General features: G+C 71.9%; 429 protein-coding genes, 2 tRNA genes, 3 rRNA genes and 3 riboswitches (2 of these 437 running past the window's edge). Of the genes, 164 read left to right on the top strand and 270 right to left on the bottom strand.

The features are described 5' to 3' along the window. Window positions 1-402: the start of a TadA family conjugal transfer-associated ATPase gene (locus FB554_RS10085; protein ID WP_142005839.1), read on the bottom strand. The gene continues 825 nt to the left of window position 1, outside the view; 402 of the gene's 1,227 nt are visible here — the first part of the coding sequence; its start codon is at window positions 400-402; the stop codon falls past the left edge of the window. A gap of 226 nt (window positions 403-628) precedes the next feature. On the opposite strand from FB554_RS10085, the gene FB554_RS10090 reads away from it, so the two are divergent. The 3 genes from FB554_RS10090 to FB554_RS10100 all read left to right on the top strand — a co-directional run bounded on the left by FB554_RS10090 (window position 629) and on the right by FB554_RS10100 (window position 6,752). Then, on the top strand, window positions 629-4,846 hold the full coding sequence (locus FB554_RS10090; RefSeq protein WP_142005840.1) for an FtsK/SpoIIIE domain-containing protein: 4,218 nt from the start codon (window positions 629-631) through the stop codon (window positions 4,844-4,846). A 197-nt stretch (window positions 4,847-5,043) separates the two neighbouring features. Continuing rightward, on the top strand, window positions 5,044-5,829 hold the full coding sequence (locus tag FB554_RS10095) for a hypothetical protein (protein ID WP_142005841.1): 786 nt from the start codon (window positions 5,044-5,046) through the stop codon (window positions 5,827-5,829). Further along, entirely contained in the window at window positions 5,829-6,752 is a 924-nt protein-coding gene (locus tag FB554_RS10100) for a hypothetical protein (RefSeq protein ID WP_142005842.1), read from the top strand. Before FB554_RS10095 ends, FB554_RS10100 begins: the two co-directional genes overlap by 1 nt. Window positions 6,753-6,809: 57 nt before the next feature. Here FB554_RS10100 and FB554_RS10105 read toward each other — a convergent pair whose 3' ends face one another. Both FB554_RS10105 and FB554_RS10110 read right to left on the bottom strand, forming a co-directional pair. Further along, window positions 6,810-7,328, bottom strand: coding sequence for a phenolic acid decarboxylase (locus tag FB554_RS10105; protein WP_142005843.1), 519 nt, complete (start codon window positions 7,326-7,328; stop codon window positions 6,810-6,812). Window positions 7,329-7,435: 107 nt separating this feature from the next. Then, on the bottom strand, window positions 7,436-7,828 hold the full coding sequence (locus FB554_RS10110) for a hypothetical protein (protein WP_142005844.1): 393 nt from the start codon (window positions 7,826-7,828) through the stop codon (window positions 7,436-7,438). Between the two features lie 277 nt (window positions 7,829-8,105). On the opposite strand from FB554_RS10110, the gene FB554_RS10115 reads away from it, so the two are divergent. After that, a complete protein-coding gene (locus FB554_RS10115; protein ID WP_142005845.1) occupies window positions 8,106-8,354 on the top strand; it encodes a WhiB family transcriptional regulator in 249 nt (82 codons plus the stop codon). Between the two features lie 54 nt (window positions 8,355-8,408). Here FB554_RS10115 and FB554_RS10120 read toward each other — a convergent pair whose 3' ends face one another. Together FB554_RS10120 and FB554_RS10125 are read right to left on the bottom strand one after the other, a co-directional pair. After that, window positions 8,409-9,971 carry a sensor histidine kinase gene (locus FB554_RS10120; RefSeq protein ID WP_142005846.1) on the bottom strand — a complete coding sequence of 521 codons (1,563 nt, stop codon included), beginning with the start codon at window positions 9,969-9,971 and terminating at the stop codon, window positions 8,409-8,411. Between the two features lie 157 nt (window positions 9,972-10,128). After that, window positions 10,129-14,976, bottom strand: coding sequence for an NAD-glutamate dehydrogenase (locus tag FB554_RS10125; RefSeq protein WP_142005847.1), 4,848 nt, complete (start codon window positions 14,974-14,976; stop codon window positions 10,129-10,131). A gap of 221 nt (window positions 14,977-15,197) precedes the next feature. Between FB554_RS10125 and FB554_RS10130 the strand changes: the two genes are divergently transcribed. Continuing rightward, window positions 15,198-15,830 (top strand): hypothetical protein, encoded by a 633-nt coding sequence (locus FB554_RS10130; RefSeq protein WP_142005848.1) that lies wholly within the window; start codon window positions 15,198-15,200, stop codon window positions 15,828-15,830. Next, window positions 15,827-16,324 (top strand): DUF2505 domain-containing protein, encoded by a 498-nt coding sequence (locus FB554_RS10135; RefSeq protein ID WP_142005849.1) that lies wholly within the window; start codon window positions 15,827-15,829, stop codon window positions 16,322-16,324. The genes FB554_RS10130 and FB554_RS10135 overlap by 4 nt, the downstream gene beginning before the upstream one ends. Before the next feature lie 28 nt (window positions 16,325-16,352). Here the strand turns inward: FB554_RS10135 and pruA are convergent, their stop codons facing one another. From pruA to FB554_RS10165, 6 genes are all read right to left on the bottom strand, one after another. Further along, the gene (pruA, locus tag FB554_RS10140; protein ID WP_142005850.1) at window positions 16,353-17,981 is read right to left on the bottom strand and encodes an L-glutamate gamma-semialdehyde dehydrogenase; all 1,629 of its coding nucleotides are present in this window, start codon (window positions 17,979-17,981) and stop codon (window positions 16,353-16,355) included. A gap of 97 nt (window positions 17,982-18,078) precedes the next feature. Then, window positions 18,079-18,831: a nucleotidyltransferase domain-containing protein gene (locus tag FB554_RS10145; RefSeq protein ID WP_142005851.1), complete on the bottom strand. Its 753-nt coding sequence runs from the start codon at window positions 18,829-18,831 to the stop codon at window positions 18,079-18,081. After that, window positions 18,824-19,249, bottom strand: coding sequence for a DUF6912 family protein (locus tag FB554_RS10150; RefSeq protein WP_142005852.1), 426 nt, complete (start codon window positions 19,247-19,249; stop codon window positions 18,824-18,826). Before FB554_RS10150 ends, FB554_RS10145 begins: the two co-directional genes overlap by 8 nt. Continuing rightward, window positions 19,246-20,655 carry a WS/DGAT/MGAT family O-acyltransferase gene (locus FB554_RS10155; RefSeq protein WP_142005853.1) on the bottom strand — a complete coding sequence of 470 codons (1,410 nt, stop codon included), beginning with the start codon at window positions 20,653-20,655 and terminating at the stop codon, window positions 19,246-19,248. Before FB554_RS10155 ends, FB554_RS10150 begins: the two co-directional genes overlap by 4 nt. Before the next feature lie 68 nt (window positions 20,656-20,723). Next, a complete protein-coding gene (locus tag FB554_RS10160; protein WP_236022362.1) occupies window positions 20,724-22,223 on the bottom strand; it encodes a CpaE/TadZ family protein in 1,500 nt (499 codons plus the stop codon). Then, window positions 22,220-22,915 (bottom strand): SAF domain-containing protein, encoded by a 696-nt coding sequence (locus tag FB554_RS10165; RefSeq protein ID WP_142005854.1) that lies wholly within the window; start codon window positions 22,913-22,915, stop codon window positions 22,220-22,222. The genes FB554_RS10160 and FB554_RS10165 overlap by 4 nt, the downstream gene beginning before the upstream one ends. A 271-nt stretch (window positions 22,916-23,186) precedes the next feature. Between FB554_RS10165 and FB554_RS10170 the strand changes: the two genes are divergently transcribed. Next, the gene (locus FB554_RS10170) at window positions 23,187-23,393 is read left to right on the top strand and encodes a helix-turn-helix domain-containing protein (RefSeq protein ID WP_142005855.1); all 207 of its coding nucleotides are present in this window, start codon (window positions 23,187-23,189) and stop codon (window positions 23,391-23,393) included. An 86-nt stretch (window positions 23,394-23,479) separates the two neighbouring features. Here the strand turns inward: FB554_RS10170 and FB554_RS10175 are convergent, their stop codons facing one another. Continuing rightward, a complete protein-coding gene (locus FB554_RS10175) occupies window positions 23,480-24,028 on the bottom strand; it encodes a hypothetical protein (RefSeq protein ID WP_142005856.1) in 549 nt (182 codons plus the stop codon). 83 nt (window positions 24,029-24,111) lie between these two features. On the opposite strand from FB554_RS10175, the gene FB554_RS10180 reads away from it, so the two are divergent. Together FB554_RS10180 and FB554_RS10185 are read left to right on the top strand one after the other, a co-directional pair. After that, complete coding sequence (locus FB554_RS10180; RefSeq protein ID WP_142005857.1) at window positions 24,112-24,999, top strand: LysM peptidoglycan-binding domain-containing protein; 888 nt, start codon at window positions 24,112-24,114, stop codon at window positions 24,997-24,999. Further along, window positions 24,996-25,565: an Rv3235 family protein gene (locus tag FB554_RS10185; protein ID WP_142005858.1), complete on the top strand. Its 570-nt coding sequence runs from the start codon at window positions 24,996-24,998 to the stop codon at window positions 25,563-25,565. Before FB554_RS10180 ends, FB554_RS10185 begins: the two co-directional genes overlap by 4 nt. A 104-nt stretch (window positions 25,566-25,669) precedes the next feature. On the opposite strand, the gene secA is transcribed toward FB554_RS10185, so the two are convergent. Then, window positions 25,670-28,459 carry a preprotein translocase subunit SecA gene (gene secA / locus FB554_RS10190; RefSeq protein ID WP_211344573.1) on the bottom strand — a complete coding sequence of 930 codons (2,790 nt, stop codon included), beginning with the start codon at window positions 28,457-28,459 and terminating at the stop codon, window positions 25,670-25,672. 301 nt (window positions 28,460-28,760) lie between these two features. Continuing rightward, the gene (locus tag FB554_RS10195; protein WP_142005859.1) at window positions 28,761-29,597 is read right to left on the bottom strand and encodes a MerR family transcriptional regulator; all 837 of its coding nucleotides are present in this window, start codon (window positions 29,595-29,597) and stop codon (window positions 28,761-28,763) included. A 96-nt stretch (window positions 29,598-29,693) separates the two neighbouring features. Between FB554_RS10195 and FB554_RS10200 the strand changes: the two genes are divergently transcribed. Continuing rightward, window positions 29,694-31,973: a GNAT family N-acetyltransferase gene (locus FB554_RS10200; RefSeq protein ID WP_170206843.1), complete on the top strand. Its 2,280-nt coding sequence runs from the start codon at window positions 29,694-29,696 to the stop codon at window positions 31,971-31,973. Between the two features lie 48 nt (window positions 31,974-32,021). On the opposite strand, the gene FB554_RS10205 is transcribed toward FB554_RS10200, so the two are convergent. After that, entirely contained in the window at window positions 32,022-33,035 is a 1,014-nt protein-coding gene (locus FB554_RS10205; RefSeq protein ID WP_142005861.1) for a hypothetical protein, read from the bottom strand. A gap of 200 nt (window positions 33,036-33,235) precedes the next feature. Between FB554_RS10205 and FB554_RS10210 the strand changes: the two genes are divergently transcribed. Both FB554_RS10210 and FB554_RS10215 read left to right on the top strand, forming a co-directional pair. Continuing rightward, the gene (locus FB554_RS10210; RefSeq protein WP_142005862.1) at window positions 33,236-33,937 is read left to right on the top strand and encodes a nucleotidyltransferase domain-containing protein; all 702 of its coding nucleotides are present in this window, start codon (window positions 33,236-33,238) and stop codon (window positions 33,935-33,937) included. A 75-nt stretch (window positions 33,938-34,012) separates the two neighbouring features. After that, the gene (locus FB554_RS10215; protein ID WP_142005863.1) at window positions 34,013-36,541 is read left to right on the top strand and encodes an HNH endonuclease signature motif containing protein; all 2,529 of its coding nucleotides are present in this window, start codon (window positions 34,013-34,015) and stop codon (window positions 36,539-36,541) included. 199 nt (window positions 36,542-36,740) lie between these two features. On the opposite strand, the gene FB554_RS10220 is transcribed toward FB554_RS10215, so the two are convergent. From FB554_RS10220 to ahcY, 8 genes are all read right to left on the bottom strand, one after another. Next, window positions 36,741-37,934, bottom strand: a complete 1,194-nt coding sequence (locus FB554_RS10220; protein WP_236022363.1) for a winged helix-turn-helix domain-containing protein — start codon at window positions 37,932-37,934, stop codon at window positions 36,741-36,743. Continuing rightward, on the bottom strand, window positions 37,931-38,656 hold the full coding sequence (locus tag FB554_RS10225; protein WP_142005864.1) for a response regulator: 726 nt from the start codon (window positions 38,654-38,656) through the stop codon (window positions 37,931-37,933). Before FB554_RS10225 ends, FB554_RS10220 begins: the two co-directional genes overlap by 4 nt. Window positions 38,657-38,705: 49 nt before the next feature. After that, entirely contained in the window at window positions 38,706-39,359 is a 654-nt protein-coding gene (hpf, locus tag FB554_RS10230; RefSeq protein WP_142005865.1) for a ribosome hibernation-promoting factor, HPF/YfiA family, read from the bottom strand. Between the two features lie 218 nt (window positions 39,360-39,577). Then, window positions 39,578-40,273: a ComF family protein gene (locus FB554_RS10235; RefSeq protein WP_142005866.1), complete on the bottom strand. Its 696-nt coding sequence runs from the start codon at window positions 40,271-40,273 to the stop codon at window positions 39,578-39,580. A gap of 199 nt (window positions 40,274-40,472) precedes the next feature. Beyond that, a complete protein-coding gene (locus tag FB554_RS10240; RefSeq protein ID WP_142005867.1) occupies window positions 40,473-42,326 on the bottom strand; it encodes an LpqB family beta-propeller domain-containing protein in 1,854 nt (617 codons plus the stop codon). Further along, window positions 42,323-44,044, bottom strand: coding sequence for an MtrAB system histidine kinase MtrB (gene mtrB, locus FB554_RS10245; protein WP_236022364.1), 1,722 nt, complete (start codon window positions 44,042-44,044; stop codon window positions 42,323-42,325). Before mtrB ends, FB554_RS10240 begins: the two co-directional genes overlap by 4 nt. A gap of 3 nt (window positions 44,045-44,047) precedes the next feature. Continuing rightward, window positions 44,048-44,725 carry an MtrAB system response regulator MtrA gene (gene mtrA, locus FB554_RS10250; RefSeq protein ID WP_142005868.1) on the bottom strand — a complete coding sequence of 226 codons (678 nt, stop codon included), beginning with the start codon at window positions 44,723-44,725 and terminating at the stop codon, window positions 44,048-44,050. Between the two features lie 282 nt (window positions 44,726-45,007). Continuing rightward, complete coding sequence (gene ahcY, locus FB554_RS10255; protein ID WP_142005869.1) at window positions 45,008-46,459, bottom strand: adenosylhomocysteinase; 1,452 nt, start codon at window positions 46,457-46,459, stop codon at window positions 45,008-45,010. Window positions 46,460-46,661: 202 nt separating this feature from the next. Between ahcY and FB554_RS10260 the strand changes: the two genes are divergently transcribed. After that, window positions 46,662-47,153 (top strand): hypothetical protein, encoded by a 492-nt coding sequence (locus FB554_RS10260; protein WP_142005870.1) that lies wholly within the window; start codon window positions 46,662-46,664, stop codon window positions 47,151-47,153. A 12-nt stretch (window positions 47,154-47,165) separates the two neighbouring features. Here the strand turns inward: FB554_RS10260 and FB554_RS10265 are convergent, their stop codons facing one another. From FB554_RS10265 to FB554_RS10280, 4 genes are all read right to left on the bottom strand, one after another. Continuing rightward, window positions 47,166-47,948, bottom strand: a complete 783-nt coding sequence (locus FB554_RS10265; RefSeq protein WP_142005871.1) for a metallophosphoesterase family protein — start codon at window positions 47,946-47,948, stop codon at window positions 47,166-47,168. A gap of 2 nt (window positions 47,949-47,950) precedes the next feature. Next, window positions 47,951-48,892, bottom strand: a complete 942-nt coding sequence (locus tag FB554_RS10270) for a DUF808 domain-containing protein (protein ID WP_142005872.1) — start codon at window positions 48,890-48,892, stop codon at window positions 47,951-47,953. Between the two features lie 202 nt (window positions 48,893-49,094). Next, on the bottom strand, window positions 49,095-50,477 hold the full coding sequence (locus FB554_RS10275; RefSeq protein ID WP_142005873.1) for a mycothione reductase: 1,383 nt from the start codon (window positions 50,475-50,477) through the stop codon (window positions 49,095-49,097). Window positions 50,478-50,542: 65 nt separating this feature from the next. Next, entirely contained in the window at window positions 50,543-51,448 is a 906-nt protein-coding gene (locus tag FB554_RS10280; RefSeq protein ID WP_142005874.1) for a LysR family transcriptional regulator, read from the bottom strand. A gap of 71 nt (window positions 51,449-51,519) precedes the next feature. Here FB554_RS10280 and FB554_RS10285 point away from each other — a divergent pair, with 71 nt between their 5' ends. Next, window positions 51,520-52,485 carry an EamA family transporter gene (locus FB554_RS10285; protein ID WP_142005875.1) on the top strand — a complete coding sequence of 322 codons (966 nt, stop codon included), beginning with the start codon at window positions 51,520-51,522 and terminating at the stop codon, window positions 52,483-52,485. Here FB554_RS10285 and FB554_RS10290 read toward each other — a convergent pair. Next, complete coding sequence (locus FB554_RS10290) at window positions 52,382-53,932, bottom strand: MFS transporter (protein WP_268885483.1); 1,551 nt, start codon at window positions 53,930-53,932, stop codon at window positions 52,382-52,384. The two genes, FB554_RS10285 and FB554_RS10290, sit on opposite strands and share 104 nt — an antisense overlap. Beyond that, complete coding sequence (locus FB554_RS10295) at window positions 53,929-54,489, bottom strand: TetR/AcrR family transcriptional regulator (RefSeq protein ID WP_170206844.1); 561 nt, start codon at window positions 54,487-54,489, stop codon at window positions 53,929-53,931. Before FB554_RS10295 ends, FB554_RS10290 begins: the two co-directional genes overlap by 4 nt. Window positions 54,490-54,654: 165 nt before the next feature. Between FB554_RS10295 and FB554_RS10300 the strand changes: the two genes are divergently transcribed. Next, window positions 54,655-55,158: a hypothetical protein gene (locus FB554_RS10300; protein ID WP_142005877.1), complete on the top strand. Its 504-nt coding sequence runs from the start codon at window positions 54,655-54,657 to the stop codon at window positions 55,156-55,158. Here the strand turns inward: FB554_RS10300 and FB554_RS10305 are convergent. From FB554_RS10305 to FB554_RS10330, 6 genes are read right to left on the bottom strand one after another with little or no spacing between them, the layout of a single operon-like run. After that, entirely contained in the window at window positions 55,124-56,362 is a 1,239-nt protein-coding gene (locus FB554_RS10305; protein ID WP_142005878.1) for a kynureninase, read from the bottom strand. The genes FB554_RS10300 and FB554_RS10305 overlap by 35 nt on opposite strands. A gap of 4 nt (window positions 56,363-56,366) precedes the next feature. Next, entirely contained in the window at window positions 56,367-57,218 is an 852-nt protein-coding gene (gene kynA / locus FB554_RS10310; protein ID WP_268885484.1) for a tryptophan 2,3-dioxygenase, read from the bottom strand. Window positions 57,219-57,225: 7 nt separating this feature from the next. Further along, window positions 57,226-58,398: an SIS domain-containing protein gene (locus tag FB554_RS10315; RefSeq protein WP_142005880.1), complete on the bottom strand. Its 1,173-nt coding sequence runs from the start codon at window positions 58,396-58,398 to the stop codon at window positions 57,226-57,228. A gap of 10 nt (window positions 58,399-58,408) precedes the next feature. Beyond that, window positions 58,409-58,612, bottom strand: a complete 204-nt coding sequence (locus FB554_RS10320) for a Trm112 family protein (RefSeq protein ID WP_142005881.1) — start codon at window positions 58,610-58,612, stop codon at window positions 58,409-58,411. Beyond that, the gene (locus tag FB554_RS10325) at window positions 58,609-60,048 is read right to left on the bottom strand and encodes a phosphomannomutase/phosphoglucomutase (RefSeq protein WP_142005882.1); all 1,440 of its coding nucleotides are present in this window, start codon (window positions 60,046-60,048) and stop codon (window positions 58,609-58,611) included. The genes FB554_RS10320 and FB554_RS10325 overlap by 4 nt, the downstream gene beginning before the upstream one ends. A gap of 25 nt (window positions 60,049-60,073) precedes the next feature. After that, window positions 60,074-60,487, bottom strand: a complete 414-nt coding sequence (locus tag FB554_RS10330) for a DUF3499 domain-containing protein (protein WP_142005883.1) — start codon at window positions 60,485-60,487, stop codon at window positions 60,074-60,076. Window positions 60,488-60,751: 264 nt separating this feature from the next. Between FB554_RS10330 and FB554_RS10335 the strand changes: the two genes are divergently transcribed. From FB554_RS10335 to FB554_RS10345, 3 genes are read left to right on the top strand one after another with little or no spacing between them, the layout of a single operon-like run. Beyond that, window positions 60,752-61,459, top strand: a complete 708-nt coding sequence (locus FB554_RS10335; protein WP_142005884.1) for a VOC family protein — start codon at window positions 60,752-60,754, stop codon at window positions 61,457-61,459. 60 nt (window positions 61,460-61,519) lie between these two features. Beyond that, window positions 61,520-61,963: a metallopeptidase family protein gene (locus tag FB554_RS10340; protein WP_236022365.1), complete on the top strand. Its 444-nt coding sequence runs from the start codon at window positions 61,520-61,522 to the stop codon at window positions 61,961-61,963. Beyond that, on the top strand, window positions 61,960-62,799 hold the full coding sequence (locus tag FB554_RS10345) for an SDR family oxidoreductase (RefSeq protein WP_142005885.1): 840 nt from the start codon (window positions 61,960-61,962) through the stop codon (window positions 62,797-62,799). Before FB554_RS10340 ends, FB554_RS10345 begins: the two co-directional genes overlap by 4 nt. 191 nt (window positions 62,800-62,990) lie before the next feature. Here FB554_RS10345 and FB554_RS10350 read toward each other — a convergent pair whose 3' ends face one another. The 3 genes from FB554_RS10350 to FB554_RS10360 all read right to left on the bottom strand — a co-directional run bounded on the left by FB554_RS10350 (window position 62,991) and on the right by FB554_RS10360 (window position 68,034). Continuing rightward, a complete protein-coding gene (locus FB554_RS10350) occupies window positions 62,991-64,472 on the bottom strand; it encodes a DUF5719 family protein (RefSeq protein ID WP_142005886.1) in 1,482 nt (493 codons plus the stop codon). After that, entirely contained in the window at window positions 64,469-67,705 is a 3,237-nt protein-coding gene (locus tag FB554_RS10355) for a glycosyltransferase family 2 protein (RefSeq protein WP_142005887.1), read from the bottom strand. The genes FB554_RS10350 and FB554_RS10355 overlap by 4 nt, the downstream gene beginning before the upstream one ends. 80 nt (window positions 67,706-67,785) lie before the next feature. Then, window positions 67,786-68,034 (bottom strand): WhiB family transcriptional regulator, encoded by a 249-nt coding sequence (locus tag FB554_RS10360; RefSeq protein ID WP_142007552.1) that lies wholly within the window; start codon window positions 68,032-68,034, stop codon window positions 67,786-67,788. A 130-nt stretch (window positions 68,035-68,164) separates the two neighbouring features. On the opposite strand from FB554_RS10360, the gene cofD reads away from it, so the two are divergent. Both cofD and cofE read left to right on the top strand, forming a co-directional pair. Further along, complete coding sequence (gene cofD / locus FB554_RS10365; protein WP_142005888.1) at window positions 68,165-69,139, top strand: 2-phospho-L-lactate transferase; 975 nt, start codon at window positions 68,165-68,167, stop codon at window positions 69,137-69,139. Then, window positions 69,136-70,224, top strand: coding sequence for a coenzyme F420-0:L-glutamate ligase (cofE, locus tag FB554_RS10370; RefSeq protein WP_142005889.1), 1,089 nt, complete (start codon window positions 69,136-69,138; stop codon window positions 70,222-70,224). Before cofD ends, cofE begins: the two co-directional genes overlap by 4 nt. Before the next feature lie 252 nt (window positions 70,225-70,476). On the opposite strand, the gene FB554_RS10375 is transcribed toward cofE, so the two are convergent. From FB554_RS10375 to FB554_RS10390, 4 genes are all read right to left on the bottom strand, one after another. Next, window positions 70,477-71,412, bottom strand: coding sequence for a DNA-3-methyladenine glycosylase family protein (locus tag FB554_RS10375; protein ID WP_142005890.1), 936 nt, complete (start codon window positions 71,410-71,412; stop codon window positions 70,477-70,479). Continuing rightward, window positions 71,409-72,173, bottom strand: a complete 765-nt coding sequence (locus FB554_RS10380; RefSeq protein WP_142005891.1) for a hypothetical protein — start codon at window positions 72,171-72,173, stop codon at window positions 71,409-71,411. The genes FB554_RS10375 and FB554_RS10380 overlap by 4 nt, the downstream gene beginning before the upstream one ends. 131 nt (window positions 72,174-72,304) lie before the next feature. Beyond that, window positions 72,305-73,285 (bottom strand): hypothetical protein, encoded by a 981-nt coding sequence (locus tag FB554_RS10385; RefSeq protein WP_142005892.1) that lies wholly within the window; start codon window positions 73,283-73,285, stop codon window positions 72,305-72,307. Then, the gene (locus FB554_RS10390; RefSeq protein ID WP_338070564.1) at window positions 73,286-74,167 is read right to left on the bottom strand and encodes a glycosyltransferase family 2 protein; all 882 of its coding nucleotides are present in this window, start codon (window positions 74,165-74,167) and stop codon (window positions 73,286-73,288) included. Window positions 74,168-74,184: 17 nt separating this feature from the next. On the opposite strand from FB554_RS10390, the gene FB554_RS10395 reads away from it, so the two are divergent. Then, window positions 74,185-75,318 carry a hypothetical protein gene (locus FB554_RS10395; protein WP_142005893.1) on the top strand — a complete coding sequence of 378 codons (1,134 nt, stop codon included), beginning with the start codon at window positions 74,185-74,187 and terminating at the stop codon, window positions 75,316-75,318. On the opposite strand, the gene FB554_RS10400 is transcribed toward FB554_RS10395, so the two are convergent. The 4 genes from FB554_RS10400 to FB554_RS10415 form a co-directional block, all read right to left on the bottom strand. Continuing rightward, complete coding sequence (locus FB554_RS10400) at window positions 75,266-75,667, bottom strand: hypothetical protein (RefSeq protein WP_142005894.1); 402 nt, start codon at window positions 75,665-75,667, stop codon at window positions 75,266-75,268. The genes FB554_RS10395 and FB554_RS10400 overlap by 53 nt on opposite strands. A gap of 71 nt (window positions 75,668-75,738) precedes the next feature. Then, entirely contained in the window at window positions 75,739-76,488 is a 750-nt protein-coding gene (locus FB554_RS10405) for an SDR family NAD(P)-dependent oxidoreductase (RefSeq protein WP_142005895.1), read from the bottom strand. Further along, window positions 76,481-77,758 (bottom strand): AMP-binding protein, encoded by a 1,278-nt coding sequence (locus FB554_RS10410; protein WP_211344574.1) that lies wholly within the window; start codon window positions 77,756-77,758, stop codon window positions 76,481-76,483. Before FB554_RS10410 ends, FB554_RS10405 begins: the two co-directional genes overlap by 8 nt. Then, on the bottom strand, window positions 77,755-78,006 hold the full coding sequence (locus FB554_RS10415) for an acyl carrier protein (protein ID WP_142005896.1): 252 nt from the start codon (window positions 78,004-78,006) through the stop codon (window positions 77,755-77,757). The genes FB554_RS10410 and FB554_RS10415 overlap by 4 nt, the downstream gene beginning before the upstream one ends. Before the next feature lie 114 nt (window positions 78,007-78,120). Here FB554_RS10415 and FB554_RS10420 point away from each other — a divergent pair, with 114 nt between their 5' ends. The 6 genes from FB554_RS10420 to FB554_RS10445 are packed head-to-tail and all read left to right on the top strand — an operon-like array spanning window position 78,121 to window position 84,809. Next, window positions 78,121-78,633: a GNAT family N-acetyltransferase gene (locus FB554_RS10420; RefSeq protein WP_142005897.1), complete on the top strand. Its 513-nt coding sequence runs from the start codon at window positions 78,121-78,123 to the stop codon at window positions 78,631-78,633. Between the two features lie 10 nt (window positions 78,634-78,643). Beyond that, a complete protein-coding gene (gene pseI, locus FB554_RS10425) occupies window positions 78,644-79,702 on the top strand; it encodes a pseudaminic acid synthase (RefSeq protein ID WP_142005898.1) in 1,059 nt (352 codons plus the stop codon). Between the two features lie 4 nt (window positions 79,703-79,706). Further along, window positions 79,707-82,052, top strand: a complete 2,346-nt coding sequence (locus tag FB554_RS10430) for a glycosyltransferase family 2 protein (protein WP_142005899.1) — start codon at window positions 79,707-79,709, stop codon at window positions 82,050-82,052. A gap of 7 nt (window positions 82,053-82,059) precedes the next feature. After that, a complete protein-coding gene (locus FB554_RS10435) occupies window positions 82,060-82,902 on the top strand; it encodes an ABC transporter substrate-binding protein (protein ID WP_142005900.1) in 843 nt (280 codons plus the stop codon). Then, on the top strand, window positions 82,895-84,514 hold the full coding sequence (locus tag FB554_RS10440) for a CCDC113/CCDC96 family coiled-coil domain-containing protein (protein ID WP_142005901.1): 1,620 nt from the start codon (window positions 82,895-82,897) through the stop codon (window positions 84,512-84,514). Before FB554_RS10435 ends, FB554_RS10440 begins: the two co-directional genes overlap by 8 nt. 19 nt (window positions 84,515-84,533) lie before the next feature. Continuing rightward, complete coding sequence (locus FB554_RS10445; protein ID WP_142005902.1) at window positions 84,534-84,809, top strand: ATP-binding cassette domain-containing protein; 276 nt, start codon at window positions 84,534-84,536, stop codon at window positions 84,807-84,809. A 34-nt stretch (window positions 84,810-84,843) separates the two neighbouring features. Here the strand turns inward: FB554_RS10445 and FB554_RS10450 are convergent, their stop codons facing one another. Beyond that, on the bottom strand, window positions 84,844-85,167 hold the full coding sequence (locus tag FB554_RS10450) for a hypothetical protein (RefSeq protein ID WP_142005903.1): 324 nt from the start codon (window positions 85,165-85,167) through the stop codon (window positions 84,844-84,846). A gap of 173 nt (window positions 85,168-85,340) precedes the next feature. On the opposite strand from FB554_RS10450, the gene FB554_RS10455 reads away from it, so the two are divergent. After that, window positions 85,341-86,993 carry a hypothetical protein gene (locus FB554_RS10455; RefSeq protein WP_142005904.1) on the top strand — a complete coding sequence of 551 codons (1,653 nt, stop codon included), beginning with the start codon at window positions 85,341-85,343 and terminating at the stop codon, window positions 86,991-86,993. A 43-nt stretch (window positions 86,994-87,036) separates the two neighbouring features. Here the strand turns inward: FB554_RS10455 and FB554_RS10460 are convergent, their stop codons facing one another. The 5 genes from FB554_RS10460 to pseB are packed head-to-tail and all read right to left on the bottom strand — an operon-like array spanning window position 87,037 to window position 92,707. Next, window positions 87,037-88,794 (bottom strand): class I SAM-dependent methyltransferase, encoded by a 1,758-nt coding sequence (locus tag FB554_RS10460; RefSeq protein ID WP_142005905.1) that lies wholly within the window; start codon window positions 88,792-88,794, stop codon window positions 87,037-87,039. After that, window positions 88,791-89,642 carry a hypothetical protein gene (locus tag FB554_RS10465; protein WP_142005906.1) on the bottom strand — a complete coding sequence of 284 codons (852 nt, stop codon included), beginning with the start codon at window positions 89,640-89,642 and terminating at the stop codon, window positions 88,791-88,793. Before FB554_RS10465 ends, FB554_RS10460 begins: the two co-directional genes overlap by 4 nt. 1 nt (window position 89,643) lies before the next feature. Then, window positions 89,644-90,513 (bottom strand): hypothetical protein, encoded by an 870-nt coding sequence (locus FB554_RS10470; RefSeq protein ID WP_142005907.1) that lies wholly within the window; start codon window positions 90,511-90,513, stop codon window positions 89,644-89,646. 2 nt (window positions 90,514-90,515) lie between these two features. Continuing rightward, window positions 90,516-91,649 (bottom strand): aminotransferase class V-fold PLP-dependent enzyme, encoded by a 1,134-nt coding sequence (locus tag FB554_RS10475; protein ID WP_211344575.1) that lies wholly within the window; start codon window positions 91,647-91,649, stop codon window positions 90,516-90,518. Between the two features lie 50 nt (window positions 91,650-91,699). Next, complete coding sequence (gene pseB, locus FB554_RS10480) at window positions 91,700-92,707, bottom strand: UDP-N-acetylglucosamine 4,6-dehydratase (inverting) (RefSeq protein WP_236022366.1); 1,008 nt, start codon at window positions 92,705-92,707, stop codon at window positions 91,700-91,702. A gap of 87 nt (window positions 92,708-92,794) precedes the next feature. Here pseB and FB554_RS10485 point away from each other — a divergent pair, with 87 nt between their 5' ends. From FB554_RS10485 to FB554_RS10510, 6 genes are all read left to right on the top strand, one after another. After that, on the top strand, window positions 92,795-93,868 hold the full coding sequence (locus FB554_RS10485; RefSeq protein WP_142005909.1) for a PseG/SpsG family protein: 1,074 nt from the start codon (window positions 92,795-92,797) through the stop codon (window positions 93,866-93,868). Continuing rightward, entirely contained in the window at window positions 93,865-95,379 is a 1,515-nt protein-coding gene (locus FB554_RS10490; protein WP_142005910.1) for an aldo/keto reductase, read from the top strand. Before FB554_RS10485 ends, FB554_RS10490 begins: the two co-directional genes overlap by 4 nt. A gap of 5 nt (window positions 95,380-95,384) precedes the next feature. After that, window positions 95,385-96,125 carry a TIGR03089 family protein gene (locus FB554_RS10495; RefSeq protein ID WP_142005911.1) on the top strand — a complete coding sequence of 247 codons (741 nt, stop codon included), beginning with the start codon at window positions 95,385-95,387 and terminating at the stop codon, window positions 96,123-96,125. Window positions 96,126-96,182: 57 nt separating this feature from the next. Beyond that, entirely contained in the window at window positions 96,183-97,403 is a 1,221-nt protein-coding gene (locus FB554_RS10500) for an NAD(P)/FAD-dependent oxidoreductase (RefSeq protein ID WP_142005912.1), read from the top strand. 83 nt (window positions 97,404-97,486) lie between these two features. Further along, window positions 97,487-98,311, top strand: a complete 825-nt coding sequence (locus FB554_RS10505) for a CoA transferase subunit A (RefSeq protein WP_142005913.1) — start codon at window positions 97,487-97,489, stop codon at window positions 98,309-98,311. A 3-nt stretch (window positions 98,312-98,314) separates the two neighbouring features. After that, window positions 98,315-98,953, top strand: coding sequence for a CoA transferase subunit B (locus tag FB554_RS10510; RefSeq protein WP_142005914.1), 639 nt, complete (start codon window positions 98,315-98,317; stop codon window positions 98,951-98,953). Window positions 98,954-98,978: 25 nt separating this feature from the next. Here the strand turns inward: FB554_RS10510 and FB554_RS10515 are convergent, their stop codons facing one another. Genes FB554_RS10515 through FB554_RS10525 form a run of 3 tightly spaced genes read right to left on the bottom strand, consistent with a single transcriptional unit; the run spans window position 98,979 to window position 101,695 of the window. Beyond that, a complete protein-coding gene (locus tag FB554_RS10515) occupies window positions 98,979-99,749 on the bottom strand; it encodes an ABC transporter ATP-binding protein (protein ID WP_142005915.1) in 771 nt (256 codons plus the stop codon). Window position 99,750: 1 nt separating this feature from the next. After that, complete coding sequence (locus tag FB554_RS10520; RefSeq protein WP_142005916.1) at window positions 99,751-100,569, bottom strand: ABC transporter permease; 819 nt, start codon at window positions 100,567-100,569, stop codon at window positions 99,751-99,753. A 58-nt stretch (window positions 100,570-100,627) separates the two neighbouring features. After that, entirely contained in the window at window positions 100,628-101,695 is a 1,068-nt protein-coding gene (locus FB554_RS10525) for a glycosyltransferase family 2 protein (RefSeq protein WP_142005917.1), read from the bottom strand. Window positions 101,696-101,843: 148 nt separating this feature from the next. Between FB554_RS10525 and FB554_RS17610 the strand changes: the two genes are divergently transcribed. Continuing rightward, complete coding sequence (locus tag FB554_RS17610) at window positions 101,844-103,550, top strand: LCP family protein (RefSeq protein WP_236022367.1); 1,707 nt, start codon at window positions 101,844-101,846, stop codon at window positions 103,548-103,550. A 38-nt stretch (window positions 103,551-103,588) separates the two neighbouring features. Here FB554_RS17610 and FB554_RS10535 read toward each other — a convergent pair whose 3' ends face one another. Both FB554_RS10535 and FB554_RS10540 read right to left on the bottom strand, forming a co-directional pair. Further along, a complete protein-coding gene (locus tag FB554_RS10535) occupies window positions 103,589-104,755 on the bottom strand; it encodes an acyl-CoA dehydrogenase family protein (RefSeq protein ID WP_142005918.1) in 1,167 nt (388 codons plus the stop codon). 9 nt (window positions 104,756-104,764) lie between these two features. Beyond that, window positions 104,765-105,313 (bottom strand): MarR family winged helix-turn-helix transcriptional regulator, encoded by a 549-nt coding sequence (locus FB554_RS10540; RefSeq protein WP_142005919.1) that lies wholly within the window; start codon window positions 105,311-105,313, stop codon window positions 104,765-104,767. Window positions 105,314-105,365: 52 nt separating this feature from the next. Between FB554_RS10540 and FB554_RS10545 the strand changes: the two genes are divergently transcribed. After that, entirely contained in the window at window positions 105,366-105,590 is a 225-nt protein-coding gene (locus FB554_RS10545) for a hypothetical protein (protein WP_142005920.1), read from the top strand. Window positions 105,591-105,593: 3 nt separating this feature from the next. On the opposite strand, the gene FB554_RS17125 is transcribed toward FB554_RS10545, so the two are convergent. Both FB554_RS17125 and FB554_RS10555 read right to left on the bottom strand, forming a co-directional pair. Next, window positions 105,594-106,103 (bottom strand): hypothetical protein, encoded by a 510-nt coding sequence (locus FB554_RS17125; protein WP_170206845.1) that lies wholly within the window; start codon window positions 106,101-106,103, stop codon window positions 105,594-105,596. Window positions 106,104-106,244: 141 nt separating this feature from the next. Continuing rightward, the gene (locus FB554_RS10555) at window positions 106,245-107,261 is read right to left on the bottom strand and encodes an LLM class F420-dependent oxidoreductase (protein WP_142005921.1); all 1,017 of its coding nucleotides are present in this window, start codon (window positions 107,259-107,261) and stop codon (window positions 106,245-106,247) included. A 172-nt stretch (window positions 107,262-107,433) separates the two neighbouring features. Here FB554_RS10555 and FB554_RS10560 point away from each other — a divergent pair, with 172 nt between their 5' ends. Beyond that, window positions 107,434-108,036 (top strand): SRPBCC family protein, encoded by a 603-nt coding sequence (locus tag FB554_RS10560; protein ID WP_142005922.1) that lies wholly within the window; start codon window positions 107,434-107,436, stop codon window positions 108,034-108,036. Between the two features lie 51 nt (window positions 108,037-108,087). Here the strand turns inward: FB554_RS10560 and purE are convergent, their stop codons facing one another. Together purE and FB554_RS10570 are read right to left on the bottom strand one after the other, a co-directional pair. Further along, on the bottom strand, window positions 108,088-108,630 hold the full coding sequence (gene purE / locus FB554_RS10565) for a 5-(carboxyamino)imidazole ribonucleotide mutase (protein WP_142005923.1): 543 nt from the start codon (window positions 108,628-108,630) through the stop codon (window positions 108,088-108,090). Then, complete coding sequence (locus FB554_RS10570) at window positions 108,627-109,814, bottom strand: 5-(carboxyamino)imidazole ribonucleotide synthase (RefSeq protein ID WP_211344576.1); 1,188 nt, start codon at window positions 109,812-109,814, stop codon at window positions 108,627-108,629. The genes purE and FB554_RS10570 overlap by 4 nt, the downstream gene beginning before the upstream one ends. A gap of 52 nt (window positions 109,815-109,866) precedes the next feature. Between FB554_RS10570 and FB554_RS10575 the strand changes: the two genes are divergently transcribed. Continuing rightward, window positions 109,867-110,442 (top strand): GtrA family protein, encoded by a 576-nt coding sequence (locus FB554_RS10575; RefSeq protein WP_236022368.1) that lies wholly within the window; start codon window positions 109,867-109,869, stop codon window positions 110,440-110,442. On the opposite strand, the gene FB554_RS10580 is transcribed toward FB554_RS10575, so the two are convergent. From FB554_RS10580 to FB554_RS10600, 5 genes are all read right to left on the bottom strand, one after another. Further along, entirely contained in the window at window positions 110,373-111,401 is a 1,029-nt protein-coding gene (locus tag FB554_RS10580; protein WP_142005925.1) for a sensor histidine kinase, read from the bottom strand. The genes FB554_RS10575 and FB554_RS10580 overlap by 70 nt on opposite strands. A 28-nt stretch (window positions 111,402-111,429) precedes the next feature. Next, window positions 111,430-112,107 carry a response regulator transcription factor gene (locus FB554_RS10585; protein ID WP_142005926.1) on the bottom strand — a complete coding sequence of 226 codons (678 nt, stop codon included), beginning with the start codon at window positions 112,105-112,107 and terminating at the stop codon, window positions 111,430-111,432. 68 nt (window positions 112,108-112,175) lie between these two features. Then, a complete protein-coding gene (locus FB554_RS10590; protein WP_142005927.1) occupies window positions 112,176-112,967 on the bottom strand; it encodes an enoyl-CoA hydratase/isomerase family protein in 792 nt (263 codons plus the stop codon). Then, window positions 112,964-114,115 carry an adenylate/guanylate cyclase domain-containing protein gene (locus FB554_RS10595; protein ID WP_142005928.1) on the bottom strand — a complete coding sequence of 384 codons (1,152 nt, stop codon included), beginning with the start codon at window positions 114,113-114,115 and terminating at the stop codon, window positions 112,964-112,966. Before FB554_RS10595 ends, FB554_RS10590 begins: the two co-directional genes overlap by 4 nt. Continuing rightward, complete coding sequence (locus FB554_RS10600) at window positions 114,112-114,930, bottom strand: biotin--[acetyl-CoA-carboxylase] ligase (protein ID WP_142005929.1); 819 nt, start codon at window positions 114,928-114,930, stop codon at window positions 114,112-114,114. Before FB554_RS10600 ends, FB554_RS10595 begins: the two co-directional genes overlap by 4 nt. An 87-nt stretch (window positions 114,931-115,017) precedes the next feature. Here FB554_RS10600 and FB554_RS10605 point away from each other — a divergent pair, with 87 nt between their 5' ends. From FB554_RS10605 to FB554_RS10620, 4 genes are read left to right on the top strand one after another with little or no spacing between them, the layout of a single operon-like run. Continuing rightward, window positions 115,018-116,745, top strand: coding sequence for a DUF885 domain-containing protein (locus tag FB554_RS10605; protein WP_142005930.1), 1,728 nt, complete (start codon window positions 115,018-115,020; stop codon window positions 116,743-116,745). Beyond that, the gene (locus FB554_RS10610) at window positions 116,742-117,572 is read left to right on the top strand and encodes a uracil-DNA glycosylase (protein WP_142005931.1); all 831 of its coding nucleotides are present in this window, start codon (window positions 116,742-116,744) and stop codon (window positions 117,570-117,572) included. Before FB554_RS10605 ends, FB554_RS10610 begins: the two co-directional genes overlap by 4 nt. Window positions 117,573-117,592: 20 nt before the next feature. Next, on the top strand, window positions 117,593-119,473 hold the full coding sequence (locus FB554_RS10615; RefSeq protein ID WP_142005932.1) for a Na+/H+ antiporter: 1,881 nt from the start codon (window positions 117,593-117,595) through the stop codon (window positions 119,471-119,473). A gap of 56 nt (window positions 119,474-119,529) precedes the next feature. Further along, window positions 119,530-120,168 carry a Maf family protein gene (locus FB554_RS10620; RefSeq protein ID WP_142005933.1) on the top strand — a complete coding sequence of 213 codons (639 nt, stop codon included), beginning with the start codon at window positions 119,530-119,532 and terminating at the stop codon, window positions 120,166-120,168. A 36-nt stretch (window positions 120,169-120,204) separates the two neighbouring features. Here FB554_RS10620 and FB554_RS10625 read toward each other — a convergent pair whose 3' ends face one another. Further along, window positions 120,205-121,263 carry a S8 family serine peptidase gene (locus FB554_RS10625; protein WP_142005934.1) on the bottom strand — a complete coding sequence of 353 codons (1,059 nt, stop codon included), beginning with the start codon at window positions 121,261-121,263 and terminating at the stop codon, window positions 120,205-120,207. A 245-nt stretch (window positions 121,264-121,508) separates the two neighbouring features. On the opposite strand from FB554_RS10625, the gene FB554_RS10630 reads away from it, so the two are divergent. Beyond that, window positions 121,509-122,366 carry a PDDEXK family nuclease gene (locus tag FB554_RS10630; protein ID WP_142007558.1) on the top strand — a complete coding sequence of 286 codons (858 nt, stop codon included), beginning with the start codon at window positions 121,509-121,511 and terminating at the stop codon, window positions 122,364-122,366. 144 nt (window positions 122,367-122,510) lie between these two features. Here the strand turns inward: FB554_RS10630 and FB554_RS10635 are convergent, their stop codons facing one another. Both FB554_RS10635 and FB554_RS10640 read right to left on the bottom strand, forming a co-directional pair. After that, window positions 122,511-124,127, bottom strand: coding sequence for an acyl-CoA carboxylase subunit beta (locus tag FB554_RS10635; protein ID WP_142005935.1), 1,617 nt, complete (start codon window positions 124,125-124,127; stop codon window positions 122,511-122,513). An 83-nt stretch (window positions 124,128-124,210) separates the two neighbouring features. Then, complete coding sequence (locus tag FB554_RS10640; RefSeq protein WP_142005936.1) at window positions 124,211-125,392, bottom strand: acyl-CoA dehydrogenase family protein; 1,182 nt, start codon at window positions 125,390-125,392, stop codon at window positions 124,211-124,213. 80 nt (window positions 125,393-125,472) lie between these two features. Here FB554_RS10640 and FB554_RS10645 point away from each other — a divergent pair, with 80 nt between their 5' ends. Further along, window positions 125,473-125,871, top strand: a complete 399-nt coding sequence (locus FB554_RS10645; RefSeq protein ID WP_142005937.1) for a MerR family transcriptional regulator — start codon at window positions 125,473-125,475, stop codon at window positions 125,869-125,871. A 26-nt stretch (window positions 125,872-125,897) separates the two neighbouring features. Here FB554_RS10645 and FB554_RS10650 read toward each other — a convergent pair whose 3' ends face one another. The 4 genes from FB554_RS10650 to FB554_RS10665 form a co-directional block, all read right to left on the bottom strand. Further along, the gene (locus tag FB554_RS10650; protein WP_142005938.1) at window positions 125,898-126,293 is read right to left on the bottom strand and encodes a VOC family protein; all 396 of its coding nucleotides are present in this window, start codon (window positions 126,291-126,293) and stop codon (window positions 125,898-125,900) included. A gap of 87 nt (window positions 126,294-126,380) precedes the next feature. Continuing rightward, window positions 126,381-127,937, bottom strand: a complete 1,557-nt coding sequence (locus FB554_RS10655; RefSeq protein WP_142005939.1) for an alkaline phosphatase D family protein — start codon at window positions 127,935-127,937, stop codon at window positions 126,381-126,383. A gap of 155 nt (window positions 127,938-128,092) precedes the next feature. After that, complete coding sequence (locus FB554_RS10660; RefSeq protein WP_142005940.1) at window positions 128,093-128,737, bottom strand: response regulator; 645 nt, start codon at window positions 128,735-128,737, stop codon at window positions 128,093-128,095. Next, the gene (locus FB554_RS10665) at window positions 128,734-129,897 is read right to left on the bottom strand and encodes a sensor histidine kinase (RefSeq protein ID WP_142005941.1); all 1,164 of its coding nucleotides are present in this window, start codon (window positions 129,895-129,897) and stop codon (window positions 128,734-128,736) included. The genes FB554_RS10660 and FB554_RS10665 overlap by 4 nt, the downstream gene beginning before the upstream one ends. Window positions 129,898-130,016: 119 nt before the next feature. On the opposite strand from FB554_RS10665, the gene FB554_RS10670 reads away from it, so the two are divergent. The 4 genes from FB554_RS10670 (at window position 130,017) to FB554_RS10685 (ending at window position 134,685) form a co-directional block, all read left to right on the top strand. Next, window positions 130,017-130,748 carry a GAP family protein gene (locus FB554_RS10670; RefSeq protein WP_142005942.1) on the top strand — a complete coding sequence of 244 codons (732 nt, stop codon included), beginning with the start codon at window positions 130,017-130,019 and terminating at the stop codon, window positions 130,746-130,748. Window positions 130,749-130,755: 7 nt separating this feature from the next. After that, window positions 130,756-131,643 (top strand): AAA family ATPase, encoded by an 888-nt coding sequence (locus tag FB554_RS10675; protein ID WP_142005943.1) that lies wholly within the window; start codon window positions 130,756-130,758, stop codon window positions 131,641-131,643. After that, window positions 131,627-133,117, top strand: a complete 1,491-nt coding sequence (locus FB554_RS10680) for a vWA domain-containing protein (protein ID WP_142005944.1) — start codon at window positions 131,627-131,629, stop codon at window positions 133,115-133,117. Before FB554_RS10675 ends, FB554_RS10680 begins: the two co-directional genes overlap by 17 nt. Before the next feature lie 242 nt (window positions 133,118-133,359). Beyond that, window positions 133,360-134,685, top strand: coding sequence for a hypothetical protein (locus FB554_RS10685; protein ID WP_142005945.1), 1,326 nt, complete (start codon window positions 133,360-133,362; stop codon window positions 134,683-134,685). Window positions 134,686-135,011: 326 nt separating this feature from the next. Here the strand turns inward: FB554_RS10685 and FB554_RS17360 are convergent, their stop codons facing one another. The 3 genes from FB554_RS17360 to FB554_RS10700 form a co-directional block, all read right to left on the bottom strand. Next, complete coding sequence (locus FB554_RS17360) at window positions 135,012-136,349, bottom strand: serine/threonine-protein kinase (protein WP_211344577.1); 1,338 nt, start codon at window positions 136,347-136,349, stop codon at window positions 135,012-135,014. Further along, entirely contained in the window at window positions 136,342-136,815 is a 474-nt protein-coding gene (locus FB554_RS10695) for a helix-turn-helix domain-containing protein (RefSeq protein ID WP_211344578.1), read from the bottom strand. The genes FB554_RS17360 and FB554_RS10695 overlap by 8 nt, the downstream gene beginning before the upstream one ends. Window positions 136,816-136,914: 99 nt before the next feature. Further along, complete coding sequence (locus FB554_RS10700) at window positions 136,915-137,766, bottom strand: aldo/keto reductase (protein ID WP_142005947.1); 852 nt, start codon at window positions 137,764-137,766, stop codon at window positions 136,915-136,917. 96 nt (window positions 137,767-137,862) lie between these two features. Here FB554_RS10700 and FB554_RS10705 point away from each other — a divergent pair, with 96 nt between their 5' ends. Beyond that, window positions 137,863-139,647: an acetyl/propionyl/methylcrotonyl-CoA carboxylase subunit alpha gene (locus tag FB554_RS10705; RefSeq protein WP_142005948.1), complete on the top strand. Its 1,785-nt coding sequence runs from the start codon at window positions 137,863-137,865 to the stop codon at window positions 139,645-139,647. 121 nt (window positions 139,648-139,768) lie between these two features. On the opposite strand, the gene FB554_RS10710 is transcribed toward FB554_RS10705, so the two are convergent. Further along, entirely contained in the window at window positions 139,769-140,050 is a 282-nt protein-coding gene (locus FB554_RS10710) for an antitoxin (RefSeq protein ID WP_211344579.1), read from the bottom strand. Between the two features lie 76 nt (window positions 140,051-140,126). On the opposite strand from FB554_RS10710, the gene FB554_RS10715 reads away from it, so the two are divergent. Beyond that, entirely contained in the window at window positions 140,127-140,405 is a 279-nt protein-coding gene (locus FB554_RS10715) for a hypothetical protein (protein WP_142005949.1), read from the top strand. 21 nt (window positions 140,406-140,426) lie between these two features. Here FB554_RS10715 and FB554_RS10720 read toward each other — a convergent pair whose 3' ends face one another. Next, complete coding sequence (locus FB554_RS10720) at window positions 140,427-141,404, bottom strand: amidohydrolase family protein (protein ID WP_142005950.1); 978 nt, start codon at window positions 141,402-141,404, stop codon at window positions 140,427-140,429. Between the two features lie 20 nt (window positions 141,405-141,424). Further along, complete coding sequence (locus FB554_RS10725) at window positions 141,425-142,738, bottom strand: MFS transporter (protein ID WP_142005951.1); 1,314 nt, start codon at window positions 142,736-142,738, stop codon at window positions 141,425-141,427. Between the two features lie 116 nt (window positions 142,739-142,854). On the opposite strand from FB554_RS10725, the gene FB554_RS10730 reads away from it, so the two are divergent. Further along, entirely contained in the window at window positions 142,855-143,430 is a 576-nt protein-coding gene (locus FB554_RS10730) for a PadR family transcriptional regulator (protein WP_142005952.1), read from the top strand. 179 nt (window positions 143,431-143,609) lie between these two features. Here the strand turns inward: FB554_RS10730 and FB554_RS10735 are convergent, their stop codons facing one another. After that, entirely contained in the window at window positions 143,610-145,013 is a 1,404-nt protein-coding gene (locus FB554_RS10735) for an NAD(P)H-quinone dehydrogenase (protein WP_142005953.1), read from the bottom strand. Between the two features lie 48 nt (window positions 145,014-145,061). On the opposite strand from FB554_RS10735, the gene FB554_RS10740 reads away from it, so the two are divergent. Continuing rightward, window positions 145,062-145,898 (top strand): purine-nucleoside phosphorylase, encoded by an 837-nt coding sequence (locus tag FB554_RS10740; RefSeq protein WP_142005954.1) that lies wholly within the window; start codon window positions 145,062-145,064, stop codon window positions 145,896-145,898. 20 nt (window positions 145,899-145,918) lie between these two features. After that, window positions 145,919-147,607, top strand: coding sequence for a phospho-sugar mutase (locus FB554_RS10745; RefSeq protein WP_142005955.1), 1,689 nt, complete (start codon window positions 145,919-145,921; stop codon window positions 147,605-147,607). A 130-nt stretch (window positions 147,608-147,737) separates the two neighbouring features. On the opposite strand, the gene FB554_RS10750 is transcribed toward FB554_RS10745, so the two are convergent. Genes FB554_RS10750 through FB554_RS10760 form a run of 3 tightly spaced genes read right to left on the bottom strand, consistent with a single transcriptional unit; the run spans window position 147,738 to window position 149,577 of the window. Further along, window positions 147,738-148,328 (bottom strand): energy-coupling factor transporter transmembrane component T family protein, encoded by a 591-nt coding sequence (locus FB554_RS10750; RefSeq protein WP_142005956.1) that lies wholly within the window; start codon window positions 148,326-148,328, stop codon window positions 147,738-147,740. After that, a complete protein-coding gene (locus FB554_RS10755) occupies window positions 148,325-149,008 on the bottom strand; it encodes an energy-coupling factor ABC transporter ATP-binding protein (protein ID WP_142005957.1) in 684 nt (227 codons plus the stop codon). The genes FB554_RS10750 and FB554_RS10755 overlap by 4 nt, the downstream gene beginning before the upstream one ends. After that, window positions 149,005-149,577 (bottom strand): biotin transporter BioY, encoded by a 573-nt coding sequence (locus tag FB554_RS10760; protein WP_236022370.1) that lies wholly within the window; start codon window positions 149,575-149,577, stop codon window positions 149,005-149,007. The genes FB554_RS10755 and FB554_RS10760 overlap by 4 nt, the downstream gene beginning before the upstream one ends. A gap of 71 nt (window positions 149,578-149,648) precedes the next feature. On the opposite strand from FB554_RS10760, the gene FB554_RS10765 reads away from it, so the two are divergent. Together FB554_RS10765 and FB554_RS10770 are read left to right on the top strand one after the other, a co-directional pair. After that, window positions 149,649-150,215: a TetR/AcrR family transcriptional regulator C-terminal domain-containing protein gene (locus tag FB554_RS10765; RefSeq protein WP_142005958.1), complete on the top strand. Its 567-nt coding sequence runs from the start codon at window positions 149,649-149,651 to the stop codon at window positions 150,213-150,215. Between the two features lie 7 nt (window positions 150,216-150,222). Beyond that, complete coding sequence (locus FB554_RS10770) at window positions 150,223-150,636, top strand: VanZ family protein (protein WP_142005960.1); 414 nt, start codon at window positions 150,223-150,225, stop codon at window positions 150,634-150,636. A 114-nt stretch (window positions 150,637-150,750) separates the two neighbouring features. On the opposite strand, the gene FB554_RS10775 is transcribed toward FB554_RS10770, so the two are convergent. From FB554_RS10775 to FB554_RS10815, 9 genes are read right to left on the bottom strand one after another with little or no spacing between them, the layout of a single operon-like run. After that, complete coding sequence (locus FB554_RS10775; protein WP_142005962.1) at window positions 150,751-151,590, bottom strand: ATP-binding cassette domain-containing protein; 840 nt, start codon at window positions 151,588-151,590, stop codon at window positions 150,751-150,753. Then, window positions 151,587-152,621 carry an ABC transporter permease gene (locus tag FB554_RS10780; RefSeq protein WP_142005964.1) on the bottom strand — a complete coding sequence of 345 codons (1,035 nt, stop codon included), beginning with the start codon at window positions 152,619-152,621 and terminating at the stop codon, window positions 151,587-151,589. Before FB554_RS10780 ends, FB554_RS10775 begins: the two co-directional genes overlap by 4 nt. Continuing rightward, the gene (locus FB554_RS10785; RefSeq protein ID WP_142005966.1) at window positions 152,618-153,622 is read right to left on the bottom strand and encodes a sugar ABC transporter substrate-binding protein; all 1,005 of its coding nucleotides are present in this window, start codon (window positions 153,620-153,622) and stop codon (window positions 152,618-152,620) included. Before FB554_RS10785 ends, FB554_RS10780 begins: the two co-directional genes overlap by 4 nt. 43 nt (window positions 153,623-153,665) lie before the next feature. Beyond that, window positions 153,666-155,600, bottom strand: coding sequence for a 3D-(3,5/4)-trihydroxycyclohexane-1,2-dione acylhydrolase (decyclizing) (iolD, locus tag FB554_RS10790; RefSeq protein WP_142005968.1), 1,935 nt, complete (start codon window positions 155,598-155,600; stop codon window positions 153,666-153,668). Next, window positions 155,597-156,526, bottom strand: a complete 930-nt coding sequence (gene iolB / locus FB554_RS10795; RefSeq protein ID WP_236022371.1) for a 5-deoxy-glucuronate isomerase — start codon at window positions 156,524-156,526, stop codon at window positions 155,597-155,599. The genes iolD and iolB overlap by 4 nt, the downstream gene beginning before the upstream one ends. Continuing rightward, window positions 156,519-157,400: a Cgl0159 family (beta/alpha)8-fold protein gene (locus FB554_RS10800; protein WP_142005970.1), complete on the bottom strand. Its 882-nt coding sequence runs from the start codon at window positions 157,398-157,400 to the stop codon at window positions 156,519-156,521. Before FB554_RS10800 ends, iolB begins: the two co-directional genes overlap by 8 nt. Next, on the bottom strand, window positions 157,397-158,323 hold the full coding sequence (gene iolC / locus FB554_RS10805) for a 5-dehydro-2-deoxygluconokinase (RefSeq protein ID WP_142007561.1): 927 nt from the start codon (window positions 158,321-158,323) through the stop codon (window positions 157,397-157,399). The genes FB554_RS10800 and iolC overlap by 4 nt, the downstream gene beginning before the upstream one ends. 26 nt (window positions 158,324-158,349) lie before the next feature. Then, on the bottom strand, window positions 158,350-159,291 hold the full coding sequence (locus FB554_RS10810; protein WP_236022372.1) for a TIM barrel protein: 942 nt from the start codon (window positions 159,289-159,291) through the stop codon (window positions 158,350-158,352). Then, complete coding sequence (locus tag FB554_RS10815; RefSeq protein ID WP_142005972.1) at window positions 159,288-160,292, bottom strand: Gfo/Idh/MocA family protein; 1,005 nt, start codon at window positions 160,290-160,292, stop codon at window positions 159,288-159,290. The genes FB554_RS10810 and FB554_RS10815 overlap by 4 nt, the downstream gene beginning before the upstream one ends. A gap of 141 nt (window positions 160,293-160,433) precedes the next feature. Between FB554_RS10815 and FB554_RS10820 the strand changes: the two genes are divergently transcribed. Next, window positions 160,434-161,180, top strand: a complete 747-nt coding sequence (locus FB554_RS10820) for a GntR family transcriptional regulator (protein WP_338070565.1) — start codon at window positions 160,434-160,436, stop codon at window positions 161,178-161,180. 47 nt (window positions 161,181-161,227) lie between these two features. Then, window positions 161,228-162,625 carry a hypothetical protein gene (locus FB554_RS10825; protein ID WP_142005977.1) on the top strand — a complete coding sequence of 466 codons (1,398 nt, stop codon included), beginning with the start codon at window positions 161,228-161,230 and terminating at the stop codon, window positions 162,623-162,625. A gap of 444 nt (window positions 162,626-163,069) precedes the next feature. Here the strand turns inward: FB554_RS10825 and fdhD are convergent, their stop codons facing one another. Beyond that, the gene (fdhD, locus tag FB554_RS10830; RefSeq protein ID WP_142005979.1) at window positions 163,070-163,960 is read right to left on the bottom strand and encodes a formate dehydrogenase accessory sulfurtransferase FdhD; all 891 of its coding nucleotides are present in this window, start codon (window positions 163,958-163,960) and stop codon (window positions 163,070-163,072) included. A gap of 209 nt (window positions 163,961-164,169) precedes the next feature. On the opposite strand from fdhD, the gene mobA reads away from it, so the two are divergent. Next, window positions 164,170-164,769, top strand: a complete 600-nt coding sequence (mobA, locus tag FB554_RS10835; protein WP_170206846.1) for a molybdenum cofactor guanylyltransferase — start codon at window positions 164,170-164,172, stop codon at window positions 164,767-164,769. A 129-nt stretch (window positions 164,770-164,898) separates the two neighbouring features. Here mobA and FB554_RS10840 read toward each other — a convergent pair whose 3' ends face one another. Next, complete coding sequence (locus tag FB554_RS10840; RefSeq protein WP_142005983.1) at window positions 164,899-165,540, bottom strand: PH domain-containing protein; 642 nt, start codon at window positions 165,538-165,540, stop codon at window positions 164,899-164,901. Between the two features lie 18 nt (window positions 165,541-165,558). On the opposite strand from FB554_RS10840, the gene deoC reads away from it, so the two are divergent. From deoC to FB554_RS10885, 9 genes are all read left to right on the top strand, one after another. After that, entirely contained in the window at window positions 165,559-166,524 is a 966-nt protein-coding gene (deoC, locus tag FB554_RS10845; protein ID WP_142005985.1) for a deoxyribose-phosphate aldolase, read from the top strand. 14 nt (window positions 166,525-166,538) lie between these two features. Beyond that, window positions 166,539-167,993, top strand: coding sequence for an aldehyde dehydrogenase family protein (locus FB554_RS10850; protein WP_142005987.1), 1,455 nt, complete (start codon window positions 166,539-166,541; stop codon window positions 167,991-167,993). After that, window positions 167,993-168,880 carry an aldehyde dehydrogenase family protein gene (locus FB554_RS10855; RefSeq protein WP_142005989.1) on the top strand — a complete coding sequence of 296 codons (888 nt, stop codon included), beginning with the start codon at window positions 167,993-167,995 and terminating at the stop codon, window positions 168,878-168,880. Before FB554_RS10850 ends, FB554_RS10855 begins: the two co-directional genes overlap by 1 nt. After that, window positions 168,877-169,497, top strand: coding sequence for a uridine kinase family protein (locus tag FB554_RS10860; protein WP_142005991.1), 621 nt, complete (start codon window positions 168,877-168,879; stop codon window positions 169,495-169,497). The genes FB554_RS10855 and FB554_RS10860 overlap by 4 nt, the downstream gene beginning before the upstream one ends. Before the next feature lie 8 nt (window positions 169,498-169,505). Continuing rightward, entirely contained in the window at window positions 169,506-170,771 is a 1,266-nt protein-coding gene (locus FB554_RS10865) for a DUF7847 domain-containing protein (protein WP_142005993.1), read from the top strand. 1 nt (window position 170,772) lies between these two features. Then, window positions 170,773-171,465, top strand: a complete 693-nt coding sequence (locus FB554_RS10870) for a DUF4129 domain-containing protein (protein WP_142005995.1) — start codon at window positions 170,773-170,775, stop codon at window positions 171,463-171,465. After that, window positions 171,462-172,637, top strand: coding sequence for a DUF4350 domain-containing protein (locus tag FB554_RS10875; protein WP_142005997.1), 1,176 nt, complete (start codon window positions 171,462-171,464; stop codon window positions 172,635-172,637). The genes FB554_RS10870 and FB554_RS10875 overlap by 4 nt, the downstream gene beginning before the upstream one ends. Further along, complete coding sequence (locus FB554_RS10880; protein WP_142005999.1) at window positions 172,634-173,746, top strand: AAA family ATPase; 1,113 nt, start codon at window positions 172,634-172,636, stop codon at window positions 173,744-173,746. The genes FB554_RS10875 and FB554_RS10880 overlap by 4 nt, the downstream gene beginning before the upstream one ends. A gap of 181 nt (window positions 173,747-173,927) precedes the next feature. Next, window positions 173,928-175,223 carry a DUF58 domain-containing protein gene (locus FB554_RS10885; RefSeq protein WP_142006001.1) on the top strand — a complete coding sequence of 432 codons (1,296 nt, stop codon included), beginning with the start codon at window positions 173,928-173,930 and terminating at the stop codon, window positions 175,221-175,223. A 113-nt stretch (window positions 175,224-175,336) separates the two neighbouring features. On the opposite strand, the gene FB554_RS10890 is transcribed toward FB554_RS10885, so the two are convergent. Next, a complete protein-coding gene (locus FB554_RS10890) occupies window positions 175,337-176,332 on the bottom strand; it encodes a stage II sporulation protein M (protein WP_142006004.1) in 996 nt (331 codons plus the stop codon). A gap of 44 nt (window positions 176,333-176,376) precedes the next feature. Between FB554_RS10890 and FB554_RS10895 the strand changes: the two genes are divergently transcribed. Continuing rightward, window positions 176,377-177,216, top strand: a complete 840-nt coding sequence (locus FB554_RS10895; RefSeq protein ID WP_236022373.1) for an RDD family protein — start codon at window positions 176,377-176,379, stop codon at window positions 177,214-177,216. Between the two features lie 60 nt (window positions 177,217-177,276). Here the strand turns inward: FB554_RS10895 and FB554_RS10900 are convergent, their stop codons facing one another. The 3 genes from FB554_RS10900 to FB554_RS10910 form a co-directional block, all read right to left on the bottom strand. Then, a complete protein-coding gene (locus tag FB554_RS10900) occupies window positions 177,277-178,398 on the bottom strand; it encodes an adenosine deaminase (protein ID WP_142006006.1) in 1,122 nt (373 codons plus the stop codon). Between the two features lie 44 nt (window positions 178,399-178,442). Further along, window positions 178,443-178,799, bottom strand: coding sequence for a cupin domain-containing protein (locus tag FB554_RS10905; RefSeq protein WP_142006008.1), 357 nt, complete (start codon window positions 178,797-178,799; stop codon window positions 178,443-178,445). A gap of 124 nt (window positions 178,800-178,923) precedes the next feature. Then, on the bottom strand, window positions 178,924-180,201 hold the full coding sequence (locus FB554_RS10910) for a thymidine phosphorylase (protein WP_142006010.1): 1,278 nt from the start codon (window positions 180,199-180,201) through the stop codon (window positions 178,924-178,926). A gap of 149 nt (window positions 180,202-180,350) precedes the next feature. Between FB554_RS10910 and FB554_RS10915 the strand changes: the two genes are divergently transcribed. Continuing rightward, a complete protein-coding gene (locus FB554_RS10915; RefSeq protein ID WP_142006013.1) occupies window positions 180,351-180,932 on the top strand; it encodes a hypothetical protein in 582 nt (193 codons plus the stop codon). Between the two features lie 107 nt (window positions 180,933-181,039). Here the strand turns inward: FB554_RS10915 and FB554_RS10920 are convergent, their stop codons facing one another. The 13 genes from FB554_RS10920 to FB554_RS10980 all read right to left on the bottom strand — a co-directional run bounded on the left by FB554_RS10920 (window position 181,040) and on the right by FB554_RS10980 (window position 194,717). Then, a complete protein-coding gene (locus FB554_RS10920) occupies window positions 181,040-181,918 on the bottom strand; it encodes a carbohydrate ABC transporter permease (RefSeq protein WP_142006015.1) in 879 nt (292 codons plus the stop codon). Then, window positions 181,915-182,844: a carbohydrate ABC transporter permease gene (locus FB554_RS10925; protein WP_142006017.1), complete on the bottom strand. Its 930-nt coding sequence runs from the start codon at window positions 182,842-182,844 to the stop codon at window positions 181,915-181,917. The genes FB554_RS10920 and FB554_RS10925 overlap by 4 nt, the downstream gene beginning before the upstream one ends. Next, window positions 182,844-184,175: an extracellular solute-binding protein gene (locus tag FB554_RS10930; RefSeq protein WP_244937448.1), complete on the bottom strand. Its 1,332-nt coding sequence runs from the start codon at window positions 184,173-184,175 to the stop codon at window positions 182,844-182,846. Before FB554_RS10930 ends, FB554_RS10925 begins: the two co-directional genes overlap by 1 nt. A 268-nt stretch (window positions 184,176-184,443) precedes the next feature. Continuing rightward, window positions 184,444-184,839 (bottom strand): cytidine deaminase, encoded by a 396-nt coding sequence (locus tag FB554_RS17365; protein ID WP_236022461.1) that lies wholly within the window; start codon window positions 184,837-184,839, stop codon window positions 184,444-184,446. Then, entirely contained in the window at window positions 184,839-186,104 is a 1,266-nt protein-coding gene (locus tag FB554_RS17370; RefSeq protein WP_142006023.1) for an ABC transporter permease, read from the bottom strand. The genes FB554_RS17365 and FB554_RS17370 overlap by 1 nt, the downstream gene beginning before the upstream one ends. Further along, entirely contained in the window at window positions 186,101-187,285 is a 1,185-nt protein-coding gene (locus tag FB554_RS10945) for an ABC transporter permease (RefSeq protein ID WP_142006025.1), read from the bottom strand. The genes FB554_RS17370 and FB554_RS10945 overlap by 4 nt, the downstream gene beginning before the upstream one ends. Further along, window positions 187,282-188,787: an ABC transporter ATP-binding protein gene (locus FB554_RS10950; protein ID WP_392426384.1), complete on the bottom strand. Its 1,506-nt coding sequence runs from the start codon at window positions 188,785-188,787 to the stop codon at window positions 187,282-187,284. Before FB554_RS10950 ends, FB554_RS10945 begins: the two co-directional genes overlap by 4 nt. A 172-nt stretch (window positions 188,788-188,959) precedes the next feature. Further along, window positions 188,960-189,994 (bottom strand): BMP family lipoprotein, encoded by a 1,035-nt coding sequence (locus tag FB554_RS10955; RefSeq protein ID WP_142006029.1) that lies wholly within the window; start codon window positions 189,992-189,994, stop codon window positions 188,960-188,962. Window positions 189,995-190,167: 173 nt separating this feature from the next. After that, window positions 190,168-191,406 carry an amidohydrolase gene (locus FB554_RS10960; protein WP_142006031.1) on the bottom strand — a complete coding sequence of 413 codons (1,239 nt, stop codon included), beginning with the start codon at window positions 191,404-191,406 and terminating at the stop codon, window positions 190,168-190,170. Between the two features lie 26 nt (window positions 191,407-191,432). Next, complete coding sequence (locus FB554_RS10965) at window positions 191,433-191,837, bottom strand: barstar family protein (RefSeq protein WP_142006033.1); 405 nt, start codon at window positions 191,835-191,837, stop codon at window positions 191,433-191,435. Further along, a complete protein-coding gene (locus tag FB554_RS10970) occupies window positions 191,834-192,370 on the bottom strand; it encodes a guanyl-specific ribonuclease (protein ID WP_236022375.1) in 537 nt (178 codons plus the stop codon). The genes FB554_RS10965 and FB554_RS10970 overlap by 4 nt, the downstream gene beginning before the upstream one ends. After that, window positions 192,367-193,509, bottom strand: coding sequence for a quinone-dependent dihydroorotate dehydrogenase (locus FB554_RS10975; protein WP_236022376.1), 1,143 nt, complete (start codon window positions 193,507-193,509; stop codon window positions 192,367-192,369). Before FB554_RS10975 ends, FB554_RS10970 begins: the two co-directional genes overlap by 4 nt. Window positions 193,510-193,601: 92 nt before the next feature. Then, window positions 193,602-194,717, bottom strand: coding sequence for a mannose-1-phosphate guanylyltransferase (locus tag FB554_RS10980; protein ID WP_142006035.1), 1,116 nt, complete (start codon window positions 194,715-194,717; stop codon window positions 193,602-193,604). Between the two features lie 94 nt (window positions 194,718-194,811). Between FB554_RS10980 and FB554_RS10985 the strand changes: the two genes are divergently transcribed. Beyond that, window positions 194,812-195,948, top strand: coding sequence for a glycosyltransferase family 4 protein (locus tag FB554_RS10985; RefSeq protein WP_142006037.1), 1,137 nt, complete (start codon window positions 194,812-194,814; stop codon window positions 195,946-195,948). Window positions 195,949-196,623: 675 nt separating this feature from the next. Here the strand turns inward: FB554_RS10985 and FB554_RS10990 are convergent. The 5 genes from FB554_RS10990 to trpS are packed head-to-tail and all read right to left on the bottom strand — an operon-like array spanning window position 196,624 to window position 201,669. Continuing rightward, window positions 196,624-197,364 carry a succinate dehydrogenase/fumarate reductase iron-sulfur subunit gene (locus FB554_RS10990; protein ID WP_142006040.1) on the bottom strand — a complete coding sequence of 247 codons (741 nt, stop codon included), beginning with the start codon at window positions 197,362-197,364 and terminating at the stop codon, window positions 196,624-196,626. Beyond that, complete coding sequence (locus FB554_RS10995) at window positions 197,361-199,340, bottom strand: fumarate reductase/succinate dehydrogenase flavoprotein subunit (RefSeq protein ID WP_142006042.1); 1,980 nt, start codon at window positions 199,338-199,340, stop codon at window positions 197,361-197,363. Before FB554_RS10995 ends, FB554_RS10990 begins: the two co-directional genes overlap by 4 nt. 13 nt (window positions 199,341-199,353) lie before the next feature. After that, window positions 199,354-200,058 carry a succinate dehydrogenase cytochrome b subunit gene (locus tag FB554_RS11000; protein ID WP_142006044.1) on the bottom strand — a complete coding sequence of 235 codons (705 nt, stop codon included), beginning with the start codon at window positions 200,056-200,058 and terminating at the stop codon, window positions 199,354-199,356. Window positions 200,059-200,105: 47 nt separating this feature from the next. After that, window positions 200,106-200,639 carry a 2'-5' RNA ligase family protein gene (locus FB554_RS11005; protein ID WP_142006046.1) on the bottom strand — a complete coding sequence of 178 codons (534 nt, stop codon included), beginning with the start codon at window positions 200,637-200,639 and terminating at the stop codon, window positions 200,106-200,108. A gap of 19 nt (window positions 200,640-200,658) precedes the next feature. After that, entirely contained in the window at window positions 200,659-201,669 is a 1,011-nt protein-coding gene (gene trpS / locus FB554_RS11010) for a tryptophan--tRNA ligase (protein ID WP_142006048.1), read from the bottom strand. Between the two features lie 45 nt (window positions 201,670-201,714). Here trpS and FB554_RS11015 point away from each other — a divergent pair, with 45 nt between their 5' ends. Continuing rightward, the gene (locus FB554_RS11015; RefSeq protein WP_142006050.1) at window positions 201,715-202,518 is read left to right on the top strand and encodes a DeoR/GlpR family DNA-binding transcription regulator; all 804 of its coding nucleotides are present in this window, start codon (window positions 201,715-201,717) and stop codon (window positions 202,516-202,518) included. Here the strand turns inward: FB554_RS11015 and FB554_RS11020 are convergent. The 3 genes from FB554_RS11020 to FB554_RS11030 all read right to left on the bottom strand — a co-directional run bounded on the left by FB554_RS11020 (window position 202,512) and on the right by FB554_RS11030 (window position 206,146). After that, entirely contained in the window at window positions 202,512-203,954 is a 1,443-nt protein-coding gene (locus tag FB554_RS11020) for a sugar transferase (protein WP_170206848.1), read from the bottom strand. The two genes, FB554_RS11015 and FB554_RS11020, sit on opposite strands and share 7 nt — an antisense overlap. 204 nt (window positions 203,955-204,158) lie before the next feature. After that, entirely contained in the window at window positions 204,159-205,199 is a 1,041-nt protein-coding gene (locus FB554_RS11025; RefSeq protein WP_142006054.1) for a prephenate dehydrogenase, read from the bottom strand. Next, the gene (locus FB554_RS11030; protein ID WP_142006056.1) at window positions 205,196-206,146 is read right to left on the bottom strand and encodes a glycosyltransferase family 2 protein; all 951 of its coding nucleotides are present in this window, start codon (window positions 206,144-206,146) and stop codon (window positions 205,196-205,198) included. Before FB554_RS11030 ends, FB554_RS11025 begins: the two co-directional genes overlap by 4 nt. Window positions 206,147-206,216: 70 nt before the next feature. Here FB554_RS11030 and FB554_RS11035 point away from each other — a divergent pair, with 70 nt between their 5' ends. From FB554_RS11035 to FB554_RS11045, 3 genes are all read left to right on the top strand, one after another. Continuing rightward, a complete protein-coding gene (locus FB554_RS11035) occupies window positions 206,217-207,191 on the top strand; it encodes a PIG-L family deacetylase (RefSeq protein WP_170206849.1) in 975 nt (324 codons plus the stop codon). Then, a complete protein-coding gene (locus tag FB554_RS11040; RefSeq protein ID WP_142006060.1) occupies window positions 207,188-207,862 on the top strand; it encodes an acylneuraminate cytidylyltransferase family protein in 675 nt (224 codons plus the stop codon). Before FB554_RS11035 ends, FB554_RS11040 begins: the two co-directional genes overlap by 4 nt. An 86-nt stretch (window positions 207,863-207,948) precedes the next feature. Next, complete coding sequence (locus tag FB554_RS11045) at window positions 207,949-208,668, top strand: glycosyltransferase family 2 protein (protein WP_142006062.1); 720 nt, start codon at window positions 207,949-207,951, stop codon at window positions 208,666-208,668. On the opposite strand, the gene FB554_RS11050 is transcribed toward FB554_RS11045, so the two are convergent. After that, window positions 208,658-209,587 (bottom strand): FkbM family methyltransferase, encoded by a 930-nt coding sequence (locus FB554_RS11050; protein WP_142006064.1) that lies wholly within the window; start codon window positions 209,585-209,587, stop codon window positions 208,658-208,660. The genes FB554_RS11045 and FB554_RS11050 overlap by 11 nt on opposite strands. Before the next feature lie 109 nt (window positions 209,588-209,696). Here FB554_RS11050 and FB554_RS11055 point away from each other — a divergent pair, with 109 nt between their 5' ends. The 7 genes from FB554_RS11055 to FB554_RS11085 are packed head-to-tail and all read left to right on the top strand — an operon-like array spanning window position 209,697 to window position 218,744. Further along, a complete protein-coding gene (locus FB554_RS11055; RefSeq protein ID WP_142006066.1) occupies window positions 209,697-211,964 on the top strand; it encodes an N-acetylneuraminate synthase family protein in 2,268 nt (755 codons plus the stop codon). Next, entirely contained in the window at window positions 211,964-213,058 is a 1,095-nt protein-coding gene (locus FB554_RS11060; RefSeq protein WP_211344580.1) for a glycosyltransferase family 4 protein, read from the top strand. Before FB554_RS11055 ends, FB554_RS11060 begins: the two co-directional genes overlap by 1 nt. Next, on the top strand, window positions 213,058-214,101 hold the full coding sequence (locus FB554_RS11065) for a glycosyltransferase family 4 protein (protein WP_142006068.1): 1,044 nt from the start codon (window positions 213,058-213,060) through the stop codon (window positions 214,099-214,101). The genes FB554_RS11060 and FB554_RS11065 overlap by 1 nt, the downstream gene beginning before the upstream one ends. Next, window positions 214,098-215,012: a glycosyltransferase family 2 protein gene (locus tag FB554_RS11070; RefSeq protein WP_142006070.1), complete on the top strand. Its 915-nt coding sequence runs from the start codon at window positions 214,098-214,100 to the stop codon at window positions 215,010-215,012. The genes FB554_RS11065 and FB554_RS11070 overlap by 4 nt, the downstream gene beginning before the upstream one ends. Then, a complete protein-coding gene (locus FB554_RS11075) occupies window positions 215,009-216,043 on the top strand; it encodes a hypothetical protein (protein WP_142006071.1) in 1,035 nt (344 codons plus the stop codon). Before FB554_RS11070 ends, FB554_RS11075 begins: the two co-directional genes overlap by 4 nt. After that, entirely contained in the window at window positions 216,040-217,860 is a 1,821-nt protein-coding gene (locus tag FB554_RS11080; protein ID WP_142006073.1) for an ABC transporter ATP-binding protein, read from the top strand. Before FB554_RS11075 ends, FB554_RS11080 begins: the two co-directional genes overlap by 4 nt. Further along, window positions 217,857-218,744: a glycosyltransferase family 32 protein gene (locus tag FB554_RS11085; protein WP_142006075.1), complete on the top strand. Its 888-nt coding sequence runs from the start codon at window positions 217,857-217,859 to the stop codon at window positions 218,742-218,744. The genes FB554_RS11080 and FB554_RS11085 overlap by 4 nt, the downstream gene beginning before the upstream one ends. Here the strand turns inward: FB554_RS11085 and FB554_RS11090 are convergent. The 11 genes from FB554_RS11090 to FB554_RS11140 form a co-directional block, all read right to left on the bottom strand. Further along, window positions 218,735-219,499: an alpha-1,2-fucosyltransferase gene (locus tag FB554_RS11090; RefSeq protein WP_236022462.1), complete on the bottom strand. Its 765-nt coding sequence runs from the start codon at window positions 219,497-219,499 to the stop codon at window positions 218,735-218,737. The two genes, FB554_RS11085 and FB554_RS11090, sit on opposite strands and share 10 nt — an antisense overlap. 116 nt (window positions 219,500-219,615) lie before the next feature. Continuing rightward, window positions 219,616-220,431 (bottom strand): glycosyltransferase family protein, encoded by an 816-nt coding sequence (locus FB554_RS11095; protein WP_170206851.1) that lies wholly within the window; start codon window positions 220,429-220,431, stop codon window positions 219,616-219,618. Between the two features lie 7 nt (window positions 220,432-220,438). Then, window positions 220,439-221,368, bottom strand: a complete 930-nt coding sequence (locus FB554_RS11100) for a glycosyltransferase family 2 protein (RefSeq protein ID WP_170206852.1) — start codon at window positions 221,366-221,368, stop codon at window positions 220,439-220,441. An 11-nt stretch (window positions 221,369-221,379) separates the two neighbouring features. After that, the gene (locus tag FB554_RS11105) at window positions 221,380-222,387 is read right to left on the bottom strand and encodes a CgeB family protein (RefSeq protein ID WP_142006083.1); all 1,008 of its coding nucleotides are present in this window, start codon (window positions 222,385-222,387) and stop codon (window positions 221,380-221,382) included. Then, window positions 222,384-222,938 carry an acyltransferase gene (locus FB554_RS17135; protein ID WP_170206853.1) on the bottom strand — a complete coding sequence of 185 codons (555 nt, stop codon included), beginning with the start codon at window positions 222,936-222,938 and terminating at the stop codon, window positions 222,384-222,386. Before FB554_RS17135 ends, FB554_RS11105 begins: the two co-directional genes overlap by 4 nt. Further along, window positions 222,935-224,122, bottom strand: coding sequence for a zinc ABC transporter permease (locus FB554_RS11115; RefSeq protein WP_142006085.1), 1,188 nt, complete (start codon window positions 224,120-224,122; stop codon window positions 222,935-222,937). Before FB554_RS11115 ends, FB554_RS17135 begins: the two co-directional genes overlap by 4 nt. A 1-nt stretch (window position 224,123) precedes the next feature. Then, a complete protein-coding gene (locus FB554_RS11120) occupies window positions 224,124-225,638 on the bottom strand; it encodes a tyrosine-protein kinase domain-containing protein (protein WP_142006087.1) in 1,515 nt (504 codons plus the stop codon). After that, window positions 225,635-225,910, bottom strand: coding sequence for a PqqD family protein (locus FB554_RS11125; protein WP_142006089.1), 276 nt, complete (start codon window positions 225,908-225,910; stop codon window positions 225,635-225,637). Before FB554_RS11125 ends, FB554_RS11120 begins: the two co-directional genes overlap by 4 nt. Further along, window positions 225,907-226,776 (bottom strand): nucleotidyltransferase family protein, encoded by an 870-nt coding sequence (locus tag FB554_RS17140; protein WP_170206854.1) that lies wholly within the window; start codon window positions 226,774-226,776, stop codon window positions 225,907-225,909. Before FB554_RS17140 ends, FB554_RS11125 begins: the two co-directional genes overlap by 4 nt. Next, window positions 226,773-227,315 (bottom strand): arsenate reductase/protein-tyrosine-phosphatase family protein, encoded by a 543-nt coding sequence (locus FB554_RS11135; RefSeq protein WP_142006091.1) that lies wholly within the window; start codon window positions 227,313-227,315, stop codon window positions 226,773-226,775. Before FB554_RS11135 ends, FB554_RS17140 begins: the two co-directional genes overlap by 4 nt. Window positions 227,316-227,325: 10 nt before the next feature. Further along, the gene (locus FB554_RS11140) at window positions 227,326-228,150 is read right to left on the bottom strand and encodes an HAD-IIA family hydrolase (protein ID WP_142006093.1); all 825 of its coding nucleotides are present in this window, start codon (window positions 228,148-228,150) and stop codon (window positions 227,326-227,328) included. 118 nt (window positions 228,151-228,268) lie between these two features. Here FB554_RS11140 and FB554_RS11145 point away from each other — a divergent pair, with 118 nt between their 5' ends. Both FB554_RS11145 and FB554_RS11150 read left to right on the top strand, forming a co-directional pair. Next, window positions 228,269-229,171: a glycosyltransferase gene (locus tag FB554_RS11145; RefSeq protein WP_142006095.1), complete on the top strand. Its 903-nt coding sequence runs from the start codon at window positions 228,269-228,271 to the stop codon at window positions 229,169-229,171. A gap of 194 nt (window positions 229,172-229,365) precedes the next feature. Then, window positions 229,366-230,787, top strand: coding sequence for a tyrosine-protein kinase domain-containing protein (locus tag FB554_RS11150; protein WP_142006096.1), 1,422 nt, complete (start codon window positions 229,366-229,368; stop codon window positions 230,785-230,787). A 14-nt stretch (window positions 230,788-230,801) separates the two neighbouring features. On the opposite strand, the gene FB554_RS11155 is transcribed toward FB554_RS11150, so the two are convergent. After that, window positions 230,802-231,374, bottom strand: a complete 573-nt coding sequence (locus tag FB554_RS11155) for an arsenate reductase/protein-tyrosine-phosphatase family protein (RefSeq protein WP_142006098.1) — start codon at window positions 231,372-231,374, stop codon at window positions 230,802-230,804. 56 nt (window positions 231,375-231,430) lie between these two features. Between FB554_RS11155 and FB554_RS11160 the strand changes: the two genes are divergently transcribed. The 8 genes from FB554_RS11160 to FB554_RS11200 all read left to right on the top strand — a co-directional run bounded on the left by FB554_RS11160 (window position 231,431) and on the right by FB554_RS11200 (window position 240,637). Beyond that, on the top strand, window positions 231,431-233,263 hold the full coding sequence (locus FB554_RS11160) for a polysaccharide biosynthesis protein (RefSeq protein WP_142006100.1): 1,833 nt from the start codon (window positions 231,431-231,433) through the stop codon (window positions 233,261-233,263). Next, the gene (locus FB554_RS11165) at window positions 233,256-234,404 is read left to right on the top strand and encodes an aminotransferase class I/II-fold pyridoxal phosphate-dependent enzyme (RefSeq protein WP_211344581.1); all 1,149 of its coding nucleotides are present in this window, start codon (window positions 233,256-233,258) and stop codon (window positions 234,402-234,404) included. Before FB554_RS11160 ends, FB554_RS11165 begins: the two co-directional genes overlap by 8 nt. Beyond that, window positions 234,401-235,027 (top strand): sugar transferase, encoded by a 627-nt coding sequence (locus tag FB554_RS11170; protein ID WP_142006104.1) that lies wholly within the window; start codon window positions 234,401-234,403, stop codon window positions 235,025-235,027. The genes FB554_RS11165 and FB554_RS11170 overlap by 4 nt, the downstream gene beginning before the upstream one ends. After that, window positions 235,024-235,656 carry a NeuD/PglB/VioB family sugar acetyltransferase gene (locus tag FB554_RS11175; RefSeq protein WP_142006106.1) on the top strand — a complete coding sequence of 211 codons (633 nt, stop codon included), beginning with the start codon at window positions 235,024-235,026 and terminating at the stop codon, window positions 235,654-235,656. Before FB554_RS11170 ends, FB554_RS11175 begins: the two co-directional genes overlap by 4 nt. A 23-nt stretch (window positions 235,657-235,679) precedes the next feature. Further along, window positions 235,680-236,849 carry a glycosyltransferase family 4 protein gene (locus tag FB554_RS11180; RefSeq protein ID WP_170206855.1) on the top strand — a complete coding sequence of 390 codons (1,170 nt, stop codon included), beginning with the start codon at window positions 235,680-235,682 and terminating at the stop codon, window positions 236,847-236,849. After that, complete coding sequence (locus FB554_RS11185; protein WP_142006110.1) at window positions 236,846-238,054, top strand: lipopolysaccharide biosynthesis protein; 1,209 nt, start codon at window positions 236,846-236,848, stop codon at window positions 238,052-238,054. Before FB554_RS11180 ends, FB554_RS11185 begins: the two co-directional genes overlap by 4 nt. Continuing rightward, complete coding sequence (locus tag FB554_RS17145; protein ID WP_170206856.1) at window positions 238,051-239,175, top strand: glycosyltransferase family 4 protein; 1,125 nt, start codon at window positions 238,051-238,053, stop codon at window positions 239,173-239,175. The genes FB554_RS11185 and FB554_RS17145 overlap by 4 nt, the downstream gene beginning before the upstream one ends. Window positions 239,176-239,254: 79 nt before the next feature. Continuing rightward, window positions 239,255-240,637 carry a hypothetical protein gene (locus FB554_RS11200; RefSeq protein WP_142006112.1) on the top strand — a complete coding sequence of 461 codons (1,383 nt, stop codon included), beginning with the start codon at window positions 239,255-239,257 and terminating at the stop codon, window positions 240,635-240,637. A 173-nt stretch (window positions 240,638-240,810) separates the two neighbouring features. On the opposite strand, the gene FB554_RS11205 is transcribed toward FB554_RS11200, so the two are convergent. After that, window positions 240,811-242,073, bottom strand: coding sequence for a nucleotide sugar dehydrogenase (locus tag FB554_RS11205; protein WP_142006114.1), 1,263 nt, complete (start codon window positions 242,071-242,073; stop codon window positions 240,811-240,813). 34 nt (window positions 242,074-242,107) lie between these two features. Beyond that, complete coding sequence (locus tag FB554_RS11210) at window positions 242,108-243,325, bottom strand: NADP-dependent isocitrate dehydrogenase (RefSeq protein WP_142006116.1); 1,218 nt, start codon at window positions 243,323-243,325, stop codon at window positions 242,108-242,110. Window positions 243,326-243,589: 264 nt separating this feature from the next. Between FB554_RS11210 and FB554_RS11215 the strand changes: the two genes are divergently transcribed. Further along, window positions 243,590-244,294: a TetR/AcrR family transcriptional regulator gene (locus FB554_RS11215; protein ID WP_142006118.1), complete on the top strand. Its 705-nt coding sequence runs from the start codon at window positions 243,590-243,592 to the stop codon at window positions 244,292-244,294. Here the strand turns inward: FB554_RS11215 and FB554_RS11220 are convergent. The 6 genes from FB554_RS11220 to FB554_RS11240 all read right to left on the bottom strand — a co-directional run bounded on the left by FB554_RS11220 (window position 244,253) and on the right by FB554_RS11240 (window position 249,313). After that, window positions 244,253-244,879, bottom strand: coding sequence for a hypothetical protein (locus FB554_RS11220; RefSeq protein ID WP_142006120.1), 627 nt, complete (start codon window positions 244,877-244,879; stop codon window positions 244,253-244,255). The genes FB554_RS11215 and FB554_RS11220 overlap by 42 nt on opposite strands. A gap of 88 nt (window positions 244,880-244,967) precedes the next feature. After that, window positions 244,968-245,717 (bottom strand): polysaccharide deacetylase family protein, encoded by a 750-nt coding sequence (locus tag FB554_RS11225; protein WP_142006123.1) that lies wholly within the window; start codon window positions 245,715-245,717, stop codon window positions 244,968-244,970. Further along, window positions 245,714-245,887 (bottom strand): hypothetical protein, encoded by a 174-nt coding sequence (locus FB554_RS17150; RefSeq protein ID WP_170206857.1) that lies wholly within the window; start codon window positions 245,885-245,887, stop codon window positions 245,714-245,716. Before FB554_RS17150 ends, FB554_RS11225 begins: the two co-directional genes overlap by 4 nt. 25 nt (window positions 245,888-245,912) lie before the next feature. After that, window positions 245,913-246,974, bottom strand: coding sequence for a glycosyltransferase family 2 protein (locus tag FB554_RS11230; protein WP_142006125.1), 1,062 nt, complete (start codon window positions 246,972-246,974; stop codon window positions 245,913-245,915). 266 nt (window positions 246,975-247,240) lie between these two features. Beyond that, on the bottom strand, window positions 247,241-248,026 hold the full coding sequence (locus FB554_RS11235) for an aspartate/glutamate racemase family protein (RefSeq protein WP_142006127.1): 786 nt from the start codon (window positions 248,024-248,026) through the stop codon (window positions 247,241-247,243). A gap of 6 nt (window positions 248,027-248,032) precedes the next feature. Then, a complete protein-coding gene (locus FB554_RS11240; protein WP_142006129.1) occupies window positions 248,033-249,313 on the bottom strand; it encodes a carboxylate--amine ligase in 1,281 nt (426 codons plus the stop codon). 22 nt (window positions 249,314-249,335) lie between these two features. Here FB554_RS11240 and FB554_RS11245 point away from each other — a divergent pair, with 22 nt between their 5' ends. From FB554_RS11245 to FB554_RS11270, 6 genes are all read left to right on the top strand, one after another. Then, the gene (locus FB554_RS11245; protein WP_142006130.1) at window positions 249,336-250,826 is read left to right on the top strand and encodes a S10 family peptidase; all 1,491 of its coding nucleotides are present in this window, start codon (window positions 249,336-249,338) and stop codon (window positions 250,824-250,826) included. 314 nt (window positions 250,827-251,140) lie between these two features. After that, the gene (locus tag FB554_RS11250; RefSeq protein WP_236022377.1) at window positions 251,141-251,956 is read left to right on the top strand and encodes an ABC transporter ATP-binding protein; all 816 of its coding nucleotides are present in this window, start codon (window positions 251,141-251,143) and stop codon (window positions 251,954-251,956) included. Then, window positions 251,953-253,965: an ABC transporter permease family protein gene (locus FB554_RS11255; RefSeq protein ID WP_142006132.1), complete on the top strand. Its 2,013-nt coding sequence runs from the start codon at window positions 251,953-251,955 to the stop codon at window positions 253,963-253,965. Before FB554_RS11250 ends, FB554_RS11255 begins: the two co-directional genes overlap by 4 nt. Before the next feature lie 64 nt (window positions 253,966-254,029). Continuing rightward, complete coding sequence (locus FB554_RS11260; protein ID WP_142006134.1) at window positions 254,030-254,608, top strand: hypothetical protein; 579 nt, start codon at window positions 254,030-254,032, stop codon at window positions 254,606-254,608. A 36-nt stretch (window positions 254,609-254,644) separates the two neighbouring features. Beyond that, window positions 254,645-255,745: a sensor histidine kinase gene (locus FB554_RS11265; RefSeq protein ID WP_142006136.1), complete on the top strand. Its 1,101-nt coding sequence runs from the start codon at window positions 254,645-254,647 to the stop codon at window positions 255,743-255,745. Beyond that, a complete protein-coding gene (locus FB554_RS11270) occupies window positions 255,742-256,374 on the top strand; it encodes a response regulator (RefSeq protein WP_268885489.1) in 633 nt (210 codons plus the stop codon). The genes FB554_RS11265 and FB554_RS11270 overlap by 4 nt, the downstream gene beginning before the upstream one ends. Window positions 256,375-256,384: 10 nt before the next feature. Here the strand turns inward: FB554_RS11270 and sfnG are convergent, their stop codons facing one another. From sfnG to FB554_RS11285, 3 genes are all read right to left on the bottom strand, one after another. Then, window positions 256,385-257,473: a dimethylsulfone monooxygenase SfnG gene (sfnG, locus tag FB554_RS11275; RefSeq protein ID WP_142006138.1), complete on the bottom strand. Its 1,089-nt coding sequence runs from the start codon at window positions 257,471-257,473 to the stop codon at window positions 256,385-256,387. A 55-nt stretch (window positions 257,474-257,528) separates the two neighbouring features. Continuing rightward, entirely contained in the window at window positions 257,529-258,032 is a 504-nt protein-coding gene (locus FB554_RS11280; RefSeq protein ID WP_142006140.1) for a flavin reductase family protein, read from the bottom strand. 15 nt (window positions 258,033-258,047) lie between these two features. Then, window positions 258,048-258,138: riboswitch (SAM riboswitch) on the bottom strand. Between the two features lie 9 nt (window positions 258,139-258,147). Then, window positions 258,148-259,392 carry an amidohydrolase family protein gene (locus FB554_RS11285; RefSeq protein WP_211344582.1) on the bottom strand — a complete coding sequence of 415 codons (1,245 nt, stop codon included), beginning with the start codon at window positions 259,390-259,392 and terminating at the stop codon, window positions 258,148-258,150. Window positions 259,393-259,434: 42 nt separating this feature from the next. Here FB554_RS11285 and FB554_RS17810 point away from each other — a divergent pair, with 42 nt between their 5' ends. Continuing rightward, entirely contained in the window at window positions 259,435-259,557 is a 123-nt protein-coding gene (locus tag FB554_RS17810) for a hypothetical protein (protein ID WP_268885490.1), read from the top strand. A gap of 48 nt (window positions 259,558-259,605) precedes the next feature. Then, complete coding sequence (locus FB554_RS11290; RefSeq protein ID WP_142006142.1) at window positions 259,606-260,595, top strand: malate dehydrogenase; 990 nt, start codon at window positions 259,606-259,608, stop codon at window positions 260,593-260,595. Between the two features lie 58 nt (window positions 260,596-260,653). Here FB554_RS11290 and FB554_RS11295 read toward each other — a convergent pair whose 3' ends face one another. Both FB554_RS11295 and FB554_RS11300 read right to left on the bottom strand, forming a co-directional pair. Further along, window positions 260,654-260,923 (bottom strand): DUF3017 domain-containing protein, encoded by a 270-nt coding sequence (locus FB554_RS11295; RefSeq protein ID WP_142006144.1) that lies wholly within the window; start codon window positions 260,921-260,923, stop codon window positions 260,654-260,656. 7 nt (window positions 260,924-260,930) lie between these two features. Continuing rightward, window positions 260,931-261,776, bottom strand: coding sequence for a bifunctional methylenetetrahydrofolate dehydrogenase/methenyltetrahydrofolate cyclohydrolase (locus tag FB554_RS11300; protein ID WP_142006146.1), 846 nt, complete (start codon window positions 261,774-261,776; stop codon window positions 260,931-260,933). A gap of 60 nt (window positions 261,777-261,836) precedes the next feature. Here FB554_RS11300 and FB554_RS11305 point away from each other — a divergent pair, with 60 nt between their 5' ends. Then, window positions 261,837-262,301 (top strand): GNAT family N-acetyltransferase, encoded by a 465-nt coding sequence (locus tag FB554_RS11305; protein WP_142006148.1) that lies wholly within the window; start codon window positions 261,837-261,839, stop codon window positions 262,299-262,301. A 23-nt stretch (window positions 262,302-262,324) separates the two neighbouring features. Here the strand turns inward: FB554_RS11305 and FB554_RS11310 are convergent, their stop codons facing one another. Continuing rightward, on the bottom strand, window positions 262,325-263,047 hold the full coding sequence (locus tag FB554_RS11310) for a helix-turn-helix domain-containing protein (RefSeq protein WP_142006150.1): 723 nt from the start codon (window positions 263,045-263,047) through the stop codon (window positions 262,325-262,327). 305 nt (window positions 263,048-263,352) lie between these two features. Continuing rightward, window positions 263,353-263,706 (bottom strand): hypothetical protein, encoded by a 354-nt coding sequence (locus FB554_RS11315; RefSeq protein ID WP_142006152.1) that lies wholly within the window; start codon window positions 263,704-263,706, stop codon window positions 263,353-263,355. A 72-nt stretch (window positions 263,707-263,778) separates the two neighbouring features. Here FB554_RS11315 and purN point away from each other — a divergent pair, with 72 nt between their 5' ends. From purN to FB554_RS11335, 4 genes are all read left to right on the top strand, one after another. Beyond that, window positions 263,779-264,384 (top strand): phosphoribosylglycinamide formyltransferase, encoded by a 606-nt coding sequence (gene purN / locus FB554_RS11320; protein ID WP_142006154.1) that lies wholly within the window; start codon window positions 263,779-263,781, stop codon window positions 264,382-264,384. Window positions 264,385-264,402: 18 nt separating this feature from the next. Further along, window positions 264,403-264,471, top strand: a riboswitch (ZMP/ZTP riboswitch). Window positions 264,472-264,498: 27 nt separating this feature from the next. Then, window positions 264,499-266,169, top strand: a complete 1,671-nt coding sequence (gene purH / locus FB554_RS11325) for a bifunctional phosphoribosylaminoimidazolecarboxamide formyltransferase/IMP cyclohydrolase (protein ID WP_142006156.1) — start codon at window positions 264,499-264,501, stop codon at window positions 266,167-266,169. Next, window positions 266,169-267,131, top strand: coding sequence for a DMT family transporter (locus FB554_RS11330; protein ID WP_142006158.1), 963 nt, complete (start codon window positions 266,169-266,171; stop codon window positions 267,129-267,131). Before purH ends, FB554_RS11330 begins: the two co-directional genes overlap by 1 nt. A gap of 20 nt (window positions 267,132-267,151) precedes the next feature. Next, the gene (locus FB554_RS11335; protein WP_142006160.1) at window positions 267,152-267,577 is read left to right on the top strand and encodes a secondary thiamine-phosphate synthase enzyme YjbQ; all 426 of its coding nucleotides are present in this window, start codon (window positions 267,152-267,154) and stop codon (window positions 267,575-267,577) included. Window positions 267,578-267,709: 132 nt separating this feature from the next. On the opposite strand, the gene FB554_RS11340 is transcribed toward FB554_RS11335, so the two are convergent. The 5 genes from FB554_RS11340 to rfbB form a co-directional block, all read right to left on the bottom strand. Further along, window positions 267,710-269,023 (bottom strand): cell division protein PerM, encoded by a 1,314-nt coding sequence (locus FB554_RS11340; RefSeq protein WP_142006162.1) that lies wholly within the window; start codon window positions 269,021-269,023, stop codon window positions 267,710-267,712. Window positions 269,024-269,193: 170 nt separating this feature from the next. Further along, complete coding sequence (sucD, locus tag FB554_RS11345; RefSeq protein ID WP_142006164.1) at window positions 269,194-270,084, bottom strand: succinate--CoA ligase subunit alpha; 891 nt, start codon at window positions 270,082-270,084, stop codon at window positions 269,194-269,196. Between the two features lie 24 nt (window positions 270,085-270,108). After that, window positions 270,109-271,281, bottom strand: a complete 1,173-nt coding sequence (gene sucC, locus FB554_RS11350; RefSeq protein ID WP_142006166.1) for an ADP-forming succinate--CoA ligase subunit beta — start codon at window positions 271,279-271,281, stop codon at window positions 270,109-270,111. 82 nt (window positions 271,282-271,363) lie between these two features. Continuing rightward, on the bottom strand, window positions 271,364-272,245 hold the full coding sequence (rfbD, locus tag FB554_RS11355) for a dTDP-4-dehydrorhamnose reductase (protein WP_142006168.1): 882 nt from the start codon (window positions 272,243-272,245) through the stop codon (window positions 271,364-271,366). Window position 272,246: 1 nt separating this feature from the next. Next, the gene (rfbB, locus tag FB554_RS11360) at window positions 272,247-273,242 is read right to left on the bottom strand and encodes a dTDP-glucose 4,6-dehydratase (RefSeq protein WP_142006170.1); all 996 of its coding nucleotides are present in this window, start codon (window positions 273,240-273,242) and stop codon (window positions 272,247-272,249) included. Window positions 273,243-273,290: 48 nt separating this feature from the next. On the opposite strand from rfbB, the gene rfbA reads away from it, so the two are divergent. Both rfbA and FB554_RS11370 read left to right on the top strand, forming a co-directional pair. Next, on the top strand, window positions 273,291-274,181 hold the full coding sequence (gene rfbA, locus FB554_RS11365) for a glucose-1-phosphate thymidylyltransferase RfbA (protein WP_142006172.1): 891 nt from the start codon (window positions 273,291-273,293) through the stop codon (window positions 274,179-274,181). Next, the gene (locus tag FB554_RS11370; RefSeq protein WP_211344583.1) at window positions 274,182-274,793 is read left to right on the top strand and encodes a dTDP-4-dehydrorhamnose 3,5-epimerase family protein; all 612 of its coding nucleotides are present in this window, start codon (window positions 274,182-274,184) and stop codon (window positions 274,791-274,793) included. Window positions 274,794-274,831: 38 nt separating this feature from the next. On the opposite strand, the gene FB554_RS11375 is transcribed toward FB554_RS11370, so the two are convergent. After that, window positions 274,832-275,263, bottom strand: coding sequence for a coenzyme B12-dependent isobutyryl CoA mutase small subunit (locus FB554_RS11375; protein ID WP_142006174.1), 432 nt, complete (start codon window positions 275,261-275,263; stop codon window positions 274,832-274,834). Between the two features lie 412 nt (window positions 275,264-275,675). Here FB554_RS11375 and FB554_RS11380 point away from each other — a divergent pair, with 412 nt between their 5' ends. Further along, window positions 275,676-276,551 (top strand): M23 family metallopeptidase, encoded by an 876-nt coding sequence (locus tag FB554_RS11380; protein WP_142006176.1) that lies wholly within the window; start codon window positions 275,676-275,678, stop codon window positions 276,549-276,551. 180 nt (window positions 276,552-276,731) lie between these two features. Here the strand turns inward: FB554_RS11380 and FB554_RS11385 are convergent, their stop codons facing one another. Beyond that, on the bottom strand, window positions 276,732-277,601 hold the full coding sequence (locus FB554_RS11385) for an alpha/beta fold hydrolase (RefSeq protein WP_211344584.1): 870 nt from the start codon (window positions 277,599-277,601) through the stop codon (window positions 276,732-276,734). Window positions 277,602-277,779: 178 nt separating this feature from the next. After that, the gene (gene pcrA / locus FB554_RS11390) at window positions 277,780-280,317 is read right to left on the bottom strand and encodes a DNA helicase PcrA (RefSeq protein WP_142006178.1); all 2,538 of its coding nucleotides are present in this window, start codon (window positions 280,315-280,317) and stop codon (window positions 277,780-277,782) included. Window positions 280,318-280,370: 53 nt separating this feature from the next. Here pcrA and FB554_RS11395 point away from each other — a divergent pair, with 53 nt between their 5' ends. Next, window positions 280,371-280,895 (top strand): GNAT family N-acetyltransferase, encoded by a 525-nt coding sequence (locus FB554_RS11395; protein ID WP_142006180.1) that lies wholly within the window; start codon window positions 280,371-280,373, stop codon window positions 280,893-280,895. Window positions 280,896-280,958: 63 nt separating this feature from the next. On the opposite strand, the gene FB554_RS11400 is transcribed toward FB554_RS11395, so the two are convergent. Together FB554_RS11400 and FB554_RS11405 are read right to left on the bottom strand one after the other, a co-directional pair. After that, the gene (locus FB554_RS11400; protein WP_142006182.1) at window positions 280,959-281,279 is read right to left on the bottom strand and encodes a winged helix-turn-helix domain-containing protein; all 321 of its coding nucleotides are present in this window, start codon (window positions 281,277-281,279) and stop codon (window positions 280,959-280,961) included. Then, on the bottom strand, window positions 281,276-281,725 hold the full coding sequence (locus FB554_RS11405) for a hypothetical protein (protein ID WP_142006184.1): 450 nt from the start codon (window positions 281,723-281,725) through the stop codon (window positions 281,276-281,278). Before FB554_RS11405 ends, FB554_RS11400 begins: the two co-directional genes overlap by 4 nt. Before the next feature lie 211 nt (window positions 281,726-281,936). On the opposite strand from FB554_RS11405, the gene FB554_RS11410 reads away from it, so the two are divergent. Continuing rightward, window positions 281,937-283,295: a serine hydrolase domain-containing protein gene (locus tag FB554_RS11410; protein ID WP_142006186.1), complete on the top strand. Its 1,359-nt coding sequence runs from the start codon at window positions 281,937-281,939 to the stop codon at window positions 283,293-283,295. Between the two features lie 96 nt (window positions 283,296-283,391). Here FB554_RS11410 and FB554_RS11415 read toward each other — a convergent pair whose 3' ends face one another. Further along, the gene (locus FB554_RS11415) at window positions 283,392-284,366 is read right to left on the bottom strand and encodes an SDR family NAD(P)-dependent oxidoreductase (RefSeq protein WP_142006187.1); all 975 of its coding nucleotides are present in this window, start codon (window positions 284,364-284,366) and stop codon (window positions 283,392-283,394) included. An 85-nt stretch (window positions 284,367-284,451) separates the two neighbouring features. On the opposite strand from FB554_RS11415, the gene FB554_RS11420 reads away from it, so the two are divergent. Beyond that, on the top strand, window positions 284,452-285,636 hold the full coding sequence (locus FB554_RS11420) for a zinc-dependent alcohol dehydrogenase (RefSeq protein WP_142006189.1): 1,185 nt from the start codon (window positions 284,452-284,454) through the stop codon (window positions 285,634-285,636). A gap of 190 nt (window positions 285,637-285,826) precedes the next feature. Here FB554_RS11420 and FB554_RS11425 read toward each other — a convergent pair whose 3' ends face one another. From FB554_RS11425 to FB554_RS11450, 8 genes are all read right to left on the bottom strand, one after another. Beyond that, the gene (locus FB554_RS11425) at window positions 285,827-287,791 is read right to left on the bottom strand and encodes an HNH endonuclease signature motif containing protein (RefSeq protein WP_142006191.1); all 1,965 of its coding nucleotides are present in this window, start codon (window positions 287,789-287,791) and stop codon (window positions 285,827-285,829) included. A 312-nt stretch (window positions 287,792-288,103) separates the two neighbouring features. Continuing rightward, window positions 288,104-288,886, bottom strand: coding sequence for an exodeoxyribonuclease III (locus FB554_RS11430; protein WP_142006192.1), 783 nt, complete (start codon window positions 288,884-288,886; stop codon window positions 288,104-288,106). A 24-nt stretch (window positions 288,887-288,910) separates the two neighbouring features. Continuing rightward, window positions 288,911-289,267, bottom strand: a complete 357-nt coding sequence (locus FB554_RS11435; RefSeq protein ID WP_142006194.1) for a hypothetical protein — start codon at window positions 289,265-289,267, stop codon at window positions 288,911-288,913. A gap of 11 nt (window positions 289,268-289,278) precedes the next feature. After that, window positions 289,279-289,437 (bottom strand): hypothetical protein, encoded by a 159-nt coding sequence (locus FB554_RS17375; RefSeq protein WP_211344585.1) that lies wholly within the window; start codon window positions 289,435-289,437, stop codon window positions 289,279-289,281. Between the two features lie 26 nt (window positions 289,438-289,463). After that, window positions 289,464-290,336: an MFS transporter gene (locus tag FB554_RS11440; RefSeq protein ID WP_211344672.1), complete on the bottom strand. Its 873-nt coding sequence runs from the start codon at window positions 290,334-290,336 to the stop codon at window positions 289,464-289,466. A 3-nt stretch (window positions 290,337-290,339) separates the two neighbouring features. Then, complete coding sequence (locus FB554_RS17380) at window positions 290,340-290,498, bottom strand: hypothetical protein (protein WP_211344586.1); 159 nt, start codon at window positions 290,496-290,498, stop codon at window positions 290,340-290,342. 58 nt (window positions 290,499-290,556) lie between these two features. Continuing rightward, window positions 290,557-291,228, bottom strand: coding sequence for a LuxR C-terminal-related transcriptional regulator (locus FB554_RS11445; RefSeq protein ID WP_142006195.1), 672 nt, complete (start codon window positions 291,226-291,228; stop codon window positions 290,557-290,559). Then, window positions 291,225-292,652: an ATP-binding protein gene (locus FB554_RS11450; protein ID WP_142006196.1), complete on the bottom strand. Its 1,428-nt coding sequence runs from the start codon at window positions 292,650-292,652 to the stop codon at window positions 291,225-291,227. Before FB554_RS11450 ends, FB554_RS11445 begins: the two co-directional genes overlap by 4 nt. Window positions 292,653-292,767: 115 nt before the next feature. Here FB554_RS11450 and FB554_RS11455 point away from each other — a divergent pair, with 115 nt between their 5' ends. Both FB554_RS11455 and FB554_RS11460 read left to right on the top strand, forming a co-directional pair. Further along, window positions 292,768-294,168, top strand: a complete 1,401-nt coding sequence (locus FB554_RS11455) for a PspC domain-containing protein (RefSeq protein ID WP_142006198.1) — start codon at window positions 292,768-292,770, stop codon at window positions 294,166-294,168. Continuing rightward, a complete protein-coding gene (locus FB554_RS11460; protein ID WP_142006200.1) occupies window positions 294,165-294,482 on the top strand; it encodes a hypothetical protein in 318 nt (105 codons plus the stop codon). Before FB554_RS11455 ends, FB554_RS11460 begins: the two co-directional genes overlap by 4 nt. Here FB554_RS11460 and FB554_RS11465 read toward each other — a convergent pair. Then, the gene (locus FB554_RS11465; RefSeq protein WP_142006202.1) at window positions 294,439-295,125 is read right to left on the bottom strand and encodes an NUDIX hydrolase; all 687 of its coding nucleotides are present in this window, start codon (window positions 295,123-295,125) and stop codon (window positions 294,439-294,441) included. The two genes, FB554_RS11460 and FB554_RS11465, sit on opposite strands and share 44 nt — an antisense overlap. Before the next feature lie 18 nt (window positions 295,126-295,143). Beyond that, on the bottom strand, window positions 295,144-296,238 hold the full coding sequence (locus FB554_RS11470) for a glycosyltransferase family 4 protein (protein WP_142006204.1): 1,095 nt from the start codon (window positions 296,236-296,238) through the stop codon (window positions 295,144-295,146). Between the two features lie 36 nt (window positions 296,239-296,274). Here FB554_RS11470 and FB554_RS11475 point away from each other — a divergent pair, with 36 nt between their 5' ends. Together FB554_RS11475 and FB554_RS11480 are read left to right on the top strand one after the other, a co-directional pair. Continuing rightward, window positions 296,275-297,090 (top strand): PIG-L deacetylase family protein, encoded by an 816-nt coding sequence (locus FB554_RS11475; protein ID WP_236022379.1) that lies wholly within the window; start codon window positions 296,275-296,277, stop codon window positions 297,088-297,090. After that, entirely contained in the window at window positions 297,087-298,166 is a 1,080-nt protein-coding gene (locus FB554_RS11480; RefSeq protein WP_142006208.1) for a lysylphosphatidylglycerol synthase transmembrane domain-containing protein, read from the top strand. The genes FB554_RS11475 and FB554_RS11480 overlap by 4 nt, the downstream gene beginning before the upstream one ends. Window positions 298,167-298,358: 192 nt before the next feature. Here the strand turns inward: FB554_RS11480 and FB554_RS11485 are convergent, their stop codons facing one another. The 7 genes from FB554_RS11485 to FB554_RS11515 form a co-directional block, all read right to left on the bottom strand. Next, complete coding sequence (locus FB554_RS11485) at window positions 298,359-299,249, bottom strand: phosphatase PAP2 family protein (RefSeq protein WP_142006210.1); 891 nt, start codon at window positions 299,247-299,249, stop codon at window positions 298,359-298,361. A 243-nt stretch (window positions 299,250-299,492) separates the two neighbouring features. Next, window positions 299,493-301,070 carry a glutamine-hydrolyzing GMP synthase gene (gene guaA / locus FB554_RS11490; protein ID WP_142006212.1) on the bottom strand — a complete coding sequence of 526 codons (1,578 nt, stop codon included), beginning with the start codon at window positions 301,068-301,070 and terminating at the stop codon, window positions 299,493-299,495. Between the two features lie 9 nt (window positions 301,071-301,079). After that, entirely contained in the window at window positions 301,080-301,451 is a 372-nt protein-coding gene (locus FB554_RS11495) for a DUF3817 domain-containing protein (RefSeq protein ID WP_142006213.1), read from the bottom strand. Continuing rightward, on the bottom strand, window positions 301,444-302,313 hold the full coding sequence (locus FB554_RS11500; protein WP_142006215.1) for an SURF1 family protein: 870 nt from the start codon (window positions 302,311-302,313) through the stop codon (window positions 301,444-301,446). The genes FB554_RS11495 and FB554_RS11500 overlap by 8 nt, the downstream gene beginning before the upstream one ends. Before the next feature lie 42 nt (window positions 302,314-302,355). Then, on the bottom strand, window positions 302,356-304,062 hold the full coding sequence (locus FB554_RS11505) for a GMC oxidoreductase (RefSeq protein ID WP_142006216.1): 1,707 nt from the start codon (window positions 304,060-304,062) through the stop codon (window positions 302,356-302,358). Then, the gene (locus tag FB554_RS11510) at window positions 304,059-305,672 is read right to left on the bottom strand and encodes a succinic semialdehyde dehydrogenase (RefSeq protein ID WP_142006218.1); all 1,614 of its coding nucleotides are present in this window, start codon (window positions 305,670-305,672) and stop codon (window positions 304,059-304,061) included. The genes FB554_RS11505 and FB554_RS11510 overlap by 4 nt, the downstream gene beginning before the upstream one ends. 201 nt (window positions 305,673-305,873) lie before the next feature. Beyond that, entirely contained in the window at window positions 305,874-306,995 is a 1,122-nt protein-coding gene (locus tag FB554_RS11515; protein WP_142006220.1) for a GuaB3 family IMP dehydrogenase-related protein, read from the bottom strand. A 71-nt stretch (window positions 306,996-307,066) separates the two neighbouring features. On the opposite strand from FB554_RS11515, the gene FB554_RS11520 reads away from it, so the two are divergent. Together FB554_RS11520 and FB554_RS11525 are read left to right on the top strand one after the other, a co-directional pair. Continuing rightward, complete coding sequence (locus FB554_RS11520; RefSeq protein WP_142006222.1) at window positions 307,067-307,300, top strand: FitA-like ribbon-helix-helix domain-containing protein; 234 nt, start codon at window positions 307,067-307,069, stop codon at window positions 307,298-307,300. Window position 307,301: 1 nt separating this feature from the next. Beyond that, on the top strand, window positions 307,302-307,688 hold the full coding sequence (locus tag FB554_RS11525) for a type II toxin-antitoxin system VapC family toxin (RefSeq protein WP_236022380.1): 387 nt from the start codon (window positions 307,302-307,304) through the stop codon (window positions 307,686-307,688). A 232-nt stretch (window positions 307,689-307,920) separates the two neighbouring features. On the opposite strand, the gene guaB is transcribed toward FB554_RS11525, so the two are convergent. After that, window positions 307,921-309,447, bottom strand: coding sequence for an IMP dehydrogenase (guaB, locus tag FB554_RS11530; protein WP_142006223.1), 1,527 nt, complete (start codon window positions 309,445-309,447; stop codon window positions 307,921-307,923). 138 nt (window positions 309,448-309,585) lie between these two features. Here guaB and FB554_RS11535 point away from each other — a divergent pair, with 138 nt between their 5' ends. Next, window positions 309,586-310,167, top strand: coding sequence for a hypothetical protein (locus tag FB554_RS11535; RefSeq protein WP_142006225.1), 582 nt, complete (start codon window positions 309,586-309,588; stop codon window positions 310,165-310,167). Window positions 310,168-310,597: 430 nt separating this feature from the next. Here the strand turns inward: FB554_RS11535 and shbA are convergent, their stop codons facing one another. Continuing rightward, window positions 310,598-311,176, bottom strand: a complete 579-nt coding sequence (gene shbA, locus FB554_RS11540; RefSeq protein WP_142006227.1) for an RNA polymerase sigma factor ShbA — start codon at window positions 311,174-311,176, stop codon at window positions 310,598-310,600. Between the two features lie 347 nt (window positions 311,177-311,523). On the opposite strand from shbA, the gene FB554_RS11545 reads away from it, so the two are divergent. Beyond that, window positions 311,524-311,781: an RNA-binding S4 domain-containing protein gene (locus FB554_RS11545; RefSeq protein WP_142006229.1), complete on the top strand. Its 258-nt coding sequence runs from the start codon at window positions 311,524-311,526 to the stop codon at window positions 311,779-311,781. 246 nt (window positions 311,782-312,027) lie between these two features. Here FB554_RS11545 and groL read toward each other — a convergent pair whose 3' ends face one another. The 10 genes from groL to FB554_RS11595 form a co-directional block, all read right to left on the bottom strand. Continuing rightward, complete coding sequence (gene groL / locus FB554_RS11550; RefSeq protein WP_142006231.1) at window positions 312,028-313,638, bottom strand: chaperonin GroEL; 1,611 nt, start codon at window positions 313,636-313,638, stop codon at window positions 312,028-312,030. A gap of 131 nt (window positions 313,639-313,769) precedes the next feature. Further along, complete coding sequence (groES, locus tag FB554_RS11555; RefSeq protein ID WP_142006233.1) at window positions 313,770-314,063, bottom strand: co-chaperone GroES; 294 nt, start codon at window positions 314,061-314,063, stop codon at window positions 313,770-313,772. A gap of 240 nt (window positions 314,064-314,303) precedes the next feature. Further along, window positions 314,304-316,301, bottom strand: coding sequence for an ABC transporter ATP-binding protein (locus tag FB554_RS11560; RefSeq protein WP_142006235.1), 1,998 nt, complete (start codon window positions 316,299-316,301; stop codon window positions 314,304-314,306). Further along, a complete protein-coding gene (locus FB554_RS11565; RefSeq protein WP_142006237.1) occupies window positions 316,298-318,193 on the bottom strand; it encodes an ABC transporter transmembrane domain-containing protein in 1,896 nt (631 codons plus the stop codon). Before FB554_RS11565 ends, FB554_RS11560 begins: the two co-directional genes overlap by 4 nt. 220 nt (window positions 318,194-318,413) lie before the next feature. Next, window positions 318,414-319,475, bottom strand: coding sequence for a hypothetical protein (locus FB554_RS11570; RefSeq protein WP_142006239.1), 1,062 nt, complete (start codon window positions 319,473-319,475; stop codon window positions 318,414-318,416). 1,133 nt (window positions 319,476-320,608) lie between these two features. Then, complete coding sequence (locus tag FB554_RS11575; protein ID WP_142006240.1) at window positions 320,609-321,853, bottom strand: Nramp family divalent metal transporter; 1,245 nt, start codon at window positions 321,851-321,853, stop codon at window positions 320,609-320,611. A 93-nt stretch (window positions 321,854-321,946) separates the two neighbouring features. Further along, a complete protein-coding gene (locus FB554_RS11580; RefSeq protein WP_142006242.1) occupies window positions 321,947-322,927 on the bottom strand; it encodes a ribose-phosphate diphosphokinase in 981 nt (326 codons plus the stop codon). A gap of 62 nt (window positions 322,928-322,989) precedes the next feature. Further along, window positions 322,990-323,682 (bottom strand): potassium channel family protein, encoded by a 693-nt coding sequence (locus FB554_RS11585; protein WP_142006244.1) that lies wholly within the window; start codon window positions 323,680-323,682, stop codon window positions 322,990-322,992. Between the two features lie 15 nt (window positions 323,683-323,697). Continuing rightward, the gene (locus tag FB554_RS11590; RefSeq protein ID WP_170206859.1) at window positions 323,698-325,044 is read right to left on the bottom strand and encodes a TrkH family potassium uptake protein; all 1,347 of its coding nucleotides are present in this window, start codon (window positions 325,042-325,044) and stop codon (window positions 323,698-323,700) included. Beyond that, entirely contained in the window at window positions 325,041-326,378 is a 1,338-nt protein-coding gene (locus FB554_RS11595; protein ID WP_142006246.1) for a TrkH family potassium uptake protein, read from the bottom strand. The genes FB554_RS11590 and FB554_RS11595 overlap by 4 nt, the downstream gene beginning before the upstream one ends. Window positions 326,379-326,433: 55 nt before the next feature. Here FB554_RS11595 and FB554_RS11600 point away from each other — a divergent pair, with 55 nt between their 5' ends. Together FB554_RS11600 and FB554_RS11605 are read left to right on the top strand one after the other, a co-directional pair. After that, entirely contained in the window at window positions 326,434-327,657 is a 1,224-nt protein-coding gene (locus FB554_RS11600) for a class I SAM-dependent methyltransferase (RefSeq protein WP_142006247.1), read from the top strand. A 79-nt stretch (window positions 327,658-327,736) separates the two neighbouring features. Next, on the top strand, window positions 327,737-329,050 hold the full coding sequence (locus tag FB554_RS11605) for a glycoside hydrolase family 3 N-terminal domain-containing protein (RefSeq protein ID WP_142006249.1): 1,314 nt from the start codon (window positions 327,737-327,739) through the stop codon (window positions 329,048-329,050). A gap of 104 nt (window positions 329,051-329,154) precedes the next feature. Here FB554_RS11605 and tsaD read toward each other — a convergent pair whose 3' ends face one another. The 9 genes from tsaD to glmS form a co-directional block, all read right to left on the bottom strand. Beyond that, window positions 329,155-330,204 carry a tRNA (adenosine(37)-N6)-threonylcarbamoyltransferase complex transferase subunit TsaD gene (tsaD, locus tag FB554_RS11610; RefSeq protein WP_142006251.1) on the bottom strand — a complete coding sequence of 350 codons (1,050 nt, stop codon included), beginning with the start codon at window positions 330,202-330,204 and terminating at the stop codon, window positions 329,155-329,157. Window positions 330,205-330,264: 60 nt separating this feature from the next. Next, a complete protein-coding gene (rimI, locus tag FB554_RS11615) occupies window positions 330,265-330,720 on the bottom strand; it encodes a ribosomal protein S18-alanine N-acetyltransferase (protein ID WP_142006253.1) in 456 nt (151 codons plus the stop codon). Window positions 330,721-330,779: 59 nt separating this feature from the next. Next, entirely contained in the window at window positions 330,780-331,448 is a 669-nt protein-coding gene (gene tsaB, locus FB554_RS11620) for a tRNA (adenosine(37)-N6)-threonylcarbamoyltransferase complex dimerization subunit type 1 TsaB (protein WP_142006254.1), read from the bottom strand. A 9-nt stretch (window positions 331,449-331,457) separates the two neighbouring features. After that, window positions 331,458-331,958, bottom strand: a complete 501-nt coding sequence (gene tsaE, locus FB554_RS11625) for a tRNA (adenosine(37)-N6)-threonylcarbamoyltransferase complex ATPase subunit type 1 TsaE (protein WP_236022463.1) — start codon at window positions 331,956-331,958, stop codon at window positions 331,458-331,460. Window positions 331,959-332,023: 65 nt separating this feature from the next. Beyond that, on the bottom strand, window positions 332,024-333,181 hold the full coding sequence (locus FB554_RS11630) for an alpha/beta fold hydrolase (protein ID WP_142006258.1): 1,158 nt from the start codon (window positions 333,179-333,181) through the stop codon (window positions 332,024-332,026). Next, window positions 333,181-334,326 carry an alanine racemase gene (alr, locus tag FB554_RS11635; RefSeq protein ID WP_142006260.1) on the bottom strand — a complete coding sequence of 382 codons (1,146 nt, stop codon included), beginning with the start codon at window positions 334,324-334,326 and terminating at the stop codon, window positions 333,181-333,183. Before alr ends, FB554_RS11630 begins: the two co-directional genes overlap by 1 nt. A 226-nt stretch (window positions 334,327-334,552) precedes the next feature. Continuing rightward, window positions 334,553-336,049, bottom strand: coding sequence for a bifunctional ADP-dependent NAD(P)H-hydrate dehydratase/NAD(P)H-hydrate epimerase (locus FB554_RS11640; RefSeq protein ID WP_142006262.1), 1,497 nt, complete (start codon window positions 336,047-336,049; stop codon window positions 334,553-334,555). A gap of 7 nt (window positions 336,050-336,056) precedes the next feature. Further along, window positions 336,057-336,413: a holo-ACP synthase gene (locus FB554_RS11645; protein ID WP_142006264.1), complete on the bottom strand. Its 357-nt coding sequence runs from the start codon at window positions 336,411-336,413 to the stop codon at window positions 336,057-336,059. 38 nt (window positions 336,414-336,451) lie between these two features. After that, entirely contained in the window at window positions 336,452-338,305 is a 1,854-nt protein-coding gene (glmS, locus tag FB554_RS11650; protein ID WP_142006266.1) for a glutamine--fructose-6-phosphate transaminase (isomerizing), read from the bottom strand. A gap of 66 nt (window positions 338,306-338,371) precedes the next feature. Here glmS and coaA point away from each other — a divergent pair, with 66 nt between their 5' ends. Continuing rightward, the gene (gene coaA / locus FB554_RS11655) at window positions 338,372-339,337 is read left to right on the top strand and encodes a type I pantothenate kinase (protein ID WP_142006268.1); all 966 of its coding nucleotides are present in this window, start codon (window positions 338,372-338,374) and stop codon (window positions 339,335-339,337) included. A gap of 23 nt (window positions 339,338-339,360) precedes the next feature. Here coaA and FB554_RS11660 read toward each other — a convergent pair whose 3' ends face one another. Continuing rightward, on the bottom strand, window positions 339,361-339,732 hold the full coding sequence (locus FB554_RS11660; RefSeq protein ID WP_142006270.1) for a hypothetical protein: 372 nt from the start codon (window positions 339,730-339,732) through the stop codon (window positions 339,361-339,363). Window positions 339,733-339,826: 94 nt separating this feature from the next. Further along, window positions 339,827-340,174, bottom strand: coding sequence for a hypothetical protein (locus tag FB554_RS11665; RefSeq protein ID WP_142006272.1), 348 nt, complete (start codon window positions 340,172-340,174; stop codon window positions 339,827-339,829). Window positions 340,175-340,216: 42 nt separating this feature from the next. Between FB554_RS11665 and FB554_RS11670 the strand changes: the two genes are divergently transcribed. Continuing rightward, the gene (locus FB554_RS11670) at window positions 340,217-341,626 is read left to right on the top strand and encodes a class II fumarate hydratase (RefSeq protein ID WP_142006273.1); all 1,410 of its coding nucleotides are present in this window, start codon (window positions 340,217-340,219) and stop codon (window positions 341,624-341,626) included. A 294-nt stretch (window positions 341,627-341,920) separates the two neighbouring features. On the opposite strand, the gene FB554_RS11675 is transcribed toward FB554_RS11670, so the two are convergent. The 3 genes from FB554_RS11675 to FB554_RS11685 all read right to left on the bottom strand — a co-directional run bounded on the left by FB554_RS11675 (window position 341,921) and on the right by FB554_RS11685 (window position 345,666). Continuing rightward, window positions 341,921-342,661 carry an aggregation-promoting factor C-terminal-like domain-containing protein gene (locus FB554_RS11675; RefSeq protein WP_211344587.1) on the bottom strand — a complete coding sequence of 247 codons (741 nt, stop codon included), beginning with the start codon at window positions 342,659-342,661 and terminating at the stop codon, window positions 341,921-341,923. Window positions 342,662-343,136: 475 nt separating this feature from the next. Further along, window positions 343,137-344,480: a PhoH family protein gene (locus FB554_RS11680; protein ID WP_142006276.1), complete on the bottom strand. Its 1,344-nt coding sequence runs from the start codon at window positions 344,478-344,480 to the stop codon at window positions 343,137-343,139. Between the two features lie 421 nt (window positions 344,481-344,901). After that, the gene (locus FB554_RS11685) at window positions 344,902-345,666 is read right to left on the bottom strand and encodes an isoprenyl transferase (RefSeq protein WP_142006278.1); all 765 of its coding nucleotides are present in this window, start codon (window positions 345,664-345,666) and stop codon (window positions 344,902-344,904) included. Between the two features lie 232 nt (window positions 345,667-345,898). On the opposite strand from FB554_RS11685, the gene trhA reads away from it, so the two are divergent. Next, complete coding sequence (gene trhA / locus FB554_RS11690; protein ID WP_142006280.1) at window positions 345,899-346,621, top strand: PAQR family membrane homeostasis protein TrhA; 723 nt, start codon at window positions 345,899-345,901, stop codon at window positions 346,619-346,621. Here the strand turns inward: trhA and FB554_RS11695 are convergent. Both FB554_RS11695 and mca read right to left on the bottom strand, forming a co-directional pair. Continuing rightward, the gene (locus tag FB554_RS11695) at window positions 346,591-346,872 is read right to left on the bottom strand and encodes a hypothetical protein (protein ID WP_142006282.1); all 282 of its coding nucleotides are present in this window, start codon (window positions 346,870-346,872) and stop codon (window positions 346,591-346,593) included. The genes trhA and FB554_RS11695 overlap by 31 nt on opposite strands. Further along, on the bottom strand, window positions 346,869-347,825 hold the full coding sequence (gene mca / locus FB554_RS11700; protein WP_236022381.1) for a mycothiol conjugate amidase Mca: 957 nt from the start codon (window positions 347,823-347,825) through the stop codon (window positions 346,869-346,871). Before mca ends, FB554_RS11695 begins: the two co-directional genes overlap by 4 nt. A gap of 142 nt (window positions 347,826-347,967) precedes the next feature. On the opposite strand from mca, the gene FB554_RS11705 reads away from it, so the two are divergent. Beyond that, a complete protein-coding gene (locus FB554_RS11705; protein ID WP_170206860.1) occupies window positions 347,968-348,363 on the top strand; it encodes a DUF4307 domain-containing protein in 396 nt (131 codons plus the stop codon). Between the two features lie 165 nt (window positions 348,364-348,528). Continuing rightward, window positions 348,529-349,023: a transcription elongation factor GreA gene (greA, locus tag FB554_RS11710; protein WP_142006285.1), complete on the top strand. Its 495-nt coding sequence runs from the start codon at window positions 348,529-348,531 to the stop codon at window positions 349,021-349,023. Between the two features lie 116 nt (window positions 349,024-349,139). Here the strand turns inward: greA and FB554_RS11715 are convergent, their stop codons facing one another. Genes FB554_RS11715 through FB554_RS11730 form a run of 4 tightly spaced genes read right to left on the bottom strand, consistent with a single transcriptional unit; the run spans window position 349,140 to window position 352,426 of the window. Next, the gene (locus tag FB554_RS11715) at window positions 349,140-349,973 is read right to left on the bottom strand and encodes an ABC transporter permease (protein WP_142006287.1); all 834 of its coding nucleotides are present in this window, start codon (window positions 349,971-349,973) and stop codon (window positions 349,140-349,142) included. Then, on the bottom strand, window positions 349,970-350,968 hold the full coding sequence (locus FB554_RS11720) for an ATP-binding cassette domain-containing protein (protein WP_142006288.1): 999 nt from the start codon (window positions 350,966-350,968) through the stop codon (window positions 349,970-349,972). The genes FB554_RS11715 and FB554_RS11720 overlap by 4 nt, the downstream gene beginning before the upstream one ends. Window positions 350,969-351,022: 54 nt before the next feature. Next, window positions 351,023-351,223 (bottom strand): hypothetical protein, encoded by a 201-nt coding sequence (locus FB554_RS11725; RefSeq protein WP_142006290.1) that lies wholly within the window; start codon window positions 351,221-351,223, stop codon window positions 351,023-351,025. Window positions 351,224-351,247: 24 nt separating this feature from the next. Beyond that, window positions 351,248-352,426 carry a cystathionine gamma-synthase gene (locus FB554_RS11730; protein WP_142006292.1) on the bottom strand — a complete coding sequence of 393 codons (1,179 nt, stop codon included), beginning with the start codon at window positions 352,424-352,426 and terminating at the stop codon, window positions 351,248-351,250. Window positions 352,427-352,687: 261 nt separating this feature from the next. Here FB554_RS11730 and FB554_RS11735 point away from each other — a divergent pair, with 261 nt between their 5' ends. Beyond that, a complete protein-coding gene (locus FB554_RS11735) occupies window positions 352,688-353,887 on the top strand; it encodes a class I SAM-dependent methyltransferase (protein ID WP_211344588.1) in 1,200 nt (399 codons plus the stop codon). Here FB554_RS11735 and FB554_RS11740 read toward each other — a convergent pair. From FB554_RS11740 to FB554_RS11750, 3 genes are read right to left on the bottom strand one after another with little or no spacing between them, the layout of a single operon-like run. Then, entirely contained in the window at window positions 353,874-354,659 is a 786-nt protein-coding gene (locus tag FB554_RS11740; RefSeq protein WP_142006296.1) for an alpha/beta fold hydrolase, read from the bottom strand. The two genes, FB554_RS11735 and FB554_RS11740, sit on opposite strands and share 14 nt — an antisense overlap. A gap of 53 nt (window positions 354,660-354,712) precedes the next feature. Continuing rightward, window positions 354,713-357,739, bottom strand: coding sequence for a glycine--tRNA ligase (locus tag FB554_RS11745; RefSeq protein ID WP_142006298.1), 3,027 nt, complete (start codon window positions 357,737-357,739; stop codon window positions 354,713-354,715). Between the two features lie 25 nt (window positions 357,740-357,764). Further along, entirely contained in the window at window positions 357,765-358,793 is a 1,029-nt protein-coding gene (locus tag FB554_RS11750; RefSeq protein WP_142006300.1) for a GNAT family N-acetyltransferase, read from the bottom strand. A gap of 76 nt (window positions 358,794-358,869) precedes the next feature. Here FB554_RS11750 and FB554_RS11755 point away from each other — a divergent pair, with 76 nt between their 5' ends. The 3 genes from FB554_RS11755 (at window position 358,870) to msrA (ending at window position 360,740) form a co-directional block, all read left to right on the top strand. Next, entirely contained in the window at window positions 358,870-359,397 is a 528-nt protein-coding gene (locus FB554_RS11755) for a DUF6328 family protein (protein ID WP_142006302.1), read from the top strand. 99 nt (window positions 359,398-359,496) lie between these two features. Then, a complete protein-coding gene (locus tag FB554_RS11760; RefSeq protein WP_142006304.1) occupies window positions 359,497-359,958 on the top strand; it encodes a lamin tail domain-containing protein in 462 nt (153 codons plus the stop codon). A 77-nt stretch (window positions 359,959-360,035) separates the two neighbouring features. After that, on the top strand, window positions 360,036-360,740 hold the full coding sequence (msrA, locus tag FB554_RS11765) for a peptide-methionine (S)-S-oxide reductase MsrA (protein ID WP_170206861.1): 705 nt from the start codon (window positions 360,036-360,038) through the stop codon (window positions 360,738-360,740). Between the two features lie 74 nt (window positions 360,741-360,814). Here the strand turns inward: msrA and FB554_RS11770 are convergent, their stop codons facing one another. After that, a complete protein-coding gene (locus FB554_RS11770; RefSeq protein ID WP_142006307.1) occupies window positions 360,815-361,231 on the bottom strand; it encodes a CBS domain-containing protein in 417 nt (138 codons plus the stop codon). A 129-nt stretch (window positions 361,232-361,360) separates the two neighbouring features. On the opposite strand from FB554_RS11770, the gene FB554_RS11775 reads away from it, so the two are divergent. The 4 genes from FB554_RS11775 to FB554_RS11790 all read left to right on the top strand — a co-directional run bounded on the left by FB554_RS11775 (window position 361,361) and on the right by FB554_RS11790 (window position 364,591). Then, window positions 361,361-362,575 (top strand): DUF4185 domain-containing protein, encoded by a 1,215-nt coding sequence (locus FB554_RS11775; protein ID WP_142006309.1) that lies wholly within the window; start codon window positions 361,361-361,363, stop codon window positions 362,573-362,575. A 108-nt stretch (window positions 362,576-362,683) separates the two neighbouring features. Beyond that, complete coding sequence (locus tag FB554_RS11780; protein ID WP_142006310.1) at window positions 362,684-363,517, top strand: transglutaminase-like domain-containing protein; 834 nt, start codon at window positions 362,684-362,686, stop codon at window positions 363,515-363,517. A 73-nt stretch (window positions 363,518-363,590) separates the two neighbouring features. Further along, the gene (locus FB554_RS11785; protein ID WP_142006313.1) at window positions 363,591-364,109 is read left to right on the top strand and encodes a ferritin; all 519 of its coding nucleotides are present in this window, start codon (window positions 363,591-363,593) and stop codon (window positions 364,107-364,109) included. Next, on the top strand, window positions 364,106-364,591 hold the full coding sequence (locus FB554_RS11790) for a phosphoribosyltransferase (protein ID WP_142006315.1): 486 nt from the start codon (window positions 364,106-364,108) through the stop codon (window positions 364,589-364,591). Before FB554_RS11785 ends, FB554_RS11790 begins: the two co-directional genes overlap by 4 nt. A gap of 183 nt (window positions 364,592-364,774) precedes the next feature. Here FB554_RS11790 and lysX read toward each other — a convergent pair whose 3' ends face one another. The 5 genes from lysX to FB554_RS11815 all read right to left on the bottom strand — a co-directional run bounded on the left by lysX (window position 364,775) and on the right by FB554_RS11815 (window position 375,223). Then, window positions 364,775-368,110: a bifunctional lysylphosphatidylglycerol synthetase/lysine--tRNA ligase LysX gene (lysX, locus tag FB554_RS11795; RefSeq protein WP_142006316.1), complete on the bottom strand. Its 3,336-nt coding sequence runs from the start codon at window positions 368,108-368,110 to the stop codon at window positions 364,775-364,777. Window positions 368,111-368,176: 66 nt separating this feature from the next. Then, window positions 368,177-368,294 (bottom strand): 5S ribosomal RNA (rrf, locus tag FB554_RS11800). A 74-nt stretch (window positions 368,295-368,368) separates the two neighbouring features. Beyond that, window positions 368,369-371,498: ribosomal RNA gene (locus FB554_RS11805) — 23S ribosomal RNA — on the bottom strand. 393 nt (window positions 371,499-371,891) lie between these two features. Then, a 16S ribosomal RNA gene (locus tag FB554_RS11810) occupies window positions 371,892-373,425 on the bottom strand. The 16S, 23S and 5S rRNA genes sit together here, the layout of an rRNA operon. A 421-nt stretch (window positions 373,426-373,846) precedes the next feature. Further along, window positions 373,847-375,223: a cystathionine beta-synthase gene (locus FB554_RS11815; protein WP_142007580.1), complete on the bottom strand. Its 1,377-nt coding sequence runs from the start codon at window positions 375,221-375,223 to the stop codon at window positions 373,847-373,849. A 129-nt stretch (window positions 375,224-375,352) separates the two neighbouring features. Between FB554_RS11815 and FB554_RS11820 the strand changes: the two genes are divergently transcribed. Further along, window positions 375,353-376,441: an SGNH/GDSL hydrolase family protein gene (locus FB554_RS11820; RefSeq protein WP_142006318.1), complete on the top strand. Its 1,089-nt coding sequence runs from the start codon at window positions 375,353-375,355 to the stop codon at window positions 376,439-376,441. A gap of 70 nt (window positions 376,442-376,511) precedes the next feature. Next, complete coding sequence (locus FB554_RS11825; protein ID WP_142006320.1) at window positions 376,512-377,735, top strand: acetyl-CoA C-acetyltransferase; 1,224 nt, start codon at window positions 376,512-376,514, stop codon at window positions 377,733-377,735. A gap of 75 nt (window positions 377,736-377,810) precedes the next feature. Here FB554_RS11825 and FB554_RS11830 read toward each other — a convergent pair whose 3' ends face one another. The 3 genes from FB554_RS11830 to FB554_RS11840 form a co-directional block, all read right to left on the bottom strand. Then, entirely contained in the window at window positions 377,811-378,122 is a 312-nt protein-coding gene (locus tag FB554_RS11830; RefSeq protein WP_142006322.1) for a hypothetical protein, read from the bottom strand. Window positions 378,123-378,125: 3 nt separating this feature from the next. Beyond that, window positions 378,126-379,124, bottom strand: a complete 999-nt coding sequence (locus tag FB554_RS11835) for a Bax inhibitor-1/YccA family protein (RefSeq protein WP_142006324.1) — start codon at window positions 379,122-379,124, stop codon at window positions 378,126-378,128. A 154-nt stretch (window positions 379,125-379,278) separates the two neighbouring features. Beyond that, window positions 379,279-379,800: a hypothetical protein gene (locus tag FB554_RS11840; protein ID WP_142006326.1), complete on the bottom strand. Its 522-nt coding sequence runs from the start codon at window positions 379,798-379,800 to the stop codon at window positions 379,279-379,281. A gap of 147 nt (window positions 379,801-379,947) precedes the next feature. Here FB554_RS11840 and FB554_RS11845 point away from each other — a divergent pair, with 147 nt between their 5' ends. The 3 genes from FB554_RS11845 to FB554_RS11855 all read left to right on the top strand — a co-directional run bounded on the left by FB554_RS11845 (window position 379,948) and on the right by FB554_RS11855 (window position 382,108). Then, window positions 379,948-380,649 carry an alpha/beta fold hydrolase gene (locus FB554_RS11845; RefSeq protein ID WP_142006328.1) on the top strand — a complete coding sequence of 234 codons (702 nt, stop codon included), beginning with the start codon at window positions 379,948-379,950 and terminating at the stop codon, window positions 380,647-380,649. Between the two features lie 69 nt (window positions 380,650-380,718). Continuing rightward, window positions 380,719-381,408 (top strand): hypothetical protein, encoded by a 690-nt coding sequence (locus FB554_RS17160; protein ID WP_170206862.1) that lies wholly within the window; start codon window positions 380,719-380,721, stop codon window positions 381,406-381,408. Window positions 381,409-381,430: 22 nt separating this feature from the next. Next, on the top strand, window positions 381,431-382,108 hold the full coding sequence (locus FB554_RS11855) for a hypothetical protein (protein WP_142006330.1): 678 nt from the start codon (window positions 381,431-381,433) through the stop codon (window positions 382,106-382,108). A 22-nt stretch (window positions 382,109-382,130) separates the two neighbouring features. Here FB554_RS11855 and FB554_RS11860 read toward each other — a convergent pair whose 3' ends face one another. After that, window positions 382,131-382,535 (bottom strand): hypothetical protein, encoded by a 405-nt coding sequence (locus tag FB554_RS11860; RefSeq protein ID WP_211344589.1) that lies wholly within the window; start codon window positions 382,533-382,535, stop codon window positions 382,131-382,133. Window positions 382,536-382,828: 293 nt separating this feature from the next. On the opposite strand from FB554_RS11860, the gene FB554_RS11865 reads away from it, so the two are divergent. Next, window positions 382,829-383,209, top strand: coding sequence for a hypothetical protein (locus FB554_RS11865; RefSeq protein ID WP_142006332.1), 381 nt, complete (start codon window positions 382,829-382,831; stop codon window positions 383,207-383,209). A 9-nt stretch (window positions 383,210-383,218) separates the two neighbouring features. Here the strand turns inward: FB554_RS11865 and FB554_RS17385 are convergent, their stop codons facing one another. Continuing rightward, a complete protein-coding gene (locus FB554_RS17385) occupies window positions 383,219-383,536 on the bottom strand; it encodes a hypothetical protein (RefSeq protein ID WP_142006334.1) in 318 nt (105 codons plus the stop codon). Between the two features lie 263 nt (window positions 383,537-383,799). On the opposite strand from FB554_RS17385, the gene FB554_RS11875 reads away from it, so the two are divergent. Both FB554_RS11875 and FB554_RS17170 read left to right on the top strand, forming a co-directional pair. Then, a complete protein-coding gene (locus tag FB554_RS11875) occupies window positions 383,800-384,615 on the top strand; it encodes a hypothetical protein (RefSeq protein WP_142006335.1) in 816 nt (271 codons plus the stop codon). Window positions 384,616-384,736: 121 nt separating this feature from the next. Further along, window positions 384,737-384,886: a hypothetical protein gene (locus tag FB554_RS17170; RefSeq protein WP_170206864.1), complete on the top strand. Its 150-nt coding sequence runs from the start codon at window positions 384,737-384,739 to the stop codon at window positions 384,884-384,886. Here the strand turns inward: FB554_RS17170 and FB554_RS11880 are convergent. Genes FB554_RS11880 through FB554_RS17390 form a run of 4 tightly spaced genes read right to left on the bottom strand, consistent with a single transcriptional unit; the run spans window position 384,877 to window position 390,416 of the window. Further along, window positions 384,877-386,598: a UvrD-helicase domain-containing protein gene (locus tag FB554_RS11880; protein ID WP_142006337.1), complete on the bottom strand. Its 1,722-nt coding sequence runs from the start codon at window positions 386,596-386,598 to the stop codon at window positions 384,877-384,879. The two genes, FB554_RS17170 and FB554_RS11880, sit on opposite strands and share 10 nt — an antisense overlap. After that, window positions 386,595-388,487, bottom strand: a complete 1,893-nt coding sequence (locus tag FB554_RS11885; protein WP_142006339.1) for an ATP-dependent nuclease — start codon at window positions 388,485-388,487, stop codon at window positions 386,595-386,597. Before FB554_RS11885 ends, FB554_RS11880 begins: the two co-directional genes overlap by 4 nt. Beyond that, window positions 388,484-389,650 carry an AAA family ATPase gene (locus FB554_RS11890; RefSeq protein ID WP_142006341.1) on the bottom strand — a complete coding sequence of 389 codons (1,167 nt, stop codon included), beginning with the start codon at window positions 389,648-389,650 and terminating at the stop codon, window positions 388,484-388,486. Before FB554_RS11890 ends, FB554_RS11885 begins: the two co-directional genes overlap by 4 nt. Beyond that, complete coding sequence (locus FB554_RS17390) at window positions 389,640-390,416, bottom strand: DUF6414 family protein (RefSeq protein ID WP_211344590.1); 777 nt, start codon at window positions 390,414-390,416, stop codon at window positions 389,640-389,642. Before FB554_RS17390 ends, FB554_RS11890 begins: the two co-directional genes overlap by 11 nt. 1,474 nt (window positions 390,417-391,890) lie before the next feature. Between FB554_RS17390 and FB554_RS11900 the strand changes: the two genes are divergently transcribed. Beyond that, complete coding sequence (locus FB554_RS11900; RefSeq protein ID WP_142006343.1) at window positions 391,891-392,091, top strand: hypothetical protein; 201 nt, start codon at window positions 391,891-391,893, stop codon at window positions 392,089-392,091. A gap of 158 nt (window positions 392,092-392,249) precedes the next feature. On the opposite strand, the gene FB554_RS17175 is transcribed toward FB554_RS11900, so the two are convergent. Continuing rightward, complete coding sequence (locus FB554_RS17175) at window positions 392,250-392,492, bottom strand: hypothetical protein (RefSeq protein ID WP_170206865.1); 243 nt, start codon at window positions 392,490-392,492, stop codon at window positions 392,250-392,252. Window positions 392,493-393,408: 916 nt separating this feature from the next. Continuing rightward, a complete protein-coding gene (locus FB554_RS11905; RefSeq protein ID WP_142006345.1) occupies window positions 393,409-393,726 on the bottom strand; it encodes a hypothetical protein in 318 nt (105 codons plus the stop codon). Window positions 393,727-394,649: 923 nt separating this feature from the next. Here FB554_RS11905 and FB554_RS11910 point away from each other — a divergent pair. The 3 genes from FB554_RS11910 to FB554_RS11920 all read left to right on the top strand — a co-directional run bounded on the left by FB554_RS11910 (window position 394,650) and on the right by FB554_RS11920 (window position 397,383). Further along, the gene (locus FB554_RS11910; protein ID WP_420809471.1) at window positions 394,650-395,450 is read left to right on the top strand and encodes a helix-turn-helix transcriptional regulator; all 801 of its coding nucleotides are present in this window, start codon (window positions 394,650-394,652) and stop codon (window positions 395,448-395,450) included. A gap of 126 nt (window positions 395,451-395,576) precedes the next feature. Further along, window positions 395,577-396,230, top strand: a complete 654-nt coding sequence (locus FB554_RS11915) for a DUF6308 family protein (RefSeq protein WP_211344591.1) — start codon at window positions 395,577-395,579, stop codon at window positions 396,228-396,230. Between the two features lie 277 nt (window positions 396,231-396,507). After that, window positions 396,508-397,383, top strand: a complete 876-nt coding sequence (locus FB554_RS11920) for an ATP-grasp domain-containing protein (RefSeq protein ID WP_211344592.1) — start codon at window positions 396,508-396,510, stop codon at window positions 397,381-397,383. Between the two features lie 49 nt (window positions 397,384-397,432). Here FB554_RS11920 and FB554_RS11925 read toward each other — a convergent pair whose 3' ends face one another. The 8 genes from FB554_RS11925 to FB554_RS11960 all read right to left on the bottom strand — a co-directional run bounded on the left by FB554_RS11925 (window position 397,433) and on the right by FB554_RS11960 (window position 405,067). Beyond that, window positions 397,433-398,005 (bottom strand): hypothetical protein, encoded by a 573-nt coding sequence (locus FB554_RS11925; RefSeq protein ID WP_142006351.1) that lies wholly within the window; start codon window positions 398,003-398,005, stop codon window positions 397,433-397,435. 222 nt (window positions 398,006-398,227) lie between these two features. After that, window positions 398,228-398,656: a hypothetical protein gene (locus tag FB554_RS11930; RefSeq protein WP_211344593.1), complete on the bottom strand. Its 429-nt coding sequence runs from the start codon at window positions 398,654-398,656 to the stop codon at window positions 398,228-398,230. 182 nt (window positions 398,657-398,838) lie between these two features. After that, on the bottom strand, window positions 398,839-399,480 hold the full coding sequence (locus FB554_RS11935) for a DUF6338 family protein (protein WP_142006353.1): 642 nt from the start codon (window positions 399,478-399,480) through the stop codon (window positions 398,839-398,841). A gap of 180 nt (window positions 399,481-399,660) precedes the next feature. Next, window positions 399,661-399,867, bottom strand: coding sequence for a hypothetical protein (locus FB554_RS11940; RefSeq protein ID WP_142006355.1), 207 nt, complete (start codon window positions 399,865-399,867; stop codon window positions 399,661-399,663). Window positions 399,868-400,013: 146 nt separating this feature from the next. Then, window positions 400,014-400,256, bottom strand: coding sequence for a helix-turn-helix domain-containing protein (locus FB554_RS11945; RefSeq protein WP_236022382.1), 243 nt, complete (start codon window positions 400,254-400,256; stop codon window positions 400,014-400,016). 172 nt (window positions 400,257-400,428) lie between these two features. Next, window positions 400,429-401,559, bottom strand: a complete 1,131-nt coding sequence (locus FB554_RS11950; protein WP_142006359.1) for a hypothetical protein — start codon at window positions 401,557-401,559, stop codon at window positions 400,429-400,431. 154 nt (window positions 401,560-401,713) lie between these two features. After that, window positions 401,714-403,153: a hypothetical protein gene (locus FB554_RS11955; protein ID WP_142006361.1), complete on the bottom strand. Its 1,440-nt coding sequence runs from the start codon at window positions 403,151-403,153 to the stop codon at window positions 401,714-401,716. 1,110 nt (window positions 403,154-404,263) lie between these two features. Next, window positions 404,264-405,067: a hypothetical protein gene (locus FB554_RS11960; RefSeq protein WP_142006363.1), complete on the bottom strand. Its 804-nt coding sequence runs from the start codon at window positions 405,065-405,067 to the stop codon at window positions 404,264-404,266. A 171-nt stretch (window positions 405,068-405,238) separates the two neighbouring features. On the opposite strand from FB554_RS11960, the gene FB554_RS11965 reads away from it, so the two are divergent. From FB554_RS11965 to FB554_RS11975, 3 genes are read left to right on the top strand one after another with little or no spacing between them, the layout of a single operon-like run. After that, window positions 405,239-405,541, top strand: a complete 303-nt coding sequence (locus FB554_RS11965; RefSeq protein WP_142006365.1) for a hypothetical protein — start codon at window positions 405,239-405,241, stop codon at window positions 405,539-405,541. Next, entirely contained in the window at window positions 405,538-405,762 is a 225-nt protein-coding gene (locus FB554_RS11970) for a hypothetical protein (protein WP_142006367.1), read from the top strand. Before FB554_RS11965 ends, FB554_RS11970 begins: the two co-directional genes overlap by 4 nt. Before the next feature lie 30 nt (window positions 405,763-405,792). Continuing rightward, a complete protein-coding gene (locus FB554_RS11975; RefSeq protein ID WP_142006369.1) occupies window positions 405,793-405,978 on the top strand; it encodes a hypothetical protein in 186 nt (61 codons plus the stop codon). A gap of 259 nt (window positions 405,979-406,237) precedes the next feature. Here the strand turns inward: FB554_RS11975 and FB554_RS17180 are convergent, their stop codons facing one another. Continuing rightward, window positions 406,238-406,390: a hypothetical protein gene (locus FB554_RS17180; protein ID WP_170206866.1), complete on the bottom strand. Its 153-nt coding sequence runs from the start codon at window positions 406,388-406,390 to the stop codon at window positions 406,238-406,240. Between the two features lie 53 nt (window positions 406,391-406,443). On the opposite strand from FB554_RS17180, the gene FB554_RS11980 reads away from it, so the two are divergent. The 9 genes from FB554_RS11980 (at window position 406,444) to FB554_RS12020 (ending at window position 414,938) form a co-directional block, all read left to right on the top strand. After that, window positions 406,444-408,648, top strand: a complete 2,205-nt coding sequence (locus FB554_RS11980; RefSeq protein WP_142006371.1) for a type IV secretory system conjugative DNA transfer family protein — start codon at window positions 406,444-406,446, stop codon at window positions 408,646-408,648. Between the two features lie 146 nt (window positions 408,649-408,794). Next, complete coding sequence (locus tag FB554_RS11985) at window positions 408,795-409,652, top strand: replication-relaxation family protein (protein WP_170206867.1); 858 nt, start codon at window positions 408,795-408,797, stop codon at window positions 409,650-409,652. Further along, window positions 409,649-410,290: an MT-A70 family methyltransferase gene (locus FB554_RS11990; protein ID WP_142006375.1), complete on the top strand. Its 642-nt coding sequence runs from the start codon at window positions 409,649-409,651 to the stop codon at window positions 410,288-410,290. Before FB554_RS11985 ends, FB554_RS11990 begins: the two co-directional genes overlap by 4 nt. Continuing rightward, window positions 410,287-410,928 (top strand): antirestriction protein ArdA, encoded by a 642-nt coding sequence (locus FB554_RS11995; RefSeq protein WP_142006377.1) that lies wholly within the window; start codon window positions 410,287-410,289, stop codon window positions 410,926-410,928. The genes FB554_RS11990 and FB554_RS11995 overlap by 4 nt, the downstream gene beginning before the upstream one ends. Continuing rightward, window positions 410,925-411,530: an antirestriction protein ArdA gene (locus FB554_RS12000; RefSeq protein ID WP_142006379.1), complete on the top strand. Its 606-nt coding sequence runs from the start codon at window positions 410,925-410,927 to the stop codon at window positions 411,528-411,530. The genes FB554_RS11995 and FB554_RS12000 overlap by 4 nt, the downstream gene beginning before the upstream one ends. 144 nt (window positions 411,531-411,674) lie before the next feature. Next, window positions 411,675-411,977: a hypothetical protein gene (locus FB554_RS12005; protein WP_211344594.1), complete on the top strand. Its 303-nt coding sequence runs from the start codon at window positions 411,675-411,677 to the stop codon at window positions 411,975-411,977. 189 nt (window positions 411,978-412,166) lie between these two features. Next, on the top strand, window positions 412,167-412,535 hold the full coding sequence (locus FB554_RS12010) for a helix-turn-helix domain-containing protein (RefSeq protein WP_142006381.1): 369 nt from the start codon (window positions 412,167-412,169) through the stop codon (window positions 412,533-412,535). Window positions 412,536-412,576: 41 nt separating this feature from the next. Next, window positions 412,577-413,203 carry an ImmA/IrrE family metallo-endopeptidase gene (locus tag FB554_RS12015; protein WP_142006383.1) on the top strand — a complete coding sequence of 209 codons (627 nt, stop codon included), beginning with the start codon at window positions 412,577-412,579 and terminating at the stop codon, window positions 413,201-413,203. Between the two features lies 1 nt (window position 413,204). Beyond that, entirely contained in the window at window positions 413,205-414,938 is a 1,734-nt protein-coding gene (locus FB554_RS12020; RefSeq protein ID WP_142006385.1) for a recombinase family protein, read from the top strand. Here the strand turns inward: FB554_RS12020 and FB554_RS12025 are convergent. Beyond that, a tRNA-Leu gene (locus FB554_RS12025) sits at window positions 414,904-414,981 on the bottom strand. The genes FB554_RS12020 and FB554_RS12025 overlap by 35 nt on opposite strands. A 52-nt stretch (window positions 414,982-415,033) precedes the next feature. Continuing rightward, complete coding sequence (locus FB554_RS12030) at window positions 415,034-415,990, bottom strand: Ppx/GppA phosphatase family protein (RefSeq protein ID WP_142006387.1); 957 nt, start codon at window positions 415,988-415,990, stop codon at window positions 415,034-415,036. Window positions 415,991-416,123: 133 nt separating this feature from the next. Between FB554_RS12030 and FB554_RS12035 the strand changes: the two genes are divergently transcribed. Together FB554_RS12035 and FB554_RS12040 are read left to right on the top strand one after the other, a co-directional pair. Continuing rightward, the gene (locus tag FB554_RS12035; RefSeq protein WP_142006389.1) at window positions 416,124-416,450 is read left to right on the top strand and encodes a putative quinol monooxygenase; all 327 of its coding nucleotides are present in this window, start codon (window positions 416,124-416,126) and stop codon (window positions 416,448-416,450) included. Window positions 416,451-416,544: 94 nt separating this feature from the next. Next, complete coding sequence (locus tag FB554_RS12040) at window positions 416,545-416,955, top strand: NYN domain-containing protein (RefSeq protein WP_142006391.1); 411 nt, start codon at window positions 416,545-416,547, stop codon at window positions 416,953-416,955. A gap of 9 nt (window positions 416,956-416,964) precedes the next feature. Here FB554_RS12040 and FB554_RS12045 read toward each other — a convergent pair whose 3' ends face one another. The 20 genes from FB554_RS12045 to glmU all read right to left on the bottom strand — a co-directional run bounded on the left by FB554_RS12045 (window position 416,965) and on the right by glmU (window position 439,681). After that, on the bottom strand, window positions 416,965-417,153 hold the full coding sequence (locus FB554_RS12045; protein ID WP_142006393.1) for a hypothetical protein: 189 nt from the start codon (window positions 417,151-417,153) through the stop codon (window positions 416,965-416,967). A 17-nt stretch (window positions 417,154-417,170) separates the two neighbouring features. Continuing rightward, window positions 417,171-417,707, bottom strand: a complete 537-nt coding sequence (locus FB554_RS12050) for a DUF501 domain-containing protein (protein ID WP_142006395.1) — start codon at window positions 417,705-417,707, stop codon at window positions 417,171-417,173. After that, window positions 417,704-418,321, bottom strand: coding sequence for an FtsB family cell division protein (locus FB554_RS12055; protein ID WP_142006397.1), 618 nt, complete (start codon window positions 418,319-418,321; stop codon window positions 417,704-417,706). Before FB554_RS12055 ends, FB554_RS12050 begins: the two co-directional genes overlap by 4 nt. 13 nt (window positions 418,322-418,334) lie before the next feature. Next, on the bottom strand, window positions 418,335-419,615 hold the full coding sequence (gene eno / locus FB554_RS12060) for a phosphopyruvate hydratase (RefSeq protein ID WP_142006399.1): 1,281 nt from the start codon (window positions 419,613-419,615) through the stop codon (window positions 418,335-418,337). 118 nt (window positions 419,616-419,733) lie between these two features. Next, window positions 419,734-420,666: a nucleoside triphosphate pyrophosphohydrolase gene (locus FB554_RS12065; protein WP_142006401.1), complete on the bottom strand. Its 933-nt coding sequence runs from the start codon at window positions 420,664-420,666 to the stop codon at window positions 419,734-419,736. Continuing rightward, entirely contained in the window at window positions 420,663-421,217 is a 555-nt protein-coding gene (locus tag FB554_RS12070) for a hypothetical protein (protein ID WP_142006403.1), read from the bottom strand. The genes FB554_RS12065 and FB554_RS12070 overlap by 4 nt, the downstream gene beginning before the upstream one ends. Before the next feature lie 39 nt (window positions 421,218-421,256). Further along, a complete protein-coding gene (locus FB554_RS12075; RefSeq protein WP_142006405.1) occupies window positions 421,257-422,312 on the bottom strand; it encodes an LLM class flavin-dependent oxidoreductase in 1,056 nt (351 codons plus the stop codon). Beyond that, a complete protein-coding gene (locus tag FB554_RS12080; RefSeq protein WP_142006407.1) occupies window positions 422,309-423,424 on the bottom strand; it encodes an LLM class flavin-dependent oxidoreductase in 1,116 nt (371 codons plus the stop codon). Before FB554_RS12080 ends, FB554_RS12075 begins: the two co-directional genes overlap by 4 nt. Further along, a complete protein-coding gene (locus tag FB554_RS12085) occupies window positions 423,414-425,321 on the bottom strand; it encodes an FAD/NAD(P)-binding protein (RefSeq protein ID WP_142006409.1) in 1,908 nt (635 codons plus the stop codon). Before FB554_RS12085 ends, FB554_RS12080 begins: the two co-directional genes overlap by 11 nt. Continuing rightward, on the bottom strand, window positions 425,318-426,325 hold the full coding sequence (locus FB554_RS12090) for an ABC transporter substrate-binding protein (protein ID WP_142006411.1): 1,008 nt from the start codon (window positions 426,323-426,325) through the stop codon (window positions 425,318-425,320). The genes FB554_RS12085 and FB554_RS12090 overlap by 4 nt, the downstream gene beginning before the upstream one ends. Window positions 426,326-426,342: 17 nt before the next feature. Next, window positions 426,343-427,152, bottom strand: a complete 810-nt coding sequence (locus FB554_RS12095; RefSeq protein WP_142006413.1) for an amino acid ABC transporter ATP-binding protein — start codon at window positions 427,150-427,152, stop codon at window positions 426,343-426,345. Then, a complete protein-coding gene (locus FB554_RS12100; RefSeq protein WP_142006415.1) occupies window positions 427,149-428,153 on the bottom strand; it encodes an amino acid ABC transporter permease in 1,005 nt (334 codons plus the stop codon). The genes FB554_RS12095 and FB554_RS12100 overlap by 4 nt, the downstream gene beginning before the upstream one ends. Before the next feature lie 45 nt (window positions 428,154-428,198). Next, the gene (gene ssuE / locus FB554_RS12105) at window positions 428,199-429,260 is read right to left on the bottom strand and encodes an NADPH-dependent FMN reductase (RefSeq protein WP_142006417.1); all 1,062 of its coding nucleotides are present in this window, start codon (window positions 429,258-429,260) and stop codon (window positions 428,199-428,201) included. Window positions 429,261-429,289: 29 nt separating this feature from the next. Next, a complete protein-coding gene (locus FB554_RS12110; RefSeq protein WP_211344595.1) occupies window positions 429,290-430,249 on the bottom strand; it encodes a transporter substrate-binding domain-containing protein in 960 nt (319 codons plus the stop codon). A 202-nt stretch (window positions 430,250-430,451) separates the two neighbouring features. Beyond that, window positions 430,452-430,566, bottom strand: a riboswitch (SAM riboswitch). Between the two features lie 233 nt (window positions 430,567-430,799). Beyond that, window positions 430,800-434,396: a transcription-repair coupling factor gene (gene mfd / locus FB554_RS12115; protein ID WP_142006419.1), complete on the bottom strand. Its 3,597-nt coding sequence runs from the start codon at window positions 434,394-434,396 to the stop codon at window positions 430,800-430,802. Between the two features lie 111 nt (window positions 434,397-434,507). Then, window positions 434,508-435,326: a phosphotransferase gene (locus FB554_RS12120; protein ID WP_236022383.1), complete on the bottom strand. Its 819-nt coding sequence runs from the start codon at window positions 435,324-435,326 to the stop codon at window positions 434,508-434,510. Beyond that, window positions 435,323-435,937 (bottom strand): aminoacyl-tRNA hydrolase, encoded by a 615-nt coding sequence (pth, locus tag FB554_RS12125; protein WP_236022384.1) that lies wholly within the window; start codon window positions 435,935-435,937, stop codon window positions 435,323-435,325. Before pth ends, FB554_RS12120 begins: the two co-directional genes overlap by 4 nt. A gap of 256 nt (window positions 435,938-436,193) precedes the next feature. Continuing rightward, window positions 436,194-436,898 (bottom strand): 50S ribosomal protein L25/general stress protein Ctc, encoded by a 705-nt coding sequence (locus tag FB554_RS12130; protein ID WP_142006421.1) that lies wholly within the window; start codon window positions 436,896-436,898, stop codon window positions 436,194-436,196. Between the two features lie 303 nt (window positions 436,899-437,201). After that, the gene (locus FB554_RS12135) at window positions 437,202-438,185 is read right to left on the bottom strand and encodes a ribose-phosphate diphosphokinase (protein WP_142006423.1); all 984 of its coding nucleotides are present in this window, start codon (window positions 438,183-438,185) and stop codon (window positions 437,202-437,204) included. Continuing rightward, window positions 438,182-439,681, bottom strand: coding sequence for a bifunctional UDP-N-acetylglucosamine diphosphorylase/glucosamine-1-phosphate N-acetyltransferase GlmU (gene glmU, locus FB554_RS12140; RefSeq protein WP_142006425.1), 1,500 nt, complete (start codon window positions 439,679-439,681; stop codon window positions 438,182-438,184). Before glmU ends, FB554_RS12135 begins: the two co-directional genes overlap by 4 nt. Before the next feature lie 146 nt (window positions 439,682-439,827). Between glmU and FB554_RS12145 the strand changes: the two genes are divergently transcribed. Next, a complete protein-coding gene (locus tag FB554_RS12145) occupies window positions 439,828-440,415 on the top strand; it encodes a GNAT family N-acetyltransferase (RefSeq protein WP_142006427.1) in 588 nt (195 codons plus the stop codon). 2 nt (window positions 440,416-440,417) lie between these two features. Here FB554_RS12145 and FB554_RS12150 read toward each other — a convergent pair. Next, window positions 440,418-440,496 (bottom strand) — tRNA-Gln (locus FB554_RS12150). A 66-nt stretch (window positions 440,497-440,562) separates the two neighbouring features. On the opposite strand from FB554_RS12150, the gene FB554_RS12155 reads away from it, so the two are divergent. Continuing rightward, window positions 440,563-441,219, top strand: coding sequence for a TetR/AcrR family transcriptional regulator (locus FB554_RS12155; RefSeq protein ID WP_338070566.1), 657 nt, complete (start codon window positions 440,563-440,565; stop codon window positions 441,217-441,219). A 51-nt stretch (window positions 441,220-441,270) separates the two neighbouring features. Here the strand turns inward: FB554_RS12155 and FB554_RS12160 are convergent, their stop codons facing one another. Further along, entirely contained in the window at window positions 441,271-441,630 is a 360-nt protein-coding gene (locus tag FB554_RS12160; RefSeq protein WP_142006429.1) for a VOC family protein, read from the bottom strand. Then, a complete protein-coding gene (locus tag FB554_RS12165; protein ID WP_142006431.1) occupies window positions 441,627-442,433 on the bottom strand; it encodes a methyltransferase domain-containing protein in 807 nt (268 codons plus the stop codon). Before FB554_RS12165 ends, FB554_RS12160 begins: the two co-directional genes overlap by 4 nt. A 98-nt stretch (window positions 442,434-442,531) precedes the next feature. Here FB554_RS12165 and FB554_RS12170 point away from each other — a divergent pair, with 98 nt between their 5' ends. Next, on the top strand, window positions 442,532-443,035 hold the full coding sequence (locus FB554_RS12170; protein WP_142006433.1) for a MarR family winged helix-turn-helix transcriptional regulator: 504 nt from the start codon (window positions 442,532-442,534) through the stop codon (window positions 443,033-443,035). 167 nt (window positions 443,036-443,202) lie between these two features. Here the strand turns inward: FB554_RS12170 and FB554_RS12175 are convergent, their stop codons facing one another. Then, window positions 443,203-444,417, bottom strand: a complete 1,215-nt coding sequence (locus tag FB554_RS12175; protein ID WP_142006435.1) for an MFS transporter — start codon at window positions 444,415-444,417, stop codon at window positions 443,203-443,205. Window positions 444,418-444,492: 75 nt separating this feature from the next. After that, a complete protein-coding gene (locus tag FB554_RS12180) occupies window positions 444,493-445,362 on the bottom strand; it encodes an alpha/beta hydrolase (RefSeq protein WP_142006437.1) in 870 nt (289 codons plus the stop codon). Between the two features lie 34 nt (window positions 445,363-445,396). Between FB554_RS12180 and FB554_RS12185 the strand changes: the two genes are divergently transcribed. After that, window positions 445,397-445,954, top strand: coding sequence for a PadR family transcriptional regulator (locus FB554_RS12185; protein ID WP_142006439.1), 558 nt, complete (start codon window positions 445,397-445,399; stop codon window positions 445,952-445,954). A 55-nt stretch (window positions 445,955-446,009) separates the two neighbouring features. On the opposite strand, the gene FB554_RS12190 is transcribed toward FB554_RS12185, so the two are convergent. The 7 genes from FB554_RS12190 to FB554_RS17625 all read right to left on the bottom strand — a co-directional run. After that, window positions 446,010-447,878 carry an ABC-F family ATP-binding cassette domain-containing protein gene (locus FB554_RS12190; RefSeq protein WP_142006441.1) on the bottom strand — a complete coding sequence of 623 codons (1,869 nt, stop codon included), beginning with the start codon at window positions 447,876-447,878 and terminating at the stop codon, window positions 446,010-446,012. Next, the gene (locus tag FB554_RS12195; RefSeq protein WP_142006443.1) at window positions 447,875-448,813 is read right to left on the bottom strand and encodes a 4-(cytidine 5'-diphospho)-2-C-methyl-D-erythritol kinase; all 939 of its coding nucleotides are present in this window, start codon (window positions 448,811-448,813) and stop codon (window positions 447,875-447,877) included. Before FB554_RS12195 ends, FB554_RS12190 begins: the two co-directional genes overlap by 4 nt. Before the next feature lie 9 nt (window positions 448,814-448,822). Beyond that, window positions 448,823-449,692 carry a 16S rRNA (adenine(1518)-N(6)/adenine(1519)-N(6))-dimethyltransferase RsmA gene (gene rsmA, locus FB554_RS12200; protein WP_142006445.1) on the bottom strand — a complete coding sequence of 290 codons (870 nt, stop codon included), beginning with the start codon at window positions 449,690-449,692 and terminating at the stop codon, window positions 448,823-448,825. Between the two features lie 88 nt (window positions 449,693-449,780). Continuing rightward, window positions 449,781-450,692 (bottom strand): resuscitation-promoting factor, encoded by a 912-nt coding sequence (locus FB554_RS17815; protein ID WP_211344596.1) that lies wholly within the window; start codon window positions 450,690-450,692, stop codon window positions 449,781-449,783. Window positions 450,693-451,030: 338 nt separating this feature from the next. Further along, entirely contained in the window at window positions 451,031-451,891 is an 861-nt protein-coding gene (locus FB554_RS12210; protein WP_142006449.1) for a TatD family hydrolase, read from the bottom strand. Beyond that, window positions 451,888-453,900, bottom strand: coding sequence for a methionine--tRNA ligase (metG, locus tag FB554_RS12215; RefSeq protein WP_142006451.1), 2,013 nt, complete (start codon window positions 453,898-453,900; stop codon window positions 451,888-451,890). The genes FB554_RS12210 and metG overlap by 4 nt, the downstream gene beginning before the upstream one ends. 177 nt (window positions 453,901-454,077) lie before the next feature. After that, a protein-coding gene (locus FB554_RS17625) for a polysaccharide deacetylase family protein (RefSeq protein ID WP_142006453.1) crosses the window boundary here: on the bottom strand, window positions 454,078-454,515 show its end. Its footprint extends 465 nt past the window's final position; 438 of the gene's 903 nt are visible here — the last part of the coding sequence; its start codon lies beyond the right edge, outside the window; its stop codon occupies window positions 454,078-454,080.

Raw genomic sequence — 454,515 nt, forward strand, 5'->3', positions numbered from 1 at the left:
GACGAACGGCGAGCTGAGGTCGACGCGGCGCCCGGACGGCTTGAGCATCCGCTCGACGAGGGTCTTGACCTGCTCCTCGGTGAGGATGGTCGGCGTGAGCTCGGGGACCCCGGACCGGGCGACGAACACGCGCGCCGGCTCGTTGATCCAGATCTCCTCGATCGTGGGGTCGTCGAGGTACTGCTGCAGCGGGCCGAGCCCGGCCACGGCGTCGAGCACCGAGCGCGTGGCGGCGTCCCGGTCGCCGAGCGGCGCCAGGCCGCCGTGCAGCGAGCGCTCCTCGTAGTCGCGCACGACGTCGTCGACCAGACCCTGCAGCACGTCACGGTCGCTCGCGGGATCGAGCCGCTGCCGACGGATCAGCTCGCGGACCTCGCCCTCGATGACGTGGATGCCCTCCATACCCCTGCCTCGTCCCTCTGCGACGAGAGGCGCCGACCCCCGACGGCGACTCCCGGGCCGGATGACCCGGCACGAGGAGTCATGAAAGCCAACCGGGAGGGGCTGTGGCGGTATCCACAGCAATCTTTAACAACTCCATACCTACGGGTGCGTCAGTGGCCGCCTTGTCCACAGGCGCGCCCCGCGCTCCCGGCGAGCAGCCCCGCTCCCGCCGCATACTCCGGCCGTGAGCACCAACCCCGCACGACCGGAGCCGATCAGCATCGCGCTCACGCTCGTCCCGACGTCCGGCGGCGAGCCGACGAGCGTCGTGGTCACCGGCGACAGCGCCACCACGTTCGGCGAGGTCCGTCCGCTGCTGCCGGTCCGCTGGCCCGCCACCCCGCTGTACGCCGGCGCCACCGAGGTCGACGACGCCCACCTGCTCGGCCGGTCACCGCTGCTCCACGCGACCCAGCTCACCGACCGCCCGTCAGCGGCCGGGCGCCGCCCGCTGCTGGAGCTCGCGGTCGCCGAGGGGCCGGTGGCCGGCTCGCTGCACCCGCTGACCGCCGGCGGGGTGCTGGGTCGCGACCCCGCGTGCGACATCCCGCTGCTCGACCCGTCGCTGTCCCGCGCGCACGCGCGCCTGCAGCTCGATCACGGACGGGTGCAGGTGCACGACCTCGGCTCGACCAACGGCACCGCCGTGGACGGCCGCCCGGTGCGCGAGGCACCGCGCGAGCTGCAGGCCGGTCACCGGCTGCGCACCGGGAGCACGGTCAGCAGGCTCACCGCGCCGACGAGCCCTCGGCCGCTGCCGACGCGAGCCGGCCGGCTCGCGCTGTCGCGCCCGCCGCGCCAGGTCCCGGAGCTGACCAGCCACGAGCTCGACCGGCCGCACCCGCCGCATGACCACGAGTTCTCGCTGCCCTGGTTGATGCTGCTGCTGCCGATCCCGGCCGCCCTCGTGCTGGCCCTGGTCCTGCGGAGCCCGATGTTCCTCGCGTTCGCCGCCTTCAGCCCGTTGATGATGCTCGGGCAGTACCTCCACGACCACCGCACCGGACGCCGCTCACGCCGAGCCCAGCGCGCCGAGTTCCGTTCGCGCACAGAGGTTCTCGAGCGCAAGGTGCGCGAGCACCTCGATCGCGAGCTGCGCGACCGGCGGCGCCTCGCACCCGACCTCGCCGAGCTGCTCGCCCAGGCCCGCGAGGGTCGGTGCTGGGCTCGTCGCCCGGGCGACCCCGACCACCTGCTGTGGCGGGTCGGCACCGGCAGCCTGCGCTCGTCGGTGACCGTGCGCGCCACCGACGGCTCCCGCGAGACGCACGACCTCGCCGAGTGCCCGATCACCGTCCCGATCCCCGACCACCGGGTGGTCGGCCTGGCCGCCCCGGTCGACCTGCTCGGCCGCGCCGTCGACGGCCTCCTCGGGCAGCTCGTGGCCACCCACTCCCCTGCCCTGCTGCGCATCCTGGTGCTCACCGAGCGCCCCGGCGCGCGCGGCCGCTGGGGCTGGCTCACCTGGCTCCCCCAGCTGCGGAGCGAGCCCGTGTCGGCGCCGACGGTGCTCGACCCCGACGACGACCTCACCACCGCCCTGCTCGCTCCCTGGGCGCGCGAGCGCGAGGAGCGCAGCCACCAACCGCCGGCCATCCACACGGTCGTCCTGCTCGACGGCGACGGACCCGGGCGCCGTCCGCTCGTGCACGACCTGCTGCAGCACGGACGCGACCACGGCGTCGCCGTCGTCGCGACCGGCAGCACCCTCGCCGAGCTGCCGCCCGACTGCGAGGTCACCGCGGTCATCCACTCCGCGTGCGAGGCTGCGGTGCTGCACGGTGACGACGAATCCCGTTGCGTCCCAGATCTTCCCGCGCCTGGTTGGCGTGACCAGCTCGCCGCCGCCCTGAGCCCGCTCATCGACGCCACCCCCGGCGCGCGCGGTGGCGAGCCGCCCGCGCAGGTGCGGCTGCTCGACCTGCACGACGAGGCACCCGCCGCCCCCGCCGTACGCCGTCGCTGGGCCGCCCGGCCACGCTCCACCGAGATCCTGCTCGGCCTGGGCGCCGACGGTCCGGTCACCGTCGACCTGGTGCGCGACGGCCCGCACGCGCTGGTGGGTGGCACCACCGGCTCGGGCAAGTCCGAGCTGCTGCAGACGCTCATCGCGTCGCTGGCCCTCGGCAACCGGCCCGACGAGCTGACCTTCCTGCTGGTCGACTACAAGGGCGGCGCCGCGTTCAAGGACTGCATCGACCTGCCGCACACCGTCGGGCTGGTCACCGACCTCGACCCCTTCCTCACCCGCAGAGCCCTGGAGTCGCTCGAGGCCGAGATCAAGCGCCGCGAGCGGCTGCTCGGCGAGGTCGGCGCCAAGGACCTCGAGGACTACCAGGCCCTGCGCGGCGACCACGCCACCGTGCCCCGGCTGGTCCTGGTCATCGACGAGTTCCGGGTGCTGGCCGAGGAGCTGCCCGACTTCATCGACGGGCTGGTGCGCATCGCCGCGGTCGGTCGCAGCCTCGGCATCCACCTGGTGCTCGCGACCCAGCGGCCGGCCGGCGTCGTCACCGCCGACATCCGGGCCAACGTCAACCTGCGCATCGCGCTGCGGGTGCGCGAGGCCGGCGACTCCGAGGACATCATCGAGTCGCCGGACGCGGCCCGGATCAGCACGCACACCCCTGGCCGCGCGCTGCTGCGCACCGGCTCGACCCCGCCGGTCGCGGTGCAGACCGCACGCGTCGGCGGCCCGGCCGACCGGGGGCGCACCGTGCAGGTGCTCCCCGTCGATCCGGCCACCGGTCGCGTGCGCGCCGCCCCGGCCCCCGCGGCCGCCGTCGACGACAGCGACCTAAGCCGGCTCGTGACCCTCCTCGACGACGCGAGCCACGACATCCCGCGCCAGCCGTCGCCGTGGCTGCCGACGCTCCCCGCCCACGTCTCTGCGTCCGAATCTACCTGTGCCGAAAAGGTTCTCGGCGACACACCGGCCGACCCCGACGTCCCTGTGGCGGTCCTCGGCCTGCTCGACCTCCCCGCCGAGCAGACGCAGACCACGCTCGGCTGGAGCCTGCCCAGCGGCCACCTGGCCGTCGTCGGCGGACCCCGCAGCGGACGTACGACATCGGCCCGGACCGTCTGCGCGAGCCTCGCGAGCGCGTGGTCGCCGGACGACCTGCACGTCTATGCCATCGACCCGTCCGGGGCGCTGTCCGCGCTCGCCGCGCTGCCCCACGTCGGCGCCGTCGTCGGCGGGCAGGACCCCACCCAGACCGGCCGGCTGCTGGCCTTCCTCGCCGAGGAGGTGACCCGGCGCCAGCAGGTGCTCGCGGCAGGCGACCACAGCGACCTCGCCGAGCAGCGCCGCGACCCCGGCGCGGGCGACCCGCTCCCCTACGTCCTGCTCGTGCTCGACGGGTGGGACGCCTTCCACGAGGAGTACGAGCTGCACGACCCGGCCGTCGTCGACGCTGTGGTGCAGGTGCTGCGCGACGGCGCCGGCGTCGGCGTCGCGGTCCTGCTGACGGGTGGGCGCGCGGCGCTGTCCGGACGGGTGGCCGGGGCGATCACCCACCGCCTCGTGCTGCGGATGGCCGACGAGATGGACCTCGTGATGGCCGGCCTGCGGCCCACCCAGGTGCCCCGCGAGATGCCGCCCGGCCGTGCGCTGGTGCTGCCCGACGCGCACGAGCTGCAGGTGGCCGCGCCCGCCGAGGGTGCGGGCGGCGCCGAGCAGTCGGCCGCGCTGCGCCGGGTCGCCGCGAGCGCCCCGCCCCCGCAGCGGCTCCGCCCGCGCCGGTTCTCCGGGCTGCCCGACCGCCTGGCGTGGGCCGACCTGCCCGCGCCCGAGCCCACGGACCACGAGCACCCGCCCGGCCTGCTGCTGGGACTGGGTGGCGACGACGCCGAGCCCGTACGCCTGCCGCCCGACCCCGTGCACGGCCGGGTCGCGCTCGTGGCCGGCCCGCCCCGCAGCGGGCGCACCAACGCGCTGCTCACCCTGGCCCACCAGCTGCGCGCCGAGGGTCCGGTGCTGTGGCTCGGGTGCGCGGGCGCCCCCACCGGACTGCCGCCGGGGATCGAGCCGGCCGACGCCGACTCCCCCGACGCGCTGTGGCAGCGGCTCACCGAGCGGCCCGCGACGCTGGTCGTCGACGACGTCGAGCTGCTCGGCGACGGCCCGCTCGACGAGCTGGCACGCACCTGGCTCACCTGGTGCGCCCAGGGCCACGGGTCGCTGCTGGTCGCCGGCACCACCGCCGACCTGGTGGCCGGCTTCCGCGGGGTCGCCCACGACCTGCGCCGGCGGCAGACCGGGCTGCTGCTCCAGCCCGGCCGCAACGACGGCGACCTGCTCGGCACCGTGGTGCCCGCCGCGCGGCGCCTGCTCCCGGGCCGCGGCGTGCTGGTGCAGCGAGGCCGCCCGCTGGAGGTCCAGGTGGCACTGCCGCCGTGACGTCCACGACGCCCGCACGCAACTCGCCCCGCCCGGACACCCGCGCGGGGAGGGAGACGCCGGACGCCGGTCCAGTGCGCGAGGGGGCGGCGGGTGCCTCCCGACACCCGCACGGGGAGGGGGCCGGATCGTCGCCCGCTCACGGCATACTGACCTGGGGGCACCGCAGGGGTGACCTCCTGGCCGAGGAGGACGACATGACGGGCAGCCGGCGCCGCGCCGCGCGCACCACGCGTCTGCTCGCCGGGGCCGCGACCCTGGCCGTCGCGCTCACCGCCTGCGGCGACGGCGACGAGCAGGCCCAGCAGACGCCCACCGAGGCCCCCACCGCCTGGACCACCGCGGGCGCGGCCAACCCGTCCGACAAGCCCGGCGAGACCGGCGACCGGGGGCAGGCCAAGGTCGGAAAGCTCGATGCGCTCCAGGTGAGCCTGCCCGAGGGCGGCAAGTCGGCGATGGTCGACCCCAACACCTGGCCCGACATCCAGACCCTGCTCAACAGCGACCAGCTCAAGGGGATCTTCCCCAGCCTGTCGCTGGGCAACCCGCGGCTGTGCGCGTTCGGCACCTACAACAGCGTCGGTGGCCTGACCCCGAAGAACACCCAGTGCAGCTGGGAGGTCAAGCGCGGCGTCATCGGCTCCGACGCCGCCCGCTTCCGGCTGCAGCTGCGCGGCATCGGCGCCGACAGCGAGGTCGTGAAGTCCTGGGACGGCGTGCGCCAGACCTACCGCGGCGAGAACGCCGCCGGCGACAACTTCTACGTCGACGGCACCTACGGCGCCCGCCGGGTCCTGCTGCGGCAGAGCGGGCTGGGCTCGTTCGTCGTCTCCGACGGCCAGGTGGCAGCGTGGTTCGACGTGTCGATGGACGACAACCTGCTCAACCAGGACGACCCCGCCAAGAACAACGAGGCGGTGCGCACCCAAGCCTTCCCAACGCTGGTCGAGACGTTCGTGACCCTCCTCCCCAGGAAGTTCTGATGCCCTCATCCCGACGGATCGCGGTCGCCGCCGGCGCCGCGACCGCCATGCTCGTCGCCGTGCCGTCGTACGCCGTCGTGCGCTCTCCGCAGACCGGTTCGGCCCAGCCCGCGGCGACGCCGAGCCGCATCTCGACCAACGCCCCCGCGGCCCCGGGCGCGACCCCCACGTCGGCGCCCGGCGCCTCGGCCACCGCGACCGGCGGAGCGTCCACCGCCCCGGGCGCGACGTCGAGCACCGGCCCGACGGGCAGCGCGAGCAGCAGCGTCCGGCCGGCCCCGTCGACGACCTACGCGCCGCCCGCGCTCGGCTCCGACGCGCCCGCCCCGGTCGCGCGCAACCTGCAGGTCGAGCGCGCCTTCGACGTGCAGCCCGCCCCCGCCGGCGGGCTCTCGCCGGACAGCTCGTGGCCCGACGCCGGACAGCTGTTCACCGAGACCGAGCTCGCCCAGGTCGTCCCCGGCCTGTCGGGCGTGCGCGCCTCCGACTGCCAGCCGGGGCAACTGCCCGGGGGCGGCAGCACCGCCCGCAACGCCACCTGCACCCTCACGCTGACCCTGCGCGGCGAGCCCGCCGAGGACGCCAGCCGCCTCGTGGTCAGCATCCGCAGCATCGGCGCCCCCGACGCGGTCGGGCGCAGCTGGTCCTCCACGCTCGCCGCGCAGCGCGCCCGGTCGGGCGAACGGCCGGGGCTCTACACCTTCTACCGCAACGGGGTGCTCGGGGCCTCCTCGGCCTACACCGACGGCACCACCACCCGGGTGCTCGTGCAGCGGCCGGGCCTCGCGGCCGAGGTCTGGTTCAGCGGCATCGGCTTCACCCGGCTCAAGCCGACCTACGAGGCCTCCCGCGAGGCGTTCCGCACCGAGGTCTCCCCCGGCGTCATCCAGCTGCTCGCCGGCAAGATGGCCCGGGCCCAGTAGCCACCGCGCCCCGGCCGACCGCGCCACGGCCGACCGGGCACCGGCCGCGACGCCTGGTCAGCTCGTCCGGTCGACGTAGCCCTCGGGCAGCTCGCTCGGTGCGCGGTCGATGACGGTGTCGTCGTCGACGTCGCACTGCTCGACGAAGGTGATCGTGGCGGCCTCGTCGAGCAGCTCCAGCGGCGCGACCGGGCCCTGGTCGCGCAGGGCGTACATCTCGTCCAGGTGCTCGTTCTGGAACAGCGCCGTGCGCGCGGGGTCCTGGTGCACCCACTGGGCGAAGAAGATGGCCCCGTGCACCCAGCGGTCGGCCAGGTTGACGACGAGGCTGACGCAGGTCCCGGTGGGCTCGTTCCAGGACACCGTGAACACCTGCTCGCCCAGCCGGCTCAGCTGGACGGGCTGCCCCTTCACCCAGCGGCCGGCGACGTCGCCGGAGTGGATCCGGTAGTCGATCTCCCCGGCGTTCTTCACGAACAGCTCGTAGCGCCAGCCGTTGGCGTAGGTGTAGATCAGGTGCTTGCCCTGCAGGCCCGTGGTGTCGTCGTCGGGCGCGGGGAGCAGTGCTGCGCTCATCTCGTCTCCTTCGTCGAGGGGTGTTCGCCTACACCCTCGACGTTAGGCGCGCCGGCACCGCCCGGACGCAGGGGGCCCGGTCACATGGGGCGAGCGGGCGGGGCCGCTCAGCCCTCGGCGTCCTCGAGGTCGACCGAGGGTGCGCGCCAGGCGAACACGATCGTCACCAGCGCGAGCAGCAGCACCGCCGACCCCAGCGGGATCTGGCCGGCGCCGAGCATGGAGAACGCCACCGGCAGCAGCATCAGGTTCCAGACCAGGCTCGGGGTGCGGGCCCAGCCGCGGCCGCCGAGCAACCCGGCCGCGAGGGCGAACGCACCGGCCGCGAAGACGACCAGCAGCGCGATCTCGGTCCAGGCCTGGGTGGCGTCGCCGACGTCACCGCGCGCCAGGTCGACCCCGAGCACCACGCCGAGCCCGACCAGCACCAACCCCTGGGCCGCCATCAGCACTGCCGCCGTGCGGCCGGTCGAGTCGGGGACTGCGGGCTGGTCGGTCACGCCCCGAGGTTAGACGAGGGCGTACGACCGCCGTCCGCCTGGTGAACACTGTGACCAAGGACTCACCCTTCGGTATCGAAAATCTCAGGTGAACACCTTGTGAAGGCGTTCACGATCTGTGAGAGTGGATGAGCAGTTTGTGCCGGGAGATGCTGCGCGACTTCGCCCCAGCAGGTCTACCGGACGCGTACCGTCCCGACTGAGACTTTCCCTTGCACGACTGCTTGGTGGCGCACCGTTGCCGCCGCAACCGACTCAAGAACGAGGAGCACCACGCATGGATTGGCGCGACCGCGCTGCCTGCCTCGAGGAGGACCCGGAGCTGTTCTTCCCCATCGGGAACACCGGCCCCGCGATCCAGCAGGTCGAGGACGCCAAGGCCGTCTGCCGACGCTGCGAGGTCATCGACACCTGCCTGAAGTGGGCCCTGGAGACCGGTCAGGACGCCGGGGTCTGGGGCGGGTTGTCCGAGGACGAGCGCCGCGCCCTCAAGCGCCGCAACGCCCGGGCCCGCCGCGCCGGCTGACCCACAGCCGCACCTTCTCACAGGCCCCCGCAGCCACCGGCTCCGGGGGCCTCGTCATGCCCGGCCGCGGTCGCCGTCGTCGGGGTCGTCGTCGGACGGCGCCTCGCCCGCCCCGTCCTCGGGGTCCAGCGGCTCCATCGGCCGCAGCCGCGCGTGGAAGCGCACCACCGTGCCGCCCGCGGGGTCGTCGGCCCAGGCGATCTCGCCGCCCAGGTCATCGACCAGCGACAGCACGATGCGCAGCCCGAGCCCGCCCTGGCCGGGCTCGAACCCCGCCGGCAGGCCCGGCCCGCCGTCGCGCACCTCGACCTCGAGCCGCTCCCCCGCCGGGTCGGGGCTCCCGTCCGCGGCGAGCCGCCGCGCCTCGACCTCGACGACACCGCCGTCCTCGCCGAGCCCGTGCTCGACGGCGTTCTGCACCAGCTCGGCGAGCACCATCGCGAGCGGTGTCGCGTCGTCGCTGCGCATCTGCCCGAACGCCCCGCGCAACCGGCCGCGGGCACGCGCGTCGCTGCGGTTGGCCACGTCGATCGCGGCCTGCAGCCCGCGCTGGGCGATGAGCCCGAAGTCGATCGTGTCGTCGAGGCGGTGGCTGAGCGTGTCGTGCACCAGCGCGATGGTCGCGACCCGGCGCCCGGCGTCGTCGAGCGCGGCCCGGGCCATCGGGTCGGCGAGGCGCCGCCCCTGCAGCCGCAGCACCGCCGCCACCGCCTGCAGGTTGTTCTTCACCCGGTGGTGGATCTCGCGGATCGTGGCGTCCTTGGTCAGCAGCTCGCGCTCGCGGCGGCGCAGCTCCCCCACGTCGCGCACCAGCAGCACTGCACCGGTCCGCCGTCCCGCCTCCGACAGCGGGATCGAGCGCACCGTCATGCTCGCACCGCGGTTGCGCACCTCGGTCGCCCACGGCAGCTGCCCGCTGAGCACCGGCACCTGCTCCTCGTCGAGCCCGTCGACCAACGGCGCCAGCACCTCGGCGAGGCGCGCGCCGACGACCGCCCCGGTGTAGCCCAGCCGGTGCACGGCCGAGACCGCGTTGGGGCTGGCGTACAGCACCGCGCCGTCCGACCCCAGCCGCAGCACGCCGTCACCGACCCGGGGCGCGCCGCGCCGCCGGCCGGTCTGCCCGGCCTGGGTGGGGAAGGCGCCGGTGGCGATCATGCGTACGAGCGCGTCGGCCGTCGCGAGATAGGTCACCTCGAGCCGGCTCGGCGTGCGCATCGAGGCGTGGCTGGTGTGCCGGGTCACCACGGCGACGGGCTGGGTCGCGCCGCGCGGGCGGACCGGGATGGCCTCCTCGCGCACCGGGGCGTCACCGTGCCAGACCGGGTGCCCGCCCGGCACCAGCCGGCGCTCGGTGAACGCCTGCTGGATCATCGGCAGCCGCTCGTGGTCGGCCACCCGCCCGACGAGGTCGTCGACGAAGATCCCGACCCCGGTCGTGGGGCGCACGTGCGCCGCGGCCACCCACTGCTCGTCGGGTCGGCGCACCCACAGCACCAGGTCGCCGAACGACAGGTCCGACAGCAGCTGCCAGTCCCCGACGAGGTCGTGCAGCCACTCGGTGGCTGCGTCGTCGAGTCCGGTCTGCTCGTCGAGCACATCAGCCAGCGTCGGCATGACCTGAGCCTAATTCTTCGGTCTCAGCTCCCCGCCGGATTCTTTGGTCGCAGCTCCTCCTCCGGGCGCCGCTTGCTTCGCTGCGCGCCGCCCGGCATCGTCGCCGAGACGTTCGCGCACCGTCGCCGCGACGCATCTTCGCCGAAACAACCAGGAATCAGGACGCGGAGCCGGAGCGGATGACGGTGCGGAGGGTGCGCAGCGCCACCGACAGCGCGGCGAGCGTGGGCTCCTCCAGGTCGGCGAGCCCGTCGAGCGCCTGCTGGCCCCGGCCGATCGCGCCCTCGTTCTCGCTGGACCAGCCGTCGACCCGGGCCTGTGCGTCGGTGCCGGGCTCGGTGCCGGCGAGCACCGTGCCGGTGAGGCTGTCGAGCACGGAGTAGAGGTCGTCGCGCACGGCGCCGCGGGCGAGGGAGTCCCAGCGGTCCTCGCGCGGCAGCTGCGACACGGCACCGAGCAGCCGGTCGATGCCGAGCCGCTCGCTGAGCACGAAGTAGACCGCGGCCACGTCGGCGACCGGCTCCTCGCGCTCGCGTGCCTGCTCCACGATGTCCAGCAGCGAGAACGTGTCGAGCAGGGCGGCGCCCCGCTCGGCGAGCTCGCGCGGCAACCCCTCGCCCAGCAGCTGCTCGACGGACCGCTCCCAGCGCTCGCGCTCGGCCCCGCTGAGCATGTCGGGCACCTTCGGGCTGAGCTCGCGCACCGCGGGTCCGAAGCGCTCGATCTCGCTGCCGACGTCCAGGTGGGCCGGCCGCGAGTGCAGCAGCCACCGGGTGGCGCGGTCGATGAGCCGGCGGAACTCCAGGTAGAGCTCGGTCTGCGCCTGGGTCGAGACCTTGTTGTCGAGCGCCTCGACCTGCGCGACGAACTCGCTCATGCCGAAGACCTCCCGGGCCACGACGTACGCCCGCATCACCTGCTCGGGGTCGGCGGCGGTCTCCTCGAGCGCCCGGTAGGCGAAGGTGATGCCGCCCCGGTTGACCAGCGAGTTGACGACCGAGTTGACGACGATGTCGTCGCGCAGCGGGTGCTCGCGCAGCGCGTCGGCGTAACGCTCGCGCAGCGGCTCGGGGAAGTAGTGCGCCAGGGTGCGGTCGAACCACGGGTCGGAGGTGAGCGCGCTGCCGTCGAGGTCGGCCTTGAGCGCCAGCTTGGCGTAGGACAGCAGCACCGACAGCTCGGGCGAGGTGAGGCCCTTGCCCTGCGCCGCGCGGGCGGCGATCTCGTCGTCGGAGGGCAGGAACTCCAGCTCGCGGTCGAGCTCGCCGCGCTCCTCCAGCCAGTGGATCAACCGCTGGTGCACGGTGACCATGGCGCCCTCCTGGGCGCGCGCGTTGCCGAGCAGGGTGTTCTGCTCGTAGTTGTCGCGCAGCACCTGCACGGCGACCTCGTCGGTCATCGACTCCAGCAGCTCGTTGCGCTGCTCCAGCGACAGCTCGCCCGAGCGCATCTGCTCGGTGAGCAGGATCTTGATGTTGACCTCGTGGTCGGAGGTGTCGACGCCGGCGGAGTTGTCGATGGCGTCGGTGTTGACGCGCACGCCCGCCTGGGCGGCCTCGATGCGGCCGAGCTGGCTGGCGCCGAGGTTGCCACCCTCGCCGATGACCTTGACCCGCAGGTCGCGCCCGTCGACGCGGATGGCGTCGTTGGCGCGGTCGCCGATCTGGTCGTTGCTCTCGACGGCCGACTTCACGTAGGTGCCGATGCCGCCGTTCCACAGCAGGTCGACCGGCGCCAGCAGCACCGCCTTCATCAGCTCGGCCGGGGTCATCGAGGTGGTGCCCTCGGCGAGCCCGAGCGCGGTGACCATCTGCGGGCTGACCGGGATCGACTTCGCGGTGCGCGGCCAGACGCCGCCGCCCTCGGAGATCAGGTCCGCGTCGTAGTCGGCCCACGAGCTGCGCGGCAGGTCGAACAGCCGGCGCCGCTCGGCGAACGAGGTCGCCGCGTCGGGGTCGGGGTCGACGAAGATGTGCCGGTGGTCGAAGGCCGCGACCAGCCGGATGTGCTCCGACAGCAGCATGCCGTTGCCGAACACGTCGCCGCTCATGTCTCCGACGCCGACCGCGGTGAAGTCCTCGGTCTGGGAGTCCACGCCCATGTCGCGGAAGTGCCGCTTGACCGACTCCCACGCGCCGCGGGCGGTGATGCCCATGGCCTTGTGGTCGTAGCCGGCCGAGCCGCCGCTGGCGAACGCGTCGTCGAGCCAGAAGCCGTAGTCCTGGGCGACGCCGTTGGCGATGTCGGAGAAGGTCGCGGTGCCCTTGTCGGCGGCGACGACGAGGTAGGTGTCGTCGGGGTCGTGGCGCACGACCTGCTCGGGGGGTACGACCTCGCCGGACACCAGGTTGTCGGTCACGTCGAGCAGGCCGGAGATGAACCCCTTGTAGGCCTCGATCCCCTCGGCCTGCCAGGCCTCGCGGTCGCTGGCGTCGGGCAGCTGCTTGGCGACGAAGCCGCCCTTGGAGCCGGTCGGCACGATGACGGCGTTCTTGACCATCTGCGCCTTGACGAGGCCCAGGATCTCGGTGCGGAAGTCCTCGCGCCGGTCGCTCCAGCGCAGACCGCCGCGCGCGACCTTGCCGAAACGCAGGTGCACGCCCTCGACCCGGGGGCTGTAGACCCAGATCTCGAACATCGGCTTCGGGCTGGGCAGCCCCGGGACGGCCTTGCAGTCGATCTTGAAGCTGACGACCGGACGGTGCGTCCCGTCGCCGTCGGCCTGAAAAGCGTTGGTGCGCAACGTCGCTCGGATGACGCCGACGAACGAGCGGATGATCCGGTCGTGGTCGAGGCTCGCGACGTCGTCGAGCGCGGCGTCGATGCGGTCGAGCACCTGCTGCTCGGCGTCGTCGCGGCCCTGGTCGGGGCGCTCGGGGTCGAAGCGGGTCTCGAACAGCTCGACCAGCGCGCGGGCCAGGTCGAGGTTGGAGGTGAGCGCCTCGATGAGGTAGTTGTCGCTGAACGTGCTGCCGATCTGGCGCAGGTACTTCGCGACCGCGCGCAGGATGACGACCTGCCGCCAGGTCAGCCCGCCGGCGAGCACCAGCTCGTTGAACCGGTCGCTCTCCGCCCGGCCCTCCCAGACCGCGGAGAAGGCGTCCTGGAACACCTCGCGGATCGCCGCGACGCCCTGCTCGCCGGAGCCCCACACGCGCGCGTCGCGCGCCCGCAGGCCGAAGTCGTAGATGAAGACCGTCTCGCCGTCGGCGCGCTTCATCTCGTACGGCCGCTCGTCGGTGACCGAGACGCCGAGGTCGGTGAACACCGGCATCACGTCGGTGAGGATCAGCGGCGAGCGACGGAACAGCTTGAACCGCCGCTCGCGCTCGTCGGCGCCCGGCTCGCGGTAGAGCGTGAGCAGCGTGTCGTCAGCGCCCTGCAGCGCCTCGAGCCGCTTGAGGTCGGCCACGCCCTGGCGCGGGGAGAAGTCCTCCTTGTAAGCCTCGGGGAACGCCCGGGAGTACAGCGAGGTCATGCGGGCCGCGGCGTCGTCGCCGTCCTCCTTGCGCGACTGCTCGGCCAGCCGCTCGCTCCAGGAGTGGGTGGCCTCGATGATCTTGTCCTGCAGCTTGCTCTCGTCGACCTCGTCGATCGAGGTGCCAGGCTTCACCCGGACGACGAAGTGCAGTCGGGCTAAAGAGGATTCGCCGACCGACGTGGTGTAGTCGACGCTCTCGGCGTCGTACGCGTCGCGCAGGATCTGCTCCATGCGCAGCCGGGCGGCGGTGTTGTAGCGGTCGCGCGGGATATAGACCATCGCCGAGACGAACCGGCCGTAGTCGTCCCGGCGCAGGAACAGCCGCGACTGCCGCCGCTCGCCGAGCCGCGCCACGCCGGTGGCCATCCGGTGCAGCTGCTCGGAGGAGGTCTGCAGCAGCTCGTCGCGCGGATAGGTCTCCAGCACCTGCATGAGGTCCTTGCCGGAGTGGCTGTGCGGGTCGAACCCGCTGCGGGCGAGCACCTTGTCGACGCGCTCGCGCACGACCGGCACCCGGCGTACGGGGTCGGTGTAGGCCGTCGAGGTGTAGAGGCCGAGGAAGCGCTTCTCACCGACGACCCGGCCGGCCTCGTCGAACGTCTTGATGCCGACGTAGTCGAGGTAGGCCGGGCGGTGCACGGTGGCCCGCGAGTTGGCCTTGGTGAGGATCAGCAGCTCGGGCTCGCGGGCGCGGGCGCGGGCCTCACCGGTGAGCCGGCTGAAGCTCTGCGACTTGTTGGCGCCGTCCCAGCGCAGCACCCCCAGGCCGGTGCCGGGCACCGACCGCAGCACGTCCTCGCCGTCGACGACGTCGAGGACGTACTCCTTGTAGCCGAGGAACGTGAAGTGGTTGTCGGCCAGCCAGCGCAGGAACTCCTGGGTGCGGTCGGTGATGTCCTGCGGCACCTCGCGCGGCGGGTGCTCGCCCAGGTCCTCGACGATCGACAGCGAGGCCGCGCGCATCTTGGGCCAGTCCTCGACGGCCTCGCGCACGTCGCCGAGCACGCGGCGCAGGTCGCGCTCGAGGCGCTCGTCGGCCTCGTCGTTGAGCGCGAGGTCGATCTCCATGTGGATCCACGACTCCTCGCGCACCCCGGTGTCGTCACCGTCGGTCGCGGGGTCGATCTCGAGCAGCTCGCCGGTCGGGCCGCGCCGCACCCGCAGCTGCGGGTGGACGAGCAGGCGCACGTCGCGGTCGTGCCGGGTCAGCTCGGCCATCACCGAGTCGACGAGGAAGGGCATGTCGTCGGTGACGACCTCGAGCACGGCGTAGGAGTTGGTCCAGCCGTCGGTGCCGCGGGTGGGGCGGAAGACGCGCACCTTGGCCTCGCCGTCGCCGCGCTGCTGGGCGAGCGAGACGTGGCTACGGACGATGCCGCTGAGGTGCTCGGGGCCCGCCGTGCGCAGCTCGTCGTCGTCGAGGTGGCGGAAGTAGGTCTCGCACACCTGGGAGGCGGGGCCCGGCGGAGACTTCTCGCTGGTGGCCTTGATGATGTCGGACCGGGACTGATCGACAGATGTCATCGAACGCGCTTACCTCAGGGACGCGGAGTGGACAGCCCACGTCGTTGTGGGCCCGCCCCGATGCTACGGCAGTGGCTCGCCGCCCATGACCCGCCCTCGGGTCGCTTTCCGGGATCCCCACGTACGCCCGCCGGCCGCGCCGGGACGACCGCGGGCAGGGCGTGGGCCGGGTTGTGCACAGTGCGCCCGCGCGGGGTCCTGCGCCCGCCTAGGCTGGCCGGATGACCCCCGTGGATCCCGCAGCGCCGACGCGTCTCGCGGGGGTCGCCACCCGGCTGCTCTCGGTGCACCTCGACGGTGCCGACCCGCGCACGGCGGAGGCGTTCGCGGGTGCGGTCGAGCGGCTCGCCGGCGCCGTCCTCGACTGGCACGACGCGCTGCGCGTCGGGGCCGGCACGACGGACGAGGTCGCGACGGACGGGGTCCCGGGCGCCCCGGTCCGGGCCGCTGACGACGCGGCCGCTCCCCCGCCTCTCCCCCTCGCGCGCGACACCGCCGCAGAGCGCGCGTCGGCCGTCGAGCGGCTGCGCGGCGGATCGCTGCCGGCGCTGGCGAGCAGCGCGCAGGCCGCCGCCGGCGACCTCGCCGGAGCCGCGCGCGATCTACGATCGACCGCGAGCAGCGTTGTCGCGCAAGCAGACTCACGCGGCGAGCTCCTCGCTGCGAGCGCCGAGCGGCTGGCCGAGTCCGTCGCCGAGCTCGGCGCGACGGTCGCCGACGAGCGCGACCGAGCGGCGCGCGGCGGGCCGCTCGACGGCGGCTCCGACGAGGACGAGGCGACCCGGGCCGCCTCAGCGCTGCGGCGCGCCGAGCGCGCGGTCGAGCAGGTGGCCCGCACTACGCTGCCCGGATGAAGATCACCGAGACCTGGACCTACGCCGCCACCCCCGACCGCGTCTGGGCGATGATCACCGACCCGGCGTTCCAGGAGCGCAAGTGCGCGGCCTCCGGGGCCCTGTCGTTCGACGTGTCGGTCGAGCAGGCGGCCGGCGACGGCGCCACCGTCGTCACCTCCCGGCGGATGCCGACCGACGGGCTGCCCAGCCAGTTCCAGAAGTTCGTCAAGGACGGCCTGGAGGTCGTCGAGACCCAGACCTGGGAGCCCGCCGCCGGTGACGGCTCGCGCTCGGGCCGCGCCGACGTACAGATCAAGGGCACGCCCGTCACGATGAAGGGCACGCTCACGATGACGCCCGCCGGCGAGGGCACCACGCTGCGCCTCGACGCGGACGTCAAGGCGGGAATCCCGTTGGTGGGCGGGCAGATCGAGAAGGCCGTCGCCCCCGCGGTGGTGCACGGCATCAAGGTCGAGGAGCGCGAGGGCGCGGCCTACCTCACCGGCGCCTGAGCGCCGGTGAGGCAGCGCGCCGCCCGGCTCAGCCCATGTGCGGGTACTCGTAGCTCGTCGGCGGGACGAACGTCTCCTTGATCGAGCGGGTGCTGGTCCAGCGCATCAGGTTCTGCGCGGCGCCGGCCTTGTCGTTGGTGCCGCTGCCCCGGCCGCCGCCGAACGGCTGCTGCCCGACGACCGCACCGGTCGGCTTGTCGTTGACGTAGAAGTTGCCGGCGGCGAACCGCAGACGGTGCGCGGCCTCGGCGATGACCGCCCGGTCCTGGGCGATGATCGAGCCGGTGAGGGCGTACGGCGCGACGGACTCCATCTGGTCGAGCACCTTGTCGTACTGCCGGTCGGGGAAGACGTGCACCGCGAGGATCGGGCCGAAGTACTCCGTGGAGAACAGCTCGTGGTCGGGGTTGCCGACCTCGAGCACGGTGGGCCGCACGAAGTAGCCGACGCTGTCGTCGTACGTGCCGCCCGCGAGGACCTTCACGTCGCGGTGCGAGTGGGCCATGTCGATCGCGGCCTTGTGCTTGGCGAACGCGCGGTCGTCGATGACGGCGCCCATGAAGTTGCTGAAGTCGGTGACGTCACCCTGGCTGATGGCCTGGGTCAGGTCGACCAGGTCGCCCTTGATCTGCTTCCACAGCGACGCGGGGACGTACGCGCGCGAGGCGGCCGAGCACTTCTGGCCCTGGTACTCGAACGCGCCCCGGATCATCGCCGTGCGCAGCACGTCGGGGTCGGCCGAAGGGTGAGCCACGATGAAGTCCTTGCCGCCGGTCTCGCCGACCAGGCGCGGGTAGGACCGGTAGGCCTGCAGGTTGTTGCCGACCTCCTGCCACAGGTGCTGGAAGGTCGGGGTCGAGCCGGTGAAGTGGATGCCGGCGAGGTCGGGGTCGGCGAGGGCGACCTTGGAGACGTTGAGCCCGTCGCCGGTGACCAGGTTGATGACGCCGTCGGGCAGACCGGCCGCCTGCAGCAGCTCCATGATCAGCACGGCCGCGCGGGTCTGGGTGGGCGAGGGCTTCCAGACGACCGTGTTGCCCATCAGCGCCGGCGCGGTGGGCAGGTTGCCGGCGATCGCGGTGAAGTTGAACGGGGTGATCGCATAGACGAAGCCCTCGAGCGGGCGGTGGTCGGTGCGGTTCCAGACGCCGCGCGCGTTGGCCGGCGGCTGCTCAGCGAGGATCTGCCGCGCGAAGTGCACGTTGAAGCGCCAGAAGTCGATGAGCTCGCAGGCGCTGTCGATCTCGGCCTGGAAGCAGGTCTTGCTCTGGCCGAGCATGGTCGCGGCGTTGAGCTTCTGGCGCCACGGGCCGGACAGCAGGTCGGCGGCCTTGAGCAGCACCGACGCCCGGTCGTCGAAGGACAGGTCGCGCCAGGCCGGCGCCGCCTGCTTGGCCGCCTCGACCGCGGACTCCGCGTCGGAGACGGTGGCATTCTTCATGGTCCCCAGGACCAACTTGTGCGCGTGCGGCTGGCGCACCTTGATGCTCTTGCCGCCGCCCATGACCTGCTTGCCGCCGATCGTGTGCGGCAGGTCGACCTGCTCGCTGCCGATCTCGACCAGCGCGACCTCGAGCGCGGCGCGCTCGGGGCTGCCCGGCGCGTAGTCGAGGACCGGTTCGTTGATCGGGGCGGGGACCTGGGTCACAGCGTCCATCGATGGCTCCTTCGGGTGACGTCGTCGGCATCCCTTGTGGGGGTCACCTCATCGTGTCATGCGCCCGCAGGAGGTACGCCCGCCCCACCGCGCGTGGTCACGCGCTCGACGACGGACCGCTCACGCCCCCGACGCGGTAACCGGCGAACAGCGCGCCGCCGCAGTGCTCGAGCACCCCGCGCACCGCGGCGTCGAGGGCGGCCGGGCCGGCGGTGAGGCCCTGGGTGAGCCGAGCGCCGAGGTCGTCGCCGAGCGCCCGGTCGCGCGCCTGCAGCGCGCGCAGCAGCCCCTTGCCGGAGCCCTGCCACTGCTGGTCGTGGCCGAGCAGCAGCCGAGCCGCCTGCTCCCACAGCGCCGCGACGAGCACCGCGCGCTCGGTCTCGTCGACGGCGCCCTCGAGGTCCGCCAGCAGGTCGGTGACGTGATAGCGCGCCGCGTCGATCTCGTGCTGCGGCAACGGATCCGGGCCGGCGAGCACCTCGTCGAGGCAGGCCGTCGCGAGGTCGGCCGCCACGTTGTCGCGGTCGACCAGCACCACTCCCCCGGCGATCAGCCGCGCCATCGTCGGCTGCCGCCGCGAGCGGTCCTTGGCGCGGTAGTGCGCGATCGAGCCGAGCGTGTGCACGAACAGCTCGACGGGGATGTCCTCGTGCACCAGCGACTCGCGGAACGGCGCCGGCGGCCCGTCCAGCAGCACGACGATGTCGAGGTCGGAGGTGCTGGTCGCCGTGCCGGCGACCACGCTCCCCGCGAGCCAGGCGCACCGCGCGTCGGAGAAGCGCCCGGTGACGAGCCGACGCGCCGTGGCGACGGCCTCGTCGCGGCTGAGGGGGAAGCCCTGGTCAGTCATCGCCCAGCAGCCGGCGGACCTCGTCGAGCTCGGTGATGTCGTACCAGCTGAGCTCGAGCTCCTCACCCGGCTCCGGACGTACGCCCTCGTCACCCAGGTGCAGACTGGCCACCCGCTGACGAGACAGGACGCCGGAAACCGTCACGGCAGAAGCGATCTCGCCGCCGGCGGGCTGAACCTTGTCGTCGGGCACGTCGGCCGCGGCGACGACCACGCGCTGCCCGTCGGCGGTGGCCGCCGCGGCGTCCTGGGTGGCGGTGAACTCCCAGCCCTCGTCGTCGTCCTGCGGGGCCGACTCGCGCAGGGCGTCGGTGACTCCGGTCGCGAGGCGTCCGTCGAGCGACAGCTCGTGGCTCGTCGCCAGCTCGTCGAGGTCGGCGGCGGTCAGCGGCAGGTAGATGCGGGTCAGCGAGCTCATGAGGCCTCATCCTCGCCCAGCTCGGCCAGCGCGTCGGTGAGGCACTGCCCGAGCACGTCGAGGTCGGGCATCGCGGCCCGGTCGGCGTTGAGCCCGAAGTAGACCCCGCCGTCGTAGGACGTCAGACCGATCGACAGCGCCTGCCCCTTGCCGAGCGGGATCACGGGGTAGCTCGCGACCATCCGCGCGTCGCCGGCGTAGAGCGGTTGCTGCGGGCCCGGCACGTTGGTCACGACCAGGTTGGAGATGCGGCGCGTCATGGCGCTGCCGACGCGCGCGCCGAGCGAGTGCAGCGTGGGCGGGGCGAAGCCGGCGATCTCGCGCAGGGCCGCGGCGGTCATCGCTTGGCTGCTCTCCATCTGCTGGTGCATGGAGTAGGCCACCTGGTGCAGGCGCATGGTCGGGCTGGGCTCGCCGACGGGCAGGTCGACCACGAGCGCCGCGACCTGCTCTCCCTCGGCCTCCTGCGGCTGGGTGCTGACCGGCACGAGCGCGCGCACCGACTCCCCGCCCGACACCGACTCGCCGCGGGTGAGCAGCCAGTTGCGCAGCCCGCCGGCGATGACGGCCAGCACGACGTCGTGGACGCTGACCTCGATGCCGCCACGGGCGCGGTTCACCCGCGAGCGCACCGCCTGGTAGTCGGCCAGCCTGGTGTCGATCGTGAGCACCCGCCGGTGCGGCCCGATCTCGACGTTGAGCGGGCTGCTCGGCGCCGGGCGCGCGGCCGAGCGGGCGACGGCCTGCACCACGTCGCCGGCGACCTGGCGGGCGCGCCCCGCGACGTGCCAGGCGTCACCGACGCCGGCCTTGACGCCCTCGACGACCTGGCTGGGGCTCCGGACCACGTCGAGCACCGCCTGGGCCATCAGCTCGACCCCGGACGGCTCGCGCTGGGCGTGCCAGGTGTGCGGCACCGGGTCGCCGCGGTCGGCGGCGGTGTCGACGATGACCTGGCCGAGGTCGATGGCGTGGATGCCGTCGACCAGCGCCTGGTGGGTCTTGGTGACGATCGCGAACCGCCCGTGGGCCAGCCCCTCGACGAGGTAGAGCTCCCACAGCGGCCGCGAGCGGTCGAGCGGGCGCGCCTGGATGCGCGCGACGAACTCCTCGAGCTGGGTGGTCGACCCCGGACGCGGCAGCGCCGAGCGGCGCACGTGATAGCTCAGGTCGAACTCGGCGTCGTCGACCCAGACCGGGTTGAGCAGGCCGCCCGGCACGTCCTTGACCCGCTGGCGGTATCGCGGGACGTAGGCGATCCGGCTCGTCACGAGCGCCAGCAGCCGGTCGAGGTCGAAGTCGTCCTTGCCCGGCTTGAAGACCATCACCGAGCCGACGTGCAACGGCGTGCTGGCGTCCTCGAGATAGAGGAAGGACACGTCGAGGGCGCTCAACCGATCGGTCACGGCGCCATCCTGCCAAACGTGCGGCGCCCGGGTCAGTCCGTCGCGGACGTACGCCCGGTGCCGGGGCCTCAGGCCGTCGCCGCGGAGGCGCGTCGGCGGCGGGTCAGCCCCCGCCGGCGCAGCACCACCTCGACCCCGGCGAGCTCGCCCGCGAGCGCGGCCAGCGCGCGGCGCGCACCCGATCCGGGAGCCACCTCGCACAGGGCGCGCCCCTCGAGCATCGCCGAGTCGAGCGCGGCGCGGTCGTCGGGCACGAGCGTCGGCGACTCGACCCCCGCGAACCGCTGCAGCGTCTCGGCGACCCGTTTGTCGGCCCCCGCACCCACGGCGGACGCGCGCACCTTGGTGACCACGACCCGTGGCTCGGAGGTGAACGCGCCGACCTCGTCGAGCCCGCGCACCAGCCGCTGCAGCCCGACCGGGTCGGCGCTGCCCACCACGAGGATGTCGTCGGCCTCGCGCAGGCTCGTGGTCGTCGCGACGTTGCGCCGCGGCGCCCGGGTGTCGTAGCTGAGCTCCTCGTCCTCCTCGAGGCAGAAGCCGGTGTCGATCACGACCACGTCGACCAGCAGCCGGGCGACGCGCAGCACCTCGCGCAGGGCGTCCTCGCGGATCTCGCTCCACCGGTCGGCACGGGGCAGACCGGTGAGCACCCGCACGCCCGTGGGGCCGGTGGGCGCGACCGCGGCCAGGTGCGGCAGGTCGAGGTCGCCGGTGTCGGCCAGCCGGGTCGCGGCGGCGAGCCCCGGCGCCTCGTCGAGCAGCGCGAGCGCCTGCCCCACCGATGCGCCGTAGGTGTCGGCGTCGACGAGCAGCACCGAGCGGCCGAGCCGGGCCAGCTCGGCGGCGAGGTTGACCGCCACGGTGGTGCGCCCGGGCGAGCCGGCCGGGCCCCAGACCGCGACCACGCGCGCGGGGGCAGCGGCCCGGTCCTCGTCCGGGCCGGCGCCGCCCGCCCGGTCCGGGTCGGCACCGGCGGGGTCCTCCGCCCCTCCCCGTCGCGACCGTCGCGACCTGTGCGGACGGGCGGACCCGGCGTCCGGGCGGAGACGGGCGTCGTCGCCGCCCGGGTCATCGCCACCCGGTGCGCCCGGGGCCCCTCCCGCGGAAGCATCGCCGCCCAGCAGCTCGCGCTCGATCGCCTCGTCGACGGCGCCCTCGCCCGTGTCCGGGAGCCCGTCGCCCGTGGCCGGGGGCGCCGCGGCGGCGCCGGTGTCGGAGCCGCCCAGCCCCGCGACGAGCTCGGACCACTCCTCGGCCGTGGCCTGTGCGGAGATGACCCGGTCGACCCCGAGCTGTCGCAGCCGGCGCTGGGCCTCCTCGTCGCCCGCGGCGTGGACGCCGACGGTGCGCAGCCCGTCGTCGGTGAGCGCGCCGAGCACGCCCCGGTCGAGGCCGGGCAGGTCGGCCGACAGCACCGCCACCTGCGCGATGTGCGCGGCGGCGGCCGACAGCAGGTCCGGCACGTCGGCGCACCGGCGCACCAGGCGGGCGCCGGAGGTCGCCTCGACCCGGACCGCCGCCTGGGCCTCGAGCTGGGGACCGACGGCCGTCAGGACGGTGATCACGACGGCGGCCGCATCGGCGAGTCGGCGGTCGCCACCAGGGTCACCTTGGACTCGGTGTTGACCGCGCCGATGACCCGGTTCACCGAGGCGTCGGGCACCAGCACGTGCACGGCGGCCCGCTGGCCGGAGGCCATGCCGAGGCCGTTCTGCCGCTCCTGCGGCACGCGCGAGACCACGGCCCGCTGCACCATCCGCACCGGCGGGTCGTACTTCGCCGACCCCGCCTGGTCCTTCTTCGCGCTCACCCACACATCGACCACGGAGCCGCGGGTCAGCGTCGAGGCCAGGCTCGGGTCGATCTCGATGGCGACGGCCTTGACGCCCACCTTGCTCGGGGAGCCGACCGCGGACGCGGGCACCAGCTCACCGCCTCGCACCTCCCGCAGGACCCGACCCGTGGGCAGGGCGCGGTCTGCTGGGAGGTAACCCCGACGTACGTCGTCGAGCCGGATCCGCACCGTCGTCACGTCGGCGCGGGTCAGCTGCTGACCCGGGACCAGACTGGTGCGCGCCCGGTAGACCTCGACGCTGTCGTCGAGCTTGTTCACGAACGCCGCTCCCCCGAGCGTCGCAGCGGCGATGAGCAGCACGCCGATCACGAGTCGGCTGTCGCGCCACGACGGCTTGCTCAGCCGTTGCGCCGTGGGCTTGGGCAGCTTCTCGCTCGAACCCCTGTCACGCTCCCGCGCCATGTTTCGTTCTCCTCCTGACGGCGGCCCCCTCGGACGCCGGCGGCCTCATGATGAGCGATCCGCGGCGTGTCGGACGGGGTTAGCAACGTAAAGACTTGGCAAGGACTGCATCCTGGTCGCTCGCGCCGAACCGTGCTCCGCGTCGTCCACAGGCAGCCCGGGTCCGGACGGCGCGACGACGGTTGTCCACAACCCGTGCGGCGGGACTGGCGCGGGTGCGCGAGAATGACCCCGAGACCGTCGACCGCCGACCCAGCCCGAGGAGGATGAGGTGCCGCGCTTCGTGCCCATCGCCGACGTCGCCGAGACGTTGAACATCTCGGCGCGACAGGCGTACGCCCTCGTCAAGAGCGGGGAGCTCCCGGCCATCAAGGTGCTCGGCGGCTGGCGGATCGAGACCGAGGAGCTGGAGAAGTTCATCCAGCGGCAGTACGCCCAGACCCGCGAAGAGATCCAGCGCGAGAGCTTCTCCGAGTAGCTCTTGGCATCGGCTCCTTCTCCGGACCGACTCGCAGGCTCACCGGCCCGGGCATCGTCGCCGTCGCGTCGTTGCCCTTGCGCCGCTCACACCCGGCGGACGAGCACCAGGCCGGCGAAGGTCACGACCCGCATCCCGGTGATCGAGTCGGGGCGGCGGGGCACGTCGACGGGGTGCTCGGCGACCTCGAGGTAGTCGGCGCCGACCACGTCGATGGTGCCCGCGACGTGCGAGCCGGCGGTGTCGCGCAGCTCCACGGCGGCCCGGTCGCGGCTGACCGCGCGCAGCGCCACCCCGATGCCGAACCGCCGCCCGAGCCCTTCGTCGCCGTCAGCAGCCCGCCCGAGGCCGGACACACCGAGCACCGCCGCGGCCGGCAGCAGCGTGGCCTGGCGCCCGCGCTCGTCACCCAGCAGCAGCCAGTCGCGCCCGAGGTCGTCGAGCCGCCCCGCGACCGGCCCCACCGCGGTGCTGATCACCAGCGACGCGCCGAGGTTGGCAGCCGCGCGGTCGAGCCAACGCACCTCCGAGCGCTCCCGACGGGTGCGGTCGGACACCTCGGCGTCCAGCTCGCGCTGCTCGGCATGGCGCAGCTGGGCCTCGAGGTCTGCGAACAGGTCCTGCCACCGGTGCACGCGAGCAGGGTAGCCCGATGCGCAGATCTGCACAGATGGTCAAAGATCGACACAGATCGTCATTGATCTGCTTTACTCGGCACATGACGACGTCCACCGCCCCCACGGCTCCCTCCCGCGCGCACCGGCTGCGCGCCGCGGGCGCGGGCCTGCTGCTCGCTGTCGCGCTGCTCACCGCCGCGTGGCTCACCGGCTCGGCCACCTGGCGCGAGCTGGAGCGGTTGCGGGCCGCGCCGCTGCTGCGGGTCGACGACGTCGTGCCGCTCGTGGCGCTCGTGGTGCTGCTCGCCGGTCTGCTGTGGCTGGCGCTGCTGGTCACGGTGTGCAGCCTGGAGCTGGCCCGGGCGGTGCGCCCCAGCCACCCGGCCGTGGTCGACCGCCGCACGCCGCGGCTCTCGCCCGCGCTGGCCACCCGCATCACCGGCCTGCTGCTCGCCGCGACGGCGTTCGGCTCGCTCGGCGGCACGACCACCGCGACGGCGGCGAGCGCGCCCACCGTGACGATCAGCGCCGACAGCACCGCTCCCTCGCCCGACCTGCTCGCGCCCCGCTCGGCGCCGGCCCCCGACTTCGCGAAGGGTGAGGCGGGCGAGCGCTCCCAGCCCTCCCCCGACCTCGCGCCCAGCGACCAGCGTCCGGCCGACCCGACCACCGCGCGCGAGTGCGCTCCCCCGACGGCGCCCGAGCCCGGCTGGGTCGGCAGCGGGCCGCGGCTGCAGCCCAGCTCGACTCTCGACCGAGCCGGCCTGCTGGGCAGGTGCGCCCCGGCGTCGGGCGAGATCGTGGTGCACCGCGGCGACACGCTGTGGAGCATCGTCGAGCGCGACCTCGGCCCCACCGCCACCGCCCGCGAGATCGCCGAGGCGTGGCCGCGCTGGTTCGCCGCCAACCGCGAGGCCATCGGGGCCGACCCCGACCTGCTGCTGCCCGGAACCGTCCTGCTCCGTCCCTCCCAGGAGGCTGTCTCATGAGCGCCGTGACCATCGACGACCGTCCGTCCACCGTGCGGCGCCTGCAGATCCGGCCGGCCGGCGACTGCGAGCCGCGCCCCCTCACCACCGAGGAGGTGCACGTGCGCTACGCCCAGGCCGCCCGGTCAGGGCTGCGGCTGGGAGCCGAGCCGCGCTACGTCCAGGGCAGCCTGGCGGTGTCGTTCGAGGAGGACGAGCGCCCCGACCCCGACTTCGGCCCGCAGCGCACCACGCGCGACTGCCTGCCCGACCCAGGATGGTTCGCCCAGCAGCTCATCGCCCGCGTGCTCGAGTGCGTGACCGGGGCACGGCCGCCACGGCAGCTGCAGCGCCACCTCGCGCCCGAGCCGCTACGCCTGCTCACCGAGCGGCACGTGGTCGCCCTGCGCCGCGGCGGCGCCAAGCTCGCGCCGCCACGCATCCGCCGGGTGCACGTGTGCGAGCCCGGCGACGGCATCGCCGAGATCAGCGCCGTCGTGCTGCTCGAGGGGCGCGTGCGCGCGCTCGCGCTGCGCCTCGAGGGCACCGACGGCCGCTGGGTCGTCAGCGACGTGCTGTTCGGCTGAGCCCGCGAGACGCTGGCGCACCCGTCACGCGGACAGGCGAGTCACCAGGGCCGCCGCCACAGACGTACGGCCTGCAGCGGCACCCCGACGCGCCGCGCCGTGCGTCAGCGCCGCGCCTTGGCCTTCTTGCGCTTCTTGGACTTCGAGCCGCCGGTGCCCTTGGGCGAGGCGGTCGCGGCGGCGGAGTCGGCCGCCTTGTCGGCCTTGGCCTTGGCCCGCCGCTCGGCCCGCGGCAGGGACGCGTCCTCGTCGAGCACGCGACCCTCGGCGTCGACCTGGTGCTCCTCGACGGTGCCGTCCTCGCCGGGGGCGGACAGCTGGATGTTCTTCTGCTGCGGAGCCGGCAGCGACGCCTCGACCTCGGCCGGGTCGACCTCGACGTGGAAGAGGTGCTGGACCGACTCCTCCTTGATGGCGTCGTTCATCGCCTCGAACATCTGGTAACCCTCGCGCTGGTACTCCACGAGCGGGTCGCGCTGGGCCATCTGCCGCAGGTGGATGCCCTCCTTGAGGTAGTCCATCTCGTAGAGGTGCTCGCGCCACTGCCGGTCCAGCACCGACAGCACGACGCGCCGCTCGACCTCGCGGATGACCCGCTCGCCGAGCTGCTCCTCCCGGGTGTCGTAGGCGTGCTGGGCGTCGGAGCGCAGCTCCTCCTGCAGCAGGTCGGGCGTGATGCCCGCGCGGCCACCGACCTCGGACTCCACGTCCTCGACGCTGATGCTCACCGGGTACAGGTCCTGCAGCGCCTTCCACAGCGTCTCCAGGTCCCAGTCGTCGGAGAAGCCCTCGGCCGTGGCGCCGTTGACATAGGCGTCGACCGTGTCGTTGATGAAGAAGCGGATCTGGTCCTCCAGGTCCTCCCCCTCCAGGACCCGGCGGCGCTCGGCGTAGATCGTCTCGCGCTGGCGGTTGAGGACGTCGTCGTACTTCAGGACGTTCTTGCGGATCTCGAAGTTGCGGCCCTCGACCTGGCTCTGCGCGCTGGCGATCGAGCGGGTCACCATCTTGGACTCGATCGGGACCTCGTCCTCGATCTTGGCCGTCTGCATGAACCGGTCGACCATCGTGGCGTTGAACATGCGCATCAGGTCGTCCTGCAGGGACAGGTAGAACCGGCTCTTGCCGGGGTCGCCCTGGCGACCGGCGCGACCGCGCAGCTGGTTGTCGATGCGGCGAGACTCGTGCCGCTCGGTGCCGAGGACGTACAGCCCGCCGAGCTCGAGGATCTCCTCGTGCTCCTTGGCCACCGACTTCTCGGCCTTGGCGAGCGCCTCGTCCCACTGCGCCTCGTACTCCTCCGGCGTCTCCTCCGGGTCCAGGCCCTTGGCCTTGAGCGCCGCCACGGCCATGAACTCGGGGTTGCCGCCGAGCATGATGTCGGTGCCTCGACCGGCCATGTTGGTCGACACGGTGACCGCGCCCTTGCGACCGGCCTGCGCGACGATCGTGGCCTCGCGCTCGTGGTGCTTGGCGTTGAGCACCTCGTGCGGGACGCCCTTGCGGCGCAGCTGGTCGGAGAGGTACTCGCTCTTCTCGACCGAGGTCGTACCGATCAGGACCGGTTGGCCGTCCTTGTGGCGCTCGACGATGTCGTCGACGACGGCGGCGAACTTGGCCTTCTCGGTGCGGTAGACCAGGTCGCGCTGGTCGTCGCGGATCATCGGCTTGTTCGTGGGGATGCTGACGACGCCCAGCTTGTAGATCTGGTAGAGCTCGGCGGCCTCGGTCTGGGCCGTTCCGGTCATGCCGGAGAGCTTGTCGTACATGCGGAAGTAGTTCTGCAGGGTGACCGTGGCGAGCGTCTGGTTCTCGTTCTGGATGTCGACGCCCTCCTTCGCCTCGATCGCCTGGTGCATCCCCTCGTTGTAGCGACGGCCGGCGAGCATGCGGCCGGTGTGCTCGTCGACGATGAGGATCTCGCCGTTCATCGCGACGTAGTCCTTGTCGCGCTTGAACAGCTCCTTGGCCTTGATGGCGTTGTTGAGGTAGCCGATGAGCGGGGTGTTCTGGGCCTCGTAGAGGTTGTCGATGCCGAGCAGGTCCTCGACCTTCTCGATGCCGCTCTCGAGCAGGCCGACGGTCTTCTTCTTCTCGTCGACCTCGTAGTCGCCGCTGCCCTGGACGACCTTGTTGTCGGAGTCCTTCTTGGCGCGCTTGAGGTGCTGCACGATCTTGGAGAACTCGACGTACCACTTGGTGGCCTCGTCGGCCGGGCCGCTGATGATCAGCGGGGTGCGGGCCTCGTCGATGAGGATCGAGTCGACCTCGTCGACGATCGCGAAGTTGTGGCCGCGCTGGACCATCTCCTCCAGCGACCAGGCCATGTTGTCGCGCAGGTAGTCGAAGCCGAACTCGTTGTTGGTGCCGTAGGTGATGTCCTTGGCGTACTGCTCGCGGCGCTGCTCGGGGGTCATCGACGCCAGGATCACGCCGGTCTCGAGGCCGAGGGCGCGGTGGATGCGGCCCATCAGCTCCGACTGGTACTCCGCGAGGTAGTCGTTGGTCGTGACGACGTGGACGCCCTTGCCGGACAGCGCGTTGAGGTAGGACGGCAGCGTCGCGACGAGCGTCTTGCCCTCACCGGTCTTCATCTCGGCGACGTTGCCGAGGTGCAGCGCCGCGCCGCCCATGAGCTGCACGTCGAAGTGCCGCTTGCCGATGGTGCGCACGCTGGCCTCGCGCACCGCCGCGAACGCCTCGGGCATCAGGTCGTCCAGCGTCTCGCCGTCGGCGAGGCGCTTCTTGAACGCCGCCGTCTCGGCCTTCAGCTCGGCGTCGCTGAGCTTCTGGAAGTCCTCCTCGAGGATGTTCACCTGCTCGGCGATCCCCTCGAGGCGCTTGAGCAGGCGCCCCTCACCGGCACGCAGGACCTTCTCGACGATCTTCGGCACGCTCAGGGCTCCTGGTCTCACCCGCGTCGCGGGCGTCGGTCGAACTGCTCGGGTACGCCGCCGCGGGCACACGTCATCGACGTCGCCGTGGCAGACCAACCCAGGTTAGACGGTCAACGTCCTTCCGGGTGCATCCGTGCCCGCGGCGGCCGGCTCTTATCCCTGTTGGGCTCGGCTCCTCCTCCGGCAGCCCGTCGCAAGCTCCGGCCTGCCGGCATCGTCGCCGAACCGCAGTAGAACTCATCCGTCGCAAGCTCCGGCCTGCCGGCATCGTCGCCGAACCGCAGCAGAACTCATCCGTCTACTCGACCGGCTGCTGCAGGTCGACGTCCCAGCCCGAGCCGGCGCCGTCGTACGGCGTGGCGAGGTAGATCTCGCGCGCGGTGCCCGCCGGCGTCAGGTCACGCCGCTCCACCTCGCGCACCAGCCCCTGCCAGGCCTGCGGCAGACCGACCAGGTCGGGGGCGGTGTAGCGCACGGTCAGCGCGCGCGGCGCCGCCGCGAGCCGGGCCGGCTCGAGACCGTCGGGGGTCGGGGCCTCGCCGACCTGCTCGGCAGCGGCGGCGACCAGCTCGTCGCCGTCGCCGGTGTAGTGGGCGACCCCGGGGCCGACCCGGGTGGCGCCGGCCCGCTCCACCGCCTCGTTGACCCGCTGGAACATGGGCCCGATCTCGGACTCGATCTGACTCATCTCGGTGACCCGCGCCGACAGCTGCACCAGGCGCAGCTCGGGCAGGTCGGTCTCGACATACGTGTGCTCGGACATGGGGACTTCCTTCTCGATCAGTCGGAGCCTCGCCTCCACCTGCCGCACTCGTTGCTCGTCCGTGCGCATCTGCTCCAGCAGCGCCGTCCGACGCTCCCGCAGCATCTGCGCGACCAGGTCGGAGCTCTGCGGCTCGGCCAGCAACCGCCCGACGTCGTCGAGCGAGAAGCCGAGATCCTTCAGGGCCACGAGCTGGTTGGCACGGTCGAGCTGGTCCGGCGAGTAGTAGCGGTAGCCGCTGAACTCGTCGACCCGCGCGGGCACGAGCAGGCCGAGCCGGTCGTAGTGCCGCAACATGCGGACGGACACTCCGACCAGCCGGGCGAATGCTCCGATGCTCAACATGACGACCCCCACACGACCGGCTGACATCGTGTCAGGGTCAAGCGTTCCTAGGTCGTGCCCCTTGTGGGCTCGACGCGCGAAACCCGGTTGAGGGCGGTGGCCGCTGCTGGTGGGATGCCAGGCATGGCGACCGCGAGCGTGCCCGAGCTGACCGATGGCGACGTGCGGTTGCGCGGGCACCGCGCGCAGGACGCGGCGCGCGTCGTGGAGCAGGTGAGCGACGAACGGTCGCGGCGCTGGACCACGGTGCCGATGCCGTACGGGCCCGCCGAGGCCGACGCGTTCCTCGCGCAGGTCGCCGCGGAGTGGGCCGACGGCTCCGGCCGGAGGTGGGCGGTCGAGGTGGACGGCCGGTTCGCCGGGACGGTGAACTACACCGTGCGCGGCGCCGGAGCCGCCGAGATCGGCTTCGGCCTGCACCCGGACGCACGCGGGAAGCAGGTGGCGACGCGGGCGGTCGGGCTGGTGCTGGCGTACGCCTTCGCGCAGGACGGCGTCGAGACGATGGGTTGGCGGGCGGCTCGCGGCAATCTCGCCTCGTGGCGGGTCGCGTGGGCCAACGGGTTCAGCCTCGACGGCACCTGGCCCGGGCAGCACGTCACGCCGTCGGGGATGCGCGACGACCTGTGGGTCGGGCACCTCGACGCCGACGCGGCGCGCGAGCCACGTCTCCCCTGGTGGGAGCCAGCACCGTTGCAGGGCAACGGGATTCGGCTGCGGGAGTGGCGCGAGTCGGACCGCCCGGACGCGGGGCCCGACGAGACCGCTCGGCGCTACGTCGTCACCCAGACGATGGTGCCGGCGCCCGAGACGTTCGACACCTGGCTGCTCGACACTCGCACGTCGATGGCGGTCGGGGAGGGCGTGCACTGGTGCGTCGCCGACGCGCACACCGACGAGGTGCTGGGCGGCATCCAGGTCGACCAGCTCGACTCGCGCGCGACGCGCGGCAGCGGGATGGTGGCCTACTGGCTCACGCCCCGCGCGCGCGGCCGCGGCGTGCTCGGCACGGCGCTGGACCTGGTCGTGGAGCACGCGTTCGCCGAGTGGACCGACCCGGCCGGGCTCACCGGCCTCGGGGTGCACCGGCTGTGGGCCGGCACCGACGCCCGCAACCGGGCCTCGCAGCGCGCGCTGCGGCGGGCCGGCTTCCGCGAGGTGCTGCTGGAGAAGCAGGTGCTCACGCACGCCGGGCAGGACCCGAAGGAGGCGTTCGACGCGGTCTCGTTCGAGCTGCTGGCCTCCGACGACCGAGCGGCGACCCGGGTCGAGCCCGCGCCCGACACGGTCATCGAGACTGCCCGGCTGCGGCTTCGCCCGTGGCGGGAGTCGGACCGCCCGGCGCCGGGGGCCGGCCCTGACGAGGCCGCGCTGCGCGGCATGCCCGCCGGCGTGGTGCCGACCGCAGAGACGTTCGACGAGTTCCTCCGGCGGCGAGGGCACTACCGCGACAAGGGAACTCACGACTTCGCGATCGCGGACAGGGTCACGGACGAGGTGCTCGGTTCGATCGCCGTGTTCGGCATCGACCGCGAGGTCGGGCACGGCGAGGTCGGCTACTGGCTCCACCCCGGCGGCCGCGGGAAGGGGTATCTCGACGAGGCCCTCGCGGCGGTCGTCGAGCACGCCTTCCGGCCGACCGACGACGGCGGCGCCGGTCTCGACCGGCTGCACGCCGGCACGGTGCTCGACAACTACGCATCGCGAGCTGTGCTGCTGCGCAACGGTTTTCGGCTGTGGGGCGAGGATCACCGGGCCTACGTCGCCGCCGACGGGGAGCGCTCCGACGGCGCCTACTACGAGCTGCTGCGGGAGTGGGTCGACCAGCCGGTGGCGGTGGAGATCCCGGTGGTCGACGGCGAGCGGGTCCGGTTGCGGCCGTGGCGCGCGGCCGACGCGGCAGCGATCGTCGACGCCTGCACCGACCCCACGACGCGGCACTGGCTCGCCGGGCTCCCCGAGCCGTACGACGAGAAGGCCGCGCTGGCGTACGTCCACCAGGCCCGGGAGGACGCGGCGGCGGGGACGTCGATCACCTGGTGCATCGCCGACGTCCGCACCGACGAGCCGCTCGGCTCGCTGCAGCTCTCCGGCCTGCGCGGCCCGCGGCCGGGGACGGCAGCGGTGGGCTACTGGGCGCTCCCGCAGGCGCGCGGGCGGGGCGCGGTGACCGAGGGCGTACGACTCGCGGTGCGGCACGCCTTCCTGCCGTCCGAGGAGGGCGGGCTCGGACGACACCGCACGGTCTTGATCGCCGCCGACGGCAACGCGGCCTCGCAGGCGGTCGCCGAGCGAATCGGGTTCAGCCGCAACGGGATCGAGCACCAGGCCGAGACGCTGGGCGACGGCTCGACCGTCGACCTGGTGCGTTTCGAGCTGCTCGAGAGCGACTGGAGGAGCTGAACCAGTCGCCCCCGAGCGGCTCGTGGCGCGCGGCACGTGGCGCGCGGGTCAGGAGATCTTCCAGAAGACCGACCCGACCTGCTGCCCGGGATCGACCCCGGGTCGCCAGGCCACGCCGTCGCTGGTCGGCGTCGCCGCCCCCGAGGAGTTGCGCGACTGCGGCCAGACCAGCAGCTTGTAATAGCCGGGCGAGTCGAGCGAGAAGCTGCCGAGCTCGGTGAGCAGCGCGCCCTCCACGCCGGAGCCGTGGTTGGTGATGCTGATCCGCACCGGGGTCGGCGTGACGCTGGCGGCGGCGCCGTTGTCGCCCCGGACGAACTGGTAGTACAACTCGTCGGTGACGTCGTTGCCCGTCGCCGCGTCCCGCCCGGAGTTGACGGCGTCGACGTGGAACTTCGCCCCCTGCAGCGTGTCCGTGCTGCCGGCCGGGACGACGTTGCCCCAGCCGGTCTGCGAGTTGGGCCCGACATACCCCGGCAGGCCCGAGGTCGTGGTGTCCCAGGCGTTCACCGAGACGGGACGACCCTCGTTGTTGCGCGAGGTCACGAGCATCGGGAACGACGTGCGGGTGATCGTGCCGTCCTGCCAGGTGATCTGGATGGTCTCCTGATAGGTGCTCGGGGTGCTCGGCGAGCTGACGTCGAGGTCGCCGCGCGCGGAGACGTAGAGCTTCTGCAGCCCGTTGCCGAGGTCTTCGGTCGCGACGATGCCGTATACCTGGTCGACCGACGCCTGCACGTCCGGCACCCGGGTGAGCGTCAGCATGTCGGTGCTGCCGGTCGGGTTGTAGCGGTACTGGATCTGGGCCGGCAGCTCCCCGGTCTGCACGACGATCGTGAAGTCGGCCCGGAACTCGGAGTTGCTCACGTCGAGGGCGTTGTTCCAGCCGAGCAAGGTCACCTCGTGGTAACCCGCAGGTGGTGGACTGGCGCTCATGGCCGGCGCGCGGGCGCCGATCGCGATGACGGGCACGCTCCACGCGATGCCCTTGCCGACGGTTCGGCGGGAGATGTGGCCCGTCTGGTTCCGGGCAGGATTGGATGGCAGGTACTGCTCGTTCACCGCTACCCCCACGGTGCTTGTCGGAGACACATTTCGGACAGCCGACCCCGTACTGCGTGCCAACGATTCTCGCGCTAACTAGGCCAGACGGATAGGTCCTTTCGGGTGATATGCCCATCCTGGAAGATCTCTTGGACTCGGGGCGCCGGGGCCGGACGCATGCCCCCTGAGGCCGCCGTGGATGACACAGACTTGCTCGCATGGACGCACCGTGGTCCGCACAGGCGGACGCCGTCACGCGGTTGTGCCAGGACAGGCTGCCCGGCCTGGTCGGGGTGTACGTCCACGGCTCGGCGGCACTGGGCGGGTTCGGACCGGGTTCTGACCTCGACGTGCTCGTGGTCGCCGAGGAGTCGGGGTGCGACGCCCACCTGGGGCAGGCCCTGCTGGCGGTGCCGGGCCGGCCGCTGGAGCTCTCGGTGGTGACGCCCGCCGCGGCAGCGCGGCCCGCGGCGCCGTGGCCGTTCGTCCTGCACGTGGCCGGCCCCGACCGGGTGATCACCGGGCTCGGCGCGGGCGACGAGGACCTGATCGCCCAATACGCCGTCGTCCGGCAGTCCGGTCTGCGCATCGCCGGTCCGCCCCCGGCCGAGGTCGTGGGGACGGTCGCGCGTGAGGTGCTGCTGGCGTACGTCGGGCGGGAGCTGCGCTGGGGGCTCGCCCAGGCCGACGAGCGCTACGCGGTGCTCAACGCATGCCGGGCGGTGGCGTACGTCCGCGACGGGGTGCTGCTCTCGAAGCTCGCCGGCGCCGACTGGTGGGCGGATCGCGAGAAGCCCGGCGAGGTCGTACGGCGGGCGCGGGCGGCGCAGCTGGCGGGAACCGACCTGGGCCCGACAGACGCCGCCGCGTGGGCGTTCGTGACGGCCGCCATCGCCGAGGTCGACAGCGCCCTCGGGTGAGGTCTGATCGCCAGATTTCCTTGGTTTGGCGGGGTTTTCGAGGGCTTGTCAGTGGTCGGTTCTAGGTTGTGTTGCATGGTCGATCTGGATGCTGCGGAGCACACCACGGGCGAGCTGCTCGCGGTGGCCTCGGCTGCGTTGCAGGCGGCCTACACGCGGGTCTCGGGTGGCATCGCGCCGGAGGCGGACCGGTCCGGGGAGGGTGAGCTGGACCCGGCGACGGTGCTGGCCCAGGTCGGGGCGCTGCACGAGCTGATCAATACTGCTTCGGCGGTGCAGACCCACCGGTTGGCCGAGCACGCCGCGACCGAGACGCACACGGTGTACGACCCGGAGTCCGGTCGGTCGACGTACACGCTGCGCAAGGGCCCGACCGGGCGGGTGCGCGACACCGCCGCGGCCGACCTGCAAGGGTTGCTCGCGCTGGGGCCGGTCACCGCCCGGCGGGTGCTGGCCCAGGCGGTCGAGGCGGTCGCGTTCTTCCCGCAGCTGGTCGATGCGATGGCCACCGGCGCACTGTCCCGGGCCCAGGTCGAGGCCGTGGGTGATGCGCTGGTCGACGTCGAACCCGCCCACCGGCGCAGCACCGCCCAGGGAGTGGAGCACCAGCTGCTGCTGCGCGGGATCGAGGACCTGCCCCCGTCCCGGCTGGGCAAGGTCGCCAAGGCCGCGGTCTACGCCGCCCGCCCCGAGGCCGAACCCGTCGCCCGGGAACGCGCCACCCGCGACCGGCTCGGGGTGTGGTTCTCCCCCGGCCCGCTGCCCGGGCTGAGCGTGATGAACGCGACCCTGCGCACCCACGACGCGGTCACCATGCAACAAGCCCTGGAAGCCCTCGCCTGGCGCTACCACACCACCGCCCGCAAGACCCACCACGAACAGCAGCAGCAGGACGCGCAGCAGCGGGACGCGCGCCAGGAGCAGCGGACCGGTGAGTGTGGCTGCTGCCCGCGCACCACCCACCGCCAGCCGTGCTGCGCATCGGGCGGGTTCGGCGCCGTGCACGACGCCGACTGCGACCCCGCCCGTCGCGCCGCCACCCAGGCCGCCGACGCGGCCGAGGACGTCCCGGTCGGCGCGCAAGGTGGAGAAAACCCCCTGCCCAAGCTCGGCGAGTGCCGCACCGACGCGCTGCGCGACCTGCTCATGGCCCAGGCCAGCATCGAGACCACCGCCACCCTCCTGGTCCCGATCATCCCCTTCCCCGCCACCCCGGCCGCAGAACCGAAACCGCCGGCAACACGGGCGCCTGCGCCGGTGGCAGAACCGCAACCGGAGACCCAGGATCCCAGCGTCCAGAAGACGACGGCACCGCCCGAGACGGTCACGCCGCGACCGGCCACGGACCCGTCACGACCGCCGAAACCTGTTGCCAACCCGACGGATCCGCCCCCGACGTGGAGGTTCGGTCCCGACGCTGCCCAGGCCGGACCGCCCAGGACAGGATCGGACCGGGCTCCTGCGACACCCGGCAGTGCTGGCGTGCCTGGAGTGCCCCCTGGCCCGCGGGAGCTGGTGTCTCGCGACCGGGTGGAGGAGCTGTTGGCCGACCTGCCCGACAAGGTCCCCGACCGTGTCCCTACCGCGTGGATGCACCGCGTCGCCGACCAGCTACGCCGCGCAGAACGCACCCGCTCCGTCGTCGAGGAAAGCCTCATCCGGCTCCTCGACCACCACGACATACCCACCGACCGCCCCGACAGCGACCCGCCGAGCAGCAACCACGCGCAGAACCTCCACGGCCTCGACCTCGACGGCCTCGACAAGCAGGCCCCTGGCCCGAGGCCGAGTCACGGACCCGACACGCGTCCCGCGCCGTCCGACGCCCCGCCCAAGGGCACGGCGCCGCGCGACGCCAGGCCGAGTCGTGGACCCGACACGCGTCTGGCACCGTCCGGCGCCCCGCCCGCGGTCACCGGTCCGCGCGGCAGGCTGACCATCGCCCACATGCCCGGCATGGTGCTGCTCGACCTCACCACGACCCGCAGCCCCGCTGCAGCCACGCCCGACCGCATGGCCAGGACACCCGGCGACCCCGGGGCGCCTGCTCCTGCCGCTGCCGAGCCCGGCGCCCCTGCCCCTGACGAGCACGATGAGTCGTTGCCGCCGATCCGCGACGTGCTCCACCGCCCCGGCAGCATCGACCACGTCCAGATCCCCGGCCTGGGCGTCATCCCCGCCGACGTCATCACCGCCATCCTGCGCGCCGGCAGCCTGACCCTGCGCCGCGCCCTGCTCGACACCACCACCGGCGCCCTGCTCACCGGCCCCTCCCCCGCCCGCACCCCCTACAAACCCAGCCACGCCCTGGCCGAGGCGATCCGGCTCCGCGACGGCACCTGCCGCTTCCCCGGCTGCACCCGCCCCGCCGAGCACGCCGACATCGACCACGTCAACCCCTACGACCCCGACAACCCCGACGCCCAGACCACCGGCAGCAACCTGCAGTGCCTGTGCCGCACCCACCACCGCGCCAAACAGTCCGGCGCCTGGACCGTCACCATGACCCCCGACGGCATCTGCACCTGGACCGCCATCACCGGCGAACAACGCTTCACCTACCCCCAGCACGCCGACCTCCTCGACGCCCCGCCACCCTTCTGAGCACCGACATCCTCTGGGCGCAGCCACCCTCTGGGCCCCGCCACCCTTCTGAGCACCGACACCCTCTGGGCGCAGCCACCCCGCTGAGGGACAGCAACGCCCCGGCAGAGGGGCAGCAAACGCCCTGACGGGGACAGCACGCCCGGACACGCCGGACGACGGGGCGTCCGGGCGCCCGGGCGTCCTGCCCTGAGCTCCCTCAGCTGACGACGTCGGTGAGCTCCAGCCAGTCGGCCATCAGCCGCAGCTGCTGGGCCAGGCCGGCGTGGGCGGCTGCCGGCGCGTCGGGTTCCCAGGTCACCTGCAGCGCCCGGAGCGTCGACGCCTTCCGGTCGGCCTTGAGATCGACCCGCGCGGCGAGCGAGTCGCCGTAGAGGAACGGCAGGACGTAGTAGCCCTCGGTCCGCTGGTGGGCAGGCGTGTAGATCGAGATGCGGTAGCGGAAGTCGTACAGCATCTCGGTGCGCTCGCGCTGCCACACCAGCGAGTCGAACGGACTGAGCAGCGCCTCCGCGTGCACGGCGCGCGGCCTGGCGGCGTCGGCATGCAGATAGGCGGGCCTGCTCCACCCATCGACCTCGCACGGGATCAGCTCGCCGTCGGCCACCAGCTGCGCGATCGCGGGGCGGGCCTGGGCCGACATGATCCGGAAGTAGTCGCGCAGGCACAGCTCCGTGCCGACCCCGTGGGCCCGGGCGGCGATCCGCACCAGCTCGAGGCACGCCTCCTCGGGCGAGGGTCGAGCCTCCGCCGAGACCGCTTGCGCAGCAAGGTGTCTCGGCAGCACCTGCTCCGGCAGGGCGTAGCGGCGCTCGAACTGGGCCGTACGCCCCGCGCTGCTGATCTCGCCCGACCAGAACAGGAACTCCAGCACCCGTTTGACCTCCGACCAGTTCCACCCCCAGTGCTCCTTGGCCCGGGGCTGGTCGTGCGCCAACCGACGCTCGCACTCGCGAGAAGTCAGCGGTCCGTGCGCCGCGACCTCCTCGCGCACCAGCGGGATCAGGTCGGGGCGCTCGTGCACGATGCTGCGCATCCCGCCCCACGCCCGTTCCCGTGCCCACTGCATCCGGAAGTCCAGCAGCGGCCAGGTGTCGGGCGGGACCAGGCTGGCCTCGTGCGCCCAGTACTCCACCAGCCGCCGCGGCGCCCGGTCGCGGGCGCGGTCGACCAGGGCGGTGTCGTAGGGCCCGAGCCGGGAGAAGAACGGCAGGTAGTGGCTGCGGCACACCACGTTGACCGAGTCGATCTGCACCACGCCCACCCGGTCGATCACGCGCTGCACCTGGCGCATCGTGGCAGCGCCAGGATCAGGTTTCGGGTCGCGAAAACCTTGTGCTGCCAACGCAATACGGCGTGCAGCAGCCTTGGACATGCGGAGCGGACGGGTCATCGGGCCTCGTCGTCGACGGGCTCGTCGGGCACGAGGCCGGCGCGGACGGCGTACATCGCCGCCTCGACGCGAGAAGACAGCTCGAGCTTCTCGAGGATGCTGCGCACGTGGTTCTTCACGGTGTTCTCCGAGATGAAGAGCTCGTCGCCGATCCCCTTGTTGCTCAGCCCGCGCGCGACGAGGACGAGCACCTCACGCTCACGCTCGGTGAGCGCGCCGTGCGGCTCCGGCGGCTCGGGTCGTGGCGGCTCGCTGCGCAGCAGGCTGGCGTAGCTCGACATGAGCCGTCCGGCCATCGCCCCGGACAGCTGCGACTCGTGCCGGCTGGTTCCGCGGATCGCGGCGACCAGCTCGTCGGGGCCGACGTCCTTGAGCAGATAGCCGGTGGCCCCGGCGCGCACCGCGTCGGTGAGGTCGTCGGCGTCGTCGGAGGCGGTGATCATCAGCACCTGCGACAGCGGCGAGGACGCCTTGACCGCGGCGCACGCCTCGATGCCGCTGCCCCCGGGCAGGTAAATGTCCATCAGCACCACGTCGGGGCGCTGCTCGGCGGCGAGCCGCACCGCCTGCTCGGCGGTCTCGGCCTCGCCCACGACCTCGATGTCGGCCTCGAGCTCGAGCACCGTGGAGATGCCGCGTCGGTAGAGATTGAAGTCGTCGACGACCAGGACCCGGATGAGCCCGGTGTCCTGGCCGTCGACGGCGGGTCCGCGGTGCGCCATCAGCGACGCCGTGAACGCATCGCGCGAGACCCTGGGCGCCAGGGTGGCGTCATGCGGTCTCGCTCTGCTGCGGCTCGGGACGCGAGGACTCGTCGACCTCGAGGTGGATCACGCCGTAGCTCCAGCCGCGGCGGCGATAGACGACGGAGGCCCGGTCGGTGTCCACGTCGTGGTAGAGGAAGAAGTCGTGCCCGACGAGCTCCATCTGGCTCAGCGCCTCGTCCAGGCTCATCGGGTGACTCTGGTGCACCTTCTCGCGCAGTCGCACGGGGCAGTCCTCGTCACCCCCGACCTTGGCGGCATCCGGGCGTACGGCCGGCTCACCATCGGCCTGCGCCGGATCCGGCTGGGCGAGCGCGGCGGTGGCCTCGGCCACCGAGAGCGGCGTCTGACGGCCGCGGTGCACCCGGCGCTTGTCGTGCTGGCGGCGCAGACGCTCCAGCAGCTTGGTCATGGCGAGGTCGAGCGCGGCGTACTCCTCGTCGGCGCTCGCCTCGGCGCGCACCACGGCGCGCCTGGCCCGGCAGGTGATCTCGACCCGCTTGGCGGCCTTGGCCTGCCGGGGGTTGGGTTCGTGGGTCACCACCACGTCGCATCGGATGACCCGTGAGTCGAGCTGGCCGACCTTGGCCAGCTTCTCCTCGATGTGTCGGCGGAATCGATCGGGGACCTCAGCGTGACGTCCCGTGACCGTGATCTCCATGGGCAACCTCCTGGTGCGAACGCATGATTGACGAAAGGGCTGTCCAGGCCCGGTCAGAGTGAGCGGGCGGCACCCTCCAGCGTCGGGAGGAGGGGGTGGTCACCGGGCACCTCCCAAGGCGGAACCGGTTGCGGCTCGACACCTCGGGGACCGCTGCGGGCTGGCAGCAGGTGCTCCATGACGTCACGGTAGTCGACCCGGAGCAGAGCGTCCACGAATCACCCCGACGGGCGTCCGCGACGCACGGTGGAGGCGATCACGGCGGCGTGCACGGAGGCCGCACCGGCGGCCCGGACGGCGCGCGCGGCCTCGGTCAGCGTGGCTCCGGTCGTGACGATGTCGTCGGCGAGCACGACCGCGCACCCGGTCAGGTCGCGCGTCACCGCGAGCGCCCCGGCCAGGTTGCGCGCCCGCGCGCTCGCGCCGAGACCGGCCTGGTCGCGCACGGCACGCCGCACCCGCAGCGCGCGCCGCGCCACGGGCAACGACTCCCCCGCGAGCGCGTGCCGCACCACCTCCTCCCACGGGTCCCGGCCCCGTTCGCGCCAGGCACGTGCCGACGACGGCGCAGGGATCACGACCACGCGCCGCTCGAGCAGCGCCGCGCGCAGCACCGGGTCGCCCTCGACCGCACCCGCGAGCGACCGCCGCCACAGCCCCGCGAGCAGCGGCAGCAGCGCGAGCCGGCCGTGGTCCTTGTGGGCGACGATCGCCTGGCGCACGGCCCCGTCGTACGCCAGCAGCGTCCACACCGGCGGCAGCCCCGCCGGCGGCGGGCACACCCGAGCCAGGTGCGGCCCGGCCCGAGCCGCGCGGGCGATCTCGGCGCGGCACCCCGGGCACAGGTGCGCCCGCCGCGCCCCGCACCCGACGCAGTCGACCGGCGCGACCAGGTCGGCCAGCTCGCGCAGCACGGGTCGAGTCCAGCGGGCGCGCGCCGGGTGCGCGAGGACGTACGGCGGGCCTGTGGACGGGCGCGGGAGCGGCGGCGGGGGTGTGGACGACGGCGCGCGCGGGCGCGTACGCCGGGCTGGCGGGCACTCGGGCGGCGCGGGTGTCGACGACGGCGTCCGCGGGGCGTACGACGGACTGGCGAGCAACCGCCCGGGCGCGCTACGGCGCGGGCGCCACCACGTCGTCGCCCTGGTCGAAGACCTCCCAGCTGCGCCCCTCGCGGGCCAGCACGGTGCCGCGGTCGGTGACGACGAAGACGCGGTCCTGCGGGATCGAGCTGCCCACCACGGCGGTCGCGCCGGGCGCCGGGCCGAGCGGCTGGGCGAGCCCGCTCAGCGGGACCATGATCGGCTCGACCCGCTCCGGGCTGGAGGGCATCCGGCCGAGGACGCCGAGGGTCGTCTCGTCGGCCCAGGTGACCGACGACAGGTCGCTGATCGCCGGGTTGACGACGACGGGCGTGCCGAGGCTGTCGACCTCGCCGCTGCTGTCGCGCACGATGCCCGACAGCAGCAGGCTGGTGCGCCGGGTGGAGCGGTCGCGCACCACCAGCGCCAGCCGCGCGCTCTCCGGCGAGACCGCGAGCGCGACCACGTCGCGCTGCCCGAGCCAGGGCGCGGTCACCGGCTGCGGCTGCGCCTGCTGCACGGGCTGGCGGGTGTCGATCACCCAGATCGTCGGCGGTCCCGTCGTGGGGTTCTCTGCCGCCGGCCGGCCGCCGGACTGGCCGGGTCCGGCGGCGGTCAGCGCCTGCCCGGCGACCCACAGGTCGTTCTGCCCGTCGTACGCCGGCCGCACCAGCTGCGTCCCGAACGACGGTCGCGACGTCAGCTTCCCGGCGATCCACCGGCCCAACGTCTTGCGGTCGCCCGCGATCGCCGCGATCTCCCGGCCGCGGGAGTCGCCGGCGAGCTGGTACCACTGCGACGGGATCGTCGGCAGCGGTTCGCGGTCGGTGGGGGTCGGGGCCGGGCGCCGAGAGTCGTTGTCGTTGTTGTTCCACACCAGCTTGGCGTCCTTGCGCACGATCACCGGGCCGCTGGGGGCCGGGACCACGGAGTAGTCGAGGTCCTCGACGGAGGAGTCGGGCCCCATCCCGGGCGCCTCGAGGCGGGCACTGCCCACCATGAGCTGCACCCGGCTCACCCCCGGCGCCTGGCTCAGCGTCTGCAGCATCGCGGCCCACAGCGCCTCACGATCCAGCGGGCTGGCGCCGAGCGCCTCGCGCGACAGCGTCACCGTCGCCGTGCGGTCGGTGGCCGAGACGGGCACCGCGTTGGGCTGCAGCCGCGTGCCCGCGGGCAGCCGGTTGCGCACGACACCGGTCAGCCAGGTGGGCGGCGCACCGATGACGGCGCGCGCCAGCGCGGTGGTCATGCCGGCCTCGGGGAACCAGCGGACGTCGGGCAGCAGCACCTTCGGGCCGTTCTGCGAGGCGAAGTAGACCCGCTTCGGCTGATAGAGCCGTTCGAAGTCGGCGACGCTCAGCCACAGCCCGAGGTCGTCGGGCACCGAGGTCACCCGCCAGGCGCCCCCCGCCACCTGCGATACCCCGAGCTGCAGGGTGCGACGCTCCTCGGTGGGCAGCTGCGTCACGTGCCCCTCGGGGTCGACCTGGGCCTCGGCGACGGCCGTCACGACGACGCGGCCCCCGGCGATGCGGCGGGCGCTGAGGTTGCTGCTGCTCAGCAGCAGGATGCCCTGGTCGGGGCTCCACCCGTCCAGCGCGGTGCCGGCGAGGTACTGCCGCGCCGTCGCGAACCCCTCCGGCACCCCGTTGTGCGCCCGGATGAACCCGGCCGCGATCTCCTCCGGCCCGGCGTCGACACCCGGCGGCTCGGGCTCCACGACGATTGCCGGACGCTGGTCGGCGTTGTCGACGGTCAGGCGCGGCTCGACCTCGCTGTCGCGCGGCAGGCCCGTGCACCCGGTGAGCAGCAGGAGCAGCGCGGTGAGCGCGGCCAGGAGCGCACCGCCGGAAAGGCCGAGGGGCGTACGTCCGCGGCGGCTCATCGCAGACGCACCTCCTCAGGGATCACGATCGGGCCGGTCGCGTCGCCGTCAGGGACCAGCCGCACCGGGGAGCGCTTGATCGGCTCGCCCTTGGTGCGCGGCAGGGTGAGCCGGAAGCAGGAACCCTCGCCCAGCTCGCCCCAGGCCTGCAGCCACCCGTCGTGCAGCCGGGCGTCCTCGAGCGCGATCGACAGCCCGAGGCCGGTGCCGCCGGTGGTGCGCGCCCGCGCGGGGTCGGCCCGCCAGAACCGGCTGAACACCATCGACGCGTCGCCCGGCTTCATGCCGACGCCGTGGTCGCGCACCGCGACGGCGACGGCGGTGGCGCCGGCCGCGACGGTGATCTCGACGGGTTTGCCCTCGCTGTGCTCGATGGCGTTGGTGACGAGGTTGCGCACGATGCGCTCGACGCGGCGCTGGTCCATCTCGGCCGTGGCCGGGCGCGGGGCGTCGACCGTGATGGAGGTGCCGGCGCGCTCGGCGAGCGTGGCCGAGGCGTCGACGACCCGGCCGACGATGTCGCGCAGGTCGACCTGGGTGAGCTCGAGGTTGGCGGCGCCGGCGTCGAACCGGCTGATCTCGAGCAGGTCGGTGAGCAGCGACTCGAAGCGGTCGAGCTCCTTGTGCAGCAGCTCGGCGGACCGGGCGGCCGGGGCGGTGAAGTCGTCGCGGCTGGCGTGCAGCAGGTCGGCGGCCATCCGGATCGTGGTGAGCGGGGTGCGCAGCTCGTGCGACACGTCGGAGGTGAACCGCTGCTGCACGACCGACAGGTCCTCGAGCTGGCGGATCTGCTGCTGCAGGTTGCCGGCCATGCCGTTGAACGAGGTCGCCAGGCGGGCCAGGTCGTCCTCGCCCTGCACCCGCATGCGCTCGTTGAGCGCACCCGCCGACAGCCGCTCCGCGACGTGCCGCGCCTGCCGGACGGGGCTCACGACCATCCGGGTCACCATGTACGCCAGGCCACCGAGGATCGCGACCAGCGCCACGCCACCCAGGAAGAACGAGCGCCGCACGATGTCGAGCGTCTCCAGCTCCTGGTCCATCGGGTAGATCAGATAGAGGTCGTACGCCCCCGAGTTGGGGATGCTGACCCGCGAGCCGATGAGCACGGCCGGCACCTGGCGCCCGTCGACGTCGATCGTGATGATCTTCGACTGCTGGTGGGTGGGGTCGGCGCGCAGCGCCTCCCGGATGTCCTGCGGCACGACGCTGGTGGAGGTGCTCTCGCTGGCGACCGGCGGCACCGACTGGGTCGTGTTGTCGAGCGCCCGGATGAGCACCGCCCGCCGCGACAGGTCGTCGGCCGACGAGACGTCGCTGACGCTGTCCTCGGCTGCCTGGCCGAGCGTGCTCGCGTCGGTCTTCTCGACCTCGGCGAGGATGCGCTGCGCGTCGCCCCGGCGGGCCGCGGCGTCCTGCTCGGAGGTGCGCAGCTTGGCGCTGACCAGCCCGTCGGCGACCCGCTGGTACATGAACGAGCCGAGCGCGAACGTCAGCAGCATGCCGAGCAGCATGGTGATCGTCATGACGCGCAGGTGCAGCGAGCGACGCCAGGGGCGCAGCAACGAGCGCAGGGCGCGACGGACGTACCAGCCCGTGCGCATCCGGGTCAGGCGCAGCCGGTCGCCGAGGGTGGGGTCGGGCAGCGGCGGTGACGCGGGCCGAGAGCCGACCGGGGCGCCGGCCGCGGCGCCCTCGTCGGTCTCAGCGGTGGACATGGGCTAGCGCGACCCCGCCTTGTAGCCGACCCCGCGCACGGTCAGGACGATCTCGGGGTGCTCGGGGTCGCGCTCGATCTTGGAGCGCAGCCGCTGCACGTGCACGTTGACCAGGCGGGTGTCGCCGGCGTGGCGGTATCCCCAGACCTGCTCCAGCAGCACCTCGCGGGTGAAGACCTGCCACGGCTTGCGGGCCAGCGCGACGAGCAGGTCGAACTCCAGCGGCGTGAGCGAGATCGGCCGCCCCTCGCGGGTGACGCTGTGGCCGGCGACGTCGATCGACAGGTCGCCGATGGTCAGCTTCTCGGGCTCGGGCTCGTCGCCGCGGCGCAGCCGGGCGCGCACCCGCGCCACGAGCTCCTGCGGCTTGAACGGCTTCGTGACGTAGTCGTCGGCGCCGGACTCCAGCCCCAGCACCACGTCGACGGTGTCGGTGCGGGCGGTCAGCATGATGATCGGGGTCAGTGCCTCGGCCCGGATGCGACGGCACACCTCGACCCCGTCGATGCCCGGCAGCATCACGTCGAGCAGCACCACGTCGGGCTTGCTGTCGCGGAAGGCCTGCACCGCGAGCGAGCCGTCGGCGACGTGGGTGACCTCCAGCCCCTCGTTGTGCAGGATGATGCCCAGCATCTCCGCGAGGGCGGGGTCGTCGTCGACGACGAGTACGCGACCGTTCACGTGGCGTTCCTTCCCAGACTGTCCGTGAGCCGTTGCCCGGATATCTTCACACGCGCCGCTGGGGATCCCCGGCACCAGCAGGCCGTGCCGTGAGTGTGCACGAGTGGCCCATGCCGTACGCACCCGGTGGGCGCATCGCGCACTCTCACCAAGAACCACGGGGAGAGCCGCCCCGTACGCCGGCGGACGGCCGCGAGGCGACGACCAAGACTGAGGCGCCCGGCCACGGGACGAAGTCCCAGGCCGGGCGCCTCAGTCTTGCGAGGAGCCGAAGCAGAAGGCTCAGTACCGGTAGTGCTCGGGCTTGTACGGGCCCGCCACGTCGACACCGATGTAGTCGGCCTGCTCCTTGGTCAGCTCGGTGAGGCGTACTCCCAGCGCGTCCAGGTGCAGCCGGGCCACCTTCTCGTCGAGGTGCTTGGGCAGGACGTAGACCTGCTTGTCGTACTCGCCCGGCTTGGTGAACAGCTCGATCTGGGCGATCGTCTGGTTCGCGAACGAGTTGGACATGACGAACGACGGGTGGCCGGTGGCGTTGCCCAGGTTCATCAGGCGGCCCTCGGAGAGCACGATGATCGAGTGCTCGGGGCGGTCGCCGCTGGCCGGGAAGGTCCACTCGTGCACCTGCGGCTTGATCTCGGTCTTCTTGACGCCCTCGATCTTGGCCAGGCCGGCCATGTCGATCTCGTTGTCGAAGTGGCCGATGTTGGCGACGATCGCCTTGTCCTTCATCTGCACCATGTGCTCGGCGGTGATGACGTCGAAGTTGCCGGTGGTGGTGACGAAGATGTCGCCCTCGGCGAGCACGTCCTCGAGCCGCGCGACGCGGTAGCCCTCCATCGCGGCCTGCAGCGCGCAGATCGGGTCGATCTCGGTGACGACGACGCGGGCGCCCTGGCCGGCGAGCGACTGGGCGCAGCCCTTGCCGACGTCGCCGTAGCCGCACACCACGGCGACCTTGCCGCCGATGAGCACGTCGGTGGCGCGGTTGAGGCCGTCGATGAGGCTGTGGCGGCAGCCGTACTTGTTGTCGAACTTGGACTTGGTGACCGAGTCGTTGACGTTGATCGCCGGGAAGAGCAGGTCACCGGTCTTGGCCAGCTCGTAGAGCCGGTGCACGCCGGTGGTGGTCTCCTCGGTGACGCCCTTGATGCCGGCGCCGATCTTGGTCCACTTCTGCGGGTCGTCGGCCATGGTGCGGCGGACGAGCTCCTTGAAGACGGCGAACTCCTCGGAGTCCTCGTCGGTGGTGGGCGGCACCTGGCCGGCCTGCTCCCACTCCATGCCCTTGTGCACGAGCATGGTGGCGTCGCCGCCGTCGTCGAGGATCATGTTCGGCCCGTCGCCGCCGGGCCAGGTGAGGATCTGGTTGGTGCAGTCCCAGTACTCCTCGAGCGTCTCGCCCTTCCAGGCGAACACCGGGACGCCCTGCGGGTCCTCGGGGGTGCCGTCGGGGCCGACGACCGCGGCGGCCGCGGCCTCGTCCTGGGTGGAGTAGATGTTGCACGAGGCCCAGCGCACCTCGGCGCCCAGCGCGGTGAGGGTCTCGATGAGCACCGCGGTCTGCACGGTCATGTGCAGCGAGCCGGCGATCTTGGCGCCCTTGAGCGGCTGGCTCTCGGAGAACTCCTCGCGGATGGACATCAGGCCCGGCATCTCGTGCTCGGCCAGGCGCAGCTGGTGCCGGCCCGCCTCGGCGAGCGACAGGTCGCGGACCTTGTGGTCGAAGGACATGTGAAAAGAACTCCTCGTGTTCCGGGTCCCCGGCGCGCCCTTCTGGGCCATCCGCGGGTTATCACCCACGCCGGCGCCCTCCAGGTTAGCGAGTTCGTACGTCCGCGCCGACTCCGCGGTCACGCTCACCCTGCGTGGGGTGGTGGAGGTGGTGGACTAGCGGCGAGAGTGATCGGCATCGCAGCCCGACCCGAGGAGAGCCATGAGCGAGCAGGACCCGCAGCAGCCCACGTCGGAGACGCAGGCGCCCGAGCAGGAGCCGCCGGCGACGCCCGAGCAGGACGCGCGGAACGAGGAGGCGCGCGAGACGCAGGACGCGCCGCGCGACGACGTGCCCCAGCAGCCGGTGACCGACCGCGAACCCACCCGCCAGGAGCGCGCCGGCGACATGGACGAGGAGCTCAAGGTCGACGTCGACCGCGACAAGATGGCCGAGTGGGACAAGGTGCGCGACGAGTACTCCACCGACTCCGGTCAGGAGCCCGCGCGACCGATCTTCAGCGACGAGGGCACCCCGCGGCGCGACGAGCGTGACGACGACGAGGGCGACGATGACGAGGGCGACGCCGGCCCGACCGCGGGCGAGCGGCAGTCCTCCGGCGCCGACCGCGCGGCCGACGAGGAGGCCCAGTCCGACGCCGGCGACGCGCCGACCGAGACCGCGCCGGGCACGGGCGGCGACGACGCCCGCTGAGGCCGCGGCGCCTCAGCCGCGGTGGTACGCCGGAGCCAGCCCCCGGCGTACGTCACCGCGGTAGCGGCGATCGCGCAGCTCGGCGACGTAGAGGTCGTGCTCGGGGGCGCCCAGCCGGCGCGAGACCTCGAGCTCGGCCTCGACGTCGTAGGGCACCCGCACGAACTGGATGCCGAACGGCGCGGGGTCGGGGCTGTCGAGCACGCCCTCGAGGACGACGTACAGCGGGACGCCGTCGTCGAGCGGGTTGCCGACACTGCCGGTGTTGAACAGCGTCTTGCCGAGGTCGACCTCGAGGAAGCTGTCGTGGGTGTCGCCGTAGCCCACGACGTCGGGCTCGGGGCCCGCGCCGGTGGCCTCGGTGGCGGCGAACATGCCGAGGAACTCCTCGCCGTCGTGGTCGAAGCGCACCCGGCGGTGCACCGAGCCGGCCGAGGCGTGGAAGAGCCGGACCCGCCGGCCGCTCATCGTGAAGTCGTGGCAGAACGGCAGCCCGCGCAGCCACTCCCCCTGGCCCGGCGCGAGCTGGTCGAGCCACCAGCGCAGCGACGGGTCGGCCGGGTCGCCCCACATCTGCGGCGCCGGGAGGAAGTCGTCCCAGTTGCCGAGGAGGTTGACCTCGCAGACCTCCTGGCAGCGCTGCACCACCTCGCGGCCGCGCGGACCCTTCCCGACGTAGTCGCCCAGGTTGAAGATCCTGGTCAGCCCGCGCGCCTCGATGTCGGCGAGCACCGCCTCCAGCGCCGTCAGGTTGCCGTGGACGTCGGAGATCAGCGCGACGCGGTCGAGCGGCACGCTCAGTGCGTCCCGGCCTCGGCCTTGGCCCCCCGCTTGGGGACGAAGTGCATGATCGTCACGATGATCGCGCCGACGATGACGCCGAGGATCGCCGAGCCGATGGTGTTGACGATCCAGCCGAGGATGCCGCCGATCCCGCCCACGCCCTCGGCGGCGACCTGCACGTGGTGCACGAGGTCGTACGGCAGGGTGAAGCCGAGCTCGTCGAAGCCGACCAGCAGGATGTGCCCGCCGACCCAGATCATGGCGGCGACACCGACGACCGACAGGGTGGTGAGCAGCTTCGGCATGGCGGCGACGAGGCCGGCGCCGAAGCGCTGCTGCAGCCGGGAGGACTTCTGGCTCATGCTCAGGCCGATGTCGTCCATCTTCACGATGAACCCGACGACGCCGTAGACCAGCGCGGTGATCGCGATCGCGACGATGACCAGGGTGATCGCGCGACGCACGAACGGCTCGTTCGCGATGGTGTTGAGCGAGATGACCATGATCTCGGCCGACAGGATGAAGTCGGTGCGCACGGCGCGCGCGACGATGGTGTCCTCGTCGGTCTCGGCCGCCTCGGACTCCTTGGCCTCCTGGTGGCCGGAGATCCGCTCCCAGATCTTCTCGACGCCCTCGTAGCACAGGTAGGCACCGCCGAGCATGAGCAGCGGCGTGAGCAGCCACGGCAGGAACTGGCTGAGCAGCAGCGCCACCGGCGTGATGATCAGCAGCTTGTTGCGCAGCGAGCCCTTGGCGATCCGCTTGATGATCGGGAGCTCGCGCTCGGCCGCGAGGCCCTGGACGTAGCGCGGCGTGACGGCGGTGTCGTCGACGATGACACCGGCGGCCTTGGCGCTGGCGCGGCCCGCGGCGGCGCCCACGTCGTCGATCGAGGCCGCGGCCGCCTTGGCGAGCACGGCGACGTCGTCGAGCAGCGCGAACAGTCCCCCGGCCATCAGCGCACCACCGGGCGGGCCGCGCGGGTGCTGGACGGGAGGGAGGACGAGAGGTCGGTCAGTGCCACGGCGCTCAGCCTAGCCAGCCGAGGGCGTACGCCGCGCGCACCGACCGCGCGTGCGTCCGGTCCGCGCGGGGCGGGGGAGGTCGGGTCGGACGGGTGCCAGGTCGGACGGGTGCCGGGTCAGACCGGGTGCCGGGTCAGACCGGGTGCTGCGGCAGGTCGAGCCCGAGCAGCGCGTTCTCCAGCACCTCGGCCATGGCCGGGTGGATCCAGTACTGCCCGCGCGCCATGTCAGCGGCCCTGAGCCCGAAGGTCAGCGCCTGGATCGCCGGCTGGATGACGGTGGTCGCGTCGGGGCCCATGATGTGCGCGCCGAGCAGCAGCCCGGAGCGCTGGTCGGCGACCAGCTTCACGAAGCTCGTGGTGTCCTCCATCGCCCAGCCGTAGGCGGTGTCGCCGTACATCTGGGTCTTGGTGGTCACCGCGAAACCCTGGTCGCGCGCCTGCTGCTCGGTGAGCCCGACCGTCGCGATCTGCGGGTGGCTGAACACGCCGGACGGGACGAAACGGTGGTCGAACGGGCGCAGGTCGTCGGGGTGGGTGAGGTTGTACGCCACTCGCCGCGCCTCGTGGTTGGCGACGTGCTTGAGCTGGAAGTCGCTGCTGACGTCGCCGAGCGCCCAGACGCCCTCGGCGGTGGTGCGGCCGTAGGCGTCGACCCGGACCCGACCGTCGTCGGTGGTCGCGACCCCGGCGGCCTCGAGGCCGAGGCCGAGGGTCGACGGCTCGCGGCCGGTCGCGACGAGCAGCAGGTCGGCCTCGACCTCGGTGCCGTCGTCGAGCCCGAGCCGCACCTGCGTCGCGTCGCCGCTCGCCTGCACGACGTGGCGGCCGAGCCGCACGTCCCACTGCTTGACCGCCAGCTCGGTGAAGGCCGTGGCGATCTCGTCGTCGAGGTGGCGCAGCATGCGGTCGCCGCGCGCGACGATCGTGACCTCGACGCCGAGGGAGGAGAAGACGTGGGCGAACTCCGAGGCGATGAAGCCCGCGCCGACGATCGCCATCCGCCGCGGCAGCCGGTCGATGCGCATGATCGTGTCGCTGGTGTGGAACGGCACGCCCGACCGCAGGATCACGTCGGGCGCCACCGCGTGCGAGCCGGTGGCGATGACCACCTGGGTGCCGGTGATCGTCTCGGCGCCGCCGGGGAGGTCGACCGAGACCTCCCGCGGCCCGGTGAAGGTGCCCCGGCCGAGATAGGCCGTGGTGTTCGGCCCGTTGACGCGGTAGTCCTTGCCGGCGTCGGAGATCGGGTCGATGCGGCCGAAGATCCGGTCGCGGATGTCGCGCCAGCGCACGTCGTCGAGCGTGGAGTCGACGCCGTAGCGGTCGGAGTCACGCACCGTCGTCGCGACCTCGGCGGCGTAGACGAACATCTTGGTCGGGATGCATCCGACGTTGAGGCAGGTGCCGCCGAAGATGCCGTCCTCGACGATCGCCACCTTCTTGCCGTCGAAGGCGGGGGTCACCAACGAGTTGCCCGAGCCGCTGCCGATGATGACCAGGTCGTAGTGCGTCACGCCCTTCAGGGTAGAGACCGGGCGGGGGGTGTGACGCGCGCGGTCGCCCGCGAGCGAACGGTGGGTCAGGCGCTGCGGTCGCGGGCCACCTGGGCGCCGGCGCGCTGGAGCTCGGCGACCACCCGGCGGACCACCGCGCGCTCGGCGCGGTCGCGCCGGGACATGGCGACCACGAGGCGGGCCGAGTCGATGTCGCGCAGCTGCAGCAGACGTACGTCGGCGCGGGGGCGGGTGGTGAAGCGCGGCAGCAGCGCGATGCCCTCGCCGGCCACCACCAGCGCCTCGACGACCCGGTTGTCGCGCACCTCGTGGCGCACGTCGGCGCGCTCGCCGGTCACCCGTTCGATGGTGTCGACGAGGGTGCGGAAGGGATAGCCGCGGGGCGGGGCGATCCACGGCTCGCGGATCACCTCGGCGGGCCGCAGCGTGCGCCGACGGGACCAGCGGTGCCCGGCCCCGACGACGACGTCGAGCGGCTCGCGCACGACGGGCTGGACGGACAGCCCCTGCCGACGCGGCGGCCGGGCGCGCATGGTGTGCCCCACGACGACGTCGTAGTCGGTCGCCAGCTGCGCGAAGTCCTCCTCGGAGACGTCGACGTCGTCGAGCTCGATGTCGATGGGCTCGTCGGCCAGGGCGGCGAGCACGAGGGGCACGAGGTACTCGGCGGCGCTGGGCAGGGCGGCCAGGCGGACCCGACCGGCGACCGCGCCACGGAACTCGTCGAGCCGGGCCTGCGCCCGTTCGAGGGCGGTCTCGACGTCGGAGGCGGCATCGGCGAGCAGCAGCGCCTCGTCCGTGAGCCGCACCCCGCGACCGTGCGGCCGCACCAGCGCCACCCCCAGGTCGCGCTCCGCCGAGCGCAGCTGCTGCGAGACGGCCGACGCGGTGCGGAAGCCCGCCTCGGCGACGGCCGCCACGCTCCCCCGGTCACGCAGCTCGCGCAGCAGGACGAGGTGCCGATGCTCCATGCAGACAGCCTAAAGAGTCGGTGCAGAAATGCTCAGTAGACCTGGACGGTGGCGAGCCGCACCATCGACGTATGCCCCTCCGTCACCGCCTCCTCGCCGCGCTGGTCGCCGCTCTGTGGGGCGTCAACTTCCTGGCGATCCACGCCTCGCTCGAGCAGTTCCCGCCGTTCCTGCTCGTGGCGATGCGCTGGACCCTCATCGCGATCCCGACGCTGCTGCTGGTGCCCCGCCCCGAGGTGCCGCTGCGCTACCTGCTGGGTTACGGCCTCGGGTTCGGGGTGCTGCAGTTCACGTTCCTCTACTGGGCCATGGACAGCGGCATGCCGACCGGCCTGGCCTCGCTCGTGCTGCAGAGCTCCGCGTCGTTCACCGTGCTGCTCGGCGTGCTGGTGACGCGCGAGAAGCTCACCGGCGCACGGGCGTTCGGCGTCGCGGTCGCCGTGGTCGGCCTGGCGATCGTGGGCTCCCAGCGCGCGGGCGGGGCCACCTGGTGGCCGTTCGTGCTCACCCTCCTCGGAGGCCTGGGGTGGGCCCTGGGCAACATCGCGAGCCGGCAGGCCAAGCCGCCCAAGCCGCTGCACCTCACGCTGTGGATGTCGGTGATCCCGCCGATCCCGATGCTCGCGCTGTCGCTCGCGGTCGAGGGCCCCGACCGGATCGTCGACGCGTTCGCGACCTCCGGCGACGCGTGGGGCGCGTGGGTGGGGCTGGCGTACACCGTGGTGCTGGGCACCGTCGTGGGCAGCGGCATCTGGACCTGGCTCATGGCGCGTCACCCGGCCAGCACGGTCGCACCGTTCTCGATGCTGGTGCCGGTCGTCGGCATCAGCGCCGCCTGGCTGGCGCTCGGCGAGCGCCCGAACGCGGTCGAGCTGGCTGGCAGCGTGGTCGTCGTGGCCGGGGTGCTGCTCACCTCGGGCACCCGCCGCCGGATCAGTGGTGGCCGTCGGCGAGGTCGAGGTCGCGCGGGGTCAGCAGCCACACCGCCGCCGCGGCAACCAGCATCAGCAGGCCACCCAGCAGTCCGACCTTCGTGAACGCGTCGGTGAAGGCGGTGCGCGCCAGGTCGGCTACCGCCTGACCCGCCGGCCCGAGCTGCTGGGCGACGGTGAGCGCGCCGCCGATGGAGTCCTGCACCGCCGGCAGGGCAGCATCGGGCAGGCCGGCCTCGCGCAGCTGGGCCACGGGCAGGTCACCGCGGTAGACACCCGCCGCGGCACTGCCGAGCGTGGCCACGCCCAGCGCGGCACCGACCTCGTAGCTGACCTCCTCGATCGCCGCGGCGTTGCCCGCGCGGTCTGCCGGCGCGCTGCCCATGATGAGCGCCGAGGCGATGGCCAGCGATCCCGTGGAGATCCCGACCAGCGCGAAAGCGACTGCGGCCCAAGGGATCTCGAGCGGTTGCGGCGCCCAGAAGAGCAGGCTGAACCCGAGGCCGCCGACCGCGAGCCCTCCGGCCAGCACCGGACGTACGCCCACGCGGGCCGCGAGGCCCGGCGCCAGCGGCGCCGCCACCGCCCCGCCGATCGCGGCAGGCAGCAGCGCCACGCCGCCGCGGATCGGCGAGAGACCCTCGACCAGCTGCAGCCACTGTGCCCCGAGCAGCATGGCGCCGGCCATCGCGAGCGAGGTCAGCAGCGCGGCCAGGACGCCGGCCGTGAACGGGCGACGGGTGAACAGGCGCACGTCGAGCACGGGCTCGGGCCGACGCAGGCAGCGGCGCACGAACCAGGTGAGCGCGACGACGGCGAGCACGGCGGCGGCGACCGAGGGCACGGTGAGGCCCTCCTTGCTGAGGTGCTTGATCGCGTAGACCAGGGCGACCAGACCGACGCCGGCGCCGGCCGCGGCGGGCGCGTCGAGCGGGGCGGGACGGTCGGCGCGGCTCTCGGGCAGCAGGATCCAGGCGGCGACGATCGCGACGAGCATCACCGGGACGTTGACCAGGAACGCCGCGTGCCAGGAGAAGTTCTCCAGCAGCAGACCGCCGACGATCGGGCCGAGCCCGCCACCCACACCGGCGGTCGCGCCCCACAGGCCGAGCGCGGTGGCCCGCTCGCGCGGGTCGGGGAACAGCGTGCGGATGCTCGCGAGGGTCGACGGCATGATCATCGCGCCACCGACGCCGAGCAGCGCGCGCACCGCGACGACCGCCCACGGGGTGCTCGCCACGAGCACCAGCAGCGACGCCGCAGCGAACACCGCGTATCCGGTGAGCAGCATGCGCCGCCGCCCCCAGCGGTCGCCCAGCGCCGCGACGGTGACGAGCAGGCCGGCGATCACCAGCGAGTAGGAGTCGACGATCCACAGCAGCTGGGTCGAGCTGGGGCGCAGGTCGGCGGCCAGCGCGGGCACGGCGACGTTGAGGATCGTCATGTCCATGACGACCACGAGCAGGCTGCCCGCCAGCACGGCGAGGCCCGCCCAGCGGCGCGGGTCCGCCTGGGGCTGCGGACGTACGGCCTGGGTCTGGTGACTGGTCACGGTGCGGAACTTCCTTCGACGAAGCTGGTGAGGACGAGGGACTCGACGGCGCGCAGGCCGACCTGGCCGCGGCGGGTGGCGTCGCGCGCGGCGACGAGCAGGCCGAAGATCCACGAGCTGAGCCAGGCGACGGGCACGTCTCGGCGCAGCACCCCGAGCTCCTGCGCCCGGGCCAGCAGCGCCTGCTCGCGCCCCTCGAGCTCCTCCCCCTGCTCGACGAGCCCGGGGGCGTCCTCGAAGAACGGGTCGGTGAGGGTGAAGCCGAACAGCTCGACCGAGCGCACGTAGCTGCGCACGAGGGCCTCGACCGCCGCGCGCACGACCGCTGGGTCCTCGCTCGTCGCCGCCTCGTCGGCCCGCGCCTCGGTCAGCGAGTCGTCCCACAGCCGCAGGCTGTGCTCGCCGAGCTGCTGCATGAGGTCGTCGCGGTTCTCGACGTGCCGGTGCAGCGTGGCGCGGCTGATGCCGGCCTCGCGCGCGATGTCGGCGAGCGTCGCGCGCGGACGGGCGTTGAGCGTACGGCCGGCCGACTCGATCAGCTGCTCCCTGCTGAGCATCGGGTCCTCCTGGTGCGGGCGCGGCAGTCGGCGCACCGAACGCCGACCGTGAGACATAAATGTCTCACATGAGACATCGCAGTGTCACATCGGGCGGCCGCAGTCGTCTCTCCACGCGGTCCACGCGCTCCCCGCCCGCCGCCCGGCGGCTGCGAGCATGGCGGCATGAGCCGACCGCGCGGTCCCGTCCGCTACCTCTCCCAGGTCTCGCCGCACTGGGGCGTGCGCGCGGTGGGCCTCGTCGCGTGCCTGGCGCTGCTCGGCGTCGTGGCGTCGCTGGTCCTGAACCCCGACGGCGTCCCGTTCGCCGTCTTAGGCCTGATCGGCGTGCTCGCGCTCCTCGGCGCCGCAGCGGGACTGTGCCTGGCCCTGGTCAAGGTGACGCTCGAGGTGACCGAGTGGCAGGTGCACGTCGCCTACCCGCCGTTCACCCGGGTGCTCAACGCGGAGTTCATCACCGGCGCCCGGCCCGGCGACCGCGACGACGGCGTGGGGTTCGGCTACGGCATCCGGTGGGAGGGCCGGGGGAAGATCGCCCTCCGGGTCGGCGGGCCGGCCGTCCTGATCGAGCACTCCCGCCCGCCCGGCAGCACCGTGGTGAGCGTGGACGACCCGGAGCGGGCGGTGGCCGCGATCAGGCAGGCCGTCGAGTCAGCAGCTCGGCCATGACCTCGAGCGCGTCGACGACCTCGGCATGCGACGTCGACAGCGGCGCGAGTCCCAGCCGGATCCCGTCGGGCGAGCGGAAGTCGGGGATGACCCCGGCGTCCCACAGCTCGCGGGTGACCTGCTCGAAGCCGGGACCGGCGACCGTGACGTGCCCGCCGCGGCGCTCGGGGTCGCGCGGTGAGGCGACGCGCACGCCCCACTCGCTCGGCCAGGAGTCGACCACCTCGATCGCGAGCGAGGTCAGCGCCACCGACTTGCGGCGCACGGCCTCGATGCCGGCGCGCGACAGCTGCTCGACGCCGAGCCGCACCGGGAGCATCCCGACGATCGGCGGCGTGCCCGAGACGAAGCCCCGGATGCCGGCAGCGGGCTCGTAGCCCGGGCCCATCGTGAACGGGTCCTTGCGGCCCATCCAGCCCTGGATCGGCTGACGAGCCTTGTCCTGCAACGACTTCCGGACGTAGGCGAACGCGGGCGCGCCCGGGCCGCCGTTGAGGTACTTGTACGTGCAGCCGACCGCGAGATCGACCTCCCACGCGTCGAGCTGCACCGGCACCGAGCCGGCCGAGTGGCACAGGTCCCACAGCACGAGCGCGCCCGCGTCGTGGGCGATGCGGGTGATCTCGGGCGCGTCGGCGAGCCAGCCGGAGCGGTAGGCGACGTGGCTGAGCACGACGAGCGCGGTGCGCTCCCGCACCACCTGCTGCACCTGGTCGGGTGTGATGCCCGCCTCGGGATCGGTCTCGACCCAGCGCAGCGTCATGCCCAGCTCGCGCGAGATGCCTTCCAGCACATAGCGATCCGTCGGGAAGTTGTCGGTGTCGAGCACGATCTCGTCGCGCCCCGGCCGGGCGCCGATGCCCGCCCGCGCCAGCTTGTAGAGCAGCACGGTCGTGGAGTCGGCGACGACGGTCTGCCCGGGCGCGGCCCCCAGGGCGGCCGCCGCGATCTCGTCGCCGACGCGCTCCGGCCACGTCATCCACGGGTCGTCGCCGTCGGTCCACGAGCGGATCAGCTCGCTCCCCCAGGAGCCCTCGACCAGGTCGGTGAGCGCCGGGGCCGTGCGGCGCAGCGGACGGCCCAGGGAGTTGCCGTCCAGATAGGCCCGCAGCCGACCCTGCCGTGGCTCGACGAACTCCGACCGGAACCCCGCCAGGTCGTCGCTGCCGTCGAGCTCCGTTGCCCGAGAGCGGAACTCGCTCACCCGATCACTCTCCTTGCGCGATGCGGCCGCGGACGGCGTACAGCTCGGGGAAGAAGGTGAGCTCCAGCGCCTTGCGCAGGAACGGCACCCCGCTGCTGCCGCCCGTGCCGGGTGCGGAGCCGATGATCCGCTCGACCGTCTTCAGGTGCCGGAAGCGCCACAGCTGGAAGTTATCCTCGAGGTCGACGAGCTCCTCGCAGGTCTCGTAGACGTCCCAGTGCTCGTGCGGGTCGGCGTAGACCAGCCGGAAGACCTCGACCAGGGCGTCGCTGCGCACCCACGGCTGCGACCAGTCGCGCTCGAGCAGCTCGCCCGGCACGTCGAACCCGCGCCGGGCCAGCAGCGCGACGAACGCGTCGTAGAGCGACGGCTCGTGCAGCAGCGTGCGCAGCATCTCCTGCGCCTGCGGGTCGTGGTCGAAGACGGGGACCATCGAGGCGTTCTTGTTGCCGAGCAGGAACTCGACCGCGCGGTACTGATAGCTCTGGAAGCCCGACGACGACGCGAGAAAGCTTCGGAACTGGGCGTATTCGCTCGGCGTGAGGGTCGCGAGCACCGACCACTGCTCGGTGAGGGTGGACTGGATGTGCTTGACCCGGGCGAGCTGCTTCAGCGCCGCCCCGAGCTCGTCGGCCTGCAGGTTGGCCCGGGCCGCGCGCAGCTCGTGCAGCACGAGCTTGAGCCACAGCTCGCTGGTCTGGTGCTGGATGATGAACAGCAGCTCGTCGTGCTGCGGCGGCTGTGCCAGCGGGTGCTGGGCGCTCAGCAGCTGGTCCAGCCCGAGGTAGTCGCCGTAGGACATCGCCTGCCGGAAGTCACGACGTACGCCGTCCTCCAGCGGTCGTTCGCTGGTCACCTGTCGCTCAACCCCGTTCGGTGCGGTCGCGCAGGTCGGCGACGTGCGGCGAGATCGACGGATCCAGCCCCAGTCCGAGCGCGAGATACGTTGCGGCATAGTCGGATCCGGCCATCAGCTCGGCGAGTCGGGCGACCGGGTGCCCGTCGGCGGCCACCTGCTCGACGACCTTCACGCCGGCCTCGCGGGCGGTCTCGACGAGGGCGTCGGCGAGGGCCTCGGCCTGGGCGCGCTCGGGCGTCGGCTCGGCCGGGCTGGCGTCGCGCAGCATGAGCAGCCCGAGCGTCGGCTGAGCCGGGGCGTCGAGGAACGGGTCGGCGAAGATGTCGCCGTTCATCGCGCCCTGACCGCCCCCGGCGGTGAACGGCCCGTCGAAGCAGGCGACCACCTGCGAGGCCGCGTCGGGCAGCTCGCCCCAGGTCGCCGGCATCCGCGCGGTGCGCGCGAGCATCGTGCCGGCCCGCTGCGCCGCGACCCCTGACAGCGGGTTGTCGCCGAGGGTCATCGGCACCGTCTCGGCCAGGGTCAGCGCCGCGAGCTTCGCGGGGTTGACGAAGCTCTCGGACGAGGGCCGGCAGGTCTCGGCGACCTCGTCGAGCCGGTCGGCGACGGTCGCGAGCGCGGCCGCGTCGGCGTCGAGCAGACCGAGCTGGTCGGCGGCCAGGAGCACCGGCGTGAGCAGGGTCCACAACGACGTGCGGCTCGAGGTGCGGTCGCGACCCACGCCGATGTTCACGCCGCGCGCCTGGCGCGTGACGCCGGCCAGCGGGGAGTCGTCGGCGCCGACGGTGAGCAGCGCGCAGCCGCGGCGAGCGGCCTCCGCGGCGAGGGCCACCGGGCCGGGCGCGCGGCCCGACAGCGACACGGCGACAACCAGGTCGAGCGGCCCGACCCAGCCGGGCAGCGGCAGGTCGCGGCGGGCGGTCACCGGCACGGGCGAGCCCGGCTCGGCGAGCAGGTCGAGCACGTCGCCAACGACGGCCGAACCGCCCAGGGCGCCGACGAGCACCGAACGCGGCCGCTCGCCGTACGACACCCGCTCGACACCGGCCTCCTCGGCCAGGGTCAGCGCCTCGCGCACCTGGGCGCCGGCCGTGGCCAGCGCGCGCAGGGTGTCCCGCGAGTCGCGGGCGCTCAGCAGGTCGACGTCGTCGAGGGCGGCCTCTTCGATGAACGGCATGGCGTGCCCCTCAGGCGGCGAACGTGCGAGCTTCCTCGGCGAGCAGCACCGGGATGCCGTCGTCGACCCGATAGGCGCGCCGCTGCCCCTCGCCGGCGCAGGTGCCGGTGCAGTGCAGCTCGGGCGCCCCGCCCGGACCGGTGCCGTCGACCAGCTCGCGGTGGCAGACGGGGCAGCGCAGGATCTCGCGCAGCCAGGGCTCGATGGTGCTCATGCGTCCTCCTCGGTCGGCGCGTCGGCGCGCACTCGCTGCAGCGCCGCGTCACGCACCCGCTCCATGGTCGCAGCGTCGGCGGCCTCGACGTTGAGCCGCAGCAGCGGCTCGGTGTTGCTGGCCCGCAGGTTGAGCCACCACATCGGCTCGCCGTGGTGCACCAGGGTCAGCCCGTCGAGGGTGTCCTCGGACACCGGCCCCTGCTCCAGCGCCCAGGCGCGCACCCGCTCGACCGCGGCCGGCACCTCGTCGACGCGCGAGTTGATCTCGCCGGACGCGGTGTAGCGGGCGTAGCTCGCCATCAGCTGCGACAGCGGCTCGTCGGACTCCCCCAGCGCGGCCAGCACGTGCATCGCGGCGAGCATCCCGGTGTCGGCGAACCAGAAGTCGCGGAAGTAGTAGTGCGCGGAGTGCTCGCCGCCGAAAACCGCGTCGGCAGAAGCCATCTCGGCCTTGATGTACGAGTGCCCCACCCGGGTGCGCACGGCACGCGCCCCGTGCTCGGCGATGATCTCGGGCACCGCCTGGGACGAGATGAGGTTGTGCACCACGGCGACGTCGGCGGGGTCGGCGCCGTCGGCGACCGCGCGGTCGATCTCGCGGGTCGCGACCAGCGCGGTGATGGCCGACGGGCTCACCGGCTCGCCGCGCTCGTCGACGACGAAGCAGCGGTCGGCGTCGCCGTCGAAGGCCAGCCCGATGTCGGCGCCGTGCTCGAGCACCGCGGCCTGCAGGTCGCGCAGGTTCTCCGGCTCCAACGGGTTGGCCTCGTGGTTGGGGAAGGTGCCGTCGAGCTCGAAGTAGAGCGGGATCACGGTCAGCGGCAGGTCGGCGAGCACCGCCGGGACGGTGTGCCCGGCCATGCCGTTGCCGGCGTCGACGACGACGGTGAGCGGGCGCGTGTCGGACAGGTCGACCAGGCCGCGCAGGAACTGGGCGTAGTCGGCGAGCAGGTCGCGCTCGACGATCTGGCCGGACGCGGGCTGCTGCAGCTCGTGCGCGGAGCCCCGGTCGAGGAGCCACTGGGCGAGGTCGCGCACCTCGGCGAGACCGGTGTCGAGGCTGACCGGGCGGGCGCCGGCGCGGCACAGCTTGATCCCGTTGTACTGCGCGGGGTTGTGCGAGGCGGTGAACATCGCGCCGGGCACGTCGAGCGCGCCGCTGGCGTAGTAGAGCCCGTCGGTGGAGCAGAGCCCGATGAGCGTCACGTCGACCCCCTGCGCGGCGGCACCGCCGGCGAAGGCCGCGGACAGCTCGGGCGAGCTGGGGCGCATGTCGTGACCGACGACGAGACCGGTGGCGCCCTCGGGACGCACGATCACCTGCGCGAACGCCGAGCCGAGGGCGTACGCCACGGCCGTGCTCAGCTGCTCGGGGACCAGCCCCCGCACGTCGTAGGCCTTGACGAAGTCCTGCAGGCGGGGCGGCGGGGTCACAGGACGCGACCTTACCTCCCGGGGGTCAGCCCTCGGGCAGGAGTCGCAGGTGCCGGCGACGGGTGCCGAGCAGCTCGGGGTCGGGCTGCGCCGGCGCGGGTCGCGGGGCCCGGCGCGGCGCCTGCTGGGCCGCCGCGGCCGCCTGCTGCTGCGGCTCGGGGCGGGCGGCCGCACGCACCGCCTCGGCCAGCGCCACCAGGTCGTCGGGGGTCGGCTCGGGCTCGGTGAGGTCGATGTCGAGGCGCACGACGTCCCAGCCACGCGGGGCGGTGAGGCGGGTGGTGTGGTCGGCGCACAGGTCGTACGTGTGTGGCTCGGCCAGCGTCGCGAGCGGCCCGAGCACGGCGGTCTGGTCTGCGTAGACGTACGTCAGCGTGGCCACCGCCGGACGGGCGCAGGCGGCGCGCGAGCAGGTGCGGGAGCGGGGCCGGGTCGTCACGTCGAAGGACTCTAGGTCAGCGCACCGACACCGCTCGCGGGGCGCGCCGAGCGACCCCCCGACGGATTCCCCGAACCGGGGCGCCGCCGGGCCGCGCCGCCGCGCCACCGCCGCGCCCACCGCCGTGAGAGTGCGCGAGTGGCCCCTTCCGGCGCGCTCGGGTGGGCGTGTCGCGCACTCTCAGCGGCGGGGTCGGCTCTCGGCGAACCGCTCCGGCCGCGGCCGCGCTCCCCTAGCCTCGGGGTGACGGCGGAGGAGGGGCGGATGGCGCTCGTACGGTTCAAGGATCTGTGCATCGACGTGCGCGACGTGGAGTCGGCGGCCGACTTCTGGGGCGCGGCGCTGAGCCTGGAGCAGAACGACCCGCTCGAGGCGCACCCCGGCGTGGGCATGCTGCGCGGCGCCACCCCGCAGCAGACGGTGTGGCTCAACGCGGTGCCCGAGCCGAAGACGGTCAAGAACCGGGTGCACCTCGACCTGCGCGCGCCCTCGCTCGACCTCGACGTCTTCGCCGGCCTCGCCCGGGTGACCGAGCCGGGCGAGCTGCCCTGGACCGTGCTGCGCTCCCCCGAGGGCGACGAGTTCTGCGTGTTCGTCGACGAGTCGGTGGCCGCGCCCCGGCTGAAGGACCTCGAGGTCGACGCGGTCGACCACGCCCGGATCGGCCGGTGGTGGGCCGAGCTGCTCGGCGGCGAGGCGGTGCGCGACGAGACGCCGCACGGGACGTACACCTTCGTGACCGGCGTGCCGGACGCGCCGTTCGAGGACATCGACTTCGCGCCGGTGCCCGAGCCCAAGCTGGTGAAGAACCGGCTGCACTGGGACGTCACGCTCGAGCCCGGCGTCGAGGTCGCCGACCTCGTCGACCGCGGGGCGCACCTGCTGCGCAGCCCCGACGGCACGATCAGCTGGTCGGTGCTGACCGACCAGGAGGGCAACGAGTTCTGCGTCTTCGCCACGCCCGAGCGCTGACCCGGCGAGCGGCGCCCACGCCTCCGGGGGCGCCGCACCTGAGGCGGCTAGGGTCGAATCGTGGTCCCCTCACCCGACAGCCCGCCCCGCGGCACCGTCGTACGCCATCGCGGCCGACGCGCGCGGCACGGCCGTGGTCCGCGCGGACCCATCGCCTGGCCGCGCGTGCCCGCGATGGTCACCCGCCGCGACGCGTTCGACGAGCTGGTGCTCGACGCCCTGGAGCGCGTGGAGAGCCGCCTCGGCCGCAGCCTCGACCCGCTCGAGGTCGCCGTGGAGGACATCCCGCCCAGCGACCCGGCCTCGTGGGAGGAGGCGGTCCCGCTGGGCCGACTGTTCCCCGCCGACGGGCGCACGCCCCCGCGGGTCGTGGTCTACCGCCGGCCCGTGGCCAGCCGCGTCGACCGCGAGTCCGAGCTGGCGATGCTGGTCGAGGCGGTCGTCGTCGAGCAGGTCGCCAGCCTGCTCGGGATGTCGCCCGAGGACCTCGAGGGCGACCGATGACCCAGCCGACCGACGCCCCGACCTTCGTCGAGGGGTTGCCCGGGGTCGGCCGCACCCCCGTGCTGGTCACCGGCGGCACCGGCACCCTGGGCAGCGCGGTCGTGGAGGAGCTGGTCCGCTCGCAGGTGCCCGCGCGGGTGCTCACCCGCACGCCCGACCCCGCGCGGCCCGAGCAGGTCGGCGGCGACCTCGCCACCGGTGCCGGCCTCGCCGAGGCGGCCGACGGCGTACAGGCCGTGATCCACTGCGCCACCGACCCGCTGCACGCCCGCGAGGTCGACGTCGAGGGGACCCGGCGGCTCACCGAGACGCTCGCCGAGGTGGCTCCCGAGGCGCACCTGCTGCACGTGTCGATCGTCGGCGCGCACGCGAACCCGCTGCGCTACTACCGCGCCAAGGTCGCCGCCGAGAGCATCGTCACCGCGAGCGGTCTCCCCGTCACGATCCTGCGCGCGACGCAGTTCCACCAGCTCGTCGAGCAGCTCACGCACGCCTCGATCGGACCCCTGAGCCTCGGCATCAAGGGGTTGCGGTTCGCGAGCATCGACCCGGTCTACGTCGCCGTGCGCGCCGTCGACCTGGCGCTGTCGCCGCCGCGCGCCGAGCCGCTCGACGTCGCCGGACCGGAGATCCTCAGCGGGCGCGACCTCGCGGTGCTCAGCGCGCGGGTCCGCGGCCGGTCGAACCCGCGCCTGCTGCCGGTCCCCGCGGTCGGTTCGGTGCTGTCGGCGTTCGCCCGCGGCTCGAACCTGCCCGGCCCGCAGGCCGAGCGCGGCGGCACGACGTACGGCGAGTGGCTGGCGGCCCGGGAAGGCGCCACGGGCGTCCACGGCTGAGTGCCCGCGCAGCCAGGCCGCACACCCCGCAACAACCCCGCAACAACCCCCGATATCGGCCGCTGTGACCGTGCCCTGACGCCACACCCCGCAACAACCCCCGATATCGGCCGCTGTGACCGTGCCGGAACGCCACACCCCGCAACAACCCCCGGTATCGGCGACTGTGACGGTGCCGGCCGCAGCTCTCGTCAGCGCTGGGGCGCCTGCGCGGCGTCGACGACCGAGCTGACGCCGGTGGCCTCGACCAGCGGCACCCCGGCGAGGAGCGGCTGGTCGCCGTCGCGACCCGACACCACCAGCGCGGCGCCCACCTCTCCCCCGCTCGGGCGCACCCAGACGGCGCGGGCGGTGCTCACGTCGAGGGTCGTCGCGCCGCCGTCGGGCACGGTGACCGACCGGGTCGAGAGCTTGCCCGCGGCGTCGACGGTGCCGAGCGTGACGCGGCGCTCCCCCTCCGGCGCGCTGAGCACGAGCTCGGCGCGGCCCTGCGGCACCTGCGGGACCGCGACCCCGACCAGACCGCGCACGGGCGCCGCGGCGGGCAGCCACATCGAGTCGGTCGGCTTGCTGCGGTCGCTGACGCCGACCGAGTGCGACGCGGCGACGACGGGGGCGTCGGCGCGCAGGCGTACGGCATAACGCCCCGGCGCGAGCCCCGGCAGCCGGATCGTCGCCGCGCTGCCGCCGGGGACGGTCTGCACCACGTCGTCGTACGTCTGCGCACCCGACCCCAGGACGCTCACCCGGACCACGGCGTCCTCCGCGCCCGGCACCCCCACGCGCAGGCTCGCTGCGCCGTCGCGGGTCACGACCGTGGCCGGGACCAGCTGGTCGGTGGCCGGCGCGGCGGCGGCCGGCGTGACGTCGGAGCCGCGCGGCACGGCCCCCGCGAAGTCGGTCTCGACCAGCGCGGCCGACACCGTCCCGCGGTCTGCGGTGACCTTGACGACCGGGTCCTGGGCACGGTCGTCGATGCTGCCCAGCACCACGACCTCGCGCGACCGGGCGGGGACCACGACGTCCTGCGGGGCCGCGCCGCCGAGCACGGACACCCGGGCGGTGACCGGGTTGGGCGCGGGGTTGGTGAGCACCAGCCGCTCGGAGCGCCCCTCGTCGGGGCTGCCGGCCAGCAGGTAGCTCTCGGCCGTCGGGGTGGTGCACGGGACCAGGCCGAGCCCCCGCACCGACTGCGCACGGTCGAGCCCGATCTGGACGGCGGAGTAGCCGGTCGCGACCGGTCCCTGCGCCATCAGGTCGAGGCCGCGCGGGCCGTCGAGCGCGACCGGGCTGGTCGCGCCGGGCCGGGTGGTCGCGCCGCGCAGGGCAGCGGCGCCGGGCACCGACAGCGCCTCGACCGAGCTCGCGCCAGGAGCTGACCGGTCGCCGGAACCCGTTGCGCCCGAACGGTTCTCACCGACGAGCCCGCTCGGTGCGGCCGCCGTGATGACGGTGACCGCCTGGTCTGCGTCGGGCAGGCCGGGGACGCCCGGGCGGTCGGGTCCGGGGCAGCTCAGCGCGACGCGCGCGGTGGGCGCCGCCTCGGCGGAGGCGGCCGGGGCGTCGGACGCCTCGGCCAGGTCGACCGTGGGCAGGGTGCCCCCGGCGGCGACCACGAGCCCGGCGCCGGCGGCCGTCGCGGCGACGATGCGCGCCAGCCCGCCGCCCCTCATCCCCGCCTCCGCGAGCGGGCGTTGCCGAACGGCACCGCGAGGAAGGCCACGACCGCGAGGGCCGCGCCCTGCGCCCAGCGCCATCGCGGGTAGGCCACCGCCGGGCCGACCTGCAGCTCGCCGCCGGTGGTGGGGAGGGCGTACGTCGGGACGTCGCCGGCGACCCGGCGCAGCGGCTTGCCGTCGAGGCTGACCTCGGCGAGCCGCGCCCAGCCGGGCGCCTCGGAGACGGCCAGCACGCGGCCCTGGGGTCCGGCCGGGATGCGCGCGGTCGTGCGCGCGTTGGGGTCGTCGGTCCCGACCGCGGACAGCACCTGCCCGTCGCGCTCGATGCGCAGTCGCGACATCGGCACGGTCTCGGGCCGCGGGAGCACGCGGAAGAGCGTGAGGTCTGAGCCGGCGGCCATCGGCGAGAGCCCCTCGACCACGGCGAGCTGGCGCGCGACGGTCGAGGAGTCGCCGGGGCCGGTGAGCCCGACGAACCCGACCGCGAGCCGGGACAGCTGGTCCTGCACCCCGCTGTCGCGCCCGGAGTCGGTGAGCAGCGCCCGCACGGTGCGGGCCACGAGCGGGTCGGAGCTGGCCGGCACGTCGAGGTCGCGCACCGGCCGCCCGGTCTCGCGCCCGTCGAGGCGGTAGGTCACGTCGCCGTCGCGCTCGACGGTGAGGGTCAGCATGCGGGTGGCGCGCTGCCCCTGCGCCTGGTTGGCGGCGACCGCCGGGACGGGCTCGGGCGCGGTCTGCAGGGTGCGGATCGGCCGGTCCCAGGCGACGGCGCCCACGACGACGACGGCCGCGACGATGCCCGTCACGAGCAGGGCGACCGAGGCGGTACGCACCCCGGCGCCGCGCGGCCGGCGGCCGGCCCGGAAGGTGTCGCCGAAGGCGACGAGCGCCAGCCCGAGCAGCGCGGCACCGGCGAGGTCGAGCGGGAGGCCGGGCCACGGCACGCGGGCCTGGCCGGCGAGGTCGGTGACCGTCACCTGCTGCGCGGCGAGACCGCCCGCGAGGCCGAGCAGCGCGGTGACCGCGAGACCGACGACCAGCCGGACGCGGCCGCGGGCGCGCGCACCGAGCGCGAGCAGCCCGACGGCGATCACGGGGGCGGTCCACCACGCGGGGTAGGAGCCGGCGCCGCCGGGGTGCAGCAGGGCCAGCTGCCACGGTTCGGGTGCGGTGGCCGAGGTGAGCCCGCCCGGACCGGCGAGCAGGGCGCGCGGGTCGTCGAGCAGGCGTACGCCCGTCCACGGCCCGAGCAGACCCCACGGGCCGACGGCGACGACGAGGCCGCGCAGCCGCGCCCAGCCGCTGCCGACGAGCACCACGCCGAGCGCGACAACGGTGGTGAGGGCGAGCAGCACGGGTGCGAAGGCGCCCATGACGGCGGCGGCCAGGACCGTCCCGAAGGTACTCGGCACCCCCGCGCGGCGGCGCGCGACGCTGAGCGTGCCCGCGAGGACGACCGGCAGCAGCACGTGCCCGACGACGGGACCGAGCCGGCCCTCGGCGGTGGCGGCGCTGACCGTGGCCAGGCCCGCCCACGCGAGACCGGCGGCGGCGCGCGGCCAGGCCGCCCGGGTCGCGGCGCGGCCGGCGAGATAGGCGCTCAGCCCCGACAGCGGCACGCCGAGCAGCAGCAGCCAGCCGACGACGGTGGCACCGGAGGTCGCGTCGTCGACCCAGGGCAGCAGCTCGGCCCCGCGGGCGAGCCCGGCCAGCACCGGCAGATAGGGGTGCTCGGTGCCCAGCTCGCCCAGGCCGGGGCCGGACCAGCGGTCGCGCCACAGCCGCCAGATGCCCTCGGCGTCGGTGCTGAACGGCAGCAGCTGGCCGCCGGCGAAGCCCTGCGCGGTGCCGCGCAGCGCGCCCGACCCGACGTGGTCGCGCCAGCGCACCAGCGTGGCCGCGAGCAGCGTCACGAACAGCCACAGCCCGGGGTTGAGGACGATCCGGGCCGCGAGGCTGCGGCGCTGGCTGACGACCGACTCGTGTGCCGCGTCGGGGTCGTCGGGCGCCGGGGTGAGGGCGGCCCGCGTCTGGTCGAGCGCGTCACGGGCGGCGGCCCCCGCCGGGACGAAGAGGGCTCCGAGGTGCCGTCGGCGCGTACGTCCGCGGCCGCCGAAGCGCGAGCGCGCCCCGAGGATCCGGCCGACGCCGAGGGGTGCCGTCGCCTGGGCCAGCTCGGTGAGCGAGCGCCGCGGCCGCTTGAGCACGAGCATGAGCAGCGCGAGCAGCAGTCCGCTGAGGCCGACCCACAGCGCCATGAACGGCAGGGCGAGCGGGGAGCAACGGGCCAGGGCGACCTGGCGGTGCCGGCGCAGGGTGCGGGCGGAGCGGGGCGCGGGCTGATCGGCGTCGGTGCGGCCGGCGCGGCGCAGCGTACGGCCGGCCTCGGGGTCGTGGATCTCCTGGCGCACGACGGCCTGCGGGACCACGACGACCTGGTGGCCGAGCAGGTGGGTGCGCCAGCACAGGTCGAGGCCGTCGCCCTCGCCGTCGAAGGCCGGGTCGAACCCGCCGAGGCCGAGGTAGACGTCGCGGCGGATCAGCATGCCGGCGCTGCTCACCGCGAGCACGTCGGAGCGGGTGTCGTGCTGGCCCTGGTCGGGCTCGCCCTGCATGTGCGTGCCGACGTGGCGGCCGGTGCGGGTCAGGTCGAGGCCGACGTTGACCAACAGGTCGGGCTGCTGGGCCTGCACGACCTTGCAGCCCGCGACGCCGACGCGCTGCGAGCGGCCCGCCACCTGCAGCAGGGCGCGCAGCGAGCCGGGGGCGGGCTGGGAGTCCTCGTGCAGCAGCCAGAACCACTCGTCGCGGTCGCGCACCCGGGTCTCGCGCGCCCGCGCGCGCTGGCGGGGGCGACGGGCGACGACGAGGTCCTCGCCGGGGCCGGGCAGCGCCTCGACCGCGGTGTCGACGATCTCGGCGAACGGTGCGCCGGGCGGCACGGCCACGACCGAGACCTCGGGGTACTGCTCGCGCCACGGGGCGTGCGCCTGGTCGTCGACGAGGTCTCGCACCGCGCGGTCGGCGGTGGCGTCGACGACGACGAGCCGCTGCGGGCGCTGCTGGAGCTCGGCGAGCGCCGCGAGCGTGTGCTCGAGATAGGGGTTGTCGGGGTCCTGGACGACGAGCAGTGCCGTGACGGTCACGGCGGTGCGGTCGGCGCCGGCCACGGGTCGCAGGCCTCGGTCGTCAGGGGTCGCGTCCGGCTCGGCCGTCGCCATCGCCATCGGCTCTCACCTGCCAGGCACTCGTCGGGCATCATCCTCCGGCGATGCCCCGCCGGGGGTCAGGGGTGACGGCCGAGCCGTCAGACTGCGCGCTTCTTGAGCTTGCGACGCTCTCGCTCGGACAGGCCGCCCCAGATGCCGAAGCGCTCGTCGTGGGCGAGGGCATATTCCAGGCACTCGGCCCGGACCTCGCACCCGACGCACACCTTCTTGGCGTCACGGGTCGAGCCGCCCTTCTCGGGGAAGAACGCCTCGGGGTCGGTCTGCGCGCACAGGGCACGCTCCTGCCACGACAGCTCGCCATCCTCTTCGAGCGCATCGTCGTGCATGCTGAGCAACTTCAGCTCGTGCACGGCTCCTCCTCACGATCGCGCTGCGGGTGCTGCGAACTACAGCGCTGTTATTACACTGCCGTCGTTAGCAATTCGTCAAGCGCGGGGTTGCTGAGAGACTGCCGCCATGCACATCACTGCCCTCGCCGGAGGGGTCGGCGGCGCGCGCTTCCTGCGCGGCCTGCGCCGGCACCTCGACCAGCGCGACGACGGCCCGCACGAGCTCACGATCGTCGGCAACACCGGCGACGACATCTCCCTGTTCGGGCTGCGGGTCTGCCCCGACCTGGACACCTTGCTCTACACGCTCGGCGGCGGCGTGCACGAGGGGCAGGGCTGGGGCCGGGCCGACGAGTCGTTCGCGGTGCAGGACGAGCTGCAGGCCTACGGCGCCACGCCGCAGTGGTTCCGGCTCGGCGACCGCGACTTCGGCACCCACGTCGCGCGCAGCCAGTGGCTCGCGCAGGGGCAGACGCTGTCCCAGGTGACCGCGCGGCTGGCCGCGCGGTGGGGCCTGCCCGACCAGGGCGTACGCCTGCTGCCCATGACCGACGTCCCCGTCGAGACCCACGTGGTGATCGAGCGCGACGGGCAGGAGCAGGCGATCCACTTCCAGGAGTGGTGGGTGCGCCACCAGGCCGCGATCCCCGCGCGCCGGTTCGTCGTCGCGGGGCTGGACCGGGCGGCCGCGGCCCCCGGCGTGCTGGACGCGCTGCGGTCGGCCGACGTGGTGCTGCTGCCGCCGAGCAACCCGGTCGTGTCGATCGGCGTGATCCTCGGAGTGCCCGGCGTGCGCGACGCGCTGCGCGGCACCACCGCGCCGGTCGTCGGGGTCTCGCCGATCATCGGCGGCGCCCCGGTGCGCGGCCACGCCGACGCCTGCCTGGCCGTGCTCGACCTCGAGCCCAGCGCGGCGGCGGTCGCCGGGCTCTACGCCGACTTCCTCGACGGGTGGCTGGTCGACGACGCCGACGCCGACGACCCGCTCCCCCGCGGCAGCCGCGCCACCAGCGCGCACATGCCGATCCTCATGCGCGACATCGACCACGCCGCCAAGATCGCGGGCGGCGCGCTCGACCTGGCGCTGGGGCTCGCTCGATGAGCGAACCGCTCACGATCCTGCCGGTGCGCGGGATCGCGCAGGTGCGCGCCGGGGACGACGTGGGCGCCCTCGTCGTGACGGCGCTGCGCGCGCAGGGCGAGCGGCTGCGCGACGGCGACCTGCTGGTCGTGACGAGCAAGCTGGTCTCCAAGGCCGACGACCTCGTGCCGACCACCGACGACCGCGCCGCGCTCGTGCTGGCCGAGTCCGACCGGGTCGTGAGCGAGCGCGCCACCTCGACCGGCACCACCCGGGTCGTCGCCGCGCTGGCCGGTCCGGTGATGGCGGGCGCCGGCATCGACGCGTCCAACACCGGGTCGAGCGACCTGCTGCTGCTCCCCCACGACCCCGACGCCGCCGCCGCGGGGCTGCGCGCGGCGGTCGTGGGTGCCTGGGGCGAGCCGGTGCGCGTCGGCGTCGTGCTCAGCGACACCGCCGGGCGCCCGTGGCGCGCGGGTCTCACCGACTTCGCCCTCGGCCTCTCCGGGGTGCGCGGCGTGGACGACCTGCGCGGGCGTACGGACTCCGAGGGTCGCGAGCTCGCCGTCACCGTGCGCTGCCTCGCCGACGAGGTCGCGGCCGCCGCCGACCTGGTGAAGGGCAAGCTCGACGGGGTGCCGGTCGCGCTGGTGCGCGGGCTCGACGGGCTCGTGGTCGACGGGCCGGGCACCCGCGCGCGCGAGCTGGTGCGCTCCGGCCCCGAGGACTGGTTCGCCCTCGGCCGCGCCGAGGCCGTGCGCGACGCGCTGGGCGTGCCGGCCGGGTCGCCGCTGTCGGAGTCGTGCGGCATCGAGTCGGTGCACCCCGAGCCGCTCGCCGACCGGATCGCCCGCGCCGTCCGCGTCGCGCTCGCCGACCCGGCGGTCCGGCGCGGGGGCGAGGCCGGCGTGGGCGCCACGAGCGACGGCGACCGGGTCGAGCTGCGCGCCGACGACCCGGTGCTGCTCGGCCGCGCCTGGGCCCGGGTGGAGGTCGCGCTCGCCGGGGAGCGCCTGGTCGGTGAGCGGCTGCTCGGTGAGCGGCTGCCGGACGCGGACGGTCACGGGGCCGACGGGGTGGTCCGGCTGCGGGTGCGCGAGCGCTGAGCCGCCCCGCCCCCGCAGATCGTGCGTCGACGTACGAAATGCAGCGGCCACCCCCGCAATCCCGGGCGACGCCCCCTCAGATCGTGCGTTGACGTACGAAATGCAGCGGCCACCCCCGCAATCCCGGGCCACGCCCGCGCAGATCGTGCGTGAACGTACGAAATGCAGCGGCCACCCCCACAATCCCGGGCCACGCCCCCTCAGATCGTGCGTGAACGTACGAAATGCAGCGGCGGGCCCGGTGCGCGCGGGTCACTGCGGCAGGTGGGTGGGCAGGGTGATCCGCGGCCCGCGGCGCGGCGCCCCCACGCCCGCCGTCTCCAGGAGTCGCTGGACGCGGAACCGGTGCCCGGCGTACGGCCGGAGCAGCTCGAGCATGCGCGCGTCGTCACCGACGACACCCTCGAGGGCATGCGTGACGTGCTTGGCGACGTGGTAGTCGCCGACGCTGACGGCATCGGCGTCGCCGAGGGCGCGCTGGGCGATCTCGGCCGCGGTCCAGACGCCGATCCCGGGGACCAGGCGCAGCCGCCGGCGGGCGTCGGCCGGGGCGAGGCCGGTGATCTCCGCGAGGCGCGGGGCGACCGCGAGCGCGCGCATCACCGTGTCGGCCCGCTGCGCGTCGACGCCGGCGCGCAGCCACACCCACGAGGCCACCCGGCGCCACTGCGCGACCGTGGGCTGCACGAGCAGGCCGAGGTCCGCGCCGGGTCCGGGGGCCGGTTCGCCGTAGCCGCGCACCAGCCGGCGGTAGGCCTGGAACGCCTGCCGGCCCGTGACCCGCTGCTCGACGACGACCGGCACCAGCTCGGAGACGACCAGGCCCGAGCGCGGCACCCGCCAGTGCGGCCGCTCGCGGTGCACCCGGCGCAGCACCGGATGCTCCGGCGCGGGCACGAACCCGCTGGGGTCGTCGCGGTCGCCGAGCAGCTCGGGGACCTGGGCGACCGCCCACCGCGCGCCGGGACCCCAGGCCGCCGCCTCGACCACGTCGCCGTCGGCGGCGCGCCGCACGTCCAGCCGCAGGGTCGCGGGGCCCTCGGGCGTGCGCTGCCCGAGCCAGGTGCTGCCGTCGATGCTGCGGAACGTCGGGTCGCCGGCGCCGTGCCGCAGCGGACCGATGATGGCCAGGAGCGGGACCGGCCGGCCCGGAGAGTACGTCGTGCGCTCGTCGGGCGCTGCGCTCACCGGCGGCGGAAGGTCAGCAGCACCAGGCCGATCGGCCGATCCCGGTGCTGCGCCTGCGCGCGGGTCGCCCGGGCCACGTCGTCGATGTCGAGCTCGCCCACGAGCGCGAGGCCCTGCTCGCCGGCGCGAGCCACCAGGGCGCGGACGTCGGCCACCCCGAAGCCGCCGGTCTCGACCGGGCCGAGCTGCAGGGAGACCACGACCAGGCCACCGTTCCGGACCGCGAGGCTGGAGCGCACGAGCTCCAGGTCGACGTCGTCGGGGGTGGTGCTGCGCGGGTGGAGCAGCGCCACGAGGTCGACGCTGCCGGGGTCGAGCCGGTCGCCGACCACGTCGGGGCGGGTCACGTCGAGGTGCAGCGGAGCGAAGCCCGCGGCGGTGGCCCACCGGCTGAACACCGAGCGGGACCCGGCGCCGGCCTCGATGACCACGGCGCGGCGGCGTCCGTCGTCGGCCACGCGCAGCAGCGCGGCCAGCGCCCCGAGCGCGACCCACGAGGCGGCGCCGTCGAGCGCCCGCGGCAGCCCGATCGCTCGCGCGGTGGCCCGGGCCGCGCGGGCCTGGGCGCCGTCGACGAGCACGCCGGTGGGTTGGACGCCGCGCAGGTCGGCGGCGCTCAGCTGCACCTCGTCGTGACCGCCCGGCAGCCGGCCTGCGGTCGTGCGGGCCGCGTCGACCGCTCGCCCGACCACGCGCTGCACGGCGGGGCGCTCGACCAGCCGGCGCACCTCGTCACCCGCCACCTCGGCGGCGCGCGACACCTTCGAGACCTGTTGCCCGGACGACCTCGCCGATCGACCGCGCCTGGGGGTACTGCTCACACCACGACACTACGTGGTGAACCGGGGCGCGACGATCAGGACGCCCAGGTCGCACAGGTACGTCGCGGCGACTACGGCTGCAACCGCTCGTGGACAGCGTCGTCGGGGACGACGGGTCCGAGGAACTGGTCCAGCAGCGACGTCTGCTGGCTGCTGAGGTTCGTGTCGAGGTCGGGCCGCCCGGGCACGCCCACCCGCACCGCGGGCACGCCGTGCACCGCGGCCAGGTTGAGCATGGCGGTGCTGGGTCCGCCGATCAGCCCCCCGGCGTACGCCACCGTCGGGTCGAGCTCGGCCGGTCCGGCACTGGGGAGCTCACCGACGTGCCGGTAGCGCCCCGGACGTTCGCTGGGGTGCGGTCGCACCAGCAGCTCGCTGCCGGCCTTGTCGACCTCGCCGGCGAGCCGCTCGACGTGGTCGAGGTAGACGGCTTCGCTGACGACGCCCAGCTCGATCCAGGGCTGGCTGAGCAGCACGACGCGCCGGCGCGCGACGAGCGCGTCGGACCGCAGCGGCAGGTGCCGCCGGAACTCCTCGGCGACCGGTCCGACGACGCGCCACTGCTCGCCGACCTGCTGGTACATCGGCCAGCGACGCGTGGTGAGCCAGCGGGCGCCGGCGGTGACGGCGGTGGTGCGCACGGACCGCCACGGCTCGCGCACACCCTCGCGCAGCCACGCCTCGCGGCGGGTGCGCCAGGTGCCGTAGGAGCCGAGCCCCTCGTCGGTGACGACGACGTGCATCGCGCGGCCGCGGTTGGCCCGGCGCAGCTGCGCCCACGGCTTGAGGCCGGGCACGCCGATGGAGACGTACGTCAGCTCCTGGTCGGCGGGGGCGGTCCAGCCCTCGCCGTTGATGACCTCGACCTGCAGGCCCGGCTCGTCGGGCAGCAGCGCGCGCAGGTCGGGGCGGGTGACGTCGACCTGCCCGCGGCCGGGGTAGGCCACGGTGATCGGCTGCCCGTCGGTGAGCAGGTGCCGCAGGTAGGACGCGACGTAGACCAGGTGCGTCTCGCTGGAGGCCCCGGTGACGACGACGTAGTGGCCCGCCACTCAGATCACCGGGGGCCGACCGGCCCGGGACAGCTCGCGCACCGTGCGCCAGGAGATGGGCCGGCGCGGGCCTGCCGGCTCGCGCACGCCCTCGGCGAACCCGCGGAACCACACGCGCAGCGCGTCCTTGTCGCGCACCCGGGCGAGGGTGAGCGCGGTCCAGGTGCCGAGGTAGACCGGGACGAGCGGCGCCGGCAGGTTCCGGCGCGCGACCCACACCCGGTTGCGGGCGTTGGTGCGGTAGTAGATCTCGTGCCGGGCGGCCTCGGTGTAGGGGTGGTGCACCTGGATGCCCGGGTCGTACCACAGCGTCCAGCCGTGCTCGACCAGCTGCCAGGCGAGCTCGATGCCCTCGTGCCCGAAGAAGAACTGCCCCGGCCAGCCGCCGGCCTCGCGGAACGCGTCGCGGCGCACGAGCACCACGCCCTCGGAGAACGAGGCGACCTGCCCGCCCTGGTCCTCGCCGGGCCGCACCCGCAGCCGCGGCACCCACCGGCGCGGGGCGGCGCCGGTCTCGGGGTCGGTGAGGCCGGGCTGGCACAGCGCGGCGCGCGGCCGGGTGCGCACGACCTCGACGAGCCGCGCGAGCACGTCGTCGCGCGGGATGGTCGCGTCGTCGTCGAAGAAGAACAGGTAGTCGCCGTGCACCTCGCGGGCGCCGACGTTGCGGCCCTCGGGGATGCCGGCGTTGGTCGGCAGGTAGGTCGAGCGGACCCCCTCCGGCAGCCCGCTCGGACGCCAGCCGTTGCCCACGACGACGACGTCGAGCCGGACGCCGCGCTGGCGCAGCAGGTCGCGCAGCGCGGTCGCGAGCTCGCGCGGGCGGTCGCCCATGTGCAGCACGACCGCCCCGACACTGGGCAGGGGGTCAGAGCCGGGCACCGGCCTAGGCTATCGGCGTGGCAGAGCAGACCCCGACGACCATGGCTATGGATGTCCTGTGCGAGCTGCTGGAGCGGGTGCTGCCGGCCGACGGCCCGGTGCTGCTGCTGGGCCCGCGGGCCGCGCAGCTGGCGGCCTCGCCGGCCGGTCCGCTCGCCTCGCGGGAGGTGCTGCGCCGCGGGCAGCAAGACGTGTTGCGCCCGGGCGCGTCGCACGAGGACGCCCCGGCCGACGCCGCGGTCGCGTGGAGCCCGACCGGACCCGCGAGCACCGAGCCGCTGCTGACCCAGGACCCGCCGCGCGGCACGGCCGCCGCCTGCGTCGTGCTCGACGGCCCCGAGACCGCGCTCACCCCCGACGACGAGCCGCTCACCCATGCCGGCCTGCTCGACCTGGCGCGCGCCACGCTGCGCCCCGGCGGCGTGCTCGTGGCCCTGGTCGGCAACGACCTCACCAGCCCGCTGCCGCGCAGCCCGCGCCGCGACGTGGACGCCGACTGGTGGGTCGGCAGCCCCGGGTTCGACCGCCGCCGCCCGCACGCCGGCGAGCTGGCCGCCCTCGCGCCCGGCGCCCGCGTGCTGTCCGTGCTGCCCACCCTCCCCAGCCCGTACGTCCTCGCCGGCTCCGCGGTCCCGCCGGCGCAGCTCGAGGCGGCTCTCGCGACGCTGTCGCGCGAGGTGGTGGGGGTTGCGGCCGCCCGCCGCGCGGTCGAGGCCGACGCGCTCCCCCAGCTCGCCGCGGGCTGGGTGGTCGTCGAGGGCCCGGTCGAGGAGGCGGCGCTGCCGGACGACGTGCTGCTCGTGGGCGACGCCCGACCGGCCGGCCCCGGCACCGCACGGACCGACCTCGCCCAGGCCGACCTCGCCCAGACTGACCTCGCCCAGACCGCCCTCGCCCAGAACGCCCTCGCACGGCCCGACGTGGACCGCGAAGGACCGGCCGCCGAGACGCACCGGCTGCGCGACGACCTGGCCGACCGTGACCGGCAGGTGCGCTGGCTGCAGGAGCGCTACGCCCAGCAGGAGCGCCGCATCCGGGCGCTGGAGCAGGTGGTCGACGCGACCGAGGGGCCGTTCGCCCGGCGGATGCTGCTGGTGCTCACCGCTCCGGCGTCGCGGCTGACCGAGGCGGTGCGTGCACGCCGACGGTGAGGATCAGGCCGTGCATGGCCCAGCTGTGCAGGGCCACCGGTTCGTGCTCGCCGAGGTCGGCGAGTCCGAGCCCGAACTCCTTGAGCCGCAACAGGATCGGGACGTCGAGCAGCTTGGCCATCACCTCGGCCTGGGTCCAGGCGACGAGGGTCTGCGCCTGGCCGGTGCCGACGGGCAGACCCGCGCGACGGCGTACCAGGTCGGACAGCTGCTGCCCCTCGAGCTCGGCGTCGACCGCGACCGACCAGCCCGGCGGCGGCGTGACGTCCCACGCGACGACCCGACCGTCGGCGAGGTAGGAGCGCGGCAGCCGGGGGTGGGTGTCGCGGAACCCCTGGCCGACGAGCACGGCCGGCGCCGCGAGCGCGCTCGCGAGCTCGCCGGGGATCTCCCCCCGGCGCAGCGACGCGAGCTCGCGGGTCAGATCGACCCGCCCCCGTCGATGACGATCGCCTGGCCGTTGAGGTTGGTGTCGTCGAACAGCAGCCCGCGCACGACCGGCGCGATGTTGGCGGGCGTGACCAGGCGGCCCGACGGGGTGCGGCGGCTGATCGTCGACAGCTGCTCGGTGCCGAGCACCGAGCTCATCTCGGAGGCGAAGAAGCCGGGCGCGACCGAGTTGACGAGGAAGCGGCCGTGCATCTCGCGGGCCAGCGTGCGCATGGCCGCGTCGAGCCCGCCCTTGGTGGCGGAGTAGGCGACCAGGCCGGAGTAGCCGCGCTGGGCGCAGATCGAGGTCACCATGACGATCCGGCCCCGGCCGACCTTGGCCATCGCGTGCCGGATGAACGCGCGGGTGAGGATCAGCGGCGCGGTGAGGTTGGTCTGCACGATCTGGGCGATGCGCTCGGGCGAGGTGTGCAGGTGCAGCGAGTCCTGCCCGATGGCCGCGTTGTTGACCAGCGCGTCGATCGGCCCGAGCTTCGCGGCGGCGTCCTTGAGGAACGCCTTGCCGCCGGCCTCGTCGTTGATGTCCAGCGGCGCGGCGTAGACCTGGTCGGGCAGCTCGCGCTGCAGCTGCTCGATCTCGGGGGTCAGCGAGCGCGAGAACGTCGCGACCTTGGCGCCCTGGGCCAGGGTGTCGCGCACCAGCTCCAGGCCGAGGCCCTTGGTGCCCCCGGTGATGAGCACGGTCCGGGCGGCGGGGATCGGGTCGGTGGGGTCAGACATCGCTCTTCAACGACTCCTTGATGGGGATCTCGGGCAGGATGCGCAGCCGGCGCGGGACGGAGTAGTCGGGCAGCCGCTCGGCGCACCAGGCGGTCAGCTCGGCGTCGGTGGTCGTGGCGCCCTCGCGCAGCACCACCTCGGCCATCACGACGTTGCCGACGAGCGGCGCCCGGCGGCCGCGCACGGCGGCCCACGCCACGTCGGGGTGCTCGAGCAGCACGGCCGTGACCTTCGACGCCGATGCCTTGGCGCCGCCGACGTTGATCTCGTCGGAGGCGATGCGGCCGGTGATGAGCACCCGGTCGCCCTGCACCTCGGCGCGGTCGCCCGTGCGGATCTCGGCGTCCATGCCCTCGGCCGCCTGGCTCGCGGCGATCACGAGCTCGCCGTCGTCGACCGACAGCCTCGGCCGCCCCGGGGTGTCGCGGTCGAGCCACGCCGCGGGGAAGCCCGCCCGCCCGTCGTGCACGGCGATCGCGGCGCCCGCCTCGGACGAGGCGTAGATCCACGACACGCGGGCCTGCGGGAACAGCTCGGCCAGCTGGGTGAGCACCGCCTGGTCGACGGGCTCGCCGCCGAGCGTGACCTGCTGCAGCGGCAGCCGCGCCAGGGTCTCGCCGCTGCGGAAGATCGCCTGCCGCCAGAAGGTCGGCGTGCCCGACGCCGCCGTCACCCCGGCCGCCAGCGCCTGCTGCGGCCACTCGTCGGGGCGCGCGCCGTCGACGAAGACGACGTCCTGCCCGGGCAGCGTGAGCGACAGCGTCACGACCTGCCACCAGGCGTAGGCGCCGGAGGTGTACGGGCACAGCCAGGTGCGCGCCGGCTGGTCACCGGCGACGGTGGTCAGCGACGCGATCGTGTGGGCGACCTGCTTGGGCCGGCCCGTCGACCCCGACGTCAGCAGCCAGACCCGGCCGGGCGCCGGCTCGCGCTCCGGGTCGGCCGGCTCGACGACGACGTCGGGCTCGGGCGTGCGCCGGACCAGGGCGAGCCCGTCGCGGCGCAGCTGCGCCGCCTGCTCGGCGTCGACCCGGGTCTCGGCGGCGATCAGCGTCTCGCGCTGCGAGTCGGACGCGGCGAGCCACGCCGCCTGAGCGGCCTCCAGCGGCCCGGCCGCGAGGAACGCCGCCGCCGCGGGCAGCTCGGCGAGCGTCGGACCGTCGAGGCCGGCGCCGGCGTACGGCTCGCGGGACAGCTGCTCCCAGGTGCCGTCGAAGCCGGCGGGCCCGGGGATCACCACGCGGTTGCCCGCGCCGGCGGGATAGGTCACGCGTTCTGCAGCTGGTCGAGGAAGTCGAGCACGTCGCCGACGGTCTCGATGGAGCGCAGGCCGGGGGCGTCGAAGTTGAGCTCGGTGTCGATCTCGTCCTCGACGCGCAGCGCCAGCTCGGAGAAGTCCAGCGAGCGGAAGCCGATCTCCTGCAACGACGCGGAGTCCTCGGCGGGCAGCTGCTTGCCCTGGGCCGAGAGCACCTCGGCCATCATCTCGCGCACCTGGTCCCGGCTGAGCGTGCTCATCGATCCTCGCTGACGTGTGGGTGAGGCCCGAGGCTTGCGGGCCGCGCCCCAGTGTAGGAGCCGCCGCACCGCGTCGCCCCGCCCCTGTCGCCCCGCCCCTGTAGCGTGACGCGAATGCTTCGCCCCGCCACCGACGCCGACGTCGAGCCCATCCGCCGCTGGCGCAACCACCCCGAGGTCCGCGCGGTGTCGCTCACCCAGGACGAGATCGACCCCGACACCCACGCCCGCTGGTGGGCCGGGCTGCAGGGCGACCCGTCGCGGCGGGTGCTGGTGTACGAGCGTGGCGGGGTGCCGTGCGGCGTCGTCACCTTCTTCGACATCGCCGCGGCCGACGACGGCACCCGGTCGGCGATGTGGGGCTACTACCTCGACAACGCCGGGCTCGGCGAGCGCGGCGAGCTGCTGCCCGCGTGGATGCAGATCCAGCGCGAGGCGGTGCGCTACGCCGACGCCGAGCTCGACCTGGACGTGCTCGAGGGCGAGGTGCTGGACCAGAACGCCGCCGTGCGCCGGATGAACCGGCGCAACGGGTTCGTCGAGGTCAGCAGCGACGAGCGGCAGATCGGCGACGCCACCGTCACGGTGCACCGGGTGCGTCGCGAGCGCCCCGCGGACAAGTCCTAGGCTCGACCGCATGGCCAGCACGACCAGCATCACGATCGGCGAGCACCGGATCGGTCCCGACCACGAGCCGTACATCATCGCGGAGATGTCGGGCAACCACGACGGGTCGCTCGACAAGGCGCTGGCGATCGTGCGGATGGCCGCCGAGGCGGGCGCGCACGCGGTGAAGCTGCAGACCTACAAGCCCGAGACGATCACCCTGGAGTCCGACGCGCCGGACTTCCGGCTCTCGGAGGGGCACGAGCTGTGGGGCGGGCGCACGCTGTGGGACCTCTACACCGAGGCGCACACCCCGTGGGAGTGGCACGCGCCGCTGTTCGAGGAGGCCGCGAAGGTCGGCATCACGATCTTCTCCTCGCCCTTCGACCCGACCGCGGTCGATCTGCTGGAAGAGCTCGGCGCCCCGGCCTACAAGATCGCCTCGTCGGAGATCGTCGACCTGCCGCTGGTGCGGCTGGCGGCCAGCAAGGGCAAGCCGATCATCATCTCCACGGGCATGGCGTCGGTGTCGGAGATCCACGCGGCGGTCGAGGCCGCACGCAGCACCGGCAACGAGCAGATCGTCGTGCTCGCCTGCACCGCCAACTACCCCGCCGACCCGAGCGAGTCCAACCTGCGCGGCATCCCGGTGATGCGCGACGCGTTCGGCACGCTCATCGGCTACTCCGACCACACCATCGGCATCGGCGCCCCGATCGCGTCGGTCGCGCTCGGCGCGGTCCTGGTCGAGAAGCACGTGACGCTGCAGCGCGAGGGCGGCGGCGTCGACTCCTCCTTCTCCTCCGAGCCCGACGAGCTGGCCGCCCTGGTCTCGCAGACCAAGGTCGCCTGGCAGTGCCTCGGGGAGCCGCGCATCGGCGCCCGGCAGCAGGAGCAGGAGGGGCTGCGCTTCCGCCGCAGCCTCTACGTCGTCGCCGACGTCCGCGCCGGCGACCCCGTGACCGCCGACAACGTGCGGTCCATCCGACCCGCGAACGGCCTTGCGCCCGATGAGTTCTCGCGGGTCGAGGGCCGCAGGTTCACCCGCGACGTGGCCCGCGGGACCGCGCTGTCGTGGGACCTGATCTGAGCCGATGACCCGACCGCTGCTCAGCGTCGTCGTCCCCTACTACGGCGTCGAGGCCTACCTGCGCGACTGCCTGGAGTCGATCCGCCGCTCGACCCTCGACGACCTCGAGGTCGTGCTCGTCGACGACGGCAGCCCCGACGACAGCGTCGAGATCGCGCGGGAGTACGTCGACCTCGACAGCCGCTTCCGCCTGGTCCAGCAGGACAACGCCGGGCTGGGGCCGGCGCGCAACACCGGCACCGCGCAGGCGAGCGGCGACTACCTCACCTTCGTCGACTCCGACGACCTGGTGCCGCGGCGGGCGTTCGAGCAGATGGTGGGCTCCCTGGAGCACAGCGGGTCCTCGTTCGTGCTGGGCAACGCCAAGCGGTTCAGCCGTACGTCCGGCGTGCGTCAGTCCTGGACCCACCAGCGGCCGTGCGCGCGCGACGCGCGGGCCACGCACGTGCTGGAGAAGCCGGTGCTGGTGATGGACCGGATGGTCTGGAACAAGGTCTACCGGCGCAGCTTCTGGGACGAGTTCGGCTACGCCTTCCCGGCGATCAAGTACGAGGACTACCCCGTCACGATGGCGGCGCACCTCGACGCGCTGACCGTCGACGTGCTGCGCACGCCGGTCTACTACTGGCGCGAGCGCGAGTCGGGCGACTCGATCACCCAGCAGGTGTTCCGCTACGACAACCTGCTCGACCGGGTCGTCTCGGCCGAGCGGGTGCTCGACCTGGTCGACTCGCGCGCCACCCCCGAGGTGCGCCGGTCGACCCACGACTACCTCGCCGGCATCGACGTGGTCGCGCTGGCGCAGGCGTTCGCGGTCGTGCCGCCGGAGGACCTCGACAAGACCGTCGAGCTCGGCACCCGGCTCATGGGGCGGTTGCAGTTCGACATCGGCAAGCGCCCCCGCTTCGACCAGCTGCAGATGCACGCCCTGCGCGACGGCGACGCCGAGCTGCTCGTCGAGCTCGCCCGGTTCCGCGACGAGGGCGGGCTCGTCGGCGGCGGCCGGATCACCCGCAACCGCGCGGCGCCGTGGCGGTTCGACATCGGCTTCCCAGGACGCCGCCGCTCGTCGGCGCCCCGCAAGGCGTTCACCATCCCGACGACCTCGCTGAAGCTGCGCAGCACCGTCGACCACGTCGGCTGGGCCGGCACCACCGCGCTCGTGCAGGGCACCGCCGAGATCACCCAGGTGCCGATCCGCGACGACTCCACGCTGCGGGTCAACCTGGTCAGCGGCATCGAGCGCATCGAGCTGCCGGTCGAGCGGATCGACACCACCGACCAGTTCTCCGGCCGCAGCCGCGTCGGCTTCCGCACCCGGGTCGACGTGCCGCGGCTCGCGGCCGAGCACGACCTGGTGTGGCCGGTGCGCTTCGAGCTCGACCTCGACAACGGCGGGGTGCACCGCGTCGCGCAGCTGCAGGGCATGCGGCCCGGCAGCCCGACCTATCCCGACGGCGCGTGGCTGTCGCCGACCGAGTGGGTGCAGCCCGGCAAGGGTCCGGCCGGCGCCTTCTGCCTGCACCGCAGCCCCGCCCCGGTCACCGTCGAGTCGGCCGCGGGCGAGGGTGACGCGATCCGCCTCGTCGTGCACAGCCCGTACGCCCTCAACCGGGCCGACCTCGAGGTGCGCCTCCCCCGGGGCACGCTGACCTTCCCCGCCGCTCTCTCCGACGACGGCCGGGTCGCCGAGGTGGCGCTGCCCGGTGCGGCGCTGGCGACCGGCGACGAGCCCGACGACCCGTTCACCCTGCGCGCCACGCGCGCGGTGCGGCTCGAGACCGACCTGGGCTCCCACCAGATCGTCTGGCCCGCGCACCGGCGCAACGCCGCGGTCGACGCCGACGGCCGGCTCATCCAGCTCACCCGCTCGCCCTTCGGGCTGGTGCAGCTCACCCACGGACCCGCCTTCCCGGCGGCCGTGGCCGCGCGGATCACCCCCGACCGACTCGTGGTCGAGGGGCGGCGCTGGAGCAGCGAGCCCGTTCAGGGCATCACCTGGCGCCGGTTCCTTCCAGGCACCGACGACTACGTCGAGATCCCTTGTGCCGTCAGCGATCTCGGCCCCGAGGCAGGGGCCGACGGTGATGGCGGCACCGGGGCCGTCGGGTGGCAGGCCGCGGTCGACCCCGCCGCGCTCGTCCCCGAGCACGACGCGCCGAGCCACCCCGGCGCCCCCGCGGCCTACTGGACCCTGTTCGCCGAGCTCGAGCAGGACGGCGTGCAGACGGGTGTGCAGGTCATCTGCGAGCCCGGGCTCATGGCGCAGCTGCCCGCGGAGGTCACCACGCAGGGCCGCCACGTCACCGTCACCACCGCCGCCGACTCGGTGCACGCGCAGGTACGGTGACGCCGGCATGCATCCTCACAACCACCGCTACGGCTCCACCCAGGCGCTGGCCCTGTCGCTGCTGGAGAAGTCGCACAGCTGGTTGACCACCCTGTGGCCGCGCAGCGTCCCCGGGCACGTGCAGCACGACTGGCACGTCACCTCCCCCTGCGCGACGATCGACGTGGGCCCGGGCGGCACCGCCTACCTGTGGAGCTCCTCGGCCCGCCGATTCCGGCGCGCGCGCGGGCTCGGCGGCCACGTGGTGATCGGGGCGCCGTGGCTCTACCTGCTCGACGTGCACCGCGACCACGTCCCGCACGAGCTGCGCGAGCGGCCCGAGCCCGGGGAGCAGCCGGTCGAGCGGTTCGCGGAGCCGCCGAGCGGCACGCTGCTGCTGCCGCGCCACGACCTGTACGGCCGGCACGCCGCCCGCCGCATCGCCGACGAGGCGCGCGAGCACGAGCGCGAACGCCTTACTGCCGCACTGCTGCCCGCCGACGCGGCCTCGCCCGAGGTGCGGACGGCGTACGTCGAGGCCGGGATCGACGTGGTGCCGCTGGTGCCGGCCGACCTGCCCGCCGCGAGCCCCCAGGTGGCGCGGCTGATGCAGCTGCGCGACCTCATGCTGCGGCACACGGCCGTGCTCGCGACCCACCCCGACGAGCACCTGCTCATGGCGGCCGCCGCGGGCCTGCCCACGACGCTCCTCGGGCGGCAGCAGCCGCGCTCGAGCGCCGAGGCGGCGCTCGTCGAGGCGGCCGGTTCGCCGGCGGCCCTGACCGACCTCGCCGGCCACGAGCTGGGCCGCGACCACGTCCTGCCGCGCGACGAGCTGCGCGCGGTGCTCGAATGGAGGCCCCGTGTCTGACCTCACCCCCGACCAGCCCACCGAGCGTCCCGCCGAGCGGTCGCTGACCGCCGCGGTGCTGGACGACGCCCTCCCCCGCGCCGAGTCGGCGCTGGTGCTCGGACCGGTGCCCGACGACGTGCGCGAGCTGGTCGGCACCCGCACCCGCGAGGCCGTGTGGGTCGACCCGCTGGGCCCGGCCGACGCCTCGCCGCGGCTCGACGAGGTGGTGGCGAGCGGGCAGCGGTACGACCTGGTGCTGTGCCTCGCCGGGCTCGACGCGGTCGCCGAGCCGGTCGACGCCCTCAGCTGGTCGGCCCGCCTCGACCAGGTCGTCGGGCTGCTCGAGCCGGGCGGCACGCTCGTGCTGCGGGTCGACAACGACGCCCCGCTGTCGGCGCTGACGCTGGACGTGTCGCGTCAGGGCTGGGCCCGCGCCGACGAGGACCCCACCCGGCCGGTCGGTGTCGCCCAGCTCGACGCCCGGCTGCGCGCGGCGCGGCTGCCGGTGAGCACGGTGCACGCGCTGCTCGGCCCGGCCGACGCACCGGTTGCCGCGGTCGACACGGCGGCGCTGGCCTCCGCGCGCGACGGGTCGCTCCCGGCCCAGCTGGTCGAGGACGCCCTCACCCGCGTCGCCGAGGAGCAGTCGGGCCCCGACGAGCAGTCCGGCGGCGAGCGGGTCCCCGACCTGGTCGCCGCGTCGGCACGCTCCGGCGAGCTCCCCGCGCTGGCCGACGCGTGGCTCGCGGTCGTCGGCGGACGCCCGCGCACGGGTTACTGGCTCGACCGCGACGGCGTCGTGCTGTGGGTCGACCAGGCCGGCCCGGGGCAGCCGTTCGTCGTCGGCGGGCAGCCGGCGGGGGCAGCGCGCCTCCCGCAGGAGATCCCCGACGACGTCACCGTCGAGCGAGCGCTCCACCGGGCCATCGCACGCGGGGACGACGCCGAGTTCCGCCGGCTGGCAGAGGGATTCGGCGGTTGGGTGCGCAACAGCGCCTCGGCGCAGAAGGCGCTCGACCTGCGCCTCGACACCGTGCGGGTGGCCGCTGGCGGCAGCTTCTCGCGGGGCCTCACCCAGGCCGACCCGTCGGCCACGCCCGAGCCCGACACGCGCCTGGTCCACGCCTGGCGCCGCTTCGAGGAACGGCTGCAGGCGGCCGGCCGCGAGACCCTGTGGCCTGCGTCGCTGCGCGGCGAGGAGCGCGTACGGCTGTGGCTCGGCATGTCCGGCGTCGAGCAGGTGCCCGAGCCGGTGACCATCGACGCCGGGGAGGCGAGCGCCGACGGCGACGACGCGGCGGCTGCCGCCGCGGGGCTGCCCGCCGAGGTCGAGGAGGAGCTCGCGCACCTGCGCGCCCGGGTCGAGATGCTCACCGCGACGCTGGCCGCGCGCGACGACCAGCTGCAGGTGCGCGAGAAGGCGATCCGCAGCCTGCGCGACCAGGCCCGTGGCGCAGCCCGCAACCGTGACAAGGCCATGGCCCGCACCCGGGAGATCCAGCAGTCCTCGACCTATCGCACCGCCAACCAGCTGCGCCGGCTGACCCTGCTGCGTCACCCCGACGCCCTGGCCCGAGGCATCATGCGGCGCCTCGACAGCAAGGTGCGCGCCGTACGCCGGACCCGCTGAGCCACCTTCGACCGGTCAAGTGATCGGCGTCCCGACCCAGGCGGCCCGGACGTCGGACCTTTCCGGCGGCGAGCAGCAGCGCGTCGCGGTCGCCAGGGCCTTGATGGGAAATCCTCAGCTCCTGCTGGCCGACGAACCCACGGCATCACTGGACTCCGACACCCGAGACCAGATCGCAGAAATCATCTTCGCCCTTCCGCAGCAGACCGGAGCAGCCCTGGTCGTCGCAACGCACGACAGGGACGTCGCCGCTCGTGCCGACCATGTCGTTCGGCTCGAGGATGGCTCGAGGTGAGTCCTGCTGATCTGGCCCGTCTGGCGCGTGTGTCTCAGACCCGGGCGACCTGGCGGCCGTTACGCGCGGTGTGCTTGATCATCGGGGTGTTCGCAATCTGCATGGCAGGCTCGCTGTCTGCGATGGCGGTGTCTCGGGACGCCGTGATCAGCAACCGCTCGCAGGATCTGCTCGCGGTCCGGGCGTCTGACACCAACCCTCCGACGTTCCTGATCGACGACCGCTTCCAGACCATCGGCAGTGAGCAGATCGTCGTCATCACCATCGAACCGCTGACGTCGGGCGCGCCAGTGCCACCCGGGCTGAGTCGGTGGCCGAGACCCGGAGAGGCAGCCTTGTCCCCGAGCGTCCGACGCATGGGGGCAGGCGACATGTTCGGCCGGCCGACCCAGACCATCGCCATCTCCGGGGCTGGAGTCGGCGACCGACCCCCGGGTCTACGTCCGTCCCGCTCCCGGCACGCTCGATCGGTCACGACTGAGACCGGCGTACGCGTTCGGTGACGACGACCAGAGCGAGCTCGCCTCCTCGGTGGGGCTGGCCTTCCTGAACCGCCTGGGGATCGGATACGTCCTCGCCTGCGTCTGGGGAACCCTGGGGCTCGCGGGCCTGGTCGCGCTGATCACGGCAGCAGGGATGGGCGGCGACATCGCTCGGCGCCGCGTGCGCCGGTTGGCCGCCTTGGGCGCCAGCCGGCCACAGCTGGTCGTGATGCGCTGGATCGAGTGCGCAGGCCCCATCGCTATCGGCCTCGCGGCCGGAGCACTGGTCACTACCGTTCTCCTCACGGTGCCGTTGACGCTGCCCTGGCTGCGCGAGATCACCGCGCCAGCCGATCTGCGCGGCAGGCCGGGGCTCCTGCTCGCGACGCCACTCGTGACCATGGTGATCACGTTCGCAGTCCTGGCCATCCCTGTGTGGCGGACGCTGAACCCGCGGCGGGCGACCCGCGGGCGCTTCTTCGTCCCTCAGGACACACTGCCGACCACCCGGGCTTGGATCTGCATGGCGGCCGTCATCGTCTGCCTGTGGGTACCGCCCATGCTCACCGGGCCACAACGCCAGCAGGCATACATCCTGTGCGTGATCATCGTCGCCTGCACGCTTTCTGCCGTCGTCGCTGTCCTCGTGAATGCCCTGGGCAGAGCCATTTCGTCACCGAGGCTCGGATGGAATGCCCCAGCCGCACTCACGGCAGGACGGCTGATGCAGGCCCGCCCACGGCGCACGGCGCGGATGCTGACGGCCATCTGCCTGGCGATCTTGACGCTGGGCCAGGTCCAGCTGTCAGTAGGCCTGCTGGGATCGCAGTTCCAGGCAGGTGACGCTGCTCAACGGGCGGTCGACAACAGCGTGCTGGTCGCCTCCGACGTTCTCCCCACCAGACAGGTTCGCGCGTTCCTCGCGACGCTCCCGCCCACAGAGCGTCCGGTCTGGGTCGAGACGCAGCTGCCGCAGAGGGGTCGTGCGATCCCGAGTCAGAGCGTGTCCGCCACCGAGTGCTCCGAACTCGGAGCACTCGGCCTGCCCTGCGCGGCGACTGGGGGGCCAATCGACCTGCGAACCCTCCCGCTGCGGACCCAGGCCACCTTCGCTGCACTCGGTGGAGGGGCGACACGGGTCAGGGTCGGAGACCCTTGCCCCGCGCAGGGCAGGAACCAGTGCCAGCTGCTGATCGTGTCCACCACGGGATCACCGCTGTCGGTCCGCGATCTCACCAGGGAGTCGACGGCGTACGTGGCTGGTGGGCTGCGGCTGGAGTCGGTTGCGGCCCCGGCCATCAGTGGGAGCGAGCCCAACCGGATCAGGGCGCGGTGGATCGTGCTCTACGGCACGATCGCCATCGCACTCCTCACGCTTGCCATGGCAGCGATGCTGACCAGCGAGACCGTCAGCGACGCCCGACGGCTCTCCGTCCTCGCCGCCGTCCGGGGGAACCGCCGCTGGCTGTGGCAGCACGCGGCGCTCTCGGTGTTCCTCCCGATCGCTGCAGCCGGCTTCCTGGCAACCCTGATCTACTTCCTCCTACCCACCGCGATATCGACGGCGGATGCACGCTTGGAACCCTCTGACGCCTATGCCACGTCTGCCATCGTGGCCGCGCTCGTGATCGGAGCCGTGGCTGCTGCGGTCAGCGTCCGCGCAACTCGGACGACCGACCCTTTGGCTGTTCGCCGCGGGTAGCTCTGCCGGGCCGAGTCCGGTCCCAACCCCCAGGTCCGGACGGTTAGTCGCCCTTGATCCGGCGCAGCGGGCCGATCACCAGGTTGCCGGTGCGGTAGGTGATCGAGCGGCGCACGTCCTCGGCCGAGCGGCGCAGCGTCTCCTGCTGCTGCATCGCGCGGCGCATCTCCTGCTCGTGCAGCGCCGAGCGGGAACGCATCTCGCGCTCGCGCGTGTTGAGCCGGTCCTCGAACCACTGCGCCCGCGAGGCCAGCGCCGCGTTGGTCTCCTCCAGCCGCTCGATGACGGCGAGCAGCCCTGGCACGTCGTACGCCGGCAGCGTCGGCTCCTCGACCGGCGCCACGAACCGCTCGACGTCGTCGGGCAGGTCCAGCCCGGCCATCGAGCCGAGCAGCGCCAGCATCGTGCGGTCGTCCGTCGCAGAGGGCCACGGGTGGCGCGCACCCCGCGCGCGGATGACCTGCACCAGGTCTCCGAGCCCCTGCCACAGCGCCTCCTCGGGGCTGCGGCCGCCGGCCCCCGGCGCGATCGGCTCGAGCTCGTCGCCCTGCAGCAGCAGGTTGTCCGGGCGCACGTCGGAGCACGCGGCAGGCAGCGTCCCGTCCGCGCCCCAGGTGCGCACCCGCTCGGCGTAGGCCCGCAGCAGCCGCCGCAGCTCGGCCTGCTCGCTGCCGGCCGCCGCGTCGAGCAGGTCGTCGGTGAACAGCCGCGCGTCGGGGCGCACCGTGATCGTGCTGTGCTGCTCGCCGTCGACCGTCGCGCGCTCGACCTGGTCACCGGCAGCGGCGGTGTAGCGCACTACCCCGCCCGCCGACGTCGACTCCAGCACCTGCGGCCCGGTGGTCTCGATACGGCTCGCCCTGGGGGGCTCGCCTACTCGACCAGCGTGGGGGGTGCCGGCTCCACCAGCGTGGGGGGTGCCGGCTCCACCAGCGTGGGGGGTGCCGGCTCCACCAGCGTCGGCCTGGGGGGTGCCGGCGACGACGATCCACGCCGACGCGAGCTCGGGCAGCCGTCCCGACAGCACCGCGGCGCGCGCCACGCGCGTCGGGTCGGAACCGAGCCGGCGGAAGGCCGGCGACCCCGTCGTCACCGCGCCCAGCAGCGTGGTCAGCGCCGGGTCGAGCCGGGTCGGGTCGATCGCCACGACCTGCTGGTCGTCCCACGACGGGAACGCCGACGCGCTCGTCGCGACCGGGAGGCCCGCGTCGGACAGCAGCGCGCTCAGCGCCTCGACCGAGCGCGGCCGCGACCGGTCGTACGTCGCCGTCACCGACCAGTCCGCGTCGGTGTTGGTCGTGAACCGCGAGCGCAGCGCGGCGATGCGGTGCAGCCCCAGCTCCTGCTCGACCGCGAGCAGCAGCGTGCCGCCCGGCGCCACGAGACGCCGGATCCCGGCGAACGTCTCGGCCCAGGTCAGCACCGCCGTCTCCAGCGACAGCACCCGGGTGACGTCGTCGAGCGCCACGACCAGGTCGTACGTCTCCGCGGGCTCGGGCAGGTCCGCGAGGCTCCCGCAGACCACCTGGGCGTCGTGGTCGGTGAGCGCCTGGCCGAAGGTGATCGCGTCGGGGATCGAGCGCGTGAAGACCGTGAGGTGACCGACCCGGCCGGCGATGCCGGTGACCAGGTCGAGCGCGTGCGGGCCGACGACTGCGACGCGGGCGTCGTGGCGCAGCAGCGGTTCCAGCAGCGCTCGCACCGCCGCGGCAGCCCCGGCCGGGCGGTGCTCCAGGTCGGACCAGTTCTGCATCGCCCCCGGCACCAGGGTGACGTTGTCGGGGCGGGCGATGACGGTCATGCGCTCTCCTTGTTGCTCTCGCGCCACTCCTGCTCCCAGCCGAGCACCAGCGCCAGCTCCTGCGGCTCCAGCATCGCGTCGCGCCCGAGCTCGACGTCGGCGACCTGCCGCGCCAGCTCGGCGTCGATGTCGGTGCCGTGCAGCTGGGGGAAGGTGAACTCCAGCAGCTGCGAGCCGTTGAAGCCCGCCTTGACGCCGACGAGGTCCATCGGGTCGCCGTAGACCGCCGGCTGCAGACCGAGCGAGGCGCCGTACATGATCGCGGTCGACAGCCGGTTCGAGGCGACCCGCTTGTGCCGCCGCAGCTCACGCAGCTGCCCCGGCAGGAAGTCGGGGTTGCCGCCGGTCCACTTCACGCCGCGCTCGCCGTGCGTGATGACCCGGAAGCCGGCGTCCTCGTACTTCTCCCGGATCGCGTCGATGGCGTACTCGACGTAGTAGAGGCACATGGTGACCGGGCCGTCCTCGACGGCGTGGATCTCGTCGATCAGCCGGTCGTGGTCGCCCGAGACGGCCTCGTAGTCGACCGTGCCGTGGAAGGGGTACCAGATCGTCCCCTCCGGCTCGGGCGCCTGCGGGTCCGGCGGGGTCATCTGCTCCAGGTAGAGGAACGGCGCGCCGGTGACGACGTAGTCGCGCCAGCCGACGGCCTGCCCGCGGCGCCGGTTGACGTCGGACCAGACGTACTTCGCGAAGCCGTGCGGCGGGGCGTGGCCGGCGCCGAAGCCGTGCACGAACGTCCAGCCGTGCTGGATCACGCCGTTGATGCGCGGCGGCTGGTCGAACCCGAGACCGCAGTAGGCCGACCAGATGTGCGCGTGGCGGTACCAGTGGTTGCTGGAGTCCATGTCAGGCGGGCCTCCTCAGCGGGTCGGCGGCGGTCGGTGGGCGTGGCTCATCGTCCCATCCCAGCAGGGCAGCCAGCTGCGCGGGCGGGCGCAGGTGGTCCTGGCCCAGCTCGCGCCGCGCCACGGCCCGCGCCACCTCGCGGGGCACCGCGTCGGTGTGCAGCTCGGGCAGCAGCCGCCGCTGCCGCTCCATGCCGCCCAGCACCGCATGGTCGCGCTGCAGCACCATCGGGTCGCCGTAGATGCCGATCTCGGCTCCCGTGCTCGCGCCGTAGAGCAGCGCCGAGCCCATCCGGTTGGAGACCACCCGGGCGTGCCGGCGCAGCTCGGCGAGCTGCCGGTCGAGGAAGTCGGGGTCGCCGTCCCGGTGCATGAAGCCGCGCCGCCCGTGCGTGATCACCCGAAACCCCTTGTCCTCGTAGACCTTTCGGATGTCGGGGTTCTCGTAGTCGGTCCAGTAGAGGCACATGGTGAGGGGTACGTCCCCCTCGCGCCGGCGTACGTCGTCGGCGTAGGCGCCGTGGTCACCGAGGATGCGCTGACCCTCCCAGCCGTGGAACGGGTAGACGATGGTCCCGGCGCGCTCCGGCTTCGCGCGCTCCCAGTCCCGATGCCCCTCCAGCTCCAGCAGGTAGGCCCAGGGCGCCCCGACGACCTCGTGGTCACGCCGCCCCATCGCCCAGCCGCGCCGAGCGACCGCCGGCGACCAGACCAGGCGCGGCCAGCCCGGCACCAGCTCGTGCCCGACCGCGAACCCGTCGTAGGTGTTCCACCCGTGCTGCAGGTAGCCCCAGATCGTCACCGGCCCGGGGCGGCCGCACCACCGGGCCAGCACCTCGGCGTGGCCGTAGAAGTGGTTGGCGTGGTGCACTGTCAGCCGCCGAGGGCGGTGCGCACCTGCTCGATCACGCGGTCGACGTCGCTGTCGCGCAGGTCGGGGAACATCGGCAGGCTGATCTCCTGCTCGTAGTACTCCTCGGCCACCGGGCACATCCCGCGCCGGTAGCCGCGGTCGGCGAACCACGGCTGCCAGTGCACCGGGATGTAGTTGACCTGCACGCCGATCTCGGCGGCGCGCAGCGCGTCGAACACCTCGCGCCGGCGCCCGTCGAGGACCCGCAGCGGGTAGAAGTGCCACACCGGGTCGGCGCCCGGACGCTGAGCGGGCAGCCGCACCCCGTCGAGGTCGGCGAGGCCCGCGGAGTAGCGCGCGGTGATCTCGGCGCGGCGGGCCTTGAAGCGCCCGAGCCGGGTGAGCTGGTTGGAGCCCAGGGCGCACAGCACGTCGGGCAGGCGGTAGTTCAGGCCGAGCTCGGGCATCTCGTACCACCACGCGCCCTCGTCGGTGCTGCGCAGCCGCTCGGGGTCGCGCACCATGCCGATGCCTTTGAACGTGCGGGCGCGCTGCAGCAGCTCGGTGTCGGCGGAGACGACCGCGCCGCCCTCGGCGGTCGTGAGGTTCTTGGTCGGGAAGAAGGAGAACGTCGTGATGTCGGCGAGCGAGCCCACGGGGGTGCCGTCGAGGCTGCCGCCGATCGAGTGGGCGGCGTCCTCCAGCAGCAGCGCCCCGGCGTCGTCCGCCACCCGCCGCAGCGCGGGCGCGTCGATCGGGTGGCCGGCGTAGTCGACGCCGCTGATCACCCGGGTGCGGTCGGTCACGGCGGCCGCCGCGGCCGCGGGGTCGAGGTTGCCCGTGTCGTCGCTCACGTCGGCGAAGACCACCGTCGCGCCCTGGATCGCGGCGCAGGTGGCGGTCGCGAGGAAGGTCAGCGGGGTGGTGACCACCTCGTCGCCGGGGCCGATGCCTGCCGCGGCGTACGCCACGTGCAGCGCCGCGGTGCCCGACGTCACGGTGACGGCCGGGTTCGACTGTCCGGCAACGGAACCCAGCTCGCGCTCGAACTTCTCGACCGCGGGTCCGGTGGTCAGCCAGTCGCCGCGCAGCACCTGCGCGACGGCCTCGATGTCGGACTCGTCGATCGACTGGCGGCCGTACGGAAGGAACATGGGCACGTCCTGCGGAGGAGGCGGGGGATGCGGGGGCGTCGACGGAGCGGTCAGACGCCCGAGGCGAGGATCTCGCGGATGTCGTCGGCGTCGTACCAGAGGTCGTTCTTGTCGGACGCGCAGTGGAAGCCGACGGGCACGGGCACCCCGTCGGTGCGCTTCTCGTAGCCCCAGGTCGCGAGCTCTGGCTCGAGGATGTAGTACTTGCCGTCCATCACGGTGATGGCGCGGCGGCCCTCCTCGGGGCTGATCATCTCCTCGTGCAGCTTCTCGCCGGGGCGCAGCCCGACGTCGTGCATCTTGGCGCCGGGCGCGATGGCCTGGGCCAGGTCGGTGACCTTGTGCGAGGGGATGTGCGGCACGACCAGCTCGCCGCCCTGCATCAGGTCGAAGGTGTCGAGCACCATCTGCACCGCCTGCGGCAGCGTGATGAGGAACCGGGTGCAGCGCAGGTCGGTGATCGGCAGCGACTCCCCCGCCTCGGCGAGCGCCCGGAACTTCGGGACGATCGAGCCGCGCGAGCCGGTGACGTTGCCGTAGCGCACGACGGCGAACCGGGTGGGGTAGGCCGCGGCGTAGTGGTTGCCGAGGATGAACAGCTTGTCGGCGGTGAGCTTGGTCGCGCCGTAGAGGTTGATCGGGCTGGAGGCCTTGTCGGTCGAGAGGGCCACGACCTTCTTGACCCCGGCGTCGATCGCGGCCTCGACGACGTTCTGGCTGCCGATGACGTTGGTCTTGACGAACTCCGAGGGGTTGTACTCCCCGGTGTCGACCTGCTTCAGCGCGGCCGCGTGGACGACGTAGTCGATGCCGTGCATCGCGCGGCGCAGCCGGTCCAGGTCGCGCACGTCACCGATGAACCAGCGCAGCCGGGGGTCGTCGCCGAACTGCTGACGGACCTCCCACTGCTTCAGCTCGTCGCGGGAGTAGATGACTACCCGCTTGGGGTCGACGTCCTGCAGCAGACGGGTGATGAAGGCCTTGCCGAAGGACCCCGTTCCACCGGTGACGAGGATCGAGGACCCTGCGAGGTTGCTCAACGCGAAGACTCCCAGCATGTGGTGACTGTCGCGGTCCGACCCGGACCGCCACGGCAGATTATCAGCGCTCACCTGAGTGTTCCCGGCGCTGGCATCATGACCGGCATGCCACCCGCCGACCCGGTCCACGTCGCGCTGCGCATCGACGCCGGGGGGTCGCTGGGGGTCGGCCACGCCGTCCGCTGCCTGGCGCTCGGCCAGGAGCTGCGCTCGCGCGGGGTGACGGTGACGGTGCTGGGGTCGATCGCCGTGCCGTGGGTGGGTGAGCTGGCCGCCCAGGCCGGCATCGACGTACGTCGGGCGCCGGGTGACCCTGATGCGCTGGCCGAGCTGGTGGGCCGGCTCGGCATCGACGCCGTGGTGATCGACGGCTACGAGATCGACCCGCGCACCGGGGCGCGGCTGCGCGCCGACGGGGTGCGGGTGCTCGCGATGGTGGACGAGGAGTTCGGCGCGGGCCAGGAGGCCGACGTCTACGTCGACCAGAACCTCGGAGCCCGGCCGCCGGCCCCCGCGGCCGCGCCGCCGGGCGCGACGAGCCTCGCGGGCCTCGACCACGTGCTGCTGCGGGACAGTGTGCTCGACCGGCGCACGGCGACGCGACCGGAGCGCGAGAAGCCGCGCTGCCTCACGGTTTTCGGCGGCACCGACCCGGCCCGCGCGGGCGAGGTCGTGGTGCCGCTGCTGCTCGCGACGGGCGTCCCCCTCGAGGTGATCGCCGTCACCCCCGACCCCGCGGCGGCCGGTCGGCTGGCCGGCCTGCGGCCCGGCACCGGACAGACCCTCGACGTCGTCGGACCGGTGCCCGACCTGCCGGGCGTCGCCGTGCAGACCGACCTCACGATCACCGCCAGCGGGTCGTCGGTGTGGGAGCTGCTGTGCCTCGGGGTGCCGACCGCCGTGGTGTGCGTCGCCGACAACCAGCGCAGCGGCTATGCCGCGACGGGCCGCACCGGCGCGGCGCTCCCCCTCGGCGAGCTGGCGGCGCTGCGCACCGACCCGGCCGAGCGCGACGCGGCGGTGGCACGGCTGCGCGGGCTGCTGCTCGACGCGGCCGAGCGCGGCCGGCTCGCGGCCCGCGGACGGGAGCTGGTCGACGGGCGGGGACGGGAGCGGGTGGCCGACGCGCTGCTGCGTACGCTGCCCGCAGCACCCCACCGCGACGGAGGTCGCCCGTGAGCCGCACCCGAGTCGTGATCCAGTCACGGCTGAACTCCTCCCGCCTGCCCGGGAAGGCGCTGATGACGATCGGCGGCATGCCGCTGGTGGAGCTGGTCGCCCGCCGGGCCGCGCGCAGCGGCCACGAGGTGGTGGTCGCCACCAGCGAGGAGCACTACGACCAGCGCATCGTCGACCACCTCGACACCGTCGGCATCCCCGTCGTGCGCGGCTCGCTCGACGACGTGCTCGGCCGGTTCGTCGCCGCCACAAGGGATCTCGAGCCCGGTGACACCGTCGTTCGGCTCACCGGGGACAACCCGGTCGGCGACGCCGACGTGATCGACGACCTGGCGAGCGCGATGGCCAGGGGCGGGTATGCGTACGGCCGCAACGACGTGTCGCGGATGCCCGAGGGGCTGGGCTGCGAGGTCTTCTCGATCGACGACCTGCGGCGCGCGGACCGCGAGGCGACGACGGCGTACGACCGGGAGCACGTGACCCCGTGGCTGCGCCGCCACGTGCGCACCCTCGACCACGTGCCGCCGCAGAGCCCCACCGACATCCACCGGTTCCGGTGCACCGTCGACGTGCTCAACGACTACGTGCGGGTGAGCCGGATGTTCGGCGGGGTGGCCGACCCGGTCGCGATCCCGTGGACCGCGCTGATGGACCGGCTGCGCGAGCTGATCCGCGAGGAGGGGCCGTCGGTGCCGACCCGCGACCGCTCCGGGCTCGGGCAGAGCGTGCTGCTGCTCGGCGGCACCCAGCTGGCCGGCGCCGGTGCGTCGCCGCCACCCGAGGTGCGCGCGCTGCTGGCGCACGCCGCCGACCGCGGCATCACCCACGTCGAGGTCGGCCGGGCCGACGGCGACGCCGAGGCGGTGCTGCGCGCCTGCGGCGAGCCGCAGCTGACGAAGCGGTTCGGCTACGTCTCGCGGGTGCGGCCGCTCGGCGCCGACGCGCACGACCCGCTGGCCGTGGAGGCGAGCGTGGAGCGCTCGTTCGCCGAGCTGGGGCGCCGGTCCGTCGCGGCGGCCGTGCTCGACGACCTGTCCGACGCCCGGCCCGCGACGTGGGAGCGGCTCCGGGCGTACGTCGGGGGCGGGGAGGTGCAGCGCGTCGGCGTGGCCGTGCGCACGGCCGAGCAGGTCCCCGAGGCGCTCGGCCTGCCGGGGCTCGGCTACCTCGAGCTGCCGCTGCGCCCCGGCGCGAGCGTCCCCGACGAGGTGCAGCAGGCGCTGCGCGGCGCCGACGTGGTCGTCACCGCGCACAGCGTCTTCGACGGTGGCTCCGTGCTCGACCAGAACGATCCACGGAACGCCCGGCTGCGAGCACTGGCAACGGATCTCGGGCGCGACGGCGTCGACGACCTGTGCCTGGCGTACGCCCTCGGCCACGACGTCGTCACCTCCGTCGCCGTGGGCTGCGACGACGAGCCGCAGCTGCAGCGCAATGCCGACCTGGCCGCACGACCCCCGCTCGACGACGAGCAGCGCGCCCGGGTGCGCGACGTGCTCGGGAAGGACTGACGACGATGCTGGCGCACGAGGTGCTGCCCGGACTGCTCGCCGACCCGGCCGGGCCGCGGGTGACCTACTACGACGACCGACCCGGACCGACCCAGGGCGAACGCATCGAGCTGTCCGGTGCGGTGCTCGCCAACTGGGTCGCCAAGGCCGGCAACCTGCTGCAGGACGAGCTGGACGCCGGGCCCGGCAGCACCGTCGCGCTGGACCTGCCGGCCGAGCACTGGCGCACGCTCTACTGGGCGCTCGCGGCCTGGGCGGTCGGCGCGACGGTGGTCGACGGTGGTGGTGCGGGCGACGGCGGTGCCGAGGGCCGCGGTGGCGCCGGCGGCGCGAGCGCCGACGTGCTGGTGACCACCGAGCCCCGCGCGGGCCACCCGGCGCAGGTGGTGGTCACCGAGGCGGCGCTGGCGCGCTCGTTCGCCGGCGACCTGCCCGACGGGGCGATCGACGAGGCCGCCGACCTGGCGACCTACGGCGACCACCTCGACCCCTACGCCACCGCTGGTGCGAGCGACCAGGCGCTCGTGACCGCCCGGGGCGCGTGGACGTACGGCGGGGTGGTGGGTGACGCGGGCGCGCAGGCCCCCCGCTGGCTGGTCCGCGGCGACCTGACCGACGTGCTGCGCACGGCCCTCGCGGCGTGGGCGGCGGGCGGCTCGGTGCTGCTGTCGCGCGGCACCGACAACGACGCGCTCCCCCACCGGCTCGAGGTGGAGGGGGCGACCCCCGCGCCGGCGACGCCCTGAGGCACCGCCCCGGACCAGGCCTTGCCGCGCCGCAGCGAACCGCGCAGGCTGGGCCCCATGGACGACAACTCGACGATCGTGGTGGTGGGCGGCGGACTCGCGGGGGCGAAGGCCGTGGAAGCGTTGCGCGACAAGGGTTTTCGCGGGCAGCTGACCCTGCTGGCGGGTGAGGACCTGCTGCCCTACGAGCGACCGCCGCTGTCCAAGGACTACCTGCAGAAGGGCGAGGGGCTCGACGACGCGACGGTGCACGCGCGGGAGTGGTACTCCGACAACGACGTCGACCTGCGGCTCGGCGTGCGCGCCACCGAGCTCGACCTGGCCGACCGGGTGGTGACCACCTCCGCCGGCGAGGAGCTGTCGTACGACGCGCTGCTGCTGGCCACCGGCGCGCAGCCGCGCCACCTCGACCTGCCCGGGGCCGACCTCGACGGCGTGCTCTCCCTGCGCACCGTGTCCGACAGCGACGACCTGCGCGAGGCCTTCCGCGCCGACCGCGACATCGTCATCGTCGGCGGCGGGTGGATCGGCCTCGAGACCGCGGCCGCCGCGAGCAACGCGGGCGCCAAGGTCACCGTGCTGGAGTCGCTGGAGCTGCCGCTGCTGAAGGTGCTGGGGCCGAAGCTCGCCCAGGTCTTCGCCGACCTGCACCGCGAGCACGGCGTCGACCTGCGCACGGGCGTGCAGGTCGAGGGCTTCGAGGGCACCGGCGACGTGACGGGCGTCCGCCTCGCGGGCGGCGAGGTGATCCCCGCCGACGCGGTGGTGGTCGGCGTCGGCGCCGCGCCCGACGTCTCGCTGGCGCAGGGCGCGGGCCTCGAGGTCGACGATGGCATCGTCACCGACGCCGAGGGACGCACCAGCGACCCGAACGTGTTCGCCGTCGGCGACGTCGCCCGGTTCACCCACCCCGACTACCCCGAGCCGATCCGCGTCGAGCACTGGGCCAACGCGCTGGACCACCCGGCCGCGGTCGCCGCCGCGATGCTGGGCCAGGACGCCACCTGGGACGAGCTGCCCTACTTCTACACCGACCAGTACGACCTCGGCATGGAGTACGTCGGCCTCGCCGACCCCGACGACGAGGTCCTGATCCGCGGCGACCTCGGCAAGCGCGAGTTCATCGCGTTCTGGCTGCAGGACGGCAAGGTCGTCGCGGGCATGAACGTCAACGTCTGGGACGTCGTCGACGACGTGAAGGCACTGATCTGCTCCGGCAAGCAGGTCGACCGCGCCCGCCTGGCCGACCCGGACGTACCCCTGGACGCGCTGGCCTGACGACGCCCACGAGGCGAACGTGAGGCCCCTCCGGTGCTCGCCCCGGCGGACCCGCGGATGTGACGCGGACTACAGTCGCCGGCATGGACAAAGTGGTCTCCTCGCCGGCGGCGGCGATCGAGGGAATCGGTGACGGCGCATCGCTCGCGGTCGGCGGGTTCGGCCTCTGCGGCATCCCGAGCGTGCTGATCCAGGCGCTGCACGGCACCAGCGCGACCGACCTGCACGTCATCTCCAACAACTGCGGCGTCGACGACTGGGGTCTCGGAATCCTGTTGAACGACAAGCGGATCAGCAAGATCACCGCGTCGTACGTCGGTGAGAACAAGGAGTTCGCGCGGCAGTACCTCGAGGGCGAGCTCGAGGTCCACCTGACCCCGCAGGGCACCCTCGCCGAGAAGCTGCGCGCCGGCGGCGCGGGCATCCCGGCGTTCTTCACCCGCACCGGCGTCGGCACCCAGGTCGCCGAGGGCGGCATGCCGCTGCGCTACGCCGACGACGGCTCGATCGCCAAGGCGTCCGAGCCCAAGGAGACCCGCACCATCGACTTCGCGGGCGAGGAGACGGAGTACGTCCTCGAGGACTCGATCGTCGCCGACTTCGGCCTGGTGCGTGCCTGGAAGGGCGACCGGCACGGCAACCTGGTGTTCCGCACCAGCGCCCGCAACTTCAACCCGCTGTGCGCCATGGCGGGCCGGGTCTCGGTGGCCGAGGTCGAGGAGCTGGTCGAGCCCGGCGAGCTGTCCCCCGACGAGATCCACCTGCCGGGCATCTACGTCCAGCGGGTGCTGGCGCTCACGCCCGAGCAGGCCCGCGACAAGCGCATCGAGCGGGTCACGACCCGCCCGCGTCAGGAGTCACCCACGGCGGCCGGTGCCGCCGCCGGCAGCGAGACCACGGAGGCCTGAGCCATGCCACTCACCCGCGAGCAGATGGCCGCCCGCGCCGCGCAGGAGCTGAGCGACGGTGACTACGTCAACCTCGGCATCGGCCTGCCGACGCTGGTCCCGAACTACGTCGACGACGACGTCGAGCTGGTGCTGCAGTCCGAGAACGGCATCCTCGGCGTCGGCGCCTACCCGATCGAGGGCGAGGAGGACCCCGACCTCATCAACGCCGGCAAGGAGACCGTCACGCTGCGGCGCGGCGCCTCGATCTTCGACTCGGCCACCAGCTTCGGCATGATCCGCGGCGGCAAGGTCGATGCGGCGATCCTCGGCGCCATGCAGGTGTCGGCCGCCGGCGACATCGCGAACTGGATGATCCCCGGCAAGATGGTCAAGGGCATGGGTGGCGCGATGGACCTGGTGCACGGCGCCAAGAAGGTCATCGTGCTCATGGAGCACACCGCCAAGGACGGCTCGTTCAAGATCGTCCAGGAGTGCTCGCTGCCGTTCACCGGCAAGGGCGTCGTGCAGCGGATCATCACCGACCTCGCGGTCATCGACGTCACCGAAGACGGCCTCGTGCTGCGCGAGCTGGCCCCCGGCGTCACCGAGGACGAGGTGCGCGCCAAGACCGAGCCCGAGCTCGCGACTCCCACCCGCTGAAGCCGGGCACTGCGGGCCGCGCAGGTCAGCTGGCGAGGATGTCGTCGTTGTACTGGTCGATGACCTCGCGCATCGTGCCGTCGCCGACGAGCGCACCGCCGCGCAGGTAGAGGCCGCGGGTGCAGAAGCGCAGCAGGTCGCCCTCGGAGTGCGACACCAGGAACAGCGTGCGGCCCTCGTCGAGCAGCTTCTCCATGCGCTGGTAGCACTTCTCGCGGAACGCCTTGTCGCCGACGGCGAGCACCTCGTCGACCAGGATGATCGGCTCGTCCAGGCACGTCACGACCGAGAATCCCAGGCGCACCTGCATGCCCGAGGAGAAGTGCCGGAACGGCAGGTCCAGCCCGGCGCGCACCTGCGGCCCGGCGAAGTCGACGATCTCCTCGAAGCGCTCGTCGATCTGCTCGGTGCTCATGCCGTGCAGCCCGGCGGTCAGGTAGATGTTCTCCCGCGCCGTCAGCTCGCCGATGAACCCGCCGGTGAGCTCGATGAGCGGAGCCACGCCCTCGCGCACGATCGCGCGGCCCTCGTCGGGCAGCAGCGTGCCCGCGATGAGCTTGAGCAGGGTCGACTTGCCCTCGCCGTTGCCGCCGACGAGGCCGACCGCCTCGCCGCGCCCGACCTCGAAGTTCACGTCGCGCAGCGGCCAGAAGGTGCCCTTGTCGTGGGTCGTACGCCGGGTGTAGACGATCTCGCGCAGCGACAGCTTGCGCTTGCGCGAGCGCAGGAACTCGATGCCGAGGTCCTCGACGGAGATGACGGGCTGCCCCTCGGGGGTCTTCCACTCGACGGCCATGTCAGATCTCCTTCAGCACGGTCGGCTCGAACTTGCGGAAGAACCACATGCCGAACGCCAGCCACACGGCGGCGATCACGAAGGCGCTGAGCCACGCGGTGTGGAACGGCTGGTAGGACGAGTGCTCGGTGAGGCCTGCGCGGTACATGTCGGTGATGCCGACCATCGGGTTGAGCGCCATGAACGGCTGCGCCCACGGCGCGCGCTCCTCGACCAGCTGCAGCGAGTAGACGATCGGCGTGAAGTAGAACAGCATCCGCAGCACGATCCGCACGATGCGGATGAAGTCGTCGACGAGGGTCGTGATGGGCGCCATGACCAGGCCCATGCCGATGCACAGCATCAGCTGGATGACCAGCGCGGGCAGGATCCAGACCAGCTGCCAGTCCAGCGACATCTCGCCGCGGGCGATGTACCAGCCGGCGAACAGGAACAGGATCGGCATGCTGAGCAGGAACTCCACGCCCTTGGCCAGCACCACCCGCACGACCCACAGCTCGCGCGGCAGGTTGGTCGAGCGCACCAGCAGCCGCTCGGACAGCAGCGCCCGCGACGACTCGTTGATGCAGGCGTTGAACCAGTTCCACGGGAGCATGCCGGCCATCAGGAAGACGATGAACGGCATCCCGGGCACCTGCCGGGAGCCCAGCAGCACGCCGAAGACGAAGAAGTAGACCAGGCCCATCGCCAGCGGGTCGATGAGCGTCCACAGGTAGCCCAGCCAGGAGCGGGCGTAGCGCACCCGCAGGTCACGCCTGACCAGCGTGTCGAGCACGTTGCGGTGCTCCCAGATGCGGGCCAGCCGCGTTGTGAGGTCCATACCGTCCTTGCCTGGGTGTTGCTGCGCCTGCTCGGGGCCGGCTGGGAGGCCCGCCGCGTCAGGCTACCGGGCCGTCGCTGTGAGTTCGCTGCACCTGTGGTCGCGTCAGCGGGTCGGGCTCCTCGCCGAGCCGGATCCGGGAGGTCAGGAACCCCCAGCCCCAGGTCAGGTGCATGGTGGCCAGCACCCCCGGGACGAGCGCGGCGACCTCGGGTCGCTGCCCCCGGGAGATCGCGAGACCCCCGACCGTGACCCCGGCGAGGTAGGTCGCGGGCACGGCCAGCAGCGGTCGCCACGCCAGACCGCCGAGCGCGCCCGCCGCGACCGCGACGGTGGCCGCGGGCGGCGCGAGGTAGCGCAGGTTGATCGAGCCGGGGTGCTGCCGGGCGACCACCCGGCGCCAGCGGCCGTAGTCGCGGTACTGCCGCGCCAGCGTGCGGAAGCTGCCGCGCGGGCGGTACTCCACGCGCAGCTGCGGGGTGAACCACACCAGCCCGCCGAGCTTGCGGATGCGCCAGTTCATCTCCCAGTCCTGGGCGCGGCTGAAGCGCGGGTCGTAGCCGCCGATCCGGTCCAGCCAGGACCGGCGGAACACCCCGAGATAGACCGTCTCGGCCGGCCCCTCGGCGCCGCCGAGCTTGAACCGGGCCCCGCCGACCCCGATCGGCGACTTCATCGCGATCGCGACGGCCTCCTCGAACGGCGTGACGCCGACGGCGTCCATGATCCCGCCCACGTTGGCGGCGCCGGTGCGCTCCAGCGTCTCCAGCGCGGTCTGCAGGTAGCGCGGCGAGAGGATGCCGTGCCCGTCCACCCGGGCGACGACGTCGTACGTCGCGGCCAGCAGGCAGGCGTTCAGCGCGTCGGGCGTACGCCCGCTCGGGTTGTCGATGACCCGCACCCGGTCGTCGGCGGCGGCCAGCTCCTCGGCCACCTCGAGCGTGCGGTCCTGCGAGGGGCCGACGGCCAGCAGCACCTCGACCGGGCCGCTCACCTCCTGCGCGAGCACGGCCGCGACCGACTCGGCCAGGTGGCGCTCCTCGTTGAGGATGGGCATGACGACCGAGATGCCCGAGGCGGCGGCGGTCTCTGCGGGGTCCACGCCCGCCCGGTCTTCGGCTGTCATCGCGGACCGAGGCTACCCGCCCGGGTGCGCAGCGCCGTCGCGGCCGGGCGAGCGCGTCGGGGAAGACCCCGGTTCACCCGCAGGGACGACGCGCCACGCGAGCGCCGCGTCCCAGGGAGCCTTCCGCCGACGGGGCTACCCTGCCGTGGTGCCCCAGGACGACCAGCCCGGACACCGGCTCCCGCGCCGGCGCCCCACCGACTCCGACGACACCGAGGTGTTCGTCGTCGACACCCGTCGGGGACGGCGCCCGCAGGGCGGCACCCCGGAAGCCGGTCCCGACGACACCGCCCAGGCCATCCCGCAGCGACCCGCGCCCGGTCAGGGTGGCCCCGGTCGACCCGGCGGCGAGCCGACCCGGGCGGTGCCGGGGCAGGGACGTCCGCAGGGACGCGGCCAGGGCCGTCCGACCCAGGGTCGTCCGGCGCAGGGCGCCCAGCCCACCCGGGCCGTGCCCGGCCAGGGCCGGCCGGCGCAGGGCGCTCAGGGTGTCCAGTCGACACGCGCCGTGCCCTCGCAGGGGCGCCCTCCGCAGGGCGCCCAGCCCACCCGGGCGGTCCCGAACCGGGCCCCCGGCGCGTCGGCCGCAGGTGCAGCCGGCGCGGCAGGCGCCGCAGCCGCGGGCTCGGCAGCGGCGAGCGGCGGCGGGCGCCGAACCCCGGCGTACGTCCAGGGCCAGGGCCGCAGGCCCGTCGACGACGGCACGTTCGACGAGGGCTACGGCCCCGACCGCACCCGCGAGATCCCGGCGGCGCCGCCGCGCGGCTCCGGCGCTCCCCCGCGCGGACGCCGCGGCGGCCAGGCTCCCCCGCGCGGACGCCGCGGCGGCCAGGCTCCCCCGCCCCGTCCGCCGCAGGGGCCGCCGACCCCGCGCGAGGGTCGTCCGCCGCGCGCGGCGCGCCCCCGTCGCCGCTGGCGGCGCTGGCTCGCGGCGCTGCTCGTCGTCGTCATGCTGTGGGTCGGCGCCCTCGTTTGGGCCGCCAGCAGCGCCTGGAACACGGTGACCAAGATCGACGCGATCCCGACCGACAACCGCCCGGCCGAGGGCAAGGGCACCAACATCGTGCTCGTCGGGTCCGACTCCCGCGAGGGGCTGACCGCCGAGCAGCGCGACACGCTCGGCACCGGTCGCGCGGAGGGGCGGCGCACCGACTCGATCATGCTGCTGCACATCCCCGACAGCGGGAACCCGACCCTGGTCTCCCTCCCCCGCGACTCCTACGTCGAGATCCCGGGCCGCGGCCGCAACAAGATCAACGCGTCCTACTCCATCGGCGGCCCGAAGCTGCTCAACCAGACGGTCGAGGCGGCCACGGGCCTGCGCGTCGACGGATACATGGAGATCGGTTTCGGCGGGTTCGCCTCGGTCGTCGACAGCGTCGGCGGGGTCGAGATGTGCCTCGACAAGCCGATGAAGGACGTGAAGGCCGCGATCGACCTGCCCGCCGGCTGCCAGACCCTCGACGGCAAGAACGCGCTGGGGTACGTCCGCGCCCGCTACTCCGACCCGCTGGGCGACCTCGGTCGCGCGCAGCGGCAGCGGGAGTTCCTCGGCGCGCTGATGAACAAGATGGCGACGCCGGCCAACCTGCTCAACCCGGTCAAGCTGCGCTCGATGGGCACCTCCGGCGCGCAGGGCGTCGCGGTCGACAACGACATGTCGCCGTACGGCGCGCTGAAGATCATGCTGGCGCTGCGCAAGATCAGCAACGGCAGCGGCCAGTCGGTGCAGGTGCCCGTCGCCGACAGCAACTACCAGACCCGCAGCGGCGACGCCGTGCTGTGGGACGCCGCCCGGTCGCAGGCGCTGTTCGGCGCGCTCAACAACGACGAGTCACCCAACGTCGCGCCGTAACCGACTGCGGGGATTGGGGGGGCTGGGGCCGCGGCTGCTCAGCCCTTCAGGACCTGGCGGGCCATGACCATCCGCTGGATCTGGTTGGTGCCCTCGTAGATCTGGGTGATCTTGGCGTCGCGCATCATCCGCTCGACCGGGTGGTCCTTGACGTAGCCGGCGCCGCCGAGCAGCTGCACCGCGTCGGTGGTGATCTCCATCGCGACGTCGGAGGCGTAGCACTTGGCCGCGGCCCCGAAGAAGGTCAGGTCGGCGTCGCCGCGCTCGGACTTGCTGGCGGCGACGTAGACCATCTGCCGCGCGGCCTCGAGCTTCATGGCCATGTCGGCGAGCATGAACTGCAGCCCCTGGAACTCGGCGATCGCCTTGCCGAACTGCTTGCGCTCCTTGACGTACGCCGTCGCGTAGTCGAGCGCGCCCTGCGCCACCCCCACGGCCTGGGCACCGATGGTCACCCTGGTGTGGTCGAGGGTGCGCAGCGCGATCTTGAGACCCTCGCCGAGGTCGCCGACCATCCGGTCGGCGGGGATGCGGCAGTTGTCGAAGTGCAGCTCGCGGGTGGGGCTGCCCTTGATGCCGAGCTTGCGCTCGGGCTCGCCGAAGCCGAACCCCTCGTCGTCCTTCTCGACCACGAACGCGGTGATGTTGCGGCCGCGGTCGCCGTCGGGGTCGGTGACCGCCATCACGGTGTAGAACTGCGACTCGCCCGCGTTGGTGATCCACGACTTCTGCCCGTTGAGCACGAACTCGTCGCCCTCGGCCTTGGCACGGCAGCGCATGGCCGCGGTGTCGGAGCCGGCCTCGCGCTCGGACAGGCCGTAGCTGAACATCGCCTCGCCGCGCGCAACCGGCGGGAGGTACTTGCTCTTGACCTCCTCGGACGCGCCGAGGATCACCGGCATGGTGCCGAGCTTGTTGACCGCCGGGATGAGCGAGGACGACACGCAGACCCGGGCGACCTCCTCGATCACCAGGCAGGTGGCGAGCGCGTCGGCGCCGACCCCGTCGTACTCCTCCGCGATGTGCGGCGCCTGGAAGTCGGCGGCCACCAGCGCGTCGAGGGCCTCCTGCGGGAAGCGGCTCTGCTCGTCGACGTCGGCGGCGAAGGGCGCGATCTTGTCCTCGGCGACCGAGCGCACGGCCTCGCGCAGCGCCTCGTGATCCTCGGAGATCTGGAACAGGTCGAAGTCTGTGTTTCCGGTCACCCTCGCAGACTACCCAGCGGCTCGTCGGCCTCCGGCGCGGCCCGCGAGCGCGGCCAGCTCCTCCTCGGTGGGCGGCCCGGCCTGCGCCGCGGCGGTGATCAGCCGGTGCATCGAGGCGCGCAGCTGCTCGACCTCGGCCATCTCGAGCCCGAGGCGGCGCACCATGACGTGCGGCACGTGCTCGGCACGCTCGCGCAGCGCCCGGCCCTCGGGGGTCAGCTCGATGACGACGGAGCGCTCGTCGTGCGGCCGGTGCTTCTCGACCAGGCCGGCCCTGACCAGCCGCTGCACGAGCGGTGTCGCCGTGCCGGGGTCGAGCCCGAGCAGGTCGGCGAGCTCCTTGTTGGACACCGAGCCGCGCTCCCAGAGCGCGAGCATCACGAGGTACTGCGGGTGGGTGAGGCCGAGCGGCTCCAGGACGGGGCGGTAGGCGCCGATGACACCTCGGGCGGCCAGGGCCAGACCGAAGCAGACCTGGGCCTCCAGCGACAACGGATCGATCGACGTCGTGGCGGTGGCACTCGGGTCGGACGATGCGTCCGGTTCACGGGGAGGCATGTCCGCACCTTAACACTTGGTGCCCCAATCGTTGGTGTGCTAACTTTTGGCCATGAGCCACCAGCAGCCCACCCCCATCGCCAAGGACCGCGCCGGCCTGTCCGTCGGCTATCGCTTCCGGTGGCGCGTCATGTATCACCTGCTCGCCTGGGGCGGCCCGCCGCACCGCGCCCTCGACGCGGACCCGCGCGAGCGGCTGCGCCGGGAGCGGGCAGCGCGGGTCGCTGCCGCGCACGCCAGGCACGCCGCGACCCCCGCTGCCCGTCCGGCCGCCTGACGGCTAGGCCGACGCCGCGATGCGCGGCAGCAGCCCGACGTCGAACCGGTCCGGCGCCAGCCGCACCGACGCCACGACGCCCGGCTCCACCAGCCAGACCACCTGGTCGGCCGACAGCCACGCGGGGCGCCCGTCGGCGAGCGTGATGCGGCGGTAGTCCGCCTCCTCGACCGGCCGCTCCTGCCAGTCGCGCAGCCACTCGAACGCCGGCTGCGGCTCCTGCAACCAGGGCGCGCGCACGACGGTGATGCTCGCGTCGACCCGATAGCCCTCGGGCGTCTGGGACTCCCAGACCGTGGTCGAGATCTGCTCGCCGTCGTCGCCCTCGGACTCGAACGGCTGAGCCACGCCCATCCCCGCGGGCAGCTCACCGATCCAGACCCCGCCGACCTGGATCGTCATCGACGACGACCATCCCGGAGCCGCCGGTGAGTCGGCGGCGGCCGGCGCCGCCGGGGCTGCGACCACGGCCGCCGCGAGCAGCGCCGGGACGGCCATGCGAATGCGTTTCATGAAGGTCTCCTCCTCGTTGGTGAAGGAGACGCTGCCGCCGTCGACGGCTCGCGCGCACCGGGTGCGCGGCGGCCTGTGGACGGCCGCCGCCGACCGCGACAGGGTGTGGACGACCGGGGCCGGGGCCCGACGGGCGGCGGGCTACGACCGCAGCGCCGGCACGACCTCGCGCTCGAACAGCTCGATGCCGCTGGTGTCGTACGCGGCCTCGGGGAAGTTGACGATGGCGTACGTCATTCCCGCCTGCTCCAGGGCGCGCAGCTGCTCGACGACCTGCTCGGGCGTGCCCGCGCCGAGGTCGTCGCGCTGCTGGGCGACCGCGTCGACCTTGTCCTGCGACACCCCGGCCGCGCGGAAGCGCTCCTGCACCGCGCGGATGCGCTCGTTCACCTCGCGCTCGTCGCGGCCGAGGTGGATGTTGAGGTTCCCGCTGCGCACGATCTCCTCGACGTCGCGCCCGATGTCGCGGCAGTGCTCGGCCAGCACCTGGCTCTTGTGCCGGAAGGTCTCCAGGTCGCCGAGGAAGTTGGTGTAGTCGGCGTACTCCGCCGCGATGCGCAGCGTCTTGCGCTCACCGCCGCCGGCGACCCACATCGGGATGCCGTTGCGGGTCGAGCCCGGCAGCGCCGTGCCCTGCAGCGGTCGCGGCCAGCACCGCGCCCCGTCGACCTGGTAGTGCTTGCCGTCGAGCGTCGCCGAGCCGGTCGTCCACATCTGCCGGAAGATCTCCACGCCCTCGCGCAGCCGCGCGAGCCGCTCCCCCGCACCGGGGAAGCCGTAGCCGTACGCCCGCCACTCGTGCTCGTACCACCCGGCGCCGATGCCCATCTCGACCCGGCCGCCGGAGATCGCGTCGACGGTCGCCGCCACCTTGGCGAGGTAGGCCGGCTCGCGGTAGCTCATGCAGGTGCACATCTGACCGAGCCGCACCCGGTCGGTCGCCGCGGCGAACGCGGCCATCAGGGTCCACGCCTCGTGCGTCGCCTCCTCGGTCGGCTGCGGCGTGGTGTGGAAGTGGTCGTAGACCCAGATGGACTCCCAGGCCTCCTGGGCGTCGAACCGCTGGGCCAGGTCGCGCATCACGCGCCACTGGTCGGCCGGGTCGATGCCGACGAGGTCCATCCGCCAACCCTGGGGAACGAAGGCTCCGAATCGCATGGCCAAGACGCTAGTACGCCCGCGCACCGCAGGCGGGCGCCGCGCGGCCGGACATCGGACGGTCGTCCGGCACCATGGCGTCCAGGACCGCGGTCGCGCACGGCAGGCCCGGTCACCGCGAGGCGCCGACCCCCCGGACCCCCGCCCGTCCCCGACCCACCGAGGAGACCGCATGACCCAGCTCGCCGAGACCCGCCGCACGCTGTCGTACGCCGACGACCAGCAGGTGCTCACGCTCAGCCGCACCTACCCCACCGACGTCGATGACCTGTGGAACGCCTGCACCGACGCCGAGCGGATCCCGCGGTGGTTCCTGCCGATCAGCGGCGACCTGCGGCCGGGTGGCAGCTACGAGCTCGCCGGCAACGCCCACGGCACGATCGAGAGCTGCGACCCGCCGCGGGAGTTCACCGCGACCTGGGAGTACGCCGAGCAGGTGAGCCGCATCCGGGTCACCGTCACCCCCGACGGCGACCGCGCCCGGTTCACGCTCGAGCACACCGCCGGCACCGACGACGACCACTGGCGCCAGTTCGGGCCGGCGGCTGTCGGGATCGGCTGGGACGGCATGCTGCACGGGCTCGGCCTGCACGTCGAGAGCGGCGAGCCGGTCGACCCTCGGTTCGCCGCCGAGTGGATGTCCTCGGAGGAGGGCAAGGCGTTCTACCGCGAGAGCGGGGCGCGCTGGCTCGAGGCCGACCTCGCCGCGGGCACGCCCGCCGACGACGCCGAACGCCGTTGCGCCGCAACGGTTCAGGCCTACACCGGCGGCTGACCAGGAGCGCCTCGCGCAGCGGCCGGGGGTGCCCACGGTCGCTGCCGCCGCTCAGTCCTGCTGCTCCGCGACCTGCTTGCGCAGCGACTCACCCTTGGCGTGGGCGGCGGTCTTGAGGTCGTCCGCGAACGTCGCGAGCGCCTCGCGCAGCTCGACCGCCTGCTCCCCCTCGCCGGCCGCGAGCATCCGCACCGCGAGGAGCCCCGCGTTGCGCGCCCCGCCGATCGACACCGTCGCGACGGGCACCCCGGCGGGCATCTGCACGATCGACAGCAGCGAGTCCATGCCCTCGAGGTGCTTGAGCGGCACCGGGACACCGATGACCGGGAGCGTCGTGACCGAGGCGAGCATGCCCGGCAGGTGCGCCGCTCCCCCGGCCCCGGCGATGATCACCCGCAGCCCGCGCTCGGCGGCGCGGGTGCCGTAGTCGACCATCTCGTGCGGCATCCGGTGCGCCGAGACGACGTCGGCCTCGAACTCGATGCCGAAGTCGCGCAGCACGTCGGCGGCCTGCTGCATGACCGGCCAGTCGGAGTCGCTGCCCATGACGACCCCGACCTGCGGAGCGCGAGAAGCGTTGGTGTCGTTGGTCATTCGGTGACCACTCCCTGGAGGTAGTCGGCGGCGTGCTGCGCCCGCTCGCGCAGCTCGGGCAGGTCGGACCCGCTCACGTCGACGTGGCCGATCTTGCGACCGGGCCGCACGTCCTTGCCGTAGAGGTGGATCTTCAGCCCCGGGTCGCGCGCCATCAGATGACGATAGGCCGGGTAGAGGTCGGGGAAGTCGCCACCGAGCACGTTGGCCATCACGGTCCACCGGTCGCGCGGCGAGGGGTCGCCGAGCGGCAGGTCGAGCACCGCCCGCAGGTGCTGCTCGAACTGGCTGGTGACCGACCCGTCGATGGTCCAGTGACCGCTGTTGTGCGGGCGCATGGCCAGCTCGTTGACGACGTACGTCGGCTGCCCGTCGGGTGCGCGCGTCTCGAACACCTCGACGGCCAGCACACCGGTGACGCCGAGCTCGCCCGCGATGCGCAGTCCGGCCTCCGAGAGCCGGGCCGCGAGGTCGGGGTCGAGCCCCGGCGCGGGCGCGAGCACCTCGGTGCAGATGCCCTCGGTCTGCACGGTCTCGACGACGGGCCAGACGGCCGCCTGCCCCGACGGGCTGCGCGCCAGCAGCACGGCGAGCTCGCGGCGGAAGTCGACGGCCTCCTCGGCCAGCAGCCCGTCGGCGTCGGCACGCCCGAGCCAGTCGGCCGCCTCGTCGGCCGAGCGGACGAGGCGCACGCCCTTGCCGTCGTACCCGCCGCGCGGCGTCTTCAGCACGACCGGCCAGCCGTGCTCTGCCGCGAACGCCTCGAGCTCGGCCGCGTCGTGCACGGCGGCCCAGGCCGGGCACGGGATGCCGAGGTCGGTGAGCCGGCGCCGCATGCGGAGCTTGTCCTGCGCGTGGGCGAGCGCGGCCGGCGACGGGTGCAGCACGACGCCGTCGGACTCCAGCGCGGCGAGCACCTCGGCCGGCACGTGCTCGTGGTCGAAGGTGACGACGTCGACGCCCCGGGCGAACTCGCGCACGCGCTCGGTGTCGGTGTGCTCGCCGACCGGCGAGGAGGGCACGACCTGGGCGGCGCTGGCGTCGTCGGCCTCGGCCAGCACCGACAGCGTGATGCCCAGATTGATGGCCGGAGGCTGCGCCATACGGGCCAGCTGGCCCCCGCCGATGATGCCCACGACCGGGAATCCGCCGGGCGCCCGACGGGGTTGCGAGGTGCCAGTCACGGGGCACACCCTACGAGTGCGCGGCCGCGGCACGTAGAGTCACCCTGTCCACGTGGCACCGACCGAGGGAGGGAACGGCGTGCTCGAACGCCTGCGCGGCACGATGAACGTGCTGTGGCGCGAGGTCGCCAAGTTCGGCATCGTCGGTGCCGTCTGCTTCCTCATCGACTTCGGCGGGTTCAACCTGCTGGTCAACGGTCCCCTCGAGGACAAGGTCACCACCGCCAAGATCGTCAGCGGCGCGGTCGCGACCGTCTTCGCGTGGGTCGGCAACCGCTGGTGGACCTTCCGGCACCGGCACAACCGGCCGGTCGCCCACGAGGTGACGCTGTTCTTCCTGGTCAACGCCATCGCCCTCGCGATCGGCGCGGTCTGGCTGGCGTTCACCCACTACGCCCTGGGCATGGACTCCCCGCTCGCGGTCAACGTCAACGCGCTGCTCGGCATCGGCCTCGGCACGCTGTTCCGCTTCTGGGCCTACCGCCAGCTGGTGTTCGCCAACGAGCACCCCGGCGACCCGGGCGACGAGACGCCGTTCGGCGGCGAGCCGCAGCACCCTCACGCCGGCAGCGAGCCCTCGGCCTCCCCGTCGGCCGCCGAGAGGAACAGCGCGAACCGCGCCGGCTGAGCCTCGAGCAGCTCCAGCCGCCCGCCGTTGGACTGCGCCAGGTCGCGCGCCAGCGCCAGCCCGAGCCCCGTGCCGCCGGTCGTGACCCGGCGCTCGAAGACGTGCGGCGCGATGCCGGGGTCGATGCCGGCGCCCTCGTCGGTCATCTCCAGCACCACCGACGGGCCGGTGCGCCGGGCCTCGACCTCGACCAGCCCGCTGCCGTGCTCGAGGGTGTTCTCCAGCAGCGTGGAGATGATCTGGGCCAGGTCGTCGCGGCGCACCCGCAGCCGCAGCCCCCGCTCCCCCGCGATCTTGATGCTGCGCCGCGCCCGCGAGAACGCCGGCTGCCACTCCCGCTGCAGCGCCGCGAGCACCGAGTCCAGCGAGGTCTCGTCCGTGTTCCCCCCGGCGCCGGCGGGCGTGCGCCGGAGCAGGTCGTCGACCACCCTGGTCAGGCGCTCGACCTGCTCGATGCAGCTCGTGGCCTCGGCGCGCATCTCGACCGGGTCGTCGAGCATCGAGATCTCCTCGAGCCGGATGAGCAGCGCGGTGAGCGGGGTGCGCAGCTGGTGGGAGGCGTCGGAGGCGAACTGCCGCTCGTGCGCGAGCCGCTGGGTGAGCTCGACCGCCCGTTGCCGCAGCACCTCCGAGACGGAGTCGATCTCGGCGACGCCGCTGGTGACCGGGGACGCGCCGGGCCGTCGCCCCAGCGCCTCGGCCTGGCCGGCGAGCGCCGCCATCGGGCGGGCCAGCCGCTCGGCGTCGCGCCGGGCGAGCCAGGCCCCGACGCCGCCGCCCAGCAGGCCGAGCGCGATCACGAGCCCGCCGCCGAGCGCCACCACGCCCGGGCCGCCGCCGGCGCGGGCGTCGATCAGCACGTGCCACGCCCCGAACGCCGCGGACGGCAGCACGATCACCGCGACCACGACCGCGACCGTGGTGAGCGTCGAGCGCAGCAGCCGGTCGCGCAGCGGCATCAGCGCGGTCCCGGTCCGGCCAGGCGCACTAGCCGCCCGCCTCGGGGTCGAACCGGAAGCCGACCCCGCGGACCGTGGTGATGAACCGCGGCGCGGACGCGTCGTCACCGAGCTTGCGGCGCAGCACCGACACGTGCATGTCGAGGGTCTTGGTCGAGCCGTACCAGGCGGTGTCCCAGACCTCGCGCATCAGCTGCTCGCGCGAGACGACCTTGCCCTGCTCGCGCACCAGCACCCGCAGCAGGTCGAACTCCTTGGCCGTCAGCTGCAGCTCCTCGTCGCCGAAGAACGCGCGCCGGGCGTCGGCGTCGATGCGCACGGCCGGGTGCTCGCCGGCGAGCTCCAGCGGCGAGCGGCGCAGCAGCGCGCGCACCCGGGCGAGCAGCTCGGCGAGCCGGAACGGCTTCGTGACGTAGTCGTCCGCGCCGGCGTCGAGACCCACGACGGTGTCGACCTCCTCGGCACGGGCGGTGAGGATCAGCACGGGCACGGTGCGCCCCTCGGCGCGCAGCCGGCGGCAGACCTCGAGGCCGTCGATGGTCGGCAGCCCGAGGTCGAGCAGCACCAGGTCGGGGTTCTCCTTCGCGGCGGCCAGCGCGGCCTCGCCGTCGGGACAGACGTCGACGTCGTATCCCTCGCGGCGCAGGGCGCGCGCGAGGGGTTCGGAGATCGCGGGGTCGTCCTCCGCGAGCAGGACTCGCGTCATCGGAGTGATCGTAGGGTTCGGCGCCATCGGATGCTCCTGCTTCAGACCGGGTCGGGACGAGGGCGGCGTCACTGGCCCGGCCAGCGCGGTGCGCGCTTCTCGTTGAACGCCAGCACGCCCTCGGCGCGGTCGCCGGAGAACGCGGTCGCGCGCCAGCAGGCGTCCTCGACCTCGAGCCCGGTCTGCAGGTCGACGTCGAGCCCGAGCCGCATCGCCTTCTTGGCGTTGCGCAGCCCGACCGGTGAGTTCGCCGCGATCGCGCCGGCCAGCTCCAGGGCGGTCTCGCGGGCGGACCCGGCCGGCACGACCTGGTCCACGGCGCCGAGGGCGTACGCCTCGGGCGCCTTGAGCTTGGCCGCGGAGAAGATCATCCGCGCGGCGCGCGACCAGCCGACGCGACGGCCGAGCAGCTGGGTGCCGCCGCCGCCGGGGATCACCCCGACCGACACCTCGGGCAGCCCGACCAGCGCCTCCTCGCCGGCGACGATGACGTCGCAGGACAGCGCCAGCTCGAAGCCGCCACCGAGGGCGAACCCGTCGACCGCGGCGATCGCCGGCACCGGCAGGGCCAGCACCCCGCCGTACGCCGACCGCGACACCGGCCGCTGGCGCACCATCTCGGCGTCGGACAGGGCGTTGCGCTCCTTGAGGTCGGCGCCGACGCAGAACGCCCGGTCGTGGGAGGAGGTGAGCACCACGCAGCGCACCTGCGGGTCCGAGCCCAGCTCACCGGTGGCGGCCGCGATCGCCTCGGCCATCGCGGTCGACACGGCGTTCATCGCCGACGGCCGGTCGAGCACCAGCTCGGCGACGTGGCCGCCGTCGCCGTGCCGCTCGACGCGGACCAGCTGCTCGGTCATGGGGACTCCTCCTGGTCGGTGCGGTCGCTGGGTGCGGGGTCCGGCGCCGGCGAGGCACCGTGCGGGGTGCCCTCGGGCGGCGCGGGGTCGAACTGGTGCGGGTCGAGCGGGGCGAAGACCAGCTCGTCGTCGCCCTCGAGCTCGAGGGGGGCGCGGCGCAGGCTCCACGGCCGCAGCGTGCCGAGGCCGGGCAGCTCGATGGGGTCGAGCTCGTCGGTGACGAACCGCGGCGAGGTGGCCAGGCCCCACGCGACGTCGTGGTCGACGAGCACGGTGCTCGGCCGGGCCGCGGCGGTGAGCCGCGCCGCGCGGTTGACCGTGTCGCCGTAGACGTCGCCCTGGCGGGCCAGCACCCGGCCCTGCGACAGCCCGACGCGCAGGTGCGGGATCAGGTCGTCGCTGGTGACCGCGTCGACCAGGTCGAGGGCGATGTCGGCGGCCGGCACGATCTCCTGGTGGGTGAACAGGATCTCGTCGCCCACCGTCTTGACCACCGCCCCGCCGTGGCTGCTCACCACGTCGGAGGCGAGCGCCTCGAAGCGCGAGACCAGGCGAGCCAGGTCGCGCTCGCTGAGATGGCGTACGAGCTGGGTGAAGCTCACCAGGTCGGCGAACCCGACCGTGCGGCGCACGCCGACGTGGCTCTCTGGCTCGCTGTCGGCGACCAGGCGCGAGATGGCCAGCGACACGTTGCGCCGCCAGACGTAGACCAGCAACGGCTCCAGCCGGTCCATCAGGTCGGCGGTCAGCTCGGCGGTGCGGCGGGCGACGTCGCTGTCGAGCCCGATCTGCTCGCCGGCCACGAAGTCGCTGAGCAGCTGGGTCTGCCACATCGCGAGGCGGTCGGTGCTGCGGCCGTACGCCCGCGCCAGCCCGCGCGCGGTCGGGCCGGGCAGCAGGCCGTTCTGCACGCTCTCGACGACGTCGCGCAGCGCCTCGACGTCGGCTGCGGTGAAGACCCGGTCGTCGTCGCGCGCGCTCGCGAATCCCAAGGAACGCCAAAGGTTCTCGGCCGCCTCCTGGGTGACGCCGACCTCGGCGGCGACGTCGGTGCGGGTGAACTCGCGACCCCCGCCCATGATCCGTGCCTCGATGGAGTCGACGAACTCTGCGCGGTCCCAGTCGGGGCGTGGTTCCTGGTCGCTCATGCGGCTCCCTGCGGGCGCACGTGCACCACGTCGCCGACCGCGAGCGCGTGGCGCCGCCCGCCGGTGTCGACCACGATGCGGCCCTCGCCGTCGATGTCCACCGCGTCGCCGACGATGTCGCCGGCGTCACGCTCGACGCGCACGGTCGAGCCGAGGGTGACGCAGGCGGCGCGGTAGGCGTCCTGTGCGGCGATCAGCTCGGCCCCGCCCGCGGTCCAGGCGCGCTCGGCGACCGCGAGCTCGGTGAGCAGCGCCGCGGCCAGCTCGGCGCGGTCGGGACTGCCGCCGCCGGCCAGCCGCAGCGAGGTCGCGGTGGGCACCGGCAGCTCGTCGGCGGTGAGGTCGACGTTGGTGCCGACGCCGGCGACCACGACAGGGGCGTCGGCGTGGGTGGTGGTCGCGCACAGGATGCCGGCGACCTTGCCCCACGGCCGGTCGTCGGAGGGGCGGGCGAGCACGTCGTTGGGCCACTTCAGCCCGACCCGGGCGCCGGTCGCGCCGAGCGCGCGGTGGGCGGCGAGGCCGACCAGCAACGGCACCCAGCCCCAGCGGCGGGGGTCGGCGGGCAGCGGCAGCACCGCGCTGACCGCGAGCGCCGAGCCGGGCGGCGCGCTCCAGGTGCGGGTCATCCGGCCGCGCCCGGCGGACTGGTGGTCGGCGACGACCACGCGCCCCGGGACGGGGTCGGTCATGGCCTCGGCGTTGGTGGACCCGATCGTGCCGTGCACCTCCGGCCGCGCCCAGCGCGACCCGCGCAGCCTGGTCTCGAGCAGGGGCCCGTCGGTCGCTGGGCGCTCGGGGTGGCTGTGGCTCACGTCACCAAGGGTATGGGTGGGGCTCGCGCGCCCGGAGAGACGCCTGTTCGCCGGCGCGGTGCCGCCGCCGCGAGCACCCGCAACCCGATGGCCGCGCCCCGCTCGCGTGCCTATTGTCGGAGCGTGAACCAGACCCCCACGCGCAAGCCGACCGCCGTCGACGCGATCGCCGAGAAGTACCACGACGAGAGCCTGGCCCTCAGCCCCATCATGGCGACCTACCTCGGAGTGCCGGGGCACGACGGCGAGCTCGACGACTTCTCCCCCGCCGGCCTCGCCGAGCACGCGGAGCTGCGCGAGCGCACGCTGCGCGAGCTGGGTGCGGCCGAGCCCGAGGACGAGGTCGACCGGGTGACGGTGTCGGCGATGACCGAGCGGCTGGGGCTGGCCCAGGAGTTCCACGAGGCCGGGCTCGACGCGATGGCGCTCAACAACATCGCCTCGCCGCTGCAGGAGATGCGCGACGTGCTCGACCTGATGCCGACCGGCACCTCCGAGCAGTGGTCGACGGTGGCCGCGCGGCTGCGCGCGATGCCGGCGGCGCTGGACCAGTGGTTCGAGTCGCTCGAGCAGGCCCGCGGCGAGGGCCGGGTGGCCGCGCGCCGGCAGGTCGAGGCGTGCATCCAGCAGACCACGGACCACACCGCCGACGACGGATACTTCGCCACGCTCGTGCGCGACGCCCGGGCCGGCGACGACGAGCTGTCCGACGACGTGCGCGAGGACCTGGCCGAGGCGGTGCGCGAGGCCGCGCAGGCGTACGCCAAGGCCGGCGAGCGGCTGCGCGCGGACGTGCTGCCGCACGCCCCGGAGGCCGACGGGTGCGGCCGGGAGATCTACCCGCTGTACTCCCGCACCTTCCTCGGCGCGAGCGTCGACCTGGAGGAGACGTACGCCTGGGGCCAGGAGGAGCTGGCCCGCATCGGCGCCGAGATGGCCGAGACCGCCGAGCGGGTCAAGCCGGGCGCGAGCGTCAAGGAGGCGCTGGCGGCGCTGGACGCCGACCCGGCCTATCAGCTGCAGGGCACCGACGCGCTGCGGGAGTGGATGCAGGCCAAGGCCGACGAGGCGATCAGCGAGCTGGCCGGCACCCACTTCGACGTCCCCGACCCGGTGCGCACGATCGAGTGCATGATCGCGCCGACGCAGACCGGCGGGATCTACTACACCGGCCCCAGCGAGGACTTCTCCCGCCCGGGCCGGATGTGGTGGTCGGTGCCCAAGGGCGTGACCGAGTTCGGCACCTGGCGCGAGCTCACGACCGTCTACCACGAGGGCGTGCCGGGGCATCACCTGCAGGTCGCCCAGACGATGTACCGCTCCGAGCTGCTCAACTCCTGGCGCCGGATGGACGCCTGGACCTCCGGCCACGGCGAGGGCTGGGCGCTCTACGCCGAGCGGCTGATGGACGAGCTGGGATATCTCGACGACCCCGGCAACCGGATGGGCATGCTCGACGGCCAGTCGCTGCGCGCCGCGCGGGTGGTGCTCGACATCGGGTTCCACTGCGGCTTCGAGGCGCCCGACGAGGTCGGCGGCGGCGAGTGGACCTACGACAAGGCCTGGGAGTTCCTCGGCGCGCACTGCGACATGAACGAGGGCTTCCTGCGGTTCGAGCTCGACCGCTACCTCGGGTGGCCGGGCCAGGCACCGTCGTACAAGATCGGCGAGCGGCTGTGGTTGCAGCTGCGCGACGAGGTCAAGCAGCGCGAGGGAAACTCCTTCGACCTCAAGGCTTTTCACCGTCGGGCGCTCGACATCGGTGGCGTCGGTCTCGACACGCTGCGCGAGGCGGTGCTCGCGCCATCGGCATGAGCCCGCGGCGCGAGCCGCACCCGGTCACCGGCGAGCTGTTCGCCTCTCCCGTGCCGCCCGGCCGGGGCTGGCCCGGCGACCCCGCGACGGCCCGCACGCCCGTCGCCCGTGACGCCGACGACGTCACCCGGCTCGCGGGCTCGGCCCGCTCGCTGGAGGTGCTGAACGCCCGCATCTCGGTGTGCCGGGCCTGCCCGCGGCTGGTCGAGTGGCGCGAGCGGGTCGCGACGAGCGGGCGGCGGGCCTCGTTCGCCGACCAGCCGTACTGGGGCCGACCGGGTCCGGGCTTCGGCGACCCCGAGGCCGAGGTGCTGATCGTGGGGCTCGCGCCGGCGGCCAACGGCACCAACCGCACCGGCCGGCTGTTCACCGGCGACCGGTCGGGCGACTGGCTGTACGCCGCGCTGCACCGGGCGGGGTACGCCAACCAGCCGGAGTCGTGGGCGGCCGGGGACGGTCTGCGGCTCGACGGGATCCGCATCGCGGCGGCGGTGCGCTGCGCTCCCCCGGACAACAAGCCGTCGACGGACGAGAAGGCCACCTGCGCGCCGTGGCTGGACCGCGACCTGCAGCTGGCCGAGCCGCGGCTGCGCTCGATGCTGGCGCTCGGCTCGATCGGCTGGGACGCCGCGCTCGGGGCGGCCCGACGGCTCGGCTGGACCGTGCCGCGGCCCAAGCCGAGGTTCGGGCACGGCGTCGAGGCGACGCTGACGACGGCCGCCGGCGCGGACGTACGACTGCTCGGCAGCTATCACGTGAGCCAGCAGAACACCTTCACCGGCCGGCTCACCGAGGCGATGCTGGACGAGGTCATCGCGCGGCTGTGACGCCGGGTTAGATTCCGGGCATGTCGGTCGCCCTGCCCCTCCTGCTGCTCGTCGCCGCCGTGGTCGCGGTGTCGGCCGTGGCCCGCAAGGTGGGGCTGTCGGCGCCGCTGCTGCTCACCGGGATCGGCGCGATCGCCTCGTTCGTGCCGGGCATGCCGGTGGTCGAGGTCGACGCCGAGCTGGTGCTGCTGGGCTTCCTGCCGCCGCTGCTGTTCGCCGCCGCGAGCCAGACCTCGCTCATCGACCTGCGGCGCGACAAGGTGCAGATCCTGCGGCTGTCGGTCGGGCTGGTGCTGTTCACGACGTTCGGCGTGGCGCTGGTGGCGTGGTGGCTGCTGCCGATCGACTTCGCGGCCGCGGTCGCGCTCGGGGCGGTCGTGGCGCCGCCCGACGCGGTCGCGGCGACGGCGGTGGCCCGGCGCATCGGGCTGCCGCGGCGCATCGTGTCGATCCTCGAGGGCGAGTCGCTGTTCAACGACGCGACCGCGCTGGTGACGCTGCGCACCGCGCTCGCCGCGACCGCCAGCGCGGTGTCGGTGTGGAGCGCCGGGCTGGACTTCCTGCGCGCCTCGGTCGGTGGCGCGCTGGTGGGGCTGGTCGCGTTCTTCCTGATCGCGCGCGTGCGTCGCCACATCAAGGACACGACCACGAGCGTGGTGCTGTCGTTCATGTCGCCGTGGCTGGCGTACCTGCCCGCGGAGGAGATCCACGCCTCCGGCGTCATCGCCGCGGTGGTGTGCGGGGTGCTGCTCGCGCACAAGGCGCCCTACCTGCAGACCGCGCAGTCGCGCGTCGCCGAGCGCGCCAACTGGGCCAGCGTGCAGTTCGTGCTGGAGAACCTGGTGTTCCTGCTCATCGGGCTGCAGGCCGCGGCGATCTTCGACCACGTCGACGAGAGCGGCCTGAGCTACGGCCAGGTGTTCGTCGCCGCGCTCGCCGTGCTCGCGACGGTGATACTGCTGCGGCCGGTCTGGATCGTGGGGTTCGCCCTGCTCGCGCGCTCGCGCCCCGGCATCAGCAGCGGGCTGCGCCTGCGCGAGTCGCTGGTCGCCAGCTGGGCCGGCATGCGCGGCGTGGTGACGCTCGCGGCGGCGTTCACCATCACCGCCGAGGAGGTGCCGCAGCGCGACGTGCTGATCTTCGTCGCGCTCGTCGTCACCATCGGCACGCTGGTGATCCAGGGGTTCACGCTCGGCTGGGTCGCGCGCCGCTGCGGGCTGCACGCGCCCGACCCGCGCGAGGACGCCCTGCAGCAGGCCCAGCTGCTGCAGGCCGCGGTGGGCGCCGGGCTGCACCGGCTGAAGGAGGAGGTCCAGCAGTCGACCGACCAGGTCGACGAGCGGGTGCTGATGTCGCTGCGCGCCACCTCCGAGCGGCGCGCCAACCTCGCCTGGGAGCGGCTCGGACGCTCCAGCGCCGAGGGGGCCGAGAGCCCGACCGCGGCCTACCGGCGGCTGCGGCTCGACATGCTCGACGCCGAGCGCGCCAAGGTGCTGAAGTGGCGTGACAAGGGCGTCATGGACCACGAGGTGCTCGGCGAGGTCATGCAGTCGATCGACGTGGAGGAGTCGATGATCAGCGCGATCGAGACCCGCGACGCCGAGGCCCGCGAGCGCATCCTGCTCACCCCGGAGAACCGCCGCGGCGGGTGCGTCGACCTGCAGGAGGCGCCCTCCACCATCGACCCGCTGACCCACGAGGACACCTGCCCCGAGTGCCTGCGCGAGGGCCTCGACCCGGTGCAGCTGCGGCTGTGCCTCACCTGCGGCAACGTCGGCTGCTGCGACTCCTCCGTCGGCAAGCACGCGACCAAGCACCACGAGGCCACCGGCCACCCGGTCAGCCGCTCGTTCGAGCCGGGTGAGGCGTGGCCCGCCGTGACTGTGCAGGACACGCGGTAGGCGTCGCGTTCGCAACCGCGTGTCCTGCACAGTCACGGAGCGGATAGCCTCCGGCCATGGCGCTCCCGCTCGTGCTGGCCTCGGCCTCCCCCGCCCGACTCACCACCCTGCGCGCCGCCGGGGTCGAGCCGACCGTGGTGGTCTCCGACGTCGACGAGCCGGCGCTGGTCGAGCGCGCGGAGCACGAGTTCGGCGACCTCGGGGCCGAGGACGTGGCGCTGCTGCTCGCGCGCGCCAAGTGCGAGGCGGTGGCCGCGACGCTCGGTGAGGAGGACGTACACCCCGGGCTGGTCCTCGGCTGCGACTCCGTGCTCGAGCTCGACGACGAGGTGCACGGCAAGCCCGCCGACGCGGCCGAGGCGATCGCGCGGTGGCAGCGGATGCGCGGGCGGTCCGGGGTGCTGCACACCGGGCACTGGCTGATCGACGACCGCGACGACGGCACCGGCGCGACCATCGGCGCGGTCGCCTCGACCACCGTGCACTTCGCCGATCTCGACGACGCCGAGATCGAGGCGTACGTCGGCACCGGCGAGCCGCTGCGCGTCGCCGGCGCGTTCACGATCGACGGACTCGGCGGGGCGTACGTCCGGGGCATCGAGGGCGACCACCACAACGTCGTCGGGCTGAGCCTGCCGCTGCTGCGGGAGCTGCTCGCCGACGTGGGCGTGGCCTGGCGCGACCTGCGGGGGTAGCCCCCTCCCCCGCGCATGCGGGAGAGGGGGGTGCGGTCAGCGCGGGGCGTTCGCCGCGGCGACGGCGTCGACGATGCCGCGGCCGTAGAGCGGGTTGTAGCCGCCGCGCGTGCCGAGCAGCGGGTCGACCGCCGTGCTGAGCAGCGACGCCTGCACGTTGTCGACGCTGCGCCCCTGGCCGAACAGCAGCGCGGCGACGCCAGCCACGTGCGGGGTGGCCATCGAGGTGCCGGCGAACGGCGCGTAGTCGCCCCCGTCGGTGCCCGTCCCGCGCGGGACCGTCGACCAGATGTCGTTGTCGCCACCCGTGCCCGCGCCCCCCGGAGCGGCCATCGAGTTGAGGTCGAGCTTGACCGGCAGCTCGGAGTAGTACGCCTTGTTCTTGTTGCGGTCGACCGCACCCACGCAGATCGCCTCGCTGGAGAACGCCGGGTCGTTGCAGAGCACCGTCGAGGTGTTGCCGGCGGCGGCGACGGTCAACGCGCCCTTGTCACGGGCGTACGAGATCGCTTGTGTCACAGAAGGATCCACGAGCGAGAGCAGCTGGGTGCCGGGGAGACCGCCGAGCGAGAGGTTGATGACCTTGGCGCCGCGGTCGGCCGCCCAGCGGATGCCGGAGGCGACGTCGGCGTTGGTGCCGCTGCCGTCCTCGAGCACCTTCACCGGCAGGATGCGCGCGTCGGGTGCGACCCCCGCGACCCCGATGCCGTTGTCGCGCACGGCCGCGACGGTGCCGGAGACGTGGGTGCCGTGCACGTCGGGGTCCTGCCCGACGCCGTCGACGCCCTTCCAGTCGCCGTTGCCGCACGGCTTCTGGCCCTCCGGGCAGCCGGCGAACGTCGCACCCTGCAGCAGGCGCCCCTGCAGGTCGGGCTGGCTGAAGTCGACGCCCGTGTCGACGACCGCGACGGTGACCCCCTCACCGGTGGTCGTCGGCCATACCTGCTCGGCGCCCGTCATCTGCAGACCCCACAGCTTGGGGTAGAGCGGGTCGTTGGTCGCGGCCTGCGCGCCGGGGGCGGAGGCGACCGCGAGCAGGGCGATCGCACCGGTGGCGAGGAGGGTGCGGGTGGTGCGGGGCGTGGTGGGGGTCATGGGGGACCTTTCCGTGGCGGAAACGATCCGTCATGCGTAGCACAGGCGGTTACCCCTACGTAGGTTTCGGAGGCGGTGGATTGCCGGGCGGGGCGGGCCCGCCCGACCCCGAGACCGACGTACGCCCTCGCCGAGTGGTCACTTGTCGTGGGTTCGCGAGCGTGGAGACCAGCACGAAGTGACCACTCGACGGGGCTGTGGATAACTTTCCGAGCCGTCCCGCGATCTTCGCCAGGATCGGCAAGGTGCAGCGCAGGTCTCTCCCCCGCCAGCTCGGGCCGCAGTTCGCGGTCGCCGAGGCCCGCTCGCTCGGCGTGCCGCCGGGCCGACTGCGCGCGCGGGACCTGCAGGCGCCGTTCCGCGGCGTGCGGATGAGCCCGAGCGACGACGAGCTGTGCCGCCTCCTCGCCCTGCAGACCGTGCTCCCGAGCTCGGCCGGCTTCAGCCACAGCACCGCCGCCCTGCTGTGGTTGCTCCCCCTGCCGCTGGCGCTGCAGAGCTATGCCGCCCTGCACGTCACCGTGCCCGCGGGTGCGCCCCGGCCCCGGCGTCAGGGCGTGGTGGCCCACCGCGGCGACCGCGACCTCGAGGTGTGGCGGACGCTGCGCCGCACCTCCCTCGGCGCCACCTGGTGCGACCTCGCCACCCAGCTCAGCGTGACCGAGCTCGTCCAGGCGGGCGACGTGATCCTCAACCGCGAGGGCTGGGACGTGCCGGCGCTCGAGCAAGCCGTCGCCGAGCACCCCGGCCAGCGCGGGCGTACGGCACTGCGCTCGGCCCTGCGCCTCGTGCGCCCCGGCAGCGGCTCACCGCGCGAGACGCTGCTGCGCCTGCTGTTCGCCGAGTGGGGACTGCCGGAGCCGGAGCTCAACGCGCACGTGAGCAACGAGGCCGGCTGGCTCGCCACCGTCGACTTCCTCTGGCGCGAGCAGGGCGTGGTGGCGGAGTACTACGGCGCCGTGCACGGTCCGACCTGGAAGCAGGACCTCGCGCGGGCGGCCCTGCTCGAGGACGAGGGGCTGCGCGTCGTGGTGATCACCGACGACGACGTACGCCGTCGGCAGCTCGAGCTGCGCGCTCGGCTGGAGCGGTTGCTGGCCTGAGCGGTCGGCGCTGCGTCGCCCGGCCCCTGGAGGGGGCAGTCAGAGTCGCGAGTGGTCACTTGTTGCGGGTGCGACTGGGCTGCAACCAGCAAGAAGTGACCACTCAACCGCGCCGACGCAGGTTCGGAGACGCGACAGACCAGATCACACCGGCGGGATCGACCTGCGGCGGGTGGAGAACAAGCGGTCGCGGCGGGCGGCGTAGCGCAACCGGTGCAGCAGCTCCCCGCGCAGCTCGTCGGCCTCGATGATCCCGTCCACGACCAGGTCCGCGGCCAGCCGCTCCAGGTCGACGTCCTCGAGGTACTCCTCGCGCATCCGCTGCACGAACGCCTCGCGCTCGGCCTCGTCCTCGATCGCCGCGATCTTGTTGGCGTAGACCGCGTTGACGGCGGCCTCGGGCCCCATCACCGCGATGCGCGCGGTCGGCAGCGCGAGCGTCGCGTCCGGGCCGAAACCCGGGCCGCCCATCGCGTAAAGGCCTGCGCCGTAAGCCTTTCGGAGCACGATGCAGAACTGCGGCACCGTCGCCTCGGACACGGCCGACACCATCTTCGCGCCGTGCCGGATGATCCCGCCGCGCTCGACCTCGGACCCGATCATGAAGCCCGGCACGTCCGCCAGGTAGAGGATCGGGACGGAGTAGGCGTCGCACATCCAGATGAACCGCGCGGCCTTGTCGGCGCTGTCGGTGAACAGCACCCCGCCCTTGACCATCGAGTTGTTCGCGACGATGCCGACCGTGCGCCCCTCCATGCGCCCGAAGCCCACGACGAGCTCGGCGGCGAACAGCGGCTTGATCTCGAAAAAGCTGTCGTCGTCGACCAGTCCGTCGATCACGTCGTGCACGTCGAACGGCTGCGACTCCTTCTCCGGCACGGTCGCGGAGGTGAGCGGCGCGGCCGGCTCCTCGGGGACGTACGTCGGGGTCTCGTCGTGCCACGTGCCCGGCAGGTAGGAGAAGAACAGCTTCGCGAGCTCGATCGCCTCGGTGTCGTCCTCGGCGAGCAGGTCGCCGACGCCGCTGACGGTGCAGTGCATCCGCGCCCCGCCCATCTCCTCCAGCGTGACCTTCTCGCCGACGACCATCTCGGCCATGCGCGGGCTGCCGAGGTACATCGACGCATTGCCCTCGACCATGATGATCAGGTCGGTGAAGCTCGGGATGTACGCCCCGCCCGCCGCCGACGGGCCGAAGAGACAACAGATCTGGGGCACCTTGCCCGACAGCGCGACCTGGTTGTGGAAGATCCGCCCGGCGCCGCGGCGGCCCGGGAACATCTCGACCTGGTCGGTGATCCGCGCGCCGGCGGAGTCGACGAACCAGAAGACCGGCAGCTCCTCGCGCAGCGCCATCTCGGTCGCGCGCACGATCTTCTCGACGGTGCGCGAGCCCCACGACCCCGCCTTCACCGACGGGTCGTTCGCGATAACGATCGCCGCGCGCCCGTCGACGGTGCCGCGCCCGGTCACCACCCCGTCGGCCGGCAGCCCCTCGGCGGTGGCGTTGGCGTAGCGCCCGTCCTCCACGAAGCTGCCCTCGTCGAACAGCAGCGCGATGCGGTCGCGCACGAACAGCTTGTTCTGGCTGTCGAGCTTGGCCTTGGCCTTCTCGCTCGGCGCGGCCGAGGCGGCGTACGCACCCGCCAGCCGCTCGCGTACGTCGGCGACGCGGGGGTCGCCGCCGGGGGTCTCGATACGCGGCTCGGCTAGCGCCTCGCCGCTACTCGACCGACTTTCCTCTCTCGCCTCGCCGCTCATGCCCTCTGTCGCGCTCGGTCGCGCTTCGTTCCGGCCGCGTGCTCCTTCGTCGCCCGCAACCTGCACTGCGCGCTCCTCGCCGCTCATGCCGGCAGCCCCAAGCCGCGCGCGATCACCATGCGCTGCACCTCCGAGGTGCCCTCACCGATCTCCAGGATCTTCGCGTCGCGATAGAACCGGGCGACGGGGTACTCCTCCATGAAGCCGTTGCCGCCGAAGATCTGCGTCGCGATGCGCGTGGCGGTGACGGCGGCCTCGGTCGAGTAGAGCTTCGCGATGGCCGCGGCCTGCTTGACCTCGGCGACGGAGCGGCGGCCGGCGTCGTGCTCGTCCTTGAGCCAGGCCGCCTTGTAGGTCAGCAGCCGCGCCGCCTCGACCATGACCGCGAGGTCGGACACCTGGAACGAGACGCCCTGGTTGACCCCGATCGGCCGGCCGAACGCCTGCCGCGTCTTGGCGTAGTCGCTCGCGGCCTCGAGGCAGGCCTGCGCGAGCCCGACGGACAGCGCGCTGATCGCGATGCGGCCGTCGTCGAGCGTCTTGAGGAACTGCTTGAACCCGGCGCCGCGCTCGCCCAGCAGGTTCTCCTCGGGCACGACGCAGCTCTCGAACGTCAGCCCGTGCGTGTCGGAGGAGTGCCAGCCGAGCTTGCGGTAGGGCGGCTCGACCGTGAATCCCGTTGTGCCAGAAGGAATCATGATGGCGCTGATCTCGGGCTTGCCGTCGGCGTGCTCGCCGGTGCGCGCGGTGACGGTGACCACGGACGTACGGTCGGTGCCGGAGTTGGTGATGAACGCCTTCGCGCCGTTGATCGTCCACTGGCCGTCGGCGAGCGTCGCGCGAGTCTTGGTCGCGCCGGCGTCGGAGCCCGCCTCGGGCTCGGTGAGCCCGAAGCCCGCGAGCGTGCGACCGGCCACCAGGTCCGGGAGGAAGCGCTGCTTCTGCTCGTCGGTGCCGTACGTCAGGATCGGGTTGATCCCGAGCCCCACCCCGGCCGAGAGCGTGATGCCGACCGACTGGTCGACCCGACCGAGCTCCTCGATCGCGAGGCACAGGTAGGTGAAACCGCCCTCGTCGAGCCCGGCCCCGCCGAACTCCTCGGGGACGACCAGACCGAACAGCCCCAGCTCGCCCATCTGCGGCACGAGGTGGGAGGGGAAGTGGTGGTCGCGGTCCCACTGCTCGATGTGCGGGGCGATCTCGCGCTCGGCGAAGTCGCGCACGACGCCGCGGAACTCCTCGTGGTCCTTGGTCAGCTCGAACACCGTTGTCGGCCTCTCGATCGTTCGGGTCGCGTGATGCGGGTCACTTGACGTTGACGTCAACGTAAAGCATGCTCCCGGCCATGACAAGTCGAGCCGGGGCACCGCCGCGCACGTGGAGCATCGCCGAGCTGGCGGACGAGTTCGACGTCACGCACCGCACCCTGCGCCACTACGAGCAGATCGGCCTGCTCAGCCCCGAACGCCGAGGAACCACAAGGGTTTTCCACCGCCGCGACCGCACCCGGCTGGAGCTGATCCTGCGCGGGAAGCGCATCGGGTTCGACCTGGAGGAGATCCGCCGGATCATCGACATGTACGACGAGCAGCCCGGCGAGGAGGGACAGCTGCGCTACCTGCTGGAGCAGGTCGCCGACCGGCGCGCCGAGCTGGAGCGGCGGCGGCAGGACATCGACGACAGCCTCGCCGAGCTCGCCACGCTGGAGCGCCGCTGCCGCGCCGACCTGCGGCGACTCGCGTAGCCGACCTCGAGCTGGTCGGGCACGCGTCAGTCCGTGTCGACGTACAGGCAGAACGGGTGGCCGGCTGGGTCGAGCAGCACCCGCACGTCGTCCTGCGGCTGGAAGTCGGCGAACCGGGCGCCGAGACGCTGCGCGTCGGCGACGGCGGCGTCGAGGTCACGCACGCCGATGTCGAGGTGCAGCTGCATGTGCGCCTCCCCCGGTCCGTTCGGCCACACCGGCGGGGCGTAGTTCTCCTCGCTGGAGAACGCCAGGTTCGCCCGCGCGCCGGGGATCTGCATCGTGCACCAGTCGGGCTCGTCGCTCGCGAGCGGCCAGCCGAGCAGGTCGCGATAGAAGTACGCCAGCTGCCGGGCGTCGGACGCGCTGAGCACCGTGCCGATCCAGCCGGACAGGTGGGGTCGTTCCTCGATCTGGCTCATGGCTCATCGAACCACTGGCCCCGGCTGAGTGGTCACTCGTGGCGGGTGCAGCCGCGCCGACACCGGCAACGAGTGACCACTCAGAGCTCAGCTCGGCTGCAGCTCCCGCCGCCACAGCACGCTCCCGTTGATGTCGCGAAGCGACGCGGTGAGCAGCCCGTCGTCGGCGATGTCGACGTGGCCGAAGAAGTGCGCGGTGCCGGCGCGCGGTGACTGGTTGGTCGTGCCGTGCTTGACGAACACCGCCTCCGGCCCGAACGTCCCGTCCAGCTCGTTAGGACCGAAGCCACCGGCCGAGATCGGCCCGGCGACCAGCTCCCAGAACGGGTCGAAGTCGGTGAACGCGGCGCGCGAGGGGTCGTAGTGGTGCGCCGCGCAGTAGTGCACGTCGGCGGTCACCCACAGCACGTTGCGCACCCGGGCCCGCTTCAGCTCGCGCAGCACGTGGGCGATCTCCAGCTCGCGCCCCAGCGGCGCCCCGTCGTCGGCGTTGGAGATCGACTCCTGCGCCTTGCCGTCGGGCACGATGAGCCCGATGGGCAGGTCGGCCGCGATCACCTTCCAGGTGGCGTTCGACCGGCGCAGCTCGCGCACCAGCCACGCGGTCTGCTCCGGTCCGAGGATCGAGGTGCGCTGCGCCTCCAGACCAGCGGTGTTGGGGCTCTTGTACGTCCGCATGTCGAGGCAGAACACGTCGAGGTGCTTGCCGCGAGAAACCTTGCGGTAGATGCGGTTTCGGCCGTCAGGCGTCCTGCGTCCGCGTGCTGCACCGTCGCTGATCGGCTGCCACTCGCGCCACGCCTGCCGCGCCCGGGCGGCCAGCACGTCGACCCGCTTCTCGGTGTACCGCGGGTCGTCGAGGATCTCCCCGGGGTACCAGTTGTTGACCGTCTCGTGGTCGTCCCACTGCGCGAGCACCGGCACGTCGGCGTACATCGCGCGCAGGTTGGTGTCGAGATGGTTGTAGCGGTGCCGCCCGCGGTAGTCCGCCAGCGTCTCGGCCACGCGGGTGACCTCGGGGATGACCAGGTTGCGCCAGACCTGCCCGTCGGGCTCGGTGACGGTCGGCTCGATGGGGCCGTCGGCGTAGATCGTGTCGCCGGAGTGGATGAAGAAGTCGGGGCGGGTGGCGTGCATCGCGCGGTAGCCGACCATGCCCCCGACGTCGGGGTTGATGCCCCAGCCCTGCCCGCAGGTGTCACCGGTCCACACGAAGCTCTGGCCGGCCCGCTGCGTCGGCGCCGTGGGGAGCCGCAGCACCCCCGTCTCCCCCTGTACGCCGTCGCCGGACTCGAACGACAACCGCACCTCGTGCTCGGTGCCGGGCCGCAGTCCCCGCAGGTCCAGCTTCGCGGTGAGGTCGCTGTCGGGGGTCGCCCACGGCCCCCGCACCACGCGCCGCGCCCGGCCGACGCGCACCTCGGCGACCAGGCGCCCGGGCTGGTCGGAGCGCGCCCACACCACACCTCCGTTGGTGGTGACGTCGCCCGACATGACGCCCTGGGGCAGGGTCGGGCGACCGGTGCGCACCAGGGACGGCGCGGCCGCGGCGGGTCGCGCGCCGAGCAGGCCGCCGCTCAGCGCCCCCGCCCCCGCGACTCCCAGTGCTCCGGCGAACAGGCTCCTGCGATCGATCTCGCTCATGCGGCCAGCCTCCCGGCCGGACGTGTCGCACAGGCGACTCCGAGGTGGCCAGCAACGATCGAACAGCTCGGTGAGTGGTCACTTGTGGCGGGTGCGACGCGCGTCGCACCCGCCACAAGTGACCACTCGGCAGGGCGGGGCAGCGCGGCGGGGCCCTACGCCAGCCCGGCGTCCCGCGCGATCAGCGCCGCCTGCACCCGCGAGCTGCAGCCGAGCTTGGTGAGGATGCGCGACACGTGCGTCTTGACCGTCGCCTCCGACACGCCCAGCTCACGCGCGAGGTCGACGTTCGACAGCCCCCGCCCGAGCCCGGCGAGCGTCTCGCGCTCCCGCTCGGTCAGCCCGCCGAGGTCGACCTGGGCCGGTGCCGGACGCCGCTCCTGCTCCGCGACGGCGGCCAGCACCTGCCGGGTCACCTCGGGAGCGAGCACGCCCTCCCCCGCCGCCACCCGGCGTACGGCGTCGGCCAGGGCGTCGGCGTCGATCGTCTTGAGCACGTAGCCGGCCGCGCCCGCGGCGATGGCACCGCTGACGTACTCGTCCAGCCCGAACGTCGTGAGCACGAGCACCTGCGCGAGCCGCTCGCGCACGATCTGCTCGGTGGCGGCGATGCCGTCGACGCGCGGCATGCGCACGTCCATCAGCACGACGTCGGGCCGCAGCGCGCGAGCGTTCGTCACGCACGCGGCGCCGTCGCCGGCCTCGCCCACCACCGCGAGGTCGGGCTCGGCGTCGAGGATCATCCGCAGGCCCGCGCGGATCGCGTCGTGGTCGTCGGCCAGCAGCACCCTGATCGTCATGCCTGCACGGGGATCCGCGCCCGCACCGACCACCAGTCCTGGTCGCCGGATCCCGTTCCCTCCCAACCGCTCTCGAACTCCCCGCCGAGACCTTCGGCGCGCTCTCGCATGGTCAGCAGGCCGAGTCCGGAGCCCGGCACCACGGTCGTACGCCTGCCGCGGCTGCGCACCTCGACGCCGACGGCGTCGTCGTCGCCCGACACCCGCAGCTGCGCCTCGCCGGCGCCGTGCCGGGCCGCATTGGTGAGCGCCTCCTGCACGATGCGATAGGCCGCGTGGTCGACCGCGACGGGCAGCTCCGGGGGCGGGTCGACCTGCGCCTGCACCGCCAGCCCGGACCGCTCGGCGTGCCGCACCAGGTCACCGACCAGGTCGAGCCCGGGCGCGGTGGTGAGGTCGTCGGCCGCCTGGTCGCCGTCCCGCCGCAGCAGCGTGATCATGCGGGTCAGCTCCCCCACGGCGCGCACGCCCGAGGCACGAATCGCGTTGAGAGCGTTGCGTTCTGGAGTGCCGGCCGCGGCGTGCCGGAGCCCGCCCTCGGCCTGGAGGGCGATCGAGGCGAGGTCTCCCGCGACGGCGTCGTGCAGGTCGCGCGCCATGCGCGCCCGCTCCTCGCGCACGGCGGTCTGCCGGTCGTGCTCTGCGTTGCGGGCCGCCAGCTCGGCGAGGTCGGCCTGCCGGCGCACGTCGACGGCCCACCACACCGGCGTCACGAGCACGGCGAAGGCGAGCAGCCCGATGTTGGCCGCATCGCGCAGGTCGAGCCGCACGATCCCCGACACCACGAGCGCCGCCACCGACAGTCCGACGACCGCGCGCCGCAGCCGCTCGACCCACGCCCACGGCCACGCGAGCGCGCCGGTGTAGAGCACCTCCCACAGCACCAGCACCGACGCGAGGCTCCACCCCCAGGCCAGGTCGAGCGCGGCCGTCAGCACCGCGATCCCCAGCACTGTCAACGGGAATCGGCGCTGCACGGTCACCGCCGCGAGCCCGACCGTCACCGGCAGCAGGTGCCACCACACCGAGGTGCGCCCGAGCACCGTCGTCTCCTCGGCCAGGCCCATGAGCACCACGGCGACGCCGGCGAGGAGCAGCCAGCCGGCCGTACGCCGGTCGCGGCGCACGAGCGACGGGCTGGTCTTCACCGGGGCTGGCAAGGACCCATTGTGACCGCCGCGCAGCACGCCCGAGTCATCCGAACGACGTACCCTCGCGGCCGGCAGGTCCGCCGATCCGGCGACGCGCGGACCCGCGCGCGCCTGGTGCCCTGGCTGCCATGTCGCTCCCGCTCCTCGGCGCCCTCGGTGGCCTGGCTCTCGTCGACTCCACCAGCATCGGCACGCTGCTGCTGCCGGTCTGGTTCCTGCTCGTGCCGCACGGGGTGCGCACCGGCCGATACCTGCTCTATCTCGGCACGCTCGCGGTGTTCTACGCCCTCGTCGGGGTGGCGCTGCTGCTCGGCGGGCGCGCCTGGCTGGGTGATGTCGGCCGGCAGCTGGAGACCACGTCGGGCGCCCGGGTCGCCCTGGTCGTCGGCGTGGTCCTGCTGGTCGGGAGCTTCTTCATCGGCAACGGCAAGGGCAAGGGGCCGGGCCGGCTGAGCCGCTGGCGCGACCGCGCGATGGGCCCCTCCGGCGCGCAGGGCACGTCGGGTCCCGGTGGCGTCGTCGGGCTGGCGCTGCTCGCCGGGACCATCGAGGTGGCCTCGATGCTGCCCTACCTCGGGGCGATCGGGCTGCTCGCGACCTCCGACCTGTCGCTGGCGCCCCAGCTGGGGCTGCTCGCGGGCTACTGCCTGCTCATGGTGGCGCCCGCGGTCGTGCTGCTCGGGCTGCGGCTCGGCGCGCGCCGCTGGGTCGAGCCGCAGCTGCAACGGCTCGCGGCCTGGATGGAGCGCGGCTCCGGCGAGACGATGGCCTGGGTCGTCGGCATCATCGGCTTCCTCGTCGCGCGCAACGCCTGGCCGCAGGCCGACCTGGCTGCCCTGTGGGAGTCGCTCGCGGGATGATGGCGGCATGACGCCGCAGCCCGAGTCCGCCCTCGCGACCGTCGACGCCACGCGCGAGGCCCTGGCGAGCGCCGACTACCTGGCCTCCGACGCGGTGGCGACGACGACGTACCTCGCCTCGACGCTCGGCAAGCCGCTGCTGGTCGAGGGCCCGGCGGGTGTCGGCAAGACCGAGCTCGCCAAGGCGGTCGCCCGCGCGACGGGCCGTCGGCTGGTGCGGCTGCAGTGCTACGAGGGCGTCGACGAGGCCCGCGCGCTGTACGAGTGGAACCACGCGAAGCAGCTGCTCGCCATCACCGCCGAGCGCGAATCCTCTTGGGACGCAGTGCGATCCGACATCTTCGGCGAGGAGTTCCTGCTCGCCCGCCCGCTGCTGACCGCGATCCGCAGCCCCGAGCCGGTGGTGCTGCTCGTCGACGAGCTCGACAAGGCCGACGAGGAGATGGAGGGGCTGCTGCTGGAGATCCTGTCCGACTTCCAGGTCACCGTCCCCGAGCTCGGCACGGTCGCCGCCACGACGCACCCGTTCGTGCTGCTGACCTCCAACGCCACCCGCGAGCTCACCGAGGCGCTGCGCCGACGCTGCCTGTTCCTGCACCTGGACTATCCCGACGCCGAGCTCGAGCGGCGCATCGTGCAGCTGCAGGTGCCCGGCCTGCCCGAGACGCTCGCCGCGTCGGTCGTGCGCGTCGTGGGCGCGCTGCGTGACCTCAACCTGCGCAAGTCGCCCTCCATCGCCGAGACCGTCGACTGGGCGCGCACGCTGCTGGCGCTCGGGGCTGACGAGCTCGACCCCGCGCTGGTCCGCTCCAGCCTGGGCGTGGTGCTCAAGCACCAGGACGACATCGCGACCGTGATCGCCGACCTCGACCTGGACCGTGCCCTCGCCGGCTGAGCGCGGCGCCCCCAGTCGAGGCGCGCCCGCGCCCGACGCGCTCGCCGAGCGGCTGGTCGACCTGACCACCGCGCTGCGCGGGCACGGTCTCGGCGTCGGGACGTCCGACGTCGCCGACGCCGGTCGCGTCACCCGGGTGCTGGGACTGGACGACCGCGAGCGGTTGCGCGAGGGCCTGGCCAGCGCGCTGCTGCGGCGCAGCGGGCAGCGCGAGGTGTTCGACCAGGTCTTCGACCTGTACTTCCCCGCCGCGCTCGGCGCGCGCAGCGACCTCGCCGACGTCGAGCTGCCCGAGGGTGACCCCCGCGAGGTCGCCGAGGCGATCCGGGCGCTGCTCACCGACGCCCTGGCGACCAACGACGAGCGAGCCCTGGAGCAGCTCGCCGCGCTCACCGCCGAGCGCCTCGGCGAGCTGGCCAAGCAGCCCGGCTGGTCGGCAGCCCAGGCGCTCGACCGGCTCGCCCCGCAGACCGCGATCGCCGGCGCGATGGAGCAGGCGCAGGCTCGACTCGTCGGCGACGGCGAGGGCGGCGCGACCAGCGCGCAGGGCGGTGGGAGTGCCGGGTCCGGCGGCGGCGCGGTCGGGCAGGGCGGCTTCGCCGAGAGCCTCGCCCGCGACGAGATGCGTTCTCGCGTGGCGGAGTTCAGGCGCAAGGTCGAGGCGGAGTCGCGCCGGCGCAACGCCGAGCTGCGCGGCCGCGAACGGATCGCGCGATATGCCGTCCGCGACTCCGCGGACCGGCGCGACTTCCTCAGCTCGGGCAGCCGCGACCTCGCCGAGCTGCGCACCACGATCGATCCGCTGGCCAAGCGGCTCGCTGCCAGGCTCTCGGCGCGGCGACGCCAGGCTGCGAGAGGTGAGATCGACGTACGCAAGACGCTGCGGCGCTCGCTCTCGACCGGCGGCGTGCCCATCGACCCGGCCATGGCCCACCGGCGGCCGCACCGCCCCGACCTGGTGCTGCTGTGCGACATCAGCGGGTCGGTCGCCGGGTTCTCGGCGTTCACGATGGCGCTGATGCAGGCGCTGTCGACGCAGTTCCGCAAGCTGCGCGTGTTCGCGTTCGTCAGCACCACCGACGAGATCACCGACCTGGTGCGCGACGCCGACCGGCTCGCCGACGACGTCGTGACCACCGCGCTGCGCACCCGCAAGGTGCTCGGCTGGGGCGCGAGCAGCAGCTACGGGCAGGCGCTCGACAGCTTCGTCGACGGCCACCTCGACGCGATCGGCCCGCGCAGCACCGTGCTGATCCTCGGCGACGCCCGCTCCAACTACGGCCTCCCCCGGCTCGAGCAGCTGCGCACGATCCGCGACCAGGCGCGGCGGACGTACTGGCTCAACCCCGAGCCCGCCCGCTCGTGGGACACCGGCGACTCGCTCGCGGGCCAGTACGCCCGCGTCGTCGGCATGCACGAGTGCCGGAACGTCGAGCAGCTGCGCACGTTCGTGGGCCGCACGCTCGCGGGGTAGGGCACGCGAGCCGCCGGCAGCCCGGCACGCCGTGAGTGTGCGCGACACGCCCATGCGACGGCGCCGGAAGGGGCCACTACTGCACTCTCACCGTCAGCGGGCCCCTCGACGAGGCCGCTCGCTCGGGTTCGGCGTCCTGGCTGTCGACGCCAGCCCCGACGCCGCTGAGTGACCAGGGCGAGCGCCGCCGGCTCCCGCCAACGAGGACGTACGCCCGCCTCACCCTGGTGGATACTGGCCCGGTGCGTCTGCGACTCCTCGCCCTGCCCGCGGTCCTCGCTGCCGGTGTCGCCACGCCGGCGGTGGCGGCGCCCGTGACTCCGCGGGCCGCGTTCGAGCCGTCCGGGGAGCAGGTGCAGGCCAGCACCGCCACCGGCTCGGCCAAGGTGCTGGAGCCGGGGAGCTACCGCACCTCGTTGCCCGCCGACGAGACCAAGCGCTTCTTCAAGCTCACCCGCTCCCCCGGCGAGGGACTGAGCTTCGCGATCATGGGCCAGCCCACCGAGAACGGCCAGAAATACCTCGCCGGCCAGGACCAGTCCCTGCACGTGTCGATCGCGCTGCCCGACGGCACCAGCTGCGTCAGCGACGACTACGCCACGAAGAACAAGGACGCACCGCTGGCCCAGCTGCTGCGGGTGGTGTCCACCATCGACCCGACCGGAGCCAAGCGGCAGAGCTTCCTCAACGAGGACTGCGCCGCAGCGACCAGCTTCACGGTCTCGGTCTGGCGCGAGACGCCGCCGGCCGGGTCGAGCCTGCCCGTCGAGATCCGCGTGCACCGGCAGCCGAAGATCACCGGGCAGCCCGGAGCCCCCGCGACCGAGGCGGAAGCGAGCCTGCTGCGCGTCGAGCCGCAGGAGGGCGGCGAGCCCGTCCCCGCCGGCCAGGGCTTCGGTGACGCCCCGACGCTGCCGAACGGCACGGTGCCGCTCGATCTCGAGGTCGGGCAGCAGGTGTTCTACAAGGTGCGCGCGGGATACGGCCAGCGCGTGGCGGCCTCGCTCGAGGTGCCCGCGAACGACAAGAACTTCGCGCCCAAGAACGACCTGTCGGTGCAGCTGAACCTGTGGACGCCGCAGGGCGTCCAGCTCGACCCGGGCAACTACGACCTGTCGCGCACGGGGTCGCTCATGGCCAACAGCGGCGAGGCCAAGACGCTCGGGGTCTACACCCCCACGATCAAGTACGCCAACCGCGACATCACCTTCACCAGCCTCAGCGACTACGGCGCCAGCGCGGCCTGGGCCGACACCGCCGGGTGGTACTACGTCGGCGTCCTCGTCGCGCCCGGCCAGGCCGAGGACCGCAACGGCACCTTCGCCAAGATCCCCAGCCGGCTCAGCGTGCGGGTGTCCGGTCAGGAGCAGGCGGGCCCGACGTACGTCAACGCCCAGGGGGCAGCGCTGAACCAGCCCGGCGTGGGTCAGGTGAGCACTGAAGGGACACAACAGGATTCGGCGGCCGGGTTGCCCTGGTGGAAGATCGGGGTCGGCGCGCTCGCGGTGCTCGCGGCGGCCGCCGCCTGCGTCTGGGCGATCCGCGCCCGGCCCAAGCTGGTCGAGTAGGCCCAACCAAGCCGGTCGAGTAGCCGAGCCGCTAGGCGAAGGCCCAACCAAGCCGGTCGAGTAGCCGAGCCGCTAGGCGAGGCGTATCGAGACCCCCGCAGCCATGCTGGTCGAGTAGGCCGAGGAACGAGGCCGTATCGAGACCCCCGCAGCCATGCTGGTCGAGTAGGCCGAGGAACGAGGCCGTATCGAGACCCGCCTCGAGGGTCTCGATATGGCCACTCGCTACGCTCCCGGCCTCCTCGACCACCGTGTTCCTGCCGCTCCCGGCCTCCTCGACCACCGTGTTCCTGCCGCTCCCGGCCTCCTCGACCAGCATGACGGCGTCAGCCGGATCCGGTGCCCTGCCAGCGGTACTGCCCGTCGACGAAGCGGCAGGTGAGCCGGGTGCCGTCGGCGTCGGCCTCGGTCGAGCCGGCGTCGGACCAGCGGCAGGCACCGCCGAGCTGCGCCTGGCCGGCGGGTTCCTGCGGCGCCTCCTCGCCCTCCCACGGCGACAGCAGCAGCGCCCCGATCGTGAGCAGCGCCAGCAGCGGGGCCAGCACGAGCACGAGCAGCGGGGTGCGGGGGCGCTTCGGCGGTGCGGGGTGGGTGGTCTCGATACGGCCCTCCGCAGGCTCCGGGCCTGCTCGACCGGCGTGGGTCGGGCCTACTCGACCGCCTTGGGCCGGGCGGGTGGTCTCGATACGGCCCTCCGCAGGCTCCGGGCCTACTCGACCAGCTTGGGTGGGGCCTGCTCGACCAGCTTGCGTGGGCCGCCACTGCTGGGTGTCGGTGCCGGTGGGAGTGGCGCCCTGCTCCCCCGGCCGCAGGAACTCCCCCTCGCTCACGCCGGTGAGGTCGGGCATGTGCCGGAAGACCTCGATCTCGGTCTGCGGCACCCACGCCAGCTCCGGGTCCTCCAGCACCCGCAGGGCCTCGCGCGCGCTCGCGGGGCGGCCGGCGGGCTGGGGGTCGGCGAGCCGAATCAGCAGCTGCCACAACGAGTTCGGGACACCGTCGGGTCGAGGCGGCAGGTCGAGCCGCTCGGTGCGCATCTGCGGGCGGGGCCGGTGGCCGGTGACCAGCTGGAAGCCGACCATGCCGGCGGCATAGAGGTCCGCCACCGGGTCGGGGTCGGCCCCGCGCAGCTGCTCGGGCGCGAGATAGCCCGGCGTGCCCATGACGACGGACAGGCTGGTCAGCCGCGGCGCGTCGGTCGCGAGCGCGACGCCGAAGTCGGTGAGCCACAGGTGCGGCCGGTCGGTGCCGGTGGCGTCGAGCAGCAGGTTGGCCGGCTTGATGTCGCGGTGCACGACGCCCGCGGAGTGCACGGCGTCGAGCGCGGCGAGCAGCTGGCGCAGCAGCTCGGCGGCGAACCGCGGCGGCAGCTGGCCGTAGTCGCGCACCAGCGTCGACACCGAGCCGCCCTCGACGATCGGCATGGTGAACAGCACCTGGTCGTCCTCGCCCGCCCAGCCGAGCGGCGTCACGACGTGCGGGTGGTGGATGCGCATGCCCTGCTCGCGCATGAACCGCAGCAGCGACCCCGCGTCGGACTGGCGCAGCACCTTGGCGGCGACGATGCGGTCACGCTTGAGGTCGCGCACCCGCCACACGGCACCCATGCCGCCCTCGCCGATCATGTCGATCAGCTCGTAGCGACCCGCGAACACCTCACCCACGCCGGCCTCCTGCCGCTTTGTCGAGTACGTCTGCGAGGGCCGTCGAGATCGGCGCCACCGCCTGCGCGCTGGCCCGCAGCTGGTCGGGCGAGGCCAGCGAGCGCAGCCCGCCGAGCAGGGTCGAGGCGTCGACCGCGGTCACCCGCGTGCTGGTCAGCGTGCGCTCGGCCTCCTGCACCTCGCGCAGCTGTTCCTCGGCGGCCTCGGCCGGCAGCGTGCCGCCGCTGCGGGCGAGGTCGACCAGGTGCTGCAGCCGCGCCACGACCGCCGGGTTGCCGATCTTGACCCGCCGGGCCGACATCAGCTGCGACAGCATCGGCGCCGAGAGCCCGAGCACCTCGGCCATCCGCGCCTGGGTGATGCCGAAGTGCTCGCACAGGCGACGCAGCAGCGGGCCGAGCGGCTCGCCGTACAGCTGCGCCTGCGCGGCGAGATTGCGCTCGACCTCCGGGTCGGCCACCGCCATCGCATCCCCCTGGAACGCACGAGTCCCGGGATTCGCGGTTGCGAACCCCGGGACAGCGTACGGGTGGTGCGGCCGGGCGCACGCCCGACTGTCGGCAGGTCAGCCGTTGAACGTCTTCGGGTCCGGCCCGAGGCGCTCGCCACGGTCGAGACCCTCGATCGCCTTCAGGTCCTCGTCGGTCAGCTCGAAGCCGAACACGTCGAAGTTGCTCTTGATCCGCTCCGGCGTGACCGACTTGGGGATCACGACGTTGCCGATCTGCAGGTGCCAGCGCAGCACGACCTGCGCGGGGGTGACGCCGAGGCGGTCGGCGATGCCGGTGATGACCGGGTCCTGCAGCACCTCGCCGCCCTGGCCGAGCGGGCTCCACGCCTCGGTCCGGATGTCGTTGGCCTGGTGGAACTCGCGCAGCTCGCGCTGCTGGAGGTAGGGGTGCAGCTCGATCTGGTTCAGCGCGGGCAGCTCGCCGGTCTCCTCCTGCAGCCGCTGCAGGTGCTCGACCTCGAAGTTGCACACGCCGGCGGCGCGGGTCTTGCCCTCCTCGCGCAGCGCGAGCAGCGTCTTCCAGGTGTCGACGTAGGCGTCCTTGGCCGGGACGGGCCAGTGGATGAGGTAGAGGTCGACCGCGTCGAGACCCAGCTTGCCGAGCGAGGTGTCGAGGGCGGCGCGGGTGGCGTCGGTGCCCTGGTCGTCGTTCCACACCTTGGTGGTCACGAAGATCTCGTCGCGGGCGAGGTCGGTGTCGGCGAGCGCCTGGCCCACGCCGGCCTCGTTGCCGTAGATCGCGGCGGTGTCGACGCTGCGGTATCCCGCGTCGAGCGCGTTGGTCACGGCCTCGGCGGCCTCCGCGTCCGGCACCTGCCAGACGCCGTACCCCAGCTGCGGGATCTCGACGGTGCCGGATCCGGCACGCAGGGCGACGGCGGGGACGGGGGTGTTGGTTTCAGCCATGTCTCGCGCAACCACACCGGCGCCGCGATTTATGCCCGGCCGGCCACCCGTGCTCGGTGTGACGACCGTCTCAGGCCGGCGTTAGAGTCCGCTCTCATGGCCCCCGTGCGCAAAGTCCTGATCGCCAACCGCGGTGAGATCGCCGTACGCATCGCCCGAGCCTGCAAGGACGCAGGCATCGGGTCGGTCGCGGTCTACGCCGAGCCCGACCGCGACGCGCTGCACGTGCGCGTGGCCGACGAGGCGTACGCCCTCGGCGGCAGCACCCCCGCCGACAGCTATCTGGTGCAGGACAAGCTGATCGAGGTCGCGCAGCAGGCCGGCGCCGACGCGGTGCACCCGGGTTACGGCTTCCTCGCGGAGAACGCCGAGTTCGCGCAGAAGGTGATCGACGCCGGCCTCACCTGGATCGGGCCCGGCCCCGAGGCGATCGACGCGCTCGGCGACAAGGTCAAGGCGCGGCACATCGCGCTCGCCGCCGACGCCCCGCTCGTGCCCGGCACCAAGGACCCGGTCTCCGGGCCCGACGAGGTGGTCGCCTTCGCGCAGGAGCACGGGCTGCCCGTGGCGATCAAGGCGGCGTACGGCGGTGGCGGCCGCGGCCTCAAGGTCGCCCGCACCATCGAGGAGATCCCCGACCTGTACGACTCGGCCGTGCGCGAGGCGGTCACCGCCTTCGGGCGCGGCGAGTGCTTCGTCGAGCTGTTCCTCGACAAGCCGCGACACGTGGAGACCCAGTGCCTCGCCGACAGCCAGGGCGACGTCGTCGTGGTCTCCACCCGTGACTGCTCGCTGCAGCGGCGCAACCAGAAGCTCGTCGAGGAGGCGCCCGCGCCGTTCCTCACCGACGAGCAGCACGCCGAGCTGGTGCGCGCGTCGAAGGCGATCCTCCAGGCCGCGGGATACGTCGGCGCCGGCACCTGCGAGTTCCTCGTCGGGCAGGACGGCCACATCTCCTTCCTCGAGGTCAACACCCGGCTGCAGGTCGAGCACCCCGTGTCGGAGGAGGTCACCGGCATCGACCTGGTGCGTGAGCAGCTGCGCATCGCCGCCGGCGAGCCGATCGGATACTCCGACCCCGAGCCGGCCGGGCACTCGATCGAGTTCCGGATCAACGGCGAGGACGCCGGCCGCGGCTTCCTGCCCGCGCCCGGCACCGTCACCCGCATGCAGGTGCCGTCCGGCCCCGGCGTGCGCTGGGACGCCGGCATCGTCGAGGGCGACACGGTCGCCGGCGCGTTCGACTCGATGATCGCCAAGCTGATCGTCACCGGCGCGAATCGCCAGCAGGCACTAGCGCGTTCGCGTCGCGCTCTCGACGAGCTCGAGATCGAGGGCATGCCCACCGTGGTGCCGTTCCACCGCGCGGTGGTCAGCGACCCGGCGTTCGCGCCCGAGGCCGCCGACGAGCCGTTCACCGTGCACACCCGCTGGATCGAGACCGAGTTCGACAACCAGGTCGAGCCCTACGCCGGCCCCGTCGGCGAGGCGAGCGGCGAGCAGGCGGCGCGGCAGGCGTACGTCATCGAGGTCGACGGCCGCCGGATGTCCCTGACGCTGCCGGCCGACCTGCAGCTCGGCGGGGGCGGCGGGGCGGGGGCACCCGCGCGCAAACCGGCTCCGAAGCGCTCGCGCGCCGGCGGGGGCAGCGCCGCCGCGTCGGGCGACGCGCTCACCGCGCCCATGCAGGGCACCATCGTGAAGCTCGCCGTCGAGGACGGCGCCACCGTCTCCGCCGGCGACACGGTCGTGGTGCTGGAGGCGATGAAGATGGAGCAGCCGATCACCGCGCACAAGGACGGCGTGGTCTCCGGACTCACCGCCGCGGTCGGCGAGACCGTCGCCGCCGGCACCGTGCTGGCGCAGATCACGGACGCCTGACCGCGCCCGCTCCCGCCCTCCGCCCGACGACGGCGGCCCAGATACGACGACGGCGGCCCACTTATTACGTGGGCCGCCGTCGTACTTTCTGTGCCGCCGTCGTTCGTGCGGCGGCGAGGGATTACTGCTGCGGCGGGGTCTGCGGCGGCACCTGGCCACCGGGCGTCTGGCCGCCGGGGGTCTGGCCCTCGGGCGTGGGGACCTGGCCGGGCTGGCGGTTCTGGTCGCGCGGGATGCCCAGCTTGTCGGCCGCGGTGCTGCTGGCCTTGTCGACCTGCGATCGGTACTTGCCGCCGGTCTTCTGGTCGACGACGCCCTCGATCTTCTCGATCGCCTGGCGGGCCTTGTCCGGGTTCTTCTGCGCGTAGCCGCGCAGCTTGTTGAACAGGTTCGCGATAGCCATGTGCCTCTCCTTCGAAGCGGATGCGTTGCGGCCAACGCTACGGCAGTTGGCTGGGAGCACGCCTAAACTGCCCGGCGTGCCGACGTCGACCCTCCCCGCCGCCAGCCCGCCGGACTCCTCGCCCGGCTGGGTCGGATTCCTGATCCTGCTCGCCGTCGGCATCGTCGTGTTCCTGGTGATCAAGAAGCTGCGTCCGCGGCTGCGCGAGCAGCGCTACCGCGCCTGGGAGGAGGCCGGGTTGCTGCCCGAGCAGCTCGACCGCGACCGGCCGCGCGACCCGGACGCGCCGCGCGACCCCGACCCCCGGCGCGACCCCGACCCCCGGCACGACCCCGGTCGCGGCGGCCCTCGCTGACCCGGCCTCCTCGGCCGCCCGTCAGGGCAGGCGCAGCACCCGCCGGGCGTTGTCGCGGGCGATCTTGGCCAGGTCGCCCTCGTTCAGCTCGAGCCCGTCGAACCACGCCGCGGCCTCGTGCATGTCCTCGAACGGGTAGTCCGCGGAGAACAGGATCCGGTCGGCGCCCATCTCCTGGATCACGTTGAGCAGGGCCGGGGTCCGGAAGTTGCCGCTCGTGGTCACCACCACGTTGTGGCGCAGGTAGTGCCCGAACGACCGCTCGATGCCGATGCCGCGCGGCGCGACGCCGACCCGGTGGTCGGTGCGCCAGACGTTGAACGGCAGCAGCTCGCCGAGGTGCCCGAGGATCACCGTGAGCGACGGGTGCCGGTCGAACAGCCCGCTGCCCATCAGCCGCAGCATGTGCGTCCCGGTCTCGACGGAGAACGCCCACGCCGACCCCATGAGCCACGGATGCCCTTGGTAGATCTGGGAGTTCGCGGGCGACGGGTCGCGCGGGTGCAGATAGAGCGGGACGTCCAGCTCGGCCAGGCGCGCCCAGAAGTCGGCGTAGCGCGGGTCGTCGAGGTAGACCACCGTCTCGGGGTCGCCGACCTGGGAGAAGCCGTTGACCAGGGCACCCACCAGGCCCAGCTCGCGCACGGCCCGGGTCAGCTCCTCGGTCGCGGCTTCGGGGTCCTGCATCGGCAGCGCGCAGAACGAGGAGAAGCGGTCGGGCCGCTCGGCCACCAGGGCCGCCGCGTGGTCGTTGAGCCGGCGCGCCCAGTCGACCGCCTGCGCGGTGTCGTGCAGCGACTGGATGCCGGGCGCCAGCAGCGACAGCACCGCGCGCTCGATGCCGCACTCGTCCATCGCGGCGAGCCGCTTGCCGTGCACGTCGAGCAGCATGTCGCGGTGCACCGGCCACGCCTCGGGCGTGAAGTGCTCGGCCGACTGCTGCACGATGTCGGGGTCGCTCGCGCCGAAGTGCTCCTCGAGGGCGATCTTGGGGATCATGGGTTTCCTTTCGGTGGGGGTCAGCCGGCGGCGGGTACGGCCGGGGCCAGGTCGGGGGTCGGGCGCGGCCGGCGTACGACGCCGGTGAGCAGCAGCCCGAGCGTCGCGAGCAGTCCGAGGCCGGCGACGGAGGCGAACAGGTAGAAGTTCCAGTCGGGTCCGAGGTCGGAGTCGAGCACGAGGCCGCCGACGGCCGGACCGAGGATGGCGCCGAGCCGGCCGATGCCGAGCGACCAGCCGACGCCGGTGGCGCGGGCGTGCTGCGGGTAGGCCCGGGTGACGAACGGATTGATCAGGTTCTGCGCGCCGATCGTGCCGTAGCCACCGACCGCGCACAGCAGGTAGAGCCCGAATCTGCCCGGGTCAGAAGCGAGTCCGAGGATCGCGAGGCCGCCGAGGGCGAACGTGGTCGCGATGACCGGCACCGACCCGAAGCGGTCGGCGGCCAGCCCGCCCATCGCCGAGCCGGCGATCGAGCCGAGGTTGAACGCGAGCAGGAAGCTCAGCGCCGACCCGAGCGGATATCCCTGCTCGCGCATGATGTCGGGCAGCCAGGTGCTCAGTCCGTAGATCAGCAGCAGCGCGCAGAACGTCATCGCCCAGAACAGCAGCGTCGGCACCACGAACGGCCGGCTGAACAGCACCCCGATGCGGCCGCGCTGCTCCTCGGCCGCCTCGGCCGGGGCGGGCGCCTGCATGCCCAGCCGTGCGGCCAGCTGCGCGGCCTCCTCGGTGCGGCCGCGGGCGGCGAGGTACTCGACCGACTCGGGCAGCAGCCGCAGCGCCACGGGCAGGAACAGCAGCAGCGGGAGCCCGCCGACGACGTACATCGGGCGCCAGCCGTGCTCGGGAACGACCGCCAGAGCGAGCGAGGCGGCGAGCACCCCGCCGACGGCGTACCCGCTCTGCATGAGGACGTAGGTGAGGTTGCGCCGGCCGGGCGGGGCGTACTCGGTCACCAGCGCGCTCGCGATCGGCATGACGCCGCCGAGGCCGAGGCCGGCGACCAGGCGCAGCGCCGCGAACGTGCCCGGGCCCTGCGCCAGCGCGCACAGCGGCATCGCGGCCGAGAAGAGCACGACGGCCCCGATGAGCGTGCGGCGGCGGCCGAGCAGGTCGGTCAGCGTGCCGATGCCCAGCGCGCCGACCAGCATGCCGACGAGCGACAGGCTCGCGATGAAGCCCGCCTCGGCGCCGGTGATCCCCCACTCGCGGCGCAGCGCCGCGACGGTCGTGCCGTAGACGACCAGGTCGTAGCCGTCGAAGACCAGGGCCAGGCCGCACAGGCCGACCACCAGCCAGCGCAACGGGTGCATCGAGCGTGTCTCGGTCATCGTGCTCCTCCAGATCGCCACCGTCCGCCGGTGATCCAGGTCACGTTATTCCGAGAGCAACATGTATGGATAGAGGTATTTGAGACTGCTCGCCGATGAGTCCTAGCCTGCTCGTTATGTCTTTGCCCCACGCGCTGCTCGGCGTGCTGTCCGCCCGGCCGATGAACGGGTACGAGCTCAGCAAGTTCTTCGACTCCGCGGCGGGCTGGATCTGGTCGGCGCCGCAGAGCCAGATCTACACGACGCTGCGCCGGATGACCGACGACGGCTGGATCAGCCAGGAGGCGCAGACGCGCGGCACCCGGATGCGCACCCACGTCTACTCGATCACCGAGGCCGGCGAGCGCGAGCTGCGCGAGTGGGTCGCGACCGTGCACGACCTGCCGTCACCGCGCGACACCGTGCTGCTGCAGGCGCTGTTCTTCGACCTGGTCGACGCCGACAGCGCCGAGAAGGTGGTGCGGGCCTACATCGAGGAGCAGGAGTCGCGCATCGCCCGCTGGACCGGGCACCGCGACGCGCTGCGCGCGCGCACCACTCCCCTGCTCGTCGAGCGGCTGCAGTCACGGCCGAAGAGCCAGCACGAGCGCATCGCCCGGCTCAAGGCCGGCGTCTTCCAGGGCGAGATCGACCGCGCCGAGGCGATGGTCGCGTGGGCGCGCGACGAGCTGGAGCAGCTGCGCGCCCGCTGAGCCGGGCGTACGCTCGCCAAGCCGAGCCGGTCGTACGCCCGCCAAGCCGGTCGAGCAGACCCCCGCCCGCCAAGCCGGTCGAGCAGACCCCCGCCCGCCAAGCCGGTCGAGCAGACCCCCGCCCGCCAAGCCGGTCGAGTAGGCCCGCGAGGGACGAGCGGGCCGTATCGAGACCCGCCTCAGGTCTCCAGCGAGTGCAGCCGCCGGGCCGCCTCGGCGATCGAGCCGGTCATCGACGGGTAGACCGAGAACGTCGCGGCCACCTGCTCGGCGGTCAGCCGGTTCTGCACGGCGAGGCCGAGCGGATAGATCAGCTCCGAGGCCTGCGGTGCGACGACGACCCCGCCGACGACGGTGTTGCTGCCCGGGCGCGCGAACAGCTTCACGAAGCCGTCGCGGATGTTGCGCATCTTGGCGCGCGGGTTGGTCGAGAGCGGCAGGGTGACCACGCGCGCCTCGATGTGCCCCTTCTCGACGTCGGACTGGGAGTAGCCCACGGTCGCGATCTCGGGGTCGGTGAAGATGTTGGCGCACACGCCGCGCAGGTTGAGCGGCGCGACGGCGTCGCCCATGGCGTGCGCGATCGCGATGCGGCCCTGCATGGCCGCGACCGACGCCAGGGGCAGCACCCCGGTGCAGTCGCCGGCGGCGTAGATGCCGGGCGCGGTGGTGCGCGAGACCCGGTCGACCGTGATGTGGCCGGAGTCGGTGAGCTCGACGCCGGCCTCCTCGAGACCGATCCCGCGCGTCTGCGGCACGGCGCCGACCGCGAGCAGCACGTGCGAGCCGCGCACCTCGCGGCCGTCCTCGAGCGTGACGACCACGCCGTCGCCCTCGCGGCGGGCGCCGGCGGCGCGGGAGCGGTTGAGCACCTTCATGCCGCGGCGGCGGAAGACGTTCTCGATGACCGTGGCGGCGTCGGCGTCCTCGCCGGGGAGCACCCGGTCGCGCGAGGAGACCAGCGTGACCTCGCACCCGAGCCCGAGGTAGGCGTGCGCCAGCTCCGCGCCGGTGACGCCGGACCCGACGACGATGAGGTGCTCGGGCAGCTCGGTGAGGTCGTAGATCTGCTGCCAGGTGAGGATCCGCTCGCCGTCCGGCTTGGCGGAGTCCATGACGCGCGGCTTGGTGCCGACCGCGACGAGCACGACGTCGGCCGACAGCTTCTCGGTGCGGCCGTCGTCGAGGGTGGCCTCGACCGTCATCGGCCCGGCCATGCGCCCGGTGCCGCGCAGCACGCGCACCCCGACGCTCTCGACCTGGGCCTGGATGTCGCGGCTCTGCGCCCGCGCCAGGTCGAGGATGCGGTGGTTGATCTCGGTGAGATGGGCCTCGGCGCCCTGGTCCTCGTCGCGGCCCTCGAAGCCGACGCCGAGGCGGCCGGCCGCAGCGAAGCGGGAGAGGAAGTCGGAGGTGGCGATGAGGGTCTTGCTCGGGACGCAGTCGGTGAGCACCGCCGCACCGCCGAGACCCTCGCTGTCGACGATGGTGACGTCGGCACCCAGCTGGGCCGCGACGAGAGCGGACTCGTAGCCGCCGGGCCCGCCACCGATGATGACCACGGTCTTCTTGCGCTGACTCACGCACCTCATCCAACCATTGCCGCCCGTGGCCCTCGCTAACCTGTGCCGGTGAGCAACGCGGCCGCACCCGACCTGTCCGACCCCACGACCGACCCGTTCGCCGTCGCCGAGGCGGCCGCGCAGGTCGTCGCCGACCGCTCGGGGGCCGACAAGCACGACATCGCGCTGGTGCTGGGGTCCGGCTGGGGCGAGACCGCCGACCGCATCGGCGAGACCCTCGTCGAGATCGACAACGCCGACGTGCCGGGGTTCGCGAAGGCCGCCGTGGCCGGCCACAAGGGCGTGATGCGCTCGGTGCGCATCGGCGACACCGACCGGCGGGCGCTGGTCTTCGGCACCCGCACCCACTTCTACGAGGGGCGCGGGGTGCGCGCGGTGGTGCACGGCGTGCGCACGGCCGCCGCCGCCGGGTGCTCCACGATCGTGCTCACCAACGGCTGCGGCGGGCTGAACCCGGCGTGGGCGCCCGGCACCCCCGTGCTGATCCGCGACCACCTCAACCTCACCGCCACCTCCCCGATCGAGGGCGCGAATTTCGTCGACCTCACCGACCTCTACAGCCCCCGGCTGCGCGAGGTCGCCCGTGCGGTCGACCCGGGTCTCGACGAGGGCGTCTACGCCCAGTTCCGTGGGCCGCACTACGAGACCCCGGCCGAGGTGCAGATGGCCAAGACCCTCGGCGCCGACCTCGTCGGCATGTCGACCACGCTCGAGGCGATCGCCGCCCGGCAGAGCGGCCTGGAGGTGCTCGGGGTGTCGCTGGTGACCAACCTGGCCGCCGGCATCTCCGACCAGCCGCTGTCGCACCAGGAGGTCATCGAGGCCGGGCAGGCGGCCGCCGAGCGCTGCGGGCGGCTGCTGGCCGCCGTGGTCACCGAGATCTGAGACCCACGAAGGAGCCTCGCGTGAGCGCGCAGCCCGAGCCTGACCTCGCCCCCACCGTCGCGGCCGCGCGGGCCTGGCTCGCCGACGACCCCGACCCCGCCACCCGCGCGGAGCTGGCGGCGGTGCTGGCCGCCGTCGAGACCGGTGACGCGGCGGCAGCGGCCGACCTCGCCGACCGCTTCTCCGGACTGCTCGAGTTCGGCACGGCGGGTCTGCGCGGGGCGCTCGGCGCTGGACCCAACCGCATGAACCGCGTGGTCGTACGCCGGGCGGCAGCGGGACTCACGGCGTTCCTGCAGGAGTGGCTGGGCCGCCGCGACGTGACGGTAGTGGTCGGGTTCGACGCGCGGCACGGCTCCGACGCGTTCGCGCGGGACACCGCCGGGGTCGTCGAGGCCGCGGGCGGCCGCGCGATGGTGCTGCCGCGGGCGCTGCCGACGCCGGTGCTCGCGTTCGCGGTGCGCTATCTCGGGTGCGACGCGGGCGTGATGGTCACCGCGTCGCACAACCCGCCGCAGGACAACGGCTACAAGGTCTACCTCGGCGACGGGTCGCAGATCGTGCCGCCGGCCGACGCGCAGATCAGCGCCGCCATCGACCGCTTCCCGACCGCGGCGTCGGTCGCGATCGTCGACGACGGGTGGGAGACGCTGGGCGACGACCTGGTCGAGGCGTACGTCGACGCGGCCGCCCGGGTGGTGCCCGACACCGCTCCTCGCGAGGTGTCGATCGTGCACACCGCCCTGCACGGCGTGGGTGACGAGGTGCTGCGAATGGCTTTCGCCGCAGCCGGATTCGCCGACCCGGCCGGCGTCGCGAGCCAGCGCCGACCCGACCCCGAGTTCCCCACCGTGAGCTTCCCCAACCCCGAGGAGCCGGGGGCGATCGACGCCGCGCTGGAGCTCGCGCGCGAGCTGTCGCCCGACGTGGTGATCGCCAACGACCCCGACGCCGACCGCTGCGCCGTCGCGGTCGACGACCCGGTCGCCGGCCGCTGGCGGATGCTGCGCGGCGACGAGGTCGGGGCGCTGCTGGGGGCCGAGGCGCTGGCGCACCGCCACGGCGAGCCCGACGCGGTGGTGGCCTGCTCGATCGTGTCGTCGCAGCTGCTCGGCGCGATGGCGCGGGCGGCCGGGGTGCGCCACGAGGAGACGCTCACCGGGTTCAAGTGGATCAGCCGGGTGCCGGGGCTGATCTACGGCTACGAGGAGGCGCTGGGCTACTGCGTCGACCCGGGCACCGTGAAGGACAAGGACGGCATCACCGCCGCGCTCGTCGTGGCCGCGATGACTGCCCGGCTGCACGCCCAGGGGCGCACCCTGCTCGACGTGCTCGACGACCTCGCGCGCGAGCACGGGGTGCACGCCACCGACTCGTTCTCGGTGCGGGTCGCCGACCTGTCGCTCATCCCGGAGCTGATGACCCGGCTGCGCACCCAGATGCCGGACACCGTTGCGGGGCAACCGATCTCGCGCACCGACGACCTCTCCAGAGGTGACGGTGGCCTGCCGCCCACCGAGGGGCTGCGGTGGTTCCTCGCCGACGGCACCCGCATCATCGCCCGCCCCAGCGGCACCGAGCCCAAGCTCAAGGTCTACCTCGAGGCGGTCGTCCCGCTCGCCGACGACGACCTGGCCCAGGCCCGGGGGAGCGCCGCGCGGCGTCTCGCGGACGTACGCGCCGCGATGGAGCAGCTGACCGCCATCTGACGCCCGAGGCTCCCCCAGCTCCGCATGAAACCGGGTTACGTGCGTCTGACCCGAATGCATTGGGGTCAAACGACCGTAACCCGGTTTCATGCCCGGCATGGGGGGGTGGCCGTGGTGGTGGGGTGCCGGGTCAGAGGCCGCGGGCGGCCAGGGCGTCGCCGACCTGGTCGGCCTCGCGCACGATCGCGATGAGCGCGGCGGGGACGATCAGCACCAGGCGAGGGCGTACGCCACGGGCCAGGGCGGCCTCGCGGGCGCGGGTGACCGCGAGCGAGACACGCGGGATGCAGCCGATGGTCAGCGACAGCAGCAGCTCGAGCCGGTCGCGGCGAACACCGAAGCGCCGCAACGGGATCGCGACGGCCGAGATCGTGCGCACCATCTCGGAGACCCGGGTGGTCATCATCACCAGGTTGCCCGCGAGCACCGCGAAGACCAGCTGCCCGACCACCTCGACCGCGCGCACCGGGCCGCTCAGCCAGACCTGGAAACCGGCGAGCACGAGGCCGAGCACGAGGATCATCCGGAACGAGCGCCACAGCTCGGCGAGCGGGAGCCGCGCGAAGGGGTACGCCGTCGCCGCCAGCAGCACGGCCGTCACCACGAGCCACCACCGCGGGAAGAAGCCGAGCAGGGTGACCAGGCCGAGCATCACCAGCAGCTTCAGCCGCGGCGAGGCGCGGTGCAGCAGGCTGTCACCGGCGACATAGCTGCCGATCACGCGCGCACGCCCATGAGCCGGCGGTACTCCGCGACGGCGGGGGCCGGGGCGTCGTCGGCCACCACGCGGCCCTCGTCGAGCACGACCACCCGGTCGAAGTCGTCGAGCAGCTCGAGGTGGTGGGTCAGCAGCACCACCTGCTGCGGCAGCTCGGCCAGGGTGCGCTGCAGGCGCAGCACGTTCGCCAGGTCGAGCAGCGTGGACGGCTCGTCGCAGACCAGCATCTCGGGCCGTCGCACCAGCACCCCCGCGAACGCCAGCAGCTGCTTCTGCCCGCTGCTCAGCAGCTGGGCGGGCTGGTCGGCGTGGTCGGCGAGACCGAAGAAGTCGAGGGTCTCGTGCAGCCGAGTCTCCTTCTCCTGCGCGGAGATCGGCAGGTCGCGCAGCGACAGGGCGACGTCCTCGGCGACGGTCGGCATGAGGATCTGGGCGCTGGCGTCGGTGAACATGAACCCGACGGCGCGGCGCACCTCACGCTGCTGCCGGCGCGGGTCGAGCCCGCCCGCGCGCACCTCCCCCTCGTCGGGGCTGACCAGCCCGTTGAGGGTGCGCGCGAGCGTGGACTTGCCCGACCCGTTGGCGCCGATGATCCCGACGCGACGCTCGACCAGGGTGAGGGTGATGTCGCGCAGCACCGGCCGCTCCCCCAGCCGGTGGCTGACGCGGTCGAGCTCGATCACGCGGGGACTCGTTCGCGCTCTCGCTCCTGGACGATCGGCGGGTACGCCCGCACGACCGTCGTGGTGATGAGCGCGGCCAGCGCCGCCTTGACCAGGTCGCCGGGAAGGAACTGCAGCGACGCCTGCGCGACCCCGAGCGTGCCGGAGCCGAGTCGCCAAGCGCTCCAAGGGATTCCGACGGCGTAGACCACGATCATGCAGCCCACGACGCAGGCCACGAACAGGCCGACCAGGTTGCGCCGGCCGACCCGCTCGGCGATGAGCCCGGTCACGAACATGCCGAGCACGGCACCGACCAGGTATCCGCCGCTCACGCCGGTGAGCACGCCGAGACCGCCGCGACCGCCGGCGCCGATGGGCAACCCGGCCGCCAGGAGCAGGTTGAAGACGATCATCGTCAGCGCGCCCCGCCAGGCGCCGAGCAGGCACGCCGCGACCATCCAGCCGAGGCTCTGCAGGGTGATCGGCACCGAGCCGAAGAAGGAGATGCCGCCGGGCATCCCGAGCACGGCGATGAGCGCCGCGAACATCGCGACGAGCGCGAGGTCGCGCGGGGTGGGCTTGGGCACGATCGGCTCCCGGGAGGTCGGACTTGAACAGCGTTCAAGAGTGTAGCCACGGGCGCGGGTAGGCTCGGCACGTGCCTCTGACCCGACGCGACGTGCTCGACACCGCCCGTCGTCTGGTGGCCGACTACGGCCTGGGCGACCTCACGATGCGCCGCCTCGCCTTCGAGCTCGGGGTCAAGCCGGGCGCGATCTACTGGCACGTGCCGAGCAAGCAGGCGCTGCTGGCCGAGCTGGCCGACGAGCTGCTCGACTCGGTGCCCGAGCCCAGCCCGCGCAAGCGGTGGGACCGGCAGCTGCTGCAGCTCGGCACCGACCTGCGCGCGGCGCTGCGCTCGCACACCGACGCCGCCGAGCTGGTCGCCGCGGGCCGTGCCACCAGCCTCGCCTCGAGCCAGCTGGGCAAGTCCGTCATGGCGATCGTCCAGCGCTCCGGCGCCGGCGAGCGGCAGGCGTCGGCGGCGCGAGATGCGTTGCTGCACTTCGTGATCGGCTTCACCTTCGACGAGCAGAGCCACGAGTCGTTGGTGCGGCACGGCGCCTCCCCCGCCCGCCTCGGCGACAGCGACCGCACCTTCGACGACGCCCTGGCGGTCGTCGTGCGCGGCATCGTCGCCTCGGCGCGACCCTCCGCCTCCTAGCCGGCCCATGAGCAGGTCGCGCGCCCTGTGGTTGGCGGCGCTGGCGTACGTCGTCGGCGGCGCGTTCCTCGTGCTCGGCCCGATCGGGTGGAGCCTCAACCGGTTCACCGTGCGGCTGCACACGCTGTGGGTGTTCGACCTGGGGCTGCCGGGCGACCTGACCCCCGAGGACTTCGGGATCGCGCTGAACGTGCTGCTGTTCGTGCCTGCGGGCTTCCTGCTGAAGCGGCTCACGCCGCTGCCGTGGTGGGCGGTGACGCTGCTGTGCGTCGCGGCGTCGGCCGGCATCGAGGGCGTGCAGCACGCCCTCGTCGCGGGGCGCGAGGCCAGCGCCGCCGACGTGGTCGCCAACGGCGTCGGCGGCCTGCTGGGAAGCCTGCTGGGGCTGATCCCTGCTGGTCGAGCATCGGCGAACGAGTAGTCGAGCCGCGCGGCGACCTCCCGGGGTCTCGATACGCCGCGCTCGTCCCTCACGCGGCTACTCGACCGGCTTGGGGCTACTCGACCGGCTTGGGGCTACTCGACCGGCTTGGGGCTACTCGACCGGCTTGGGGGCCCCTTCGGCCTCGCGGATCTCGTGGGTCAGCTCGGCGAGCTCGTCGCCGCCGGCCATCTGGGCGGTGAGCTGCTCGAGGGTGAGGTTCTCGCGCTCCTCGTCGAGCACGACCCGGCCGAGCTTGAGCACCACGAAGTGGTTGCCGACGAGGTAGGCGTGGTGCGGGTTGTGCGTGATGAACACGACCCCGAGCCCGGCGTCGCGCGCCTTGACGATGTACTTCAGCACCACGCCCGACTGCTTCACGCCGAGCGCGGCGGTGGGCTCGTCGAGGATGATCACCTTGGCGCCGAAGTAGATCGCGCGGGCGATGGCCACGCACTGGCGCTGACCGCCCGACAACGAGGCGACCGGCCGGTCGATGTCGGGGATGTCGATCCCCATCTTGGCCAGCTCCTCCTGGGCGACCGCACCCATCCGGGCCGAGTCGAGCAGCCGCAGCGGCCCCTTGCGGATCTCGTTGCCCAGGAAGAAGTTTCGCCACACCGACATGAGCGGCGCGAGGGCCAGGTCCTGATAGACGGTGGCGATGCCCGAGTCGAGCGCGTCGCGCGGGCTGGCGAAGTGACGCAGCTCGCCGTTGACGTACATCTGGCCCGCGTCGTAGTCGTGCAGGCCCGAGACGATCTTGATGAGCGTCGACTTGCCGGCGCCGTTGTCGCCGAGCACGCAGGTGACCTCGCCCTGCTGCACGGTGAGGTCGATCTCGCGCAGCGCGGTGACGTTGCCGTAGATCTTCCCGATCTCGCGCAGCTGGAGGATCGCGGTCGTCGCGCCTTCGTCGTGCGTGGGCATGGTCCCCTCGATCGCGGTGCTCATCGGGCGTCGGCCTTCTTCTTGACCCAGACGTTGGCCAGGGTCGCGAGCACCAGCATCACACCGAGGAACGTGCGGAACCAGTCGGGGTTCCACCCGGCGTAGTTGATGCCCAGCTCGGTCATCGCGAAGATCAGCGCGCCGATCGAGGCGCCCACCACCGAGCCGTAGCCACCGGTGAGCAGGCACCCGCCGACGACCGCCGCGATGATGTAGATGAACTCGTTGCCGACGCCCTCGCCGGACTGGATGGTGCTGAACTGGAAGAGCGTGTGCATCCCCGCGAGCCAGGCGCAGAACCCGACGAACATGTAGAGCACGACGCGCACCAGCTCGACGGGTACGCCCACGGCCCGGGCGGCGGCCGAGTCGCCGCCGACGGCGAACACCCAGTTGCCGAACCGGGTCTTGAGCAGCACCACCGCGGCGATCGCGGTGAGCACCAGCCAGTAGACGACCGGGGCGCGCAGGGTGACCACGCCGATCTTGGCCTCCCAGGCGAAAACCGCCTTGGCAGAGTCGAACCCGGCCATGTCACTGATGTCGTTGGACGCGACGTTGCCGGTGATCAGCTTGGTCATGCCGAGGTTGACGCCCTGCAGGATGAAGAACGTCCCGAGCGTCACGAGGAACGAGGGCAGCCGGGTGCGGTTGAGCATCGTGCCGTTGAACAGCCCGATGCCGAGCGAGACCGCGAGCGCGACCAGCACGGCGAACCAGACGTGGAAGTTGAAGTACCACCCCAGCAGCGACGCCGCGAGCCCCGAGGTGGTGACCGCGACGCCGGCCGACAGGTCGAACTCGCCGCCGATCATCAGCATCGCGACCGGGACCGCGAGCAGCCCGATCATGGAGGCGCCGTAGAGGATCGTGCCGAGGTTGGCGACGTTGCGGAAGGCGGCGGCGACGATCAGGAAGAAGATCGCGACGACGACGGCACCGATCAGCGCCCCGATCTCGGGCCGGCGCAGCAGCTGCACCGTGCCCGAGCGCTGGCCGACCCGGTCGTCGGCGGTCGCGGCCTGCGTGCTCATCGCCGGCCGCTCGCGACGTACTTCTCGACGGTGGCCACGTTGGTCTTGTCGACGAACGCCGGGCCGGTCAGCACCGGCTGGCCGCCGCCCACGGTGTTGCCGTTGGTCTTGTAGAGCCACAGCTGGTCGACCGCGAGATAGCCCTGGAGATAAGGCTGCTGGTCGACCGCCCACGCGATCGAGCCGCTCTTGATGCCGTCGACGACCTGCTTGCTGGTGTCGAAGGTGACGACCTTGGCCTGGCTGCCGGCGCTGGTCTTGGACTGCGTCGCGACCATGGCGATCGGGCCGCCGAGCGTGACGACGTAGTCGATCGACTTGTCCTGCTGCAGCTTGGAGGTGATCGAGGTCTGCATCGCCGAGGGAGACTTGCCGTTGACGTACAGCACCTGGGTGGCGGGGACCTTGGCCTTGACCCCGGCGCAGCGGTCCTCGAGCCCGACGTTGCCCTGCTCGTGGATGACGCACAGCGGCCGCTTGGCGCCCTCGCGCTGGGCGCGGGTGCCGGCCGCCTCGCCGGCGATGCGCTCGTCCTGCCCGAAGAAGGACAGCACGCCGAGCTTCTGGTAGTCGTCCATGCCGCCGTTGACCGCGACCACGGGGATGCCCGCGGCGATCGCCCGGCGCACGGTCGGCCCCATCGCCTCGGGCTTGGCCAGGGTGACCACGATGCCGTCGACCTTCTTGTCGATCGCCTGCTGCACCAGGTTGGCCTGCTTGGCGCCGTCGGGGTCGGCGGTGTACTGCAGGTCGACGTTGTCCTTGCGGGCCGCGTCGTCGGCGCCCTTGCGCACGATGTCCCAGAAGGTGTCGCCGGGGGCGGAGTGGGTGACCATCGCCACCGTCATCGTGGGGGTGCCGGCGTTGCCGACGCTGTTCTCGCGCTCCTCGACCGCCTTGCGGCCTCCGGTGGCGCTGCACGCTGCGAGCCCGAGCACGGCGACGACCGCGGTGAGGGTCGTCGCCGATCTGCGGAGGCGGCTCGGCCTGGGCCTGGTCATGGGCACGTCCTTTCGGTCGGCGGCGGCGCGCCGCCCTCGCCGGTCAGTCTGCTCCCTGGCCGGTGGTCGGTGTGGGATGTGGCCGCAACAGCGGGCGCTGCGCCTCGCGCGCCGCCGCGTAGTCGTCGTACGCCGCCCGCGTGGTGTCCAGGTCGCTCACCTGGCTGACCGGCACGTCCCACCAGCTGTCGCTGTCGGGGGCCGGCACGAGCGGGTCGGTGGTGACGTGGATGACGACCGGGCCGCCGTCGTCGGGGGCGGCCTTGGCGGTGCGCACCGCGTCGGCCAGGCCTGCGGCGTCGCGCACCCGCAGCACCCGCGCGCCGAGGCTCTCGGCGTTGGCCGCGAGGTCGACCGGCAGCGGCTCACCGTCGAGCCGGCCGGCGTCGTCGCGATAGCGATACCGGGTGCCGAACCGCTGCGAGCCGAGCGACTCCGACAGCGCACCGATCGAGCCGAACCCGTGGTTCTGCACGATCACGACGACGATCTTGGTGCGCTCCTGCACCGCAGTCGCGAGCTCGCCCGGGAGCATCAGGTAGGACCCGTCGCCGACCAGCACGAACACGTCACGGCTCGGGTCGGCCCAGCGCACCCCGATGCCGCCGGGGATCTCGTATCCCATGCAGGAGAAGCCGTACTCGACGTGATAGCCGTGCGCGTCGCGCACCCGCCACAGCTTGTGCAGGTCGCCCGGCATCGAGCCGGCCGCGCACACCACGACGTCGCGCGGGTCGGACAGCTCGTTGACCGCCCCCAGCACCTGCGCCTGGGTGAGCACGCCGTCGGCCAGCCGGTCGGTGACCTCCTCCGGCGGCGCGTACGCCCTCGTCACCACCGCGTCCCACTCGCCGCGGAGGCGGTCGACCCGGTCGGCGTACGCCGTCGTCACCCGGTGCCCGGACAGCCGCTCGCGCAGTCCCTCCAGCGCGTCGCGCGCGTCGCCGACCAGGGCCAGCCCGGCGTGCTTGCCGGCGTCGAAACCGGTGACGTTGAGGTTGACGAACCGCACCCCCTCGCCCTGGAAGGCGGTGCGCGAGGCGGTGGTGAAGTCGCTCCACCTGGTGCCGACGCCGATCACCAGGTCGGCGTCGCGGGCGAGGGCGTTGGCGGCGGTGGTGCCGGTGGAGCCGACCGCGCCGACCAGCTGCGGGTCGCCGTGCAGCAGCGAGCCCTTGCCGGCCTGGGTCTCGGCGACGGGGATGCCGGTCTCGGCGGCGAACCGGCGCAGCGCCTCCTCGGCCCCGCTGTAGTGCACGCCTCCCCCGGCGACCACCAACGGCCTTGCGGCAGAACGGATCTCGGCCGCTGCGCGGTCTAGCAGGTCGGGCTCGACGGGGGTGCGCGGGATGCGCCAGACCCGCTCGTCGAACAGCTCGTCGGGCCAGTCGTGGGCCTCGGCCTGCACGTCCTGCGGCAGCCCGAGGGTGACCGCGCCGGTCTCGGCCGGGTCGGTGAGCACCCGCATCGCCTGCAGCAGCGCGTCGGGCAGCTGCTCGGGCCGGCTGACCCGGTCGAACCAGCGAGACAACGGGCGGAAGGCGTCGTTGACCGTGACGTCGCCCGCGACCGGAGACTCCAGCTGCTGCAGCACGCTGCCCGTGCGCCGGGTCGCGAACGTGCCCGACGGCAGCAGCAGCACGGGGATGCGGTTGACCGTGGCCAGCGCCGCGCCGGTGAGCATGTTGGTGGAGCCGGGGCCGACCGAGGCGGTGCAGGCCCAGACCTGACGGCGGTCGCGGGCCCGGGCGTAGGCCACGGCGGTGTGCACCATCGCCTGCTCGTTGCGGGCCAGGACGTAAGGCAGCGCGGGGTCGCCGGCCAGCTCCTCCTGCAGCAGCGCCTGCCCGATGCCGGCGACGTTGCCGTGGCCGAAGATGCCGAGGCACCCGGCGAACAGCGGGGTCACCTCGCCGTCGCGCTCGACCTGCTGCCGGCCGAGGAAACGCACCAGCGCCTGGGCGACCGTGAGCCTCATGCCTGCCCCTTCCCGATCGGCAGCCGCGGGTCGACCTGCTGACCGTCCCAGGTCGCGCGCACCCACCCGTGCGCCGGGTCGTCGCAGATCAGCCAGGCGCGCTCGGCACCCGGGCCGGCCATGACGTTGAGGTAGTAGAGGTCGTAGCCGGGCGGGGCGGTGGCCGGCCCGTGCCAGCCGTGCGGCACCAGCACCACGTCACCGTTGCCGACCTCGGCCAGCACGTCGATCGGTCGCCCGTCGGTGCCGTAGACCCGTTGATAGCCAACAGGACTCGCGCCCTCGGGTGCGGGCGCGCCGGCCTCGGCCTGCAGCTCGAAGTAGTAGATCTCCTCCAGCTCGGTCTCGACGCCCGGCCGCTCCTGGTCGTGCTTGTGCGGCGGGTAGGAGCTCCAGTTGCCGCCGGGCGTGATCACCTCGCAGGCGATGAGCCGGTCGGCGTCGAGCACGCCGGGCACGCCGAAGTTGCGCACCTCGCGGGAGCACTGGCCGGCGCCGCGCAGCTCCAGGGGTACGTCCGCGGCCGGCAGGTGCACCACCGGCCCGTCGGTGCGGGTCGACCGGGCGCCGCAGAGCGCGACGCGGACCGGGCCGTCGCCGGCGGCGACGGCGAGCGCGCGGCCGGCGGGGACGTACAGCACGTCGGTGGGGCCGGCGAACACCGAGACGCGCCCGGCCATCGGGAACCGTTCACCGTCGACCGCGACGGTCGGCGCGCCCTGCAGCGGCACGACCACCGCCTCGGTGCCGAGCAGCCGCACCTCGCGGACCTCGCCCGCGCCGAGGGTCAGCACCCGCAGGCTGGTGTGCCGCCAGCCGGGGTGGCGCGAGTCGACGACCAGGTCGAACCCGTCGTCGGCAGCGGTGCCCGCGGGCAGCACCCACTGCGCGTTGTCGGCGCCCAGGCCGGGCGTGCGCTCACTCACCGTGCACCATCTCCACTGCCGTGCGGACCGCGGCGGTGACGTCGCCGTCGGGCGGATAGAGCAGCGCGCGCCCGATCACCAGGCCACGGGCGACCGGCAGCGCCAGCGCCTTCCGCCACAGGGCGTACGTCTGCTCGGGCTCTGCGGTCGGGTCGCCGCCGAGCAACAGAGTCGGCAACGACGTCGCCGTGAGGACGCGCTCCATGTCGGGCACCACCGGCAGCTTGAGCCAGGTGAACGCGCTGGTGGTGCCGAGGCCCGAGGCGATGCCGACCGACCGGATGACCGACTCGGGGTCGAGCAGGTTGACCGCGCGGCCGTCGTCCCACGCCGTCATGAACGGCTCGATGATCGTCGTGATCCGTTGCTGCGCAAGGGAGTTCACGGCCTCGGCGGTGGCCTGCAGGGTGGCGACGCTCGACGGGTCGTCGAGACAGACGCGGGTGAGCGTCTTGCCGGCGTCGAGCCCGAGCGCCCCGATGGCCTCGGGGGTGTAGGCCGTGAACCGGTCGTCGAGCTCGAACGCGCCGCCCTGCAGCCCGCCCCGGTTCATCGAGCCCGCGACGACGCGCCCCTCGAGCGCGCCGAGCAGCAGCAGGTCCTCGAGCACGTCGGGCGTGCCGAGCACCCCGTCGACGCCGGGCACGGCGAGCGCGTCGAGCAGCCGGCGCAGCAGGTCGGCCCGGTCGGCCATCGCCAGATCGTCGCCGCGCACGCCCAGCGCGTTGCGCGCCGGGTGGTCCGCCGCGACGAGCAGCAGCCGCCCGTCGCGGCCCAGCAGGTCGCGACGCTCGCGCTGCTGCCACAGCTGCGCGACGCGTCCGGGCTCGCGGGCGCGCAGCTCGCTCAGCGCGCCGAGGTCGACCTGGGTCATGACGCCCTCCCTCCGGCGAGTGCGGCCTCGACCTCGCTCGTGGTCGGCATCGCGGTGGAGCACTCGAGCCGGCCCGCGACGATCGCCCCGGCCGCGTTGGCCAGCTCGATCGTGCGGCGCAGCGGCCAGCCGGCGAGCAGGCCGTGGCACAGCGCCCCGCCGAACGCGTCACCGGCGCCGAGACCGTTGACGACCTCGACCGGGAACGGGCCGACCTCCACGCGCTCGTCAGGGGTCGCGGCGAGCACGCCGCGCGGCCCCTGCTTGACGACCACCAGGTCGAGGCCGCGGTCGAGCAGCGCGTCGGCGGCTCGCTGCGGGTCGGTCTCGCCGGTGGCGACCTCGCACTCCTCGCGGTTGCCGACGGCCGCGGTCACCGTGTCGAGCGCGCGGTCGACCTCGCGGCGGGCCTCCTCGACCGACGCCCAGAACATCGGGCGGTAGTCCAGGTCGAGCACGGTGTGCGTGCGCCTCCCCCGCGCCTCCCACGCCCGGTGGTGGCTCTGCCGGCTCGGCTCCTGGCTCAGCCCCGTGACCGTCGACCAGAAGACGCCAGCTTCGCGAATGTCGTTGAGCGGCAAGGTGTTCGGGTCGATGAGCAGGTCGGGAGCAGTGGGGTATCGGTAGAAGTAGAGCGGGAAGTCGTCCGGCGGGAACACCTCGCAGAAGGTGACCGGGGTGGGCGGTCCGTCGACCGTCTCGACGAACCGGTTGTCGACGCCGAGCCGGGCCACCTCCTCACGCACGTAGCGGCCGAACGCGTCGTCCCCGGTGCGCGTGACCAGGGCGACGCGACGACCGTGCCGGGCCGCGGCGACCGCCACGTTGGTCGCGCTCCCGCCGAGAAACTTCTCGAACGTGCGCACCTGCGCCAGCGGCACGCCGTGCTGCAGCGGGTAGATGTCGACCCCCGTGCGCCCCATCGCGACGAGGTCGAACCGGTCCGCGCTCACGGCGCGGCCTCGCCGGTGCCGGACGCCGGGCCGTCGACCAGCGACAGCAGGTGAGCCACGCTCCGCCGTACGTCCTCGCCGGGCTCCGCGTCGGCGCCGCCGGCGCCCACTCCCCCGGAGCCCTCCGCCCCAGCCGCGCCGAGCACCCGGTCCTGCTCGAGGACGTACCACCCCGAATATCCCTGCGCCTGAAGCGATTTCACGATCGCCGCGAGATCGACGTCGCCGTCGCCGAGCGGCACGTAGAGCCCCTGCTCGACGGCGTCGCGATAGCCCAGCTCGCCCGCCTGCACGCGCCGGGCCAGCGCGAGCGAGACGTCCTTGAGGTGCACGTGGGTGATCCGGTCGGGGTGCTCGACAGCCACCCGCACCGGGTCGCCGCCACCGATCAGCAGGTGCCCGGTGTCGAGGGTGAGGCCGATGCGCGACCCGGCGAGCACCCGGTCGGTGTCGTCGCCGCTCTCGACCAGGGTGCCGACGTGCGGGTGCAGCGTCGCGACGACGCCCCGCTCGGCGGCCCGGTCGGCGAGCCGGTCGAGGTTGCCCAGCAGCGTCGCCCAGCCGGCGTCGTCGAGCGTCGGGCGCAGCTCGTAGCCGTCCACGCCCGTCGCCGCCGCGAGCACGAGAGTCGTTGCGCCACAAGCGATCAGGCCGTCGATGACCTTCTCGACCTGCGGCACGGGGTCGACCGCCGGGTCGTGCAGCACGACGGGCGCGAACTGCGCGACGGCGGCGAGGCCGTACGTCGCGAGGGTGGCCGCCTTGTCGCTGGGCGCGTCGGGGAGGAAGCCGGTGGGGCCGAGCTCGGTGGCGGTGAGGCCGACCTCGCGCATCTGCTCCAGAACGGTGGCCGGGTCGAGCTGGCGCCCCCACCCCGGCACCTCGCAGACGCCCCACGAGATGGGGGCGCCGGCGACGCGCGCGGCGACGGCCGTCACAGGTCCGCCACCTCCGACAGCGCGACCATGCGCCCCTCGTGCCGCGAGCGGTCGCACGCCTCGGCCGCGCGGAACGCCTGCAGCGCGTCGCGCACGGTGCACGGGGAGGGCTGGTCGCCGCGCGCGACACCGGCGAAGGCGGTGAGCTCGGCGACATAGGCCGGCTGGAAGCGGTCCATGAACGTGGCGTGCGCGGGCCCGGGCGGGAAGGCGACGCCCGCCTCCGCCGAACGCATGGCGAGCGAGTCGTCCAGGCCCGCGGTGAGCGTCGCGGCGCTGCCCATGGCCTCCATGCGCACGTCGTGGCCGGAGCCGTTGTAGCGGGTCGAGGAGACCAGGCACGACGTGCCGTCGTCGAGGGTCAGCAGCGCCGCGCCGCTGTCGACGTCGCCCGCCTCGGTGAAGAACGGCTCGCCCTTGTTGCTGCCCCCGGCGTACGCCGTCGTCACCTCGCGCCCGGTCACGAACCGGATCGCGTCGAAGTCGTGCACGTTGCAGTCGCGGAAGATCCCGCCGCTGGTGGGGATGTAGCCCGCGTGCGGCGGGGTCTGGTCGTGGGTGTTGGCGCGGATGGTGTGCACGAACCCCAGGTCGCCGGCCGCGATCGCGTCACGGATGCGGCGATAGCCCGCGTCGAAGCGGCGCTGGAAGCCGATGTGCACCGGCACGTCCGAGGCGGCCTCGAGCCGCGCCAGCTCGAGGGTCTCCTCGAGCGTGCCGGCCACCGGCTTCTCGCAGAACGTCGGGACGCCCGCCGCGATCCCCTGGCGCAGCAGGTCGGCGTGGCTCGGCGTCGCGCTGGCGATGACCAGGGCGTCGACGGGGCGAGCGAGCAGGTCCTCGACACCCGGCACCCGGCGTACGCCCAGCTCGCCGGCGACCCGCTCGGCCGCCGCCGGGTCGGCGTCCGTGATGACCAGCTCGTCGACGAAGTCGAGGCCGAGCAGGGTGCGGGCGTGGAAGGCGCCGATGCGCCCCACGCCGGCGAGACCGATGCGCATGTGCTGAATCCCGTTCTCTGGCAGGCGATTTCACGGCAGCTGCCGGAATGACCCACCACCCCGACAGCGTCCAGCCTTACTCTCTCCCGAGAGCCTGTCAAGAAAATGTCCTAACATTTGCAGCCGGGAGCGAAAGGGGTGATGACGATGGCCGTCGAGCTGTCCGTCGAGCTCGACCGCAGCGCGCCCGAGCCGCTCTACCAACAGCTCGCCGACCAGCTGCGCGCGGCGATCCGCGACGGGCGGCTGCAGCCGGGCGACCCGTTCGAGAACGAGGTCGCGCTGGCCACCCGGCTCGGCCTGTCCCGGCCGACCGTGCGCCGCGCGATCCACGAGCTGGTCTCCCAGGGGCTGCTGCTGCGGCGCCGCGGCTCGGGCACGACCGTGGCCAACCGGCAGATCCACCGCAAGGCCGAGCTCAGCAGCCTGCACGACGACCTGCTGCGGGCCGGCGAGGCGCCCACGACCCGGGTGCTGCAGCTCGAGCCCGGCACCGACGAGGAGGTCGCGGCCGCGCTGGACCTGCCGCCCGACGCCGAGCTGGTGCACCTGCGCCGGCTGCGGCTCGCCGGGGAGCAGCCGTTCGCGCTGATGAGCAACTGGCTGCCCGCCGCGACGATGCGCGACGTCGACGAGAGCCGGCTCGGTGAGCACGGGCTCTACGAGGTGCTGCGCGAGCGCGGCGTCGTGCCGGTCGTCGCGCACCAGACCATCGGCGCCCGCCGGCCCAGCGCGGCCGAGCGGAGGCTGCTCGGGCTCGGCCCCGCCGACCCGGTGCTGACGATGCGGCGGGCGGCGTTCGACGCGCGCGGGCTGCCGGTCGAGCTCGGCGACCACATCTATCGCGCCGACAGCTACACCATCGACGTGACCATCGACGACCGCTGAGCGGCACGCCCCAGCCCGCCGGCCACGGCCGCACTAGCGTGGCCGCCATGAGCCGCCGAGCCTGGATCGCGCTGATCACGGTGCTCGCGCTGCTCGCCGGCTTCGGCGTCTGGCGCTGGAGCACCTCCGCCGCCTTCCGCGCCGAGCGCGCGGCCGACGCCCTCGCCGACCTCGCCGGGGTGCAGTCCGCGCGCACCATGGAGCGCGGCGGCGAGCGGCACATCCTGGCTCAGCTCGCCCCGGGCGCCAGCAGCGACCAGACCCGGGCCGTGATCAGCCGCGCGTCGCAGCTGTCGGCCGACGACGTCGTACGTCGGGTGCTGGTGCGCGTCGGCTCCGCCGAGATCTACGTCGGTGGCTATCTGCCCGACGACGCCACCGAGACCCTGCTGGCGCTGGCCGCGCTGCCGACCGGGCGCGCGACGATGATCTCCGGGTCCGACGTGACCGTGGCGCCGACCGACCGCACTCCCCTGCAGACCGCGATCGACAGCCTGCGGCTGGTGCTCGACCGGAGGCTGCGGGTCGACGCGGTGCAGGTCCAGGGGCGAAACGACGACGGCAAGCCGTATCGGCAGGTGCGCATCGAGGACCCGGCCCGGTCGCAGCTGACGATGCTGCAGCAGCTGCTGCCCGGGCAGGGGCAGATCCGCGAGCTGGAGATCGGCGGCGAGAAGCGGCTCGAGGTGGAGGCCCGCACCGACCGCGCCGGCCTCGCCCCGGTCGCCCAGACCGTGCGGCGCGCGGCGACGGCGGCCGACCCGGTGCCGCGGTGGGTGCACGTGCGCACCCGCGGCGGCGAGTTCCAGCTGAACGGCTCGGGCGACCCCGCCCCCGCGCTCGCGGCCGCCGACGACCTGGAGCGCGACGGGCTGCCGGTCGACCGGATCTCGACCGACCGGGCGTTCGTGCAGGTCGGCGGCCGGTGGACCGGCGACCGGGCCGACCTGCTCCCGGTGGCCGAGCGCGCGATCCGGGCGCTCGACCCGCCGCTGCCACCGGGAGCGTCGATCTCCGCGAGCGGCGCGTTCCTCGGCACGCTGGACGACCTGCGCACCGTCGGCCCGGTCATCAGCCGCGCGCAGGAGAGCGGCGGGTCCGTGGCCTGGCGCAACGCGACGTCCGGGTCGGGGCCGCAGTCGACGCCGGGCACCCTCCCCCGGCTCACCGTCGCGCTGCCCGAGGGCGAGTGCCTCGGCCCCGACGGCGCGGCGCTCGCCCCCGCGATGACCACCGCCCGCTCGGCCGCCTGGCGCGGCACCGCGCGGGTGGTGTTCCTCGAGCAGTCCCGCCCCGAGAGCCCATGCACCGACGACGGCCGGCGATACCGCACGGTCGAGCTGGAGTCGACCTCCGGTGGGAGGTCCGCGAAGGTCGTCGAGGACGGCGGGCTCGGAGCCGGCGAGGTCGTACGTCGGTGGAGCGCGAGCGCACCCGCCGCCTGATCACCGGCCCGGGCTCGGCGCTCGAGCCGGGCACCCCTCAGCGGACCTCCGCCGGCGCGTGCGTACGCCCTCGCGGTCCTCCGCCGAACCGTGCGCCCCACCGCACCCCCCGGCGGACCACCGCGAGCCCGTGCGCGGGTCCGGCCCGCACCCCTCAGCGGACCTCCGCGGGCCCGTGGGTACGCCCTCGCGGACCTCCGCCGAACCGTGCGCCCCACCGCACCCCCCAGCGGACTACCGCGGGCGCGTGCGTACGCCCTCGCGGTCCACCGCCGAACCGTGCGCCCCACCGCACCCCCCAGCGGACCACCGCGGGCCCGTGCGTTACCCCCCTGCGGACCTCCGCCGAACCGTGCGCCCCACCGCACCCCCCAGCGGACCACCGCGGGCCCGTGCGTTACCCCCCTGCGGACCTCCGCCGAACCGTGCGCCCCACCGCACCCCTCAGCGGACCTCCGCCGGGGCGTGGTCGTGCGCCTCGGCCGGCAGCGTCGCGACCTCGTCGGCGGTGATGTCCTGCGCCGGCGTCTCCCCCAGCTCGACCCGCTCGGGGCGGCTGTAGAGGTTGAGGCTGTCGCCGCGTACGAACCCCGCGAGCGTCAGGTCGACGTCGCGCGCGAGGTCGACCGCGAGCGAGCTCGGCGCCGACACGGCCGACAGCATCGGGATGCCGGCGAGGTAGGCCTTCTGCACCAGCTCGAACGACGCGCGCCCGCTCACTTGCAGCACCAGCCCGCGCCCCGGCCGGTGCCCGTTGGCGAGCGCCCAGCCCACGACCTTGTCGACGGCGTTGTGCCGGCCGACGTCCTCGCGCACGACCAGCAGCCGGCCGTCGGTGCCAAACAGCGCCGCCGCGTGCAGCCCGCCCGTGCGGTCGAACGTGCGCTGACGCTCGCGCAGCAGATCGGGCAGCGCGAGCAGCGTGCCGACCCCGATGCGTGCGGCGTCGTCGGCGAGCACGAACGCCCCACCGACCCGCACGTCCTCGATGCTCTCCTTGCCGCACACGCCGCACGCGCTCGTGGTCGCGAACGAGCGCACCACGGTGTCCCGCTCGAACTCGCGCGCCAGCGTCACGTCGATGATGTTGTACGTCGTCGTGTCCGCGCAGTGCCGGGCGTTCACCACGTCCTCGGGGCCGGCGATGATCCCCTCGCCCGCGAGGAAGCCCAGCGCCAGCTCGATGTCGTGCCCAGGCGTGCGCATCGTCACCGTCGCCGCGGTGCCGTTGATCCGCAGCTCCAGCGGCTCCTCGACCGCGAGCCGGTCGGGCCGCTCCCGCGCCCCCGTGGGCCCGACCCGAAGCACCCTGCGGTCCACCGACAGACGTGACATGCGTTCCATTGTCCCTTATGTCTCAGCTCCTCCTCCGGGAGCTGCTTGCTGCGCTGCGCACCTCCCGGCACCTCCTTTCTTCTGTCTCAGCTCCTCCTCCGGGAGGAGCTTGCTTCGCTGCGCACCTCCCGGCATCGTCGCCGAGACCTTGTTCACTGCAGCGTCGGAGATGGTCGGTGGTAGCTGCAGCCGCGACCTACCGTGGGTGCGTGACCGATGTCGACGCGATCGTTCTCGCGGGTGGGCGCTCGTCGCGCTTCGGCAGCGACAAGGCCCGCCTCGCCCTCGACGGCGTGACCATGGTCGACCGCACCGTCGCCGCGGCCCGCCTGGCCGACCCGCGGCACGTCGTGGTGGTGGCCGACCCCGAGCTGCCCGTCGCCGGACCGGTGCTGCGCACCCGCGAGCGCCCGGCGTACGCCGGACCCACCGCAGGCGTCCTCGCCGGCCTGCGCGCGGTGCCGGGTCCGCAGACCGACGACGGCTGGGTGCTGCTGCTCGGCTGCGACACCCCGCGCGTCGCCGAGGCCGTGCGCACGCTGCTCGCGCACGACGTCGCCCCCGACGCCGACGGCGTGCTGCTGGTGCACGAGGGCCGCCCGCAGTGGCTGCTGGGGCGCTACCGCCGCGGCCCGCTGCTGCGCGCCGCCGACCGGCTCGGCGACCCCACCGACCGCGCGCTGCGCCACCTCCTCGGCGACCTGCACCTCGAGCGCAGCACACCCCCCGACGACCGCGCCGCCGACTTCGACACCCCCGCAGACCTGCACCGCCTCCGCCCCGACGCCCGCCCCACCCGGACGCGCTGAAACGCAGTTACAGCGCTCTGACCGCGCTTCAGCGGGCGGGCGCCCGGCCGCTGAAGCGCCGCCCGGCCACGCCGCCCGGCCACGCCGCCCGGCCGCGCCGCCCGGCCGCGCCCTACCTCACGCTCACCCTCACGCCAGCACCGCGAACACCGCCAGCGCCACGGCGAGGGCGACGGCGACGACGCCCGTGACGGCGGGGCGGACGTCCACGCGCACCTCCTGCTCGGCCATGTCGCCGCGGGAGACGGCGAGGGCGTACTGGTCGACCGTGCGCCGGATCTCCTCGCCGACCCGGCCGGCCGAGGCCTCCCGGTCGATCAGCTCGCGGCTCGGGTCGAGCGCGCCGGACAGCGTCTGCATCGGGTTGATCCGGCCGCCGGACGAGGCCGGGCCGGGGGCCCGCTTGGGGCGCTGCGCCGAGATGGCCCAGGCGGAGTAGGCCTCGCCGTCGGGCGTGACCAGCGTCAGCGCCCAGCGCGCCTCGACCAGATCGATCGCCGGCCAGGTCAGGTGCACGTCGCGCAGCACGTTGCGCAGCGTCACGCCGTGCTCGCTGAGCCGCACCGACGGCCGCAGCAGCACCGCCCAGACCACCAGCAGCACCACCACCGCCCAGATCGCCGGCTCGGGCCCGCGCGAGCGGTCACCGACCAGATAGAGCACCAGGAAGACCACCGAGAGCACCGCGATCACCCCGCCGGCGGCGAGGCCCGATCCCTGCCGGAAGGTGCGTACGACGGGCTCGGGTTGGGCGGGATCGCGTGGGGGCATGCCCGCTAGGCTGCCCCGGTGAGCGCATCCTCTGCAACGTCGCGGGCGCGGGACATCCTCGGGGTGTCGGCTCTGACCAACGCGGCTCTGACCACCTGGCTGCACGGGCTGCCCGGGGTCGACCAGGTCGGGTGCGAGGCCCGCGCCGCCGCGCTCGGCACCCGCTCGGTGAAGACGACCGCCAAGGCCTGGGCGATCGACACGGCCATCTCGATGATCGACCTCACGACGCTCGAGGGCGCCGACACCGAGGGCAAGGTCCGCTCGCTGTGCGCCAAGGCCGCCCGCCCCGACCCGCTCGACCCGAGCACCCCGCACGTCGCGGCGGTCTGCGTCTACAACGACATGGTCGGCGTCGCCAAGGACGCCCTCGCCGGCACCGACATCCACGTCGCCGCGGTCGCGACCGCGTTCCCCTCGGGCCGGGCGAGCCTGCCGGTCAAGCTGCTCGACACCTCCGACGCGGTCGCCGCCGGCGCCGACGAGATCGACATGGTCATCGACCGGGGAGCGTTCCTGAGCGGCCGATACCGCGACGTGTTCGACGAGATCGTCGCGGTCAAGGAGGCCTGCGGCGAGGCGCACCTGAAGGTGATCCTGGAGACCGGCGAGCTCGTGACGTACGACAACGTGCGGCGGGCCTCGTGGCTCGCCATGCTCGCGGGCGCCGACTTCATCAAGACCTCCACCGGCAAGGTGCAGCCTGCGGCGACCCTGCCGGTCACGCTGATCATGCTGGAGGCGGTGCGCGACTGGCGCGAGCTCACCGGCGAGATGGTCGGGGTCAAGCCGGCCGGTGGCATCCGCACCACCAAGGACGCCGTGAAGTACCTCGTGATGGTCAGCGAGGTCGCCGGCGACGACTGGCTCGACCCCGACTGGTTCCGCTTCGGCGCCTCCAGCCTGCTCGGCGACCTGCAGCTGCAGCGCCAGAAGCTCGCCACCGGCGCCTACTCCGGCCCCGACTACGTCACGATCGACTGAGAGCCCGCCCCGCCATGACACCCAAGAAGTTCGACTACGCCCCCGCGCCGGAGTCGCGCTCGGTCGTCTCGCTGCAGCCGTCGTACGGCCTGTTCGTGAACGGCGAGTTCGTCGACGGGCACGGCGCGTCGTTCAAGAGCATCAACCCCGCCACCGAGGAGCCGCTGGCCGAGGTGGCCGCGGCCGACGCGTCCGACGTCGACGCGGCCGTGCGTGCGGCGCGGACGGCGTACACCCGCGTGTGGAGCCGGATGCCGGGCAGCGAGCGCGCGAAGTACGTCTACCGCATCGCGCGCATCATGCAGGAGCGGGCGCGCGAGCTGGCCGTGCTCGAGACGCTCGACAACGGCAAGCCGATCAAGGAGTCGCGCGACGTCGACGTGCCGACCGCCGCGGCGCACTTCTTCTACCACGCGGGCTGGGCCGACAAGCTCGAGCACGCGGGGCTCGGCCCGGACCCCCGCTCCCTCGGCGTCGCGGGCCAGGTCATCCCGTGGAACTTCCCGCTGCTCATGCTCGCCTGGAAGATCGCGCCCGCGCTCGCGACCGGCAACACGGTAGTGCTGAAGCCGGCCGAGACGACGCCGCTCACCGCGCTGCTGTTCGCCGAGATCTGCCAGCAGGCCGACCTGCCGCCCGGCGTCGTCAACATCGTCACCGGCGCGGGCGACACCGGCCGCGCCCTCGTCGAGCACGACGGCGTCGACAAGGTCGCCTTCACCGGCTCGACCGAGGTCGGCAAGGCCATCGCCCGCGCGGTCGCCGGCACCCGCAAGCGGGTCACCCTCGAGCTCGGCGGCAAGGCCGCGAACATCGTCTTCGACGACGCGCCGATCGACCAGGCGGTCGAGGGCGTCGTCAACGGGATCTTCTTCAACCAGGGCCACGTGTGCTGCGCCGGGTCGCGGCTGCTGGTGCAGGAGTCGGTCGCCGACGAGGTCGTACGCCGGTTGCAGCGTCGGATGAGCACGCTGCGCCTGGGCGACCCGCTCGACAAGAACACCGACATCGGCGCGATCAACTCGGCGGAGCAGCTCGACCGCATCGTCGAGCTGACCGCAGCCGGCGAGGCCGACGGCGGCACCCGCTGGTCTCCCCCGTGCGAGCTGCCGGACCGTGGATTCTGGTTCGCCCCAACGGTTTTCACCGACGTGTCGCAGACCGACCGCATCGCCACCGAGGAGATCTTCGGGCCGGTGCTGTCGGTGCTGACCTTCCGCACTCCGCAGGAGGCGGTGGCCAAGGCCAACAACACGCCGTACGGCCTGTCGGCGGGCGTGTGGACCGAGAAGGGCTCGCGCAGCCTGTGGATGGCCGACCAGCTGCGGGCCGGCGTCGTCTGGGCCAACACGTTCAACCGGTTCGACCCCACCTCGCCGTTCGGCGGCTACAAGGAGAGCGGCTACGGCCGCGAGGGTGGCGTGCACGGCCTGGCGGCCTACCTCGCCGACGGTGAAGGAGACCTGTGATGCCCCGCCTCGACGTGCGCAAGACCTACAAGCTGTATGTCGGCGGCGCCTTCCCGCGCAGCGAGTCCGGCCGGTCCTACGAGGTGCTCGACGCCAAGGGTCGCTTCCTCGCCAACGCCGCGCAGGGCTCGCGCAAGGACGTGCGCGACGCGGTCGTCAAGGCGCGCGCGGCGCAGCCGGGGTGGGCGGGCGCGACGGCGTACAACCGCGGCCAGGTGCTCTATCGCGTCGGCGAGCTGCTGGAGGGCCGCCGCGACCAGTTCGTCGCCGAGGTGCAGGCGGCCGAGGGGCTGACCGTCGCGCGCGCCCGCGCCGCCGTCGACGCCGCGATCGACCGCTGGGTCTGGTACGCCGGGTGGTCCGACAAGGTCACCCAGGTCGTCGGCACCCTCAACCCGGTCGCCGGTCCCTACTTCGACATCACCGCGCCCGAGCCGACCGGGGTCGTGGGAATCCTTGCGCCGCAAGGCAGCTCGCTGCTCGGGCTGGTGTCGGTGATCGCCCCGGCGATCGTCACCGGCAACACCGTCGTGGTGCTCACGAGCGAGCAGCGGCCGCTGCCGGCCATCTCGCTCGGCGAGGTGCTCGCGACGTCCGACGTGCCCGGCGGCGTGGTCAACCTGCTGTCCGGCCGCACCGCCGAGACCGCCCCTTGGCTCGCCTCGCACCGCGACGTCAACGCCCTCGACCTCACCGGCGCCGCCGACGCGACCGACGTCGACTGGGCCGACCTCGAGCGGGCCGCCGCCGACAACCTCAAGCGGGTGCTGCGCCCGGCCGGCTCCGGCGCCGCCGCGGTCGAGCCCGACTGGACGCTCGACCCGGGCCTCGGGCGGCTGCGCGCCTTCCTCGAGACCAAGACGGTCTGGCACCCCAAGGGCCGGTGAGCACGGCACGGGTCGTCCTGCTCTCCGGGCCCAGCGGAGCGGGCAAGAGCCGCCTCGCGCGCCGGCTGCGGGAGGCCCACGGCTGGCCGGTCGTCCGGCTCGACGACTTCTACAAGGACGGCGACGACCCGACGCTGCCGATGAGCACGCTCGGCATCCCCGACTGGGACGACGTGCGCTCCTTCCGCCTCGAGGCGGCAGTCGAGGCGCTCGACACGCTGTGCCGCACGGGCACGGTCGCCGTCCCGACGTACGACATCGCCACCTCGCGCGCGACCGGCACCACCGAGGTGCGCACCGACGGCGCGCCCTGCGTGGTCGCCGAGGGCATCTTCGCCGCCGACGTCATCGCCCCGCTGCGCGAGCGGGGACTGCTGCACGCGGCGTACTGCGTGCGCCAGGGCGCCTGGGTGACCTTCGCCCGCCGGCTCGCCCGCGACCTGTCCGAGCGGCGCAAGCCGCCGTGGGTGCTGCTGCGCCGCGGGCTGCGGCTGCGGGCCGCCGAGCGCGGCATCGTCGCCGAGCAGGCGCGGCTCGGCGCCCGACCGGCTTCACCCCGCGAGGTCGAACGAGCGCTCGGCACCGTTAGGGTCGAGCCTCAGACCGACGCAGGGTGAGGGACGCGGTGAGCAACGACGACAACCGGTCGCCGGACCGGCCGGCGGCCCCCGGGGGTGACGAGGCCGGCTGGGCCGCGCCCGACTCCGGCCAGCCGGAGCAGCAGGAGGGGTACGCCGCCCCGCCCGGGCTGACGTACGGGCAGTTCACCTTCGGCCCGATGGGCACGTACACGTCCGGCCAGGCCCCGCCACCCGGCCATGACCAGCAGCAGTACGGCCAGGGGTACGTCCCGCCGGGTCAGTACGGCCAGCAGCAGTACGGCCAGTACGGCCAGGGCTACGTCCCGCCGGGTCAGTACGGCCAGCCGCCCTACGTCCAGCCGCCGTACGGCCCCGGCTTCCCCGGCGCACCGACGCTCGCCGCCCGGCCCGGGGTGATCCCGCTGCGGCCGCTGACCCTGTCCGACGTGTTCGAGGGCGCGGTGCGCACCATCCGCGGCAACCCCGGCGCGACCCTCGGGCTGGCGCTGCTGGTCGCGATCGTGTTCACCCTGCCCGGCCTTGCGCTCACGCTCGGGCTCGGTCAGGTCGACCCCGGCGAGGACGGGTTGCGCGAGCTGCTGCTGGTGCTGAACCAGCAGGGCTCCAGCTGGTTGCAGAACCTCGGCGGCATCGCGCTGTCGGGCATGCTCACCGTCGTCGTCGCCGACGCGGTGCTCGGGCGGCGGATGTCGATCGGGCAGGCGTGGTCGCGCGTCAAGGGCCGGCTGCTCGCCCTGATCGGCGTGAACATCCTGCAGATCCTGATCGTGTTCGTGCCGCTGATCCTGGTGATCGCGCTCGCCATCGGCATCGGCTACGGCGCGAGCCCCGAGGTGGGCGTCATCGTCGGGTTCCTGCTGGTCCTCGCGCTGATCCCGGTGCTGGTCTTCCTCTACGTCAAGCTGCTGTTCGCCAGCGCGGTCACGGTGCTGGAGCGGCAGGGACCGATCACGGCGCTCAAGCGGTCGTGGGCGCTGACCCGCGACCAGTGGTGGCGCATCTTCGGCATCTCGCTGCTCGCCACGGTGCTGGTGCTCATCATCAGCGTGATGCTGCTCGGCTTCGCGGGCATCTTCATCGGGCTGGCCGCCTTCACCGCCGGCGGGACGACCGCGAGCGTGGGCAGCACCGTGGCGTCGCTGCTGGTCAGCATGGTGATCATGACGCTCACCACCCCGTTCACCGCCGGCGTCACCAGCCTGCTCTACCTCGACCAGCGCATCCGCAAGGAGGCGCTCGACGTCACCCTGATGGCGGCCGCGCGGCAGCAGGACGCCGAGTCCGCCTGAGATGGCCCGCTGGCTGCCCGGCCTGGTCTCCGACCCGCCGCTCGACCCCTCGGCCGAGGAGGGCCGCCGGTTGCTGCGCGAGGAGCTGGGCAAGCTGGCGTACGACACCGAGGGCTCGGTCCTGGACCGCCTCCAGCGCTGGGTGAACGAGCGGCTCGAGGGCCTCGCCGGGCAGGGCTCGGACTTCGTCGGCCGGCTGCTCCTGCTGCTGCTCGCGGCCGCGCTCGTGATCCTCGCCGTCCTGGTGGTCGTACGTCTGCGCGGCGGGCCGCGCGCCGCTCGCCAGGGCGCCGTCGAGGGCTCGGTCCTCGGCGAGGAGAGTCTGACCGCCGAGGAGTATCGCGCCCGGGCCCGCGCGGCCGAGGCGCGCGGCGACCACTCGGCGGCGCTGCTCGACTGGTTCCGCGCGATCGCGCGCTCCGGTGACGAGCGGGCGCTGCTCGACGACCAGCCCGGCCGCACCGCCCACGAGCTGGTGCGTGCGCTCGGCCCGTTCTTCCCCGGCGAGCGCGCGGCGCTTGTGGCTGCGGGCGACCGGTTCGACGACGTGCGCTACGGCGGGCGGGTCGCCGGCGAGCCCGAGGCCAGCACCATGCGCGAGCTGGACCAGGCGATCGCGCGCGCCCGGCCCCAGCACCACGCCGCGCACGCCGAGGGCGACGGCCTCGTCGCGCCCGGGCGGTGGGCGAGGTGACCGCCACCGACCTGCAGGCCGCGCCGGCCCGCCGCGCCCTCCCCCGCCGGAGGCTGTGGCTGCTGGTGCCGATCGTGCTGGTGCTGGCCGTCGGCACCTGGTTCGTGCAGCGCAACCCCACGAGCGACGAGCTGCTCGCCCCCGACAACCCCCAGCCCGACGGCGCCCAGGCCATCGCCCAGGTGCTCGGCCGGCAGGGGGTCGACGTGCAGCGGGTCACCTCCCGCCAGGAGCTGACCGACCGGCCCGGCAGCGGCGGCTCGCTCGTCGTCACCGCGGCCGACATCGTCAGCGCCGACCAGTGGCGGGCGCTGCGCCCGACGCTGCAGCGGTTCGACCGGGTGGTGCTCGTGCGCGCCGGCGCCGCCGCACCGGTCGGTCTCGACCTGCCCGTCGAGGTGCGCCCCTCCGCCTTCCCGCAGGAGGTGCCCGCGCAGTGCACCGTGCCGGTCGCGAGCGGGCTCACCCTCGACGGCCAGGGCGAGCGCTACGCCCGCACCGACCTGACCCGGCCCGCGACCGTGTGCTTCCGCCCCGGGGCCGACTTCGACGTCGGCGGCGACGACGCGGGCCAGCTGGCCTGGGTGCCCGCCACCGGCACCGACCCCGAGTTCGTGCTGCTGGGCTCCCCCGCCCCGCTGCGCAACGGCACCGTCGAGAGCGCCGGCAACGCCGCCCTCGGCCTGCGCGCCCTCGGCGCCCACGACCGCCTGGTGTGGTGGACCGTGCGCGAGACCGACGCCGACCCGGCCCAGGCCGAGCCCGCCCGCTTCCCCGACTGGGTCGGCCCCGTCTGGCTGATGCTCGGCGTGATCACGGCCGTGCTGATGCTCGCCCGGGGCCGACGCCTCGGCCGGCTGGTCACCGAGCCGCTGCCCGTCGTGGTGCGCGCCGACGAGACCACCCGCGCCCGCGGCCAGCTCTACCGCAAGGCCGGCGACGTGCAGCGCGCCGCCGCGGTGCTGCGCGCCGGCACCCGTCGCCGGCTCTCGTCCTACCTGCAGACCGGCAGCCGTGACGACACCCTCGTCGCCGCGGTCGCCGACGCCACCGGCCGCCCCGGCCCCGAGGTCCAGCACCTGCTGCTCGGGCCGCCCCCGGCCAGCGAGGCCGACCTGACGTCCCTCGCGCAGCAGCTGCACACCCTGGAGAAAGAGGTCCGACCGCGATGACCGAGCCGCACCCGCCGTACGCCGGCCAGGCCGGCCCCACCCAGCCCACCGGCCCCGCGCAGCCGACTCAGCCCACTGGGTCCACCCAGTCCGGCGGGCCCGCGCAGCCGGCGCCGACCCAGCCCGGTGACCCCGGCCGCCGACCCGACCCCGAGCAGACCGAGCGGGCGCGCGCGGCGCTGCTGGGCGTACGGCGGGAGGTGGGCAAGGCCGTCGTCGGCCAGGACGCCGCGGTCACCGGGATGATCATCGCGCTGCTGACCCGCGGGCACGTGCTGCTCGAGGGCGTGCCCGGCGTCGCCAAGACGCTGCTGGTGCGCAGCATCGCCGCGTCGCTGTCGATCGAGACCCGGCGCGTGCAGTTCACGCCGGACCTGATGCCCGGCGACATCACCGGGTCGCTGGTCTACGACAACAAGACCTCCGACTTCGCCTTCCGCCCCGGCCCGGTCTTCACCAACCTGCTGCTCGCCGACGAGATCAACCGCACGCCGCCCAAGACGCAGTCGTCGCTGCTGGAGGCGATGGAGGAGCGGCAGGTGTCGGTCGACGGCGAACCGCGGCCGCTGCCCGACCCGTTCCTCGTCGCCGCGACGCAGAACCCGGTCGAGTACGAAGGCACCTACCCCCTCCCCGAGGCCCAGCTGGACCGGTTCCTGCTGAAGATCGTCGTGCCGCTGCCCCAGCGCGAGCACGAGCTGCAGGTGCTGCAGCGCCACGCCGGCGGTTTCGACCCGCGCGACCTCACCGCCGCCGGCCTGCGCCCCGTCGCCGGGCCGGCCGACCTCGCGGCAGGTGCGGCGGCCGTACGCCAGGTGCAGGTCTCCCCCGAGGTCGCCGCCTACATCGTCGACATCGCCCGGGCGACGCGGCAGTCGCCCTCGCTCAGCCTCGGGGTGTCGCCGCGCGGCGCCACCGCGCTGCTCGCGACCTCGCGCGCGTGGGCGTGGCTCAACGGCCGCGGCTACGTCACCCCCGACGACGTCAAGGCGCTGGCCCAGTCGACCCTGGCGCACCGGCTCTCGCTCAAGCCCGAGGCGGAGCTGGAGGGGGTCGGCGTCGGCTCGGTGCTGGAGTCGGCCATCGGTTCGGTCCCGGTGCCGAGGTGAGCAACGGCCGAACCGCGTCGCCGCGGCGACGATGCCGGCAGACCGGAGCGTGCGACGGGTTGCCGGAGAAGGAGCTGCGGCCACGGCAGACCCGAGCGTGCGACGGGCTGCCGGAGGAGGAGCTGCGGCCACGGCAGACCCGAGCGTGCGACGGGTTGCCGGAGGAGGAGCTGCGGCCACCATGGCATTGACCTGGCGCGCGGTGGCGCTGACGGCGTTCGGGCTGGTGGCGGTCGTGCTGTGGCCGTCGTTCGGCACCGTGTGGTGGTGGCTGCTGCTGGTCGTGGTCGTCGCGGCGCTCGACGTGGCGCTGGCGGTGAGCCCGCGCCGGCTGCTGCTCGGCCGCTCCGCGGACACGCAGGTGCGCCAGGGCGAGCCGACCGAGACGACGCTGACCGTGCGCAACCCCACCGGACGCACGGTGCGCGGCACGCTGCGCGACGCGTGGCAGCCGTCGGCGGGCGCCACCGGCGAGCGGCACCGGCTGCGGCTGCCGGGCGGCGAGCAGCGCCGGTTCCGCACCGCGCTGCGCCCGACCCGCCGCGGCGACCGCAAGGCCGTGGCCGTGACGGTGCGCAGCCTCGGGCCGCTCGGCGTCGCCGGGCGACAGGCCAGCCGTGAGGTGCCCGGGGTCGTACGCTCCCTGCCGCCGTTCCACTCCCGTCGCCACCTGCCGAGCCGGCTCGCGATGCTGCGCCAGATCGACGGCCGCTCGGCCGTGCGCACCCGCGGGCAGGGCACCGAGTTCGACTCGCTGCGCGACTACGTCGAGGGCGACGACGTGCGCTCGATCGACTGGCGCGCGACGGCCCGCCGCCAGCACCTGGTCGTGCGCACCTGGCAGCCCGAGCGCGACCGGCGCATCGTGCTGCTGCTCGACACCTCCCGCACGTCCGCCGGCCGCGTCGGTGACGTGCCGCGGCTCGACGCCGGGATGGACGCCGCGCTGCTGCTCGCGGCGCTGGCCTCGCGCGCGGGCGACCGGGTGCAGCTGCTCGCCGGCGACCGGCGCATCCGCGCGCGGGTCACGAGCAGCACCGACCGCAACCAGCTGCTGCACGAGCTGGTGACCGCCATGGCGCCGCTGGAGCCGGCGCTGGTCGAGGCGAACTGGCCGCGGCTCGTCGGCGCGGTCAACGCGCTCTCCCGCCGCCGGGCGCTGGTCGTGCTGCTGACCCCGCTGGAGCCGGCCGCGATCGAGGAGGGGCTGCTGCCCGTGCTGCCGGCGCTGCTGCGCCACCACCGGGTGGTCCTGGCCTCGGTCGCCGACCCCTCGCTGCAGGAGCTGGCGAGCGCGCGGGGAGACGCGGCACAGACGTACGACGCCGCCGCCGCCGAGCGCAGCACGGCCCTGAAGCAGCGGATCATCGACGCGCTGACGGGGGTCGGGGTGACGGTGCTCGATGCGCCGCCGGAGCAGCTGCCGGTGGCGCTGGCCGACCACTACCTGCTGCTGAAGCGCCAGGGCCTGCTCTGAACCCCGCCCCAAAGACGCATGAAACCGGGTGACGTGCGTTTGACCCTGATGCATTCGGGTCAAACGCACGTAACCCGGTTTCATGCCCAGGGGGAGGGCGTCAGGCGACAGCGTCAGGCGGCGGAGGGGGCGGCGGCCGACTGGTCCAGCTCGCCCACGTCACCCGTCTCGCCGGCGAGCGCCGCGCGCCGACCGATCACGAAGACGTACGCCAGGAAGGCCAGCTCCGCGACCACACCGACGCCGACGCGCGCCCAGGTCGGCAGCGGCGAGGGGGTCACGAACGCCTCGATGATGCCGGTGACGAAGAGCACCACGATCAGGCCGAGCGCGATCGACATGCTGGCGCGCGCGGCGGCCGACAAGCTCTGGAGGCGCGACTGCGACCCCGGCTCGACCCACGACCAGAAGACCCGCAGCCCGACCCCCGCAGCGACGAAAACCGCTGTCAGCTCAAGAATCCCGTGCGGGCTGATCAGGCCGAAGAACAGGTCGGCGCGGCCGTGCGCCGCCATGATCCCGCCGGTGACGCCGACGTTGACGACGTTCTGCCAGAGCACGTAGATCACCGGCAGCCCGAGCGCCCCCATCGCGATGCACACGGCGGCGATCCACGCGTTGTTGGTCCACACCCGCAGCGCGAAGTCCTGGGCCGCGTTCTCGGAGTAGTAGCTCTCGAAGTCGTTGTTGACCAGCTGGTCGACCTGCTCGGGCGGGATCCACGCCGACTGCACGTCGGGGTTGCGCATCACCCAGATGCCGATGACGAACGCGACGGCGACGTTCGCGAGCGCCGTCGGCACCCACCAGCGCCACGCGCGGTAGAGCGCCGCCGGGAAGCGCTCGGCGAAGAAGCCGACCAGGTCGGTCCAGGCGTTGGTGCGGGTGCCGGTGGCCTTGTTGCGGGTGCGCGCGAGCAGGGTCGACAGGTACTGCACGACCGACGGGTCCGGCGCCGTGGAGCGGACCATCGACAGGTGCGTCGCGACCCGCTGGTAGAGGTCGAGCAGCTCGTCGGCCTCGGCGCCGCTCAACCGCCCCTGCCTCGACAGCACGGCCAGGCGCTCCCACTCCGCGCGGTGCGCGGCGATGAAGGCGTCGAGGTCCACGGCGGCCAGCCTACGGCCCGACCCGGCCGACATAGGCTGCCACCGTGAGCACCACGTCGGGCACGCCGCAGACCTATCGCCCGCTGCGGGGCACCGAGGACCAGGAGCTGGTCACCGGTGAGGCCGTGCTGCTCGACATCCCGGCCGCCTCGCTCCCCCAGCGTCTCGCGTCGGGGCTCATCGACCTGATCGTCGGCTACGTCGGGCTCATCGCCTCGGTCTGGGGCATCTCGGCGATCGGGCCGAGCATCAGCAGCGCGAACGCCGAGACCCTCACGCTGCTGATCATGGTCGTGTGGTTCGTCGGCCTGCCGGTCGCGGTCGAGACCTTCACCCGCGGACGCACCCTCGGCAAGCTCGCGCTCGGCCTGCGCACGGTGCGCGACGACGGCGGGCCCATCGTCTTCCGGCACGCCCTGGCCCGCGGGCTCGTCGGGTTCGTCGAGATCTACGCCCTGCTCGGCATCCCCGCGCTGCTGGCCGGGATGAGCACCGCCCGAGCCCGGCGCATCGGCGATCTGGCCGCGGGGACGTACGTCGTGCGCGAGGCCAACAACATCTCGCTCGGCCCACCCACCGGCATGCCGTACGCCCTCGCCGGCTGGGCGCAACGCGCCGACATCGCGAGCCTGCCCGACGGTGTGGCGCTGTCGATCCGGCAGCTGCTCGAGCGCCGCCACAGCCTGTCGCCGCAGGCCCGGGCCGCGGTCGCCCACGACCTGCTGGCCCGCGTGCTGCCGCTGGTGTCACCCCCGCCCCCGGCCGCCGCCCACCCCGAGGACGTGCTGGCGGCGGTGCTCGCGGAGCGACGCCGGCGCGACGAGCAGCGGCTGCGCGCCGACGAGGAGACCCGCCGGCGGCTGCTGCCCGCAGACCGCCTCTGACGCAGACCGCCACTGACCCAGACCGCCTCCGGCCCGGACGACGGCTGTGCCGCCGCTGGCTCAGCCGGCGCGGTCGTAGCCCGGCTTGATGACGTCGTCGATCAGCGCCAGCCGCTCGTCGAACGGCAGGAACGCCGACTTCATCGCGTTGATCGTCACCCAGCGCAGGTCGTCGACGCCCCAGCCGGCCTCGTCGACGAGCAGCTGCATCTCCTTGCTCATCGAGGTGTCGCTCATCAGCCGGTTGTCGGTGTTGACGGTGACGCGGAAGCGCAGCCGCTTGAGCAGCGTGATCGGGTGGGCCTGGATCGAGGACGCCGCGCCGGTCTGGATGTTCGACGACGGCGCCATCTCCAGCGGGATGCGCCGGTCGCGGACATAGGCGGCGAGCCGCCCGAGCTGCACGTCGCCCGGCTCCAGCGTGCCCGGCGCGGGCACCTCCGACAGCGGCCCGCCGCGCACCTCCTGCATGTCGTCGATGATCCGCACGCCGTGCCCGAGACGGTCGGCGCCGCACCACTGGATCGCCTCCCAGATCGACGGCAGCCCGAACGCCTCCCCGGCGTGGATCGTGAAGTGGGCGTTCTCGCGGCGGAGGTACTCGAACGCGTCGAGGTGGCGCGTGGGCGGGAAGCCCGCCTCGGCGCCGGCGATGTCGAAACCGCCGACCCCCTCGTCGCGGTAGCGCACCGCCAGCTCGGCGATCTCGGTCGACTTCGCCGCGTGCCGCATCGCCGTCAGCAGCGCCACGACACGGATCCGGTGCCCCGCCTCGGCGGCCAGCCGCTCACCCTCGCGGAGGCCGGCGTTGACCGCCTCGACCACCTGTTCCAGGCTCAGCCCCTGCTCCAGGTGCTGCTCGGGGGCGTAGCGCACCTCGGCGTAGACGACGCCGTCGGCGGCCAGGTCCTGGGCGCACTCGGAGGCGACGCGGCGCAGCGCCTCCTCGGTCTGCATCACCCCGACGGTCTGGGTGAAGGTCTCCAGATAGCGCACCAGCGACCCGGAGTCGGCGCTCTCGCGGAACCACCGCGCCAGCTCGACGGGGTCGCTCGTCGGGAGGTCGTCGTACCCCGTCTGCTCGGCCAGCTCGGCCACCGTGGCCGGTCGCAGGCCGCCGTCGAGGTGGTCGTGCAGCAGCACCTTGGGCAGGGCGAGGATCTCGGGGCGCACCGTCGTCATTGGTGCAGTCTGGCAGCCGCGGCCGCCCGCCTCCCGCCGGCGACTCACTCGTCGTCGCGGTGCACCGTGTCGGGCGTGAACGCCGGCAGGCAGATCGCGACGTACTCCGCGCCCTGCGGCCCGCAGGAGTAGCGGATCCGCTCCCCCGGCCGCGTGCGCACCGACCGGCCGGGGCCCACCTCGAGCCGGCCGCCGTCGTGGTCGACCAGCACGGTTCCGGCGAGGACGAGCGTGATCTCGTCGAACTCCGGCGTCTGGAACGGCTCGTCCCACCCGGGCGGCGCCTTCATGTGCGCGACGGACACGGCGGTGTCGCCGGTGCTCGCGGCGCCGACATGCTCGGCGATGATCTTGCCGCCGGGCACGGGGATCTGGACGGGGTCGGTCAGCAGCTCAGGCACGGGTCGACCCTATGCCCGCCCCAGCCCATGAAACCGGGTTACGTGCGTTTGACCCGAATGCATCAGGGTCAAACGCACGTAACCCGGTTTCATGCCCAGGAGGGAGGGCCGAGCGGCCCGCGGCTCAGCCGACGCGGTCGATGACCAGCGGCGGCCGGTCGGCGGCGGACTCGCCGATCTCCCAGGCACCGTCGAGGTCGCGCCGCGCCGACTCGAAGGCGTCGGGGGTGTCGGTGTGCAGGGTCAGCAGCGGCTGCCCGGCCCGTACGTCATCGCCGGGCTTCGCGTGCAGCTCCACCCCGGCGCCGGCCTGCACCGGGTCCTCCTTGCGCGCCCGGCCGGCCCCGAGCCGCCACGCGGCGACCCCCACCTGCAACGCGTCGAGCCGGGTGAGCACGCCGTCGCGGTCGGCCGTGACGACCTCCGTCTCGCGCGCGGTCGGCAGGTCCGCGTCGGGGTCGCCGCCCTGCGCCCGGATCATCCGGCGCCACACGTCCATGGCCCGTCCGTCGGCGAGCGCCTCGGCAGGGTCGACGTCGGAAACGCCTGCGGCAGAAAGCATCTCGCGCGCCAGGGTCACGGTCAGCTCGACCACGTCGGCCGGTCCGCCGCCCGCGAGCACCTCGACCGACTCGCGCACCTCGAGCGCGTTGCCGGCCGTCAGCCCGAGCGGGGTGGACATGTCGGTGAGCAGCGCGACGGTGCGCACGCCGGCGTCGGTGCCGAGCTGCACCATGGTGCGGGCCAGCTCGCCGGCGCGGTCGGCGTCCTTCATGAACGCACCCGACCCGACCTTGACGTCGAGCACCAGCGCGCCGGTGCCCTCGGCGATCTTCTTGCTCATGATGGAGCTGGCGATCAGCGGGATCGCCTCGACGGTCCCGGTCACGTCGCGAAGGGCGTACAGCTTCTTGTCGGCGGGCGCGAGCCCGTCGCCGGCCGCGCAGATCACCGCGCCCACGTCGTCGAGCTGGGCCAGCATCTCGGCGTTGCTGAGTGCGGCGCGCCAGCCGGGGACCGCCTCGAGCTTGTCGAGGGTGCCGCCGGTGTGGCCGAGGCCGCGGCCCGACAGCTGCGGCACGGCGACGCCGCACGCCGCGACCAGCGGGGCGAGCGGCAGGGTGATCTTGTCGCCGACGCCGCCGGTGGAGTGCTTGTCGGCGGTCGGGCGCGACAGGCCGGAGAAGTCCATCCGCTCCCCCGAGGCGATCATCGCCTGCGTCCACCGGGCGATCTCCGCACCGGTCATCCCGTTGAGCAGGATCGCCATCGCGAGCGCCGACATCTGCTCGTCGGCCACGTCACCGCGGGTGTAGGCGTCGACCACCCAGTCGATCTGCTCGGGGGTCAGCTCCCCCCGGTCGCGCTTGGTGCGGATCACGTCGACAGCGGCGAAGGACATGCCCGGATCCTAGGACGCCCCTGCTCGGGCTGGAGGTGGGCCAACTCGGCGGGAACCGGACCCGGACTTCCCCCGTCCAACCCCCGGCCACCATCATGGGGCCGAATCGCTCATGAGCCCGCGCGCGACGGCGCGCCGAGGAGGACCGCATGCGTCAGACCAAGTCCCGAGTCACGGCAGCCGCGTTGATGCTCGCTGCCACAGGTGTGCTGTCGGGGTGCGGCATGCTCGACAGCAGCAGCGAGGAGTCGGCCTCCACCCCGGCCGGCAGCTCGCAGGCCTCGGAGCCGGGCGGCTCGTCCGACGCGCCGCAGGCCACGCCGACCGACGGCTCGTCCGACGACTCCGGCTCGTCGGAGGACGGGGGCAGCAGCAGCGAGGACGGCGGCGGCGCCGACGACGGCAACAAGCCCTCGCGCGAGGACGTCGTCGCCGGACTGAAGAACTTCTACGCCACCAACGACTCCAGCGGCGGCGCGCTCGACCAGGACAAGTTTGCCAACTGCATCGTCGACAAGGGCTACGACAGCCTCTCGGCCAAGACGCTCAACGCCATGAAGGACGGGCAGCCCACCCAGATGGACCCGGCCGACCAGGCGAAGTTCGTCTCGATCTCGGGCCAGTGCGCCCCGCAGGCGATGAAGTCCGGCGCGGTCCCCTCGATGCCGTCGATGCCCTCCATGCCGTCGATGCCGTCCATGCCCTCGATGCCCACCGAGCTCCCGAGCTGATAGACGCTCGAGACACCCGACGATGATCGAGACGACCAGGCATGCCTGGTCGTCTCGATCATTTTGCGGGGGTCGGCGGCCTATCCCTCGAGGCCCCTCGACCCGCCCTACCCCTTGACCCCGCCCTGCGCCACGAACCCGTCGCGCAACCGGCGGCCGAGCACGAGATAGAGCAGCACCACGGGCATGGTGTAGAGGATCGAGAAGGCGGCGAGCTGGCCGTACTGCACCTGGCCGTACTGCGAGGAGAAGGTGAACAGGCTCACCGAGGCCGGCAGCTTGTCCGGCGACAGCAGCAGCATGAACGGCACGAAGAAGTCGCCCCACATCTTGGCGAAGGTGAGCATCGTGACCACGGCCGTGCCGGGCCGCATCAGCGGCAGCACGATCGACCACAGCGCGCGCAGCACGCCGGCGCCCTCGGTCCAGGCGCTCTCCTCCAGCTCGCGCGGCACGCCGTCCATGAAGTTCTTCATCATGAAGATGGCGTACGGCAGCGACGACGCGGCGAGGAACGCGATCGCGCCGAGCATCGAGTCGATCAGGTTGACCTGCACGAACATCGCGTAGACCGGGATCATGATCGCGGTGATCGGCAGCCCGGCCGCGAAGATGATCGTGAGCAGGAACGGCCGCTTGGCGCGCGAGGCATACCGACTGAGCGGGTATGCCGCGAGCGCCGCGCACACGATCGTCAGGATCGTGCCGCCGCCGCACAGCAGCAGCGAGTTCCAGATCGGTCGGTAGGTCGTCTCCTCGTTCAGCACGGCCCGGTAGTTCTGCGTGCTCACCTGCGCGGGCCACTCGACCGACAGGTTGGCGCTGGGGTTGATCGAGGCCAGCACGACCCACAGCAGCGGGATGCAGAACAGCACGGCGACGACGAGCAGCACCGCGGAGCTGCCGATTTTCACCGACGTACGCCGGGCGCTGGCCGAGCGTCCGGGCGCGGCCTGCTGGGTGGTCGGGACCGACCCGGCGGTCATCGCTTGTCCTCCTCGGGCAGCACCTTCAGGTAGGCGAGGGCGGCGACGCCGCCGATCGCGAGCAGCAGCAGCGCGACCGCCGTGCCGTAGCCGAGCTGGCCGAAGCTGAACGCCTGCTCGTACATGTAGAGCGGCAGCGTCTGGCTGTCGGTGCCGGGGCCGCCGCCGGTCATGATGTAGATCAGGCCGAAGACCGACAGGGTCTGCAGCGTGGTCAGCATCAGGCAGGTCATGATCGAGGGCCGCAGCAGCGGCAGCGTGATCGAGCGGAACCGCCGGATCACACCCGCCCCGTCGATCTGCGCGCTCTCGTCGAGCGCGGGGTCGACCTGCGACAGGGCCGCCGAGTAGGTCAGCATCGCGAACGCCGTCCCCCGCCACACGTTGGCGAACGACACCGCGACGATCGGTGAGGCGATCAGCCAGTCCTGGCTCGGTAGGTTGAGGAAGCCGAGCAGGTTGTTCAGCGACCCGCCGTCGGACAGGAAGGTGTACCAGAGGTATCCGGCGACGACCTCGGGCACGATCCACGCGCCCACGACGACCGTCGAGGTGAGCACGTTCACCCAGGTCGCCGAGCGGCGCAGCAGCAGCGCGAGCGCCATGCCGAGGACGTTCTGTCCGATCACGCCGGACAGCACGGTGAAGATCAGCGTCAGGGTGACCGAGTTCCAGAACTCGGGGTTGTCGAACGCGGTGCGGAAGTTCTCCAGCCCCACGAACGACGTCTCCGACGACCCCTCGCCGCGCAGCGCGCGGTTGGTGAAGGCCAGGTAGACGCTGTAGATCACCGGCCCGGCGAGGAAGACGCCGAGCAGCACCAGCGCCGGCAGCGTGGGGATCGCCCGGCCGGGGCGGCGCTTCGGCGGGTTCAGCCGAGGCCGCGAATCGTGTTTCTTCTCAACGGTTTCGGTGACGGTCGCCATCACGCCTCCCGCATGGTCTGGTCGGGGCCGACGATGCCGGTGACCGTGCTGTCGTACGCCTTCGCGGCCGCGGCGGGTGACCCGCCGAGCATCACGGACTCGGAGGCGATCTGGATCGCGTTGGACACCTGCGGGTACGGCGCGAGCGCCGGTCGGTACGTCGTGTTCTTCACCAGGTCGGTGAAGAAGGGGATGAACGGCGAGCCGTTGCGGTACGCCGGCTGGGCCGCGACGTCCGTGCGCACCGTGACGTTGCCGTCGGCGACGGTGAAGTCGGTCATGTTCTCGGTGCTGGCCAGCACCTTGAGCAGCTCCCAGGCGAGGTCGGGGCGCGATGCCTTGGCGGGCAGGGCCCACAGCCAGCCGCCCGAGAGGGTCACCATCCCCGGCGCCTGGCCGCGCTGGGTCGGCATCCGCGCCATGCGCATGACCTGGGCCGCCTGCGGCCACTCTCCCGACGCGCCCTCGCGCCAGGCGGAGCTGATCCAGCTGCCGTCGACGGCCATCGCGATCTTGCCCTGGGGGAACCAGGCGTTGTTGATCTGCTCGCTGAGGTTGGGGTCGAGCGCGCTGTTCAGCGGCGGTCCGAGCTTCTCGGCGAACAGGGTGCGCACGAAGCCGAGGCTGTCGAGGAACCCCTTGCTGCCGAGCACCCACTTGCGGGCGTCCTGGTCGTACAGCGTGGAGTCGGTGCCGTAGAGCAGCATCTCGAACCCCTGCATCGAGGTCTTCTCGCCGGAGGCCTTGCTGGCGTACAGGTTCAGCGGGATGACGCCGGGCAGCCGGCGCTTGATCGTGCGGGCGGCGGTCAGCACGTCCGCCCAGGTGCGCGGCTGCCACGGCACCGGCAGGCCGGCCCGGCGGAACAGCTCGGAGTGGTACCAGATCGCGCGGGTGTCGGTGGAGGTCGGGACGCCGTAGCGCTTGCCGTCCTCGGCCTTGACCGCGTCACGGGTGACGGGCTGGAAGTAGCGCCACTGCGGCCAGTCGGCGAGGTAGTCGTCGATCGGGCGCAGGTACCCCGCCGCCACGTCGGAGTTGAGGATGAAGGTGTCCTCGTAGACCAGGTCGGTCGCGGTGCGCGGCGAGCTCATCATCAGGTCGTTCTTGGTGAAGTAGTCGTTCTCGGCCGCGACCAGCGGCACCAGGTCGACCGCGAGCTCGGGCCGCTGCTGGCTGAACTGGCGGGCCACCTCGGTGATGTAGTTGCGCATCACCTGCCCGGAGCCGAACTGCTGATAGCTCACCCGCAGCGTGCTGGCCGTGTCCTGCCCGCCGCAGCCGGCGAGGGCCGAGGCGATCGGCACGGCGAACGCCGCGCCGCCGATCATCCGGATCACGTCTCGTCGGGAGTGCCCCTGCGCGGGGTGCCAGGGCCGGGCGTCGGGTGGAGGTCGGTGCGCGTCCATCGGGTCCTTCGGGTGCCGGGGAGCCGCGGGGTGTGACTCGGGTCACGTCAGCCTGGCAAAGAAGTGCCGCCCGATGGGGTGAACCGGTTAATCCTTATCCCCCGGTGACCTGCGCGAACCTCGCTCGAGACACCCGACAATGAGCGAGACGACCAGGCATGCCTGGTCGTCTCGCTCATTCTTGAGGTGGTCAGGCGGGGTGCAGGTCGTCGGCGCCGAACGCCTGCGGCAGCACCTCACGCATGGGCAGCGCGCCCTCGGGGGTGTCGAGCAGGCAGTCGGGGCCGCCGTTCTCCCAGAGCAGCTGGCGGCAGCGGCCGCACGGCATGAGGGCCGCGCCGTCGCGGTTCACGCATGCGACGGCGACGAACCGCCCGCCCCCGGTGCGGTGCAGCTGCGACACCATGCCGCACTCGGCGCACAGGCCGACGCCGTAGGCGGCGTTCTCGACGTTGCAGCCGCTCACGACCCGCCCGTCGTCGACCAGCCCGGCGACGCCGACCGGGAACCCGCTGTACGGCGCGTAGGCCGTGCGCATGGCCGTCACCGCCTCGCGGCGCAGCGCCGCCCAGTCCACCTCGGGGATCACTGCCCCTCGCCGCGGCGATAGATCTTGCCGTCGGCCGCGGGCATGCGCAGCCGTTGCGAGGCGAGCGCCATGACCAGCAGCGTGACGACGTACGGCGTGGTGCTGGCGAGCTCGCTGCTGACCGTGTCGGTGAGCAGGTAGAGCAGCAGCGCCGCACCGGCGAAGGCGATGGCCAGCACGCCCTGCAGCGTCTTGCCCTTCTTGACCAGCTGCCACAGGCCGACGGCCAGCAGCACCACGGCGGCGACCAGGATCATCGCGTGGATGTTGCTGCCGCCGCCGCGCAGCCGGGCGGCGTCGGTGTAGCCGAACAGCAGCGAGCCGGCGGCGAGTCCGCCGGGGCGCCAGTTGCCGAAGATCATCGCGGCCAGACCGATGTAGCCGCGGCCGCCGGTCTGCCCCTCGCGGTAGGAGTTGGCGGCGACCTGCGCGAGGAACGACCCGGCGAGGCCGGCCATCGCGCCGGAGATCAGCACGGCGAGGAACTTGTAGCGGTAGACGTTGACGCCGAGCGTCTCGGCGGCGACCGGCGACTCACCGCACGCGCGCAGGCGCAGGCCGAAGGGCGTACGCCACAGCACCCACCAGGACACGACGACCAGGGCGATCGCGAGCAGGGTGACGACGGACAGGTTGGTGAGCAGCCCGCGCAGGATGCCCGCGACGTCGGACAGCAGGAAGGTGCCCTGCTGCTCGAGGTCGCCGAGCGGCTCGCTGATGCCGGGCACCGACAGACGCGGCAGCGGGTCCAGCGGGGGCGACTGGGTCGGGCCGCCGCCCTGCAGCCCGACGAACGTGCGGGTCGCGAGGAAGGCCGCCGCCCCGGGCGCGATGACGTTGATCGCGACACCGGAGACGATGTGGTCGACGCCGAAGACGACGGTCGCGAGCGCGTGCAGCGCCGCGCCGAGCAGCCCGGCGACGATGCCGCCGACGAGCCCCATCCACGGGCCCCACTGGATCGCGGCGAACGCGGCGCCCCAGGTGCCGAGGATCATCATGCCCTCGAGACCGATGTTGACCACGCCCGCGCGCTCGGACCACAGCCCGCCCAGGGCGGCCAGGCCGATCGGCACCGCACCGATGAGCGCGGCGTTGACGACGCCGCTGGAGTCGATGTCGTCGGCGCCGGTGACCACCCGCAGCAGCGACACCAGCACCAGGCCAGCGAGGGCGCCGAGCAGCCAGTACTTCGGGGGCACCCGGCGCGGCGCGCGCCGCGGCTCGGCGGTGTGCGTGCCGACCTCGAGCCCGGTGGTCATGCCTGCGCCCCGGTGGTCTCGGCGGGGCGCTTGTCCTGGGCGGCCAGCTCGCGGGTCACCTGTTGCTGCTCCATCCGTCGCTGGAACCGGCGTACGACCTCGTAGGCGATGACGACGGCCAGCACCATCACGCCCTGGATGATCTTGACGATCGAGTCGTCGACGTCGGTGGCGATCGGCAGGGTGACCGCCTGCTGCTCGAGGTAGGCCCACAGCAGCGCCCCGAGCGCGACCCCGACCGGGTGGTTGCGGCCGAGCAGCGCGATCGCGATGCCCGAGAAGCCCAGCCCGGACTGGAAGTCGGTGCCGTAGTTGAAGTTCTCGCCGAGCAGCAGCGGCAGCCCGACCAGGCCCGCGACGGCGCCGGACATGAGCATCGAGACCAGCACCATCTTCTTGACGTCGACGCCGCTCGCGACGGCCGCGCTCTCGGAGCGGCCGGTGGCGCGCAGGTCGAACCCGAAGCGGGTGCGGTTGATGACGAACCAGTAGAGGAAGCCCACGAGGATCGCGAGGAAGATCAGGCCGTAGACCTGCCGGCCGGTGCCGGGGACCAGGCTGAGGCCGGGGATGCGCGAGCTCTCCGGCAGGTCCTTGGTGCCGATGTCGTTGGAGCCGGCCTCCTGCTCGGCCGCGACCCGCGCCAGCAGCCACGCGACGACGCCGGTGGCGATGGCGTTGAGCATGATCGTGGAGATGACCTCGCTGACGCCGCGGGTCACCTTGAGCCAGCCGGCGATGCCGGCCCACAGCGCGCCGCACATCATCGCGGTGATCAGGATGAGCACGATGTTGAGCGGCCCGGGCAGCCACGCCTCGCCGCCGACGGCGGCCGCGGCGAACGCGGCCACGCGGTACTGCCCGTCGACGCCGATGTTGAACAGGTTCATCCGGAAGCCGATGGCCACGGCGATCGCGGAGAAGTAGAGCACCGTCGCGCTGTTGATGATGATGACCGTCTGGCTGGCGCTCGGCTGGGTGAGCATCTGGCGCCACACCTCACCGACCGGGTCGCCGGTCGCGAGCAGCACCAGCGACGTGACGACGATCGCGACGAGCAGCGCGAGCACGGGGGCGGCCACCGCGAGACCGATCGCGCGCAGGTCGACCCGGCCGCGGGCGTACGACTTCGGCGGGGTGGGCCCGCCCGGCGCCTCCGCCTCGGGGCTGGCGTGGCTCATGCGCTCTCCTCCTGGCTCGCGCCGGTCATGGCCGACCCGAGCTGCTCGGCGGTGACGGTGTCGGGGTCGAACGTGCCGACCAGCCGGCCGCGCAGGATGACCCGGATGGTGTCGGACAGGCCGATGAGCTCGTCGAGGTCGGCCGAGATCAGCAGCACGCCCAGTCCCTCGCGGCGGGCGGCGCGGATGTGGTCCCAGATCGCGGCCTGCGCGCCGACGTCGACGCCGCGGGTCGGGTGGGAGGCCACGAGCACCTTCGGCTGGTGGCTCATCTCGCGGCCGATGATCAGCTTCTGCTGGTTGCCGCCGGACAGCGAGCCGGCGGTGACGTTGATCCCCGGCGTGCGCACGTCGTAGGTCTGCACGATCCGCTCGGTGTCGTCCTTGGCGGCCCTGGCGTCGATCAGCGCGCCCTTGACGTTGGGCGGCTCGGTCTGGTGGCCGAGGATGCGGTTCTCCCACAGCGGCGCGTCGAGCAGCAGCCCGTGCCGGTGCCGGTCGGCGGGGACGTAACCGATGCCGGCCTCGCGGATCTGCCGGGTGTGCCAGTCGGTGATGTCGGTGTCGCCGAAGTGCACGGTGCCGGCGTCGGAGTCGACCATGCCCATGACGATCTCGACGAGCTCCTCCTGGCCGTTGCCCTCGACGCCGGCGATGCCGACGACCTCGCCGGCGTGCACGGTGAGGTCGATGTCGTCGAGCACCGCCGGGCCGGCGCCCTTGCGCAGGGTGAGGTCGGTGAGCTGCAGCACGACCCGGTCGGTGACCGTCGACTCCTCGGTGTCGGGCGTGGGCAGCTGCGAGCCGACCATCAGCTCGGCCAGCTGGCGCGCGGTGACGCCCTTCGGGTCGACGGTCTGCACGGTGGTGCCGCGCCGGATGACGGTGATGTCGTCGGCGACCTTGAGCACCTCGTCGAGCTTGTGCGAGATGAAGATGATCGTCAGGCCCTCGGCCTTGAGCTCGGCGAGGTTGGCGAACAGCTCGTCGACCTCCTGCGGCACCAGCACCGCGGTCGGCTCGTCGAGGATGAGGATCTGGGCGCCGCGATAGAGCACCTTGAGGATCTCGACGCGCTGCCGGGAGCCCACCCCGAGGTCGGCGACCAGGTCGTCGGCGTGCACGCCCAGGCCGTACGCCTGGCTGATCTTCTCGATCTCGCGCCGGGCGGCGCCGCCGATGCCGTGCAGCTTCTCCGCGCCGAGCACGACGTTCTCCAGCACGGTGAGGTTGTCGGCCAGCATGAAGTGCTGGAACACCATGCCGATGCCGGCCTCGATGGCGTCGGTCGGGCTGTGCAGCTCGACCTGCCGGCCGTTGATGGTGATGGTGCCCTCGTCGGGCCGCTGCACGCCGTACAGGATCTTCATCAGGGTCGACTTGCCCGCGCCGTTCTCGCCCACGACCGCGTGCACGGTGCCGCGGCGCACGGAGATCTCGACGTCCTTGTTGGCGACGACACCCGGGAAGCGCTTGGTGATGCCGTGCAGCTCGACGGCCAGCTGGCCGGCCGGGCTCTGGGGGTCTGCGCTGATGGCGAACGCTCCTGGTCCGGGCCCGCAGCGTCGCGGGCGTCGTGGTTGGGGCGGGACGGTTCGGCGGGGACGACGACCCGGGTGGCACGGTAGCGCGCCACCCGGGTCGGTGTCGTGAGGTGCGGCCGGGCCGCGCAGGTCAGCTCGCGGGCACCTTGATGGTGCCGTCGACGATCTGCTTCTGCAGGGCGTCCAGCTGCGGCTTGATGTCGTTGATGTGCCCGCCGGTGGTGGCGACGCTGACGCCGCCGTCCTTCAGCGTGAAGGTGCGCACGCCCGCCTTGAACGAGTCGTCCTTGACCGACTTGATGAAGTCGAAGACGCCGACGTTCACGTTCTTGACCATCGAGGTCAGGATGAGCGGACGCACGGCCGGGTCGGCGGTCAGCGCCTGGTCGGAGTCGACGCCGATGGCCCACTTGCCCTTGCTCGCACCGCCCGCGGCGTTGGCGGCGTTGAACACGCCCGCGCCCGAACCGCCGGCCGCCTGGTAGACGATGTCGGCGCCCTTCTGGTACATGCCGTCGGCCGCGGTCTTGCCCTTGGCCGAGTCGGCGAAGCCGCTGAAGTCCGGCGGCTGGGTGAGGTAGGTGGTGTCGACCTTGATGCTCGGGTCGATCTTCTGGGCGCCGGCCTTGTAGCCCGCCTCGAACTTCTTGATCAGCGGGGTCTGCACGCCGCCGACGAAGCCGATCTGCTTGCTCTTGGACTTCAGCGCGGCGGCCGCGCCGACGAGGTAGGAGCCCTCGTTCTCGGCGAAGGTGATCTGGGCGACGTTGGGGCCCTTGGAGTCGGCCGAGGCGTCGTCGATGATCGCGAACTTCACGTCGGGGTTGGCCTTGGCCATCTTGCCGACCGACTTCGCGTAGGCGTAGCCCACCGCGATGATCGTGGTGTAGCCGCCGTCGACCAGGCTCTGCAGGCGCTGCTCGCGGGCCGACTCCGACTCGCCGGTGCTGGCCTCGGACTCCTTGCCCTCGACGCCGAGCTCCTTCTTGGCCTGGTCGAGGCCGCGGGCGGCGGAGTCGTTGAACGACTGGTCGCCACGGCCGCCCACGTCGTAGGCGAGGCCGACCTTCATGGCGCCGTCGCCGGAGGCGCCCGCGCCGTCGCCGCTGTCGCTGGACCCGCAGGCCGTCAGTCCCAGGGCGAGAGTGGTGAATGCGGCGGTCATGCTGAGAGCGCGGCGCACGGGATCTCCTTCGTTGCTCGGACGTCCCCGGCGCCTGGTGGGGTGGACGTGCCTGCGCCGCGGGACCGTTCGGCCTGGTGACGGCACGAACCGACCGGACTCTACTCGCGGGTCGCGCCCCGCGGGGAGGTCCTCCGTGCGGGGTGATCCAACCGTTACCGGATGGGCGAGGTGGCGTCTCCCGCACCGTGGTACAGCGCCGCGCCGGCCAGCAGCGTCGCGCCGTGACCGATGGCGCGCTCGTCGACGACGAGGTCGCCCTGGTGGAGCTCGTACGTCGTCCCGCCCGGCGTGCGCGTGCCCAGCCGGGCCATCGCGCCGGGCACGTCGCCGAGGTACCAGGAGAAGTCCTCGCCGCCGAGCGACTGCCGCGTCGGCACGACGGCGGCCGGGCCGAGCGCGCTGCTCGCGGCGCGGCTGAGCGCCAGCACCGACGCCGCCTGGTTGACCACCGGCGGCACGCCGCGGACGTACTCGGTCTGCACGCTCACGTCGTAGGGCGCCGCGACCTCCTGCACGATCTTCTCGACCCGCTCCCCCAGGTCGCGCCACGCCTCGACGTCGAGCACCCGGATGGTGCCGGAGGCCGAGCCGCTGGCGGGGATGACGTTCTGGGCGTTGCCGGCGTGCACCGTGCCCCACACGAGCACCACGCCCGAGCGCGGGTCGAGCCGGCGAGACAGCGCAGCCGGGACGTCGGCGACGATCTTGCCGAGGGCGTAGACCAGGTCCTGGGTCAGGTGCGGGCGCGAGGTGTGGCCGCCCTTGCCGTGCAGGTTCACGGTGAGCGCGTCGCAGGCCGAGGTGATCGGGCCGGTCGCGAGGCCGACCTCGCCCACGTCGATGCTGGGGTCGCAGTGCACCGCGAAGATCTCGTCCACGCCGTCGAGCGCGCCGTGCTCCATCATGTGGTGCGCGCCGCCGGGGACCCGCTCCTCGGCGGGCTGGAACAGCAGCCGCACCGCGCGGCCCTGGGCCTCCAGCTCGTCCTGCACGTGGGCCAGCGCCAGCCCGGCGCCGAGGACCACGGTGGTGTGCACGTCGTGGCCGCAGCCGTGCGCGACGCCGTCGATGGTCGAGGCGTACTCCAGGCCGGTGCGGTCCTGGATCGGCAGCGCGTCGAGATCGGCGCGCAGCGCGACCCGGCGGGTCGGCTCGGCCGCCCCCACGTCGGCGATGACACCGGTCCCGGGAAGGCGGCGATGGCGTACGCCGGCGCGGGCCAGGTGCTCGCAGACGACGTCGGTGGTGCGCGTCTCCTGCCAGGACAGCTCGGGGTGGGAGTGCAGGTCGCGGCGGACCTGGACGAGCACGGGATCGAGCTCGGTGACCCGGTCCCGCACCCGCTCGGTCAGCTCGCTTCCGAGGTGGTCGGTGGGGAGGGGACTGTTCACAGTTGAATGATTCTACGCCCGTCGCCTCAGCCGGACGCGCGCACCACCAGGACAGCGGGGCTCGGCGCGGGCTCCTCGGCCCGCTCCAGCAGCACCTCGCGCAGGGTCTCGCGCAGGGACTCCTCGAGGTCTTCGGAGCCCGTCCAGGCGAGCAGCGTGCCGGGCGTGGCGTCCAGGTCGCGCAGCGCGTCGGCGAGGGCGTCCCAGTTGCGGCCGAACCACGCGGGCAGGTCGAGGTCGCGCGCGACGCGATCCATGAGGGCGGCCTTGTCCTCGATCCCGGAGGTGTCCAGGCGGGCGGTGCGCCAGCCCGCGTCGGCGGCCAGGCGCAGCACGTCGGCGGCGGGGGCGGCGGTGCGGAACCCGCCGCCGCGGCCCTGCGCGAGCGCGGTGCGCAGGGTGGGGCGGGGTTGGTCGGCGGCGTCGCTCATCGGTTCTCGCTCACGATCCTGCGGAAGGAGTCGTAGTGGTCGTCGGTGTAGTAGAGCGTGCCGTCGCGCGCGGCCACGATGCGCCGGGCGCCGCGGTCGTTCTCCCCCGGCGTGCGCACGGTGTACTCGCGGTAGTAGCCGCGCGGCTCGATCGGCAGCAGCCGCTCCCGGTTGCCGAACACCGAGCCGTCCTGGCGGTAGGGGAACGGCCCGTCGCGCTCGATCAGCCGCATCGTCTCGCGCGCCTCGGGCGGCAGGTCTTCGGCGGCGACCGTCGCGTAGCCGTCGGAGCGCTCGGGGCCCTCGCTGCTGCGGGTGGCGCCGTCGGTGCCGCGCCCGGTCGAGGAGCCGCCGGAGGGGCTCGGCGACCAGGCGCCCTGGTCGGTCGTGGTGGCGTACGTCCGCGTCGGCTCCGCGGACCCGTCGCCCCCGCCGCGCGAGCCGTAGGCGATCAGCGCGATGAGCCCCAGCACGACCAGCACCACCATCGGCCAGCTGCGCCGCAGCGTGGACACGGTGGACCGGTTGATCATGCGTGGTCCTTTGAGCCGGTCGACCAGGGCGGAGCGCCGGCGGAGCCCGCCGCCAGCCGGGTCGCCAGGGCGGTGACCAGGGCGGGGCCGCGATAGATCAGCCCGGTGTAGACCTGCACCAGCTGGGCGCCGGCGTCGACCAGGGCGACCCCGTCGTCGGGCGTCATGACCCCGCCCACCCCGATCACGGGCAGGTGCGTGGCCTGCGCGAGCCGGCCGACGACGTACCGCGAGCGCCGGGTCAGAGGCGCCCCGGAGAGCCCACCGGCCTCGTCGGCCAGGGGCAGGTCGCGGGCCGCCAGGCCGTCGCGGGACAGCGTGGTGTTGGTCGCGACGACCCCGCTGACGTCGGCCTCGTGGGCGACCTCGAGCACCTCGTCGAGCGCCTCGTCGGTGAGGTCGGGCGCGACCTTGACGAAGACGGGGACCGGCCGGGCGTCGCGGCGCCGGGCCAGGTGCGCGGCCTCGGAGGTGATCGCGGCGAGCAGCTCGCGCAGCGGCTCCTTGTCCTGCAGCGAGCGCAGCCCCGGCGTGTTGGGGCTGGAGACGTTGACCGCGAGGTAGTCGGCCAGCCCGTCGAGCGCGCGCACGCTGGTGAGGTAGTCATCGACCGCGTCCTCGACGGGGACGACCTTGGTCTTGCCGATGCTCACGCCGACGGGGATCCCGACCTGGCCGACCTCGCGCAGCCGGGCCGCGAGCGCGGCGGCGCCGGCGTTGTTGAAGCCCATCCGGTTGATGATCCCCCGGCTTGCGGGGAGCCGGAACAGGCGCGGCTCGGGGTTGCCCGGCTGCGGCTGACCGGTGACCGTGCCGAGCTCGACGTGCCCGAGGCCGAGCGCGGGCCAGGCGCGCAGGGCCAGGCCGTCCTTGTCGACGCCGGCGGCCAGGCCGACCCGGTGCGGGAAGGTGATGCCGGCGACGGTCACCGGGCTCTCGGGCGCGCGCTGCAGCCGCGCGACGGCGGCCAGGCGGCGCGGCTCCTCGGCGAGCGCGGCCAGCCGCCGCAGCGTGTCGTGGTGGGCGGCCTCCGGGTCGCCTCCGCCGGTGCGGAACAGCACGGGCCGCACCGCACCGCGGTACCCGACGTCGAAGATGCGCGTGCGGATCGCGGCGGCGCGGGACGTACGAGAAACCACGGTGGCGACCCTATCCCCGCAGCTGAAACGCAGTTCTGGCGGTTTGACTCCGCTGCAGTGGAGTCAGAGCGCTGGAACCGCGTTTCAGCGGGTCAGGTGAGGTCTTCGCGGCCGGAGAGCTTGAGCTTCTCCACGATCTGCTTGACGTCCTGGGCGCGCTCGCGGGTGGTGACCATGACGGCGTCGGGGGTGTCGACCACGACGACGTCGTCGAGGCCGAGGGCGACGACCGTACGTCCGGAGCGGGGGGCGATGACGCCGGTCGAGTCCTGCATGACCACCAGCTCCTGCTCCCCCAGCACCTTCACGCCGGGGGCGTCGGCGGACTCGACGAGCACCGAGGCGAGCGAGGCGAAGTCGCCGACGTCGTCCCACTCGAAGTTGCCGGGGACCACGGCCACCCGGCCGTCGACGGCGGCCGGCTCGGCGATGGCCGGGTCGATCGCGATCTTGGTGAGGCGCGGCCACAGCTCGTTGAGCCGCATGGGGTTGTTGGCGATCGAGCGCAGGTAGTGCGCCATCAGCGGCTGGTAGTGCGCCAGCATGTCGAGCAGCACCGACGCCTTGACGACGAACATGCCGGCGTTCCAACGGAACTCGCCGCTGCTGACGTAGGCCTGGGCGGTCGGCGCGTCGGGCTTCTCGACGAACGCCCGCACCGCCAGGGCCCGCGGCGCGCCGGGGATCTCCAGCGGCAGACCGGTCTGGATGTAGCCGAAACCCGTTGCGGGATATGACGGTTCGATGCCGATCGTGACGAGCTTGCCGGTGTGGGCGACGGCGACGGCCTCGCGCACGCACTCGCGGAAGGCGTCCTCCTGCCCGATCACGTGGTCGGCGGCGAACGAACCGATGACGCCCTCGGGGTCCTGCTGCTCGACCAGCGCGGCGGCCAGTCCGATCGCCGGCATCGACTCGCGGGGCGAGGGCTCGACCAGCAGCCCGTCGTCGCCGAGGTCGGGCAGCTGCTCGCGCACCGACTCGGCGTGCAGCACGCCGGTGACGACCATCAGCCGCTCACCGCACAGCGGCTCCAGCCGGTCGACGGTGCCCTGCAGCAGCGACCTGCCGCTGCCGGTCAGGTCGTGCAGGAACTTCGGCGAGCCCGCCCGCGACAGCGGCCACAGCCGCGTCCCGGAGCCGCCCGCCGGCACGATGCCCCAGAAACCCGCCATCTCGCCTCGCTCGGTCACGCCACCCTCGGACATAGCAGGGACGCTAACCCACGCCGTTCACCGACCGCTCACCAGACACTCAGGTCGGTGATCCCGCGATTCCACCCCGCGTCGGGACCGTGGTGGTGTGCGCATCGCCATCGTGACCGAGTCGTTCTTGCCGACGCTCAACGGTGTGACCACGAGCGTCTGCCGAGTCCTGGATTGCCTGCGCGAGGCGGGGCACGACGCCCTGGTCATCGCCCCCGCGCCGGCCCCCGCGACCTATCGCGACTTCCCCGTCCGCACCGTCCGCGGCGTCACGCTGCGCCAGTTCCGGGTGGGGCTGCCGTCGTACGAGCTCGAGGGCGTGCTCGCCCGCTTCTCGCCCGACGTGGTCCACGCCGCCTCGCCGTTCGGCCTCGGCGCCCGCGGCCTCGCCGCGGCGCGCAACCTCGGCATCCCGAGCGTCGCGGTCTACCAGACCGACATGCCGAGCTATCTGAAGCAGCACGGCGGCCCGCTCGGCGCCCCCGTCGAGCGCGCCGCGTGGCGCTGGATCCGGCATTTCCACACCCTCGCCGACCTCACCCTGGCGCCGAGCACCCAGACGCTGCAGGAGCTTTCGGCCCACGGGGTGCCGCGCACGGCGCTATGGCGGCGCGGGGTCGACGCGGAAAGCTACTCCCCCGAGCGGCGCAACGACCCCGAGGTCGCCGACCTGCGTTCGATGCTGGCCCCGCGCGGCGAGACGATCGTGGGGTACGTCGGCCGACTCGCCCCCGAGAAGGAGTGCCACCGCCTCGCCGAGGTCGCCAACCTTCCGGGCGTCAGCCTGTGCCTGGTCGGCGACGGCCCGACCCGCAGCGCGCTGGAGCAGCTGCTCCCCCGCGCCAACTTCCTGGGCTACCGCAGCGGGCTGCCGCTGGCGCACGCGTACGCCGCGCTCGACGTGTTCGTGCACACGGGCACCAAGGAGACGTTCGGGCAGACGCTGCAGGAGGCCATGGCCGCCGGGCTCCCCGTCGTCGCCCCGGCCGCCGGCGGACCGCTCGACATCGTCAAGCCGGGTGTCACCGGGCTGCTGTTCGACCCCGAGCAGCCGGGCTCGCTGCGCCAGGCCGTCGGCGGGCTCGTGGCCGACCCGGCGATGCGCGCGCGGATGGGCGCCTCCGGCCGCGGCAAGGTCGAGACCCGCAGCTGGAAGACGCTGACCGCCGAGCTGCTGGAGTTCTACGGGTCGGTGATCAACCCCGCCTGGGCCCCCGGCATCCGGGTGGCGTGAGGCGGTCTCAAGGTGGTCGAGTGGCCTCCGACGATGGTCGAGTAGGACGCGAGGGACGAGCGGCCGTATCGAGACCCCCCCAAGGCGGTCGAGTGGCCTCCCACGGTGGTCGAGTAGGCCGCGAGGGACGAGCGGCCGTATCGAGACCCGTCACCACGGTCTGTGGTCATCGAAAGGCGCCTGGAGGCGGGAGTCGGGGCGTGGTCGGCCTGGTCTGGCGGCTCGCGGTGGCGACGTTTCTGACAGAACCCGACGTTGTTGACACGGACAGGCGTTGTTGACAGGACTGCGTGCTGTAGCAGCCGTTTGTGTCAACAACGCGGGGTCGTGTCGAGATCGTGGGGTGCTGTCAGGACCGACCCCGCCCAGACTGGCCAGAATCTCTCAGAGTGGTCACGAACTAACAGACTGGTCAGTTGCAACCGACCACTTTGTTAGTTCGCGACCACTCTGGCGATGTACGCCCTCGGCGACTCGCGAGAACGACGTCACCCCAGGCGTACTCACGCCTCCCGGCGCTTTTCGGTCACCACCGAGCGCGGTGACCGGGTCTCGATACGGCCTCCGCTGCGCTCCGGCCTACTCGACCAGCGTGGCCGGTCTCGATACGGGCTCGCCTAGCGGCTCGCCCTACTCGACCAGCGTGGGGAGCCGCTCGACCGCCTTGGGGCCGGGTCAGCTGTGGCGCTTGGCGCGGCGGAAGTCGGAGTTGAGCGTGGAGATCACGTCCAGCGGGATCTCCTTGGGGCAGGCGCCGGCGCACTCACCGATGTTCGTGCAGCCGCCGAAGCCCTCGTGGTCGTGCTGGTTGACCATCGAGACCACGCGGGCGTCGCGCTCGGGCTGGCCCTGCGGCATCTCGCCGAGGTGCCGGATCTTGGCGCCGACGAACAGCATCGCCGAGGCGTTCGGGCAGGCCGCGACGCAGGCGCCGCAGCCGATGCACTTGGCCGCCTCGAACGCACGGTCGGCGTTCTCCTTGGGCACCGGGGTCGAGTGCGCCTCGGGGGCGGCACCGGTGTTGACAGAGATGTAGCCGCCGGACTGGATGATCCGGTCGAACGCCGACCGGTCGACCACCAGGTCGCGCACGACCGGGAACGCCTCGGCGCGCCACGGCTCGATGGTGATGGTGTCGCCGTCGGTGAACGAGCGCATGTGCAGCTGGCAGGTCGTGGTGACCTCGGGGCCGTGGGCCTCGCCGGAGATCATCAGACCGCACATGCCGCAGATGCCCTCGCGACAGTCGCTGTCGAACGCCACCGGCTCGACGCCCTGCTCGATGAGCTGCTCGTTGAGCACGTCGAGCATCTCCAGGAACGACATCTCGGGCGAGACGTCGGAGATGGGGTAGGTGACCAGCTCGCCGGCGACGTCGGGCCCGTCCTGCCGCCAGATCTTGAGGGTGAGATTCACTTGTAGCTCCGCTGCTTCAGCTCGATGAACTTGTAGACGAGTTCTTCCTTGTGCAGGGTCGGCACGAGCGCACCGGTCTCGTCGATGCCGGTGAACTCCCAGTTGGCGACGTAGGCGAACTCGTCGTCGTGCCGCAGCGCCTCGCCGTCCTCGGTCTGGCTCTCGACCCGGAAGTGGCCGCCGCAGGACTCGCGACGGTGCAGGGCGTCGATGCACATCAGCTCGCCCAGCTCGAGGAAGTCGGCGACGCGGCCGGCCTTCTCCAGCGACTGGTTGAGCGTGTCGGCGCTGCCGAGCACCCGCACGTTGCGCCAGAACTCCTCGCGCAGACCGCGGATGAGGCCGATGGCCTTGCGCAGCCCCTCGTCGGAGCGCTCCATCCCGCAGTACTCCCACATGATGTGGCCGAGCTCCTTGTGGAAGGAGTCGACGCTGCGCTCGCCCTGGATCGCCAGCAGCTTCTGCAGGCGGTCCTCGACCTGGGCCCGCGCCTCGACCACCTCGGGGGCGTCGTCGGTGACCTTGTCGAACGGTCCCTCCGCGAGGTAGTCGCGGATGGTGTTGGGCAGCACGAAGTAGCCGTCGGCGAGGCACTGCATGAGCGAGCTCGCACCCAGCCGGTTGGCTCCGTGGTCGGAGAAGTTGGCCTCGCCGATGGCGTACAGGCCCGGGATGGTCGTGCGCAGGTCGTAGTCGACCCACAGCCCGCCCATCGTGTAGTGCACCGCGGGGTAGATGCGCATCGGCACCTCGTACGGCGACTCACCGGTGATCCGCTCGTACATGTCGAAGAGGTTGCCGTACTTGGCCTTGACCTGGTCCTTGCTCAGCCGGGCCATGGCGTCGGCGAAGTCGAGGTAGACGCCGCGGCGGAAGTCGCCGACCAGCGGGCCGACGCCGCGACCCTCGTCGCAGACGTTCTTGGCCTGCCGGGAGGCGATGTCGCGCGGGACCAGGTTGCCGAACGAGGGGTAGATCCGCTCCAGGTAGTAGTCGCGGTCCTCCTCGGGGATGTCGCGCGGGTCCTTGTCGGCGTCCTCGCGGCGCTTGGGCACCCAGATGCGGCCGTCGTTGCGCAGCGACTCCGACATCAGCGTCAGCTTCGACTGGTAGTCGCCGGAGACGGGGATGCAGGTCGGGTGGATCTGGGTGTAGCAGGGGTTGCCGAACAGGGCGCCCTTGCGGTGCGCGCGCCAGGTGGCGGTCGCGTTGCAGCCCATCGCGTTGGTGGACAGGAAGAAGACGTTGCCGTAGCCGCCCGTGGCCAGCACGACCGCGTCGGCCAGGTGGGTCTTGATCTCGCCGGTGGTCATGTCGCGCGCGACGATGCCGCGGGCGCGGCCGTCGACGATGACCAGCTCGAGCATCTCGTGGCGGGTGAACTCCTGCACCGTGCCGGCCTGCACCTGGCGCTCCATGGCCTGGTAGGCGCCGATCAGCAGCTGCTGCCCGGTCTGGCCGGCGGCGTAGAACGTGCGGGCCACCTGCACACCGCCGAACGAGCGGTTGTCGAGCAGGCCGCCGTACTCGCGGGCGAAGGGCACGCCCTGGGCGACGCACTGGTCGATGATCTTGGTGCTGACGTCGGCCAGGCGGTAGACGTTGGACTCGCGCGAGCGGTAGTCGCCGCCCTTCACGGTGTCGTAGAACAACCGGTAGACCGAGTCGCCGTCGTCGTTGTAGTTCTTCGCCGCGTTGATGCCGCCCTGGGCCGCGATCGAGTGGGCGCGGCGGGTGGAGTCCTGGTAGCAGAAGACCTTGACGTTGTAGCCGTCCTGGCCCATCGTCGCGGCGGCCGAGGCGCCGGCCAGGCCGGTGCCGACGATGATCACCGACAGCTTGCGGCGGTTGGCCGGGTTCACCAGCTTGTTGGTGAACTGCTTCTCCGGCCACATCTTGGTGATGTCGACGTCGGGCGTCGCGTGGTCGCTGATCGGGTCGCCGAGGCGGTACAGCCCCTCCACGAGTTCACTCATGATGTCGTCCCTCTTAGTTGATGACGTCGAACTGGACCAGCAGCGGCGGCAGGATGAAGCCGATCGAGATCACCAGGCCGACGACGGCACCGGCGGTCTTGGCGATGCGGCGGCTCTTGGGGGTGCTGGTCAGCCCCAGGGTCTGGGCGGCGCTCCACACCCCGTGGTGCAGGTGCAGGCCGAGCGCGACCATCGCCGCGAAGTAGATGAGCGTGATCCACCAGATCTCGAAGCTCCCGACCAGCAGCTGGTAGGGGTTCCCGGTCTGGCCGTCGCCGAAGTTCATCTTCGGCGCGGTGAACTGCAGCAGGTGGAAGATCACGAACAGCAGCAGGGCGAGGCCGCCCCAGCGCATGGTGCGCGAGCTCGGCGTCGACGCCGGGTTCTTCTTCACCTGGTACTTCTGCGGGCGAGCCTTGCTCGCGCGCGCGGCGAGGATCGCCGCGGAGGCGACGTGCGCCACCAGCGACACGATCAGGCCGACGCGCAGGATCCACAGGAGGCCGGCGTACGGCAGGATCGGCTCGCCGATCGTGCGGATGTGCTCGGCGTAGGTGTTGAACGAGCGCTCGCCCTGAAGGACTTTGAGGTTGCCGGCCATGTGGGCGGCGACGAAGAGCACGAAGACCACTCCCGAGACCGCCATGAGCGTCTTCAGGAAGAGCGTGGTCCCTGCCTTCGACGTCCGCTCAGCAGCGGGGAGGGTGTTGGTTGCCACAACCGAAGATTACTGCTGCGTTCGCCGGAGGTTGGGGTGAGGGGAACCTAAGACGCCGTCGTGTCGTTGAGACCCAGCTCGAATCGGTCGATCGGCCGCCACACACGGTCCTCGCCGTGCAGGTAGAGATCGAACGCCGACACCTCGAACTGGCAGCGATATCCGGCCAGCTCCTCGAAGGTCCGGTCGAGCGCGTCGTCGTCGACGGCCTGGGCGACGGTGACGTGCGGGTGGTAGGGGAACTCCAGCTCGCGGCGCACCGGGCCCGAGCGCACCGCCTGCTCGAGCCGCTCGCACATGCCGATGCCCTCGGCGACCGCGACGAACACCACCGGCGAGACCGGGCGGAAGGTGCCCGTGCCCTGCAGCGTCATCCGGAACGGCGCGGCCGCGGCCGCCACCGCGCGCAGGTGCTGGGTGAACTCCGGCTGCTCCACCTGGGCCAGGTCGGTCGGCGGCATGAGCGTGACGTGGGTGGGGACCGCGTCGGCGAGCGGGTCGCCGGAGCGCCGGCGTGCGTCCTGCAGCTGCTCGCCGTAGGGCGCGGGCACCGGGATGCTGACGCCGATCGTGGTGGTCATGGCCGCAGCCTGGCGCAGCTCAGGCGCCGGCGGGCAGGAACCCGACGGCGTCGTACGCCTTCGCCAGCGTGGGCGCGGCCACCTCGCGTGCGCGGTCGGCCCCCCTGGCGAGGATCGCGTCGAGCTCGCCCGGGTCGGCCAGCAGCTCGTCGACGCGCTGCTTGAACGGCTGCTGCACCGCGACGACCAGCTCGGCGACGTCGGTCTTGAGCGCGCCGTAGCGGTTCTCCCCCGCGTAGCGCTCGACGAGGGTGTCGATCGAGTCGCCGGAGAGCGCGGCGTGGATGCGCAGCAGGTTGGCGATGCCCGGCTTGGCGTCGGGGTCGAAGCGCACGGCGTTGTCGGTGTCGGTGACGGCCGACTTGACCTTCTTGGTGTTGACCTTGGGCTCGTCGAGCATCATCAGGTTGCCGGCCTGGTTGTCGGCCGACTTGCTCATCTTCGCGGTCGGCTCGGCGAGCGACATGATGCGCGCGGTCTCGGACGGGATGTGCGCCTCGGGCACCACGAACGTGTCGCCGTAGCGGGCGTTGAACCGCTGCGCGAGGTTGCGGGCGAGCTCCAGGTGCTGGCGCTGGTCGTCGCCGACCGGCACGGCCGCGGTGTCGTAGAGCAGGATGTCGGCGGCCATCAGCATCGGGTAGGCGAACAGCCCGACGTTGGTGCCCTCCTGCCCGCGCTTGCCCGACTTGTCCTTGAACTGGGTCATCCGCGCGGCCTCGCCGAACCCGGTGATGCAGTCCAGGATCCACGCGAGCTGGGCGTGCTCGGGCACGTGGCTCTGCACGAAGACGGTCGAGCGCTCGGGGTCGACACCGCCGGCGAGGTACTGGGCTGCCGTGACGCGCGTACGTCGGCGCAGCTCGGCCGGGTCGGGCGCCACGGTGAGGGCGTGCTGGTCGACCACGCAGAAGAACGCGTCGAACTCGTCCTGCATCCGCACCCAGTTGACCTGCGCGCCCAGGTAGTTGCCGAGGTGCAACGAGTCGTGCGTGGGCTGCATGCCGGAGAACAGGCGGGGCTGGGACATGGCGATGATTCTGCCAAGGGCGCGCCGCAGCCCTACCGTGGGTGGGTGCTGGCGAGACAGCGGCAGGAGCTGATCCTGCAGGAGGTCGAGCAGACCGGCGGGGTGCGCGTGTCGGATCTGGTCGACCGGTTCGGCGTCTCCGACATGACCGTGCGCCGCGACATCGAGGTGCTGGCCCGCAAGAACCTCGTGGTCAAGGTGCACGGCGGCGCGACCGCTGCGGGCACGCGCCACCCCGACGAGCCGGGGTTCTCGGTGAAGTCGGAGATCAACCCGGCGCACAAGTCGCAGATCGCGCGCACGGCCGCCTCGCTCATCGAGCCCGGCTCGACCATCGCGGTGTCGGCCGGCACCACGGCCTACGCCGTCGCGGTCGAGCTGCGGCCGATCAAGCGGCTGACGGTGGTGACGAACTCCCCGCGCGTGGCGGAGGTGCTGTTCGACGCCGACCGCGACGACCAGCTCGTGGTGCTCACCGGTGGGGTGCGTACGCCGTCCGACGCCCTGGCCGGGCCCGTCGCCAACACGATGCTCGCCGACATCCACGTGGAGACGCTGATCCTCGGCGTGCACGGGATCGACCTGGCGGCCGGCCTCACGACCCCGAATCTGCAAGAGGCACAGACGAATCGGGCGCTGATCAGGAGTGCGCGACGGATCGTCGTGGTGGCCGACCACAGCAAGTGGGGCGTCGTCGGCCTGCAGACGATCGCGCCGCTCGGCGACGTGGACACCCTGGTGACCGACGCCGACCTGGACCCCGAGGCGCGGCGGGCGATCGCCGACCTGGGGGTGCAGCTGATCGTGGCGCCGCGCTCGGACGAGGACGCGTCGGGGGTCGGTCAGTAGGCGCCGCGGCCCTGGACGACGGCCCCGACGGTGCGGCCGAGGATCACCAGGTCGCCCAGCACGGACCAGTTCTCGACGTAGTAGAGGTCCAGGCGCACCGACTCCTGCCAGGACAGGTCGCTGCGGCCGTTGATCTGCCACAGACCGGTGGCGCCGGGGCGCACGAGGAGGCGACGGCGTACGTCGTTCTCGTAGCCGGCGACCTCGTGCGGCAGCGGCGGGCGCGGGCCGACCAGGCTCATGTCGCCGCGCAGCACGTTGATCAGCTGGGGGGTCTCGTCGATGGAGAACCGGCGCAGCAGGCGCCCGACACGGGTCACCCGCGGGTCGTCGCGGTCCTTGAACAGCAGGCCGGAGCCGTCGTGCTCGCCCTCGCGCAGGTCGAGCTCCTCGGAGTCGGCGCCGACGCGCATCGAGCGGAACTTCCAGATGCGGAACGGGCGGCCGTTCTGGCCGATGCGCTCCTGGCGGTAGAACAGCGGCCCGCGGTCGTCGACCCAGATGGCGACCGCGGTCAGCGCCCAGACGGGCAGCAGCAGGAGGAGCATCGGGATGGTCAGCAGGTAGTCCATCGCGACCTTCGCGACCAGCTTGGGGCCGGAGAAGGTGGGCCGCTCGACGTAGAGCAGCGGCAGGCCCGACACCGGGGTGGCGCTCAGGCGCGGGCCGGCGATGTCGATGAGGCCGGGCAGCACGACCAGGCCGGTGCGGGTGCCCTCGAGCGCCCAGCCCAGGCGCTTGAGCGCCTCGGGGCCCGAGCGCGACCCGGCCCAGGCGACCAGGTCGTAGCCGCCCTCGATCGCGACGGTCGCGGCCTGCAGCTCGCGCCCGACCACCGGACGCCCGTGCACCTGACCGTCGCCGGGCGACTCGTCGGAGCAGATGCCCTCGACCCGGAAGCCGGCCCCGGGCTCTCGGTCGGTGGCCTCGATCAGCTGGGCGATGTGCAGGCTGTCGCCGACGGCGAGCACCCGGACCGACAGCTCTCCGTCGCGCCGCAGCCGGACCAGCCGGCGCCGCCAGAGCCAATGGCTGAGCATCAGCAGCAGGATGCCGAGCGGCAGCGCGACCAGGACGTAGCCGCGGGCCAGCTGGTATCGCAGGGCATAGCTGAGCAGCGCGACCAGGGCGAACAGCTGGACCGTCGCCGTGATCGTGATGACGAACTCCTTGGAGCCGTGCCCCAGGACGTCGGGTCGGTAGGCGCCGCGCAGCAGGAGCGCGATGGACCAGCCCACGGCGAGAGCGAGGGTCAGGCTGGCGTAACGGATCTCCGACCCCGCGACCTGCGCGGCCTCGGCGCCGAACCGGAAGAACTGGGCGGACGCGAGCGCGACCGCGACCATGACGAAGTCGGTCAGGAAGAGACCGACCCGGAAGCGCCGGAGTCGGTCGGTGCGGGCGCGCGAGGCGACCTCGGGGCGCGGTTGCGGCACCGGTCGCAACGTCGAGGGGTGGGACTCCGCAACCCGATGGGGGTCGACGGACGTGCTCATGACTCATCACCCCTTCGCGCTCGTGGTCTCAAGCCACCGTCCCCCGCCGCAGCCATCGGCCTCACCAACAGACCAGATTACTCCGCAGATTCCGTGGTTATCACACCGTAACCAAGATTCACCCGACCGGGGGTGGGACGAGTGCTAGGTCACAGCTGCTGCGACGGCCGCGGCCGGCTCGACTGGGGGGCTCGGCCAGGCGGGCGTCGGGTCGGCGCCCCAGCGGCTCAATCCGTAGCGCTCCCACAGGTCCTCGACCCACGGCGGCGGGTCGGTGTGTGCGACCCAGGCGGGCAGCCCGCGCTGGGCTGCCTCGAGCGTGCCGGTCGAGAAGATGCTGACGACGGGGCGGCCGAGATCGAGCAGGCTTCCGGGCTCGTCGGCGAAGCGGACACCGGCGCGCCGCATGACCTGGTGCGCGGCGCGGGAGGCCAGGTCGCGCTCGTTGGGGTGCGGGCGGTAGTCGACGCCTTCGGAACGGCCGAACCGCAGGTACGTCCGCATCGCCTCGCGGCGGTTCAGCTCCACTCCGTGCAGCTGGCCGAGCATGACGGCCCGTTCGCTCTTGAGCGGCACCCGCGGCTGGCGACCGGCGAGCGACAGCAGCTGGGAGCCGACCACCTCGCTCGTGATGGACGAGCGTCCCGCCGACCAGTAGTCGGCGTCGGCCACGCTCCAGGCCAGCAGGTGGTCGCCGTCCGCGAGCGGCGGCGCCCAGCGGGTGAGCAACCCGTGCTGCACGACCACGTGCCGGGCCCCCCGCGGCCGCGCCCACGCGACAACCTGCTCGGCGAGGGCATTGAACGTCCCGAGCGTCAGGACCTGCCGCACCCCCGGCAGCGGGGTGCCGGCGGACCAGGAGCGTGGTCGCCACTGCGTCGGCAGGTCCGTCGGGTCGAGCGGGGCGGGCGCCAGCAGCGCGGTGCGAGCGGGATCGAGGTGGGCGACCGGGTCGAGCACCGCCGCGCGGCAGCTCGGGCTGAGCACGTCGAGGACCACGAGCGTCTCGACCTCACCCTCTCCCTCGGGCGGTAGGTGGAGGGTGGGCGCGGCCTGCGGAGCCGGTCGCAACCGGTGCTTCGCCGCGCGCACGGTGCGCTCGATCGGTCGCCGGGTCCGCGACCAGCGCCGCCACCCCTCGAGGTCGGCGGGGAAGGCCAGACCGGCCTCGGACGTACGGCTCACGTCTGGCCCTCCTCGATGCCGGCACCGATGGCCGGCTCCTGGCTCCGCCCACGCCACCGGTCGACCTCGCCGAGCCACAGACCGAGCCCGGCTCCGAGGCGGGTCGCGACGGCCGGCCAGTCGCGCTGGTCGCGCGGCCGGGTCGCCATCTTCGCGGCCGCGCCGGACGCGCGCAGCGGGTCGAGACGCCACGTCCCGCGGCTGAGGCTGGGCGAGTCTCGGCGCAGGTCGTGAGTCGCGGCGAGGGCCACGTGCCCCCGGCCGGCGCGGAACGCCCTCCGGAACGACGCCTTGGCTCCCGCGCGGCTGCGCTGGGCGATGAGCATCGCGTGCGAGCGGTGGATGAGTGCGCCCGACCGCTGCAGACGCACGGCCAGGTCGTTGTCCTCGTTGGCGTCGATCATCGCAGCGTCGAATCCGCCCACCGACAAAAGGGTTTCGCGGCGAGAGGCGAAGTTTCCGCCGAGCAGGATGGGATAGGGAACGGGCTCAGAGATGCGCTCCAGCTCACCGCGCGGGCGCCGGTCGAGGTGCCCGTCCCACACGCTGTCGAGGCAGGTGAAGGCCGCGAAGGGCAGGGTCACGTCGTCACCGTTGACCACCGCAACCTGCTCGAGCACGGCCGCGCCCTCGCGCACCCAGTCGCGCGCCACGACGTCGTCGGCGTCGCAGAAGAGCAGCCGCTCCCCCGTGCTCGCGCCGATGCCGACGTTGCGGGCATAGGCCGCGCCGGGGAGGCGGGGTGCGGAGACGAGCCGCAGCCGGGGCAGCTCGGCCGCCCAGCGCTGCACCACCGCCGCAAGACCGTCGCGGGAGCGGTTGTCGACGACGACGATCTCGAAGTCGGGAGCCGCGTCCTGCCTGCTGAGCGCGGCAAGCTGCAGGGCCAGGGTGCCGGCGGCGTCGTGGCACGGGATCACGACGCTCACCGTGGGGGCGTTGCTCATCGATCACCTCGGGCTGGACGGGGTTCCTAGTATTGGCGCGATGCGGCCGACAAGTGGAACGGAGTCCGCCATGAGCGGCCCCGACGCGGCCGACGATCTCACGCCCGTGCTGCGCGGGCGACCCGTGCTGGTGCTCGCCCCGCACCTCGACGACGCGTGGCTGAGCGCCGCGGCGGTTCTGCAGCGCGCTGAGTGCACGGTCTGGACCGTGTTCGCCGGATCGCCCTCCCCCGCGCAGTCGACACCGTGGGACGCGGCCAGCGGGTTCGCCGACTCGGACGAGACGATGAGCTCGCGCACCCGCGAGGACGAGGCGGCCTTCGCCGGCACGCCGCACGGGGTCGAGCGGTTGCCACTGCTGGACGCGACGTACGCCGACCACGCCCTGCGTGGTCAGGACCGGCAGGAGCTGGGCCGGCGGCTCGACACCTGGCTGACGTCGCACCCGGGAGCCGTCGTCGTGGCGCCGGTGGGTGCCGGGGTGCACGTCCCGCAGGCGGTGTGGCAGGTGCTGCGCGAGCGGGTGCGGAGGTCCGACGACTCGGCCGCTGCGGAGACTCCGGGGGCGGCCCCCAGCGCGGCTGGCGCAGACGCGGACGAGGGCACGGCAGAGGCGCCCAGCGGGGCGCTCCGGTCAGCGAAAGCCGTTGCGGCGCAGTCAGTTCGACGGGTCATGCACGCCGACGCGCAGCGGCGCCGCCGCAAGGCCCAGCGGCGAGGCATGGCGGCGAACCCGGACCACCTGCTCGTCCGTGACGTGGCGCTGGCGACCGTGCCGCGGCACGCGGGGGCGACGTTGGTGCTGTCGGAGGACCTGCCCTACCTGTGGCACGAGCGAGGCGCCGTGCAGGCACGGCGGTTGCACCGGCATACGGCGGGGTTGCGGGAGGTCACGGCCCCGGTCGACGTCGCGGACAAGCACGCGCGGCTGCAGGCGTACACCTCTCAGCTGCCGGTGCTCGACGAGCAGGGCCGGCTCGGCGCCGCCGACCTGCTGCCGGTCACCGAGACCTACTGGATCGTCGACGACGAGGACCGTTCATGAGCATTCCCGCTGTCATCCCGGCCCGCGGCGGGTCGAAGGGCATCCCGCGCAAGAACCTCAAGCCGCTCGGCGGCAAGCCGCTGATCGTCTGGACGATCGAGCAGGTGCTGGCGGCCCCGGAGCTGACGCCGTACGTCTCCACCGAGGACGAGGAGATCGCGGGGGTGGCGCGCGATGCCGGAGCCGAGATCATCGAGCGCCCCGACGACCTCGCCCAGGACACCACGGCCACCGAGCCGGTCGTCGAGCACGCCGTGGACGTCATCACGCGGCGGGTCGGCCGCCCCGAGTCAGTGATGCTGCTGCAGGCGACCTCGCCGATCCGGCTCCCGGGCACGCTCTCCCGGGCGGTGACCGAATTCACCTCTGGCGCAGTCGATTCCATGGTCGGCGTCGTCCCCGAGCCGATCTTCCTGTGGCAGCGCTCCCCCGAGGTGCGCGCGCTCTATCCGTTCGAGAGCCGGCCCCGCCGGCAGGACGTCACTCCCGAGCAGGAGCGCTTCCGCGAGACCGGCTCGCTCTATCTCACGCGGACCGAGATCTACGAGACCCAGCACAACCGCCTGGGCGGCCGCATCGGCCTGTTCGTCATGGACCCCGCCGAGAGCCTCGACATCGACACCCTCGAGGACTTCGAGCGGGCCGAGCAGTGGATTGTTAACAGGAGCTGACGCACGGCGGAAGATTTCGCGTTCCCCCAGCGGCTGCCCCATTTGTGCGCTTACGGTGCAACCCTTGGACCGAGGGGGAGGCATAGATGTCGTTCGGCGTCGTGATACCGACTCTCCAGCGCTCGCCGCTCCTCGGAGACCTGCTCGTTGCTCTGTCAGCAGAGCCACTCGTCGATCAGATCGTGGTCGTCAACAACGCCACCACCGAGCTGCCCCATTCGGGACCCAAGATCTCGATCATCAGCCCCGGCGAGAACATCTACGTGAACCCAGCTTGGAACGCCGGCGTCCGCGCCGTATCGACGCCTTTGCTGTGCATCGCCAACGACGACCTCAAGTTCGACACTAGCCTCTTCCATCACGCCCGCCGATGGTTGCGCCTGCCGGTGGGAATCGTGGCCCCGGCCGAAAACGCCTTTCGCGGCGTCGAACGTGGACTACTGCGCGACAATCCGCCCGTGACGGGCCGCCCTAGACTGCGTCCTGTATATCGACGCACCGAAGGTTTCGGAACCCTGATGTTCATGCGCCGATCCAACTACGTGGAGATTCCGTCAGAACTTCGCATCTGCTTCGGCGACGACTATCTTTTCAACCAGCAGAGACACCGAAACGCCGTGTTCTCCGGTTTCCCGATCGACACCCCCATGGGGACCACCAGCAGCTCAGCCGAGTTCGTGCAGTTGTTCGATGAAGACCGGGAGCGCTACCTGGCTCTACCACCGGGCCCTTATTCGCGCCGATACAGCTGGGAGCCAAAGATTGCACGCCACGTCGTCCACAGGCTGCGAAGAGCTAGGTCTTGAGATCAGCAGTTTCCGCTCCCAGTCGACCCGCAGAGTCGCTTCGGAAAGCCCAGACGTCGAGGTAGGGCACCGTGATGTGTCCTTCGATCTGCTCGTGCAGCCACTCCGACAGGGCGCTGAGCGCGGTCGCCTGTCCCTCCCCGGGGGCGAGCACCACCATGCGTCGGCCCAGGTTGTCGTAGACCCAGCAGGTCCTCCCGCTGGCCGCGATCAGCTCGATCAGGCGCGCAACGTCCGCACGGTCTCCGAGCGTGCGCGGTGAGTCGAACTCGAACCAGATCGCTTCGCACCGCTCGTCGATGACGTTCCAGTGCTCCGCGAGCACATGGATGTCGAACCCGTCGATATCGCTCTTCCAGACGACACGGTCCTCCTGGCCGACCATCTGCAGGAGCTGCGCTGGCGAGACCCACTCCTGCACCTGGGTGTCGGACTCCTCAGCAACAGCAGGCTGAAAACCCCCGGTGCTCCCCTGCGTGCGATAGGCGACCCGCTCCCCGACCGGCCCGACGAAGCCTGCGACCACGGTCGCACGCTCGGAATAGGCGGCCAGGTTGCGCCGGAGGTAGCCCAGGAAGTCCTCGTTCCCCTCCACGCTGATCACCTCGGTCGCGGGATCGGCAGCGAGCACGGCCGCGGCCGTGTCGCCGACGTTGGCCCCGACGTCGATGACCGTGAGCCGCTCACCACCGCTGAGCCGACGCAGCAGCGCGACCGCGTACGCGTCGTAGGTCGGGTCTCGTCGTTGGTAGAACGGCAGGCTGTGGTCCGGCGGGAGGGTGATGCGCACGCCTCCGATGTCGTGCGTCTGCTCACGATTCAGCAGCGTCCTGGCCTTGACCGCCGCGGGGTTGGTCGCATAGCCGAGGAGCCTGCGAACGAAGCGCTTCTTGCGGACGGTAAGTGCCATGAGGCTCATCCTTCGACACGGGGAGCGAGCGCTCAACTGCAACCGGCGGATCCGTCCGGGAGTCCGGTGCCGCTCTCATACACTGGCCGCGGTCCAGAACGAAAGACGATGGGGGAGCATGACGACGATCGACCGACGCATCGGTCCCTACGTGGTTCTCGGCGACGACCCCATCCTCGCCGCGCTCACCAAGATCAGCGACAACAAGTCCGGCATCGTCTTCTGCGTCGACGCCCGAGGGGTGCTGGTCGGGTCGTTCTCCGACGGCGACTTCCGCCGGTGGGTCACCTCGACCCCGTCCATCGACCTCACGACCCCGGTCGAGCAGGCCGCACACCGTGACGCCGTGAGCCTGGCGTTCGGCTCCGACCCCATGACCATCGCCGCCGCCTTCCGTCCCGGCGTCGAGGTCATCCCGCTCGTCGACGACCGCGGCCGGCTCGAGGCGATCGCCCGTCCTGCGGCGCAGGAGCTGCAGATCGGCCGGCACACCGTCGGCGAGGGGCACCCAGCGCTGCTCATCGCCGAGATCGGCAACAACCACCAGGGCGACGTCGGCCGGGCCAAGCACCTGGTCGACCTGGCCAAGGAGGCCGGCGCCGACGCCGTGAAGTTCCAGCTGCGCGACCTCGACTCGCTCTATCGCCAGGGCGCGGTGTCGACGTCGGAGGGCGAGGACCTCGGCCCGCAGTACACGATGAACCTGCTCGCGAAGTTCTCCCTCACGCCCGAGCAGATGATCGAGACGCTCGACCACTGCCGCGCGGTCGACATCGACGCGTTCTGCACCCCGTGGGACGAGCCGTCGCTGCGTGTGCTGGCCGACTACGGCGTGCCTGCGCTGAAGACCGCAAGCGCCGACCTCACCAACCACGACCTGCTGCGGGCGTGCGCGGCCGAGCACCTGCCGCTGCTGGTGTCGACCGGCATGTCGACCGAGGACGAGATCGTCGCGGCCGTCGACGTGCTGCGCCGGGCCGGGGCGCAGTTCGCGCTGCTGCAGTGCCAGTCGACCTATCCCGCACCGTTCAAGGACGTGCACCTGCGCTACATGGACCGCCTGGCCGAGCTGGGCGAGTGCCCGGTCGGCTACTCCGGCCACGAGCGGGGCATCCACGTGCCCGTCGCCGCCGTCGCCCGCGGGGCGCACGTCATCGAGAAGCACTTCACCGACGACAAGACCCTCGAGGGCAACGACCACCAGGTCTCGCTGCTGCCCGAGGAGTTCGCCGAGATGGTCAGCTGGGTGCGCGAGGTCGAGTCGGCGCTGGGCAGCGGGGAGTCGCGCTCGGTCTCCACCGGCGAGCTGATGAACCGCGCCAACCTCGCCAAGTCGCTGGTCGCCACGCGCCGGCTCGAGATCGGCGAGCACGTCACCCGCGACGCCGTCACGGTGAAGTCTCCCGGTCGCGGCCTGCAGCCCAACCACCTCGACTCGCTGATCGGCCGCCCCGCTCGCCGGGTCGTCGAGGCCGGCGACTTCTTCTACGCCTCCGACGTCTCCGACACGGTGACCGAGGGACGTGCGTACGCCTTCCGGCGCCCGTGGGGCGTCCCGGTGCGCTACCACGACGCGCGGCGGCTCATCACCGGCAACCCGGTGAACCCCGACTTCCTGGAGTTCCACCTCTCGGCGCACGACGTGGAGATGGACACCGAGACGATCGACCGGCTCCTCGGCGGGCGCTTCCCCGGCATGACCTACGCCGTGCACTGCCCCGACCTCTACCCCGGTGACTTCATCATCGACCTCGCGAGCGAGGACGACGCCGTCTGGGAACGCTCGATCGTCGAGGTTCAGCGGGTCATCGACATCACCCGCGACCTGGCCGGGTGGTTCGACGCCGAGCAGGCACCGGTCGTGATCTGCACGATGGGCGGGTTCACCCGCGACCGGTTCATCCCGCCGGAGGACCGGCCAGGGCGTTACGCCCGGATCGCCCAGGCGCTGGAGCGCGTCGACGAGACCGACGTACGTCTCACCGCCCAGACCCTGCCGCCGTTCCCCTGGCTGATGGGCGGGCAGCAGCACCACAACCTGTTCATGGGTCTGGAGGACACGGTCGAGTTCTGCACCCAGCACGACCGCCGCCTGACGCTCGACCTCAGCCACTCCAAGCTCGCCGCCAACTTCACCCGACGCCCGTTCAGCGAGTACGTCGAGCAGCTCGCGCCGCTCACCGACCACCTGCACATCGTCGACGCCGAAGGGGTCGACGGCGAGGGCCCGCAGATCGGTGAGGGCGAGATCGACTGGGCCACCACGGCCACGCAGCTGAACCGGCTGGCCCCGGGCGTCCCGTTCATCCCGGAGATCTGGCAGGGCCACGTCGACAACGGGGCCGGGTTCTGGACCGCGCTGGACCGCCTGGAGGAGTGGTTCTGATGCTCCCGGTGGCGCTGTGGGTGTGCCCCGTCGGGGAGTTCGCCGGAGTCGCTCGGCACATCACCGACGTCGCCCGGGTCGGCCTTCCGGGCTATCGCCTCGTGGTCACCGCTCCCGAGGGCCCGTTGCTCGACCGACTGTTCGAGCTTCGTTGCCCCACAGTGCCGTTGGCGGTCGAGGGCGTCTCGACGCCGCGAACCGTGCGCGCCCTGCGCGAGACCGTGCGGCGGCTGCGCCCGGCGCTCGTGCACTCCCACCTCGCCAAGGCCGACTTCCTCGTCACGATGGCGACGGCCGGCATGCCCGTGCCGCTCGTCTCGACCGAGCACCACATCCCCGAAGACCCCCTGACCTTTCACGGCAGCCGCGCCAAGTCGGCGGGCCGGCGAGCGGCGCACCACGCGCGCATCCGCCGCTTCGACCAGCTGATCGCGGTGAGCGAGTCGACGCGGCGCGACATGCTGCGCCAGTGGCGACCCAGCGCGCCCGTCACGGTCATCCGCAACGGCGTGGATCGTCTTGCGCCACAGCAGGATCCGGCCACCGGGCTGCGGGTGCTGTCGTTGTCACGGCTGTCCGCGGAGAAGAACCTGGAGACCACGCTGCGCGTCTTCGCCGAGGTGCGGCGGCGCCACCCGGCGGCCACCCTGACCGTCGCGGGCCAGGGATCCGAGCGCGCCGCCCTGGAGCAGCTGGCCAGGCAGCTCCAGATCCACGACGCCACGACGTTTCCCGGTTTCGTCGACGCCGAACAAGCGATGGCCGGCCACGACGTGCTGCTGCAGCCGTCACGGGCCGACAACCTGTCGTACACGCTGCTCGACGCGGTCAACCGCGGCATGGGGGTCGTCGCCAGCGACATCGGCGGCAACCCCGAGTTCCTGCCGCCCCGCTGCCTAGCCGGCCCCGACGACGTCGACGCACTGGCCGCCGCCGTCGTCGAGCAGGGCGAACAGCCCGAGCTGCGCCCCGCGCTCCCGACGAATATCCCGGACGTGGCTGGGATGGCTGAGCAGATCGTCGGGACCTATGAGCGGTTCCACCCCCGGTCCTCGTCTCGGGCCTCCGCCGACGTTGCCCCAGACAGAGCCTGATGAGCAACGCGACGATCTTCTCCCGCATCTCTTTCGCGGCCAACCACGGGCAGATGGCCGGCGGTGAGGTCATGCTCCTCGCGATGGCCGAAGCAGCGACCGAGCTGGGCCACGACGTCGAGGTGGTGGCCCCGGCGCATCCCACCGACGTGGTCGACGAGGCGACTCGGCGAGGGCTTCGCGTCGTCCCGCTGCAGACGCGCGGCGGCGCCGACCAGCTGCGGGTCACCCGCTCCTGGGACCGCGCCGAGCGCCGAGGGCTGTTGTGGTGCAACGGTCCCCGGCCTGCACTTGCCACAGCCGGCCGACCTGACCGGGTGGTGCACCTGCACCAGCGCCCCTCCTCCCGGCAACGACGCCTCGTCCAGCTGGCTCGCCGCGGCGCGCGGGCGACGATCGTGCCCTCCGCCTCGATGGCGCGCGACGTGGCCGGTGCGGAGATCTTGTGGAACTGGTCTCCGCCGTTCCCGCTCAGGCGGGCTCGCCCCGACACGGGTTTCGTCACGCTCGGATATCTCGGCCGGCTGTCGGAGGACAAGGGTCTGCTGGTGCTGTGCGAGGCGGTGCGGCAGCTGCAGGACCACCACCCCGGACGCTTCCGCCTGCTGGTCGCCGGGGAGTCCCGGTTCGTGGCGTCCGACGAGGCCGACCGGGTCGACGCCGCGCTGCGCGCGGTCGGGGCGGAGATGCAGGGCTGGATGTCGGCCGATCAGTTCTTCGAGTCGGTCGACATCGCTGTCTTCCCCTCCGTGTGGGACGAGCCCTTCGGCCTGGTGGTGAGCGAAGCGATGGCGGCTCGCCGCGCATTCGTCATCAGCGACGCCGGCGCGCTCCCGGAGGTCGCTGGCGAGGGTTATCCCTGGACCTTCCCTCGCGGTGACGCCGACGAGCTGGCGCAGCTGCTGGACAAGGCCAGCACTGCCGACTGGGCTCCCACGGTCGAGGCATCCCAGGTGCGCTGGGAGACCCACTTCTCACCCGAAGCCGGACGCGAGCGGCTGGGCCAGCTGCTGAAGCGACTCGAGACCGGAGACGGCTCATGACGCGCGCCTCGTTGGTCGTGCCCTCCTACGCCGGGGCCGAGCGTCTCCCCCGGCTGCTCGATGCCCTGGCGCAGCAGACCCACGACGACTGGGAGGCCGTCGTGGTGCTGGACGGCGAGGTCGACGGCTCCGCCCAGATCCTGCGCGGGCGCCGCGACCTTCCGCTGCGCACCGTCGTGCTGCCGACCAACCAGGGCCGGGTCGCCGCGCTCAACGCGGGCTTCCGCGCCGCGGACGGCGAGGTCCTCATCCGCTGCGACGACGACTTCGAACCGGCTCCCCACCACGTGTCGGCACACGTGGCCGCGCACGAACGCCGCGAGTGCGGCGTGATCGGCCTGCCGCGCAACATCGCCCCCGACAGCGCCTACCTGCGCACGTACGGTCTCGACGCCGACGAACGACACCGCGTCGCCGCGCTCTCGGCGCGTCCCGCGGAGCGCTGGCGCTTCTGGGGCGGCAACACCTCGGTCACCCGCGAGGTGTTCGACCGCGTCGGCGAGTTCGACGACCGCTACCGCGGATATGGCTGGGAGGACGTCGATTTCGGCTACCGGGTCCATCGGCTGGGCGTGCCCATCGACGTCGTCGAGGCGACCGAAGTGCGGCATCACATGGCCTCGGTCGACACGAGCACCCGGGCCCAGCGCGCCTTTTGGTCCGGTCAGGCGCGGCGCCAGTTCGAGGCCATTCACGGGCCCGACGTCAGCGCTCCACCCGGCCCGCCCACCTGGTGGAGCAGAGCCACCGACGCCGTGGCGAGCCGGCTCGACGAGCGGCGCGTCGCACGGCTCGGCTCGGCCGTCGACAAGGCGCTGCCGGCGCTCCCCACCCCTGTCGGCCGCAAGGCCGTGGCGCTGGTGGTGGAGTCCTCGGCCAGGGCCGGCTTCGACAACAATGAGCCCCGATGAGTTCCGGTGCAGCGATAGAGATCTGGTGCGTCACGCCGTCGTCCTCGGGCGGTTGGGGCCCGGTCACAGCACTTGCCGAGCTGACTGGGCGGGTGTTTCAGGCAGACGTGCGGTTCATCCACCCATCGAGGCCCTACGGGCCAGCGCGCAAGGCTTTCGCGCATCTGCCCCGCCGACGCGGTGGTGGGGGGCGGTCCCTGCTGCTCATCGCCGCCCACCCAGGGAACCTGTTGTCGGTGGCCGAGGCTCCGGTGCTCGCGGGCCGATTCGACCGCGTGGGTGCCTGGATCATCGACTCCTTCTGGGACGAGCTGCTGCCTCGATTCGCCCGACACCGCAACACGTTCGACCGGCTCTGGGTGACGGACGGAGAGCTGGTCGACCGATACAGGGAGGCCACCGGCGCGCCTACCGGTTGGCTCCCCTGGGGGACGGACGCGTTGCAGGCGCAGCAGCAGGACCTCACGGCCAGTCGCTCGGTCGACGTGCTGCGCCTGGGTCGCCAACCGAGCGCCTGGGATGACGACGACTCCAACCGAGCAGCGCTCTCCCGCGCCGGGTTGAGCTATCAGGGCCGCTTCCCGCTGGCGACCGACGGGTCGGCCAACCAGCGCACGGTCCACGACCAGCTGCGAAGGGCAAAGGTCGTCCTCGCGTCGAGCAGCCTCGACAGTCCCAGCGCATACCGCCACCCAGCTCGCGACTACCTCTCTGCCCGATTCACCGACGCCGTAGCCAACGGGACGCTGATCGCCGGCTCACCGCCTCGCTGCCAAGCCGCAGACCTGCTCCCGGCCGAGGCACTCGTCCCGATGGATGTCAGCTCGCTCGAGGCGGGCCTGCCTGCGCTGCGCGCGGCCCTCGAGACGTACGACACCCGTGCGCCCCTTCGGCTGTCTCGCCACGCCCTGCGCACGCTGGACTGGCGCCACCGGATCCGCACCATCGCCGACGAGCTCGAGCTGAGTGCAGCCACCCTCGATCAGGAACTCGCCCAGATCGGGGACCTCGTGGAGGTGACGGGCCCATGAGAGAGGACCTGCGTTACCTGCTCTCCACCTTCACGGCGAGGGACCGGTTCCTTCTCGTCATGGTGGTGCTGGCCCAGTTCACCTCGGCATTGCTCGACCTCGTCGGCATCGCCGTCGTGTTCCCGTTGATGCAGGCGCTCACCGGCGCCTCGCTGGAGGGTGGCATCCTCGGCCGCCTCTACGACGTTCTCGGCGGGGGCTCACGCGAACGATTCACCATCGTGCTCGCCCTCATCATGATCCTCGCCTTTCTGGCGAAAGCCGTGCTGGCGTCGATCATCCTGTGGTGGTCCAGCGGGATCGTGGTGCGCCTGCAGACGACGACATCCCGGCGACTCCTGCAGCACTACCTGACCGAGCCCTACCTGCGGCATCGCGACCGCAACGTGGGTGAGGTGATCAGTGCCGTCGGACAAGGCGCGCAGATGGCCCACACCAGCGTGCTCGGTGGGTTGCTGCAGGTGCTCAGCCAGGCCATGTCGATCGGGTTGATCGCGGTCTTTCTGCTGGTCGTGGCACCACTGCCCACTCTGGCCGCGATCGCCTACTTCGCCATCGTCGTCTTCGGTCTGCAACGGGCGCTGGCACCCGCCAACCGGAAGGCGGGTCTGGAGGCCCAGAACGCAGCCTGGGCAAGCTCCCACGCCTTGGTGGACTCGCTGCACGGCTTCCGAGAACTGACGATGCACGACGCCCAGGGCTTCTTCGTCGATCGCTTCGACGTCGCCAACGTCAGTCAGGCTCAGTCGGCGCGACGGGCGAACTTCCTGGCCATGCTGCCGAAGTCGGTCCTGGAGCTGACCACGATGGCAGCGATCGCGCTCCTGGTGATCCTCTCGGTGGCGACCGGCAGCGAAGCCGCAGCTCTCCCCACGCTCAGTCTGTTCGTGGCCGCGAGCATCCGGATCCTCCCCTCGATGGTCGCGCTCACTGCGACCCTGGGAACCATCAAGGTCGGGCGAGCCGGTCTCGAGGTTGTGGTGCGTGCGCTCCAGGAGGCCCTCACGTCCGGGGTCGACGATCAAGACCCGCGCACGACAGCCGCGCTTCCCGTCACCGAAGCCCCGATCGAGGTTCAGCAGGTCGGATTCCGGTACCCCGGTGCCGGTCGCGACGTGCTCCGCGACGTGACGCTCCGCATTCCCAACGGTTCGTCCTTGGCCCTCGCGGGCCCGAGCGGATCGGGCAAGACGACGCTGGTCAACATCATCCTCGGGCTCATCCCGCCGACCAGCGGTTCCGTGACCTACGGCGACGTCCCCGTCCGCCAGTCAGACCAGTGGTGGCACGACGTCGTGGCCTACGTACCCCAGGACGTTTATGTCGCCGACGACACTCTCGCCGGGAACATCGCGTTCGGAGTCCCAGAGGATCAACGCGATGACGAGCTCGTTCGGCGCTCCGCCGACCGCGCGCTCTTGGGCGACCTGCTCGCAGAGCTCCCCGACGGCCTCGAAACCCGTGTGGGAGAACGAGGTTCGCGCCTGTCCGGCGGACAGCGGCAGCGTGTCGGGATCGCACGCGCCCTCTATCGCCAACCCCAGGTGCTGGTCCTGGACGAGGCGACCTCTGCCCTCGACAACGAGACAGAGCACCGGATGACCGAGACGATCCGCAGCCTGCACGGTGAGATCACCACGATCATCGTCGCGCACCGGCTGTCCACGGTCCGCCACGCGCGCCAGCTGGCCTTCCTTGCCGACGGTCGCGTCGAAGCCGTCGGCACGTTCAACGAGGTGGTCTCCGCGTCGCCTCGATTCGCGCGGCTCGTCGCTCTGGGACAGCTCGACCTGCAGGAAGGGCCCGAGTCGGCATGAGAGATCGAGCGCGAGCACCGCTCGCTTCCAGCAAGCACGCAGCGCAGCAGCTGAAGCACCGAGCGTTCCTGGCGTACAAGCCCTATCGGTTCCGAGTGGCCGGCGCGGTCGAGCCGGTGTTCCGGGCTGCGCACAAGCTCCGGCCGTACCGGCTCGATCCGGACGACTGGCCGGGAACCCACCTCCCGCACCACGAGCCGCTGACTCGACGCACCGACGAGGCGCTGCCACGCCGCATCTTCGTCTTCTGGACCGGCGACAACGCGGTGTCGGCGCAACGCCAGCGAGGGATCGAATCGCTGCGGGCGCTCAACCCGGGCCTCGACGTCGTCCTGATCACGCCCGAAAATCTCAATGCCTACCTGCTGCCCACCCACCCACTGCACCCGTCGTACGACAGCCTCTCCTTCATCCACCGGGCGGACTACCTCAAGAGCTACTTCATGCAGTTCCACGGTGGCGGCTATGCCGACATCAAGCCGGCTCGGAACAGCTGGGAACCCGTGTTCGACCGCATGGACGACTCGGAGCAGTGGATGGCCGGCTATCGCGTCCCGGTGCGGCTCATGACTCCCAACGACCCGAACCCTCGGTTGGAGAAGGTCATGCGTCGCTGCTCAGAGGTCCGCCTGGGGCAGTGCAGCTACATCGCTCGACCGGACACTCCCCTGACCCGCGAGTGGTGGGTGGAGCTGAACCATCGGATGGACAGGTACGCCGACCAGCTCGCACTCCACCCGGGGAACGCTCGCGGCGACAACCCCGGCTACCCCGTCCCGTTCAACGCTCTCCTGGCCCAGGTCGTCGACCCGCTGCAGGTGAAGTACAGGGACGCGCTGCTGTACGACGAGCGGCTCTTCCCGGACCACGACAACTACCAGTGATCTGCCTCTGCCAGATCCGCGTAGCCCTCGACGACTGACCATCGGGGGTCGAGCTGAAAAGCCTTGTCGCCGTTGATCCCTCGACGGTGGAACGCCGGCGCCCACACCAGCGCGTGGTTGTCCCCGTAGACACCGTTGCTGAGGTAGGCACCCCAGTAGGAGAACGTCGAGTTCGTGAGCACCAGCCGCCGCGCTGAGGCGAGCTGTGCCAGATTCTCCACCGGCCCGTCTCCCGCTCGCTGGTAAGTGACCTCCCCGAACTCGGCAAGGAAGCCCAGCTCGGCGGCACACCACCCCGGGTCGTCGGAGACGACATCTACCCGCGTGATCGCCTGTTGCTGCCTGGCCCCGTGCATGGCCGCGCGCACGTAGCCACGCACGTCGAACCCGTAGAGCAGTCGAAGCTGCGGATCCGAGTAGTAGTCGCCCCGGCGAACGTTGACCGTCACCACGTCCTCGCGCGCTTCACGGGTGACCGGGAGGTCCGACCTCAGGAGTCGCTCGCGCACGAAGTCCGGGAGGAACTGCTCGGGGAACTTGTCGAAGTCTTGCGACCAGTCGCACTCTCGCGCGTCCGAGAAGCGCAGCTCGTCGCGAGCCAGGAGCAGCGGCTCGATGCGCGGGAACACCTCGAGCCACGCACGCATGGCGTCGGTCTGCAGGACCCACCAGTCACGACCGGTCGCCTGGCCGTAGTGGCCCCAGAGCCAGAAGGAGAACATGTTGCCGACGCCGATCCCGGACTCGGGGGGCATGTTCACCGTCCGATGGCGGCCGTTCGCCCGCCAGGCGTCCAGCCCCTTCAGGGCGTGAAAGCGGGCGAACCGGGCTGCCCGGGCGGACGCGCTCCTGCCTGATTCCGCAGTGCGGCTCACTTCCACCGACCGGTCTCTCGGACGAACGCGATCTTGCGTCGCACGCGCTTGCGCGCCGCGCGCCCCAGGAGCGCGACCTCGCGACCGACCATCTCGCGGCGTGGCATCTCTTCGCGACGGCGGACCGAGAATCGATCGAGCAGCCCCTCGGGCACCAGCTCTTGTCCCATGCCGAATCGGCGGCCGAAACGGGCCACCTTGAGCGGTTTGTCGCCGGGGCCGCAGAAGTGCACTGCGAAGGCGTCGCTCAGGTCGCCGTCGTAGTAGTGGGCCCGAGAGTTGAGCCGACGGTGACCGACGATGGTCACGCCCTCGGTGAATTCCGGGTTGTCGCGGATCGTGCGCCAGATCGCGTCTTGATCGCCGAAGGTGTACAGCCCCTCGTCAGTCTCGGACCAGTCCGATCTGATCTCCTCGAGGTCCCGGGTCTGCGCCGCATCGAGGAAGGCGAAGGTGCGTGGGTCGTTGCGCAGGAGCAGCACACCGCTGTTGACCCGGGTCCAGGTGTCGTCCGGTTCTCGCGGCCCTTCGGCGAGCACGAGGAACGCATCGTTGTCCGTCGCCTCAGCGATCAGCTCTTCCACGGTCCGGCTCTGCAGGTCGGTGACGTAGACGTCGTCGTCCAGATAGAGGACCCAGTCGAAGTGCGGCAGGATCTCTCGGACCAGCTCGAACTTGTAGTAATAGACGGTGTCCACGCCCGGGGCCAGGCCGATCCCGATGTGATGGGTGAACCCGTGAAGACCGGCGAAAACCTTGTGGTTGACGTACGAGCGATAGCGCACCTCGTCACCACCGCTCGCCACGCACACGCGCGGACTAGGCGTCATTCGCGTTCACCTCCGCGGAGGATTCTCCCTCACGACGTGTCGCCCAGCCGTGCTGGATGACCGCCCGCTGGCTGCGGAACCCCGACAACGGCTGGACATCTCGCCCGGCCAGGCGACGGGCGCCGTTCCAGCCGAGATTGACCAGACTCGCCGCCATCAACCCCACGCGCAGAGCTGTCGGCGAACCCCACTTCTGCTGGTAGCGGAACCGGGAGTCGACGACCCAGCCAGCCCGGCGGAGCGGGTCGGACGACCCCCCGCCCTCGTGCTCGAGCGTCGGGGACGGCAAGACGACGACGGGCAGTCCGCGCTCCTCGTGGAGACGCCGCTGCAGGTCGATCTCCTCGCTGTTCATGAAGAACCGCTCGTCGAACCCGCCGACCGCCTGGACGTCATCCGTCGGCATCAGCAGGCACACCCCGACCGCCCAGTCCGTGACGGCCACGGAGGGCGAGGACCAGCCGGCGACGTCGTTGCCGAGCGCTCGCTCCAGCCACGGCCGACCGTGGAAGCGGGCAAGGGGCTCAAGCCACTCGACGACGTGCTGGCGCGGCGTGGGCCACAACCGCGTGACGCACAAGTCACGTTGCTGACGGACCTGCACGGACAGCACGGCTGGCCACCACGGGTCGGCTGCCGCCAGCAGGTCGGAGACGAAGTGGGGCTCGACCTGGACATCGCTGTTGAGCACCAGCACCGCGTCCTCATCGACGACGGCGAGCCCCGAGTTCACCGCAGACCCGAACCCACCGTTCGTCTGCCGCCGCACCACCTCGAAACCTTCCCCGCTGGGAAAGGGGACCGGAGACGCGTCGTCCACGACGATGACCCGGCAGTCGCTGCCCCTTTGGTCGTTGAGCTGCCGAACGAGCAGCTGAGTCGGGGCAGGGTCACCGAAGTGCGGGATGATCACTGCCACAGACGCGTTCGTCACCACAGCCGCTCCAGCTCCTTCACCCGCTGCACCATCGTGTGCTCGGCCAGCGTGCGCTGCCGCGCCCGGCGTCGCAGCTCGACGAACTCGCCGGGATGCTCGACGACCCGCCGCGCGACGTCCACCAGTTCGTCGTGACCGGAGAAGACCAGGATCTCCCGCCCGGGCTCGTAGAGCTCGCTGACGTCGGGCCGGTCGATGAGCTGCACACCACCGACCGCGCTGGCCTCGTAGGTGCGCATGGTGAAGCCGTCCTGGTCGCCGTGCACGTTCAGCGTCGCGGCGCTGTCCCGCATGATCGCGAGCGCCTGGTCGTAGGGGACGTCGCGCGAGTTGGGCAACGGGTTCGGTCGCAGCCGCCAGGTGCGCGCCCGGTCGATCGGGTGGTCCGACCACCCGCGGCCCCATGCGTGGACCGGAAGCCCAGCCTGGTGCATCGCGCTCAGCGCGGCGGTCCGGTTCGGCAGCGGCGCACCGACGAAGCTGACCAGCCCGTCCGCCTCGCTCGTGGCTGCCGGAACCTTGCGGTCGTCGAACCCGGTCCGCACGTGCAGCGCGGGGATTCCCTTCTCGCGCAACGCTTCTGCGTCGCCACTGCTGTAGGTCGCGATGCGGGCGACCTGGGCGAGGTCGGCGGGGTCGTACGTCATCCGCCGCAGCTCGTCGTAGAGCCAGACCGCGACCTTCCTCCCGCCGGACGAGGCCTCGTCCCAGAAGGCCGGGGTCAGCAGGTCGCCCCGGACGACCAGCACGATGTCCGGCCGGAACTGCCGCATCCGCGCGATGGCACGGTCGGTGGCGTAGGAAGCCGACTGGACCAGCGCGCCGTTCCCCCGGACCTTCGCCGGCAGCTCGAAGGCGAGCTTGTTCCAGGCCTTGCGTGCGCGGGAGTCCACGGCGTCGTAGCGGTGCACGGCCACGTCGTAGCCGCGCCGCGACAGCGCGTCACCAATGGAGTCGCCGTACCCGTGGAACCCGGGCGCGACCACGAGCAGCCGGCTCATGCCGACCGGCTCCGCAGCTGCTTGGCCGGGACACCGCCGACGACGGCTCCTGCCGGCACGTCGGACACCACCACCGCACCCGCCGCCACCGTGGCGCCGTCACCGATCTGGACGCCGCCGAGCACGACGACGTTCTGACCCAGAAAGACGTCGTCGCCGATCGTGACGGCCCCGGTCCCGTGCACGCCGTGCCGGTCGGCCCGCTCGTGGTCGGTGCTGGTCACCATGACGTTGTCGGCCAGCACGCACCGCCGGCCGAGCTCGACCGGGTCGATCGAGTGCAGGTGCACGCGGTGACCGATGTAGCAGCCGTCACCGATGACGAGGCTGCTGCCCGCGCCCTCGGTGGCGAGCCACGCACCGTCGCGCACGAGCACGCCGCTGCCGATGCTGATGCGCTCGACCCCCATGAGCATGAGGGGTGAGACCACGACGGTGCCGGCACCGATACCGCCGAAGGCAGCCCGCATGACGGGCATGCCGAGCTGTGCCAGGCGATAGCGCAGGCCGGCGCGCTTCTCGACCAGGAGCCGGGCGAGCTTGTTGCTCATGGCGCAGCCCACCATCGATCGGCCAGCCGCGGCTCTTCGCCGAACCGCGCGCCGATGGCCAGACCGAGCACGATGAAGGCGCCCGTCGTCATGAACACCTCACCGAGCTTCCACCCGCACACGAGGATCACGACGGTCGCCGCCTCTGCGACCAGCAGGGGCCTCGGCACAGTCACCCTCCGGCTGAGGGGCCCCAGCGCCAGGACGCCGAACGCCAAGATCGTCGCGTAGAGGAAGACGTAGCCACCCTCGACGAACGCCTGGGCGTAGGAGTCGTGCATGAAGGCTCGCCGACCACCCTGGAGGATGACGAACCCCTGGTTGAGGCCCAGACCGGTCGGCGGGGTGTAGCCGACCTTGACCTCCGTGGCAGCGTCGATCTGCTCGCGGTACCAGTCGGTGCCCACCCGGTCGGAGAAGACTCCGATCTGTGCGAACTGCGTCTCGATGAAGATCGCCATCCACACCCCGGCGGCCGCCGCTGCCAGCCGGAACGTCATGCCGAGACGGTTGCGCAGCAGCAGCCACGCCACGGCCAGGGCGAACGCCATCATCGACGTGCGCGAGCCGGTGAGGAACAGCAGGGCGCTCGACAGGGCCAGCCACGGGACCGTCCAGCGTCGCGGGACCGCGAGCAGCCCCAGGATCCCGATGAGCGCGTAGTAGAAGCCGGCGACGTTCTTGTCGTTGTAGAACCCGCTGAGGTAGGGCGGGTAGTTGTTCGGCGCCACGCCGGCGTAGAAGGCGAGGGCGTTGAACAGCGGCGAGATGGCCGCTCCGGCGAAGAACGACATCGGGTCGATGCGCCGCTGCGCGACGACCGCGGCCACGGTCAGGATCAGGAAGAAGCGGAAGCTGCGCTGCGCCCAAGGCTGCCCCTGGTCGATGGACACCAGGATCAGGTAGCCGAAGACCGCCGACCCGAGCAGATAGAGCACACCTCCCCACCGCACGTGCACCGTGGGTCGCCGGAACGCGGCCACCGCGATGATCAGTCCGGAGAGCACGACGCCGAACGGGGCCGGACCGATCGTGTAGTTGTTGAGCACGAGCAACGCGCCGAGCGCGAAGTCGATGGCATTGACCCGCGCCCAGTAGGCGCTGCTTCGCTCCAGCCACCGAGGCTTGGCCGACGCGGTGGCCACCGTGGCTCCGCTCGGCTGGGTCGGCGTCGCGAGGGTCACCTCAGCCCACCGTGTTCTTGCTCCGTCGCCGCTTGCGCGCTGCCCGGCTGCTGGTCGGCTCGGCGTCCTCGACGTCGTCGGCGCGAGACCGCTCGGGCGACTGCTGCTCGGGCTCGGCGGCGGCGTAGTAGTCCTTGTAGTAGCCGGTGTAGCCGGTGTAGCTGTAGGCCGAGTCGGTCAACGACCGCTTCGAGGCCGCGTTGAGGACCACCCCGAGCAGTCGCGCCTTCGTCTGGTCGAGCAGCTTGGTGCTCTGCTCGAGCGCGGCCCGGTGCGTCCGGCCGAGGCGGGTGACCAGGATCGTGCCGTCGGCAGCAGCGCTGAGGAGCGCGCCGTCGGTCACGGCGAGCACGGGCGGCGCGTCGATGATGACCATGTGGTCGGCCGCCAGTCGCTCGATGAGCCGGTGCATCGCGTTGGAGCCCACGAGCTCGGACGGGTTCGGCGGGATGCGCCCCGCGGGCAGGATCTGCAGGCCGCGGGTGCCCGACTCGACCAGCGCCTCCTCGAGCGGCACGTCCCCGGCGAGCACCTGGGTGACGCCCACCCCGGAGTCGACGTTGAACTGGTCGCCCTGGGTGGGGCGGCGCAGGTCGCAGTCGATGAGCACGACCGGCTGCCCGGCCACTGCCATGAGGCGGGCGAGCTGCGCGGCGATGGTCGATTTGCCGTCGCCCGGGGCCGGTGAGGTGACGACCACCGACCGCGGCGGAGCGTCGACGCTGACGAAGCGCAGGTTCGTGCGCAGCTGGCGCAGCGCTTCGCCGGCGGCACCGCTGACCCGCTTCGACGCCTGGCCCTTGCGGACCTTCAGCGACTTCGTCTCGGGGACGACACCGAGCACCGCCTTGCCGGTGAGCAGCTCGACCTGCTCCTGGCTGCGGATCCGCGCGTCCAGCGCGCGGCGACCGAACGCGATCAGCCCGCCGAGGATGGCGCCGGCGAGACCGCCGAGGATGAGGTTGCGGATCACGCCCGGACGCACCGGCGAGGACGGCAGCGCGGCCGGTTCGTAGGCCAGCACGTTGATGCTGGTCATCCCCCGCATCTGCTCCTCGGACGTCTCTCGCCCCTGGGTGCGGCCGAAGGTCTCGAGCCGGAGCGCCTCCACGCGGAGGGCGGAGAGCGTCGCGTTGGCCAGCGCCTGTGCGTCCCGCGCCGTGGGCGCCTGGGCGGTCACGTTGATGAAGGGCGACCCCTCGGACGCCGTGGCTGTGACGGTGCCGTCACGGGTGATTCCCTGCGACGCGAGCGTGCGGTCGGCCCGCTGGGCGACCGCGCTGGTGTTGACCAGCGAGGCGTACATCGATGCGCGGCTGACGGTCACCGTGTCACCGGACATGGTGTCGCCGACCGAGATGGTGCTGCCGGCGACGACCACGCCGCGCGACTCGGCGACGTACGTCGTCGGCCGGGTGAGCGTGTAGGCCGCCGCGAGGATGAGGCCGATCATCAGGCCGACGGCCACGCTGAGCCACGATCGGCGCAGCAGTCGGATCAGGTCGAGGATGGTCACGGTGCTCCCGGGGTGGTGTTCTCCAGCAGGCCCACGGCGGTGAGCTCGGTCAGGCAGGTCTGGACGTCGGCGCGGATCAGGTCGGGGGCTTGGTCGAGTGCCTGGCTCACCTCGTCGACGACCTCGTCGGGCGTGTGCTTGCCGAGCGCCGCGTCCCACACGAGGTAGGCCGTGGTCGACAGCACGTGCACCGGCCCCCCGTCGGCATGGACCGCGTAGGCGACCTCTTCGTCACCGTGCCAGACGACGTCGTCCGGGGTCTTCCAGGTCATGCTCTCCCCCTCTTTAGACCCCGGCGGGCAAGGATACCGGCCTGCGAGAACGCTGTCCTGAGGCGGTGCAGATTGGCCCGGGCGTAGTCGGCCCGGGTGGGCTCGCGGCCCAGGTCTTCGCGCAGAAGATCGGGGTTGACCGAGACGAACGCGCGCGCCACCCGCGCCTTGGCGACCGGCCCGCGCGCGGACTGGAACCGGCCCGCCCACTCGTGGAACCGGTTGGGGTCGCGCTCGGAGAAGTGCCGCCAGAGGCGGTAGTCGGGGTGGTGGCGGAACTGCTCGAGCTCCCCGGTGGCCGCGGCGAGCGCCACCTCGGCGTCGAACTCGCGGGCCAGCGACCGCACCTGTGCGCGCTCCGCGTCGCTCGCGTCGAGCCAGGTGCGGGTGTGGTCCTCGACCGCCATGCCGCCGCTGCGGGCCGCGTGCAGCAGCAGGATGAACCGTTGCGCCGGCACGGCGGGCACGGGGCAGGGCACGTGGGCCAGCTCGATGCGGGTCGCGTCGCGCCAGAGCCGGTCGAACGCCTCGGTGGCGTCGATGCCGAACCCCGGCCAGCTGCGGTGGAGGTCGAGCAGCCCGAGGTATTCGTGCCGCAGGTTGAAGGCGTGACCGAAGGCCGACCCCTCGTCGAACCCGCTGACCCGCACCCAGCCGTGCTGCAGCAGTGCGTCGAGCAGCCGGTCGACGTGCTCGGGGCGCACCAGCACGTCCGCGTCGAGGCTCTGCCGTCCCGGGTCGCGCAGCGAGGCGTGGGCCGCGGGGCCCTTCAGGTGCAGCAGGTCCACCCCGTGCTCGTCGGCGAGACGCTGGGCGACCCCGTGCGCGAGGCGCACCCGCACGGCGACCGGGACATCCTCGATCACGCCGGACCACTCCGCGACCGGCTCGCCGTCAAGCCCGCCACCACCCGCCGTACGTCCGCGTCCAGCGCCCGCGCGCAGGCTCGCGCGGCCTCGGGACCCTTGCCCATCGGGTCGGCGATGTCTTCTTCGGGGCGCACCCCCGCGCGGTGCCGGCGGATCGCGCCGGCCAGGTCGGGCCCGGCCTCCCCCGACGGAAGGCGTTCGAGCGTGCGCGCCAGCTGCCCGAGCGTCAGCGTGACCGACGCCCGCGCCGGGAAGTCCTCGATCACTCGCTCGCGCTGCGTCCGTTGCATGGTGACGACGAGGTCGGCCTCGCGCGCGAGCGAGGGCGTGAGCTGCCGGGCGACGAAGCCCGTCGGGTCCCCACCGCGGCGGGTCAGCTGCTCCGCCATCAACGGGTCCATCGCCGAGCCGGCCAGGGCCCCGAGGCCGGCGCTGCGGAACTGCCACTCGCTGCCGCCGACCAGGCTGCGCGCCAGGAGCTCGGCGAACGGCGAACGGCAGACGTTTCCCTCACAGACGAAAAGCAGTGTCGGCAAACCGTCGCCCTCAGACCTCGATCGGCTCGTCGGAGTCGGCGCCGGGAGCCAGCTCGTCGACGAGCGGCACCACGTCGGCGATCGACTCGCACACCCGGGTCGGCACGAAGGGGAAGCGGTCGACCGCGCCCTTCTGCGTGGACCCGGACAGCACGAGGATCGTGCGCAGCCCGGCCTCGAGACCGCTGACGATGTCGGTGTCCATCCGGTCACCGACCATCACCGTGGTCTCGCTGTGCGCGTCGATGCGGTTGAGCGCGCTGCGCATCATCAGCGGGTTGGGCTTGCCGACGTAGTACGGCTCGACGCCGGTCGCCTTGGTGATCAGCGCCGCGATCGAACCGGTCGCCGGCAGCGAGCCCTCGGTGGAGGGCCCGGTCGCGTCGGGGTTGGTCGCGATGAACCGCGCCCCCGCCTCGATGAGCCGGATCGCCCGGGTGATGGCCTCGAAGGAGTAGGTGCGCGTCTCCCCCAGCACGACGTAGTCCGGCTTGCGCGAGGACAGCACGTAACCCACGTCGTGCAGCGCGGTGGTCAGCCCGGCCTCGCCGAGGACGTACGCCGACCCGCCCGCGCGCTGGTCGTCCAGGAACTGCGCGGTGGCCAGCGCCGACGTCCAGATCGACTCCTCCGGCACGTCGATGCCCGACGCCAGCAGCCGCGCCCGCAGGTCGCGCGGGGTGTAGATCGAGTTGTTGGTGAGCACGAGGAACCGACGCCCCGTCTCCTGCAGCCGGGCGAGGAACTCGCCCGCGCCGGGAATCGCCTGCTCCTCGTGCACCAGGACGCCGTCCATGTCGGTGAGCCAGCACTCGACGGGCTTGCGGTTGGTCATGGCGACAGTCTGTCAGGGGTCGGTCGATCCGGGCGCGGCTCGGCCCCGCATGAGCCACAATGCCGCCAACCGAGGCTCTGGGGGCTGAGCCTCACCGGCGAAAGAGAACGCAGCACCGATGACTGCTCTGCTTGATCCGGCTCGCCACGCGAAGCACCGCCTCCACAAGTGGTGGTGGTGGAAGCGTCTGCGTCTCATGTCGACGGCCCTGGAGCACCAGCACGCGCGTCGGCCGTACGTCTTCGACCCAGCCCGTTATGCGCACACCTTCCTGGCGTTCGAGTCTTCTGGGGGCGCGGTCGACCCCCAGCCTGTGCCACGCAAGGTCTGGTGCGCATGGACGGGTGACAACGAGATGTCACCGAACCGGGCGGCCGGCCTGGAGAGCATCCGGGCGGCCAACCCCGAGGCGGAAGTCATCCTCGTGACAGCGGAGAACCTCGACTCCTTCGTCCTGCCCGAGCACCCGTTCCATCCGATTTACCCGCACCTGTCGTACGTCCACCGAAGCGACTACCTGCGTTGCTACCTCATGCATCACTACGGCGGCGCCTATACCGACATCAAGAGGCAGCGAGGTTCCCTGACCGACGCGATCGATATCCTCAACGACCGAGCTGACCTGTGGATCGTCGGCGCGAGCCAAGATGGGCTGCCGGCACGCATCGACGGTGAGTCGCGGCTGGACCGGGACTGCCGCCGCAACTACGACATCCTGCCCTCCGGTGGCGCGTTTGCGATCCGGCCACAGACGGCGTTGACGACTGCCTGGTGGGCCGAGGTGAACCGCCGGGCGGACTACTACTACGACCTGACGAAGACGAACCCTGGCGGGATCTGGGGACGCGACGACCCGGGCATCGACAACGTCGGGGCCGGAGACGCCAAGCGCTTCAACCCGAACTACCCCATCCACTGGAATGTGTTGCAGGCCAACGTCTTCGAGCCGCTCTGCCTGAAGCATCAGGACCGGATCTTTCTGGACGAGCGGTTCCACCCGTCCCGGCTCGACTACCGCTGAGCCGCGTCGCGGCAGGCTCGCACGCCACCCGCACAGGTGTGGTGGAAGGCCCCCGGGTGCGGCATCGTTCGTGAACGGCGTTCCGTAAGCAGCCACGCTCCCGATTGCCCTTACCTCCCCGCGCCCGGGTACGGTGTCACGCGTCCCGAAGGTCATACCCCTGGACCTTCGCACGCCCCTCACGAAGGACATCCGTGGACCTGGCGAGTTATCTGCGCGTCGTACGCAAGCGCTGGCGCATCATCGTTGCTTCCGCTCTGGTGATGCTGTGCGCGGCCGCGCTCCTCACCCTGCTGACGCCCAAGAAGTACGAGTCCACCGTCCAGTTCTTCGTCTCGACGGCCGACTCCTCGACCAACGCCCAGCTCGCCCAGGGCGGCACCTTCACCCAGCAGCGGGTGAAGTCCTACACCGAGCTGATCGCGACGCCGAAGGTGCTCGACCCGATCGCGCAGCGGCTCAACATCGAGGACCCGAGCGAGCTGTCGAGCCAGATCACCGCCACGGCGCCGCCGGACACCGTGCTCATCGAGGCCGCGGTCACCGACCGTTCGCCGGAGCGCGCCAACCAGATCGCCCGGGCGCTGGGTCAGCAGTTCCCGCAGACGATCTCGGAGATCGAGCGCGTCTCGGAGACGCAGCCGAGCCCGATCAAGGTCACCACCGTCCGCGAGCCCACGGTGGACACCACCCCGGTCAGCCCGCGCCCCGCGCGCAACCTGGCCCTGGGCCTGATCCTGGGTCTGCTCATCGGCCTCGGCCTGGCGCTGCTGCGCGACCGGCTCGACAACCGGGTGCGCACCAAGGAAGACCTCGAGGCGCTCACCGAGTCGCCGGTGATCGGCGTCATCCCGTTCGACTCGGCCGCCCCCGAGCACCCGCTCATCGTGCGCTCCGACGCGCACTCCAGCCGCTCCGAGGCGTTCCGCTCGCTGCGCACCAACCTGCAGTTCCTCGACGCCGCGAACCACCCGCGCAGCATCGTCGTGACCTCCTCGCTCGCCGGCGAGGGCAAGTCGACGACCACCGCCAACCTCGCGCTGGCGATCGCCGAGTCGGGTGCGTCGGTCTGCCTCATCGAGGGCGACCTGCGCCGCCCGCGCCTCCTGCAGTACCTCGGTCTCGAGGGCGGTGTCGGCATCACCGACGTGCTCATCGAGCGGGTCGACCTCGCCGACGTGCTCCAGCCGTACGGCGAGCACCAGCTGGCCGTCATCGGCGCCGGCGCAATCCCGCCCAACCCGAGCGAGCTGCTCGGATCGCAGGCCATGCGCGACACCATCGCGCGGCTCGCCGAGCGGTTCACGTACGTCATCATCGACGCTCCCCCGCTGCTGCCCGTGACGGACGCGGCCGTGCTGGGTGCGCTCACCGACGGCGTCATCCTGATCTCCGGCAGCAGCCTGGTCACCGACGACCAGGTCGACACCGCGCTCGACTCGCTGGAGCAGGTCAACGCCAACGTGCTCGGTGTGGTGCTCAACCGCGCGCCGCGCAAGAAGCGCAGCGCCTACGACTACCGCTACTACGACTACCGCCCGCAGACCGAAGACACCAAGGAACGCAGCCGACGCCGGCGCAGCCGTGCGACGGCCGACGCCGGGAGCGGGTCGTGACGCGCGAGCCTGCCTCAGCCGCGCAGCGCACGCACCACAGGCGGCAGCACCTGCTCGATCTGCCGACCCATCTCCGCGAACACCGCGGCGGACTGGCCGATCGGGTCGACGATCTCGGCCTGCTGGTCGGTGCGCGGCTGGGTCTTGCCGCGCTGGCGCAGCGCCGCGCGCACCACCCGGGTCACCGTGGAGTCGTCGGGCTCGTCGAGGAAGCCAGGACGTGCCGTACCGCCGGGCAGCAGGTCCACCAGGTCGGCGAAGTCGGCCAGGGCGAACGTGCGCAGCAGCCCCTGCGGCGCCAGCTTGACCACGGCACCGCGATGTTGCCTGGTGGCCGTCAGCACGACATCTGCCTGGCTCACCATGTCCGCCGTGAGCTGGCGCGCCTCGAAGTCGTCGGCGCTGATGCCGAGCTCCCCGAGCAGCTTGCCGCTGCCCGGCTCGATGGGCGAGCCGACGAGCGCGCGGGTGCCGGCGCTGGTGACGTCGACCGTCTCGCCGAGCTCAGCGGCCAGACGCCGCTCGATGTACGGCGAACGACACACGTTGCCCGTGCACACCACCAAGACCGTTCCACGCCGAGTCATGCGGCCAGTATGCCGAGCGCATCTATAACGATCCCTGGGCGGGGTTGAAACAGCAGATGAAGCAATCCACCCCCTCCAGCAAGCGCCGTGAGGTCCTGATCCAGCTCGCCTGGATCCTCGCCGACTCGGTCTGCATCGCCGCCGCGACGGCCTTCGCCGCGCTCGTGCGGTTCGACTTCTCCGTGTCCGAGGCGCTCGTCCAGGACCTCGCGATCTTCGCGGCGCTCGCGATCGTGGTGCACGTCGCGCTGTGCCTCGCGTTCGGCCCCTACCGCATCGACCACCTGCGCGGATCCTTCGAGGAGACCTCCGACCTGGTGCGGGCGGGACTCATCTCCCTGCTGATCCTCGCGGCCTCGGTCTTCGTGTTCGGCTGGCCGACCGTGCCGCGGAGCCTGGCGATCGCCACGCCCGTCTTCGCGCTGCTCGGGATGTTCGTCACCCGGTTCGTGATCCGCAGCTTCCGCTGGGGGCGCACCACCGAGAACGGCCAGGGCAAGCGCGTCGTCGTCTACGGCGCCGGCGAGGGCGGTCGACAGCTGGTCCGTGCCATGGTGCGCGACGCCAGCGACAAGCCGTACGTCCCCGTCGCCCTGATCGACGACGACCCGCGCAAGCGTCGCCTCCGGATGGACGGCGTGCGCGTGCGCGGCGACCGCACCCGCCTCAAGACCGTGGTCGAGCAGACCGAGCCCGAGGCTCTCGTGGTCGCGATCCCGTCCGCCTCGCGGCAGACGCTGCTCGACATCAGCGAGGAGGCCCGCGCGCTCGGGCTGGAGGTGCTGCTGCTGCCGCCCGTGCAGGACCTGATCGGCCCGCCCAAGGGTGCCGACCTGCGCCAGCTCAACCTGGAGGACCTGCTCGGCCGCGGCCGCGTCGAGCTCGACGCCGGCGCGATCACCGAGTCGATCGCCGGCAAGCGGGTGCTCGTCACCGGGGCCGGCGGGTCGATCGGCTCGGAGCTGTGCCGGCAGATCCACCGCTTCGGGCCGGCCAAGCTGGTGCTGCTCGACCGTGACGAGTCCGCACTGCACGCCGCGCAGATGAGCCTCACCGGGCGCGCGCTGCTCGACGACGGCACGCTGGCCCTCTGCGACATCCGCGACCCCGAGGCGCTGCGCGAGGTGTTCGAGCGCGAGCAGCCGCAGATCGTCTTCCACGCGGCGGCGCTCAAGCACCTCACGCTGCTCGAGCAGTTCCCGATGGAGGCCTGGAAGACCAACATCCTCGGCACCCTCAACGTGCTCGAGGCGGCCCACCGCGTCGGCGTCGGGACCTTCGTCAACATCTCCACCGACAAGGCCGCCCACCCGACGTGCGTGCTCGGCTACAGCAAGCGCGTGGCCGAGCGGCTGACCGCTCGCTTCGCCGACCGCGACGACAACACGTACGTCTCCGTCCGGTTCGGCAACGTGCTCGGCTCACGCGGCTCGGTGATCACCGCCTTCACCGCGCAGATCGAGCGCGGCGGCCCGGTCACCGTCACCCACCCCGACGTCGAGCGCTACTTCATGCTCATCCCCGAGGCGTGCCAGCTGGTGCTGCAGGCCGCGGCGATCGGCAACGACGGCGAGGTCATGGTGCTCGACATGGGCGAGCCGATGAAGATCGTCGACGTCGCCAAGACTCTCATCGACATGTCGGGCAAGCGTGACATCGACATCGTCTACACGGGGCTTCGTCCCGGCGAGAAGATGTCCGAGGTGCTCTTCTCCCCCGGTGAGAACATCCAGCAGTCGGCGCACGCCCTCGTCAACCACGTCGCGGTGCCGCCCATCCAGGTCCGCGAAGTCCGCACGGCCCGCCACGACAGCGGGCAGGAAGCATTTGACTGGATGCTCCGAGAGAGCAATGGAGTTGTTGTGGGAGAGGCGATCTCGCGTGCCTGAGCGCATTCACCTGTCGCGAGCACACGTCACGACCGTCGAGGAAGAGCTCGTTCTCGAGGCCATGCGGTCAGGCTGGGTCGCCCCCCTCGGACCGATGGTGGACCGCTTCGAGAATGAGGTCGCCGAGAGGGTCGGGGTCGAGCACGCACTGGCGCTGTCCAGCGGAACCGCCGCGCTGCACCTGGCCCTCCTGCACGTCGGGGCGGGCCCCGGCCGCGTGGTGGTGCTCCCCTCCATGACGTTCGCCGCGACGGCCAACGCCGTTCGCTACACCGGCGCCGAGCCGGTCTTCGTCGACTCCCTCGCCGACGATGCCAATGTCGACCCCCAGCTGCTCCTCGACGCCGTGGACCAGCTGATCGCCGAGGGCTCTGACATCGCTGCCGTCGTGAGCGTGGACCTGTTCGGCCGCAGCGCGGACAACGCGCTGCTCGAGACCGAGCTGGCACGGCGTGACCTGCCGCTGATCGAGGACGCCGCGGAAGCCCTGGGAGCGCACCGCTCCGGCCGCGCTGCCGGTGCGTTCGGACTCGCAGCAGCCCTGTCGTTCAACGGCAACAAGATCATGACGACCTCCGGCGGCGGCATGCTGCTGAGCAACGACACCGCCCTCATCGAGCGCGCTCGCTATCTGTCGACCCAGGCGCGTCAACCGGCCGCCTGGTACGAGCACACCGAGACTGGATACAACTACCGGCTCTCCAACATCCTCGCGGCGATCGGGGTCGGGCAGCTGCTACGTCTGGACGAGATGATCGCCCGGCGTCGTGAGATCCGGCAGCGCTACGCCGACACGCTCGGGACCATCGACGGGGTGCGGCTCCTCGGCCGAGGCGGTGACCCCTCGGACGCGCAGGACAACTGCTGGCTGACGTGCATCGTGCTCGACCCCCAGCAGCACACCGCTTCGGTGGACGACATCGTGGCCGACCTGTCGGCACGGGGCATCGAGGCCCGGCACCTGTGGAAGCCCATGCACCTGCAGCCGCTCTTCGCTCAGGCCCGGATGTTCGACAACGGCGTATCCCAGGACCTGTTCCGCAGCGGGATCACCCTTCCCAGCGGGTCCGAGCTCGACGACGCCCAGATCGATCGCGTCGTCGGCGCCGTGCAGGCACATCTCACCGGGGTTCGCCGGTGACCAGGCGACGTGTCACCAAGCGCCTGCTCGACCTGGCGCTGGGAGTCCCGGCGCTCGTGGTGTCGCTTCCGATCCAGGCAGCTGTCGCTGTCGCTGTGCGACGGCAGCTCGGATCACCGGTCCTCTTCCGGCAGACCCGCCCCGGGCTGCACGGCGAGCCGTTCGAGATGGTCAAGTTTCGGACGATGCTGCCCGTGGACGAAGCGGCCGGCTTGGTCACCGACGACGACCGGTTGACCGCCTTCGGGCTCCGCTTGCGGGCGACCAGTCTCGACGAGCTTCCCGCCCTCTGGAACGTGGTCAAGGGCGACATGTCGCTGGTTGGTCCCCGCCCCCTGCTCATGCGGTACCTGGAGCGGTACTCCCCCGACCAGGCCCGCCGGCATGACGTGCGCCCTGGTCTCACGGGACTGGCCCAGATCAATGGGCGAAACACCGTGTCATGGGAGCAGCGGTTCGCGCTCGACGTCGACTACGTCGACTCGCACACGACCCTCGGCGACCTTCGCATCATGCTTGCCACGATCAGCTCGGTTCTCCGTCGCGACGGCATCTCCGGTGAAGGGACCGCGACCATGGCGGAGTTCATGGGGGCCGCCCCCACTCCGCCGTTGCGGTCATGACGACCCCGTTCGTCGTCGTGGGCTGCGGCGGTTTCGGGCGCGAAGTGGCCATGCTGGTCGAGGCCATCAACAGCGCCTCACCGACATATGAACTCCTAGGTTTCGTCGACGACGCTCCCACACCATCGAACCTGCAAGCGTTGCGAGACATGGACGCAGCACTGCTCGGTGACTCGTCCTGGTTGGACTCGGCGCCCGCGGGATGCGAGGCGGTCATCGGCATCGGCTCGGCCGCTGTCAGGCGCCGACTCGATCAGCGCTGGCCGTCCCTGCGCTGGGCCACGCTGATCCACCCCGATGCCACCGTGGGTCGAGATGTTCGCCTCGGACCTGGAACCGTGGTTGCGCCGGGTGCGCGCCTCAGCACGGCGATCCGCGTAGGCCGTCACGTCCACATCGACCAGAACGCCACCATCGGACACGACAGCTATCTGGGCGACTACGTCCGTCTGAACCCTCAGGCATGCGTATCAGGAGCGGTAACCGTTGAACCTGAGGCGATGGTGGGTGCAAACGCAACCATCCTGCAGGGCCTGAGGGTCGGCGCGTCAGCGGTCGTAGGAGCGGGCGCCGTTGTCGTCAGGGACGTCGTCGCACAAGCGGTCGTCAAGGGAGTGCCCGCAAGATGACACCTCTGCCAACCGGAACAGGCATGAAGATCACCTATATCCACCAGCATTTCAAGCGCCCCGACGAGGCCGGCGGCGGTCGCCCGTTCGAGTTCGCGAAACGTCTCGCGGCCTCCGGGCACCAAGTCACCATGATCAGCGCGGGTCCGTCCAGAGACAGCTACCGCGTCGGTGACTTCGACGTCGAGCAGGTCGCCACGAAGTACGACAACACGATGTCCGTACCTCGGCGCCTCGTTTCGTTCGGAAAATTCATGCTTCAGGCCACCGCCGTGGCGGCTCGGCAGCCTGCTGACGTCGTCCTCGCGTCGAGCACCCCTTTGACCGTAGCCATACCCGGCATGACGGCGGCACTACTGCGCCGCGCCCGGTTTGTGCTCGAAGTGCGAGACCTCTGGCCACGAGTACCCATCGAGCTTGGATACCTCCCAGCACCACTACAGCCTGTAGCCCGCATGCTTGAGCGGCTCGCCTATGCACGCGCGGACACAGTCATTGCCCTCTCGCCGTGGATGGCTGAAGGGGTGCGAGAGACGAACAGCACGGTACCGGTGCGCATGATCCCCAACGCCTCCGATGTCGCCGCAGCACCTTCGGCAGACCGCCAAACGCTACGACGCCGTCTAGGAGTACAGCAGGACGAACTCCTGCTGTACTACGCCGGATCCCTAGGGATGGGATACGACCCTGAATGGCTCACACGACTCGCAGTGGCCGTTCAACCGAGCAACGCCCGCCTTATCGTCGCGGGAGCTGGCGCCGGTCTTGACCCTGCCCGTCGCGCCCTTGAGGCCCAGGGCATCCCGGGCGACAGCGTCTTCGTTGGCCCGCTCCCCAGATCCCAGGTCCGAGACCTTGCCGCCGCAGCCGACCTAGCCGTGAGCTCACTCATCGACCACCCCTCGCTCGCGCACAACTCGCTGAACAAGGTCTTCGACGCCATGGCAGCAGCGCGTCCGGTCCTGTTCAACCACGGCGGGTGGTTGTCTGACCTGCTCCAGGCAGAGGGCGCAGGCTGGCAGTGCCCGCGAGATATCACAGCTGAGACCTTCGCCCACTTGCGCGCCGGCTGGACACCCGACGCACTCACGTCGGCAGCGCAGCGGTCCGCGGATCTAGGTCGCCAACGATTCGACCGGGACATGCTCTACATCGACTTCGAAGCTGCGGTGACCGGCAAAGCTGCATCGTGACTAATATTCTGCGCGGCGGAGCGCGCATCCTCGTAGGCAGCGCAGCCGGAATGGTGGTCGCCTTGGCGCTCACCCCGGTGATCACTCGTCTCTACTCACCAAGCACCTTCGGAGCTTTCGGGCTCCTGGTGGCGATTGCTTCCACTTTTATAGGTGTTTCCACGCTTCGCCTAGAGATCATTGCGCTGCGCGAACACGAATACTCCTCCTACGCCGCGCTAGCACTCCGCGGATTCAAGATCGCAATCGCTACATCCCTTGGCGTCACCGCCGTGGCGGCAGCTATTGCCGTCACGGGAAACAGTACCTACCTCGTCATCGGGCCTCTGATCCTGGCCGGGTCCTTGCAACTGCTAGGCACCTCCGCTCTTTCTCGAGACAAGAAGTACTCTCGGCTCGCACTAGGAAATTTCGTGCAACAGTCTGGGATGAGCGCGGTGCACGTCGCTCTTGGGTTCACCGGGTCGCTGTGGGCACTCATCGCCGGATTCTTGGTGCCGAGGCTGGTGTGGGCGAGACCTGCCCTTCAACTGCTACGCGCACCCCGAACTCAGATCTCCACCCCCTGGCGCCAGGCAGCTCCGGCAGGAGGATCCGCGCTTCTGAACAGCCTGGGCTCGCAGCTCCCAGTCCTGCTCGCCGGGACTTTCTACGGCCTGACTGGGTCGGGGTTCGTGGCACTTGCGCAACGAGTATTCGCAGCCCCTCTCCAGATTGTCGCCCAGAACATGGCCTCCGCGTCGGTTGCGGAGGTCAGCGAACTCGTCCGTCGAGACCAAACGTCCGCAGCCCGCGGAATCATCTTGAGAACCGCACGCGGATTGGCACTCATCAGCATTCCGGCGGCCATCATTGCGGCAGTCTTGGCTCCCTTGTTGGCCGGCTCTGTCTTCGGGTCGAGCTGGGAAGTCGTGGGGCAGCTTATCGCGGCGCTCACCTTCGGCACAGTGGCCCAGTTCTGCACCGCCCCCTTCGCACAGGTCCTGAACCTGACCGGCCACAGCCTCAAACTTCTCGGCTGGGACAGCCTGCGCATCCTGTCCGCCGTTGCCTCGCTGTGCATTCCCGGAATCCTCGGGGCGTCTCTTGTGCAGACAATGCTCTCCTACTCGCTTGCTCTATCGCTCGTGTACCTTGTCCTGTGCGCGCTCGTACTCAGGGCCGTCCAGGATCCTCAGACAACCCAAGAGGAGAAAATCGCGTGAAGGTTGCTCAGGTCACCACCGTGCATCCCGGGACCGAAAACAGAATCACGTACAAGCACGCGGTCGCGCTTGCCGAGGCTGGGCATGACGTCCACCTCATTGCACCTCCTCCCCGGGCCGATGTCCCCGGAATAACCCATCACCTCATCCAGCCTTCGAAGTCACGCCTCGGGCGCGTGCCGACTGGAGCTACCCAGGTCATGAAAAAGCTCCGAGACATCGGACCAGATGTGGTGCACATCCATGACCCTGAACTCCTGCCCACCGCCTTGACCTTCACCCGGTCGCACAAGGCAAAACTCGTGTATGACGCCCACGAAAACCTCGTCGCACAGATCGAGTCCAAGGCCTACCTGAGCCGCGCCGCCAAGCCGCTCGCCAGGCTTGCAGCGTCGACCCTGACAGCCGCGGCAGACCGCCTTGCGGACGCAATCGTCATCGCGGAGCCAGAACTCGCTCCACTGTTCCCGAAAAACCCCACCGTGGTTGCTGTCCAGAACTATCCGTGGGTCTCGAACCTCATGGGCGAGCCAGCGTCCACTCAGGTTGGTGACCGCCCGACGATCGGTTACGTGGGTGCCATCAGCTCCGACCGGGGTCTCGAGGCCATGGTCGAGGCCACACAGAGGTCGCGGCACAAGCCGCGCCTTCTGCTGGCTGGGAAGCTCCACCCGGAGAGCCTGCGCGACAAGCTGAAGACTGAATCTGTCAGCTACGTCGGGCCCATCTCCCCCGCTGCCGTCCCAGACTTTATCGCTCAGTTCGACGTAGGGCTGTGTCTTCTTCTCCCTAAGCCGAACTATGTGGATGCCAAGTCGACGAAAATCTATGAGTACATGGCCGCCGCACGGCCGTTCGTCTACTCGAACTTCCCAAGGTGGGTCCGCGAGCACGGATCTGAATACGGAACCCCCGTGTCACCCGACGACATTGAATCCATCGTCGACGCGATCGACCAACTGCTCGACGACGGTGCAGGGCGGGAAAGGATGGGAACGCGAGGGCGTCAGCGCGTCCGCGACGACTTCTCCTACGAGGCGCAGGCTGACGCGCTTACCCGACTTTATGACTCCCTCCTCGAGGGCCGGCCGCAGCAGAGACTGCAGGGCCAGAATTACTAGACATATGCGCCCGTGCGATGGGTAGTTTGCGGACCTCGCGGATTGCAACTGCCATCACGCTAAACCGAGAGTACACGCCTTGAAGCCAGACACCGCTGAAATGCGAACCCAGGAAAAGGACAGCCCCGGCCGATCGGGGAGGCTGCGCTTTCTCAGCGCCCTGATCTGTCTCGCCCTCGCTTGGGTACTGCAAAAGGTGTACCGGGATATCGTCTACCCACAATTCAACTATCTTGGATACTCATACCAAGACCCCCAGCTCGCGCCCTACGCCCTTGCACTTGCAATCGTGTGCCTGTGCGCAATGCTTCTCCCCGTAAAGCTGCGGCGACCCTCGGACACCATCGTGTGGATTCTTTTTGTGGTTGCTGGGCTGCCTGCGATCCTCGTCCCGCACTACGGAGGCCCACTCGAGGCAAGCCAGGCCGCGATGCTCTCGGCCCAATCAGGCGCCGTGATGCTCGCTATCACTGTGGCGGCGCGACGAAACCCCCTGAGCTTGACCTTGCCGCGCATCTCATTGCCCGTGGGCGTCTTCTGGACCGGGGTTGCAGTCTACAGCCTCGGTGTTTACACGCTCATCTTTGCGCAATTCGGAGTTCCGACCTCCGTCCCGAATCTGCTAGACGTCTACGACGTCCGAGGTGACTACCGCACCGCCCTCGAAGGCGCCGCCATTCTTAGCTATCTGATTCCCACTCAGGCTGGCGTGGTCAACCCGATCGTCATTGCTCGAGGCCTCCAACGAGGCAAGACGGCGCTCATTCTGTTGGGTCTCACCGGCCAAATCGTGATCTTTGCGGCCTCTGGGCTAAAGTCCGTTATCTTGTCCACCCCCGCACTCATCCTCTTCTACGCCATTCTGCGGAGGGACCGTTTTTCCTACGGTTGGCTAATCGCGCTGGGGACGTTCATCGGCGCGCTAGGCTCTATGGTCGCCGACCTAGCGCGGGGCACGGCCACGTGGACCTCGATCTCTGTGCGACGTTTTCTGCTCACTCCCGGGCTACTGGCAGCGGCTTACGTCTACGTGTTCGACGAGGCGGAGAAGGGCTACTGGGCCTACTCATTTCTTTCGTCCTTCAGGACTTATCCCTACACGGAATCGCCTCCGTTCATGGTAGGTCGGATCTACTTTGGTCGGGAGGGCATGAACTCCAACGCCAGCCTGTTCGCAGACGGATTCGCTAACCTGGGGTTTCTTGGCATGGCCATCGAAGGTGGAGCCTTGATCGTGCTGCTGTGGCTGGTCAACGCCAGCACGCAGGGCTTACCCAATGCGCTGGCAACGCTGACTTTTGTCGTCCCGGCCATCGCGCTGGCGAACTCCAGTGTCTTCACGACAGCCCTTACTCATGGACTCATCGCAGGCATCCTGCTGTCCATGCTGATGGCAAGAGAAGATCGGGGCCGTGAGCGTGATGACGCTAGGGGTGCGGCACCCCCACTCCTGACCCGCTAGCGCGTGGCTCGGCGGTCGACGATGCGGCTCAGCAAGCCGGTCGGTTGGCGAGTCGGCAGAGGGCGGGCACCCCTCCGGAGTGGCCGATAACACGCACCACAACTGGGCAACAGTGCCGGGCTCATCGGCGAGTGCGGCCCTGCCGTCCGTGACCGTGGGACCGCTTTATACCGCTACAGGCGGACAACCTTGTCGCCGGGGTTCAGCACGCCGCGGGTGTCGAGCACGGCCGGCGCCTCGGCGACGACGCGGTCCAGGTCGATCGTGGAGTGCTGCTGCAGCAGGACGACGAGGTCGGCCTCGCTCGCGGACTTCTCGACATCGGTCGCCGAGGTCATGGTCACTCCCCCGGCCTCCCAGGTCGGCACGTAGGGGTCGAAGTAGCTCACGTCGACGCCCCACGACAGCAGCTTCTCGGCGAGCGGCTCCGCCGGGGTCTCTCGCATGTCGGCGATGTTCGGCTTGTAGGTGACGCCGACCAGCAGGACCTTGGCGCCCTTGGCCGCCTTGCCCTGGTCGTTGAGCTGTCGCCACACCCGCTCGGCCACGTAGGTCGGGGCCGCGAGGTTGACCTCCTCGGCCAGCTCGACCATGCGGAAGGCGTACCCGAGCTTGGCCTTCACCCGGTGCGACAGGTAGGACGGGTCGACCGGGATGCAGTGACCCCCGACCCCAGGGCCGGGCCGGAAGGGCATGAACCCGAAGGGCTTGGTCGAGGCTGCGTCGATCGAGTCCCACAGGTCGATGTCCAGCTCCTCGCAGAACCGGACCATCTCGTTGACCAGGGCGATGTTGACGTGGCGGAAGGTGTTCTCGAGCAGCTTGGCCATCTCGGCCTCTTTGGCGCCCTTGACCTCAACCACCGTGTCGATGAACTGCTCGTAGAACTCCACGGCCCGCCTGGTCGACTCAGGCGTGAGACCGCCCACGACCTTCGGGGTGTTCCTGATCCCGTAGGTCGGGTTCCCCGGGTCGACCCGCTCCGGCGAGAAGGCGATCCACACGTTCTCGTCCAGCGTCAGGCGGTCACCGAGCACCAGCGGCGCGAAGACCTCTTCGGTCGTGCCCGGGTAGGTCGTGGACTCCAGGATGACGGTCGTGCCCTCGGAGAGGTGCTCACCGAGCGTGCGCGCGGCGGCCTGGACGGCCGACAGGTCGGGGCCGCCCTCCTCGGCGAGCGGCGTCGGGACGCAGACCACCACCACGTCGGCCGTGGCCAGGTCGCCGGCGTCGCTGGTCGCGCGGTAGCCGGCGGCGAGCGCCGCGGCCAGCTCGTCGTCGCTCACGTCGTCGATGTGCGACTTGCCCGAGTTCAGCTGGTCGACCAGTCCGGGGTGGATGTCGAAACCGACGACCGTGATCCCGACCTCAGCGGCGCGGGTCGCGAGCGGCAGGCCGACGTAACCCTGGCCGATGATGGCAGCGGTGATGCTCACAGATTCGAGTCCTCTCAGTGCCCGGTCGCCGGCCTCAGCCCATCGCCTTCTGCAGGTTCTCGTCGATCGCAGCCAGGAACTCCTCGGTGGTGAGGAACTCCTGCTCCGGCGAGATCAGCAGCGCCAGGTCCTTGGTCATCTTGCCGGACTCGACGGTCTCGATGCAGACGCGCTCCAGGGTCTCGGCGAACTGGGTGACCTCGGGGGTGCCGTCGAGCTTGCCGCGGTGCGCGAGGCCGCGCGTCCAGGCGAAGATCGAGGCGATCGGGTTGGTCGAGGTGGCCTTGCCCTGCTGGTGCTGGCGGTAGTGGCGGGTGACCGTGCCGTGCGCCGCCTCGGCCTCGACGGTCTTGCCGTCGGGGCTCATCAGCACCGAGGTCATCAGGCCGAGCGAGCCGAAGCCCTGCGCGACGACGTCGGACTGCACGTCGCCGTCGTAGTTCTTGCACGCCCAGACGTAGCCGCCCTCCCACTTCATCGCGGCGGCGACCATGTCGTCGATCAGCCGGTGCTCGTAGGTGATGCCGACGGCGTCGAACTTGTCCTTGAACTCGGTGTCGAAGACGTGCTGGAAGATGTCCTTGAACTGCCCGTCGTACGCCTTGAGGATCGTGTTCTTCGTCGACAGGTAGACGGGGTACTTGCGCTGCAGGCCGTAGTTGAACGACGCCCGCGCGAAGTCGCGGATCGAGTCGTCGAAGTTGTACATGCCCATCGCGACGCCGCCGTCGTCGCCGAACTCGGCGATCTCGTACGTCTGCACCTCGCCACCGTCAGCCGGCGCGTACGAGATCGTGACCGTGCCGGCGCCCGGCACCTTGAAGTTCTGCGACTTGTACTGGTCGCCGTGCGCGTGACGGCCGATGACGATCGGCTGCTTCCAGCCCGGCACCAGCCGCGGCACGTTGCCGATGATGATCGGCTCGCGGAAGATCACGCCGCCGAGGATGTTGCGGATCGTCCCGTTCGGGCTCTTCCACATCTCCTTCAGGCCGAACTCCTCGACCCGCGCCTCGTCGGGGGTGATGGTGGCGCACTTGACGCCGACGCCGTACTCCTTGATGGCCTTGGCCGCGTCCACGGTCACCTGGTCGTCGGTGGCGTCGCGGTTCTCGATCCCGAGGTCGTAGTACTTCAGGTCGACGTCGACGTAGGGGTGGATGAGCCGGTCCTTGATGAACGCCCAGATGATGCGCGTCATCTCGTCACCGTCGAGCTCGACGATGGGGTTCTTGACCGTGATCTTCTGCATGGACGAAGGGCTCCTAGAAAGCGGGGTGACGCTCGGGCACCGGCCGAACACGCCGGCAGCGCGGTCGCTAGCCTATCGCCCGCCCTGGCGCCGATTTCCGGCGGGCGGCGTGCTGACAAGTGCTGCGCAAGTCACACCGCCCCCACCTTCGCGCGTAGTCTTGAGGGTGCACAGGCCCGCACGAAAATCACGGATGGAGACGACTCGGGTGCGATCGGGACGAGCGGACAGCGCCTTCGAGCAGCTGAGCGCAGGGCCTGCGCGATGACCAGGCGCAACGAGGTCCCCAGGACCAGGGTCCAGCGACGCCACCTCGCGACGGTCGAGGAGGTCAAGGAGATCGCGCGCGAGCGGCTGGTGCGCGAGGGCGCGGCCACGCTGTCGCTGCGGGCGATCGCGCGCGACATGGGCGTCGTCCCGTCCGCGCTCTACCGCTACTTCCCCAGCCACGCCCACCTGCTCGAGGCGCTCGCCGACGACGCGGCCACCTCGATGCTGGAGCACGTGCGCATGGCCGGCGCGGTCGTGCCGAGCACCGACCACCGCGGCCGGTGGGTCGCCCAGCTGCGGGCGTACCGCACCTGGGTGATGAGCCACGTGCCCGGCTACACCCTCAACTTCGGCCCCGCGCCCGAGCGGCACACCGAGCACCCGCCGGACGACGTGGTGCGGCGCATCGTGGGCCAGCTGGCCCGCACGCTGCAGGACGCCAACGACGACGGCACGCTGGACCTGCTCAACCACCCGATCGGCGAGGCCATCGCGGTGCAGGTCGAGATCCCGGGCATGCTCGACGTCGAGGTCGACCCCAAGGTGTTCAGCATCGCGCTGGCCGCCTGGACCGCGATCCACGGCAGCGTCGCGCTGGAGGCCACCGGCCGCCTGCCGCTGTCCGACAAGGCCGCCGACGACTACTTCGAGGCGCAGCTAGCGGGACTGACCCTCGCCATCGGCTTCGACCACCAGTGACAGCCGCTGCGGCGACTCGTCCTCGTCCAGCCCGTCGCTGAACTCGCCGGCCCGGTTGCCCCCGGGGAAGCGCAGCGCCGCCTGCACGAGGGTGTACGCCATCGGCAGCACCTCCAGCAGGTCGGCCGACCACTGGTCGCCGTAGAACTCCACCGCCCAGGCCACCGCGTCGGGGTCGTAGCCCCCGACCAGCAGCACCTCGCGCACCGACGTCCCCTGGAAGCGGGCGCGGGTGCCCGCGGGGGCGTCGCTCATCAGCACGTGCAGCCCCACCCCGTCGACCACCGAGCTGACCGGGATCCCGTCGTCGTGGTGCGGGCCGGCGTCGCGCGCCTGGAAGCGCAGCTCGAGCCGGGTGCCCGCCGTGTCGTCGCGGATCGCGCGCCAGCCGGAGGCGTTGACCGCCCGGCCGAGGGCGTGCGCGACCGCGGAGATGCGCATGCGCGTGCTGTCACGCTCCATGCTGTCCAGATCGTGCAGCACGCGGTAGGCCACCTCGGCGAACGCCCGCGGATCGACGCGGCGCTCGTCGGACTGCGGCAGGCTGGCCGCGTGGCTCCGGAACTCTCGGTGGAGTCCGCTCATCGGTGATCCCTCCCCTGACAAACCTTCCACATTCAACAGGTTCGACGGGCGGACCGCACGTCGGTCGCGGATTCCCCCAGAAACAGCCTCAAGCCGGAACAACCTGCACCCACGACTGCTGGTTGACCGTGCTGGGCCCCCAGGCGATGTCGACCACGCCCAGCGCGAAGCCCCGCCGCCGCAGCTCGGTGATGGTCCGGCCGAGGTAGGACAGCTGGCCCGTGCCGCACCGCACGACGTCGTTGCCGTCGTGCAGCAGGATCAGCGCCTGGTCGACCGCGTTGCCGACGACGTACTTCTGTACGCCCGCCGCACCCGGGCACTCGAAGTCGCCCGGCAGCGGGTTGGTCCAGTGCCACAGCACCCCGCCCCACATGCCCTGCTCGCGGATGACCGCGTTGCCGTCGGCCGTCTCCTCGCCGAACGGGTAGCGGAACAGCACCGGGCGGGTGCCGGTGATCTGCTCGATGACGTCGTTGGTGCGCACGATCTCGGTGCGCGCCTGCTCGGCGGTGAGCGTCGCGAACTGCGGGTGGCTCCAGGAGTGGTTGCCGATGACGTGGCCGTCGGCGGCGATCGCGCGCACCAGGTCGGGCCGGGCCGCGGCGTGCTCGCCCTGCAGGAAGAACGTCGCCTTCGCGCGGTAGCTGCGCAGCGTCGACAGCACCGTCGGCGTGAGCTCGGCGGAGGGGCCGTCGTCGAAGGTCAGCGCGACCAGACCGGCCGAGCCGGCCCGGGTGGCGGTGGCCCAGGCCGGGGCCGCCGCGGCCGGGCGCTGGCCCGCGAGCACCGCGACGGGCGCGGCCGCAGCCGCGCCGAGGAACGTGCGGCGCTTCATCCGCGTCGGGTCGACCGCGCGCCCCGCAGCACGAGTCGGTAGAGCACGAACAGGGTGAACATGATCGTGATCGCCAGGAGCACGGTGTGCATGGCGCCGACGACGGTGCCCACGCCGGCCAGCGAGATGTAACCCGTGTTGACCAGCGGCCCGTTGCCGTTGTCGTACATGACCTTCTTCTTTCCGTCGGTGGGATTACCAGTTCTGGTCGCTGCCCCGCAGGCTGCGCACCACGGCGACCGCGGTGCAGACCTCGAGGAAGAGTCCGTAGAAGTCCTCGATGAGCATCGGGAGGACGATCGCCATGTCGCGCCAGTCGCGGCCCGGCACCCGCCAGGCGGAGGTCACGCGGTCGAACCACATGATCGCGAGCGGCACCATGCCGATGAGCGAGAGCGTCATGCTCATCCCGAGGGCGAGGACGAGCGCGACGTAGACGATGAACAGCAGCCGCAGCAGCAGCCCGAAGCCGAACAGGCCGTACGCCGCGATGTCGCGCCGCGTGCCCCAGACCCAGCCGCGCTTGCGGCACTCGTCGACACCGCCGCGGCCCCAGCGCAGCCGCTGGGTCCACAGCTCGCCGAACGTCTTCGGCGTGTCGGTGATGACGTGCGCGCCGCTGGAGGCGCGCACCCGATAGCCCTGCGACTTCAGGTCCAGCGTGAGGCCGTAGTCCTCGATCAGGCTGAACTCGTCCCACGGGCCGCGCCCGGCGCGCACCCGCGGGAGCCGGCGCAGCACCTCGCCGCGATACATCGCCGCCGCGCCGGAGGCCACCTGGATGCGCCAGCCGCGCAGCTCGCGGTTGTCGTCGTAGCGGGCGTACTCCAGCCGCTGCAGCCGCTGGGCCAGACCCTGGGCGTCGCGCGCCCAGTAGCGCGCGCACACCGCGGCCGAGCTGCGGTCGGACAGCATGGAGGCGACCAGCTGCTCGATCGAGTCCGGCTGCAGCACCGTGTCGGCGTCCATCGTGAAGACCACGTCGGCGTCGCGCCCGTGCAGCGCCCAGGCCTGGTTGAGGGCCCCCGACTTGCGGTGAGGGTTGTCGACCGTCTCCATGACCACGACCGGGAACTCCCGGGCGATCTCGACGGTGCGGTCGGTGCAGTTGTCGGCGACGAGGACGATCGTGGTGGGCGGGACCGTCTGCGTCAGCAAGGACGTGATGGTCTGCGCGACGCAGTCCTGCTCGTTGTGGGCCGGCACGATCGCGACGATCTCGGGGACGACGAGTCCCGCCCGCAGCCACGAGCGCATTCGGCGGCTTCCGTGGGTGCGGCCGAGCTCAGGTCGTTGAATCTTGCCCCCTGCCACGGGAGAACACTGTTCTCGACCGTGACAGTCGTTGTCAACTGCGAGTGACGTTCTTCAAGCACGTTGGTTACGTTAGCGAAGGTTACCGGGTCGTCACGTCACCCTCAGGAGGGGGTCTTCGCGGCCCGGGGGTAGGAGGTCCTACCGGGGCCTCTGCGACGCCCTTCCGGCCCGGCCTGCCGGGGCCGGAACGAGCGCCCGCGGGCGGGCTACTCCCCCGGAACGACGGGGTTCTTGGGCGTGCGCCCGGCGCGGCGCAGCGTCTCGCGCGCCAGCGAGTCGACCGAGTCGACGAGACGAGGATCACGTGCCAGGTTGTGCTCGTCGTACGCCACCGACAGCTCGGTGCAGCCCAGCACGACGACGTCGCTGCCCTTGGCGACCATCGCGTCGACCAGCGCGAGCAGCGCGCCGAGGTCGGTCGGCAGGCCCGCCTTGACCTGGTCGTAGATGATCCGCATGACCTCGCGCTGCTCGTCGTCGCTGGTGTCGACCGGCTCGCCGCCGAGCGCGCGCACCGCGTCGGCGTAGATGCCGGCGGCGCGGGTGCCGGTCGTCGCGAGGATCCCGACGCGCGGGGTGCGGCCCTCGGCACGGGCCGCGGCCTGCTCGACCGCGACGGTCGCGGTGGTCTCGACGATGTCGATCATCGGCACCGCAACCTGGCCCGCGACGGCGCGTAGGAACGGGTGCGCGGAGTTGCAGGGAACCGCGATCAGCTCGGCGCCGATGCCCTGCAGCCGCAGCGCGTCGGCGAGCAGGACCGGGGCGGGATCGGGCGCAGCCGGGTCGGTGAGCCGGGCGGTGCGGTCGGGCGTGGTCGAGTGGCTGAGCAGCACCGCGTCCAGCTGCTCCTGGTCGGACTCGGCCGGGGTGAGCAGCGTCAGCACCCGCAGGAACGTCGCGCCCGCCAGCGGCCCGAGACCGCCCAAGATGCCGACGACCGGGGCGGACCAACCCTGCTCGGCAGTGACGCGGATGTCGTTGTCGCTCATGGCGATTCAGGCCTTCTCGCGCTTGGGCGGCGGGTAGACCCGGAAGTACTTGCGCACCTGGTTCGCGCCGTACGCCCCGACGTAGGCCCAGCGCTTGGGGTGGGGGTCGCGGGCGTACATCATCGGGTTGGTGACCTTGCCGCGCGCGACGAGCGAGAGCACCTTCTTGCGCAGGTCGCCGGGCAGGTAGCGCATGACCAGCGGCACCGGCAGCGAGGTGTAGAGCTCCTCCTTCGCCGACTCCACGAGCGGCGGCTCGTCGGAGAGGTCGCTGCCGTCGACGTACTGCTCGACGTAGTAGCGCGCGGTGTTCACGCCGCCGGCGTTGACGTAGAAGTTGGAGCGGCCGAGCCGCGGGTTGAGCTCGAAGAACTTGGTACGCCCGTCGCGAGGGTCGTACTTCAGGTCGAAGTTGGCATAGCCGCGCCAGCCGACGTGCTCCAGCAGGCGCACGGCCTCGTCGAGGACCGCGCGGTCCTGACCGGTGATGATGGCGGCGGGGACGCCGAGGGTCTCCGGCAGGTGCTCCTCGAGCAGCACGTGGCCGAAGGCGCCCATGCGCACCTTGCCGGCGCGGTCGCAGTAGCAGGTGAGGATCCGCATGCCGTCGTCCAGGCCGGGGATCATGTCCTGCAGGATGAAGGTGCCGGGGTAGCCGCTGTCGTGGACGCGCTGCATCAGGTCCATCAGCTCCTCGCGGGAGCCCGCCGTGTGCACCTTCTGCTTGCCGGGAAAGTCGTAGCGCTCGTACGTCGCCGAGTTGCCGGTCTTGGCGATGATCGGGAAGCTCAGCCGGGCCAGCTGGTCGCGCAGCTGCGGGTCGTCCTTGAGCTGCTCGTGGCGGGCGACGTCGTAGACCACCGTCTCGGGGTGGGCGATGCCGAGCTCGCTGCACAGCTCGGCGAACTGGGCCTTGTCGGTGAGCCGGTCGATCAGCGCGAGGTCGGGGTAGGGGATCGTCAGGCGCGGCTCGAGCCGGTCGCGCAGCGTGACGATGCGGCGCACGAGGTAGTCGGTGCTGGTGAGCAGCAGCAGCGGTCGGTCGCCGAACCGCTCCTCCAGGCCCTGCAGGTGGGCGACCAGGGCGTCGTCGTCGTCGAAGTCGGCCAGCCGGGAGACCTCGATGATGCGGCTGTTGGCGACCGGGCCGGCGCCGAGCCGGGAGACGGCGACCGAGATCGCGGCGTACTCCTCGTGGAAGCTGCGCGCGAGGCTGTAGGTCGAGGCGTCGGCCCCCAGCAGCACGGGCACGAATCGTTGGTCGTCCGGAACGGTCGTGACACTCACGCCGCCACCCTAGGCTGCCGGGGTGGACGACGACGCGAGCACCACGACCCCCGCCGCCGATGCGAGCGAGACCACACGGCCGGCCGAGCCGAAGGACGAGCTGGTCACGACGGCGCACACGCTGAAGGTCGGCCGAAAGACGTTGCGCTACAAGGCGGCTGCCGGTCGGCTGGTGCTGCGCGAGGACGTGTTCAAGGACGACGTCTACCAGGGCCGGCGGGCCAAGGCCGAGGTCGGGCTGACGGCGTACACGCTCGACGAGGGGGCCGACGCGGACACGACGACCCGGCCGGTGACGTTCGCGTTCAACGGCGGGCCGGGGTCCTCGAGCGTGTGGCTGCACCTGGGGCTGCTCGGGCCGCGCCGCGTCGTCGCCGGTGACGCGGGCGGGTTGGCGCGCCCGCCGTACGCCCTCGCGGACAACCCCGAGTCGCTCCTCGCGGTGAGCGACCTGGTGCTCATCGACCCGGTCTCGACCGGCTGGTCGCGCGCCGCGGAGGGCGAGAAGGCCAAGGACTTCCACGGCTACGCCAAGGACGTGGAGTCGATGGCCGAGGTGATCCGGCTGTGGACCACCCGCAACGCGCGGTGGGGGTCGCCGAAGTTCCTCGCGGGTGAGTCCTACGGCACGACGCGGGCCGTGGCGCTGGCCGAGCGGCTGCAGAGCCGGGAGGGGATGTACCTCAACGGGCTGATGCTCATCTCCTCGGTCCTGGACTTCGGGACCCTCGACTTCGAGATCCCGCGCAACGACCGGGCGCACGCGCTCTACCTGCCGCACTACGCCGCGACGGCGCACTTCCACGGCAAGCACGGGCGCCGGTCGCTGCGCTCGGTGCTGACCGAGGCCGAGACGTACGCGGCGGGCGAGTACCCGCGGGTGCTGGCGCTCGGCAGCCGCGCGTCGGCGACCGAGCGGGCCGAGGCGGTCGCGACGGTGGCGCGGCTGGCCGGTCTGAGCGAGGACTACGTCGACCGGGCCGACCTGCGCATCGAGCACTGGCGCTACTACGGCGAGCTGCTGCGCGACGAGCGGCGCACGGTCGGCCGGCTGGACTCGCGGTTCACCGGGGCGGCCGCGTCGGCGATCGCCGAGTCGATGGATGCCGACCCGTCGATGGACGCGATCGTCGGGCCGTACGCCACCGCCTGGAACCACTACGCCCGCGCCGAGCTCGGGCTCGACTCGGACGCGCCCTACCGCGTGTTCGGCGACGTGCACCCTTGGAGCTACAAGGATTTCGAGGGCAAGCCGATCTACGTGGTCGACAAGCTGGAGCGGGCGATGCGGCAGAACCCGCACCTGCGCGTGCACGTCGCGTACGGCTACTACGACGGCGCCACCCCGTACGCCGCCGGCCAGGACGCCCTCGCCCGCACCAGCCTCCCGCCCGAGCTGCTGGACAACATCGAGCACCGGTTCTACGAGGCCGGCCACATGATGTACGTCCACGAGCCCAGCCGCCTCCAGCAGAGCAAGGACCTCGCGGACTTCGTCGCCCGCGCCACGTGACGCCCACGCCCAGGGTGGGCGAGTAGGCCGCGAGGGACGAGCCGCTACAAGCCGGTCGAGTAGGCCGCGAGGGACGAGCGGCCGTATCGAGACCCTGCTCAGCCCCCCGAAACCCTCTCGCCCCGCGGCTTTACTCTGGGGCGGCTCGTGCGCCACCCGCGAACCCCGTGATCCTGCGGTGGCGCACCACGTGCCCCAGAGTAAAGCCGCCGCCGAGCCATTCCTCCGTCTCGGCCGAACGGCCGATACCGCCGCCGCACAACCGGTCTCGCGGCCGATGTGGCGGCACCCCCGCGATTCCTAACGTCGTGGCCATGAACTCGTTGAACTCGATCTGGCAGGCCCGGCAGGGTCTCGATACGGCCTCCGCTGGCGCTCCGGCCTACTCGACCACCATGGGCGGCGCTCCGGCCTACTCGACCACCACGGGCGCCACCGCGGGCGCCCCGCTGCTGTCGGTGCGCGGGGTGGGGCACGCGTACGGAGAGACGACCGTGCTGCACGGCGTCAGCTGCGATATCCCGCAGGGGCGGGCCGTGGCGCTCATGGGGCCGTCCGGCTCGGGCAAGACCACCCTGCTGCACCTGATGGCCGGCATCCTCGCGCCGCAGCAGGGCAGCATCGTGCTCGCCGGCGACCAGTCCGACCTCGCCCGGCTGGGCATCGAGGATCGGGCGGCGCTGCGGCGCAGCCGGTTCGGCCTGGTGTTCCAGTCCGGGCAGCTGCTCGGTGAGCTCACCGCCGTCGAGAACGCGGCGCTGCCGCTGATCGTCGACGGGGTGGCCTACGCCGATGCGCTGGGCCGAGCGTCCGAGCTGTTCGCGCCGCTCGGCCTCGGCGGTCTCGACGCGCGCCGGCCGGGTGAGCTGTCCGGCGGCCAGCAGCAGCGCGTCGCCATCGCCCGCGCGATGGTCACCCGCCCGCAGCTGCTGCTCGCCGACGAGCCGACCGGCGCGCTCGACCGGCGCACCGGCGAGGAGGTCATGACCCTGCTGCTGCAGGCGCAGCGCTCGCTCGGCGCCTCGCTCGTGCTGGTGACCCACGACCCGGAGATCGCCCAGCGCTGCGACCTCGTGCTGCACCTGCGCGACGGCCGCATCGTCAGCGCCAGCGAGGGGGTCCTGCGATGAGCACCAGTGCCCTCCTGGCCCGCCGCATGCTGCGCGGCGGCGGTGCGCGCGACCTGCGCACCCACGGCCTGGCCGTGCTCGCGACCGCCGTCGCGGTCACCGTCATGCTGCTCACCCTCGGCGCCGTCACCGGTCTGGCCGACCGGGACGGACGGACCGCCTGGCTGCGGCCCGCCGCCACCGACGACGCCGTCGCGGTGCAGACCACGAGCACGACGTACGTCGACGGCAAGCCGCTCACGCTCGTGCACCTGGCCGCGCTGCCGGGTGAGCGCGGCGGGGACCGCGCGCTGCCCGCGCCGCCCGGCATGGACGCCTTCCCGAAGCCCGGCGAGGTCGCCGTCTCCCCCGCGCTGCGCGACCTGCTGGCGTCACGCCCGGCCGACCAGCGACCGGTGGGTCCGGTCACCGCCGAGCTCGGCACCGACGGGCTGATCGGCCCCGACCAGCTGGTCGCGGTCGTGGGCGCCCGCCCCGGTGACGCGGCGCTGCAGGGCCCGGCCTGGAGCTCGGCCAACACCCCCGGCGACTTCGCCGGCCCGACCGAGATCCACGACTTCACCGGCAGCCCGGCCGCGGCCGAGAGCGACGAACGCGGCTACGTCCAGCTCGCGCTGGTGGCCTCGATCCTGCTGGTCATCCCGGTGCTCACGCTGACCGGCGCCGCGGCCCGGCTCGGCGCCTCCCGTCGCACCGACCGCCTCGCGCGGCTGCGCCTCGCCGGCGCCTCCGGGCGCACCGTCGCGGGCGTCGCGGTCGTCGAGGCCGGGGCGATCGCGGTGACGGGCGCGCTCGCGGGGGCGACGGCGTACGCCCTGCTCCTGCCGCTCGTCAGCCGCATCCCGGTCGGGGGCTCCGCGTTCACCCCCGGGCAGCTGTGGGTCGGCGTGCTCGGGCTGCTCGCGGTGACCGCGCTCGTCGCGGCCCTCGGCATCGCCAGCGCGCTGGTGCCGGTGCGGCGGATCCTGCGCGACCCGCTCAGCGTCGCCCAGCAGCACGCCCAGTCGATGCCGCTGCTGTGGCGCGTGCTCGCCGCCGGCGCCGCGGCCCTGGCCTTCCACCAGCTCACCCGCAACGGCGACACCTCGTCGGTCGGCGTGCTGATCGCGTTCGCCGCGGTGTTCGGCGTGCTCGCGATCGTCGGTCCGGTCGTGGTGACGCTGCTCGGCCGGATGGTCGTACGCCGGGCGCAGCGCCGCGCCGACAGCGCCCGGCTCATCGCCGGCCGCCGGCTGCTGGACGACCCCCGCGCCGGGTGGCGCAGCGTGTCCGGGCTGGTCATGGCCAGCTTCGTCGCGGGCTTCCTCGCGCTGTTCTCCGTCGGTGGCGGCGGGGTCGTGTGGGGTCAGGAGCGCGAGCTGGAGATCGCCGTGACCGCCGAGCAGGCTCCCGGCGCGCTCGCGAAGGCCCGGTCCGCCCTGGCCGACGCCGACGTCGAGGCCACCCCCGTGCGCGGCGACGACAGCGGCGCGCTGCTCTTCCTCGACGCGGGCGAGCGCGCGTGGAGCACCGTCGTGGTGCCGCTGCCCGCCGACCCCGCCGAGGAGAACCGCGCCCGCGCGGCCGTCGCCCGAGCCTTCCCCGGCGCGCCCACCGCGAGCGGCGGCGACGTGGAGAACCGCGCCGACCAGTTCGCCCGCGACTTCCGCGCCGCGAGCGTGGTGGTGCTGCTGGTGTCGTTCCTCGTCGCCGCGGCCTCGACCGGGATCGTCGCGGCGGCCGCCGTGCTCGACCGCCGGGAGAACTACCGCCGGCTCTGGCAGGCAGGCGTCCCGCTGCCGACGCTGGACCGCGCGCGGGTGCTCGAGAGCACCTCGCCGATGGTCGTGTGCGCCTCGCTCGCGGTCTTCGCCGGGCTGTTCGCCGCGGCACCGATCACCCTCTCCGGCGGGTCGGTCAGCGGCACCGGAGCCCTGCTGCTGGTACTCACCGTCGCGCTCGGCGCGGCTGGCGTGCACCTGGCGATCCGGGCCAGCCGCGGCCTGCTCCGCTCGGCCGCGCAGTCCTGAGAACCGTTCCGCCCCAACCTGATTCGCCCCTCACCCCACCCTGCACAGAGATCGGAGAACTCCCATGCGCACCTCCCGGGTCATCGTCCCGCTCGTCCTGCCCCTCCTCCTCGTCGGCGGCGGCCTCGCCTCCGAGCAGCTCGCCAAGCGCACCCTCGAGGACGACGTCCGCACCGCGGTCACCTCGCTCTATCCCGAGGAGCGGGTGAGCTCGATGAACGTCCGCGGCCGGCCGTACGTCGTGTCGAGCCTGAACGGGGAGGTGTCGACGGCGTACGTCGAGCTGGCGCCGGGTCGCGACGCGCGGCGCCAGCTGCTCGTGCAGGAGCTGCGCCCCGACGAGGGCAAGGTCGGCCGCAGCCGGATGTTCGTGACGCTGCCGTACGCCGACGGCCAGCAGGGCAAGCCGCAGCTGACCCGCAACGACGCCTACACCGACCGCGCGACCGTCGACGGCCGGACGGTGACCTATCGGGCCTCGGTCGACGGGCGCACCGTGACCGTGCGGGGCACCGGCGTCGACCGGCTGCGCACGGCGCTGCCCGAGGGCACCTCGTGGAGCATGGTCGGCACCCCTGCGGCCACCGAGCGCGGCGTGCTCGTCGAGGTCGAGGCCGACGACGTGCGCCTCCCCCGCGCGTAGGCTGCGCGAGCAACCCCGTTCACGAGGAGCGCCCCGATGCCCTGGCTCGCCCTGCTGATCCTCGGGCCGCTGCTGCCCGCGGCGCTGCTGGAGGCCGTGAGCGACCCGCCGCCGCTGCTGCTGGCCGGATCCGTCGCTGCCGCAACGGTTCTCGCGTGGTGCGCCTTGCAGGTGGCGCGGGGCAGGCGGGAGCCGGCACCGGCGTACGGCTGGGCGGGCGTGGCCGCGCTGGTGCTGCTCAGCGCGACCGCGACGAGCCGCGAGCTGTGGCCCATCACGCTGGGCTGGGCGGTCGTCGCCCTCGCCGGTGCGCTCGCGTCGCGGCTGCGCGGCAACGCCGAGCTGGTGGCGCTGTGCGCGCTGGTCGCGACGGCGGTGCTGACGCCGCTGACGATGCCCGACACGGGGGTGCTGCTCGCGCTGTTCCTGGCCACGGCGATGGCGACCGCGGTGGGTGTCGGGCTGCAGGTGCGCTCGGGTCGGGAGCAGGCGGTGACCGCGCGGCGGCAGGCCGTCGCCGAGGAGCGCGCCGGCATGGCCCGCGAGCTGCACGACCTCGTCGCGCACGAGGTCACCGGCATCGTCGTGCTCGCGCAGGCCGCGGCGGCCGCGACGCCCGACCCGACCACGGCCGACGTGCTGCGCCGCATCGAGCGGTCGGGGCACGACGCGCTGGCCCAGATCCGCGCGATGGTGCAGACGCTGCGCGCCGACGAGGAGGCCGAGCTGCGCCCGACCGGCGGCGGAGCTGCCGGCCTGCGCGACCTGGTGGCGGAGTTCGCGACGTCGGGCCGGGCCCGGGTGGACGCCCGGATCGACGACCTCGACCTGCCCGCCGCGCACGACGCCGCGCTGCAGCGCGTCGTGTCGGAGGGGCTGACCAACGTGCGCCGGCACGCGGGTGAGGCCACCGTCGTGGAGGTGTCGGTGACGCAGCGCCCCGGCGGTGTCGGTCTGCGGATCGTCAACGACGGCAGCGGAACTCGCGGCATCGGACCCGGCAGCGGTTACGGCCTGGTCGGGGCGCGCGAGCGACTCGAACGCCTCGGGGGCCGCCTCGACACCCGCCTCGAGCAGGACCGGTGGATCCTGGAGGCAGACCTGCCCCTGGCCGACCCGAAGGACGGTGCGTCGTGATCCGCGTGGTGCTCGCCGACGACCAGGAGATGGTGCGCATGGGGTTCGCGATGATCCTCGAGCGGGCCGACGACATCGAGGTCGTCGCGCAGTGCCGCGACGGGGTCGAGGCGCTGGAGGCGATCCGGCGCGAGCGGCCCGACGTGGCGCTGCTCGACATCCGCATGCCCAAGCTGGACGGCCTCGCGGTCAACCGGCAGGTCGCCGGCCAGACCCGGGTCGTCATCGTCACGACGTTCGACCACGACGACTACGTCGACACCGCCCTGGCCGACGGCGCGGTCGGCTTCCTGCTGAAGGACTCCGGACCCGACCTGCTGGTCTCGGCGATCCGCGCGGCGGCCAGCGGGGACGCGCTCATCAGCCCCGAGCTGACCGTGCGTCTGCTGCAGCGCACCCGCGCCGCCGGCTCGTCCGCGCCCGCCGTGCCCGGCGTCGCCGACCTGTCCGAGCGGGAGCTGGACGTCGCGCGCCTGGTGGCGCGCGGACGTACCAACTCCGAGGTGGCGGCCGAGCTGTTCATCTCGCTCGGCACGGTCAAGACCCACCTCGGCAGCATCCAGACCAAGCTGGGCGTGCGGAACCGGGTGGAGATCGCCGCCCGGATGTGGGAGTCGGGCCAGGTCTGATCCAGCCTGGTCAGGCGGCGCCGCGCTCGGCGTCGGCCTCGCCCTCGAGCTCGCGCACCAGCGGGATGACCTCCTTGCCGAAGCGCTCGACCTCCTCCTGCACGTGCAGGAAGCCGACGAGCAGCAGGTCGACGCCGACCTTCTTGTACTCGACGATGCGGCGGGCGACCTGCTCGGGCGTGCCGACGAGGCCGGTCTTGAAGCCGTCGTTGTACTGCACCAGGTCCTTGAAGTCGGAGCCGGCCCACATGCCCTTGCCGTCCGAGCTGGCCTTGCCGGCCTGCTTCACGGCCTCGCCGAACGCCTTGACCTTGTCCTCGTCGGCGTTGTCGATGATGTCCTGCACCACCTGGCGGGCCTCGTCCTCGGTGTCGCGCACGACGGCGAACCCGTTGAGCCCGAAGCCCGGCCGGCGGTCGTGCTCCTGGCCGTAGCCGGAGACCTCCTCGACCTGGTCGCGCACGTCCTCGACGGTGTTGCCGTTCATGAAGTACCAGTCCGACAGGCGGCCGGCCATCTTGCGGGCGCTGGTGGAGTTGCCGCCCTGGAAGACCTCCGGCGGCGTGCTCGGCTGGGGGCGGAAGGTGAGGTCGCGGGTGCGGTAGAAGTCGCCGCGGAAGGTGAAGTCGTCGGTGCTCCAGGCGCCCTTGAGCACCTCGATGAACTCCTCGGAGCGGCGGTAGCGCTCCTCGTGGTCCAGCCACGGCTCACCGAGGTTGGTGAACTCCTGCTTGAACCAGCCCGACACGACGTTGAGCGCGAACCGGTCGTTGCTCCACTCCTGCGCGGTCGCCGCGAGCTTGGCGAGCACCGCCGGCTGCCAGAAGCCCGGGTGGACGGCCGCGATGACCTTCAGCTTCTCGGTGTTGGCGAGCAGCAGCTGCGAGAACGAGGTCGACTCGTGCTGGGCGTCGGCGCCGTAGGACGCGAGGTAGCGCACCTGCGTCAGGGCGTACTCGAAGCCGTTCTGCTCGGCCACGCGCGCCGTGTCGATGTTGTACGCCGGTGAGTGGTTCGTGCGCTGCGGCAGCGTGCTCACGACGAGACCACCGGACACGTTGGGCACCCAGTAGGCGAACTTCAGAGGGTCGACAGACATGCGTGAAACTCCTTGTGGGGTTTGGGTTCTCGAGGTCCGGTGCGCTGCGCGCGACTCAGTCGAGCGCGCGGTAGACCGCGTCGTGGTGCACCAGCGGACGCACGCCCTCGGCGCGCTCGAGGTCGGTGACCTCCGCCGTCACGACGAGGCTGTCGCCGGCCTCCAGCACGCCGACCACGGCGGCCGACAGGCGCAGCACCGGGTCGGTGAGCGCGGGCAGCTCGTCGGCGTGCCAGCGCCAGGTGCCGTCGTAGGCGAACCGCTGGCTGCGGTCGGCGGAGAAGCGGCGGGCGAGGTCAGCCTGCCCGTCGGCGAGCAGGTGCAGGGCCACCCGGCCGGACTGCTCGATCGTCGACCGGCTCGAGCTGGTGAGGTTGAGGTTGAACGACACCAGCGGCGGGTCCACCGACACCGACACCACGGAGATCGCGGTGAAGCCGACCGGCTGACCAGCGTGCGAGCTGGTGATGACCCAGGCGCTGCTGGCCGCCTGCCGGAAGGCCGGGCGCAGGTCGATCGGGGCGTCTCGTCGGGGCAGCACGGTGAGGGGTTGTGACATCGCGGAGCGTCCTCTCGGCCATCGGTCCTGGCGTTAGCACCTTCCTCGGGCGAGGCGGTTGCTGCGGCGTCGACGAGCCAGGTCTCTCAGCCGCTCTGGATGGGATAACGAGACGTTATTGAGAGGTCCGCCAGTCGGGCAAGCCCTGTCCAGCACCTGGGACCAGGGCCAGCCCGTCGGCCACCACGCGTCCGGCGTGGATCACCGTGCGGTCGGTGCCGCGGTCCATCACCGCCGAGGTCACGGTCTCGCCGTCGACCAGCAGCAGCTCGGCCGGGTGGCCCACCTCGAGACCGGGCCGGTCGGCGACGCCGCCAAGCCGCGGCGCGGTCGCGTCGAGCACCGCCGCGCCGCCCACGGTCGCGATCGCGACGCAGTGCTCGATGAGCTCGTCGGCCCGGAAGCCGTGGGTGAACGCCAGCTGCCAGGTGCGGTCGAGCATGTCCGCGTTGCCGTAGGGCGACCAGTAGTCGCGCTGCCCGTCCTCCCCCAGCCCCACGCGTACGCCCGCCTCGGCGAGCGCCGTCAGCGGCAGTCCCTGCTGCCTGGCCGGGGCGACGGTGGCCATCGCGATGTCGAGCTCGGCGAACGTCTCGACCAGCCGCCGGGTGGTGGCCTCGTCGACCGAGCCGAGGTCGTACGCGTGGGACATCGTGACCTGCCCCTGCATGCCGAGCGCGCGCACCCGCTCGATCACCAGGTCGGTGCTGAACACCCCGAGGTGCCCGGGCTCGTGCAGGTGAATGTCGATCGGGACCTGGTATCGCTCGGCCAGCTTGAAGACCACGTCGAGGTGGCCCTTGGGGTCGCGGTCGAGCGTGCACGGGTCGATGCCGCCCATCACGTCGGCGCCCTGGCGCAGCGCCTCCTCGAGCAGCGGAACCGTCCCCTCCTCGCGCAGCAGCCCCGCCTGCGGGAAGGCGATGACCGCGACGTCGCAGCGGCCCGCGTGGGTCTCTTTGGCCCGGCGCACCGCGTCGAACCGCTCGAGCCCGGCGTCGACGTCGATCTGGGCGTAGGAGCGAACCCGCGTCGCGCCGCGGGCGATCATCCGGCCGAGGGTCAGCTCTGCCCGCTCGGCGACCGGCAGCTCTGCCGAGCGCCAGTTGGCGCGGTCGTTCATCACCATCGGCCAGATGCCCGGCGAGCCGGTGTGCTCGCGGAACGGCAGCCCGATGCGGGTGGAGTCCAGGTGCACGTGCACGTCGGAGAACGACGGCAGCAGCAGCCGGCCGCGTCCCGGCACCACCTGCGGCTCGACCCCCTCGGGCAGCGCGGCCACGATCCGGCCGTCGAGGACGGCGACGTCGGTCGCGCTCCGGCCCCACGGGCGTACGTCGGTGATGAGCAGGGCGGTCATGCGGGCTCCTCGTCGGTGGGCTCGGTGCGGGGTCCGGGGGTGGTGGGCCAGACGGTAGCCGCCGAGGTAAGCCTCGACGCCCGCGTGGTGATCGTCGCGCTGATGACGCTGACGGGGTCGTTCGTGCTCGCGGCACTCCTGGCCCAGAGCGTGATCCACCTGTGAGGTAGCGTCCGAAGCATCCGTAACCGCCTCGCCCGAAGGGGAGACCCCGTGAGCACCACGCCCGTCAAGGTGGCCGTCACCGGCGCCGCCGGCAACGTCAGCTACAGCCTGCTGTTCCGCATCGCGAGCGGTGCGATCTTCGGCCCGGACCGCCCCGTGGAGCTGCGGCTGCTCGAGGTCACTCCGGCGCTCAAGGCGCTCGAGGGCGTCGTCATGGAGCTCGACGACTCGGCGTTCCCGCTGCTCGCTGGCGTCGAGACCGGCGACGACCCCAACAAGGTCTTCGACGGGGTCAACCTCGCCCTGCTGGTCGGCGCGAAGCCGCGCGGCCCGGGCATGGAGCGCGGCGACATGCTGAAGGACAACGGCGGCATCTTCGCCCCGCAGGGCAAGGCGCTGAACGACGTGGCGGCCGACGACGTGCGCGTCGTCGTCACCGGCAACCCGGCCAACACCAACGCGCTCATCGCGATGAACAACGCGCCCGACATCCCGAACGAGCGGTTCAGCGCGCTCACCCGCCTGGACCACAACCGCGCGATCGCCCAGCTGGCCGCGAAGACCGGTGCGAGCGTGACCGAGATCAGCAACATGACGATCTGGGGCAACCACTCGGCGACGCAGTACCCCGACCTGTTCCACGCCAAGGTCAAGGGTCAGGTCGCGGCCGAGGCCGTGGGCGACCAGGCCTGGATCGAGGACACCTACATCCCGACCGTCGCCAAGCGCGGCGCGGCGATCATCGACGCCCGCGGCGCGTCGTCGGCGGCCTCGGCCGCGGCGGCCACCATCGACCACGCGCGCGACTGGTTCGCCGGCACGGCGCAGGGCGACTGGACCTCGATGGCGGTGCCGAGCGACGGGTCGTACGGCGTCGCCGAGGGCCTGATCTCCTCGTTCCCGGTGACCACCAAGGACGGCGACTACGAGATCGTCCAGGGCCTGGAGATCGACGACTTCTCGCGCGGCAAGATCGACGCGTCGGTGCAGGAGCTGACCGAGGAGCGCGACACGGTCAGGGGGCTCGGGCTGATCTGAGCCTGACGCTGGACGATCCGGCCGGGCAGCCCTCGTGGCTGCCCGGCCGTGTCGTTGCTCAGGGGAGCTTGAGGGTGCGGAAGATGACCAGGATCGAGATCGCGAGGCTCAGGTAGATCGCGAGGTCGACGAACCGGCTGCGCACGGCGAGGCCGAGCGAGGTGTCGTCGGGCAGCCCGACCCGGACCAGGCCGCACACCAGGAGCAGGGCGCCGAGGGCGTACCCGCCCGTGCGCACGTCGCCGAGGACCATCACCGCCAGGCACACCAGGGTCCCGGCCGCAGCGGCGATCCACAACGGACCGGGGCGGGCCGAGCGGGCGGACACGGGGGGCTCAGCCCGCGAGCTTCTCGGCGGCGAGCACCACGTTGGTCAGCAGCATCGCGCGGGTCATCGGGCCGACCCCGCCGGGGTTGGGCGAGACGAACCCGGCGACCTCGGCCACCTCGGGCGCGACGTCGCCGACCGGCTTGCCGTCGACGCGGGAGACCCCGACGTCGAGCACGGCCGCGCCGGGCTTGACCATGTCGGGCGTGATCAGGCCGGGTCCGCCGGCGGCCACCACCACGATGTCGGCGGCCCGGGTGTGCGCGGCCAGGTCGCGGGTGCCGGTGTGGCACAGCGTGGTCGTGGCGTTCTCGGAGCGCCGGGTGAGCAGCAGGCCGAGCGGGCGGCCGACGGTCAGGCCGCGGCCGACCACGACGACCTCCGCCCCGTCGAGCGGCACGTCGTAGCGGCGCAGCAGCTCGATCGCGCCGATGGGCGTGCACGGCAGCGGCCCCTCCTCCCCCAGCACGAGCTTGCCGAGGTTGAACGGGTGCAGGCCGTCGACGTCCTTGGCCGGGTCGACGCGCGAGAGCAGCGCGAACTCGTCGAGCCCGGTCGGCTGCTGCACGAGGAAACCGGTGCAGGCGGGGTCGGCGTTGAGCTCGTCGATGACCGCCTCGACCTCGGCCTGGGTGGCGGTGGCGGGCAGGTCGCGCCGGATGGAGGTGATGCCGACGGAGGCGCAGTCGCGGTGCTTGGCCGCGACGTACCACCTGCTGCCGGGGTCGTCGCCGACGAGCACCGTGCCGAGCCCGGGCACCACGCCCCGGGCGGCGAGCGCCTCGATGCGGGTGCGCAGCTCGTCCTTGATCGCCTGGAGGGTCGCCTTGCCGTCGAGAACCGTCGCCGTCACGGAGCCATATCCTGCCACGCAGGTTTCGGACGCTCCGGAGCGCGGCGTTACCCTTCCCGGATGAGCTCCCCGCCCTGGACGGTGCGGCCCGTGCCGTACCTGGACCCCGTGGCCCAGGAGCTGGTTGCTGAGCTCGACCAGGACATGCAGGCGCGCTACGGCGGGCAGGACGCGACACCGGTCGACCCCGACCACTTCGCCGACCCGTCCGGCACGTTCCTCGTGATGGAGGACGGCGCGGGGCCCATCGGGTGCGCGGGCATCCGCACCCACGGCGCCGACGCCGAGATCAAGCGGATGTACGTCCGCGCCAGCCGCCGTCGCCGCGGCTTCGCGCGGCACCTGCTCACCGCGCTGGAGGCCTACGCCCGCGCCCGCGGCTTCACCCGGGTGATCCTGGAGACCGGCACCGCCCAGCCCGAGGCCATCGCGCTGTACGAGGCCAGCGGCTACCAGCAGATCGTCGGCTACGGCTACTACCGCGACGAGCCGACCTGCCGGTGCTACGCGAAGTGGCTGATCTGAGCCGAGACGCTCGCGGCTCGCGCTCACGGCTCTCGGTCGCGCCGGTACGTCCACGCCGGAGCCACCTTCTTCGTCCACCATCCGCCGTTGCGGAACAGCCAGACCATCCCCGGGTTCGGTGCCAGCTCGATCGGGAGGTGGGCCGGGAGCGCCCGCCCGGCGAGGTCTTTGGCGACCAGCCGCTCGGGGTCGATCTCGTCGCTGGGGCGGCTCGCCGGGGAGCCGGAACGGATGACCGCCAGCTCGAACCCCGTGCCCGCCAGGAGGTTGCGCACCGTGTCGAGGCTCTGCCGCCCGGTGCCGCCGCCCTCCGCGCGCCGGATCATGTCGCGGCTGACACCCCGACGCTCGGCGTAGGCACGCTGGCTCTCCCCTGCCGCGTCACGATCCATCCGCAGCGCCAGGCCGATCTGGTCCAAGACCGTCAGCTGCGACCTGGTCGTCGCGATGGCGTCCGCCCTGCGGCCAGGATCGCTCAACGGGTGGCGGTTGAGCCCGCCCTTGTAGACGATCGGCCCCAGAGGACGCAGATGGTTCGGCACTGACGGCGGCCGGTTGAGCAGCTCGACGCGGTCCTGCCGGCGGGCCTCCTCGAACGCGCGCGTCTCCGGTGACGGCTCCGGGTGCCTGGTGCCGGCCATCGGGTCGTCGGAGTCCGGGTCGAGCAGCAGGTCCTCGTCGACCTCCTCGGCAGGCTCCGGCTCTCGGCCGGGGAAGTCCTCCGGCAGCGGAGCGCACCACGTCATGACGCCACGCTGCCGCCGGGCAGGACAGGTGTCGACGCTGCGCGACCGGCCTGTGGACCCGGCTGCCGCGCTGGTCACGGGCTGTGGACGGCGTGGGCGGCGAGGCGGCTGGTCGGAGATGCGCTGCGCGGCGGCTTTACTCTGGGGCGCCTCGTGCGCCACCCACGATTCCCGTGATCCGGCGGTGGCGCACCACACGCCCCAGAGTAAAGCCGCTCCACGGGGAGTTCGGCCGCCGGCGCACATCAGTGCCACGCCGGTCAGCGCGCTCGGTGCGCGGGCTCGGTGCGCGGGCTCGGTGCGGCTCAGCCGTAGCGCTGCTCGCAGGCCTGCTCGGCGACCTGGGTGTTGGCGCCGGCGAGGCAGTCGTTGTAGTCGCGGGTGGTGGCGTAGAGCAGGTAGGGCACCACGATCGAGATGAGCAGCGCCATGGTGAGGGCGAGCCCGACGCCCGCCCAGATCCGCAGCCCGCGCGGGGCGCGGTCGGAGTGCAGCTCGCGCATCAGGCGCACCGACTCGTAGATCGCGGCCCCGAGCGGCACCAGCGCGACGAGGTTGAACGGCATCGGCATCAGCGAGGCGAGCAGCCCGAGGAACAGGTAGCCGGTGGCGCGGCGGGAGTGGGTCGCGGCAGGCGGCTGCTGCGTGGGGCTGGTCACCCGCCCATCCTCTCAGCCCCTCCCGACACGGCCTCCGCCACCGCGCCCCCAGCGCGCCGCTAGCCTCGGGCTGTGCCCCAGGTCCCGATCGTCGTCCTCGTGTCCGGCTCCGGGACCTTGCTGCAGGCGCTGCTGGACGCGTGCGCGGACCCGGCCTACGGCGTACGCGTGGCAGCGGTCGGGGCAGACCGCGACGGCATCGAGGGACTGGCCAGGGCCGAGCGGGCGGGGGTGCCGACCTTCGTCGTACGCCTGCGCGACTTCCCCGACCGCGCGGCCTGGGACGCGGCGCTGGCGAAGGCGATGACGGCGCACGCGCCCCGGCTCGTGGTGACCGCGGGGTTCATGAAGATCCTCGGGCCGCGGGGCCTCGCGGTCGCCCCGACGGTCAACACCCACCCGGCGCTGCTGCCGAGCTTCCCCGGGGCGCACGGCGTGCGAGACGCGCTGGCGCACGGCGTCACCGTGACCGGCGCGACCATGCACCTGGTCGACGACGGCCTGGACTCCGGGCCGATCCTGGACCAGCGGGCCGTGCGGATCCAGCCTGACGACGACGAGGCGTCGTTGCACGAGCGCATCAAGGTCGTCGAGCGCGCGATGCTCGTCGAGCAGGTCGGCGCGATGGCGCGCGAGGGGTTCCGGGTGGAGGGCCGGCGCGTACGGATCGGGTCCTGAGCCTCGCTACGCTGGAGCCACACGACTGGCGTAGGTGGACCACCACCGGGGAGTGAACGACGCGCATCGCCCGCCTGGGTGCGCGCACCGCCTCAGCACCCGAGCAGGAGCGTCATGACCACCCCGTCCGACCAGCCGACGTCCGACCAGGCCACGTCCACGCAGGCCACGTCCACGCAGGCCACGTCCGAGGGCCGCCGGCCGATCCGCCGCGCCCTCGTCAGCGTCTACGACAAGACCGGCCTCGACGAGCTCGCCCAGGCGCTGCACGCCGCGGGCGTCGACATCGTCTCGACCGGCGGATCCGCCTCTCGCATCGAGGGACTCGGCATCCCCGTCACCCGGGTCGAGGAGCTCACCGGCTTCCCCGAGTGCCTCGAGGGCCGGGTCAAGACCCTGCACCCCAAGGTCCACGCCGGTCTCCTCGCCGACTCGCGCAAGCCCGAGCACCTGCAGCAGATCGCCGAGCTCGGCGTCGAGCCGTTCGACCTGGTCGTGGTGAACCTCTACCCGTTCACCGAGACCGTCGCCTCCGGCGCCTCCCCCGACGAGTGCGTCGAGCAGATCGACATCGGCGGCCCCTCGATGGTCCGCGCGGCCGCGAAGAACCACCCGACGGTCGCGGTCGTGACCTCGCCGAGCGCGTACGCCGACGTCGAGTCCGCCCTGGCCGCAGGCGGATTCACGCTCGCCCAGCGTCAGCGCCTGGCGGCCGAGGCGTTCGTGCACACCGCGACCTACGACGTGCACGTCGCCTCCTGGATGGGCAACGTGCTGACCGACACCAGTGACGGCGAGGGGTACCCCGCCTGGGTCGGGGCGACCTGGGACAAGGTGCGCACGCTGCGCTACGGCGAAAACCCGCACCAGTCGGCCGCGCTCTACGCCAGCGGCTTCCTGCCGCAGGGACCCGGCCTGGCCCAGGCCGAGCTGCTGCACGGCAAGGAGATGTCGTTCAACAACTACGTCGACGCCGACGCCGCGCACCGCGCCGCCTACGACCACGGCGACCGGCCGACCGTCGCGATCATCAAGCACGCCAACCCGTGCGGCATCGCCGTGGGCGACGACGTGGCCGACGCCCACCGCAAGGCCCACGAGTGCGACCCGGTGTCGGCGTACGGCGGCGTGATCGCCACCAACCGCCCGGTGAGCCGGGCGATGGCCGAGACGGTGAAGGACATCTTCACCGAGGTCGTCGTGGCCCCTGACTTCGACGCCGACGCGCTCGAGGTGCTGCAGGCCAAGAAGAACATCCGCCTGGTCCGCTGCGCCCCGCGCGCGGCCGGCGGCGAGCTGCGCACCATCTCCGGCGGGATGCTGCTGCAGGAGGGCGACCGGGTCGACGCGCAGGTGCGCGACGAGTCCGGCGAGATCGTCGGCGGCGACGACGCGACGGCCTGGCGGCTCGTGTCCGGCGACCCGGCCGACGAGGCGACGCTCGCCGACCTGCAGTTCGCCTGGCGCGCGATCCGCGCGGTGAAGTCCAACGCGATCCTGCTGGCCCGCGACGGCGCCTCGGTCGGGGTCGGCATGGGGCAGGTGAACCGGGTCGACTCCTGCCACCTCGCGGTCGACCGCGCCGGTGCCGAGCGGGCGCGCGGCGCCGTCGCGGCCTCCGACGCGTTCTTCCCGTTCGCCGACGGGCTGCAGGTGCTGCTGGACGCGGGCGTGCGCGCGGTCGTCGCCCCCGGCGGCTCCAAGCGCGACCCCGAGGTGATCGAGGCCGCCCAGGCGGCCGGGGTGACCATGTACTTCACCGGCACCAGGCACTTCGCCCACTGATGACGCAGGCGACGAGCGCGACGCCGCAGCACGCGCCTACGAGCGCGGTCGCGCTGCTCGCGGCGTTCGTGTGCGGCGCCCTCATCGCGCTCCAGTCGCGGATCAACGGCACGCTCAGCCAGCACAGCCCGCGCGCCGTGATCGCCGCGCTGTGGTCGTTCGGGTCGGGGCTCGCGATCCTCACCGTCGCCGTGCTGCTGGTGCCGCGGCTGCGCTCGGCCGTGCGCGACCTGCCCCGGGCGGTGCGCGACGGCCGGCTGAAGTGGTGGCAGTGCCTCGGCGGGCTCGTCGGCGGCATGCTCGTCGCCGCGCAGACGTGGGCGGTCCCGGTGATCGGGGTCGCGATCTTCAGCGTCGCGGTGCTCGGCGGGCAGACGCTGGCCGCGATCGGGGTCGACCGGGCGGGGCTGGGGTCCAGCGGCCCGCACCCGGTGACCCCGGCCCGGGTCGGCTTCGCGCTGCTGGCCGTCGCCGGCGTCGTCGTGTCCTCGCTCGGCCACGGCGTCGGCTCGCTGGCGTGGCTGCCGGTGCTCGTGACGTTCGTCGCCGGCGCCGGCATCGCCGTGCAGCAGGCCGTCAACGCCCGGGTCAACCGCGCCGTCGGGCAGCCGCTCGCGACGACCTGGCAGAACTTCCTGTTCGGCTGCGTCGTGCTCGTCGGGCTCGCGCTCGGCTCGGCGATCACCCGGCCGGGCGCCTGGGGCTGGCCGCAGGGCGCGCCGTGGTGGGCCTGGCTCGGGGCGCCGTGCGGCATCGCGTTCATCGCGATCACCGCGTGGGCGGTGCACGAGCTGGGCGTGCTGCTGTTCGGCCTAGGGTCGGTCGCCGGCCAGCTGCTCACCGCGCTCGGGCTCGACCTGGCCGACCCCGCCGTGCGCCCCGACATCGGCACCCCCGTCGTGGTCGGCGTGGTGATCAGCCTGCTGGCCGCGCTGGGGGCCGGGGTGGCTGCGCGCCGCTGAGCGCGGACTACGGTCGGAGCATGAAGTCGCAGGAGATCACCGTCCGCACCGGCGACCGCGAGGTCGTGCACGATCTGACCGACGAGTGCGCCGCGTTCGCGCGCGACGCGGCGGGTGACAGGGGCAACGCGAGCGACGGGCTGCTGCACGTGTTCGTGCCGCACGCCACCGCCGGCATCGCGATCATCGAGACCGGCGCCGGGTCCGACGACGACCTGCTCGCGGCGCTGGGCGACCTGCTCCCCGCCGACGACCGGTGGCAGCACGCGCACGGCTCGCGCGGCCACGGCCGCTCGCACGTGATGCCTGCGCTGATCCCGCCCTACGCGACCGTGCCGGTGCTCGACGGCCGCCTCACGCTCGGCACCTGGCAGAGCATCTGCCTGGTGGACCTCAACGTGGACAACGCCGTACGCCAGGTGCGGCTGTCCTTCCTCGCCGGCTGACCCAGCAAGCCGGTCGAGTAGCCCGCGAGGCACGAGCGGGCGTATCGAGACCCGGCCGCCCAAGCCGGTCGAGTAGCCCGCGAGGGACGAGCGGGCGTATCGAGACCCCGCCCGACCGAGCGTGTGGGGCGCTCAGCGGTGCGTGCGCCAGTAGTGCAGCGCCGTCGCCGCGGCCACCGCGCCGACGACCAGCTCGAGCAGCAGCAGCGGGATCGCGAGCAGGTGCGGCCCGACGTACGACATCGCGCCCTCGGACAGGCCCATGCTCCCCAGATAGCCCACCGCCAGGACGATGCCGCCGGCGAGAGCGCCCGCGACGGCGGCGGTGCGCACCTTGACCTGCAGCGACGCGAGCGAGGTGAGCCGGCGCAGCGTCAGCAGCCCGACCACCGCGCCGACCGCGACCGGCACCAGCGGCACGAACGGCGCCCACGCCGGGCCCGCGCCCGCCTCGGGGATCGCGCCGAACACGGGCACCATCGGCAGCAGCCCCGGCGAGATCGCGGCGTGGCCGACGCTGACCGGGCCGACCGTGACCGAGGCGCCGGAGAGCCAGGCGGCCGACCAGGCGGCGACGTTGGGCAGCGCGAGCAGCTGGCCGAGGGTCAGCAGCACCCCGGCGGTCGCGCCCACGCCCAGCTCCCCGCCGATCTGGCTGACACGCGACCACGACAGGGCGACGGCGACCAGCGCGAGCAGCGCCCCCAGCACGAGCAGCACGCCCGCCCCGACCAGCGCGGGCTTCAGGGCGCGCCGCACGACGACCGGCACCCGCTCGGTGAGCCCGTCGATGACCTCGAGCGCGGCGTCCGCCTCGGGGTCCTCGCGGGAGCGCAGCAGCGCCCAGCCCATGCCGAGGGCGGCGACGACGACCGAGCCGGGGAGGACGTACAGCGGGTTGGGGCGGGTCGGCCCCACCCAGGCGAGCAGCGCGAGCAGGACCCCGCTCAGGGCGTAACCCCCGACGAACGCCGCGGGCAGGTGCCACCAGGCGTCACCGCCGCGCGCGTCTTCCTCGGCGTCGGCGGCGTCGGACGCGGTGGACGCGGTGGACGATGTCGTCGCCGGGGGCGCAGGACGTACGTCCGTGTCGACCTTGACCAGCGCGGCGCGGGCCGCGGAGCGCGCCAGCAGCACGGCACCGGCAGTGAGCGCGAGCAGCGGCGCGGTGACCGCGACCGCGTCGCCGGGGGCGGTCACGCTGCCGCGGTGCACCAGCACCCACAGCGCCGGCGCGAACGACAGGGCGTCGGACCAGGTGGCGGTGCTCTGCGCGTCGGTGACCCACCCGGCGACGCTCGGCACCACGAGGATCAGCGCCAGCGCGAACGCCGCCACCGCCCCGAATCCGGCGGCCACGAGCAGCCGATGCCAGCGGTGCTGCGGGTCCAGCGAGGGCCCGGGGACGATCTGGCGGGTGCGCTCGAGCAGGGTCATGGTGCTCATATGGTCGCCGCTCGCCACGCGCCCATCGCGCCGCCACGCCGCGCCGCGGAGAATCGCGGCAGACACGAAACCCGCGCCCCCAGCCGCCAGGGGCGGTGGGGGCGCGGGTCTGGGGGTCGGGTCTCGATACGCGGCTCGTTCCTCGCCGCTGCTCGACCAGCCTCAGCCGATCAGCCCTGCTTGGCCTGCATGATCTCGCGCATCAGCTCCGCGGTCTCGGTGGGCGTCTTGCCGACCTTGACCCCGGCGGCCTCGAGGGCCTCCTTCTTGGCCTGGGCGGTGCCGGACGAGCCGGACACGATCGCGCCGGCGTGACCCATCGTCTTGCCCTCGGGCGCGGTGAACCCGGCGACGTAGCCGACGACCGGCTTGCTGACGTTGTCCTTGATGTACGCCGCCGCGCGCTCCTCCGCGTCGCCGCCGATCTCGCCGATCATCACGATCGCGTCGGTCTCGGGGTCGGCCTCGAAGGCCTCGAGCGCGTCGATGTGCGTGGTGCCGATGATCGGGTCCCCGCCGATGCCGATGGCGGTGGAGAAGCCGAAGTCACGCAGCTCGTACATCATCTGGTAGGTCAGCGTGCCCGACTTGGACACCAGGCCGATGCGGCCGCCCTCGGCGATGTTGGCCGGGATGATGCCGGCGTTGGACTGCCCGGGGCTGATCAGGCCGGGGCAGTTGGGGCCGACGATGCGGGTCTTCTTGCCCTGGGAGTAGGCGAAGAACTCGGCGGTGTCCTTGACCGGGATGCCCTCGGTGATGACGACGGCGAGCGGGATCTCGGCGTCGATGGCCTCGATTGCGGCGCCCTTGGCGAAGGCCGGCGGCACGAACAGCACCGACACGTTGGCGCCGGTGGCGTCCATGGCCTCCTTGACCGACCCGAAGACGGGGACCTTGACCCCGCCCTCGAACTCGACCTCGGTGCCCGCCTTCTTGGGGTTCACGCCGCCGACGACGGCGGTGCCGGAGCGCAGCATCCGCTGGGTGTGCTTCATCCCCTCGGAGCCGGTCATGCCCTGGACGATGACCTTGCTGTCCTTGTTCAGGAAGATCGACATGTCTGAGTTAGTCCCTCTGCTCCGTCACTTGGCGGCCAGCTCGGCGGCCTTGGCCGCGGCGCCGTCCATGGTGTCTTCGATGGTCACGAGCGGGTGGTTGCGCTCGGCGAGGATGCGCCGGCCCTCCTCGACGGCGTTGCCGTCGAGCCGGACCACCAGCTGCTTGGTGGCGGCGTCCCCGAGCGTGTCGAGCGCGCCGACGATGCCCTTGGCGACCTCGTCGCACGCGGTGATGCCACCGAAGACGTTGACGAACACGGACTTGACCTGCTCGTCGCCGAGGATGATGCCGAGGCCGTTGGCCATGACGGCGGCGGAGGCGCCACCGCCGATGTCGAGGAAGTTGGCGGGCTTGGAGCCGACCTTCTCACCGGCGTACGCCACCACGTCGAGCGTGGACATGACCAGGCCGGCGCCGTTGCCGATGATGCCGACGTTGCCGTCGAGCTTGACGTAGTTGAGGTCCTTCTCCTTGGCCGCCGCCTCCAGCGGGTCGGCCGCGGACTTGTCCTCCAGCGTCGCGTGGTCGGGGTGGCGGAAGTCGGCGTTGCCGTCGAGCGTCACCTTGCCGTCGAGGGCGATGATCTGGCCGTCCTCGGTCTTGACCAGCGGGTTGACCTCGACGAGCGTCGCGTCCTCGCCGGCGTAGACGTCCCACAGCTTCTGCAGCACCGGCACGATCTTGTCGCCGGTCTCGGCGTCGAAGCCGGCCTGCTCGACGATCTCGCGGGCCTTGGCCTCGTCGATGCCGACGTTGGGGTCGACCGGCACCTTGGCGAGCGCCTCGGGGCGCTCGACGGCCAGCGTCTCGATGTCGACGCCGCCCTCCTTGGAGCACATCGCGAGCACGCCGCGGTTGGTGCGGTCGAGCAGGATGGAGAAGTAGTACTCCTCGGCGATCTGGGCGCCCTGGGCGATCATCACCGTGTTCACGGTGTGGCCCTTGATGTCCATGCCGAGGATCTGGCCGGCGAGCTGCTCGGCCTCCTCGGCGGACTTGGCGACCTTGACGCCGCCGGCCTTGCCTCGGCCACCGGTCTTGACCTGCGCCTTGACGACGGTCACGCCGCCGGACTTGGCACCGATCTCCTCGGCCGCGGCCTTGGCCTCGGCCGGGGTGGTGGCCGTCTTGCCACCGAGCACCGGAACGCCGTGCGCCTCGAACACGTCGCGCGCCTGGTATTCGAAAAGATCCACGAACTCGTCCTCGCCGTTGAAGGGGATCGTCCGAGTCCGAGGGTAGACCCAGGTCGTCCGCCCAAATGAGGCGGTGCTGGACCTAGGCCTGCGGGCCGGGCGAGGGCGTCAGGCCCAGCTGCGGCACGGCCTCGGCGAGCGCCGCGCGCCAGTCGCGCTGGGCCGCCACGCCGGTGCCGTCCCAGGCGTCGTGCCCGAGCACGCTGTACGCCGGTCGCGGCGCCGGGCGCGGGAAGGCGTCGGTGGTGGTCGGCTCGACCCGCTCGGGGTCCATGCCGAGCTCGGTGAACAGCGCCCGGGTGAGCCCGAACCACGTCGTCTCGCCCGCGCCGGTGCCGTGGTAGGTCCCGAACGGCGCGTCCGAACCCACGAGCGCGACCAGCTGGTCCGCCAGGTCGCCGGTCCACGTCGGGCCGCCGCGCTGGTCGTCGACCACGCTCAGCGTCGCGTGCTGGCCCGCGAGCCGGACCATGGTGGCGAGGAAGTTCGGCCCGCCCGCGCCGTACAGCCAGGACGTGCGCACCACATAGCTGCGCGGGCACAGCGCCCGCACCGCCCACTCCCCCGCCAGCTTGGTCCGGCCGTACGCCGAGCGCGGCTCGGTCGGCGCGTCCTCGGCGTAGGGGGTGGTCGCGTCGCCGGAGAAGACGTAGTCGGTCGACACCTGCACCAGGCGAGCGCCCGAGTCTGCTGCAGCACGAGCGAGATTCGCGGCCCCGACCGCGTTGACGGCGAACGCCGCGGGCTCCTGGTCCTGCGCGTCGTCGACCTTGGTCCAGGCGGCTGCGTTGATCACCGCGTCGTGCCCGGCGACCGCAGCGGCACAGGCGGCCGGCTCGGTCACGTCGAGGTCGGCCCGCGTCGCCGCGGTGACGTCGTGCCCGGCCGCGCGCAGGGCGGGCAGCAGGTCGTGGGCGAGCATCCCGCCGGCCCCGGTCACCAGCACCTTCGTCGCGACGCCCATCTCAGCGCCCCAGCCGTGCGTACGTCGTCTCGGACGTGACCCGCGCGGTGCGCCACCACTCGGGGTTGGCGCGGTACCACTCGATGGTGGCGGCGAGCCCGTCGCGGAAGGTGGTGTAGCGCGGCTCCCAGCCCAGCTCGGCGCGCAGCTTGGTGGAGTCGATGGCGTAGCGCAGGTCGTGGCCGGGCCGGTCGGGCACGTGGTCGAACCAGTCGGCCGGCTTCCCCATCAGCTCCAGGATCATCGCCACGACCTCGCGGTTGCTCATCTCGCCGTCGGCGCCGATCAGGTAGGTCTCCCCCGGCGTACCGCGCTCCAGGATCATGACGACCGCGTCGTTGTGGTCGTCGACGTGGATCCAGTCGCGCACGTTGGCCCCCGCGCCGTACAGCTTGGGCCGGATCCCCTCGAGCACCCCGGTGACCTGCCGAGGGATGAACTTCTCGACGTGCTGGCGCGGGCCGTAGTTGTTGGAGCAGTTGGAGATCGTCGCCTCGATGCCGAACGAGCGCCCCCACGCCCGCACGAGCAGGTCGGAGGAGGCCTTGGTCGCCGAGTAGGGCGAGCTGGGGTTGACCGGCGTCTGCTCGGTGAACCGCTGCGGGTCGCCCAGCTCCAGGTCGCCGTAGACCTCGTCGGTCGAGACGTGGTGCAGGCGGGTGCCGTGCCGGCGCACGGCCTCCAGCAGGCGATAGGTGCCGACGACGTTGGTCTCCACGAACGGCCACGGGTCGTCGAGGCTGTTGTCGTTGTGGCTGTCCGCTGCGAAGTGCACCACCGCGTCGTGCCGTCCGACGAGGTCGTCGACCAGGTCGGCGTCGGCGACCGAACCCTTGACCAGGTGGATGTCGTCGATGACCGGGTCCAGCGAGGACAGGTTGGCGGCGTAGGTCACGGCGTCGAGCACGGTGACCTGCCAGTCGGGCCGGGTCTCGCGCACGCGGAGCACGAAGTTTGCGCCGATGAAGCCGGCGCCGCCGGTCACGAGAAGCCGCATGGCGTCGACTGTATTGAGGGAGTCGCGACCGCTCTAGGGTTGGCTGGCATGAAGGGCATCGTCCTCGCCGGGGGGTCGGGCACGCGTCTGCATCCCATCACCCGCGGCATCAGCAAGCAGCTGGTGCCGGTCTACGACAAGCCGCTGGTCTACTACCCCCTCGCGACGCTCATGCTGGCCGGCATCCGCGAGGTGCTGGTGATCACCACCCCGCACGACGCCGAGCAGTTCCGGCGGCTCCTCGGTGACGGTTCGCAGTGGGGCATGACCCTGTCGTACGCCGTCCAGCCCGAGCCGGAGGGGCTCGCCCAGGCCTTCCTCATCGGCGCCGACTTCATCGGCGACGACAAGGTCGCCCTCGCGCTCGGCGACAACGTGTTCTTCGGGCCGGGGCTCGGCACCCGGCTGCGCGCCAACACCGACGTGACCGGCGGCCACGTGTTCGCCTACCAGGTGACCAACCCCGAGGCGTACGGCGTCGTGGAGTTCGGGCCCGACGGCGAGGTGCTCTCGATCGAGGAGAAGCCCGCACGTCCGCGGTCGCGGTTCGCGCTGCCGGGACTGTACTTCTACGACAACGACGTCATCGACATCGCGCGCAACCTGCGGCCGAGCGCGCGCGGCGAGCTGGAGATCACCGACGTGAACGGGGTCTACCTCGAGCGCGGCGAGCTGACCGTCACGGTGCTTCCGCGCGGCACGGCCTGGTTCGACACCGGCACGTTCGACGGGCTGCTGGAGGCCAGCCAGTTCGTGCACACCGTCGAGGCGCGGCAGGGGCTGAAGATCTCCTGCCCCGAGGAGATCGCCTGGCGCAACGCCTGGATCGACGACGAGCGGCTGCGCCAGCACGCCCGCGACCTGGCCAAGAGCGGCTACGGCGGCTACCTCGCCGACCTGGCCGACCCGCCAGAGCCCGACCCGACGCAGGAGGCCTGAATGCAGATCGAGCCGCTGGACATCGAGGGCGCGTTCGTCGTCACTCCCCGGCAGTTCCCCGACGACCGCGGGGTGTTCCTGGAGGGATACCGCGGCGACCTGCTGCGCGAGCACCTCGGGCACGAGCCGCGCGTGGTGCAGACCAACGTGTCGGTCTCCTCGCGCGGCACGGTGCGCGGCATCCACTTCGCCGACGTGCCGCCCTCGCAGGCGAAGTACGTCTCCGCCCTCACCGGGTCCTTCCTCGACGTCGTCGTCGACATCCGGGTCGGGTCGCCGACCTTCGGGCAGTGGCGCGCGGTGCGCATCGACGCGGTCGACCGCCGCTCGGTCTACCTGTCCGAAGGGCTGGGGCACGCGCTGGTCTCGCTCGAGGACGGCTCGACCGCGCACTACCTGTGCAGCGCGATCTACGACCCGCAGCGCGAGCACGGCATCCACCCGCTCGACCCGCAGATCGGCATCGAGCTGCCCGACGGGCTCACCCCGCTGCTGTCGCCCAAGGACGAGCAGGCCCCCACGCTCGCCGAGGCGGAGCAGGCCGGGCTGCTGCCGACGTACGAGCAGTGCCGGGTGTTCGCCCAGCAGCTGCGCGACGCGGCGCGCGGCTGAGCGGGACGAGCGCTGAGCAGCACTACTGCTGGGTGGGACTACTGCTGAGCGGGTGAGCCCTGGTCGCCCGCGGGGTCGCCGAGGTTCTCGCGCACCCAGGTGACGATCTCCTGGGTGGTCGCGCCGGGGGTGAAGACCGTGGCGACGCCCATGCGTCGCAGCTCGGGCAGGTCCTCCTCGGGGATGATCCCGCCGCCGAAGACGACGATGTCGGCGGCGTCTCGTTCCTTGAGCAGCTCGGTGACCTTGGCGAACTGGGTCATGTGCGCGCCGGAGAGGACCGAGAGCCCGACGGCGTCGGCGTCCTCCTGGATGGCCGCCTCGACGATCTGCTCGGGGGTCTGGTGCAGCCCGGTGTAGATCACCTCGACCCCGGCGTCACGCAGCGCCCGGGCCACCACCTTGGCGCCGCGATCGTGCCCGTCGAGTCCGGGCTTGGCGACGACGATCCGCAACGGGGAGGCGCTCATGACCGCCGAGCGTAACCGCCGGTGTGACCGAGGTCTCACGCCGGAGGGGTGAACTCGCCCAGATCGGGCCATCCTGCGGCCGGGCGTCCGGGAGACCGCCGATCCTGTGGTGCGAGTGGGAGCGCTGTGACGAATGTGGCGATCACAGGAAAGATTTCCACAGATTTCGCCGAAGTCGATTTCATGTCACGAGAAGGTCACGCTAGGGTCTAGCGGTCACTCTCCCCCGAGAATCAGGAAGTTGGTGTGCGTCTTGTCCCGTAAGTACCAGGGCCGGCACCGCGCGCTTCCGGTGTCTCCGCTGCAGAGCGCTCGCGTGGCGCTGCCGGCTATCGCCGCAGCCTCGCTGACCGTCGCAGCGGCAGGGACCGCAGCCGCAACTGATGCCGCGCCGCAGGCTCGCTCGAACAGCGTGTCTGCCGGTTTCCAGGACACCACGCAGTGGTCCCGCTCCAGCACCGCGGGCATCTCTCGTTCCGGCACGCGCACCGCGGTGACGCAGGCCAAGGCAAGTGTTGCCGCCAAGGCGAAGTCGCGGGCCACCGCGGCCGCCAAGGCCAAGGCAGCCAAGAGCAACAAGGCTCGCAGCGCCGCCCTGAGCGCGCTCGCGCAGCCGCAGGTTCTGGCGAAGGACTACGAGCAGCCCGCTCCGAAGCCCAAGCCCGAGCCCGTCCAGGACTCCGTGGGCCAGCAGGCGAAGGCCCCCGAGCCCACGCGCTCCGCCGCGCCCGCGCAGTCGGAGCACGACCACTCGTCCAGCTCGCGTTCGGCTCGGGGGAGCAACGAGCGCAGCAGCACCTCCGAGCGGTCGACCTCCAGCCGTGACTCGGTGAGCCGCTCCAGCAGCCGCTCGGCCGCGCCGGCGACGTCGTCCGACAACGACAACGACGCCCCGGTCAGCAGCTCGGGCCGTTGGGTCAGCCCGGTCTCCGGCGCCACGTTCACCTCCGGCTTCGGCATGCGCTGGGGTCGGATGCACAACGGCGTCGACTGGGCCGTGCCCACCGGCACGCCGCTGCGCGCCATCGGTGACGGCACCATCGCCGCCGCCGGCTGGTACGGCGGCCAGGGTCTGCGCGTGGTCGTGCAGTTCGACAACGGTGTCCAGGCGGTCTACGCCCACACCTCGTCGCTCGCGGTCAGCGCCGGTCAGCGGGTCTCCGCCGGTCAGCGCATCGCCTACTCCGGCAACACCGGCAACTCCACCGGTCCGCACCTGCACCTCGAGATCCACGTCGGCGGGACGCCCATCAACCCCGCCGGCTGGCTCGCCGCGCGCGGTCTGTGAGCTCGACCTGTTGAGCTCACCTCGGTGAGCACGACAGCTACGACGGCGAAGGCCGCCACCCGGTTCCGGGTGGCGGCCTTCGCCGCGTCGTGACGCCGGTCACGCCCGTGCGCGAGCCGGCCCGGGTCGTAGGCGACCCGGCCAGGTCGTACGCGACCCGGCCTGGGCGCGGGCGGCGCCTCAGGCCGTGACGCCGCGCGGGTCGCGGGTGAGGAAGTCGATCAGCGCGTCGTTGAACTCCTTGGCGTGGCTGACGTTGAGCCCGTGCGGGCCGCCGGGGACCAGGACGACCTCGCTGCCCGAGATCGCGTCGGCCGAGCGCTGACCCGACCCCTCGAACGGCACGATCCCGTCGGCGTCGCCGTGCACGATCAGCACCGGGACGGTGATCTTGGGCAGCTCGTCGCGGAAGTCGGTGGTCCCGAACGCCTCCATCGCACCCAGCGCCGCGTCCTGGTCGGACTGCTCGGCCATCCGGATGGCGTCCTGGCGCTGCTGCTCGGTGACCAGCGGCTCGCCCTCGCCGCCCGCGGCGAAGAACTGCGTGGTGAAGTCGTCGAAGAAGGCCGAGCGGCCCTGCTTCAGCTGCGACTCCATGTCGTCGGCGAGGTCCTGGGTCATCGGGCCGTCGGGGTTGTCCTCGCTCTGCAGCAGATAGGGAGGTACGGCCGCGGCCAGCACCACGTTGCGGATCCGGTCGGCGCCGTGGCGGGTCAGGTAGCGCACGACCTCGCCGCCGCCCATCGAGAAGCCGACGAGCGTGACGTCGCGCAGGTCGAGGGCCTCCAGCACGCCGGCGAGGTCGTCGGCGAAGGTGTCGTAGTCGTAGCCGCTGGACGGCTTGTCGCTGCGCCCGAAGCCGCGCCGGTCGTACGTGATGACCCGCAGGCCGGCCTGCTGCAGCGGCTCGATCTGCTCCGACCAGGACTCCCCCGACAACGGCCAGCCGTGGATCAGCACCACGGGCCGCCCGGGCCCGCCGTGGTCGTCGACGTGGACCTGGACGTCCTTGAGGCCGAGCATCTGGCTGTTCACGCTGACTTCGGACACGCGCTCCTCCTGCGGTGGTCTGGGTGATTCGCGACCAACCTAGGAGGGGCGGGGCTAGGCGACCACACCCCTTGCGGTGGCTGGGGGACGTCGCAGCGACGATGCCGGGCGGGTGAGCCTGCGAGCCCGGCTGGAGGAGGAGCTGCGACCAAGAGTGCCGTGTCGCGGCGGGCTGGGCTCACAGCTTCTCGACGGGGGCGTAGCGCAGCAGGAGGCGCTTGACGCCGGCGTCGCCGCCGAAGTCGACGTGGGCCATGGCCCGCTCCCCCTCGCCCTCGACGCGCACCACGGTGCCGAGGCCGAAGCTGTCGTGGGTGACCTTGTCGCCGGACTCCAGGGAGATGACCGGGCGATTGCCGGGGCTGCGCACCCCCGGCCGGGCGGCCAGGGTGGCGACGGCGGGGGGTTGCGACCGGCGTACGGACGAGGCGCCCGTGGTGACGTCGCGCTCCCAGCTGATCAGGCCGCTCGGGATCTCGTCGAGGAACCGGGAGGGCGGGTTGTACTGCGGGGCGCCCCAGGCGGAGCGGACCTGCGCGCGCGACAGGTGCAGCCGCTCGCGGGCGCGGGTGATGCCGACGTACGCCAGCCGCCGCTCCTCGGCGAGCTCGTCGTCGTCGCCGAGCGAGCGCAGGTGCGGGAACGTGCCGTCCTCGAGGCCGGTGAGGAAGACGACGGGGAACTCCAGACCCTTGGCGGTGTGCAGCGTCATCAGGGTGACCACGCCGTTGTCGTCGCCCTCGTCGGGGATCTCGTCGGAGTCGGCGACCAGCGAGACCTGCTCCAGGAAGTCCTCGAGGCTGCCCTCGGGGTAGGTCTCGTCGAACTCGCGGGCCACGGCGACGAGCTCGGCGAGGTTCTCGATGCGGGTCTCGTCCTGCGGGTCGTGGCTGGCGCGCAGCTCGGCGAGGTAGCCCGAGCGGTCGAGGATCGCCTCGAGCAGCTCGGCGACGCCGGCGCCGGAGTCGCGGGTCTGGCCGAGGCCCTCGAGCAGGGTGGTGAAGCCGCGGACCGCGGTGACCGACCGGGTGGCGATGCCGGGGGCGTCCTCGGGCCGGCCGAGCGCCGCGACGAACGGGATGCGCTCGCGCTCGGCGAGCGCCGCGACGCACGCCTCGGCCCGGTCGCCGATGCCGCGCTTGGGGACGTTGAGGATGCGGCGCAGGTTGACGGTGTCGGCGGGGTTGGAGACGACCCGCAGGTAGGCCAGGGCGTCCTTGACCTCGCGCCGCTCGTAGAACCGGGTGCCGCCGACGATCTTGTACGGCAGCCCGACCCGCACGAGCACCTCCTCCACCGCGCGCGACTGGGCGTTGGTGCGGTAGAAGACGGCGACGTCGCGCGGCTTGACGCCGTGGTCGTCGGCGAGCCGGTCGATGGTGCGCGCGAGGAAGGAGGCCTCGTCGTGCTCGTTGTCGGCGACGTAGCCGACGATCGGCTCGCCGTCGCCGGAGTCGCTCCACAGGTTCTTCTCGCGGCGGTCGGGGTTGCGCTCGATGACGGCGTTGGCGGCCTTGAGGATGGTCTGCGTGGAGCGGTAGTTCTGCTCGAGCAGAATCGTCGTGGCCTCGGGGTAGTCCTGCTCGAACTCCACGATGTTGCGGATCGTGGCGCCGCGGAAGGCGTAGATCGACTGGTCGGCGTCACCCACGACCGCGAGCTCGGCCGGCGGGACCTGCCCCTGGGCCGCGTCGTCGACCTGGTGACCGACGAGCTCGCGGACGAGGACGTACTGGGCGTGGTTGGTGTCCTGGTACTCGTCGACGAGCACGTGGCGGAAGCGGCGACGGTAGTGCTCGGCGACGTCGGGGAAGACCTGGAGCAGGTTGACCGTGGTCATGATCAGGTCGTCGAAGTCGAAGGCGTTGGCCTGGCGCAGCCGGGCCTGATACTCGGCGTACGCCTGCGCCACCAGGCGGTCGCGCTCGGTCGCGCCGTCGGCCTGGGCGTCGCTGGCGGCGGTCTCGTGGTCGATCAGCTCGTTCTTGAGGTTGCTCACGGCGTGGCTGAACGACCGCGCGGGGTAGCGCTTGGGGTCGAGGTCCATGTCGCGCAGCACCATCGCCATGAGGCGCTGGCTGTCGGCCGCGTCGTAGATCGAGAAGGTCGACTTCATGCCCAGCTTGCCGGCCTCGCGGCGCAGGATGCGCACGCACGCGGAGTGGAAGGTCGACACCCACATGGCGCGCGCGGCGCCGCCGACCAGCAACTCGACCCGCTCGCGCATCTCGGCCGCGGCCTTGTTGGTGAAGGTGATCGCGAGGATCTGCCCGGGCTGCACGTTGCGCTCGGCCAGCAGGTAGGCGATGCGGTGGGTCAGCACGCGGGTCTTGCCCGAGCCGGCGCCCGCCACGATGAGCAGCGGCCCGCCGTGGTGCAGCACGGCCGCGCGCTGCTGGGGGTTGAGCCCCTCGAGGAGCTGGTCGCCGGTCAGCCGGCCGTGGGCGCCCGGGCGGCCGCCGGGACTGCCGCCCTGGTCGCCGGGTGGCGGGGTGCCGTCGATCGCCCAGGCGGGGACGCCACGCTCGTCGACCGGGGGCAGCACGGCGTCGCCGCGGGTCTGCGGCTCGTCGGTCAGCTGACTGCCGCTGGGCTGGTCGCCGGTGGGGCGGCCGTGCTCGTCGAGGTCGGGGTGCGGCAGCCCGGCCGACGCCTGGGCAGGGCTCAGCCCGGGCAGCGGGAGGTCGCCGAAGAGGTCGGTGTCGGTGCTGGTCATCGCGAGCACCAGCGTACGTCCGGGGTCCGACAACCCTCGCTACGCTCCGGCCCATGATCCGACTGGTCGAGCCGAGCAAGCGCCTGCACGCGTCGTGGTGGGAGGGCATCGCGGAGTTCGACGCCGACGCGACACTGCACGGGTACTCCGCGTTCGGGTTCGAGCGGGCCGACCTGGCGAGCGAGCCGGCCTTCGGCGACTGGCTGGACCAGCAGCGCCGCAACCTGACCGACCCGCCCGAGGGCTTCGTGCCGGCCACGCTGTTCTGGATCGTCGACGACGTCGCGCCCGACCGGGTGCTGGGCTCGTTGCACCTGCGGCACGAGCTCAACGCCTACCTGCTGGAGGAGGGCGGCCACATCGGCTACGGCGTGCGCCCGTCGGCCCGGGGCCGCGGCGTAGCGACGGACGCGCTGCGCGAGGCGATCGCGTACGCCGGGTCTATCGGCATCGACCGGTTGCTGGTGACGTGCGACGACGGCAACGAGCCGTCGCGGCGCACCATCGAGGCCGGCGGCGGGGTGCTGGAGGACGTGCGCCACGGCACGCGCCGCTACTGGATCTCACCCCGGGGCTGAGCGACGCCGGGCGTCGCGGCCCGCGTGGGCCAGCGTGGGCCCACGGGCACCGGCGACGGTCGATCAGTCGGGTGGCGCGGCGTCCACGATGGCGCGCAGCGCCTGCACGTGCGCGGCGTACGCCCTCCGCCCCGCCGCGCTCAGCCGCAGCCAGGTGCGCGGCCGCTTGCCGACGTAGCCCTTGCGCACCTTGACGTAGCCCGCCTGCTCGAGCTGGCTGACCTGCTTCGACAGCGCCGAGTCGCTCAGCTCCACGGCATCGCGCACGGCGGCGAACTCGGCCTCGTCGACCCCGTTGAGGGCGGCGACGATGCTGAACCGGACCGGCGCGTGGATGACCGGGTCGAGCTCATGGCGGGCGTGCGCCTCGGAGGCCCTGGTCATGCGCGCGTTCGGCCGATCAGCGCGGCCGCGACCAGCGAGGGCAGGGCGATGACCGTGATGGCGGCGAGGGCGACCGCCCACGTGATCGGCTGGTCCTGGGCTCGCAGGTTGAGCCACGGGAGCACCGCGACCAGGCCGACGAGCAACGAGGCGCCGACTCCCGCACGCGAGATCAACCGGGCGCGGCGGGGAACCGTGCGCGCCCGGCCGTCGGCCCACACCAGCAGGCCGAGCAGCGCCGCAGCCACGATGCCGGACACCGCGCTGGCGACGAGTCCGTCCACCACGTTGCTCAGCACCGCCAGCACGCCCAGCCCGACGCCGAACAGCGCGGTCGATCCCGCGTGCAGGCGGCGATCGGCCGTCGTCGCCAGAGGCGTGGCCGCGTCGAGGTCGAGGCGCCGCCGCGCCTCGTCGGGGGTCAGGGTGGTGTCGCGGTCGTCCATGTCGCGCATCTCCTGTCGGGGGTTCGTGGTTCCATCGAAGCATCTACTTTCCATAACGGCAAGTAGTTTCCTGCGAAGCTTCCCGCCCGCTCGGCGCAGGTGGTGCCGACCCGCGCCGTGGGGCGCGGCGTCGCGTGGGCAGGCGCGCGCCACTCGCGCGACGCTGGATGCGCATGCGGGCGGCGCCGGCGGCTGCCTATGCTCGCGGCCCATGAGCAGCGCGCTGGATGTCGCCCGCCACCACCTCGACGTACGCCTCGCGCGCGAGCAGCGCGAGCGTCGCCTCCCCGCGGTGACGGCCGCACTGGTGCGGCGGGGCGAGATCGTCTGGTCGGCCGCCGTGGGGACGGTCGACGGTCGCGCGGGCGGCGCTGCGGCGACGGCGGACACGCAGTTCCGCATCGGGTCGATCACCAAGACCATGGTCGGTGTCGGGGTGCTGCGGCTGGTCGCCGACGGCTCGGTGACCCTGACCGACCCGATCCGCCGCCACCTGCCCGAGCTCGACCCTGCGCTCGACGGCGTGACGGTCACCGCGCTGCTCGGCCACTCCAGCGGCCTGTTCGCCGAGACGACCGGTCCGTGGTGGGAGCGCTCCCCCGGCGTGAGCTGGGAAGAGCTGCTGCCGAGCATCCGGTTGACCCACGACCCGGGACGCCGATTCCATTACAGCAACGTGGGATTCGCGGTTCTCGGTCGCCTCGTGGAGCAGGTGCGCGGGCGGCGGTGGGACGCCGTGCTGGCCGACGAGGTGCTCGCGCCGCTGGGGATGGCGCGCACGACGTACAGCGCCGCCTCGCCCGCCGCGCAGGGTCTGGGCGTGCACCCCTACGCCGACCTGCGGCACGTCGAGCCCGAGCAGGACACCGGCGCGATGGCGCCAGCCGGGCAGCTGTGGTCGACCGTCGACGACCTGTCGCGGTGGGCGACGTTCCTCGCCGCCGGCGACCCGCGGGTGCTCGACGACGAGCTGCGCACGGCCATGCAGGTGCCCGGCGTCGTGTGGGACACGCCAGGGCAGCCGTGGACGAGGGCGTACGGGCTAGGCCTGGACGTGTTCAACCGCGACGGCAAGCGGTACGTCGGCCACGGCGGGTCCATGCCCGGCTTCCAGGCGGTGGTCGCCGTCGACCCGGCCACCGGCACCGGGGTGTCGCTGCTGACGAGCTCCACGAGCGGGCCCTCGCCCGCGCTCGGGTGGGACCTGCTCGACCTGCTCGAGACGCACGGGCCCGAGGCACCCGAACCGTGGCACACCGAGGCGACCGATCACCTCGACCTTGTCGGCGAATGGTTCTGGGGCCCAAGGCCTTTCGTGATCTCGGCCCGCCCGGGCGACGTGCTCGACCTGGGCGCTCCCGGCGGCGGTCGAGGCTCCCGGTTCGTGCCCTCCGGCGACGGCACCTGGGTGGGTCAGGACGACTACTGGGCCGGCGAGACGCTGCGGGTGATCGGGCGCGGCACCCCTGGCGTGCACCTCGATCTCGGGTCGTTCCGGCTGACGCGCACGCCCTACTCCCCCGACGGTGACATTCCGGGCGGAGTCGACGAATCAGGTTGGCACGCCTGAGGGTTCGGCAGGCGAAAGTATTGGTCGGTTGTGATTGTGCGGCCGCGGGTCCGGCTCGCAGCCCTTGCTATGGGGTCGACTGCTACGGGTCGACTGCTACGGGTCGACCGACGGTGAGGGTTTCTCGTTGTTGCGACCGGCCGCGCGGTCACCGAGCGTCGTCAGCGTGTTCACCACGCGCGACCCGAGGTCGCGGCGGGCGTGGCGGCCCTCCACGGCGCCGTCGGTCGCCGGCCCGGAGGAGTCCGGCAGCAGCCGCCCGACCAGGCCCATCACGCGGGTGGTCGTGGCGGGGGCGAGGCCGCGCACCCGGATCCCCACCCAGGTGAGCGGCGTCAGGGTGACCATCGGCTTGCCGTCGAGCACCCCGTCGACGATGCGCCTTGCGGCGCGCTCGGCGTCCATCGACAGCACGGGCAGCGACGCGCCGGGGCCGAACCAGGCGTACTCCTTGGCCGCGTCGCCGGTGAACTGCGCACGCAGGTGCGAGCCGGTGCGCATCAGACCCGGCACGATCGTCGTGGCGGTGACGCCCGTGCCCGACAGGGCGGCGGCCAGCCCGTCGGAGAACCCGACGGCGCCGAACTTCGCTGTCGCATAAGGCAACAGGTGCGGCGGTGACACCATGCCGCCGACGGACGTGACCGTGCCGATGGCGCCGCGGTGACGTGCTCGCATGCGCGGCAGCACCGCCCACGCGACGTGGATCGGGCCCCACGTCATGGTGTCGATCGCGTCGCGGAAGTGCTCGAGGGTCATCGCCTCGGCCGGTCCGGCCTGGATGATGCCGGCGACGGTGAGCGCGACCCGGATGGGCCCGGTCCGCTCCTCGACCCGGTCGACGAGGCGCTGCACCTCGTCGGCGTCGCGGACGTCGCAGACGTGCGTCGTCACCTCCCCCGTGCGCGCGAGATCCGTTGCGGCGCGGTCGAGCTCGGCCGCGTCACGGGCGGCGATCACGACCTGGTGACCGCGGCGCTGCAGCTCGCGTGCGGCGAGCAACCCGAGTCCGCGGGACCCCCCGACAACGAGCGCGACGGGCGCGGCGGCGGTGACGTCTGCATCGACCATGCCTCGACCGTACGGATCCGGCCCGTCGCACAACGCACCCGGACGGGTGGCGACCCGAGCGGGGGCTCGTGCCTATGGTCCGACCATGCGAGCACTCACCTGGCAGGGACTTCAGGACGTCCGGGTCGAGGAGGTTCCCGACCCGGTGCTGCAGGAACCGACCGACGCGATCGTGCGGGTCACCTCGACCGCGATCTGCGGGTCGGACCTGCACCTCTACAACGTGCTCAAGCCGTACCTGAGCCCCGGCGACGTGCTCGGCCACGAGTTCATGGGCGTGGTCGAGGAGGTCGGCAGCGGCGTGCAGAACCTCTCGGTCGGCGACCGGGTGGTCGTGCCGTTCAACATCTCCTGCGGCCACTGCTGGATGTGTGAGCGCGGGCTGTTCGCGCAGTGCGAGACGACGCAGAACGTGCAGCAGGACAAGGGCGCGAGCCTGTTCGGGTTCAGCAGCCTCTACGGCTCGGTGCCCGGCGGGCAGGCCGAGCGGGTGCGCGTGCCGCACGCCGACTTCGGCCCCGTGCGGCTGCCGCAGGAGCACTCCGACGAGCGGTTCCTCTATCTGTCCGACATCCTCCCGACGGCCTGGCAGGGCGTGGAGTACGCCGACGTCCCCGAGGGCGGGACCCTCGCCGTGCTCGGGCTCGGCCCGGTGGGGCAGCTGGCCGTGCGGGCGGCCAAGCACCGGGGCATCGAGCGGGTGATCGGGGTCGACCTGGTGCCCGACCGGCTGACCAAGGCGGCCGCCGCCGGCGCGGAGGTGGTCGACCTCCAGGGGGTCAAGGACGTCGCGGAGACATTGCGCGAGCTCACCGACGGTCGTGGGCCGGACAGCGTGCTCGACGCCGTCGGCATGGAGGCGCACGGGAACCCCGTGTCGGAGAAGGTGATCGCGGGGGCGAGTCGCCTGCCCGGCCCGCTCGCACGTACGGCCATCGAGAAGGCCGGCATCGACCGGCTCGCGGCGCTCACCACGGCGATCTCGGCCGTGCGGCGCGGCGGCACGGTGTCGATCAGCGGTGTCTACGGCGGGATGGCCGACCCGCTGCCGATGATGCAGATGTTCGACAAGGGCATCGCGCTGCGGATGGGCCAGTGCCACGTCCGCCGGTGGACCGACGAGCTCCTCGACATCGCCCGGCAGCCCGACGACGTGCTCGGCCTCGAGCAGCTGGCGACCCACCGGGTGAGTCTCGAGGACGCACCGGAGATGTACGACACGTTCATGAACAAGGACGACGGGTGCCTCAAGGTCGTCCTGACGCCCTGACCCCGTGACGCTGTGGGGGGTCTGACGCCGTGAGGGTCTGACGCCTGGACCTTGGCGCCCAGCGGCTCTGACGCCTGGGACTTCGCGCCCAGGGCCTCAGACGCAGTGGACCTCTGGCGCCCAGGGCCTCAGACGCAGTGGGCCTCGGCGCCCTGGGGCCGCCGAGGCTTGACCAGGTGCCCCGGACGCCTCATCCGGCGCGGCGAGGCGGGTCGGTCCGGGGCCGAAGCATCGGCGTGAGCTGGTCGAGGCGGCCCTTGGTCAGGTCCCAGACGACCCGGCCGTCGACCAGCCGCCCGAGCAGACCGTCGCGGTGCACGATCGTGTGGTGCCGCGAGCACAGCAGCGCCCCGTTGTCCACGTCGGTCGGGCCGCCGGCCCACCACGGCACCAGGTGGTGCACCTCGCACCAGTCCGGCGGCCGGTCGCACCCGGGGAAGGTGCAGCACCGGTCACGATGGACCACCGCGGTGCGGGCACGGCCGACGAACAGCCGCTCCTCCTGGCCGAGGTCGATGATCCCACCGTGCGAGCCCAGCACCGCCGGGATCACTCCCGCGTCGCAGGCCAACCGGCGCAGCATCGAACCGGCGAGCAGCTCCCCGGCCTGCGTGCGGCCGGTGCCGGGCAGGAACCGCACCCCGACGCTCGACCCCTCGAACGGACCCGGGACACCCTGCAGCGTCTCCAGCCCGACCGTGACCACGACCTTCGGGTGCGAGGTCACCGAACCCTTTCCGGCGCCGGGCAGCGCAGCAGCAGCCCGCTGCACCAGCTCCATGAACGCATCCGCCCGCCGCTTCGGCGCACTCCGCGGATCGCGCACCGGCCCACGCTCCTCCGGCGCCTCCGGCTGATCCGGCGCTTCCGTGCTGTCTTGCGCTGCCGAGTTCTTCGGCGACCCCGAAGTTCCCCACTGCTCCGCCTGCTCCGGACACTCCGCGTTGTCCGGCGATCTCGGCTTCTCCCGCGCGACCGGATCCGCCGGCAGCCCTCCTGGCGGTGATCCGGTCACCGGGGGTTCTCGATCCGCCGCTTCCTGCCCCTCGGCCGGAGGCGAGCCTCGGCCAGGCGTGTCCTGAGAGAGCGCTCCCGCCGTCCCGGCCGGACGGGGACGAGCCTGGTCCGGCGAACGTGTCCCGCGAGGACGGTCCTGGTCGGCCCCGCGAGGCCGGGCGGCGCCGTCCGCCGCACCCGCACCGGCACCCGCACCGGCACCCGCACCGGCACTCGCGGCCCCACCCGCACCAGCACCCGAGGCGCCTATGCCCGGCCGCGCGCCGGGGCAGTGCATCGGGTCCGGTGCAGACAGTTGACCGATCGCCTGCGCGACGATCGCGGCGTTGCCCGGGGACAGCTCAGCGACGAGCCGCACGAGGCCGGACGGAAGCTCGTACATCGTCAGCGACTCCGCGCGCTGCGCCGCCTCCTCGGACCGGTCCAGCTGCTCGGGGTCGTAGCGCCCGATCAGCTGCTTGGTCAACGAGCGGCGGTCGGCATCTGTGGCGTCGTCGCCCAGCGCCAGGAACCACGACAGCACCTCGGCCCGCGACGCGGTCGGCAGCAGCGGCGTGATCTTCGGCGCCTCGCGCAGCGCGGAAGCGGCGGCCCGGACGCTCACCACGTCGCCCGAGACGACCTCGGCCAGCAGGGCGCGACCGGTGGGGTCGGACAGCACGACCGGGTCCACCTCCTCGACGCTGTCGCCGGCCGACTCGTTCGCACCGTCGTCTGCGTCGGGGCCGTCACCAGCATCGGGATGCACGAACGGCACCAGGCCCGTCGACATCGCGATCTCTTCGGCCACCACAGCCACGCGCCGCGCCTGGCTCGGCTCGACCCCCGGCCCGAGCCACTGGACCCACTGGCACGCGTTGGCCGCGACCGACTCGCGCACCACGCCGCGACTGATCGCCTCCACCGTCACCGCGACCAGCAACGACTCACCCTTGCGCGTCATGCTCAGCCCGGCCTGACCCAGCTGGGTCAGCTGATCCTCGGACAGCTGGTGCAGCACGGCCGGCGCGGCCGCGACCTCCTCCAGCACGTCGGTCAGCCGCTGCAAGAGGTCGACGCCGGCACCGGGCGCAGGAGCCGGCACGGTGGACTCGCTGGCGGGAGGCAGCCGGACGGGACGCTGCGGCGGATCTGCCATGTGCTCCATGCCCCTGGCCCCCTTCCCCGAAGCCCTGCGGGCCGCCCCTCGACCCGGTGCCCGCCGCGGACGCCAGGTCCGGGCGATGCGCCCATCATCGAACACGCGTACGAGTCATGTCAAGGGTTTGAGAACCTGAATCTTGTTCGCTCTCAGCGGAATTCGAGCATCATGGGCCTATACCAGACACCACTGACAACGCTCGGAGCTCGCTTCCGAGACGGGGTGGTGCACCACGCGCCCCAGTGAAGAGCCGCCCACGAAGTCACCCGGTTCGAGCGCCGGGGCGCCGGCGCCCGCGCGCACGCCGCGCTACGACCAGCGCACCACCAGCGGCGCGTGATCGCTCCACCGCTCGGCGTAGGTCGGCGCGCGCCCCACGACGACCTCGACCGGGCGCTCGGCGAGGGGCGGGCTGGCGATGGCGTAGTCGATGCGCCATCCCGCGTCGTTGTCGAACGCCTTCCCGCGCCACGACCACCACGTGTAGGGCCCGTCGACGTCACCCGCCTGCCGCCGGCCGAGATCCACCCAGCCGCGCTCGGCCCAGCCCGTCAGCCGCTCCTGCTCCTCCGGGAGGAAGCCGGCCTTGCCGCGGTTCCCCTTCCAGTTCTTCAGGTCTCGAGCGGTGTGACAGACGTTGAGGTCGCCGGTGAGCACCACGTGCTGGTCGCGCAGCTCCTCCAGCCGCCCACCGATCGCATCGAGGAGCGCGAACTTCTCCTCCTGCACCGGCGTCCCCGCCTCGCCGGTGTGGACGTACGCCGAAAGCACCGTCAGCGCGGGCCCACCGGGCACCTGCACCTCGGCCTCGATCCAGCGGCCCTGCCCCTGCGCCACCGGCAGGTCCACGGCGGTCCGAGCGATCGGCCCCCGACTCAGCACCGCCACGCCGGCCCGTCCCGACACGCCCTCGGCGTACGCCAGGTGCCAGTCTGCGAACGGCGTCCCGGCGAGCGCGGACTCGAGCTGGTCGCGGGTCGCGCGGACCTCCTGGAGGGAGAGCACATCGGGCTCCTGGGCGGCGAGCCAGGCGAGTCCGCCGCGTCGCGCCGCGGCGCGAATTCCGTTGACGTTGGCGGTGATCAGCAGCACCGCTGCATGCTACGAGGGGGCGGTTCAGGGCCAGCCGACGGCCACGATCACGTTGAGCACCGCGAGGTAGCCGGCGGCGTTGGCGAGGCCGATCGCCCGGCCGCCGCGCTGCTGGCGTCCGCGCCCCATCTCGGCGCACGCCAGCACCGCGACGGCGATCAGCAGCTTCAGCCCGACCTTGTTGTGGTCGAGCACCTTGTCGAGCGCGCTGGCGCTCTCGCCTAGACCGACGAGCACGACACCGCTGAGCAGCTGCGCACGGGCGCCCCAGGTCATGAGCGCGCTGACCCGCGGCGAGGCGGCCACGGCGAACCAGCCACCGACCAGCGCGGCCATGCCGAGCAGGTGCACGATGACGAGGATGTCGTAGACCACCTTCATTGCTGCGGAGCCTAGCGACGCGCACCGTCCGCCGTGGCACGCCACGGCAACAGCGCACCGGTCACGAGCAGCACCCCCGCCCCGACCGCGATCCCGGTGCGCAACCCCGCCAGCGCCGTGACCAGCCCGCCCAGCGCGATGAACAGCGGCTGCACGGTTCGGGTCGCCACCGACCACGACATCCCGACCCGCGACATCAGCTCGTCGGGGGCACCGTCATCCGGTACGACGCGAACGTGGGGTTGAACAACCCGGCGAAGAACAGCAGCAAGGTCTCGGCCGCGGTGACCAGCACGAACCCGGCGGTGCCGGGCGGCGCGACCACCAGCAGCGGCATCCAGACGGCCCGGAGGGTGCCGGCCCCCAGCAGCACCGCCCGCTCTCCCCACCACCGCACGGCTCGCGGCGCCAGCGTCGCGCCGACCAGTCCGCCGAGCCCCGAGACGCCGAGCAGCAGGCCGTACTGCCACGGCGCCAGCCCCAGGTCGCGCAGCACGAGCACGGCCAGCAGCGGCGAGATGAGCATGACCCCGCCGCCGAACAGCAGGGCGTTGCAGAACAGTGCCCGCAGCCCCGGGTGACCGAGCACGAAGCGCCAGCCGGCCGCCATCTCGGCCCGCCAGTGCTGGTCGGCCTGCCGCGCCGGAGGGTCGGGCTCGGGGCTGCGGAGCCGCCGGATCCCGAGCGCCGAACCCAGGTAGCTCACCGCGTCGACCGCCAGCACCAGCACCGGCCCGAACGCGCTCGCGAGCGCCCCGCCCGCGGGTGGGCCCAGCGTGAAGCCTCCCCACATCGTGCTGTCGAGCCGCGACTGCGCCCAGACGCGGGCGTCCGGCGCGACGAGCCCCTTGAGGTGCGCCCCCGCCGCCGCGGCGAACGACACGGTCGCGAGCACCTGCAGCGCCCCCACCACGCACAGCTGGGCGAACGTCAGGCGCCCGAGCCACCACGCCACCGGCACCGACAGCAGAGCCGCGGCCGCGAGCAGGTCGGCCGCGATCATCACCGGGCGTTTTCGGCGGAACTCGATGCGGCTGCCCAGCGGCAGCGCGACCAGCGCCGTCGTGATCGCCTAGACCGCACCGAGCACCGACACCTGCCAGTCGGCCACCGCCAGGGTGAGCACCGCGACCAGCGCCAGACCGCCCGTGGCGACGCCGGAGCCGATCTGGCCGAGGGCGTACGCCAACCACAGCCTGCGGAAGTCGCTCCGCCAGTCGGTGGTCAGCACGGGCCGACCGTAGACGCCAGGACCGACAACCGCCGCCCGCGCCAGCCCAGCCCGGCGCTCAGAGCAGGCGGCGCGACATCGCCCAGCTGGTCAGCTCGTGCCGCGAGGACAGCTGCAGCTTGCGCAGGACCGACGACACGTGCGTCTCGACCGTCTTGACCGAGATGAACAGCTCCTTGGCGACCTCCTTGTACTGGTAGCCGCGCGCGATGAGCCGCATCACCTCGCGCTCGCGCGCCGAGAGCCGGTCGAGCTCCTCATCCACCTCGGCGATCTCGCCCGCCGCCGCGCCGAACGCGTCGAGCACGAACCCGGCCAGCCGCGGCGAGAACACCGCGTCCCCCTCCGCCACCCGGTGGATCGCGCTGACCAGGTCGGTCGGCGAGATGGTCTTGGTGACGTATCCCCTTGCGCCAGAACGGATCACGGCGATCACGTCTTCAGCAGCGTCGCTCACCGACAGCGCCAGGAATCGCACCGGCCGACCCTTGTCGGTCTCGACGCCCGCACACCCAGGGGGTACGTCCGCGCCGCCGCGACCCGACCCGCCGGGCAGGTGCACGTCGAGCAGCACGACGTCGGGCCGCACCTCGCGGATCACCTCGATCGCCCGATCCACGTCGGGCGCCTCGCCCACGACCTCGACGCTGTCGTCCAGCTCGGCCTTGACCCCCGACCGGAACATCCGGTGGTCGTCCACCAGCACCACCCGGACCGGTTCGCCGCTCATCCGCTCTCCTCCTCGCCGCCACCCTGCGCTGCGGCTCGTTCCTCGCCGCCACCCTGCGCCACTCGTTCCTCGCCGCCACCCTGCGCTGCGCGCTCCTCGCCGCTCATACCCTCTGTCGCGCTCGGTCGCACTCCGCTCCGGCCGGCGGCTCGTTCCTCGCCGCCACCCTGCGCTGCGCGCTCCTCGCCGCTCATATGAGGCAGCCTCAGCACCACTTCCGTCCCGTCCTCCCGCCGGCGCACCTCGGCGCTCCCGCCGTGCCGCTCCATCCGGCCCACGATCGACTCGCGCACCCCCAGCCGGTCGGCGGGCACCGCGTCAGGGTCGAACCCGGCGCCGTGGTCTCGCACGAACGCCTCGGTCTCGCCCGGCCCCACCTCGACGTACGCCGACACGGGCGGGGCCGCGTGGCGTACGGCGTTGGACACCGCCTCCCGCACCGCGGCCACCAGCGCCGCGCCGTGCTCGTCGAGCGGCCGGTCGCCGGTGACGACCAGGTCGACCGGCACCCCGAGCTGGTCCTCGATCTCGTCGGTCGTGGAGCGTACGGCCGTGGCCAGGGTCGCGCCCGCCGGCGCGGCGTCGGCGAACAGCCACTGCCGCAGCTCGCGCTCCTGGCCGCGTGCGAGCCGCTGGACCGCCGCCGGGTCGTCGGCGCGGCGCTGGATCAGCGCGAGCGTCTGCAGCACCGAGTCGTGCAGGTGGGCGGCGATGTCGGCCTTCTCGGTGACCCGGATGCGCTCGGTCTGCTCGCGGCGGAAGTCCTCGAACAGCCGGATCGCGAACGGCGCCACCAGCAGCGTCACGCCCACGAGCACCACGAGCGTCGCGAGCAGCACGTCGCGCAGCCCGCCGAGGCCGCGGCCGCCGGAGATGAGCACCGCGATCCCGCCGAGCACCAGCGCTGCCCCGAGCCCCACGCGCAGCAGCGACTCGCCGCGCGCGAGGTCGGTGCCGGCCAGCCAGTGCTGGCGGCGCCGCCCGTCGAGCAACGACCAGCTCAGCAGCAGGCCGGCGACGATCGCGAGCAGCGGGAGCACCGCAGAGGGGTTGATCGTGGAGCCGATGACCAGCGTGCTGATCCCAGCCAGCGCCAGCAGCACGCCGCCCAGCACGACCCAGCGCGTCGACAGCGAGCGCCGGTCGATCAGGGCAGCGTCCTCCTCGGCGACGCCCTGGTCACCGACCGGCATCGTCAGCCAGAGGAACCCGTAGACCACGACACCCGCCCCGAACACCACCACGCCCACGAACGTCGCGATCCGCAGCGGCACCACCGGGATCCCCAGGTGCACCGACACCCCGCGGCACACGCCGGCGAGCATCCGCCCGTGCGGCGGGCGGCGCAGCGGCGGCCGCTCCGGCAGCGCGCCTGGCGCCGCGGGCGCGCTCGGCAGCGCGGGCGCGCCGGGACGGGTCGTCATGCCTCCATCTTGACCCACCGACGGCCCGGTTCCCCGGCCGCTCAGGGTGGGATCAGGGGCGCGTCAGGGTCGAACCTCATGTCGCGCACGGGCCGACCGGCAGCAGAGTGCTGCCATGACCTCGTCCGTCCCTCCCACCGAGCCGCACGGCGCGACGCGCCTCGAGCCGCCGCAGACCGGCCCCGGCGCCGCACCGCGCGACCCCCTGGACCGCTTCTTCGCCAGCCTGCGCGGCAGCGGCCTGTTCCGCGCCGAGGACCGCTGGATCGGCGGCGTCTGCGCGGGGCTGGCCGAGCGGCTGCGGGTGGACCCGCTGATCGTCCGGGCTGCGTTCGTGCTGCTCGGGCTCACCTTCGGCATCGGCGTCCCGCTCTACCTCGTCGCCTGGCTCCTGCTGCCCGACCGGCAGGGCACGATCCTCCTCGAGCGCGGCCTGCGGACCGGTGACGTCGGCGCGGTGGTGCTGATGATCGTCGCGATCGTCGTGGTCACCAGCGGCTTCGGCTGGGCCTGGGGCTGGGGCGGCCCCGGCCCGCTCCTGCCGCTGGTGGTGGTCGCGGGCGCCGTCTGGTTCGTGCTGAGCCGCAACCGACCCGCCACCCCGAGCCCGTACGCCGGCGCCACCTCCACCCCCACCGCACCTTCCCCCTCGGCCGGCGTCCCCTCGGCCGGCGCTCGCTCGGCCGGCGCTCGCTCGGCCGGCGTCAGCACCTGGGAGAGCGCCACCACCTCGGCGGGCGCCACCCCCTCGGGGACGCACGCCACCACGACTCCCGCCCCCGCTCCGCCCGGTCTCGGGGGGCCGGGCGGACCGGGGGGCGGGGCACCCACCTTCCCCGCCACCGCGCCGCGGTGGCAGGCCCCGCCGCCGGAGCCGCGTCCGCGCCGGCGCACCCTCCCCGGCGGGTTCACCCTGCTCGTCCTGGGCCTCGCCGCGATCGCCGGCGCCGCCACGACCATGCTGACCCGCGGCACCGACCTCGGCACGGTCGCCGACCGGCTCGGATGGGTCGCGGCCACCGCGGTCGTCGCGCTCGGTGCGCTCGTGGCGGGGCTGCTCGGCCGCCGGGCGGTCGCCGCCGGCGCGATCGCCCTGGTGCTCGCGGCCGGGACCGCCGTCGCGGCCGCCTTCCCCACCGACGTGGCGCTCACCGGTCCCCACGGCAACGCCCGGTGGCAGCCGACGACGGTGGCGAGCCAGTCGTACGACCTGTCCTCCGGCACCGCGCGGCTCGACCTCGCCGCGCTCACCCCGCAGCAGGCCACCGGCACGCTCACCAGCCACGTGGGCGCCGGCGAGCTGCGCATCGTCGTGCCCGACGACCTGACCGTGCGGGTCCGCGCCCAGGTCGGCGCGGGACAGATCAGCTCCGGCTGGCCCGGCGACCCGTGGGAGGTCGACGACGGCGGTCTCGGCCGCACCCGCACCGTCACCGTCGGCACCGGCACCCCGACCCTCACCGTCGACGCCCGCGTCGGGCTCGGCGTCATCACCATCGAGAGGACGACGCGATGAGCGACCGGACCACCCCGCTGCCGCGGGCCACCGACCACACCGACCATCCCGACCACGCACCACCGCACTCCCAGGGCGCCGCCCCGCCCGAGCCGCAGTGGATCTCCGGCCCCGCGCCGACCACCACGCTCGCCGGACTGCTGGCGCTGGTCGTGGCCGTCCTCGCGGGCGTACGCCTCACGACCGACATCGACCTCGAGTGGTCCACCGCGCTGCCCGTCGCCGGGATCGCGCTCGGCGTGATCTTCGTGCTGCTGGGGGTCGTGTCGCTCAGCGTGCGGGCTCGGCGAGCAGAGCACCGACCCACGGACTGACCGGCAGACCGGCAAGCTCGTGCTCCTCGACCCACGCGGCCGACTCGGTGGTGCCTCCCACGTCGTGCACCACCGGGTCGGTCGGCTCCTCGACCCACGCCCGATAGACCAGGCGCACGGCGTGGAAGTCCTCGACCAGCCCGTCGGGCGCGCGCCCGACCCAGTGCTGGCTGAGCACGTCGAGCGGCTCCTCGAGCCGGATGTGCTGCCCCGACTCCTCCCACACCTCGCGCACGACCGCCTGGTCGGGCTCCTCGCCCGGCTCGACCCCGCCGCCCGGCAGCCCCCAGGTGCCCGGCCGCGCGGTGCGCGCGGAGAACTCGGTCAGCAGCAGCCCGCGCTCGCTGCGCACCACGGCGTAGGCCGCCACCCGCTGCTTGCGCACCGCCCCCGCGGCCTCGGCCGCGCTGACCTCGACGCGCGGGGCGACCGGCGCGGCCGCGGCGTGAGCCCGGCGACGGCGCACCCGGAAGTCCAGCTCGATCTCGCCCCCCGGCTGCCGCCCGATGCTGACCAGACTCACGACCTCCCACCCGGCGTCGGCGAGCACCGCGCGCGGGTCGGCGCCGTGCTCCAGCGCGACCTCGACGCAGTCGCTCCCCGACCCGTCGACCCCGCGCACCAGCACGCCTGCGTCCGCCATCCTCGGTCCTTCCCCCGATCAAGCCCGGGCCCGACCGTACGCCTGCACGGTCTGCGCGACGACCTCGCCCCAGTCCTGGCGCACCGGGGTCGAGCGGGCGTACGCCCCCAGCCGGTCGCGCAGGTCGGCGTCCGTCGCGAGCCGGGCCAGGGCCTGCGCGAACTGCTCGTCGTCGTCGACCAGCAGCCCGTCGCGGCCGTCGGCGACGAACTCGGTGATGCCGCTGCGGCGCGGCCCGACCACGGGCAGGCCGCTCGCCCGCGCCTCGAGCGCCGCGATGCCGAACGCCTCGAGCTCGGCGGGCGCCACGTAGACGTCGGAGGCGAGGTAGCGCCGGTGCAGCTCCTCGCGGGTCACCCGGCCCGGCAGCGACAGCCACTCCTGCGCCCCGTGCCGGGCCGACCAGGCCTCGAGCCGGCGCCGCTGCGGTCCCTCCCCCAGGATCTCCAGGCGCAGGTCGGCACCGGGCGCCAGCTCGCGGGCGCGGGCCACCACCTTGACCAGGTCGAGCGGGCGCTTGCGCAGCGCGAGCCGCATCGCGGTGACGACGCGCAGCGAGCCGGTCGACGCCTCCGGCCGCGGCCCGGGCGACCAGCGTGCGACGTCGATCCCGTTGGGCAGCACCGAGACCGGCGCGCCGCCGCTCATCCGGCGCAGCGGCGCGGCGGCGACCTGCGACACGGCGGTGAGCTCGGCGCCGCGGTCGGCCCAGCGCTCGACGTAGCCGGCGGCGTCGACGAGCGGGGCGGCGTGCGCCAGCACGCAGTGCCAGGTCGCGACGGTCGGGATGCCGACACCCAGCGCGACCCGCATCGAGTCCATCGCGAACGGGCTCACGACCCCCATGTGCACGTGCGCCACGTCGAACCCGCCGTCGAGCAGCAGCCGCCGAACCTTCGGCGGCGCAAGGGGATTCACCGGCACGCCGCCGGGCAGCGGGATCGCGAGGCGCTCGACCGGCACGTCGTCGATCGGCTCGTCGGGGCCCTGGGTGGCGGTGACGACCACGGCCTCGTGGCCGGCCTGGCGCAGCGAGCGGGCGAGGTCGTGCACCTGCACCTCGATGCCGCCGAGCCGCGGCAGGTAGCAGTCCGACAGCAGCGCGACCCTCACCCGTCCGAGGATGTCATGCTGCGAGACTGTCGCGTGATGCCCTACACCCTCGTGGCTTTTCACGCCCACCCCGACGACGAGGCCCTGCTGACCTCGGGGACGATGGCGCGCGCCGCGGCCGAGGGGCACCGGGTGGTCCTGGTCGTCGCGACCGACGGCGAGCTGGGTCTGGCCTCGACCGACTTCACCGCCGGCGGCGGGCTGGCGGCGCACCGCCGCGCCGAGCTCGAGGCCAGCGCCGCGGTGCTCGGGGTCGCCCGCACCGAGTGGCTGGGCTACGCCGACAGCGGCAGCGGCGAGGAGCTGTTGCCCGACCCACCGGGGCGCACCCGGTTCGTGCGGGCGCCGGTCGAGGAGGCCGCCCAGCGGCTCGCCGGCATCCTCGGCGAGGAGCAGGCCGAGGTGCTGCTGACGTACGACCCGAACGGCGGTTACGGCCATCGCGACCACGTGCGGGTGCACGAGGTGGGTGCTCGTGCCGCCGAGATCGCAGGCACACCAAGGGTTCTCGAGGCCACGGTGCCGCGCGACCTGCTGGTGCGGGTGCTGCGGCTGCTGACCAAGGTCTATCGCTTCCCGCCGGAGTTCGACCTGTCGTCGTTCGAGCGGGCCTACAGCGCCCGGGCCGACATCACCCACCGCATCCCGGTCCGGCGCTTCGTCCGGGCCAAGCGGGCCTCGCTGCGCGCGCACGCGTCGCAGTCCTCGGCCGACGGCGGCGCCGACCGCACGGTCGGGATGCTGCTGAAGATCCCGCGGCCGCTGTTCGACCTGGTCTTCCGCCGGGAGTGGTACCTCGACCGCGCCCACACCGGGCCGGTCGCCTCCGACGTGTTCGCCGGGCTGCCGTGAGCCCGGCCAGCCGCGCGCCGGCACCGGCCCCCGAGACCACCTTCCCGAAGCCGACACCGCGCACCGTGCTGCAGGCCGTGCTCGGGCTCGGCCTCGCGATGGCGATCATCGCCTTCGGCCTGCCCTACTTCGCCGACACCACCTGGGCCAAGATCGGCACGCACCTCGGGTCGGTCGGCCCGGCCTCCGCCCTGGAGCTGTTCGGCTGGATGGTGCTCGGGCTGTGGTGCTACACCTTCACCCTCACCGGCTCCCTGCCCGGCCTGTCGCACAGCAAGGCCCTGATGATGAACGTCTCGGGCTCGGCCGTCGGCAACATGCTGCCCGGCGGAGGCGCGGCGGGCGTGGCCGTGACCTACCTGTTCGGCCGCAGCTGGGGCTTCTCGCGGATGGCGATCTCGACCTCGATCATCGTCTCCGGGGTCTGGAACGTCCTGGCCCGGGTGGCCCTGCCGCTGCTCGGCATCGTCGTGCTCGCGCGGGACCAGACCGCGCTGCCGAAGTCGGTGCGCCAGGGCGCCTTCGCCGCCGGCGTGACCGCGCTGGTCGTGCTCGCGGTCTTCATCGCCATGGTCATCAGCGACGAGCGCGCCCGCCAGCTCGGCGGCCTCCTCGACCGACGGGTCGGGCACCTGCTCGCCCGGCTGCGGCGCGGCCCGAAGAAGGGCCAGCGCCTCGACCTCGCGACGGTGCTGCAGAACCAGCGCTCCCGCCTCGCCAGCGTCACGGCCCACGGCTGGTTCCCGATGACGTTCGGGGTGGTGGGCTTCCTCGGGATCTACTTCGTGCTGTTCTGGCGCACGATGGAGGCGGTCGGTGTCGAGATCCCGCTGCCCAAGCTGTTCGCGGCGTACGCCATCGGCCGCCTGCTCACCGCCGTCGGCGTCACCCCGGGCGGGCTCGGCATCACCGAGGCCGGCACCCTCTCGGTGCTCGTCGCGTGGGGCGCCCCGCCCGCCCCCGCCGCGGCCGGCGTCCTGATCTTCGCGCTCTACACGCACGTGTTCGAGGTGCCGCTCGGGCTGCTGGGGTGGCTCGGCTGGTCGCTGAGCCCCAAGGTGCCGCCGCCCGACTGAGGTGCGGGCGAAGGGGTGCGAGCGGAGGCGTACGGCTCGGGGGTCCCGCCCACATTTCGTGCGCAAGTGAACGAAATGCAGCGGGCCGCCGCGGAATCCCGGCCCCCACGCCTTCATTTCGTGCACAAGTGAACGAAATGAAGCCCGGCGTACGTCGGCGCCGGCACCCCCGGCCCGGCACCGGCGAGCGGGTCAGGCCAGGTGGCGGTCGGCCACGGCCGAGGTCCAGGCGAGCGCGGCGGCGCTGGCGATGCCGATCGGCACCAGCGCGAGCACCGCGAGGACGAGGTTCACGTCGTGGTCGGCCGGGCGCAGGCCCCAGCCGACGAAGATCAGCCCGACGACGGCCGACCCGACCAGCGCGAGCGAGGAACGAGCCGCCCACCCCGGACGCCGCGGCGCCGCACCGGGCTGGATCAGGGCCGCGAGACCGACCGCGAGCGCCGTCCAGCCGAGGCAGACCGCGACGGCCGCGAGCACGTCACCCGGACGGTGCCACTGCCCCACCACCGTGCCCGCACCGACGAACGTCGCCACGAACCCGGCGAACGGCACCACCACCCAGCGCCACGCCGCGGGCGCCACGAGCACGGCGGCCAGCCCCAGCGACAGCGCGACGGTGGCGTGACCGCTCGGCAGCGAGTTCCCGGCCCCGTCGGCACGGTCGAGCACGTTGAGCTTGAGGATGCGGGTCGTCACGTTGGCCCCCACGACCAGCACCATCGCGGCCACCGCGAGCCCCACCCGGCGCCGCATCAGGGCCACGCCCACGCAGACGGCGAGACACAGCGCGACTCCGCCGACACTGACGTACGTGATCCAGTCGGTGACCTTCATCGCCGCCGTCGCCGAGTTGCCGACCGCGTGCATCATGTCGTTGTCGAGCTCGGACCCGCGCAGGCTGCCCAGCGAGACCCGCACGATCGCAGCGAACGCCGCCAGCGCCAGCAGCCCCATCAGCACCACGCTCAGCCACGGCCCCGACGCGCGCCGCTCGGGACCCTCGGGCTCTTCGGGCAGGCGCCCGTCGGCCCCGCGCGTCTCCGCGAGGACCGGACGGCTCATGGTGGGTGCTTCGGACATGTGAACAGTGTGCAGGACCCGGCTGGACGCAGTCTGGACGCGTGACGGGTGCCCGCCGTCACGCGGAGCGGTTCACTCCCACTCGATGCCTTCTGTCGCAGGAGCGAACCGGCGGAACGTCACCTCGAGCGCTCAACCTCGCCCTGCGCTCCGCCGGTTCACTCCCACTCGATGCCTTCTGTCGCAGGAGCGAACCGGCGGAACCTCACCTCACGCTGGCGCGCTCGCCGAGGCACCGCCGGTTCACTCCCACTCGATCGTCCCGGGGGGCTTGCTCGTCACGTCCAGCACCACCCGGTTGACCTCTTCGACCTCGTTGGTGATGCGGCTGGAGATCCGGGCGAGCACGTCGTACGGCAGGCGCGTCCAGTCCGCCGTCATCGCGTCCTCCGACGACACCGGGCGCAGCACGATCGGGTGGCCGTAGGTGCGGCCGTCACCCTGCACGCCGACGGAGCGTACGTCCGCGAGCAGCACCACCGGGCACTGCCAGATGTCCCGGTCCAGCTCGGCCGCCGTGAGCTCCTCGCGCGCGATCAGGTCGGCCTTGCGCAGCGTCTCGAGCCGGTCCGCGGTGACCTCGCCGACGATCCGGATGCCGAGGCCCGGCCCCGGGAACGGCTGGCGGTAGACGATCTTCTCGGGCAGCCCCAGCTCGAGCCCGACCTGGCGCACCTCGTCCTTGAACAGCGTGCGCAGCGGCTCGACCAGCTTGAACTGGATGTCGTCGGGCAGCCCGCCGACGTTGTGGTGGCTCTTGATGTTGGCCGCGCCCGCACCGCCGCCGGACTCCACGACGTCGGGATAGAGCGTGCCCTGCACCAGCCACTTCACCGGGTGCTCGTTGTCGCCGCGGTCGTGCACGATGTCGCGCGCGGCCTGCTCGAAGATGCGGATGAACTCGCGGCCGATGATCTTGCGCTTCTGCTCCGGGTCGCTCACCCCGGCCAGCGCGTCGAGGTATCGCTCGCTCGCGTCGATCACGACCAGGTCGGCGCCGGTGAGCTCCACGAAGTCGGTGCGCACCTGCTCGGCCTCTCCCGCACGCAGCAGGCCGTGGTCGACGAACACGCAGGTCAGCTGGTCGCCGATCGCCTTCTGCACCAGCGCGGCCGCGACCATCGAGTCGACGCCACCGGACAGCGCACAGATCGCCCGGTCCTCGCCGACCTCCTCGCGCACCCGGGCGACCAGCTCGTCGACCATGTTCTTGGGGGTCCACTCGGCCTCGAGGCCGGCGCCGCGCAGCAGGAAGTTCTCCATGACCCGCTGCCCGAACGTGGAGTGCATGACCTCCGGGTGCCACTGCACGCCGTACAGCCGGCGCTCGTCGTCCTCGAACGCCGCGACGGTCGTGCCGGGGGTGCGCGCGGTGACCTTCATGCCGTCGGGCGCCTCGCTCACCGAGTCGCCGTGCGACATCCACACCGACTGCTGCGGCGGCTGCCCGTTGAACAGCGTCGAGCCGGTGTCGTCGATGTCGGCCCGGGTCGCGCCGTACTCGCGCATGCCCGTGTGCGCCACGGTCCCGCCGAGCGCCTGGGTCATCGCCTGGAAGCCGTAGCAGATGCCGAAGACGGGCACGCCCGCCTCCAGCAGCGCCTTGTCGAGCGCGGGCGCGCCGTCGGCGTAGACCGACGACGGGCCGCCCGAGAGCACGATCGCCGCCGGCTCCATCGCGAGGATCTCCTCGGCCGGCATGTCGTGCGGCACGACCTCGCTGTAGAGCGAGGCCTCCCGCACGCGCCGGGCGATGAGCTGGGCGTACTGCGCGCCGAAGTCGACGACCAGGACGGGATGGTCCTGCAGATTCTCCGTCACAGCGAGAGCCTAGCGAGCCGTCGCGGGTGCGCCGCGCTCCAGCCGTTCCAGCTGGGCCTCGACCTCGCCGCCGACCTTGCGCTCGACCCAGAAGGACAGCAGCGGCACGCAGCCGGCGAGCATCACCAGCACCATCTTCGACAGCGGCCAGCGCACGGCGAACCCGAGCACGGCGGTGGCGACGACGTAGATCACGAAGATCAAGCCGTGCGGCTGCGGCCACCACGCGAGCGCGTCGTTCTGGAAGCCGTACTGCAGGATCATCTCGGCCACGAGCACCAGCAGCCCGATGCCGACGATGAACGCCATCACCTTGAAGAACTTCAGCTTGGTGCGGGCGCTCGGGACGTCGATGCGCTCCTCGCGGGCGAGGTCAGACATGCAGATCCTTCGGTCGTACGTCGTCGGCCGGCGCGGGCGCCCCGGCACCGTGGTCATCGGTCGGCCCGTCGGTCGGGCCGTCGTCGGTCGGGTCGTCGGCCGGCCCGTCGCCCGTCGGGCCGTCGTCGCGGGCCGCCAGGGCCAGCTGGTCGAGGTGGTCCTCGCGCACCGAGCGCCACCACAGGTAGAGGGCGAACACCGCGAACACCCACCACTGGAGGGCGTACCCGAGGTTGCGCCAGTCGACCCCTTCGACCGTCGGCGACGGCGGCGGCACGTGCTGCATCGCCGCGGACTGCTCGGCCGGGGTCTGCTCGATGGTGAACAGGAACGCGTTGTAGACCGTGCCGCCCCACTCGTTGAGCAGCGTGCTCACGTCGACCGAGGCCTGCTGCCCCGGCGGCACGGTGACGTCGGTGCGCGGCGACTCGGCCGGCACGAGGGAGCCGAGCAGCTGGATCGGCCCGGTGGGCGGGGCCGGGGCGGCGGCCGCGTCGGTCACGAAGCCGCGCAGGACCGGGATGCGCGCGCCGGTGCCGTCGACCACCAGCGGGGTCAGCACCCAGAAGCCGGCCCGGCCCTCGAGGCGCCGGTCGGGCACGAGGAACTGCTTGGGCGCGTCGTACGTCCCGGTCACGCTGACCCGGCGCAGCGACCCGTCGTCGGGGAACGCCTCGTGCGGGGCGATGACCTCGTTCAGCGGCGCGACCGGCTGGGCCGGCCCCTGCTGCAGCACCTGCTCGCGCGCGTCCTGCTTGGCGACGCCGTACTGCCAGAAGCCGAGGCCCACGAAGAGCGCCACGAAGGCCAGCGCGAGCGCCAGCAGCGCCAGGTGGCGCGGGCGGCGGGCGGTCTCGATCACTCCCTCAGGGTAGGCGTCGAACCTGACCGCTCCCGCGTCGCCTCAGGCGGTGCGCGTCGCCGGCATGCCGAGCTCGACGCCGGGCACCCGCGCGGGCTCGGCCGGGAAGCGCCGGTATCCCTCGCCCTGCGCCGGGCGCTGGTCGGTCTGCCCCTTGGCCGGCCACAGCGAGATCGCCCGCTCCGCCTGCGCGGTGATGGTCAGCGAGGGGTTCACGCCGAGGTTGGCCGACACCGCCGACCCGTCGACCACGTGCATCCCGGGATAGCCCCAGACCCGCTGGTAGGGGTCGACGACCCCGCGCTCGGGGCTGTCGGAGATCACCGCGCCGCCGAGGAAGTGCGCGGTCATCGGGATGCCGAACGTCTCGGGCCAGGTGCTGCCCGCGATGGTGTGCACCCCGCTGCGCTCCTGCAGGCGCTTGGCGATGGCGCGCACCGCGGCCTGCCCCTGCGGGATGTACGTCGGGTTCGGCATGCCGTGGCCCTGCCGGCTGGTCAGCCAGTAGCGGCCGAAGCGCTTGCGCACCGACGTGGTCAGCGAGTTGTCGAGGGTCTGCATCACCAGCAGGATCACCGTGCGCTCGCTCCACCGCGGGCCGAACGCCGCCCGGGTGTTGGAGATCGGCTCGCGCAGGAACTTGCGGGTGAACTCCAGGCCGCGCGAGGCGAGCGACCGGGAGCTGTCGACCTGCAGGGTCGACAGCAGCCCCATCGCGTTGGAGCCGGGGCCGTAGCGGACGTTCTCGACGTGGGTGTGCTCGTCGACGTGGAACGAGGTGGTGATCGCGATGCCCTTCGCGACCGGGAAGTCCTCGCGCACCGTCACCGCGGCCGCGCCCTCGAGGGCCTCGGAGTTGGTGCGGGTCAGCATGCCGAGCCGGTCGGACAGCTTCGCGAGCCGCCCGGTCTGGCGCATGGTGTGCAGCAGGTTCTGGGTGCCCCAGGCGCCGGCCGCGAGCACCACCTGCTCGGCGGTGATCGTCTGCTCGTCGCGCTTCACCCACGCGCCCGTGCGGCGGGTCGTGACGCGAAAACCCTTGTCTCCCAACGGGTCCAGGCCGACGACCGTGCGCATCGGCTGGATCTTCACGCCGGCCCGCTCGGCCAGCGCGAGGTAGTTCTTCATGAGCGTGTTCTTGGCGCCCACGCGGCAGCCGACCATGCAGTTGCCGCACTCGGTGCAGCCGCTGCGCGCCGGGCCCTCGCCGCCGAAGTAGGGGTCGGCAACCTGCTTGCCGGGCTCGCCGAAGAACACCCCGACCGGCGTCTTGCGGAAGGTGCTGCCGACGCCCATGTCGTGCGCGACGTCGCGCATGACCTGCTCGACCGGCCCGTCGCACGGGTTGTCCTCGACGACGCCGAGCATCCGCCGCGCCACGTCGTAGTGCGGGGTGAGCTCGTCCTCCCAGTCGGTGATGTGGCCCCACTGCGGGTCGGTGTAGAACGGCCCCGTCGGCTGGTAGAGCGTGTTGGCGTAGTTGAGCGATCCGCCGCCGACGCCCGCCCCGGCCAGGATCAGCACGTCGGGCAGCTTGTGGATGCGCTGCACGCCGAAGCACTTCAGCGCCGGCGCCCACAGGTATCGGCGCAGGTCCCAGGAGGTCTTGGCGAAGTCCGCGTCCTCGAAGCGGCGGCCCGCCTCGAGCACCAGGACGGAGTAGCCCTTCTCGGCCAGCCGCAGCGCCGCCACCGAGCCGCCGAAGCCGGAGCCCACGACGACGACGTCGTAGTCGTAGGTGCCGGTCACGACAGGCCCGCACCCTTCATCACGCGCAGGCCGGTGGCCATGGCCTTGGCCCACACCTTCTCGGGGACGCCCTTGGGCACGGCGAAGCCGGGCGGGCGCTGGACCGCGACGTTCTGCGACTCGGTGTACTTCTGGATGCCCTCGGCGCCGTGCCGCCGGCCGAGACCCGAGGCGCCCATGCCGCCCATCGGCGAGCCGTTGCTGCCCCACGCCGCGGCGTAGCCCTCGTTGATGTTGACCGTGCCGGTGCGGATCTGCGCGGCGAGCTCGCGCCCGCGCCGGACGTCGCGCGTCCAGACCGAGGCGTTGAGGCCGTACGGCGTGTCGTTGGCGAGCGCCAGCGCCTCCTGGTCGTTCGCGACCCGATAGACCGACACGACGGGCCCGAAGGTCTCCTCGTCGCGGCAGAGCATGTCGCCGGTGACGTTGGTGAGCACGGTCGGCTCGTAGAACAGCGGGCCGAGGTCGGGCCGCGCCCGCCCGCCGGCGAGCACCGCGGCGCCCTTGGCCTTGGCGTCCTCGACGTGCGCGCTGACCCGCTCGAGCTGCTCGGCGGTCACCAGCGTGCCCATGTCGATGCCCCACTGCAGGCCGGGGCCGATGCGCATCGCCTCGACCCGGCGCAGGAAGTGCTTGAGGAACTCGTCGGCGACCTGCTCGTGCACGATCAGCCGCTCGGCCGAGATGCACAGCTGCCCCGCCGAGCCGTACGCCGCCCGCACCGCCCCCTCCGCGGCGCGGCTGGGCGAGGCGTCGGCACGGACGTACATCGGGTTCTTGCCACCGAGCTCCAGCGAGGCGCCGACGAGGCGCTCCCCCGCGTCGCGGGCGACGCCGCGGCCGGTCTTGGTGGAGCCGGTGTACATCACGTAGTCGGCGCGGTCGAGCACCGCCTTGCCGATGACCGAGCCGGGGCCGAGCACGACCTGCAGCACGCCCTCGGGCAGCCCCGCCTGGTCGATCAGCTCGACGGCGCGCAGGGCGGTGAGGGCCGACTGGGTGTCGGGGCGCAGCACGACGGCGTTGCCCGCGACCAGGGCCGGGAGCGCGTCGGTGATCGACATCGACAGGGGGTAGTTCCACGGCGACACGACCCCGACGACGCCCTTGGGGTGGCGCAGCTCGACCGAGGTGGTGAGCAGCGGGATCGCGCCCAGGTGCTTCTTCGGGCCGAGGTAGCTCTCGGCCTTCTTGGCGTAGTGCCGGCACACGCCCGCCGCGTCGAGCACCTCCTCGAACGCGTGCTTGCGCGCCTTGCCGGCGTCGAGCTGGATGAGGTCGAGCAGCTCGTTCTGGTGGCGCAGCAGCAGGTCGTGCAGGCGGGTCAGGAAGCGGGTGCGCTCCTCGACCGGACGCGCGGCCCAGCGCGCGGCTGCCTCGCGGGCGTCGCGGAAGGCCTGGTCGACCGAGTCGACCGTCGAGAGCGGCAGCCGCCCGATCACCTGGCCGGTGAACGGGGTGACGCACTCGTGCATCTCGGGCCGCGCCGGGGCGACCACGCGCCGCCCGAGGCGGGCGTCGAGGCCGGTGGGGAGGGCGTACGCGCTGGGCTGGCCGCCCGCGTCGGCGGAGGAACGCTGCCGAGAGTCCTGGACCAACGAATCAGTCATTACGTCAGCGTAACCTCGCCGGACGTGATCTGCGCCACTGAACGTCCAAAAATCCGCGCGGGAGACCCAGATCCTGGGTAGGAGCGTGCGACCGGCTCGGCGACGATGCCGCGAGACCGGAGCGTGCGACGGGCTCGGCGACGATGCCGCGAGACCGGAGCGTGCGACGGGCTCGCGGAGGAGGAGCTGAGCCAGAAGGAGTCAGGACCGCTGGTAGGGGGCGACGACGACCTCGACGCGCTGGAACTCCTTGAGGTCGGTGTAGCCCGTGGTGGCCATCGCCCGGCGCAGCGCGCCGATGAGGTTGGTGGTGCCGTCGGCGCCACGGCCCGGGCCGAGCAGGATCTCCTGCAGCGAGCCGACGGTGCCGACCTCGACCCGCTCGCCGCGCGGCAGCTCGTGGTGGTGCGCCTCGGAGCCCCAGTGGAACCCGCGGCCGGGGGCGTCGCTCGCCCGCGCCAGCGCGGCGCCGATCATCACCGCGTCGGCGCCGCAGCCGACGGCCTTCACGATGTCGCCGGAGGTGCCCATGCCGCCGTCGGCGATGACGTGGACGTAGCGCCCGCCCGACTCGTCGAGGTAGTCGCGCCGCGCGGCCGCGATGTCGGCGATCGCCGAGGCCATCGGCGCGTGGATGCCGAGGGTGACGCGGGTGGTGTGCGCCGCGCCGCCGCCGAACCCGACGAGCACGCCGGCCGCGCCGGTGCGCATCAGGTGCAGCGCGGCGGTGTACGTGCTCGCGCCCCCGACGATCACCGGCACGTCGAGCTCGTAGATGAACCGCTTGAGGTTGAGCGGTTCGGCCTTGCCGGACACGTGCTCGGCCGAGACGGTCGTACCGCGGATGACGAACAGGTCGACGCCGGCGTCGACGACCGACTTCCAGTGCTCCTGGGTGCGCTGCGGGCTGAGCGCGCCCGCGACGGTCACGCCCGCGTCGCGAATCTCCTTGAGCCGCAACGAGATCAGGTCGGGGTTGATCGGCTGGGCGTAGAGCTCGCGCATGCGCGAGGTGGCCTCGGCGGGGTCGAGCCCGGCGATCTCGGCGAGCAGCGGCTCGGGGCTCTCGTAGCGGGTCCACAGCCCCTCGAGGTCGAGCACCGGCAGGCCGCCGAGCTGCCCGAACGCGATCGCGGTCTGCGGCGACATCACCGAGTCCATCGGCGCGGCCAGCACCGGGAGGTCGAAGTGATAGGCGTCGATCTGCCAGGAGACCGACACCTCCTCGGGGTCGCGCGTGCGCCGCGACGGCACCACCGCCACGTCGTCGAAGGAAAACGCGCGCCGCCCCCGCTTGCCGCGGCCGATCTCGATCTCAGTCACCGGCACAGGCTATCGACGGGCGGCCGCGCGAGGCCCACCAGGCGGTGCATGCAGATTGCTACCATGCATGCATGGCCCTGATCCAGATCCGCGACGTGCCCGAGGACGTCTACGAGACGATCCGCCGCCGGGCGCGCCGGTCGGGCCAGTCGATCCAGGCGTACATGCTCGCCCGGACGGTCGAGGTGGGCCGACGGCCCGAGCCCGACGAGGTCGTGCAAGCCCTCGAGGACGACCTCGCCGGTCGCCCGCCGCTGACCCTCGACGTCAACCAGGTGCTCGCCGCGCGCGACGCCGACCGCTGACGTGCTCGTCATCGACGCCTCCGCCCTGGTCCTGGCCGTCGTCGACACCACGAGCCGCGGCGCAGCCGTGCGCCAGCAGCTCCTGTCCGGCGTCGCCGCCCCGCACCTCGTCGACGCGGAGTGCGGTCAGGCGTTGCGCGGGCTCGTCCACCGCGGGGTGCTGCCCGCCGACCGAGCCGCCACCTCGCTGGCCGCGGCGCGCGACCTCGTCGTCCAGCGCTACCCCGTCGCCCCGCTGCAGTCCAGAGCCTGGGAGCTGCGCGACAACCTCAGCTTCTACAACGCGACCTACGTCGCGCTCGCCGAGGTGCTCGACGCGCGACTTCTCACCGCCGACCGACGGCTCGCGACCGCGCCCGGCCCCGAGTGCCCCATCGACCTCGCCTGACCCGGCCGACGCCGCGGGGCGACGCACACCCGCGCCCCTTCCGCATTTCGTACGTCGTCGCACGATCTGAGCGGCCCCTCCCCCGGGATCCCGGGGTCGGCCCGCCGCACTTCGTACGTCGTCGCACGATCTGCGAGACGGGCTATCGCCCGACGTACTCATGGTCGGGCTCTGGCGCACTCCGCTCCGGCCGGGTGCCTCGCAAGCTCGACCCCCGACCTGCGCTGCGCGCTTATCGCCCGACGTAGTTGGGCGCCTCCACGATCCCCTGCACGTCGTGCGGGTGCGACTCCTTCAGGCCGGCGGTCGTGATGCGCACGAACTGGCCGCGCTCCTGCAGCTCGGGGATGGTGCGGGCGCCGACGTAGAACATCGACTGACCCAGGCCGCCGACCAGCTGGTGCAGCACCCCGGACAGCGAGCCGCGGTAGGCGACGCGACCCTCGATGCCCTCGGGCACGATCTCGTCGTCGCTCGCGACGTCGGCCTGGAAGTAGCGGTCCTTGGAGAAGGACTTCTTGCCGCGCGAGGCCATCGCCCCGAGCGACCCCATGCCGCGGTAGCTCTTGAACTGCTTGCCGTTGACCAGGATCAGGTCGCCCGGCGACTCCTCGCAGCCGGCGAGCAGCGAGCCGAGCATCACCGTGTCGGCGCCGGCGACCAGGGCCTTGGCGATGTCGCCGGAGTACTGCAGGCCGCCGTCGCCGATCACCGGCACTCCCGCCGGGCGGCACGCCTGCGCCGCGTCGAAGATCGCCGTGACCTGAGGGACGCCGACGCCCGCGACCACGCGCGTGGTGCAGATCGAGCCCGGGCCGACCCCGACCTTGACCGCGTCGACACCCGCGTCGACCAGCGCCTGCGCGCCGGCCTGGGTGGCGACGTTGCCGCCGATGATCTGCACGTGGCGGGTGGCCGGGTCGGACTTGAGCTTCTTGATCATCTCGAGCATGAGCCGGGCGTGCCCGTTGGCCACGTCGGGGACCAGCACGTCGACACCGGCGTCGACCAGCGTGGTGGCGCGCTCCCAGGCGTCGCCGAAGTAGCCGATCGCCGCGGCGACGAGCAGCCGCCCCTGGCCGTCCTTGGACGCGTTGGGGAACTGCTCGGACTTCACGAAGTCCTTGACCGTGATGAGGCCGGACAGCTTGCCGTCACCGTCGACCAGCGGCAGCCGCTCGCGCTTGTGCTGACGCAGCAGCGCGGTGGCGTCCTCGTGGGAGATGTCGGTGGGCGCGGTGATGAGCGGCATCGGCGTCATGACCTCGCGCACCCGCAGCGTGCCCCAGTCGGCGACGGGGGTGAACCGCAGGTCGCGGTTGGTGATCATGCCGATGAGGGTGCCGTCACCCTCGACGACCGGGAGGCCGCTCACGCGGTACTCCCCGCACAGCTCGTCGAGCTGCTCGAGGGTGGCGTCGGGGCCGATGGTGACGGGGTTGGTGATGCGCCCGGTCTGGGTGCGCTTCACGAGGTCGACCTGATAGGCCTGGTCCTCGATCGACAGGTTGCGGTGCAGCACGCCGAGCCCGCCCTGGCGGGCCATGGCGATCGCCATGCGGGCCTCGGTGACGGTGTCCATCGCGGCCGAGATCAGCGGCACGCGCAGGGAGATCTCCCGGGTCAGCCGCGAGGTGGTGTCGACCTCGCTGGGCACGACATCCGTCTCGCCGGGCAGCAGCAGCACGTCGTCGTAGGTCAGACCGAGCTGGCCGAAGTGCGTGGGAACCGAAGGAAGCGGGGCCATCTCTGGTGCCATGAACCAAGTGTAGGTTCCCCGAAGGGGTGCCCCGACCACGGCAGGAACAGCCGATCAGGGCGTACGTCTGCGCCAGGTCAGGGGCTGGGCGTCACCGAGGGCGCCGGGCCACGACCGTTGCCCCGGCTGGTGCGCTCGGTGGCCTGGCCAGGGGCGTCGGCCGACCGACCGGGCGAGCGCTGCGACGTGGTCGAGCCGGTCGGCTCGGGGCTGATCAGGCGCTGCCGGCTCGTGGTCGAGCCGGTGCTGTCGACGCTCGACCCCTTCGGGCCGCCGGGGCGCGACGCCGAGGAGCTGGACGAGGTCGGCGACGGGCTCGAGGGCCGGATCGACGGACGGTTCGCCTCGGTCGAGGTCGACGTGCCGGACGAGGAGCTTGACGAGCTGGAGCTCGTGGACCCGCTGCTGCTGGTCGACCCCGTGCTGGAGCTGCTGCTCGGCCGCGAGGAGCTGCTGCCCGTCGAGGTCGAGGAGCCGCTGCCGCCCGAGGACGACCCGGACGGTGTCGACGGGGTGGTCGGGGTGGCCGTCGGCGCGGGACCGGTGCCCGGGCGGCTCGGCCGCTGCTGCTGCGACGTGCCCGGCGCATCGCTCAGCGACGCCGTGCCCGGCAGCCGGGACGGCAGGTCGGTCGGGGTCGGGCGCGGCGAGGGGCTGGTGCCGGGCGGGCCCGGCAGCGGCGAGGACGCCGGGGCGGTGGTCGCCGAGCCCGACGGCTGACCCACCGTGGTGGAGCTGCCGGTCGAGCCGGGGACGCCGCCGCTGCCGTCGTCGTTGCCGTGGCCGCTGCCACCGTCGCCGTCACCGGTGCCGTCGTCGGCGACCGGTGTCTGGCTGGGCGTCTGACCGCCGAACACGCTGCTCGCCACGTTGCCGAGCTGGTAGAGCACCGGGACCTGGTGACCGGTCACCGCGGCAGCCATCGACGAGACCGAGAGGGTGGCGACGGCGATGCCCGTGGCCGCACCGACGTACGACAGGTGCCGGCGGCGCGACGGGCGCGCCGGGACCGAGCCGGGGGTGCGGTCGATCTCCCCGACCCACGCGGAGAGCAGGTCGCTGAGCTCGTCGCGCTCCGCGGGGCGGCGGCGGCCGCCGAGGGCGTCGAGCGCCCGGTCGTCGCTGTGGATGCGACCGAGAGAGGGCGGCGTCACGCCAGCTCACTCCCCTCGGCCAGCATGCTGCGCAGCCGGCCGAGAGCGCGGTGCTGGGCCACGCGCACGGCGCCGGGGGTCATGCCCAGCGCCTCGGCGGTCTCGTCGGCCGAGAGGCCCACGGCCACGCGCAGCGTGACGATCTCGCGGTGCTGGGGGGAGAGCCGGTCCATCAGCTCCCACACGGCGCGCGCCTGGTCCGAGCGCAGCGCGTGCTCCTCGGGGCCGGCGGCGGAGTCGACCTGGTCGGGCACGTCGTCGGTGGGCACCGCTCCGCGCAGGGTGCCGCGCTGGGCGTCGGCGACCTTGTTGGCGGCGATGCGATAGACGAAGGCCTCGAACGGGAGCCCGCGGTCGGTGTAGCGCGACAGCGACGTCAGCACGGCCACACACACCTCCTGCGCCACGTCCTGCGCGGCTTCCCGGGCTCCGGGCAAGGTGCCGAGACGCGCCCGCGCATAGCGGACAGCGATCTGGTGGACCCCTGCCATGAGCTGATCTGTGGCTGCGCCGTCACCTGCCCGCGCGGCGCCAACCAGATCCCGCAACGCACCCTGCGGGATCGACTGCTCCATCGGCCTGGGGCCGGAGAATGTTACGGGTGTGACGTCATCCTGATCGTCTGCTGAGACAGGGTCGGCGGAGCCGCGGCGTCCGTAACGCACATGTCCTCCGTCCCGAGTGTCCAGCAGCGGCCCCCTGCCGCGGTCGCTGGAGGTGCCGGCGACCTGAGATCCAGCGTGACCGACGACTCCTACCTGTGCAAGCCGACCCCGCAAACTCGGCTCCTCCCTGCGGGTGACCCCGGTCTCGCCCGGCGTCGCGGGGCGCACGCACCGCCAGCCGTACGTCGGGCGCCGGCTCTCCCCGTACGCCGGCACGGGTGTGTCCGCACCCGCCGCCGTCTGGGAGGATCACGGCTATGGCTGGTGACGCAGGCGACCCCGTGATCGAGGTGCCGATCCGTGACGAGGAGATCCGCCTCGGGCAGCTGCTGAAGCTGTCCGGGCTGGTCGAGGACGGCGCCGAGGCGCGCGAGCTCATCCAGACCGGGCGCGTCCAGGTCGACGGCGAGGTCGAGACCCGCCGGGCCCACGGCGTACGCCCGGGCAGCACCGTGCACCTGCCCGGCGCGACCATGACCGTGGTGCGCGCCGACGAGGTCTCACCCGCGCCCTGACGTACGACACCCCTGCGTACGCCACCCCCGACGTACGGCACCCCCGGAGCCCCGCATGAAACCCGGTTACGGCCATCTGACCCTGATGGATCGAGGTCATACGCACCTGACCCGGTTTCATGCACATCGAGGTCGGCGCACGTAACCCGGTTTCATGCCCAGGGTGGGGCATGAGGGCTGAGGGCATGACATGGGTCGGCCCCGGTGCGCGAGCGCGCACCGGGGCCGACCCGTCGGACCAAGAGGTCAGTGGCTGTGGCCGTGGCCGGCAGCCGCCGGCTCCTCTTCCTCCGGCTTGTCGACGACCAGCGTGTCGGTGGTGAGCACCATCGACGCGATGGACGCGGCGTTGCGCAGCGCGGAGCGGGTGACCTTGACCGGGTCGATGATCCCGGCCTTGACCAGGTCGCCGTACTCACCGGTGGCGGCGTTGAGGCCGCTGCCGATGCCCAGCTCGCCGACGCGCGCGACGGCGACGTAGCCCTCGAGCCCGGCGTTCTCGGCGATCCAGCGCAGCGGCTCGGCGACCGCCTTGCGCACGATCGCGACACCGGTGGCCTCGTCGCCCTCGAGCGACAGGTCGTCCAGCGCCGCGGCGGCGTGGATGAGGGCCGAGCCGCCGCCGGCGACGATGCCCTCCTCGATGGCCGCGCGGGTCGCCGAGATGGCGTCCTCGATGCGGTGCTTCTTCTCCTTGAGCTCCACCTCGGTGTGCGCACCCACGCGGATCACGCAGACACCGCCGGCGAGCTTGGCCAGGCGCTCCTGCAGCTTCTCGCGGTCCCAGTCGGAGTCGGTGCGCTCGATCTCGGCCTTGAGCTCCTTGACCCGGCCCTCGACCGCGTCGTTGTCGCCGGCGCCGTCGATGATCGTGGTGGTGTCCTTGGTGAGGACGACGCGGCGGGCCTGGCCCAGCACGTCGAGGTCGGCCTGGTCGAGCTTGAGGCCGACCTCCTCGGCGATGACCTGACCGCCGGTCAGGATCGCAATGTCCTGCAGCATCGCCTTGCGGCGGTCGCCGAAGCCGGGCGCCTTGACCGCGGCGACGTTGAACGTGCCGCGGATCTTGTTGACGACCAGGGTCGACAGGGCCTCGCCCTCGACGTCCTCGGCGATGATCAGCAGCGGCTTGCCGGACTGGACGACCTTCTCCAGCAGCGGCAGCAGGTCGGCGATCGAGCCGATCTTGCCCTGGTTGATGAGGATGTAGGCGTCCTCGAGGACGGCCTCCATGCGCTCGGGGTCGGTCACGAAGTACTGCGACAGGTAGCCCTTGTCGAACTGCATGCCCTCGGTGAAGTCCAGCTCGGTGACCGTGCTCGAGGACTCCTCGACGGTGATCACGCCGTCCTTGCCGACCTTGTCGAACGCGTCGGCGATGAGCCCGCCGATGGTCTCGTCCTGGGCCGAACCGGTCGCGACCTGGGCAATCTCGCTCTTGCCCTCGACCGCGCGGGCGTTCTGCAGCAGCCGCTCGTTCATCGCGTCGACGGCCTTGTCGATGCCGCGCTTGACACCACCGGGCGCCGCGCCGGCCGCGACGTTGCGCAGGCCCTCCTTGACCAGGGCCTGGGCGAGGACCGTGGCGGTCGTCGTGCCGTCACCGGCGATGTCGTTGGTCTTGGTGGCGGCCTCCTTGGCGAGCTGCGCACCGAGGTTCTCGTACGGGTCCTCCAGCTCGACCTCGCGAGCGATGGTGACGCCGTCGTTGGTGATCGTGGGGGCACCCCACTTCTTGTCGATCACGACGTTGCGACCCTTGGGGCCGAGCGTGACCTTCACGGCGTTGGCGAGGGCGTCGACGCCCCGCTCGAGCGACTTGCGAGCGGAGTCGTTGAACTCCAGCTGCTTGGCCATGTTGTGGATTTCCTTTCGGGTCGATCAGATTCGGGCGCGGCGGGCGCAGGCTGCGCCGCTCACCGCGGGGACGACGACGCCCCGGGGCACCCGGACGGGGCGCCCGGGGCGCGTCGAGAAGTCAGGAGTCGTCAGCCGACGACCGCGAGCACGTCGCGAGCCGAGAGGATGAGCAGCTCGTCGCCGCCGTACTTCACCTCGGTGCCGCCGTACTTGCTGTAGATGACCTTGTCGCCGACCTTGACGTCCAGCGGCACCCGCTGGCCGTTGTCGTCGATGCGACCGGGACCGATCGCCAGGACCTCGCCCTCCTGGGGCTTCTCCTTGGCGGTGTCCGGGATGACCAGACCGGACGCGGTCGTCTGCTCGGCCTCGACCGACTTGACGACGATGCGGTCCTCGAGCGGCTTGATGTTCACCGACACGGTGTGACCTTCCTTGTGAGGTGCGCTGCGCGAAGCAGCAGGGATCCGTCCTGCTCGCCCGGGGTCAGAGCCAAGACCGGTGGCGCGCCGTCGCGGGGGTCGCGCTGTGCGGTCGGGGCTGGCACTTGCCCCTGGCGAGTGCCAGAACTGAATCTAGGCGGGCGTTAGCACTCGGTCAACTCGAGTGCCAGAAATTCGTCTGCGGTGCACCCCGGCTGCGCCCCCGGCCGTACGACCGGCTCAGGTGGTCCAGGCCCGCCAGAGCGCGGCGTACTCGCCGTCGCGCGCCAGCAGCTCGTCGTGCGAGCCGAGCTCGGCGATGCGCCCGTCGATCACCACCGCGATCCGGTCGGCGTCGTGCGCGGTGTGCAGCCGGTGCGCGATCGCGACGACCGTGCGGCCGGTGAGCAGCGCGTTCATCGACCCCTCGAGGTGGCGAGCGGTGCGCGGGTCGATGAGCGAGGTGGCCTCGTCGAGCACGATGGTGTGCGGGTCGGCGAGCACCAGCCGGGCCAGCGCGACCTGCTGGGCGCGGCCGGGCGACAGCTCCAGGTTGCCGGAGCCGACCTTGGTGCCGAGGCCCTCGGGCAGCTGCTCGACCCAGCCGCGCGCGTCGACGGCGTCCAGCGCCGTCAGCAGCTCGTCGTCGCTCGCGCCCTCGCGGCCCAGCATCAGGTTGTCGCGGATCGTGCCGATGAAGATGTGGTGCTCCTGGGTGACCAGGGCGACCTCGCGGCGCAGCAGCGGCAGCGGCAGCCGGGTGAGCTCGACTCCCCCGACCTGCACGCTGCCGGTGCGCGGGCCGTGGATGCCGGCGAGCAGCCGCCCGAGCGTCGACTTGCCCGACCCGCTCGGACCGACGATCGCGAGCCGCTCCCCCGTGCGCAGCTCCAGGTCGATGCCGTGCAGCACGTCGTGACCCTCGCGGTAGGCGTAGCGCAGGTCGCGCCCCGCGAGCGCGACACCGTCGGGGCGCTCCTGCCCCTCGTCGCGGTCGCGCGGCACCGTGGAGATGCCGAGCAGTCGCGCGGTCGAGGCGATGCCGACCTGCACCCGGTCGACCGTGGCGACGAGCATGTCGAACGGGCCCCAGATCATCCCCGTGTAGAGGATCGCCGTGGTGATCTGTCCGATCGAGACCCAGCCCCTGGCGTACGCGATCGCGCCCATCGCGAGCACGAAGACCCGGGGGAGGCTGAACGCCAGGTCCATGGCGACGAACAGCAGGTTGCGCAGCGACATGGTGTAGCGCTCGGCCTCGCTGGACACGTCGAGGTCGGCGCGGCCGCGGCCGAGGCGCCGCTCGGTGAGGCCGAGCGCCTCGACGGTGCGCGCGCCGGTGACGGTCTCGGTGAGGGTCGTGTTGATCCGGGCGTAGCTGCCGGCCTCGGTGAGGTAGCCGGCGGGCGCGCGGCGCAGGTATCGCCGGATCTGCAGCATCGCGAGCGCCATCGGGACGATCGTGGTGAGCGCGAGCAGCGGGGAGTTGATGACCATCGCGACCAGCGCGAGCGCCACGGTGATCAGCGCGAACACCGACTCCGGCAGCGCCCAGGCCACCGAGTCGCTCATGGTGCCGGCGTCGCGGGTGACGCGGGTGACCAGGTCGCCGGACGTCGCCGACTCCACCCGCGACAGCGGCAGGTGCAGGATGTCGCGCGTGATCCGCTCGCGGGCGGTCGCGAGGATGCCCTGACCCAGCCGGGCGGCGGTGGCCTTGGCGACGAAGGTGAGTGCGGCCTGCGCGACCACGACGACCGCGACCAGCAGCGCCATCTCGTCGGCGGCGGCGATCGCCGAGGAGACGGCCCCGCGGCCGATGTCGGCAATCGCGGAGTCGACCAGGCGGCCGAGCAGCAGCGGGACCAGCAGTCCGGCCGCGGCGGCGAGCACGTTGGCGAGCACGAGCAGCAGCCCGAGACGGCGGCGCTCGGCCAGCAGGCCGCCGACGAACCGGACGACCTGGCGCGCGGTGGCGACGGGCAGCCCGCCGTGCGGCTCGCGCAGCTCGCGGGCGAAGTCCTGGGCGCGCTCGGCACGCAGCAGGTGACGGCGGCGCAGCGCCCGCGCACGCGGCAGCGGACCTCCGCCGGGGCGGTGGGTGAGCAGCTCGGGGACCGGCTCCTCCCCCGCCCGGGTCGTGCTGTCGCTCCAGGTGCGCGCCGACTCGGCCGCGATCTGCGCGGGCAGGCCGGTGCGCTCGGGCTCGGAGGACGTACGAGTGCTGGTGTGGCTCATGGCTGCGTCACCTCCTCGACGGGCTCGGCGGGTTCGGCGTCGTCGCCGCGGACGACGGTGGCGCGGTAGTCGGGGTTGCCGGCCAGCAGGTCGGCGTGGTTGCCGCGGGCGACCTCGCGGCCGCCGGCGACCAGCACGACCTCGTCGGCGTGGTGCAGCAGCAGCGGCGACGCGGTGACGACCACCGTGGTGCGGCCGCGCCGGTGCTCGGCCAGCCGCTCGGCGATGCGTGCCTCGGTGTGGGCGTCGACGGCCGAGGTGGGTTCGACGAGCACCAGCACCTCGGGGTCGGCGGTGAGCGCCCGGGCCAGGACCAGCCGCTGGCGCTGACCGCCGGACAGGCCGCGGCCGTTCTCGTCGACGCGCCCGCCCCAGCCGCCGGGCACGGCGTCGAAGACGTCTTCGGCAGCGGCGGTGTGCAGCGCGCGCTCGGCCTGCGCGCGCGAGGCGTGCCCCCACGGGTCGACGGCCGACTGCAGGGTGCCGGCGAAGATCTGCGGCGTCGCGTCGCTCACGACCACCTGGTGGCGGTATCGCTCGAGCGGCACCCGGGAGACGTCGACGCCGCCGACGGTGACGCCCCACGGGCGCGCGGCGCGCTCGCGGTCGGCCCGCTCCTGCTCGGCGCGGCGGCGGGCCCGCTCGGCCCGCTCCTTGCGCGCGGCGCGGCCGCGCAGGTGCTCGGGCAGCTCCTCGCTGACCTGGGCCTCGGCGTCCTTGGGGAGGTATCGGCCGAGGCGGTCGGCCAGCGCCGCGGTGTCGTCGGGCACCGCCGAGACGAGCATGGTGAGTCGGCCGGGCTCGATGCGGGTGCCGGAGGCCTCGTCGACGATCGTCGCCTCGCCCGGCAGCTCCAGCGGGTCCACCGGGGACACCCACGGCGCCTGCTGCGAGAGCACCGCGCGGGCCTTCGTCGCCGACACGTGGGCGCGGGTGAGCTTCTGGGCGAACTCCACGAAGGTGCGCATCGGCTCGATGAGCATCACGGCGTAGCCGAGGAGGCTGACCAGCTGGCCGACGGTGAGCTCGCCGGTCGCGACGTCGCGCACGCCGAGCCACATCAGCAGCACGACGAACGCCCCGGAGAGCAGCACGCCCATCGCGTCGACCGACGCCTGCCAGATGCCGGCGCGGGTGCCGGCCTCTCGCACGCGCTGCGACTGGGCGGTGAAGTTGCCGCCGAACGTCGACTCGCCGCCGATGCCGCGCAGGATGCGCAGCCCGGCCACGATGTCGGTGGACAGCGAGGTGAGGTCGGAGTTGCGGGAGCGCTCGATGCCGCGCCAGCGCTGCAGCGGGCGCAGCAGGGGCGCGCCGAGCACCACGAGCAGCGGCGCGGCCAGCAGCACGATCAGGCCGAGCTCGACCGACGTGCGCAGCACGATCACCGCGACCGCGAGGTAGGCCAGCAGCTGGGAGATCGTGCGCCCGGTGATCTCCATGAGCGCGCCGAACTGGTCGCCGTCGCTGCCCGAGACCGACAGCACCTCGCCGGCGGGCGTGCGGCGCGGGAGCACGTGGCCGAGGCTGAGCGACTTGCGGGTGACGAGGCTGGTGGTGCCGTAGAGCGCGACCAGCCACTGCCGCACGATCACGGTGTGGAACAGGATGCCGAACGAGGCACCCACCACGGTCACGACCGCCAGCAGGGCGACACCGCGCACGGTGGCTCCGGTGTCGCCGGTGACCAGGCCCTGGTCGATGGTCCAGCCGACCAGCCAGGGCCCGACGACCTGCGGCACCATCCACATGCACGACATGAGGGTGCCGATCCACACCAGGCTCCCCTGGGCGCGGAACATCGACCCCAGCAGGCGCATCGGCGAGCGGGTGTCGGGCTCGGACGCACCGGGGGTGAGGTAGGCCTCGACGGGAGGCGGGAAGTCGCGCATGGCGGGACAACGCTAGGCGGTGGCACCGACCGGCGCGAACGGTTTTCCGAGCGGCATGCGGCTCGGTCAGGTGCGCAACGGCTGCAGGCCGCGGCCACCGCCCGCCCACCGCCGTGAGAGTGCACGACACGCCCTTCGCGCGGCGGTGCTATGGGCGTGTCGTGCACTCTCACGGAGCGCCGCCCGCTCGCCCGCCCCCGCCGACCTCGTGACTGGTCGATCAGCCGCCGGGGATGCGGACGATCTGGCGCAGCGCGACCTCGACACCCTCCGGGGCCGCCGCAGCTGCCGGGCCGACCAGATCGGTCTTGACCGCACGGGAGGCGACGGACAGAGCGACCTCGACGTCGGACGACACCGGCACGAGGTAGGCGGTGCTCGGGGTCGCAGACTCGCCGGCGGCCTGCCCCGCCGCGTCACGAGCGGCTCGCTGCGGCGTGGCGCCGCTGACCGACAGCCGCAGAGCCGGAGCGGCGGCGAGGCGGTAGTACGTCGGCGATCCCTCGGTCTCGTCCCACGACCCGACGGTGTGGTCGGTGCGCACGAGGCCGCGGACCACCAGCCACTCCTGACCTTGCGGGGCCCAGCCGAGTCCGGCGACCCACGGGCCCCGACGCGTCCGCAGCTCGCACGCCACCTGGTCGAGCCGGACCCCGTCGACCGTGACCGGGTCGGCGCCGTCGGGGACGCAGTCCGGCGCCTCGGAGCGCCGGTCCAGGCCGCTCTGCGGCTCCGCTGACCGACCGGGCAGCTCGCGGCCCTCGGCCTCGGCGATCACGGCGATCTCACCCGTGGCCGGCACGCGCGTCGTCACCGAGCCGTTGCTCTGCAGGCTGCGGATGCCGTCGGCAACCGGGAACACGCGGTCGCCGACGCGCAGGAGCAGACGGGTGGCCGGCTCCCGCAGCTCGGCGGCCGCAGCACCCGGCCAGGGCGCCGGACCGACGGGGGATGCGTCAACCCTCCAGGTCACGCCCACGAGCCGCCCGACGTCGGCGGTGAACGTCGATCCCCCGTCGCGGACCTCGGACACAGTCCCCGCCTCGATCCGCAGGATGCCGCCACCGGGCAGGGCGACGTTCGACTTGCCGCCGTTGTGGATCGAGACCGCACTGCCGCGCACCTGCTGCCCCGCCTCCAGCTCCGGCGGACGCAGCCAGATCAGCACAGCACCGATGACCGCGGCGACGAGCAGCACCTTCGCCACGGGACGGACGTACGCCCGCGCCGCGCTGCGCGCCGGCCCGTCCCCGGCGCGACCGGAGTCGTTCGTCGCGGTCATGCCAGATCCACCGCCGCCGGGACCTCCCAGGTCCGCTCGAACCTGACACGCCGCGGGGCGTCGCCCTCGCGCTCCACCTGCGTGGAGACCCAGAGACGCACGCGCACCGGCGCACCGTAGGGCGCGTCCAGCACGACCTCGGGGAACTCGACGCTCAGGCTGCTGGATCTCATGCTGATCGGGACCCGCTCCACCGGTGGGGAGACGACTCGCGCGCCCGACGCCGACACTCCCCCCCGGCGACACCGGCTGCGGGGGCTCCAGCCGGGTGCGGCGGTCGCCCGGGCCCCAGATCGATGTCACCTCCAACGCCGGATCGGTGACCACCACCCACTCACGACCGGTCGGCGCCCAGCCGCGACCGGCGACATACGGCGTCCGCTGCCAGCCCGCAGTCACCCAGCTGGTCCACACCAGACCGCCGTTGCCGGACTCGGGCAGCTGGGAGTCGAGGACGTCGATGCTGGTCCGCCCCCGAGCGCGGTAGAGGCTGCGGAACGAGCCCGCGTCCCGGCGACCGGTGAACAGCTCCACCGACTGCCTGCGCCCGGCGTACGACACCGTCGCCGTGAGCTCGTCCACGTCACCCGGCAGCGCCAGCACGGCTGAGCCCTCGTCGGCCTGGGCAGCGACGTCGCCACCCAGGTCGACCTCCCGGCCGCCGGCCGCCAGGCGCAGGCCGACCCGCTGCAGGTCCTGGCCCTGATAGAGCACCAGCGCGGGCACGCCGTTCTGGTCAGTGATGCGCCACTGGGTCTCGACCAGTCGGCCGCCTCGGGGTGGTCGCACGCTCCCGTCGGACTCGACGCCGACCTGGGTGCTGACGACCATCTCCCGCCCGTCCGGCAACCGGAAGCGTGCCGACGCCTCGCGCTCGGCGAACACCTGCAGCTGCCCGGCAGCACGCCCACCGGCGCGCGGTCGCGCCACTGGTCGTTCCACAACCACCACCCACCGCCGGCCACGAGCGCGACGACGAGCAGACCCACCAGAGCCCGCGACGACGTACGCCGTCGTGGCGCGGGCGTCTCGGAGTCCGTCGAGGCGACGGAGGCGGGGGTCATGACCGTTGCGACGCCGAGCCCGACGTGGGGGTTCCGGCGACGACGAGCCACACACCCCCGCGAGCCGGGCTAGCTGATCGCCTTCTGGATCTCGGTCGCGGCCAGCCAGACGAACGCCGCGGCGCACAGCACCATCAGCAGGTTGGACCACCAGCCGTTGCGCCAGCGCGCCGGCACCCGGTCGGTGTTGAGCAGCCACAGCAGCGTGACCGCGAGGAACGGCATGAAGAACGCGCCGAGCACGCCGTACGCCAGGATCAGCCAGACCGGCCGCCCGAACATCACCAGGACGATGGGCGGGATCGTCAGCCACAGGATGTACGCCCGGTACCACTTCCCGCCCGCGCGCCGCTCGGGGTCGTCCTGGCTGAGCCCCTTCAGGTGGCCGACGAGGTCGGCGAACATCAGCGAGACGCCGTTCCACACGCCGATCAGCGACGACATGGCCGCGGAGAAGAACCCGACGAGGAACAGCTTCCCGAACCACTCGCCGTAGCGGTCGGCGAGCACGCCGGACAGGTCGAGCAGCCCCTGGTCGCCGGTGCTGACCGCGATCCGCGCGGAGTAGAGCAGCTCGGCCCCGACGATCAGCGTGGCGACCACGAAGATGCCGGTGACCAGGTAGGCCACCCGGTTGTCGAGCCGCATGACCCCCATCGACCGCTCGTCGGTCCAGCCCTTCTCGCGGATCCAGTAGCCGTAGGCCGCCAGCGTGATCGTGCCCCCGACGCCTCCGCCGACCGCGAGCATGTTGACCACACCGCCCTCGGGGATCGTCGGCACCAGACCCGCGACCAGCTCGCCGAGGTTGGGCAGCGTGCGGATCGCCGCGCCCACCATCGTCACGAACATCAGCGCGACCAGCGCGGCGCAGATCTTCTCGAACAGGGAGTACCGGCCCATCCACACCAGCGCGAGACCGATCAGCCCGCAGGCGATGCCCCACACCTTGACGCTGAGGAAGGGGAACAGCGAGTGCAGCGGCAGCCCCGTTCCGGCCATCGCGGCGGCGCCGTAGACGAAGCCCCACACGACGATGTACGGCACGAAGTAGATGTGCGTCCAGGTGCCGAGGGTGGACCAACCCTCGTAGATCGTCTTGCCCGTCGCGAGGGAGTACCGCCCGGCGCCCTCGACGAGCACGATCTTCATGAGGCAGCCGACGACGACCGCCCACAGCAGCGCGTAGCCGTACTTCTGCCCGGCGATCAGCGTCGCGACCAGGTCGGCCGCGCCGACGCCGGTGGCCGCAACCACCAGCCCTGGACCGACGAGCTTCCAACGGGGCGTGCTGGTCTGGGCTTCGGTGCTCACCGGGTCATCGAACCACCAAAGGGGTGTGCCGAACGACGATTTCGTACGCCGTCGCCCGGCGCGGGCACGAGCCCGCACCACCCCGCACGGGGCTCAGCCCAGCGGCAGCGTCTGCGGCGGCGGCCCGTGCGTCGGGTCGACGCCGTCGAACAGGCTGGAGACCGACTCGCCAGCATGGCTGCGGGCGATGGCCTCGGCGAACAGCGTGGCGATCGAGCGCACCTGCAGCTGCGGCCAGCCCTCGGGGGCGGGCACGGTGTCGGTGGTCACCACCTCGCGGATCATCGGGTGCCCCTGCAGCCGCTGGACCGCCGGCCCGGCGAACAGCCCGTGCGTGCACGCCACCGCGGCCTCGGTCGAGCCGAAGTCCTTGAGCCGCTCCAGCAGCTCGATGATCGAGCCGCCGGTGGCGATCTCGTCGTCGAGCACGATCGCGCGCTTGCCCGCGACGTCGCCGACGATCGCGTCGATGACGACCTTGTCGTCGGCCTTGCGCTGCTTGCTGCCGGCCGCGACCGGGAGCCCCAGCAGCCGCGCGAACTGGGTGGCGGTCTTGGCGTTGCCGAGGTCGGGCGAGACCACGACGGTGTCGGTCAGGTCCTGCCCGCGGAAGTGGTCGGCGAGCACGCCGATGGCGGTGAGGTGGTCGACCGGCACCGAGAAGAACCCGTGCACCTGCGGCGCGTGCAGCGCCATCGTGATCACCCGGTTGACCCCCGCCGTGGCGAGCATGTCGGCCACGAGCCGGCCGCCGAGCGAGATGCGCGACGCGTCCTTCTTGTCCGAGCGGGCGTACGCGAAGTGCGGGATCACCGCGGTCACCTGGGCGGCCGAGGCGCCTTTGGCGGCGTCGACCATGAGCAGCAGCTCCATGAGGTGCTCCTGCGTCGGCGGCACCAGCGACTGCACGATGTAGACGTCGCGCTGGCGGCAGTTGGCGAGCAGCTGCACCTGCAGGCAGTCGTTGCTGAAGCGCTTGATGTCGACCTCGCTGAGCCGCACCCCGAGGTGGGCGCAGATGCTGCGGGCGAGCGCAGGGTGGGCCGAGCCGGAGAAGACGACGATGTCGCGCACGAGACCTCCAGGGGGCGTCCGGCTTCCAGGGTTGTGCCGTACGTCTTCGGCAGCGTAAGCGCTCAGGCGCGCCCGCGGGCGGCCTCGGTGCTGAACAGCTCGACCTTGTCCGTCGGGCCGGCGACCACGAGCTCGTGGTCGCGCTCGACCACGGTCTCGGGGCGGGCGTACTCGAAGTCCTCGCGGACCTTCTTCACACCCACCACGGTGACGCCGAACTTGGTGCGCAGCGCGACGTCGGCGAGCGACTTGTCCCACGCCCAGCGCGGGGCGGCGGTGCGGGCGATGGCGAAGCCGTCGTCGAACTCCAGGTAGTCCGACAGCGACCCGGAGATCATGTGCGCCACCCGCTCGCCCATCGCCGACTCGGGGTAGACGACGTGCCGGGCGCCGATGCGCTCGAGGATCTTGCCGTGCTGCTTGGTGATCGCCTTGGCCCAGATGTCGGTGACGCCCAGGTCGGCGAGGTTGACCACGGTCAGCACGCTCGCCTCGACGTCGGTGCCGATCGCGACGATGCCCCGCTCGAACTCGGCGACGCCGACCTGGCGCAGCGCCTCGGGGTCGGTGGAGTCGACGACCGCGGTGTAGGTCAGATCGTCGGCGAACTTCTGCACCAGCTCGGGGTTCTCGTCGATCGCGACGACGTCCCAGCCCTGGTCGATGAGGCTGCGGGCGGTGGCTGCGCCGAACCGGCCGAGGCCGACGACGAGCACGGCCCGGTCACCGGGGCTCGGGGGTTTGCGGAACGCCATGGTGTCCTTCCGGGGTCAACCGACGATGGGGCGCTCGTCGGCGAGGCGGTAGCGGCGGTGCCGCCGGTTGAGGGCCAACGAGGTGACCACGGTGATCGTGCCGACTCGGCCGATGAACATCAACACCATGAGCACGACCTGCGCCGGCGCGTTGAGGCCGGTGGTCACGTTGGCGGACAGCCCGACCGTGCAGAACGCCGACATCGCCTCGAAGACGACCCGGTTGAGCGGCTGGTCGGTGAACAGGGTGAGCGCGATGGTGCCGGCGACCACGCACGCGACGCCGCCGAGGGCGATGGTGAGCGCCTGGCGCTGCACGTCCTCGGGGATGCGGCGGTGGGCGAAGATGACGTCCTTCTCGCCGCGGATCTCGGCGACCATGACGAACAGCAGGATCAGGAACGTCGTGATCTTGATGCCGCCGGCGGTGCCGGCGCTGCCGCCGCCGATGAACATCAGCACCAGGTGGGTGACCATCGACTCGTCGGAGATCAGCGTGTAGTCGACCGAGTTGAACCCGGCGGTGCGCGGGAAGACGGCGCCGGCGAGCGCGCCCACGCCCTTGTCGTACACCGACAGCGGGCCGAGGGTGCCGGGGTTGGCCCACTCGAACGCTGCGAACGAGACGAACCCGATGCTGAACAGCGCCAGCGAGCCGTAGACGGTCAGCCGGGTGTGCACCGACCAGGAGTCGGGCTTGCGCCACTTGTTGCGCAGCTCGAACAGCACCGGGTAGCCCAGGCCGCCGACGAAGATCCCGAAGCACAGCGGCCCGATGATCATGATGTCGCCGACGTAGCGCGAGACGCTGTCCGGCCACAGCGAGAAGCCGGCCGAGTTGGCGCCCGAGACCCCGTGAAAGATCCCCTGCCACAGCGCGGTCGGCCAGACCATGTCGTAGCCGAACCGGAAGCGCAGCACCAGGCAGGTGACCACGACCAGCTCCAGCAGCAGGAACAGCCGGACGATGCGGGCCAGCAGCAGGCGTACGTCCCCGACGCTCAGCGTGTGCGCGTCGCGCTGGGCGGCCATCCGGTCGCGGATGCCGAGCCGGCCGCGCACGAACAGCGCGGTGAGCGTGCCGAGCGTGACGATCCCGAGGCCACCGAGCTGGACCAGCAGCAGGATCACGCCCTGGCCGAACGGGGTCCAGTAGGTGCCGGTGTCGACGGTCGTGAGGCCGGTGATGCACACGCCCGACACGGCGGTGAACAGCGCGGTCACGACCGGAGCGTTGCCCGGCCCGACCGTCGCGAACGGCATGAGCAGCAGCGTGGTCCCGACCGCGATGGCGGACAGGTAGGCGGTCACCACCATCCGGGCAGGCGTGGTGAGCAGGCTGCGCGACTTTCCTTCGCTCATCCGATGATCGGCCGTTCTTCGGGGAGGCGGTAACGGCGGTGGCGGTGCTGGGCGCGCAGCGCCATCGATGTCGCGAAGGTAATGGGTCCGACGCGTCCGACGAACATCAGCAGCATCAGCACGACCTGCGAGGGGACGTCGAGCGTGGGGGTGACCCCCGCCGACAGACCCACCGTGGCGAAGGCCGACGAGGCCTCGAACATCGCGAGGCTGAGCGGCAGCCCGGCCAGCAGCATGAGCACCATCGCCCCGCCCGCGACCAGCGCCACGCCACCGAGCGCGACGGTCAGCGCCTGGCGCACCGTGTGCGAGCTGATCGAGCGGTGCGACATGACCGCGTCGCGCTCGCCGCGGATCTCGGCCCACATCGCACCGGCCAGCACGAGGAACGTCGTGATCTTGATGCCGCCCGCAGTGCCTGCGCTGCCGCCGCCGATGAACATGAGCACGCTGGTCACGAGCAACGTCTCCTCCTGCGCGGAGGCGTAGTCGATCGAGTTGAAGCCCACCGTGCGGGGGAAGGCCGTGCCGCCGAGCGCACCGACGAGCTTGCCACCCACCGACATCGGACCGAGCGTGTCGCGGTTGGTCCACTCCAGCGCGAGGAACGCGACGAACCCGATCGCGAGCAGCGCGACCGTGCCGGCCACGGTGAGGCGGGTGTGCAGCGACCAGCGGTGGGGCGTACGCCAGCGTCGCCACACCTCGAACACCACCGGGTAGCCGATGCCCCCGAGGATGGCCGCACCCGAGATGACGCCGATGAGCCACAGGTCGGTCGCGAAGCTCACCAGGCTGTCGGAGTAGAGCGCGAAGCCGGCGTTGTTGACGCTGGAGATGGCGTGGAAGAACGCGTGCCAGGCGGCGGTGCCCCAGTCACCGTCGTACGCCTGCCGGAAGCGCACGAGCAGGAAGCAGAAGACGGCCAGCTCCAGCAGCAGGAACCAGCGCACCACCCGGCCCACGACCTGGCGCACGTCGCCGAGGTGGGTGCTGTGCGTGTCGGCCGCCGCGAGCTGGCGGTCGCGCTGACCGAGCCGGCCGCGCACCGCGAGCGCCAGCAGCGTCGCGAGCGTCATGATCCCGAGCCCGCCGATCTGGATGAGCGCCGCGATGACCACCTGCCCGAAGGGGGTCCAGTAGGTCGCGGTGTCCACCGTGGTCAGGCCCGTGATGCACACCGCGCTGACCGCGGTGAAGATCGCCGCCGACACCGAGCCGCTGCCCGGCTGGGTCGTCGCGATCGGCAGCAGGAGCAGCAGGCTGCCGACGATCACGGCCAGCGCGTAGGCGGTGACGACCAGCCGCGCCGGGGTCGCGATCAGGCGCGTCATCCGGTGCCTCCGTGCGCGGTCGTCTGCGATTCGGTCGTGCGCCAGGATGGCACCCATGGACCCGGCTCTGGTGCACAGGCTCACCTCGGGAGAGGGGTGGGGCCTGCTGCAGTCGCTGCCGCCGTACGACCCGGCGGGCGCGCTCGCGCTCGGCGAGCGGCTGCGCGCGGCCGGGTTCGACGCCGACCTGGTGGCCGCCGCGCTGACCCAGTCGCGGCTGCGGGCGGCGGCCGTCGACAAGCTCGGGCCCGACGCCGCCGAGATGCTGCTGACCCAGGACGGGCTGGAGCAGGCGACCCGGCGCGCGGTCGCCGACCACCACGCCCGGCGCTTCCGCGACGCCGGCGTCTCGCGGGTGCTCGACCTCGGGTGCGGCATCGGGTCCGACGCGATGGCGTACGCCCGCGCCGGCCTGCGCGTCGACGCCCGCGACGCCGACGAGACCACCGCGCTGATCGCTGCCGCCAACCTGCGCCCGTGGCCGCGCTCGACCGTCGAGACCGGGCTCGCCGAGGACGTCGTCCTGCCGCGCGGCGAGGCGGCCCGCGGGCTCGGTCTGTGGCTCGACCCCGCCCGCCGCGTGCCCGGCGTCGCCGACGTGACCGGCCGCACCCGGCGGGTGTTCCGGCTCGAGGAGATCAGCCCGACCTGGGAGACGGTGCGCACCCTCGCCGGGGCGGTGCCGGCCGCGGGCGCCAAGCTGTCGCCGGCGTTCCCGCACGCGCAGGTGCCGCCGGGCGCCGAGGCGGCGTGGACCTCCTACGACGGCGAGGTCGTCGAGTGCGCGCTGTGGTGGGGGGCGCTCGCGCGCACCGCCGGGCGCACCGCGCACGTGCTCGGGCCGCGGGTCGACGCGCTCGTCACCGAGAAGATGGCGGCCGGCGCGACCACCGAGAGCCCCGACGTGCCCGCGACGGGCAGCTATCTGTACGAGCCCGACCGGGCCGTCATCCGCGCCGGGCTGGTGGGCGCGCTGGTCAACGCGACCGGGGGCCGCGAGCTGGCGCCGGGGGTCGGCTACGTCGTGGCGCAGCGCGAGGTGCGGCTGCCGTGGGCGCGGCGGTTCGTCGTGACCGAGGCGATGCCGTTCAACGTCAAGCGGCTCCGGGCGGCGCTGCGCGACCGGGGCGTCGGGCGCCTCACCGTCAAGAAGCGTGGCGTGAGCATCGAGCCCGACCAGCTGCGGCGGCAGCTGCGGCTCAAGGGCGACGCCTCGGCCACCTGCGTGCTCACCCGCGCCGGCAGCACCCAGGTGGCGCTGCTGGTGAGCGGTCCGTGAGGGCGGCGAGAGGCGGCGGAGCGGCGGGCGGCGGAGCGTGACGCCGGCGAGAGGCGTCTCGCTGGTTACCGTGGGGGCCATGCGCCCCACCCGACTGCTCGTGCTCGTCAGCGCCGTGGCCCTGGTCGCCACCGGATGCACCTCCGGCGACGGGTCGTCGGAGTCGGCGTCGAGCCCGGGTTCGGGAGGTACGCCCGCCGCACCCGGGTCGGGACCGGCGGGCTCGTCGTCGCCGGCCGCGTCGACCCCCGGGGCCTCCTCCGCCGACCCGTCGGCGACCACCGACTCTGCACCCGGATCGGCGAGCTCGCCTGGTAGCAGCCAGAGCTCGGCGACCAGCAGCAACGGCTGCGCCGACCGGATCGTCGCGCGGCTCACGCCCGACCAGCGCGTCGGCCAGCTCGTGATGGTCGGGTTGCAGGCCGGCAGCCCCGCCTCGAGCGTGACGTCGGTGGTGCGCGAGCACAACGTCGGCAACGTGCTCTACCTCGGCGGCTGGGAGGGCAACGACCTGGTGTCGCGCACCTCCGCCGAGCTGCAGCGCGCGGTCGGCCCGGAGAGCACCGGCGGGCTGCGGTTGCTGGTGGCGGCCGACCAGGAGGGCGGCGCGGTCTGGCAGCTGCGCGACCCCTCGACCCCGCGACTGCCCCCGGCCGTGGAGCAGGGGCGGGCCGCGCCCGCCCAGCGGCAGGCGTACGGCAGGCAGGTGGGTTCGCTGCTCGACAAGGTCGGGGTCAACGTCAACCTCGCGCCGGTCGCCGACACGGTGCCGACGTCGATCGGCGAGGCCAACCAGCCGATCGGGCGGCACGGGCGGCAGTACGGCTCCGACCCCGCCGCCGTCGGGCCGGCGGTGCAGGACCTCGTGCGCGGCATGCACGCCGGCGGCGTCGCCACCACGCTGAAGCACTTCCCGGGCCTCGGCCGGGTCACCGGCAACACCGACTTCACCGCCGAGGGCACCGACGACTCGGTCGCGACCCGCAGCGACCCCTACCTCGGGCCGTTCCGGCAGGGCATCCAGGCCGGCTCGGAGCTGGTGATGATGTCGTCGGCGCGCTACCCCAAGATCGACGCCGACAACCAGGCCGTCTTCTCGCGCACGATGATCACCGACGTGCTGCGCGGCCAGCTCGGCTTCGGCGGCGTCGTGATCACCGACGACCTCAACGCCAAGGCGCTCTCCGGGGTGCCGGTCGGCGAGCGGGCCACCCGGTTCGTCGCCGCCGGCGGCGACATCCTGCTCACCGGGCGGGCCGCGGACGCGGGACCGATGACCCAGGCGCTGCTCGCCCGCTCATCGACCGACCCGGCGTTCGCCAAGCAGGTCGACGCGGCCGTACGCCGGGTGGTCGGGCTCAAGGTCGCCCGCGGCCTCGCCCCCTGCGGCTGACCCACCCCCACAACGCATGAAACCGGGTTACGTGCGTTTGACCCTGATGAATCGAGGTCAAACGCGCGTAACCCGGTTTCATGCCCGCGAAGGTGACGCCGGCCTCAGGACGCGCGCAGCTGCTCCACCGGCATCGAGGAGTCGGCGGGCAGCGCCAGGTCGGAGGCCGGCAGGCCGCGCATGACCATCTGCGCCCCGAGCGCCGCGACCATCGCGCCGTTGTCGGTGCACAGCCGCGGGCGCGGCACGCGCAGGCTGACACCGGCCGCGGCGCAGCGCTCCTCCGCGAGCGCGCGCAGCTGGCTGTTGGCCGTCACGCCGCCGCCGATCTGCAGGTCGCGGATGCCGAGCTCGGAGCACGCGAGCAGCGCCTTCCTGGTGAGCACGTCCGCGACGGCCATCGAGAAGCTCGCCGCGACGTCGGCCACCGGCACCGACTCCCCCGCCCGCTCGCGCGCCTCGACCCAGCGCACCACGGCGGTCTTCAGCCCCGAGAAGGAGTAGTCGTAGCGGTGCCGCTCCATGTCGTGCCGCGCGGTCAGCCCGCGCGGGAACGCGATCGCCGCCGGGTCGCCCTCGCGCGCGGCGCGGTCGATGTGCGGGCCACCGGGATAGGGCAGGCCGAGCACCCGCGCGACCTTGTCGTACGCCTCCCCCGCCGCATCGTCGATCGTGCCGCCGAGCTCCTCGACGTCGGTCGCGATGTCGCGCGCGACCAGGAGGTTGGTGTGCCCGCCGGAGACGAGCAGCGCGACCGTCGGCTCCGGCAGCGGGCCGTGGTCGAGCACGTCGGCGCACACGTGCGCGGCGAGGTGGTTGACGCCGTACAGCGGCTTGTCGAGGCACAGCGCCAGCGCCTTGGCGGCGGCCACGCCGACCATCAGAGCGCCCGCCAGACCGGGGCCGGAGGTCACAGCGACGGCGTCGACGTCGGCGAGCCGGTGGCCCGCGTCGGCGCTGGCCCGCTCGAGCATCGGGATCATCGCCTCGAGGTGGGCGCGGCTGGCGACCTCGGGCACCACGCCGCCGAAGCGGGCGTGCTCGTCGACGCTGCTGGCGAGCGCGTCACCGACCAGCGTGGTGCCGCGCACGAAGGCGACGCCGGTCTCGTCGCAGGAGGACTCGATGCCGAGCACGAGGGGTTCAGCGGCCATGGGTCGAGGATCCCTCAGCCCGCCCCAACTCCCAAAAATGCGCGAGGCGGCTAGGCATGCCTATCCGCCTCGTGCATTTTTGGGTGTTTCGAGCAGGCGGCGCAGCACCAACGCGTCGACACCACCGGGTTGGTAATAACCGCGCCGCACGTTGATCTGCTCGAAACCGTTGCGGGCATAGAGGTTTCGCGCCGCGACGTTGTCGGCACGCACCTCGAGCAGCACCGCCTCGACCCCCGCCTCGCGCGCGATCTGCAGCAGCCGGTCGAGCAGCCGCTGCCCGAGCCCGCGGCCCTGCGCCTGCGGGCTCACCCCGATCGTCATGACGTCGGCGACGTCTCCGGCCACGTCCAGCCCGCCGTACGCCGTCGCCCGGTCGTCGGGGCCCGTCGCCACGACGTACACCCGTCGCGGTCGCTCCCGCAGCTCCGCCCACCAGGTCGCGGCCGGCCACGCGTCGTGCTCGAACAGCAGCGCGTCGATGCGCACCAGGTCGTCGATGTCGGTCCAGCGCATGGGCCGCAGCGAATCCTCTTGCATCCCAGGCATATTCGCGCCTCCGACCTCGTCGGGGATCACGGTCCGGCGGGAGTGCGGGGCGCCTGCGGCTGGGCGTCGGGCCGACGCAGGTAGAGCGGCTCGGGCACCAGCAGCGGCCGGCCGGCCGCGAACTCCGCCTCGGCGAGCTCGGCCAGCGCCCCCGCGGAGACGTCGAGCGGTCCGAGCGGGTCGCCGGTGAGCAGGTCGGGGTAGAGGTCGTGCCCGCGGCCGGCGCTCGGCAGCGCCCGCACGTCGTCGGGAAGCTCTCCGGGGCGGACCACCTGCGGCTCGCCGTCGCGCTGCGCCCCGTGTGCCCCCGCGCGGTAGGTCGCCCAGTAGACCTCCTTGCGCCGCGCGTCGGTCGCGACCAGGAACCGCTCCGGCGCCCCGGTCGCGACCACCTGCCGGGCGATGGCGTCGAGGCTGCACACGCCGTGCACCGGGATCCCGAGCGCGAGCCCCATCGTGCGCGCGGTGACCACGCCGACCCGCAGGCCGGTGAACGGGCCGGGCCCGACCCCGACGACGACCGTGGTCAGGTCGGCGGGCCGCAGCCCGGCGTCAGCGAGCACGTCACGCACCGCGGGGGCGAGCGTCTCGGTGTGCCGCCGCACGTCGATCTCGCTGCGCTCGGCCAGCGTGCGACCGGCGGCGCGGACGGCGACCGTGACGGCTGACGTGGCGGTGTCGAGAGCGAGCAGCACGGCGCGAGGCTACGCCAGCGCGGCGATCTGCGACCACACGGCCGCCCAGCGCGCACCGTGCCCACGCGCGACGATGATCCGGGGCACGTCGCCCGGCTCCTCACCCGGCTCCTCACCCGAGCCACCCGAACCCCCCGGCCCGTCACCCGAGCCACCCGACCCGTCCCCCGCCCGGTCCAGCGTCAGCTCCAGGTAGTCCTCGCTGAGCGCCTCGGCCAGCCCGTGCCCCCACTCGACCACGGTGACCGCCTCGGCGAGCTCGGCGTCCAGGTCGAGGTCGTCGAGCTCGGCGGCACCCTGCAGCCGGTAGGCGTCCACGTGCACCAGCGGCGGCCCGCCGACCAGGCTCGGGTGCTCGCGCGAGACGACGAACGTCGGCGAGGTGATCGGCCCACGCACCCGCAGCCCGAGCGCGAGGCCCTGGGTGAAGGTGGTCTTGCCGGCGCCGAGGCCGCCGGTGAGCAGCACCAGGTCGCCCGCGCGCAGCAGGGCGCCCAGCCGCTCGGCCAGCCGCTGGGTGGTCGCGACGTCGCGCGCGACCCAGCGCGCGGTGAGCGGCTCCTGCTCCGGTGAGGTCACGCGGGTCCCCGGCCGGTGCCCGCGCCGCGCACCCGCCGGCGAGCGGCCATGTCGGTGACGGTCTTGCGCACCCGGCGACCGCTGCGGGGACGCTCGACCGCCCGGCGGGCCCGGGCGATGAGCGCGATCAGCTGCTCGTTGACCAGATCGGGGTGCTCCAGCATCAGCATGTGCCCGGCGTCGTCGACCACGACGTGCTCGGCGCCGTGGATCGCCGAGACGATCGCGTCGGAGTGCTCGGCCGGGGTGAGCTTGTCGGCGGTGCCGTTGAGCACCAACGTCTCGATGCCGTCGAAGGCCTTCAGCGACATCAGCTGGTCGTGCTTCATCAGCTCGGACAGGAACGCGCTGACGACGCTCATCTTGGTGCTGAACACCATCTTGCCGGTGTGCCGCACCACCGACATGGGCACGTGCGAACCGAACGAGAAGTGATGCACCACAAGGGATTCCACGTCGCGGCCGGCCTTGAGCGCAGCCGCCAGCAGCGCCTCACGACCGGCGAGCTGAGCCACCGCGACCGGCCCCATCCGGTGCACGAGCGACCCGATCGGGCTGCCCAGCCCCCAGTTGACCTCCGCCAGCCCGCCCGAGCTCGTGGCGACCAGCGCGGCGCCGATGACCCGCTCGCGCAGCACGTCGGGGAACTGCGCGGCGAAGCTCATCAGGGTCATGCCGCCCATCGAGTGGCCGACGAGCACGACCGGCCCCTCGGGCACCGCCTGCTCCAGCACCGCGGCGAGGTCGCGGGCCAGCTGCTCGATGTTGTACGACGTCGGCTCGCCCTCCTCGGACCGGCCGTGCCCGCGCAGGTCGAACAGCACCACGCGATATCCGGCCTCACGCAGCGCGCGCCGCTGGAACACCCACGACGCGAGGTTGAGGGTGTAGCCGTGCACGAGCACCACCGTCGGCGTGCGCCCGTTGGCGGGCGGGTCGGCGCGCGGCTCGTCGATCTCGACGTGCAGCGGCACCCCGTCCTCGGTGATCACCGCGAGCTCGTGGTCAGCGGTCTCGGCGAAGTCGTCGTGGACCCCGAGCCGCACCGCGGTCGAGCGGCTGCGCCACAGCCGGTCGGCGGTGACCCCGAGGGCCGCGCCGGCGCCCGTGGCCACCGCGCCCACCCCCCAGGCGAGCACTCCTCCGCGAGCCATCAGGCCGGCTCCTCGCCACCGACGTACGTCCGGGGCAGCCGCGAGCTCATCCGCGCCACGATCTCGTAGGAGATCGTGCCGGTGGCCTCGGCCCAGTCCTGGGCGGTGGGCTCGCCACCGTCGCCGGGCCCGAACAGCACGATCGGGTCGCCCGCGGCGACCTCCTCGTCGCCCACGTCGACGACGAACTGGTCCATGCAGACCCGGCCGGCCACGGTGTGCCGCTCGCCGTTGACCAGCACCGGACCCACCGAGGAGCCGGCTCGCGGCACCCCGTCGGCGTAACCGATCGGCACGTCCACGAGGCTGGTCTCGCGGTCGGTGACGTAGGTGTGGGCATAGCTCACGCCCTGCCCGGCCGGCACCCGCTTGGTCACCGTCGCGCGCGCCTGCACGCGCATCGCGGGGCGCAGGCCGAAGTGGGCGGGGTCGCCGATCTGCGGCACGGGCGTCAGGCCGTAGACCGCCAGGCCCGGACGCACCATGTCCCAGGCCGCGCTCGGCTGGGTGAGGGTCGCGGCGGAGTTGGACATGTGCCGCGTCTGCAGCCGCAGCCCGGCCCGCTCGGCGTCGCGCACCCGCTCGGCGAACAGCTCCTGCTGGGTCAGCACCGTCGGGTGCTCGGGGGCGTCGGCGTAGGCGAAGTGGGTGAACAGCCCGACGACCTCCACGCTGCCCTCGGCCTGGGCCTTGGCCGCGGCATCGCGCAGAGCGTCCCAGTCGGCGCCGAACGCGCCGTTGCGGCCGAGACCGGTGTCGACCTTGAGCTGCACGCGGGCGGTCGTGCCGGTGATGCGGGCCGCCGCGACGGCCGCCTCGAGCTCCCACACGGCCGGCACGCCGATGTCGATCCCGGCCCGCACGGCCGGCTGGAAGTCGGTGCCGGGGGCGGTCAGCCAGGTGAGCACGGGGGCCTCGATGCCGGCCTCGCGCAGCGCGAGCGCCTCGGACATCTGGGCCACCCCCAGCCACGTCGCGCCGCCGCGCAGCGCCGCCCGGGCGACCGGCAGCAGCCCGTGGCCGTAGGCGTCGCCCTTGACGACCGCCATGACCTCGGCGTCGCCGGCGTACTCCTTCAGCCGGGCCACGTTCTGCTGGATCGCCGTGAGGTCGACGGTGATCCAGGCCGGTGGTTGATCGTTCATCCCGGTCAGTTTCGCACGGCGGATTGTGCGCCAGCCGAACGACACTCGTGCCTTACGCCACCGTCACAACCCCCGATATCGGCCGCTGCCGCAGCCCCCACCCCGCAGGGACCGTCACAACCCCCGATATCGGCCGCTGCCGCAGCTTCCACCCCTCGGAGACCGTCACAAGCCCCGACACCGGGGGTTGTGCCGAGCGCGTACGCCCCTCGCCCAGCCCGTACGCCTACGCCGGCTCGGTCAGGACGCCGGCCACCGTGCGTCCGAGCGCGAGGGCGACGTCCAGCGCCCGGACGGGCCCGCCGGGGTTGGCCCGGTCGGCCGCCATCCCGTGCACGGCCGCGGCCATCGACCCGGTGTCGAGCATCGAGCAGCCGGAGGCCGCGAGCGCGCCGGCGAGCCCGGCCAGCACGTCGCCCGCACCGGCCGTGGCCAGCCAGGCCGGCCCGTCGGACTGCGACCGCACCGGCAGCCCGGTCGAGGTGGGCGGCACGACGACGGTCACCGCGCCCTTGACCAGCACGGTCGCGTCGAGCCGGTCGGCCACCGCGCGGGCCACGAGCACCGGCCGCTCCCGGGTCATCTGGACCCACGACGCCTCCGACCGCCCGGCCCGCGGCAGCCCCCGCGGCCGCAGCCGCTTGGCCAGCCGCGCGAGCTCTCCGACGTGCGGGGTGAGCAGCGTCGGGGCCGACCGCGGCTTGCTCAGCAGGTCGAGCGCGCCGGCGTCGACGACGCACGGCACGTCCTCCCCGAGCGCGTCCTCGGCCGCGCGCAGCTGGGCGCGGCCCGGCGAGGTGCGGTCGCCCGAGTCGAGCCCGGGGCCGACCAGCCAGGCCTGCACCCGGCCCTTGCCGGGCACCGCCTCGGGCACGGCGGCGTGCACGAGCCCGGTCGGCGTGGGCGGCCCGACGTAGCGCACCATCCCGACCCCGGCCGTGGCAGCAGCGGTCGTCGCCAGCACCGCCGCGCCCGGATAGCGCTCTCCACCGGCGACCACGCCGAGCACGCCGCGGGTGTACTTGTCGTCGAACGGCCCTGGCACCGGCCACATCTCGGCGATGTCGGCGCGCGTCAGTCGCTCCACCGCAGCACGCTCGGGCTCCTCGACGCCGATCTCCACGACGGTGAGCAGCCCGGTCGCGGCCTCGCCCGCAGGCAGCAGGTGCACCGGCTTGGCCAGGCTGAAGGTCACCGTCTCGTCGGCGAAGAAGGTCTCGCCCGGCTCGATGCCCGCAGGGTCGGAGCCGCTGGGCAGGTCGACGGAGACGACGTACGCCGTCTCGGGCACCGCGTCGCGCAGCCGGACCGCGCTCTCCCGCAGCCCGGCGCTGCCGCCGATGCCGGTGACGCCGTCGACCACGACGTCGGCCTCACCGAGCGCGGCGGTCACCTCGTCGGGGTCGGACTCGGCCGCCAGCACGACGCAGCCGGCGCCGCGCGCTGCCTCGACGCCGTCCTCGTGGGCCCGGTCGGAGAGCAGCACCACGGCGACGTTGTGCCCGTCGGCGGCCAGCCGCGCGGCGGCGTAGGCCGCATCGCCGCCGTTGTCGCCCGACCCGACCAGGGCCACCACGCGGTCCCCGTCGCGCTGCTCGAACCGCGCGGCCACCACCTCGGCGAGCCCGGTGGCGGCGCGCTGCATGAGCTCGCCGTCGGGCAGGTCCGCCATGGCGGCCGACTCGGCGCGGCGTACGGAATCGACGCTGAATGCACGAATCATGCTGCTATCACTCACTTTCCGCGATCACGACGGCCGACGCGATGCCCGCGTCGTGGCTCAGCGACAGGTGCAGCGTGTCGATGCCCAGCGCAGCCACCCGCGCCGCCACCGTGCCCTGCACGAGCAGCTCGGGACGTCCGTCGTCGTGCTTGCGCACCGTCGCGTCGGTCCAGTGCAGCCCGGCCGGGGCGCCCAGTGCCTTGGCGAGGGCCTCCTTGGCCGCGAACCGGGCCGCCAGGGAGTTGATCGGCAGCTGCGCCTCGTCGGCGGTGAACAGCCGCTCGCGCAGCGCGGGGGTGCGCTCGAGCGTCTGCTCGAAGCGCGCGACGTCGACGACGTCGATCCCGACTCCGACGATCGCCACTGCCGCTCCCTCCGCCGGTCCTGCCGTGCCCGCCGGCCCTACTCGACCGTGACCGACTTGGCCAGGTTGCGCGGCTGGTCGACGTCGAGGCCCTTGGCGCTGGACAGCTCCAGCGCGAAGACCTGCAGCGGCACCACGGTCAGCAGCGGCGCGAGCATCGGCGAGGTCGACGGCACCCGGATGATCTCGTCGGCGAACGGCTCGACCGCGGTGTCGCCGTGCTCGGCGATCACCAGGGTGCGGGCGCCACGGGCGCGGATCTCCTGGATGTTGGAGACGACCTTGCCGTGCAGCCCGTGCGGGGTGCTCGGCCCGGGCACGACGATGAACACCGGCTGGCCCGGCTCGATCAGCGCGATCGGGCCGTGCTTGAGCTCGCCCGCGGCGAACCCCTCGGCGTGGATGTAGGCGAGCTCCTTGAGCTTCAGCGCCCCCTCCATCGCGACCGGGTATCCGACGTTGCGCCCGAGGAAGAGCACCGAGCGGGTGTCGGCCATGAACCGGGCGATCTCGCGCACCCGCTCCATGCCGTCGAGCAGCTCGGTGATCTTGCCGGGGATGTCGTGCAGCTCGGTCAGCACCTGCTGCGCGTCGTCGGCGTAGGACCCGCCGCGCAGCTGCGCCAGGTAGAGGCCGAGCACGTAGCAGGCGGTGATCTGCGCGAGGAACGCCTTGGTCGAGGCGACCGCGATCTCCGGCCCTGCGTGGGTGTAGAGCACGGCGTCGGACTCGCGCGGGATGGTCGAGCCGTGCGTGTTGCACACCGAGATGGTGAGTGCGCCCAGCTCGCGGGCGTGCTTCACGGCCATCAGCGTGTCCATCGTCTCGCCGGACTGGCTGATCGAGACGACCAGGGTGCGGTCGCTGACGATCGGGTCGCAGTAGCGGAACTCGTGGGCCAGCGACACCTCGACGGGGATGCGCGTCCAGTGCTCGATGGCGTACTTCGCGACCATCCCGGCGTACGCCGCCGTGCCGCACGCGACGATCGTGATCCGGTCGACCTGGCGCAGCTTGTCCTCGTCGATGCGCAGCTCGTCCAGCGTGAGCCGGCCCTGCTCGTCGGTGCGGCCGAGCAGGGTGTCGCCGACCGCCTGGGGCTGCTCGTTGATCTCCTTCTCCATGTAGGTGGAGTAGCCACCCTTCTCGGCGGCCGCGGCGTCCCAGTCGACGTGGTAGCGCTTGCCCTGCGCGGGCGTACCGTCGAAGTTGATGACCGTCGCGCCCTCGGGCGTGATCGTGACGATCTGGTCCTGCTCCAGCTCCATGGCCTCGCGGGTGTAGCCGATGAACGCCGCGACGTCGGAGCCGAGGAAGTTCTCGCCCTCGCCGAGGCCGACCACGAGCGGGCTGTTGCGCCGGGCGCCGACGACGACGTCGGGCTGGTCGGCGTGCACCGCGAGCAGCGTGAACGCGCCCTCCAGCGACTGCACGACCTCGCGCATCGCGGCGGTGAGGTCGCCGTCGTACGCCCGCGCCAGCAGGTGCGCCACGACCTCGGTGTCGGTCTCGCTGCTGAACTCCACGCCCTCGGCGACCAGCTCGGACTTCAGCGCGTGGAAGTTCTCGATGATCCCGTTGTGGATCAGCGCCAGCTTGCCGTCCTCGCCGCCGCGGTGCGGGTGGGCGTTGGCGTCGGTCGGGCCGCCGTGGGTCGCCCAGCGGGTGTGCCCGATGCCGGTGCCCGACTCGGGGAGGGGGGTCTCGGTGAGCGCCTCGCGCAGGTTGGCCAGCTTGCCGGCGCGCTTGTCGGTCGCGACCGACTCCCCGTCGACCAGCGCCACCCCGGCCGAGTCGTAGCCGCGGTACTCCAGGCGCGCGAGCCCCTCCATGACGACCTCGAGGGCCTTGCCGTCGCCCCGCGGGCCGACATATCCGACGATTCCACACATGAGGGGCAGCCTATTGCGTGCCCGACCGGGCCCACCCCGCCCGGTGCGGTCGGCAACAATGAGCCGGTGACCTCACCGTCAACGACCGCGCGGGAGACCTATCCGTCGCCGTACGTCGAGCTCGACCGGAGCGACTGGGCGCGGCTGCGCCGGGCGCACCCGATGAGCCTCGACGCCGACGACCTGCAGCGGTTGTCCGGCCTGGAGGAGCCGATCGACCTGCGCGAGGTCGAGGAGGTCTACCTCCCGGTCTCGCGGCTGCTGAACTTCTACGTCGGCGCCACCTCGGGGCTGCACCAGGTCACCTCCGACTTCCTCGGCGAGAGCCCCGCCAAGACCCCGTTCATCATCGGCGTCGCCGGCTCGGTCGCGGTCGGCAAGTCGACGACCGCGCGCGTGCTGCGCGAGCTGCTGGCCCGGTGGGACGACACCCCGCGCGTCGAGCTCGTCACGACCGACGGGTTCCTCTTCCCCAACGCCGAGCTCGAACGCCGGGGACTGTTGGAGCGCAAGGGTTTTCCGGAGTCGTACGACCGCCGCGCCCTCGTCCGGTTCGTCGCCGAGGTGAAGTCGGGCAAGGCCGAGGTGACCGCCCCGGTCTACTCCCACCTGGTCTACGACATCGTCCCCGGCGAGCGCACCGTCATCCGCCAGCCCGACGTGCTCATCGTCGAGGGGCTCAACGTGCTGCAGCAGCCGGTCGTCACGCCCGAGCGCCGGTCACCGCTGGCCGTGTCGGACTTCTTCGACTTCTCGATCTACGTCGACGCCCGCGAGCGCGACATCCGCCGGTGGTACGTCAACCGCTTCCTCACCCTGCGCGGCACCGCCTTCGCCAACCCCGACTCCTACTTCCACCGCTTCGCCGCGCTGTCCGACGACGAGGCCGTCGCGCGCGCGACGCAGATCTGGGAGTCGATCAACTACCCCAACCTCATGCAGAACATCGTCCCGACCCGCAGCCGCGCGAGCCTGGTGATGCGCAAGCGCCCCGACCACACGGTCGGCCAGGTGTTCCTGCGCAAGCTCTGACGGACGTACGGCCCTCGCCCGGCTCAGCGCCGGGCCGTGACGGTCGTGGCGGGTGAGAATGGCAACGGGTCGTCGATGGCTTGCGCTGATAGCTGCCGGCCGTTCACGGTGAGCACGCGCGACCCCAGCGGTCCGGCCAGCCGCACCTCGATGCCGACGGTGTCCAGACTGGCGGTGCAGGCCTCGAGGTAGGTGACGGTGTTGCGGTCGACGACGTCGACGGTGACGACGACCCGCTCGCTGGTCTCCGTGGCGCGCACCTCGCCGATCTCGGTGGTCCCGGCGCAGTTGCTCACGGGCACCTCGAGGAGCAGGACGCGCTCGGCGCCCCGGACGTACTTCGCCGTGACCGACTGCGCGGGTCTGGTCGTCGTGCCCGGCGGTGGCAGGCTCATCGGAGAGTCCGGCGGCCGCAGCGAGCAGCCCGTGGCCGTGAGGGCGAGGAGCATTCCGGTCGCCAGGGGTGCGCCGCGGACCTTCATCGGACCGTCAGCGCCGGAAGCGCTCGCCCTCCTCGTCGACCAGGATGTCGTCGAAGTCGTCCTCGTCGTCGCTCTCGTCCCACTCCTCGACCTGCGGGTGGGACCGGCGTTCGAGTGCCCACAGGGCCAGCCAGACACCGGCGAAGACCGCGATCGCGCCGAGCATCCCGAGCGCGAATCCGACCAGCCCATAAAGGATCTGGGCGCCGTTGGTGGTGGGTTCGCCCAGCTCGTCGGTGGTCTCGGGCGCGAAGCCGACCGCCGCGTTGGCCGCGGCCACGCCGGCGAACACCGACAGGACGGCCGCCACGAACCAGTAGGCGATCGCGACGGGGCGACGGTTGAGCAGGCGCATGCCGCCTATTGTGACCGGTTCCGCGCGACGCATGATGGAGACATGTCGGAGACGCCTCGCACCGAGAAGAACACCCGCACCGAGCACGACTCCATGGGAGCCGTCGAGGTGCCCGCCGACGCGCTCTACGGCGCGCAGACCGCCCGGGCGGTGGAGAACTTCCCGATCTCGGGTCAGCCCGTGCCGCCGGAGATCGTCCACGCGCTCGCCCGGATCAAGGCGGCAGCCGCGGCGGAGAACGGGGCGAACGGCGTCCTCACCGCCGAGCAGGCCGACGCCATCGTGGCCGCGGCGGGCCGGGTGGCCGCGGGTGAGTACGACGACCACTTCCCGATCGACGTGTTCCAGACCGGCTCGGGCACCTCGACGAACATGAACGTCAACGAGGTGCTGTCGCACCTGGCGCAGCGCGACGCCGGCGTCACGGTGCACCCCAACGACCACGTCAACGCCGGCCAGTCCAGCAACGACACGTTCCCGAGCGCGATCCGGCTGGCCGCAGCGGTCGCCGTGCGCGACCGGCTCGACCCGGCGCTGGCCACGCTGCAGGCGTCGCTGGAGCGCAAGGCCGGCGAGTTCGGGGACGTCGTGAAGGCCGGCCGCACCCACCTGATGGACGCGGTGCCGGTGACGATCGGCCAGGAGTTCGCCGGCTACGCCCGGCAGGTCGCGCTCGGGCGGCAGCGGATCCGCGAGGCGGCGGAGTACGTCCACGAGCTGCCCCTCGGCGGCACCGCCACCGGCACCGGGCTCAACGCCCGCCCCGGGTTCGCGAACGCCGTGATCCAGCGGCTGGCGCAGGAGACCGACCTGACCCTGCGCGAGGCCGACGACCACTTCGAGGCGCAGAGCAGCCAGGACGCGGTCGTGGCCCTCAGCGGCGCGCTGCGCACGCTCGCGGTGTCGCTGACCAAGATCTGCAACGACCTGCGCTGGATGGGCTCCGGCCCGCTCGCGGGGCTCGCCGAGCTGCACCTGCCCGACCTGCAGCCGGGCTCCAGCATCATGCCCGGCAAGGTCAACCCGGTGCTGCCGGAGGCCACGCTGATGGTGTGCGCCCAGGTGATCGGGCACGACACGACGATCACGATGGCCGGCGCCAGCGGCGCGTTCGAGCTCAACGTCATGCTGCCGGTCATCGGCCGGGCGGTGCTGGAGCAGATCACCTTCCTGGCCGGCGCCACCGAGACCCTCGCGACGCGGTGCATCGAGGGGCTGGAGGCCGACGCCGACCGCGCCCGCACCTTCGCCGAGTCCAGCCCGGCGATCGTGACCGCGCTGAACTCCTACATCGGCTACGAGGCCGCCGCCGCCGTCGCCAAGCAGGCGGTCAAGGAGGGCCGCACGATCCGTGAGGTCGTGATCGAGCGCGGCCACGTCGAGCGCGGCGACCTCACCGAGGCCCAGCTCGACGAGGCTCTCGACGTGCTGCGCATGGCCACGGGGCGCTAGGCGTACGCCCTCGCCGCCCCGAGCTGGTCAAGCACGACGCGGCCAGGCTCGAGCGGTGAGCCGGATCGGTGATCGACCGTGCGCGCCGGCGCACTCCTGGTCACCGGTCCTGCTCACCGATCCACCCCACCCGGGGACCCAGCACGGCTCGGCGACGATGCCGGCAGGCCGGAGCGTGCGACGGGCTGCCGGAGGAGGAGCTGAACCGGGGAGCCCAGCACGGCTCGGCGACGATGCCGACGGGCGCGCAGCGAAGCAGGCGCCGGTCGGAGGAGGAGCCGAGCCAGAAGGAACTCAGTACCAGTGGGGGTTCTTGGAGTTCCAGAACGCGAGGGCGCCGCACGGGCTGCCGTACGACTGCTTGATGTAGGTCAGGCCCCACTCGATCTGGGTGGCGGGGTTGGTGCGCCAGTCCGGCCCGGCCGAGGCCATCTTGCCGGCGGGCAGCGACTGCGGGATGCCGTAGGCGCCCGAGGTCGGGTTGGTCGCGTTCACGCGCCAGTTGCTCTCGCCGACCCACAGCTGGTCGAGGCAGCCGAACTGGCCCTGGCCCCAGCCGTACTGGCTGAGCATGCCGCGCGCGATGGTGCGCGGGTCGCCGCTGACGACCGGGCGCTCGGCGTCGCGCGAGACGCGGTCGGCGCCCTGCGTGCGCGGCTCCTCGGTGGGCTCGGTGTCGAGCTTGTTGATCGCCGCGGCGCGTGCCTTGGCGGCCTTGGCGCTCTTGGACCGGGCCGACGCCTGTCGCTTGGCCTGCTCGCCGCGCGCCTTGCGCGAGGCCGCCTCGCGGGCGCCGCGCGCCTTCGCCTTGGCGCCGGCGGTGCCGTTCTCGTCGAGGCTGGTCACGCCGGCGCTGTGCGCCCGCGGCATCCCCATCGCGGCCTCCGGCGCGGCGGCGGCACGGTCGAAGCTGAACCCCGTGGAGTAGCCGGCGGCGCTGACGGCGAGCGCCGACAGGGTGGCGGTGGCCGCGACCGAGGGGCGGCGCAGCGGGTGACGCCGCTTGGCGCGGTGACGACCGACGTGACGGGACATGCGGGAAGGACCTCCTGGCGTCATGCGACGCCAGGGATGCGCCGATGTGCCGTTCTGCTGCGAACATGACTGCTGGCCACGGGGCCGTAACCATTTCGTGACCAGCGCGACCACCATGCCGGAAGCCGCCGCGGATGTCCAACCGGGGCCGAGCCCGCGCGACCCACGCTCGCATGAAACCGGGTTATGTGGCCCTGACCTCGATGCATCAGGGTCAGACGCACGAAACCCGGTTTCATGCACGGGATCTCGACGTACGCCGGTGCCGGCTGCGCGTGATCCCACCACCGCCCAGGGCTCTCGTCACACGTCGGAGTCTTCGCGACGCGCTCCTCATCCCTGGGCGGTGCCGACGCTGCGCGTGATCCCACCACCGCCCAGGGCTCTCGTCACACGTCGGAGTCTTCGCGACGTGCTCCTCATCCCTGGGCGGTGCCGACGCTACGCGTGAGCCCACCACCGCCCAGGGCTCTCGTCACACGTCGGAGCCCTCCAGCAGGTCCGTCACCAGCGCCGCGATGGGGCTGCGCTCGGAGCGGTGCAGCGTGACGTGGCCGAACAGCGGGTGGCCCTTGAGCTTCTCGATGACTGCGGCGACGCCGTCGTGCCGGCCGACCCGCAGGTTGTCGCGCTGCGCCACGTCGTGGGTCAGCACCACGCGGGAGTTCTGCCCCACCCGCGACAGCACCGTCAGCAACACGTTGCGCTCCAGCGACTGCGCCTCGTCGACCACGACGAACGCGTCGTGCAGCGACCTGCCCCGGATGTGGGTCAGCGGCAGCACCTCGAGCAGCTCACGGTCGACGACCTCCTCGACCACCTCGCGCGAGCACACCGCCCCCAGCGTGTCGAACACCGCCTGGGCCCACGGGCCCATCTTCTCGTTCTCGGTGCCGGGCAGGTATCCGAGCTCCTGGCCGCCGACGGCGTACAGCGGGCGGAAGACGATGACCTTGCGGTGCTGCCGACGCTCCATGACCGCCTCGAGCCCGGCGCACAGCGCGAGCGCCGACTTGCCGGTGCCGGCGCGCCCGCCCAGCGACACGATGCCCACGTCCGGGTCCAGCAGCAGGTCCAGCGCGATGCGCTGCTCGGCGCTGCGCCCGTGCAGACCGAACGCGTCACGATCACCCCGCACCAGGCGTACGGACTTGTCGGCCATGACCCGGCCCAGCGCGCTCCCCCGCCCGCCGAGCAGCACCACGCCCGTGTTGCAGGGGAGGTCGGCGGCCTGCGCCAGCTCCACCCGGCTGTCCTCGTAGAGCGTGTCGAGCTCGGCGTCGGTGGCCTCCAGCTCCTGGATGCCGGTCCAGCCGGAGTCGACCGCGAGCTCGGCGCGGTACTCCTCGGCCGGCAGCCCCACCGCCGAGGCCTTGACCCGCATCGGCAGGTCCTTCGAGACGACCGTGACGTCGTGCCCCTCGTTGGCGAGGTTGCGCGACACCGCGAGGATGCGCGTGTCGTTGTCGCCCAGCCGGAACCCGGCCGGCAGCGACTCGGGGTCGGTGTGGTTCAGCTCGACGCGCAGCGACCCGCCGTCACCGATCGGCACCGGCGAGTCCAGCTGACCGTGCTCGACCCGCAGCTCGTCGAGGATCCGCAGCGCCTGCCGCGCGAAGTAGCCCAGCTCCGGGTGGTGACGTTTGGCCTCCAGCTCGGTCACGACCACGACCGGGAGCACCACCTCGTGCTCGGCGAACCGGGTCATCGCCCGGGGGTCGGAGAGCAGCACCGAGGTGTCGAGCACGAACGTGCGCTGCGAGGGTGCCGTGGACGCGGATGCCTGCGAGGAACGGGAGGACTGCCGGGCAGATGCCATGGTCGAATCTCCTTGCCGCCGCGGGCGATTCCCGCGTCGGCCTACTCTCGGACGAGGTGCCGGGACCGAGCCCCCACGAGACGGTGGAGCCGGTGCCGGCCCTCCGTCCGGAGCAACGTTCGCTCCATGTGATGGGCCTCCCGAACACGAGGACGGGTGTTCTCGTGTCGCTGCCGACGCTACGACCTCCGCGCCCTTGCACCGCATATCCGGACGGCGTGGCGCCGACCTTTCGACGCACGTTCGTACGCCGTTCACCGCCTGCCGTGATCACCCCGCCGGCGAGCGCTCCGACCACCCAGCCCATTTCGTACGACAACGCACGATCTGAGAAGCCCGCCCCCGGGATCCCGGGCCGGCTCTCCACATTTCGGACGTCAACGCACGATCTGCGCCGACCGCTTCGTCAGCCGCCGAACCCTCAGGCGCCGAACCGCCGCTCCCGCTCGGCGTACGCCCGCAGCGCGCGCAAGAAGTCGACGCGGCGGAAGTCGGGCCAGTAGGCCTCGCAGAAGTAGAACTCCGAGTGCGTGCTCTGCCACAGCAGGAAGCCGCCGAGCCGCTGCTCGCCCGAGGTGCGGATCACCAGGTCGGGGTCGGGCTGGCCCTTGGTGTAGAGGTGCCCGGCGATGGTGTCGACGTCGATGACCTCGGCAAGCTCCTCGAGCGTGGTGCCGCGCGACGCGTGCTCCTGCAGCAGCGAGCGCACCGCGTCGGCGATCTCCTGCCGCCCGCCGTAGCCCACCGCGATGTTGACCACCAGCCCGTCGACCTCGCGGGTGGCGTCGGCCGCCGACTTCAGCTTCAGGGTCGTCTGCTGCGGCAGCAGGTCGAGCGCGCCCACGGCGTTGATCCGCCAGCGCTTCTCCCCCGCCAGGTCGCTCACGACGTCCTCGATGATCGTGAGCAGCGGCGCCAGCTCGGCCTGCGGGCGGTTGAGGTTGTCGGTCGACAGCAGCCACAGCGTGACGACCTCGACACCCACCTCCTCGCACCACCCGAGGAAGGGCTTGATGTTGTCGGCGCCCGCGCGGTGCCCGGTCTGCGTGTCGTGGCCGCGCAGCTTGGCCCAGCGCCGGTTGCCGTCGAGCATCACCCCGACGTGCCGCGGCAGCTTCTCGGTCGGGAGCGAGCGGCTGAGATTGCGTTCGTACGCCCGATACAACAGATCGAACGGCCCTGCCATCTCCAGCTCCTGACTGTTCACCGACGCCCCCAGCACCGTACCCCTCGCCACCCTTCGCCCGCCGGTCACCGTGCGCACCCGCAGGCAACCCGCACACCCGGCCGGCCCTGAGATCCCCGGCCCGAGCACGTGAGCTTCGCAGACACTGACGCAGCCGAGCGCCGGTCGGTTGCAGCCTGGTCGCCACGGTGCGTGCGGCCGGCTCCCAGCCGCACGCCGTACTCTTCGGTACATGGCCCGCACCGGAGACGCCGTCGCCGAGACGCTCGATCAGGCGAGCGAGTCTGCGCGCGAGCTCGCGGCGTACGTCAAGCCCCGGCTGCGCGGGTGGCTGCACCTGGGCATGGCGCCGCTGGCGCTGGCGGCCTCGATCGTGCTCATCGTGCTGGCGCCGACCACGCGCGGCCGCATCGGCGCGCTGGTCTTCGGGATCTCGGCGGTGCTGCTGTTCACCACCTCGGCCGTCTATCACCGGGGTCGCTGGTCACCGCGCGTGCTGGCCGTGCTGAAGCGGTGGGACCACTCCAACATCTTCCTGATCATCGCCGGCACCTACACGCCGTTCGCGCTCACCCTGCTGCCGCCCGACCAGGCCCGCACGCTGCTGATCATCGTCTGGTCCGGGGCGCTGGTCGGGGTGGCCTTCCGCATCCTGTGGGTCGGGGCGCCGCGCTGGCTCTACGTCCCGGTGTACGTCGCGCTCGGCTGGGTGGCGGTGTTCTACTTCGGGCCGATGCTGCAGCACGGCGGCGTCGCCGTGGTCGCGCTGATCGCGACCGGCGGGCTGCTGTACACGCTCGGCGCCGTGGTCTACGGCCTCAAGCGGCCCGACCCCTCACCCCGCTGGTTCGGCTTCCACGAGGTGTTCCACACCTTCACGGTGCTGGCGTTCGTCGCGCACTACGTCGCGGCGTCGCTCGCGATCTACTCCGGGGCGTCGGGCGCGCTGGCCTGAGCGACGGGCCGCTTCCCGTCGGTCTCCGGCCGCTCCGGGCCGTACCACCGCTGCAGCGGCATCCCGGGCTTCCACCCGCCCGCGTCCTCGCCGCGCTCGGCGCGCTCGACCTCGTCGCGGTAGCGAATGCGCCGCATCGTGTTGTTCATGCTGCGGAAGATCCACCAGCAGGCGAGCGACATCGTGAACAGCACGATGAAGCCCACCAGACCGGCGGTCGTGGTGACGCTCTCGATGCTCTCGTTGTTCATCGGGCCTCCTCGGGCACCCTCTCGCGCACGTCGTCGACGACGAGCTGCTGCCCGCCGCGCGTCGCGCGCTCGTCGGCCTCGGCGGTGGTGCCGAGCCCGGCGAACAGGTCGTCCTCGTCCCCGTCGTCGGGGAGGGGGACGTAAGACAGTGTCAGGTCGAAGTCCTCGGTGGGCCAGACCTGGGCCTGCATCTCGCGCGAGATGCGGAAGAAGTTGCCGTCGGGGTCGACCTGCGTGGCGTGCGCGAGCAGCGCCCGCTCCCGCTGCTCGAAGTAGTCGGCGACCTGCACCCGGGTGGTGATCCGCCCCTCGGGCCGGTCCTTCCACCCCGCGATCCACTCGGCGTACGGCGACTCCTCGCCGGCCGAGATCAGCGCCTCGTGGAAGGCCTCGAGCTTGGCGCGGGAGAACCCCCGGTCGTAGTAGAGCTTCAGCGGCTGCCAGGCCGGCCCGGCGTGCGGGTAGGCCTCGGGGTCGCCGGCCGCGCGGAACGCGGCGACCGACACCACGTGGCACATGATGTGGTCGGGGTGGGGGTAGCCACCGTTCTCGTCGTACGTCGTCATCACGTGCGGGCGGAAGCGCCGCACCTCGCGCACGAGGGCCTCGACGGTGATGTCGAGCGGCTCGAGCGCGAAGCAGCCCTCGGGCAGCGGCGGCAGCGGGTCGCCCTCGGGGAGCCCGGAGTCGACGAAGCCGAGCCAGTGGTGGTCGATGCCGAGGATCTCGGCGGCCGCGGCCATCTCGCGCCGGCGCACCTCGGGCAGCTCGCGCAGGATCTGCGGGTCGTCCTGCAGCCGCGGGTTGAGCACGTCGCCGCGCTCCCCGCCGGTGCACGAGACGACGAGCACCTCGTGGCCCTCCGCGACGTACTTGGCGAGGGTGGCGGCGCCCTTGCTCGACTCGTCGTCGGGGTGGGCGTGGACCGCCATCAGACGCATCCGCTCGGCCACGTGAGGTTCCTTCCTGGTGCACTCGTTGCAGCGCTCCCGCGGGGCACTCGGCTCGCCCGCAGGATCGCCACCTATCCTCTCACTGCGCACCGACCGACCCTGCGCCGGTGGCCATCGACCTCCCCCTCTGCAAGGAGCCCGCGTGCCCATCCCCCGTCCCGCGCCCGAGCAGCGACGCTGGTGGATCTTCGGCACCATCGCGATCACCCTCGCGGTCGCGGTGACGGTGTGGTTCGGCATCTCGGCGTCGAGCGGCATCTCCTGGCAGGACACCGGGCGCACCACGGTGGACGACCGCACGGTCCAGGTCCGGTTCGACGTCATCGACCCGGAGAACGGCCCGGTGACCTGCACGCTGGTCGCCCTCGCTCCCGACAAGTCCACCGTGGGACGGCGCACCGTCGCGCTGCCCGCGAGCCGGTTCGAGTCCACCCGCCACGTCGTGGAGGTCAAGACCACCCAGCGGGCCGTCGCCACCACGGTCGAGTCGTGCCAGCGCACCCCGACCGACACCCCCGGGGTGACCCCCCGCAGCTGACCGCGGGGAATGGCCATCGAGCCGTTCGCTGTTAGACTTGTCAGTTCAACCACGGTCTGGGCTGGCCTTGACGTCGACTCGTCGTCGTAGGCGCCATCCCGGACCGCGTTGTTTGTGCCGGGTGGTTCGCCACCCGGCCTACGTTCATTCCCAAGGAGACCAACCGTGACCGACACCGCCAACACCTCGGCAAGCTTCCTGACCCAGGACGCCTACGACCGGCTGAAGGCTGAGCTGGAGCACCTCTCCGGCGAGGGTCGCACCGACATCGCCAAGCGCATCGAGGCCGCCCGCGACGAGGGTGACCTCAAGGAGAACGGCGGCTACCACGCGGCCAAGGAGGAGCAGGGCAAGATGGAGGCCCGCATCCGCCAGCTCGAGTCGCTGCTGCGCGACGCCATCGTCGGCGAGGCCCCCAAGGACGACGGGATCGTCGAGCCCGGCATGGTCGTGACCGTCGAGATGTTCGGCGACGAGGAGAAGTTCCTGCTCGGCAGCCGCGAGATCGCCGGCGACAGCGAGCTCGACGTCTACTCCGAGAAGTCGCCGCTCGGCGCGGCCATCATGGGCAAGAAGAAGGGCGAGTCCGCCGAGTACGAAGCGCCCAACGGCAAGACCGTCAAGGTCAAGATCCTCGACGCGACGCCCTACACCGACTGAGGGTCGCAGCGTCCGGCGCGGGCCGAGACACCGAAGAATGCGCGAGGCGTACAGGAATTCCTGTACGCCTCGCGCATTCGTGGGGTCCCGCTTCGGCGACGATGCCGCCGCACCGGTTACCGCGCGACGGCCCGCTGGTACATCCGGATCGACAGCGGGACGAAGATCGCCAGGATCAGCGCGATCCAGCCGAGGGTGTAGATCTCGGCGTTGCGCAGCGCCCAGGTGTACTCGATCGTCGCGAGCCGCTGCTCCTGGCTCACGCCCGGTTGCCCGGGCAGAGCGAACAGGTTGCCGAAGTTCTCGCGGGCGGCATGGGTCAGCGTCGACACCGGGTTCCACCCGGCGATCGCCTTGAGCACCGCCGGCATCTGCTCGCTCGGCACGAACGTGTTGGCGATGAACGTCAGCGGGAAGATCACGATGAACGAGGCGTTGTTGACGATCTCGGGCGTGCGCACCGCGAGGCCGACGAACGCCATGATCCAGCTGAACGCGTAGGCGAACAGCAGCATCAGGCCGTACGCCACCACGGCCCCCGCGATCCCCTCGCGGATGCGCCAGCCGATGGCCAGCCCGGTGAGGGTCATGACGACGAGCACGACGACGTTGGTGAGCAGGTCGGACAGGGTCCGCCCGAAGAGCACGGCGCCGGGGTGCATCGGCAGCGTGCGGAAGCGGTCGATGACGCCCTTCTGCATGTCTTCGGCCATGCCCCACCCGGTGAGGGTGGCGCCGAAGATGATCGTCTGGGTGAAGATGCCGCACATCAGGAACTCGCGGTATCCGGCGTTGTTGCCGGGGCCGGCGAGGCTGCCGAAGACGTAGCCGAACAGCAGGATGAACATGATCGGCTGCAGCGTGGTGAAGACCAGCAGGTCGGGCACCCGCTTGATCTTGATCAGGTTGCGCCGGGTGACGGTCCAGGCGTCGGGGACGAGCGTGCTCATGAGCTGACCTCCTGCTGCTGGTCGGCCCCAGCCTCGGCGTCGTCGGTGGCGTCCTCGGCGCGGTGGCCGGTGAGGGACAGGAAGGCGTCGTCCAGCGTGGGGCGACGGATCCCGATGTCCTGCACGGCGATGCCCGCGTCGTCGAGCGCCCGGACCCCCCGCAGCAGGGAGTCGGTGCCGCCGGAGACCGGCACGGTGAGGGTGCGGGTGTGCTCGTCGAGGTCGGGCTGGTCGCCCGCGCCGACCTGGCCCAGCAGCGAGCGCGCCTCGCCGAGCCGGGTCGCGTCGGCGATGGTGACGTGCAGCCGCGAGCCGCCCACCTGGTCCTTGAGCTGGTCGGCCGTGCCCTCGGCGATGACCTTGCCCTGGTCGACCACGACGATGTTGTCGGCCAGCCGGTCGGCCTCCTCGAGGTACTGCGTGGTGAGCAGCACGGAGGTGCCGCCGCGCACCAGGTCGGCGATGACGTCCCACATGTCGCCGCGGCTGCGCGGGTCGAGGCCCGTGGTCGGCTCGTCGAGGAAGATCACCGGCGGGTTGGCGACCAGCGCGCCCGCGAGGTCGAGCCGGCGCCGCATGCCGCCGGAGTAGGTCTTGGCGGGGCGGTCGGCCGCGTCCTCGAGGCGGAACTGCGCGAGCAGCTCGCGGGTGCGTGCCTTCGCGGCCGGCCCCGACAGGTGATAGAGACGCGCGACCATCTCGAGGTTCTCGAAGCCGCTGAGGTACTCGTCGACCGCGGCGTACTGCCCGCTGACGCCGATGCGCCGGCGCACCTCGCCGGGCTGGCGCACGACGTCGGCCCCGGCCACGGTCGCGTGGCCCGAGTCGGGCTTGATCAGGGTGGTGAGCATGCGCACCGTCGTGGTCTTGCCGGCCCCGTTCGGGCCCAGCACTCCCAGGACGCTTCCCTCGGGCACGCGCAACGAGATCCCGTCGGCGGCCTTCACGTCGCCGTAGTGCTTCTTGAGCCCCTCGGCGGTCACTGAATCGGTCACGGCTCAGAGCATGACACCCCCCACGGACAGCGTGTGTCCGCGGGTAGCAACGATTCAGGTGAGCCAGGTCACGAGCGCGACCACCGCGGCCACCAGGCCGTAGGCCGCGATGCCCATCAGCGCCAGACCGAGGAACTGCAGCGGCCGGCTGCCGGTGCGGCGCGCGTGGTCGAACAGCGCCCAGCCGCCACCGGCGAACGCGGCGACGAGGATCAGCACCCCGACGACCGCGAGCAGCCCGGTCATGAACGTCATCGCCAGCACCCCCGAGCCATCAGGTCAGCCCATGGCCTGCTCGAGGTCGGCGACGAGGTCGTCGACGTCCTCGATGCCGACCGAGAGCCGGATCAGGTCGCTCGGGACCTCCAGCTCGGTGCCCGCGACGCTCGCGTGGGTCATCCGGCCCGGGTGCTCGATGAGCGACTCGACGCCCCCGAGCGACTCCCCCAGGATCCACAGCTTGGTGGAGCCGACGATGTCCAGCGCGCGCTGCTCGCCACCCTCGACCTGGAAACTGACCATGCCGCCGAACCGGCGCATCTGCTTCGCGGCGACGTCGTGGCCCGGGTGGGAGTCGAGCCCGGGGTAGTTCACGTGCGTGACGTCGCTGCGGCTGCGCAGGAACTCGACGACCCGCTCGGCGTTGTCGCAGTGCCGCTCCATGCGCACGGCGAGCGTCTTCAGCCCGCGCAGGGTGAGCCAGGAGTCCATCGGGCCGGCGACGCCGCCCATGGAGTTCTGGTGGAACGCGATGCGCTCGGCCGCGTCGGCGTACTCCGGGACGGCGATCTGCGGTGCGACCACGACCGCGCCGCCGACGACGTCGGAGTGGCCACCGACGTACTTCGTGGTGGAGTGCACGACGATGTCGGCGCCCAGCGCGATCGGCTGCTGCAGGTAGGGCGAGGCGAAGGTGTTGTCGACGACCAGCAGCGCCCCGGCCTCGTGCGCGATCTCGGCGATGGCGGCGATGTCGGCGATGCCGAGCAGCGGGTTGGTGGGCGTCTCGAGCCAGATCATCTTCGTCACGCCGGGGCGGATCTCGCCGCGGATCGCGTCGGGCTGGGAGACCTTCGCGAGGCTGTGGTCGACGCCCCAGCGCTGCTGCACCTTGGCGACCAGGCGGTAGGTGCCGCCGTACGCGTCGGTCGGCACCACCATGTGGTCACCCGGCCCGAGCAGCCCGCGCATGATCGCGTCCTCGCCCGCCAGACCCGACGCGAACGCGAATCCCCTTGCCCCGCTTTCGAGGTCGGCGATGCACTCCTCGAGCGCGGTGCGCGTGGGGTTCGCCGAGCGGGAGTACTCATACCCCTCGCGGAAGCCGCCGACACCGTCCTGCTTGTACGTCGACGTCTGGTAGATCGCCGGCACGACGGCGCCGGTGCGCGGGTCGGGCTCCTGCCCCGCATGGATGGCGCGGGTGGAGAAGCCCTGACGGGAGGTCTGGTCGGTCATGGACCCAGGCTATGCGGCGGCCCACCATCCCGGTCGAGGCGCCCGATCATGCCGGTCGAGCAGGGCCGCCCATGCAGGTCGAGCAGGCCGCGAGGGACGAGCGGCCGTATCGAGACCCCCGAGGCGGACAGTTCGACAGGAAGAACGCGGCGTGCGCCCCGAGATCCCGCGGGAGCACGCGGGACTCGGCTCGTTCGTCCTGTCCAGATGTACGCCGGCGTCGCGCGCGAACCCCGGTTCGCCCCGGGTTACCGTCGACAGGTGCCCTCCCCCGCCGTCCCTGAGTACGCCGACCTCGCCCCGCTCCTGCTCGACCCCGAGCGTCTGGTGCGGGCGGTCGCCGGTGGCGCCCTGCGCGGGTCCGAGCCGCCGGCCTACCACCGGGTCGAGCTGCGCTACGTCGACCTCAAGGCCGGCCGCCGGCTGCAGGTGCAGCGCTTCGACGCGACGCAGGCGCACACCAGCAACCACGACGCCGAGGCCGCGACCGGCGAGGTCGAGGGCCTGCTGAGCCAGGCGTACGGCCACTGGCACGTGGAGACCACCGGCGGCGACCACGCGGTCCGGGTCAACAAGAAGGGGCGCGCGGTCGTGCAGCGATCCAGGGCCGCGACCGCCACCGTCGACCGCAGCCACGACCGCGCCAAGCGGCGCTGGCTCGCCGAGGACGACCCGGTGTTCGCCGCGCTCGGCATCGCCACCGCCGACGGCACGATCAAGCCGTCGCGCCGCGACAAGTTCACCCAGGTGCAGGACTTCCTCGCCACGCTCGAGCCGGTGCTCGACGCCGCCGTGGCCGCCGCGGGCGACGGCCCGCTGCGGGTGGTCGACCTCGGCTGCGGCAACGCCTACCTCACGTTCGCGGCCTACCGATATCTGCGCGAGGTGCGCGGCCTTGACGTGCACGTCACCGGCGTCGACAGCAAGGCGCAGTCGCGTGAGCACAACTCGCTCGTCGCCGAGAACCTCGGCGCCGCAACGGATCTCACGTTCGTCCAGGGGATGATCGGCGAGACCGAGCTGGACCAGGAGCCGCACCTGGTGATGGCGCTGCACGCGTGCGACACCGCGACCGACGACGCCCTCGCCCAGGCGGTGCGGTGGGCGGCGCCCGTGGTCGTGGCGGCGCCGTGCTGCCACCACGACCTGCAACGCCAGCTCGACGCGCAGACGGTCCCCGGGCCGTACGCCCTGCTCACCCGGCACGGCATCCTGCGCGAGCGGATGGCCGACGTGCTCACCGACGGGCTGCGCGCGGCGCTGCTGCGCCAGCAGGGGTACCGCACCGAGGTCATCGAGTTCGTCGACAGCAAGCACACCCCGCGCAACGCGATCATCCGCGCGGTGCGCACCGGCTCGGCCGCCACCGCGGACGACCGGCAGGCGTACGCCGACCTGTGCCGGCAGTGGGGCGTCACCCCTCGCCTGGAGTCCGCGCTCGGTCCGCTCAGCTCCCCCTGACGAGTGCCGTGAGCTGCGCGGTCACCCTCGGCTGCGTCAGCAGCGGCACGCCGTGCTCGTCCCCCGGGACGACGAGCACGCTCGCGCGCGGCAGCGCCGCGGCATCGGCCCGCACCTCCGACTCGGGCACGTCGGGGTCCTGCGCCGCCACCACCGACAGCACCGGCTGGCGCACCTTCGGCAGATAGCCCGCGAGGGCCGTCGGGTCGCCCCGGTTCCACACCTTCGCGCAGCTCAGCACGCCCACGGCGTCGATGTCCGCGGACGAGGCCGCCTCGATCAGTCCCAGGCACCCGCCGCGGGACCCGCCGATCACGACGACGCGATCGGCGCCCTGCGCCCTGGCCCCGGCCACGACGCCGCGCAGCTCCCGCTGCCGGTCGGCGAGCGGACCGTCCGGCGTCGCGTAGTCGTACGCCACGACGGTGGTGCCGTCCTCGACCAGGGTCTTGGCGTAGTCGGCCCAGTCGCAGGCGGTCCCGTCGGCCGTGTTGACGAAGACCACCGCGGTGGCGCCCCGGCCGGTCACGGTGGCGTTGGTGCCGTGCGCGCCCGGGAGCGACCGGCCGCCGGGCAGGCAGGCCAGGGACGGCGCAGAGGTCGACGGGGAGGCAGGCGGGCCTGTCGCCGGGGAGGAAGCGGCGGTCGCGGGCCCGGAGGCCGACCCCGCGGCGGGGCGGTCGTCACCCGACCCGCAGGCCGCGAGGCCGCCCGCCGCGACCGTCGCCAGGGCGACCCGACCGAGGAACCGTGCTGCTGCGAAGGAGTCCATCCCTCAGCATGGCCCAGCTCGGCCCATATGACTAGAGTGACATAGAGGCGGTGCTAGAGCGCCGAGTCGAGCGCCTTCCAGTCGATGCCGGCCGGCGCCCGGTCGACGATGGTCTGCAGGAGCCCGAGCCGCGCGGCCCGCACCTGCTCGTCGGGGTCCATCACCAGCACGTCGTCGAAGAACGTCGTGAGCGGCGCGACCAGCCGGTGCGCGTCGGGCAGCCACGCCGGGAGCCCGTCGCGGGCGTGGTCGGGCAGCTCCTCGACGTAGACCGCGAGGGCGTCCTCGGCGTCGGAGGCCAGCAGCGCCCGGTCGTACGTCGGCGCGGTCTCCGCGGGCACGATGCGGGTGATCCGCTGCACGGCCTCGACGGTCGGCGCCAGCTGCGGGTCGCCGGCCAGCTGCTGGATGTCGCGCAGCGCCTGCTCGGCGGTGCCGGGAGCGTCGGCGAGCGCCTGCACGGCGTTGACGAGCCCCACGGGCACGCCCTCGTCGCGCAGCGCCTGCCCGAACCGGCCGACCACGAACTCCGTTGCGCTCTCGACGGATTCGTCGCTGACGTCGACGCCCTGCTGCTTGAGGCGGTCAGCGGCGGCGGTCAGTCCGCGCTCGACGGTGATCGACGCCAGCGCCGGCTGCGCACGCAGGATGTTGACGACGCCCAGCGCCGCCCGCCGCAGGGCGAACGGGTCGGACGACCCGGTGGGCTTGGCGCCGATCGCGAACATCGCGGCCAGCAGGTCGAAGCGGTCGGCGAGCGCCAGGAGCGCGCCCGGCGTGGAGTCAGGCAGGGCGTCGCCGGTCGAGCGGGGCAGCTCCATCTGCCACAGCGCTTCGGCCACGGCGGCGGGTTCGCCTGCGCGAGAGGCATATTCGCGGGCCATCGTGCCGGCGAGCGACGACAGCTCGACCACCATCTGCGACGACAGGTCGAACTTCGCGAGCTCCCCCGCGCGTGCCAGGGTCGACCGCTCGTCGGCGTCCAGCTCGACGTCGGCGGCGAGCGCGGTGGCCACGTCGCGGATGCGGTCGGCCCGGTCGGCCATCGACCCGATGCGGTCCTCGAAGGTCAGCTTGGAGATGCCCGACCGCAGGTCGGCGAGCGGCACCTTGAGGTCGCTGTCGAAGAAGAACGCGGCGTCCTCGTATCGCGCGCGCAGCACCGACTCGTTGCCGGCGCGCACCAGGTCCTCGTCGACCTCGCCGTTGGTCATGGTGACGAAGTGCGGCATGAGCGCGCCGGACTCGTCGCGCACCGGGAGGTATCGCTGGTGCTTGCGCATCACGGTCGTGAGGATCTGCTCGGGCAGCTCGAGGTACTTCGGACCGAACGACCCGAGGATGCCGCGCGGCTCCTCGACGAGGTTGGTGATCTCGTCGACCAGCGCCGCCTCGGCCTCGACGTCGACGGTGCCGCCGACGCCGCGGGCCAGCTCGGTGGCCTGCTCGACGACCAGCTCGCGGCGCTTCGCCGGGTCGAGCACCAGCCCGTGCGTCTCGAGGGTGTTGCGCAGACCGGCCGCGTCGTCGACGCGGACCAGCGGCGTGGCGTCGGTGCGCCGGACGTACGTCGTCCGCCCCGCGCGCAGACCCGACACCTGCGCGGGCACGACGGTCTCGCCCCACAGCGCCACCAGCCACCGGATCGGGCGGCTGTAGCTCAGCTGCGGGTCGCTCCACCGCATGTTCTTGTCGGCGCGCAGCGACCCGACGACGTCGGCGACCAGCGCCGACATCACCTCGAGCACGTCGCGTCCCTGCTCGCTGATGCGCACGGCGACGTGCTCGACCCCGTCGAACTCGGCCCGCTCCAGGTCTTCGACGGCGACCTTCTGCCCGCGGGCGAAGCCCTCGCCGGCCTTGGTCGGGTTGCCCTCGCCGTCGTACGCCGCGCTCACCTTCGGGCCCTTGCGCAGCGTCTCCGCGTCGGGCTCGCGCGCCGACAGCCCCGCGACGGTCGCGACGATGCGCCGCGGCGTGCCGACGACCTCGATCGCGCCGTGCGTGAGGCGGGTGGCGGCCAGCCCGTCGGTGAGCGCCTGGCGCACCTGGTCGATGGCCTGCCCGACGACGTGCGGCGGCAGCTCCTCGACGCCGATCTCGAGCGCGAAGTCCTGCGCGTCGGTGGGCAGCGAGGCGGCCTCGGGCGCCTCGGGCTCCTCCGGCCGCGGCGGCATGACGGCCGACCCGACCTGGATCTGGCCGAGGTCGGCCTTGAGCAGCGGGAAGTCCAGCTCCTCGCGCCGCTCGACCCACAGCTGCCCGACCTCGCGGGCCAGCCGGCGCATGAGCGAGAACGACTTGGCCCGCTCGGTCGTGGACACCGCGCCGCGTGCGTCGAGCACGTTGAACGCGTGCGAGCTCTTCAGCACGTACGTCCACGCCGGCACCGGCAGCCGGGCGTCGATCAGCCGCTGGGCCTCGGTCGTGTAGTGCTCGAACAGGTCCTGGTTGGCACCGATGTCGGCGTCGTCGAGGTAGTAGCGCGACATCTCGTACTCGCTCTGCCCGAACACCTCGCCATAGGTGAGGCCGGGGGCGTACTGCATGTCCTTGAAGTGGCTGACGCCCTGCTGGGCCATCATGATCCGCTCGATGCCGTAGGTGAGCTCGACGCTCACCGGGTCGAGGTTCTGCCCGCCCACCTGCTGGAAGTAGGTGAACTGGGTGACCTCCATGCCGTCGAGCCAGACCTCCCAGCCGAGCCCCCACGCGCCGATCGCCGGCTGCTGCCAGTTGTCCTCGACGAAGCGCACGTCGTGCGCGCGGATGTCGATGCCGAGCGCCTCGAGCGACTCCAGGTAGAGCTCCTGCGGGTTGCCCGGGTCGGGCTTGAGGATCACCTGGAACTGGGTGTGCGTCTGCAGTCGGTTCGGGTTCTCGCCGTAGCGGCTGTCGTCGGGTCGCACCGACGGCTCGACGTACGCCACCCGCCAGGGCTCGGGACCCAGCACCCGCATGACGGTGGCCGGGTTCATCGTGCCGGCGCCCACCTCGGTGTTGAACGGCTGCACGACCATGCAGCCGCGGTCGGTCCAGAACTTCTGCAGGCGGATGAGGGCGTCTTGCACTGTCAGCACGCGTGCAGGCTATCGGGCTGACGGACTAGTGCAGCCGCCGCTCCCACACCCGCAGGTAGCCCTCCGGGCGGTATCCCAGCTCGGTGTTCACCGCGAGCATGTGCCGGTTGTCGTCGGCGTTCCAGGTGCGCACCCGGGTCACCTGCGGCAGCGCCTGCTGCAGCTCCAGGGCCGCGGCCGCCTTGACCCGCAACCCCAGCCGGTTGCCCCTCGCCTCGCGCAGCACGAGCGTGTCGTGCTGGTAGGCCAGGGTCGGCTCGTGCCCGGGCACCTGCAGCACCGTGAACGCGACCAGCCCGCCGGTCGACCCGTCGCGCGCGACGGCGGTCAGCGAGCGCCGGCCGGCGTCGGCCGCCCAGCGGTAGTTGCGCTCGACGCGGGCGACGTCCCAGACCTCCTCCTCGAAGCTGGTCTCCCCGAGCGGGGCGTCGGTGCTCATCCGCTGCTCCAGCACCGCGAGGTCGGCCAGCCACTCCTGCGGCGGCAGGTCCCACGCCGTCTCGACGGTGAAGGCGGCGGCGTCCTCGACCCCGTCCCCACCGGCGTACGCCCGGAGCAGCTCGGCGTCCGCGGGCAGCGGCATCGCGCTGCGCACCGTCGTCTGCGCGTCGACGAATCCCCTTGGCGCAGCGAAGAACTGGCCGGACTCGTCCTGCGCCCCGGCGACCCATTCGGTGTCGGCCTGCACGACCGTACGGCCTGCCGCCCGTGCCGACGCGAGCGCGTCGTCGAGCAGCATCGACCCGATGCCCTCGCGCCGCCGTTCCGGCCGCACCGTGAGCATCAGGAAGGCCAGCGACAGGTTGTCCTGCGACGGCATCGCGAGCGCGGTCATCCCGACGACGTCGCCGCCGTCGAGCGCGACACGGTCGACGAAGCGATAGCCCGGCACGGCGCGCTTGCCCCGCAGCTCGGCCTCGGTCCACCCGCTGTGCTCGTCGCCGAAGACCGCCCGGGAGGCCGCGGTGTGCGCCCCCACCAGGCCCGTCAGCAGCCGGCGCTGCTCGGGGTCCTCGGACAGGGCGTCGACCGGCACGATCTGTACGTCAGGCATGCCGGCACCCTGGCACCCGACCCGCTGCCGCGGCCAACGACTTTTCCCGGCGCCGCGACGCCGCCACGATGGGGCCATGCCCGAGCAGCAGCCGCCCCTTCCACCCCCGGACGACACCGGTCTGGTCGGCGGGCGCCGCGAGACCGCGAACGAGCGGCTCGACCGCAACTGGATCGAGCTGCTGCAGGAGCTGCGGGTCGCCCAGACCGGCGTGCAGATCCTGATGGGCTTCCTGCTGATCGTGCCGTTCCAGTCCCGCTTCGCCGACCTCGACGACCTCACCCGGGTGGCCTACATCCTGGCCGTCAGCTTCGCCGGGCTCACCGTGGCGCTGCTCATCGCGCCGGTCAGCGCCCACCGGATGCTGTTCCGCCGCCGCGAGAAGGACGTGCTGGTCGACGCCGGCGACCGGGTCGCCAAGCTCGGCCTCGGGACCCTGGCGGTCACCATCGTGCTGGTGATCTTCCTGGTGTTCAGCGTGGTGCTGGGCCAGACCGCCGCCTGGGTCGCCGCGGTCGTGGCCGCCGCGACCTTCGCCGGCACCTGGGTGCTGTTCCCGTTCTTCGCCGCCCGCGCCGCCCGCCGACGGCGCGCGACGAGCTGAGCTCGACGAATCTCGCCGAAACCCGGACGACGCCCGCGAGGCCGGGATAGGATTCGCCCCGTCGGACAGGGGGTCCGACCTCTCACCCCAAGGAAAATCATGCGTCGCTTCGTCGCTGCGCTGGCTGCTGCCTGCGCGCTCACCGTCTCCGTCTCGGCCAACTCCACGGCCGAGGCGGCTCTCCCGCCGGTCAAGTTCGGCACCTTCGTGGCCGACCCGGCCGGCGCCGACCTCCCGATCAGCACCACCAAGCTGAACGCGGAGTTCATCCGGCTGACCAACACCACGACCCGGTCGATCGTCATGACCGGCTACACCGTGCGCGACAACGGCGACGCACACATCTACCGGTTCCCCAGCGGCTACACGATCGGCTCCAAGCGCACCGTGACCCTGCACACCGGCACGGGCCGCAACACCAGCACCGACCTCTACTGGGGCCGCACCTCGCAGTACGTCTGGAACAACACCGGCGACACGGCTCGGCTGCTCAGCCCGACCGGCCGCCTGGTGCACAGCTGCACCTACACCCAGGTCGCCAGCGGCACGAAGTACTGCTGAGCGCGACGGGGCCACAGCTCCCCCTCCGCGACCCGCCGCCCGGGAAGGATCCCGGGCGGCGGGTCGTTGGACCAGACATGATCTTCGGACTCGGCCGCAGCACGCAGATGGTGTCCCCCGACGAGGCCCTCCCGGGTCGTCCCGACCCGCTGCCCGGCATCCCCGACACGCACGAGGTGCTCGGCACGTCCATGCACGGACCGTGGCCCGACGGCACCGAGGTGATGTACGTCGCGATGGGCTGCTTCTGGGGTGCCGAGCGCATCTTCTGGCAGCAGCCGGGCGTGGTCACCACCGCCGCCGGCTACATGGGCGGCTACACGCCCAACCCGACGTACGAGGAGACCTGCACCGGTCGCACCGGCCACACCGAGGCCGTGCTCGTGGCGTACGACCCGAGCCGGACCGACGCCGAGACGCTGCTCAAGGCGTTCTGGGAGAACCACGACCCCACCACCGCCAACCGGCAGGGCAACGACGTCGGCACGCAGTACCGCTCGGCGATCTACTGGACCACCCCCGGCCAGCAGGCGGCGGCCGAGGCGACGCGCGAGGCGTTCCAGCAGGTGCTCACCGACCACGGCCACGGGGAGATCTCGACCGAGCTGCGCCCGGCGAGCGAGGCGGGCGAGTTCTTCTACGCCGAGGACTACCACCAGCAGTACCTCCACAAGAACCCCGGCGGCTACTGCAACCACGGCCCCAACGGCCTGACCTGCCCCACCGGTCTGGTGCGCCAGGACGAGCTGCCCAGCCAGCAGTCCGTCCGCCCCGCCGACTGACCCTGCAGGTGCGACTCTGATCCGTCGCACCCGCGGGGCCGTGCGCACCCGCCCGGACCCGCGCGTACGCCGGCTCAGCCCTGCGAGATCGCGCGCACCACGTCGCCGGTCTGCTCGGCGCTCAGCTCGCGGGCGACGTCGGCCTGGCTGATCACGCCGACCAGCTCCTCGCCGTCGAGCACGGGGAGGCGGCGCACCTGGTTGTCCGACAGCGCCTGCATGACCGCCTGGGCGTCGTCGTCGGCCGACACGGTGACCACGGTGCTGCTGGCGACGTCGGCCACCCGCGCGTCGTCGGGGTTGGCGCCCTCGGCGACGCTCTTGACCACGATGTCGCGGTCGGTGACGACGCCGACCACCTTGCCGTTGTCGTCCTTCACCGGCATCGAGCCGACGTTGCTGGTCTTCAGCGCCTGCGCGGCGACGGTGAGCGAGTCGCTCTCCTGCAGGAACTCGGCGGGGCTGGTCATGAGGTCACGAGCGGTTGCCATCTGAACTCTCCAGACTGCCGGCCGTGGACCCGGATGGGGTCGCGGGGCGACCGGCCCTAGGCACGGTAGTGGCGCAGACCACCAGGCGCCACGGTCCCAACCTACGGTCGAGAAGGCGATGATGGAGGGATGAACAGCGCCCCCGGCCGGCGGGGCCGACGACGCGCGGCGCGCGCCCTCGGCGCCGGGTTGGTCGCCGCCCTGCTCGCGTCGTGCGGTCTGGTCGACGGCGACCGCAGCGGCAGCTCCACGCCGACCGACCCCAACGCCTACCGCATGGAGCCCGCGTGCGGCCCGGCACCCGCCGAGTTCCCGGTGAGCGCCGAGATCGTCAACCGCGTGGTCTCCAGCAACTCGACGCTGCCCGCGTGGGAGGCCGGCGACATCGGCGCGAGCGCCCGCCTCTCCGACAACCGGCTGGTGTGGGTGTTCGGCGACACCGTGCGCGGCGACGACTACATCCCCAAGATCGTCGCGAACTCGATGCTGCTGTCCTCGGGTCTGTGCCTCTCGCAGGTGATGACGCGGTTCGACCAGCCGATCATCCCCGACGTGTCCGAGAAGGTCGTCCACTGGCCGATGTCGGTCGCGCGGCTGGACCCCGCGAAGATCAAGGACCCCGCGGTGCCGCCCGGCACCAGCGACATCCTCGTGGTCTTCACCGGCCGCATCGAGCGCGGCACCCAGAACGCCCTGGACTTCCGCTACCTCGGCTTCTCCGCCACGATCTTCACGGTCCGGCGCGGCGAGGCGCCGCAGCGGGTGCTGACGCTGGAGATCACCCCCGACCGCACCAACCAGGACCAGATCCACTGGGGAGCGGCCGCGATGGTCGACCAGGGCTGGTACTACGTCTACGGCAGCCGCCTCCCGAAGGGTTCGTTCGGCCGCGAGCTGTACGTCGGTCGCGCCCCCGTGGCCCGCCCGGCCGTGCGCTCGGGCTGGCAGTTCTGGGACGGCAAGCGCTGGCAGTCCGACCTCGAGAAGGCCCGGCCGGTGCTCCCGGCCAGCGAGGGCGTGTCGCAGACGCTGTCGGTCAGCCGCACCCACGGGCAGTACGTCGTCGTCTCCAAGAAGGACGGCGACCTCGGCGACTTCGTCTACACCTGGTCCTCCCGCTCCCCCACCGGCCCGTGGCGCGGGCGCAAGGGCGTCAAGGCGCCGTACGGCGTCAACCAGGACGAGCTGCAGTACGCCCCGCTCGGCCACCCGGAGATCCCGCTGGAGTCGGGCAAGCTGCTGGTGTCGATCTCGCGCAACACGACCGACCTGACCAAGCTGCTGCGCGAGCCCGAGCAGGTCGGCCGCCCGGTCTTCACCGAGATCGAGATCCCGCCGCTGTGACCGCCCACCCCAAGGGCGGGGAAGCCCGGGCCGCGCGGCTGAGCGCCGCCCCGGCGCGCTAGTTTGCAAGAGCCCCGCACCGTCTCGTCCGCCCCCTGGAGGGAGAGCATGTCCACCCGCCGGCTGCAGCTGGGCTGCACCTTCCGCTACTCCGCGACCAACCCCACCGCCGCGATCTTCCAGGTGAAGGCGGCCGGCTCCCCGCGCATCACGGTGAGCGAGGAGTCGTTCGCGTGGGACGGCGAGGCCCCGCTGCACCACTACGCCGACCTGTTCGACAACCCGTGCACCCGCACGACGCTGCCGACGGGAGTGTCGACGCTGACGTACTCCGCGGTGGCGCAGGTGCCCGACGAGCTGGACGAGATCGACGAGAACGCCGAGGAGGTCCCGCCGGCGCTGCTGCCCGACGACGTGCTCGTCTACACCCTCGCCAGCCGCTTCTGCCAGCCCGACATCCTGGGCCAGCAGGCCTGGCGCCGGTTCGGCGGGATGAAGCCCGGCTGGGGCCGGGTGCAGGCGGTGGTCGACTTCGTGCACCAGCACCTGGCGTACACCACCGGCTCGACCAACGCGACGGCCACCTCGGTCGACACCTTCGCGACCGGGCTCGGCGTCTGCCGCGACTTCGCGCACCTGTCGATCACGATGCTGCGCGCGCTCAACATCCCGGCGCGCTACGTGCACGGCTACCTGCCCGTGCTCGACGGCGCCCCGCAGCCGCCGGTCATGGACTTCCACGCCTGGACCCAGGTGTGGCTCGACGGGCGCTGGTGGGACGTCGACGCCCGGTGGAACCGCCGGTTCAAGGGCCGCACGGTCATCGGGCAGGGTCGCGACGCGGCCGACGTGGCGATGGTGACGACGTACGGCGCTCCCTGGCTGCAGCTGATGACGGTCACCTGCCACGAGCTCCCGGACGACGCCGGCCAGGCAAACTGAGCCTTCCCAAACTGGACTGAGGCCAGCCTAGCCACGCTATCGCGGCGGGAATCGCGTGGTTACAGTCCTTCGTATGAAGCTCGCACCCTCTCTCGAAACGGCATTCAACGCGCAGATCACCCTCGAGTTCGAGGCGTCGATGGTCTATCGGCAGCTGGCGATCGAGATGGAGATCCGCGACCTCCCCGGCATGGCCGCGTGGCTGCGCCACCAGGCCGACGAGGAGATCGTCCACGCCAACAAGTTCATCAACCACCTGGCCGACCGCGACAACCACCCGGCCATCGGCCAGATCAACGCGCCGTCGGTCGAGGCGACCACGCCCCTGCAGGTGTTCGAGGCGGCGTACGCCCACGAGCAGAAGGTCTCCCAGGCCATCCGCGACCTCTACCTCGCGGCCGAGAAGGAGAGCGACCTCGACTCGCGCCCGCTGCTCAACTGGTTCCTGGAGGAGCAGGTCGAGGAGGAGGCCACGGTCAGCGAGATCGTCGCCCACCTCGAGCTGATCAAGGACGACGGCCCCGGCCTGCTGCGCCTCGACGAGGAGCTCGGCAACCGCCCGACCAGCACCACCGAGACCGGCGAAGCGTGAGCACCGACGTCGCCCGGGAGGTCCTCACCTGGGACGCCTTCGGGCAGGCCTCGCGCGACCTGGCGCAGGAGGTCGTCGACGACGGCTTCCGCCCCGACCTGATCCTCGGGATCGCGCGCGGCGGCCTCCTCCCGGCCGGCACGATCAGCTACGCGCTCGGCATCAAGAACCTGCACGTCATCAACGTCGAGTTCTACACCGGCGTCAACGAGCGGCTCGAGATGCCGGTCATGCTGCCGCCGGTGCCGCAGGCGGTCGACCTGTCGGCCAAGTCGGTGCTCATCGTCGACGACGTCGCCGACACCGGCGGCACCCTGCAGCTGGTGCGCGACTTCTGCACCGAGCACGTCGCCGACGCGCGCTGCGCGGTGATCTTCGAGAAGGACCGCTCGGCCGTGAAGTGCGAGTACGTCTGGAAGCGCACCAACGACTGGATCGACTTCCCCTGGTCGGACAAGCCGGTGATCACGGCCACCTCCTAGCCACCGGCCGCGCCCCGCACGACGACGGCGGCCCACATCCGACGACGGCGGCACAGAAAACTTCTGTGCCGCCGTCGTGGTTTCTGTGCCGCCGTCGACGATGCCGGGCGGGTGAGCCTGCGAGCCCGCCCGGAGGAGGAGACGCGGCAAGACAACACAGCCTGGTCCGCCGTCGTACGCCGGTCAGGGCTGGGGGCGGACGAACGGGAAGGCGAGCGTGGGGCGGATCGACACCCCGGCGAGCAGCATCACCAACCGGTCGACGCCGAACCCGAGGCCGCCGGTCGGCGGCATCCCGAGCTCGAGCGCGGCGAGGAACGCCTCGTCGAGCTGCATCGCCTCCAGGTCGCCGGCGGCCGCGGCCATCGACTGCTCGGTGAGCCGCTGCCGCTGGTCGATCGGGTCGGTGAGCTCGGTGTACGCCGTCCCCAGCTCGGCGCCCCAGGCCACCAGGTCCCACTGCTCGGTCAGTCGCGGGTCCTCCCGGTGCCGCCGCGCCAGGGGCGAGACCTCGACCGGGAAGTCGGTGTAGAAGGTCGGGTAGGTCGTCTGCTTCTCGACCAGCGCCTCGTACAGCTCCATCACGAGGCGGCCCGCGCTGGTGCCGGGCGGCACGTCGACCCCGTGCTCCCGGCAGACCTCGGCGACGTCTCGCAGCGGCGTGCTCGAGGTGAGCCGCGCGCCCGTGGCTCGCGAGACGGCCTCGTGCAGCGGCACCACCGGCCACTCCCCCGTCAGGTCCACCTCGACGAGCTGGCCACCGGCACCGGGTCGCATCGCGACCGGGCGGCCGTTGACCGCGGTCGCCGCAGCGATCGTGGCGGAGCGCATCAGCTCCCGCATCGTCGTGTAGTCGCCGTAGGCGGCGTACGCCTCCAGCGAGGTGAACTCCGGGTTGTGCGTCGCGTCGGCGCCCTCGTTGCGGAAGTTCCGGTTGAGCTCGAAGATCCGCGGCATCCCGCCGACGGCCAGCCGCTTGAGATAGAGCTCGGGCGCGATGCGCAGGAACAGCTCGGTGTCGTAGGCGTTGATGTGCGTCGTGAACGGTCGTGCCGCGGCGCCGCCGTGGACGGCCTGCAGCATCGGCGTCTCGACCTCGAGGAAGCCGCGCTCGGCGAAGATCTCGCGCAGCGCGCGCACGGCGGCCGAGCGTCGGCGCAGCAGGTCCACGGCGTCGGGGTTGGTGATCAGGTCCAACGACCGGTTGCGGACGCGCACGTCGTCACTGAGCCGGGCGCGCAGCGGCGGCACCGGGTGCAGGCACTTCGCGGCCATCGCCCATCGGTGCAGCACGACCGACAGCTCCCCGGTGCGCGAGGCCCCGACCTCGCCGGTGACGCTCACCAGGTCGCCGAGATCGACCCCGCTCACCCACGTCTCGCGCGCGGGCGCCGGGGTCTCGTCGCGGCTGGTCAGCACCTGCAGCAGCGCGCCCTCCTCCTCCAGCACGGCGAACGTCACGCCGCCGAGGTCGCGCCACGCCCGCACCCGCCCGGTCACCGACACGGTGCGCCCGGTCCGGGCGCCGGGCGCCAGCCCGCCGCAGGCCGCGCGCACGTCGGCGAGCGAGCGGTCCCGCTCGACCGACGGTGGGTACGCCGGCAGCCCCTTCCCCTCGAGGGCGTCGGCCTTGGCGCGGCGCACCCGCTGCTGCTCGCCCACGCGAGGGGCCGGCGCCGCGACGTGCAGCAGCTCCTCCTCCTGGGCGCGGACCCGCTCGACGAAGCCGGCCTCGGGCCGCGGCGGCTGGTGGTCGTCGACGCGCGGGCCGGTGAGGAACCGGGGACCGACCACAGGCAGGAAGCCTTCGGCCACGCCCATGGCGATGCCGGCCCGGGCCACGGTGAGCGCCGGGTCGTAGCACAGCAGCCGCGGCACCCACTGCGGGCGGTACTTGTCGTTGGACCGGTAGAGCGTCTCGAGCTGGTAGAACCGCGAGGCGAACGACAGGGCGGCGTCGGTGAGCCGGGTGACCGGCCCGGCGCCCACCTGGTCGGCGCCGGCGAACACGTTGCGGAAGACCGCGAAGTTGAGCGAGACCCGCCGCACGCCCAGGCCCGGCCCCTGCTCGGCGAGCCGCGAGACGAGGAACTCGTTCAGGCCGTTCGGCGCCGTCCGGTCGCGGCGCATCAGGTCCAGCGACAGCCCGCGCGTGCCCCACGGCACGAAGCTGAGGAAGCCGCGCACCTGCCCCTGCGGGTCGTGCGCCGTGACGACGACGCACCGCCCGTCGGCCGGGTCGCCGACCCGGTTGAGCGCCATCGAGAAGCCGCGCTCGGTCTCCTCGCCGCGCCAGGCGTCGGCGAGGCGCTCGAGCTCGGCGAGCTCGGCCGGGTCGAGCTCGCTGTGCCGCCGCACCCGGGCGGTGTAGCCGGCTCGGGCCACCCGGGTCACCGCCTGGCGCACCGGCCGCATGTCGCGGCCGCTCAGCGAGAAGGAGTCCAGCTCGACGATCGCCTCGTCACCCAGCGCGAAGGGGCGCAGCCCCGCCGCGACGTACGCCCGCGCACCCTCCTCGCTGCACGACAGCACCGCGGCGTGCCAGCCGTGCGTGCGGCACCGCTCCAGCCAGTCGCCGATCACCTCTGGCCAGCCGCTGCGCGCGCCCACGGGGTCCGCGCTCGCCACGCAGACGGTCCCCTCGACCCGGTAGGTCAGCGCGGCCCGGCCGTCGCGGGAGAACAGCACGCTCTTGTCTCGGCGGGTCGCGAAGTAGCCCAGCGAGTCGTGCTCCCCGTGCTCCAGCAGCAGCCGCCGCACGGCCAGCTCCTCGTCGGCGCTCTGATGAGTGCTGGCACGGTTGCCCCGCAGCAGCACGAGCGTTGCCAGCACGAGCGCCGCCGCCGAGGCCAGCCCGGCCAGCCCGAAGATCCACTGATGGCCCATGCGTCCGTCGAACGTGGGGTCGACCGGGGACGTGGACTGCCCGAACGTCGCGCGCAGCGCCCACCGCGCCTCCTCCAGGAGTCCGTCGAGCGAACCTGGCATGAGCACGGTGAGCGCCAGGGTGAGCCCGAACGAGGCGAGCAGACCGGCGACCAGCACGACCAGGGCGGTGCGGCGCGATCCGTGAGCCAGGCGGGCCGGGAACTGGCGGAACGCTGCTGCCACGAGCAGGAGCACGGCCAGGGTGACCGCGGCGCACCCGACGTTGAACAGCGGTCGCTCCCGCAGCCCCCACCACAGCCCAGCGAACCGGCCGGTCCCGGCCGTGTCGGGCGCGGTGCCTCCCGACCAGGAGTCGGCGGCCACCAGCACCTGGAAACCCAGGCTGAGCGACACCAGGACGACCACCACGACGTACGCCGCGCGCAGCCTCCGTCGGACGGCGCCGGCGAGCACGAGCAGCATGGCGATGACGAACAGGCTGGGCTCTGCCGGGAGCCCGAGGACTCCCAGCGCGTCGTTGACGGCCTCGACGGTCGCGCTGTGCCGCCAGGGCCACGACACCAGCGACCAGAGCGCGACCAGGGCGAACGCGTTGCCCAGCGTGCGCGCCACACGCTCCCGCCAGGTCATGCCGCGATTGTGGCAGGAAACGCAAGAAGGGGAGCCGCATGTGCGGCTCCCCTTCTCGGAAAGATTGTCCGGCGGCGTCCTACTCTCCCACACCCTACCGAGTGCAGTACCATCGGCGCTGAAGGGCTTAGCTTCCGGGTTCGGAATGTGACCGGGCGTTTCCCCATTCGCTATGACCGCCGTAACACTGTGAAACTATCAACCAACCAACGGGCCGGTGCTGTTTCAGAGTTGCATAGTGGACGCGAGTATCTTTGTGGTAACAAGTTATCGGCTTATTAGTACCGGTCAGCTCCACACATTACTGTGCTTCCACGTCCGGCCTATCAACCCAGTCGTCTAGCTGGGAGCCTCACCACCCAAAGGGTGTTGGAAACCTCATCTTGAAGCGTGCTTCCCGCTTAGATGCTTTCAGCGGTTATCACTTCCGAACGTAGCTAATCAGCGGTGCTCTTGGCAGAACAACTGACACACCAGAGGTTCGTCCATCCCGGTCCTCTCGTACTAGGGACAGGTCTTCTCAAGCTTCCTACGCGCACAGCGGATAGGGACCGAACTGTCTCACGACGTTCTAAACCCAGCTCGCGTACCGCTTTAATGGGCGAACAGCCCAACCCTTGGGACCAACTCCAGCCCCAGGATGCGACGAGCCGACATCGAGGTGCCAAACCATGCCGTCGATATGAGCTCTTGGGCAAGATCAGCCTGTTATCCCCGGGGTACCTTTTATCCGTTGAGCGACGGCGCTTCCACAAGCCACCGTCGGGTCACTAGTCCCGACTTTCGTCCCTGCTCGACATGTCTGTCTCGCAGTCAAGCTCCCTTGTGCACTTACACTCGACACCTGATTGCCAACCAGGCTGAGGGAACCTTTGGGCGCCTCCGTTACCTTTTAGGAGGCAACCGCCCCAGTTAAACTACCCACCAGGCACTGTCCCTGAACCAGATCATGGTCCGAAGTTAGGAGCCCAGAACGACCAGAGTGGTATTTCAACAACGACTCCCCACCCCGCTGGCGCGAGGGGATCAACATCTCCCACCTATCCTACACAAGCCGTACCGAACACCAATACCAAGCTATAGTAAAGGTCCCGGGGTCTTTCCGTCCTGCTGCGCGTAACGAGCATCTTTACTCGTAGTGCAATTTCGCCGAGTTCGTGGTTGAGACAGTGGAGAAGTCGTTACGCCATTCGTGCAGGTCGGAACTTACCCGACAAGGAATTTCGCTACCTTAGGATGGTTATAGTTACCACCGCCGTTTACTGGCGCTTAAGATCTCAGCTTCACACCCCGAAAGATGTTAACCGGTCCCCTTAACGTTCCAGCACCGGGCAGGCGTCAGTCCGTATACATCGAATTGCTTCTTCGCACGGACCTGTGTTTTTAGTAAACAGTCGCTTCTCCCTGGTCTCTGCGGCCCTCGCCCCTAACCCGAAAGGGTTTCAAGGCTCAGGCCCCCCTTCTCCCGAAGTTACGGGGGCATTTTGCCGAATTCCTTAACCACGATTCACTCGATCGCCTTGGTATTCTCTACCCAACCACCTGAGTCGGTTTGGGGTACGGGCGGCTCGAACCTCGCTAGAAGTTTTTCTCGGCAGCATAGGATCACCCTACTTCCCACTAACGTGGTCACTATCAAGTCTCAGCCTGTACGGCACCCGGATTTACCAGTAGTGCCGGCCTACACTCTTAGACGGGGACAACCATCGCCCCGCGGAGGCTACCTTCCTGCGTCACTCCATCGCTTACCTACTACAAGATCGGGTCCCACGCGCCCCCGACACCCCTACCCCCGAAAGGGCAGTAAGCGCGGGTTAGGGTGGTTAGCATCACCTGATTCGATATGGGCGGTCCTTCGCCGGTTCCGGAATATCAACCGGATGTCCATCGACTACGCCTGTCGGCCTCGCCTTAGGTCCCGACTTACCCAGGGCAGATTAGCTTGACCCTGGAACCCTTGGTTATTCGGCGCACGGGTTTCTCACCCGTGATTCGCTACTCATGCCTGCATTCTCACTCGTGTAGCGTCCACACCTGGATCACTCCGATGCTTCACCCGCCACACGACGCTCCCCTACCCAACCACACCCCTGAACAACCAAAAGATTGCTAGAGTAATGTGTGACTGCCACAGCTTCGGTGATGTGCTTGAGCCCCGCTACATTGTCGGCGCGGAATCACTTGACCAGTGAGCTATTACGCACTCTTTAAAGGGTGGCTGCTTCTAAGCCAACCTCCTGGTTGTCACAGCAACTCCACATCCTTTCCCACTTAGCACACGCTTAGGGACCTTAGCTGGTGATCTGGGCTGTTTCCCTCTCGACTACGAAGCTTATCCCCCGCAGTCTCACTGCCACGCTTCACTTACCGGCATTCGGAGTTTGGCTGACGTCAGTAACCTGGTGAGGCCCATCAGCCATCCAGTAGCTCTACCTCCGGCAAGAAACACGCAACGCTGCACCTAAATGCATTTCGGGGAGAACCAGCTATCACGGAGTTTGATTGGCCTTTCACCCCTACCCACAGCTCATCCCCTCAGTTTTCAACCTAAGTGGGTTCGGTCCTCCACGCCGTCTTACCGGCGCTTCAACCTGGCCATGGGTAGATCACTCCGCTTCGGGTCTAGACCCAGCGACTCAATCGCCCTATTCGGACTCGCTTTCGCTACGGCTACCCCACACGGGTTAACCTCGCCACTGAGCACTAACTCGCAGGCTCATTCTTCAAAAGGCACGCCATCACCCACACAAAGTGCAGGCCCTGACGGATTGTAAGCACATGGTTTCAGGTACTATTTCACTCCCCTCCCGGGGTACTTTTCACCTTTCCCTCACGGTACTAGTCCGCTATCGGTCACCAGGGAATATTTAGGCTTGACAGGTGGTCCTGCCAGATTCACACGGGATTCCTCGAGCCCCGTGCTACTCGGGGTAACACGCCAACGAAGTCACGCACATTTCAGCTACGGGGGTACCACCCTCTACGCCACGCCATTCAAGACGCTTCGCCTATGCACGCGATTTATCACTCCGCGCCGACCTGTCAGAGCCAGCACGACGCACCCCAAACAACCCCCGCTCCGCAACCCCTGACAGGTATCACACGAAACAGGTTTAGCCTCATCCGCTTTCGCTCGCCACTACTCACGGAATCACATATTGTTTTCTCTTCCTGTGGGTACTGAGATGTTTCACTTCCCCACGTTCCCTCCACACACCCTATATATTCAGATGCGGGTAACACCTCATAACAGGTGCTGGGTTTCCCCATTCGGACACCCTCGGATCGCAGTCCGGTTATCGACTCCCCGAGGCTTATCGCAGATTCCTACGTCCTTCATCGGTTCCTGGTGCCAAGGCATCCACCATGCGCCCTTAAAAACTTGGCCACAAAGATGCTCGCGTCCACTATACAATTCTCAAACAACACACGAACACCAACCACCAACACACCCAGTGCGCCAGCCAGCTGGTCCCGTCCACGAGAAAACCCCCACCCCGCAAACCCCCACACCACACAACAGTGACGCGGAACCTTGCATCAGGCAGGTCCTGTTCCCTCAGGACCCAACAACGTGTCGACACCCCCACGCACTCCACAACCCGGTCACCAGCCCTCCACACCACCACCCCCACCCAACCAAGAAGGCTAAGCAGGAAGCGTGGTCGTACTAGCCGGCCCTGACCAGACCGAAGCGCCACGAGGCACCATGATCGATGTTCCACCCATGAGCACACCCCCAGCACACACACGGCACTGAAGAGGCTTAACAGCTCCTTAGAAAGGAGGTGATCCAGCCGCACCTTCCGGTACGGCTACCTTGTTACGACTTAGTCCCAATCGCCAGTCCCACCTTCGACCACTCCCCCCAGGAAAACCTGGTTAGGCCATGGGCTTCGGGTGTTACCAACTTTCGTGACTTGACGGGCGGTGTGTACAAGGCCCGGGAACGTATTCACCGCAGCGTTGCTGATCTGCGATTACTAGCGACTCCAACTTCATAGGGTCGAGTTGCAGACCCCAATCCGAACTGAGACCAGCTTTAAGGGATTCGCTCCACCTCACGGTCTCGCAACCCTCTGTACCGGCCATTGTAGCATGCGTGAAGCCCAAGACATAAGGGGCATGATGATTTGACGTCATCCCCACCTTCCTCCGAGTTGACCCCGGCAGTCTCCCATGAGTCCCCACCATCACGTGCTGGCAACATGGAACGAGGGTTGCGCTCGTTGCGGGACTTAACCCAACATCTCACGACACGAGCTGACGACAACCATGCACCACCTGTGCACCAGCCACAAAGGGAAACCACATCTCTGCAGTCGTCCGGTGCATGTCAAGCCTTGGTAAGGTTCTTCGCGTTGCATCGAATTAATCCGCATGCTCCGCCGCTTGTGCGGGCCCCCGTCAATTCCTTTGAGTTTTAGCCTTGCGGCCGTACTCCCCAGGCGGGGCGCTTAATGCGTTAGCTGCGGCACGGAACCCGTGGAATGGATCCCACACCTAGCGCCCAACGTTTACGGCATGGACTACCAGGGTATCTAATCCTGTTCGCTCCCCATGCTTTCGCTTCTCAGCGTCAGTAATGGCCCAGAGACCTGCCTTCGCCATCGGTGTTCCTCCTGATATCTGCGCATTTCACCGCTACACCAGGAATTCCAGTCTCCCCTACCACACTCTAGTCTGCCCGTACCCACTGCAGACCCGGAGTTAAGCCCCGGGCTTTCACAGCAGACGCGACAAACCGCCTACAAGCTCTTTACGCCCAATAATTCCGGACAACGCTCGCACCCTACGTATTACCGCGGCTGCTGGCACGTAGTCAGCCGGTGCTTCTTCTCCACCTACCGTCACCCCGAAGGGCTTCGTCAATGGCGAAAGGAGTTTACAACCCGAAGGCCGTCATCCCCCACGCGGCGTCGCTGCATCAGGCTTGCGCCCATTGTGCAATATTCCCCACTGCTGCCTCCCGTAGGAGTCTGGGCCGTGTCTCAGTCCCAGTGTGGCCGGTCGCCCTCTCAGGCCGGCTACCCGTCACCGCCTTGGTAGGCCACTACCCCACCAACAAGCTGATAGGCCGCGAGCCCATCCTTCACCGAAAAAATCTTTCCACAACACACCATGCAGTGCGCCGTCATATCCAGTATTAGACCCAGTTTCCCAGGCTTATCCCAGAGTGAAGGGCAGGTTACTCACGTGTTACTCACCCGTTCGCCACTAATCCACCCGAGCAAGCTCGGGCATCATCGTTCGACTTGCATGTGTTAAGCACGCCGCCAGCGTTCGTCCTGAGCCAGGATCAAACTCTCCGTAGAAAATCAAAACCTGGCCGAAATTGAACAGAGTTCAAAATCAACCAAACAAACATTTGGCATCAATCACTCGACACGCTGTTGAGTTCTCAAGAAACAAGCACGCACCTCAGCGACAGATGCATTCGCACCGATCGTGTGGGGTGACCCATCTCGTTGGTTCCGACTCGGCTCTTGGGCGTCAAGCCGGCCCTGTGAGGTCCGAACTCTCGCGCACTTGGCTCCGAGCGGAGTGCCATCGTAGCAGAACCTCGTCGGCTTCGCTACCCGGCTTGCCTGCCCTGTCGGGCTGACGTCGAGAACATTAGGACACCGGGAGCGCGGCCTGCAAATCGAGAACGCCTCCGGCGCGTGAGACCTGCGTCACAAGGCCCAATCCCGTTGCAGCACAACAGAATTGGGCCTTGGGCGAGGTCGGTCGACGTCAGTCGACCAGGAAGTTGAGCAGGTCGGACCGGGTCAGCACCCCGCTGGGCTTGCCGTCGCTCACCACGAGGATCGCGTCGTGGTCCTCCAGCAGCTCGCGGGCCTGGCTCACCGGCTCCCCCGCGCCGAGCATCGGCAGCGGCGGGGCCATGTGCTTCTCGACCGGGTCGGCGAGGTGGGCCTCCCCGGCGTAGAGCGACTCCAGCAGCGCCTTGTCGGTGACCGACCCCGCGACCTCACCGGCCATGACCGGAGGCTCGGCCTTGACGACAGGCATGGCCGAGACGTCGTACTCACGCATGATCTGGATGGCGTCGCGCACGGTCTCCACCGGGTGGGTGTGCACCAGGTCCGGCATCGAGCCGTCCTTGCCCTCGAGGATCTGCCCGACGGTCTGCTCGGTGCTGCCCTTGCGGAAGCCGTACGACGCGAGCCAGCCGTCGTCGAAGATCTTGGACATGTAGCCGCGCCCTGAGTCGGGCAGCAGCACGACGACCACGGCGTCGGCGGGCAGCGTGCGCGCGTGCCGCAGGGCCGCGACGACGGCCATGCCGCAGGAGCCGCCCACGAGCATCCCTTCCTCGCGGGCCAGCCGTCGGGTCATCTCGAAGGAGTCGGCGTCGCTGACGGCGATGACCTCGTCGACGACCTTGGGGTCGTAGGCCTCGGGCCACATGTCCTCACCGACCCCCTCCACGAGGTAGGGCCGGCCGGTTCCGCCGGAGTAGACCGAGCCCTCGGGGTCGGCGCCGATGATCTGCACCCGGCCGCCCTCGCGGTCGGCCGACACCTCGCGGAGGTACCGGCCGGTGCCGGTGATGGTGCCGCCGGTGCCGATGCCGGTCACGAACGAGGTGATCCGGCCCGCCGTGTCGCGCCAGATCTCCGGGCCGGTCGTGTCGTAGTGGCTGGCCGGGCCGTTCTGGTTGGAGTACTGGTCGGGCTTCCAGCCGCCCTCGGTCTCGGCCGCGATGCGGTCGGAGACGGAGTAGTAGCTGTCCGGGTGGTCCGGCGGGACCGACGTCGGGGTGACGACCACCTCGGCGCCGTACGCCCGCAGCACGTTGCGCTTGTCCTCGCTCACCTTGTCGGGGCACACGAAGATGCACTTGTAGCCCTTCTTCTGCGCGACCAGCGCGAGCCCGACCCCGGTGTTGCCGGAGGTCGGCTCGACAATGGTTCCGCCGGGCTTCAGCTCGCCGGAGGCCTCCGCGGCCTCGACCATGCGCAGGGCGATGCGGTCCTTCACGGAGCCGCCGGGGTTGAGGTACTCCACCTTCGCGAGCACCGTGCAGTCGATTCCGTCGGTGACCGAGCTCAGCCGGACCAGCGGGGTGTTTCCCACGAGGTCGGCGATGTGCTCGGCGTAGGTCATGCCGTCGTCAGCCATGTGCTCATCGTGACACCTGCTCCGGCGGGCCATTCCGGCGATGCCGGGGCCGGCACGTTTTGCCCCGGTGAGACGCTGGAACAGGCAGAAGGCACGAGGACCGGAGGGGGTCGCATGGGTCGAGCACGGCGAGCGCGCAGGATCGCGGCGGCGGCGGCGTACGGCGGTGGGGGCGCGGGAGCGGTGGGGCTGGCGACGTACGGCCTGCTCGCCGCCGAGGCGAAGATCGCGCGGCGCGTGGTGGGGACGCCGTTCGAGACCGCCCCCGACGACTCGGGCCGCTACGGGCACGGGTTCGGCGACCAGATCGACCTGGTCGTGCTCGGTGACTCCAGCGCGCGCGGCCTCGGGGTGGACGAGCCAAGCCAGACCGTCGGCGCGATCGTCGCCGGCGCGGTCGCGGCGTTCAGCGGCCGGCCGGTCGAGCTGACCAACCTGGCCGTCGTGGGCGCCCAGTCGGCCGACCTCGACGGGCAGGTCGACCAGCTGTGGGAGCGCGTGGAGTACCCCGATGTCGCGATCATCATGGTCGGCGTCAACGACGTGACCCACCGCATCGACCGCAGCGTCGCCGTGCGCCACCTCGCGATGGCGGTGAACCGGCTGCGCGAGCGCGGCACCGAGGTCGTCGTCGGCACCTGCCCCGACCTCGGCGTGATCCGGCCGGTGCCGCAGCCGCTGCGGCTCATCGCGCAGCGCTGGTCGCGCGACCTGGCCGCCGCGCAGACCGTGGCCGTGGTCGAGCAGGGCGGGCGCACCGTGTCGCTCGGCGACCTGCTGGGGCCGGAGTTCCTGGAGAGCCCGACCGTGATGTTCAGCAAGGACCAGTTCCACCCCTCGCCGGCGGGGTACGCCCGCGCGGCCTCCGCGCTGCTGCCGAGCGTGCTCGACGCGCTGGGTCAGACCACCGTCGACACCGGCCGGGCACCCGACCAGCGCCGCGGCGAGGGCGTCGGCCCGGTCGCGGTCGCGGCGGTGCGCGCCGTGGCCGACCCGGGCACCGAGGTCGTCGGCACCGACGAGGTCGGGCTGCGCGGCCGGCTGGCGGTGCTGCTGCGACGCCACCGCGAGCCGCTGCCGGACACCTCCGACGGCGACGGGCGCGCCGACCCCGCGGACGACTCCGCCGACCCGACGCCCGCGCCGGACGGGCAGGAGGAGCCGGCCGCGGACGTACAGAACAGGACCGGGCAACCCCACTAAGCGAGCGCTTAGCACGGGTTATGCTCGGATCACGCCGGTCTCTCGACCGCTCCGCCGACCTGGAGGACTCATGCCAGAAGCCGTCATCGTCTCCGTCGCCCGCACGCCGATCGGTCGTGCGTTCAAGGGCAGCCTGAAGGACATCCGCCCCGACGACCTCACGGTGCAGGCGGTGCAGGCCGCCCTCGCGAAGGTGCCCCACCTGGACCCGACGCTGATCGAGGACCTCTACCTCGGCTGCGCCGAGCCGTGGGGCGAGCAGGGCAACAACATGGCCCGCGTGGTCGCGACGCTCGCCGGCTACGACCACCTGCCCGGGGCGACCGTCAACCGGTTCTGCTCCTCCTCGGTGCAGACGACCCGGATGGCCGCGCACGCGATCAAGGCCGGCGAGGCCGACATCCTGCTGTCGGCCGGTGTCGAGTGCGTCTCGCGCTACCCCGACCTCAGCGGCGCCGGCCAGTCCAAGGCCGAGTGGCACAACCCCCAGTTCGCCGACGCCGAGGCGCGCACCGCCGAGACCGCGCGCACCAACGCGACCTGGACCGACCCGCGCGAGCAGGGCCAGCTGCCCGACATCTACATCGCGATGGGTCAGACCGCCGAGAACGTCGCGACCTCGCGCGGCATCTCCCGCGAGCGGCAGGACGAGTGGGGCGTCAGCTCCCAGAACCGCGCCGAGAAGGCCATCTCCGAGGGCTTCTTCGAGCGCGAGATCTCGCCGGTCACGCTGCCCGACGGCACCGTGGTCAGCACCGACGACGGCCCGCGGGCGGGCGTGACGCTGGAGAAGGTCTCCCAGCTGCAGCCGGTGTTCCGCGAGCAGGGCACGGTCACCGCCGGCAACTGCTGCCCGCTCAACGACGGCGCCGCCGCGATGATCGTCATGAGCGACACCAAGGCCAAGGAGCTCGGCCTCACCCCGCTCGCCCGCGTGGTCTCGACCGGCGTCTCGGCGCTGTCGCCCGAGATCATGGGCCTCGGCCCGGTCGAGGCGTCCAAGCAGGCGCTGGCCCGCGCCGGCATGACGGTCGCCGACATGGACCTGTACGAGATCAACGAGGCGTTCGCGGTGCAGGTGCTGGCCTCGGCCGACGACCTGAAGCTCGACCACGACAAGCTCAACAAGCACGGCGGCGCAATCGCGCTGGGCCACCCGTTCGGCATGACCGGCGCGCGGATCACCGCGACGCTGCTCAACGGTCTGCAGACCGTCGACGGGACCTTCGGCCTGGAGACGATGTGCGTCGGCGGCGGGCAGGGCATGGCGATCATCTACGAGCGGCTCAGCTGACGCGCGTACCTCAAGAATGATCGAGGCGGACCGGCATGCCGGTCCGCCTCGATCATGCTTGCGGTTCTCGCGGTCTCAGCCCGGCGGCCGGGCGAGGGTCGCGCGCAGCTGCCGCAGGCGTACGGGCAGGTCGGGGGCCAGCCCCGCCGCGCAGGCGTCGTAGCTGGTGACGACGAGCTGGTCGTACGCCGTCGCCGGGCCGAGGTCGGGCAGCGGCACCACCGCGCGGTGCTCGGCCGCGGCGACCGCGTCGGCGAGGTCCTGGGCCAGCCCGCGCACGGCCGGGGCAAGCGAAAGCGCGTGGCCGAGCGGCAGCTGCTGCCACCGCTCGGCCACGCGCCGCAGCTCCACGGCCACCGCGTCGGGGACGGGTGAGCCTGGAGCCATCGGTCAGTCGCTCTGGATGCGCGCCAGGAGGCGCAGGATCTCCAGGTAGAGCCAGACCAGGCTGACGATCAGGCCGTGGGCCATCAGCCAGGAGGTCTTCTCCGGGACGCCCATGCGCACGCCCTGGTCGATCGTGTCGAAGTCGATCGCGAGCGAGTAGGACGCGAGGCCGACGGCGAAGACCGAGATCGCGATGCCGAGGGCGCCCGAGCCGCCGATGCCGAACGGCTGGTTCATGTACATCGCGTAGCCGAGGTTGATCAGCGCGAAGATGAAGTAGCCCAGGATCGCCATGCCGAAGATGCGCCGGCTCTTGGCCGTCACCTTGATGAAGCCGGCCTTCCAGCCGACGAACATCGCCGCGAACACGCACAGCGTCGCGAGGACCGCCTGGCCGACGATGCCACCACCGAAGATGTCGCTGTACGTCATGCTGATCGCGCCGACGAACAGGCCCTCGAAGACGGCGTAGGCCACGATCAGCGGGACCGAGATCGTCTTCTTGAACGCGATGGCGATGCCGAGGCCGAGGGTGGCGACCAGGCCGACACCCCAGATGGCCATGCCCATCTCGGGCATCTCGCGGACGGCGAACCAGCCGACCGCGGCGAAGACCAGCACGACCCCGAACAGGCCGAGCGACTTCATCATCACGTCGTCGAGCGTCATCCGGCCGGTCTGCTGCGGCCCGGCCGGAGTCTGGTTGTACATCTGCTCCAGCTGCTGGGCGCTCATGGCGTCCTGGCCGGCGCCCCAGGCGCCGCCCATGCCACCGGGGCCCTGCTGCTGACCGGGGAACCCAGGCTGGCCCTGCTGCGGCTGGCCGTAGGGCTGCTGGCCGTAGCCCTGCTGGGGCTGGCCGTAACCCTGCTGGCCGGGCTGGGCGTACGGCTGCTGGCCGTAACCCTGCTGGGGCTGGGCATAACCCTGCTGGCCGAAGCCGGCGTACTGCCCCTGCTCCATCTGCTTCTCGATCCGGCCGAAGACCGGGTTGCTTGCCATGGCTCCTCCAGGCGTCATGGTGATGCGTGCTGCTGCACGCGACTTCTCACAGTGTAGAAGTGCCGGGGCGCGCAAAAGGTTCCCGTCGCAGGGGCGCGGCGGGCCGGGCCGCCCGGTCGGGCGGCTGAGCGGGCGTCCGGTGGCGGGTGCGGGGTCAGCGCAGGACGCGGTCGAGCAGCCCGGCGGCGCCGCGCTGCTGCTCCCCCAGATAGGCATCGAGCACGAGCAGCGCGCCGGTGGCGGCGGGCACGACCCAGCGCAGCACGGCCAGCCGCTGGTGCAGCTGCTGCTCGTCCTGGCCGGCCGCGCCGGCCTTGCCCTCGCGCAGGTCGCCGAGCTTGCGGCCCTGGTCCCAGGCCGCCCCGGTGGCGGCGAGCGCGACACCGGTGAGCGCGGTCTTGGCGACGACCGCGCCGCGGGTCGGGGCGTGCAGCGTCGTGCGACGGCGGTTGTCGGCGACGATCGCGAGCCCGCTCAGCAGGTGCAGCGCGATGGCGCCGCCCTGCACCGGTCCCCAGCGCTCCCAGCCGGTGCCCGCGACCCGCGCGGTGTCCTGGCGGCTGCCCGCCTCGTGCGAGGCGGCGTTGAGGCTCACGGCTCCCATCAGCGAGCCACCGAACCAGGCGGCGTTGGTGAGCAGGTGCGTGGCGCGTACGGCCGTGCTGAGTGCAGTCATGCCCGTCACGCTAGGAAGGTGCTGGCTGCCCGGGCACACCCCTGGGTGCTCCCTACGACGGCGTCAGCCCGCCGCGCGGACGCCGGATCGGAACTGATCGGCGCAGACGGACGGGGTTCGTCCGTGTCGGCTGGCATGCTCGCGCCCATGACGACTCAGATTGTGCTGGTGCCCGGGTTCTGGCTCGGTGCGTGGGCCTGGAACGACGTGACGAACGGACTGCGCGAGCGGGGCTACGACGTGGCGCCGCTCACCCTGCCCGGCCTCGAGCCCGACCGCGACGACCGGTCGCAGGTGACGGTCGAGGAGCAGGCCGAGGCGATCGTGGCGGCGCTCGACCGCAGCAAGGACCGGCGGGTGCTCGTCGTGCACAGCGGCGCGGCGGTGCCCGGGACGGTCGTGCTCGACCGGGAGCCCGAGCTCGTCGACCAGGTGATCTACGTCGACACCGCGCCCGTGCGCGACGGCTACGCCATGAACGCCGACCTCGAGGGCGACGTGCTCGAGCTGAGCGAGGTGTGGGACGAGGAGAAGGAGGGCGGCGCGATGCGCGACCTCACCGACGAGCAGCTGGCGGAGTTTCGCGCCAAGGCGGTACCGCAGCCGGGCCGTACGGTGAAGGAGCCGGTGAGCCTCGGCAACGACTCACGGCACGGGGTCCCGGCCACGCTCATCGCGACGAGCTACTCGAGCGAGGACTACCGCAAGTACGCCGCCGAGGGCGCCGGCTTCCTCGCCGCGCTGCCGGACTACCCCGACCTGCAGTTCGTCGACCTGCCCACCGGCCACTGGCCGATGTGGTCCAAGCCCGACCAGCTGGTCGAGACGATCGCCGAGATCGCCGGCTGACGTACGGCCCGCCGGAGGGCGGTTGGTCGTACGGTGTCAGCAACGACGTTCGTTCGGGGGTGAGCGAGCATGACGCAGACGATCGATGCGCCGCAGCGGCAGCCGGAGTCGCCGGTGCAGCGCGGGCGGGCCTGGCTGCTGCGCAAGGAGACGCTGGGGTATCTGGTCCTGGCGCTGTTCACGGTGTTCCTGGTGGCGGGTTCGTTCGTGGGGCCGCGCGAGGAGTCCGACCTGCCACCGGCGGAGTACCGCGGCGGTTACGTGCTCACCGACCGGGAGCCGACGCCGCTGCACCGCTCGGCATGGGCCGTCGACCGGCGCGCGAGCGAGCTCCAGCCGTCGGCGACCGGCACCGTGCTGGTGTGGGCCGACGCCCAGGGCGACTACACCCTGAGCTGGACGCGGCTGCGGGCGCAGGACCCGGAGCTGGCCGCGCTGCGCGCACAGCCCCAGGCCACCGCCGAGGGTGACCCGCGCGACCTGATGCGACGGGTGGCGCAGATCGGGTTCGTCCTTGCCGGTGTCACCGCGCTCACGATCCTGTTCGGCCCGCGGCCTCGCGTCGGCACCCGGTGGTTCTGGATCTTCCAGCTGCTCGTGCCGCTCGGCATCGGCGCGGCGTGGTTCGCCTGGACCGAGCTGGTGCGTACGCCGGACGAGCGAAAGCCCTTGCGCCGCAGCGGCTTCGACGGCTTCTTCACGATGGTCGGGCTGACCATCGTAATCACGGCCGGCCTGTGGTTCGTCGCAGGATTCTGAGCAGGTTCCACCGGGGGCACGTGTGACGCAGACGATCGAGGCACCACAGCGGCCCGGGCGACGGCTCGGGTGGCGCACGCTGGTGCTGCGCAAGGAGGCCCTCGGCGTGCTGCTGCTGGGGCTGGTCGCCGTCTTCGTCCTGTGGAGCGCCTGGGTGGGACCTCGACCGGACAGTCCGCCGCCGGAGAGCATGCCCAGCGAGGGCTACGTGCTCTCGCTCAACGCACCCGACGGTCTGTCCAGCGTGCGGCCGTGGTCGACGGGCGAGCTCATCGACCGGCTGCGGCCGGCACCCGAGGGCAACGTGCTGGTCTGGACCGAGGCCGGCCGCGTGCGGTGGGCCACGCTCTCGCCGTCCGACCCGATGCTGAAGGAGTACCGCGCGCGCCCGGTGTCGAGCACCGGTCTGCAGCCGGCCGAGGCGCTGCACCGGCCGATGGTCGTCGGCGTCTTGATGTCACTGCTCGCGCTGTGGGCGGTCGTGGCCGGACCGCGGCCTCGCTACGGCACGCGCTGGTTCTGGTTCTGGCTGCTGTCGGCGTCGCTCGGCCTCGGCATCGCGTGGTACGCCGTCGCCGAGCTGATCCGCACGCCCGACGAGCGACGGCCCCGCCGACGCTCCGGGCTCGACGGGTTCGTCACCGGACTCGTGATCTCGGCCGGAGTCGGGGCGATGCTGTGGCTGCTCCAGGGGTTGTGAGCCTCCGGGTGGCCTGACGGGGTCAGTCGGGGCGGCGGGTGAGCAGCCAGACGGTGAGGCCGACGGCGAGCGCGCTGATCACGAACGCGCCCGGGACGTGCAGGTCGAGGGTGGCGCGGCTGCCGTAGGACGCCTGCAGGAACGACAGCCCGAACAGCGCGGCCGCGACGATCGGGCCCGCCCAGGAGACGCGCCGCTGGGCGGCGAGCACCCCGAGCGCCAGGGTCAGCAGACCCGACGTGACGTGCAGCAGGACGGCACCGGTGCCGTGCAGCCCCTCGGCGCGCCCGTCCTGCACCAGGGCACCGGCCGTCCCGAAGATCAGGACCACGGTCGCCGCGGTGAGGACCGCCAGCAGCTGCGCCACCCGCAGCACGGGTGCGGCGGCGGGGCGGGTGCGGTCGATGGTCTGGTGGTTCAGGCTCATGGGTCGGACACCTCCAGTAGTTGCCCGGTCAACCCGTGAGCGCGGTGCGGAGTTCCGCGACGTCCTGCATTTCGTACGACAACGCACGATCTGAGAGAGCGCGCCCCGGAATCCCGGGCCGGCTCACCGCATTTCGTACGACAACGCACGATCTGAGCCGCACCTCCCCGGAATCCCGGCCGGCTCGCCGCATTTCGTACGACAACGCACGATCTGAGGGCGCGGCGCGGCGGGTGCACTTCCTGCGACGACACTCGAGGCAGGCTGACCTCACTTTTGCGGCCGTCGCCCGGGTGGCCGAGGCCGGATCGGACGGTGCGGCAACGGCGGAACTGCCTGCCCGCCCAACCAGGCGACTGCGCTACCGGCTGAGCGAGACGGACCGGGAGGCCATCGTGGCCGGGTTCTTGGCGGGTGAGTCGAAGCTGGCCTTGTCCCGCAAATGGCAGGTCAGTGCCTACTCGATCCGCCTGATCCTCATCGAAGCGGGGGTGGCCCAGGCCGGGCTGAACCTTAGCGAGCGCCAGGTCGAGGAGATTTGCCGTTTGTACCGAGCTGGGGTGTCAGTGTTGGAGATCTCGCGGCGGACCGGGGTGCCGGATTCAACGGCACGGATGGTGCTGGTGGAGCGGAAGGTGGAGGCGCCGAAGCCAGGACGCCGGGCACCCCGATGAGACCGGCAGTTAGGCGGCGCGGTCAGTGGGCGTGTCGTCGTCTTCGGCGGTGCGCTCTGCTCGCGCTTCCCGTGCGGCGTCTTCCCTGGCCCGCTCGACAGCCATTTCGACGATGATCCGGGCGATGCGGTCGACATCCGGCTCGGGCCGCATCACTGCCCGGACCGTGATCGTCCCGATGGGCTGTCTGCCCCGACGTCCCCGCTTGGATCCGGAGCGGTCACGTTCGAGGCGAGCCAGCCGCTCCCGCTGACGGCGGGGTTCATCCTGGACGTACTGCTCGACCAGCGGTAGGTACTTGACGGCTTTGCCGGCACGGTGCGGCAAGCTCTTGTCCGCAGCCGTGACCAGGCGACGGTGGGCTAGGAGCTTCTCGTCGTCTCAGTCCTTGCTGGGAGCGAAGAACATGTGGAGGAGGAGCTGGTCTCTCTCCTCGAAGTAGCGGAAGGATGAGCCGTCAGACCTCACCCACAGGGCGCGAAGGCGGTGGTGGAGTTCGAGGTAGCGGGTGGGCGTGAACGAGGCCGGGCATGGCTACTCTTCCACTCAATATTGACACAACACCATCCTAAACATGCGAGACTGCCTGCATGAAGGTGCTCACCGACACTCAAGTTCGCATCCTCAGTTTCGTGCATTGTTGCGAACTTGGCGGGGACAACCCCACGCAACGTCAGTTGGAAGCGTGGATCAAGTTGCCCTCTCCTCAGCGAAGCGGCGTACTTGCAGTTTTAGACTCGATGCACGAATCGTTCAATCGTGCAACTTGCGGGCACGCCGCAGAGCCACATGTACAGCACGCGCTAAAGTGCGATTGGCTCGTGAATCGAGGAGGAAAGCTCGCACTTACGCCGACCGGGCGAGCACTACTAAAAGGAAGTGAAAAGCTTCTCAACCAGATCGACTCGTCCGAAGTGGTGGTTCTTGACGCCACCGACCCCCTCGCATATACGAAACTCATCGGCACGCTTGCATCCTACGGACATGGGATGCTCGTCGACCCCTACCTTGGCCTCGAGGATCTCGATAGGATCGTGCAAGGAACCTCGCTCGAGCGAATAGTTGTTAGCTCCGCCAAGAGCCAGCAGAAGGTTCGTGCCATGGCGGCGGCATACCTTAGCGACCTCGACAACAACCGGGCGGTTGAATTGAGACAATCGTCAGACGTCCACGACCGTGTCGTCGTCACTGATGACAGCAAAGTGTTCACACTGGGAACGTCGCTCAACGGCATCGGGAAGAAGACGACCATCCTGTCCCCAGTCCCCGAACCCGCAGCAACTTCCCTCGCAAAGCACTACGCCTGCCTGTGGCAGAATGCAGACCCGGTCAAACTGCCACACGCAGCGGACGATGACTTAACTGACGGCGTCGAGCCGGCACACGTCGTTAGAGATATCCAGTGAGGTTTCTCACCAGCAGATCGCCCCGGGTAGGTGAATTGTGGCCGACTGGCCCTACCGAGACCGCCGCCGCCGAGGCGGTCGGCGCCAGCCGGGCCACCGTTTGAGCCATCGACGAGCGGGAATGGACCCATCGCCGATTGTCACCCGCGCGATGGAAGAACTGGCGACGACGACGAACCTCCGCGAGGAGGGGTGGTCGTACCGGCAGATCGGCAACCACTTCGGGATCTCGGCGCAGGCTGTGTTCGAGCGACTCGGTCGTCACTCCTGAACGCCCGCGGAGGGTTGGTACAGCGGTAGCGCGTCGTAGGGGCGCACGATGGCCACACGATGTCTGGCTCGGGTGATGCCGACACGAAGGAGTCGTCGACTCGCGGGGTGTGGGTGCTGCTCGCGGCGATCGAAGAATGATCCTCGGTACTGGCCCTCGACGAGCACGACACCGTCGAACTCCTTGCCTTTGGACTTGTGGATGGTCATCAGCAGCACGCCGCTGGGCTCGCGTTCGTTCGCTACAACACGGCCGACCTCGAGTGTGCGCCGGACGATGGTCCGCGCGTCCCCGTAGCGTCCGTGTTCGGACCACTGGGCAGCGAGTCTCCCTCCGATCTCGCCGGTCGCCCGGAACATCCGTACGAATCGAGCTGCGGTCGCGATCTCTGTGAGGGTGGCGTTTCCTTCGATGACCCGTCGGGCCGCGAGCCAGTCAGCCGTGGCGTCGCCGTTGTAGCCTATGTTGTCGGAGAACGCATCGAGCATGGCTTTGGCTGCAGCGGGGCGAGGCATGCCTCCTGCCCGGATCGCTGCAGCCGCCCCGCGGTACTTCTTCGCGTCGGCGGCCGCAGACTTGCTTGGATTCTCGGCGTACTTCATGTCGTAGAAGTGAGCAACAGCTTCGAGGGCTATCGCGACCCCGTCGGTCTTGCCGTGTTGTGGCCATTCCAGGATCGCGGCGACTACTCCTGCTGCGGCGGCGGTCAGTTGTGCGTCCCACACGACATGATGTTCGATCGGCTTCAGCGCGGCCGTGTTGTAGGTGTGCTCGGCGCTCAGCATTGCTGAGATATCGCCGACGAAAGGGTTGGATCTGGCGAGGACCGCAACGGTAGGCGAGGCGACGCCTTGCTTTCTGAGCTGGCTGAGCATCCACAGAACATGGGCATGCACTGTCGCGTCACGGTTCCACGGGTAGTACGACGAAACCTTGACGTCGCCGGTGACCGGCGGTGGCGAGTTGGACAGAACCGCGTCAGCGAACTGCAACACACCTGCGTTCGGGCTTCGGTGGTTATCGCCTCCCAAGTCGAATTCGCTGGGGCTGATGAGGCTTCTGAGCTGCTCCAGCCGGCGAGGGTCGATGGCGTCCTGGTATTCGAAGATGCGCTGGTCGGGATCAGCCAAGGTGATGAGGAGGCTCGCCTTGGCGAGCTCTTGGACTAGTGCCCACTGCGAGTCGTCGGTGTCCTGGAACTCATCCAGGATGACGATCGGATGGATATCCGAGACAAGTTCGCGCACGCACACCGACCGCTGCAGAAGACCGGCGGTACTGGCGGCGAACATTGAGAAGGCGTAGCACCCTTCGTCGTCGGCGAGGCGCCGCAGTTCCTCGTCCCAGTCGCCGTCGTGCTCCGCGCGGGCGAGTCGTTCCGGTCCTGGGTAGATGATCCGCGCGGGGGTTCCTGTGAGGAGTCGACCGTGGCTCCTCAGGAGGTTGAGGCAGAACGCGTGATAGGTCATGACGGTGATGGCCTTGCGTTCGCTGGAGCTGAGAACGTCGTTGCAGCGAAGGAGTACCTGGCGTACGGCTGCACGCGAGAAACTCAGGAACAGGATCTCCTGCCCCGGCTTGAGCGTGGGAAGGAGCCGCTGTGCCTTGAGGAGCGCCAGCGTGGTCTTGCCGGATCCGGGTCCACCGGTTACGACGATCGACCCTTCCTGGTCGAGTGCCGACTTGGCAGCTGCCGAGAGGGTGAATGTCATGGCCCCTCGACGCTGTCAGCCTCTACCTCAGTGCCTAGTTCTACCTCTCCCTGCTCGCGGTTCGGTTCCTCATCGGTCGCGTCATCGTTATCGATCACGGGGGTGACTCGGATCAGTTGGTTGATCCGGTCGAGCACGTCGACGACGAAGGCGGGCAGTTCGCTGCGATCCTGGCATTGCTCGATGAGGGTTGCGGCGTATCCCCAGGCGTCGCCCTTGCGGGCTTTGAGGACTTTGCGGGCGATGTCGGGGAGTTTCTCGTCTCCCTCGGTGGCGTCGTATCCCGCAGCATGGACCGGGTAGTCATCCCTGGTCACGACCTCGTCGAGGAAGCGGCGCAGTACCTCGACTGGAACCTGGGAGACGAGGATGTTCTCGATGCCCTCCTCGGCGGACTCCCAGGTCTCTTCGAATGCTGCAAGGCTGGTCAGGTCGTCCCCGGTGAAGGGGGTGGTTTGCTTGTCGTACATACAGAACGGTGTCTTGCCGAGGGCGCGGAAGGGCGGTCCCCAGCGCGGAATGTCCTTGTCTCCGCTGGCGGTGAAGATGGAAACGCCTGCGAGGTCTAGATGGGTGTAGTCGCTCTCTGTCTCCTCGAGGATCGATGAGGCGACTGGCAGGACAGAGGCCTCGGTCTCCCCTTCAACGACGAGTACGGCTCGGCTGAGGATGGCCTCGGAGAACTGGCGTCGCTGCGCGCGATAGTTCTTGAGCTTGACACCTGCCGGGTCGATCGGCGTGCCGAGTAGGTGGCCGGCAGGGTCACGGTCGAGCATCACGATGTCTTCGGGATCGAATTGCTCAATGACGTAGGGCGAGTGAGACGTCACGATGGTCTGTCCCATCTCGCGGCGTACGAACCGCGTCACTCGCCGCTGGGTGTGCGGCGGCAGTGCGATCTCGGGCTCCTCCATCGCAAACACCACCGACTTGTTGCCCTTGAGCTGGGCGATCATCGTCAGCAGCGCGAACACCAGAAGGTTGATTGATCCGGTGCCTTGCCGGGAGAACGGCACGGGGTGGTCGCTCGGGCCGGTCGCGACGAAGAGGCGCACTACCTCCCGTAGGTGCTCGCGAGTGAGGTCGGAGGCGAAGAAGGCCGTGGATTCCTCCCCAGGTGCGAGATTGACGAAGGTCCCCAGCCGATCTCTGATCTGCGTGCGCATGTCTGCAAGATCGGGAACGTCACCGACCGCGGGATCAAGATCACGCATCTGGCGGAGCGTGTCCATCCACATCTCGGCCGATCCGTCGCCGCTGAGCCTGAGCACCGTGTCGAGAAGTGAACCACGCTGGAGACCAAGTGCCCGTGAACCAGTGCGAAGCGCACGCAGGAACACGAATCCACACAAGCGCTTATGTACACGCGTGAAACGGTCGCGGCCTCCGCCGAGTGAGGCAGCGACCTCGTCTTCAAGATCGGCAGGGTCCTCGACTGGATGGTCGAAGAACGTGTCGGCCTCGAAGTCATCCTCCTCCGGGTCGTAGCGCCCCCTGAACAAGATGGGAAGCGCCCAGGTGGTGCCGTCGTCATCAGCCTGGTCGGCCGCACCCTCGGCCTCGTCGATGAACTCGCACGTGTCTTCGTTCCAGCGGCGGAGGTGGCCGCCGAAGCGCCGCAGGGCCTCGTCGGAGAGCTCGGTGAGCACTACGCGGATGGTGATCGGGAGCGGCTGTCCGTCCTTGACATAGCGGGAGTCATGGAAGTCGTGCTCGTCGATGGCCGGGCGCCTGCTGAGGCGTTCGGGCCCGAGCGCCAGGTCCAGTGCCTCGCAGATCGTCGACTTGCCCACGTTGTTGCCGCCGACGAGCAGCGTGTTGCGGCGGAAGCACACACACCCCGCTTCCACCCCACGGAAGTTCTCGATCTCGAGCTGTCTGACCCTCATGCCGCCGGCTCCTGATTACCTGACGCGGAGTTGTTCGCCGATTCGTTTAGCACCGCACGGACAAGATGAAGGGACATCAGCTCATCCGTCAGTTTTCCAAGCTTGCGAACGTTGCCTGACTGGCTCGCTAGGGGGTACAACAAGGCCTTGATTCCACTCGCGTCCAGATACTCGCGCTCATCAGCCTCTAGTTTTGAGAAGCGGTTGTCGACGAGCCGATCGATAACCTGACGCACCTCGTCCGTGGAGAGCGGTTTGAACTGAACCAAGGCATCAAATCGGGAGTAGAGGGCGTCGCCGAGCACCTTGCGAATCTCGTCTTCGCTCGCGTAGTTCGATGTGCAGATGATCAGCGACGGACCCAACTGGGCGCTGTAGTTCTTGTCCTCGAAAACTCCGCCATCGAAGAGTTGATAGAAGGCACTGTGAAACACCGCATTCGCCTTGTCGAACTCGTCGATCAGGATGACACCCGACTCACGGTCGAGCAGATCGCGCGCGAAGGAAGCCTCTGAGTGGGCGCCACCGAAGACGTACGACGCGAACTTGTCGTTGTGGAACATAGAGAACTGCTTGCGCAGGAGCGTGCCGCCAAGTAGGTCGTTGGCGAACTGTGCTGTCTCAGTTTTGCCGACCCCTGACGGGCCGTAGAACATCAGCACCACGGGTTTAGTGCGCCGGTTGGTGGTCAACGGGTACAGCGCGGCAAGCAGTTGCTCTTTCACCGCGGCCTGACCAACCAGGTGGTCAGCGAACCCGTCGCGGAACCGAACGAGAGTGTCCCGAGTGACCATCGGATACTGGTACCGCTCGACCTTCACCGAGAAGGTCCGCTCCAAGTGTGCCTGGACATGTGCAGGCGGGTTATGCAGGTGCAACTGCTTGGGGCTGATCGAGTGGATCAGCCCGGCGAAGTTCGTAATGACGTGTTCGTTCAGGCTGGCATAGTCGTTTGACTCCATCACCACCCGGTTGGGCCTGGGCCGCGCCTCCTCGGGCTCGGACAACTCCTGGCCCTCAACTGAGTGGATATGGCGGCGGCTGGCTTCGTCACGCTCATAGACGATTTCAAGGAGGCTGGGCGTCTCCTTCTTCTTGCCGATCTGCTCCTTGAACCACGACAGCGGTCCAAAGTAGATCGTGACCGCGGTGCTACTCGCCATACTCAACCCCTGCGAGTACGACGTCATACACGTCAAGCAGATCATTGCCCGGCTGCGCGGCGGCACCATCGACCAGTTCGGCAGCTGTCGGCAGGGTTGATGTCTCCGTCTCCGTCGACATCTCGGCCTCCATGCCAAGTCCCCGTTCCGTTGTGTGACCTACGTGGACGGCATGGAAGACAAGCCGCATACGACCCAGATCGGTGAGTCCATAGTTGTTGCGAAATGCCGCGATGTTGAACCTCAGGACGTGCTTAACGTCGTCGTCGGCCTCACCGAGCAGCTCGTAGTACCCCTTCGCGCCAGCGAGTGCCTCATCAAGCCGTGCAAGGTCGATCCCCTGGTCTTCGGTCTTGGCAATAATCATGTACGGAGTGAACATCTTCATGTATGCCATCGAGTCTCCGGGTGCCGTTACTCGAAGCCCACGGAGCTGCCGCACACGATGGTCGTCGGCAGACTTCGCCAAGTAGTCGGTGAGGATCGTGTTGGACAGCGTCTTGCTGAGCATGCTCTGTCCCGTCCGCGAGGCCTCAACGCCGGTCCCGGCCCCAGCCGACCCACCGATGAACGGCAGCCAGCTGAGCTTCGCCGCTACCTTCGCTTCGACCTCTGCGTGCACGTTGTTCGCTCGCTGCCGGACATCCTCTGCGGTCGTTACCGCTTTACCTCCTGCGGAGATGTCGAGGTAGTCCGACGCGGACTGCTCGTCGAAGTAGACCACCTTGATCAGGTCGCCGTTCCCGTGATCTGTATCCGTAGCCATCAGTGCTCCCCTCGTGCACCGAGTCCGAAGAACCGGTCAAAGAACCTTGTCAATGCCTCGATCACAGTCTGCTCTTTGTCTCCGTGGCCACCACCGGCCGCGAGTTGTGAGCTGCGTACTTCATCTGATTCCCCATTTTACCATTGTTCGAACGGTTGTACTATAGACGAAGTCAGAAGTCGTGCAGCTCTGCGAGCGACGACATCGACGACCCTCAGCATGTCAGAGGGCACTGACAGCCGCCGCGGGTCCGCGCCGTTTGCCCCACCCTCGACCACATGGCGAGCACACCCGTAGAGCACCAGGTCCCGGACGAGATTGGCTACCTCGGCGGCATCCGCCGCCACCGACGACGCCGGCGGCCACGGCTCCTCGCAAGGGCCGTGGCATACAGACCTGGCGGTACGCTCGCGCTGGAGGCGCCTTCCCGACACACGGGGCCCGAGGAACGGTCCTGACCACGCCGAGGGCGACGGCGCGCACGACCTGCGTCAGATGCGGTGTGTTTCGTGGATGTACGGGACTGACGTATCGGACCGCCAGTTCGACCTCCTGCAGTGGATTGCGGAGGACTGTCCGCCTGGCCGCTGGCCTGCCGCGGACTACTCGTACAAGACGACGTCCGTCGCCCTTGCCAACCGCGGACTGGTCCGGCCGCGAGTTCGCGGAGGCGCTGCGTGCTCATTTGGCGAAGGCCCTTACGAATCCGTTGTCTCTCCTGGCGCGTGCGTCCAGCCTTGCCTCAGGTCGAGGGTAACGGCCTCGTCTTCGAACTCGTCGCCTGAGCCATAGAGCAGGAAGGCGCGTGGATCACACGTGATGTTGCACGCGACTGCACGACCGTCCTCATCGGCAGCTTTCCCGGTGAACAGCAATGCTCCTTCCGGAGGCAGCGTGACGTCGACGGTGCGCCTCCAGGATCCCCACGCCAGAGTGACGTGGTGGGATTCGTCGCAATGCGCCGCAGCTGGGCGCAGCTTGAGCCACACAGCCCCCTCGTATGGAGCCGGCCAGCGGATAGCATGAACCCTCGCAGGTCCAGCGTTGTGCGACTTCCAGGGATCCCAGCCTGACCGCCATAGGTTCCGGATGTTCACGGCGACCCAGCCTTGACCGTCGTAGAGCCAGTCCAAGTGGTCAGCACGCTCAAGCGGCGGCAGCACCTCGCCCCGCTCGTACCGTGACAGCTGCGCATGGGAGAGATACAGCCGTGCGTGTTCGGCAGTCTGGCGGTGCGCCAGCTTCCGCAGGCCAAGTCGCCCTCGCAGTGCCCGCAGGCCAGCGCCGAACTCGGCGGTCGACGAGACCACGAACGCGGGTTCAGGGGCTGGCATCTCACGGTGTCTCTCTTGTGTCTCGTCACGGTTCACGCGCTACGAGTGCCCGCAGACTGGATGCAACGCTACCAGCGGCGGCAACAACCGGTTGGAAGGAGCTGGCGAATCCCGACCGAGACCGAGAGGAGGTGAAGGCGATGGGCAACAAGGAGGGCGAGCGCTTCAGCATTGGCGGCGACGAGACACTCACGGTCAACCCGACAGACAATCCCGACGTTGAAGGTGGCTGGTATCAGACCACAACGAACAGTCAGGGAGACAAGTCGACCGCGGTATACGACCGAGACGGAAACATGCCGTCTGGATCGAAGATGGGCGACAACGACAGTTACCAGTGATCTGTCGCAAGGATAACACCCCTCCATGTGAATGGAGGGGTGTTATTTGTGTGGATATCAAGTATCTCTCCTGACCGATTAAGCGGCGCCTGTCGAGCGAACCGCTCCACACAGGCTCATTTTACCGGAACCTGACGCACGTAGCAAGAAACGTCGCCCTATCCGATCTCACGGAGCGCATCAACGAGTTTCGCTCGCATGGCGGCCACATAGGGTGCAGACGCGGGTGAGGCATCCTCGATGTCATTCAGTTGATCATCGACATCTCGAAGCACTCTCTCAGCGTTCCGCTTACGTTCCTCGCGGTATCTCTCGTTTAGATCTGCCAGGTCGGCATCGTACCGCTCTTGAAGAGATAGTTGCTGGTCGCCATTCTCGATATTCAGTTCGTGCTCATGCATGACTTGCGATTTCCTTGAGGCTCTTAACCTCGCTAAGTTCTTATGTCACAAGTATATCATATGCTAAAAAGAAGGCTGAATGCGAACCAGATGAGAAAGATGATGGCCGCTATGCCCAAGATTAGGAAGAATAGAAACTTTAGGGCTGCCCAGATGAGCGGCCAGAGGCCGATGATCAAGAGGGTTGCGCAGGTGGCGAGGGCGATCAGTGTCACCCATAATAGATCGCGCTTCTGAAGCTCGATCGCCCAAGCGTACAGTCGTGATCGAACCGCGATAGCGGCTCGCTTACGGACGGACACTAGGGTCGTCGCCTATCTCGGGCAGCGCCAACGCGTGGTCACCTGCTCTGGTCACGTAGTCCTCAAGTTCGATAAGACCATTCGAGAGAGCGATGTCTGTAAGGAGATCGCGACCGTTCGACTGTGTCCTAGCGACAAGCGGCTCCAAGAGCCTGGCAAGACGAGGATCCGATTCTTCCCACGCTGCTCGGGCGAACCGAGCTGTCATTGCTGCTTGCTCAATGGCGGCTTTGTCGCCAGCGGCGACGTTTCCGCGAGCAATCTCTCGCGCCGCGGCAGCCGCAGCGGCTTCGCTATCCAAGCGTATACCTGTATCGTGTTCCTGGTGCGCACGTGGAGCGCTTCTCTCGCGCCGCTTTCGCTTCATCGTCCCTACAGCCCTCGCAGGTATCGGTCTCGTAGACGTCGGACGATGGCATCATCGGTCGCGTTTTCTGTGGCACGGATTACGCGAGCCGCACCATTCACTTCCGCAACCACCGTCTTGGCAATGTCGTCCATCCGTCGCATCCGTTGCCTGTTCTCAAGAGATGCCTGGACGCTCGAGAGCGTTTCGCCTATGTCTCGCTTCTGAGAACTCCCGGTGCGGGATATCTCGCCACCCACGCAATACCTCAGATCTGGTCGATGATCCCACGCGCTCCTCTTTCGAGTGCGCGCCTACCAAGCTCCCCAAGGTACGGGTCGTCGCCGACGATGTCATCGACGGCCTCAACGGTCTGCTTGATGACCGCTACGCCATACACTGTGCGCTGGCCCTTATTCTCCTGCTCGATCAGTCTCCGCCGATGGTCCTTCCTTTGCTGGGCGGCTTGGCGCGCAGCATCGACGCGCACTTTGCGCTCCACGGCACGTCGTTCCCTGTTCTCTCCCCAGCTCGATGACTCAGCAGGAAGATTGTCTCGCCCAGGTATCGACAGTTCACTGCTCACGGTTGCCTCTCTTACGCTCGGCGTATAGCGAACCTAGTCGTTCTCGTTCGTAGCGCTTGCGTTCTTGTCGCGCCCGCCACGCAGTCTCGGCGGCAGATCGCAACTCACGCTCGACCAAAGTTTCGGCGAGTCTGGCCTCGGCTTCCGCCCGTCGCGCCGATGCGCGCGCGAACTCGACATCGTTCGCGTTCCTTCCTGGCCGTGGGCCCGGCGACGAACCGATTACCGTCTGATCGGGCGAAGGCACTACACCTTCCTCCCGCATTCAGAGCAATGCCGGGTGTTGTCGTTCCAGACCTCGATTTCTGACCCACAGCAAGACGAAAGACCATCAGACATCTGGACTCCTCAGGTGATAGTAGTTACTCGTTCGGTGATGTATTATGGGCATCGGCCAGGCTGTAGTCAGGGGCTGTCCAACCGCGCTGAGCTGAACCACACCTGTCGCGGCCTGTCGGCGTCGTGAGCGAAGTGGAGAGTTGGGATACCCGCGCCGACCGTCAAGATTGGTGTCTTGGTCGTTCTGCAGAGCCGGGAGGTAAAGGGACTCGTGCCGCCAACACACCGCTGGGCTTGGCCACATGACCCTTGATGCCCCCTGAGCACCACGGGGCTTCTGCGGCGAGGCCCTTCGGGCGCAGGCGTGGGCCGTCCGCGGTACGCGAGGTGGTTCCTGTGTGCTCGCCATTGGACTCCCCTCCTCCCCCGCGCTCAGTGCAAGTGTGCCCGTCGATCGGTGCCGGCCGGGCGTTGCTTCCAAACGAACGCGGACGGAAGGTTTGCTCCTGGGGGCGGCGGTCCCGAGGTGACCGGCCGAACGCCTAGCTTCAGGTCATCAGCAGACCACAGTGCGGACAGATTCCACGAAGCCACCATTCAGGCGACCTTGACCGTGCCACGGTAACCAGGTGGGTTACGGGGAGGTGGGCACCCGGATGCGTGAGCTCCGCGCGAACGACGGGTGGCGCCAGCAGGACGTTGCGGAGCGGCTGGGGTTGTCGCGGAGCGCACTGGCGAACATTGAGGCCGGGCGTGAGCGGCCGAGCCAACGCGTACTGGACGCGATCACCATGGAGTTTCCCGAGTGGGCGCCCTATCTGTCCGATTCGCGCGAGGCCGACGGCGCCCAACTGCATGGCGGGCCGTTCGTACTCGAGGACTTGACGATCGCGTACATCTTCGAGGAAGCGCGGTCGCCGAGCGAGATTGTGGAAGTCCGGACGGTCCGAAGCACGCGTGCCGGTGCGAGCGGCTACGTCCTGTCCTCGTGCCGCACAGATCCAGCAGGCGGGACTTCCCCTGATGTCGAGTACAGCGTCGTCACCGAGATGCTCTGGGGTGGCTACCTCGTCGATGACCAGCTCGTGGAGGAAGGCGGCGCAGTCGAGCACCGCCGGGTCGTCCACTTCGGCAAGCAGTTGCGCCGCGGTGAGCGCCATTCGTTTGCCATCCGGTCATGGACCGAGCGCGATTCCGAGCCGGGCACCTGCATCCTGGTCGACTACTCGGTCCCGGTAGGGCGTGTCGGTATCCACCTCACGTGCCACGGCCGTCCCCAGCTCGCGCGTGCCTGGGCGTTCGGTCCGCGTGTGGACGACGCGGAACTTCCGGCCGACTCGGATGATGTCACGCCCGTTGAGATCACCGTTGGGGGTACCGCGACGCTCGTCCTCGAGCAACCGGAACTCGAACGGAACTACGGCCTCGCATGGGAGTGGCGGTGAACGCGCTGTCTGAGGTTCAGGAAGCGACAGTCATGGACCACCGTGCACGCAGAGGACGGTGCGGGCTGACCGAACGCAGCCACGAGCCCATCCGAGGCGCCACCGGCGATGCGAGGAGATGGTGAGATGCCTTCGCGCTACCCGGGTATCACGCTGACCGAGAGTCTGTCGCCCGGAGGCGAGAACCTCGCCCTCCGGCGTCTACAGGAGTACTTCGCCCCGCCGCCCGAAGGTAAGGGCTACACCGGGCGCCACTTCGACACTTGGGACCCATCAGGTACCGCAGCCGAGAGCGCAGACACGTTCACGGCGGACGACCTGATCGCCGTCACCTTCCTGTCGGTGAGCGTGCCCGCTCATGCTGCGATCGGAATCCTCGGTGATCAGCGCGATGACCTGTCGGAGTTGCTCCGCCAAATCGGAGCCGACCGGGACCTCGTCGACATCGACGAGCCGTTCGATGCCGACGCTCCGGCGGAGCGCCTCAACCGAGCGCTCCGGCGGTTCGACGGAGTCGGCCCGACCGTCGCCAGCAAGCTCATGGCGCGTAAGCTGCCGCGGCTCATCCCGATCTACGACTCGGTGATCAACGAGCACGTGCTGGGCGGATCAGGCGAGCAATGGGAGCCGCTGCGCCAGGCACTACGCGCCGACCAGCGCGCGCTGCACCGCCACCTGCTTGAGCTCCACCAGGAAGCTGGCCTCGATGAGCGCATCAGCGCGCTGCGGGTCTTCGACGTGCTTGCGTGGATGGACGGCAAGGCAGCGGCCGGTCGCTAGGCGCTTGCGCCGTCACGTGATCAGTCATGGGCTGCCTCGAAACGAGCCTCTCCGGCGTCCGCGAGACAGGTCGTGGAACTCCACGCATCCCACGGGCTCGGCATGTGGATCGCGCGACGACCCGTGTCCTCGGGCCGTACCCTCGTCGGACGTGGGGCATGGGGCATGTGAGTCGGGAACGGCGTCGAGGGGCGGGCTGGACAGGACGGCGGCACGTCCGCTCAAGCCGCAGGTCGGCCACGCCGGGAGTGCCCATAGTGAGGGCAGGACGACCACGGTGCTCGTCACGGGAGCCGAGACGCCGGCGGGCCGGGAGGTGCTCCGGCAGTTATGTGAACTGGGCTGTGTCTCCGTCGCGGTCAACCGCCGCACCCGCACCCCGGCGCGCGGCGCTGCCGGCACCAGGATCTCGGCGGTGGCGGGTCCGCTGCGACCGTCCGACCCGGGCTGGATACCGCACCTCCAGCAGCTGGTCGCCGAGCACCACGTCGACCTGATCATCCCGACCGGGTCGGACGAGTTGCCAGCGCTCGCGGCTGCCCGGACCGTGTTCGGGCCAGGCGTTGCGATCGCCCTACCGGCTGATGCCGGCGCGCTCGTAATCAGCCATGACCACCTGTTCAGCTGCTGGCACCTCTACCGGCACGGCGTCGCCGTGCCGAAGTTCGCGGTTCCCTCGACGTTCGGCGTCCTCGGCGAGGAGCTGCGGCCGCTCGGCGTCCCGGTCGTACTCAAGCGCCGGGTAACCCAGGGCGGTTATGAGATGCGCGTGATGTCGTCCGACGAGGCAGCCAGGTGGGCTGCGCGGGACGACAGCTGGATCGTGCAGGAGTACGTCCCGGGTGTCGAGTACACAGTCGTCGTCTGGCAGCCGGTGTCGGAGTGGTTCCACGAGCCGGTCGTGGTCACGCTCCGGCGTGCGAAGGACGGGCACTTCCAGCGCGCACCCGAGGACCGCGATGTCGACGAGCTCGCTGGCCGCGCCGTACGCGCCCTCGGGCTCACCGGGCCCGTCTGCCTGCGGATCCGTCGCCGGACGGACGGGACCCCGCTGGTGATCAGCGTTGCGCCGCGGGTGACCGAGCACCTGCGCTACGTGCCCGAGATTCTCGAACGCATCGTATGGATCCACCGCCAGCGGCCGACGCCGTAGTCACGCGGCTGTCATTAACCGAGGTGGCTCGCGCGGGAATGCGCTTCGCTCATGCCGAAGCGGCGTCGATGGCCACACCGAGATCGGCGTAGGACACCGCACCGCCTGCCAGCGTCTCGACGGTGCGGAGACCGAGCGACGCGTACCCGCACGCTTCAAGCGCCCGACGAGGAACGACATAGAACCGCCACTGCGACACGTCAAGCGGGTCGTACGCGTCATGCTCCCGAGCCGTTTGCAGCGCGAACACGTAGACGTCGGCATTGAACGTCTTGGTCTGCGCGTACCCCTCTCGCGGCGACCAGGTCTTCGCCATCAGGCCGCTGAAGGCGATCGTTGACGGCTTGGCCTGGTCCCATACCTGCAGGTAGCCGGCCGACTTCACCTCGACGCGAACACCCGCCGGCGTGAGGACATCGAACGCATCCCACTCGACGCGACGGCCGGTAGCACCTACGGCCTTGGCCACGAGGAACTCCGCCAGGTAGCCGCGAACGTTGTTGGTGCGCAGGTCACCCATCGCAAACGCCCAGAAATCCCGCACCGTTGCGTTGGTCCCGGCGAGCTCCTCATCACCGGTGAGGGGCTCCACTGCGCTCGCCTGGATCCACTCGTTCTCCACGACGTCAGTCTCCACGACAAGAGCGCTACGAGCGCGGCATACGCAAGGATCTGGCAGCGCTCCGACCGCGGAAAGCTGTCAGCCGAATCGGGCGAGAAGTCGACCGCGCCACGCTATTGAGCGTTCGCTCCGGCAATTTGCCCGAGTGTCGGCCTCTACCCGGGAGCGCGAGCTCTGCTGTCAGCGGAGGGCGAAGCCGGGCGTGCTTCAGCCATGACGAAGTCAGTCGCGTTCGACCAGCAGCCGTTCGATCGCAGCGAGGTCGCTATCCCACGACCGGCGGAGTCGTCCGCGAGACGTCGAGTCGAGGTCGGCCGGCTTGATGATCACCAAACGAATGCCGTGGGCGGGAATCTGCTCATCGCGGCGCGCGTCGTAGATCGCTCTCTGCAGCCCTCGGTGGACGCCACTCACAGTGAGCCGGTCGGGCTTGTCGAAGTGCCGAACCGGATGGTCGTGCTGCCACTCGCGGTACTCCACGACGAGGTTGGCGCGCGGCCAATACGCATCCACCGGCAGCCGCGCGGCACGTCCGTTGGCGTTGGGGTCGCCGAGCAGCCAGTCGAACCGGTATTGGCGAAGCGCGCGCTCCTTGAGGACGACGTCGCAGAGGTCGAGCACGTAGTGCTCGTCGCGTCCCTGCTTCGACATGGTCCCGAGGCTAGCAACGAGAGTGTGCGCCTCCGCTCCTGGCAAATGACCGGGAGGCTCGAGCGGTGTCGCCGGTGCCAAGCGCGTTAGACCTGAGCCCGCTTGTACATGCGTGACCCGCGGGCATGCAAGTACTCGCTGTCGACCGGCCCTTGAGGAGGGTGAGTTGCTCGCCGGCTGAGCTACGCGAGTGGGTATTGCACGAGGATCGTCTCGATGTCCGTGCCAGCGACCACGAGCCGCTGCCACGCGACGTCGACGGCCTGCAGCGACTCATCGTCGTTTCCGATCCAGAGCGGGGCGGCAAGTACGAGCTCGCGGTCGTCAAGTTCGTAGGCCTTGGTGTACTCCGCAAGCGTCCCGAGCACGATCGTCCCGCTCTGGAGCCGGATTCGCAGGACGGGCGCCTGCTCGGTCGGGTTGTCTGATCTGAATACCTTCTCCCACGCAGGCTTCGGGATCAACGGTGGGTCAGCAGGTCTGGAACGCCAGTACCAGCCGACGGCAAGCCCTGTTGAGATGCTCACGAAGAGCACCAGTCCGACAAGCAGTTGCCAGAAGTTGCTGCGGGCGAACTCGGCGTCCAGCCCAACAGCGGCTCGTGGGCCCGCTACCACGGAGTCCGGCAGCACCTCGTCAAGTGCTGCCAACGCCACGAACGCGACACCGCTGCACACGAGCGAGGTCAGTACGACACGGGCGAGCTCTCGAAACGGCGATTCCCCCACTCGTGCGTGATGGCGATGCCGGAGATGGTCGAGTACGAGACCGGGCGCGACCAGGACGACGAAGAAGACGACGCCCCAGAAGCTGCTGGGAAGCATCGGCTAGGCACTGCTGTCAGTGGCGGGCGGAGGTGGAGGTGGCTCTGGTGCGAAGACCTCGATCCGCATGACAGGTGCTGGCACCGGCGGCGGGACCGGAAACGAATCTAGGCCGCGATTCTCACGCGCGGACGCGGTGAGTGACTCTTGAGGGCGTTCCTTGTCTGGCATTACACGGCCCTACTTTCCGCGCCGGTTGTACGGCGACTGATTGGTCGGCTTCAGCGAGGTGCCCTGCTGCGCCGCCTGACTGCGAACAGCCACCTCTGTGCGCCCCAACTTGAGCCCGATCACGCGAGTTGGCGTGTTCTGCTTCGCAAGGTTGCGGAGCGCCTGCTTGTCTGCAGCGCTCCAGGCCTTACCGCTGTTTCGGTTGGACTTAGCCATGTCCCCTCCTGACTCACACCGCCCGCAGCGGGCGGTGCTGGTGATCGTAGTCGGCACCACCGACAGGGAGCCCAGGCTTTGGATCACGCCGTTTCTTGTTTCACGAGCTGCGGCTGCCCGGACATCGGGACGTGGCGCCTGGCGTGTCAGCGAAGCCCCGTCACCAGTTCGCCCGGGTCGACATCGAGCGCCTCGGCGATCTTCAAGATGTTGTGCAGCGACAGGTTGCGCTGGCCGCGCTCTACCTGGCCGAGGAAGGTCCAGTGGAAGCCGCCTTCGTGGGCAAGGGCTTCCTGGCTCAGCCCCATCGCCTCGCGACGAGCCCGTACGCGGGCACCGAACTCACCGGCGGCTGGCGAGATCGGCGGCTTGGGTGACGGGCTGGGCACGCGCCCAAGCCCACACGTCTCAAGTCTCTGCATCCAGAGACGTTGCGTCCCAACTGTTTGCGTCCTATGGTCAAGGCGCGCCCGGACGGCGGGTCCGGGGCTGGCCCGAGGGAGTGGATTCAGATGAGTGGTGGCACGGGCGTGTGGAACCCGGCAAGCGAGCAGCAGGGCGTCATGCGGCGTCTTGGTCGCGTGTGGGACGCGCTGCTGGCGGCAGTTCGGAAGTAAGCGTCCAGACGAAGGTGAATCCGGACCGGGGCAGCAGCCAGCCTGGGAGCTCGATCGAGACCTCCTTACCTGGCAGCTGCTCCGGTAGCCGGGAGATCCTCGGCCGGTTTGCGCTCGTCACTAGGTCGGAGACTGTCATCGTCGCAATGTCGGTGTCCGTGTAGTCGAGGCTGAGCGAGATGTTACGAATCGGGACGGGCAGCTCGACGAAGAGCAGGTGCCCAGTGGCGGCACCACGAGCGCGGTACACCTGACGAAGCCTGACTGGCTTGCCATCTGCCGGCTCCAGCGAGACCGAGTAGGTCTGGCCCGTCTTACGTGCTGTACGACGGATGCGCTGGGCGACGCCGTCGACCGAGAACTCCAGCAGTTCGAAGGACTTGCGGCTGGAGGCGTCGATGCCCGACTTGCTCGGCATGAACCACGTTGACGTCGACGGCACATCGCTGACGAGCTCGTAGTACTCGTCACGGTCCGACACACTCGCAAAGCGTCGGACGTTGTGGCCGGGCACCGTGGTGTAGGTCCACTCCACGGCTATGTCGAACAGAGGAGCACCTGTGGTGCTCCTCTCTACTGCAGTAGAGAGCCGGATGCTGACGTCGACGTCGTGCCAGCGCTCAGGAGCACGGATCGCCTGATCTCGTACGTCGGCGTAGATCTCGCGGGCGAATTGCTCGTCGCCGAGTCGGAGCGCCATGGCGTTGGTCGCCAGGTCGTCAAGGAGCTCGGGCGTGGCGACGCGTTTCAGGTCGTCAGCCTTGACGGCGAAGCCTTCGATGACGGCATCGCGCATGACGGGTGCCTCCTCCTTGAGCGTCTCTCGTAGTCGGCGCTTGGCGTTGGTCTCCGCGTCGCGAGCCGTGTAGTAGTCGTAGGCGGTGCCAACGACCCCGATGCCAAACAACGTGGCGCCAAGTTCGGAGAACGGGACGGCTTGGAGCCACTGCCACGTGCCAAGTTCGACAACCTGCAGCCAGCGGGCAAAAGCGACGAGTACGATACCGACGACGGCAAAGAGGACGCCGAGAAGCGTCATCTTGGTCTGGTACAGCTTGGCGTGCGGGTCGGACATATCTTGGCGTTCATTATATCTCGAACCGCCGCGAATTGAAATCCCGAGGATGGTCGACGGCCTAACTTTCGCCCCGCGTCGACAAAGCAGTCTGCGATCAAACGGACCATCTGCACCAGAGTGATCCAAGACTCCACACAAGAGGCCTCTTGCCCTAAATAACCTGAGTAATATGTCCGCGGTTTCGTCGTTCGTACAGGAATTTTCGACCCGCGCGAATAAGGCACCAGAAGCATGCTGTGGACGTTGCAGACGTAACTGCGCTACTCCACCAGGCTAGATCGACCGCGCAACCGTCCACCTTCATCGCGAGCAGAAGACTGGCGGCGAAGTATGCTCCAAGCGCAGTTGCGAGGATGGTGCGCGGACGCGCGAGCGCATCGGCCTGAAGTTCATCCTCCCCAGCGACGAACGCGAATCCAACCATTGCCGAAGGCACCAGAAGAAGCACCGTCGCAGTTGCTGAAACATCAACTCGTTCGTACGTGAGCACGTTCCCAAACACGCCGAGTAACGAGACAGCGAGGATCACGGCACTGGCGACGAGCGCCGAATACAATCCTAACGACGGGCACGGCCGCAACTCTACTTCTACCCAGAGTGGATCCTTCACGTCCCCGCGCGTATAGAACGCGCTCCGCGTGGTTGACATGCGTGCGAGCATCCGCTCCGGTACGGGCGAACTCCCAGGTCCATGATCTTCGCCTTCGTCCTCGCCTGCCACCCTTGCGTCATAAGTGGGCTCATCGCCGCTCGCTGCCGACGCTCGCTGCGAATTTGAGTCAACGCCGACAGTCATCTCGCTGAATAGCATAGCCTCTGGGGCAGATATGACGACATGCGATCGCTGCGATTTGCCACATGTAAGGATCGGGGACTGGAGGGTAAGTGGTTGTATACCAACCGCACGCCCGATCCCGTCCCAACTTCGCTTGGCAACCGTCTTAAGACCCCATCCATGCATCTTATTAACAGCTGGGCCTTCGGGAGGCAGAGTTTCGACACGCCTATAATAACACGACCGCGCATTGACTGGCACGTAGGTGACTGCAAGGTATCGTCCGTGCAGTGCGCCTAGGGTTGCGTTCGTGATCGCCATGTCGCGCGTTGCAGCTGGCGCGTACTTGCCGATATCAAAGGTTAGGTTTTGATCGTCAATTCCACACCGCGTGATGCATTCATAAGCCGCTATGAGGAAATCGATCGGAGGTGAGGATTGAGTGTCGGCCCAATACGCGCTTGAGACCATGCTCAACGCAATAAGCGATGCTTGATTGCTCGTAAGCAGAGAGCCAGGTGCCCCGTCAATTTCCACAGTAAAGTCCAGGTCGAGACCATTTGCGAACAATCCCAGGACAATCGGGACCTCGTCGCCGACCTGGTAGTCCGGCCACTTCTCCAGAAATTCCTCGAAAAAAGACTGGTCGAGCGTGGCAGTAACCTCCCGTTCTAAGTATGTGGTACTCAGAAAGGAGATAGACTCGTGGTGGCGTGAGATAATACGCCTATTGCCAATAAAATCGGAAAAGTATGCGGCGAGCGCGGGTTGGCAGTTACGCGCGATCTCGGCGGAAGTCTCGAAGCTCGGGATCATCCGACTTTGTGGCCTTCTCGGCGATTGCTGCGAGTGCGTCAGCAAGTTGGACTGTCGAGACGGACGTCGACGGAAGAACCAAAAGTCGCTCACCTTGTCCTACCTCAATCAAACGAGGTCCGGGTGCATGCATACCCTTGTTAGGGGGGGCGGACAATGGCCCCGCGTGCTTTCGAGAGTTCTTGAAAAGACGAGAGAGGTGCCGACCACTTGTAATTTTGATCGAGCTCGGGTGTTCCTTGTATACATCGACGTGCGGGGTATCTGGCCCTTTGATGCTCGAACCCCGTAGCGAATCTGGCGGTGCTGCCCCCCGTTCCTCCTGGAGCCTTTCGACCAGCTCGCTTGTACCACTACGCCCCTCGCTCTGCCCTTCCTCGCTATTGTTGGACACTGAGTTGCCGTTCCCGCGCGCCTTCCCACTGTCAGGCATGCTGAACTCCGGAGGAGGGAGATCCAGTTCGTACCCAAGGTCCTGCGACTGCATCTCCGGATCGTCTGATGGAGACGCGGCACTGGTCAGCCACTCGCGCACACGCAGAGTCAGGCGTGTTGCAAGTCCACCCATCGCCCGCCCGCACTCCGAACACCGTCGCTTCGTCTCGGCTCGTTCGGGAGTCGTGGGGCCTCGGCTGTGTGGGTCGATCTCGCTCATGCAGATAGTTAACCTTCGTACTATCAGTAAACGAAATTCGAACACACATGTCAACCCCTCGTGGGTTCTGCGCCGTGTCGCCGAGGCGAGCGCGGTGCGTTCCGGTTGCGCGAATTACAACCTTGCAATTCGTTCCGCCCAGTAGACCAGCCGACATGCCAGCGGGCAGTGCCGCACCGCGGCGTGTCGCCACATCCGTGCCGCCGGTCACCGCCCCGTGTCCCTTCTGCGCTCGACGCTTGTCCGTTGTACTTGGGTTCAACGGACGCACGCCAAGCGCTGTTCCTGCTTCTACCATGACGTTTCGACGCAGCGAGCTGGCCGGTCGCTCCGTGTCAGGAGTCTGCACCCATCTGACGCTCCGCGCCAGAGGGTTGCCGCAACTGGTCCTGAGCGCAAGATCGTGGGACCACTCGGCTCGGAGCGGCCAGCCCTCTGCGTGACGTGCCAGTCACTCACTCCAGCACCTCCACGCTGACCTGCGACGTGTTCCCGAGCGTCTGGCTGGTGAGCACAACGTCAGCCGACAGCGATCCAACGACGCTGACGGCGAAGCGCGGCCAGACCTCCCCAGGCCAAGTGACGCGCAGCCGTTTGGGCACGCCCGGCGTCGGTGCTGGCAGCACAAACGGCGTGGCGAGGGTCTGCACGATCGTCTCGGGTGTGGACTCGTCGGCGCCGCTGGGCTTCTCCGTGGTGGTGCCGACGGTGAGCGGGCGGCGCGTTCCGTCCGCTGCCACGGTCTCGCAGCTGAAGCCCTTCATGTCGATGTAGTGCTGCCTGGTGGCACGCATCGTGACGCCGAACGAACCGTTGGACTGCTGGACCAGGAAGATCTCCAGCGTGGGCACGGCGTGCACGATCCAGTTGCTGGTTATCAGGCGGGCGAGACGACGCAGCCCGGCGTCGGAGTGTCGGCGGGCCTGCCGGGCCTCGTAGCCGTAGTCGCGGCCGAAGTCGTTGAGCCGATCCAGGTGCGTCGCGCCGTCCGAAGCCAGGCCGAGCGAGTAGGCCGCAGCGTAGAGGTTGGTGACGTCGTCACCGAGGTCGAGCGTTTCCAGGATCCGGTGCTCCAACCTGGAGAACGCCACGAGCGGGTCGCCCTCGCCCAGTAGGTCACGCATCGCGGGGTAGGTCGCCATCGAGGTCGGCGACAGCCCACCTGGGCTCTTGCGGGCGGCGATGAGCTCGGCAAGCACCCGCTGCTCAAGCGGCGAGGCGTCGCTGTCTGGCGCTGGAGCCGACTCCTCCTGTGACACGCACCGAGGCTAGCCAGTCGGGCAAGCGAGACGACTTCGACGGGAGCGGATGTCACTTCTGTGTCACGACAGGCATGCGGCCAGCAGAAGAGCCTGGATCCATCAGCAGCCGATCACCTCAGCACCGCCAGTCCGCGCGGTGCTGACCGGCTCCTTCCGAGGGAGATCCTCATGCCAAGTGAACTCGAACGCTGGGCCAAGTCCCAGTCGCTGGTGCCGTCGCGTGACGAGCGACAGCACGCCCGGGCAGTTTCCAGGCTCGTCCGCGAGGCTCAGTTCGACGGCCTCAAGGTGGACGCCGAAGCCGCCCTGACCGGCCGCATCATGGAGCGAGCCGTCGACCTGGACAACTACCGCAAGCAGCTGGCGGGCGGCGATCCCGTGCTTGACGCCGTCCTGACGCGTATTGAGGTCGGCTTCGTCGACAAGGCGCTGCGTACCCAGCGCGGCTTCGGCTCCGAGTTCCCGCTGTGAGCGTACTGCTCATCGGCTTTGCCGTCGTCGGACTTGTGGTGTGGCTGGCGTCCACCGGCTACGTCGAGGACGTGCTGGCGGCCTGGCGGCAGACCAGCCGCGAGGTGCGCCTCTACGCACAGCTGCATGCCCGCAGCGAGGAAGTCGACGACGCCCACCGGCAAGCGCGCCGCGCCATGAACAACGCCGCGCAGCACGACTGGCGCAACCCGTTCGAGTAGCCCCGGCCTCAGACACGGAAGGAGGACGACATGGCTCGGGAGACCAGCCCGAAGCGACTCGGTGAACGACTCTTCGACGCCTGCGTGGCTGTGGCACTCATGGCACTGCTCTTGTACGCAGCGGTCTGGCTATTGCAGCAAGTCTGGATGTGGCTGCTCGGAGCCGCACTCGTGGCCGGCGGATGGTGGCTCTGGCGGCAGCACAACGGCTGGTGAAGCAACCAAGAAGCCTCGCCGCAAGTTCAGGGGGCAGCCCGTTCCAGCCGGTGCTGTGAAATACACAATCCATATTGACCGCCCACGCAAATGGTCGCATAGTCAATGGCAGGAAGTGTCCGCATTTGCGGACACCCGGAACTAGCAAACAACCATGTGAAAGGAGGGTGTATTCGTCATGCCTAAAAATAGGAAGCAGAACACAAATAGGAGCAGTCGTGCGGGACGACGAGACTCGTCACGCCCTGGGACCGGCCGGTCACGTCGTGGCCGCGAGCGGCACATCTCGGTGCGCGGCGAGCTCCGCGACAAGCCGGACGTGGGCCGAATCGCCCGGGCGGTTATCGAGATGGCGCTGGCGCAGGCTGAGGCGGAAGCCCAAGCCGAAGCCCGTGCCGAGGTCATTCGACACGCGACCCGTCGTGACGGCCGCGACGACGACGCAGCACCGACGGAGGCCGGCCGATGAGCGCGGCTCGAGCGCTTACCTGGCGGCAGCTTGAGCTGCCGTCGGTCATCGCACCGGCGCAGGCACGGGCCTTGCTGGTGGCACTGGCGGCGCTGCCCAACCAGCCACGGCTGGTGCTGGAAGCACTCGCCACCGGCGGCCAGGTGTCGTGGCGGCTCGGTGCCGACGACGACGTCACGGTGCGCAAGGCCGCACGACTGGTGACGACGCACCTGCCCGAAGCGCGCATCTCGGCGGGGAGCGACCTGCCCGACACCGACGTCCTGACCGTCGCCGGGCAGATCAAGATCTCCAAGAATCGGCAGCTGCCGCTCGCCAACCCGGATGCGGCTGGCGTTACTCGCGGGGTACTCGGTGCGCTGGCGCAGGCATCCCCGGCCGAACTCGTACGGCTGCAGCTCGTACTCGGCGCTCGCACCTGGCCGCACCGGCCACCGGAGGCGGTTGTTGGTGACCGCCGCCGACTGGCGGGCAAACACGAACAGCACGGCTTCGGCTGCGCGCTGCGCGCTGCCGCGCGGAGCGGCAGCCTGGCCCGGGCACGTCAGCTCGTCACCGGCGTGGCGGCAGCGCTGCGCGGCTTGGAGTCGCCCGACGTGGCCATCACCCTCGGCCGGGTCGGCACCCGCTCGGTGGCGACCGCCAGCTCGCCGTTCCTCTGGCCGCTCTGGCTCAGCGTCGATGACCTGGTGCCGCTGCTGGCCTGGCCGACCAGCCAGGACCAAGACGCCGCGCTGCCCGGCGTCTCACCGCGTCACCCGAAACTGCTGCCTGCTCTGGCGGTCCATCCCTCTGACGGGGTATCGCTGGGGCTGGCGACGGTCGACTTGCGCCGCGGCGTTCGCCGCGACGTGGCGCAGGCACCGGACGACGCGCTCCGGCACCGTCACGTGCTCGGACCAACCGGCGTCGGGAAGTCGACGCTGCTGGGCAACCTGGCGCTGGCGGACATCGCCGCCGGCCGGGGCGTGGTGGTTATCGACCCGAAGACCGACCTCGTCAACGACCTGCTGGCGCGGATCCCCGAGGAGCGGCTCGATGACGTCGTCGTGCTCGACCCGAGTAGCGACCGGCCGGTGGGGATCAACCCGCTGGCCGGCGTCGACCCAGACCTGGCGGCAGACAGCATCGTCGCCGTCTTCAAGTCGCTGTTCAAGGACGCCATGGGACCGCGCAGCACCGACATCTTGCACGCCTCCGTCCTGACGCTGGCACGGCGCGGTGACGCGTCGCTGGTCATGCTGCCGCTGCTACTGACCAACCCCGGCTTCCGCCGCTCAGTCACCGGACGGGAGGCCAAGGCCGACCCGCTCGGGCTCGGTGCTTTCTGGGCCGCCTTCGAAGGCATGACCGACCAAGCCAGGGAGCAGGCACTGCGACCGCTGCTCAACAAGCTGCGCCAAGTCATGCTCCGGCCATCGCTCCGTGCCGTCTTCGGGCAGCGCACCCCGGCGTTCCAGCTGAGCGACGTCTTCACCAAGCAGACCATCCTGCTGGTCAAACTCGGCAAGGACAGCATCGGGCCGGAGGCGGCGCAGCTGCTCGGATCCGTGCTGGTGTCGCAGTTGTGGCAGACCGCCCTCGGCCGAACGGCCATCGCGCACGAGCAGCGCTCGCCGGTCATGGTGACCATCGACGAGGTGCAGGACTACCTGCGTCTGCCCGGCTCACTCGCTGACGCGCTGGCACAGGCCAGAGGTCTGGGTGTCGGCATCACGGCGGCGCACCAGCACCGCAAGCAGCTGGGGTCGTTGCTCGAGGACCTGGAAGCCAACACCCGCACCAAGATCTACTTCCAGCTCGGCAGCACCGACGCCAAGGCGGTCGCCGAGGCGCACCCGGCCAGCAGCCTCACTCGGCAGGACTTCGTGGCGCTGGAACCGTTCCAGGCCTACGCCTCCATCCTGGCCGGCAACCAGCCCGCGCCGTGGGTGTCGCTGACCACCCAGCCGCTCCCGACGCCTCTGCGCCGCTGGCAGGAAGTGCAGCGCCGTTCGGCCAGCCGCTATGGCCAACCACTCGACGCGATCGAAGCCGACCTGCTGGCGCTGCTCGACGCTCCCGGTAGCCGCCAGGCGCCCGACCGAGGACTAGGTCGCGACGGGCACGCAGTCGGCCTTGGCCGCCGACGGACCGCCAAGCAGGCGACTGGAACGAGGGGGCAAGAAGAGGAGAAATCGGGAACGGAGGAGGACTCGTGACGGCCCGAACTCACCCCACTTCATCTGACGACCGTTGTCCGGTCGCCCGTCCAGCCGCTCCACGTCCCGACGGTGCATCCTTGCCGCTCAGCGGCTCGCGGCCGCCATCTTCGGCCGCGAATACATCGCCCGTTTCACGGGCGAAGGTGGCCGCCCAGGCCACTGGCTTCCGGCCGCACCGCTACGTCGGCAAGGCAGCCCGGCGGCGTCTCCGCCACGAGCTCAGCGACCGTGATCGCCACGTGCTTTCGAGCCTGACCGAGCACCGCTTCCTGACCACCCACCACCTGAGCGAACTGCATTTCGTGGCCGGTGCCAGCAGCCGAGACACGGCCGGACGAAGCGCCCGGCGCGTACTCCAGCGCCTCGCCCGGGACGGGCTCGTCCGCAGGGTCGACGACCGTCGGGTCGGCGGACTCCGCGGCGGCTCAGAGGCCACCATCTGGCACCTGACCGCGGCCGGCGCCCGCGTGCTCGATGAACACGCGCCCCGGTACCGGCAGCACCAGCCGACGCTGCGCTTTCTGGAGCACTGCCTGGCCATCGCGGACACGCATCTGCTGGTACTGCAGATTGCCCAATCGATGCGCGGCTCCGCGAACGTCATGGTCGACCCGCACACCACCCGCCGCTACCCCGGGCTGGGCGGCAACACCCTGACGCTGGCGCCCGACCTGAGCGTGGTCATCCAGGCGAGCGACGACGACGGTCCGTACGAGGACCGCTGGTTCATCGAGGTCGACCGCGGCACCGAGTCCATCCCGACGCTGCTCGCGAAGTGCGAGCAGTACGAGGCGTACCGGCGCAGTGGTATCGAGCAGAGCCAGACAGACGGCGCGTTCCCGCTCGTGCTGTGGATCCTGGAAGGCCGCCGGGCTCACGACCGAAAGCAGGAGCTGACACGTCGGCTGCAGCGATCAGCGCGACTAACCCCGCAGCTGCACCGGCTGACCAGCACCTCCGACGAAACCTGGGAAGCGCTCGTGACGGGAGGCCAGTCATGAACGATCAGGCTCCTGAGCCATCGAAGTACCGCACGATCTTGGCCGACCCGCCGTGGGACGTGCAGCAGCTCGGCAAGCGCGGCGCGGTGCAGCACTACGACCTCATGAGCCTGGAGCGCATCACGGCGATGCCGGTGGCCGACCTGGCAGCTGACGACGCCCATCTGTGGCTGTGGGTCACCAACGCCACGCTGCGGCCGGGCTTCGACGTCGCTGACGCCTGGGGCTTCACGGTGCGCTCCATCCTGACGTGGATCAAGCCGCGGCTGGGACTGGGCAACTACCTGCGCAACTCGACCGAGCACCTGCTGTTCGCCACCAGAGGCACAGCACCGGTCCAGTTCCGCGCCCAGCCGACCTGGATGTTCGCGCCGCTGCAGGACCACTCGCACAAGCCCGAGGAGCAGTACGCCGTCATCGAGCGGGTCAGCCCCGGGCCGTACCTCGAGCTGTTCGCCCGCAGGCAGCCACCGAGCCGCGCCGGCTGGCACGTCTGGGGCAACCAGATCAGGAGCGACGTCGCCATCCCCGGCTACCCGGTGCCAAGCGACGCGAACGCCACGCAGAAGGCGCACCCGCCGCCTGGCACTGCCACCGGCACCACGAACCAGCAACCAAACGAAAGGAGGACACCATGAACGAGAAGCAGCCAAGGCCAGGAGAGTGCAGCACACCTGAAACGGAGAGTGCGGAGCGCCCACCGCGGCGCTCGCCACGCATCCGGCTGACACTGGCGACAGAGACACCGTGGCCAGGACACAGCCAATGGATCGATGCCGCTGTGCCCAGCGAAGAACTCGAGCGGCACGCCCGAGAACTACTAGACCGGCACCCCGAGTCCGACGCCGACGGCGTCCTCATCTGCGACAGCGACGACTTCGCCGACTACACCCCGGAGTCCTCAGAGGACTTGGCGACCGTGGCGATGGTGGCTCGCGGCATCCAGGAGCATGGCGACGCCTTCGCCTTCTGGGCGCACTTCCACGACGCCGACCCGCGCATGCTGGCGGCGTTCGAGCAGGCCTACCTCGGCGAGTGGGACAGCCCTGCCGCTTGGGTGGAAGCCCAGTTCGAGCGGCTCGGTGCCGCGACTCATGACGACCCGTCGGGCGACTGGACGTACGGGGAGATCGCGCAGCAGCTGTGGACCGAGGGGCACTTGGTCATAGCGCACAACGACAACGGCCGTGTCTGGCTGTTCCAGAACGTCGAGGGCGGCACCACCGAGCTGCCCGGCAGTACAGCACCCGACCGACCGCAAGGAGGAGACCGATGACTGGCCACGAGACACCGCCGACGAGCAGCAACAAGGGCGAGGAGAGAGCGCACGAGGTAACCGCCGAGGAGCTGGAGCCGACGCCGCGACCGCGCCCGGGCATCTGGGTCGCCCGCGACGAGCGCTCGCCGTTCGGCAGCTGGTGCGACGCGTACGGCACCGTCGAGCAGGTGCAGAGCCGGATCGGGGACAAGCAGATCCTCGACACCATCGAGTTCGGCACGTTCGAGGTGAAGCGCGACGAGACGGCAGAGGTCGTCGCTCGGGTGGCCAACGGCATCCGCGAGCACGGCTACGCCTTCGCGGCCTGGGCCGACTTCCACGATGCCGATCCCGACCTGTTGGCAGCGTTCCGCGACCACTACCTCGGCGAGTTCGCGTCGTACGAGGACCTAGGACGAGCGCTGGCGCAGCAGACCGAGGAACAGCTACCGGAGGAGCTGCGGCCACACGTGCGCATCGACTACGAGGCGCTGGCACGGGACCAGACCGGGGGCGTGCGGCTGTTCACGCTTGAGGGCCCGGAGGGCGAGGTATTCCTGTTCCAGGGACCGAACGATGACGAGGTTCCCGACCACCCTGACGCGCAGCCCGATGCGTAGGACTCGCCGAAGCCGCCCATCCCTCGGGAGCCTGCAGCCACTCGACCACCCCGGTCGAGGGCTGCACCACCCCGAGGACGGTGGCCGGACCGCTCGCCGCACGGCGAGGCGGCTGGGCGAACACCCTCAGGAAGGAGAAGCGCCATGTCTACGGTCAAGACGCTGGCAGTCCGGTTGGACTCCCAGCTGCATGGACAGCTGACCATGCTGTGCCGGCTGCGCGACATCACGGTGACGGAGGCCATCCGCACTGCGATCCGCAAGGAAGTTGCCGTCATGGCGGACGACCCGTCGGTCGCCGCCAAGGCTCGTGACCTCGAGGCGGAGATCACGCGGGAAGCCGACGAGCAGCGTGCCGCCATCCAGGCACTGCTCGGCACGGACAGCCAGTCCACCGGCAAGGCCGCGCCTCGCAAGAGCGCCACGGCACCCAAGCGCGGCAGCTAACGCTGCCCGCCGAGGTACGTGGCGACTCCACCGGGTGGGGACCAGATCGAGCCTGACGGCTCTCTGGTTCCCACCCACACTCAAAACGCAATACATGTCGCAATCGCGATGCGTGAGCGTTGTAAAAGAAATGTTGTAGAAAGCGAGAAAGGCGTCCACAAATGCGGACAAGGATTGTAAAATTGGGATATGGACGAAAAACTGAATACAGAACTTGGAACACTGCTAAAGGATGCACGGCTACAAGCTGGCCTGAGTCTGCGCCAAGTGGCGGCTGAGGCCGAGCTCAGCAAGTCGATCATCGAGAACTGGGAGAGCGGTACCCGCGAGCCCAAGCTCGACAAGCTGCTGCGACTGGCAGCCGTCCTGGGGCTCGATGCCACCACCGTCTGCGAGGTCGGCGGCTACGACATTGACCTGCCGACCATTCACCCCTACCTGCGCCGCAAGTACCCAGATCTCCCGCCCGAAGCCCGGGCAGAGATCGCGGCCATCACGAGAAAGTACGGCGCCGACCCGAGGCGGGCGGAACCGGCACCCGGCGAGGACGAGCAGTAGCCCGATAGAACGAACAACCACTAACCGAAAGGAGGCTCAAAATGACCACCCAAACAACAACATCACCATCGGTACTGGCGAGCCTCCGTGGGCTGACACCGCGCTGTCGGCTCGACTTCGAGGACACCAAGCAACTCGCCGAGCGGCAAGCCCGGACCCTCGCCCGGCTGCTCGCTGTCGATGAAGACGGCGTGCACGACCGCCACATTGAATCGCTGCCGCGCCTGCGTGTCGTCTACGAGGCGCTGCCGACCAGCGGCCTGAGCTACTGGAACGGCCAGGAGTGGATCATCGCGATCTGCCAGGACGACACCCCGGCACGGCAGCGCTTCACCCTGCTGCACGAGCTGAAGCACGTCATCGACCACCCGCACCGAGCGCGGCTCTACCGCTCCGACTGGGAAGCGGAGCGTGCGGCCGACTACTTCGCCGCCTGCGCCCTGATGCCGAAGCCGGCGCTCAAGCGGATGTACTGCAACGTCACCCAGCGCATCGAAGCGCTGGCTGCCTACTTCGGCGTCAGCCAGGCCGCGCTCCGCTACCGGCTCGAGCAGATCGGGCTGCTGGAGCGGCCGACCTTCACCCGGCAGCGCTGTGCGCGCCCGGTATCAACGCCGACGTGGCAGGAACAGCGGTTCAGAACCGTGCAGATGAATAGGAGCACCTGAAATGATCGAGCGAGGCACGAGCAAGATCGCAGTGTCGTACCTGCGGGTGTCGACGACCAAGCAGATGAACGCGGGCGCCGATGTCGACGCCGAAGGCAACTCCATCGCGACGCAGCGCGAGGCGAACAACGCCAAGGCAGCGGCCATTCGAGCGGTGATCCAGAAGGAGTTCGTCGAACCGGGTGCCTCTGCCCAGACCATCTCCAAGCGACGCAAATTCAAGGAACTGCTCGCCTATCTGGCCGAGCATCCCGAGGTCGACTACGTGATCATCTACATGCGCTCACGAGCCTTCCGGAATCTCGGCGACGCCGTGGTCACCAAGCGCCAGCTCGAAGGCATGAGCGTCAAGCTGGTCTCGGCGAAGGAGGACTTCGGCGAAGGCATCATGGCCGACGCGATGGAGGCCGTCACGGACATCATCAACGAAGTCCAGGTGCGGATGTCCGGCGAGGACATCAAGGTCAAGATGCGCCACAAGGCCGAGAACGGCGGCACCCTCGGCGTTGCCCGCATCGGCTACAAGAACGTCCGTATTGAGCACGAGGGACGCCAGGTCAACACCATCGCGGTCGATGAGACGCGCGCCCCGCTCATCCGTACGGCGTTCGAGCTGTACGCGAGCGGCGACTACACGCTCTCGGCGCTCTACGACAAGATGGAGTCGCTCGGGCTGAAGACCCGCCCGACCAGGCGGTGGAAGTCGCAGCCGCTCTCGATCTCCAAGCTGCACCGCATGCTGCGCGACCCGTACTACGTCGGTGTCGTCACCTACAAGGGCGAGCAGTACCCAGGGCGGCACGAGCCGATCATCGACCAGGATCTGTTCGATGCGGTCCAGCGAGTCATGGATCACCGGTCGACCAACGGCCAACGGGACCGTGTGCTCTATCACTACCTCAAGGGGCTGCTGTTCTGTGACCGGTGCTCCACCAAGGAGCGCCCCGTCCGGGTGATCTACGTCGAAGCGAACGGTCGCGGTGGGCGGTACGGCTACTTCCTCTGCCGCGGACGACAGGACCGGCAGTGCGACCTTCCATACCTGCCCGCCGCGGATGTCGAGCACGCCGTCGCCAAGCATTACGCGACTGTCGGGCTCCCAGAAGACTTCGTCACCTACATCCGCGAGGGCATGGACGCCGCTGTCGCAGACTCGCAGCGAGTGAAGCGCGAGCTCCACGATGGCTACCGCAAGCAACTGGCGGCACTCAGCACCAAGGAGGAGCGCCTGCTCGACTTGGCAACCGACGGCGAGTTGCCTACGGCGAAGATCAAGGAACGGCTCCGCAAGGTCCAGATCGACAAAGCGGCAGTCGAGCGGAGCCTCGCACAGACGGTGGTCGACCTCGACCGTGCAGCGCGCTACATCCGCCAGTACATGGAGCTGTTCGAACAGCCTCAGGAGCTCTACACGAAGGCAGACGAGGCAACGCGCCGCGACCTCAACACAGCGAGCTTCGAGCGGCTGTACATCGATGAGGACGGCGTCCGGCGCGACGTCAAGACGCCGCTCCTGGACGAACTGCATGAAGCAGCCGCTGCTCAGCAACGGCAGACCGCCAGGCGGCGCACGCCTGCAGGTGTCCTCGCGCGGAGCGCCACAACGAATGTCGCTCCCAGCCCCGGGGCTGAGAGCGACCGTCAAACCGTGACCCACCTACTCGCCGACCTTTTCGGTGCGGGTTCGAGTAAAGGGGTCATGGTGCCCTCGACGGGAGTCGAACCCGCACCGTGAGCGATTTTAAGTCGCCTGCCTCTGCCAGTTGGGCCACGAGGGCAGCGCCAGGGTACGACGGGGGCGGGTCTCGATACGCCGCTCGCGCCTCGCGGCTACTCGACCGGCTTGCGGGTGGGGACCGACAGGGCGATGCCGTCGAGGATGTCGCTCTCGCTGGTGACCGCCTCGGTGATGCCGGAGCGCTGGGCGACGCGGTCGACGATGCGCTGCCAGATCAGCGCGCCGGCCCCGATCACGTCGACGCGGCCGGGGTGCATGAACCCCAGGGCCGCGCGCTCGGCGTGGCCTGCCTGCAGCAGCTCGGTCGTGGCGCGCAGCACCCGCTCGACGGGGACGCGCGCGTGGTGGATGCGCCCGGAGTCGTAGCGCTCGAGGTCGAGGGCGTGGGCGGTGACCGTGGTGATCGAGCCGGCCAGGCCGACGAGCGTGCACACCCCGCTGAGGTCGACCGTGCGCTCGGCAAGGTCGAGCGCCGCGTCCACCTCGGCGCTGGCCACCCGGATCTCCTCCGGCGTGGGCGGGTCGGAGCGCAGGTAGCGCTCGGTCAGGCGGACCGATCCCATGTCGAGCGAGATCGCCTGCTCGACTGTGTCGGACCCGCGCACCAGCTCGGTGGAGCCACCGCCGAGATCGACCACCAGATAAGGAGATTCGGCACCGGACGCCGCGAGACCGATCGTCGCACCGGCGAAGCTCAGCGCGGCCTCCTCGTCGCCGCTGACCACCTCGGGCACCACGTCGAGGTCGCCGAAGGCGGCCACCACGCCCTGCACGAACTCCCCCGCGTTCGAGGCGTCGCGGGATGCCGACGTCGCCACGAACCGCGCTGCGGTGACGCCGTGCTCGCGGGCGAGCCCGGCGTACTCACGACTGCGCGCCAGCGTGCGCTCCATCGCCTCGGGGGCGATGCGGCCGGACACGTCGACGCCCTGGCCGAGCCGGACGATCTCGGTGCGCCGGAGCACCTCCTGCAGCCGGTCGCCGTCGTGGTCGGCGATGAGCAGGCGGATCGAGTTGGTGCCGCAGTCGATGGCGGCGACGCGCGTCATGGAGCTCCTTCGGGGGCAGGGGTGAGCCCGACGCTCGCGATCCTCGTACGGTGAGGGGCGCGAGACAAGCCGGACCGCCGGTGACCGTCCGCGTCAGACCACAGCCGACCCACAGCCGACCAGGAGTGCACCGATGATCCTCATCACCGTGAAGTTCCCCATCCGCGAGGACAAGCTGGACGAGTGGCGCGAGCTGTCCGCGGACTACGCCCGCAACGTCACCCAAGAGCCGGGCAACGAGTTCTTCGAGTTCTCCCAGAGCGTCACCGAGCCGAACACGTTCGTGTGCATCGAGGGCTTCCGCGACAGCGCGGCCGGCGAGGAGCACATGGCCACCGAGCACGTGAAGACCTTCATGGAGAAGATGCCCGACATCGTCTCCGCGCAGCCGCAGATCATCTACGTCGACGCGGAGGAGGTCGACGGTTTCGGGCCGATGGGCGAGATCCAGCCGCGATGACCGTCGCGACCGAGCACCGGCCGACGGTTGTCTCCGGCGACGCTGACTTCGGCCGCTTCCGGCCGCTTCCGCGACGTGCGGTGGAGCAGGCCCGATGAGCTCCGCTGAGTCACCGGGCCACGCCACCCGCACCGCACCCACAACCCTGGTGGTCGACGGAGCCAACGTCGTCGGTTCGCGGCCGGACGGGTGGTGGCGCGACCGGGCCGGCGCCGCCCGCCGGCTGTTCGACCGGCTGGCTGACGCCGGACTGCCGTACGACCGGGTCACCCTGGTGCTCGAGGGCGCGGCCAAGGCGGGCGTGCCGGCCGGTGACGACGGCGCCGTCGCCGTCGTGCACGCGCCGCGCAGCGGTGACGACGAGATCGTCGAGCAGGCCCGATCGGCCGCCGCCGACGGTCCGGTGACCGTGGCGACGGCCGATCGTGAGCTGCGCGAGCGCGTACGTCAGGTTGGTGCCGAGATCCTTTCTCCTGGAAGGCTTCTCGAGCTCACCGGTGACTGATCGGTCGGCTCAGCCGACGCCGTAGAGCAGCATCTGCTCGTCCGGCTTGCACGACACGTCGCCGCGCGGGCCGGGGCGCAGCAGGTAGTCGCCCGGCAGCAGCTCGCGGATGCGCTGCGCGGGTCTCGATACGGCCCGCTCGTCCCTCGCGGGCCTACTCGACCAGCTTGGGGGCCTGCTCGTCCCTCGCGGGCCCACTCGACCAGCTTGGGGGCCTACTCGACCGGCTTGGGCTGGCAGCAGCCGTTGGACCACCACTGCGGCAGGGCGGCGAGCGCCTCGTCGCCGAGCGGGTTGACGCCCGGCCCGACCGCCAGCGAGTGGGCGACCAGCACGTGCAGGCACTTCACCCGGGTCGGCATGCCGCCGGCGCTGACGCCCTCGATCTCGGGCACCTCGCCGAGCTCGCCGCGCCGGCGCAGGTAGTCCTCGTGCGCGGCGGCGTAGGCCGCCGCCAGCTCCGGGTCGTGCCGCAGCCGCTCGGTCATCTCGCGCATCATGCCCTGCGCCTCCAGGGTGCTGATCGCGCCGGTCAGCCGCGGGCAGGTGGCGTAGAACGACGTCGGGAACGGGGTGCCGTCAGGCAGTCGCGGCAGCGTGCGCACCACCGTCGGGCAGCCGCACGGGCAGCGCGCGGCGATCTCGACGATGCCGCGGGGCAGCCGGCCCAGCTGCTGCTGGACGGCGGCGACGTCGGCCGGGTCGATGCCGGGTGCGTGGCCCGGGTCGGGGGTCTGGGGTGGCGCGCTCACTTGGTCTTGCTGCCCACCGTGGGCTCCTCGCCCGCCGAGACGACCGACCCCCACAGCTGGCCGTACCACGGGCGGTTCTGCCCGGCCTTGTCGTTGCGCACGCCGGTGACCTCGTCGACCTGCTGCTTGCGACCCTTGTCGTCGATCACGATGTACGCCCGCTCGCCCGGCTTGGCGAAGCCCAGCCGCTCCCGCGCCTGCTGCGCGACGTAGTTGGGGTCGTTCCACCGATTGCGTTCGCGCTGAAGGTTGTTCACGGTCTGCTGCTGCCCGGTGACCTGCTCGTTGAGGGCGTCGATCTGCGAGCGCTGCTGGAGGTAGCCGCGCAGCGTCGGGATCAGCAGCACCGCCAGGAACACCATGAGCAGCCCCAGCGTGACCATCCGGCGCATCGACGTCGGGCGGCGCCGCTTCGGCAGCTGCCGGCCGCCCCCCGCCGACGCCGGCCGGACCGCGGGACGCGAGGTCCCGCGGCCCCCCGACGACGACGTACGTCCGCGCGGGCTGCCCGCGCCGCTCGCCCGGCCCGACGCCCGGCTCGCCGAGCCGGCCGAGGTGCTGGGGCGACGGCCCGCGGGACGCGAGCCGGACGTACGGCGGCGTTCGGTGCTCATGGACCCTCCCGGCTCAGGCCGTGAACCGCGGGAAGGCGCTCGCGCCGGCGTAGACCGCGGCGTCGTCGAGCTCCTCCTCGATGCGCAGGAGCTGGTTGTACTTCGCGACGCGGTCGGAGCGCGCGGGCGCGCCGGTCTTGATCTGGCCGCAGTTGGTCGCGACGGCGAGGTCGGCGATCGTGGTGTCCTCGGTCTCGCCGGACCGGTGCGACATCATCGAGGCGTAGCCGTTGCGGGCCGCGAGCGAGACGGCGTCGAGCGTCTCGGACAGGGTGCCGATCTGGTTGACCTTGACCAGCAGCGCGTTGGCGGCGCCGTCGTCGATGCCGCGCTGCAGCCGCTTGGGGTTGGTGACGAACAGGTCGTCGCCGACCAGCTGCACCTTGTCACCGAGCTGCTCGGTCATCTGGGTCCAGCCGGCCCAGTCCTCCTCGTCCAGCGGGTCCTCGATGGAGACCAGCGGGTAGGCGTCGACGAGCTCGGCGTAGTAGTCGACCATGTCCTTGGCCGAGCGCTTCTTGCCCTCGAAGGTGTACTTGCCCTTGTCGGCGAACTCGCTGGCCGCGACGTCGAGCGCGAGCGCGATGTCGGTGCCGGGCTTGTAGCCGGCCTTCTTGATCGCCTCGACGATGAGGTCGAGCGCGGAGCGGTTGGACTCCAGGTCGGGGGCGAAGCCGCCCTCGTCGCCGAGACCGGTGGACAGGCCCTTCTTCTTCAGCACGTCCTTGAGCGCGTGGTAGACCTCGGCGCCCCAGCGCAGCGCCTCGCGGAAGCTCTCCGCGCCGATCGGCGCGATCATGAACTCCTGGATGTCGACGTTGGAGTCGGCGTGGGCGCCACCGTTGAGGATGTTCATCATCGGCACGGGCAGCACGTGGGCGTTGGGGCCGCCGACGTAGCGGAACAGCGGCAGCTCGGCCGAGTCGGCGGCGGCCTTGGCCACCGCGAGCGAGACGCCGAGGATGGCGTTGGCGCCGATCGAGCCCTTGTTGTCGGTGCCGTCGAGCCCGATCATCTCCGCGTCGATCAGCCGCTGCTCGCTGGCCTCGAAGCCCAGCAGCGCGGGCGCGATCTGCTCCATGACGGCGTCGACGGCGTCCTCGACGCCCTTGCCCAGGTAGCGCTTCTTGTCGCCGTCGCGGCGCTCGACGGCCTCGAACTGACCGGTCGACGCACCGCTCGGGACGGCTGCGCGGGCGATGGTGCCGTCGTCGAGCGCCACCTCCACCTCGACGGTGGGGTTGCCGCGGGAGTCGAGGATCTCGCGGGCGCCGATTGCTTCGATGGTGGCCACAGATGGCTCCTTGAGGTGTGGCGTGATCGGTCGCGCCCAGGCTACAAGCGGCCCGCGCGGCACTCCGGGACCGACCCGCAGAGCGGGACGGCCGAGGCGGGTGTACGCCCGCGCCGGCTCAGGCGCGCTCGTCCAGCAGGGCGCGCAGCTGCTCCCAGCCGCGAGCGGCGCCGACCCGGCTGTCCTCGCCGAGCTGCTCCAGGCGTACGTCCAGGGCGGGGTCGGCGCCCCGGCGCCGCACGCGGGCGCGCACCTTGTCGACCACCAGCGGCAGCGGCAGCGACGCTGGGATGCCGGCCAGCAGGTCGGCGGCGTCGCGGGTGGGCTTCTCGTCGGCCTTGATCTGCTCCCAGGCGCGCTCGACGTCCTCGGGCGAGGAGGCGTCGCCGTCGGCGAAGACGTGCGGGTGGCGGCGCACGAGCTTCCCGACCAGACCCGCCGCCACGTCGTCGACGTCGAACGGCGCCTCGGGGTGCTCGGCCGCGATGCGGGCGTGGAACAGCACCTGCAGCAGCACGTCGCCGAGCTCCTCGGCCAGGTGCTCGCGGTCGCCGACCTCGATCGCCTCGACGGTCTCGTGCGCCTCCTCGAGGAGGTACTTCGTGAGCGACTCGTGGGTCTGCTCGGCGTCCCACGGGCAGCCGCCGGGCGAGCGCAGCTGGTCCATCACGGCCACGGCGTCGAGCAGCCGGGCTCCGGGGACGTCCCAGGACGCGACGAGCACCTCGACCTCGGGCGGGTCGGGCAGCCGGGTGAGCTCGGCGGCGAGGGCGTCGGTGAGGCCCGGGTCGGCGTCGGGCGACCCCACCCACACCGTGCGCGACGAGAGGGCCGACTGCGCGAGATCTCTTGCGAGAGAATCAGGTTCGGCGACCAACGCCTCGACCTCGATGCCGCTGCTGACGAGCGCGGCCGGGGTCGGGTCGTCGAGGTCGATCGCGAGCACCCGGTCGGCCCGGGAGAGCACGTCCCACGCGTCGCGCGTGAGCAGGCCCGCGGCGACGCGCGGGCTGGTGACCAGCAGGGTCAGCGACCCGGCCGGCTCGGTCACTGCGGCGGCGCCGGCTGGGCCGAGGCGGCTGCGTCGGGCCGGATCCACGGGGTCGCGGCCGGGCCGATGGCGCCGCCCTTGGCATAGCTGCCGTAGCGCGGGTTGAGCTGCACGTCGGCGGTGTTGATCAGCCGGTTGATGGCTTCCTGCCCGGCGGCGCGGCCCTGCAGCAGCTGACCGAGCTCGCCGTTGGCGCGGGTCATGCTGATGGTGGACGGGCTGGGGTCGCGCAGGCCGTTCTGGGCGAAGGTCTGCTCGACCATCGACGGCGAGATCGTCGCGCCCTGCTGGGCCGCGATGCGGCTGATGGCCGGGCCGAGCGCGAGCAGCACCGCCGCCTGCTGGCCGCTGATCTCGCTCTGCGGGTTGATCGAGCGCAGGTCGGCGACGGCGTCCTGCACCTGGGTGGTGCTGACCGTGGTGTCGCCGTACTTCGCCGCGACGCCGCCGTCGGTGAAGACTCCGCTGGTGCCGCACCCGGTGAGTGCGGTGGCGGTGGCGACCGCCGCGAGCGCGCCGAGGGCGCGCCGGCCCGTGCGGGAAGTGGCCATCTGGGGGATCCTCTCGTGCTGGCGTCGGCGGCCATCTTGTCACGCCGCCCGATCGCTCCACACGCGCGAGGGGAAGGAGCGCCGCAGCGCGGGCACGACCTCGGCCACGAACAGCTCGGCGCCGCGCCGGATCACCGGCTCGGGCACCCCCGGCACCTCCAGCGGCACGCCGGTCAGCTCGTGGCCGAACGCCTCGCGGTAGCGACCGATCTTGTCCAGCACCTCCTCGGGCGAGCCGACCAGGGCCGACCCCTGCTCGAGGAACTCCTCGAGGGTGCGGAACGGCAGCCGGTTGTGCCGGGCCCCGGGCGAGTCGAGGAAGGCCCGGAAGGCCGGTTCGTACGCCCGGCGCGCGTCCTGGGAGCGCGGCGCCACGACCAGCGCGATGAACCCGGCGCCGACCACCGCGTCGGCCGGGTCGTGCCCGTGCGCCGCGAACCGCTCGCGGTAGTGGTCGATGAGCGCGGCGTAGGTGCGCATCGGGTGAAAACCGTTGGCGGAGAACAGCGGCTCGCCGAACCGCGCGGCCAGCTCGGTCGACTCCGTCGACGAGGCCGACCCGTGCCAGACGGGGATGCCGGGTTGCTGCAGCGGGCGCGGCTGGGTGGTGGCCTCGACCAGGTCGGGGCGGAACCGCCCGCTCCAGGTCACCCGCTCCTCGCGCAGCAGGCGGCGCAGCAGCTCGTACTTCTCCCGGTTGCGTTCCCACTGCTCGTCGAGGTCGTAGCCGAACAGCGCGTTCTGCTCGGGGTCGTTGCCCTTGCCGATGATGATCTCGAGCCGGCCGCCGCTCAGCTGGTCGAGCGTCGCGTAGTCCTCGGCGACCCGCACCGGGTCCAGCAGCGACAGCACGGTCACCGTGGTGAGCAGGCGGATGCGCTCGGTCCGGGCGGCGACGTACGACAGCAGCACCGGCGGCGAGGACGAGAGGAACCGTTGCGCGTGCCGCTCCCCCACCCCGTAGGCGTCGAAGCCGAGCTGCTCGGCCCAGCGGGCCTGATCGACGACGTGCGCGAGCCGGTCACGGGGGCTGAGCTGCACCCCCGTGACCGGGTCGGGGCTGTTGTCGACCAGCGTGTAGCTGATCAGCCTCACGCGGGGACCCGCTCGCCGGCTGCGCGCTCGCGCTCGGCGACGGCCTGGCGCACCAGCGGGATGACCTGGCGGCCGAAGTCGACGGCGGTCTCGTGCAGGTCGTAGCCGCGGGCGGAGAAGATGCGCACGCCGAGGTCGTAGTAGTCCAGCAGCGCCTCGGCCACCGTCTCGGGGGTGCCGACCAGCGCGGTCGAGTTGCCGCCGCCGCCGGTCGCCCTCGACGTCGCGGTCCACAGCGCGCGGTCGTGCCGCTCCCCCGACTCGGCCGCCGCGAGCAGCCGCTGGGAGCCGGCGTTCTCCGGCGTGGACCCGTTGCGCCGCAGGCGACCGCGCGGGGAGTTGCCGACCGCGGTCAGCGCCTCGATCTCGCTCAGCGTGCTCTCCGCCTTGGCCCAGGCCAGCTCCTCGGTCGCGCCGAGGATCGGCCGGAAGGCGACCTGGATCGTCGGCAGCGGGCGGCCCGCCGCCTCGGCCGCGCGACGGATCGTCTCGATCTGCTCCCGGGTGCCGGCCAGCGGCTCGCCCCACAGGGCGAACACGTCGGCCTCGCTGGCGCCGACGTCGTACGCCGCGGGCGAGGACCCGCCGAAGCTGATCCGGGGGCGGGGCTGCTGCACGGGCTTCACGTCGGCCAGGAAGTTCTCCAGCTGGTAGTGCTCGCCGGCGAAGTCGAACGGCTCGTCGGAGGTCCACGCCTGCTTGAGGATCTGGATGAACTCGCGGGTGCGGCCGTAGCGGTCGTCCTTGGCGAGGTGGTCGCCCTCGGCGGCCTGGTCGGCGGTGCTGCCGCCGGTGATGACGTGCACCTCGACCCGGCCGTCACTGATGTGGTCGAGCGTGGCGAGCGTCTTGGCGGTCAGCGTCGGGGCCGCGGTGTTGGGCCGGTGCGCGACCACCAGCCGCAGCGAATCCGTCTGTCCCGCAAGGAAAGCCGCGACCTGGGCCGGGTCGGGCGACCCGGAGTGGTAGGCGAACAGCACCCGGTCCCAGCCGTTGTCCTCGTGCGCGCGGGCGAGCTTCGCGGCGTACCTGAGGTCGAGCGCCCCGCCGGAGCGGGCGCGGGTCTCGGTGCCGTCGTGGTTGGCGGCCATTCCCAGGAACTCAACTGGCATGACGGTGCTCCTTCGTGAGGGTGGTGGTGTCTTCGCCGGCGCGCGCGAGCCTGCCGAGCAGGTGTCGCGCAAGCCGGTCGTTCTGCCGCAGCGCGGGGCCGTCGAAGCCGGGGCGGACGAAGCCGCCGCTGCCGACGCTGCCCGAGACCGCGGGACCGACGAGGAACCGGTCGGGGTGCGCGCTGCCGTCGGCGCGCACCGCCCGGCACTCCTCGTCGGACGTGAGCTGGCCGGCGACGAGCCGGCCGGTGGTGGGGTCGTGCACGCCTTCGGCGCGCAGCTCGCCCGAGGCGACCAGCCGACGTACGACGGGGTCGGTGACCCGCGTGACGTCGGGTCGCGGGAGCCTCGCCTCCACGAGCGCGCGGGCCCGCACCGGGGCCGGCACCGCGGGTGAGCGTGCGACGAAGCCGCGCTCGGCGAGCTCGACCTCGACGTCGGGGCCGAGGAAGCGCACGACGCCGGCCCGGTGCAGCGCGAGCAGCTCCGCGAGGCGCCGCGGCGGGGGGCCGCTCGCGAGGTAGGAGAAGAAGCCGTGGAACTCGCGCTCGAAGCGAATCACCCTGTCGGCGCTGGAGATCCGGCCCTGCCGCGCAAGCGTCGCGAGCACGGCGTAGATCGACAGCAGCCCGTCGAAGACGGCGCGGTCGCTGGAGCGGGAGGCGTCGGCGCGGCGGGCGATGTCGGCGCGCACGTGGGCGACGACGTCGGCCTCGAGCGCCTCTCCGGAGTCCCATGCGCGCCCGCCCAGGGGGCGGTCGAGCAGCCACAGGTCGAGCCGGTCGGCGGGGTCGGGCACCTGCCGCTCGACGGCCGCGAGCAGGGTGGGCGAGCCGGGCGGCTCGGTCGCGATCGCGCGCTCGAGGTCGCGCCACGCGCCGCGGGTGCGCTCGGGGTGCGCGCCGAACAGGCGGCGGTAGTGCAGGTCGGTGATCTCGCGCTCCACGAGCGGGCGCAGGTGCTCGTCCCAGTCGAGCGTGCCCACGTCGGGCAGCGCGTCGACGCGCAGGTGGTGCAGGGCGACCGGGCCCTGCGCGCCCACGTCGTAGCCGAGCTTGGCGCGGTAGGGCACCCCGCGCGTCGAGCCGACGTGCAGCACCGGCTCTCGGCCGCTCGGGTGGTAGGTCAGGTCGTCGCCGGTCCCGGTGAAACGCCCGCCGCGGCCCTCGCCGAGCAGGACGAACAGGTCGACGAAGGCCAGCCCCATCCCCCGCACCAGCACCGGCTCGCCCGGGCGCAGCTCGCTCAGGTCGAGGTCGGCGGTGTGCCCGGTGGGGACGTACGTCAGCCCGCGGCCGTCGGCGGCCGCCTGCCACACCCGCTCGGTCGGGCTGGGTCGCTGGGCGAGGTAGCCCTGGGCGAGCACCACCGCGTCGGCGTCGAGGGGTGGCCCGTCGGCAAGGGTCACTCGCTGGCGGCCGTCGTCGAGGTCGTCGAGGGCGACCGCCGACGTCGCGTGGTGCACGACCTCGACTCCCTCGGGGAGCCGGTCCAGCGTGCGGCGCCAGGCCCACCCCAGATACTCCGCCTGGACGGCGCGGGGTGCGAACTCCGTTGATCTCATGGGCTGCTCGCGCTCGAACCACCCGTTCTGGTGCAGCGTCTCGCGCCCCTCGCCGACGGCCCACTCGGCCAGCGAGGGACCGTCGTCGACCGGGCCGTCGCAGGTCACCGACGCGTCGGTGAAGATCGTGACGTCCTCGGCCAGCGAGTTCATCCACAGCAGCCGCGACTGGGCGTGCCGCCAGATGCGGCCCCCGCCGGGCGGGTGCGGGTCGACGACGTGCACCCGCAGCCCGAGCCCCGGGGCGACCTCGGCGGCGTTGGCCGCGAGGCGCATCAGCACCCCGAGGGCCCGCGGGCCGCCGCCCACCACGACGAGCGATGCGGCGCTCATGAGGTCGGTCGGTCCGGGAGGCCGGGCGGGTTGAGCTCGGACTTCTTCACCGACTCGCCCGCGAGGCCCCAGCGCTGCAGGATCTTGGCGTAGGACCCGTTGGCGATCGCCTTGTCGAGCGCCGCCCGCACCACCGGGGTCAGCCCGTTGCCCTTCTTGCTCAGCGTCCCGACCTTGCCCTGCACCGGGTAGCTGGAGGAGACGGTGCCCGCGATGCGCGTCGTGCCGCTGGTGGCGACGTGGTAGGTCGCGGTCGGGTTGGGACCGAGGAAGGCGTCGATGCGGCCCGAGGACAGCGCGAGGTAGTAGTCGGCCGTGTTCTGGTAGTAGACGATCTTGATCGGCGCCCGGCCGGCCTTGCGGTTCTCGTCGTTCCAGCGCAGCAGGATGTCCTCCTGCAGCGTGCCGGAGCTGACGGCGACCCGCTTCCCCGACACGTCCTTGGCCGACCGCACCTGCAGCTTCGAGGTCTTCGGCACCTCGAAGGCGTGCAGCCCGAGGCGATAGGTGGCGAAGTCGTACTTGCGCTTGCGCTTCTCGCTCACGCCGATGTTGGCGATCGCCAGCTCGTAGCGGCCGGAGTCGACGCCCACGAACGTGTTCTCGAACGACGTGGTGCCGATGCGCGGCTCGAGCCCGAGGGTGTCGGCGATCAGGAAGGCGATGTCGACGTCGACCCCGGCCGGGGTCTTGTTGTCGGTCGCGAGGAACGACAGCGGCGGGGTGCCGCCCGCGGCCGCCGAGTTGCCGATCGCCAGCGCCCCGTCGCGGCGGATCGCCGCGGGGACCTGCCCGGCCAGCTTCGCGTCGTAGGTGCCCTTGACCCGGCCGGCCTGACCGGGCGTGGTGTCGTAGCGCACGACCTGCGCGGTCGCGGCGCCGCCACCGGGCTGGGTGACGGTGGCCTCCGCCTGCTTCTCCTGCGGGTCGGCGCAGCCGGCGAGGCCGACGGCAACAACGGCGGTCGCGGCGAGGATGGCTCGAGTTTGCTTGCTATTGCTCATGATCGGTGTCCTTGGGGTCAGCGGAAGCGGCGCAGGAAGGCACGCGTACGTTCGTGGCTGGGGGCGTCGATGACGCTCGCGGGCGGTCCGACCTCGACCACCCGGCCGCGGTCGAGGAAGACGACGGTGTCGGCGACGTCGCGGGCGAACCCGATCTCGTGGGTGACCACGACCATCGCGACACCCTCGTCGGCGAGGCCGCGGATGACCTCGAGCACCTCGCCGACCAGCTCGGGGTCGAGCGCCGAGGTGGGCTCGTCCAGGAGCAGCACCGCCGGCCGCAGCGCGAGGGCGCGGGCGATGGCGACCCGCTGCTGCTGGCCGCCGCTGAGCTGGCGCGGGTAGGCCCCCTCCTTCTCGGCGAGGCCGACGCGCGCGAGCAGCGACCGGGCGAGCTCGGTCACCTCCGACCGGTCGCGGCGCTGGGCCGACACCGGGGCCTCGACGACGTTCTCCAGCACGGTCAGGTGCGGGAAGAGGTTGAAGTCCTGGAAGACGAACCCGATCTTCGAGCGTTGCCGTCGCACCTCGCGCTCGGGCAGCTCGTGCAGGTTGTCGCCGGAACGGCGGTAGCCGATGAGCTCGCCGTCGACCCGGATCAGCCCGCCGTCGACCTTCTCCAGGTGGTTGACCGTGCGCAGCAGGGTCGACTTGCCCGAGCCGGACGGTCCGATGATGGCGGTGACGCTGCCGTGCGGGACGGTGAGCGACACGTCGTCCAGCACCAGGTGGGGCCCGAATCGCTTGGAGACGGAGTCGATCTCGACGAGCGGCTGGCGGTTCTGGGGATCGGTGGTCTCGGTGGTGGTCGTGGTCTCGGCGGTCATCGGATCTGTCCCGTCCGTGCGGTCTGGGCGCCGGCGCGCCACTCGGCGGCCTGGGAGCGCAGGCGCTGCAGCGGCGTCGGCGCCTGCGCCTCGCGGGAGCTGCCGCGGGCGTAGCGGCGCTCGAGGTAGTACTGCGCGACGGACAGCACCGTGGTGAGGACGACGTACCAGATGGTCGCGACGATGAGCAGCGGCACGACCTGCGAGGTGCGCCCGTAGATCACCTGCACCTGGTAGAAGAGCTCGGGGATCGCGAGCACCGACACGATCGAGGTGCCCTTGAAGAGGCTGATCACCTCGTTGGTCGCGTTGGGCAGGATCGAGCGCATCGCCTGCGGAAGGACGATCCGGAAGAACTGACGACGGCGCGAGAGCCCTAGTGCCGCAGCCGCTTCCAGCTGCCCCTGGTCGACCGAGCCGATGCCTGCGCGGACGATCTCGGCGGAGTAGGCGGCCTGGTGCAGGGTCAGGCCGAGCACGGCCGCGCCCATCGCCCCGATGGCGGTGCTGGAGTCGATGGTGACCAGCTCGGGGCCGAACGGGACGCCGAAGCCCAGGCGCGGGTAGAGGTAGGCGATGTTGAACCAGAACAGCAGCTGGACGATGAGGGGGACCGACCGGAAGACCCAGACATAGGTCCAGGCGGCGCCGCGCAGCACCGGGCTGCCCGACAGGCGCATCGCGGCGAGCACGACGCCGAGGGCGAACCCGAGGACGGTGCCGAGCACGGTCAGCCAGATGGTGATGCCCAGCGCGTTGATGACCGTCCGGGAGAACAGGTAGGACCCGACCGTGCCCCACTCCCACGCGGGGTTGGTCACGAGGCCGTTCACCAGCTGCGCGAGCAGCACGGCCACCACGGCGGTGGCCACCCAGCGCCACGGGTTGCGGCGCGGGACGACGGTCAGGGACGAGCTGCTCGCCGGCGCCTCGGCACGCGGCGGCGGGGCGGCCGCGGCGTCGCGCGCGGGGCCTGCGCGCAAGGTGGACGAGGTTGACATGGGTTCTCCTTCAACGGGATTCGGCTGAGAGCGGCGGGGACCGACTCAGCTGGCGAGGGTCTGCACCGAGGTGACGAGGGGCTTCTCGAAGGCGAGGTGGCCGAGCTCCTCGGGGTCGGCGTGCAGGTCGAACTGGGGGGCGTAGCCGGCGGCGAGGTAGAGCCCCCGCGCCTCGGGCTGGCGGGGCCCGGTGGTGAGGAAGATGCGGTGGTACCCGAGGCGCCGGGCCTGCTCCTCCAGCTCCTGCAGGACACGACGACCGAGGCCTTGCCGGCGGGCGTGGTGGGCGGTCCACATCCGCTTGACCTCGGCGACGCCCGGTTCGCGCCGGCGGATCGCACCGCCCGCGACCACCACGCCGGCGCGCTCCAGCACGACGAACGCACCGTGCGGGGCGTCGAAGTCGGTCACCGGCACCTCGACCAGGCGCTCGTTGACGCTGTCGCGGGCGTAGCGGGTGCCGTACTCCACCTGCAGCTCCTCCAGCAGCGGGCGCAGCACGGGGTCGTCGACGGGCACGACGCGCGCGGTCACCTCGGCCGGCCGGTCGGTCGCGGGGGCAGCAGCCTCCGCCGGCCGCCCCTCGAGGCGGGCGACGAACGCCGAGGCGACGGCGCCCAGGGCGGCGAGCACCTCAGGGGCGAGCACGGCTCCGCCGCCCTCGTGCAGGCGCACCTGCTCGGCGAGGACGAACCGCCCGCCCCCGACGTACGCCGGCTGCAGCGACCGCAGGACCGGCGCCAGCGCGTAGTCACCGACCAGGGCGTGCGCCAGGCTGCCCCCGGTGACCAGCGGCAGGACCGCCTTGCCGGACAGCGCGTCCCGCGGCAGCAGGTCGAGGAACGCCTTGAGGAGACCGGAGAACGACGCGCGGTAGACGGGCGTGCCGACGATGACGGCGTCGGCCCGCTCGATCGCGGCGACCGCGTCGGCCACCGCCGGCGCCGTGGGGTCGGCGCGCAGCAGCGGCTCGGCCGGGAGGTCACGCAGGGCGATGGCCTGCACCTGGTGGCCACGCACCGCGGCGCGCCGGGCGACGTGGTCGACGACGGCGTCGGTGCGCGACGGTGCGGTCGGGCTGCCGGTGATCGTGGCGATGAGTGCCATGTGCGGATTCCCTTTGTTCCGAAGGCGATTCAGGACTTGGGCAGACCGGGCGGGTTGACCAGGGAGCGCGGCACGGCGTCGGCCTGCACGCCCCAGCGGTCGAGCACGGCGCGATAGCTGCCGTCGGCGATCGCTGCGTCGACCGCGGCGGCGAAGGCGGGCGCGAGACCCGACCCCTTCTTGCTCAGCACGCCGATGAGTCCCTGCCGCGACCCGCCGCCGGAGAAGCGGCCGATCTCGACCGTCTGCTTCGCGGTGTCGATGTGGTAGCGCACGTTGGGGCTCGGCCCGACGTAGGCGTCGATCTGGCCCGACTGCAGCGCGAGATAGCGATCAGCCGGGTTCTGGTAGTAGCGGATCGTCGCCCGGGGCCGCCCCGCCTTGACGTTGGCGGCGTTCCAGTCGACCAGGATCTTCTCCTGGTTCGTGCCGGACCCGACGGCGAGCGTGCGCCCCGCGATGTCGGCCCCCGACCGCACCCGCCAGGTGGCGCCCTTCTTGGCCTCGACCGAGATGTCGTCCTTGCGATAGGTGGCGAAGTCGTACTTGGCCTTGCGCTCCTCGGTCACGGTGACGTTGGACAGCACCGCGTCGAAGGTGCCGGCGTCGACCTTGAGGAAGAGGTTCTCCCAGGAGGTGACCGGCTGCTCGACGCGCAGGCCGAGGATCTCGGCGAGCAGCCGCGCGAGGTCGACCTCGACCCCGGTCGGTGTCGTGTTGTCCTCGGCGAGGAAGGCCAGCGGCGGGGTGCCGCCACCGCCCGCGGCGTTGCCGATGACGATGCTGCCGCGCTCGCGCACGGCGGCCGGGAGCCGGGCGGCCGCCGCCGCGTTCTTCGCGCCGGTCACGCGCTGCGCGCCGCTGCTGGAGCCCGCCGCGCGGGTCGCGGCGTTGCCGGGGTCGGCGCACCCGGCGAGGGCGCCCCCGGCGAGCAGGGTCAGGCCGCCGGCGAGCAGGGTGCGGCGGTCGAGAGAAGGGTTGGACGTCACGGAGGGTTCCTTCGGACGGACCGGCGGGCGGGCGTACGCTCGCGGCAGCCGGTGCGGGATCGCCGACCTGTCGGCGGATCCCCTTGCAGGACAGGGACTTTCGGGGTCTACCTGTCAGCGACAGAGGTCGCTTGCCACCTGCAGCAGATCGATGTGGCGACGGCGCACGAGGGCCTGGTTGCCGTTCATCCGTGAGTCTCCTGGATCGCGCTTGCGCGGCCGCTGCTGCGACCGAGCCAGGTCGTCACCCGGAGCACCCCACCGCGTCGGAGGGTTGCTGGCCAGCGAGCCGGGGCTTCGCGCTGACGCTCAAGACCTAACGAGAGATTATGGAATCCATTGCGTGGCGACAAGGAGGCCCCGCGGTCGTCTCGCCTGTCGAGAGCCCCACCACCCGGACAGGACCCCACCCGGCCACGAGACCCACCCCCACCCGGGCATGAAGCCGGGTTACGTGCGTTTGACCTCAATGCATGGGGGTCAAATGCACGTAACCCGGTTTCATGCGGAGTTGCGGGGGTCCGAGGGGCGGGGCGGGGGCGGGGGCGGGTCAGGCTGCGGCGGCGCTGTCGAGCAGCACCTGCTCGATCAGCTGGCGTGCCCACTGCAGCACCTCGGTGTCGCGCAGCGGGCGGCCGCCGACGGCGGCGGTGCGCGGGGCGGGCACCAGGATCTGGTGCATCGCCTCGCGGATGACCGTCCCCTTGTAGAGCCGCTGCAGCCGCAGCGCCTGGCTCTCGCGCAGGTCGACCGGGGAGAACCGCACGTTCTTGCCCTGCACCGCGATGTCGCTGATGCCGGCGCGGCGGGCCACCGTGCGCAGCCGCGCCACCTCGATGAGGTGCTGGGCCGGCTCCGGAGGCGTGCCGTAGCGGTCCTCCAGCTCCTCCACGATCGCGGCGAGCGCCGCCTCGTCCTCGACGGTCGCGAGCTTCTTGTACGCCTCCAGCCGCAGCCGCTCCCCCGGCACGTAGTCGTGCGGCAGGTGGGCGTCGACCGGCAGCTCGATCTTCACCTCCGACGGCGGCTTCTCGGCCGTGCCGTCGGAGCGGAAGTCGGCGACCGCCTCGCCGACCATGCGGACGTACAGGTCGAAGCCGACGCCGGCGATGTGGCCGGACTGCTCACCGCCGAGCAGGTTGCCCGCGCCGCGGATCTCCAGGTCCTTCATCGCGACCTGCATGCCCGCGCCGAGGTCGGTGTGGCTGGCGATCGTCTCGAGCCGGTCGTGCGCGGTCTCGGTGAGCGGCTTGTCGGGCGGGAACAGGAAATAGGCGTACGCCCGCTCGCGGCCGCGCCCGACGCGTCCCCGCAGCTGGTGCAGCTGGGAGAGGCCGAGCACGTCGGAGCGCTCGACGATGAGGGTGTTGGCGTTGGAGATGTCCAGGCCGGTCTCGACGATCGTGGTGCAGACCAGCACGTCGGAGCGGCGCTCCCAGAAGTCGACGACGACCTCCTCGAGCCGCTGCTCGCTCATCTTCCCGTGCGCTGTGGTGATGCGGGCCTCGGGCACCAGCTCGCGCAGCCGGGCCGCGGCCTTCTCGATCGACTGCACCTTGTTGTGCACGAAGAAGACCTGTCCCTCGCGCATCAGCTCACGCCGGATCGCCGCGGTGATCTGCTTCTCGTCGTACCCGCCGACGAAGGTCAGGACCGGGTGCCGCTCCTCGGGCGGCGTTGCGAGAGTAGACATCTCGCGGATGCCGGTGACCGCCATCTCGAGCGTGCGCGGGATCGGCGTGGCCGACATGGCGAGCACGTCGACGGCCGTGCGCAGCTGCTTGAGCTGCTCCTTGTGCTCGACGCCGAAGCGCTGCTCCTCGTCGACCACGACCAGGCCGAGGTCCTTGAACCTGATCTCGTTCGACAGCAGCCGGTGGGTGCCGATCACCAGGTCGACCGACCCGTCGGCCAGCCCCGCGATGACCTCGCGCGCCTCCTTGTCGGACTGGAAGCGCGACAGCGAGCGCACCGTCACCGGGAAGCCGGCGTAGCGCTCGGAGAAGGTCTGCTGGTGCTGCTTGACCAGCAGGGTCGTCGGCACGAGCACCGCGACCTGCTTGCCGTCCTGGATCGCCTTGAACGCCGCGCGCACCGCGATCTCGGTCTTGCCGTAACCCACGTCGCCGCAGATCAGCCGGTCCATCGGCACCGACTTCTCCATGTCGGCCTTGACCTCGTCGATGCTGGAGAGCTGGTCGGGCGTCTCGATGTAGGCGAAGGCGTCCTCCAGCTCGCGCTGCCACGGGGTGTCCGGCGCGAACGCGTGACCGGGCGAGGCCATCCGCGCGGAGTACAGCTGGATCAGCTGCCCCGCGATCTGGCGCACGTGCCGGCGGGCGCGCGACTTGGTCTTTTGCCAGTCCGACCCGCCCAGCTTGTTGAGCGTGGGCAGCTCGCCACCGACGTACCGCGTGACCTGGTCGAGCTGGTCGGTCGGCACGAACAGCCGGTCGCCGGGCTGGCCGCGCTTGCTGCTGGCGTACTCGACCACGAGGTACTCGCGGGTCGCGCCGGCGACGGTGCGCTGCATCATCTCGACGAACTTGCCGACGCCGTGCTGCTCGTGCACCACGAAGTCGCCCTTGCGCAGCTGCAGCGGGTCGACCACGTTGCGCCGGCGCGAGGGCATCTTGCGCATGTCCTTGGTGCTGCCGCCGGTGGCGCCGGCCGCGCCCGTGAGGTCGGCCTCGGTGAGCACGACCAGGTCGCAGGTCGGCAGCGCGAAGCCGTGACCGAACGAGCCGGTCGCGACCTCGACCGTGCGCGGCTGCAGGTCGGTGAGCTCGCGCACGGGAATGTCGTTGTCGCGCAACACTTCCGAGACCCGCTGCCCCAGCCCCGCACCCTCGGTGACGACGAGCACGCGGCGGCCGGCCTCGACGAACGAGCGCAGGTCTGCGACGGCCTGCTCCGTGTTCCCCCTGTACGCCGGCACCTCCTCGGTCGGGACGGTCACCCGCTCCCCGGGCAGGGAGTCCTCGACGAACTCGGCGAGGTCCTCGTCGCTGGCGAACGACGACAGCGACCACCAGGGGCGCCCGGTCTCCAGCGCGTGCTCGCGCAGGTCGGCGAGACCCCAGTAGGACGCGGTGCCGAGCACCGACTCCAGGTCGACGGGCACGGCGTTGCCGGCGGCGGCGTTGGCCCACGACGCCTGCAGGAACTCCTCGCTGGTCGCGACCAGGTCGTGCGCGCGGGTGCGCACCCGCTCGGGGTCGGACAGCACCACGTGGGTGCCCTCGGGCAGCACGTCGAGCAGCGTCTCCATCCCGTCGGCGAGCAGCGCGGGCATGAGGGACTCCATGCCCTCGACCGCGATGCCCTCGGCGACCTTGTGCAGCAGGTCGGCCACGCCGGGCAGCTGCTCGGCGAGCTCGGCCGCGCGCAGGCGTACGTCGTCGGTGAGCAGCAGCTCGCGGCACGGCGGCGCCCACAGCCCGAGCTCCTCGGGGGCGCCGGCCTCGTCGGCGGCGATGGTGCGCTGGTCGGCGACCTTGAAGTGGCGCACCTCGTCGACCTCGTCGCCGAAGAACTCCACCCGCAGCGGGTGCTCCTCGGTGGGCGGGAAGACGTCGACGATGCCGCCGCGCACGGCGAACTCGCCGCGCCGCTCGACCATGTCGGTGCGGGTGTAGGCCGCGGCGGCGAGCGCCTCGACGACCTGCTCGAGCGGGCGCTCGTCGCCCACCTGCAGCGCGACCGGCTCGAGGTCGCCGAGGCCCTTGGCGATGGGCTGCATCAGCGCGCGCACCGACGCGACGACGACCTGCAGCGGGCCGTGCTCGGGGTCGCCCTCGACGGGGTGCGCGAGGCGGCGCAGCACCCCGAGCCGGCGGCCGACGGTGTCGCTGCGCGGGCTCAGCCGCTCGTGCGGCAGCGTCTCCCAGCTGGGCATCTCGGCGACCGCGCCCGCGGGCAGGAAGGTGCGCAGCCCCGCCGCGAGGTCCTGCGCCTCGCGCCCGGTGGCGGTCACCGCGAGCACCGGCACCGGCCGCTCGGCGCCGGTGGCGATCAGCGTGGTGAGCGGCGCGCGGGCGCCCGGCGCCGCGGCGACGTCGACCACGGCGGAACGACCGACGTGCTCGAGCACCCGGCGCACGGCCGGGTCGGTGGCGAGGACGTCGAGCAGCGGGCGGAGGCTCACGGGGCTCCTTGAGCGGTGGGTGGGGCTGGCACGAGACAGCACGAAGGCCCCACGTCGCGCACGGGACGGGCGGTCACGCGGAGCGGGTGGGGTGGGTGCTGCGCGCCCAGTCTACGCGCGGGCCAGCCGGCGCAGCTGCGGCAGCCGCTCGCGCAGCCGGGCCAGCGCCCGGCGCATCGGCTCCGGCTCACCGGTCGTCCGATGCAGCGCGATCATCCCGGGGTCGCCGGCGGCGACGGCCGCCAGCACGCCGCGGATCGCGAGCTCGACGCGGTCGACGGTCGCGTCGAGCAGCGCCTCGGCGTCGACCCCCTCCCCGCCGTACGCCCTCGCCAGCACCCCCAGCCGGCGCACCGTCCACTCGTCGGGCAGCCGGCGTACGAGCGGGGCGGCCTGCCAGGCCAGCCACCCCAGCTCGAGCCGCGGCGTCGTCGGGCCGGCGAGGTCCCAGTCGAAGACCCCGGCCAGCTCGTCGCCGTCGAAGCAGATGTTGTAGGGCGCGATGTCGTTGTGCCCCACCAGGATCGGGCTGTCCGCGCCGAAGAACCGCCACGGCCCGGGGTGGCTGAACCCGGCCACCGCCTCGTGCAGCTCGCGCGTCCAGCGGGCCACCGACACCAGCTGGGCGTCGGTGAGCAGCTCGGTCTCGACGTCGACGATGCGCCCGGGCAGGAAGTCGAGCACCTCGCGCCCCTGCTCGTCGAACCCGTGCACCCGCGGCACGCAGCGCAGCCCCTCGAGGTGCGCCAGCAGCGCGTGCACGGCGGGCGTCCACGGCCCGGTGGTGCGGCGCACGGTCTGACCCACCTTCCACGCACCGCCCACGTTGCCGCCGGGCAGCCGCACCTCACCGGGCACCTCACCCGCGGCCCCGCCCGCGACCTCGCCCGCGGCCTCGCCCGGGGTCTGCGCGGGGGGCCGGGCGGTCATCGGGCGTGGACGACGTTCTGCGCCGCGGTGAGCCCGTCGTGCACGACCCGCTCTACCGCGTCGACCGTGTCGGGCAGCACGAACTCGAGCTCCTTGCGCTCGGCGGCGGAGAAGTCCTTGAGCACGTAGTCGGCCGGGTCCATCCGGCCCGGCGGCCGGCCGATGCCGACGCGCACGCGCAGGTAGTCCTTGGTGCCGATCGACTTGCTGATCGAGCGCAGCCCGTTGTGCCCGCCCTCTCCCCCGCCGCGCTTGAGGCGCAGCGCGCCGAAGTCGATGTCGAGCTCGTCGTGCACGACCACGAGCCGCTCGGGCGTGACCTTGAAGAACTTCATCAGCGCCGACACCGGGCCGCCCGACTCGTTCATGTACGTCATCGGCACCGCGACCACCGCGCGCGGACCGGGCCGGCCGCCGGCGAGGGTGCCGATGCGCAGCTCGGCGGCGTGCGCGCGGGCCTTGTGCTGACGCAGCGGGGTGCCGGCGTCGGCCGCGAGCTGCTCGATCGCCATCGCGCCGACGTTGTGCCGGTTGCCGGCGTAGCGCGGACCCGGGTTGCCCAGCCCCACGACCAGCCAGGTGTCGCTGCCACTCGCCACGGGTTCGCTCACGGCGAGCCAGTATGCCCGGTGCGGCGAGGTGCGCCGCGCGAGGTCGTACGTCACAACCCCCGATATCGGCCTCCGTCGCAGGGGAATCGCGATCTCGGACGTCACAACCCCCGATATCGGCCTCCGCTGCAGGGGAATCGCGATCTCGTACGTCACAACCCCCGATATCGGGCTCAGGTGCCGGATCCGGGGATGACGCGCGTGAGGCGCACCGGCCAGTCGCCGGTGCGCCTCACGTACGTCCTGCTGGAGAGGGTCAGCCCTCGTCGGAGTCGGACTCCTCGCCGTCGGAGTCGCCCTCGCGCTCGGACTCCTCGCCCTCGGCCTCCTCGCGCTCGGCGGCCTCCTCGTCGGACTCCTCGTGCTCGATGCCGGCCTCGGCCTCGGCCTCGGCGAGCTCGGCCTCCAGGGCCTCCTCGGAGATCTGCTGGGTGATGTTGACGATCAGCAGCTCCTCGTCGGCGAGCAGCGTGGTGCCCGCGGGCAGCTCGACCTCCTTGGCGAGGATCTGCGAGCCGGCCTCGAGGTCGTCGACGTGGACGGTGAACAGCTCGGGGATGTTCGTGGCCTCGGCCTCGACCTGCAGCGAGGCGTTCTCGAGCGTGACGACGGTCTCGGGAGCGGCCTCGCCCTCGATGTGCACCGGCACGTCGACGGTGACCTTCTCGCCGCGGCGCACGATGACCAGGTCGACGTGCTCGATGAACGGCTTGATCGGGTCGCGCTGGACGTCCTTGGCCAGGGCCAGCTGCTCCTTGCCCTCCAGGACGATGGTGAGCAGGGCGTTGACGTTCTTCAGCGCGAGCATCGTCGCGTGGCCGGGCAGGCTCACGTGGACGGGGGCCTCGCCGTGGCCGTAGAGGACGGCGGGGATCTTGTCGGCGCGGCGGATGCGGCGGGCGGCACCCTTGCCGAACTCGGTGCGGGTCTCCGCCTCGAGGCGGTTCTCGGTCTGGGCCATGTCGGTCGGCTCCTGGATCAATCGGATGGGTGGCCGGTTGATCGGATCGAACCGGCCTCGGGGGCGGCGGCCTCGACGCGGGACGCGTCACGCGGGTCGGATCACGCACGGACGCCCGGCGGACGTCGTGAGCACAACATCTGCAAGACCACCGCGTCGATCACGGACGCTCGTGGGGCGTCCCTCGCCGAGGCAACGCCGATGATCGTACGACCTCGCGCGGCGCGCCCCCAAATCGCGCCGGCCGCCCGGGGCCGGGAGCAGACCGGCCGGCCAGGGCCGACCCTGACCGGACCGGTCGCCTCAGGCGCGCCCGCCGAACAGCGAGGTGACCGAGCCGTCCTCGAAGACCTCGCGGATCGCGGTCGACAGCAGCGGCGCGATGGGCAGCACGGTCAGCTTGTCGAAGTGCTTGTCCTGCGAGATCGGCAGGGTGTCCATGACGACGACCTCGCGGGCCACCGAGTCGCGCAGCCGCTGGGTCGCGGGGTCGGACAGGATCGGGTGGGTCGCGGCGATGACCACCGACGAGGCGCCGTCGCGCATCAGCGCCTCGGCCGCGTGGGTGATGGTGCCGCCGGAGTCGATCATGTCGTCGACCAGGATGCAGGTGCGGCCCTCGACCTGGCCGACCACGCGGTTGGCGCGGCTCTCGTTGGGCCGGTCGATGTCGCGGGTCTTGTGGATGAACGCCAGCGGCGCGCCGCCGAGGCGGGCGGCCCACTGCTCGGCGACCTTGATGCGCCCGGCGTCGGGCGAGACGACCACGAGGTCTTCGTCGCCGTACTTCTCGCGCACGTAGTCGGCGAGGATCGGCAGCGCCATGAGGTGGTCGACGGGGCCGTCGAAGAAGCCCTGGATCTGGTCGGTGTGCAGGTCGACGGCCATCAGCCGGTCGGCGCCGGCGGTCTTGAACAGGTCGGCGACCAGGCGGGCCGAGATGGGCTCGCGGCCGCGGTGCTTCTTGTCCTGCCGGGCGTAGCCGTAGAACGGCATGACCACCGTGATCCGCTTGGCCGAGGCGCGCTTGAGCGCGTCGACCATGATCAGGTGCTCCATGATCCACTCGTTGATCGGCGCCGTATGGCTCTGGATGACGAACGCGTCGCAGCCGCGCACCGACTCCTCGAACCGCACGTAGATCTCGGAGTTGGCGAACGCCCGCGCCTCGGTCGGCACCAGCTGGGTGCCGAGCTCGGCCGCCACCTGCTCGGCGAGCTCGGGGTGGGCGCGGCCGGAGAAGACCATGAGGTTCTTCTCGGTGGTGCGCGTCATCGAGATGTTCATGCGCGTCCGCCTTCGTCAGTCTCGCTCGGATCCTGTTGCGCCAGAGCGGCTTCGGCCGCCTCGGCCTGCGCGGTTCCCGGACGCTTGTCGAGCGCCCAGCGCTCGATGTTGCGCTGCGGCGCGACCGAGATCGCCAGCGCCCCCGGCGGGACGTCCTTGCGGATGACCGCGCCGGCCCCGGAACCGGCGCCGTCGCCCACGGTGACGGGCGCGACGTACATGTTGTCGCTGCCCATGCGCACGTTGTCGCCGATCGTCGTCTGGTGCTTGTTGACGCCGTCGTAGTTCACCGTGACGCTCGCGGCGCCGATGTTGGAGCCGCGGCCGATGGTCGCGTCGCCGATGTAGGACAGGTGCGGCACCTTCGAGCCCTCGCCGATGCGGGCGTTCTTGGTCTCGACGAACGTGCCGATCTTGCCCTTGCCGCCGAGCTCGGTGCCGGGGCGCAGGTAGGCCCACGGCCCCACGGTCGCGCCCGGACCGACCAGCGCCAGCTCGCCGTGGGTGCGCACGACGCTCGCGCCGTCCTGCACCTCGGTGTCCTTCAGCGTGGTGCTGGGGCCGATCTCGCAGCCGGCGCCGATGGTCGTGGCGCCGAGCAGCTGGGTGTCGGGGTGGACCACGGTGTCGCGGCCGATGCTCACGTCGGTGTCGACCCAGGTGGTGGCCGGGTCGACCACGATGGCGCCGTTCTCGCGCATGAGCCGCTCGAGCGTACGGCGGTTGAGCTCGCGCCCGAGCCGGGCCAGCTGCACCTTGTCGTTGACGCCCTCGATCTCCCACGGGTCGTCGACCAGGTGCGCGGCGACCTTGCCGCCGGCGGCGCGGGCGATGGCGGGCACGTCGGTGAGGTACTTCTCGCCCTGGGCGTTCTCGCTGGTGACCTGCGCCAGGCTCGCGCGCAGCACGGACACGTCGAAGGCGTAGATGCCCGAGTTGATCTCGTTGATCTCCAGCGCGCGGCCGCGCACCTCGTCACCGCTCTCGCGGGCAGCCAGGGCGTCCTTGTGCTCGATGATCTCGGCGAGGCTGCCGTCGGGGGCGCGCAGCACCCGGCCGTAACCGGTCGCGTCGATGACCTCCGCGGTGAGCACGGTGACGGCGTTGCCGGCGGCCTCGTGCTCGGCGGTCAGCTGGAGCAGCGTCGCGGCGGTCAGCAGCGGGGTGTCGCCGTACGTCACCAGCACCGTCCCCTGCAGGTCGCCCGGGAGCAGCTCGAGTCCGCACTCGGCCGCGCGGCCGGTGCCCTTGACGTCGTCCTGGTCGGCGATGGCGGCGCGCTCGGCCGCGACGGCGATGGCCTCGGCGACCGCGTCGCGCTGGGCGCGGACCACCCCGACGAGGTGCTCGGCGCCGGTGGCGTCGGCCGCCCGCATCGCGTGCCCCACCAGCGGGTGACCGCCGATGGTGTGCAGCATCTTGTTGAGGTCTGACTTCATCCGGGTGCCGTCGCCGGCGGCCAGGACGATGACGGCAGCAGGGCGCACAGTGCTCACGGTGGGGATGCTCCCAGGGGGTTGGGGCGGTGGGTCGGGCACAGGCTACCGGTCGGTCGAAGGTGCCCCGTTCCACCTGGGGTGCGCGCCCGCGCGTGGGAGCCTGGTCGGGCCGAGCCGCACCGGGTCGGGAGGGGAGCGCGCACATGCCCGAGTTCACGTGGCGCCCGGCCAACGAGGCGTCCACCGACGACGTCGAGGCGATCTTCGGCGCGGGCGGCGCCCGCAGGTGCCGCTGCCAGGCCCTGAAGGTGCCGGGCTGGATCTGGCGCGACAGCACCCAGGAGGAGCGCGAGGCGGCGCTGCTGGAGCAGACCGCGTGCGGCACCGACGGGCCGACCTCCGGGCTCGTGGGTTACGTCGACGGCGAGGCGGCCGGGTGGGTCGCCGTCGAGCCGCGGGAGAACTACCCCCGGATCTGGAGCCGCCGGCAGCCGTGGATGCGGATGGACCCCGAGATGGAGGGCGTCTGGTCGGTCACCTGCTTCGTCGTGGCGAGGGGCCATCGCCGGTCCGGGCTGACGTACGAGCTGGCCGCCGCCACCGTGGAGTACGGCCAGCAGGTCGGCGCCCGGGTGCTCGAGGGCTATCCGATGGACCCACCGCCGGGCAAGACGGTGATCTGGGACGAGGCGTCGGTCGGTCTGCTGCACGTCTTCGTGGAGGCGGGGTACGCCGTCGTCGCCTCCCCCACGCTGCGTCGCCGGGTGGTGCGGCACGGGCTGGGCGCGTGATGCTCCCCGGGAAGGAATCGAACCTTCGTCGCTAATCCTGATTCAAAGTCAGGCGGCCCCTACCAGCAGAGCAACCGGGGAACGGGCGGATCGGGCAGTTTCGGCCCGTGAGCCCGTACCAGGGTAGGACAGGGCCAGAATGGCCCGGTGAGCCAGACACCGAAGCCGAGAATGACCGGGGCCCAGCGGCGCGAGCAGCTGCTGCGCGTGGGCCGGAAGGTCTTTGCCGACAAGGGCGTCGGCAACGCGACCGTCGAAGAGATCGCCTCGGTGGCGGGGGTGACCAAGCCGGTCGTCTACGAGCACTTCGGCGGCAAGGAAGGTCTGTACGCCGTCGTCGTCGACCGCGAGATGCAGACCCTCGTCGACACGATCGCGAGCGCGCTGCAGTCCGGCGAGGCCGGTCGCCCGCTGCTGGCCCGGGCCGCGCTGGCGGTGCTGACGTACGTCGAGGAGCAGCCCGACGGCTTCCGGGTGATGTCGCACGACTCGCCGCACTGGCACGGCACCGGGCGGCTCGGCAGCCTGCTCGCCGACATCGGTGACCGCGTCGAGGCGGTGCTGGCCGGCGGGTTCGAGGAGGCGGGCATCGACCCGAAGTTCGCGCCGATCTACTCCCAGATGCTCGTCGGGATGATCGCCTACACCGGCGACTGGTGGCTGGAGCACGAGAACGCCCTCACCAAGGAGGAGCTGGCCGCGCACATGACCAACTTCGCCTGGAACGGCATGAAGGGTCTGGAGGGCCGGCCCGAGCTGCGGCTGGACTCGGTCAAGCCCGAGGAGACCATCTCGCCGAGCTGAGGCTCGGCCGGGCGGAGCCTGGGTCGGGCGCGAAGCCTCGGTCGAGCAGGCTCAGGCCTGCTGCAGCTCGATCCGGTTGCCGACCGGGTCGTCGGTGTGGAACCGGCGCACGCCCGGGATCTGCTCGTCCCAGCGCACCTCGCCGCCGACGGTCGCGACCCGCTCGGCCACCTCGGCGATGTCGTCGACCAGCAGGCACGGGTGCGCCTTGCGCGCGGGGCGGAAGTCGTCCTCGACGCCGCAGTGGATCTCGGCGTCGCCGGCGCGGAACCAGCAGCCGCCGCGCCCGGCGAGGGCCGGGGGCTTCTCGACCTCGTGCATCCCGAGCACCCCGGAGTAGAACTCCCGCAGCCGCTCCTCGCTGCCCGCGGGGCACGCCACCTGCACGTGGTGCAGTCCGACAACGCTCATCTCGCCTCTCCTGCCACTCGGCCCACCGCGAAGATACGCCGGAACGGGAAGGGCACGCCGTACGAACGCCGCGGGTAGGCCCGGCCCAGCGCCTCCCGCAGGTCGGCCAGCAACCGCTCCTGCCCCTCGGGGTCGAGCTGGTCGAGCAGCGGCCGCAGGGCGGTGCCCTTGACCCACTCCAGCACCGGCGCCTCCTGCTCACCCGGCGGGTCGAGCAGCTGGACGTACGTCGTCTCCCAGACGTCGACGTACGGGCAGTGGGCGGCGAGCAGGTCGGCATAGTCGGTCGGTTCGTCGACCGGGCTGGTCATCCGGTAGCTCGCGAGCAGCCGTTCGCCGTCGGGCTGGGCGGCCGCGACCTCGCGGATGATGCGGTGCGAGGGGGCGTCGAAGTTGCCGGGCACCTGCATCGCGAACCAGCCGCCGGGCGCGAGGCCGGTCAGCCACTCGGGGATCAGCTCGCGGTGCTCGGGCACCCACTGCAGCGTCGCGTTGCTGACGACCACGTCGGGCGCGCCGGCCTCGCCGACCTGCCACTCGGTGACGTCCTGCAGCTGCCAGGTCACCCGGTCGCGGTCGTCGAGGTTGCGGGCGCGCTCGAGCATCTGGGCCGAGGAGTCGACGCCGGTGACCGCCGCGCCGGGCCAGCGGTCGGCCAGCGCCAGGGTCAGCGGCCCGTTGCCGCAGCCGAGGTCGACCACGCGGGCCGGCCGGTCGGCGCCGACCCGGGCCAGCAGGTCGAAGAACGGGCGGGTGCGGTGGTCGGCGAATCGTTCGTACTGCTGCGGGTCCCAGCTCGGCACGGCGCTCTCCCGTCGTCGGATCTATCTTGACGTCAAGATATATCACGCCAGCCACGTGTCTTGACGTCAAGAAACTTGACGGATCTAGACTGGCGCGCATGGCCACCCCGAAGCCGGACGAGGTCGACGCCATCGTCGAGGCCTGGCAGCGCGAGCGCACCGACCTGGACGTCGCGCCGCTGCAGGTGCTCTCCCGCGTGTCGCGCCTCGCGCGACAGCTCGACCGGGCGCGGGCCGGGGCGTTCGCCGAGCACGGCCTGGAGAGCTGGGAGTTCGACGTGCTGGCGGCGCTGCGCAGGGCCGGCAAGCCCTACGAGCTGTCCCCCGGCGCGCTGGTGCAGCAGACCCTGGTGACCAGCGGCACGATGACCAACCGGGTCGACCGGCTGGAGAAGCGCGGCTTCGTCGTGCGCCGGCGGGACACCGCCGACCGGCGCGGCGTGCTCGTGCGGCTCAGTCGCGAGGGGCGCAGCGTCGTCGACGCCGCCTTCGCCGACCTGCTGCAGCGCGAGCACGAGCTGCTCGAGGCGCTGCCCCAGCGCGACCGGGCCCGCACCGCCGACCTGCTGCGCCGGCTCCTGGCCGCGGTGGAGGGCGAGTAGGCGAGAAGGGCGTACGCCACAACCCCCGACATCGGCCGCACTGACGTACGCCCGCGACCCCCGAGACGCAACAACCCCCGACATCGGCCGCACTGACGTACGCCATGGGCCGGCGAGCGTCAGAAGGGCCGATATCGGGGGTTGGGGACGGGGACTGCGGGCGACGCTCAGGCGTCGGCGGCGGTGAGCGCCTGGGCCTCGGCGGGCGAGTCGACCGGGTCGGCGCCGTGCTCGGGCAGCGCGTCGACGGCGGCCACGATGCTGCGACCGGAGAGCAGGACCAGGATCGCGACGACGACCGCCCCTGCGCCGACCCAGTAGGGCAGGTCGAACGAGCGCTCCCCCAGCCGGCCGGCGAGCCACGGCGCGACCGCACCGCCGGCGAACCGCACGAAGCTGTACGCCGCGGAGGCCACCCCGCGCTCGACCGGGGCCACCTTCATGACGGCCTCGGTGATCAGGGTGTTGTTGATGCCGAGGAAGCCGCCGGCGACGACGGTGCAGGCGATGAGCACCGCCTTGCTGTCGGTGAACGCCCCCATGACGGCCAGCACGATCGCGAAGCCGACCAGCGCGATGAGGATGCCGGGCAGGGTGCCGATGCGGCGCTGCAGGCGCGGCGCGACGACCACCGAGGTGAAGGCGAGCAGGATGCCCCAGCCGAAGAAGACGTACCCCACCTCGCGGGCGCCCAGGTCGAGCGGGAACGGGGTGAAGGCGAGCAGCGTGAAGAAGCCGAAGTTGTAGAACAGCGCGGTCAGGCCGACGGTGAGCAGGCCGCGGTGGCCGAGCGCACGCAGCGGCGCCGAGATCGGGGTCTTGTGCCCGGTCGGCGGGGTGGCCGGCAGCGCGATCGCGGTGGCGACCAGGGCGATGACCATCAGGGCACTGACGCCGAAGAACGGGAAGCGCCAGGAGAGCTCGCCGAGCGCACCGCCGAGCAGTGGGCCGGTCGCGATGCCGATGCCGAGCGCGGCCTCGTAGAGGATGATCGCCTGGCCGACCGAGCCCTGGGCGGCGCCGACGATGGCGGCCAGCGCGGTCGCGACGAACAGCGCGTTGCCGAGGCCCCACACGGCGCGGAAGGCGACGACGCCGCCGACGGAGTCCATGGTGCCGGCGAGCCCCGCGCCGACGATGATGATCACCAGGCCGGTGAGCAGCGTGCGCTTGGCGCCGATCCGGCTGGAGACCCAGCCCGTGACGAGCATCGCCAGACCCATGACCGCCATGTAGCTGGTGAACAGCAGCGAGACCTCCGAGGGGCCCGCCCCGAGCTCGTCGGCGATCGGCTTGAGGATGGGGTCGACCAGGCCGATGCCCATGAAGGCGATGACACAGGCGAACGCGACCGCCCAGACGGTCTTGGGTTGGCGCAGCACGAGGATGCGGTCCTTTCAGGTGTGACGGACGAGCGAGGGCTCGCCCTCCACCTTTACATAGACCACCTATCTAGTTCAACCGCGCGGGAGGCTCCCGTCCTTCACGAACGCCAGCACCTGCTTGCCGATCGGCGTCACGGGATCCTCGGGAGCGATGTCCTTGAGCAGGGTGACGCCGTGCATGCCGACCGGGCCCCGGACGTACGCCTTCTGCCGGCTCGGCGAGGCCGCCACCGCCCGCTGGAGGGCGGCCGGGTCGGTGTCGGTGTCGCCGGGCGAGGCGACGACAAGCACGGGAATCCGCAGCTCCCGCAACGCTTTTGCCGTGTCGGGCACGCCGTTCCAGCTCGTGGGTCCGGACAGGTCGACCACCCGGTCGGCCTTGACCTCTGCGGCGGACCCGATCGCGATCGTGCCGCCCATCGACGCGCCGACGAGGGTGATGCTGCGCGCGCCCTCCTGGCGCAACCGGTCGACGACGGCCCGCACCTGGGCCACCGGGTCGCGGGCGGCCTCGGAGCCGGGCGCGCACTGCGACCCGCCGTAACCGCACAGGTCGAACGCGACGAGCCGCACCCCCTCCTTCGCGGCGGCCGCCATGAACGGCCAGAAGCCGCACAGCCCGTCGCCGTTGGTCTGGTGCAGCAGCAGCGCGACCCGATCTCCGCTGCCGGTCTGGGCTCCGATCAGCGAGCTGCCCGAGGGGCCGGGGAAGATCAGCGGCGTCGCCGGCGCGTCGGGGAGCCCGCAGCGCTCGACGATCGGGTTGCTCGCGGACGACTCGCTCGCCGACGACGACGAGCCTGCCGCCCCCGACGAGCTCGTGGCCACCGACGGGCTCGCGGCGCTGCCGGACGTGGGCGACGAGGCCTCCTGACCCCCGCCGCCGCACGCCGCCAGCAGCACCGCGACTGCACCGACCCACCACCCCTGACGTCCCCTCATATGTCGACTCTGACATATCGACTACGGTCGTGCCGTGCCTTCCGCGGAACCGTTGCCGGTCAGTGACCTGGGTGGGGCCCTGCTCGGCCTGCTCGCGCGCGGCCCGGGCACGGGGTATGACCTGACCCGGCAGATGCACCGCCCGGTCGGCTACTTCTGGAGCGCCCAGCACAGCCAGATCTACGGCGAGCTGACGCGGCTGGAGCAGGACGGGCTGATCCGCGGCCGCGACGTCGACGGCGCCGGCCCGCGGCAGTCGCGCAGGTGGTCGATCACCAGCGCCGGGCGACGCGCGCTGCACGCCTTCGTCACGACCCCGCCACCCGACCGGCCCACGCGCAGTCGCCTGGCCGTGCAGGCGTACTCGCTGTGGCTGGCCGACCCCGACGCCGCCCGCGCGATGGTCCAGCAGGTGCGCCGGCGCCACGTCGAGCTGCTCGCGGACTACGCCCACGAGGACGCCGAGCTCGGCTCACCGGCCGTCGGCGACCCCGAGTTCGGCAACGCCGCGGCGCTGCGCATGGGCGTGCTCGGCGCCGAGGGCATGGTCGCGTGGTGCGACTGGGTGCTCGAGGCGCTCGAGCGCGGTTGAGCCCGCGCGCGCTCCCGGGCGCGCGCGGCGCGGGGGCCACGCGCCGCGGCCCTCGTCAGCCGAGCTTCTCGGCGGCCTCGAGCCAGGCGAGCTCGGCCGCCTCCTGCTCCTCCTGCACCCCGCGCAGCTCGCGGTCGAGCTCGGCGGCGCGGGCGTGGTCGCTGGCCGCCTCGACCAGCTGGTCGTGCAGCTTCTGCTCCCGCTCGTGCAGCCGGTTGAGGGTGCGCTCGGCGCGCGCGAGGTCCTTGCGGGCCTGGCGCTCCTCGGCCGCGCTCAGCCCGCCCGACCCGGCGCCCGACGAGCCGCCCGACGAGCCCGACGCCGCACCCGATGAGCCGCCCGCTGAGGAGCCTGTCGCCGAACTGCCTTGCGCTGCAGCGGTTCTCGAGGTTCGCTGCTGTTGGTCGTGGCGCAGCTGGAGATATTGCTCCACACCACCGGGCAGCTCGCGGATGCGCCCGTCGCCCAGCAGCGCCACCTGCCGGTCGCACATCCGCTCCAGCAGGTATCGGTCGTGCGAGACCACCAGCAGCGTGCCGGCCCAGCCGTCGAGCACGTCCTCCATCGACGTCAGGGTCTCGATGTCGAGGTCGTTGGTCGGCTCGTCCAGCAGCAGCACGTTGGGCTCGGTCATCAGGATGCGCAGCAGCTGCAGCCGGCGCTGCTCGCCGCCGGACAGCGACGCCACCCGCGTCTGCTGGCGCGGCCCGCTGAAGCCCAGGCGCTTGGCCAGCTGGCTGGCGCTGACCTCCTTGCCGTCGAGCGTGGTGTAGGCGCGCACGTCGGTGATCGCGTCGATCACCGTCATGCCGGCGACCTCGGCCAGCTCGCGCACCTCCTGGGTGAGGAAGCCCAGCTGCACCGTGCGGCCGACCTTGCGCTTCCCGGCCTGCAGCGGCACGTCACCGCTCACCGCGCGCAGCAGCGTCGACTTGCCGGCGCCGTTGACCCCGACGATGCCGGTGCGCTCCCCCGGCGCGAGCCGCCAGGTCTGCTTGTCCAGGATCGTGCGGTCGCCGACGGTGACGGTCGCGTCGAGCAGGTCGACGACGTCCTTGCCGAGCCGGCTGGTCGCGAAGCTCGCGAGCGCCACCTCGTCGCGCGCCGGCGGCTCGCCCTGGATCAGCGCGTTGGCCGCGTCGATGCGGAACTTGGGCTTGCTGGTGCGCGCGGGCGGGCCGCGCCGCAGCCAGGCCAGCTCCTTGCGCATCAGGTTGTTGCGCCGCTCCTCGGCAGCCGCCTCGAGGCGGGCGCGCTCGGCCTTGGCGAGGACGTACGCCGCGTAGCCGCCCTCGTAGGACTCGACCCGGCCGTCGACGACCTCCCAGGTCAGCGTCGCGACCGCGTCGAGGAACCACCGGTCGTGCGTGACGACGACGAGCGCGTGCTCGGGGCGGGTGCGGCGGCGGACCAGGAAGTCGGCCAGCCACTGCACCCCCTCGACGTCGAGGTGGTTGGTCGGCTCGTCGAGGAGCAACAGGTCGGGGTCGTCGATCAGCAGGCGCGCCAACGCGATTCGGCGTCGCTCGCCGCCGGACAACGAGCGTACGTCCGTGCCGTGGCCGCCGAGCGCGCTCATCTCGAGGTCGCCGAGCAGGCCGTGCATGACGTCGCGGATGCGGGCGTCGCCGGCCCACTCGTGCTCGGCGCGGCCGCGCAGCACCGAGTCGCCGATGGTGGCGCCGGGGTCGAGGGAGTCGGCCTGGCTGAGCATGCCGACGGTGAGGCCACCGGTGCGGGTGAGCCGGCCGGAGTCGGGCTCGCCGTCGCCCGCGATCAGACGCAGCAGGGTCGACTTGCCGCCGCCGTTGCGGCCGACGACGCCGATGCGGTCGCCGGCGCTGACCCCGAGCGAGACGGAGTCGAGGATGTGCCGGGTGCCGAGCATCAGCGAGAGCCGCTCGGCCGAGACGAGGTTGCTCATCGGGTGCTGCGCAACCCCGGGTCGCTGGTGACGTGGGCGCCGCCGACCGGGCCGCGGCCGTGCACGACCTCGTCGGCGACGGCCTCGGCGGACAGCCCGACCATCAGGTCCAGGGCCGCGGTGTTGTCGCGCGCGAGGAACGCGACGGTGGGGCCGGAGCCACTGACGATCGCGGCCAGGGCGCCCTGCTCGAGGCCGGTGGCCATGGTCGTACGCAGGTGCGGCTCGAGCGAGCACGCCGCGTCCTCGAGGTCGTTGTGCAGCGCGCTCGCCAGCTGCTCGACGTCGCCCGCGCGCAGCGCGGCCATGACGTCCTGCCCCGGCTCGGGGTCGGCGACCGGCTCGTCGGCGCGGAGCCGGTCGAGCTCGGCGTAGACGTCCTTGGTCGACAGGCCCCCGTGGTGCAGCGCGAAGACCCAGTGGAAGGTGCCCTGGGTGAGCACCGGCACGACCTGCTCGCCGCGGCCGGAGCCGAGCGCGGTGCCGCCGGTGAGCAGGAACGGCACGTCGCTGCCGAGACGGGCGGCGAGCCGCTCGAGGTCGGGGCGGGGGGTGTCGAGCCCCCACAGCGCGTCGCAGCCGACGAGGGTGGCCGCGGCGTCGGCCGAGCCGCCGGCCATGCCGCCGGCGACGGGGATGGTCTTGGCGATCTCGATGTGCACCGGGTCGTCGACGCCGCGGTCGGACGCGAGCAGCCGCGCGGCGCGGTAGGCCAGGTTGGTGTCGTCGGCCGGCACCCGGTCGGCGTAGGGGCCGGTGACCTCGATCCCCCAGTCGTCGGCCCGACGGACCGTGACGTCGTCGACGATGTCGACCGCGTGGTAGACGGTCGAGAGGGCGTGGAAGCCGTCGTCGCGCACGGGCCCGACGCGCAGCTCGAGGTTGACCTTGGCGGGCACGCGCACCTCGATGGCGGGGGTGCGGCGGCCGGTCATGCGATCACCCTAAAGCCCCAGCGCCTCGGCGATTCGCGCGAACTCCCCGATCGTCAGCCGCTCGCCGCGCAGCTGGGGGTCGATGCCCGCGGCGCGCAGGGCCTCCTCGGCCGGTGCGGCGCCGCCGGCGACGCCCGCGAGCGCGGCGCGCAGGGTCTTGCGGCGCTGGGCGAACGCGGCGTCGACGACCCGGAAGACACCCCGGCGGGTGGCCGTGGTCGACGGCGGTTGCCGGCGCACCATCGACACCAGGCCGGAGTCGACGTTGGGCGCTGGCCAGAAGACGTTGCGGCCCACCCGGTCGGCGAGGGTCACCTCGGCGAACCACGCGGCCTTGGCGCTCGGGGCGCCGTAGACCTTGCTGCCCGGCTGGGCCGCGAGCCGCTGGGCGACCTCGAGCTGCACCATGACCAGCACCCGCTCCAGGGTCGGGAAGCGCTCGAGGAAGCTGAGCACGACCGGCACCGAGACGTTGTAGGGCAGGTTCGCGACGAGCGCGGTGGGCTGCGGGTCGGGCAGCCCGGTCACGGTGAGCGCGTCGGCCGGGACCACCTCGAGGCGGTCGGCGCGGGCCGGTGCGTGGTCGGCGACGGTGCGCGGAAGGCGTTGCGCGAGAGCCGGATCCACCTCGACGGCCGTGACGTGACCGGCGGTCGCGAGGAGCGGGAGGGTCAGCGACCCCAGGCCGGGGCCGACCTCGACCACGCTGTCGCCCGGGCCGACGCCCGCGAGCCGCACGATCTTGCGCACCGTGTTGGCGTCGATGACGAAGTTCTGGCCCCACTGCTTCGTGGGTCGCAGACCCAGCTCCGCGGCCAGGGCACGCACGTCGGCGGGGCCGAGCAGGCGTACGTCGTCGGCGGGGTCGGCAGCGGTCATGGGCGAATGCTCGCAGGCCCCGGGCGCGGACATGCGTGAGGCACCCCGGCAGGGCGGGGTGCCTCACGCACGGTGACGTCGGTGCGGATCAGGCCGCGCCGGCGCAGCCCCAGGGCTGCAGGCCGCGCTCGGCGTAGACGCGGTTCGCGACGGTGATCTGCTCGGCGCGGCTGGCCAGGTCGGCGCGCGGGGCGAAGTCGCCACCGCCGGCGCCGAGCCAGGTGCGGATGTCGAACTGCAGACCGCCGTAGTAGCCGTTGCCGGTGTTGATCGACCAGTTGCCGGTGCTCTCGCACTGGGCGATGCGGTCCCACATGGCCGAGCGGGCCAGGTTGAGGCCCGAGGTGGGCTCCTGCGGCTCCTCGGTCTGGGTCGGCGTCGGGCGCGGGCTGGGCTTCTCGGTCGGCTTCGGCTTCGCGGTCGCGGTCGGCTTGGGGGTCTCCTTGCGCTCCTCGACCTTGGTGCCGATGACGACGACGCGGTTGACCGGCTTGCGGGTGACGTCGGTGTCGACGACCTCGGTCTTGACGACCTTCTTGCCCGACACGGTCTGGCGCAGGGTGACCTCGGCGCGGCCGGTGACGCCCTCGCGGACGACGGTGACCTGGCCCTTGGCGGCCTGCGGGTCGTAGCGGCGCTCGGTCTTGAACTTCAGGGTGCGGGTGTCCTCGACGGTGCGCACGCTGATGGCGGGGCGGTCGGCGCCGCGGGCGGCGCGGTCACGCTCGGCGGTGCGGGTCGGCTCGGCCGCCTTCGTGGCGGACTTCGTCGCCGACGTCGCGCTCGAGCTGCTGGAGGTGCTCGAGGAGCTGGTGCTCGGCGTCGTCGTCGGGGTGCTGCTCGAGGGCGCCGGCGCGGGGGTGCTCGGGGCGGACGCGGTCGGCGTCGACTCCAGCAGCGCGTTCTTCGGCGGGGTCGCCTCGCCGCAGCCCGCCAGGGCGAACGTCGAGAGCGCGGCGACGGCGAGCGTCAGTCGGGTCTTGGTGGTGCGAACGGTCACGGTTCTCCGATGTCGTGCGGACCGGGGCCGGCCAAGGACGCTCGGGCAGGGACGTGCGGCATCGATGTGCGGCGATGACGCGACGTCCCACGCCGCCCGAGGCGGCGCTCCCAGACCCGACAGTGGGCCGCGTCCGAGCGTCGACCGACCTCGGGGGGACCGCACTACCGTGACGGACCGTTCGCGAAAGGTCAAATTTCGGTAACGGTTGGGTGTGAGGGTTGCGTCACGTCGGGTTGCTGAGTGTGCACGACACGCCCACCGGACCGCGCCGGAAGGGGCACTTCGCGCACTCTCAGCGGGGGTGCCGGGTCCGCGCGGCCTGCTCGGCCGGCGCGTCAGGCCCAGGGGCCGTAGACGCGCTCGCTGGTGGCGGAGAGGTTCTCGCAGAGGGTGGGTACGTCCGTGTTCAGCACGGCGGCCATCGCGCGGACGGTGAGCGGCACCAGGTAGGGGGCGTTGGTGGCGCCGCGGTGCGGGCTGGGGGTGAGGTAGGGCGCGTCGGTCTCGACCAGCAGCTGGTCCAGCGGCACCACCGACAGGGCGTTGCGCAGCTCGCGGGCGTTCTTGAACGTCACCGTGCCGGCGAAGGAAAGCAGGTAGCCCCGGCGCACGCACTCGCGCGCCATCTCGATGTCGCCCGAGAAGCAGTGCAGCACCGTGTGCTCGGGCGCCCCCTCCTCGGCCAGGATGCGCAGCACGTCGTCGTGGCTGTCGCGGTCGTGGATCTGCAGCGCCTTGCCCAGCCGCTTCGCCAGGTCGATGTGCCAACGGAACGAGTCCTGTTGTGCCGCAACGCCTTCGGGGCCCGTGCGGAAGTAGTCGAGCCCCGTCTCCCCCACGACCCGCACCCGGGGGTGCTGCGCGATCCGCTCGATCTCGGCGCGCGCCGCGTCGGTCTCGCCGCGCTCGGCGAGCGCCGGGGCCTCGTTGGGGTGCAGCGCGACCCCGCCGAGCAGCTGCGGGTGCTCGTCGATGACCCGCTCGGTGAACCGGGCGCCGTCGAGGTCGCACCCGATCTGCACCATGCGGTCGACCCCGACCGCGCTCGCCTCGGCGATCGTCGCGGTCAGGTCGGGCAGCGGCCCGCCGTCGCGCGAGATGTCCAGGTGGGTGTGATTGTCGACCACCGGCAGCGGCAACCGGTCGGGCGCGGGCGGCCTGCCCCCGTGGTGACCGGTCTCGTGCCGCTTGCTCACGCCGGCGACACCTCGCCCTCGGGCGCCTCGCCGCCGCGCGCCCGCAGTCGCGCGCGCTCCTCCTCGACCTGCTCCGGCTCGATCTTCCCGAACGCCGGCCTCGGCTTGTCGATCGGCGTGCCCGGCGTCACCGCCACCCGGCCCCACGACGGGGTCTGGGTGTACTCGCCGGTGATGACGGCGTACGTCCGCCCGTCGTCGAGATCCTCGACCTCGTCGAGCCGCGGCATCGGCACGAATTCGCCTGTGCCACCGAGGATCTCGTGCACCCGGTTGGCCGCGTGCGGCAGGAACGGCGCGAGGATCGTGTTCAGGTCGCTCACGCACTGGAGGAGCGTGTGCAGCACCGTCTCCAGCCGCGCGCGCTGGTCGTCACCCTTGAGCTTGAACGGCTCGGTGTCGGAGACGTACTTGTTCACCTCGCCGACCAGCCGCATCGCCTCGGTCAGCGCGGCCTTCTGCCGGTGCTGCGCGATCAGCCCCCCGACCGTGCCGAAACCGCGCTCGACCGTCGCGAGCACCGCCTCGTCGACCGGCTCCAGCGCACCCGGCGCCGGGATCTCGCCGATGTTCTTGTGCACCATCGACGCCGTGCGGTTGACCAGGTTGCCCCAGCCCGCGACCAGCTCGGCGTTGTTGCGCTGGGCGAACTCCGGCCAGGTGAAGTTGGCGTCCTGGTTCTCCGGGCCCGCCGCCACGATGTAGTAGCGCAGCGCGTCGGCGCCGTAGCGGTCGATCACGTCGCGCACGTACAGCACGTGCCCGCGCGAGGTCGAGAACTGCGCGCCCTCGAGGTTGAGGAACTCCGAGGCGACCACCTGGGTCGGCAGCCGCAGATCGCCGTACGTCCCCGGCTCGCCCCCGCGCGCCCCGCGCCCGTCGTAGGCCAACAGCTCCGCCGGCCAGATCTGGGAGTGGAAGACGATGTTGTCCTTCCCCATGAAGTACGCATGGATGGCTCCTCCTTCGTCGGAGCTCTCCATGCGTACTTCCGATGTTTTTGGGGCTCCGCTCCTCCGCCCGGCGGCCCCGACTCCGTCGTGCCCGCCGGGCTCCGTCGCGGAGCCCGCGTCCGCCTGGGTGGTCGGCGAGCTCGCCCTGGCCGCATCAGGATTCGCGTCGCGCCCGCCGGGCTCCGTCGCGGAGCCGGTGTCCCACCACTCGCGCCACTTCTCCGGCTCGCCCAGGCGGCGGGCCCACTCGATCGACGCGGAGAGGTAGCCGATGACCGCGTCGAACCAGACGTAGAACCGCTTCGGCTGGTCGCGCCAGCCCTCGAGCGGGATCGGGATGCCCCAGTCGAGGTCGCGGGTCATCGCGCGCGGGCGGATCTCCTCGAGGATGTTCTTGGAGAACTTGATGACGTTGGGGCGCCACTCCCCGCTCGCCTCGCGCTCGTCGAGCCACTCCGTCAGCGCGTCGGCGAGCGCCGGCAGGTCGAGGAAGAAGTGCGTCGTGTCGACGAACTCCGGCGTCTCCCCGTTGATCTTGCTGCGCGGGTCGATCAGGTCGGTCGGGTCGAGCTGGTTGCCGCAGTTGTCGCACTGGTCACCGCGCGCGTCGGGGTAGCCGCAGATCGGGCAGGTGCCCTCGATGTAGCGGTCGGGCAGCGTGCGCCCGGTCGACGGGCTGATCGCACCGCGCGTGGTCTCCTCGACCATGTAGCCGTTGCGGTGGATCGTCGTGAACAGCTCCTGCACCACGGCGTAGTGGTTCGCCGTCGTGGTGCGGGTGTAGAGGTCGTACGAGCAGCCCAGGTCGGTCAGCTCGCGCGCGATGACCGGGTGGTTGAGGTCGACGAACTCGCGGGCGGTCATCCCCGCCGCGTCCGCCTGCACCAGGATCGCGGTGCCGTGCTCGTCGGACCCGGAGACCATGAGCACGTCGTGGCCCGCCATGCGCATGTAGCGGCTGTAGACGTCCGAGGGCACCCCGAACCCGGCGACGTGGCCGAGGTGGCGTGGCCCGTTGGCGTACGGCCAGGCGACAGCAGTGAGGACCTTGCTCATGGCTGGCAATCCTAGGAGCCACGAGGCAAGGCCCTCATCTGCGTATCAGCGCGGTCTCGATACGGCCTCCGCTAGCGCTCCGGCCTACTCGACCAGCGTGAGCGCTCCGGCCTGCTCGACCAGCGTGAGCGCTCCGGCCTGCTCGACCAGCGTGAGCGCCCCGGCCTGCTCGACCGGTCAGCAGCCGGGCAGCGTCGCGAACCGGAAGCCCTTGGCCTTCAGCTGCCCGATGGCGCTGTCGACGCCGGCCACGGTCTGCGAGCGGTTGCCGCCGGCGTCGTGCATCAGCACGATCGAGCCGTTGCGCGCGTTGGACACGATGCGCGAGGCGATGACCCCCGAGCCCGGCCGGCGCCAGTCGTTGGTGTCGATCGTCCACAGCATCGTCTTCTCGCCGCGCTTGGCCGCGAGGCTGCGGATGCGGGTGTTGGTCGCGCCGTACGGCGGCCGGAAGCAGCTGATCCCGTTCCCGAGCGCCCGGTCGGTGCGGTCGATCTGCGACAGCGCCGCCGAGTCGGACAGCCCCGTCATGTTCGGGTGGTTCCAGGAGTGGTTGCCCACCTGGTGCCCCTCGGAGTAGACCCGCTTCACCAGCGACGGGTTCGCCGCGGCGTT

The organism is Barrientosiimonas humi (assembly GCF_006716095.1).
GTDB classification, from domain to species: Bacteria; Actinomycetota; Actinomycetes; order Actinomycetales; family Dermatophilaceae; genus Barrientosiimonas; species Barrientosiimonas humi.

Coding starts and splice junctions, on each gene's coding strand:
- FB554_RS10095 (WP_142005841.1), top strand. CDS start 5,044: ATGACGGGCAGCCGGCGCCGCGCCGCGCGCACCACGCGTCTGCTCGCC.
- FB554_RS10100 (WP_142005842.1), top strand. CDS start 5,829: ATGCCCTCATCCCGACGGATCGCGGTCGCCGCCGGCGCCGCGACCGCC.
- FB554_RS10105 (WP_142005843.1), bottom strand. CDS start 7,328: ATGAGCGCAGCACTGCTCCCCGCGCCCGACGACGACACCACGGGCCTG.
- FB554_RS10115 (WP_142005845.1), top strand. CDS start 8,106: ATGGATTGGCGCGACCGCGCTGCCTGCCTCGAGGAGGACCCGGAGCTG.
- FB554_RS10120 (WP_142005846.1), bottom strand. CDS start 9,971: ATGCCGACGCTGGCTGATGTGCTCGACGAGCAGACCGGACTCGACGAC.
- FB554_RS10125 (WP_142005847.1), bottom strand. CDS start 14,976: ATGACATCTGTCGATCAGTCCCGGTCCGACATCATCAAGGCCACCAGC.
- FB554_RS10130 (WP_142005848.1), top strand. CDS start 15,198: ATGACCCCCGTGGATCCCGCAGCGCCGACGCGTCTCGCGGGGGTCGCC.
- FB554_RS10135 (WP_142005849.1), top strand. CDS start 15,827: ATGAAGATCACCGAGACCTGGACCTACGCCGCCACCCCCGACCGCGTC.
- pruA (WP_142005850.1), bottom strand. CDS start 17,981: ATGGACGCTGTGACCCAGGTCCCCGCCCCGATCAACGAACCGGTCCTC.
- FB554_RS10145 (WP_142005851.1), bottom strand. CDS start 18,831: ATGACTGACCAGGGCTTCCCCCTCAGCCGCGACGAGGCCGTCGCCACG.
- FB554_RS10150 (WP_142005852.1), bottom strand. CDS start 19,249: ATGAGCTCGCTGACCCGCATCTACCTGCCGCTGACCGCCGCCGACCTC.
- FB554_RS10165 (WP_142005854.1), bottom strand. CDS start 22,915: ATGGCGCGGGAGCGTGACAGGGGTTCGAGCGAGAAGCTGCCCAAGCCC.
- FB554_RS10180 (WP_142005857.1), top strand. CDS start 24,112: ATGACGACGTCCACCGCCCCCACGGCTCCCTCCCGCGCGCACCGGCTG.
- FB554_RS10185 (WP_142005858.1), top strand. CDS start 24,996: ATGAGCGCCGTGACCATCGACGACCGTCCGTCCACCGTGCGGCGCCTG.
- FB554_RS10195 (WP_142005859.1), bottom strand. CDS start 29,597: ATGTCAGCCGGTCGTGTGGGGGTCGTCATGTTGAGCATCGGAGCATTC.
- FB554_RS10200 (WP_170206843.1), top strand. CDS start 29,694: ATGGCGACCGCGAGCGTGCCCGAGCTGACCGATGGCGACGTGCGGTTG.
- FB554_RS10210 (WP_142005862.1), top strand. CDS start 33,236: ATGGACGCACCGTGGTCCGCACAGGCGGACGCCGTCACGCGGTTGTGC.
- FB554_RS10215 (WP_142005863.1), top strand. CDS start 34,013: ATGGTCGATCTGGATGCTGCGGAGCACACCACGGGCGAGCTGCTCGCG.
- FB554_RS10220 (WP_236022363.1), bottom strand. CDS start 37,934: ATGACCCGTCCGCTCCGCATGTCCAAGGCTGCTGCACGCCGTATTGCG.
- FB554_RS10225 (WP_142005864.1), bottom strand. CDS start 38,656: ATGGCGCACCGCGGACCCGCCGTCGACGGCCAGGACACCGGGCTCATC.
- hpf (WP_142005865.1), bottom strand. CDS start 39,359: ATGGAGATCACGGTCACGGGACGTCACGCTGAGGTCCCCGATCGATTC.
- FB554_RS10240 (WP_142005867.1), bottom strand. CDS start 42,326: ATGAGCCGCCGCGGACGTACGCCCCTCGGCCTTTCCGGCGGTGCGCTC.
- mtrB (WP_236022364.1), bottom strand. CDS start 44,044: ATGTCCACCGCTGAGACCGACGAGGGCGCCGCGGCCGGCGCCCCGGTC.
- ahcY (WP_142005869.1), bottom strand. CDS start 46,459: ATGTCCTTCGACCACAAGGTCCGCGACCTGTCGCTCGCCGAGGCGGGC.
- FB554_RS10260 (WP_142005870.1), top strand. CDS start 46,662: ATGAGCGAGCAGGACCCGCAGCAGCCCACGTCGGAGACGCAGGCGCCC.
- FB554_RS10270 (WP_142005872.1), bottom strand. CDS start 48,892: ATGGCCGGGGGACTGTTCGCGCTGCTCGACGACGTCGCCGTGCTCGCC.
- FB554_RS10280 (WP_142005874.1), bottom strand. CDS start 51,448: ATGGAGCATCGGCACCTCGTCCTGCTGCGCGAGCTGCGTGACCGGGGG.
- FB554_RS10285 (WP_142005875.1), top strand. CDS start 51,520: ATGCCCCTCCGTCACCGCCTCCTCGCCGCGCTGGTCGCCGCTCTGTGG.
- FB554_RS10295 (WP_170206844.1), bottom strand. CDS start 54,489: ATGCTCAGCAGGGAGCAGCTGATCGAGTCGGCCGGCCGTACGCTCAAC.
- FB554_RS10300 (WP_142005877.1), top strand. CDS start 54,655: ATGAGCCGACCGCGCGGTCCCGTCCGCTACCTCTCCCAGGTCTCGCCG.
- FB554_RS10315 (WP_142005880.1), bottom strand. CDS start 58,398: ATGCCGTTCATCGAAGAGGCCGCCCTCGACGACGTCGACCTGCTGAGC.
- FB554_RS10320 (WP_142005881.1), bottom strand. CDS start 58,612: ATGAGCACCATCGAGCCCTGGCTGCGCGAGATCCTGCGCTGCCCCGTC.
- FB554_RS10335 (WP_142005884.1), top strand. CDS start 60,752: ATGGCGCTCGTACGGTTCAAGGATCTGTGCATCGACGTGCGCGACGTG.
- FB554_RS10345 (WP_142005885.1), top strand. CDS start 61,960: ATGACCCAGCCGACCGACGCCCCGACCTTCGTCGAGGGGTTGCCCGGG.
- FB554_RS10350 (WP_142005886.1), bottom strand. CDS start 64,472: ATGAGGGGCGGCGGGCTGGCGCGCATCGTCGCCGCGACGGCCGCCGGC.
- FB554_RS10355 (WP_142005887.1), bottom strand. CDS start 67,705: ATGGCGATGGCGACGGCCGAGCCGGACGCGACCCCTGACGACCGAGGC.
- FB554_RS10360 (WP_142007552.1), bottom strand. CDS start 68,034: ATGCACGACGATGCGCTCGAAGAGGATGGCGAGCTGTCGTGGCAGGAG.
- cofD (WP_142005888.1), top strand. CDS start 68,165: ATGCACATCACTGCCCTCGCCGGAGGGGTCGGCGGCGCGCGCTTCCTG.
- cofE (WP_142005889.1), top strand. CDS start 69,136: ATGAGCGAACCGCTCACGATCCTGCCGGTGCGCGGGATCGCGCAGGTG.
- FB554_RS10405 (WP_142005895.1), bottom strand. CDS start 76,488: ATGTCTGACCCCACCGACCCGATCCCCGCCGCCCGGACCGTGCTCATC.
- FB554_RS10415 (WP_142005896.1), bottom strand. CDS start 78,006: ATGAGCACGCTCAGCCGGGACCAGGTGCGCGAGATGATGGCCGAGGTG.
- FB554_RS10420 (WP_142005897.1), top strand. CDS start 78,121: ATGCTTCGCCCCGCCACCGACGCCGACGTCGAGCCCATCCGCCGCTGG.
- pseI (WP_142005898.1), top strand. CDS start 78,644: ATGGCCAGCACGACCAGCATCACGATCGGCGAGCACCGGATCGGTCCC.
- FB554_RS10430 (WP_142005899.1), top strand. CDS start 79,707: ATGACCCGACCGCTGCTCAGCGTCGTCGTCCCCTACTACGGCGTCGAG.
- FB554_RS10435 (WP_142005900.1), top strand. CDS start 82,060: ATGCATCCTCACAACCACCGCTACGGCTCCACCCAGGCGCTGGCCCTG.
- FB554_RS10450 (WP_142005903.1), bottom strand. CDS start 85,167: ATGCGTCGGACGCTCGGGGACAAGGCTGCCTCTCCGGGTCTCGGCCAC.
- FB554_RS10460 (WP_142005905.1), bottom strand. CDS start 88,794: ATGACCGTCATCGCCCGCCCCGACAACGTCACCCTGGTGCCGGGGGCG.
- FB554_RS10465 (WP_142005906.1), bottom strand. CDS start 89,642: ATGGACTCCAGCAACCACTGGTACCGCCACGCGCACATCTGGTCGGCC.
- FB554_RS10475 (WP_211344575.1), bottom strand. CDS start 91,649: ATGTTCCTTCCGTACGGCCGCCAGTCGATCGACGAGTCCGACATCGAG.
- pseB (WP_236022366.1), bottom strand. CDS start 92,707: ATGCTGGGAGTCTTCGCGTTGAGCAACCTCGCAGGGTCCTCGATCCTC.
- FB554_RS10485 (WP_142005909.1), top strand. CDS start 92,795: ATGCCACCCGCCGACCCGGTCCACGTCGCGCTGCGCATCGACGCCGGG.
- FB554_RS10495 (WP_142005911.1), top strand. CDS start 95,385: ATGCTGGCGCACGAGGTGCTGCCCGGACTGCTCGCCGACCCGGCCGGG.
- FB554_RS10500 (WP_142005912.1), top strand. CDS start 96,183: ATGGACGACAACTCGACGATCGTGGTGGTGGGCGGCGGACTCGCGGGG.
- FB554_RS10505 (WP_142005913.1), top strand. CDS start 97,487: ATGGACAAAGTGGTCTCCTCGCCGGCGGCGGCGATCGAGGGAATCGGT.
- FB554_RS10510 (WP_142005914.1), top strand. CDS start 98,315: ATGCCACTCACCCGCGAGCAGATGGCCGCCCGCGCCGCGCAGGAGCTG.
- FB554_RS10515 (WP_142005915.1), bottom strand. CDS start 99,749: ATGGCCGTCGAGTGGAAGACCCCCGAGGGGCAGCCCGTCATCTCCGTC.
- FB554_RS10520 (WP_142005916.1), bottom strand. CDS start 100,569: ATGGACCTCACAACGCGGCTGGCCCGCATCTGGGAGCACCGCAACGTG.
- FB554_RS10525 (WP_142005917.1), bottom strand. CDS start 101,695: ATGACAGCCGAAGACCGGGCGGGCGTGGACCCCGCAGAGACCGCCGCC.
- FB554_RS10540 (WP_142005919.1), bottom strand. CDS start 105,313: ATGCCTCCCCGTGAACCGGACGCATCGTCCGACCCGAGTGCCACCGCC.
- FB554_RS10545 (WP_142005920.1), top strand. CDS start 105,366: ATGAGCCACCAGCAGCCCACCCCCATCGCCAAGGACCGCGCCGGCCTG.
- FB554_RS17125 (WP_170206845.1), bottom strand. CDS start 106,103: ATGAAACGCATTCGCATGGCCGTCCCGGCGCTGCTCGCGGCGGCCGTG.
- FB554_RS10555 (WP_142005921.1), bottom strand. CDS start 107,261: ATGCGATTCGGAGCCTTCGTTCCCCAGGGTTGGCGGATGGACCTCGTC.
- FB554_RS10560 (WP_142005922.1), top strand. CDS start 107,434: ATGACCCAGCTCGCCGAGACCCGCCGCACGCTGTCGTACGCCGACGAC.
- purE (WP_142005923.1), bottom strand. CDS start 108,630: ATGACCAACGACACCAACGCTTCTCGCGCTCCGCAGGTCGGGGTCGTC.
- FB554_RS10580 (WP_142005925.1), bottom strand. CDS start 111,401: ATGCCGCTGCGCGACCGGCTGCTGCGCTCGACGCTCACCACGGTCGCG.
- FB554_RS10585 (WP_142005926.1), bottom strand. CDS start 112,107: ATGACGCGAGTCCTGCTCGCGGAGGACGACCCCGCGATCTCCGAACCC.
- FB554_RS10590 (WP_142005927.1), bottom strand. CDS start 112,967: ATGACCGAGCAGCTGGTCCGCGTCGAGCGGCACGGCGACGGCGGCCAC.
- FB554_RS10595 (WP_142005928.1), bottom strand. CDS start 114,115: ATGAGCGACCAGGAACCACGCCCCGACTGGGACCGCGCAGAGTTCGTC.
- FB554_RS10605 (WP_142005930.1), top strand. CDS start 115,018: ATGGCCGCGCCCCGCTCGCGTGCCTATTGTCGGAGCGTGAACCAGACC.
- FB554_RS10610 (WP_142005931.1), top strand. CDS start 116,742: ATGAGCCCGCGGCGCGAGCCGCACCCGGTCACCGGCGAGCTGTTCGCC.
- FB554_RS10615 (WP_142005932.1), top strand. CDS start 117,593: ATGTCGGTCGCCCTGCCCCTCCTGCTGCTCGTCGCCGCCGTGGTCGCG.
- FB554_RS10620 (WP_142005933.1), top strand. CDS start 119,530: ATGGCGCTCCCGCTCGTGCTGGCCTCGGCCTCCCCCGCCCGACTCACC.
- FB554_RS10625 (WP_142005934.1), bottom strand. CDS start 121,263: ATGACCCCCACCACGCCCCGCACCACCCGCACCCTCCTCGCCACCGGT.
- FB554_RS10635 (WP_142005935.1), bottom strand. CDS start 124,127: ATGAGCGGCGAGGCGAGAGAGGAAAGTCGGTCGAGTAGCGGCGAGGCG.
- FB554_RS10645 (WP_142005937.1), top strand. CDS start 125,473: ATGACAAGTCGAGCCGGGGCACCGCCGCGCACGTGGAGCATCGCCGAG.
- FB554_RS10650 (WP_142005938.1), bottom strand. CDS start 126,293: ATGAGCCAGATCGAGGAACGACCCCACCTGTCCGGCTGGATCGGCACG.
- FB554_RS10655 (WP_142005939.1), bottom strand. CDS start 127,937: ATGAGCGAGATCGATCGCAGGAGCCTGTTCGCCGGAGCACTGGGAGTC.
- FB554_RS10660 (WP_142005940.1), bottom strand. CDS start 128,737: ATGACGATCAGGGTGCTGCTGGCCGACGACCACGACGCGATCCGCGCG.
- FB554_RS10670 (WP_142005942.1), top strand. CDS start 130,017: ATGTCGCTCCCGCTCCTCGGCGCCCTCGGTGGCCTGGCTCTCGTCGAC.
- FB554_RS10675 (WP_142005943.1), top strand. CDS start 130,756: ATGACGCCGCAGCCCGAGTCCGCCCTCGCGACCGTCGACGCCACGCGC.
- FB554_RS10695 (WP_211344578.1), bottom strand. CDS start 136,815: ATGGCGGTGGCCGACCCGGAGGTCGAGCGCAATCTCGCCGCGCAGGCG.
- FB554_RS10700 (WP_142005947.1), bottom strand. CDS start 137,766: ATGGCTGAAACCAACACCCCCGTCCCCGCCGTCGCCCTGCGTGCCGGA.
- FB554_RS10705 (WP_142005948.1), top strand. CDS start 137,863: ATGGCCCCCGTGCGCAAAGTCCTGATCGCCAACCGCGGTGAGATCGCC.
- FB554_RS10710 (WP_211344579.1), bottom strand. CDS start 140,050: ATGGCTATCGCGAACCTGTTCAACAAGCTGCGCGGCTACGCGCAGAAG.
- FB554_RS10720 (WP_142005950.1), bottom strand. CDS start 141,404: ATGATCCCCAAGATCGCCCTCGAGGAGCACTTCGGCGCGAGCGACCCC.
- FB554_RS10725 (WP_142005951.1), bottom strand. CDS start 142,738: ATGACCGAGACACGCTCGATGCACCCGTTGCGCTGGCTGGTGGTCGGC.
- FB554_RS10730 (WP_142005952.1), top strand. CDS start 142,855: ATGTCTTTGCCCCACGCGCTGCTCGGCGTGCTGTCCGCCCGGCCGATG.
- FB554_RS10770 (WP_142005960.1), top strand. CDS start 150,223: ATGAGCAGGTCGCGCGCCCTGTGGTTGGCGGCGCTGGCGTACGTCGTC.
- FB554_RS10775 (WP_142005962.1), bottom strand. CDS start 151,590: ATGAGCACCGCGATCGAGGGGACCATGCCCACGCACGACGAAGGCGCG.
- FB554_RS10780 (WP_142005964.1), bottom strand. CDS start 152,621: ATGAGCACGCAGGCCGCGACCGCCGACGACCGGGTCGGCCAGCGCTCG.
- FB554_RS10785 (WP_142005966.1), bottom strand. CDS start 153,622: ATGACCAGGCCCAGGCCGAGCCGCCTCCGCAGATCGGCGACGACCCTC.
- iolD (WP_142005968.1), bottom strand. CDS start 155,600: ATGAGGCTCACGGTCGCCCAGGCGCTGGTGCGTTTCCTCGGCCGGCAG.
- FB554_RS10800 (WP_142005970.1), bottom strand. CDS start 157,400: ATGACCCAGGTCGACCTCGGCGCGCTGAGCGAGCTGCGCGCCCGCGAG.
- iolC (WP_142007561.1), bottom strand. CDS start 158,323: ATGGGGCGCACGGGGGTCGACATCTACCCGCTGCAGCACGGCGTGCCG.
- FB554_RS10815 (WP_142005972.1), bottom strand. CDS start 160,292: ATGCGCATCGGTCTCGCCGGCGTGGGGCGCATCGGCGCCTTCCACGCC.
- FB554_RS10820 (WP_338070565.1), top strand. CDS start 160,434: ATGACGATGGCCGTCGAGCTGTCCGTCGAGCTCGACCGCAGCGCGCCC.
- FB554_RS10825 (WP_142005977.1), top strand. CDS start 161,228: ATGAGCCGCCGAGCCTGGATCGCGCTGATCACGGTGCTCGCGCTGCTC.
- fdhD (WP_142005979.1), bottom strand. CDS start 163,960: ATGTCACGTCTGTCGGTGGACCGCAGGGTGCTTCGGGTCGGGCCCACG.
- FB554_RS10840 (WP_142005983.1), bottom strand. CDS start 165,540: ATGCCCCCACGCGATCCCGCCCAACCCGAGCCCGTCGTACGCACCTTC.
- FB554_RS10850 (WP_142005987.1), top strand. CDS start 166,539: ATGACACCCAAGAAGTTCGACTACGCCCCCGCGCCGGAGTCGCGCTCG.
- FB554_RS10855 (WP_142005989.1), top strand. CDS start 167,993: ATGCCCCGCCTCGACGTGCGCAAGACCTACAAGCTGTATGTCGGCGGC.
- FB554_RS10870 (WP_142005995.1), top strand. CDS start 170,773: ATGGCCCGCTGGCTGCCCGGCCTGGTCTCCGACCCGCCGCTCGACCCC.
- FB554_RS10880 (WP_142005999.1), top strand. CDS start 172,634: ATGACCGAGCCGCACCCGCCGTACGCCGGCCAGGCCGGCCCCACCCAG.
- FB554_RS10885 (WP_142006001.1), top strand. CDS start 173,928: ATGGCATTGACCTGGCGCGCGGTGGCGCTGACGGCGTTCGGGCTGGTG.
- FB554_RS10900 (WP_142006006.1), bottom strand. CDS start 178,398: ATGACGACGGTGCGCCCCGAGATCCTCGCCCTGCCCAAGGTGCTGCTG.
- FB554_RS10910 (WP_142006010.1), bottom strand. CDS start 180,201: ATGTCCTTCGCCGCTGTCGACGTGATCCGCACCAAGCGCGACCGGGGG.
- FB554_RS10915 (WP_142006013.1), top strand. CDS start 180,351: ATGCGTCAGACCAAGTCCCGAGTCACGGCAGCCGCGTTGATGCTCGCT.
- FB554_RS10920 (WP_142006015.1), bottom strand. CDS start 181,918: ATGACCGCCGGGTCGGTCCCGACCACCCAGCAGGCCGCGCCCGGACGC.
- FB554_RS10925 (WP_142006017.1), bottom strand. CDS start 182,844: ATGGCGACCGTCACCGAAACCGTTGAGAAGAAACACGATTCGCGGCCT.
- FB554_RS10930 (WP_244937448.1), bottom strand. CDS start 184,175: ATGATCGGCGGCGCGGCGTTCGCCGTGCCGATCGCCTCGGCCCTCGCC.
- FB554_RS17370 (WP_142006023.1), bottom strand. CDS start 186,104: ATGACCACCGGGCTCGAGGTCGGCACGCACACCGCCGAGCCGCGGCGC.
- FB554_RS10945 (WP_142006025.1), bottom strand. CDS start 187,285: ATGAGCCACGCCAGCCCCGAGGCGGAGGCGCCGGGCGGGCCCACCCCG.
- FB554_RS10955 (WP_142006029.1), bottom strand. CDS start 189,994: ATGACCGCCGCATTCACCACTCTCGCCCTGGGACTGACGGCCTGCGGG.
- FB554_RS10965 (WP_142006033.1), bottom strand. CDS start 191,837: ATGAGCGACGCCGCCGACCAACCCCGCCCCACCCTGCGCACCGCGCTC.
- FB554_RS10970 (WP_236022375.1), bottom strand. CDS start 192,370: ATGATCAACCGGTCCACCGTGTCCACGCTGCGGCGCAGCTGGCCGATG.
- FB554_RS10980 (WP_142006035.1), bottom strand. CDS start 194,717: ATGTCCGAGGGTGGCGTGACCGAGCGAGGCGAGATGGCGGGTTTCTGG.
- FB554_RS10995 (WP_142006042.1), bottom strand. CDS start 199,340: ATGAGTGAACTCGTGGAGGGGCTGTACCGCCTCGGCGACCCGATCAGC.
- FB554_RS11005 (WP_142006046.1), bottom strand. CDS start 200,639: ATGACCACCACGATCGGCGTCAGCATCCCGGTGCCCGCGCCCTACGGC.
- trpS (WP_142006048.1), bottom strand. CDS start 201,669: ATGTCCCAGCCCCGCCTGTTCTCCGGCATGCAGCCCACGCACGACTCG.
- FB554_RS11030 (WP_142006056.1), bottom strand. CDS start 206,146: ATGAGCAACGCCCCCACGGTGAGCGTCGTGATCCCGTGCCACGACGCC.
- FB554_RS11035 (WP_170206849.1), top strand. CDS start 206,217: ATGAGCGGCCCCGACGCGGCCGACGATCTCACGCCCGTGCTGCGCGGG.
- FB554_RS11040 (WP_142006060.1), top strand. CDS start 207,188: ATGAGCATTCCCGCTGTCATCCCGGCCCGCGGCGGGTCGAAGGGCATC.
- FB554_RS11045 (WP_142006062.1), top strand. CDS start 207,949: ATGTCGTTCGGCGTCGTGATACCGACTCTCCAGCGCTCGCCGCTCCTC.
- FB554_RS11050 (WP_142006064.1), bottom strand. CDS start 209,587: ATGAGCCTCATGGCACTTACCGTCCGCAAGAAGCGCTTCGTTCGCAGG.
- FB554_RS11055 (WP_142006066.1), top strand. CDS start 209,697: ATGACGACGATCGACCGACGCATCGGTCCCTACGTGGTTCTCGGCGAC.
- FB554_RS11060 (WP_211344580.1), top strand. CDS start 211,964: ATGCTCCCGGTGGCGCTGTGGGTGTGCCCCGTCGGGGAGTTCGCCGGA.
- FB554_RS11065 (WP_142006068.1), top strand. CDS start 213,058: ATGAGCAACGCGACGATCTTCTCCCGCATCTCTTTCGCGGCCAACCAC.
- FB554_RS11070 (WP_142006070.1), top strand. CDS start 214,098: ATGACGCGCGCCTCGTTGGTCGTGCCCTCCTACGCCGGGGCCGAGCGT.
- FB554_RS11075 (WP_142006071.1), top strand. CDS start 215,009: ATGAGTTCCGGTGCAGCGATAGAGATCTGGTGCGTCACGCCGTCGTCC.
- FB554_RS11080 (WP_142006073.1), top strand. CDS start 216,040: ATGAGAGAGGACCTGCGTTACCTGCTCTCCACCTTCACGGCGAGGGAC.
- FB554_RS11085 (WP_142006075.1), top strand. CDS start 217,857: ATGAGAGATCGAGCGCGAGCACCGCTCGCTTCCAGCAAGCACGCAGCG.
- FB554_RS11090 (WP_236022462.1), bottom strand. CDS start 219,499: ATGCCCCCCGAGTCCGGGATCGGCGTCGGCAACATGTTCTCCTTCTGG.
- FB554_RS11105 (WP_142006083.1), bottom strand. CDS start 222,387: ATGAGCCGGCTGCTCGTGGTCGCGCCCGGGTTCCACGGGTACGGCGAC.
- FB554_RS17135 (WP_170206853.1), bottom strand. CDS start 222,938: ATGAGCAACAAGCTCGCCCGGCTCCTGGTCGAGAAGCGCGCCGGCCTG.
- FB554_RS11125 (WP_142006089.1), bottom strand. CDS start 225,910: ATGACCTGGAAGACCCCGGACGACGTCGTCTGGCACGGTGACGAAGAG.
- FB554_RS11140 (WP_142006093.1), bottom strand. CDS start 228,150: ATGACCAACCGCAAGCCCGTCGAGTGCTGGCTCACCGACATGGACGGC.
- FB554_RS11145 (WP_142006095.1), top strand. CDS start 228,269: ATGACTGCTCTGCTTGATCCGGCTCGCCACGCGAAGCACCGCCTCCAC.
- FB554_RS11155 (WP_142006098.1), bottom strand. CDS start 231,374: ATGACTCGGCGTGGAACGGTCTTGGTGGTGTGCACGGGCAACGTGTGT.
- FB554_RS11160 (WP_142006100.1), top strand. CDS start 231,431: ATGAAGCAATCCACCCCCTCCAGCAAGCGCCGTGAGGTCCTGATCCAG.
- FB554_RS11175 (WP_142006106.1), top strand. CDS start 235,024: ATGACGACCCCGTTCGTCGTCGTGGGCTGCGGCGGTTTCGGGCGCGAA.
- FB554_RS11180 (WP_170206855.1), top strand. CDS start 235,680: ATGAAGATCACCTATATCCACCAGCATTTCAAGCGCCCCGACGAGGCC.
- FB554_RS11210 (WP_142006116.1), bottom strand. CDS start 243,325: ATGCAGAAGATCACGGTCAAGAACCCCATCGTCGAGCTCGACGGTGAC.
- FB554_RS11215 (WP_142006118.1), top strand. CDS start 243,590: ATGACCAGGCGCAACGAGGTCCCCAGGACCAGGGTCCAGCGACGCCAC.
- FB554_RS11220 (WP_142006120.1), bottom strand. CDS start 244,879: ATGAGCGGACTCCACCGAGAGTTCCGGAGCCACGCGGCCAGCCTGCCG.
- FB554_RS11225 (WP_142006123.1), bottom strand. CDS start 245,717: ATGAAGCGCCGCACGTTCCTCGGCGCGGCTGCGGCCGCGCCCGTCGCG.
- FB554_RS17150 (WP_170206857.1), bottom strand. CDS start 245,887: ATGTACGACAACGGCAACGGGCCGCTGGTCAACACGGGTTACATCTCG.
- FB554_RS11230 (WP_142006125.1), bottom strand. CDS start 246,974: ATGCGCTCGTGGCTGCGGGCGGGACTCGTCGTCCCCGAGATCGTCGCG.
- FB554_RS11235 (WP_142006127.1), bottom strand. CDS start 248,026: ATGAGCGACAACGACATCCGCGTCACTGCCGAGCAGGGTTGGTCCGCC.
- FB554_RS11250 (WP_236022377.1), top strand. CDS start 251,141: ATGAACTCGTTGAACTCGATCTGGCAGGCCCGGCAGGGTCTCGATACG.
- FB554_RS11255 (WP_142006132.1), top strand. CDS start 251,953: ATGAGCACCAGTGCCCTCCTGGCCCGCCGCATGCTGCGCGGCGGCGGT.
- FB554_RS11260 (WP_142006134.1), top strand. CDS start 254,030: ATGCGCACCTCCCGGGTCATCGTCCCGCTCGTCCTGCCCCTCCTCCTC.
- FB554_RS11265 (WP_142006136.1), top strand. CDS start 254,645: ATGCCCTGGCTCGCCCTGCTGATCCTCGGGCCGCTGCTGCCCGCGGCG.
- sfnG (WP_142006138.1), bottom strand. CDS start 257,473: ATGTCTGTCGACCCTCTGAAGTTCGCCTACTGGGTGCCCAACGTGTCC.
- FB554_RS11280 (WP_142006140.1), bottom strand. CDS start 258,032: ATGTCACAACCCCTCACCGTGCTGCCCCGACGAGACGCCCCGATCGAC.
- FB554_RS11285 (WP_211344582.1), bottom strand. CDS start 259,392: ATGACCGCCCTGCTCATCACCGACGTACGCCCGTGGGGCCGGAGCGCG.
- FB554_RS11305 (WP_142006148.1), top strand. CDS start 261,837: ATGAGCTCCCCGCCCTGGACGGTGCGGCCCGTGCCGTACCTGGACCCC.
- FB554_RS11310 (WP_142006150.1), bottom strand. CDS start 263,047: ATGACGTGGTGCGCTCCGCTGCCGGAGGACTTCCCCGGCCGAGAGCCG.
- purH (WP_142006156.1), top strand. CDS start 264,499: ATGACCACCCCGTCCGACCAGCCGACGTCCGACCAGGCCACGTCCACG.
- FB554_RS11330 (WP_142006158.1), top strand. CDS start 266,169: ATGACGCAGGCGACGAGCGCGACGCCGCAGCACGCGCCTACGAGCGCG.
- FB554_RS11335 (WP_142006160.1), top strand. CDS start 267,152: ATGAAGTCGCAGGAGATCACCGTCCGCACCGGCGACCGCGAGGTCGTG.
- FB554_RS11340 (WP_142006162.1), bottom strand. CDS start 269,023: ATGAGCACCATGACCCTGCTCGAGCGCACCCGCCAGATCGTCCCCGGG.
- sucD (WP_142006164.1), bottom strand. CDS start 270,084: ATGTCGATCTTCCTGAACAAGGACAGCAAGGTCATCGTCCAGGGCATG.
- rfbD (WP_142006168.1), bottom strand. CDS start 272,245: ATGGGCGTCGCGACGAAGGTGCTGGTGACCGGGGCCGGCGGGATGCTC.
- rfbB (WP_142006170.1), bottom strand. CDS start 273,242: ATGCGGCTTCTCGTGACCGGCGGCGCCGGCTTCATCGGCGCAAACTTC.
- rfbA (WP_142006172.1), top strand. CDS start 273,291: ATGAAGGGCATCGTCCTCGCCGGGGGGTCGGGCACGCGTCTGCATCCC.
- FB554_RS11370 (WP_211344583.1), top strand. CDS start 274,182: ATGCAGATCGAGCCGCTGGACATCGAGGGCGCGTTCGTCGTCACTCCC.
- FB554_RS11375 (WP_142006174.1), bottom strand. CDS start 275,263: ATGAGCGCCTCCCCGTTGCGGATCGTCGTCGCCAAGCCCGGACTCGAC.
- pcrA (WP_142006178.1), bottom strand. CDS start 280,317: ATGACCAGCACCGACACCGACCTCTTCGGCGACCTCCCGCTGCCCGGG.
- FB554_RS11395 (WP_142006180.1), top strand. CDS start 280,371: ATGATCCGACTGGTCGAGCCGAGCAAGCGCCTGCACGCGTCGTGGTGG.
- FB554_RS11400 (WP_142006182.1), bottom strand. CDS start 281,279: ATGACCAGGGCCTCCGAGGCGCACGCCCGCCATGAGCTCGACCCGGTC.
- FB554_RS11405 (WP_142006184.1), bottom strand. CDS start 281,725: ATGGACGACCGCGACACCACCCTGACCCCCGACGAGGCGCGGCGGCGC.
- FB554_RS11410 (WP_142006186.1), top strand. CDS start 281,937: ATGAGCAGCGCGCTGGATGTCGCCCGCCACCACCTCGACGTACGCCTC.
- FB554_RS11415 (WP_142006187.1), bottom strand. CDS start 284,366: ATGGTCGATGCAGACGTCACCGCCGCCGCGCCCGTCGCGCTCGTTGTC.
- FB554_RS11420 (WP_142006189.1), top strand. CDS start 284,452: ATGCGAGCACTCACCTGGCAGGGACTTCAGGACGTCCGGGTCGAGGAG.
- FB554_RS11425 (WP_142006191.1), bottom strand. CDS start 287,791: ATGGCAGATCCGCCGCAGCGTCCCGTCCGGCTGCCTCCCGCCAGCGAG.
- FB554_RS11435 (WP_142006194.1), bottom strand. CDS start 289,267: ATGAAGGTGGTCTACGACATCCTCGTCATCGTGCACCTGCTCGGCATG.
- FB554_RS11445 (WP_142006195.1), bottom strand. CDS start 291,228: ATGAGCGGCGAACCGGTCCGGGTGGTGCTGGTGGACGACCACCGGATG.
- FB554_RS11450 (WP_142006196.1), bottom strand. CDS start 292,652: ATGACGACCCGTCCCGGCGCGCCCGCGCTGCCGAGCGCGCCCGCGGCG.
- FB554_RS11455 (WP_142006198.1), top strand. CDS start 292,768: ATGACCTCGTCCGTCCCTCCCACCGAGCCGCACGGCGCGACGCGCCTC.
- FB554_RS11460 (WP_142006200.1), top strand. CDS start 294,165: ATGAGCGACCGGACCACCCCGCTGCCGCGGGCCACCGACCACACCGAC.
- FB554_RS11465 (WP_142006202.1), bottom strand. CDS start 295,125: ATGGCGGACGCAGGCGTGCTGGTGCGCGGGGTCGACGGGTCGGGGAGC.
- FB554_RS11475 (WP_236022379.1), top strand. CDS start 296,275: ATGCCCTACACCCTCGTGGCTTTTCACGCCCACCCCGACGACGAGGCC.
- FB554_RS11485 (WP_142006210.1), bottom strand. CDS start 299,249: ATGTCCGAAGCACCCACCATGAGCCGTCCGGTCCTCGCGGAGACGCGC.
- FB554_RS11495 (WP_142006213.1), bottom strand. CDS start 301,451: ATGTCTGACCTCGCCCGCGAGGAGCGCATCGACGTCCCGAGCGCCCGC.
- FB554_RS11510 (WP_142006218.1), bottom strand. CDS start 305,672: ATGACTGATTCGTTGGTCCAGGACTCTCGGCAGCGTTCCTCCGCCGAC.
- FB554_RS11520 (WP_142006222.1), top strand. CDS start 307,067: ATGGCCCTGATCCAGATCCGCGACGTGCCCGAGGACGTCTACGAGACG.
- guaB (WP_142006223.1), bottom strand. CDS start 309,447: ATGGCACCAGAGATGGCCCCGCTTCCTTCGGTTCCCACGCACTTCGGC.
- shbA (WP_142006227.1), bottom strand. CDS start 311,176: ATGGAGCAGTCGATCCCGCAGGGTGCGTTGCGGGATCTGGTTGGCGCC.
- FB554_RS11545 (WP_142006229.1), top strand. CDS start 311,524: ATGGCTGGTGACGCAGGCGACCCCGTGATCGAGGTGCCGATCCGTGAC.
- groL (WP_142006231.1), bottom strand. CDS start 313,638: ATGGCCAAGCAGCTGGAGTTCAACGACTCCGCTCGCAAGTCGCTCGAG.
- FB554_RS11560 (WP_142006235.1), bottom strand. CDS start 316,301: ATGAGCCACACCAGCACTCGTACGTCCTCCGAGCCCGAGCGCACCGGC.
- FB554_RS11565 (WP_142006237.1), bottom strand. CDS start 318,193: ATGCGCGACTTCCCGCCTCCCGTCGAGGCCTACCTCACCCCCGGTGCG.
- FB554_RS11570 (WP_142006239.1), bottom strand. CDS start 319,475: ATGACCGCGACGAACGACTCCGGTCGCGCCGGGGACGGGCCGGCGCGC.
- FB554_RS11585 (WP_142006244.1), bottom strand. CDS start 323,682: ATGGCGTTCCGCAAACCCCCGAGCCCCGGTGACCGGGCCGTGCTCGTC.
- FB554_RS11590 (WP_170206859.1), bottom strand. CDS start 325,044: ATGAGCGAAGGAAAGTCGCGCAGCCTGCTCACCACGCCTGCCCGGATG.
- FB554_RS11595 (WP_142006246.1), bottom strand. CDS start 326,378: ATGACGCGCCTGATCGCGACCCCGGCGCGGCTGGTCGTCACCGCCTAC.
- FB554_RS11600 (WP_142006247.1), top strand. CDS start 326,434: ATGGACCCGGCTCTGGTGCACAGGCTCACCTCGGGAGAGGGGTGGGGC.
- FB554_RS11605 (WP_142006249.1), top strand. CDS start 327,737: ATGCGCCCCACCCGACTGCTCGTGCTCGTCAGCGCCGTGGCCCTGGTC.
- tsaD (WP_142006251.1), bottom strand. CDS start 330,204: ATGGCCGCTGAACCCCTCGTGCTCGGCATCGAGTCCTCCTGCGACGAG.
- rimI (WP_142006253.1), bottom strand. CDS start 330,720: ATGCGCTGGACCGACATCGACGACCTGGTGCGCATCGACGCGCTGCTG.
- FB554_RS11630 (WP_142006258.1), bottom strand. CDS start 333,181: ATGGCTCGCGGAGGAGTGCTCGCCTGGGGGGTGGGCGCGGTGGCCACG.
- alr (WP_142006260.1), bottom strand. CDS start 334,326: ATGAACGATCAACCACCGGCCTGGATCACCGTCGACCTCACGGCGATC.
- FB554_RS11640 (WP_142006262.1), bottom strand. CDS start 336,049: ATGATTCGTGCATTCAGCGTCGATTCCGTACGCCGCGCCGAGTCGGCC.
- glmS (WP_142006266.1), bottom strand. CDS start 338,305: ATGTGTGGAATCGTCGGATATGTCGGCCCGCGGGGCGACGGCAAGGCC.
- FB554_RS11660 (WP_142006270.1), bottom strand. CDS start 339,732: ATGAGCCTGCCACCGCCGGGCACGACGACCAGACCCGCGCAGTCGGTC.
- FB554_RS11665 (WP_142006272.1), bottom strand. CDS start 340,174: ATGCGCCTGCTCAACCGTCGCCCCGTCGCGATCGCCTACTGGTTCGTG.
- FB554_RS11670 (WP_142006273.1), top strand. CDS start 340,217: ATGTCGGAGACGCCTCGCACCGAGAAGAACACCCGCACCGAGCACGAC.
- FB554_RS11675 (WP_211344587.1), bottom strand. CDS start 342,661: ATGTCCCGTCACGTCGGTCGTCACCGCGCCAAGCGGCGTCACCCGCTG.
- FB554_RS11680 (WP_142006276.1), bottom strand. CDS start 344,480: ATGGCATCTGCCCGGCAGTCCTCCCGTTCCTCGCAGGCATCCGCGTCC.
- FB554_RS11685 (WP_142006278.1), bottom strand. CDS start 345,666: ATGGCAGGGCCGTTCGATCTGTTGTATCGGGCGTACGAACGCAATCTC.
- trhA (WP_142006280.1), top strand. CDS start 345,899: ATGGCCCGCACCGGAGACGCCGTCGCCGAGACGCTCGATCAGGCGAGC.
- FB554_RS11695 (WP_142006282.1), bottom strand. CDS start 346,872: ATGAACAACGAGAGCATCGAGAGCGTCACCACGACCGCCGGTCTGGTG.
- FB554_RS11715 (WP_142006287.1), bottom strand. CDS start 349,973: ATGAGCACGCTCGTCCCCGACGCCTGGACCGTCACCCGGCGCAACCTG.
- FB554_RS11725 (WP_142006290.1), bottom strand. CDS start 351,223: ATGACGTTCATGACCGGGCTGCTCGCGGTCGTCGGGGTGCTGATCCTC.
- FB554_RS11730 (WP_142006292.1), bottom strand. CDS start 352,426: ATGACCGACCAGACCTCCCGTCAGGGCTTCTCCACCCGCGCCATCCAT.
- FB554_RS11740 (WP_142006296.1), bottom strand. CDS start 354,659: ATGGACTCCTTCGCAGCAGCACGGTTCCTCGGTCGGGTCGCCCTGGCG.
- FB554_RS11750 (WP_142006300.1), bottom strand. CDS start 358,793: ATGCCTGACGTACAGATCGTGCCGGTCGACGCCCTGTCCGAGGACCCC.
- FB554_RS11755 (WP_142006302.1), top strand. CDS start 358,870: ATGCCCGAGCAGCAGCCGCCCCTTCCACCCCCGGACGACACCGGTCTG.
- FB554_RS11760 (WP_142006304.1), top strand. CDS start 359,497: ATGCGTCGCTTCGTCGCTGCGCTGGCTGCTGCCTGCGCGCTCACCGTC.
- msrA (WP_170206861.1), top strand. CDS start 360,036: ATGATCTTCGGACTCGGCCGCAGCACGCAGATGGTGTCCCCCGACGAG.
- FB554_RS11770 (WP_142006307.1), bottom strand. CDS start 361,231: ATGGCAACCGCTCGTGACCTCATGACCAGCCCCGCCGAGTTCCTGCAG.
- FB554_RS11775 (WP_142006309.1), top strand. CDS start 361,361: ATGAACAGCGCCCCCGGCCGGCGGGGCCGACGACGCGCGGCGCGCGCC.
- FB554_RS11780 (WP_142006310.1), top strand. CDS start 362,684: ATGTCCACCCGCCGGCTGCAGCTGGGCTGCACCTTCCGCTACTCCGCG.
- FB554_RS11785 (WP_142006313.1), top strand. CDS start 363,591: ATGAAGCTCGCACCCTCTCTCGAAACGGCATTCAACGCGCAGATCACC.
- lysX (WP_142006316.1), bottom strand. CDS start 368,110: ATGACCTGGCGGGAGCGTGTGGCGCGCACGCTGGGCAACGCGTTCGCC.
- FB554_RS11815 (WP_142007580.1), bottom strand. CDS start 375,223: ATGACCTACGCCGAGCACATCGCCGACCTCGTGGGAAACACCCCGCTG.
- FB554_RS11820 (WP_142006318.1), top strand. CDS start 375,353: ATGGGTCGAGCACGGCGAGCGCGCAGGATCGCGGCGGCGGCGGCGTAC.
- FB554_RS11825 (WP_142006320.1), top strand. CDS start 376,512: ATGCCAGAAGCCGTCATCGTCTCCGTCGCCCGCACGCCGATCGGTCGT.
- FB554_RS11830 (WP_142006322.1), bottom strand. CDS start 378,122: ATGGCTCCAGGCTCACCCGTCCCCGACGCGGTGGCCGTGGAGCTGCGG.
- FB554_RS11835 (WP_142006324.1), bottom strand. CDS start 379,124: ATGGCAAGCAACCCGGTCTTCGGCCGGATCGAGAAGCAGATGGAGCAG.
- FB554_RS11840 (WP_142006326.1), bottom strand. CDS start 379,800: ATGACTGCACTCAGCACGGCCGTACGCGCCACGCACCTGCTCACCAAC.
- FB554_RS11845 (WP_142006328.1), top strand. CDS start 379,948: ATGACGACTCAGATTGTGCTGGTGCCCGGGTTCTGGCTCGGTGCGTGG.
- FB554_RS17160 (WP_170206862.1), top strand. CDS start 380,719: ATGACGCAGACGATCGATGCGCCGCAGCGGCAGCCGGAGTCGCCGGTG.
- FB554_RS11860 (WP_211344589.1), bottom strand. CDS start 382,535: ATGAGCCTGAACCACCAGACCATCGACCGCACCCGCCCCGCCGCCGCA.
- FB554_RS11875 (WP_142006335.1), top strand. CDS start 383,800: ATGAAGGTGCTCACCGACACTCAAGTTCGCATCCTCAGTTTCGTGCAT.
- FB554_RS17170 (WP_170206864.1), top strand. CDS start 384,737: ATGGACCCATCGCCGATTGTCACCCGCGCGATGGAAGAACTGGCGACG.
- FB554_RS11880 (WP_142006337.1), bottom strand. CDS start 386,598: ATGACATTCACCCTCTCGGCAGCTGCCAAGTCGGCACTCGACCAGGAA.
- FB554_RS11885 (WP_142006339.1), bottom strand. CDS start 388,487: ATGAGGGTCAGACAGCTCGAGATCGAGAACTTCCGTGGGGTGGAAGCG.
- FB554_RS11890 (WP_142006341.1), bottom strand. CDS start 389,650: ATGGCGAGTAGCACCGCGGTCACGATCTACTTTGGACCGCTGTCGTGG.
- FB554_RS17390 (WP_211344590.1), bottom strand. CDS start 390,416: ATGGCTACGGATACAGATCACGGGAACGGCGACCTGATCAAGGTGGTC.
- FB554_RS11900 (WP_142006343.1), top strand. CDS start 391,891: ATGGGCAACAAGGAGGGCGAGCGCTTCAGCATTGGCGGCGACGAGACA.
- FB554_RS17175 (WP_170206865.1), bottom strand. CDS start 392,492: ATGCATGAGCACGAACTGAATATCGAGAATGGCGACCAGCAACTATCT.
- FB554_RS11915 (WP_211344591.1), top strand. CDS start 395,577: ATGCCTTCGCGCTACCCGGGTATCACGCTGACCGAGAGTCTGTCGCCC.
- FB554_RS11930 (WP_211344593.1), bottom strand. CDS start 398,656: ATGTCGAAGCAGGGACGCGACGAGCACTACGTGCTCGACCTCTGCGAC.
- FB554_RS11935 (WP_142006353.1), bottom strand. CDS start 399,480: ATGCTTCCCAGCAGCTTCTGGGGCGTCGTCTTCTTCGTCGTCCTGGTC.
- FB554_RS11940 (WP_142006355.1), bottom strand. CDS start 399,867: ATGGCTAAGTCCAACCGAAACAGCGGTAAGGCCTGGAGCGCTGCAGAC.
- FB554_RS11950 (WP_142006359.1), bottom strand. CDS start 401,559: ATGTCCGACCCGCACGCCAAGCTGTACCAGACCAAGATGACGCTTCTC.
- FB554_RS11955 (WP_142006361.1), bottom strand. CDS start 403,153: ATGATCCCGAGCTTCGAGACTTCCGCCGAGATCGCGCGTAACTGCCAA.
- FB554_RS11965 (WP_142006365.1), top strand. CDS start 405,239: ATGCCAAGTGAACTCGAACGCTGGGCCAAGTCCCAGTCGCTGGTGCCG.
- FB554_RS11975 (WP_142006369.1), top strand. CDS start 405,793: ATGGCTCGGGAGACCAGCCCGAAGCGACTCGGTGAACGACTCTTCGAC.
- FB554_RS11980 (WP_142006371.1), top strand. CDS start 406,444: ATGAGCGCGGCTCGAGCGCTTACCTGGCGGCAGCTTGAGCTGCCGTCG.
- FB554_RS11990 (WP_142006375.1), top strand. CDS start 409,649: ATGAACGATCAGGCTCCTGAGCCATCGAAGTACCGCACGATCTTGGCC.
- FB554_RS11995 (WP_142006377.1), top strand. CDS start 410,287: ATGAACGAGAAGCAGCCAAGGCCAGGAGAGTGCAGCACACCTGAAACG.
- FB554_RS12000 (WP_142006379.1), top strand. CDS start 410,925: ATGACTGGCCACGAGACACCGCCGACGAGCAGCAACAAGGGCGAGGAG.
- FB554_RS12005 (WP_211344594.1), top strand. CDS start 411,675: ATGTCTACGGTCAAGACGCTGGCAGTCCGGTTGGACTCCCAGCTGCAT.
- FB554_RS12010 (WP_142006381.1), top strand. CDS start 412,167: ATGGACGAAAAACTGAATACAGAACTTGGAACACTGCTAAAGGATGCA.
- FB554_RS12015 (WP_142006383.1), top strand. CDS start 412,577: ATGACCACCCAAACAACAACATCACCATCGGTACTGGCGAGCCTCCGT.
- FB554_RS12020 (WP_142006385.1), top strand. CDS start 413,205: ATGATCGAGCGAGGCACGAGCAAGATCGCAGTGTCGTACCTGCGGGTG.
- FB554_RS12030 (WP_142006387.1), bottom strand. CDS start 415,990: ATGACGCGCGTCGCCGCCATCGACTGCGGCACCAACTCGATCCGCCTG.
- FB554_RS12035 (WP_142006389.1), top strand. CDS start 416,124: ATGATCCTCATCACCGTGAAGTTCCCCATCCGCGAGGACAAGCTGGAC.
- FB554_RS12040 (WP_142006391.1), top strand. CDS start 416,545: ATGAGCTCCGCTGAGTCACCGGGCCACGCCACCCGCACCGCACCCACA.
- FB554_RS12055 (WP_142006397.1), bottom strand. CDS start 418,321: ATGAGCACCGAACGCCGCCGTACGTCCGGCTCGCGTCCCGCGGGCCGT.
- FB554_RS12070 (WP_142006403.1), bottom strand. CDS start 421,217: ATGGCCACTTCCCGCACGGGCCGGCGCGCCCTCGGCGCGCTCGCGGCG.
- FB554_RS12080 (WP_142006407.1), bottom strand. CDS start 423,424: ATGCCAGTTGAGTTCCTGGGAATGGCCGCCAACCACGACGGCACCGAG.
- FB554_RS12085 (WP_142006409.1), bottom strand. CDS start 425,321: ATGAGCGCCGCATCGCTCGTCGTGGTGGGCGGCGGCCCGCGGGCCCTC.
- FB554_RS12090 (WP_142006411.1), bottom strand. CDS start 426,325: ATGAGCAATAGCAAGCAAACTCGAGCCATCCTCGCCGCGACCGCCGTT.
- FB554_RS12095 (WP_142006413.1), bottom strand. CDS start 427,152: ATGACCGCCGAGACCACGACCACCACCGAGACCACCGATCCCCAGAAC.
- FB554_RS12100 (WP_142006415.1), bottom strand. CDS start 428,153: ATGTCAACCTCGTCCACCTTGCGCGCAGGCCCCGCGCGCGACGCCGCG.
- ssuE (WP_142006417.1), bottom strand. CDS start 429,260: ATGGCACTCATCGCCACGATCACCGGCAGCCCGACCGCACCGTCGCGC.
- FB554_RS12120 (WP_236022383.1), bottom strand. CDS start 435,326: ATGACCGCCCGGCCCCCCGCGCAGACCCCGGGCGAGGCCGCGGGCGAG.
- FB554_RS12130 (WP_142006421.1), bottom strand. CDS start 436,898: ATGGCCCAGACCGAGAACCGCCTCGAGGCGGAGACCCGCACCGAGTTC.
- FB554_RS12135 (WP_142006423.1), bottom strand. CDS start 438,185: ATGAACATCTCGATGACGCGCACCACCGAGAAGAACCTCATGGTCTTC.
- FB554_RS12145 (WP_142006427.1), top strand. CDS start 439,828: ATGCCCGAGTTCACGTGGCGCCCGGCCAACGAGGCGTCCACCGACGAC.
- FB554_RS12160 (WP_142006429.1), bottom strand. CDS start 441,630: ATGAGCGTTGTCGGACTGCACCACGTGCAGGTGGCGTGCCCCGCGGGC.
- FB554_RS12170 (WP_142006433.1), top strand. CDS start 442,532: ATGGCCACCCCGAAGCCGGACGAGGTCGACGCCATCGTCGAGGCCTGG.
- FB554_RS12180 (WP_142006437.1), bottom strand. CDS start 445,362: ATGAGGGGACGTCAGGGGTGGTGGGTCGGTGCAGTCGCGGTGCTGCTG.
- FB554_RS12190 (WP_142006441.1), bottom strand. CDS start 447,878: ATGAGCAACCTCGTCTCGGCCGAGCGGCTCTCGCTGATGCTCGGCACC.
- FB554_RS12195 (WP_142006443.1), bottom strand. CDS start 448,813: ATGACCGGCCGCCGCACCCCCGCCATCGAGGTGCGCGTGCCCGCCAAG.
- rsmA (WP_142006445.1), bottom strand. CDS start 449,692: ATGACCGCTGCCGACCCCGCCGACGACGTACGCCTGCTCGGCCCCGCC.
- metG (WP_142006451.1), bottom strand. CDS start 453,900: ATGAGCAAGGTCCTCACTGCTGTCGCCTGGCCGTACGCCAACGGGCCA.